Here is a 454,011-nt window from a genome sequence, read left to right as displayed (position 1 = left end):
CTGCCAGCCGTACGTCGAGCCGCCTCCGCTGCTCGTCCCGCGGAAGGTCGAAGTACAGCATCACCACCGCCGCGCCGGCCTCCGCCCCCGCCCACCGCAGGGCCGACCGCTCGTCCCGGCTCCACAGCCCGAAGTCGACGACGACGTTGCACCCGAGCTCGAGCGCCCGCAGCCCGACCCGAATCAGCCGCCCCTCGACCACCCACGACATGTCCGTGGGATTCTCCTGGCCGTACAGGGCCTTCATCCACTCGTCCTTGGTCAGCCGCAGCGCCCCACGCTCACCCTCGATCTGCCGCGCCGCCGTGGTCTTCCCGGTCCCCGGCAACCCGACGGTCAGGAACAGGGTCGGCTGCTTCGTTGTGGGCTTGCTCACTGTGTCGCGCATCAGCACGCAGCATATGGCCGCGACGTTGACCAGAGCCTGGGACGGGGGGAATTGCCCCGGACAACGGTGCGGTTGCAGGCGAACAAGAACTGTCGAGTGAGAAGAGAGCCGTTCGTGCGTGCCATCCAGATCGATCGTTTCGGCGGGCCTTCGGTGCTGCGGGTCTCGGAGGTTCCCGAGCCCGTCGGCAGGGCCGGCGAGGTGCTGATCAGAGTCGTTGCGACGAGCATCAATCCGGTGGACGACAAGACCCGGGACGGCGCGATCGGCGAAGGGACGCCGGCACTGCCGATGACGCTCGGTTGGGAGCTGGCAGGTGTCGTGATCGCCGGCGGCGCAGCTGAGCTGCGGCCCGGCGACCGGGTGATCGCGATGTCCCACCAGCTCGGCACCGGCCTCGGCACCTGGGCCGACATCGTCTCCGTACCGGCGGGCTCGGTGGCGCCCGCGCCGGAGTCGGTCAGCCTGGTCGAGGCAGCCACCTTGCCGCTTCCGGGGCTGACCGCCTTGCAGACGCTCGGCTGGCTGGAGATCACGGCCGGTGACCGACTGCTCGTAACAGGCGCCGGCGGTGCAGTCGGGGGTATCGCGCTGCAGATCGCCAACGCCTGGGGCGCACGGGTCGACGCTCTTGTGTCGCGAGAAGCCCAAGTCGACTTCGCCAAGGCCCACGGCGCGGAGTTCGTCACCACAGACCCGTCCGAACTGGCCGACCACCACTACGACGCAGTTTTCGACACGTACGGAGCTCTCGTCACCGACGCGGTGGCCGACGGCGGCCGCTACGCCTCCATCGCAACCCAAGCCGGACCGGTCCCCGACCTGTCGGCCCGCAACGTACGCACCACTGTCAACCAGGTCCACGAGGACGGCCCCGGCCTCCGCGAACTGACGAAGTACGTCGACCAGGGCCTACTGACCCTCCGCGTCGACTCAACCTTCGCCATCCACAACATCCAGGCCGCCCACAACCACTTCACCACCGCCCACCTGAACGGCAAGGTAACCCTGACCTTCTGAACCTGTGCCCCCGGCAGTGTTGTGGTTCAGGACATAGGCGACAGATGTCTCAAGTCATAGGCGACACGTGTCTCAGGTCATCGGCGACGGGGTCGGTGGGTTGGACGCTCAGGGATGTCGAAGACTCGGTTGGTCATCACCGCGTTGTTTGTTGAGGGCCGGACGGCCTCCGAGGTCGCTTCGCGGTACGGGGTGCATCGGGCGTGGGTCTACAAGCTGAGGGCGCGGTACCTGGCCGAGGGTGAGGCCGCCTTCGAGCCGCGGCCACATCGGCCGAAGACCTCACCACAGACCACCCCGGCCGTGACCGTGGAACTGGTACTGCGGCTGCGCAAACAACTGGCCGAAGCAGGCCTGGATGCCGGCGCGGACACGATCGGCTGGCACATGGAACACCACCACCAGACCGTGCTGTCGCGGGCGACGATCCACAGGATCCTCACCCGTGCCGGCGCCGTCGTGCCGCAGCCGAGCAAGCGGCCCAGGTCGTCGTACCTGCGATTCGCCGCCGAACTACCCAACGAGTGCTGGCAGTCCGACTTCACCCACTACCGGCTGCGTGGCGGCCGGGACGTGGAGGTCATCAGCTGGCCCGACGACCACTCCCGCTACGCCCTCCACGTCACCGCCTACCGACGCATCATCGGCCAGATCGTGACCACCACGTTCCGCGAAACCGTTACCCAACACGGGATCCCGGCCTCGACCCTGACCGACAACGGCATGGTCTACACCACCGTGATTCGACCCGCAACGGCACGTACGTGGATCCGGAGCGCAGCAAGCACACCTTCGGTGCGGTCGCTGAGGAATACCTCAGTAACACCACCCTTCACGAAGGCGCGGACGGCTGACGGTTACCGGCGCCTGCTTCAGACGAATACCGCACCAACTGGGGTCCCAGCGACGTTCGCTCATCTCGCGGTCGGTGAGATCACACATGAGTCCGTGTGGGGGTGTGAATGCGCTCAAGGCCACGAAGTCACCGACGACCGTGCGGAACAACTTCTACGCGTTGAGGACTCTGCTGGACTACGCCGTCGACACGCGGCGCGTCTCCGAGAACCCGGCCCGGGTCGGCCGGTTCCGCACGATGCGTGGAGTCCTTCCACCAGTCCGCAAGGTCTCCGACGCTCAGCAGACCTACTACCCGCTGAGCACCGATGAGGCATTCACCATCATCGGGCACCTGCCATACCCGTACGACGTGTGTGGGCTGCTCGCGGCGGATAGTTGGTGCCGGCCAGAGGAGCTAGCCGGGTTGTGGCTGGAGGACGTGGACACGGAGCAAGGCGTGATCGGCATCAATGCGGTCGTGGTCGACGTCAATGGGCACCTGATCCGTGAGACGGACGCCAAGACGGTCAAGAGCATCCGTGAGATCGACCTGGCGCCAGACACCAACACCAAGTTGGCCGTGTACGTGAAGGCTCACATTGCAAGCGCCCTTGCCGCGGGGTACCCGGCGAACAAGCTGCACGAACTCCCACTATTCGTGGGGCTCAAGGAGGGACGCGCCTACGGCAAGCCCGATATCGAGCGGCTCGACTTCGTCCACCAGGATTGCGACGAGAACGGCGAGCCGGTCGGCCAGCCGTACGCCAAGACGATCCGGCACAGCAACTTCTACAACAAGCACTGGCGTGCAGCTACTCGAGCGGCTGGTGTCCCGGACTCGGTGCGCTTCTACGACCTCCGGCGCGCGGGCATCTCGCTGCACGTGAACCGGCTGGGGAAGGACGACGCCCTCAGCCTTCCCGAGATCCAGGAGCGCGCCGGAGACGCCTCGAAGGTCATGACGTTCGACCGCTACTCCCACGCGCCGAAGCGTGACACCGACCGCGTCCCCGCGCGCTGTCCGCCGCACGCACCCCGGTAGCCACCACCCGGCACGGTCACCTTAGGGTCGTGGCCGATGAGGGGTGATGAGGAACGGGTTGTAGCCGCGTTCTGTGCGTGGCTGGAGCAGCATGGCTGGACGGTGCAACGTGAGGTCGGCTTCATCGATGTATCCGCTCAGCGAGGCGATGAGCGGATATATGCCGAGGTCAAGGGTCGCACCAGCGAGCCGGGTTTGGACGTTGACACGATGTTCGGGCAGTTGCTGCGCCGGATGACTGATGCGACGGCTCGCTACGCGGTAGTGGTCCCGGAGGGACGAGCGCTCACGGCAGTGCTGCGGGTGCCCGCGTCGGTACTCGAACGTCTCGGCATCGACGTATACGCCGTCACTGACGATGGGGCAGTGAGTCGAGTCGGGTGAGGTAGAGCGGCCGGACGGGCCGCGCGGATGCGGGAGTCAGCATGCCAGCCCCACCGGATCATTCATCTGGCCGCACTTCGGCATCGTCGGGTGGAGTGGCGCATCTCCGCGTCGTCCGGGAGAGGTGAGACGTAGTGAGCTACATGAAGTCGTAGTCATCGTCGCGGAGTCGGCTGATCATCTGCTGGACCCACTGTGAGGTGAGCCGCTCCGACGTTTCGCACCGGCCAGTCCGGCCGCAGGCACACCCACCGCTCATGCGTGGCGTGTGAAGGTCGGTGAGGTCCCGCAGAACCTTCAGAGCACGATCCCTGCTCTCCAGAGCGGCGGCAGTCTTACTGCGGAAGTTGGCAATTCGGCCCTCCGCGCGCCGTGCGTACTGGTCGGCAGCATCGATCTTCTCGCGTATCAGTGCCTCGTGATCCTGCGCGCGCTTCAACTCCAGCTTAGGTCCGGGATGAGTCCGGCACGTCGAGCAGATCTGATCCCGTTCCGTCTCACCAATTCGGTCGGGCAATCGTTGGTTTAACCTGCAGCACGTGCAGGCTGCGATCTTGTATTGCGTCACAGAACTGATGATGAACTGAGGCGGCGACAATCCCAGGCGAGCGCGGCACTGCTGGCGGGCCACATATTGTCTAGCCGACCGAGATCGACAGGATCTTCATACTGACCAGCTCGCGGAACAGCTCGATGCCCTTGTCGCCCAGCTGGTCTTTCTCGAACGAGATGTAGCCGACGCTGCTGAAGTTCGACGGCAACTCGATGCCCTTCTCCTTGAACACCACGATGCGATCGCCGTACAGCACTGACGCCGCGCCGAGCTCATGCGAGACGTTCTCGCTCGGCCGCCAGATCGGGTCCCCATCCTTGTCGAAGTACTCCTTGTCGGCGGTGAACACGAGGATCGCGGCCCCGCACTCACGCATGACGTCAGCGACCTTCTGGGGGATCGGGCGAGCGCGGTTGGGCTCCTCAACCGCCTGCTTGTACGGGATGCCGTACTCGTTGAGGATCTTCACCAGTTGCTCCATCGGCCTCCGGTTCGACCCGTGGCCAACAAAGATCGCGTTCTTGTGTCCCGACTTCTGCTCCTGGGCGGTCGGCACCTCGGGAGTAATCGCCGACTCCTCAGCGTCGTCTGGATCGCTGTGCTCCTCGTCGCGGACGACTGCGTCCCCCTCGGTCGTGCCGCCGGACGGCCCGTTGGTGATCGAAGAGCCGGTGTCCAGGTATTCCTTGTCTTTGATCTTCTTGATGAAGTTAACAAAGCGTGCGTTTTCGATCAGTAGCTCGTACACGTCACCCGCGCGGGCCGCAGGTACGCCGAAATTTGCCAGTACATTCTGAGCGATGTTCTTGGGCGGGAGCGAGGACCCGTCGTACTTCGAGTAGAACTTCATCGCCACAGTCGGCTTCATCGCCGCCTCGCGGAGAGCCAGCTGATCGTCGTCGATCTCCAGCGGTGCAACTACGCGCTTGCCCAGAGGCTGAAGCGAAATGAGCGGCGCGTTCGGGCCGCCCTCCGTGAGGCCGTAGCCGACCGCTGCGCCGCACAACGTCCGAAATGTCCCGGATGTCGGCGACATTTCGATGGCAGCTGCGACATCGAGAGGCTTCGTAGGGTCCGAGCCGTAGCTGTCGGCGAGCGCCCGAGGAATCCGGACTGCCTTCTGCAGGCTTATACCAGGGATATCTGCCTGGCTAATCTTGGTTCCGCGTGTCTTGGCCTCGGGCTTGGCCGTGCTGTTTTTGGTGGCCACATACACACCATACACGCCATCCATTACATACATGTCATCCTGCGCGGAGCTGTCCAGGCAGCCGGAATCTTGCGCAGCTATGGCGAGGACTGGGGCGTCATGGGATGAAGCGTCGTCCGGGTCCCTCCGATCCGCCGCAACCTGTCAACCCACGAGAAAGGCGTCTAGCGACCCGGCCCGGAGCGCCTATCCTGAGACGCAGAACACCCCGGTCACTTACCCTGACCGGGGTGTTCCTGTTGCAGTGATTCAGTTGTGGGTTAGGGCTGCTGCTCCGGGTCGTCGTGCCGCTCCCAGGCCGTACCGTCGCCGGGACCGGAGCCGGTGTCTGCCAATGCGGCGATTCGGTCGGACTGTCCGGCAGTTCGATGACCCCGGCGTTCTGCATCAACTCTTCGAGGTCGGCCGACTGCTCCACCGCCTCATCGTCAGCCTGCACTGTGTGCTCTCGTCCGCAGTTGCAGCCGGACTCGGTCATGCCGCAGCCTTCCGGGTTCGAGTGGTCTTCGTGGCCTTCGCCGGAGCGGCCGCCTTCTTGGTGGTGGTCTTTGCCGGTGCCTTCTTCGCGGTTGCCTTGGTCGTGGGGGTGGGGGTTGCCTTCGCCTTGGTGCCCGATGCAGTCTTCGCAGCGTTGAACTTCCGGTTCATGTCCGACGCTTGGAAGTGCTTGTACTGCAGTACGGCGAACTGGGCCTGCGACGGGTCGAGTTCGAAGCCGAACTCCTTCTCAGCCCACGCCGCGAACAGCGCGCACTTCGCCGGGTCGGCCGCCTTGCCCCGGCTCGATGCCGGCACGGTCTGGGTCTTCGGTGCTGTCTTGCGGCGTCGTACTCATGTCGTCTCCTCCGATCTGGGTAATTGATCAATCAACTACCTCACCAAAAGAGACTACGCAACCCTGAGTAATCGCACTACACGGAGGGTGACCCTCGTAGGTCGGTCGTTAGCCGTCGCCGTACCGGCGTGTGCTTGATTCGTGTTCGGTAACGCCGTAGTAGCGCCGAGGGTGATCGAGCCCAGATCAGGCGATCACATGGAACAGCCGGTATCCCACGTCTAGAAGGGATACCGGCCAGTGCCCCCGGCAGGATTCGAACCTGCGACGCACGGTTTAGGAAACCGACGCTCTATCCCCTGAGCTACGGGGGCGCACGCGGGTCAGCTTAGCGGAGGTGGGGGTGGTCAGCCGGTCAGGGCGGTGACGCCCAGGTGGCCGGTGATTGATTTGTAGCGTTCGGCGTAGAGGGTGGTGCAGCGGGAGGCGGCGCAGCCGGCGCCGGCGAAGGCGATGCCGCGGATGGTGGCGGAGGTGCTGCCGCGGCGGCTGTAGACGGGTCCGCCGGAGTCGCCGCCGATGATCGCGACCAGGCCGCCGCGGGTGGCGCGGATGACGTACGTCGTGCAGCCGTCGGAGTCGCAGTAGCTCGCGGACGTCGAGCGGACCGTCAGGCCGCACGTCGACGTACTGAAGCTGCCCGACTGGCAGACGACCGTGCCGACGCCGGGGTCGCCGCCGCCCGTGACGGTACGGGTGTCGGCGGTGTCGCCGGGGCCGTCGGTCCAGATCTTGGCTCCGTACGAGCTGCCCGTGACCAGCGACTGGTCGTAGTCCGGGTAGTCGGTGCGCACGGACGTGGTGCCGTAGTAGTTCGTCCCGGACTTCCAGATCGTGCCGGGTGCGCCGCAGTGGCCGGCGGTCACCGATCCACGCTGGCCGTTCGAGCGACGTACGACGGAGAAGCCCGCGGAGCAGTTCTTCAACGCGGACGTGATCCGCGCACCGCCCCAGTGGCCGCCCTTCGGGGTGTCGCTCAGCCGCGACGTACGGGCGAGCGAGTCGGCGACGAGTTGTACGCCACTCAGCTTGCGGAGGCCCGCGAGCGAGGCGGGGGAAGTGGTCGCCTGGTCGTACGCGACGACCACGTTCTCGCTGGACGGATCCAGGTCGGCCGCGAACGTCGTACGGGACGCGTCGGAGGACCACGAGCGCCTGCCGACCGTGGTCCAGGTGTCGGCGATCGCTTGCGCCGAACGGCAGCTGTGCACCACGTCCACCATCGGCTTGCCTGCCGCCGGGAGGTTGCGGGCCATCGCGGACTGGTACTTCTTGGTGTCGACCTTCGCGGCGTCGACGACCACCTCGTACCCGGTCGTGGCGGAGCCGACGACGCCGATCACGCCCTGGCTCAGGCCGTACGGCAGACCGGACGTCGGGCGGCCGGTGGCGTCGACCGGTTCGAGCGAGCGGATGGCGGCCGAGATGCCGTCGCCGAGCGACTCGCCGAGTGGGCGGGCGTCGGACTTGGACGTCGGCTGCGCGAGCCGTGTCGCCTCGGTCGAGCTCGCACTCGGCTGGGCGTGCGAGCACGCCGCGGCGCCCGCCACCACACCCGAGGAGGGTGCGGCGAGGGCGACTGCGAAGAGTGAGACTGAGCCAAGTGTGACCAGCGGGACGGTAACGGAGAGTCGCACAAAGCTCCCAAGATCGGTGGACCAACCACTAGATGGTCCGATCAGGAACTCCGTTCCGTCAAGAGCTGCTCACAGTCCGCGAGCAGAAACGACTACCGTGCGCGAGCGTAACTCGCAAGTCGAGCACCGTCGGCACCGAAGAACTGCAGCGTGTCGCCGGCGATCGCGACCCGCTTCGCGGCGCTCAGTACGCCGGTGTTCGGGACGTTGTCGCAGCCGACCATGTGCTGCGCGCCGGTGCTCGCGGTGAAGGCGCCGTGCTCACCGATGCTGAACGTGCCCTGCAGGCCGTTGCAGCCGTCGGAACCGGTCCAGGTGCCGTTCGGCTTGAACACGAGCACCGGGTCGTCCGGCCAGGTCTGCTGCTTCATCGACTTGAACCCGGCGATCTGTAGTGGGCGCCAGGTGCCGGCCACTGTCTGCGCGGAGACCGCCGGCGGCGTCGGAGTCGGCGTGGCCGACTGGGAGCCACCGGCGACCGGTGGTTGAACCGGCGTGTTCTGCGAGCCGGCCAGGGCGAACCCGGCCACGGCCACCGCTGCCACTGCGACGGCGGCCGCGCCCGAGGCGATCCAGGTACGGCGCTGTGCGCGGCGGGCGCCCGTGGTGGCGCGCTCGGTCAGGTCCGCGCTCTGCGGCACGGTGGCCGCGGCGCGTTCGAAGGTACCTCTCAGGTCGTCCTCGAGATCGGTGTTGCTCACTTCAGCCTCTCATCGACGCGATGGGAATCTTGGGTTTTCCGCAGTGCCGCGAGCGCCCGGCTCGCGGTCGCACGCACGGAGGACGGTTTGATGCCGAGCACGTCGGCGATCGTCTGGTCGTCGAGGTCCTGGTAGTAGCGCAGGACCAGCACGACCCGCTCCCGGGCGGACAGCTTCGCCAGCGCCTGCCACAGGCCGTCGGAATTCGCGATACCGGCGGCGTGATCGGGCACGGTCTGGCGTGGGTCCAGGTCGGCCGTCGGTGCCTCGCTGAACGAGCGCCGCCGGGTCATCGACAGGTACTCGTTCACCAGGATCCGGCGGACGTAGTGGTGCGGGTCGTCCGCGCTGCGCACCTTCCGCCACTTGCGGAACGCCTGCATCAACGCGATCTGGGCCAGGTCCTCCGCTCGTTGGTAGTCGCCGGAGACGGTGAACCCGAGCCGCACCAGTTCCTGTCCACGGGCGGACACGTACTCCTCGAACTCCACTCGCCACTCCCTGGCTGGGCGTACAACTCCTCACACCTATTAGACGCATCGAGCCGCGCTGCTGCTGCAACCGTTCCCGCACAGTTCGATCTCTCTACTGAAGCAGGAACTTGCGGACCGCATCCTGGCCTCGTGGATCACGCTGCACGCTGTGACCGCTGCCCGGTATCACGATCAGTTGGGCCGCTTTCGCGTGCGCCTGCTCCCATCTGGACCAGTCCAGTGGGCAGAAGAGGTCGTTGCTCCCGTGCAGGATCAGCGTGCGTGGCAGGAGTTCCTGGCTGCTCGGGTACGTCGACACGCGGTCGGCCGGCCAGCGCAGGCAGCCCTGGATCATCAGCTGTTCGCGGGCGGTCGCCACGTTGTACGGGTACAGCCTCTTCGGGTCCAAGCGCCTTACCGCTTCATCCAGAGCGGTTTGGCGGTCGGGCTTTCCGGTCCACGGGAAGCGGAGGTCTGAGCAGAGCGTGGCCATGTGCAGGCCTGCGGAGAGTTCGTCGTACGACAGACCTTTGCTGGTGGTGCGTTGGATGAGCTCCTTCAGTACGGCGTCGTCGCCGTCGCGGGCCGCGTGCAGTGCGGCCGGAATCCCTTTGAGCGTTGGGTTGACGGAGTTGAGGCTCGACACGGACAGCATCTCCACCAGGTCGGTGCCGCTCGTACCGTGGTCGACAAGCCACGCCAGATCCGCGACGGGGTCTGTCGTACACGGCTGGCACGCGGCTCGCAGTACTCCGCTCGTTGCGGCCATCAGGTCGACGCCCATCGGGTTGAAGCCCTTGTGCGGTACCACGGAGTCCAGTACGAGTGCCTGGACGTGGTCCGGGTACTTCAGCGCGTACTGCTCGGCGGTGAAACTCCCGTACGACGTGCCGTCGAGTGTCAGCTGGTCCACCTTGAGGTACTGACGTAGCTGCTCGATGTCGTCGACGGTGTCGGGCGTGCCGAAGTACCCGGCGCTGGAACCGAGCTGCTTGGCGCACTGGTCCACGGCCTCGGCCGGTGGCGTGAGGAAGTCGGAACCGCCCACAGTCTCTTGTAGTGCTGGGCAATTGATGCCGTTGGAGCCTGTGCCGCGTTGGTCGAACATGACCAGGCGGTACTCGCGCCGTACGTCTGGGTTCACGTTGTTGCGGAGCGTGGGGATGGCTGGCTGGCCGGGGCCTCCTGTGAGTACCAGGAGTACGCCGCGAGGTGCATCGGTGTTGTCGGCAGCGATGACTCGCAGGTCGAGGCCGCTGCTGTGGTCCAGTGCCACGTGCAGCGTCGAGCAGGTGAAGCCTTCGGCGCATGGGGTGCTGGCAGGCTTGCTGGTACAGGCCGCGCAGGCCAGAAGTAGTACGCACAGCAGGCGGATCGTTCGCATCGGCCCTCCCTCAGGCCGAGGGTGCGGCACGGCGGGGAGCGCCGCAACCTGCCTCGCGGGTCAACCTCGGAAGGGACCCGCAAGGCAGGCGCGGGTTGACCCCACTGCGGACGGCTTCGGGGTGCGCGTCCGCTCTGGGGTCAGCGGAGACCGAGCGACTTGGTCAGCTCGGCAGTCACCTGGCGGGGTGCCGGCAGGACGCCGGGCTTGCCCTGGCCCTCCAGGGAGGTCGCCACGAGGCGGTGGCAGCCGAAGGCCTCGGCGGTGAACGACAGGACGCCGCGGTCGTTGTCGGTGAACCGCAGTACGTACGTCGGACCGAGTTCCTTGGTGCAGATGCTCGGCTTCTTCGCGACGGGTTTCGCGGCGTTCACCAGCGCGAGCAGGTCGGTGGCCTGTTTGCCGGTGCGCTTGGTCGTGACGTTCGCGTAGTCCTGTCCGGTCGCCTGCGGGTCGAACTGGCAGATCGTCACGCTGACCGGGTTGAACGCCGAGGTGGCGCCGCCCTGGCCCCAGACCACCTTGTCGGTGGCGGTGCGGACGGCGGTGATCGTGTTCGGGCAGTCCGTGCTCGGCGTGCCGCTGGGGTTGCTGCTGGGGGACGGGGTGGCCGAAGGGGTATCAGTGGGCTGGGCGGCGGGCGGGGACGAGGCGTTCTCGTTGCCGCAGGCGGCGGCGATACCGAGAACAGCCACGACGAGCGTCGCACCGATCAGGCCCCGTGTCCGTAGTGCACTCACGACTCGGTCCTTCCGGGTTGGCAAGGGCAACATGATGGTCGACCGGAGTCTCACCCGGCGTGCCGCAACATCACGGCAGCGCGTCTATCCGGTCACGCCCCCCGATCGAACCCCAACCGAAGCACACCTGTAACCCCCACGCACTGGCCGCACCCGAACCGCCCGCCCCGCCCGGGTGGGCTGCCGGTGTCCCCCGGGGTGCCTAGGATGATGTGTCGTGGCTAGGAAGAGGGCGAACGCGGACGCCGCCGCGCAGCGGGAGTGGGAGCTCGGGATCGACTGGGCGCGCTGGCTGCTCGACGGCAACACCCCACAGCCGCTGCAGGTGTACGGCGTGGTGCTCGAGCCGGGCGAGGTCGCCTACCTGCAGACCACCGCGCAGTACTCGCGGCTGTACGGCGGCAACGGGCGCTACCGGCAGAGCGGCGGGTTCTTCATCGGCAACCCGACCCTGGTGGTCGGGATGATGGCCGCCAACGCCGCGCTGAACGCGGGCCGCAAGGCAGCCGCCAAACGGGACATGCAACCGTCGTGGCGTGACCTCCAGGAGCTTCCGGTACTGGCTACGAACCAGCGGCTGATGTGCAACCTGCCGGAGAAGGGCTGGATGAGCTTCTACTACAGCGCCGTCCAGGAGTTCTATCCGGATACGGCGAACTGGACGATCACCCTCGGCTTCCAGAACGCCGTACCGCTGCGGATCGCCGGCCTGACCACGCCGACACTGGCCGTGCTGACTTCGTGGTGCCTGCACGGAAACGACCGCTGGCAAGGCGAACCCGGGATCGCGTCGCTGATCCAGGCAGCCCGCGGCCTGGACCCGGCGAACGAGATCCAGGACAACTACCCCGGCGAACTCCCCGACCAGGCAGCAGGTGAACAGCCCGACCATGCAGCCCGTGAACACGCGTCCGCCGGCCCTTGGGTGAACGATCCGTCCGGTGACAGGGCAGCTGGTGACAGAGCAGGCGACCCGTGGGTGAGCGACTCGTCCCCCGACAGAGCGGCCGGCGACGGGCGGACGAACAACCCGTCTCGCAACAGGCCGGCCGGCGACCCGTGGAAACGCGATCCGTGGGAACGCTAGCGGCTGAAACCGACTCCCGATCGGCCCCGCCGACTCGGTAATCTGGACGCATGACGAGCCCGTACGAAGACGACGAGCCGCTGCTGCCCGAGCAGACCCGTGACGACGACCCGCGGAACTGGGGCGACAACGACTTCGGCAGCGACGACGACGATCGCATCCTGAACGAGGTCCCGCCGCACCACGGATGACCGCCCAAGCATTCCTCGTCCACGGCGGCCTCTGGGACCCGATGGACGCCGCTGCCTTCTGGGGTACGACCGGTGTCATCGCCGGTCTGTCGGAACAGCTGGACGTGCTGGCGCCCGACCGCCCGCGGCACGCGAGCAGTTGGGACGTCGAGGTCGCCGCGCTCGGTGAACAGCTGGCGAAGCATTCCGGTCCGGTAAGAATCGTTGGGGCCTCCAATGGATGTACGGCTGCGGTCCTGCTCGCGCTGAGGTATCCGGAACTGGTCGATCGCCTCCTGCTGGCCTGGCCTGCCACCGGCGACGACGCCGCCGCGAACGAGCGTGCCCGGACCGGGATGGTGAACCGTGGATGTCCGCCCGACGTCGCGGACGGGCTGCTGACGGGTGGGATTCTGCGTGGCGTGACGGACGCCGAACTGGCCGCGCTGACACGTATTCAGGTGGCGGTACTGCCTTCGGTGCCGGAGAATCCGTCGCATCAGCGGAAGACGGTCGACGCGTTGCTGAGGTCGATCCGGGGGAGTCGCGAGCTGGCCGGGTGTCCCGAACCGCCGACGCCCGCCTTTCCGCCTTACCTGGATCAGTTGGTGCGAACGATCGTGGAGTTCGTCAACTGAGGGGATGAGCGTGGAGCTTCGGGGGTTCGACGACGGGTACGGCGCGCGGGTCGCGGGCTGGGCCGTGGACGAGAAGGAAGTCGCACTGCTCTCCGGACGGGTCGCCTACCCGTTCCCGGAGGAACTGCGGGGGAGTTGGCGGACGGTCGACGCGGACATCCACTCCTATCTGTTGTTCGACGGGGATCGGCCGGTCGGGTACGGCGAGGTCTGGCTGGACGACGAGGAGGACGAGGTCGAACTCGCCCGGATCATCGTGGACCCGGACGTACGTGGTCGCGGGTTCGGTGGTGAACTTGTCCGGGCACTGCTGGGTCCGGCATTGGACGCCGGCTATTCGGAGGTGTTCCTGCGGGTCCGGCCGGAGAACGCTCCGGCGATCCGCGCCTATCACGGCAGTGGCTTCGTCGACGTCCCCGCCGCCTTGATGGAGGAGTGGAACGACGGCCAGCCGGTGCCGTACCGCTGGATGCGTTATGCCGGTGAGCAGGTGGGCGCCGGCGAGCTCAGGGGCTGAGGATTGTGCGCCCACCCGCTGGTGACGGGCCTTACCGGACGTCCGACCGGCCGGCGCGCAGCAGGTCCCGGATCTCGGTCAGCAACTCCTGGTCGGTGGTCAGCGGGTCGGGCTCCGGCTCCATGCCGCGCTTGCGCCGCTCGGCCAGCTTGTTCAGCGGCAGCACGATGAAGAAGTAGACCGCCGCTGCGATGAACAGGAAGTTGAGGCCGGACTGCAGGATCTTGCCGATGTAGAAGTCGGCGCCGTTGACCTTGAAGTGGGCGACGCCGCTGATGTCCGCCTTTCCGAAGATCGCGGCGATCAGCGGGTTGATCAGGTTGTCCACGAGCGACGTGACGATCGCCCCGAACGCTGCGCCGATGACGACGGCGACCGCGAGGTCGACGACGTTCCCGCGCATGACGAATTCCTTGAAGCCCTTGAGCATTTGTGGTGCCTCCACGAAGCGGGTGGTTGTACCCGGACAAGCTAGGGCCGCAAGGCCGTCCACGCGAGGGACCGCGCCGCAGCGCGACACATCGTGCTGCGACAACTTCGGAGGGTGATCATCCGGTGTCCGGAGTCAGCGCCACGGTGATTCGTGAATTCGTACTGGCCTGGGCGAGCCGGGTCGCGACCTCAGGCGCCGTGGCGACCACGATCAAGGCCCCCGACGTACTCGACCGGGGCTCCGGCAGCGCGACCACGGGAACCGCGTTGGCCAGCAGCCGCGCCGCGTCGGCGTTCGTGCTCGTGGCGCCGTACAGGTTCAGATGGTCGCCGACGCGCAGGAGCGTGCTGATATCGGCGTCGTCGACGCGGATCGGGTAGGCGACCGATCCCGCGGGCACGGCTGGTGGCGCCAGGAATCTGGCATCGGTGAGTGGTTCGCCGGCTCTGACCGGGCCGCTGAGCACACGGTCGGTCAGCTTGCTGCCGGGTCTGAGTGCGCCGGACGGCACGGCGCCGGGCGGCAGCTCGACTGTCCGCAGGTCGCCACGATCGGGCGTGGCGCCGCCGGTCAGGTCGCGCGCGGCGGCGAGCACCTTGACCGTCGGCGGCGGTGCAGGGGAGAGGGCCAGGAGTCCGAAGTACACCGCGGCGGCCGCGGCGGCGCCGGCGAGGAGCCGACGATGCCAGCGGGCGGCTCGGATCAGGTCACGAAGCAGAGAGCGGTTTGTCATGCCGGAGAAAGTACGAGTTTCGCCGGCGACCGCCTCTCAGTTATCCACAGGCGGCGCTCAGGCCGCGCTGGTCCCCGAGGAGGTCGACGAGCTCGAGGAGCTGCTGGACGACGAGGACGAGCTGCTCGACGAGGAATCGGACGACTTGGCGGTCGAGGCCGAGGACGACGAGGACGACGACGAGTCGGAGGACTTCGCCGGCACCGAGCCCTTGCCGGAGGATCGGCTGTCGGTGCGGTAGAAGCCGGAGCCCTTGAACACCACGCCGACCGCGTTGAAAACCTTGCGCAGGCTTCCCTGGCAGTTCGGGCACACGGTCAGAGCGTCGTCCGTGAAGCTCTGGCGCACCTCGAGCGCTTCGCCACAGTCGGTGCACTGGTACTGGTACGTCGGCACGGTCGGTTCCCTTCAAGCCGCTGGCACTCCTACTACCCGACTGCTAATAATGCGCCAGCGGCCCGAAGTATTCCAAACCCGGACCCACGTACCTCAACTCTGCGTCAATGTCCAGCCGACGCAGAGCAACGCAAAGTTGTGCGGGACCCCATTTGGGGTGGACGGGCGGATTCTCTACGGTTGGTCCGTGCGTCGCCTGTTTCGAGTCGTCATCGCCAGCGGAATCGCTCTCGCCACGGTCCTCCTGGTGATCGCCGGTACCCTCGTCTACGTCGTCCGCCACTCCTTCCCGGCGTACGACGGAACGATCGACCTGGAGGGGCTGGACGGCGACGTCAGCGTGGTCCGGGACGCGAACGGGATCCCGCAGATCTACGCGGACACCCCGGCGGACCTGTTCGCCGCGCAGGGCTACGTGCACGCGCAGGACCGGTTCTTCGAGATGGACTTCCGCCGGCACGTCACGGCGGGCCGGCTGAGCGAGCTGTTCGGCAAGGACGCGCTGGAGACGGACAAGTTCATCCGGACCCTCGGCTGGCGGCGCACCGCCGAGGCGGAACTGCCCCTGCTCAGCCCGACGACCCGGCAGTACCTCGACGACTACGCACGCGGCGTCAATGCGTACCTGTCCACGCACAGCGGTTCCGGCCTCAGCCTGGAGTACGGCGTACTCTCCCTGCAGCCCGGTGGTCCGAAGAACTACACGCCGGAGCCGTGGACCGCGGCCGACTCGCTGTCCTGGCTCAAGGCGATGGCCTGGGACCTCGGCAGCAACCTGGACGAGGAGATCACCCGCACCAAGCTGCTGGCGGCATTCCCGGCGCGCAACATCGAGAGCCTCTATCCGCAGTACCCGTACGACCGGAACCAGCCGATCATGGCAGCGGCCTCGATCAGCAAGGACGGGAAGTTCAGCTCGACGCCCGGGCCGAGCACCGAGGTCCGGCGGAGCATGCTGACCAAGGACCTGCTCAAGTCGCTGGACTCGGTGCAGAGCGTCGCCAAGGGCCTGCCCGAGCTGCTCGGCCAGGGCGACGGCATCGGCTCGAACTCGTGGGTCGTGTCCGGTGACCACACCACGACCGGCAAGCCGCTGCTGGCCAACGACCCGCACCTGGGCGCGACCATGCCGGGTATCTGGACCCAGGTCGGTCTGCACTGCAACAACGTCGGCAAGAGCTGTCCGTTCGACGTCTCCGGCTTCAGCTTCTCCGGTCTGCCCGGAGTGGTGATCGGCCACAACAATGCGATCTCCTGGGGCTTCACCAACCTCGACCCCGACGTCCAGGACCTCTACCTGGAGCGGATCGACGGCAACAACGTCCTCTACAACAACAAGTGGCGCGCGATGGCCACCCGCGAGGAGACGTTCAAGGTGGCCGGCCAGGACAAGCCGGTGAAGATCACCGTCCGCGAGACCCGGCACGGTCCGCTGATCTCCGACGTCGGCGACGACGAGAAGAAGGTCGGCGAGATCTCTGCGTCGCAGGCGAAGTACCCGCAGGCGTACGGCGTCGCACTGCAGTGGACCGCGCTGAACCCGGGCAAGACCGCGGACGCCCTGTTCGCGATCAACACCGCACAGAACTGGACGGAGTTCCGGGCCGCCGCGCAGCAGTTCCAGGTCCCCTCGCAGAACCTGGTGTACGCCGACACCGACGGCCACATCGGCTACCAGTCGCCCGGGCTGATCCCGATCCGCGCGACCGGGCGCGGTGACTGGCCCGTGCCGGGGTGGGATCCGAAGTACTACTGGAAGGGCTACATCCCCTTCGACGCGCTGCCGACGGAGTTCGACCCGCCGGGCGGGATCATCGTCACGGCGAACCAGGCCGTCGTCCCGAACACGTACTCGTACTACCTGACGAACTCCTGGGACTACGGGTACCGCTCGCAGCAGATCCTGGACCGGATCAAGGCGGCCGGGAAGCTGGACGTGAACGCGATGGCGTCGATCCAGCTGGACACCAAGAACAAGGCCGCCGAGATGCTGGTGCCGTACCTGCTGCGGATCAGCATCGACGACGCGTTCGACAAGCAGGGCCAGGACACCCTGAAGAACTGGGACTTCACCTCACCGCCGGACTCCTCCGCCGCGGCGTACTTCAACGTGGTCTGGCGCAACCTGCTCGCGCTGACGTTCCACGACCAGCTCCCCGAAGGCACCTGGCCGGACGGAGGCTCGCGCTGGTTCGAAGTGATCCACACGCTGCTCGGTCAGCCCAACAGCGCCTGGTGGGACGACATCCGGACCCCGCAGCGGGAGAGCCGTGACGACATCCTCCGCGAGGCCCTGATCAACGCCCGGACCGAGATCACGCAGAAGATGGCGCGAGAGCCGTCCAACTGGCAGTGGGGTCGGCTGCACAAGCTCGAGCTCACCAACCAGACACTGGGCAAGTCCGGGATCGGTCTGGTGGAGAAGATCTTCAACCGCGGCCCGTACGAGCTCGGTGGTGGTACGTCGATCGTCGATGCGACCTCCTGGGACGCCTCTGTGGGCTACGGCGTGACCTCGACCCCGTCGATGCGGATGGTCGTGGACCTGTCCGACTTCGACAAGTCCCGCTGGATCAACCTGACCGGTGTGTCCGGCCACGCCTTCTCGTCGAACTACACCGACCAGACGGACCTGTGGGTCAAGGGCCAGACCCTCCCATGGGCCTACACCAAGGGTGCGGTCGAAGCGACCCGCAAACACACCCTGACCTTCACCAAACCAGACCGCTAGCCAGGACTACCAAGCGGCGCACTGGCCTCGGCGAACAGTACCGGTCCTGACTGACGGACAGGCCGAAGCCCAGCCGGTGCCGGGGTCGAGGAAGCCAACCGCGGCTGCGCGCTGCTCAGAAGCTGTGAACCCGGTGTCACGCATCCCCAGCGGCTCGAACAGCGAGCTCCGGCAGTACGTCGGTCACGGGAGCGTCCAGCGAGAGCCGTAGCTCGTCGACCAGGATCATCGTCGCGGGCCGCAGTCTGCAGCATCAGGCCACTCCAGCAGTGGAGAGCGGGACCAGACGGTTGGGCGTGAGCGCTGCGTCGACCGGTTTGTCGTGCTCGTCGTGTGGCAGCGTGTCGACGATCTCGGTGTCGTACACGGCGGCCCAGACCGGAGTACCGGGGCGGACGCGGGCCAGTGCGCGGTCGTACGAGCCGCCGCCGCGTCCCAGTCGTACGCCGTCACGGGCTACCGCTACCGCTGGGCAGATCACCAGCTCCGCCGTGGCGATGGCGTCGGAGCCCAGGTCGATCGGAGGCTCCGACAGGCCGAGCCGTCCGGGTACGAGGTCCGCTGCACCAGGCGCAACGCCCCAGCCCAGGTCGTTGTCGGCGTACAGGATCGGCAGCAGCACCTCGTGGTGCGTCGCGAGCAGCCAGTCGATCAACGCGCCGGTCTGCGGCTCCGGCCCCATCGACACGTACAGAGCGATCCGGTACACGTCCGGCAACACCTGCTGGGCGCTCGCCAGCAGCCCATCAGCCCGGGGCCGAGCGCCCCGCGCCTCCAAGAACTCCTGCCGCGCCACGGCCTTCGTCAAGAACACACCCTGATCGTATGAGCGTGACGCGCGCAACACAGGGATTACCTGCCGTCCCCTAGGGTTGGTGCATGGGTGAGGTGGGTCTCAGACAAGCGCAGGAGAAGATGCGCGCGGCCGGTGCGGCCGACGTTGCAATACGCGTCTTCACGCACTACTACCGGCTGCTGGAGTCCGGGCAGCAGGGGAAGATCCCCGAGGACGACATCGAGCCGGTCGGCGAGCTGCCGCATCTGGACCACCTGGACACCGATCCGGACGCGATGCGCGCCGCGCTCGCCGAGACCGTGGTGATCAAGCTCAACGGCGGTCTCGGTACGTCGATGGGCGTCACCGGCCCGAAGTCCGCGCTGCCGGTGAAGGACGGGCTCAGCTTCCTCGACATCATCGCCCGGCAGATCCTGAGCACCCGGCGCAAGTACGGCGTACCGCTGCCGCTCGTACTGATGAACTCGTTCCGCACCAAGGCCGACTCGCTGCGGATCCTCGCCGAGTACGACGGACTCGCGATCGACGGCCTGCCGCTGGACTTCCAGCAGAACATGGAACCGAAGCTGCTCGCCGACGACCTGACGCCGGCCGAGTGGGAGCCCGACCCGGAGCTCGCCTGGTGCCCGCCCGGACACGGCGACCTGTTCACCGCACTGGTTGCCTCCGGCACCCTCGACGCGCTCCGCGAACACGGTTTCCGGCACGCGTTCATCTCGAACGCCGACAACCTCGGCGCGACGCCGGACCCGCGGATCGCCGCCTGGATGGCCGAACACGACGTTCCGTTCGGCATGGAGGTCTGCCGCCGGACCCGGTCCGACCGCAAGGGCGGTCACGTGGCGGTGCGGAAGTCCGACGGCCGGCTGATCCTGCGCGACAGCGCACAGGTCGCCGAGGAGGAGACGCAGTACTTCCAGGACATCACCCGGCACAAGATGTTCAACACGAACAACCTGTGGATCGACCTGGACCGGCTGGCCGACCTGATGGCCGGGCACGACGGTGTCCTCGGGCTGCCGATCATCGTGAACCGCAAGACGATCGACCCGGCCGACCCGTCCTCGCCGAAGGTGATCCAGCTGGAGACCGGGATGGGTACCGCGATCGAGACCTTCGAAGGATCGCAGGCCGTGATCGTGGACCGCAGCCGGTTCAAGCCGGTGAAGACGACGAACGACCTGCTCGTACTGCGCTCGGACGTGTACGAGTTGGACGAGGCAGGCGATCTGACCACGACGCACGAGGGCGACGAGCCGTACGTCGACCTCGACCCGGACTACTTCAAGATCCTCGCCGACTTCGAGTCCCGGTTCGCCGGCGGTCCGCCGTCGCTGGTCGCCGCCGACCGGCTGGCGGTCCGTGGTGACGTTGCCTTCGGCAAGGATGTGGTGGTGGTCGGGGACGTCGAGGTGACTGCGCCGAGCGGCGAGCGCCTGGTGATCGCGGACGGGACCGAGCTGCGTTGAACGACGACCTGCTGGTCCGTCCGCTCGAGCCGTCCGACACCACTGAGGCCGCCTCGGTCTGGTGGCGGTCACGGCACGCCGACGGGTCCCAGGTACCGCCGTCGACCCACACCGCGGAGCAGGTCGCCGGCTGGTTCGCGGACGTACTCCTGCCGGACGGCGAGACCTGGGTCGCGCTCGACGCGGACCGGATCGTCGCGGTGCTGACCCTCGACGGCGACGACCTCGACCAGCTGTACGTCGCCCCGGAGGCGGCCGGCCAGGGCGTCGGCTCCGTACTCGTCGACCTCGCCAAGGATCTCCGGCCCGGCGGGCTCGCGTTGTGGACCTTCCAGACGAACCTCCGCGCACAGGCGTTCTACCGGCGCCATGGCTTCCAGGAGGTACGCCGAACCGACGGCTCGGCCAACGAGGAACGCCTGCCCGATGTGCGGATGACATGGGGCCGACACCCCGAATCGGACCCCAACCAGACTTCTTGACGCACTCCTCCGGAACCTAGAGGTCGCGCCAGGAGCCGGCGCCTGCTGCGCGCCGCCCCGCGGGCACTGGGCGGCGTTGTCGTCGGTCGACAGGACTCCGTCCTGCCTCCCTCCTCCGCCTTGCCCAGCACTCCGCGGGACGACGCTCGCGACGGCGCCGCCTCCTGGCGCGACCTCTATCGCGGGAAACCCTCGATCCGTCGATTAAGGTCGAGCTCGTGAGACGGAGTGTGGATGAGCATCTTGAGGTCGTACTCGGACGGGTGACGGCCCTGCCGGCGTTCGATCAGCCGTTGATGGACGCGGTCGGGCTGGTGCTCTGTGAGGACATCGTCTCGGGGGTGAGCCTTCCGGGGTTCGACAACTCGGCCATGGACGGGTACGCGGTGCAGGCCGCGGACCTGGCCGGTGCCTCGGACGAGAACCCGATCGCTCTGCCGGTGGTCGGGGAGTTCCGCGCCGGGCGGAGCGAGCCGATCGTGGTCACCCCGGGGACGTGCGTGCGGATCATGACCGGTGCGCCGATGCCGCGCGGTGCGGACAGTGTGGTGCCGGTCGAGTGGACCGACGGCGGGACGGTCAACGTACGGATCACCCAGCAGCCGCCGGTCGGCGGATCGGTGCGGCACGCGGGCGAGGACGTGACGGCCGGTGCGCAGGTACTCGACCGCGACACGATCCTCGGACCTCGGCAGATCGCCGTGCTGGCTGCGGTCGGCCGGGCGCGGGTCAAGGCCAGACCGCGACCACGGGTGGTGGTGATCTCGACCGGGGCCGAGCTGCGCGAGCCAGGCAGCCGGCTGGGTGAGGGGCAGATCTACGACTCGAACAGCTACACCCTGGCCGCGTGCGCGCGCGACGCCGGCGCGGTGGTCTACCGCGTGGGCATCGTCGACGACGACCCGAAGCGGATCATGGACACGCTGTCCGACCAGCTGGTCCGGGCGGACCTGGTGATCACCACCGGCGGCGTCAGCATGGGCGCGTACGACATCGTCAAGGAGGAGCTGTCCAAGCTCGGCACCGTGGACTTCCCGCAGGTCGCGATGCAGCCGGGGAAGCCGCAGGGATTCGGGGTGATCGGTGACGACGAGGTGCCGATCTTCACGCTGCCTGGCAACCCGGTGTCGGCGTACATCTCGTTCGAGGTCTTCGTCCGGCCGGCGCTGCGCAAGATGATGGGCCAGATGCCGTACCGGCGGGCGCTGGTCCCGGGTGTGACGCTCGACGGGTTCGGCTCGCCCGCGGGGCGGCGGCAGTTCGTCCGCGCTGCGGCCACCTCCGGCGACGAGGGCTGGATGGCCAGTACAGTCGGCGGGCACGGCTCGCACCTGCTCGGCGGGTTGAGCCGGGCGAACGCACTGATCGTGGTGCCCGAGGACGTGACGTCCGTCCGGGCCGGCGATCAGGTCGAGCTGATGCTGCTGGACGAGTGACACCCCCGGACAAGGAGACTGGATGACGCACGACCCGGGCGCGACCCCGAGTGGTTCCGGTACGCCGGGGCCCGGCGGGCTGACCCACGTCGACGAGACCGGTGCGGCGCGCATGGTCGACGTCTCGGCGAAGGACGTGGGCGCCCGGCGAGCTGTTGCCAGCGGCAAGGTTCTGGTCTCGGCCGAGGTGGTCACGGCACTGCGCGGCGACGGCGTACCGAAGGGCGATGCGCTCGGTGTCGCCCGGATCGCCGGGATCATGGGCGCGAAGCGGACCCCGGACCTGGTGCCGTTGTGCCACCCGATCGCGATCACCGGTGCGAAGGTCGACCTGGAGGTCGCGGACGACGCCGTACTGATCCGGGCGCAGGTGAAGACGACCGACCGCACCGGCGTCGAGATGGAGGCGCTGACCGCGGTGGCGGTCGCGGGGCTCGCGGTCATCGACATGGTGAAGGCGCTGGACCCGGCGGCTGTGCTGTCCGACGTACAGGTCGAGCTGAAAGAAGGCGGTAAGACCGGGCACTGGGAGCGGCCGTGAGGGCTCTTGTCGTCAGCATCTCCAACCGCGCGGCCGCCGGTGTCTACTCCGACACCACAGGTCCGTTGATCGCATCACGCTTGTCCGACTGGGGATTCGACGTGTCGGGTCCAGACGTGGTCCCCGACGGTGCGCCCGTCGGGGAGGCGCTGCGTGCCGCGGTCGAGGCGTCGTACGACGTTGTGCTGACGACAGGTGGTACGGGGATCTCGCCGACCGACGAGACGCCCGAGCAAACGGCTGCCGTACTGACCAAGGTCGTTCCGGGGATCGCCGAGGCGATCAGGGCGTACGGCATCGCGAACGGCATACCGACCGCGGCACTCTCACGCGGTCTGGCCGGCGTCGCGGGCTCGACGGTCATCGTCAATCTGCCCGGTTCGCGCGGCGGTGTGAAGGACGGTCTCGCAGTACTGGAGCCCTTGCTGCGGCACGCGGTCGAGCAGGTACGCGGCGGCGACCATGTACGGACGGACACCGACTGATGGCGATCGTCCAGTGGCCCGTCGAACTGAAACACGGACAGGTCGGGCTGAGACCGCTGCGCGCAGGTGACGGCGCCGAATGGGCCGCCGCGCGCCAGCGGAACGTCAGCTGGCTGCGGCCGTGGGACGCGACCCAGCCGCCCGGAGCCGAGGACGGCGCGCGGACGTTCCGCGCGATGGCCCGCGACTGGAACCGGCAGGCGCGGTTCGGGCGGATGCTCCCGTTCGTCATCACGTACGGCGGCGCGGCCGGCGCGGGCGCCCGATCGAAATGGCCGCTGGTCGGACAGCTCACCGTCTCCGGAATCACCTACGGCTCGGCCCGCTGGGCGAACCTCGGCTACTGGGTCGACGAGCAGTACGCCGGCCGCGGCATCGTCCCGACCGCGGTCGCGATGGCCGCCGACCACTGCTGGTTCACCCTCGGCCTGCACCGCATCGAAGTCGCGATTCGCCCCGAGAACAAGGCAAGTCTGCGGGTCGTGGAGAAGCTCGGCTTCCGGTTCGAGGGCGAACGGCCGCGGTTCCTGCACATCGACGGCGACTGGCGCGACCACCGGATCTTTGCCCTGAACATCGAAGAGGTCGGACCCGGTCTCGTAGCGCGACTGCGCTGACTACGCTGCGTGCTATTCACATCAGTCACACGAGTCTTCTTGCGACACACCGTGCCACGTACCTCATCTGGCCCCCGCCGCACCTTAGCGTCATCGCATGGGGACGACAGGGTTGATCTATGTGGCGATCGTCGCCGCGTGGGCCGCCTATCTCGTCCCGATGTGGCTGAAGCGCGGCGAGGAGAAGCGGCGCATCCCGGTCGTGCCGTCGTCGGACGAAGCGCGGGTGCTGTCCCGCGACCCGTCCCGGACGCGGTACGTCGTACGCCCGGCCGGATCCACCGCCGCCGCCGACGACCCGTCGCCGCCGAAGCGGTACATCCCCAACCGAGCCCGCCGGGTGGCCGCCATGCGCCGTCGGCGGGTGCTGTCGATCCTGACCCTTTCACTGCTGTCGGTCGTCGCACTCGCCGGTCTCGCGATCGTTCCGTGGTGGTCGGTCGCGGTACCCGCGGCCATGATCGCCGGTTTCGTCGTACTCACCCGGATCCAACTGCGGCGCCAGGCCCGGGCACGGACAGCGGCCGCGGCGGAGCGGCGTACCCGCGCTCAGTCCAGGCACGACCGTGGCCCCGCCGGGAAGCCTGCGCCGACGCCCGACGAGGAGATGACCATCGAGGTCAAGCTCCCCGCCGAGCCTGCGCCGACACCCGCACCGGTCAAGGAAGACAAGCCCGCCGCGGAAGGTCTCTGGGACCCGGTTCCGGTCACGCTGCCGACGTACGTGATGAAGGAGAAGGCGCCCGACCGTACGGTCCGCACCATCTCCCTCACCGACGACGAAGTCTTCTCCAGCGCCCGTACGACAGACCCGTCCGAGAAGCCCGCAGCCGTCGAAACCCCCGCCCCGAAGCAGGTCGAAGAGCCAGAGGTGAAGCGCGCCGTCGGCGACTGATATCCAGTTTTAGATCGCGGCCCTCTACGTGTTAGAGTTTCGCGGTCGCCAGGGAAACCCGGCGGCAAAAGCTCGGGGCTGTGGCGCAGTTGGTAGCGCGCTTCGTTCGCAACGAAGAGGCCAGGGGTTCGAATCCCCTCAGCTCCACGAAGGCGATAGGCGACGTGTGTCGCGCACTGACGTGCGCTGACCGCGTCGCCTTCGTCGTGTTGTGCGGCTTCGCTCCGCTCGCCGCGAGCGGGGGCTTCGCCACCCGCACCCCCCTGCGCCTTCGCTTCGCTCGGCTGCCGGGCCGGGTTGCGCGGTTAGGTGGCCTGTTGAGGCTGGGTTTGGGCCGCGAGGTCGCGTGATGAGGTTGGTTCGGTGGTGAGGCCGCGTCATGGGGTCGGGGGTTGGTTGCACACCGCGTCGGCCGATGCCTCAGTTGGTGACGCCTTTGCTTCGCTCGGGTGTCTGGGGCGGGGTTCGGCTTGCCGATATCCTGCACGATCTGGGGACAGCGAGCGGCGGGTGTGATAAACAGGACGGTGCTGCCGGACAGTAACCGCCCTGTTTCACAGCGCGAAGCTGGAGGATGCATTGAGGCTGCACTCCACACCAGGCGCTGCTGCGGCGCGCACTCGATGGCTTGCCTACTACGCGACGCTCTGGAACTCGTCGCCAGGATGGTTCTCCTGTGCGCTGACCCTCACGCTGGTCGGTGCGGTGGCGACGACTGCTTCGCTCGTGCTCAGCGGACGGTTCCTCGGCAGTGTCGCGGCGGCGCTGACGGCGGGAGCGGACCGGTCGATTGCCTGGGGCTACTTGGCGGGATTCGTCATCGCGGTGGCCTTGGCCGCGTTCGCGGATCTGATGCGCGGCTGGGCATCGGCGCGGCTGGGCGCAGCTGTGGTGGTGCGAACTCTGGACCTGGTCACCGAGACAGCCGTGACTCCACCGGCCATCGAGGTGCTCGACAACCCCGATCGTGCGGCGCGGCTGCAGGCGTTGATCCGTACTACGCGGCACTGGCACTTCTACCTGTCCCTCGACTCGGTGTGGCAGATTCTGCGCACCAGACTGGGTGGCATCGGCGCGTTTGTGGTGCTGGCGTCGTGGCGTTGGTGGGTGCCGTTCCTGGCTGCGGGCTGTCACCTGCTCAGCTCGAAGGTTTTCGCCGCCTGGGTGGACCGGACCATCGCCCGTGATCTGATGGCGGAGTCTACGGATCGGCGCAGGTCGGCGTACCTGTACTCGTTGATGGTCGGATCGCCCGCGGCCGCGGAGATCAGGCTGTTCGATCTGGCCGGCTGGCTCGAGGCCGGGCTGCGGCGCAACTGGTCGGTGGCGATGGAGTCGGCCTGGCGGCTGCGGAACCGGTCGCTGGTCCCGGTGCACGGCGCGGCCGTGGGGATGGCGATCGTCGTCGGGATGGTGCTGGTCCTACTGGCGCACGACGTTGCCAACGGCAACGTCAACCTGGGTCAGGTGATGGTCTACGTCCCGGCCTTGCTGGCCCTCCAGGCCTTCGGTGCGCTCGGCGACGGTCAAGTGGCCGTCGCACGAGTGTCCACCGCGGTCCAGGAACTGGCCGAGCTCCGACGTGCGGCCGGTCTGCCGGCGCTCACCCCGGCCGCGCCTCGCGATCGGCGAGGCGAGGGGCCCGTCGGTCCGGCGGCGGTCGAGTTCGAGAACGTCAGCTTCGCCTACCCCGGTCAGTCCGAACCGGCGCTGTCCGGTCTCAGCCTCCGGATCCCCGAGGGCCAATCGGTGGCGGTGGTCGGCGCGAACGGCGTCGGCAAGTCCACGCTGGTGAAGCTGCTTGCCGGTCTGTACGGACCCTCGTCCGGCCAGGTGCGAGTCGGCGGCGAGGACCCGGCCGCGGGTGTCCGCGGCCGGGTGGCAGTGATCTTCCAGGACTTCATCAGGTACCCGCTCTCCCTGCGCGAGAACGTGGCCTTCGGCGCCCCGGCGGGCAGCGCGGACGAACCGAGACTCTCGCGCGCCCTGCGCGACGCAGGCGGGACGGAGCTCCTGGCGGGCCTCGGCGCCGGCTGGGACACGGTCCTCTCGTCGCGGTACGCCGGCGGCAGGGATCTGTCGGGTGGTCAGTGGCAGCGGGTGGCCCTGGCCCGTGCGCTCGCCGCGGTCGACTCGGGAGCCGGCGTCCTGGTCCTCGATGAGCCGACCGCCGCGCTCGACGTACGCGCGGAGGCGGAGCTGTTCGACCGCTTCCTCGAGGTCACCGCCGGAGTGACGTCAGTGCTGGTCAGCCATCGCCTGTCCAGCGTGCGGCACGCGGACCGGATCGTGGTCGTCGGAGCCGGAGGCGCGGTCGTCGAGGACGGAGCCCATCAGGACCTGCTGGACGCGAACGGCCTGTACGCACAGATGTTCCGGCTCCAGGCTGCTCGGTTCAATCGTGAGGTGGACGGCCGATGAAGACGGTACGGGCGATCCGCATCGTCCTGGCGACGGCGTTCAGTGTCGGCCCGCTGCAGGCGCTGCTCAGCCTGGCCGACACCCTGGGCCGGATCCTGGTCGCGCTGCGGCCGGCCTTCATCGGCCTGTTCGCGGCAGGTGCGATCGATCGCGAGCTCTCGACCATGTACGCCGGGGTGCTCGGTCTGGTCGGGTCAATGGCAGTCAACCTGCTCCTGCAGGGGATCGGGACCAGTGCTCGCATCCGGCTGATGGAGAGCGTCGGTCATGCCTTCGATGCCGAGATCGCGGCGCTGAGCGCGCAACTGCCGACGATCGATCATCAGCACTCGCCGGAGTTCCTCGACAGGGTGCAGGTGCTCCGCGACCAGGCCGGTGTGCTCGGTGGGGCGTTCAACGTGATGGCGCTCGGCATCACCCAGACGGCGTCCGTGGCAACCACCGTCGTGCTTGCAGCCGGCACCGACTGGCGGCTTCTCGTCGTCGCCGCGCTGGGTGTGCCGCGGGTTGTCGCGATCCGGTGGACGCGGAAGTGGTCGGCGGCCGCCGAGGAACTGGCTGCGGAGCCGAGCCGCCGGACCACGGACATACTCGATCTGGCCGCGCGCTCGGACGCCGGTGCCGAGATCCGGGTTTTCGGACTCCAGCAGCGCATCCGCGATCTGGTGACTGCCTCCGCCTGGGCATGGCGCCGCCCGGTGATCGAACTGACCGGCCGGACCACAGTGGTCGAGACAGTCAGCTCCGCTCTCGTCCTCGGATCCGCCGCCGCCGTACTGGTCTGGATGACCGACGATGCGCTCGCCGGCCGCGTTTCGGTTCCCGAGCTGGTCGTAGCGACGACGCTGGTGTTCGGCCTCGGGCAACTGGCCGCGACCTTTACCCAACTGATCCAGGGCATGGCGGCCGCCGTACGCAATGTTGACAGGCTGGTCTGGTTACGTGAGTACGCCGCGAGGCTGCACGCTTCGGACTCCGGTCACGAGCCGCCGCCGGACAGGCTCCGGCACGGCATCCGCGTGGACGGCGTGTCGTATCGCTATCCCGGTGCGGATCAGGACGCCCTCACCGGTGTCGATCTGGACCTGCCGGCCGGTGCGGTGGTGGCGATCGTCGGCGAGAACGGCGCAGGCAAGTCGACGCTGGTCCGGCTGCTCACCGGTCTCTGCCGGCCCGATTCCGGCCGGATTCTGGTGGACGGCGTCGATGTGGAGGTGTTCGGCTCCCAGCGATGGCGGGCCCGTCTGGGGGCCGCGTTCCAGGACCACGTGAACTTCGAGTTCCGCGCGCGGCACACTGTCGGAATCGGCGACCTGCCATCTCTCGACGACGACCATCGGGTGCTGGCGGCGTTGCGCCGTGGGGCCGGTGACGATCTGGTGGAGGTCCTGCCCGCCGGACTCGCAACCCAGCTCGGTGCGACCTGGCCGGACGGCGTCGAGCTGTCCGGCGGACAGTGGCAACGACTGGCCATCGCCCGCGGCATGATGCGGACGGATCCGTTGCTGCTGGTTCTGGACGAGCCGACGTCGGCGCTCGATGCCCTGACCGAGCACGCCTTGTTCGAGCGCTACACCGCGGCGGCCCGCGCAGCAGGCGACAGAGCAGCGGTGACCGTCCTGGTCACCCATCGATTCTCCACGGTCGCCTCCGCCGATCTGGTCGTCGTCCTTGACCAAGGGGTCGTGACAGAGATCGGATCTCATGCCGACCTGATGAACGCCCGCGGACACTACGCGAGTCTGTACGAAGTCCAGGCGAAGGGTTATCGCTGACGCTGGACTTCCGGAACTGCCCAGAATTGTAAGGCGAACGGCGATTGCAACTTCCTGCAAATGCAGCTCGTGATCTAGATGCTCACCGTGACAAAACCTATCGTTAGAGTGAGCGCTCCTCTTAGACGTCCTATCTCAGGAGGTTCCGTGCCTGTCAGTGAGGTTGCCCGCCGTCACGATCCGACCGCCGCCACTATCGCGCTTCTGCAGACCCTCCCACTCGATCCGGAGGCGCAGCCGTACGCGTTTCCGGCGGCCTGCTCAGCCACCTGCACCCAGACCTGCACGATCTCCTGTGCGGGTAGCTGCGACATCACGTGCTGAAGCAAGCCTTCCCTCCACCATCAGAAGGAGCCGTGACCGCCCCATGAACACTGCTGTCCTGACGACCGATGACATAGTCGCCCTGCTTCAGCGTCTGCCCGCCCAGGTCGATGCCGAGGTTCCGCTCGGTTTCGTGGCCTCGTGCGGCTCATTGACGTGCACCGCCGGAAGTACCTGCGTCAACACCTGCGAACTCACCGGCACCGGCTGTTGAGCGCCGACATCCGTCACTCCGACATCGACGACGTCCTCGGTGCCGGAGTGACGGAATGCCTCCCCGGTTATCGGCTGGAGCGATCCGCCACCAGCATCTGGACGTACTGTGAACCGCCAGGCGGGCGATCGCCGCGGTCGCACGGCTGGAAGCTCCACGTCTCGGCCACCACCCACAATGCCGTGGTGGTGCTGCGGGCGGTCGCCGATGCGATTTCGGCGCTACCCGCACAGCCTCCGTTCAAGTTCGCCTCGACTCTGCGGTCGCTCTACGACCTCAACTCGGCCCGGTCGGCGCGTGAGTCGTCGGGAAAGTTCATTACGATCTACCCAGTCAGTGACGACCAGGCGCGGCTGCTCGGCGAGCGGCTCGCGGAGACGCTGCGCGGGCAGGAAGGGCCGACCGTCCTGACTGATCGGCGTCTCGCGGGCGATGCCCCCGTCTATTACCGGTACGGCGTGTTCCGCGGCGCTGGGACGTCGTACCGATCCGACGGCCGCGTCTACTCGGTGATGCTCGGGCCCGCCGGTGAGGAGACGCCTGACGAACGGAAAGTGTGGTTCTCGCCGCCGGCCTGGGCGGTCGATCCGTTCGCCGCGTCGGTCTCGTCGATGTCGCCGGCTGAACCCGTTGCCGGGCAGGGGCCGCCGCCGTTCGTGATGCTGAACGACAGATACATCATCGATCGTGCGCTCCGGCATTCGAACCGCGGCGGCATTTATCTGGGCATCGACACCGAGAACGGCGCGGAGGTGGTCCTGAAGGAAGCTCGCCACGGGATCGAGATCACTTACGGCCGCGCCGGTGATGCCCGGACAGCTCTGCAACGGGAGCGGCGTTTCCTGGAGCTGTTCTCGGATCTGCCGGTTCCCCGTGTAACCGACTCGTTTACTCTCGGCAGCAGCACCTTCCTGGCGTTGACCAAGGTCGAGGGGCGATCGTTGCTGCAGTTCCAGCCCGACCTCGACGCTGCACAGAAACGCTCGTGTGCGGTTCAGCTGATCGACCTGCTGTCGGCGTTCCACCAACGCGGACATCTCCTGGTGGATGTGTCGCCCAACAACTTCATCGTGGCGGCGGGCGCAGGTCCTGACTGCGACGTGTCGCTGGTCGATCTCGAACATGTCCTGGACGGATCCACGGAGACGCCGACGACAGCATTGGGCACACCGGGTTACATCGATGAGCCGGTGGCGAACGGTGGTCGTCCAACCTTCGCGTCGGACTGGTACGGGCTGGCTGCCGTCCTCTGTTTCCTCTTCACCGGCGCAAGCATCGGTGAATGCCGTGGCCGCAACAAGCGTGACGCGCTGCTGGAGTTGTTCGCCCTGACAGCGCGCCAGGGTGGGCTCGATCCGGAGCTCGCCGAAGGCCTTGGCCGGCTGGCGACCGGCGAACAAGAGGCTGCGGTCCTGCGCGCCCGGCTGTCCGGCGTTACGGAAGCCGAGTCCCAGTTCACCGTCGACGCTCGCGACGACGTTCCGCTGTCACACCCGGAGCTGGATCGCAGTCGGGTCGAAGCGTTGGCGGCCAACACGCTGCAGTGGCTGCGCGGAGCCGCGCGGCGCCGCGGGGACCCGCGGCTGCAGGCGCAGTCGGGGCAGAGCATGGATCCGCTCTGCCTGCAGTCGGGCTGGAGCTCGGTACTGTACGGACTGGCGCTTGGCCGCCGGGCCGGCCTGCTGCCTGAACAGGAAGAATTTCTCGACCTCGAACCATGGATCGCCGGTCAGCTGACATCTACGGATCGCCCACCGTCGTTGTACTTCGGCTGGGCGGGTGCTGTTGTCGCTCTGATGGAGGCGGCGCATCCCGCCGAGCGGATCCGTGATCTCGCCTGGTCCCTTCCGACTGACCTGGCGTGCCCGGACGTCTGCCACGGTTCCGCAGGCCTGGCCCTGCTTTACCTGCAGGCTGCTGCCTACTGTGCCGACGAGCGTTTCTCGCACAGGGCGACCGCCATAGCTCGCGAGTTGGTGGCCCGAACCGACCTCACCTCGGGGGACCTGCCGTTGTGGCGGATTCCCAGAGATCTGGACTCGGACATGGCCGGCCAGGCGTACTACGGATTCGCGCACGGGAGTGCGGGCATCCTTGCGTCGATCCTCAGGGTCGGTCACGCCAACGGCGAGCCCGGGTTGACCGAGTTCGCGACCCGCGGGCTCGGCGCGCTGGCCGAGTTCGGCACGCGGGAGGCCGCCGACGAGCTGAGTTGGCCGACCAGCCCGACAGCACCGGACCGGCGCATCTTCTGGTGCAACGGCGCGGTTGGCATCGGCCATGCCCTGCTGACGGGCTATCGGCTGTCCGGCGACGACCGCTTGCTGCGAGCAGCCACGGGAGCTGCGAGGTTCGCCTGGAACCGAAGGTTCCATCTGGGCGGCGGCCGATGTCACGGTCTGCCGAGTCTGATCGAGCTCTTCGTCGATCTCGGTCAGGTCGAGCCGGATCGTGGGTATGTCCAACGAGCAGTGGACCTGGTCGACCTGCTGTGGGCGCGACGGGGGAGCTACGACGGGGTCGAGATTCCGCCGGACGAGTCCGGCCAGCGCGCCTCCGTGGGTCTCGGCACCGGGGCGACCGGGTTCCTGCCGGGACTGATCCGGATCCTGTCGCCGGACGTGGCCGCGGACCGGGTGTGAGAAGGCGTGCGGATTCTGTACGCCTGCCGGGGAAACGGCTTCGGTCATGCGAATCGGTGTCTGGTGGTGACCGACCATCTCCTGCAGCGCCACCCGTCGTGGGACCTCACCATCGCCGCCACCGGATCCGCCAACGAGTTCTTCGAGCAGAAAGGACGTGCGGCAGTCGATCTTCGGGTCAGTGACGAGCAGGACCAGAGTGCCGTCGTCGCCCGTCGCATGGCCGAACTGCTGCGGACGGAACGGTTCGATGTGGTCGTGGTGGACGAACTGTTCACCGCCGTGCCGATCAGCCACCAGCTGGCCGGGAAGGTTGTGTTCGTCACCGACGTGACTGGAGCGGACTACGGCTTCCCCCAGATGGATCGGGCAGTAGCGGCTGCCGACGCGTACGTGCTGGCCGATTGGCCCGGCGGGCACCGGATCAGCTCGGACCTCGGCGAGCGGCTGGTGATCGCCGGTCCGGTGGTCCGGACGTTCCCGGAGTTTCGTTGGCAGGACCGGAAAGCTCCGCAGGAGCGTTGGGTGATCGCGCTGGGCTCGGTGTTGCCACGCAAGCAGACGCATATCGACCGGATCCTCCGGCTCGCCAGCAAGGCGGCAGCGAGCCGAGCCGCACAGCTGGACGTCCTGGCGTCGGCTGATGTGGTGGAGGCATCTCTGGGAGCCGGGACATTGCCGGCGGACATCCGGGCGGTGGGGTTCAGCAGCTCTCCGGAGCAGTATTACCGGGATTGCTCGGTCGCTGTCACCTGGGGAGGCACGACGTCCATCGAGTGCGCGGCCAACGGCGTGCCGACGGTGGTCGCGGCGATCGGCACGGCGCGTGACGAAGCGCGCGTCCGGTCCGGCGCGGATCGGTGGGCGCACCTCAGATCGGTACCGGACACCGCGTCGGCGGGCGATCTGCTCGACGCGGTCGCGACGGTGCGTGACGGCGTTCGCCAGGAGTCGTCCGCCGTCGCCTCGACCAGCGGCCGCGACGCGGTCGTTCGGACCCTCGAGAGCCTTGTCTGACAGAAGGAGAGGTGGTTCAACGATGTTGCCCGACCGCTTGAGTGAAGCGACGTCCGCCGTGATCGCGGCCGCACTGGAGAGCGCCCGCGGCGACCGGCGTGCGGAGGTAGACGCGGGGGATGTGCTCCGCGGGCTGCGTCATGTGCCAGGACCGGCCGCGGACGGCCTCGAGGACCTCGGCCTGCCTGACTCGCACCGCGCTGGCAGTACCGGCGACGCGGGCTTCGTAGTGATGTCGAGTGAGGTGAAGGAGTTGCTCGCCACGTCCGCGCAGGTCGCCGATCTCGTCCGGCAGCACACCATCGAGCCGTGGCACCTGCTCGTGAGCCTGCTGGCCAGCCCGGTCCTCAGTGCACACCGGATGCTGACAGCCGCCGGTGTGTCCGCCGACCAGGCCGCCGCGCTACAACGTGGGCTGATTCATGCCGGCACCGCAACTGCATGAGCCGCCGGCAGCGGGCCGGATGCCGAGCAGTCTGACCGACGCCGATTGGTTTCGCACGGCATGTGCGGAAAGCAGCAGCCAGCCAGGGCTCAGCGGATTCAAGCAGGATCCACGCATGCTCCGGATCTTCGAGCATGTCGACGCCGACCTCGGACGGTCCTGCCTCGACCGGGCCGTACTCCTCTGCCCCGAGTTCGGCGCGATCATGGACCGGTTCCGCCGCAACGATGTGATCGGCCGTCCAGAGGTTGTCAGCTACGGCGTGTACGGCGAGCTCAGCCCCAGCACCTGCCGATACGTCAAGACGCTGGCCGAGCTCGCCGACCGGTTCGGTTCTCTTGACGGGCTGACGGTTGTGGAGATCGGCGGTGGCTACGGCGGCCAGGCACTCGTCACCCACGAGGTGTTCCAGCCCGAGCGGTACGCGCTTATCGACCTCGACGAAGCTCTGGAGTTACAGCGGGCTTACCTGACCGCGTCCGATGTCGGCGGGTGCTTCGAGTTCGTGGCCGCCGACGATTTCCAGGCCGCGCCGGCTGCTGACCTCGTGATCAGCAGCTACGCGCTGACCGAGTGCTATCGCGACGCGGCTCTCGGTTATGGAGAGAAGTACGTCGTACCGTCGCCGCGCGGGTACATCGTGGGCAACCAGCTGATGGCGGATCGTCTGTATCCGACTGATCTGCTCCGCCTACGTTCGACCGGACACCTTGACCGTGAAGTGCCACAGAGTGCCGCGGGCAACTATGTCTTCTGGTGGAACGATGCAGGTATCTGAGTCGGCCGGCGTTCTGACGTATCCGGGCCTCGGACAGCGCGGACGCCTGGGCAACCAGTTGTTCCAGATTGCCGCGACGGTCGGACTCGCGAGGGCCTCAGGCGCGCAGATCCGGTTCCCGCCGTGGAAGTACGCGTGGGCGTTCTCGGTTCCCGGTTCGTGGTTCGGCCATCTCTCCGGTCAGGAGACCGATGCGCGACTCCTGGTCGATCCCCTGCACAACCCCGTCGCGGTCGAACATCTTCAGATTCCAGGGCTCTGGGCGGGGATGGAGGACGAGATCCGCGTCATGCTCGCGCCGTCGGCCGCCGCCCGGCGACTCGCCGACCGGGTGGAACTGCCCGTGCCCGCGGGCGGTGCGGATTCGATCGCCGTCCATGTCCGCCGCGGGGACTTTCTTCGCTTCCCGGATCAGTTCCCGGTGTTGCCGATCGACTATTACGTCCGGGCGTTCGAGCTGGCCGGGCCGGGGCCGGTCGCGGTGTTCAGCGATGATCCACTCTGGTGCGGACAGGTTCTGGTCAGCCGTCGCGATGGCGTGCACGTCGTACCTCCCGCCCACGAGATTGCACATCTGGTACTGATGTCGCGCTTTCCCCGTCAGATCATCGCCAACTCGACCTTCTCGTGGTGGGGTGCCTACCTGTCCGGCAGCGAGCAAGTGATCGGGCCGCGCACCTGGTTCGGACCGGGGATCCCGTACGACGGGAGCCAGTTGCGGATCTCGGGGTGGACTTTCTGCTGAGGGCTCCAACCGGCCAGGTGGCCATCCAGACTCAGTGCAGTGCTGCTGTTGCTGTTTTCAGGTCGTTGAGGGCAGCTAGTGCGTGTGGGGCCAGGTCTGACTCGTCTCTTGTTGACGTCCAGGATTCGTAGCCTTGTTTGAACGCCAGGACGCCTAGTTCTGCGGCCAGGTGCGCCACCGGGGTTGGTACGCCTCTGGTTTGGAGGGCCGCGGTCATGGCGCTTGCCAGGCCTACGGTTTTGAGGGCGTCGCGTTCCTGGAGTTCGGTGCTTGCGGCGATTGCTGCCTTCAGCCGGGGACCCAATTCGCGGTTCACCGGGCCCATGAAGCTGGAGGCCTTGGTGAGGCCTGCGGCTACCGCTTCCAGGGGAGTGACGTCTTTGGGGGCTTCGGCTATTCCTTCGGCCAGCAGGCGGCTCAGGGTGTCTTGGCCGGCTACCAGGAGTTCTCGTTTGTCGGGGAAGTGGCGGAAGAAGGTGCTCTTGGTGACGCCGGCGCGTTCGGCGATCTGGGCGACGGTGGTCGCGTCGTAGCCGTGTTCGGCGAAGAGGTCCACGGCGGCGAGGACCAGTCGTTCGCGGGCTCCGGGTTGCCATCTCGCCATGACGACCATTCTAGGTGATGGGACCTTTGTCCCGTGCGGTGCTACGGTGATGGGACAAAGGTCTCATCACAGGAGGAGCGGTTCATGCGAGTCTTCGTTACCGGGGGTACTGGGCTGATCGGGTCGGCCGTGGTGCGGGAGTTGCTCGATGGTGGGCATGACGTGGTCGGGCTGGCGCGGTCCGATGGCTCGGCGGCGGCGTTGCGGGAGGCCGGCGCTGAGGCGCTGAGGGGTGGGCTGGCGGATCTGGACGTACTAGGTGCTGCAGCGACGGCGGCCGACGGGGTGATTCACCTTGCCTTTAGCAACGACTTCAGCAGTCCGGAGGCCTTGGCTGCGGGGGTTGCCGAGGAGTCGGCGGCGCTTGCGGTGATGGGGGAGGCGCTGGTGGGGAGCGGGCGGCCGTTCGTCACGGTCTCGGGTACGCCCTGGGTGCCGGGTCGGGCTTCTACGGAGGCTGATCCGCTGCCGCTGGACGGGCCGGTCGGTGGGCGCGGGCGATCGGTGATGGCGGTGTTGGCGTTGGCGGAGCGAGGTGTGCGGAGTGCCGCCGTACGGATGCCTCGGACTGTGCACAACCAGGGCGATGGTGGGTTCGCCGGTTTGCTGACGCAGATCGCTCGTCAGTCCGGGGTGTCGGGTTATCCGGGCGACGGTACGCAGCGGTGGCCCGCTGTGCATGCGCTGGATGCGGCTGTTCTGTTCCGCCTCGCCCTGGAGAACGCGCCGGCCGGCTCCGCATGGCACGCGGTTGCTGACGAGGGTGACGCCGTACGGGATATCGCTACGGTCATCGGCCGCCGCCTCGACCTGCCGGTGAAGCCCGTTCCGGAGGACACGTACGGCCCGCTCGGACCGATCTTCGCGACCGACCAGCCGGCGTCCAGCACGCAGACCCGTGAGGCGCTCGGTTGGGAACCGCGGCACCCGAGCCTCCTCGAGGACCTGGAGAACATCCAGCCGTAGTAATCGCCGCAGCTAATCTTGACTCATTCCAGAAAACGCGGAAGACTGCGGTACGTGCCGACGGTGGATGAGCTCCAGGGGTTGTTGCGTGGCGTCTCGTTGCGGGTGACCCGGCCACGGCTGGCGGTGCTGGCCGCGGTGTACGGGCATCCGCATGCGGACACGGACTCGATTATCGGTGCCGTACGCAACGAACTGCCGCAGACGTCGCACCAGGCCGTCTACGACTCGTTGCAGACGTTGACGGCGGCCGGCCTGGTCCGGCGGATCCAGCCGCTGGGCTCGGTGGCGCGCTACGAATCGCGAGTGGGCGACAACCATCATCATGCGGTCTGCCGCTCGTGCGGCGCGATCGCCGATGTCGACTGTGCGGTCGGGCACGCGCCCTGCCTGACCGCGTCCGAGGATCACGGTTTCGTCATCGACGAGGCCGAGGTCATCTATTGGGGCCTGTGCGCGGACTGCGCACGCCGTACCTGAACTTCGTTCTGAAACGTCCAGTCCTGGAAGGAATCTTGATGTCCGAGAACCACGAGCCGCTGCCCGGTGAGGCATCCGCGGAGAGCCGCGGCTGCCCGGTCGACCACGGTCAGGGCGTGCACCCGACCAGCGGGAACGCCAACCGCGAGTGGTGGCCGAACCAGCTGAACCTGAAGATCCTGGCCAAGAACCCGGCCGTTTCCAACCCGCTCGGCGAGGAGTTCGACTACGCCGCCGAGTTCAAGACGCTGGACCTGGCCGCGGTCAAGGCCGACATCGCCGAGGTACTCACCACCTCGCAGGACTGGTGGCCGGCCGACTTCGGCAACTACGGCCCGCTGATGATCCGGATGGCCTGGCACAGCGCCGGTACGTACCGGATCCACGACGGCCGCGGTGGCGCCGGCGCCGGGCAGCAGCGGTTCGCGCCGCTGAACAGCTGGCCCGACAACGGCAACCTGGACAAGGCCCGGCGGCTGCTCTGGCCGGTCAAGAAGAAGTACGGCCAGAAGATCTCCTGGGCCGACCTGATGATCCTCACCGGGAACGTCGCGCTGGAGACGATGGGCTTCAAGACCTTCGGGTTCGCCGGCGGCCGCGAGGACGTCTGGGAGCCGGAGACCGACGTGTACTGGGGCCCGGAGACGACCTGGCTCGACGACAAGCGATACTCCGGTGACCGCGACCTGCAGCGCCCGCTCGGTGCGGTCCAGATGGGCCTCATCTACGTGAACCCGGAAGGCCCGAACGGCAACCCGGACCCGGTGGCCGCGGCCCGCGACATCCGCGAGACGTTCGGCCGGATGGCGATGAACGACGAGGAGACGGTCGCGCTGATCGCCGGCGGTCACACGTTCGGCAAGACGCACGGCGCCGGCCCGGCGGAGAACGTCGGCGCGGAGCCGGAGGGCGCGCCGATCGAGGCGCAGGGCCTGGGCTGGAAGAGCACGTACAACACCGGCAAGGGCAAGGACGCGATCACCAGCGGCCTCGAGGTCACCTGGACCACGAAGCCGACGCAGTGGTCGACCGACTTCTTCGACATCCTGTTCGGCTACGAGTGGGAGCTGTCGCAGAGCCCGGCCGGCGCGAACCAGTGGGTCGCGAAGGACGCCGAGGCGATCATCCCGGACGCGTACGACGGCCCGAAGAAGCTGCCGACGATGCTGACCACCGACCTGTCGCTGCGGTTCGACCCGATCTACGAGCCGATCTCGCGGCGCTTCAAGGAGGACCCGGCGGCGTTCGCGGACGCGTTCGCGCGGGCCTGGTACAAGCTGACGCACCGCGACATGGGCCCGATCGTCCGCTACCTCGGTTCCGAGGTCCCGAGCGAGGTGCTGATCTGGCAGGATCCGCTGCCGGCCGTCGACCACGAGCTGGTCACCGAGGCCGACGTGACCGCGCTGAAGGCCGCGATCGCCGCGTCCGGGCTGTCGGTGTCGCAGCTGGTCTCGACCGCGTGGGCGTCGGCGTCGACGTTCCGCGGCAGTGACAAGCGTGGTGGCGCCAACGGTGCGCGGATCCGCCTGCAGCCGCAGAGCGGGTGGGAGGTCAACAACCCCGACGAGCTCGCGCAGGTACTGCGGACCCTCGAGGGCATCCAGCAGTCCTTCGGCAAGCCCGTCTCGCTCGCCGACGTGATCGTCCTGGCCGGTGGAGTCGGCGTGGAGATCGCAGCGAAGAACGCCGGGTACGACGTGGTCGTACCGTTCACCCCGGGTCGTACCGACGCGACCGCGGAGCAGACCGACGCCGACTCGTTCGCCGCGCTCGAGCCGGTCGCGGACGGTTTCCGCAACTACTACGGCAAGGGCAACCGGCTGCCGGCCGAGTACCTGCTGCTCGACCGCGCGAACCTGCTGAAGCTGAGCGCCCCGGAGCTGACCGTGCTCGTCGGCGGTCTGCGGGTCCTCGGTACGAACTACGACGGTTCGAAGTACGGCGTACTCACCGAGAACCCGGGCACGCTGACGAACGACTTCTTCGTCAACCTGCTCGACCTCGGCACCGAGTGGCACGCCACCGACGACAGCCAGGAAACGTTCGAAGGCACCGTCGACGGCAAGGTCAAGTGGACCGGCACCCGCGCCGACCTCGTCTTCGGCTCGAACTCCGAACTCCGCGCCGTCGCCGAGGTCTACGCCAGCGACGACGCGAAGCAGAAGTTCGTGAACGAGTTCGTCGCCGCCTGGCACAAGGTCATGGAACTCGACCGCTTCGACCTGCACCGCTGACCCACCCCAACCAACCGGCTCCCCCTGTCTGGAGGGGGAGCCGGTTCGTTTGTTGCTTGGCTGGGGGCGGTTGGCGTGGCAGGCTGGTTGGGTTTGGTTGCCGTGGAAGGGGTCTGTTATGCGGTTTCATCATGATCGGGAGCCGGCGGGGGATCTCACCTTCAGTGATGTGTTTCTGGTGCCGAACCGGTCGGGGGTTGCGTCGCGGTTGGATGTGGATCTTTCGACGTCGGACGGGACCGGGGCGTCGATCCCCGTGGTGGCGGCGAACATGACTGCGGTGTCGGGGCGGCGGATGGCGGAGACGATTGCCCGGTGTGGTGGGCTGGCGGTGATTCCGCAGGACATCCCGGTGGACGTGGTCGCCGAGGTCGTTGCCTGGATCAAGCAACGGGACCCCGTACACGACACGGCGCTCACCCTGTCGCCGACCGGCACGGTCGGTGAGGCCCTGAACCTGTTGCCCAAGCGCAACCACGGCGCCGTCATCGTCGTCGACCAGGGCCGTCCGGTCGGTGTGGTGACCGAAGCGGACTGCTCCGGTGTGGATCGGTTCACGCAGCTGGACGCGATCATGTCGCGCGAACTGTTGACGTTGCCGACGGGCATCGACCCGGAGGCGGCGTTCAACCAGCTGCACGACGGGCGGCACCGGCTCGCGCCCGTGGTCGACGCGCAGGGGCAGATCGTCGGCATCCTCACTCGTCAGCGCGCGCTCCGGGCGACCCTGTACGACCCTGCCCTCGACGCGAACGGCAAGCTTCGGGTCGCCGCCGCGATCGGGATGAACGGCGACGCCGAGCAGAAGGCGAAAGCCCTGCTGGACGTCGGCATCGACGTACTCGTCCTCGACACTGCGCACGGTCACCAGGAGCGGATGCTCGAGGTCGTCGAACGCGTCCGCGCGCTCGGACCGCAGGTACCGATCGTGGCCGGCAACGTGGTCACCGCCGAGGGCGTCACCGACCTGGTCAACGCGGGCGCCGACATCGTGAAGGTCGGCGTCGGGCCGGGCGCGATGTGTACGACCCGGATGCAGACCGCGGTCGGCCGGCCGCAGTTCTCCGCCGTCCTCGAATGCGCGACCCGCGCGCGCGAACTAGGCAAGCACGTCTGGGCGGACGGCGGCGTACGGCATCCGCGCGACGTTGCGCTGGCGCTCGCGGCCGGTGCGTCGAGCGTGATGATCGGCTCGTGGTTCGCCGGTACGTACGAGTCGCCCGGCGACCCGCACCGCGACAGCCAGGGCCGGATCTTCAAGGAGAGCTTCGGGATGGCGTCGGCCCGTGCGGTGAAGTCCCGTACCGCCGAGGACTCGCCGTTCCAGCGGGCCCGGAAGAGCATCTTCGAGGAGGGCATCTCGACCGCCCGGATGTACCTGGACGCCGAGCGGCCGAGCGTCGAGGACCTGCTCGACTCGATCGTCTCCGGCATCCGCAGTTCCTGCACGTACGTCGGCGCCGCCAACCTGGCCGAGTACCACGAACGCGCCGTGGTCGGCCTGCAGACCGCCGCCGGCTACGCGGAGGGCAAGCCCCTCGACAGCAGCTGGCTGTAATCACCCCGCGGGTGAGATCAGGGGGCCTGGAAGATCATGCCCCGGGCGATGGTCACGCAGGGCGATCGGTGTCACGGTGTACTCAACAGGGGGAGGAAGGGCACCGAACATCCGTCGAGGAGTCGGAGATCCGTTGGGGGGAAGGCGGACCGATCGGCGCGGGGGCGAACAGTTGTCAGGTGTCCTGCTCGTGGTGGCGGGCGGTGCGAGATCAACCGAGGCTTGGGAGGGCGACTCGGGGACTCCGCGCCGCCCGTGACTACTGTTCGCGGGTCTACTTGATCCGGGGCGGCGTCCAGCGGCATAGTCGAGTGATCGATGCTGTTGGGGAGCCGCTGTGGACGCAGACAACGCTGCCCCGCTGCGGGTCGACGCAGAAACGGCGATCATCCTGCGCGAGGCGTACCACAAGATCGAGGCGTTGTTCCGGTCCGACCATTACGGCCTGTACGACTACGTGCGGGTGGTCGCCGGGAAGGTGTCGCACGTCGACGCGTTCTTCGTCGGGTTCCTGCAGGGCTCCAGCCGGGTGCGGTACCCGTACGGCTACGACGCCGGCGAGTACGTGAACCCGGACACGCACAACTTCGGCCCGGACGGGCAGACCGCCTGGCTGATCAAGCATCGGCAGACGTACCGGTACGCGTACGACAACGGGGCCGCGCTGCACGCCGGCGTACCGGTCGGGGATCTCGGGCGACGTTCCGCGGACGCGGTCACGGTGCCGATCTTCCGGCCGTCGAAGGACGGGCCGGACCAGCTGTTCGGGATGCTCTCGATGCAGAGCTACACGCCCAGGTCGTACGACGACAACGCGGTGCGGGCGTTCGAGTGGTTGTGCGCCGTGGTGGAGCGGGTGCTGACCCGTGAGGGCGAGGACCGGGAGGCGTTGCGGCTGCTGCCTGCGGGTGACATCGGGCCGAACCTGCTGACGTCGGACCACGTGATGGAGTACCTGACGCACCGGGTCGCGTCGATCCGGGAGATTGCGGCCGAGGCGCTGAGCGAGCCCGATGTGAGTACCGCCGTCCACACGCACCTCGAGCGGATCGTCGACGCCGCGGAGCACATCCAGTCCGAGCTGATCGAGATGCTGATGGAGACCGACGAGGGGCCGGAGCGCCGCTTCAACAGTCTCACCAAGGCGCAGCAGGCGGTCGCCGTACTGCTCACCGACGGCCTCGACAACGACCAGCTCGCCGCGGAACTCGGCGTCAGCCTCAACACCGTCAAGACCCACCTGAGCGCGATCCTCCGCAAGTACGCCTTCCGCTACCGCGCCCAGGTCGCCGACGACGTCCGCAAGTACCTGGCCCGCTAGTAGGAGCGGGCCACGTACGCCGTCAGTCCCGGCTCGTTGTCCTCCACCGGGAGGGTGCCGTCGGAGCGTTGTAGGCAGCGGACGGTGATGCCGGATTCGGCCAGGCGGTCTTCGCCTTCTTCGCCGACGGTATCGTACGGGATGGTGGCCCAGCCGGTGGCGGCCGCCTCTACGGCCTCGTCGATCGTGGTGACCGGGGTGATCCGGGCGGCTTGACGTGCGGTTGCTTCGGCGAGCAGGTGGGCCTGGTCGGCGTCCAGCGCAGCCACGACGGTTGACGTCAGCTCGGTCAGTGCGACGGTGGACCGTTCCGAACGGAGGCGGCGTACGACTGTCGCCGCGCCGGCGGACAGGTCGCGAGGACCGACCTCGACGCGGATCGGGACGCCCTTCAGCTCCCAGTTGACCGCGCGGCGGCCGAACGGCTGGTCGGCGCGGGCGTCCACGGTCACGCGTACTCCGGCCGCGGTCAGGTCGTCGGCGATCGTCTGCGCCGCGGTGATCGCCTCGTCCTTGACGGCGAGTACGACGACCTGCACCGGCGCGACCGCGGGCGGTACGCGGAGGCCGTTGTCGTCGCCGTGCACCATGATCAGCCCGCCGACCATCCGGGTACTACTGCCCCAGGACGTCGTCCACGCGAGCTCGCGCCGCCCCTCGCGGGACAGGTAGCCGATGTCGAACGCACGCGCGAAGTTCTGCCCGAGCTCGTGGGACGTACCCATCTGCAGGGCTTTCCCGTCGCCCGTCATCGCCTCGAGCGTCATCGTGTTGACCGCGCCCGCGAACCGCTCGCGACGGGTCTTCCGGCCGGCGACGACCGGGATCGCGAGGACGCCGACCATCACGTCGCGGTAGACGTCGTACAGGATCCTGGTGGCGTACGCGCGGGCGTCCTCGGCGGACGCGTGCGCCGTATGGCCTTCCTGCCAAAGGAATTCCGTCGTCCGCAGGAACAGCCGGGGGCGGAGCTCCCAGCGGACCACGTTCGCCCACTGGTTCAGCAGCAGTGGGAGGTCGCGGTAGCTCTGGATCCACTTCGCCAGGTATTCGCCGATGACGGTTTCCGAGGTCGGACGGATCACTGCGGGCTCTTCGAGTTGCTTGCCGCCGGCATGCGTCACGACGGCCAGCTCGGGGCTGAAACCTTCGACGTGTTCGGCCTCGCGTTGCAGGTAGCTCTCGGGGATCAGCAGCGGGAAGTACGCGTTCGCCGCACCGGTCGCCTTGATCCGGCGGTTCATTGCCTCCTGCAACAGTTCCCAGATCCCGTACCCGTACGGTCGCACGACCATGGTCCCCCGGATCGGCCCGTTCTCGGCGAGCTCAGCCTTGGCGATCACGTCCTGGAACCATCTGGGGTAGTCCGACGCCTGCGACGCAAGCACGGAACGGGAACCTGTCATGACGGTCAGTGTAGGAAGGTCCCACGACATCGGGCCACGTATTTCCGGGTCGTCAATGTTCACGCGGGAGTGCCCGGGTGTTCACCACCGGGCCGAAAAGTTGGCCCGTATCCCGCTCGGACTTGGAGGACTTCGTGAGAGTACGTCGTGCGCCTGTGATCTCCGCGTGCCTGGCCCTGCTCGGGCTGGCGGTCGGTGTCCCGAACGCTGCCGCCGACCGCGGCCCGGACCCGTACACGTTCGCCGTGATCGGCGACATCCCGTACGGCTCCGCCCAGATCGCCCGGTTCCCGAAGGTGGTCGACCAGATCAACGCGGACAAGCCGGTCAAGCTGGTCACCCATCTCGGCGACATCAAGGACGGCTCGTCGGTGTGCAGCGACGAGTACTTCACCTGGGTGAAGACGCAGTTCGACCGGTTCGCGGATCCGCTGGTCTACACCGTCGGCGACAACGAATGGACCGACTGCCACCGGGTGAACAACGGCGCGTACAACCCGCTGGAGCGGCTGGCGAAGATCCGGCAGGTGTTCTTCCCGCAGCCGGGCCGGACGCTCGGGCAGCACTCGGTGAAGGTCGACAGCCAGGTCGCGCAGGGCATCCCGGAGGACGTCCGGTTCACCCGCGGCGACGTCGCGTTCGCGGCCCCGCACATCGTTGGTAGCAACAACAGTATGGCGCCGTGGACCGGGAAGACCGCGCCGACGCCGGAGCAGGCTGCCGAGGTGCTGAACCGTACGTCGGCCGTCATGCAGAGCATCCACGACACGTTCGCGCAGGCGCGGGCCGACCGGAACAAGGCAGTCGTACTGCTCACGCAGGCCGACATGTTCGACCCGACCGTGACGAACCCGTCGTTCGCGGACTACTACGCGTTCCAGCCGATCGTGCAGGAGATCGCCCGCGAGTCGGCGAACTTCCGTGGCCCGGTGTACCTGTTCAACGGTGACAGCCACGTCTACAACAGCGACAAGCCGCTCGCGGCCGGCTCGAACTGGCTGAGCTTCTACGGCGTGACCGCGCCGGCGGACAACCTGTCGCGGATCACCGTCGACGGCTCGACCAAGGACAACGACTACCTGCGAGTGACGATCGACCCGCGCAACCCGGCCGTACTGAGCTGGGTCCGGGTGCCCTTCACGTCCTGAGACAACAGAAAGGGCGCCCCGGAAAACCAGGGCGCCCTTTCTCGATGGTCAGAGCGAAGCGAGCGCGTCGTTCCAGGTCTTGGACGGGCGCATGACCGCGGCCGCCTTGGCCGGGTCGGGCTGGTAGTAGCCGCCGAGGTCGACCGGGCTGCCCTGGACGGCGAGGAGCTCGTCGACGATCGTCTGCTCGTTGGCGGCCAGCGCCTCCGCGAGCGGGGCGAAGGCCTTGGCGAGGTCGGCGTCGTCGGTCTGCTTGGCCAGTTCCTGCGCCCAGTAGAGCGACAGGTAGAAGTGGCTGCCACGGTTGTCGATGCCACCGACACGGCGGGTCGGGGACTTGTCCTCGTTCAGGAACGTGGCGGTAGCCCGGTCGAGCGTGTCGGCCAGGATCTGCGCCCGGGCGTTCCCGGTCGCCTGGGCCAGGTGCTCGAAGCTCGCGGCCAGCGCGAAGAACTCGCCCAGGCTGTCCCAGCGCAGGTAGTTCTCCTTGACGAGCTGCTGGACGTGCTTCGGCGCCGAGCCGCCCGCGCCGGTCTCGAACAGACCGCCGCCGGCCATCAGCGGGACGACCGACAGCATCTTCGCGCTGGTGCCGAGCTCGAGGATCGGGAACAGGTCGGTCAGGTAGTCGCGCAGTACGTTGCCGGTCACCGAGATCGTGTTCTCGCCGCGGCGGATCCGCTCCAGCGACAGCTTGATCGCGTCCACCGGCGCCAGGATCCGGATGTCCAGGCCCTCGGTGTCGTGCTGGAACAGGTACTCCTGGACCTTGCTGATCAGGTTCGCGTCGTGCGCCCGGGTCTCGTCCAGCCAGAACACTGCCGGGTCGCCGGTGGCCCGGGCCCGGTTGACGGCCAGCTTGACCCAGTCCTGGATCGGAGCGTCCTTGGTCTGGCAGGCGCGGAAGATGTCACCGGCCGACACGGCCTGCTCGAGCACGACGTTGCCCGCCTGGTCGACGAGCCGGACGTTGCCGGTGGTCTGGATCTCGAACGTCTTGTCGTGCGAGCCGTACTCCTCGGCCTTCTGCGCCATCAGGCCGACGTTCGGCACCGAGCCCATGGTGGCCGGGTCGAACGCACCGTTCGCGCGGCAGTCGTCGAGGACCGCCTGGTAGATGCCCGAGTAGCTGTGGTCCGGCAGGACGGCGAGCGTGTCGTGCTCCTGGCCGTCGGGGCCCCACATGTGACCCGACGTACGGATCATGGCCGGCATCGACGCGTCGACGATGACGTCCGACGGGACGTGCAGGTTGGTGATGCCGCGGTCGGAGTCGACCATCGCCAGCGCCGGTCCGGCGGCCAGCTCGGCGTCGAACGACGCCTTGATCTCGGCGCCCTCCGGCAGCGAGGCGATGCCGTTCAGGATGCCGCCGAGTCCGTCGTTCGGGGACAGGCCGGCCTTGGCCAGCACGTCGCCGTACTGTGCGAACGTCTCGGGGAAGAACGCCCGTACGACGTGACCGAAGACGATCGGGTCGGAGACCTTCATCATGGTGGCCTTGAGGTGGACCGAGAACAGCACGTCCTCGGCCTTGGCCCGGGCGACCTGCGCGGTCAGGAACTCGCGCAGTTCCGCGACATGCATCACGGAGGCGTCGACGACCTCGTTCGCGAGCACCGGAACGGACTCGCGGAGGACGGTCGTGGTGCCGTCGTCGCCGACCAGTTCGATCCGCAGCGTACCGTCGGACTCGATCACGGCGGACTTCTCGGTGCTGCGGAAGTCGTCGTGGTCCATCGTTGCGACGTTCGTCTTGGACTCCGGGCTCCACGCGCCCATCCGGTGCGGGTGGGTCTTGGCGTAGTTCTTCACCGAGGCAGGTGCGCGGCGGTCCGAGTTGCCCTCGCGCAGCACCGGGTTCACCGCGGAGCCCTTGATCTTGTCGTACCGGGCCTGGACGTCGCGGTCCTCGTCGGTCTTCGGCTCGTCCGGGTACTCCGGGAGGGCGTAGCCCTGGGACTGCAGCTCGGCGATCGCGGCCTTCAGCTGCGGGACGGACGCCGACACGTTCGGCAGCTTGATGATGTTCGCCTCGGGCTTCAGCGTCAGCGCGCCGAGCTCGGACAGCGCGTCCGCGATCCGCTGGTCTTCCTCCAGGTACTCCGGGAAGACGGCGAGGATGCGGCCCGCGAGTGAGATGTCCCGGGTCTCCACGCCGACACCGGCCTGGCCGGCGTACGCCTGGACGACAGGGAGGAACGAGTACGTGGCGAGCGCCGGAGCCTCGTCGGTGTGGGTGTAGATGATCGTCGAGTCAGTCACGGGCCCACCTTATCCGGCGTACGACGTACTCCATCGTGGCCCGGATCACGCTGGAAGCTCGTCCGGATGCGCCAGCGTGATGCCGGCGGCCACGGTGACCGCGCTGGTGAACGCGAGGGTGTCGATCGGGGACGCGGACGCGACGGTCGCACCGGCCAGCGAGGCGAGGCCCTTCGCGCCGTCCCAGGTGCAGTCGACGAAGACCGCCTTGGCCGCCTTGACCTGGGAGAACTCGACGCCGGACAGGTCGCAGCCGCGGAACACCGCGCCGGTCAGGTCCGCGGAGACGAAGTCGGCGTTCTGCAGGCGGCAGTCCGCGAACTCGGCCCTGACGAACTTCGCGAACCGGAACGAGGCGAAGTCGAGCACGGTGTCGCGGACGGTGACGTGCTGGAAGACCGCGCCGGGGCCGGCGAAACCGATCATCCGGGAGCCGGAGACGGCGACCCGGGTCAGGGCGGCGTCGGCCCAGCGAGAGTTGGCGAGGTCACACTGCGTCAACTCGGCGTCGACCAGGATCAGCTTCTCCAGCTCGGAGCCGGCCAGCTTGCATCGCGTCAGCCGGCACCCGCTGATCTCGACGTGCTCGGCCTCGACGTCGCTCAGGTCCACATCCTCCAGTTGAAGATCGAGCAACCGCGCCTCGTCCTCCAGCTCCTCAGGAACTGCGGAGTCAAGCTGGGCACGGAGGCGCGGCGCGGCAATCTTCACGGCCCCGACCGTAGCGGGGGTCGCCGACAGTCGCGGACGTCAGGCACTCACCACCGGGCTGTTGGGCGCCCGGCTCACGCTCAACCGCCGGGGCGAACAGGCCGCCCGTGCTGGTTGGTGAGTGGTGGCGGTCCGCCAGGCCATCACAATCGCGGGCCGGCCGCGGGCGTGAGCGGGGAGCCGCCGGGGCGCGGTGCATTGTGATGGCGTGGGGATCCGTCACGCGCTGCGGAGGTAGTGGGCGGCGGTGCCGATGAGGGCCGAGTGTTCGGTGTCTTTTGTGGCTGAGGCTCGGAAGGGGAGGGACGAATGGATCAGGTCGAAGGCTCCTGCTATCGAGCCGCCCAGGACTGTGTGGGTGACTCCGAAGCGTTCCAGCCAGGGGGTCAGGGCCTGCGCCAGGTCGGTGAAGCAGGCGGTCAGGACCTCGTGGGCGGTCGTGTCGCCGGCGCGGGCCTGGTCGGCTATTTCTTTGACGCCGGGGGCTGTCCGGGCGGTGGTTTCGGTGTAGCGGCGGAGGATGGCTCGGGCGGAGATTGCGTCCTCGAGGGGCTTTCCGGCGTACGTCGTCTTGTACAGCTCACCTCCGGGCGGAACGGTGTCGCCGTCGCGGACCACCCGGCCGTCGGCGAGGAACGCCGTACCGATGCCGGTGCCGATCGTCACGCCGACACAGCGTTCGACGCCGCGGACCTCGCCCGCGGTCCACTCGCCGACGGCGAACGCCTCCGCGTCGTTCATGAACAGCAGCCGGTCGACACCCAGTTCCTTGCCCAGCGCAGCGCCGAGGTTGAACCCGTACAGCTGGTCGAACTTGCCCTGGTCGCGGTACCACGCGACCCCGGTCGCGAAGTCGAACGGTCCCGGCAGCGCCACCGCCAGACCGTTTGCCAGCGGCAACTTCCGCGCCGCGTCCGCGAGCTGCGCGACCACGTCGTCGGCCGCCGCCTGGGACTCGAGCTTGGCCCGGTCCACCTCGGTCACGTCCCACGTCCCCGGCGCCACCACGGCCGCCGTCACGTGACTTCCCCCGATCTCCAGCACCGCTACATCCATCCGCACATCATCGCAGCAGACATCGGGTGAGTGACCCACCACGGACAGTGAGCAGTGATGGACCGAGGGAACCAGGATGCGCTCCTGTCCGTAGAGTGACAGGAGCGAGGGGATCGAATGCCGACCGAGAGCAGGACCACGTCCGCGGTCGCGGCGCTGAGCGTCGTGGTGGCGGTGATCGGTCATGTGCTCGTCGGGGGCGGTGGTGTACCGCTGGGCGTCGTACCTCCGTTGGCTGCGCTGGCCGGGGTTTGCTGGCTGCTCGGGGAGTACCTGGCTGGCGAGCGACTGCTGACTGGGCTGGTGCTGGGCGCGGTCCAGTTGTTCGTGCACGTCACGCTGGATTCGGCGACCATGCACCACGGCATGTCCATCACGGGCAGCCTGCTGATGACGGCGGCGCATCTCGGCGCCCTGCTCGCGGGGGTCCTCGCGACGAGCCGCGCACACCGGTGGATTCATCGGGTACGGCGTGCCTTCGCGCGACTGATGCCGGAGCTGCCGGTACTACGACCCGTACGAACTCCTGCGACACCTGGCGTCTTCAAGGCGTGGACGCCGACCGGTGATCGGCGCGGTACTAGCGTCACCGAGCGCGGACCACCCGGCGGACGAGTAGCTGCAGCTGTTTGACACCGGCGCTCGGCGCCGGACTACTCGTATGCCTTGAAAGGTTCTCTCATGCCCAAGAGATATGCCCTGCGCGCTGCCGCGATCGCCGCGGCGTCCGTGCTCGTGGCGATCGGCGCCGCGAGCTCGGCGTCGGCGCACGTGACGGTGTCCTCTCCGGACGCCAAGCCTGGTGGATACGCCAAGATCGTGTTCCGGGTGCCGACCGAGTCGGACAACACCAGTACGACGAAGCTGGCCGTCTCGTTGCCCAAGGACCATCCGTTCGCGGAGGTCGGGGCGCAGGTGATGCCCGGGTGGAAGGTGGAGAAGACGGAGGAGAAGCTGCCGGCGCCGGTGAAGGTCGGCGACGTGACGCTGACGAAGGCGATCCTGACCGTGACCTGGACCGCGACCGCGGGCGGGATCCCGCCGAACGACTTCGACGAGTTCGCGTTGTCGGTCGGGAAGCTGCCGGACGGGGTGGACTCGTTGAGCTTCCCGACCGTGCAGACGTACAGCGACGGTGAGGTGGTGAAGTGGACCGACGTCCCGAAGGACGGTGCGCCCGAGCCCGAGCACCCGGCGCCGACGCTGAAGCTGACCGCCGCGGTGACGCCGGTCGCGGCGACCACCTCCGGCGCTACGTCTGACACGTTGGCCCGGTGGCTCGGCGGGGGCGGGTTGCTGGTCGGGCTGCTCGGTCTGGCGTTCGGGCTCCGGCCGCGCCGGCCCGCGACGGCTCCGGCGGCTCCGGCGGCTCCGGCTGTTCCGGCGGACAGGCAATAGCCGTGCGCCGATTGATCGCAGTACTGGCTGTGTCGCTGCTCATGCTGGTGGGTTCCGCCGGCGTGGCGGCGGCGCACGCCAAGCTCGAGTCGATGACGCCCGGCGACGGTACGTCGATGGCCGCGCCGCCGACGAAGGTCGTCCTGACCTTCAACGAGCCGGTCGGTTCGAACGGAACCCAGGTGCAGGTGAACTCGCCCAGCGGCAAGAACGTCGCGAACGGTGACGTCCAGGTCATCGACAACACCGTGACGCAGCCGGTCGGCGCGATGGTCGAGGCCGGCAAGTACACGGTCGAGGCGCGCGTGATCTCGGCGGACGGCCACCCCGTCACGGTCTCGGGTTCGTTCACGGTGACCCACGCCGGCCACCCTGCGGTCGATCCGGGCACCGCGGGCGCGGCGCCGTCCGAGGGCAACAGCAACACCGTGACGATCGTCGCGATGTGTCTGGTGATGCTCGTGGTCGTCGCGCTCGCCGTGGTGATCGTGCGCCGCCGCCCCGCGTCATGAGCGGCGAGCGATCCGCCTCAGGCAGAGGGTTGCCCGTCCGCCTGGTCGTACCGGCGATGGTTGCCGCTGGCATCGTTGTGATGGTGGTCGCGCTGGTGGCCGCCGGCGGTGCGCCGAAGCGTGCCGTCGACGGTCTGCTCGGTGCCGGGCTCGGCATCTCGTGGGCTGTTCCGGTACTGCGGATCCTCGCCGACGGCGCCGCGGTCGCGACCGGTGGTGCGGTGATCGCGGTCCTGCTGTTCCTGCCGGCAGAGGACGGAAAGCTTGGCAGCAAGGCGATCCGCGCCTGCCAGGACGCCGCGCTCGCCGCGGGAGTCTGGGCCGTCGCGAGTATCGGCGGCCTGATCGCGACCGCCACCGTGATCCTCGGCATCCCGCTGTCGCACCTGGCGGAGCATGCCGGACCTGCCGGCCAGATCAGCCAGGTGCGTGCGCTGGCGGTAGCGGTCGTGCTGACCGCCGTACTCGCCGTCGTACTCAGCGGTGCCAAGACGCTGGTCGCCGCGCTGGTCGCCGCATTGCTGACGGTCGCGGCGCTGATCGGTCCGCTCCTCACCGGCCACAGCGCGACCGAGCGGACCAACTTGTTGACGGTCCTCGCCACGATGTCGCTCGTCGTCCACGTCCTCGCCGCGACCGTCTGGGTCGGCGGGCTGCTGGCCGTACTGCGGTACACCCGATCGCGTGAGGCCGTCGAGCTCTTCAGCACGCTCGCGCTCGGGTGCGCCGTGACGATGGGGATCACCGGACTGGTCACCGCCGAGATCCACCTCGACGGGCGGCAGGGCGGGTGGGGGCTGATCACGCAGTGGGTGACGAGCGGGTACGGCGCGCTCGTGTTCGCGAAGACGGTGGCGTTCGCGATCCTCGTGGCGCTCGGCTGGTGGCACCGCCGGACGACCCTGCCCGAACTCGCCACCGGCAGCCCGGCCGCCTTCCGACGCCTCGCCGTGGTCGAGCTGGTGATCATGGCCGGCACGATCGGACTCGCCGTCGCACTTTCGCGCACGCCATGACCCTGTGATGACTCGGTGATATGTCAACTTCTTCGTACACTGGGTGGATGACGGAACCGCGGTGGCTCGACGAGCGGGAGGCGCGACTCTGGGAGTCGTACCGCGCAACGTATCGCGAGCTGATGCGCGCGCTCGAGGCGCGGATGATCGCCAACTCGGGCCTGTCCGGCGCCGACTACGCCCTGCTGTACCCGCTGTCCGAGGCCGAGGACGGCGTACTGCGGACCCGGGACCTCGGCCGTTCCGTCGGCTGGGAACGCAGCCGCCTGTCGCACCAGGTCAGCCGGATGGAGAAGCGCGGCCTGGTCTGCCGTGAGGAGTGCACGTCGGACGCCCGCGGCTCGATGGTCCGCCTGACCGAACTCGGCCGCAAGGCGATCGACGCCGCCGGCCCCGACCACGTCGACGCCGTCCGCAGCTACTTCTTCGACCGCCTCACCCCCGCCGAGCAGACCCAGCTCACCACCCTGCTCGACCGGATCGCCGCCGACCTCCCCACCACCTGCGCCACACCCGACTGCGCGGACTGACCCGTACCGAACAACGGGTAGTGGTGCCCTCTCCCGTCCAGTCGGCGGGAGAGTCGAGCGTGCGAGCCGTGCGGCCCGGGTGACCACGACCCGTTCTTCGGTACGCCCGGACACGCCGTCACGGTGAGCGATCGATTCGCCGTGCCGACAGACTTGTTGCGTCTTGTTCAGATGCGCGCTGGATTTGACAATCGTTTTCACTAAGGTGAGGATGTGGCGCGTGTCCGAGGCGTTGGGTAGGCGTGGGTTCCTGGGGATGGCCGGTGCTGCCGGCCTGGCCGCGATCGCCGGTTGCGGGGTCGACAACGGGACGGCGGTGGGGCCGAAGCAGGGTGGGCGGTTACGGGCGGTGTACGCCGGCGGCGGGGCGAAGGAGGTGCTCGACCCGCATGTGCAGAGCCTGTTCGTGGACATCGCGCGGCACAAGGCGATCTACGAGAAGCTCGTCGAGCTCGGTCCGGATCTGAAGCCGGTCGCGCGGCTCGCCGCCAAGTGGGACCACGACGGTACGGCGACCACCTGGCGGTTCACCTTGCGGGACGCGACGTTCCACGACGGCGCCAAGCTGATCGCCGACGACGTGCTGTACAGCCTGAGCCGGATCGCGGATCCCGCCGTACCGGAACGGGTCGCGCAGTCCTCGCTCGCGACGCTGGATCTGAAGCGCAGCAAGGCGATCGGCCCGTCGACGGTCGAGTTGGTACTGACCCAACCGAACGCCGAGTTCCCCGCACTGCTGGCCGGCATCGGCACGCAGATCGTCCGCAACGGCTTCAAGGATCCGGCGAAACCCGTCGGTACGGGGGCTTTCCGCTACGTCTCGTTCGAGGCGGGCCGTTCGATGGTTGCCTCGCGGTACGCCGACTACTGGGACGAGCCGGCCCGGATCGAGGAGTTGCAGATCCTGTCCGCGGACTCCGAGGCGCGGGCGAATGCCGTACAGGGTGGGCAGGCGGAGTACGCGAACGACATGACCGCGACGTTCGCGCGGATGGCAGGTAAGGCGGTTCAGGTGGTTGCCGCGAAGGCGAGCACGATGCAGGCGTTCGTGATGAAGGTCGACCAGCCGCCGTTCGACAACCCCGACGTACGGCTCGCGTTCAAGCTGCTCGCGGACCGGCAGCGGCTGGTGGACGTCGTACTCGCGGGCCGCGGCGAGGTCGGGAACGACCTGTTCGGCAAGGGATATCAGTACTATCCGGCCGACCTGCCCGCGCCGGAGCGGGACGTGGATCGGGCGAAGTCCCTGCTGGCGAAGGCCGGTCTCGTGGGGCGTGAGGTGGAGATCTTCACCGCGGACGCGTCGGCCGGGTTCGTCGAGGCGGCGACGTTGTTCGCGGAACAGGTCGCGGAGGCCGGGGTACGGCTGAAGGTGACGACCGGCAGCCCGCAGACGTACGCGAAGGACCTGCTGACGAAGGGTGCTATCGGCAACCACCGGTCGGGGGCGATGCCGATCCCGCAGTACATCACCGACCGGTTGTTGTCGCATTCGCCGTTCAACGTGACGCATTGGCGGCGGCCGGCGTTCGACGCCGGGTTCGCGGCCGCGCGGGCGGTCACCGACGAGGCGGAGCGTTCGCGGCGGTACGGCGTACTCCAGAAGACGCTGCGCGACGAGGGCGGGATCCTCGCGTGGGGGCTGCCGGACTACCTGGTGGCGGTGTCGGCGAAGGTGCAGGGCGTGCAGGCGGTGCCGCCGAACACGCTGGACCAGGGCCGGTTCGACAAGGTGTGGCTGGCCTGAATGCGGTCGTACGCCGTCCAGCGGGCGCTGCTCGCGGTGGCTCAGCTCGCCGGGCTGTCGGTGCTGGTGTTCGTGCTGACGTCGTTGCTCCCGGGAGATGCGGCGGAGCTGCGGTTCACCGAGACGCTGACGCCGACGCAGGTCGCCGCGTTGCGTACCGAGCTGGGATTGGATCAGCCTCCCGTCGAGCGATTCGTGCATTGGCTGGGGCACGTCCTGACCGGTGATCTCGGTACGTCGTTGATCAGCGGGGGACCGGTCGCCGGGATCGTACGGAACTCGATCGGGGCGACGCTGGTGCTGACGCTGGCCACCCTCGCGGTCGTCGTACCGCTGGCCGTTGCCCTGGGCATCGTGATGGGTACGCGGGAGAACGGGCGGGTCGACCGTGCGATCACTTCGATCACGCTGGCATTGTCGGCGATTCCGGACTTCGTGATCGCGGTGGTGCTGGTGGCGGTGTTCTCGCTGAAGCTCGGGTGGCTGCCGGCGACGTGGATCGGGAGCAACCTGCTCGCTTCGCCGGCGTTGCTGATTCTTCCGGTGGCTGTGCTGTTCGGGCGGACCGTGTGTCTGTTGTCGCGGCAGGTGCGCGCCGGGACGGTTGCGGCGCTGCATGCGGAGTACATCACGCAGGCCCGTCGGCTCGGGGTGCCGCGGAGGCAGTTGCTGCTCCGGCATGTGTTGCCGAACGCGGCCGTGCCGGGGGTGCAGGAGTTGGCTCGTACTGGTGACACGTTGCTTGGCGGGGTGCTGGTGGTCGAGGCGATCTTTGCGATTCCTGGTTTTGCTACGGCTCTGGTTGACGGTGTGGAGGCGCGCGACGTGCCGGTGGTCCAAGGACTCACTCTTGTGCTGGCCGTTGCGGCTCTGCTGATCAACCTGGCGGCGGACCTCGTCTGCAACCGCCTCGTCCCACGCTCGGAGCTCCTCCGATGAAGCGTGTCGCAGCTGTCTTGGTCTTGGTGCCGCTGGCCATCGCCTTGGTCGGGCCGTTCGTTCCGTACGACGCCCGTGAGGGGTTGCCCTACTCGTCTGCAGGTCTGCTGGGGACGGACGGTTTGGGGCGGGACGTGTTCGGGCTGTTGCTGGTTGGTGGACGGTCTGCGTTGGGGATGGCGCTGGGCGCAGTCGTACTCGCGTACGTCGTCGGCGGGATGGTCGGACTGACGGCGGCGTCGACCCGGTATCGGTGGTTGGACGAGGGTTTGATGCGGCCTCTCGACGTACTGCTGCCGCTGCCTTCGCTGCTGGTGATCAGTGTGGTTGCCGTTGGGTGGCGGGCGTCGGCGTTGGCGATCACGGTGGCCGTGGCGATGGTGAATGTGCCGACCGTGGCTCGCCTGGTCCGGGCGGCTGCGCTGGATGCGGCCAGTGGGCCGGTGGTCGAGGCGCTGCGAATGCAGCGGGAGTCGTGGGTGCGGATCCAGCTCGGGTACGTCGGGCGCTCGGTCCTCGGGCCGGTCGCCGCCGACCTGGGTACCCGGATCACGCTCGCGGTGTTCCTCGTTGCCTCGGTCAACTTCCTCGGCCTCGGCCTGAGCCCGACCGCACCGGACTGGGCGGTCAGCGTGTCCCGCAACCGCGAGGGCCTCCTCCTCCAACCGTGGTCCGTCCTCGCACCGGCCCTGCTGCTCGTCTCCTTCACCCTCGGCTTCAACCTCCTGGCAGACCGTCTCGTACACAGGTCCCGGGCGGCCGCATGAGCCTGGTTCAGGTTGACAAGTTGTCCGCGACCGCGGGTGACGCGGTGCTGGTGGACGGGGTGTCCTTCGAGGTCGTCGCCGGTGAGGTGACTGCGTTGGTGGGGGCCTCGGGCGCCGGGAAGACTACGGCGGCGTTGGCGTTGTTGGGCGAATGCGGGGACGGCGTACGGCTGGAAGGGAACGTGGAGGTTGCGGGAGAAAAGGTTGTCGGCGCCAACGGTGTGACCGGCGTCGACGTACGCGGGCGAGTGGTCGCGTACATGCCGCAGCATCCGGGGAGTGCGCTCAACCCGGCGCGCCGGATCGGTACGACGTTGCGCGAACTCGCCAAGCTCCACGACGGTGACCCGGCCGCAGCGCTCCGGACCGCCCAGCTGCCCACGGAGACCCTGAAACGGTTTCCGCATCAGTTCTCCGGTGGCCAACGGCAACGAATCGCGCTCGCCCAGACCCTCACCTGCCGACCGAGGGTGCTCGTCCTCGACGAACCGAGCACCGGTCTCGACTCGATCACCCGGCTGCGACTCGTGCACGAACTGCGCGAGCTCGCAGCCTCCGGGCTGGGCATCTTGCTGCTCAGTCACGATCTCGACCTGGTTCGCGCGCTCGCCACCCGGGTCGTCGTCCTCGACGCGGGCCGGGTGATCTCCGACGTACTGCCACCAACCGCCGAACCGGCGACGTCGCTGGGAACCTCCGCCACCGGCCAACCGTTGCTGAAGGCAATGAACCTGTCAGCCTCGCTGCGGCCCCGGGGTCGCGACCTAGTCCTGCACGAGGTCGGCCTCGCCGTCCGCGCGGGCAGCTGCCTCGGCGTCGTCGGCCGGTCCGGCAGCGGTAAGACCACGCTCGCCCGGTGCCTGGCCGGCCTGCACGAACGCCACACCGGCACGATCCACCTCGGCGACCACCTGTTGCCCGTACTGCGCAAACGCACCCGCGAGCAGCACCGCCGAGTGCAGTACGTCTGGCAGGAGGTCCGCGGCTCGTTCGACGAGCGCCGTCCCGTCGACCAGCAAGTCGCCCGTACGGCCGAACGCCTGCGCGGACTCACCCCGGAACAGGCCTACGCCGAGGCCGTCGCCACGCTCGCCCGCCTCGGCGTCGCCGGGATCACCGCAGCCCGTCCGCCGAGCCGGATGTCCGGAGGCGAACTCCAGCGTGCCGCCCTCGCCCGGGCAGTCCTCGCGCATCCCGACGTACTGATCTGCGACGAGATCACCACCGCCCTCGACGACCGCGGTACGGCGCTCGTCCTCGATCTGCTCGGCGAGCTGAAGGCCCGCGGTACCGCGCTGATCTGGATCGGCCACGATCTCGGACTGGTCGCCGCCGTCGCCGACGAGGTGCTGGTCCTCGACGCCGGCCACGTGGTCGAACAAGGCCCGCCCGCGACCGTCACGACCGCACCGCAGCATGACCTGACTCGGCAGCTGGTTGCTGCCGCCCACCTGACTCCGCCCGTGTTATCCCTCGACACAAGGAGCGAACCGCGCCGATGACGCGACTGCACGACCACCTGGCGGAGGCGATCAAGGACCCGGACCCGATCCGGGTGGACGACCTGATCTGCCTGCGGTTCGAGACGATGAAGGTGTACTCCGCACTCGGCGCCGTCCGGCATCTCCTGGAGACCGGCAGGGTCAGCCCGGGCGACACGCTGATCGACAGCTCGAGCGGGATCTACGCGCACGCGCTCGCGCTCGCCTGCCACCGGTACGGGATGAAGTGCCACATCGTCGGCTCCACCACGGTCGACCGGACCTTGAAGATCCAGCTCGAGATCCTCGGTGCGACCGTCGAGCAGGTGCCGTCCTCGAACAACCTGCAGCTCGACCAGAACCTCCGGGTCCGCCGGATCGGCGAGATCCTCCGGGACAACCCGTCGTACCACTGGATGCAGCAGTACCACGACGAGATCCACTACCTCGGGTACCGGGCCGTCGCGGACCTGGTCGCGGCGCTGGTGCCGACCGGGCCGCTGTGCCTGGTGGGCGGCGTCGGTACCGGCGCCTCCACCGGAGCGATCGCAGCGTACCTGCGCGACGGCGGGCGGGACGTGAACCTGGTCGGCGTCCAGCCGTTCGGCAGCGTGACGTTCGGGGCGGGGCACACGCAGGATCCGGAGATGATCATCGCCGGCATCGGCAGTTCGATCGAGTTCCGGAACGTTCGGCACGCGCTGTACGACCGGTTGCACTGGGTTACCTTCGAGTACGCGATGTCGGCGGCGGTGGATCTGCTCCGGACGTCCGGCGTCTTCGCGGGGCTGTCGGCGGGGGCGGCGTACCTGTCGGCGTTGTGGGAACACGGTTGCGACCGCGGGCGGAAACACGTCTTCCTGGCCGCGGACACCGGTACCCGGTACGTCGAGTCCGCCTTCGCCCGGCATGCCGAGGCGCGGCCGATGGCCTCGATGCGGCCGCGGGAGATCAACTCGCTGGACGAGCTCGCGGTGCCCTGGTCGGCGATGTCCTGGGACCGCCGGGACTCGGCGCAGTTCCAGCGCGTCGAACTTCCATCTGCGACGCCGTCGCATTAACCTCAGTTCAGTGCAACCCCGAAAGGCCGGCCGCCCATGACCGCAAGCCCAGACCTCTCCAGCTCGGATTCCGCTGCCCGCCCGTCCAGCACATCCGTAGGCCAACTCACCGATTCCGTTCTTGCGCAGGCATTCGGGCCCGCACCGTCAGCCTTCGGCATCACCAGCGCGTTCTGGCTGCACCACACCACTCGTCTGCCGGGCGCCGACGTCACCTACCGCAACTACTACGTCCTGCTCCGGGTCGGAGAGGTCTTCGGCGCCTGCTCGTTCGAGGCCGGCGAGCTCGACCCGGCGTACTGCGCCGACACCTCCGGCCGCACCCTCGCCGACGTCCTCGCATCGAACGATCCGCTTCCGGTGCGCATCGCCGCCCTGGATGCGTACCTGGCCGCGGTGGAGCCGCACCACACGTCGCCGTACGCCGAGGAGATCGTCCTGCCCGCCGGCCCTCCGGACGTTCGCGCGAAAGCCCGGGACGCTGCCGTGGCCGGGCTCCTCGACGTTGCCGAAGGCACCAAGGTCGCCCTGATCGGCGTCGTCAACCCGCTCGTCGACGCGATCACCGCCCGGGGCGGGAGTTGCCTGCCGTGCGACTTCAACCTCCGCGAGACGGCCTCCGGGCTGCCGGTCTCGAAGGACATGACCGAGGTGATCGACGCGGCCGACGCGGTGGTCGCCACCGGGATGACGCTGTCCAACGGCAGCTTCGACGTCCTGCTCAAAAGTTGCCGTGAGCAAGAGAAGCCGCTGGCGATCTACGCCCAGACCGGCAGTGCGGTGGCTCGTGCCTTCCTCGGAAACGGTGTGACCGCGCTTTCCGCCGAACCGTTTCCGTTCTCCCAGTTCAGCTCCCGCCCGAGCAGCCTCTACCGCTACCGGACGGACAGATGAGCACACAGCAACTCACCGCCGAAGTCCCCGGCGACCTCCGGATGGCCCGGCGGTTGTGGCCGTTCCTGCTCGCCTCGACCGTGAGCCTCATTCCGTTCACGGTGTTCGGGATGTACCTGGTGCCGATCTCCGCCGCCGCGGGTGGAAGCGTCGCGGAGATCGGTGGCCTGCGCGGACTCGGTGGTCTCGCCGCCCTCGCGATCGGCGTACTGCTGGCGCCGCTGATGGACCGGGCGCCGCGTGAGCTGGTCGCCGCGGCCGGTCTCGCACTGCTCGGGATCTCGGCGGTATTGGGTGCTGTGGGCAACGTGTTCGCGCTGGCCGCGTTCTGCCTGCTGATCGGCGCCGCAACGTCGATCCTGGCGCCGTCGATCGGCGCCGCGGCGGCGGATCGCTTCCACTCCCCGGCCGCCGCCGGCCGGGCGGCGACGCTGGTGTCGGCGACCACGAGCGCGATGGCCATGCTCGCCGCGCCGGTGCTCGCCGGACCCGGCCTGATCTGGGGCTGGCGCGGCAACCTCCTCGCCGCCGCGGTGATCGCGCTCGTACTGTCGGCCGCCTTCTTCGTCCGCGGACGCGGCCGCACGGCGCCGATCACCGGCAGACAGCGCGTCAGTTATCTGGCGACGTACCGCGAACTCGCCCGCGTTCCGGGTGCCGTACCACTGCTCGCGGTCGGGGCGCTACGGACCGCGGCCTTCATGGGGTACCTCGCCTACCTGGCCGCGTTCTACGACGAGAAGTTCGAGCTCGCGCCGGGCTGGTTCGCGCTGGTCTGGTCGCTCAGCGGGGCCTCGTTCTTCCTCGGCAACCTGCTGACCGGCCGCTACCTCGCCACCGGCCGCGCCCGGACCGAGCGCTTCCTGCTGATCGGCATCACCGTCGCGCTGATCGCCGTCGCCGCGTTCTACTTCTCGCCGTCCCTCCCGCTCACCCTGGTCCTGACCGCGGTGATGGGCGCCAGCCACGCGACGGTCGCCGCCTGCGTCACCACGCTCCTGGTCCGCCGCAGCGGCGAGCTCCGCGGCTCGGCCCTCAGCGTCAACGCCGCCGGCATGAGCCTCGGTACGTTCGTCGGCGCCGCGATCGGCGGTCTCGGCCTGGCCCTGGGCGGCTACCCCGGTACGGCGATCACCTTCGCCGGACTGACCCTCGTCGCCACCGGGTGTGCCCTGAAGATTCAGCGCGACTAAGGGTCCGGATCCGGGCGTTACCGGACTCCGCACCGAGCCGTTCTCGATATATCGTTCGGGGTTATGGAGAACCTGCCCGACCGCCCGCATCCGCACGCGCATCTGCGGGCGTCCGACATCGATCGTGACCAGGTCGTCGACGTACTGCGGGAGGCCCTGATGTCGGGCCGGTTGACGCAGGACGAGCACGCCGACCGGCTGGAGCAGACGCTGCAGGCCAAGACCCTCGGCGAACTCGAGCCGATCACCCGGGACCTGGTCGTCCCGGGGCAGCCGGCGCCGATCGCCGCGGCGGTCCCGTCCACGTCGACCAGCCTGGTGCCGATCGAGGAGCCGGCCGATCCGAGCGCCAGTGTCGACAACCTGGTCGCGATCTTCGGCGGCGGCGAGCGGAAGGGCCGCTGGCGGGTGAAGCGCCGGACCAACGCACTCGCGGTGTTCGGCGGCCACGACCTGGACATGACCGACGCGGTGTTCGAGGGCCGTGAGGTGACGATCAACGCGGTCGCGGTGTTCGGCGGGATCGACATCACCGTCCCCGAAGGCGTGACCGTGCGGAACGAGGGCATCGGCATCTTCGGCGGGTTCGCCGCGCAGGGTTCGGCCGACCCGGACCCGAACGCGCCGACCGTCGTGATCAAGGGCCTGGCCCTGTTCGGCGGCGTCGGCGGCCAGTCCTCGGCCAAGCGCCACGGCAAGAAGAACAAGAAGCTGCACTGAACTAATGCGGGTGCGGTCCGCAGGCACGTCCTCGTAGCCTGCAGGCATGGCTGACTTCGTTCCCGCCGACTTCGACGTACCCCGTGAGCTCGTCACCCCGCGATTCCGACTGGAACCGCTGGGCCCGGAGCACAACGCGCCCGACTACGCCGCCTGGACCAGCAGCATCGAGCACATCCGCTCCACACCGGGGTTCGGCGGCAGCTGGCCGCCGGTCGACGGGATGTCGACGGAGGCCAACCTCGGTGACCTGCGGCGGCACGCGGACGACTTCGCCGCGCGGCGCGGGTTCACGTACACGGTGATCGAGACGGGCGGCGACGTGATCGGCTGCGTGTACATCTACCCGTCGCGCAAGGACCCAGGCATCACCGACGTACGGTCCTGGGTCAGCGCGGACAGGGCCTCGCTGGACGTCGAGCTGTACGACGCGGTGTCCGACTGGCTCGCGACGCGCTGGCCGTTCGCGAGCGTCGACTACGCGGTCAGATCCAGGACTTGAACCACATCCGGCTGAGCCAGTCCTCGTGTGGGAGGACCTTGTCGGTCAGGATCGGCCAGATGTAGGCGAAGTTCAGTACGACGAGGACGACGAACGCGCCCACCACCGCGCTGCCGATCAGCCGCCGCGGGGTCGCCGTCCGCAGTGCTTCGCGCGCCGGGCCGAGGACCTTGCCGAGGGTCAGCGCCAGCGCCATCACCGTGAACGGGATCATCGTGACCGCATAGAAGAAGAAGATCGGTCTCTGGTCGTACGCGAACCACGGCACCCAGCACGTCACGAACCCGACGATCGGGATACCGAACCGCCAGTCGCGCGTACTGATCCACAACACCAGCGCGGCGATCAGCGCGAGCGCACCGCCCCACCACAGCAGCGGCGTACCGAGGGCGGAGATCACCTGCAGACAGGTGTCGCCGGCGGGCGCGTTGCAGCCCGGCGTACCCGGCTTGATGTCGTTGACCGCGTCGAAGCCGATCGGCCGGGCGATGATCGGCCAGCCCGCGGGGTTCGACTGGTACGGGTGGGTGGCGTGCTTGATGTAGTCGCCGGTGTGGAACGCGTAGACCTCTTTGTGGTACTCGAGCAGGGACCGGAAGTCGTCCGGCACCAGCTTCATCACGCCGTGCGCCGGGTTGCTCGCCGCCCAGTTGTGGTCGTAGGAGTTGTCGTGCAGCAGCCAGCCGGTCCAGGTCGCGGTGTAGGTGACGACGGCGACCAGGATCAGGCTGAGAAACGCGGGGATGCCGTCCACCAGCGCGGACTTCACGAACGCGAACCGGACGCCGAGCGAGCGGCGGGCACCGTAGTCCCAGGCGAACACCAGGATGCCGAACGCGGCCAGCGTCCAGACCGCGGACCACTTGGTGCCGAGCGCGAGGCCGAAGCAGACACCGGCGGCGATCCGCCACGGGCGGACCAGCAGCCAGCGGCCGATGGTCCGGCGTTCGCCGTCCTCGAGCGGCTTGTCCAGCGTTTCGGCGTGCCGGCGGCGGGTCCAGTCCCGGTCGCAGACCAGGCAGGAGACCGCCGCGACCAGCCAGAACGCGAGGAAGATGTCGAGCAGCGCGACCCGGGACATGACGAAGTGCAGGCCGTCGACCGCGAGCAGCAGGCCGGCGATGGCGCCGATCAGGGTCGAGCGGGTCATCCGGCGTACGGTCCGGATCAGCAGCAGCACCGTCAGCGTGCCGAACAGCGCCGGCATGAACCGCCAGCCGAACGTGTTCATCCCGAACAGCTGCTCACCGGCCGCAATCATCCACTTGCCGACCTCGGGGTGCACGGTCAGGCTCGGGGTGTCCTTGAAGACGTCCAGGTTGCCGGCCAGGATCGCCTTGTCGGCGGCCCCCTCCGGCTGGTCGATGAACTGCCGCGCGTACCCGAACTTGAGCAGGCTGAACGCGTCCTTGGCGTAGTACGTCTCGTCGAAGACGAACTTCACCGGCGTACTCAGGTGCCAGAACCGCAGGATGCCGGCCACCAGCGTGATCGCCAGCGTCGCGATCCAGCCACCGTCGAAGTCCCGCGGCATCGCCGGGTACAACCGCTCCTTGAGCGGCGGCAGCCGCCTACCGAGCACGTCGCGCCCGAGCAGTTCCCGCTCGTCATCCGCCTCGCCCCGCCGGACAGTCCCGTCCTCGATCACAGCAGCCACGCCGCCATGCTACGGACCCGCTGGTCCGCCCGCCTCCCCGTGTCGGCCGGAACGGCTGGGATGATGAGTGGATGACCGGGCGATTGGTGTTGGCGGGGACGCCTATTGGGGATGTTTCGGACGCCTCTGCTCGGCTGGGGCGGGTGCTGGCCGAGGCGGACGTGGTGGCGGCGGAGGATACGCGGCGGTTGCGGCGGTTGACGGCTGAGTTGGGGATTCAGCTGGGCGGGCGCGTGGTGTCGTACTTCGAGGGGAACGAGCGGGAGCGGACGCCGGAGCTGCTGCGGGCGCTCGTCGACGGGCAGACCGTGGTGGTGGTGACGGATGCGGGGATGCCGAGCGTGTCGGATCCGGGGTACCGGTTGGTCGCGGCGGCGATCGAGGCCGAGGTGGTCGTGACCGCAGTACCGGGGCCGTCGGCCGTGCTGACCGCGCTCGCGCTGAGCGGGCTGCCGGTGGACCGGTTCACGTTCGAGGGGTTCCTGCCGCGGAAGCCGGGGGAGCGGGGGCGGCGGCTCGCGGAGCTGGCGGACGAGCCGCGGACGATGGTGTTCTTCGAGGCGCCGCATCGGCTCACCCAGTCCTTGGAGGCGATGGCGGAGGCTTTTGGGGCGGATCGTCGTACGGCCGTGTGCCGGGAGCTCACCAAGACGTATGAAGAGGTCAAACGGGGGCCTCTTGATGACCTTGTGCTGTGGTCGAAGGAGGGGGTGCGCGGGGAGATCACCGTCGTGGTGGCGGGGGCGGATCCGGAGCGGGTGATGACTGCCGAGGATCTGGCGCGTGAGGTTGCGGTGGACGAGGAGGCGGGTACGCCGCGTAAGCAGGCGATCGCGGACGTCGCGAAGCGGTTCAACGTACCGAAACGGACCGTGTACGACGCCGTACTGGCCGCGCGAAAATCCACTTAACCGGGGCACTACTCTTTAAGGCATGTCCGAGAAGGCCTATTACGTCACCACCCCGATCTACTACGTCACGGCTCCGCCGCACATCGGCAGCGCCTACACGACGGTGGCCGGGGACGTCCTGACGCGCTGGCACGCGCAGCGCGGCGAGCGCAAGTGGTACCTGACCGGTACCGACGAGCACGGCGAGAAGGTGATGCGCAGCGCGGAGGCGCAGGGCATGACGCCGCAGGCGTGGACGGACAAGCTGGTCGAGGAGGCCTGGAAGCCGGCCTGGGTGGACGTCGACATCGCGTACGACGACTTCATCAGGACGACCGAGGAGCGGCACACCGAGCGGGTCCGCGAGTTCTGGCAGAAGTTGTACGACAAGGGCGACGTCTACAAGGGCGAGTACGAGGGTCTGTACTGCGTGGGCTGCGAGGAGTTCAAGCTGCCCACGGACATCCGGACCGACGAGGACGGCACCCAGCGGTGCATGATCCACGGTACGGAGCTGGAGACCGTCTCGGAGACGAACTACTTCTTCCGGCTCTCGGCGTACGGCGACAGGCTGCTCGAGCTGTACGAGTCGCAGCCGGACTTCGTGGCGCCGGCGAGCGCGCGCAACGAGGTGATCGCGTTCGTGAAGCAGGGCCTGCAGGACCTGTCGATCACCCGGTCCACGTTCGACTGGGGCATCCCGGTCCCGTGGGACGAGGACCACGTCCTGTACGTCTGGATCGACGCGCTGCTCAACTACGTGACCGCCGCGGGCTACGGCACCGACCCGGAGCGCTTCGAGGAGCTGTGGCCGGTCGACGTGCACCTGGTCGGCAAGGACATCCTCCGGTTCCACGCGGTGATCTGGCCGGCGATGCTGATGGCCGCCGAGGTCGCCGTACCTCGCCAGGTGTTCGCCCACGGGTGGCTGCTGGTGGGCGGCGAGAAGATGAGCAAGTCCAAGCTGACCGCGATCGCGCCGCACGAGATCACCGACCACTTCGGCTCGGACGCCTTCCGGTACTACTTCCTCCGGACGATCCAGTTCGGGTCGGACGGCTCGTTCTCGTGGGAGCACCTGAGCGCGGTCTACACCTCCGAGCTCGCGAACGGCCTGGGCAACCTGGCCAGCCGGATCGCCGCGATGGTCGGCAAGTACTTCGACGGCGCGCTGCCGGAGCCGACCGACCACGGACCGGCCGAGCAGGCGCTGGCGGACAAGCTCGCGCAGACCGTCGCGACCGCGGACCGGGCGCTGGACACGCTCGCGTTCCAGGACGCGCTGGCCGCGATCAACGAACTGGTTGGTGCGGTCAACGGGTACGTGACCGAGCAGGAGCCGTGGAAGGTCGCCAAGGACGAGTCCCAGCGGGCCCGGCTCGCGACGATCCTGTACTCGGCGGCCGAGGTACTGCGGGCCGTCGCCGTGCTGCACAACCCGACGATGCCGAAGTCGTCGGCCAAGCTGTGGGAGCTGCTCGGCGCCGAGGAGAAGCTCGGCGCACTGGCCGACCAGCGGGTGCAGGACGCCGGCACCTGGGGCCAGCTCCCGGCCGGGGCGACGCTCACCAAGGGCGACCCGCTGTTCCCGCGGCTCGAGGAGAACTGATTGCTGCCGCCGTCCGGGAATGCCGGGCGGCGGCGCAGCCTTTCTTGTAGCAACAATCAATTCGAGGAGGCTGTGGCATGCGGGCTGTGGTGTTCGAGGAGTACGGCGATCCCGGGGTACTCCAGGTGCAGGACGTGGCGGAGCCGCACGCGGGCCCCGGTCAGGTGCGGATCAAGGTGCACGCGGCCGGCGTGAACCCGTACGACACGAAGATCCGCCGGGGCTTCACGAAGGACTTCGCACCGGCGAAATTTCCCGCGATCCCGGGGTTCGAGGTGGCCGGTGTGGTGGACGAGGCCGGTGACGGGGCGGAGTTCGCGGTCGGCGACGAGGTGGTCGGCTGGTCGGCCGGCGGTTCGTACGCCGAGTACGCGCTCGGCGGCAACATCACGCTGAAGCCGGCCGGTCTGAGCTGGGAGCAGGCGGTCGGCGTACCCGTGGCCGGCGAGACCTCGCAGCGCGTGCTCGATCTGCTCGGCGTGAAGCCGGGCGAGACGATCCTGATCCACGGTGCCGCGGGCGTGGTCGGCTCGGTGGCCGTTCAGCTCGCGGTCGCCGCCGGTCTGACGGTGATCGGTACGGCCTCGGCCGCCAACCACGACTACCTTCGGACGATCGGCGCGATCCCGGTGGCGTACGGCGACGGCCTGCTCGGGCGGGTCCGCGAAGCCGCCCCGGAGGGCGTCGACGCGGTGTTCGACACCGCGGGCCAGGGCGGTCTGGAGGAGTCGATCGAGCTCCGCGGCGGCACCGACCGGATCGTCACCATCGCCGACTTCGCCGCCGCCAAGCTCGGGATCCAGACCTCCTCCGGCGGCAGCGGGACCCCGGAAGAGGTCCGCGCTGCCCTCGCCACCCAGCTCCAGGCAGCCGCGGACGGCAAGCTCACGATCCGTATCGCCGAAACCTTCCCCCTCACCGACGCCGGCAAGGCCCAATCCCTCAGCGAATCCGGCCACGCCCGCGGCAAGATCGTCATCCTCCCGCAGGCGTAGGCGGACCGCCAGCACTCACCAAGCCGCGCTGCGGAGGCCTCTGTGTGGTGGTCACGCTTGACCGCGGGGCGATGGTGAGTGCTGCTGGTCCGGCCCTCAGGCGTACGTGAACCGGGACGGCGGGGTTGGTACGTCGTCTACGCGGGGGTCCCAGCGGTCTACGAAGTTCACGCCGGCGGGGATCTCGACGCAGGTTGTCGAGGTCCAGCCGCGGGTGAGGGTGGGGAAGTCTGGGACGTCCGGGTGGTAGTGCGGCTTGCCGGTGCCAAGGAGGTCGCGGGCCATGGGGGCCGTACGGGCCTGGTAGCGGAAGTCGGCCGACAGCCTCAGCCGGTTCGTGCGGTTCGGCATTGCGCCGTGGACAGTGAGGCTGCCGAAGAGCAATACGTCGCCTGGCCGGTACGAGGTGGTCCGCCACTCCGGGTGGTTCTCGTCGGCTTCGGCGCGCATCATCCCGGGTCCGTCGGACGCCTTCACCGGGAGTACGCCGAGCCGCGGCGACCCGGCGTACACCCGCAACCCGCCGATCTCGGGCGGCGCCGCACTCAACGGCAGCCAGGTCGTCAGCGTGTCCACGCACCCCTGGATGAATCGGTAGTCCTGGTGGATCGGCGTCGGATGCGCCCCGGGCGACGGCGGCGCGATCCGGCAGATGTGCGCCGGATGCGCGAACGCCTCCTCCCCGAGCAACCGCCCGGCAAGCGTCAGCAGCTCGGGCCGCACCGCGAGCCGGTGAAACGCCTCGGTGCTCTGAATCGCCGTATAGGCCCCGAAGAACCCCGCCGACCCTTCCTCCACAGCCCGCCCCGACGCCATCAGCTCCCGCGGATCAGCGTCCCGCGCCAACCAGTCACTGTCGTACAGAATCCGCGCAAGCTGCTCGTGCACGTCCTCCACCACATCGGTAGGCAACAACCCCCTGAAGAACAGGTAGCCATCCTTCGCCAACCGCTCCCGCAGCACACCGATGTCCTGCACGTCGTCGTACGAATCAGTAAGTTCTTTCACTTGTCATTGCCAATCTTGTCCATCGACTTCGCGATGTCGGTCACCGGGACCTTGTTCAGGTAGAGGTCGTTGACGGTCTTGTCGATCTCGGGGGACTTGGCGGTCCAGCCTTCGGCGATCGGGAGGTTGACGGTGCTGCCGGCGGCCGAGTCGATGAACGGCTGGACGTCGATGTTCTTCTTCTTCCAGAACGCCTGGTACCCGGCGCCGGCGTCGTTCAGCGCCGGGATGACGTACCCCGCGTCGCCCATCAGGCGCTGCGCCTTCTCCGAGCCGAGGAACGCGACCAGCTTGCCGGCCTCGTCGGGGTGCTTGGTCTTCGCGAACATCGTCTCGGCCAGGCCGTTGATCACCACGGTCCGCCCGGCCGGTCCGGCCGGCATCGACGTGACGCCGATCGGGAACTTCACCTCGGGCAGCGCGAACGGCAGCAGCGCGTTGTTCGCCGGGAACATCGCGACCTCGCCGCGGTAGAACATCTCGGTCGCCTGCCCGGTCGGCGGGTTGGTCCGGGTGCCGTCCGGCGACACCTTCCACTTGAACACCAGGTCCCGCGCGAACTGCAGTCCCTCGACGGACTGCGTACCGGCGAAGTCGAACATCCCGTACGGCTTGTCCATCGCGTGGCCGCCGTTCGACGCGATCCAGTTCAGCCACTGCGTCTGGCTGTGGTTCCAGGAGCAGAACCCCCACTGCTTGTCGCCGACCGTCAGCTTGCGCGCGATCTCGAGGAAGCTGCCGGACCCGTCCGGCGCCCAGGTCATCTCGGCAGGCATTGTGATGCCGGCCTTCTCGACCAGCGTCTTGTTGTAGAGCAGTCCGACGATGCCCAGGTCCTTCGGCATCCCCAGTTGCTTGTCCTCGAACCTGTACGACTGCACGACGTTCGGGTGGTACGAGTCGAGCTTCAGACCGGCCTTCGAGATCAGGTCGTCGAGCGGCGCGAGTACGCCCTTGCTCGCGAAGTCCGGGAAGTAGTCGACGGTCAGCCAGAACACGTCGGGCGCCTTGCCGCTCGCGAGTTCGGTGGTGAGCTTGGTCCAATACTGGTCCCAGGGCAGCACCTCCATCCGGACCGTGATGTCCGGGTTCTCCTTGGTGAACTCCGCGAAGACGGTCTTGTACCCGACCTCCTGCTGCTCGTCCCAGAGCCGGTACACCAGTTCGACCTTGCCACCGCTGCTCGCCTTGTTGTCGGACGAGCCGCAGCCGGCCAGCGCGAGCACACTGCCGGCGCCGATCAGAAAAGTCCTCCTGGACAGCGACATCACAGACCTCCGTACTACTTGAGCCCGGTAACGGCGACCGAGCGGACGATGAAGCGCTGGAAGACGACGAACAGGACCAGCAGCGGCGCCAGCGCGATCAGGCTGCCGGCCATCACGGCGTTGTAGTCGACGCCGATCTCCCCCTTGAACAAGGCGATCCCGACCGAGAGCAGTCGCTTGTTCTCGCTGCTGGTGATGATCAGCGGCCAGAGGAAGCTGTTCCAGTTCGCCACCATGGCGAGCGTGGTGACGGTGACCAGGATCGGTTTCGACAACGGCAGCACGATCGACACCAGCGTCCGGACCCGCCCGGCGCCGTCGATCCGGGCCGCGTCCTCGAGGTCCGCGGGAATGCCGCGGAAGAACTGGCGGAGCAGGAAGATCGCGTACGGCGTACCGAGCATCGTCGGCAGCATCAACCCGGCCCACGTGTCGACCAGGCCGAGCTTCTGCATCATCAGATACAGCGGGATCATCGTGACCACCGGCGGCACCATCAGTGTCGACAAATACACCCAGAACAACGCGTCCCGCCCCGGGAACGAGAGCCGGGCGAAGGCGTACGCCGCGAGGATCGCGAACACCACCTGACCGAGGGTGATCCCGGCCGTGACGAGCGCGGTGTTGACCAGGTAACCGCCGAACCCGGACGCGAACAGCCGGTGGAACGCCGCCGTACTCGGTGGCAGCCCCGGCTCCCACGGCATCGTCTCGGACAGTTGCCCGGGACCCTTGAACGCGGTCAACACGGTCAGCAAGTACGGGAAGATCGCGAGCAGGCAGCCGGCTACCAGGACGGCGTACACGAAGATGCGCAGTTTCATCCGGTCACCTCGTAGGTGGTACGGCGTTCGAAGTACACGAACTGGGAGATCGTCGCGATCAGCACGACCGCGAACAGCAGGACGGAGATCGTCGACGCGTAACCGAAGTCGAACTTCTTGAACGCCTCGTCGTAGATCAGGTACGTCGTCACCTCGGTACTGTCGCCGGGGCCGCCTTCGGTCATCACGAAGATCGTGTCGAAGGCCTGGAACGACCCGATCACGTTGGTGATCAGTACGAACAGCATCGTCGGCCGCAGCAGCGGGAGGGTGATCGTGAAGAAGTGCGCGACCGGTCCGGCGCCGTCGAGGGAAGATGCCTCGCGCAACGATCGCGGGATGTTCTGCAGACCGGCGAGGAAGAACAGCATGTTGTACCCGGCGAACTGCCAGATGTGGACCGCCGCGACGCTCGGCATCGCCAGCACCGGCGACGACAACCAGGCCGGGCCGTGGATCCCGAACAGGCCGAGGAACTGGTTCAGCGCGCCGCGACCCGGGTCGAAGATCCAGCTCCAGACGAGACCGAGTGCGACCGGCGTCGCCATCCACGGGATCACGAGCAGAGCACGGAAGTACTTCATCCCGCGGAGCTTGCGATCCACCAGCAGGGCGAGCAGCAGCGAGAGGATCGTCGTACCGGGCACGCAGATCAGGACGTAGTACAGCGTGACCAGCAGCGAGTGCCAGACGCCGGAGTCGGCGAACAACTTCCGGTAGTTGGCGAGTCCAATGAATTCAGGGGTCGAGAGCAACTTCCAGTCGAACAGGCTGAGCCCGAGGACGATCAGAACCGGCGCGAGCAGGAAGCCGAGGACGCCCACCAGGCTCGGGGCGAGGAGTGCGTACGCGGCTGCCGTCTCCCGGCCTCTTCGGTGACGGCGTACAGCGCGGGGTGCGGGCCTAAGCATCGGGATCCTTGAGGGGATGCGGGCGCGGTGAACTCGGGACCAGCAGTTCGCGCGTACGGTCGAGGCCCCAGCGGTCGAGGGCGGCGATCGGGTCGCTGGACATCCGCAGCCCCGGGCCCTGCTCGATGTGCTGCGCCCAGCGCTCGCGTTCCTGGACGTCGGGGCGGACGATCAGGCAGTCGGAGTCGTTCGCCCACCACCGGCCGTGCAGGAACTCGCGCGCGACCGACGTCGACCGGGCGCCGTGCTGACCCGGTTGGCTGATGTCGCCGGACGGTGGTTCGACCAACGGATCGGTGTCGGGGGAGATGCGCATGCAGTCCACCACGCCGAGGCTCGGCAGGATCGGGGCGCCGCAACCGTGCAGGATCCGGTTCGGGCCGACCGCTTCGCGGAGCAGACGCAGGCCGTGCCGGTACGCCGCGATGCCGTCGAGCTGTTCGTACCGCGGCCCGTCGATCGCGCCGGCGTACACGAAATCGAGCTTGAAGTGGTCGTAGCCCTGGCGGCACAGCTCGGTGAAGACGTCGCTGAGGTGCCGTGCGGCGGCGGGACGGGTGACGTCGAGGACCAGTTGCTCCTCGCCCCAGTTCGTCCCGGCGCTGATTCCCGGGACCAGCCAGTCCGGGTGCCTGCGGGCGGTCTCGCTGCCGGTCGCGACCAGGAACGGCGCCACCCAGATCCCGGCGCGCCGCCCGCTGGAACGGATGTCGGCGGCCAGCGTGACGGTCGACCCGAATCCGTCCCGCGGCGTCAGCCAGTCACCTATCGCGCACTGATACCCCTCATCAAGCAGTACTAGGTCGACGCTCAGGTCGTGCTGGTCGAACCTCCGGACCTCGTTCAACACGTCCCGCTCGGTGACCTTCCCCCAGTACGCGTACCAGCTGCACCACGACGGACCGAACACCCGGACCGGCGGTGCACCCGCGCCGAACCTGTCGGCCCAGTCTGCGAGCGCCTGGTTCGGGTTGGTCTGCGAGGTGGTCTTCACCTCGACCTCGCCGTCGGCGCTGATCACGAGCCTGTCGCCGTACACCTCGGCCCGGATCGACGGGATCGCGTCCGGGGTGAGCGCTGCCACCACGACGACCTCGCTGCCGTTGGCGACGGCGAGCAGGCCCTCGCCCTGGAACCGGCCGCCAGAGCCGGCCGCATCGACGCCTGGGCGGTACGCCATCACGTGATGGTTGGGCGCTGTCGGTCGTGGCGGCGGCGCGTCGAGCCGGTACCAGCCGCTCGGGCTCCAGGACTGCCAGCCGTGCTCGAACACCAGGGTGTTCGCGTCGTGACCGAGCTCGGCGACGGGGTGGAAAGGCACGGATCCTCGATTCCCTCGGGTGCAGGATCTTGCTGTGGTGCCGCTAATCTTGAGGCGCCTACGAGGGGATCCACCATGACGGAGCCTGCTGACTTCGAGCACGATCTTGCTACCCAGGTGCTGATCGAGCTGTACAGCGAGATCCCGCCGGCGAGCAAACTCGTGACCGGGCACTTCCACAGCGGTGGCGACTACCGCGTCGTACGGCCCGACGGAGTCGGCAGCTGGTACCTGCTGTACACCGCGTCCGGGACAGGGCGGTACCTGCTCGGTGAGAACAAGCTGATGCTGCGGCACGGCGACGTCGTACTCGTCAGCCCGGGGACGCCGCACGACTACGGAACGGTGGGCACGTACTGGGAGTCGTGGTGGGCGCACTTCCAGCCGCGGCGCGAGTGGCACTCGTGGCTGTCGTTGCCGCAGGCAATGCCCGGGTTGTCGTACGTACGACTGAACCGCTCGTCGGAGACCGACCGGGTGGTGTCCGCGTTCGACCGCCTGCACCGCGACGCACAGCGTGCCGGCCTGTCGCCGACCGGGGACACCTCGTTGAACCTGCTTGATCGGAGCGTCGCGACCGAGCTCACCATGAACGGGATCGAGGAAGTGCTCCTCACAGCTGTCGCCAGCCTGCGCCGCGATACCCAGCACCTGGACGCGCGGGTCCACCTCGTCCTGGAAGCAATCACCGCCGACCCGGCGCGCCCGCACACGCTGACGTCGCTCGCCGGGCTGGCGCAGGTCTCGGTCTCCCGCCTCGCCCACCTCTTCAAGGAGCAGGTCGGCGACTCGGTCATGAACGTCGTACTCGCCCTACGCCTCCAACGCGCCGCCGAACTCCTCGGCGCCACCGACATGACCGTTACCCAGATAGCTGCCGCGGTCGGCTTCGACTCTCCCCACTACCTGACCCGCCAGTTCACCCGCCGCTACGGCATCCCTCCCACCACCCACCGCCAAAGAGCCCGATCCCCGGAACTGGAGCTGTATTGACGCTTTTGTACAAGCGCATGGGGGATGGGAATCGTACGGTCGGGGGAGAGAGGAGTTCACATGACTGGGTTTGTGGCGGTGGCCGAGGTTGATATCGACGCGTCGGCCGCGCAGGTGTGGGACGTTCTGACCAGCCCGGACCGGCTGAAGGAGTTGTGGTTCGGGGCTGAGGTGGAAACGGACTGGCAGGTGGGGAGTCCGATCACCTGGAGTGGCGAGTGGGAGGGGAAGCAGTACCAGGACAAGGGCGAGATCCTCGCGATCGAACCGGGCCACCTGTTGCGCATGACGCATTTCAGCCCGCTCACCGGCCAACCCGACGTACCGGAGAACTACCACACCCTCACCTACACCTTGACCGGCAACACCCACCTGAAACTCGAGCAGGACAACAACGCCAACGAAGACGAGGCCAAGCACTCCCAAACCATGTGGCAAACCCTCGTCACGAAGGTAAAGGAAGCCGCCGAGACCACCAGTGGTGAGAACTAGGTGGCGGTGACTAAGTAACCTGGCACTTATGGGTGTTGAAGGTGTCGAGGTGGGGCGGCCGACTCGGGAGCGGGCGGCGGTGGGGGAGGACGGGCGGTCCCGGGACCGGAGCCGGCCGGCTGTGCCGGATCCGTTGCCGATGAGTGTGGTGGATGCGCATTGCCATCTGGACATCGCGGACGGGGAGGACGGGGTCTGGCTGAGCCCGGCCGAGGCGATCAAGCTGGCCGCTTCGGTAGGTGTGACCCGGATCGTGCAGGTCGGGTGTGATCTGCCCGGTGCCGAGTGGGCCGTCGAGGCCGCTGCGCGGTACCGGAACGTGATCGCCGGCGTCGCCCTGCATCCGAACGAGGCGCCGAAGCTGAAGGCCGCCGGTGAGCTGGACAGCGCGCTGGCCGAGATCGAACGGCTGGCGTCGAGCAGCGACAAGGTCCGCGTGATCGGCGAGACCGGTCTCGACTACTTCCGTACGGGTGCCGACGGGCAGGCCGCGCAGCACGAGTCGTTCGCGGCGCACATCGAGTTGGCGAAGCGCCTCGACAAGACGCTGATGATCCACGACCGGGACGCGCACGAGGACGTACTGCGGATCCTCGACCGCGAGGGCGTACCGGATCGGCTCGTCATGCACTGCTTCTCCGGCGACACCGAGTTCGCCCGCGAATGCGTGAACCGCGGAGCTTTCCTGAGCTTCGCCGGCGTCGTCACGTTCAAGAACGCCCAGTCCCTACGGGACGCACTGGCCACCACCCCCCTCGACCGCATCCTGGTCGAAACAGACGCCCCATACCTCACCCCGTCCCCCTACCGCGGCAAACCGAACGCCTCGTACCTGATCCCCCACACGGTCCGCAAAATGGCCGACGTCCTCAACATCTCCGTCCCCGAACTCTGCGAAGCCCTCAACAACAACGCCAACCACGCCTTCGGAGGAGCCTGGTAGGCGAGGGTTGCGCGGCTGGTCGGCACGATGCCAGGAGGCGGGTGGAGCGTGGTTGTGGTGCTTACGGATGTTGATGTCCGGGCGCGGTTGCGGGCGGAGGTGGCGGTGGGGTGGATGCGGGAGGCCGTACGGGCGAGTTGGGAGGGGCGGCTTCGGACGCCGGCTCGGGTTTCTACTGAGCTTGGGGGTGGGCGGTTGGTTTTTACGACGGGGGCGTTGGAGGGGGAGTGGTACGGGTATCGGTCGTACGACAGCTTCCCGACGGACCCTGGGGAACAGGTGGTCGTGGTCCAGGACTGGCACTCGGGTGTGGTGAAGGGCATTGCCGTGGGCAACGAACTGGGTCCGCGGCGGGTGGGGGCTATCGGGGCGGTGGCGGTTGATGCGCTGGCGGATCCACACGCGAGCACCCTGGGGTTGGTGGGTGCTGGGACGCAAGCGTTCAGTCAGTTGTGGGCTATCGGTGCGGTACGGCAGCTGAGCAGCGTGAAGGTGTTCAGTCGGGACGTTGAGCGGCGGATGTCCTTTGTCAGAAGGGTTTCCGAGGACCTAGGACTGCCCATAGAAGCAGTTGGTTCAGCCCGCGAGGCCGTTGAAGGGGCTGGGATTGTTGTGCTCGCCACGAACAGCGCAACCCCGGTGATCGAGCCGGAGTGGATTGCCGACGGGGCGTTTGTGACGACGTTGGGGCCGAAGCAGGTGGGGCGAGCCGAGTTCGGGCCGGAGTTGATCGATCGGGCGGATCTGGCGGTGACGGATTCGCCGGCGCAGACGTACGCGTACGACCCGCCGTACGTCCTGGCCGGGACCCCGCAGCACGAGCGGCTGGTCGGCCTGGGCGAGGTCCTGGACGAACGGCCAACGAACAAGACCGTGGTGTTCTGCTCGGTGGGGCTTGCCGGGACCGAGGCCTACCTGCTGGCGCGCCTGGTAGACAGTGCGCATGGAGTTCAGTGACGTCGTACGCCGGCGCCGGATGGTACGGAACTACGACCCGGACCGCGCCGTACCGGACGAGATCCGGGAGCGGATCCTGGAGAACGGTCTCCGGGCGCCGTCGGGCGGGTTCAGCCAGGGATGGGCGTTCCTGACCCTGGAGGGGGACGACCGGGAGCGGTACTGGCAGATCTCGGCCGAGAATCCGGACGAGAAGTATGTTGAATGGATCACAGGGTTGCGCCGCGCGCCGCTGCTGATCCTGGCGTTCGCGGACAAGGACGCGTACCTCGATCGGTACACCGAACCGGACAAGGGCTGGACCGATCGGGACGAGGGTCGCTGGACGGCGCCGTACTGGTACGTCGACACCGGGATGGCCGTGCTGCTGATGCTGCAGACCGTGGTCGACGAAGGCCTAGGAGCCTGCTTTTTCGGGCCTCCCGCGGACAAAGTGGGCCGGCTGCTGAAGGAGTTCGGGGTGCCGGAGGGGTTCGATCTGGTCGGGGTGCTGTCGGTCGGATACCGGGCCCCGGACAAGCGGTCGCCGTCACTGAAAAGGGGCCGCCGGACGACCGCCGAAGTGGTCCATCGGGGCCACTGGGACCGTCACACCGCGTAAACCCGCCGTTACACCTTTTTGCGACTCGCCGAACAGGGGATTGGCACTTCCGCTACTTCTTCGTTATGGTCCCGTGATGTTGGCCGGGATCGGGGAAGTTCCCGGACGAGCACAACCCCTCGGCGGGGTCACCAAGTCTGGGCAGCCAGCCCAGCGGCGGCGGCCGGTGCCTGTGCTGTCCCACCCCGTGCCCGGGTAGCCCTACCTGGGAGCGTTAGTGCGTAAGTCCATCATCGTGGCCGTCGGTGCGACGGCTGCGTTAGCCGTCGCGGGTGGCTCCGTGGCCTATGCCTCGAAGAGCAAGACCGTGAGCATCTCCGTCGACGGCCAGGTGCGGAAGGTGCACACCTTCGGCACCACCGTGGCAGACGCCCTGAAGGCCGAGAAAGTTCAGGTCGGTGATCACGACAACGTCGCGCCGTCGCTGAACTCGAAGCTGCAGGACGGTCAGGAGATCGCGGTGCAGTACGGTCGCCAGCTGACCGTGAACGCCGACGGCACCAAGAAGGCGTACTGGACCACGGCCGACAGCGTGAACGAGGCGCTCGCCGACCTCGGCCTGCGGTACGACGGGGCCCAGCTGTCCACCAGCCGGAGCGCGCCGCTCGGCCGCCAGGGGCTGGAGCTGACCGTCACCACGCCGAAGACCGTGCAGATCGTGCACCTCGGCAAGATCGTGACGATCAAGTCGCTGGCGAGCACCGTCGGGCAGGCCCTGACGCAGGCGAAGATCGCCTGGGACGCCGACGACCGGATCACCCCGGCCGCGGCGACTCCGCTGAAGCTGGGCGTGAACAAGATCGGTTTCGTCCAGGTCCTGCAGAAGACCGTGACCAAGACGGAGGCCGTCGCGCACGGCACCGACAAGACCGACTCGGCGACGCTGCTCGTGGGCACCACCAAGACCACGGCCAAGGGCACCGACGGTTCGAAGACCGTCACGTACCTGTACACCTACCTGGACGGCAAGCTGTCGACCACGAAGGTGGTCGCGTCGAAGGTCGTCACTCAGGCGGTCGACGAGAAGGTTCTGGTCGGTACGAAGCCGAAGCCGACCGAGACGACCACCTCGACGACCGACACCCCGACGCCGAGCGGTGGCAGCGGCGCCTGGGACCGGATCGCCGCGTGTGAGTCCGGCGGCAACTGGGCCGCGAACACCGGCAACGGGTACTACGGCGGTCTGCAGTTCGACCACGGCACCTGGGCGGCCTACGGCGGCACGGCGTACGCCAACAACGCCAACGGTGCGTCCAAGGCGCAGCAGATCGCGATCGCGGAGAAGGTCAAGGCCGACCGCGGTGGCTACGGCGCCTGGCCGGTGTGCGGCAAGAAGGCTTGAGCCTGACTGGGGCGGTGGGGCGGGGCTCGCGTTGATACTGACACACTGGCGGCGTGAGCTCGTCTGATTCATCCACATCAGCCGGACCGAGACTTCTCGGTCCGGCTGATGTGCGTTCGCTGGCCGCCGCCCTCGGGGTCCGCCCGACCAAGCAGCGCGGCCAGAACTTCGTCATCGACCCGAACACGGTCCGCCGGATCGTCCGCGCCGCCGGCCTCAGTGCGGGTGAGCACGTGCTGGAGATCGGCCCGGGCCTCGGTTCGCTGACGCTGGCGTTGCTCGCCGACGGGCACCCGGTGACCGCGGTCGAGATCGACCCGCTGCTCGCGCAGGCGCTCCCGTCGACGGTCGCGACGTACGCGCCGCAACAGGCGGCTGACCTGACCGTGGTCGAGGCGGACGCGATGGACGTCGGGCCGGAGCAGATCGGTACGCCGACCGCCTGCGTCGCGAACCTGCCGTACAACGTCGCCGTACCGGTGCTGCTGCATCTGCTCGAGGTGTCGGACTCCCTGCGGCACGGGCTGGTGATGGTGCAGGCCGAGGTCGCGGACCGGCTGGCGGCGCCGCCCGGCTCCCGGACGTACGGCGTACCGTCCGCGAAGGCCGCCTGGTACGCCGACGTACGCCGGGCCGGGCCGATCGGGCGGAACGTGTTCTGGCCGGCCCCGAATGTGGACTCCGGGCTGGTCGCGTTCGAACGCCGCGACCCGCCGGTGACCGCGGCGACCCGGGAGGAGACGTTCGCCGTGATCGAGGCCGCGTTCTCGCAGCGCCGCAAGACGGTCCGCTCCGCCCTGGCCCGCTGGATGCCGGACCGCGACCGCCTGGACGAGATCTTCGCGAGCACCGGGATCGACCCGCAGCTGCGCGGCGAGATGCTCGGCATCAGAGAGTTCGCCGCACTGGCCGGTGCAAGGCACTAGCCTGTCACGCGTGCCACCTTCTGCTGAGGTCACGGTGCGGGCGCCGGCCAAGATCAATCTCGGTCTGTCGGTCGGTCCGCCGCGCCCGGACGGGTTCCACCCGCTCGCCACGGTGTACCAGGCCGTTGCGCTGTACGACGATGTGACCGCCGTACTGCGCGACGACGACGGCGAGGTCTCGGTGGAGATCTCCGGCGACTTCGCGGACGACGTACCGACCGACGAGACGAACCTCGCGGTCCGGGCGGCGCAGCTGCTGCAGGCCGAGTACGACGTGGACGAGGGCGTCGACCTGACGATCCGCAAGACGATCCCGGTCGCCGGTGGAATGGCCGGCGGGTCGACCGACGCTGCCGCGACGCTGGTGGCGTGCAACCGGCTGTGGGGCCTGCAGCTGACCCAGACCGAGCTGCAGCACCACGCGGCCGAGCTCGGCAGCGACGTACCGTTCTGCCTGGTCGGGCACACCGCGCTCGGTCAGGGCCGCGGCGAGCAGGTCACCGAGGTGATGTCCCGCGGGACGTTCCACTGGGTGTTCGCGATCGCCGACGGCGGGCTGTCCACGCCGGAGGTGTACGGCCAGCTGGACCGGATGCGCCCGCTCCGCCGGGTCGAGCCGCCGCACGTCCGCCCGGAGCTGATGTCCGCGCTGCTGTCCGGCAGCCCGAGTGCGCTCGCGGTTGCCCTCAGCAACGACCTGCAGGCGGCCGCGCTGGCGCTTCGCCCGGAGCTCGGCGAGACCCTCCAGTTCGGTCTGGACCACGGCGCCCTGGCCGCCCAGATCTCCGGCTCCGGCCCCACCTGCCTGTTCCTCGCCGCCGACAGCCGCAACGCCGTCGACCTGGCCGTCGACCTCGCCGAATCCGGCCTCTGCCGGATGGTCCGCCAAGCCGAAGGCCCCGTCCCCGGCGCCAGAATCCTCCCGGCCATCGTCAGCCGCTAGGAAAATCGCTCGTCGCCGGGCTCGGGTGGTGTTACCGTCCGAGCAAGTTCTCATCGACTGACAGGAGACCGGGATGCGCCGCGGATCGATCTACCGCATCGGTACTGATCGTTTCGACGCGTTCGCGAGGACTCTTGAAATCTCTGACGATGGGCATTGTTGCGCATGTCGACGCCGGTAAGACCAGCCTGACCGAGCGGCTGCTGTTCGCCGCCGGGGTCGTCGACCGGGTCGGCCGGGTCGACGACGGGGACACCCGCACCGACTCGATGGACCTGGAGCGCCGGCGCGGGATCACGATCCGCTCCGCGGTGGTGGCGTTCCGGCTCGGTGACCTGCCGGTGAACCTGATCGACACGCCGGGGCACTCGGACTTCATCGCCGAGGTGGAGCGGGCGTTGTCGGTGCTGGACGGCGCCGTACTGGTGATCTCCGCGGTCGAGGGCGTCCAGCCGCAGACCCGGCTGCTGATGCGTACGCTGGACCGGCTGCGGATCCCGACGCTGCTGTTCGTGAACAAGGTCGACCGGGTCGGCGCGCGCTACGACGACCTGCTCGCCGACATCCGGCGGCTGCTGACGCCGGCCGCCGTACCGATGGAAACGGTCACGGAGCTGGGTACCCGAGCCGCCGCGGTCGAGCTGCTCGGCCTGCACCGCCAGGAGCTCGGCGAATTGCTTGCCGAGCGCAACGACGACTTCCTGGAACGTTATCTGCAAGGCCCCGTGGACCAGGCCGTCGAGTTGCGGAACCAGGTCGCGCGGGCCGAAGCGCACCCGGTGTACTTCGGATCCGCGATGACCGGTGTCGGCATCGACGAGCTGATCGACGGCATCCGTACCTGGTTGCCGCGCGCCACCGGTTCGCCGGCCGGCGACCTGAACGCCCGCGTCTTCAAGGTCGAACGTGTCGCCGCCGGGCAGAAGCTCGCGTCCGCGCGGATCGTCTCCGGCACCCTCACGGCACGCACACCGGTTGCCGTCCATCCGGTCGACGGCCCGGAGTACCAGGGCCGCCCGAGCGGCATCGAGCTGTACGCCGACGGCGCCCGCACGCCGGTCGACCGCGTCGAGGCGGGGCAGATCGTCGCACTGCGGGGCCTGAAGAGCATCCGGATCGGCGATCAGCTCGGCGTACGTACGCCGTACGCGCAAAGGCTGTTCGCGCCGCCGACGCTGGAGACGGTGGTGAGCGCCCGCGACCGGGTCCGCCTGTTCCAGGCGCTGACGCAGCTCGCCGAACAGGACCCGCTGATCCGGGTGCAGAAGGCTGACGAAATCACGGTCAGCCTGTACGGCGAGGTGCAGAAGGAAGTGATCGCCTCGCTGCTGGAGTCCGAGTACGGCCTCGACGTGACGTTCAGCGAGACGACCCCGATCCACGTCGAACGGCTCAACGGCACCGGCTCAGCGATCCGCGAGATCACCGCGGGTCCGTGGGCGGCCGGCGTCGGCTTCCGCGTCGCACCGGTTGCCGAGGGCATCGAGTACAACCTGGAGGTCGAACTCGGTGCGCTGCCGCGGGCGTTCCACACCGCGATCGAGGAGACGGTCCGGCAGACCTTGCACCAGGGCCTGTACGGCTGGGAGATCCCGGACATCCGGATCGACCTGACCCACACCGCGTACTTCAGCCCGGTGACGGTCGCGGCCGACTTCCGCCGCCTGGTCCCGCTGATCCTGATGCAGGCGATCGCGGAGGCCGGTACGACGGTGCTCGAGCCGTTGAACCACTTCGAGCTGGACGTCCCGCCGGACACCGTCGCGCGGATGATGGCGCACGTCGCCGAACACCGCGGCGTCGTCACGCAGGTGCTGCCGAGCCACCTGGAGGGCACGATCCCGGCCGCGACCACGCACGCGTTCGAGGCACAGTTACCGCACCTCGGCCGCGGCGAAGCACTCCTCGCGACCAGCTTCGACAGCTACCAGCCGGTCCCCGCCGCGCCGCCGATCCGGACGAGAACCGACGGCAACCCGCTCAACGAGAAGCAGTACGTCCTGCACCTCAATCAAAGTCTTTGAGAATGGTGGAGATCTCGCTGACGGTGTCGGGGACGTCCGGGGTGTGGGCGGTGATGCAGAGGAGTTCGCGCAGGTGCAGCAGCGGGAGGCGGTCGCGCCAGCCCGGTGTCAGCGGGTGGATCTCCTCGTACGCGGTGAAGAGGCTTTCGGACAGGTGGCCGTAGATCAGGAGCGTGGCCAGGTCCGCCTCCGGCCAGCCGTAGTAGACCGCCGGGTCGATCATGGCCGGCCCGCCGCTGGGTGACGGCAGCAGGTTGCCGTGCCACAGGTCGCCGTGCAGCAGCGACGGCGGCTGCGGCGGGATCAACTCCCCGAGCCGGTTGGCGACTCGTTCCAGGCGGCGGCGGACGTCGAACGGGAGTTGGTTGTGGCAGTTCGGCTCCTCGAGGTAGCGCAGCAGCCGGTGCTCGGCGAAGAACGCGTGCCCGTCCGTGGACCACGGGTTCCGCTGCGGCAGTACGCCGAGGTAGTTGTCCCGGTGGTACCCGAACCTGTCCGCGGTCTGCCGGTGCTGCAACGCCAGCGCCCGGCCCGCGTCCTGCCAGTACGTCGGCGAAGGTTCCGCCGTACCGAGATCGGTCAGCACGATGAACGTCGGCGTCACCTGGAGGACTGACGGTACGGCGAACCCGCCCGGTGCGCGCAATGCGTCCAGGCCGTCGGCCTCCAACGCGTAGAGGTCCGCCGGTACGTCCTCCTGGGTCTTCACGACCACCGAGCGGCCCCGCGTGGTCCGGACGCGGAAGGTCTTGCTCGCGTACCCGCCTTCGAGCGGTTCGGCGGAGATCGGGTCGCCCAAGGACAGTCCCTCGAGCCAGGCAGAAGTCAGCACTCGGACGATCCTGGCATGCGGGCCGGCGTCGGCTACTCTTGGGCGCGTTATGGCGGTAGCTAACTTGGTCAATCTGGAAGCTGTTTCGAAGGGCTTCGGGACCCGCACACTGCTCGACTCGGTCAGTCTCGGCGTAGGCCGTGGTGAGCGGATCGGCGTGGTCGGGCGCAACGGCGACGGCAAGTCGACGCTCCTGCAGGTCCTCGCGCGGCGCGAACAGCCCGACAACGGACGGATCACCCACAACCGCGAGCTGCGGCTCGGGTACCTCGGGCAGAGCGACGACCTCGACCCGGAGCAGACCGTGGTGCACGCGGTCCTCGGCGACGTCGAGACCTACACCTGGGCGGCCGATCCACGGGCACGCTCGGTGATGGAGCACTTGCTCGGTGAGGTCGACCACCAGGCGCTCGTCGGCAGCCTGAGCGGTGGTGAGCGCCGGCGTGCGTCGCTGGCGCGGCTGCTGCTCACCGAGGTCGATCTGCTGGTCCTCGACGAACCCACGAACCACCTGGACATCGAAGCGGTCAGCTGGCTCGCCGAGCACGTGGTCGACCGGGCCGGCGCGCTCGTCGTCGTCACCCACGACCGCTGGTTCCTGGATGCGGTCTGCACGAACACCTGGGAGGTTCAGGGCGGCCGCGTCACGTCGTACGACGGGGGCTACGCGGCGTACGTCCTCGCCAAGGCCGAGCGGTCCCGGACGGCCCAGGTCAGCGAGGAGAAGCGGCAGAACCTGCTGCGCAAGGAGCTGGCCTGGCTGCGCCGCGGCGCGCCCGCGCGGACCAGCAAGCCCAAGTTCCGGATCGACGCCGCGAACGCCCTGATCGAGAACGAGCCGCCGCCGCGCGACAAGCTCGCGCTGTCCCAGCTGGCGACCTCGCGGCTCGGCAAGGACGTGTTCGACGCCGAGGACGTCAGCTTCAGCTACGGCGACCGGTTGATGCTCGACCACGTCACGTTCCGGCTCGGCCCGGCGGACCGGATCGGGCTGCTCGGCCCGAACGGCGCCGGCAAGACCACCTTCCTCAAGGTCCTCACCGGGCAGCTCCCGCCGGACAAGGGCCTGGTCAAGCAGGGCAAGACGGTCCGGATCGCCAACCTGTCGCAGAACCTCGAGGAGATCGACGACTCGGTCACGGTCCTCGACCACATCACCGCGATCCGCCGTACGGCAGCCCTGGCCGGCAAGGGTGGCGAGTTGACGTCGTCGCAACTGCTGGAGCGGTTCGGGTTCACCGGGGACAAGCTGACCACGCGGATCTCGGACCTGTCCGGTGGCGAGCGGCGCCGCCTGCAGTTGCTGCGGATCCTGCTCGACGAGCCGAACGTACTGATCCTGGACGAGCCGACCAACGACCTGGACGTCGAGACGCTGACCGTGCTGGAGGACTTCCTCGACAGCTGGCCGGGCGTGGTGGTCACGGTCACCCACGACCGGTACTTCCTGGAGCGGGTCAGCGACATGGTTTACGCGATCATGGGCGACGGCCGGGTCCGGCACCTGCCGCGCGGCGTCGATCAGTATCTCGAGGAACTCGACGCCGGAATTCCCCGGCGGACCGCGTCCAATGCATTGACACCGGCGGCGGAACTGTCCACGGATTTGTCGGGAACCGGCATTGATACCCAGGTGGTTGAGCGTCCGACGGCTGACGCCGCAGCGGCCCGGGCGGCGAAGAAGGAGCTGAACCGGATCGAACGGCAGCTCGCCAAGCTCACCGAGACCGAGGCCAAGCTGCACGACCAGCTGGCCGCGAGCGCCAGCGACTACGGCCGGCTGGCCGAGCTGGACACCGAACTGCGCAAGCTCGCGGACGAGCGCGGCGAGCTGGAAACCGCCTGGTTCGAGGCCGCCGAACGCGCGGAACAGTAGCGCTGCAAGGGAAAGCGCGCGGCGCACCCTCCGATCCCCTGTGATTCGGAGGGGCGCCGAGCTGCTGGGTGAGCGGGCCCCGTGCCGGCCGGCGTTGTTCGGGCCCCGAGCCCCGGACACCGCGCGGCCATCTTTCGGCGGACCACCTCTTGCCGCCGAAAATCGGTTGGCTACTGATTGTGACGACCATAGTGCGGAGTGTGAGTTGTGTCGGCTACAGCAGCCTCTCGATCTTGTTGCAACTAGCAACGATCGAAACAGGGGGCAAGTGACGCTTCGTCTTTTCGGATAATTCCTGTGCAATTACCGCCGGCTTTGTTGGCCTCAATGATTTTCGAACGGATGGACCAGTTCGCGCAGCGCCCGGGCGATCTGCTGCTGGTCGCGGTCGCTCAGACCGCCGAGCAGCGTGCGTTCGTGGGCGAGCAGGCCGGCCATCGCGGCGTCGACCTTGTCCCGGCCGGCCGGGGTCAGCTGCACGAGCACGCCGCGGCGGTCGTTCGGATCGGGGAGTCGTTCGACCAGTCCGCGGGCGGTCAGCCGGTCGACCCGGTTCGTCATCGTGCCGGACGTGACCAGGGTTTCCTTGAGCAATTTCCCCGGCGACAACTGGTACGGCGTACCGGCCCGGCGGAGGGCGGCGAGAACGTCGAACTCCCAGGACTCCAGTTCGTGTGCGTCGAAGGCCTGGCTGCGGGCGCGGTCCAGGTGCCGGGCCAGCCGGCTGACCCGGGACAGCACCGCCATCGGCGCCACGTCGAGGTCGGGGCGTTCCCGCCGCCAGGCCTCGATCAGCCGATCGACCTCGTCCTCCATGGCTCCGAGCGTACCGATCAAGACTCTTGACATCAAGACAAGTTGCGGGTTCAGTGTATCTCGACATCAAGATAAATTCGGTCGGAGGGTGCAGCATGCGCAGGTCACCGGTGTGGAGTCCGGAGCAGTACGGCACGTACGCCGACGAGCGGGCGCGGCCGTTCCGGGACCTGGTCGAGCGGGTCCGGGCGACCGACGTACGGTCCGTCGTGGACCTCGGCTGCGGTCCGGGCGCGTTGACCGCGACGCTGCGGGACGTCTGGCCGGAGGCGACCATCCGCGGGATCGACAGCTCGCCGCAGATGCTCGACGCGGCCGCGCAGTACGCCGACGACCACCTGAGCTTCGAGCTCGGTGACGTCCGCGAGTGGTCCGGCGCCGACCTCGACGTGATCGTCACGAACGCGACGCTGCAGTGGGTGCCGGAGCAGCTCGACCTGCTGCCAGGGTTCGTCCGGGCGCTGCGGCCGGGCGGGTGGCTGGCGATCCAGATCCCGGGTAACGGGAACGCCCCGTCGCACGCGATCCTGCGCGAGCTGGCCGGGACGCCGCCGTACGCCGAGTACGCGAAGGACGCGTCGCTGCGTCCCGACGTACCTGGGCCGGCCGAGTACGTCGACGTGCTCAGCGCCTTGGGGTGCGTGGTGGATGCCTGGGAGACCACGTACGTCCACGTGCTGCCCGGTGACAACGCCGTACTCGAATGGGTGAAGGGGACTGGGGCGCGGCCAGTGCTCCAGTCGCTGCCGGACGACGTACGGCCTGCGTTCGAGGCGGAGTACGGCGCTCGGCTGGCGGACGCGTATCCGCAGAAGTCGTACGGGACGTTGCTGCCTTTCCGCCGGATCTTCGCTGTTGCTCACAAGGAGGGGTGAAGGTCGTGCGACTTGATCATGTGCAGGTGTCTTGTCCGCCAGGTGGGGAGGACGTGGCGCGGGCGTTCTACCGGGATGCGCTCGGGATGGTCGAGGTGGAGAAGCCGGAGCTGCTGAAGGCACGCGGCGGGTGCTGGTTCAAGGCCGATGCCGCGGAGATCCACGTCGGCGTGGAGAAGAACTTCACGCCGGCGAAGAAGGCGCATCCGGCGCTGGCCGTGGACGATCTGGATGCGTTGGCGGCGCGGCTTGCCGACCTCGGCTATCCGGTCCAGTGGGACAACGAGACGATTCCCGGCCGCCGGCGGTTTCACACCGCCGACGGACACGGGAATCGGGTGGAGATCGTCTGAGGGACCTAACGACAGGAGGTGTCCGCCTCCGGGCGAAGGACATACGCCTCACGTGAGCCTTCGCAGAAGGCCGGGAGGTGGACACCTCCTGTCGTTCGGAACCGGCCTACTCGGTCGCCAGGGCTCCCGCCGGAGCGACCTTTGCGGCGCGTCGCGCTGGCAGTACCGAGGCGAGCAGACCGGCAACCGCGGCGATGGCAGCGATCGCGACCAGCAGCGTCCCGGGTACGGCGTACTCGACGCCGCCGGTGACCGTCTGACCGCCCATCAGCGCGCTCGTACCGGTCCAGCCGTAGACCAGCCCGAGGACGATCCCGAGCCCGGCCGCGACCAGTGCCATCAGCAACGATTCGACCGCGAGCATCCGGCGGAGCTGACGCCGGGAGAGCCCCATCGCCCGGAGCAGCGCGTTCTCCCGGGTCCGCTCCAGCACCGACAGGCTGAGCGTGTTGCCGACGCCGACCAGCGCGATCAGTACCGAGACCCCGAGCAGTCCGATCCCGACGACCAGCAGTACGTCGAAGATCTTCGTGTACGTCGACCGCTCGGCCAGACCGCCTTCGACGCCGAGGTCCTTCACGGTCGGGATCGACTGCTGGACGGCATCGATCACATCCGGGCCGTTCGCCTTCGGGTCCGATGCCAGCCAGTACCCGGTGGTCGCCGCGTTCGGCGCCAGCTTCGCCAGATCGGCCGACGTGATCGTGATCGGGTCGAAGTGCCCGACCGACATCCGGGCCGTGAGGCTGACCTTGTGCTGCCCGGACGTCAGCGTCAACTGCGACCCCTCGGTGAGCTTCAGCGCCTCCATGGTGCGGTAGTCGACGAGCGCCGTGCCCGGCTTGAGCTCCCCGGCAAGGCTCGGGTTGTGGATCACCGAACCGGCCTTGGCCTCGTCGATCCCGGTGGCCGGCATCTCCTGGCCGCCGGCCTTCACGTTCACCCTGCTGACCGGGACCACCTGGGTGATGCCCTTGATCTCGCGGAGTTGCTGCTCGGCGCCGGCCGGCATCTTCTCGCTGTAGGCCGTCACCACGAGGTCCACCGGGTACTGCTGGCTCATCGTCACGTCGAACGTCTTCTGCACCGAGGCGATCCCGACGCAGGTGAGGCTGATCAGCGTGACGCCGATGAGCAGCGCCGACGTCGTCGCCGCGGTCCGCTTCGGGTTCCGTACGGCGTTCGCCAACGCGATCCGCGCCGGTACGCCGCCACCGCGGGCCGGAAGGGTGCCGATCAGACGGATCAGTGCCGGTACCAGCAGCGAGCCGACCGCGAGGATGCCGAGGAACGAGATCCCGCCGCCGGCCGCACCGATGATCACCTGGTGCATCGCGGCGCCGGCCACGAGCAGTACGCCGCCACCCGCGAGGAGCAGGAAGCCGGCGAGCAGCCGAAGTACGCCGGCCCTGGACGCAGCGGCCGGAGCAGCCTCCGGACGAAGAGCGGCCAGCGGCGCCACCTTCGTCGCGCGCCGCGCCGGTACGACGGCCGCGATCAGCGTGGCGACCGTGCCGAGCAGCAGCGGTACGAACACCGACGCCACGTCGAGGTGCAGCGGTACGCGCGGGATGCCCCAGTCGAACTCGCGGGACAACGTCAGCGCCAGCGCCGACAGCGCGACGCCGAAGACGACACCGATCGCGGACGCGGCCACCCCCACCACACTGGCCTCCGCGAGGACCGACGTGAACACCTGCCGCCGGGACGCGCCGACACAGCGCAGCAGCGCCATCTCGCGGGTCCGCTGCGCGATCACGATCGTGAACGTGTTGCCGATCACCAGGCAGGCGACGAACAGCGCGATCAGTGCGAACATCCCGAACACGCCGCCCAGTACGTCGATGCCGTGGGTGAAGTTCTCCACCTCGTGCTGGACGAACTCCTGGCCGGTGTACACCTGCAGGCCGTCGGAGATCACGCCGCGGGCGGCGTCGGCGAGCTGCGTCTGTGACACGCCGGACTTGGCCGCGACACCGATCGCGCGGACGAACGTTTCCGGCGCGAAGACCTTCACCGCGGCCGCGGTGGCGACCGCGGACGCCGGGCCGACCGAGTTCGTGTCGTTGACCAGGCCAACGACCTTCAGCGTCCAGGACTTGCCGTCGTACGAGCTGATCCGGAGTTGGTCACCGATCCCGACCTTGTGCTTGGCGGCCAGCCGGGACGGCAGCGCGATCTCGTTCGTTGCGGTCGGCAACTGGCCGGACGACGTGCTCGGACCGGCGATCACGCTGGTGTCGTAGAGCGCGTCGATCTGGGTCCCGACCGGGCGGACCAGGTCGGGGAACGCGACGTCCATGTACGCGGTGCTCAGCGTCACCACCGACGACGCCTGCGGGAGCCGTCGCACCGCGGCGATGTCGGCCGGGGAGATCGACGCGCTCTGCGGGTAGACGACCGTGTCGATGCCCTTGTACTGGGCGCCGATCGTCTCGTCGATGCCGTGCGACGCCGACGAGTGCACGATCATCGCGAGCGAGCCGAACCCGACCCCGAGGACGATCGCCAGGCACGCGGCGACCAGGCGGCCCAGGTGGGCGCGCAGCGAGGAGAGGAGTGAACGTCGCACGTCAGGCTCCCAGCTGCCGCAGCGCGTCCAGGACGCTCTCCGGGGTGGGCTGCTGCAGTTCGCCGGCCAGTTTGCCGTCGGCCAGCATCACGACCCGGTCGGCGTACGACGCGGCCAGCGGGTCGTGGGTCACCATCACCACGGTCTGGCCGAACTCGCGGACCGAACGGCGCAGGAACCCGAGCACCTCGGCCCCGGACCGGGAGTCCAGGTTGCCGGTCGGCTCGTCGGCGAACACGACCTCGGGCCGGCCGACCAGCGCCCGGGCCACCGCGACCCGCTGCTGCTGGCCACCGGACAGCTCGGAGGGCCGGTGGGTGAGCCGGTCCCGCAGACCGAGTACGTCGATCAGCGTGTCCAGCCACTGCTGGTCGGGCTTGCGGTTGCCGAGCTCCAGCGGCAGCAGGATGTTGTCCTTCGCGGTCAGCATCGGCAGCAGGTTGAACGACTGGAACACGAACCCGATCCGGTCCCGCCGGATCTTCGTCAGCTCCGCGTCCGCGAGCTGGGTCAGCTCGGTCTCGCCGAGCAGTACCTGGCCGCTGGTCGGCGTGTCCAGGCCGGCCAGGCAGTGCATCAACGTCGACTTGCCGGATCCGGACGGGCCCATGATCGCGGTGAACCGGCCGACGCCGAAGTCCACCCCGACGCCGTCCAGCGCCGCGACCGCGGTGTCGCCCTGCCCGTACACCTTGCGCAGCTCGTGGGCCCGGATCGCGGTCCGCGGCTCCCCGTCCTGCCGCAACCGCCCGACCTCCGGCTGCCCGGTCTGCAAACTCATGTCACTCCTCAGCTCAACTGAACGTTGCTGAAGAAGTTAGTGATCGGCAGCGCGGATCTCGTCGGACTGCAGACTGGACTCCGGGTACGACCTGGGTATTACTTCTGCGGTTTCACCAGGCCGGTCTCGTACCCCAGGACGACCAGGGCGACCCGGTCGCGGAGCCCGGTCTTGGCCAGGATCCGGCCGATGTGCGTCTTGACCGTTGCCTCGGACAACGTGAAGAGCTTGGCGATCTCGGTGTTCGACAGCCCGCGGGCGACCTCGATCAGCACCTCACGTTCGCGGGCCGTGAGGTCTTTGAGGTCCGGACGCTCGGTGGCCGCGTCGGGGAGCGCCCCGGCGAAGTGCTCGAGCAGGCGTTTCGTCGTACTGGGGGAGACGACGGCGTCGCCGGAGTACACCTGGCGGATCGCGTTCAGCAGGTCCGCCGGCGGGGTGTTCTTGAGCAGGAAGCCCGCGGCGCCGGCCTTGATCGCGGCGAACGCGTACTCGTCCAGGTCGAACGTGGTCAGCACGATGACTTTCGGTGCTTCGGGCAACGAGTTCAGCAGCCGGGTCGCCTCGACCCCGTCCAGGCGCGGCATCCGGACGTCCATCAGGACCACGTCGCACGCGGTCACCTGGATCTTCTCGACCGCCTCGCCGCCGTCACCTGCCTGCCCGACCACCCGCATGTCGGCCTGCGAGTCCACCAGCATCGTGAACCCCGCGCGCACGAGCTCCTGGTCGTCGACAAGAAAGACGCGGATGACGTCGTCTGTCACTTACCCTCCGGTTGGCAGGTTGTACGGCAGCCTGGCGACCACCTCGTAACCGCCGCCGGCCTTCGGTCCGGCGCTCACCGTACCGCCCGAGACCGAGACGCGCTGCCGCATCCCGACCAGACCGTGCCCGGGATCCGTACTCGGCGCGACCCCGGCCCCGCGGCCGTCGTCGGTGACCACCACGGTCAGCATCTCGCGCCCGAAGTCCAGCGTGACGGAGGTACGCGCTCCCGGCCCGGCGTGTTTCAGCGTGTTGGTCAGTCCCTCCTGGACGATCCGGTACGCCGTGAGCCCGAGCAGCGCGGGCAACTCGCGGGGCCGGCCGGTCACCGTGTACTCGACGGCGAGGCCCGCCTCGCGGACGTTCTCGATCAGCTCCGGGAGACTGGAGACGCCGGGCTGTGGGCGTGGCTGGTGCGGGCCGAGGTCCGACTGCTCGTCCTGTTTGAGCAGGCCGAGCATCTTGCGCATCTCGGTCAGGCTCGCGCGGCCGGTGTCGCCGATCGTCGCCAGCGCCTTCTTCGCGGCCTCGGGGGACTGGTCCGCGGCGTACAGCCCGCCGTCGGCCTGGACGATCATGATCGACAGTCCGTGCGCGACCACGTCGTGGATCTCGCGCGCGATCCGGGTCCGTTCGTTGCTGACCGCGAGCTTCGCCTCGCGGTCGCGGTCCCGTTCGAGCTGGGCGGCCCGCTCCTCGAGCTGATCGACGTACAGGCCTCTGGTGCGGCGGCGCTCGCCGAACGCCCAGACCCCGAAGACGAGCGCGGCCAGCCCGCCCATCATCGTGACCTGCTGCTTCCAGTCCGAGTTGGCCCAGTAGCGCGACACCGCCATCAGGACGCCGAGGCCGCCGATACCGAGGGCGATCCGGCTCAGGCGTACGTCGCCGTACACGGTGATCGCGTACAGGGCGACGAGCAGGCCGACGTTGCCCGGCTGCAACTGGACGCCGACCAGCCACTGCAGCGTGGCGACCGCGCAGACCGCGAAGAAGACCAGTTCGGGGTGGGTCCGGCGCCAGATCAGCGGGGCCAGCATCCCGAACGCGAGCAGGCCGCCGAAATGCGCCTGGGCCAGCGACAGGAACCCGAACACCATACAAAGACCGCCGGCCAGCAGCAGGTCGAACGCCTTGCTCCGGGCAGGCAGCGGCCGCGCGGTCAACATCCCCGTCATGCCCGCCAGCGTACGGGTCGGCGCCCGCGCGGGGGTCATTCCACGGGCTGAACGTCGTGTACGACCGGAGGCTGGCGTACCGACGGACGGGTAGTGGTCGTCATCATCGCCGCCGCTCACGGATGCCGCAGGCTCAGCGCCGGCCCGAACCTCGGACCACTACCCGTTCTTCGGTACGGCTACTTGTGCGGCCGGGTCGAGAGGATCGGCTTGGCCTCGAGGCCGGAGAGGCCGTTCCAGGCCAGGTTGACCAGGTGGGCGGCGACATCCTGCTTCTTCGGTTTGCGGGCGTCCAGCCACCACTGGCCGGTCAGCGCGACCATCCCGACCAGCATCTGCGCATACATCGGCGCGTTCTTCGGGTCCAGGCCGCGGCGCTTGAACTCCTCGGCCAGGATGTGCTCGACCCGGGTCGCGACGTCGCTCAGGATCGAGATGAACGAACCCGTCGACGACCCGACCGGCGAGTCCCGGACCAGGATCCGGAAACCGTCGGAGTTGTTCTCGATGTAGTCGAGCAGCGCGAGCGCCGCCTGCTCGACCAGTTCGTGCGCGCGGCCGGCCGTCAGCGACTGCGTGACACCGTCGAGCAACGCGCGGACCTCGCGGTCGACGACAACGGCGTACAGGCCTTCCTTGCCGCCGAAGTGTTCGTACACGACCGGCTTGGAGACCTCGGCCCGGGCCGCGATCTCCTCCACCGAGGTGCCCTCGTAGCCCTTCTGCGCGAACAGGCCGCGGGCGATCGTGATGAGTTGCTCGCGACGTTCGGCACTGGTCATCCGGATCCGGCCGGACCGCCGCGGTTTGGGTTCCGTCACGTCGTGATCACGTCAGCATCATGCCGTACTCGGGCTGTTGCCGGTGGGAGTTTTCCGGTCAGGCCGCTTTGAGGGTGCGAGGCGTGGCGTCCGTACGGCGCGCCTCGAGCCGCTCGCGGACCGGCCAGCGTACGTCGCTCACCCAGCCGCGCTTCTCGAAGAACCAGATGCAGCGGGCGGACGTGTCGAGTTGGCCCTTCAGTACGCCGTGGCGGGCGCAGGTCGGGTCCGAGTGGTGCAGGTTGTGCCAGGACTCGCCCTGGCTCAGGATCGCCAGCCACCACACGTTGCCGGACTTGTCCCGGCTCTTGAACGGCCGGTCGCCGATCGTGTGACAGATCGAGTTGATCGACCAGGTGACGTGGTGCAGCAGCGCGATCCGGACCAGGCTGGCCCAGAAGAACGCGGTCAGCGCACCGGTCCACGACCAGGACCAGAGGCCGCCGATGACGGCCGGCGCGAGCAGGCTCACCGCCACCAGTGCAGGGAACATACGGGAGACCTTGACGACGTCCTTGTCCCGCAGCAGATCCGGCGCGTACTGCCGTTGCGGGGTCTGCTCGGTGTCGAACAGCCACCCGATGTGAGCGTGGAAGAAGCCCTTGGTCAGTGCGCCGAGCGTGTTGCCGTACTTCCATGGGCTGTGCGGGTCGCCGTCCCGGTCGGAGAACTTGTGGTGCTTGCGGTGATCGGCCACCCAGCGGATCACCGGCCCCTCGATCGCCAGCGAACCGGCGATCGCGAGTGCGTACTTCAGCGGCCGGTTCGGCTTGAACGACTTGTGCGTGAACAACCGGTGGAACCCGATCGAGATCCCGTGGCCCGCGATCGTGTAGAACACGACCATCAGGACCACGTCCCGCCAGCCGAGGAACCCACCCCACGCGATCGGCACCGCCGCCAGCACCGCCAGGAACGGGATCCCGATGAACAGCGCCAGCGCCACCTGCTCCCAGGGCTTCTTCTGCTCACCCCCGAGCGTCCCGGTGTCGACGTCGTCGACGGACACGGTGCGGGTGGGCGCGTCCGGCACGGTCGCAGTGGGTGGAGTCATGGCTGTTCTTCCCTCGCTCAGGGGGTCCTTACCTACGCCACCGTAACCTACGGATCCGTAGGTTAGGAACCCCTGGGCGTGTCATCCACCCCACTCATGGCAAACTGTCCCGGCAACCACGATCCCCCGTGGGGTAATCGGCAGCCCGCGAGACTTTGAATCTCGAAGACCAGGATCGAAACCTGGCGGGGGAGCTAACACCGGTCCGGCTATCGCAGCGCCGGCTCGAGTTCGATCGACGGGTCCTGCCGCAAGATCGCTTCCTGCAAATCCCGGATCTTCCTGCTCGGTTCGATCGCGAGCTCCGCGATCAAACCTTCCCGAAGGACGCGGTACACGGCCAGCGCCTCGACCTGGCGGCCCGCCCGATACAACGCGAGCATCAGCTGAGCGTGAAGTTCTTCGTCGAATGGATACGCGACGAGCATGTCCTGCAAACGCGGGATAGCGGCCGAGAGTAGGCCGAGTTTGAGCTCGGTTTCAACCATCGACTTCATCGCGACCGTGTTCAAGCGCTCGAGTCGTTCCCCACTGTCGTTGAGTGAGGCATGGGCGCGCACGCCACTCAGTGGAGCGCCCCGCCACAGGGAGAGCGCCGTCCGCAGATGCCCGAGCTTCTTCTGGAGGTCGTCGGTGCGCCGGGATTCGCTGATGAGTCGTTCGGCCACCTGAACGTCGGTGCCGATCAAAGAGGTGTTGAGCCGGTACCCGGGCGACGACATCAGGATCGCGTTCGCCCCGCCGAGGATGCGCCGCAGGTATGAGATATGGCTCTGCAGAGTGTTGCTTACTGTTGCGGGAGCCCTTCCACTCCATACCGTGTCGATCAGCTGGTCGTTGCTGACGACCTGACCTGCATTGAGCGCGAGCGCCGCCAGAAGGCTCTTCCGTCGCAGGCCCGGGACTTCCTGCGACCGGCCGTTTGCGAGAACGTCGACGGCGCCCAGCAGTCGCACCTCTTTGTCGGGGCGGTCGATGGTGGCAGGCCTGAATGCCGTCTCGGTGCGCTCGGCATCGAGGAGATCTTGCGTTCCGGTAGTCATCGCTCGGAATCCTTTGCTTGAAGCGAGCCCTGGGTCGACCAATGGCGAAGGTGACTACCTTGTGTGGCGGAATATTTACCGGTGGTGTTGAGGCGACTGTTCATGGAAACCTCCTTGGCCCTCAACTCGGTTCTATGTCGCGGGGCTGACGTCAGGAACCGGCTCCGCTACGTAGATCTGCTGATGCAGTACTGAAATCCGGGATCTCGGATGGCGAGGCCATAGCGTGCGACAATCGGCGTCGTGCAGTGGCCGCTGGTCGAACGAGAATTTGAACTCGGTGAGGTTGCCGCCGCCGTGGCGGATGCGGCCACCGGGGACGGTGCCATCGTTCTGCTCGCCGGCGAAGCTGGGATCGGAAAGTCCAGCATCATCAGGGCGCTACCGGCTGCGCTGCCAGGCCGGCACCGCATGCTGGTCGGGCAGTGTGACGATCTGACGCCCCCCCGGGTGCTCGGCCCGTTCCGAGATATCGGCGCGAAACTAGGACCTTCTTTCGCTGCCGCGCTGTTGGCCGAGGATCGATCGAGAGTAATCGATTCGCTACTGGCGGAGCTCAGCGCGTCGAAACAGCCAACGATCCTTGTGGTCGAGGACATGCATTGGGCGGATGAGGCAACCACTGATGTCGTCAGCTACTTGATTCGGCGTATTGATCAGCTGCCGGCGGTCTTGATTCTCTCGTATCGCGACGATCATCACCTCGGCTACGACCACCGGTTACGAAACGTGTTGGCGCTGACCGCACGCTGTCAGCGGCACCGATTGCTGCGGCCTAGTCCGCTGTCCCTTACCGCGGTACGGAGATTGAGCCTCCCCTCCGGACTGGACCCTGACGAAGTGTTCGCGGTCACGTCAGGAAACCCGCTCTTCGTGTCAGAGGTCGTGGCGAGCGGAGATGTCGACAGCGTGCCGCCGACGATCGCTGCGGCGACGATGGTTGGTATGAGCGGCCTCAGTGCGAACACCAGAGCGTCGCTGGAGCGCCTCTCGGTCGTGCCGTCAGGCCTGGAGCGCTGGCTGGCCGAGGCTGCACTCGACGGAGACCTGTCACCCTTGGCGATGGCAGAGCAGCACGGTCTCATGACCGTTTCGCCGCAGCACGTGGCTTTTCGCCATGAGTTGATGCGACGTGCCGTGCTGGATTCACTCGTAGCCGTACAACGCATCGCCTACAACCAAAAGATTCTTGCGGCGTTGCTGCACGCGCCGAGCGACGTGGATGTGTCACGCATTCTCCACCATGCCGCCGAGGCTGGCGACAACGCCGTGATTGTCGAATACGGGCCGCTTGCCGCCAGGAAGGCCGCGGCTGCAGGTTCGCATCGCGAAGCCGCTGTCCACTACCGGCTTGTACTGGAACATCGAGAGGTCTTCAGCCCGGCGGAGCAGGTGGTGCTCCTCGAGCGTTACGCCACCGAGTGCTACACCGTCGGGCTTGCCAAGCTCGCGGCTCAGCAGCAAGAAGAGGTCGTACGCCTACGCCGGCAGCTGCATGACACGCTGGCGTTGGGCACAAGCCTCCGTCTGCTTTCGCGGCTCGAATGGTGGGCCGGTCATCAAGCAGACGCCCATGTTGCGATCGCCGAGGCTATCGCTGTCCTCAAGATTGTCGGAGACGACGTCGAACTGGCCTATGCCCTTAGCTACTCATCCCTGTACTCATCGGCGGACGACCCGGACGGCGCCATCGAAGTCGGGCGCTCGGCTGTGTCGATGGCGCAGTCGACCGGCGTCGCAGCCGTAACCTCCGTTGCGCTGTACAACGCCGGTGTCACGCTCTGGTATTTGGGTCGGTCGGGCGGTCAGGCGTTGCTGGAGGAAAGTCTGAAAGTTGCGCTTGATGCCCACGAGATCGAGCATGCCTGCCGAGCGGACCTCGCGCTTGTCTGGATGTTTGCTGATGATCTTCACTACGCAGAAGCCGAGCGTCGCCTTGATGCAGCGATCGAGATGGCCCGCGATGGAGAGCTCGACGGCTTCCGGCGTCAGATGCATCTGCACCGCAGCATCATCGACCTGGCGCGTGGTGCATGGGACAGCGCAGAACGGGAAGCGGAGCTGGCTGCCACGGCGCAATCGACCACGCGCTCGGGAGCGCTCGCGATCCTTGCTCAACTGCGGCAACGGCGTGGTCAAGACAGCAGTGCGTTGCTCGCGTCGGCCTGGTCCGGTGCCTCGGAACTTGGCCCGCCAGTTCTTGCACCCGTAGCAATTGCAACGCTCGAGGCCAGTTGGTTGACGGGTGAACCGGCGCCCTACTCCTTTGTGGCGCTTTATGAGGAAGTACGGAAGTTCGGTTCGAAATCTCAGACCGCAGAACTCGGGTACTGGGCGCGGGCCAACGGTCTGCCGATCCAGCCGTATCGCTCGGACCATCCCTACGACCTGCTTGCCGACGGTAAGTGGCAGCAGGCGGCCAAGATCTGGCGCGCGGCCGGCTGCCCGTACGAGGAAGCGCTTGCGCTGTCTCAGAGCTCCGATCCCGAGGACCTGCTCGCGGCGCTGTCGATCCTGGACGCGCTCGGCGGGCGTCCGTTGGCCCGCCGGATCCGGCAGCGCCTTCGCGAGCTCGGCGTGCAGCGTGTACCTCGAGGACCGACAGCCGCAACACTTAGCAACCCCGGTGGTCTGAGCCGACGGCAGGCCGAGGTCGTTCATCTGCTTGCGGAAGGCCTGACGAATGCCGAGATAGCGACCCGCATGGTCCTCTCGGTGCGCACGGTCGAGACGCATGTGGCGGCGATCATGGAGAAACTCGGCGCGTCGACGCGGGCCGAGGCCGTCGCACGCGCGGAGGCCCTTGGCTTGGTGGCAATTGTGCTACCGGCCGACCCCGCGGAGTAAGTTTCTTGCCTTCGAGAAAAGGGTTGCCTGCTACAAGTAGTTTCAGGCTTTCTGCGGACTTGTATCTGCACGCGACGGAGAAGAAACTCACAACTGTACGTGTGCGGCGCCGAGTTGAGCTCTCATGCCTGGAGAGAGAATCAGATGAAACGCAGAACGCGAGCGGGTGTGGTTGCGGCCGTGTTGGCGCTGTCAGCCGGATGGTTGTCGGCCTGCAATGCCAACACCAAGACCGTGTCGAGCGGCAGCACCGCGGCCGCCGAGCAGGGCGGGACTTTTCATATCCTCGTGACAAACAAGGAGATCAGCCTCGATCCGGCGAAGAGCCAGAACCTGGCGATCAGCTCGATCCATCTGGTATTGCGCAGTCTGACGTCGTGGAAGACCGACCCGAACAAGGCCACCGAGCTGGTGCCGGACCTGGCCACCGACACCGGTCAGGTGAGCGACGGTGGCAAGACGTGGACGTACAAGCTGAAGCCCGGCCTGAAGTACTCCGACGGCTCGCCGATCGTTGCCGCCGACATCAAGTACGGCGTGGAGCGGTCGTTCGCGCCGGAGCTGTCCGGCGGGCTCGGGTACCACAAGTCGCTGCTGGTCGGCGGCGACAAGTACACCGGTCCGTACAAGGGCGGTGAGCTGGCGTCGATCGAGACGCCCGATGAGTCGACCGTGGTTTTCAAGCTGAACAAGCCGTACGGCGACTGGCCGTGGATCGTCAGCATGCCGGCGTTCTCGCCCGTCCCGAAGACGGCGGACACCGACCCGGCGCACTACGGCGAGAAGCCGGTCGCGAGCGGCCCGTACCAGGTGAAGTCGTATTCGCCCGGTTCGAAGCTCGAGCTGGAGCGGAACCCGAACTGGGACAAGTCGACCGACCCTGCGCGCACCGGCCTGCCCGACGCGATCGTGGTCGACATGGGTCTGCAGTCGAATGTGGTCAATCAGCGCCTGATCGCGGACACCGGCGACGACAAGTTCGCCGCTACGACTGGTGCGTCGGTGCCGGCCGCGCTGATCCCCACGATCACCGGGAACCCAGCCGTCAAGGCGCGGGTGGCGACGTCGCCGGCTGGTGCGCTCGAGTATCTGGCGATGAACACGAAGCGGCCGGCGCTGTCGAACCCGGCGGTGCGGAAGGCGATCGAGTACGCCGTGGACAAGCAGGCGGTGCAGGTCGCCGTCGGCGGTGCTGAGTACGGCGGTGAACTTGCCAGCGCCCTGATCACGCCGGGCATCGACGGGTACAACAAGTACGACCTGTACCAGGCACCGCCGGCGGGCGATCCCGACAAGGCCAAGCAGGTGTTGCAGGCCGCTGGAGTGCGCAACCTGAATCTGGTGCTTGACTCGATCAACGATCCCCAGTGGCTGAGTGTCGCCCAAGCGATCCAGCAAGGGCTGAAGCGGGCCGGGATCAACGTCCAGATCAAGCCGCTGGACATCGAGCCGCTTACCGAGGTGATCACCGGTAACAAGGCCGACTTCGACCTGACGGTGTCCAGTTGGCTGCCGGACTTCCCGAGTGCGATCGGCAACATCGAGCCGTTGTTTGCGTCGTCGGAGATCGGTAACGGCGGCTACAACCTCTCGCGGTACTCCAACCCCGCTGTCGACTCGGCGATCGCGGCAGCGACGGCCGAGACCGACCGCGCCAAGGCGGCCAGTTTGTGGGGCGCGGTGGACAAGGAGATCATGCAGGACGCGCCGATTGTCCCACTGGTCTACGCCCGGAATGCCTTCCTGCATGGCTCGAAGGTCCAGAACTTCTACCTCTCGTCCTACCCGCCGTACGCAAACCAACTCATCATCGGCCTGGCCAAGTAGCCGGATCAGGTGGTGAGCCAGTTGCGGTATTTGGACTGGTCTACGTTGCTGCCGCAGATGATGGTGGTGATGGGGCGGTTGGCGTAGCGGGTGGGGGATTCGAGGATTGCGGCGATGCCTAGGGCGGCCGACGGTTCGGTGATCAGGCCGGCTTGGCTGTGGAGTAGTTGCATGGCGGTGATGATTGAGGATTCCTCGACGAGTACGGCGTCGTCGGCGACGATCAGGAGGTCGTCGAGGACCTCGGGGATCGGGCGGCGGCCTGCTACGCCGTCGGCGATGGTGTCGATGGTGTCAGTGGTGACTACGCGGCGTTCGTGCCAGGAGCGGGTCAAGGCGGGCGCGCCATGTGGTTGTACGCAGATCACCTCGACGTGTGGGGCGAGCAGCTTCAGTACGTAGCCGATTCCGGTTGCCATCGCCCCACCACCGAGCGCAATCAGCACGGCCGGTCGGCCAGGTCCGCCGGCGTAAGGCTCGAAGGAGTCCAGTAGTTCGAGGCCGATCGTGGCGGCGCCTTCGCAGGTTTCCAGGTCGAGGCTGTCTTCGAGGAGGCGGATTCCGTCGTGCCGAGCGATCGCGGCGGCGCGGTCGCGGGCCAGTTCGTGGTCGCCCTCCACGAGTTCGAGCTTGGCGCCGAGGGCGCGGATGCGCTCGAGTTTGGCCGGCGTCGCGAAGCGGGAGGCGACCACCGTGACGTCCAGCCCGCGGTGCCGAGCGGACCAGGCGAGCGCCTGGCCGAGGTTGCCGGCGCTCGCGCAGACGACAGCGCGCGAGTCGCCGCGAGCCAACTGGTCCGCGACGACCTCCGTACCGCGGCCCTTGAAGCTGCGGACCGGATTCGCGGTCTCGAGTTTGATGTTCACCGAGCACCCGAGCAGCGGCTCCAGCGCCTCGCACCGGTACAGCGGGCTGTCCAGGAACACCGGATCGATCACCTGTCGAGCCGCACGAATCCGGTCCAGGTCCAGCCGCGTCTCCAGCACGACACCGGAGCCTACGTGACCTCCCGGCGGCGGAACACAGCTGCGCTGGTCGTTGCTGCCAGCAACCCGATCACGACGAAGAGAGCCGCGGCCGCCAACCAGCCGCGACCGTCCGGCTGCGACGCGATCCAGCCCGCGAGCAACGGGCCGAGCGCCGTGGCGACTGTGAACGCGCTCGAGTAGACCGCCTGGTACGTGCACTCGCGCCCAGGCGGTGGCGCCGAGAACGACATCGACCACCCACCCGACGTCTGCAGCAGTTCGCCGAGCAGCCGTACGGCGCTTCCCGCGCACAGCAGCACCAACGCCGCCGCCGTACGGCCCGCGCCCGCGGACGTCATGTAGATCAGGCAAGCCGCTCCGGCCAGCGCTCCAGCCGCAGCCGTACTGCGCACCGCCCCGCGCGGGCTGTCCGCGAGCCCGCTCACCGGTACCTGCAACAGGATGCCGAGCACGGTGGAGCCGCCCACGAGCAGGCTGACCGTCTCGTTCGGCACCACGCCGCGCGTGACGATCCACAGCGGCAGCGCGACCGTCAGCAGCGTGCTGTTGATCGACAGCAGCCCCTGCAACAGGCTCGCGGTCAGGAACGCCCAGTTGCCGACGACCGTACGAAGTCCGCCCGCAGCGGACCGAGTCCGGCGGTACGGGATCCTGCTGACCACGATCGCCACGATCACGAACGTCAGCGCATCACCGATCAGCAGCACCCGGAGCAACATCCCCGACGAGCCGAGCAAGGCAAGGCCGCCGAGCGCCGCGCCGATCGCGGTGCCGGTGTTGTTGACGGAACGCAGGTACGCCCGGACGCGCAGCCGCTCGGCGCCCATCGTCAACTGCGCGATGAACCCGTTGCGTACGCCGGCCGTCGCCCGCGTCGCCGTCACCGCAAACACGGCGACGACCAGGAACGACCACCAGCCCGCGACCTCGCCGTACGCGAGGACCGCACACCCCTCGACCAGGCACAGCCCCACGAACACCGGCCGCGCGCCGACGCGATCGCCCAGCATCCCGAGCGGTACGCCGACCAGCAGCGCGACCGCTCCGGCGATCGTCAACCCGAGCGCGACCTCGTGAGCCGACAGCCCGACGTACTTCACCAGGTAAATGACGCTGATCGTTGCGAAGGCACCGTCGCCGACGCTGTTCAACAACCCGGCCGCAGCCAGCGATCTGACCGGACCTCTGGGCAGGCTGAAACGTCCCACGAACAACCATCTCCTTCTCGTGCCTCACAGGACACCCACCGCCTCACAGGACGGCCGGACAAAGAGCGCAAGGATTCTCGACGGTGCCGCCGCTCCGCGCTACCTGTTTTCAGGCGGCGAGGAACGTGCGGATGTGGCCGGCCCAGGTCTCGGGCTGTTCGAAGTGGCACATGTGGGCGGTGCCGGGAATCACCTCCAACCTGCTCGGGACCGCGGCGTGCAGCCGCTGTGCCAGTTGGACGGGGAAGCCCATGTCCTTTTCGCCATGGAGGATCAGGATCGGTTCGGCGAATTCGCGGAGGATCTGTTCGGGCTCACGGGTGCACCACGGGTGCATGAGCCCGTTGCGCGCTCGCTCCTCGGACCAGTCGCCGAGATCGGTGTCCAGGGATTCGAGCAGTCGCAGGTATTCCGGCGCGCGGTCCAGGTCCCAGACGAAAACCGTCGAGTTGCGCAAGGCCCCGTTCGCCTCGTCCTCGATCCGTTGGCGGCGGTGGTACTCGGGCCAGTCGGCCAAGTACGGCGCGGCGTCTGCCAACGGGTACGCCGACGTCGACGCGAGCACCAACCGCCGTACCTGTTCCGGATGCTGGTCGACGAACTGCATCGCCGCCCGCCCGCCAGTGGAGAACCCCACCAGGTCGACGGCGCCGAGCCCGAGCCGCGAGATCAGCCGATGCGTGTCCCGGATGACGTACTCCGGCTGAAGGTCGTCGTCCGGCAGCCCGCGACTGCTCCGCCCGCACCCGCGGAAGTCGAACAGCACCACGTGGTGGTCCCGCGCCAACGGCTCGAACCCGGGCACCAGGTACCCATGGCCGACGTCCGGCCCGCCGTGCATCACCACCACAGCAGGCCTCCCGCGCGGCTGCCCGAGCTCCCGCACGTACAACGTCACGTCCCCGACATCCACAAACTCACCCATCCACGAACCATGTCAGGTCCCACCGACAGAAATACTGTGCCCATGAAGGCCACCTGGACCGACGCCGACTTCGACGAGATGGGTTGGCACGACTGCCGCGTCCACGCACTGAGCATCGGCGTTCGCGACGACGGTTTCCCCTGGCAGCGCGTGCTGTTCGACCTCGACTACATCACCCGCTGGGTACCGCCGGAGGACGGCACCTTCACGTTCTGGATCGCCCCGGCGACGCTGGTCTTCGACGAGGCCTGGGACGTCACCGGCGACCTGGCCCCGGCCAACGAGCTCCTCGACCTCGACGCTGTCCACCGCCTCGCCCCACCGGACGACCGCCCCGATCCCTTGTGGCACCTAGAAGGCCACAACTTCGACCTCCGCCTACGCGCTCCTGGCTACACCCAGTACCTCCGCACCGAACCGGTCCACAGCCGCCACCAGTACCTCCCGCTCACAACCCGCGGCGGTCTCTCCTTCGCCGAAAACCCGTTCAGTTGAACGGTTCCGGGCCAGTAGGGTCGCGGGTATGTCGTACACCCAGCAGCTGCAGCAGCTTGGTTATCGGGAACCTGAAGAGCTTGCAATCGGGATGCAGGGGGTGGTGTATCGGCTCGGGGCAGGGAAGGTCGCGAAGGTCTGGTTTCATGCGCAGGAACGGGAGCTGCGGACGCTGAAGGAGTTGTACGACGCGATCGATGGGCGGCTGCCGTACGCGACGCCGCGGATGTTGGAGTTGCGTCGGCCGGGCAGGCACTGGGTCACGGTTGAGGAAGAGCTGCCGGGTGCGCCGTTGCATACGGTCGCGGCGGCGTACGGTGAGCCGGGGTGGGAGCGCGGACGGGACTGCGTTGTCGAGGTTGTCGAGGCGCTCTCGCAGGTTGAGGCGCCTGAGGTGCTGCGACGGCTGGCCGTGCTCGACGAGACGGATCCGTTCCGGAGCGCGGACCTGTCGTGGACCGAGGCGATCACCGGACTGATCCGACGGCGGACGGAGCGGTTCGGGGTGCAGTTGGCGGCAGTGATCGACGACTTCGATGCGAAGCTCGACGGGCTGCTGAAACTGCTGCGGGAGCTGAAGGAGCCGGACGCGCGGCTCGTCCACGGGGATGTGACGAGTGGGAACATCCTTGTCGACGAAGACCTTCGGCCGGTGACGTTGCTCGACTTCGGGTTGCTCACGATGGCGGGGGATCCGGTGTTCGAGGCGGCCGCGACGGCGAGCGTGATCGACCTGTGGTCACCACGAGTACGTGAGATCGAGGCGGCGTACGACTCGGCGTTCGCGGCCAGGCTCGGGTACGACCCCGTACAACTGCTTGTCTACCGCTGCGCGTACTCGTTGATCATCGCCAACGCACACGACGACGACCCGTACGACCGCGACAGCGGTCTCCCGCTGACCGCGAAGTTCTTCAACACACCCGAGGTCAGCGCGCTGCTCACGAGATGACGCAGAAGACGGTGCCGTCGGGGGCTTTCAGTACGACGAAGTCGGCGTCCGGCGGGTAGGTCCACTCGATCCGTTCGGCGCCGAGCCCGACCAGGCGTTCCACTTCGGCGTCCATCGTCGAGTCCTCGACCCAGAGATCGAGGTGGGTACGGTCGCCCTCGTCGAGGTGGAGCCGGGTCGGGCGTGCGTTCGCGGGCGGGAGCAGGAAGTCGGGGTTTCCGGCTTGCCCGGTGAAGCCGAGGGCCGCGCGCCAGAACTCGGCAGCCGGTCCGGTCGCGGGGACGTTCAGGATGATTGCTCCGAGGGTGAGTGCCATGGTTCCCAGGTTGGCAGAGATCAGGGTGTAACGCGGCGCGGGTGTGGCGGCGTCGGTGAGGTGTACGCACACGCTGACTCGGAGGGGATTCCAGTGAAACTCAGGACAGGCATGCTCACGCTGACGGCCGGTCTGCTCGGCACCACGATCGCAGTCGTACCGGCGACCGCCCGGCCGGCCATCGAAGGACCGTTGCAGTGGGCAACGACTCCGACGCATCGGCAGCCCGCCACGTTCAACGACGTCGCGACCGGCGCGGGCGGAACCTGGGCGGTGGGTGGTGATCAGGTGCAGGACTTCCAGGACCAGCGGCCGCTGGCGATGCGCTGGGACGGCAGGACCTGGAAGGCGACCGCGCAGCCGGTGCAGACGAACGCCGTCCTGGAGAGTGTCGCCGTCGGGACCGCGAAGAACGTCTGGGCCGTCGGCGAGGACCGTACGAACCCGGACCAGCCGAAGCCGCTCGCGATGCACTGGAACGGTACGAAGTGGCAGATCGTGAAGCCGCCCGCCGTACCGACCGGTTCGTTCGACGACGTCGTACTCGCCCCGGACTCGTCGGCGTGGATCACCGGCTGGGCGAATGTCGGCGGCAAGGAGCGTGCCGTCGTGTACCGGTACGCGGGCGGTAAGTGGCAGGCGCTGAACACCGGGCTCGACGCGTCGATCAACGGGAACGTGCTTTCGGTCCTGTCCGCGAAGAACGCCTGGCTCGGCCTGAACGCCGGCCTCGCGCACTTCGACGGCAAGCGCTGGACCGTGGTGAAGGACCTCCCGACGAACGGCTCCCAGATCCCGACCGGGATGGCGGCCGCCGGCCCGAGGGACATCTGGCTCGTGGGTGTCCAGTACATGTCGGGCATCAAGCCGCTCGCGATGCACTACAACGGCACCAAGTGGACGCAGGTCGCCGCGCCGACGGGTATGGCCCAGCTGTACGACGTCGTACTCCGGAACAACCGCCCGATCGCGGTCGGTGAGCGCTTCGAGGGCCCGAACACGGTGGCGAAGCCGTACGTCCTCCAGCTGAGCGGAACGAAGTTCGTCCCCGCCCCCGCCCCGAAAGCAGCCACCGGCACCCTCACCGCCATCACCCTCACCAACGACCGCCTCTGGACCGTAGGCATGACCGCCCCCTCCACCACCACCCCCTTCACCGCCCTCGCCGCCTACGCCAAGTAGCTGAGTGTTCGGGGCGTGAGATCGCTCTCGGGTGGGGTGGGGGGTGGTGGTTCTTGCGAGCAAGTAGGCTTGCGCGGGCGCTGTTTCGGGTGCCTGTGTTGATACTGGTTGAAAGAACTCGCAGGGAACTCGAGGAGAAGACCGCGTGACTTCCCATCGCCCCGCGGCGGTCGTCATCATGGCCGCCGGTCTGGGGACCCGGATGAAATCGTCGACCCCGAAGGTGTTGCACGAGATCGGCGGGCGCAGTCTCGTCGGTCATGCCGTGCTCACCGCCCGGGCGCTCACCCCCGAACACCTCGTGGTCGTGGTCGGCAACGGCCGCGAACTGGTCGAGGAACACCTGAAGACGGTCGACCCGGACGCGCGGACGGCCGTCCAGGAGCAGCAGCTGGGTACGGGCGACGCCGTACGGGCCGGTCTGACCGCCGTACCGGACAGCTTCGACGGGTCCGTGATCGTCACGTCGGGTGACGTACCGCTGCTCGAGGCGGAGACCCTGCACGACCTGGTCGCCGCCCACGACAAGGACGGGAACGCCGTCACCGTGCTCACCGCCCGGGTCGCCGACCCGACCGGGTACGGCCGGATCGTCCTGGCCACCGACGGCACCGTCGCCGCGATCGTCGAGCACAAGGACGCCACCCCCGAGCAGCGGGCGATCGACGAGATCAACGCCGGCATCTACGTCTTCGATGCGGCTACGCTGCGTGACGGCCTGAGCCGCCTGACCACCGACAACGCGCAGGGCGAGCTGTACCTGACCGATGTCCTCGGCATCGCCCGGAGCGACGGCAAGCGGGTCGGTTCGCACGTCACCGACGACGCCATGCAGACCGAGGGCGTGAATGACCGCGTCCAGCTCGCCACGCTCCGCGCCGAGCTGAACCGCCGTACGCTCACCCGGCACATGCGCGAAGGCGTCACGATCGTCGACCCGAACACCACCTGGGTCGACCAGACCGTGGACCTGGCCCGCGACGTCACGCTGCTGCCGAACACCCAGCTGCACGGCGCGACCGTGGTCGGCAGCGGTACGTCGATCGGCCCGGACACCACGCTGACCGACGTCGAGGTCGGCGAGAACGCCACGATCATCCGGACCCACGGCTCACTGGCGGTGATCGGCGACGGCGCGTCCGTCGGCCCGTTCGCGTACCTGCGCCCGGGCACCAGGCTCGGCGTGAAGGGCAAGATCGGCACCTTCGTCGAGACCAAGAACTCCACCATCGGCGACGGCGCCAAGGTCCCGCACCTGACCTACGCCGGCGACGCGACCATCGGCGAGGGCGCGAACATCGGCGCCGGCACGATCTTCGCGAACTACGACGGGGTCGCGAAGCACCCGACGCACGTCGGCAAGTACTCGTTCATCGGCAGCAACTCGGTACTGGTCGCGCCGCGGACGATCGCCGACGGCGCGTACCTGGCGGCCGGTACGGCACTCACCGAGGACGTCGGCCCGGGCGAGATCGCGGTCGCCCGCGGGCGGCAGCGCAACATCAAGGGCTGGGTCGCGCGCAAGCGGGCCGGCACCAAGACCGCCGCGGCGGCCGAGGCGGCGCTGGCCGAGCAGGCCGAAGGCACCGCCGCGGACGAGCAGGCCTGAGTAAGACAGTTCAACGGGAGGCGCGGGCGATGAGCGGGATGAAACGAACCACCGAGAAGAACCTGATGGTTTTCTCCGGCCGGGCGCATCCCGGTCTCGCCGAGGAGGTGGCCACCGAGCTCGGGTCGGGGCTGGTCCCGACCCAGGCGTACGACTTCGCCAACGGCGAGATCTACGTCCGGTTCGAGGAGTCGGTCCGGGGCAGCGACGCGTTCGTGATCCAGAGCCACACCTCGCCGATCAACGAGTGGATCATGGAGCAGCTGATCATGGTCGACGCGCTGAAGCGGGCGTCGGCCAAGCGGATCACCGTGGTGCTCCCGTTCTACGGGTACGCCCGGCAGGACAAGAAGCACCGCGGCCGGGAACCGATCTCGGCCCGGCTGATGGCCGACCTGTTCAAGACCGCGGGCGCGAACCGGCTGATCTGCGTGGATCTGCACACCTCGCAGATCCAGGGCTTCTTCGACGGCCCGGTGGACCACCTGATGGCGCTGCCGATCCTGGCCGACTACGTGGCGCAGAAGTACGGCGACCAGCAGCTCGCGGTCGTCTCGCCGGACGCCGGCCGGATCAAGGTCGCCGAGCAGTGGTCCGCCCGCCTCGGCGGGGCCCCGCTGGCGTTCATCCACAAGACCCGGGACATCGACCGGCCGAACGAGACGGTCGCGAACCGGGTCGTCGGTGAGGTCAAGGGCCGGGTCTGCATCCTGGTCGACGACATGATCGACACCGCCGGCACGATCACCAAGGCCGCCGACGCGCTGTACGCCGAAGGCGCCGCGGGGGTCGTGATCGCGGCCACGCACGCGATCCTGTCCGGTCCCGCGGTGGACCGGCTGAAGAACTGCCAGGCCAGCGAGGTGATCGTGACGAACACGCTGCCGATCGCCGAGGAGCGCCGCTTCGACAAGCTCACCGAGCTGTCGATCGCGCCCCTGATCAGCCGCGCCATCCGCGAGGTCTTCGAGGACGGCTCGGTCACCAGCCTGTTCGACGGCCGCGCCTGACATGCGGATTGCGGTCTTCCACCCCGGTGCGATGGGGTCGAAGCTGGCCGCTCAGCTGGTGGCGGCCGGGCACGAGGTGCACTGGGTCCCGGACGGCCGTAGCGAGGCCTCGAAGGCGCGGGCCGACGAGGCGGGGTTGATCGGTACGCCGTTCGCGGAAGCCGTCGGCGAAGCCGAGGTCGTCCTGTGTTCGTGCGCCCCGCAGGGCGCCGTCGACATCGCGCAGCAGGTCGGGCGGGAAGGGTTCACCGGCCTGTACGTCGAGGCGAATCCGCTGTCGCCGACGTCGCTCCGCGCGGCGCAGGCCGCCGTACCCGAGGCGACGTTCGTCGACGCCGGCGTGGTCGGACCGCCGCCGACCGGTGGTCCCAGTCCGACCCACCTGATGCTGTCGGGTACGGCAGCCGACCAGGTCGCGGCGCTGTGGGCCGGCACCGCGGTGACCCCGATGGTGGTCGGCGCGGAGCCTGGCGCGGCCAGTGCTGCGAAGTCGTCGTACGCGCTCTACAACAAGGGCAAGGCGGCGCTGGCGGTCCTGGCGTTCCAGCTCGCCGGGAAGCACGGCGTCACCGAGGCGCTCGTCGCCCAGCAGACCCGCGCCGACGGCGGCTCGCTGAAGGACCCGAACCTCCCCGACCAGCTCCGCGCGGTCGCCTGGCGCTGGGGTCCCGAGTTCGACGAACTCGCCGAAACCCTCGACGCCGCCGGCCTCGAGGGGAATGCCGCCCGCGCACTCCGCGAGGTCTGGACCAGGCTCAGCTGAGCCGGAAACGGGTCACCTGGACGGTCGTCGTACTCGGAGCAAAGTGTCGTTGGAGGACGGATTTCCCGTCTGGGCGCGCTCGTGGGTAGACTGTTTTGGTTGCCTCGGCGAGGGACGCCCCCCGAGATGTGCAGGGCGCGGCTCCGTGATCGACGCGGTGGTTCGTTGCCTGACGCCTTCTCCGGGGTCAGCAGGCGCCCGCTGAGGCCGCAGCCGAGTTATCCAGACAACAGATCACCGCAACGCTTTTGAGGAGTTCAGTCGTGGCCGAGGTCAAGATCCAAGCCGAATCGCGTACGGAGTTCGGCAAGGGGGCTGCCCGCCGAATCCGCCGGGACAACAAGGTTCCCGCCGTCCTCTACGGCCACGGCAGTGACCCGGTGCACATCACGCTGCCCGGTCACGACACCATGCTGGCCCTGAAGACCGCCAACGCCCTGCTGCTGATCGAGGTCGAGGGCGGCGAATCGCACCTCGCGCTGCCGAAGCAGGTCCAGCGCGACCCGCTGAAGGGCTTCATCGAGCACGTCGACCTGGTCATCGTCAAGCGTGGCGAGAAGGTCCAGGTCGAGGTCGCCGTGCACCTCGAGGGCGAGGCCGTCTCGGACGCGCTGGTCGTCACCGAGCACGCCACGGTCCTGGTCGAGGCCGAGGCCACCCACATCCCGGAGAGCATCGTCGTCTCGATCGAGGGCCTCGAGATCGGCGCCCAGATCCACGCGTCCGACCTGACCCTGCCGGCCGGTTCCACGCTGGCGATCGAGCCGGACACCCTGATCGTGAACGTCACCGCGCAGCCGACCGCCGAGCAGCTCGAGGGCGAGCTGGCCGAGGCCGAGGCCGAGGCCGGCATCGAGAAGGACGAGCCGACCGCAGCCGAGGAGCCGGTGGCCGCCGCCGCGGAGTAATCTCCCGTACGACAGCGCGAAGAGAGGGCCGGGATCCGTGGCGGACGACGTGTGGTTGGTCGTCGGACTGGGGAATCCCGGCCCTTCGTATGCCCGCACCCGGCACAACATCGGGCACCTGGTCGCCGACGAGCTGGCCGCCCGGACCGGGGCGAAGTGGAAGCAGAGCAAGCAGGTCAAGGCCGAGGTGATCGAGACCCGGATCAGCGGCCTGCGCACGGTACTGGCCAAGCCCCGAGCGTACATGAACGAGTCCGGCGGCCCGGTCTCCGGGCTGCTGAAGTTCTTCAAGCTGGACCCGGCCAACCTGGTCGTCGTGCATGACGAGCTGGACATCGACTTCGGCGTCCTGCGGTGCAAGTTCGGTGGCGGCGACAACGGCCACAACGGGCTGAAATCGGTGCGGAAATCGCTTGGCACCGGTGAGTACTATCGAGTCCGGTTCGGTGTGGGTCGTCCGCCGGGCCGGCAGGCGCCCGCCGACTTCGTCCTCAACGAGTTCTCCGCGGCCGAACGCAAGGACCTCCCGTTCGCCGTGGACCGGACCGCGGACGCCGTCGAGTCCCTGCTCACCGACGGCCTCGAGTCCACCCAAGGGAAGTACAACTCGTGAAACTGACCGGTCTGGTCGACACCCTGATCACCGATCCGGTGGTGTCCGAGGCCGTCCGTGACGCCCGCGCCGACGGCGCCACGACCCTCGACCTGAGCGCGCCCGGCCCGGTGCGGCCGGTCCTGCTGGCCGCGATCGCCGCCGCGCAGAACGGCGCCGACCGCCCGGTCCTCGCGGTCACCGCGACGTTCCGCGAGGCCGAGGAGCTCACCGAGGCGCTGCAGTGCCTCGTCGAGGAGCCCGGTACGGTCGCGTACTACCCCGCCTGGGAGACCCTTCCGCACGAGCGTCTGAGCCCGCGGTCCGACACGGTCGGCCGGCGTCTGGCCGTACTGCGTCGCCTGGTGCACCCGGACCCGTCCGACGAGACGACGGGGCCGATCAAGATCCTGGTCGCGCCGGTGCGATCCGTATTGCAGCCCCAGGTCGCCGGTCTCGCGGACCTGAAGCCCGTACAGCTGCACGTCGGCGACACGGTCGAGCTCGACGACGTCGTCGAGCGGCTCGCGGGCGCGGCGTACCACCGGGTCGACCTGGTCGAGCGGCGCGGCGAGTTCGCGGTCCGCGGCGGCATCATCGACGTGTTCCCGCCGACCGAGGAACACCCGCTGCGGGTGGACTTCTTCGGCGACGACGTCGAGGAGGTCCGGTACTTCGCGGTCGCCGACCAGCGTTCGCTGGAGATCGCCGAGCACGGTCTGTGGGCGCCGCCTTGCCGTGAGTTGCTGCTCACCGACGAGGTCCGCGCACGGGCCGGCGTACTCGCTAAGGAACACCCCGAGCTGGCCGAGCTGTTCGAGAAGCTTGCCGAGGGCCACGCGGTCGAGGGGATGGAGTCGCTGGCGCCGGTGCTGGTCGACCGGATGGAGCTGCTGGTCGACCTGATGCCGGCCGGTACGCACGTCGTCGTCAGCGACCCGGAACGGGTCCGCGCGCGGGCGCACGACCTGGTCGCGACCAGCCAGGAGTTCCTGGAGGCGTCGTGGGCCGCGGCCGCCGGTGGTGGTGAGGCGCCGATCGACCTGGGCGCGGCGGCGTACATGTCGCTGGGCGATGTCCGTGCGCATGCGCTGGCCAAGGGGCTCGCGTGGTGGAGCCTGTCGCCGTTCGCGGCGGCGCCCGTCGACGAGGGCCCGGAGCTGCGGGACTCGATGGGCGAGCGGATCGCGTTCGACATCGACACCGAGGCGGGTGCGGTCACGAGCAGGATCCTCGCGGTGCACGAGGTCGACCCGTACCGCGGTGAGACCGCGCAGGCGGCGGAGGACATCCGCGGCTGGTTGCGCGACGGCTGGCGGGTCGTCTGTGTGACCGAAGGACACGGTCCGGCGCAGCGCCTGGCCGAGGTCTTCTCCGAGGCGGAGCTGCCCGCACGGACGGTCGAGGGCATCGACGAGATCCCGGAGCCGGGCGTGGTGCTGATCTCGCAGGGGCAGCTCGACCACGGGTTCATTGCCGACGGCATCAAGTTCGCGGTCCTCACCGAGAACGACCTGGCCGGCCAGCGGTCCGCGGCCGAACGCCGTTCCCAGCAACGGATGCCGTCGCGCCGGAAGAAGACGATCGACCCGCTGGAGCTGCAGCCCGGCGACTTCGTCGTGCACGAACAGCACGGTGTCGGCCGGTACGTCGAGATGATGCAGCGGACCGTGGGCACCGGCTCGCAGAAGGCGACCCGCGAGTACGTCGTGATCGAGTTCGCGCCGAGCAAGCGCGGGCAGCCGGGCGACCGGTTGTACGTACCGACCGACCAGCTCGACCAGGTCACCCGGTACGTCGGCGGCGAACAGCCGACCCTGGACAAGATGGGCGGCGGCGACTGGGCCAAGCGCAAGGGCCGCGCCCGCAAGGCGGTCCGGCAGATCGCCGGCGAGCTGATCAAGCTGTACGCGGCCCGCCAGGCGACCAAGGGGCACGCGTTCGCGAAGGACACGCCGTGGCAGCGTGAGCTCGAGGACGCGTTCCCGTTCGTGGAGACGCCCGACCAGCTCGCCACCATCGACGACGTCAAGCACGACATGGAACGCGTCATGCCGATGGACCGGATCGTCTGCGGTGACGTCGGCTACGGCAAGACCGAGATCGCCGTCCGGGCCGCGTTCAAGGCGGTGCAGGACGGCAAGCAGGTCGCCGTACTCGTGCCGACGACGCTGCTCGTGCAGCAGCACTACGCGACGTTCGCCGAGCGGTACGCCGCGTTCCCGGTGAACGTGGCGCCGCTGTCGCGGTTCCAGACCGAGCGCGAGGCCAAGGATGCGCTCGAGGGGCTCGCCGACGGGTCCGTCGACGTCGTGATCGGTACGCACCGGTTGCTGTCCGGCGAGGTGCAGTTCAAGGACCTCGGCCTGGTGATCGTCGACGAGGAGCAGCGGTTCGGCGTCGAGCACAAGGAGCAGCTGAAGCGGCTGCGGACCGCGGTCGACGTACTGACGATGTCCGCGACGCCGATCCCGCGGACGCTGGAGATGTCGATCACCGGCATCCGCGAGATGTCCACGATCGCCACCCCGCCGGAGGAACGGCACCCGGTGCTGACGTTCGTCGGCGCGTACGACGAGCACCAGGTGACCGCCGCGATCCGGCGCGAACTGCTCCGCGAGGGTCAGATCTTCGTCGTCCACAACCGGGTGAACACGATCGAGAAGGCGGCCGCCCGGATCCGCCAACTGGTCCCCGAGGCACGCGTTTCAGTGGCCCACGGCCAGATGAACGAGCACACCCTGGAGAGCGTGATCCAGGACTTCTGGGAGAAGCGCTCGGACGTGATCGTGTGTACGACGATCGTCGAGTCCGGGATCGACATCTCGAACGCGAACACGATGATCGTCGAACGGTCCGACCTGCTGGGCCTGTCCCAGCTGCACCAGTTGCGCGGGCGGGTGGGCCGTGGCCGCGAGCGGGCGTACGCGTACTTCTTCTTCCCGCCGGAGAAGCCGCTCACCGAGACCGCGCACGACCGGCTCGCGACGATCGCCCAGCACGCCGACCTCGGTGGCGGGATGGCGGTCGCGATGAAGGACCTGGAGATCCGCGGCGCCGGCAACCTGCTCGGCGGCGAACAGTCCGGGCACATCGCGGACGTCGGCTTCGACCTGTACGTCCGGCTCGTCGGCGAGGCGGTCGCGGAGTACCGCGGCGACACCCAGGCCGAGGAGCCCGAGGTCAAGATCGAGCTGCCGATCGACGCGCACCTGCCGCACGACTACATCCCGTCGCAGCGGCTCCGACTGGAGATGTACCAGCGGCTGGCGGCCGTCCGGGACGAGGACGGGATCGCGGAGCTGGTCGAGGAGTTGCACGACCGGTACGGCGACATTCCGCAGGCGGTGCTGAACCTGATCGAGGTGGCGAAGTTCCGCAACCACGCCCGCCGGGCGGGGCTGCACGACGTCACGCTGCAGGGCAACCTGATCCGGTTCGGGCCGGTCGAGCTGCCCGATTCGAAGGTGCTGCGGCTGAACAGGCTGTACCCGAAGAGTCTGGTGAAGCCGCAGTTGCATACCATTCTGGTGCCGAGACCTGCCACCCGGCAGATCGGCGGGCAGCCGCTTCGCGACCAGGAGCTGCTGCAGTGGTGCACCCGCTTGATCGACGACGTGATCGCCGAACCTATTGTGGTGCCGGCGTAGACCTTTAGTGAGATACGAGGAGATTCGGTGAGCACACGGCTTCGGGCACTCGGTGCGGTGGCGGCTGTCGCGGTGATGGCGCTGCTGACCGGCGGCTGCGCGGCGGGCACGCACCCGGGCGCGGCAGCCGTCGTCGGCAAGACCGAGATCAGCATCGGCGACGTCGACAGCACCTCGCGGGCGGTGACCACGGCCCTCGGGCAGAACTTCAACTCGACCGCCGCGCTGAACACGCTGGTCAGCAACGCGCTGGTCGCCGAGGTCGGGCAGCAGAAGTCGATCACGGTCAGCCCCGCGGAGACCAGCGCCGCGGCGCTGAACGCGGTCGGTGACGACCAGGCGATGTTCTCGAAGTTCCAGAGCGACCCGAAGACCCGCGACTTCCTGAACGCGGTCGGTAACGCGTCGATGATCACGGTCAAGCTTGCCGGTGGCACCGTCAAGGACCTTCAGGACCAGACCAAGCTGCAGCAGGGTGTGCTCGCGGTCCGGGACGCGTCGAAGGACATCGACGTGTCGATCGCGCCGCGGTTCGGCAAGTGGAGCGACGGCACCCTGGACAGCACGATCTCCGGCTCGCTGTCCAAGGAGTCCGCCCAGACCGCCGCCAAGCGCAAGGCCGCCGAAGACGCCGCCCAACAATCCCAGGCCCAAGGCCAGGGCCAGGGCTGAGGCCGCTTGATGCCTGGTGACGCGAAGGGCGGCATCAAGGTCGTCCTGACCAGCCCCCGCGTGGCACCGGGCCTACTCACGCGGGCCGCCTGGACAGCACTCGCCGACGCCATCGAGATCGGCGCTGCCGGCACCCCCTCAACCGCGGGCAGCCCCGCCAGCGCCGGCACCTCGGCCAGCGCTGGTGCTGCCGCCAGCGCCGGCAGCCCCGCCAGCGCTGGTGCTGCTGGTGCTTCCTCCCTTCCCGGCCCCGCAGGGGCCGGGCGGGTTTTGCGGGCGGATGTGGAGGCCGTGGTGGGGTCGGGGCTTCCTGTCACGCAGGTTGACGGTGGGGTTGCCGAGCACTGGGGGTGGTTGTCGGCGGCTGCGGCGGAGGGGCGGCAGGTTGCCTGGCTGGTGGGGGACGACGGGGAGCCTGGGTTGCTGCGGGTGGTGGCTGATCAGTTGGCGCGGGAGCCGCGGCCGGGGTACGACGTGGAGATCTTGCACGGGTCGTACGACGTACCCGGGGCGAGGCTGATCGACCTGGTTCGGGTGATGGACCGGCTACGGCGGAACTGTCCGTGGGACCAGGAGCAGACCCACGAGAGCCTGGCGAAGTACCTGCTCGAGGAGACGTACGAGACCCTCGAGGCGATCGACACCGGCGACCGCGAACACCTCCGCGAGGAGCTCGGCGACCTGCTCCTGCAGGTGGCGTTCCACTCGCGTGTCGCCGAGGACGCGGGCGACGAGGGCTTCACGATCGACGACGTGGCCGGCGGCATCGTCGAGAAGCTGATCCGCCGGCACCCGCACGTCTTCGGTTCCGTCGACGCGGCGGACGCGGCCGCGGTCGAAGCCAACTGGGAAACCATCAAGGCCGCCGAGAAACAGCGCTCCTCGGTCCTCGAAGGCATCCCACTCGCCCTCCCCGCCCTGGCCCTCGCCGACAAGGTCCTCGGCCGCGCCGCCAAGGTTCTCCCGTCCGAACCGCCAGCCGTCGGCGACGAGGACCTCGGTGCGCAGCTCCTGGAGCTCGTCCGCGAGGCGCGCGCCCGCGGGGTCGACGCCGAACAGGCACTCCGGACCGCCGTCGGCGCCCTCGCCGACCAGATCCGCGCCACCGAATCCACCGCCTGAGCGCGCGGTTGCGGGGAAACAAAGTTGCACCAGGTGGACAAAAGTTTCCCCGCCGCCGTCCGGCGACCTCAGGATTTGCGGTCGTACAGGAGGCAGAGGGCGCCGGATTCGGTGGGGGTGGAGTCGGTGAGGGTCCACGACGAGGGCGCGACGGTCTCGTCGAAGAGCGTCACGCCGCCGCCGACCAGCTCCGGGCAGAGCGTGACTGACAGGCGGTCGAGTTCGCCGGCCGCGAGCAGCGTACGGATGATGCTGGAGCTGGCCAGTACGACGATGTCGCCGCCGTCCTGCTGGCGGAGCTCCTTGACCGTGGCGACCGGGTCGGTGCCGGCGATCCGGCTGTGCTGCCACGGCGCCTCGTCCAGCGTGGTCGAGAACACGACCTTCTCGACGTCGTTCAGCCAGCGCGAGAACGCCCGGCTCTCCGCCGGCGCGGCCTCGTCGTCGGCGACCGTCGGCCAGTACCCGCCGAAGCCCTGGTAGTTCTTCCGGCCCAGCAGCGCGGTGGTCGCCGGCGACGTCACCCGGATCATGTGCGCGAGCGACCCCGGCGTGACGGCGTGCGGCGCGATCCAGCCCATGTCGTAGTCCCCGCCGGGCCCGTTGATCCGGCCGTCGAGGGACAGCGAGATGTTGCCGACCACAGTGCGATTCATGATGTTCTCCTCGGGAGTTGGAAGGTGCTTCAAACTCTCGCCGTCGACACCCGCCCTGGTCGTCACCAGATCTGACGACATCGAGTCCGGGACCCGGGGGATGCGAGGATGGCCGAATGGGGGCCGCAGTCAGTCCGGTGTTGATCAGCCGCAGGACGGAGCTCGACGCTCTGCGTGGCGCGTACGAACGGGCCTGTGCCGGGGAGCCGGTCACGGTGCTCGTCTCGGGGGAGGCCGGGATCGGCAAGTCGCGCCTGGTTTCGACCGCGGTCGCGGGGTGCGCCGGCGAGCCGATGGTGCTGACGGGTGGCTGCCTCGAACTCGGCGCGGAGGGTACGCCGTGGGTGCCGTTCCTGGCGATCCTGCGCAACCTGCTGCGTGAGTGGGGTCCGGACCAGCTGACGGAGGCGCTGCCGTCCGGCGGTACGGCACTCGCCGGGTGGCTGCCGGAGCTGTCCCTGCCGGAAGGGCCGGCGGGTCATGTGCGGCTGTTCGGTGAGGTCCTCGGCCTGCTCCAGCAGGTGGCGGCCGAACGTCCGCTCGTCGTGGTGGTGGAGGATCTGCATTGGGCGGACGCGTCCAGCCGTGAGCTGTTCGTCTACCTGGTACGGAACCTCAGCGCCTCCGCCGTACTGCTGATCGCCACCATGCGTACCGGCGAGCTGCCCTCGGGCCACCCGACCCGGCAACTGCTGTCCGAGCTGGGCCGGCGCGCCGAGGTGCTTCAGCTCGAGCTGGAACCGCTGGGCCGGAAGGAGGTCAGCGAGCTGCTCGCGGCACTCGACGGTCGTACGCCGGATGCCGTCGCGAGCAGCGAGATCCACCGTCGCAGCAGCGGGAACCCGCTCTTCGTGGAGGCCCTGTACGCGTCCGGTACGGCGTCGTCCGAAGGACTGAACGACCTGCTGCTGAACCGGATCGCCGACCTTTCACCGGCCGCGCACAAGGTACTCGCGACGATCGCGGTGGCCGGTGGTGCGGTCTCGGACGACCTGCTGTCCGAGGTATCGGGCGAGCCGGCGGACGACGCCGTCCGCGAGCTGATCGAGCGCAACCAGGTCTCGGTGTCGGACACCGAGTACGTGATCCGGCACGACCTGATCCGGGAAGCCGTGTACGGCGCCCTGCTACCAGGCGAACGCCGACGCTTGCATGCCCTGTTCGCGGAGGCGATCGAGGCCGGGACTGGATCGCCTGCGGCCCTCGCCGAACACTGGTCCGTGGCCCGGCAGCCCGACAAGGCGCTGGTGGCGGCGTGGCGGGCCGCCGTGACAGCCGAGCGGCAGTACGCCTACGACGAGCAGCTCAACATGCTCGACCGGGTCCTCGAACTGTGGCCTGAGGTCGGCGCTGCCGCTGACCTGATCGGTGTGAGCTACGCGGCTGTACACGAGGTCGCTGCCGCCGCGTCGTACACCGCCGGTCGCTCTCGGACCGGGGCGGAGCATGCGACCGCGGCGCTGGCGGTTCTCGATCCGGACACCGAACCTCTCCGGGTGGCCGCACTCCTTCGGCTGCGCGGCTTGTTGCGATGCCGGATCGACGGCACCGGGAGCGATGACCTGACCCACGCCGTGCAGCTGGTGCCACCGGGAGCCGACGACGTACTGCGCAGCCGGCTGCTGTCCGGTCTGGCATTCACCGAGCTGGTCGGTATGCCAGGACCGGAGATGAGCCGGCACGCGGCGCAGGCGCTCGAGCTTGCGGAGACCACCGGTGACGATCAGGCGCTCGCCGACGCCCGGCTGGCCGTCGGTGGCATCGCCTTGCACACCGACGGCGGCCCCGCAGTGGTTCAGCAGCTCATGCAGGACGCGCGGCGGGCGGCTGAGGCCTGCGGCGATCAGCACACGTACCTCACGTCGCTGCAGTGGGAAGGGCGGGCGATCGCCGATGCCGGGCGCCCCGAGGAGGCGGATGTTCTCCTCGCAGGGGCCGAGCAGCAGGCGGAGCAGTGGGGCCGGATGCGGGCCAGAGGCTCGATGCTGGCGCAGAACCGGGCCGAGGTGCTGATCTCGCTCGGGCGCTGGGACGAGGCCCTCGAGCTGGTGGACAACGCGCTCGCGGACGGTCCGCCGCCGTGGTACGACGCGGCGCTGCGGATGGAGGTCGCGATCATCGCCGTACGGCGCGGCAGGTACGACGAGGCAGCAGGCCAACTCGCGCAGATGGCGATACCGCCGTCGGGGGTAGCCAGCGAAGTCGGACTGCAGCGACTGCCCGTGCAGCTGGCGCTCGCGGTCGGCACCGGCGACGTACCCACGGCCGATCGGCTGCTGGCCGAGGCGCTCGAAGTGATGCCCGACTGGCCGGCGGCCGACGTGGTGGTCACGGCGCGGCTCTGCCTTGCGGCGCTGCAGTTGGAACGGACTGTCGCCGGACAACGGCGGCAGGTGCCTACGCGATCGGACCTGCTGCGGAAGAACCTGCCGGGCCTGGATCGGTGGCCGATCGTCGATGCGGTGTTGCGGACCGCGGACGCCTTCGATACCGGAACCGTCGCGGCCTGGGACACGGCAGCCAACGCCTGGCGCGTGGTCCACGACGTGTACGAGTTGGCTCAGGCGCTGGTCGGAGGCGCGGCCGCCGCGCTGCGCTCGAACAACAAACCCGGAGCCCGGCGCCGACTCGACGAAGCACGCGGGCTCGCGACGCACCTCGCGGCTGAGCCCTTGCTCAGCGAGATCGATGACCTCACGCAGCGCGCGGGCATATCCGCCCCGACCCGGGAAGAGCCCGCGGCGCACGGCCTGACCGAACGCGAACTGGTCGTACTGCGAACCCTCGCCCGCGGCCTGTCCAACGCCGAGATCGCCCGCGAGCTGTTCGTCTCCCCGAACACCGTCGCCACCCACGTCGCCCGCATCCTCCGCAAGCTCGGCGTCGCGACCCGCACCGAAGCGGCCGCCGTTGCCCACCGCACCGGCATGTTGAAGGGCGATTGACTGCTGGTGTCAGAGCCGGTCCGCCGGCACGACGGGCGCTCGCCGAGTGCATGAGTCCGGGGTTCGACCACGATGCCGTTCAGCACCTGGCAGACCGCCACATCGCGGCGCGTCCTCGCAAGGCGAAAAGCAGGTGCTGAGGGCGGTGGGGCTGAGAGGGTGGCGCCTGTGGACGTTGCGGAGGTACTGGGGGAGCTCTGGGGGCTGGAGGTGTCTGGGGTGGAGGTGTTGGTTGGTGGGATGAACTCGGCGACGTGGCTGGCGATGTGTGGGGTCGATCGGGTGGTGTTGAAGGCGGTTGGGGGCGACGATGCGGCGTTCGGGCCGGGGTTGGAGTTGGCGGTACGGCTGGACGACGCGGGGGTGATCACCGGGCGGCCGCGGGCGAGTAGGCGTGGGCGGCTGGTGGAACGGGTCGACGGGCGGCAGGTGGCGGTAATGGAGTACGTCGACGGGGACGAGCTGGTGCCTTCGGATCAGGTCGCGATCGGGGACGTGCTTGGGCGGGTGCATTCGGCTGCGCCGCTCGAGTCCGGCGACACGGCGGACTGGCTCCGTTTCCTCATGCCGTTCGAGGAGTCGCTGGATCTCGAGCCGTGGATCCGTCCAGCTGTCTCGTCTGCGATTGCGGATGCTGTCTCGCTGGGCCCGGTCTCGTGGTCGTGGTTGCACGGCGACCCGGCTGCGGAGGCGTTCCGTCGGCAGGACAACGGCCGGGTCGGGTTGATCGACTGGGGCAGCGCGATGCGCGGCCCGATCCTGTACGACGTCGCGTCCGCGGCGATGTACGTCGGCCGCGACGTCGTACCGGCGTACCTGAACCGCCGCCCCGACCTGACCGCCGAGGTGGACCGCGGTCTGGACGTCTTCCTCCGCGTCCGCTACGCCGTCCAGGCCGGCTACTTCGCCTGGCGCATCACCACCAACCTCCTCACCGGCATCTCCGGCCCGGCCGACAACGACAAAGGTCTAACCGACGCCCGCCGATCGTTCGGCTTGTAGATCGGTCCGGATCGCTGTCTCGGTCCACTTCCAGTCCTTGAAGAGGTAGCGGTGGGGGACTGCGGGGGCGATCGCGGCGATCACATCCGGCTTGTCGTCGACGAAATGCGTGATGCCGAGCTCCGCACAGTGGATGGCTTTCTCGGGTCGGCGTAGGCAGAAGCGGACGTGTTCCGGCGGGATGCCGGTCCGTTCGAAGAAGCGGTGATGAAGCAACCATTCGGTGGAGCGTCGCTGGATCCGCGGACCGCACTTCGAGACCAGCCAGGTCTCATCGAACCGCGGCACCAGGCGGGCGATCGCCTCGAAGGCGCCCGGCACGGCAGGCGTACGGAGCATCGCGGCGGTGTCGCCGGAGAAGAACGACGTGTCACCCGCGCCGGACCCTCCGGCGATGATCACGCGACCGATATCGATTCCGAGTTTGTTCATACGTCCAGCGTCGGTGTCGCAGCCATTCAGCAGAACTAGTTCTTATCGACATAGCTATAGTTTCAAGTGATGGAGTTGATTGCTGAGGATCTGCAGGCGTTCGCGGTGTTCGCCCGGCACCGGAACTTCACCCGTGCCGCGGAAGAGCTGCATGTGAGTCAGCCGGCGTTGCACACGCGCATCCGGAAGCTCGAAGCTCGCCTCGAAACCCAGCTGTACGAGAAGCACGGTCGCCAGCTGATGTTGACCGGCGCCGGCGAACGGCTTGCTGCGTTCGCCAACGACACGCGCGATCGGACTGCGGACTTCCTGCGCACCCTCGACGCCGCCCCACCACGCCCGCTGGTGCTGATGGCCGGCTCCGGTGCGTACCTGTACCTGCTCGGCGACCCACTCCGCCGCTACCTGTCCCGCGGCAAGGAGCTCGTACTGCGGACCGGCGACGCCGCGGCGACCCTGACCGCCGTACGCGGAGGTGACGCGGACGTCGGCGTGACCGCGCTCGGCATCCCGCCCGCGGACCTCGACTGCACGCTCATCGGGAAGTTCCCGCAGACGCTCATCGTGCGGAACGACCACCGCCTGGCGGGCCGGCGTACCGTCCGGTTGAAGGACCTCCAGGACGAGGCTCTCGTCGTACCACCGCGGGACCGTCCGCATCGCCAGCAACTGGAGCGGAGCCTGCTCGACCAGGGCATCCGCTGGTCCGTCGCGGTAGAGGCGGAAGGGTGGGAACTGCTGGTCCAGTTCGTCCGTCTCGGTATAGGACCGGCGGTCGTGAACGGTTCGGTCCGTACGACGAGCGCCGTACGGAAGATTCCCGTGAAGGACCTCCCACCGGTCAGGTACTACGTGATCACCAGACCGGCCCGCGACGACCGGGTGGACGCATTGAGGAGGGCGCTGACATGAGCCGCGACAGCCGCGCCATCTCCAAACTCCTCCGCCACACAGCCGGTGAACGCCACCTCACAATGAGTACCGCCGGCTGGGCGGCAATCCCCGACGTGCTGCGGCTCCTGGGGATGACCCGCGACCGCCTGGACATTGCGGTAAGGGAGAACGACAAGCAGCGGCTGCAGGTCGACGGCGAGCGGATCCGCGCGTGCCAGGGGCACTCACTCGAACACATGCCCGTGACACGTGAAGCCTTGGAGAACAGTTGGGAACGGGTGTATCCCGACGGGCTGCTCTGGCACGGGACGAATCGCGCTGCGCTCGCGGCGATCCGGCGGGAGGGGCTCCGGCCGGGGCGACGTACCCACGTACACCTCGCGCCCGCGAAGGACAGTCACGTCGGTCGGCGTACGAGCGTAGAAGTCTTGCTGGGCGTGGATCCGGGCAATCTCGCGGTCTATCGGGCCCCCAACGGAGTGTTACTGACGCGCGAGGTACCTCCGGGTGCGATCGTAAGGGTCGACGCGGTCCACTGAGCCTGCTGGTCTGGGGACTAGGCTCAGAGCGATTCGTCATCGAGAACTTGGGAGTCAATGTGGCCACCATCGAGGCCGTCGGCGCGCGCGAGATCCTCGACTCGCGCGGCAACCCCACTGTCGAGGTCGAGGTTCTGCTCGACGACGACACCATCGCCCGTGCGGCCGTCCCGTCGGGCGCGTCCACCGGCCAGTTCGAGGCCGTCGAGCTGCGGGACGGCGACAAGGAGCGGTACAGCGGCAAGGGCGTGCAGAAGGCCGTCACCGCGATCCTCGAGGACATCGACAAGGAGATCGTCGGGTACGACGTCCACGAGCAGCGGCTGATCGACCAGGCGCTCCTCGACCTGGACGGCACCCCGAACAAGGCCAAGCTCGGCGCGAACGCGATCCTCGGCGTCAGCCTGGCGGTCGCGAAGGCCGCCGCGGACAGCTCCGGCCTGCCCCTGTTCCGCTACGTCGGCGGGCCGAACGCGCACGTGCTGCCGGTGCCGATGATGAACATCCTCAACGGCGGCGCGCACGCGGACAGCAACGTCGACGTCCAGGAGTTCATGATCGCCCCGATCGGCGCGGCGACCTACGGCGAGGCGCTGATGCAGGGTGCAGGCGTCTACCACGCGCTGAAGGCGGTGCTGAAGGAGCGCGGCCTGTCCACCGGCCTCGGCGACGAGGGCGGTTTCGCGCCGAGCCTGCCGAGCAACCGGGACGCGCTGGACCTGATCCTGACCGCGATCGAGAAGGCCGGCCTGCAGCCGGGCAAGGACATCGCGCTGGCGATGGACGTCGCGGCGAGCGAGTTCTTCACCGAAGGTGTGTACGCGTTCGAGGGCGGCAAGAAGTCCGCCGACGAGATGATCGCGTACTACGCCGACCTGGTGTCGTCGTACCCGATCGTCTCGATCGAGGACCCGCTGAACGAGGAGGACTGGGACGGCTGGAAGTCGATGACCGGCGAGCTCGGCAGCAAGATCCAGATCGTCGGCGACGACCTGTTCGTCACCAACGTCGAGCGGCTGCAGCGCGGCATCACCGAGCGGGCGGCGAACAGCCTGCTGGTCAAGGTGAACCAGATCGGCTCGCTGACCGAGACGCTGGACGCCGTCGACCTGGCGCACCGCAGCGGGTTCACCTGCATGATGAGCCACCGTTCCGGTGAGACCGAGGACACCACGATCGCCGACCTCGCGGTGGCGACCAACTGCGGCCAGATCAAGTCCGGCGCCCCGGCCCGGACCGACCGGGTCGCGAAGTACAACCAGCTGCTCCGGATCGAGGAGGAGCTCGACGACGCGGCGACGTACGCCGGTCGCTCGGCCTTCCCGCGCTTCCAGGGTTAAATCAGGAGGTTTGCTGTATGCCGTCCCGTCGGGATTCCGGTGCACGCCCCGGCTCGCGTCCGTCGAGCCGGACCCAGTCGCGTCCACCGGCCCGGCGGGGCGAGGCCCCCAAACGCCGTACGGCCGGTACGCCCGCCGAGCCGGCGCGGACCAGGGGGTCCCGCAACCTGACCGGCCGGGCGGCGGTCGTACTGCTCGTCCTGGGTGCGTTGATCGTGTCGTACGCGCAGAGCCTGCGGGTGTGGTTCGACCAGCACCAGCAGATCAGCGCGCTGAACCAGGAGATCCGGGACCGGCAGAAGCGGGTCGGCGAGCTGAACGACGAGATCACCCGCTGGGGCGACGACGCGTACGTGAAGGCGCAGGCGCGGCAGCGGCTCGGCTGGGTGATGCCCGGCGAGGTCGGGTACCGGGTGATCGGCGCGGACGGGAAGCCGCTCGGCGCCCCGCCGGAGCCGACCACGCCCTCGGACGGTACGGCGGACGCGCAGAAGCCGACCTGGTACACGAAGCTGTGGGGCAGCGTGCAGGGCGCGGGCACCCCGCCGGCGCCGGCCGTCAAGCCGACGCCGACACCCACACCGGCGGAGCTCATCACCCCGTCGCCTAAGGTGACCCGGTGAGCGTCAGCCCTACCGATCAGGAAGCAGTCAGCAAGCAGCTGGGCCGGACCGCCCGCGGTATCCGTTCGGTCGCGCACCGCTGCGGCTGTGGTCTCCCCGACGTGGTCGAGACCGAACCGAGGCTGCCGGACGGTACGCCGTTCCCGACGACGTACTACGTGACCTGCCCGCGCCTCGCGTCCGCGATCGGCACGCTGGAGGCGTCCGGGCTGATGAAGGAGATGACCGACCGCCTGGCCGAGGACGAGGACCTGGCTGCCCGCTACCGCGCGGCGCACGAGTCGTACCTGGCCCACCGCGAGTCGATCGAACACGTCGAGGAAATCGCCAGCATCACCGCCGGCGGCATGCCCACCCGAGTCAAATGCCTCCACGTCCTGGCCGGCCACTCCCTCGCCGCAGGCCCAGGCGTCAACCCCCTCGGCGACGAGACCCTTGACGCCCTGGAGGACTGGGCCCGTCGAGGCCCCTGTGTCTGAGCCCGGCAGCCCGGGCCCCGCGCCGCACCCGCCACCCGCGCCGCACCCGGGCCCCGCGCCGCACCCGCCGCCCGCGCCGCACCCGCTGCGCCCGCGCGGCCGGAGCTTGGCTGCCCGCCCCCACGGGGGGCGGGGGTGGTGAGGGTTGCAGCGGTTGATTGTGGGACGAACTCGATCCGTCTGCTGATTGCGGACCTGGTCGACGGAGAGTTGGTCGAGGTGGATCGGCGGATGACGATCGTTCGGCTGGGACAGGGAGTGGATGCCACCGGGGCGTTCGCACCGGAAGCGCTGGAGCGGGTGTTCAAAGCGACCGAGGACTTCGCAGCTGTTGTCCAGTCCCAGGCAGTCGGCCGGATCCGCTTCGTCGCGACCTCCGCCGCCCGGGACGTCACCAACCGCGACGCCTTCCTGAACGGCATCGAAGACCGCCTCGGCGTACGCCCGGAAATCATCACCGGACAAGAAGAAGCCGAACTCAGCTTCCGCGGCGCGACCACCGCCCTCGACCTCCCGCAGCCGTACCTGGTGGCAGACATCGGCGGCGGCTCCACCGAACTGATCCTCGGCGACCGGACCGGCGTGATCGCAGCCGAGTCCCTCGACATCGGCTCCGTACGCCTCACCGAACGCCACATCACCACCGACCCGACCACCCCGGCCGAACTGGCGGCGATCGTGAAGGACGTCGACGCGCTCCTCGACCACACGACGGTCCCGCTCGCCGAGGCGCGCGCACTGATCGGCGTTGCCGGTACCAGCACGACGGTCGCGGCAGTCGCCCTGGGACTCCCGCAGTACGACCGCGCGGCTGTCCACCACGCCCGCCTCACAACGGATCAGCTCCGCGCGGCGACCGGCTGGCTGACCACCTCGACCCGTGCGGACCGAGCGGCAGTGCGGTCGATCCACCCGGGCCGCGTGGACGTGATCGGCGCCGGCGCAGTCATCCTCCAACGCCTGGTCGACCGCCTCCCGGTCCGGGACGTACTCGTCTCGGAACACGACATCCTCGACGGAGTCGCGCTCTCCCTCACCTAGCGCGGACGCCGTCGAGGGCGATGTTGAGGACGCGGTCGCGTTGGTTCTGGTCGACGAAGCCGGCTGCGGTCAGGCCGCTGACCATCCGGAGCAGATCGTCGAAGGAGACGTCCTTGCGGGCCTCGCCGGCTGCCTGCGCGCGCTCGAACAGCGGCGTGCCGGCTGCGTACATCGCCTCGCGGGCCGCCTGGAAGTTGTCGGCCTCGCGGTTCAGCGACTCCCAGATCGCGCGCTTGGTCGCGGCGTACCCGACGAAGCGTTGCAGCCAGGTCGTCAGCGCCTCCCACGGCGGTAGCTCGGCCGCCTCGTCCGCGGCGATGCAGAGTTCCTCGATCTCGCCGAAGTACACCGCGTTGAGCAGGTCCTGGCGGGTCGGGAAGTTCCGGTAGAGGGTGCCGATGCCGACGCCGGCCTGGCGGGCGATGTCCTCAAGCGACGCCCCGACGCCCTTGCTCGCGAACGCGTCCCGGGCGGCGGCGAGCAGCGCGTCGAAGTTCCGCCGCGCGTCCGCCCGCTGCGGCCGCCGGACGTCGACCTGCAACGCCGGCCTGTTCTCGCTCACCATCTGCTCACCTTAACCAGGTTGTACCGGAGGTACCCCTCCGTTATAGTGGAGGCATACCTCGACTTTATCAGGCCGGGGAAACCGCGCCGGGTCCCGGCGCGTCGACATCCCTTTCCTAAGGAACTTCCGCATGCCTGTCATCAGGTCCGGCAACCCCCGGGTGACCCTGGCGGTACTCGCCACCGTGGTCGCCTCGTTCTCCATGCTGCAGTCGCTGGTCAGCCCGGCGCTGCCCGTCATCCAGCACGACCTGCACACCACCCCGGGCACGGTCACCTGGGTGTTCACCGCACTTCTGCTCGCGGTCTCCGTCGCAACCCCGCTGCTCGGCCGGATCGGCGACATGGCCGGCAAGGAGCGCACGCTGTTCGTCGCGCTGGCCGCGCTCGCCGTCGGCTGCCTGATCGCGGCCCTCGCGCCGAACGTCGGCGTACTGATCGCCGCCCGGGTCTTCCAAGGCGTCGGCGGCGCCGTGTTCCCGTTGGCGTTCGGGATCATCCGGGACGAGTTCCCGGCCGAGCGTGTGCCGTCCGTCGTCGGTGTGGTCTCGGCCATCATCGCCGCCGGTGGTGGGCTCGGTATCGTGCTCGCCGGCCCGATCGTGGAGTGGCTCGGCTGGCGCTGGCTGTTCTGGATCCCGATGGCCGTCGTCGCGATCGCCACGGTCCTCGTGCGGCGCTACGTCCCGGAGTCCCCGAACCGGATCCCCGGCCGGATCGACTGGCTGGCCGCGACCTTCCTGTCCGGCTGGCTGATCGCGCTGCTGCTGCCGTTGAGCACCGGCCGCTCGTGGGGCTGGACTTCCTTCCGTACGACCGGACTGTTCGCGCTGGCCGCGGTACTGCTCGCCGGCTGGATCGCGGTCGAGCTGCGCTCGCGGAACCCGCTGATCGACATGCGGATGATGCGCCGCCCGGCGGTGTGGACGACGAACCTGGTGGCGCTGCTGTTCGGTGCCGCGATGTTCGCGGTGTATGCGTTCGTCCCGCAGTTCCTGCAGATCCCGAAGGCGGCCGGGTTCGGCTTCGGAGCGAGCGTCACGCAGGCCGGGCTGTTGATGCTGCCGATGCTCGTCACGATGGCGGTCGCCGGATCGTTCAGCGGCCCGCTCGCGGCGCGGTTCAGCGCGAAGACACAGGTCGTGTCGGGGTCGTCCCTGATCCTGGTCGCGGCGCTGATGTTCGCGCGGTTCCACGACGCGCAGTGGCAGGTCGGGCTGTCGACCGCGCTGTTCGGGGTCGGCCTCGGCCTCGCGTATGCCGCGATGACCAGCCTGATCGTGCAGAACGTACCGCGCGAACAGACCGGTGCGGCCACCGGCATGAACACGAACATCCGTACCATCGGCGGCTCGATCGGTACGGCCCTCGCGAGCTCGATCATCACGGGTCACGTCCAGGCCTCGGGCCTGCCCACCGAGTCGGGCTTCACCACCACCTTCTACCTGCTGTCGGCCTTCGCGGCCGCGGCCGTCGTACTCGCGCTCGCCATCCCCACCGCACGCCGTACGACTGCAGCCCCGCTGGACCAACCAGCCGAGGAGCTGGTCGCCTGACCCGGTGGGGAAACTTTTGGTCGGCATACGGCCAAAAGTTTCCCACCGATGTCTCTACGCTGGTCCGGTGAAGCTTCCGCATCCGTTGACGGGGCAGTTGTTCGAGAGTCCGGTGCCACCCGGCACCGGGTGGCCGGAGGACCCGGCGGCGCCGGGCACGCCGGTGGCGCACAGCCGCGGCGAGGTCGTCGACCTCGCCGCGACGGACGAGCTGGCCGAGCTGGACGCCAGGGTGTCGGTCTGCCGGGCCTGCCCGCGGCTGGTGGAGTGGCGCGAAGATGTTGCCGTCGGCAAGCGCAAGTCGTTCGCGGACCAGCCGTACTGGGGCCGGCCGATCGCGGGCTGGGGCGTGGCCGAGCCGGAGATCCTGATCGTCGGCCTCGCCCCGGCGGCGAACGGCGGGAACCGGACCGGTCGCGTCTTCACCGGTGACCGCTCCGGCGACTGGCTGTTCGCCGCGCTGCACCGGACCGGATTGGCGAACCAGGCCACGAGCGAACACGCCGGCGACGGCCTGCAGCTGATCCGCACCCGGATGATCGCCGCGGTCCGCTGCGCACCACCGGCCAACAAACCCACGCCGGAGGAGCGCGACACCTGCGCGCCCTGGTATCGCAGCGAACTCGAGCTGGTCCTGCCCAGTACGCGCGCGGTCGTCTGCCTCGGCAAGTTCGGGTACGACGCTCTGCTCGCCGGACTGGTCGCGCTCGGAGCCGACGTACCGCGACCGCGACCGAAGTTCGGCCACGGCGTCGAGCACCGGATCAGCACGCCGTACGGCGACGTCACGGTCCTCGGCTGCTTCCATCCGAGTCAGCAGAACACCTTCACCGGCAAGCTCACCGAGGCAATGACGGACGCGGTCCTGACCCGTGCGAAGGAGTTGTCCACAGGTACGCCGAAGCGAAGTTGACCGTGCCCCCTGAGGTGTTGGAGGGTTTCCACTATGCAGACGGGGCGCCCATGAGTCGTGAGAATCTGCCCGAGCAGTCTCGGGGCTTCCCGGCCGCGCAGCGGCCCGCAGGAGGTGGCGTCGAGCGCTCGCAGGGCGGCGGTGGGCCGAGCCTGCCCGGCGCGCACGAGGCGAGGTCGCTCGGGTTCGTGCCCAGCCCGGACCGGTTCCACTGGTGGGGCGAGCTGTCGAACGACGTCAAGACGTACGTCGAGCGCAAGGTAGGGCCTGCCGTCGAGTGGTGGGCCGATCTGCACGAGCGCGAACGCGACCGCCCGTACGCCGTCGTACTCGGGCCGAACGGGCTCGCCGTGACCACGCCGAAGGTCAACCAGCACGGTCAGAAAACGCAGACCGTACACGTCGACCCGTTCGTACCGTCGAGCCTCAAACACGCCGTCGTACAGCAGCTGCCCACCCGGCCACGGGTCGGCCTGCGGTCGCTGGTGTCACGCGGGAAAGGCGAGCAGCCGCCCGCGGCGCCGCAGCTCGAGCTGACGTCGGACATGCGCGGTGTCCTCGGCAACCTTCCGCTGGAGGCGCAGCAGCGGCTGCAGACGCCGTTCCTCGGGTCCCAGCCGATCAAGCACTACCGGTCGTACTACTACGGCAACGAGGAAGACCTCGACATGTGGTTGTATCTCGCCGGCGACCGCACCGTCACGTTCGCTTCCGGGCATCGGACGCTGCCGGCCGGCACTGACCCGCAGTACGCCGCCTGGCACCTGGTCTGTTACCAGGCGGACGTCGCTCGATGAGTTCGAGCCGGGACTTCCGGGACCTGGAGGGTGCCGATCCCTGGACGCTGCTCGGCGTACGCCGCGACGCCGACGCCGACGAGATCCGCCGCAGCTACCGCCGCCTGTCCCGCAGCCACCACACCGACGTCGGCGGCGACGCGTCCCACCAGGCCAAACTCAACCGCGCGTACGAGATCCTCTCCGACCCCGCGCGCCGCACCGGCTACGCCCAACTCCTCGACGGCCCACCCCCGGCCCCTCCCACCGCCGACCCGCCTCCGGACGAACCGCCCGCCGACCCGTTCGAATGGACTGCCGGCCCCACGCCGACGTACGCCCCACCCCCTCGCCAGCCGTACGCGGACCCGTTCATAGCCCCGCCGTATCAGCCCTCGTACGAGCAGCCCAGGTATCAGGACATCCCCGACCCGTACGTCGCCCCGCCCTACCGCGGCCCGTACACCGAGCAGAATCTGAAACGCGGCGTCAACGCAAAGGCAATCGCAGCCCTCCCGACAGCCCTGCTCTGCATGCCCCTCTCGATCATCCTCGGCATCCAGGCCCTGAAAACCATCCGCCGAACCGGCGAACGAGGCAAAACCCTCGCCTGGCTGGCCCTACTCCTGGACGCCCTCGCAATGGCCTACTTCCTAGGCCTCTTCCGCCGGTAGCCGCCGTCACCGGAGAACGCGGAACGTCAGGTGCGTTGCCGCCGGGGTGGCTACTTCGTTGATGCGTTCGAGCGTGATTGCCGAGTCCAGTGCGCCGAACAGTGGCGTGCCTCCGCCGACTAGGACTGGCATCACGTGGAGGTGGAGTTCGTCGACCAGGCCGAGGGGCAGGGCCTGCTGCATGACGGTTGCGCCGAAGAGGTGGACGTCCTTGTCGCCCGCGAGTTGTTGGGCCTGCTGAATCGCGCTCTCCACACCGTCGAGGGCGAACGTGAACACCGGTGGGTACGCCCGGGTCGGTGCGTGATGAGTGACCACGACGCACGGGATGTCACCCATCGGACCCGCGTCTCCCCAGCCACCGTCACCCTCGTTCTTCTCGAACGAACGGCGACCCATGACGATGACGCCCACCCTGTCGACGGTCTCCTTCAGGAGCGCCCGGTCCTCATCACTCGCACTCGCCCGAAGCCAAGCGTGCAGGTCCTGAGCCCCGTCCCCGAAAGGATTCTCACGACTGTCGTTGGGACCCGTCACATAACCATCAACCGACACAGACATATCGGCAAACACAAGCCCCATCCCAGGCCTCCTCCGGTGAGCACGACCGACGGAACGCAGCCTAACAAGATGGACTAGTCCGCATAAGTAGCCCAAACCCGCGCCGAGGTGCTGAGCGGGCTGTTCTTGTGCCCGGGACGGGATTCGAACCCGTATGCCTGTTAGGGCCGCGAGGTTTAAGCTCGCTGCGTCTGCCGTTCCGCCACCCGGGCTCCGGGGACGAGCGTACGTTACTGGTACGTCTTCCGCGGGTACACGGCGTGGGCGCCGGCGACCCGGTCGAGGAAGAGTTTGCCGTTGCAGTGGTCGATCTCGTGCTGCAGGGCGCGGGCCTCGAAGGCGTCGGTGGTGATCGTGACCAGTTCCGTCGTACCGGGAAGGACACCCGCAACCGTCAGCCGGGTCGCGCGTTTCACGTCGCCGGTGAAGTCCGGGACGGACATGCAGCCCTCGCGGGCCTTCTCGTTGCGGGACGCTTCGACGACGACCGCGTTGCAGAGTACGAAGACACCGTGGCAGGTACGCGTTTTCGGGTGACCGCTCACGTCGAGCGAGAACATCTGGGCCGCGACACCGACCTGCGGCGCGGCGAGGCCGACGCAGCCGGGGGAGACGCGCATGGTTGCGACCAGGTCGGCGGCGAGCTGGATCATTTCCGGGTCGAGCGGGTCGACCGGCGCGCTCTCGGTTGCGAGCACGGGGTGGGGTGCGCGGACGACGTCCAGCACCGAACCGTGAACCTCCAGCCGGGCGGGGGACCAGTCGGTGATCACAGGTCGTCGCTCTCCGCCGGTCGCAGCGTCACGCCGACGCCGAGCTCCTCGGCGGTGATCTCCAGTGCCCGGTTCAGCATCTCCAGCTCGGCCGACGGCGGCAGCTCGACCTCGGCGGTGAGTACGTACAGCCCGCCGCTCAGCCGGGTCGACATGTCCGTCACAGTGCCGCCCGCGGACGCGATCATCCGGGTCACCGCGGCGACGATGCCGGGCCGGTCCGCGCCGTGCACGCTGAGCATGTACGGCGCCCCGATCGGCGCGTGCTCGTGCTCGGGACCCATCTTCCGGACCGTGATCACCAGCTCGCCGCGCAACGGCTCGAGCGCCGCCTTGACCTGGTCGAACGGCCCGGCGCAGACGATCATCATCGCGAAGTGGCCGCGCAGCAGCGTCATCGTGGAGTCCTCGAGGTTGACCCCGGTACCGGCGAGGGCCTCGGTGACGTCCGCGATGATGCCCGGGCGGTCCGGGCCGATGACGGTGACTGCGAGCTGACTCATGCCCGGCAACCTACCGGGCTACCTAAGTACCTCAGCACCCGACTTCGGTATCCGGACAACCGGCAAACCGCAAGCCAACGCTTACCCACCGCTACATTCGTCCCATGAGCCCGAAACGCAGCGCCCGCGACTGGATCGTGGACAGCGTCGCGTTCGTGCTCGCGATCCTGATCGCGCTGCTCACCTACAGCGACGGCGAGTCCGACCCGGTGCCGCGGATGCTGCTCGCGGTCGACTTCTGGTCCGGGATGGCGCTCTGCCTGACGCTGTGGTTCCGCCGCCGCTGGCCGGTCCAGCTCGCGCTGCTCGCGGCCGCGGTGTCGACGTACTCCGACGCCGCCGCCGGGCCGACGCTGGTACTGGTCATGACCGTCGCCGTCCACAAGCCGTGGCGGACGTCGATCTGGGTCTTCGCGGCGAACCTCCTCGCCACCGTCACCTACGCCAGGGTCCGCCATATCCAAGACTGGAAGACACTGCTCGTCATCGCGGTCATCCTGTACGTCGCTCTCGCAGGCTGGGGGCAGTACATCCGCTCGCGCCGGCAGCTTCTGCAGACCTTGCGCGACCGGGCTGATCGCGCCGAGACCGTGGCGACGCTGCAGGCCGAGCAGGCGCAGCTCCGGGCCCGGGAGGAGATCGCGCGGGAGATGCACGACGTACTCGGGCATCGGCTGTCGCTGCTGAGCGTGCATGCGGGCGCGTTGGCGTACCGGCCGGACGCGTCCACCGAGGAGGTGGCCGGCGCCGCCGAGATCATCCGTGCCTCGGCCCATCAGGCGTTGCAGGACCTCCGCGAGGTGATCGGCGTACTGCGGGCGCCGGTCGGCGAGCTGCCGCAGCCGGCGTTCGCGGACCTGCCCGGGCTGGTGGAGGGTTCGCGCGAGGCGGGGATCCCGGTCGAGCTGACCCTCGAGGCGGCCGGCCCGATGCCCGAGCACGTCGGCCGGACGGCGTACCGGATCGTCCAGGAAGGACTGACGAACGCGGTGAAGCACGCACCGGGCGAACCCGTGACGGTCAGCGTGGTAGGTGCCCCGGGCAACGGATTGTCCGTGGAGTTGCGGAACCCGGCACCGAACCGGCGGCGCGGGGACGGCCAGGGACTGAAGGGCCTGAGCGAACGGGCCGCGCTCGTCGACGGCCGGCTCGAACACGGCCGCACCCCCGAAGGCGAGTTCCGCCTCTACGCCTGGTTACCGTGGCCCGCATGACCATTCGGGTTTTGATCGTCGACGACGATCCATTGCTGCGGGCCGGGCTCAAGCTGATGCTGGGCGGCGCCGAGGACCTCCGGGTGGTCGGGGAGGCGGGCGACGGCTCCGGTATCCACAGGCTGATCGAGCGGCTCGCGCCGGACGTGATCCTGATGGACATCCGGATGCCCGGTACCGACGGCCTGACCGCGACCGAGGCCGTACGCCGTCGGCCGGGCGCACCCGAGGTCGTCATCCTCACCACGTTCGACGCCGACGAGCACGTACTCCGGGCGCTCCGCGCCGGCGCGGCCGGGTTCATCCTGAAGGACACGCCGCCCGCGGAGATCGTCGAGTCGGTACGACGGATCGCGGCCGGCCAGCCGGTGCTGTCGCCGGCCGTCACGAAACGGCTGATCACGCGGGTCGCGGACACCGGCCAGGACAGCCGCAAGTCCAAGGCCGTCGCCCGGCTCGGGCAGCTGAACGAGCGCGAACGCGAGATCGCCGTCGCGGTCGGCGAGGGCAAGTCGAACGCCGAGATCAGCGCGACGCTCTACCTCAGCGTGCCGACCGTGAAGACGCACGTGTCGCGCATCCTCACCAAACTCGACCTGAACAACCGCGTGCAGATCGCGCTGCTCGTGCACGACGCGGACCTGCTGCACGAGTAGAAGGCCGGGGCCTCCGGCGAGTTGGAGGCCCCGGCCGATCAGAGGGTGTTGCTCAGGACTGCGTCGCCCGGCGGAATTCCTCGTTCGGGGTCTGCAGGCTGCCCAGGCTGGTCACCTCGCGCCGGAAGAACAGCGCCAGCGTCCAGTCCAGGATCACCCGCGCCTTCCGGTTCAGGGTAGGCACGCGGGACACGTGGTACGTCCGGTGCAGGAACCAGGCCAGCCAGCCCTTCACCTTGACGCCGTACAGCTGGGCGACGCCCTTGTGCAGGCCGAGGCTCGCGACCGAGCCGACGTACTTGTGCTTGTAGTCCTGCGGCGGCTGGCCGTCGACGACCCGGAGGATGTTCGCGGCGAGGCGGTTCGCCTGCCGGACCGCGTGCTGCGCGTTCGGGGCGCAGTACGCACCGGTGTCGCTGGTGAGGTCCGGTACGGCGGCGTTGTCACCGGCGGTCCAGGCGTCGTCGACGCCCTCGATCCGCAGGTTCGCCAGCGCCTTGACCCGGCCCCTTTCGTCCAGCGGGAAGTCCGTCGCGGCGAGCGCCGGGTTGGCCTTCACGCCGGCCGTCCAGACGATCGTGTCGGCGTCGAACTCGTCGCCGTCGCTGAGGATCACGTGGCCCTTCTCGCAGGACTCCAGCCGGGTCTCCAACCGGATGTCCATGTTCCGCTTGCGGAGCTGGTCCACGGTGTACTTGCCGAGGTCCTCGCCGACCTCCGGGAGGATCCGGTTGGTGGCCTCGACCAGCACCCAGTGCATGTCCTCGGGCTGGATGTTGTCGTAGTAGCGAGTGGCGTAGCGGGCCATGTCCTCGAGCTCGGCGAACGCCTCGACGCCGGCGTACCCGCCGCCGACGAAGACGAACGTCAGCGCGGACTTGCGCAGCGCCGGATCGGGCTGCGACGACGCGACGTCCAGCCGGTCCAGCACCTTGTTGCGCAGGGCAATGGCCTCTTCGACGTTCTTGAACCCGGTCGCTTCCTCGGCCAGGCCGGGGATCGGCAGCGTCCGGGCGATCGAGCCGAGCGCGACGACGATCTGGTCGTACGCGAGTTCGTACTCCGGGCCCTCTTCGGGCATGACCCGGGCGACCTTGTGCGCGTGGTCGATGCCGGTCACCCGGCCGGTCACCACGCGGCAGCCCTTGAGGGTCTTGCGCAGCGGCACCACGACGTGCCGCGGCTCCACCGATCCGGCCGCGGCCTCGGGCAGGAACGGCTGGTAGGTCATCACCGACCGCGGGTCGACCACCGTGACGCGGATCCGGCCCTGACGGGCGGCGCGGCGCAGGCCGTACGCGGTGTACATCCCGACGTAACCGCCTCCGACGACGAGGATGTGCGGCACCTGGGCTGTCATGGGGTTCACTCTCCCTGAGTGGATCTCCGACTTCATGTTCACTTCAACGCTAAACGCTCGTGAAAGATTTCACAAACCCTCTCGCGAGTGATCTCACCCACCGAACATCCCCCACTCGAGGGACCTCTCATCCCCTCATGGTGCGGCCCCAGGCCCGGTGCCCACCACCCCACCACGCGAACCGTTCGCTTACCCCGTCGGCCGGAAGTGTGTGCCATTTGGACAGGTAGTGCACCGGCGAGACGGTGTACACGCGGGGGTGGCAGCGCTCAGGTGCACTACCCGGTCTGGTGATACGTCCTGTCGAGAGGGTCCCTCAGGCGGTAGACGGTGACGTGGGAGGGGGAGTCGGCGGTGAACGGGGTGCCGGACCAGTCGGCGTGGCGGGATTCTTTGGTGAAGCCGGCGAGTTGGGCCATCAGGTCGAGTTCGGCGGGCCAGATGTAGCGGTGCGGGGTACGGCCTAGGTGCGCCTCGGTGCCTTCGCCGAAGTGGAAGTGGTGCGAGACGACGTGCTGGTTCAGTACGTCGTACGTGTCGAGCAGGATGTACCCGGGATCGGCAATGCCTACCGTGGCCGGGATTCCGGGCGGGAGTCGGCGGAGTTCGGGGACCCAGAGTTCGATCACGAAACGGCCGCCGGGGGAGAGGTGGCGGGCGGCGTTCCGGAAGCAGGCGACCTGCTCCTCCTGGGTGAGCAGGTTCGCGATCGTGTTGTAGACCAGGTACACGAGCGTGAACTCGCCTGGCGCTCGCGCCGTCGCCATGTCACCCACGACGACGGGGATCGAGTCGCTCTTCGTACGGAGCTGGGCGAGCATGGCCGTCGACAACTCGATCCCACTCACCGGGATACCGCGCTCAGCAAGTGGTACGGCGACCCGCCCCGTACCGATCGCGAACTCCAACGCCCGACCACCCGCGGCAAGCTCGGCCAGCTTGCCAACGGTCGACCCGATGACATCAGCCGCGAACATCCCGACCCCCGGAGTGTCGTACCGAGCCGCAACTTCCGCGTTCCACAAGCGGTTCTGCTCCACTCCGTTGTCCTGATTCATGTTCCGCAACCTACGCATGCGGTCCCGTGGGCAGCCACCGGTTATCTGAGAGGGTGCTCAGGTGGAGGTAACAGACTCCTGTGAGAACTGTTGATCCGGTGTGGGGTGATGGGGGTCAATAGAGGGGTGGAGAAGAACTACCGCAACTGGGTGCTGGCTGCTGCGCTGCTTGTTCCGCCGGCGGTTTGTGCGGTGCTGGCGCCGTTCCGGGGGAGCTTCGACAACGCGAACGCCGCGCTGCTGCTGGTGGTTGTGGTGGTCGCGGTCGCCACCTTCGGCATCCGGCTGCCCGGTGTACTCGCGGCACTCGGCAGCGCGGTGTGGTTCGACTTCTTCCTGACCGTGCCGTACAACACCTTCACGATCGACAGCAGCGACGACATCGAGCAGACGATCCTGCTGCTGGTGATCGGTGGCGTCGTCACCGAGCTGGCGATCTGGGGCCATCGGCAACAAGCCAGGGCGTCGCGGCGCCGCGGGTACCTGGACGGCGTGATCACCACCTCGCAGGCGGTCGCCGCCGGCGGGTCGACCGACGACCTGATCGAACAGGTCCGCGCCGAGCTGACCGCGGTACTGGGCATCGACGGCGTGAAGTTCGTTGCCGGCAGCAACCAGGGCGGCGGGCCGCGGCTGAACCCCGACGGATCGGTGACCCGCGGATCTCATGTGCTGAAGGTGGACCGCGACGGCCTGCCGACGAACGCCGAGATCCAGCTGACCGTCCAGCACGCCGGCGAGACCCGCGGCCGCTTCCTCCTCACCGCCGCCACCCGCATCGCCCGCCCCGACCTCGAACAACGCCTGGTAGCCGTAGCCCTCGCCGACCAGGTAGGCGCCGCCCTAACCACCAAACAAGCCGTCGACCCCCACGTCTGAAGACGTAACACGCCGGCTGCCGTACCCGATGATCCGCATGTGAACGACCAACAACTGTTCCTGCGCGTCGGCGAACTCGCGGCGGCGGTTGGCTGCCCGATGCCCGCGATCACTCGGGTCGACCTCTCTCCGCGGACAGTACCGGCCCAGGTGAGCGACGGAATGGTCGGCCCAGACCTGAAGCTACGTTCCGATGCGGAGAAGTGGTGTGTCGAGGCGTTGGACGTCGTGATTGCTCAGGCGCTGTTGGCCTACCGGCTGGGCGTGCCTCGCCATCACCGATGGTTCAGGCGTGCCACCTTCGTGGTCGGAGCGGCGCTGATGCTTGCCGGGCTGTCGGTGTGGCCGATCTACGTCGCTTGGCCGGTCGCGGTGTGCGGCGGGATCCTGCTGCACGTCGCGGCGTCGGCGGTCTACTCGCGGTGGCTCATGCGGCGGCTGGATCTGCTGATGCTGCCGGTTCTCGGTGCCGCCGCGATGGCCGAGGGGATCCGGCATCTCAGCTTTCCGATGAAACCGGGGACGCTGGCCCGCTGGCTGTGGTCCGGTGCGGGGCCGCTGGCCTCCGAGCGGCTGCGGTGGCTGCAGGCCGCGGCTCCGGGAATTTCATCAGCGGCCGATTGATTTCCTGTATTTGCTGGGGTTTCGGTTGGGAAATATCGGTCGGATTCTCAGATTGTGTTCAGGATGGGGTCGTAGTATCTCGATACGGCCCCGGATGTGGGTCATCAGGAGGAATGATGCAGAGCAGTAACCCGGTGCTGAACCGGTCGGATGCGTTTGCGCCTGGCCACGGGCAGGCCTATCCGGGGGCCGCTCCGTACGGTCAGCAGGCTCCCAACGGGTACGGGTACGGCGGGTCGGGGATGCCCCCGCAGCAGTACCAAGGCGCTCCCGCCGCGAGCCGGCCCATGACGTTGGACGACGTGATCGTGAAGACCGCGATCACCCTTGCCGTGGTCGTGGCTGCTGCCGCGGTCGCGTGGTGGATGGTCCCGGCGACGCTGGTCACGCCTGCGTTCCTCGCCGGCGCGCTGGTCGCGTTCGCGATCGCCATGGTGCTGTCGTTCTCCCGCAAGGTGAACCCGGCGCTCTTGATGCTGTACGCCGTGGCCGAGGGCGTGTTCCTCGGAATCGGCAGCAAGTTCATCGCGCACTGGGTCGGTGACCCGGGCATCATCGTGCAGGCGGTGCTGGCCACGATGGTGACGGCCGGCCTGACCCTGGCCACCTACAAGTACTTCGCGATCAAGGTGACGCCGAAGTTCACCCGGATGGTCGTCATCGGCACGATGGGCTTCGCCGGCGTGCTGCTGATCAACCTGCTGCTCAGCCTGTTCGGTGTCAGCACCGGTATCAACGGCTTCGGCCCGATGGGTCTGCTGTTCGCCGCGATCGGCGCGGGCCTCGCGGTGTTCAACCTGATCCTCGACTTCGACCTGGTCGAGCAGGGCATCCGCCAGGGCGCCCCGCAGAACGAGGCCTGGCGCGCGGCGTTCGCGCTGACCGTCACGCTGGTCTGGCTGTACTGGAACATCCTGCGCATCCTCGCCATCCTCCGCGGCGGCGACTGACCACAAGCACCAAGTAGAGCGACGGAAGGGCCGGTCCAGGTGGGCCGGCCCTTCCGGCGTTTCACCCCGCGTACTGCTCGTACTGCGCCTTCGTGTCCGCCGCCAGCCGCTCCGTCGCCTCGAGCAGCCACCCCGACGGCAGCGCCCCGACGTACCGCCGCGCGTCCTTCAGATGATGCGGAAGCGCCCCGTGGACGTCGGCAGCCGCCCGCGCCATCGACGTCAGTACGAGCTCGACGGCCCGCGGCCGCAGCGACTCGATCGTGATCCGCTCGACGTCCGGCGACAGCGCGCGCAGTTGCCACCCGTCGATCCGGCGCATCGGATCCGGCCCGCGGACCGTACTCAGGATCCGCCCGTACAGCAGGTCGTCCGGCTGCAGCCCGACGTCGACGTACTCGCAGGTCGGCGGCCCCACGACCTTCACCTCGCGGGCGATGTCCGCGCCGACCGCGACCAGCCGCGGATGCCCGAGAGACCCGGTCCCGGCGAGCCGCCGGTGCCATGACGGATCCGGGACGGTCACGGCCTTCCGTACGGCGGCCGGCAGGACGGACGGATCCGCTGCGGGACCGTCCTTGAGCTTGCCGTAGTACCGCTCGGCACGCATCGGCTTCGGGACCAGCGCCCGCAGATGCTTTGCGCCCGCATCGGCCAGGTCCACGGCCGGGCCGGGCTTTGCCGTCAGCCATTCGTCGAGCAGTACGCGGCAGATCCGCTTCGGGCTGATCGTCACCTCCGGCGTCAGTACCGCCGAAACCGCCAGCCGGAGCAGGTCGATCCCGGGCGGCCCCCACGCCAGCTCGTCGAAGTCGTTCACGCCCCACCGCCGTACGCCGCGGTGGTCGAGCCACGTCCCGAAGTTCTGCACGTGGAGATCGCCGACCGTGGGTACCTGCGGGCCGTCCAGCACGGACGGAGCGAGTACGGCGACCCGCTCGAGCCACAGGTAGTACGTCCCGCGCAGGAACCGCAGCGGATCCGCCGCCAGCTCCTTGTGCTTGACCGCGAGATCCTCAGGTACGACGGGAATCCGGGCCGCCAGCCACTTCTCGTACGCCGCGGTGCTCATTTCGCCGCGACCTTCGCCGCCACGAGCCCACGCCGTACGGCCAGTCCGCCCGCGACCGCACTGACCGCGATCGTGACGAGCGCGCCGAGGATCAACGCCGACGGTTCACCTGGCTGGAGGACGTGCAGCGACGTACCGACCGTGGCCGCGGCGACCGGTACGCCGAGCTGGGCCGATGCCAGCGCGCCGATGCTGAGCGGCTGCCGGGTCAGCTTTCCGGACAGGTGGGCGACGACCGCGCCGAGGCCGAGCGCGGCGCCGAGGCCGATGAACTCGGGTTTCGTGCCGAGTTCGCGCAGGTCGAGGGACGCACCGAGCCAGACGAAGAACACCGGCCCGAGGAAGCCTTCGGTGAGCGCGAACAGCTGCCGCGCCAACCGCCGCGGCTCACCGACCGCCGGCAACGCGAGGCCGAGGACGAACCCGGCGAGCATGATCGACACGTGTGTCGCCGTCGCCAGGCCGGCCAGCGCGAACAGCACCATCAGGCTGATCCGCAGCTCGGCCGCGAACCGGCGTTCCTCCGAGACGTCGTGCAGGCGATGCCGTACGCCGGACTTCTCCGCCTTGTTCAGCCCGAAGAACACGACCACCCCCGCGGCGACGACCGCGAGCGCACCGAGCGCGGCGCGGCCGGCGTGCGGCGGGTCGATCGCGAGCGGCAGCGCGACGATGCAGGCGGCGTCGGCGATCGCCACCTGCGGCAGCAGCTCGACCACGGGACGCCCGCCGAGGCCGAGCGAGTCGACGATCGGCAGGATCAAAGCGGCGGACGAGGAGGCCATCAGTACGGCGTACAGGGCGACGTGGCCGGTGCCGAAGACGGCGTTGAGGGCGTACGCGAGAGCGGTCGCGACCACGCCCGTGATCACCGCGCGCATCAGCCCGGGCCGGATCGCCCGCCGCAGGCTCTCGTCCCGCACCGGAACGTGGGTGCCGGCAACGAACATCACCAGCCCGAACCCGATGTCGGCCAGAAACGTGAACCGGGCGTCCGAGGCGGTCAGGTACCCGATCCCGGTCTTCCCGAGAATCACCCCGGCAACCAGCTCCCCGAGCACGACCGGAATGTGCCACCCACGCCGCCACGCCAGCACGGGACCGGCCAGACCGACCGCGACAACTACCGCCAGCATGGTGAAACTCACCCGCAGCTCCTTTCCCGAGATCGCCATTGTGCATCCGCCGCGCTGAGGAATTCCGGCGGCGCGACCTGTGGGTTCCGGACGCGGGTCGTCCGGTTCCGGTTCTACGGTGGTTCGCATGACGACTGCTTGGTACGAAGCTCCCTCGCACGCGGCCGGCGCCGCCCTGGCGGCTGCAGTCACCGGCGACGTCGACGTACGGGCCAGCGGTGTGCGGGTATGGGCCGACGATCCTGAGGTGGCAGCGGCGGCGCGGGAACTCGGGCTGACCGCGGGCACGCTCCAGACGCTCGACGTGGTGATCGAAGCGGCAGACCCGGTCGCCGTACGCGCGTTCTGGGAACGGGTACTCGGCGAGGGCCGCCACCCGGTCTTCTCGGTACGACAGCTGGACGAGCCCCGGCCGTTGCGGAATCGGATCCACGTCGACGTGGTCCGTCCGGAGGAGCAGGTGATCGCGGCGCGGGCGGGACGCGAGCCGTCGGGGCCGTTCGGGGTGATGCTGGCGGACAGCGAGGGGAACGAGGTCGACCTGGTGCCGGGGGAGCGGCTGCCCGGGACCCGCGACTGGTACGCGTTGTTCAGCGCGATGGTGTGCTACCCGGACGCGCCGGCGCAGTTCGTGATCGCCGCCGCCGAGCTGGCCGACCGCGCGGGCATTCCGCTGCAGTTCGACGTACGTGCAGCGGGTGTGACGATCGCCGGCGCCAAGGACGCGTGGGAAGGCGATGACGGCGCGGATCCGGCGTTCGTTGCCCTCGCTCAGCAGATTGAGGGTGCGGCCAAGGGTCTCGGGTTACGAGCGGACCCGGCGCCGTTGCGGTTCGTACAGTTCGGCATCGATGCGCTCGACGTACCGGCCGTCCGGGCGTTCTGGATCGGTCTGCTCGGCTACGAGCCGGACCCACGGCCGCAGCTCACCGACATCTACGACCCGCGTGGCCTGAATCCGGTGCTGTTTTTCCAGCAGTTGAAACAACCGCGCCCGCAGCGCAACCGGATCCACTTCGAACTGACGGGAGAGAACGTCGGCCTGATCAGCGATCCGGAAGGAAACGAAGTGCTGGTCAGAACGTGAAAGACCTGCCCCTCCACCTGAAAGGGCAGGTCTTCGAGTTGTCTCCTTTGCGGCTCAGCCCATTCGCCGGTGCGCCTTGACCAGGTCGAACTCGTGGACGATGGCGGTTGCGTGCCCATGTGCGAGTGCGTACTCGCTGGAGAGCCATCGAACTCTGTCGTCGAAGCGCAGGAACGACGGTCCGTCGTTCATCAGCTGGAACCACTCGGTCATAGCGCGTCCGGTGCATCTGGGCACGGCCTCCACCAAACGCTGATGCGTCTCCTCGGAGTGGTTCAAGCCCATCTTCGCCTCCCGTCATCGGGGTACCGCGTAGTTATCGACTGTGCACCACCTGGCCGCCCGGAGGCAAGACTCCCGACATGAAAGTCCCCGCTCAGCGGACGCACAACCCAACAACTATTGACCGACCGGAACGCTTTCCGAATTTTCCAGGACGCGTTCGACCTCGGCCTTGGGGTGGCGGCGGCGGTGCCGGAGGGCGGCCCAGCGGCCGCGGGGGCCGCGTTCGCGACCGGCGACCTCGGTGGCGGCGACCTCCGTGCCCGGGCGACGGGCAGCCTGTACGGCGGCCTGGGCGATCGGGAGGATCGCCTCGCCCCGGAACGGTTCCGGATGCACGAACGACTCCGAGCCGATCCCCATCGCGGCCGCCACCGACGGCAGCAGCGCGGCCGAAGCGGCGGCGTACCCGGTGGCGGACGGGTGGAAGTTGTCCCGGCCCCACATCGACGGGTTGGTCCGGAACACCTCGCCGAGCAACGAGCCCAGAGACACGGAGCGGCCGCCTGCTTCGACGACTGCGATGGTCTGAGCGGCGGCCAGCCGATGGCTCCAGGACCGGGCGACCCACCGCAGCGGCGGCATGATCGTCCGGACCACGCCCAGGTCCGGACAGGTACCGACCACCACCTCACAGTTCGCGGCGCGCAGCCGGCGGACCGCGGTGGACAGCAACCGGACCGACGTCGACGGCGGCATCTTCGCCTTCACGTCGTTGACGCCGATCAGGATGACCGCCACGTGCGGACCGGCCTGCAGCGCGGCGTCCACCTGGCCGGCGAGGTCGGTCGACTTCGCCCCGGTCTTCGAGACGTCGACCAGCCGCACCGGCCGTTCGGCCAGCTCGGCCAGCCCCGAGGCGAGCAGCACCCCGGGAGTCTCGTCCGGCGAATCGGTGCCGTACCCCGCGGCGCTCGAGTCGCCGAGCATGGCGAACGTGATCGGATGTCCTGGATACCGGCCGTACAGACCGTTGCCCGGAGTGGGGTAGTACCTCGTCGGTCCGATCACGCGCTTCGCGTACTCGGCCTCAGCGGTCAGTACGCCGTACAACGTGGCACCGATGAGTCCGAGTCCCCCGCCCCCGAAGGCTGCGGCCTGGGCCAGCTTCTTGGCTGCCCTGGCTCTACTCATAAGTACAAGGATTACACGCAGTTACGTCGACGCAAGTGAAAATAGGGGATAGACACGCACATCACTACAGTAAGGATCGTGCGCTACGCAGAATCTCTCCTGGACCTCGTCGGCAACACCCCGCTGGTGAGGCTGACCAAGACAACCGACGGTGCCTCGCCGCTCGTCCTCGCGAAGGTCGAGTACTTCAACCCCGGCGGCTCGGTGAAGGACCGGATCGCGGTCCGGATGATCGAGGCCGCGGAGGCCTCCGGCGAGCTGAAGCCCGGTGGCACGATCGTCGAGCCGACCTCCGGCAACACCGGTGTCGGGCTCGCGATGGTCGCCCAGCAGAAGGGCTACAAGTGCGTCTTCGTCTGCCCGGACAAGGTCAGCGAGGACAAGCGCAACGTGCTCAAGGCGTACGGCGCCGAGGTCGTGGTCTGCCCGACCGCGGTCGCGCCGGAGCACCCGGACTCGTACTACAACGTCTCCGACCGCCTGGTCCGCGAGATCGAGGGCGCCTGGAAGCCGAACCAGTACGCGAACCAGAACAACCCGCGCTCGCACTACGAGACCACCGGTCCGGAGCTGTGGGAGCAGACCGACGGCAGGATCACGCACTTCGTCGCGGGGGTCGGTACCGGCGGCACGATCAGCGGCACCGGTCGCTACCTCAAGGAGGTCTCCGGCGGCCGCGTGCAGATCATCGGGGCCGACCCGGAGGGCTCGGTGTACTCCGGCGGCACCGGCCGGCCGTACCTGGTCGAGGGCGTCGGCGAGGACTTCTGGCCGGAGACGTACGACCGGGAGATCTGCGACCGGGTGATCGAGGTGTCGGACGCGGACTCGTTCGCGCTCACCCGCCGGCTCGCCCGCGAAGAGGCGATGCTGGTCGGCGGCTCGGCCGGGATGGCGGCCGCGGCGGCGATCCGGCTCGCGCACGAGGTGGACGACCCGGACGCGGTGATCGTCGTACTGCTGCCGGACGGCGGCCGCGGCTACCTGACGAAGGTGTTCAACGACGACTGGCTCGCCCAGTACGGCTTCCTCGCGCACTCGAAGCAGGGCACTACGCTCGGTGACGTACTGGCCGGCAAGGACGGCAGCCTGCCGCCGCTGGTGCACACGCACCCGCACGAGACGGTCGCCGAGGCGATCGCCATCCTCCGGGAGTACGGCGTCTCGCAGATGCCGGTCGTCCGGGCCGAGCCGCCGGTGATGGCGGCCGAGGTGGCCGGCGCGGTGTCGGAGCGGACGCTGATGGACGCGCTGTACTCCGGCAAGGCGCGGCTCGCCGACATCGTCGAGCAGCATATGGACCCGGCACTGCCGTCCCTGGGCGCCGGCGAACCGGTCACCAAGGCGGTCGAGCTGCTCGAGGGTCGCGACGCCCTGATGGTCCTGGACGACGGCAAGCCGGTGGGCGTACTGACCCGGCAGGACCTACTGGTCCATCTGTCCGCCGACTGAAGGTATTTAGCGGTCTACGACTGACGGGATGATGGCGATCAGCGCGGTGATCACGATGCCGATCACCACAACCGCCGCCCCCACGATCTGAAGAATGTCCATGCCTCAAGAGTCCTTCAACAGAGGCGTTCAGACATCGGCCGCCGGACCGGTCTTCCCCTCATCCCAAGGTCGTACCCCACCACCCCCAGCCTCCTACCACAGGAGTCCGGGTAATCACCTAATGGACGCCCGCCTCAAAGGACACCGCTGCTCGGGCGGCTGTCTGTCGGGCGCCTTCGGTGAGGTGCCGCTGCCGGCAGCACGTATACGACGCCCGCGGTTGTTCCCGCGTGAAATGGACGCCGCTGCGCGGCGGTTGTCTTGTTGGCCGCCTTCGGCGGCGTGCTACCGCCCGCGGACGGATGCGTCGGCCACGGACAACTGTTCCGTGACGCCTCGCGAGGGACGGGTTGCTTCGCCGTCGGCTTGATGCCGGGCTGGGCAGTCCGCGCCCCGCCGGAGGCGGCGAAAGAACTGCCGCCGCGAAGCGGTGTCCATTCGCCGATGTCGACTAGTGGACGATGGCGAAGTCTGTGGGGTTGAGTTTTCTGGTGCGGTGCCAGTAGGTGAAGGTCCATTCGGGCCAGATGGTGGAGTTGCGGCCGGAGGGGTCCAGGTACCAGCTGGTGCAGCCTGAGTGCCAGACGGTGGTGTCGAGGTCGGTTTGGACGTCGGCGACGAAGTGGTCCTGGACGTCTTCGCGGACTTCGAGGTACGTCGCGTTGCGGCGGCGGAGGAGGTGTAGGGCCTGCATGACGTAGCGGACCTGGGCCTCGATCATGAACACCATCGACGAATGGCCGAGGAGCGTGTTCGGGCCGACCAGCAGGAAGAGGTTCGGGTAGCCGGCGACGGTGATGCCGAGGTGGGCGCCGATGCCGTTGCGTTTCCAGTGGTCCGCGAGGTCGACGCCGTCCTTGCCGAGGATCGGCATCCGGGTCAGGTTCGCGGACACGTCGAAGCCGGTGCCGAGCACGATCGTGTCGCAGGCCCGCTCGGTGCCGTCGGTGGTGACCACGCCGGTCGGCGTGACCCGCGCGATCGGGGTGGTGACCAGGCTGACGTTCGGCCGGGCGAGCGCCGGGTAGTAGTCGTTCGAGATCAGGATCCGCTTGCAGCCGATCTGGTAGTCCGGGGTCAGCTTCGCGCGCAGTTCGGGGTCGGTGACCTGCTTGTGCAGGTGCCGTTTCGCCTGTATTTCAAGGCCTTTCATCAGCTTCGGGTTCCCGGCGAAGCCAGCGCCGCGGCCCTCGAGTCCCCAGTAGATCGCGTTCCGGATCGTGCGTTGCCCGGCCGGGAAACGTTCGTGCACTTTCCGTTCCCAGCGGCCGATCGCGCGGTCCGGTTTCGGCGTGACCCACGGTGGCGTGCGCTGGTACACGTCCAGTTGCGCGACCTGCGGAGCGATCTGCGGTACGAACTGGATCGCCGACGCGCCCGTACCGATGACTGCGACGTTCCGCCCGCGCAGGTCCTGGCTGTGGTCCCACTGCGCGGAGTGGAACGTCGTACCGGCGAACGAGTCCAGGCCCGGGAGGTCCGGGAGCTTCGGCCGGTGCAGGCTGCCGACGCCGGCAACGAGTGCCTGTGTCTCGATCGTCTCGTCGCCGTTGACCGTGACGGTCCAGCGCCCGCTAGCCTCGTCGAAGACGGCCTCGGTCACCTCGGCGCCGTACCGGATCTTGTCCGCGATGCCGTACCTGTCCGCGCAGTACCGCAGGTACTCGAGGATCTCGTCCCAGGGCGCGAACATCCGGGTCCAGCGCGGGTTCTGCTCGAACGAGAACGAGTAGAGGTACGACGGGATGTCGCAGGCGCAACCCGGGTACGTGTTGTCCCGCCACGTGCCGCCGAGGTCGTCGGCCTTCTCCAGGATGACGAAGTCCTCGCAGCCGGCCTGCTTGAGCTTGATGCCCATACACAACCCGGCGAATCCGGACCCGATGATCACGACCTCAGCCATAGCAGCCGAGGTTACCGGCGGGTTATCCCGCGACGGAAGAGGTCCGGCGGACCTGCACCACTCACCAACCCGCTCAACGCGGGCCGGGCTGAGCGCAACGAGGCCCCGCCGGGCCGGATCGGAGCGGTTGGTGAGTGTCTGGCGTCCGCCTACGCCTTGAGCCGGTACAGCGTCTCGCCCGCGTTCGGGACGACGAACGTGTCCGGGTCGGCCTCGTACGCGTCGAGGTCGACGGTGGCGGGGTCGAGGTAGCCGAGGTTGGCCCCCAGGACGACGTCCTCCGGGATGCCGGTCGCGAGCGTGACCTGGACGCGGAGGTGTTCGCCGCTGACCGGGTCCCAGGTGCCGGCGCCGCGCAGGTGGGTCGAGTGCGCGAGGACGCCCCAGTGCAGGTCGCGGAACTTCTCCCACTGGCCGACGAAGTAGTCGCGGCAGTGGTACCCGATCTCCGCGATCTCGGGGTGCATCGCGGCGAGCTCGGTGACGTGCGGCGCGTAAAGGATCACCTCGCCGCCGTCGGCGACCACCGGCTCGAGCTTGTAGAACCCCTTCGCCGCGGTCCAGATGTCCGCGTACTTCGGCGGCATCACCGACACCACCCGCTTTACGGGGTGGTCGAGGTAGCGGACGTGGGTCAGCGCGGAGATCTCAGCGGCGGCGCGCCACGACTCGGTGGTGTCGCCGAACGCGACCGCGTGCAGCTTGCCGGTACCGGACTGGGCGACCACGGACAGCGCGAGCTTCTCGGCCGGGATCAGCGCGGCGGCCTCGTCGATCAGCGCCCGGACCGGCGTGATGCCGGGCGTACCGATGATGTTCGCGCTGGTGATCAGCGCGCCGAGCCAGTGCGAGAAGTCGATCACCTCCTGGCCGGCGACACCGGGGAAGAAGTACTTGTTACCGCCGGAGAACCCGACCACCTCGTGCGGGAACACCGGCCCGACGACCAGCGCCACGTCGTGCTCGACGACTGCCCGGTTCAGCCGGACCGGTACCGCGTCGCGGAGCATCTCGTCCGAGATCTCGCCGACGCGATCCGGGCTGATCGTGCCCAGGTCGGCGAAGGTGTCCGGCTTCCACCACTCGTGGTTGAGTACGTTCGGGTAGTCGCCGCCGAGGTGCTCGCGGAGCTGCTCCGGCGGCATCGCCGCATGGGTGCCGAGGGCAACCAAGATGGTGACCTGACTACCCTTGAGGGCCTGTGTGACCGCCTTCAGGAGCAGCGGCAGCGGGCAGCTGCGGGTGGCGTCCGGGACGATCACGCAGACGCTGCGTCCCTCCAGACCCGCACCGGCCAAGGCGTCCCCGACGAACGCCGTCACCTCGTCGTCGGTCAGTACCTGACCCGCTCCACCGATCACCGCCGCATTGGTCACATCCCCGACCCTACCTACCTCCAGACTCCGAGGGCAGTGGTGGTGGCGTTCGTCGCCTCCGACGGCGCGCGCTGGGTGACCGGTCAGACGCTGGATGCAACCGGCGGTTCCCGGTTGTGACGTAGCTGTTGACCAAACCCCTTACAGGACTGACGATCGGGGCATCACTGGGGGAGTGAGGGGGATGTCGTGATGCGTCCACGGGGGTTCGGGGGTGTGTTGCTCGGGACTGCGCCGTCGCTGGTCGCGCAGTGCGAGACGGTTGCCGACGTACAGGCCGCGGTCGGGTACGCCGTGGAGCACGAACTGGGCGACTCGCTGCGCCTGGATCTGCGGCGGATGAACAGCGTCCAGCTCGACCTGGACGCGCGGATCGTCCGCGTCGGTGGCGGCGCGACCTGGCGGGACCTGGACCGCGCGGCCCAGCCGTTCTGCATGCTCACACCGGGCGGGCGGGACTCGTCGGGTGCTGTCGCGGACACCGCGCTCGCCGGGAGCTCGGGTTGGCTGGAACGGAAACTCGGCCTCGCCGCGGAGGCGCTGATCTCGGTCGAACTGGTCACCGCCTCCGGCGAGTTGGTGATCGCGGACGAGACCCGGAACACCGAACTGTTCTGGGCTCTGCACGGCGGCGGGGCGAACTTCGGGGTGGCGTCGGCGCTGACCTTCCGGCTGACCCAGGTACCGATCACAACCGTGGCCGTGCTGACCTGGCCGGCCACGGCGGCGCCGACGGTGATCCGCACCTACCGCGATCTCATCGATGCCGGCGCGCCGCCCGCCCTGGGTGGTGGGGTGCTGCTCGTCACGGGTCTGGTGATGGCGATCGTCGTGTACGTCGGGGACTGCGACGAAGCTCGTACCGCGATCGGCCCGCTGCTTGCCCTTTCCCCGGAAGTCACCGTCCTGCGCGAGACTCCGTACGCCAGCCTCCAGCCGACCCTCGGTCTGGGCGGCTGGAAAGCGTGTTCGGAGCGGTACTTCCCGGCGTTTCCGGATGCCGAGGTGCTGGCGTTGTGCGACGCGGCCGCCGGGATGGATGCGGGAGCGAGGCTGGCGTTGTGGCCGCGTGGTCGTGCTGGGGATCGGCCGGTGGTCTACCGGGAGGCGACGTGGGTGGTCGAGGCCTCCGGGGCGTACCTGGAGGACACGTGCGTACCGGCTGGGCAGGAACGGTTGGTGGAGGAGTACGGCGCGGCGAACTACGACCGGTTGGCCCGGGTGAAGTGTCAGTACGATCCGGAGAACGTGTTCCGGGTCAGCCGGAATGTTGAACCTGCGTGGCGGTGCTCGTAGCCCGCGACCATTGCACGGCAGCGATCACGGCGTACGTGATCCCGCCGAGCGGAATCGCCCAGAGCCGGAAGAACGGCAGTTGCCCGGACACCGCGGTCGCCGCGAACACCACGCCGTACGTCGCAACGCCCGCGACCGTCCCGCGCCGGCGCGACTCCAGCGCCGTACTCGGCAACGGGCCCATGTGCCGGTCGAGGATCGTGCCGAACGCGCTCAGCCCGGCCAGCACGGCGACGATGATCAGGAAACCGCCCGGCAACCCGCCGAAAACGATGGCGGCCGCGTTCAGGAACGCGATCACCGCGCAGGCAACGGCGACATCGAGCGCCCCGAACAGCAGGTGTGAGCGCCGGCGGCGTTTGAGGTCGACGTTCTCGGCGGTCCGGGTCGGCCCGGGCTCGCCGGTGAGCCGCCGTACGGTCAGAACCAGTCCGATCACGAGGCTGATCAGCAGCAGTACGCCGATCACGGTGAGGATCACCGACTTGGTGGTCGACATGTACTGGTGGACCTCGCCGCCGGACACGCAGCTCGCCGACGGCGGGAACCAACTGGTCCGCGGCACCCCGTCGACCACGCCGAGCTTGCGCGCACAGGACTCGCCCGGGTCGAACCCGCTCGGCTGGGACAACGTGACGACCGCCGTCCACACCAGCCCACCGATCAGCCCCAGCCCCAGCAGAGATCCCGCACGCCGTCGTACCCAGTCCACGCCTCTACCCTCTCATCCGTGGACTCCTACCTCGCCCAGCTCCGCCGCGACGTCGGCTCTCGCCTCTTGCTGATGCCAGGCGCGCAGGTGCTGGCGGTGGACGCGGACGACCGGATCCTCTTCCAGCGGAGCCGCGACACCGGTCTCTGGGAACTGCCCGCCGGCGGCGCAGAACCCGGCGACGGCTTCCGTACCACCGCGGCCCGCGAGTTCACCGAGGAAACCGGCCTACAGCTCGACCCGGACGACCGGGCGACGGGGGTGTTTCAGGCCTGCTGACGGTTTCCCGGGTGGGCGGGAATGTGGTCCCTGGTGGCGCCCGCGGTTCAGGGGTGTCATCGGGGTATGAGCGAGCGAACAGAGTTCCTGCAGTGGTTCGACGGCGAGTGGCGGCCCGCGGAGGTCGCGCTCCACAACGGCGATGCCGAACCACGCCGCGCACTGTGGTCGACGAAGGACCCCGTGACCGTGTTCGGGGCCTGGAAGACCGCCACGACGTCGGCCGATGCCGATGCCCTCTTCGGCCTACTCGCCGACGACTTCTCGGACGGTACGTCGTCCGACGTCGAACTCGTCTCGGCGGACGCGATCGGCGACCTCGCCTACACGATCGGCTACGAGCACACCACAGCCAGCTGGAAAGGTGAATCCCGCACGTACACGCTCCGGGTCACCCAGCTGTACCGCAAGGAGAACGGTGTCTGGAAGGTCTTCCACCGTCACGGCGACGCACTGAGCTAGCCCCGAAAACCCGAGGCGGATCCGGCGCCACGATGGGATATTGCGGGGATGCGCAACGTGACCAGGAACGACATCGCCGACGGATTGCGGCAACTGGGGCTCGATCGGACGTCCGAGGTGATCGTGCACTCGTCGCTGAGCTCGTTCGGGTACGTCGACGGCGGTGCGGAGGCGGTGTGCGCGGCGCTGACCGAGGTGTGCGGCACCGTACTGATGCCGGCCGGCAGCTGGGACCTCACCGGAACTCCCGCGCCGCCCGGGCTGGTCCGGCCGCGGAACGCCTTCTGGAACGCGGAAACCTGGCCGGAGTTCGACGAGAAGTTGTCGCAGGCAACCAGTTTTCGGCCGGACCTCCCGGTCGACAAATGGCTCGGTACGATTCCGGAAACCTTCCGCCGGACCTGCTCGCCGGCCCGAACCGGCCACCCGCTGTTCTCCTACCAGGCGGCCGGCCCGGCCGCCGAACGGATCCTCGGGGCCCAACGCCCCGACTGGCCTCTCGGCCCGATCGAGGCCCTCGACGGCGACGTCCTGCTGATCGGCGTGTCGCACACCTCGAACACCACGATCCACCTGGCCGAACAACACCTCGGCCGCTCCCGCTTCTACCGCTACGCGAAGTCGGCCGACGGACTCTGGGTCGAGTACCTGAACATCCCCGGCGACAGCCACCTCTTCGACGACATCGAGCCGGCGCTCCGCCCGTACACCAAGGAAGTCCAGATCGGTCAGGCCCGGGTACGCCGAATCCCGAAACAAGCTGTTCTCTCGACCACCTGCCAGCTGATCGAAGCCGACCCCGCGGCACTGCTCTGTACCGACGACCCCAGCTGCCGCTGCGCCGCGGCCCTCGAGCAGCGCTTGCTCAGTTGACGTCGATCAGGACCTTGCCGGTCACCGACTGCTCTACCGCGTTGTGGGCGGCGGATGCCTGGTCGAGAGGGTAGTGGTGCAAGGGGATTCCGGCCTCGGGACCGACCCGGACGGCGCCGGCCGCGACGGCCGCCGAGACGTCGCCGAGGGCCCGGGGCCGCCAGGAATCGGGGGCTGTGTAGAGGAGGACGAACTGCCACCGCGCGTTCGGCACCATCGAAGCCCGGACCGGGAGCTCCATCGTTTCGCCGCCGTCGGTTGCGTACACCGCGACCGAGCCGTGCGTCGCGATCACCGCGGCGTCGATGGCTGCGTTCGCCGCGGGCGACACCTCGACGATGGTGTCCACGCCGTGCGGAGCGATCGCACGTACTTCAGCCACAACATCCTGCTGGCGGTAGTTGATGACGTGATCCGCGCCGGCCAGCGCAGCGAGGTTGGCCTTCTCTGGGCTGCTCACCGTCGTGATCACCGTGGCGTCGGACCACCGTGCCAGCTGGATCGCGGCGTTGCCGACCGCGCCCGCGCCGCCGGCCACGAGTACGGTCCGCCCGGCGAGCTTGCCCGGGCCGAGGTGGACCGGCCCGTCCTCGGTCACGGTCAGGCACCGATGGGCGGTCAGGAACGGTACGCCGAGCGAAGCCCCCAGGTCGTACGACGCGGAGTCCGGCAGCGGCACCACATGCCGCACCGGTACGACCGCGTATTCCTGCGCCGTACCGCCCGCAGGCCGCTGGTATGCCGCCTCCCAGATCCACACGCGCTGCCCGGCCAGCGCCGCGTCGACCCCTTCGCCGACCGCGTCGACATCACCCGAGCCGTCCTGGTTCGGCACCTGCGCGGGCTGCACCGGCGTACCGGGCGCGCTGCCCCGGCGCGACTTCCAATCAGTCGGGTTGACGCCCGACCGGCGGATCCGAACCCGCACCTCGCCAGGCCCCGGCTCGGGCATCGGCCTGTCCACGAGGGTCAGGACATCGGGCTCACCGGTCACGGAATACTCGATGGCACGCACGCCCTCGACGCTACCTCAAGGTCTTGGTGAACATCAGCGTGGCGGAATCGTCGTTCCTGATCATCTCCATCGGCGCCACCTGCCGGCCGTCGTAGATCAGCCCGCGCCCGTCGGGGAGGTAACCGCGGCGGACGTACATCCGCTGTGCCTGCCCGTAGTCCGGGTACAGCCCGACGCCGATCCCCACCACGGCGGACCGTTCCGCGACCAGGGCCTCGGCCGCGTCCATCAACGCCGACCCGATGCCGCGCCGCCGGAGCTTCGGCAGTACGTTGAAGTCCTGGATCTCCGGAATGCCGGAGAACGGTTCGTACGGCGATTCCCACCGCACCGTGACGTATCCGGCGTAGGCCCCGTCGACCGTCGCGACCAGCACGTCCCGCGTCCCGGCGTCCTGCTCGCCCAGATAGCGCCGGTACTGGCTCTCGGGCTTCGGCCACCCGAGCTCCTCGAACGCCGCCGCGATCACCGGCGGATCGTCGTCACGCAACGGCCGGATCTCCAACCCGTCGATCATGCCCGCCAGCCTGCTGGAGGCCAGCCCGGGCGCGCAACCGGTTTACCCGTGGAGGGCGCCGAGCCGACGCCCTCCACGGGCCTGGTTCACGGCGTCGGGTCCGGGTAGCTGCCGCCGAGGATGTCGGTGTTGCCGAACGTCCCTGGGCAACCACTCATGTCGGGTGCCGTCGCGGGACCGGCGTACAGCGCCGTGCGATAGGCGTTCACGGCTCCACAGACCGCGACGGCGTGGGCGTCGTTCCAGACCGCGACCGCCGAGTCGTTCGACGCCGCGGCGTACACGTAGTCGCCGAGGAACTCGTCGGTCAGCGCGTTCGCGCTGCTGCCGCGCGGATCGCCGCCGGCCGTGCGTTCGAGCGTCGTCCAGCCGGTCGGTACTCCGCCTGCGACGTCCGAGTGCAGTACCTCACCGACGAGACCACGTGGGTCGGTCGTGTTGTCGCGGTACACCGTCGTGAACGAGTTGTGTACGACGTACAGATCCGTGCCGTCCGGGGACACCGCCGGTGCGGTGTACACCGGCCGATCGCCGGCCGTGAGCTTGAGCGGAGTCGCCGGGGCCCAGGAGGTTCCGCCGTTCCGCGACCAGGTGAGCATCAACTGCTCCTTGTTCAGGCCCTGCCGGCCGTCCGACCAGGTCATGAAGATCTCGTTGGTCGCCCCAACACCGGCCGGGCGGCCGTTCGCGATGTCGACGCTCGGAGCGCCGGCCAGGTCGACGCGCGCGCCGCCGATCCCGTCCATCACCGGACGGCCCTGGACCGGGTCGACCACACCGGGCTCGACCACTGGCGCGACCACGGTCGGACCGGTGAAGTGCGCGCCGCCGTCGGTCGACTTGTACATCAGTTGCAGGCTCTGACCGCTGCGCACGCCGACGCCGAACACGTAGACGTTCCCTGTGCTGTCCGTGCGTACGGTGCAGCCGTCGGGCTGTTGGCTGACGCCGTTGTTCGTGGCGGGCCCGACCTGGCTCGTGGTCCAGGTGCTGCCGCCGTCAGCAGACCGTGCGACGGTGAGCGGTACCGGGAGCGCCTGACCGTGGCTGTTGCTGCGGAAGCTGGCCCAGCATACGTATACATGCCCGAAGAAGGGGCTGCTCGACGCGTTGTCCGCGTACACCTGCTCCTTGTCCGAGAAGGTGGTCGACGACTGCTTCGAGATGATCACGGGTGCGTTCCAGGCGGATGCGTCGTTGTTCGCCGCGGCGTGGAGGTTGTCGGCGGTCGACACCGCGATCGCCTCGAACCCACGGAACGTCTCGAGCTGCCGTACGGCGGAGAAGTTCGCCGTCAGGTTCGCGTAGTACAAGCGGGAACCGTTCGACCAGGCGAACTTGCCGTCCGGACCGGGGCGCGGTCCGAACGCGACCGCCGGGTCACCGTCCGAGACCAGGCCGGCCTCGTAGTAGTGCGGCAGCGTCCCGATCTTGCCCACCTTCGGGGCGCAGACCGCCGGGCCGAGGCAGTCGCGGGCGGTCCAGCCGGAGTACGTCGGTTGCTGCCAGCTCTGACCGCTGTCGAACGAGAAGTACACCCCGGACACGCCGACGCCGGGGGTGAACGGGCACGTGTTGGGCGCGCCCGCGGCACACGATTCCATGTCGATCTCGTCGTTCACGCCGGCGACGACGACCGACGGATCGTGCGCGTCGATGGCCACCGCGGGCTCGTTCTGCTTGTTCTGCGAGAACGGCGAGGGCGGGCTCCCGACCGTCACCTCGGTGGACGGTGCCGCGTACGCAGCGACGGCGGCGCCACACACGGCGGCTGCGAAGGCAGCGACGGAAGCGATGACGAGGCGTGGTCTGCCCATGATCCCTCCCCGGGACGACCCAGCGGGCCGGGACTGGTTCCCCGTCCGTCTGGGGCGTCTCGACACTGCTCCTGTCGCCCGTCCCGCACAACACTTCGACACGGTCCGTGACGGCTCGCGAACCGTCGTACGCGAGCCGTCACCTCATCGGCTCTTGCCGTCAGCGGAAGGAGACCTGGCGGGTTTTCATAGCGGTCAGTACCTGGCCGCTATTGGCGGTTATCGTCTGGGCATGACGACAAACGAGCAGACCGTCTCCGGTGAGCGGGCGGACATCCTGGACCTTCTCGCGACCCGTCGGCACTTCCTCCGGCACACCGCGCAGGGGCTGACCGACGAGCAGGCGAGCACCCGCAGCACGAAGAGCGAACTGACCGTCGGCGGCCTGATCAAGCACGTGATGACCGTCGAGCAGCACTGGGCCGAGTTCGCCCAGGGCAAGGGGGAGACGGCGGCCGTCGAGTTCACCCCGGAGGTGATCGCGGTCTGGCAGGACCAGTTCCGCTTCGTCGAGGGCGAGACGCTGGCCGACGTACTCGCCGCGTACGAGAAGGTCGCCGAGGCCACCGCCGAACTGGTCCGCACCCTCGACCTCGACGCCAAGTACGAACTCCAGGCCGCCCCCTGGCAGCCCCCGGGCGTCTTCTGGACGGTCCGGATGGCCTTCCTGCAGATCGCCTCCGAAACCGCCCAGCACTCCGGCCACGCCGACATCATCCGCGAAACCATCGACGGCCAGAAAACGATGGGCTGAACCTGCGAACGCCGACACTCCGGGCGCCAGGACGATCCTCCTGGCGCTGCCGGCAACTAGCAGGCTCGTCCCGTCAACGAGTTGGCCGCGGCGTCCACCTGCTTCGCGGATTCAGCCAAACGCTTCACCTCGGCACTCGCGGTCTTCTTCGAGACACCTGAAGCCCGGAGCGCCCGCGCCGCAGCCGTGACATTCGAGAGATCAGGCACAGTGCCGCCCGCGTTCCGGACGGACTCCGCGGCCGTCTGAATCGAGGTCATCGCCGTCCGCAGTTCCTGCTCCGCACCAGCAAGATCCGTCGTGGCGGTCTCGAAGTCCGATTCGGCAGTGGTCACGTCCGAATAAGTAGTGCCCTCGTCGGAGATCGCCGTGTAGACATCAATGCAGTTCACGGACTTCACCCTCGCAAGAGCAGCGCGCTGTGACTTCAAGGCACTGCGCACACCGCCAACGGCAGTGGACAAGCCCGCGGTTGCCGTGGTGATCGCGGTGGTCAATGAGGGCAGGTCATTGACGCTCTCCGACAGTGCCTGTTCCTGTTGCGCCAGATCTGCGGCCGCCCGTGCATCGGCGGCTTCCTGCGCGGCCTGCGCGCGCTGGGTCGTGACGCGTGCGGCAAGCGCCGCAACGGCACGGTTGTACGAATCGAGCGTCGAGCGGTGGTAGGTCACCGGCGTAACACCGCCATCCTTCTGCGGAACCGAGAGCGTCAGCGAGTCGCCGTCCACCTTCCCGGTGACCGTGGTCAGCCCATCGAACGTCAGGCTCACCGCCCCGTGCGACAGCTTTCCTTGAAAGCTGCTGTCCGACGAATCTGTTGGCGCACCATCAGACTTCTCTGACGCTGACACTGCTTGATAGGTCCCTGTCAGTACGCCGCCGTCCTCAGTCCATTGGACCACCGAGAGTTGGTCCGCGCCCTCCGCTACGTACGTCTCGGGTCCCTGATCCGAACCCGGCGTGCAGCCGGTCAGCAGAACTCCAGCCAAAGCCAACGCCACAGTCAGCCGCATGATTTCCCCTCTCGCATCCCTGCCCCACTTCTGGATCGCTGGAGCCGTCTCGTGTGTTACCGAAACCTTTGGCCGGCTTGCCGCATCGGGGTTTGTAAGGGAGATGCAAACCTCGGTGAGCTGACCGCCCCCATGGGCTGCCGTGGTCCGGTGTGTCGCGTGTGCGGCACACCTGTCCGCTCAGCAGACCGTCGCCGGTGTCCCGGCGGCGGTGGGGGAGAGGTACAACTTCATGCGATTCAGGGGAACGGCCGTTGTGGCCGTGGGGATCGCTGTTCTGTTGCTGGGGGCAGTGACAGCGCAAGCAGCGCCGGGGATTCCGATCGTCCCGGCACCGCAGGACCCGGGGGGCGCGCAGTTCTTGCCGGGCGCGAGCAACGTCGTACCGGCGACCGCGCCGCCGGCCACGGACATCGGTACGGCGCAACCGAAGGCGCTCGCGGCGCCGCACTACGCGTGTCCCGGGTTCAGCGGGCTCGAGGCAACGAATCCGTTGCCGAACCTGTACGCCGACAAGTTTGCCTGGGGCCCGTATGCGGCGTACAAGGTCGGCAACGGCAGCGGCAACATCAACTGGTCGCTGAACCCGTACAAGAACGCGAGCTGGTACATGTGGTTCCACTCGTTGCGCTGGCTCGGTCAGGGAATCGTTGCCGCGGGCAAGGGTGATCTGACCGCGCTGACGAGGGTGAACACGATCGCGTACGACTGGTACCGCGACAATCCGTACTCGTGGAAGGCGAACGTCGGCGCCTGGGAATCGACCATGCACCGCGCCAACGTCCTGATCTGCCTGCGCCAGGCGATCCTGAGCGGGTTGCACGTGACGGCTTTACCGACGCGGTACGCCTGGCTGGACGCGGCCCTGCTCAGCCACGCCCGGTTCCTCACGAACTACTGGAGCGGCGCGTGGAACCATGGTACGGACGAGAGCATCGCGCTGTTCGGCGTCGGCTGCACGCTCGGCCGGACCGACTACAAGAACCTCGCCCAGCAACGGCTCGCGGCCGGGATCACCACGTCGATCGACGCGCAGGGGTCGACCAACGAGCAGTCGACCGGGTACGCGTCGTTCAACTACTCGCTCTGGGGCCGGGCGATCGCGGTACTGCAGAACTGCGGCGTGAATCCCGGTACGACGATCGCGACCCGGCGCGCGCTGCTCGCCAAATGGTTGACGCTGGCAACGAACTCGCTCGGCAGGCTGCATCAGCTCGGCGACACCGAAGTACAGTCGACGTACCCGTGGACCGGGACGCCGATGGAGTACGCGGGTTCGTTCGGGAAGACCGGTACGGTGCCGCCGTGGCGGGTCGGGGTCTACTCGAACGGGTACGTGTTCGGCCGCACCGGCTGGGGGACCGATCCGGCGCGCGGGTTCGCGGGCGAGTCGACGTACAGCATCAGGTTCGGGCCGGCCCGGGCGTTCCACGGGCACCTCGACCACATGAGCATCACGTACACGTCACGTGGGCGGGACATCATCGTCGACGGCGGGTACGCGGCGTACAACGCCGGGGCGTACCGGACGTGGGCCGTCAGCCCGAGCGCGCACAGCGTACTGACGACGCCGACGTCGACGGCCCTGAACCCGGTGACCCGGCTGACGTCGTACGCGGTCAAGGCCACGTCGGAGTCGTACGTGTTCAGCGATGCGCCGGCGAGTGCGGTCAGCCGGGTCCGCTCGGTGCTGGTGCTGAAGGATCCGGATCTACTGGTCGTGTGGGACCGTGCGTCGGCTCGTACCGCGCAGGCGTTCCAGACGTTGTGGCACCTGCCGCCGGACCAGCGTGCGACGGTGTACTCGCGGACGACCGCGGTCGCGATGGCGCCGGGCGACACGACCCGTACGGTCTTGCTCCAGGTGCCGTTCAAGCAGGCGCTTCCGGCCGGGGCGATCCTGGTCAAGCAGGCGCAGACCTATCCGGTCCAGGGGTGGTACTACCCGACCACCTTCACCCGGAAGCCCGCGCCGACGGTGATGCTGGCGCGCTCCGGGAAGACCGCGTCGATCCTCTCGTTCGTGGTCCCGGTCAGGTCGTCGGGCACGGTGACGTACTCGGTCCGTCAGTCCGGTACGACGTTCGTCGTCAACCTCAACGTGGGCGGGCGGCGTACCGCGATCGCCATCTCCGGCGGCGGCTCGCTCTACCGCGCCGGCTGACGTACGGCCCTGAGCTGCGCGAAGGCTGTCGGCGGCCCGTCGTTCAGGCGGGCGTCGATGGCCGCGGCGCACTCCGCCGGTGACAGCTCCTCGGAGTCCACTTCCACGTCGTACACACCGTGGGCGTGGACGAGCGGGAACTGTACGGCGGCGAGCCCGATCGTACGGTTACCGCGGTCGCGTTCGCGGCGTTCGAGCTCCGGGAGCGAGCACTGAACGCCGACGAACAACACCGGCAGCCCGTCGAGCACCGTCAGACAGTCGTCGAGCCGCCACCGTTCCCCGAGGATGTGGTCCACGATCACGTCGTTCCCCGCCGACGCCATCCCCGCGACCGCCCGATGGAACCCGAGCACGGTCCGCTGGAACACCGGCAGGAACGTCTCGTCGGTCCACTCGCGGCGCGCCCGGGCCCGGTGGAAGTGGTCGATCTTGAGGTCGTACCAGACGCCGTCGAGCGACTTCATCAGCTCGCCGGCGATCGTGGACTTCCCGGAGCTGGACGTCCCGTTGAGCAGAATCACCCGCCCCGGCCCGGTCGCGGTACCTGGGGTCAGCTCATGAGTTGCGGCGATCGACACCGCCCCATCATCGCCTCCGGTCAGCCGCGACGGTTCCGCGGCACCTGGAACCGGTGGACCTGCTGGGGCCAGCCGCAGGCCGCCGCGATCTTCCCGGCCCAGTACCGCGCAGCCTCCTCGTCGGCGACATCCAGTACCGCGAACCCGCCGAGGTGCTCCTTCGACTCCACGTACGGCCCGTCCGTGAACAACGGCGTACCGCTAGCAGCATCCACACTGAACACCGGCGCATCCGGATCCAGCCCACCCGTGAAGATCAACACCCCCGCAGCCCGCATCTCCTCCAACAACGGCCGCAACGCAGCCGACTTGCCCTCCAACTCCGCATCCGTATGCTCCGGCACCCACTCGTCGTTGAACGCAACCAGGTACTCAGCCATGACTCCTCCAAACCCCAGAACGACCACACCAGCCGCCCTCTACCCCCTCCACGAACCACCCACCCCCAATCCGACAACTCCCCCCAAGTTTCTACCGGGCACGCTACTGGCTGTAGGTGGTGAGGAAGCGGTCGCGGAAGGTGTTCATGGGCCAGATGGGTGCGTCGGGGGATGGGCGTAGGCCGAGGGGCCAGCCCCAGGTTGCGGCGCGGGCGGTTATGGCTGGGTCAGCGGCGATGATGCTTATCGGGACGTCGTGGCTGGCGCCGTTGCCGGAGACGATGCTTGCGGGCTGGTGGTCGCCGAGGACGACGAGGACCAGGTTGGGGTCGTGGAGCTGCTGGACGAACGAGGTCAGGGCGTCGAGCGAGTACGCGATGGACTGTGCGTACGCGGCCTTGACCCGTTCCGGCTGCCGCCACACGTCTTCCGGTGAGTCGCCCTCGGCCGGCATCGGGTCGAAGACCGAGCCGTCACCGACCTGGCTCCAGTCGACCAGGCGGGGGAGCGGCGCCCACGGCGTGTGGCTGGAGACCAGGTCGATCTCGGCCATCACGGGACCGCGATTTGGCTTGTCCAGTTCGAGTCGCTGGAATGCGGCGAGGGTGTACTGGTCAGGCATCGAGGCGTAGCTGAACGACGGCCCGGCGTACCCCACGTTCCGGCGGTCGTAGACCATGTCGTAGTGGTAGTACGTCTTCCCCACCGACCAGTCCTCGTCGTTGGACGGTACGTCCGCGACCGTACGCCAGCCGGCTCGGCCGAACGCGCCCGTGAGCGTGACCCGGTCGAGAGTGACGAGGTGGTCGTAGCGCTGCTGGCTGTCCACCCACAGCCCGGACTGCAGGGTGGAGTGCGCCAGCCAGCTGATGCCGCCGAACGTCGGTGAGGTGAGGAAGCCGCTGCGCGAAGAGAAGCCGGCCTGCTGCAGCCGCCGGTCCCCGGCCTCGAGCGCCGACCCCACGACAGGTGAGTCGAGCGCCGTACGCCCGTAGCTCTCGACGAAGACCAGCAGTACGTCCTTGCCTTTCAGACCATTCAGGAGTTGGTTGCCCGGGGTGTCGCGGAAGCGATCCTGCTCGAGCGCCTGCGTGAACTCCCGCTGGTCGCGGAGATCGTCACGGACCTGCGTGGCGAGCCGGACTGTGGAGGCGGAGGCGAGCTCCCGTACGGGCCAAATGCCGGTCAGCGTCGGCACGAGCGAGATCGCGGCCAGGACGGCGACGATCCGGATCGTCCGCCGCCGGTGGCTCGCGACGAGCCGGGCCACCCGCAGCGCCGACAGAGGCAGCAGTACGAGCAGGGCTACGCAGAGCACACCGGCTGCGACGAAGACGGCGAGCGCGCCGACACGGCCGATCGAGTCGCCGAGCAGGCTCAGCGCGGAGCCGGCGTACGCCCCGTCGTACACGGGGTGGAACGCCCGGTCGAAGGCGAAGTAGAAGCCCCGGTCGAGCAACCGCAGGATCAGCAGCACTCCGGCGAGGAGACCGACGATCACGGCGAGGACCCACGCGAGTCTCGACGGCAGGACGCAGACAAGTACGACGAACAGCAGGCCTTCCAACGGGATCCGGAGGAACAGGTTACTGGTGTGGTCCGGCACGATCAGCGCAACCCAGACCAGGAGCACCGCCAGCGCCGACGTCACGGTGGCGCGCGTGAAGTGCGGCCTTCCAGCCTGGCGCCACAGCCCCCAGACGTCATGGCCGAACGACTCGGTCAACAGGCCCAGCGCGATCAGCACCACGACCGTGGTCACGACATCAGGCAGGAAACCGGCCGCCGCGACCGTCAGCGTGATGCCCTGGATCGCGGCGACCACCTTGGCCCAGTAGCGAGGCGGGAGCGAACCGCGCAGCCACGGCCACACCCAACCGGCCGCCACGTACAGATAGCGGGCCGCGCCGATCGCAAGCACCCACCAGCCCGTCGTACGGGCGACGTACACGCTCAGGACCATGATCAGGAACGCGTCGACCTCCATGTCGAACCGCGCCCCGAACGCCGACACCGTGCCGGTCCGCCGAGCGACCCGACCGTCCACGTTGTCGAGGACCAGCGCGATCGTCGAGAGCACCACGAGTACGGCCACCGGCGCGCGGCCGCCGAACGAGTCCGCGGTCAGCGCCGCGACCACACATGCGAGGATCGCCCGAGTCAGCGTCACCCTGTCCGCGGGTCCCAGCCCGTCCCGTCCGTGATGCACCATCGCGCGGGCGAGCAGTACGGCAAGGCCGGCTCCGGAGACGACGCCGGTCACCCAGCCGGGGACGTCGAGGCCGGTGACTGCTGCGAGTACGCCGAGAAGTACGAGCAGACAGGCGAAGCCGGCGAGCGGGCCGATGAGGATGCGGCTGCGCACTCGACCCTGAACCAGACGCACAGTGCCTCCGTATCTACGGGTACGACGGTCATACGAGAACAGCGTCGCACTGGTTCATCCAAGCCGAAGAAGGGAACCGCCATCAGCCGAAGCATCTGGCCGTGTGCGCGCGTCGCAGGCGGCGCCGCGATCCTGGCCGTTCTCGTTTGGCGGGTGGGCATCGGCCCGCTGGTGGACGGGCTCCGGCTGACGACCGGTTGGCCGCTCGCCGCCGCGTTCGCGATCACCGCGCTCACCACGTTGTGCTGCGCGGTGCGGTGGCGACTCATCGCCGGCAGGCTCGGCGTCGAGATCCCGCTGCGGACTGCGGTGGCTGCGTACTACCGATCGCAGTTCCTGAACGCCACGCTGCCCGGAGGGGTGATGGGCGACGTACACCGCGCCGTACGCCACGGGCGCGACGTCGGCGACCTGAACCTCAGCCTGCGCGCGGTCGCGTGGGAGCGGACCTCAGGATTCGCGGTGCAGCTCGTGCTGACCGTGGGCGTACTGCTCCTGCTGTCCTGGCCGGCCGGCTCCCTTGTCGGCCCGGCCGCCGTGGTGGTCGCGGTCGTCGCCGGTGTGGTCGCCGTACTCCTCTGTCTCAAGGGCGGCCGTCTCGCTTCGCGGATCGCACGCGCGTTCACCACCGACCTACGCGACGCGGTGCTCGCTCCCCGCGCCTGGCCGGGCATCCTGCTCGCATCAACCGTCGCCGTACTCGGCCACGTGACCGTCTTCGTGATCGCCGTACGAGCGACCGGAGCGGACGTGTCGCCCGCCCGACTGTTGCCGCTGGCCCTGGTCGTGCTGACGGCCTCCGCAGTACCGACGAACATCGCAGGCTGGGGCCCACGCGAAGGCGCCGCCGCCTGGGCGTTCAGCTCGGTAGGGCTGGGCGCGGCCCAGGGCGTCACCGTAGCGGTCGTCTACGGCATCCTCGCCCTCGTGGCGACCCTCCCCGGAGCTGTCGTGCTGGTGCTTGCCCGCCGGCCGGGTCTCACGAGTCCACGACTGCGTCGAAGTACGGCCATCCGTCGACCTCGGTGTCCTGATCGCGCACAGCGGGATCCAAAGCGTCCAGAAGTCGACGAACCGTTCCAGGCTCGAAGAGGTTGAGATAACTCCGATCCGGCAGCCGCATCAACGCACCTGCGTCGAAGTACGTGTTCGACACGACCCGGTCCGCGCCAGGCCGGAACACGAAGACCAACCGCCGCCGCGTGCCCTCTCGGAACAAGGAAAGCGTCAAGCAGTCCGCCCGCTGACGAACCGTCCACTGCCAAGTGACGTCACCCACCACCAGCCGGCGCAGGCGACGGCCGTCGATCTTCATCCCGACACCGTAGAACAAAGCGCCCGACCGCTAGGCGGTCGGGCGCTCGCACGCATCACGCAGGGAACTTGGCCCCGGTGTTGCTGTGGCACCGGTACCCGTTCGGGTTCTTGAACAGGTACTGCTGGTGGTAGTCCTCGGCGTAGTAGAAGGTCTGGGCCGGGGCGATCTCTGTGGTGATGTCGCCGTAGCCGAGGGGCTTGATGACGGGGGCGTACAGGTCGCGGGTGCGCTCGGCCTCGGCGCGCTGGGCGTCGGTGGTGTAGTAGATCGCCGAGCGGTACTGCGAACCCAGGTCGTTGCCCTGGCGCATGCCCTGTGTCGGGTCGTGGGTCTCCCAGAAGACCTTCAGCAGGTCGGTGAAGGTCGTCTTGGTGGGGTCGTACACGACACGGACGGCCTCGGTCTGGCCGGTGCGGCCGGTGCAGACCTCCTCGTACGTCGGGTTCGGGGTGTAACCGCCCGCGTACCCGACGGCGGTGGTGTACACGCCGGGCTGCTGCCAGAAGATCTCCTCGGTGCCCCAGAAGCAGCCGGTGCCGAACCAGACCTCCTCGAAGCCCTCGGGCGCGGCGGCGGTCTGCGGCGTGTGCAGGACGATGTTCTCGTCCGGTACGGCGAAGCCAGGGGTGGGCCGGCCGGGCAGTGCGGCCGCCGGCTCGACCATGGCGGTGTTGCGGGTGAAGAACGACATTCTCACGCCTCTCGCAGTGTGACTCTCATAGTCTCCCAACGCTCCCCGTAGGGCGAACCTTCCCCGCACCCCTTACGGCACGATGACGTGCGCACGGCGGACCTGCAGCACTCATCATCACCCGTCAACACCCGCCGAACGGGGGCCGCTGAGCGTGAACCCGCCCCGCGGTGCCGGGCTTGGTGAGTGGTGGCGGTCCGCCAGGCCATCACAATCGCGCCTGGGGCGGGGCGTCAGGCGGAGAACGCCCGGAGCGCCCGATTGTGATGGCCTGGGCGTCCGGCATCACGCGATCATCACCCCGGTCCGTCGCGCGGGGCTCGCGGTGGTCAGGGAGTTGTAGGACTCGGCCAGGCGCTGGACGCCGTCCCGCAGCGCGTCCTCGTCGAGGGTGAACGGGAGGCGGATGAAGGACTCGAGGCCGCCGTCGGGGGAGAAGCGGGAGCCGGCGACGAGCAGGGCGCCGTTGCGCTGGGCGACGCCGACGAGGCTGGAGCCGACCGGTTCGGGCAGTTCGCACCACAACGACAACCCGCCGGACGGCAGCCGGAACCGCCACGACGGGAGCTCGGCCGAGACCGCGGCCGCCAGCGCGTCCCGCCGGCGGGCCAACGCCGCGCGCCGTTCCGGCAGGAGCGTCGACCGCCGGCGCAGCAGATCGGCCACCACCAACTGCTCCAGCACCGGCGCCCCGAGATCCAGCGACGCCCGCGCGTCGAGTATCCGGGCCACCAGCGCCTCCGGTACCCGCATCCACCCGATCCGCAGCCCGCCCCAGAACGACTTGCTCACCGACCCGACCGTGATCACCCCGTCCGGGTCGTACGACGCGAACGGCGGCGGCATCTCCTGCCCGTCCAGCGACAGCTCGAACAGCGTCTCGTCCACGATCGCCGTCGTCCGGGACCGTGCGAACGCCCGCGCCAGCCGCTGCCGGTCCGTCGCGGGCATCAGGAAACCGGTCGGGTTCTGGAAGTCCACCACCAGCCACGCGGCCCGCGGCGCGGTCTGCCGGATGGTTGCCTCCAGCAACGGCAGGTCCCAGCCGCCGGGCGATATCGGTACCGCGACCACCCGGCAACCGCTGCGCCGGATCGCGTCCACCGAGTTCGGGTGCGTCGGGCTCTCGGTCAGTACCCGGTCGCCGATCTGGGTGAGCGCCCGGACCGCGATCGAGGTCGCCGCGAGCGCCCCGGCGGTGACGATGATCTGGTCCGCGGAGGTCGGCAGCCCGCGTTCGCAGTACGCCGCCGCGATCTCGGCCCGCAGTACGGGCAACCCCTGCGGGTGATACCCGGGCGTCGCCAGGTGCAGCGGCAGGTCGAGCGCCGCCGACGCGACCGCCGTACTGATCCCCGGTACGGCCGACGGCGCCGCGCAGGTGAAGTCGTACAGACCCTCGGTGTCGATCCCCGGCGCGTGGTGCCGCCCGAGTTCCGGCTCGACCTTCGACGGCAGCACGGTCACGCTCCCCGAACCACGCCGGCTCGTCAGGTACCCGCTGTCCCGCAGCTCCCGATACGCCGACGCCACCGTCGTACGGCTGACCCCCAGCGCGTCGGTCAGCTCCCGCTCGCTGGGCAGCCGCGAGCCGGGCATGATCCGCCCGTCGGCGATCAGCAGCCGGAGCCGTTCGGCCAGGACCCGGTACGCCGGTCCGGTCCCGTCGGCCCACTCGCCGAGCAGGCCGGTCAACGTACTGGCGGGGAGGTAGCGTGCTTGCATGCAGTCCACTATCCCGCAATTGGCTATCGAATACCAGGCCACTTGATCCGGACACTGGAGTACGTGACCGCCACCTCCGACGCCCCGCCGCGCCAACTCGCCCCGATCAACCCGATCCAGCAGCTGAAAGCAGGCCACCTGCCGCGCCGGCTGGTCCAGCTGTACGCGGGCCTGTCCCTGTACGGCGCCTCGATGGGGCTGATGATCCAGGGCAACCTCGGCCTGGATCCGTGGGACGTGTTCCACTCCGGCATCACCAAGCACGTCCCGCTCAGCTTCGGGACCGTCGTGATCGCGGTCAGCTTCGTCGTACTGCTCGCGTGGATCCCGCTGCGTCAGTGGCCCGGCCTCGGCACGATCAGCAACGCGATCGTCATCGGCCTGGTCACCGACCTGACGCTGGCGACGGTCGACCGCCCGCACGCATTGTGGCTGCGGATCGTGTTCATGCTGGCCGGTGTCGTACTGAATGCGCTGGCTGGCGCGCTCTACATCGGCGCCCAGTTCGGCCCCGGTCCGCGCGACGGCCTGATGACCGGGTTGGTACGCCGTACCGGCCTGAGCGTCCGCCTCGTCCGTACGTCACTCGAACTGACCGTGCTCGCCACCGGCTTCCTGATGGGCGGCTCGATCGGCATCGGCACCGTCGTCTACGCCCTGTCGATCGGCCCCCTCGTCCACTTCCTGCTACCGATCTTCACCGTCCGCCTGAAGCACGAGTAGCCCCCGCCGGCCGCAGCCTGTGCCGATGCCGACCGAGAGTCCCTTCGACGTGCCGGACGTACTTCATGTTCGGCGGCGAGGGTGGACTGGCGACGTTGGCCGTACGGACGTTCTACGACCGGCCGTACGGCCTCGCAGCCGGGCGATCATCAGGATCACCGGTGTGATCAGCGGCCGCGGCAAGCGGCGCGTCCCGGATGTCGGTGTGCGACGGGGTGCTGGGTGTTGACAGGCGAATGTGTCGGTGGAGTCGGCCAGACTGCTCCCATGCCTGACGACGCCCTTGTGTACGAGAGCCACCTTGCGCCGTGGTCGAGACGACCGGCGCGGCGCGGGCTGTCGGTGGGCGAATGAGCGAGTACGAGTTCACGGCGCCGCTGTGGCTGTGGCCGGGGGAGGGGTCGTGGTACTTCGTGACCGTTCCCGAGGACATCAGCGACGAGATCACCGACCTGACCGAGGGCCGCCGGAAAGGGTTCGGGTCGGTACGAGTCGCGGTGACGGTCGGCGGGAGCAACTGGCGAACCTCGGTGTTCCCGACCAAGGACGGCACGTACGTCCTACCGGTCAAAAAACCGATCCGCCTCGCCGAGGACCTAACCGAGGGCACCCCGGTCGAAGCCCACATAGAACTCGTCGACTTCCAGAACAGGCCCGAACCCCCACGCCTGAAGAAATGACCCCTCTGCTCCGCCGAGTCGTGGATTGGGGCTGATATTCCGCGCCGTTTCTCACGACTCGGCGGAGGGCGCCGGAGCCATTCGCCACGACTCGGCCGGGGCTGTGGACACAAGAACGCCGCCGGGGCGACCCGGCGGCGTTCTTCAGGTACTGCGCTGGTCCAGCGCTGACGGCGCAGCGGTGCTGACGGCCCTGCGGTGCTGACGGTCCTGCGGTGGTGTGGTGCTGACGGTCCTGCGGTGGTGTGGTGCTGACGGTCCTGCGGTGGTGTGGTGCTGACGGTCCTGCGGTGGTGTGGTGCTGAGGGTCTTGCGTTGGTGCGGGTGGTGCGGGGTTCAGGTGGTCATCAGCGTTCGTTCTGGGGTTGCGCGGTTGTCGCAGCGGGTGCGTTGCCGGTGCGCTCGCGGGTGGTGCCGCTGTTGCCTGGCTTTGCTGCTTCCTCGGCCCGCTTGGTGGAGACGGTGTTCATCGGCGTGTTACCCCCGAGCGCGACGTCCCGTGCGAACTTCCCGTCCAGCTCCCCGCTCGACTTTCCAGGTACCGCAGAACCTGCCTGCCGCTGCTGCTGCCGAGCACCCGAAACCGCCGCCCGCAGGGCAGCCTCCTGCTCCCCGTTGATCTGCGGTCGCTGGCCGTTGACGGGAGCCTGTTGGGGTTGGACGGACTGGTCGGCGCCGGCTTCTGCGGCGGCAACGGCCGGTTCTGGAGTTTCGGCCGCGGGCTCCACGGTGCCTGCCTCGGGCTCGGTCGCCTGGACCGGCTGAGGACGCGCCTGGCTGTCGCCACGAGCCGAAGCTCCCCACTCCTGCGCCCTGGTCGACTGAGCCTGCCCACCGGACTGCCCCCCAACCACCGCCTCACCCGTCTCGGCCTCGCCTACGGCCTGCGGTTCGGCTGCGCCGGTCTCGGCTTCGCCTACGGCTTGCGGTTCGGCTGCGCCGGTCTCGGCTTCGCCTACGGCTTGCGGTTCGGCTGCGCCGGTCTCGGCTTCACCTACCGCTTGGGGCTCTGCCGCGCCGGTTGCCGCCTCGCCCTCGCCGAGGGACTGCGGCTCAGCCTGGCCGGTCCCGGCTTCGGGCTCGGGTTCGCCTAGTGCTGGGTCGGTGGGGCCGGCTTGTTGTGCCTGGTCGTCGCCGATGACTGGGTTGTCGACGCGGACGTTGTCGTCCAGTGCGGGTGCCTGTTGGCGGGTCTGCTCGGGTTGGGAGGGCTGCTGGTTCTGTTGGGCTGTCTGCTGTTGGACCTGTGCTTGCGCGTGGAGCGTCTGCTGCATCGGGCTCTGCAGGGCGAGGTTCTGCTGGAGAAGCGTGATTTCGCGGGCCTGCATCTGGATGATCTGCTGCTGCAACGCGATGACCTGCTGTTGCAGGGCGTCGATCTGCGGGTTCACCTGCTGCGGCGCCGGGGCTTGCCGGGTCGCGTTCTGGGGCTGGACCATCCGCCCCTGCCCCTGCCCCTGCCCCTGCCCCTGCCCCTGTGCCTGCCCCTGTCCCTGCGTCTGCGGTCCCGGCGCGGCACCCTGCACCCGTCCGGCACCCTGCCCCTGACCCTGCCGTTGGCCCTGACCCTGCCCTTGGCCCTGACCGGGACCTTGCGCCTGGCCCTGGCCCTGGCCCTGGGGTTGGAGCTGAACCCGGAAGACGTTCGCGACTCGGCCCGACGCCAGTGCCCCGAGCTGCAGGGAGTCGAACTCCGAGAATCCCATCGCCGCAGCCGTGTTCGGGTCAGTCCTCTTCGCGTGCGCCGCGGCCTGCGTGAGACCTTGCTTGAGCGCCTTCGTACCGGCCCGCTGGGCCTGGTTCCAGCGCGACATGGGGTTGGCCCGGCTCATGCCGGTGCTCCGCGGCATCGGTCCGGCCTCGGCGAGGCGGGTCTGGAACTCCTGGATCAGTGCTGTCGCCAGGGGGCCGTAGCGCGCTGGATTGAAGTTGGCGTTGACGGCGGCGGTCGCCAGCAACTCCAGGTGGGCGGGCGTGATGCCGGCATGGCCGATCTGCGCGCGGAAGTTCGGATCCATCCGCGCTGCCTGGGCTGCGGCAAGCGTGAATCCCCTTTTGGCGTCGTCGCGTCCCGTGCTTACGGCGCCCTCGAAGGCCTTTAGCTGGTCGCGCGCGGCCCGGCGCTGCGTGCGCTCGGCCGTGCGTACGGCCTGGCGCTGGGCACGCTCGGCCCGCTTCTGGGCACGGCGGCTCGTCGGCTGTGGGGTCGTGTTGCTCATCGGGTCTCCTAGTCGATGTAGACCGCGTAGTTGACCCCGACAGCCGTCGTCAGCGGGTCCTTGCTGGGCTTGGTGCTGTACAGGTGGAACTCGGCGCCGTCGCGCAACCAGACCGCGAGATGACGTCGCCCGGCGCCGGCGCCGACCTCCCATCCGTCGACGAAGTCGGGCAGGCTGTCGTCACCGACGTAGTCGGGCTCGCCCCAGTGCCGGGTCGCGAGCGCGAGATGCGCCGGCCAGTGCGCGTCCAGCCCCGCCTCGGCGGCGGAGATGTCGTCCGGGCCGATGTCGTACGCCGACCAGCCGCTGTCCGGGCAGTCCGGGAAGGCGAGCCCGTCGAAGACGATCATGGTCGTACCCCGCCGGGTGGTGAAGCCCCACGAAACCATCTCGGCGTCGATGATCTCGCCGGGCTGCAACGGCCAGGGCTGCCAGCTCGTCTGGCCCATCACCCGGTACACCAGCGCGCGGACGACCTCCGGACCGGAGTCGTCGCCGTCCGGACCCGCGAGCACGGTCCAGTCCGGAATCTCGGCGAGGTCCGCCATTGCCAGGTCGTCCTGGTCCAGCGGCCTGTCCTGCGTCTTCATCCGGCCTTGCCGTCCTTCCTGCCCGGTGACTGGCGGAAACTTCTGTGCGCAAATTTAGGTGCTGACGTGGGTCATTCGCCACCTGAACCGACGCAGCTGTGGACAACTCGGTTCCACTGCGTCACCAGGCGGTGGACGGGTGCGGGGCTTCAGCAGACCAGGCCGTACGCTGGTCCGGTGAACAAGGAACACCGGTACGGTTTCGAGACACTTGCCATCCACGCCGGGAACGAGCCCGACCCGACGACCGGGGCGGTGGTCCCGCCGATCTACGCGACCAGCACCTACAAGCAGGACGGCGTCGGCGGGCTGCGCAACGGCTACGAGTACTCCCGGTCGGCGAACCCGACCCGGACGGCGCTGGAGGAGTGTCTGGCCGCGATCGAGGCCGGCAACCGCGGCTTCGCGTTCGCCAGCGGCCTGGCGGCCGAGGACACGCTGATCCGCTCGGTGTGCGCGCCCGGCGACCACGTCGTGTTCCCCGACGACGCGTACGGCGGCACGTTCCGGCTGTTCTCCCGGGTACTGAGCAACTGGGGCGTCGAGATGACCCCGGCCGCGGTCACCCACCCGGAGGCGATCCGGGCCGCGATCCAGCCGGGCAAGACCAAGGTGGTCTGGCTGGAGACGCCGACCAACCCGCTGCTGAACGTGGCCGACATCGCGATCGTCGCGCAGATCGCGCACGATGCCGGCGCGCTGCTCGTGGTCGACAACACGTTCGCCTCGGCGTACCTGCAGCAGCCGCTCGAGCTCGGCGCGGATGTAGTCGTGCACTCGACGACGAAGTACATGGGTGGCCACTCCGACGTGGTCGGCGGCGCGCTGGTCGTGCGGGACGCCGAGCTCGCGGACAAGATCGCCTTCCACCAGAACGCGATCGGCGCGGTCGCCGGGCCGTTCGACTCGTGGCTGGTGCTGCGCGGCATCAAGACGCTCGGCGTCCGGATGGACCGGCACAGCGACAACGCCGAGAAGGTCGTCGAGTTCCTGCAGCGGCACAAGTCGGTCAGCCAGGTGCTGTACCCGGGCCTCGACGGGCACCCGGGCCACGAGACCGCCGCGAAGCAGATGAAGCGGTACGGCGGGATCGTGAGCTTCCGCGTCGCCGGTGGTGAGGCGCAGGCGCTGGACATCTGCAACAAGGCCGAGGTCTTCACGCTGGGCGAGTCCCTCGGCGGCGTCGAGTCGCTGATCGAGCACCCCGGCAAGATGACCCACGCCTCGGTCGCCGGCACCCCACTCGAGGTCCCCGCCGACCTGATCCGCCTGAGCGTAGGCATCGAAACCGCCGACGACCTGCTGGAGGACCTCGAACGCGCCCTGGGCTGACACGACCTACTACCCGCCCGCCGACCCGCTCCGTGAGTCGGCGGGCGGACGTGTGGAGGAGTGCATGGGCGCCGGGAACGGCGGGCGTACGTCGACTAGCGGGTGGGGGTGAGCGGTGATGACGCTGGTGGTTGCGGTGGACTTCGGGTCGACGTTTACCAAGGCGGTAGTGGTGGATGTTGCTTCGGGGGAGTTGGTGGGGCGGGCTGAGCATCGGACGACGATTGATACCGATGTGATGGATGGGTGGCATGCCTGTCGGGTGGTGCTCGAAGGGGTTGATCGGGGGGTTCGGGGGGCCGAGGTGCTGGCTTGTTCCAGTGCTGGTGGAGGGCTCCGGATTGGTGTCGTGGGCAACGAAGAGCTTGTCACCGCGGAGGCGGGCAAGCGGGTCGCGTTGTCGAGCGGTGGTCGCGTGGTGGCGGTCGTCAGCGGTGGGCTGACTGCGACATCGCAGAAGGAGCTCCGCAAGGACCGGCCGGACGTGGTCCTGCTGCTCGGCGGTACGGACGGCGGCAACTCCGCAGTACTCCTGAAGGCCGCCGAAACCCTGGCGAAGTACAACTGGCGGAAACCGGTCGTTGTCGCGGGCAACGTCGACGCGCAGGACGAGATCGCGGCGACGCTGACGGCGGCCGCCGTACCGTACGTACGAGCAGACAACGTCGTACCGGAGATCGGGGTGTTCGCGCCGGACAGCGCGCGGGCGGCGATCCGGGAGATGTTCCTGCGGCACGTGATCGGTGGGAAGAACCTGTCCCGGGACCCGGCGTTCGCCCGGATGGTACGAGCCGCAACGCCGGACGTCGTACTGCGTGGTGTCGAGGTGCTGGCCGGCCTGCACGGGGACGTCGCCGTGGTGGACATCGGCGGCGCGACCACCGACGTGCATTCGGTGATCGAGCTCGACCCGGAGGACGCGAACCTCGGCCGCGAGGTGGTCGCGACGCACCCCGTCACCCGTACCGTCGAAGGCGATCTCGGGATGCGCTGGAGCGCCGTCCCGGTGGTGGCCGCGGGCGTCGAGGCCGGACTGGTCGACGACCGCGAACTGAAGGCGGCCGCGGAGCGCCGGCACGCGGATCCGTCGTACCTGCCCGACAACGAGCAGGAGCGGCAGTACGACGAGACGCTCGCGAGCGTGGCGGCGACCGTCGCGCTCCGGCGGCACGCGGGACGGCAGCGGATCGTGTTCGGGCCTGGCGGACGGGTGATCGAGCGCTCCGGCAAGGATCTGCGCGAGGTCGATCTGCTGGTCGGGTCCGGGGGCGTACTGCGGCACAACCCGCCCGAGGTGGCAGCCCGGATCCTCGGCGCGATCGGGACGAACGCGCAGGAGGAAGGCTGGCTGGTACCGCAGCGCGCGGAGGTGTGCGTCGACGCGGACTACGTACTCGCAGCCGTCGGCCTACTCGCCGAGGACGCCCCCAAGGCCGCCGAGGGCCTGGCTGCCCATATTCATGGATCGAGCCTTCCCGGGCACTAGGCTCATGACCCAGGGAGGCCGAATGAGCGATGTGGGGCGGGACGAAGACAGCGAGGCCGAGGAGAGCCCGGTCGCGGACAGCGAGGTCCTGGACGAGGCCAGCGAGTCCGTGGCAGCGCCAGGGCCGGTGAAGGTCGACCACGGGGTGACACCGGCGATGGAGATCGCTGCCGCGTGGGCGTGGCGGTTCCTGGTGATCGTGGCGGCCGTCGGGGTGATCGGGTACGCGATGCGCTACCTGTCCGAGGTTGTCGTACCGGTCACCGTCGGCGTACTGCTCACCGCTCTGCTCGTACCGGTCACGAACGGCCTGCAGAGGCTCCGCCTACCACGCGGTCCCGCGGCGGGCGTCACCGTGATCGCGACGATCGTCGTGGTCGCAGGCCTGCTGACACTGGTCGGGACGCAGATCGCGGGGCAGTTCGAGGACCTGTCCAAGCAGGTCGGCGAAGGTGTGCAGAAGCTGCGCGACCTGGCACGGATCAACTTCGGCCTGACCGACGCGGACATCACCAACCTGTTCAAACAGATCCAGAAACAGCTCACGTCCGGCGGTGCGCTCGGCCAGCAGGCCGCGGCGGTCGGTACGACGGCGACTCACGTGGTGGCCGGGCTGTTCATCTCACTGTTCTGCCTGTTCTTCTTCCTCTACCAGGGCGAGCAGATCTGGTCGTGGCTGGTACGGCTGTTCCCGCGCCGCGCCCGCGACAAGGCCGACTCGTCCGGCCGCCGGGCGTGGGTGTCGCTGACCGCGTTCGTCCGCGCCACGGTCATCGTCGCCGCGGTCGACGCGATCGGGATCTCCCTCGGTGCGGCGATCCTCGGGCTGCCACTGGTGAGCGCGATCGGCATCCTGGTGTTCGTCGGCGCGTTCATCCCGGTGGTCGGGGCGCTGATCAGCGGCATCGTCGCGGTCCTCGTCGCACTGGTTGCCAAGGGCCCCATCATCGCGGTGGTGATGCTCGCGATCGTGATCGGCGTACAGCAGCTGGAAGCTCACGTCCTGCAGCCGTTCCTGCTCGGCCGGGCGGTCAGCGTGCACCCGCTCGCGGTCATCCTCGCGATCGCCACCGGCGTGGTCATCGCGGGCATCGTGGGCGCGCTGGTCGCCGTGCCGACCGCGGCCGTGCTCAACGCCATCGTCAACCACCTGGCCGGCAACGACCCGGCACCCGATCCGCCGAGACCGCCGCGACCGCGGCGCCGCCCGCAACCGTCCGCGTCCGACTGAAACACGAAACGGCCTCCTGATCATCAGGAGGCCGTTTCGATCGTTGCAGTGGGGCTACAGTCCCTGGGCCGGACGGTTCTTGGTGTTCGGGTCGACGACGGCGCCGGTGCGCTGTGCCTCGCCCGAGCCGGAGGTCTGGCCGTTCTGTGCCGCGACTTCCGGCTGCTTGCTGCCCACGGCGGCGATCGCCGGGTCGCTGCCCGGAGTCGCCAGCGCCTCCCGCACCTCCGCGACGCTCGGCAACTGCGGCTCGCCGCCGGTGATGTTGTTGACCTCGCTCACCACCGCGTGGGTCGCCTTGGGGGATCCGGTCCGGGCCTCGATCCCGCGCATGTTCTGGTAGATCATGGCCGCACCGACGGCCAGCGCCCGGGCCTGTTGCTTAACCGCGTCCTTCGCCTCGCTGGCCCAGCGGCTGGTGGCCTGGATCGCCTTGCCGATGCCCTGCCGGAGCGCCGGGGTCGCCGCAACCACCGCGGCCGCACCGAGCCCGGCGGTCACCGCGGCGTTACCGGGGTGCGCGGCGATCTGGTCGCCGTACTGCGCAGCCCACCCGCCGACAGCGTGCGCCGCCGTCGTCACGGCGTCGCTGGCAGAGTGCCAGGTCTCGACCGCCCATCCGGACACGGTCGACGCGACGCTCGTGGCGGTGTGGGCGACGCCCTCACCGATCTCCCCGCCGATGTGGGCCGCTTCCCGCCCGACAGCCTCGGCTGCATGTCCGACAGCTTCTCCGGCGACGACGGCTGCGTGTCCGACAGCTTCTGCGCCGTCCACGGCGGCGTTGCCGACGGCTTCTCCGGCAACCACGGCTGCGTGTCCGACAGCTTCTGCGCCGTCCACGGCGGCGTTGCCGACGGCCTCTCCGGCAACCACCGCTGCATGTCCGACAGCTTCTCCGGCGGCCACGGCGGCGTTCTGGCCCGCGGCGAGCGCCTGCTGGCCCGGTGGCGTGGCGAGCGCGGCGACGGCGGCCAACGGGGCGATCCGGCGCGCGCGGGCGGGGAGCGAACGCCGCCGGAGCTCCTCGGTCCGCCGCTGGGCGGCCATCCGCTGCTCGACGAGCTCGTTGACGCGGGTCGCGATCAGCGTCTCGTCCGGGGTGAGCGCCCGGGTGCCCGTGGTCGCCGGGCCCTCGGTTGGCGTGTTGGTCACGGTGTCTCCTAGTCGAGATAGACGGTGTAGTTGATCCCGACGGCCGGGGACAACGGATCCACCGTCGGCCGGTCGCTGTAGAGGAAGATGTTGGCGCCCGGCCGCGGCCAGATCGACATGTGCCGGCGGTCGAAGCCGGCACCGGGCCAGAACTCGTCCTCGAAGTTCGGGTTGCGCCGGTCGCTGGCCCAGATCGGTGGTCCCCAGATCTTCACGCCGAGCGCGAACGCCGCCGGCCAGTGCTCGTCCAGGCCCGCCTCCGCGGCCGGGATGTCCTCCGGCTGCAGGTCGTATGCGGACCAGCCGCTGTCCGGCACGTCGGCGAACACCAGGCCGGGGAACACGATCATCGTGGTACCCCGCGAAGTCTCGAAGCCCCACGACTGGACGTTGTCGTAGTTCGTACCGGGCTCGTCCTGCCACGGCTTCCAGCCGGTCTCGGCGGTGACGCGCCGGACCAGGTCCTTGACGAGCTCGTACCCGGTCTCGCCGGTGTCCGGACCGGCGACCTTGCTCCAGTCCTCGACCTCGGCGAGGTCGGCCATCGCGCGGGCGTCCGCGTCGAGCGGCTTGTCCTTGATTTTCATGCGGGGTGCATCCCCTTCGTGCTGGGCTTGCTGCCTGTGATCGGAAACCCTAGAACCCGGCTGGGTCATGGTCGTGCTGTTGCCCCGGACAACCGGTGTCCGGCCGAGCACGCTCCCGGCCCGGACCGGAACGGCCGGGCCGGGAACGAAGTGGTCTACTGACTGAGTCCGCCGTTGTTGCGGGTGTCCTTGCCGGCCGCCGGACCGGACCCGCCGGTGCCGGGGCGCCGGTCGCCGGTGTCCGCCGTCCGCGCCTGACCCGGCCGCAGCGTCGGGTTCAGACCGGCGCCGAACATTTTGCTCAGGTCGGCGTCGACGGCACGCGTGGCCGCCGGCCCGCCGGCCGAGATGCCCTGAACCACGGGCGGGGAAAGCGTCGGTGGCGGCTGGCCTTGGGTCGCGTAGAAGTCCCGTCCTGCCTCGCGGGTTCTGCGACGGTCCTGGACCTCGGGTGCTGGTGTCGTCACGTGCCCTCCTCGTTGAGGTACACCACATAGTGGATACCGACCGACACGGTCAACGGTTTCAGCGTCGGCTTGTTGCTGTACAGGTGGATCTCCGCGCCCGGCGGCGTCCAGACCGCCAGGTGCCGGCGCCCGATGCCCGCACCGGGTGCCCAATCGTCGTCGAACCCGGCCTTGCTGGCTACTCCGACGTACGAAGGCTGTCCCCAGTGCCGGCAGGCGAGGTTGAATTTTTCCGGCCAGTGCTCGTCGAGCCCGGCGGCCGCGGCATCCACGTCCCAGGCCTCGATCGCGAACGCCACCCAGCCGCTGAACGGGCTGTGCGGCAGCACCTGGTCGTCGTACACCGCCATCTCGGTGTTCCGCCGGGTCAGGAAGCCCCAGCCGTCCAGCTGGTCGTCGATCACCGTGCGCCGGTTGATCGGCCACGGCTTCCAGTTGGTCCCCGACTTCACCCGCTTGATCAGCCGGCGTACGGGCACGGCTCCGGTCTGGCCCGCCTGGGGCCCGCCCAGGCGGCGCCAGTCGCGCACCTCGGCGATGTCGGCCATCGCGCGGTCGTCGTCGTCCAGCGGCCGGTCAAGTGTCTTCATCCGTGCGGCAGTCCTGTCGTTCGGTACGTGACGAAACTAAGTCCCAAGCAGGGTCAGACGACTGTCCGAATCGTGTACAGCAGACGAACAGCCGCCCTGGAAAGCTTTCCAGGGCGGCTGTCGGGTAGGTCAACCGAGGTTTGGTATCGGTTCGGTCAAGCGGTGCCGGATCAGTGCATCGCCGCCGCGGCCGAGGCCTCGAGCGACTCCTCGCCCTCGGGCTTCGGGCCGTCGTTGCGGCCGGCCAGCCGCTGCTCCGGGGTGATGATCGCCAGGATCAGCGCGATCGCCAGGAACGGCAGCGAGACCAGGAACACGTCGTCCATGGCGTCGACCAGGCCGTGCAGGGCGAAGCCCTTCAGCGGCTCCTTCAGTGCGTGCAGTGCCTGGACGCTGTTCGCCGCCTTGGCCAGCCCGTCGACCATCTCGTGCGTCGCGTTCGGGATGATGTCGCCGAGGTGGGTCTTCAGCCGGCTGGTCAGTACGGCGCCGTAGACGGCCGTACCGATCGCACCACCCATCGAGCGGAAGAACGTCATCGTCGACGTCGCGCTGCCCATGTGCTGCCGGGGCACGCTGTTCTGTGCGGCGGTGACGGTGATCTGCATCGACAGGCCCAGGCCGGCGCCCATCACGAACATGTAGATCGCCAGCTGCCAGTACGGCGTCGTCAGGCTCAGCGTGGACAGCAGCACCATCGCGGCAGCGACCATGACGGCGGAGATGACCGGGTAGATCTTGTACCGGCCGGTCTTGCTCATCAGCTGACCGCTCGGGATCGACGCGGAGAAGATACCGACGATCATCGGCAGCAACGCCAGGCCGGAACGGGTCGGCGACAGGTCCTTGACCGCCTGCAGGTACAGCGGCAGGAAGATCAGCGCACCGAACATCGCGAAGCCGAGCAGGAACGCGAAGCCGGCGTACCCGGAGAAGATCCGGCCCTTGAACAGGTCCATCGGGATGATCGGCTCGGCCACCCGCAGCTCGATGATCACGAAGGCGACCGCGAGGGCGACGGCGCCGGCCAGCAGGGCGATCGTGGTGCCGGTGCCCCAGCCGTTGGTCGGGCCGCTCCAGGAGATGGCCAGCAGCAGCGAGGTGACCGCGGCGGCGATCGTGGACGCGCCCAGGTAGTCGATCTTGTGCGAGCGCTTCACGTGCGGGAGCTTCAGTACGGCGGCGACGATGCCCAGGGCAACGAGGCCGATCGGGACGTTGATCCAGAAGATCCAGCGCCAGCCCGGACCGTCGGTGAGCAGGCCGCCGAGCAGCGGGCCCGCGACCGAGGACAGACCGAAGACGGCACCGAAGTACCCCATGTACTTGCCGCGCTCACGCGGCGGGATCACGTCGCCGATGGTGGCGAAGGCCAGCGACATCAGACCGCCGGCGCCCAGACCCTGGACGGCGCGGAAGCCGATCAGCTGCTCGATGTTCTGCGACAGCGCGGACAGCACCGAACCGCCGAGGAAGGTGACGATCGCCGCGATGAACAGCGGGCGGCGGCCGTACAGGTCGGAGATCTTGCCCCACAGCGGGGTGGAGGCGGTCGAGGTCAGCAGGTACGCCGTGACCACCCAGGACAACTTGTCCAGGCTGTTGAACTCGCTGACGATCCGCGGCAGTGCCGTACCCACGATGCTCTGGTCCAGAGCTGCCAGGAACATCCCGGCCATCAGGCCGCCGAGGATGACCAGGATCTGCTTGTGGGACAAATAGGTGGGACCACCGTCGGTCGGTGCAGCGCCGCCGGTGGTGGCGGGCTCTGTGGTGCTCATCTGGTGCTCTCCAGGTTGTTGTCGTGGTTCGCGCTGCCGGCAGGGTCACTGAGGTCTCTGTCGGCAGTGGAGTCTGTGTCGGTACTGCGCTCTGCCGGGGCGGGCTGCTGCAGTCGCGGTGCGACCGCGGCCCAGCCCTTGTCGGCCCAGGCGGCGCTGGCGGGTGCGTCGATGAGGGCGGTGACGCCGTCCGCGAAGCGGGTCATCAGCCGTTCGAAGGTCTGCACGTCCTCCTCGGACCAGCCCTCCATCGCGGCGCTCAGCAGTTCGATCCGGCGCCGGGCGCTGGTCTCCCATTGCTCGATGCCCTGCTCGGTGAGTTCGACCCGGAAGGCGCGGCCGTCGTCGGGGTCGGGGGAGCGCCGGACCAGGCCGAGCTGCTCCAGGGACCGGACGTGCCGGCTGGTGGTCGAGGCGTCGAGCTCCAGCCGGGCGGCCAGATCGGACAGCCGCAGTGCGCCGTTGCACCGGAGGGCGAACAGCACGACGTGCGCGCTGTGGTCGATCGTGTCGCCGGGCTGCTTGGCCTTGAGCCGGCGCCCGATCCGGGTGAACGCGTGCATCACACCCTCGATCGGGGTCTGTGGCGTGTACGCGTCGTTTACTTGCATGCTGCAAGCATATACATGCTTGCGTGATACACGCAAATGAGTTTCGGAGGTTTTCAAGTGAGTCGCCACTCATTTGCTCTCGGTCGTCGGTTGGTCACTCTCCGCGCTGGAGGAGAATCTGTCTCATGCTTTCGACGGCGGAAGGGTGGGTTTTGTGACGCGGGTTGCGGTGGTGACCGGAGGTGGGTCGGGTCTCGGACGCGAGATGGCGCTGGCGCTCGCTCGAGCGGGTTTCCAGGTGTGGGTGACGGGACGCACCGAAGACAAGCTGAAAGAAACCGCAGCTCTCGGCGGAGAACAGGTTCGGTGGGCTGTGTTGGATGTTGTCGACGGGGCGGCGGTGCGGGGGTTTTTCGGGGGGTTGGGGCGGGTTGATGTGTTGGTGAACAACGCGGGGACGGGGGCGCCGGCGGCTGGGGTGGAGGACGTGGCGGAGGCGGACTGGCGGCGGGTGGTGGACACGAATCTGACGGGGGCGTTCCTCTGTGCGCAGGCGGCGTACGAGGTGATGTTGCGGCAGCAGCCGAAGGGTGGGCGGATCATCAACAACGGGTCGATCTCGGCGCACGTGCCACGGCCGCAGGGGATCGCGTACACGGCGAGCAAGCACGCGATCAGCGGGCTGACGAAGGGGCTCGAGCTGGAGGGACGCGCGCACGGGATCACCGCGTGCCAGATCGACATCGGGAACGCCGCGACCGCGATGACCGCCCGGATGGAGCAGGGCGTGCTCCAGCCGGACGGGTCGATCGCGGTCGAGCCGACGTTCGACCCGAAGATCGTCGCGGACTTCGTGGTCCGGATCGCCGAGCTGCCGACCTCGGTCGCCGTACCGACGCTCACCGTGATGGCGGCGGGTATGCCGTACGTAGGCCGCGGCTGACGTACGGCCCCACATCACGCGGACCAGCGACGGGACAGGTCGACGTCGATCAGGTCGTACCACCGACCCGACGCGGGCTGTTCCCGCAGCGGGTCCTTCCAGCGCAGCCGGACGCGGTCCGGCCGCGCTTCCATCAGTACTGCTTCCTCCCAGTCAGGCCCGTCTGTCCGCGCCCACCAGATCTCGGTCAAGCTCGCCAGCCCCTCCTTCTCCAGTACGTCGACAGCGGCGTCCCGGTCGCTCACAGGACCGAGCGCTGCACCGAAGACCGTCGTAGGCAACCATCCACCGGCCACGGGCACTACCCGCCCCAACAGCTCGCCGTCCTCCCGCACCACGTCCTCCGGCGACGGCAGGCCCAGCCACAGCTTCTTCAAGGTGCTCACGATCCGGCCCGTGGTTTCACCGAGGAAGCGAATCGTCTCCAGCTCGGTCGCAGTGCCTGCGTACTCAACCGGAGCCTCCCCGCCGACCCACACCTTGAGAACCCGTTGTGTAGCAGTGATATCCACCAGCGGGTCCCCGTCGACCAGTAGAAGGTCAGCACGAGCCCCCACCGTCAGCCGCCCACGGTCTGTCAGCTTGAACACCTCTGCAGGGGCACTAGTAGCAGCAACGAGTGCCTCCGCCGGACTGAGCCCAGCACGCACGAGATGCACCAGCTCCCTGTGCAACGACGCCCCGAACACCAGGCCCGGGTTGGGCGCGTCCGTCCCCGCAAGCACTCGTACGCCGGCCCGCAGCAACGCCAGCGTGTTCGCCCGAGCCCCGGCACCGTCAGGCGGCTGTGGTGGCATCCAGCGACGCGACTGCCCGTCCAGCACGCGCCGCCAGCGCGCAGGCATCCGTGCCATCAGCACAGGCTCGTCCAGTAACGGCAGCCGCCCGGACGGCCCGTTGAACCCGTCGACGATCCCCAGCGTCGCGATGACAGCCACACCAGCCACAGCCTCGATGTCCGCGGGAGACATGAGGTCCGACGGTGCATGCGCGAGTACGTCGACCCCGCACTCCACCACGTCGACCGCGGCCGCCGCAGTCGACACGTGCGCGACCACCGTCAGCCCGTGAGCGTGTGCCTCGGAGGTCAGCGCCTGGACCGTCTGCAAGTCCAGCGTCGGCATGCGCATCCCCGCATGCGCACCGTCGTCGTAGATGAGCTTCAGATGGTCAGCGCCTTCGGCGATCCGGTCCGCGACGAACTGCTTCGCGTCCGCCACGTAAGGAAAGGGTGGGAACGCGATCGACGGATGCCCGCCGGGAACGGTCGCCCCGATGCTCGAGGTGAAGAACGCCGACCGCGGCGTCTCCGCGGCGATCACCTCGGGCATGCTGAACATGTCGAGCTGCGTGGTCACGCCGTACGTCGCGGCGAGTCGCGTACTGCCCGGCGCCAGGTGGACGTGCGAGTCGATCAGCCCCGGGAGCAGTGTCGTACGGGTGCCGTCGACGAGTACGTCGTCCGGCCGCGCGATGTCCGGGCCGCCGATCGCCACGATGCGACCGTCCGCGACCCGCAGACAGTCCGCGGGCAGCGTCGTACCGCGGTCGACCAGCCGGGTGTGCAGGATCGTGAATGCCATGCCGGGGACGCTAAGGGGTGACGTAACGTCATACTCCAACCCGATTTCCGGAGGTGTCGTGGAACGCACGGTCAGCGAGGTGGCGCGGCTCGCCGGTGTCTCGGTACGGACGCTGCGGCACTACGACGCGATCGGCCTGCTCCCGCCCGGCCGGACGGCCGCGAACGGCTATCGGTACTACGGACGTCCGGAGCTGCTCCGGCTGCAGCGGATCCTGCTGCTCCGCGAACTCGGCGTACCGCTGCCGTCGATCGCGCGGATCCTGGACGAGCAGGTGGACGAGGTGGCCGCGCTGCGCGGGCACCGGGAGCAACTGCTGGCCGAACGCAAGCGGCTCGACGACGTGCTCGGCGCGGTCGAACGGACGATCGCGGGGTTGTCGGGGGACCAGGGCGTTGCGGACGAGGAGTTCTTCGCGGGGCTGAACGATGCGCGGGCGCGGCTTCGGGAGGATCTCGCCGAGCGGTACGGGGAGTCCGCGGCGGAGGGGTTCGAGACGGCGGTGCGGGAGGCCGACGGGTGGACGCGGGAGGACTACGAACGGCTGGGGGACGAGGGGCGCCGCTTGTTGTTGCGAATGGCCTCCGCCAGAGATCGGGGTGTCAGCCCGGACTCGAGTGAAGGGCTGGAGTTGATCGAGCAGCATTACCTCGGCGTGCTGGAGGTTTGGCCGGCCACGCCGACGACCTACTACGGGTTGGCGGACCTGCTCGTGGAGAACGCGGATCAGCGGGCGATGATCGCGACGGTGGACGCGGAGCTGCCGGAATGGTTGGCGGCCGGCGTACGGGCGTACGCGGTGGAACGGCTCGGGTACCGGCGAAACGCAGAGGAAACTGTCCGACCGCCCGTCTAGTGTCGGAGGGGTGAGCGATTCTCTGGTGCATGTCCGCGGCCTGCGGAAGTCGTACGGCGACTTCGAAGCGGTCCGCGGAATAGACCTGGACGTGTGGCGGGGCGAGGCGTTCGGGTTCCTCGGGCCGAACGGCGCGGGCAAGTCGTCGACGATGCGGATGATCGGTGCGGTGTCCCCGACCAGCGGCGGCACGCTCCGGATCCTCGGCATGGACCCGGCCACCGACGGCCCGGCGATCCGCAGCCGGCTCGGCGTCTGCCCGCAGGACGACACCCTCGACACCGAGCTGTCCGTCCGGGAGAACCTGACCATCTACGGGCGGTACTTCGGCCTCAGCCGCGCGGAGTGCCGGCTGCGCGCGGACGAGCTGCTCGAGTTCGTCGCGCTCACCGACAAGGCGAAGGTCAAGGTCGACGAGCTGTCCGGCGGGATGAAGCGCCGGCTGACGATCGCGCGGTCGCTGGTCAGCAAGCCGGACCTGCTGCTGCTCGACGAGCCGACCACCGGCCTCGACCCGCAGGCGCGGCACCTGCTCTGGGACAAGCTCTTCCGGCTCAAACAGGCCGGCGTCACGCTGATCATCACCACCCACTACATGGACGAGGCCGAGCAGCTGTGCGACCGGCTCGTGGTGATGGACGGCGGGCTGATCGCGGCCGAAGGTTCGCCGGCCGACCTGATCCGGGACTACTCGACCCGGGAGGTGACCGAGCTGCGGTTCGGGCCGGACGTGATGCTCGCGGACCACGACGCGCTGGCCGGCAAGGTCGAGGACCTGGCCCAGCGGATCGAGGTACTGCCCGACCGGTTGCTGCTCTACACCGACGACGGTGAGCGCGCGGTCGCCCAGGTGCACGAGCGCGGTCTGGAGCCGGCCGCGGTCCTGGTCCGCCGTTCCACGCTCGAGGACGTCTTCCTCCGGCTGACCGGCCGGACGTTGGTGGACTGACATGGCCGTTGCCGTGGCTGTGGAGAACGGTCGCCGGATGTTCGACTACTGGCTGACCGTCTACAAGCGGACCTGGAAGGGCACGATGATCAGCAGCTTCCTGCTGCCGATGCTCTACCTGGCCGCGATGGGGATCGGGCTCGGCTCGTTCGTGGACAGCAACGGGACCGGTGCGCTCGGCGGCGTCAGCTACCTGCAGTTCATCGCGCCCGGGCTGCTCGCGAGTACGGCCTTGCAGATCGCGGTCGGCGAGGCGACGTACCCGGTGCTGAGCGGGCTGAAGTGGCAGAAGTTCTACCACTCGATGATCGCGACGCCGCTGCGGCCGGCGGACGTGGTGTACGGGCAGCTGGCGTTCATCGCGTTCCGGGTGTTCACGTCGTGCGCGGTGTTCCTGGTGATCATCACGCTGTTCGGTGGGCTGAAGTCGCCGCTCGGGGCGCTCGGTCTGCTGGTCGCGCTGCTCGTCGGGATGGCCACCGCCGCTCCGATCGCGGCGTACGCCACGACGTTGGACAACGACTCCGGCTTCGCGATGGTGTTCCGCTTCGGTGTCGTACCGGCGTTCCTGTTCTCCGGCGCATTCTTCCCGGTGTCGCAGCTCCCGGACTGGATCGAGTGGCTCGCGTACGTGAGCCCGCTCTGGCATGCGGTCGACCTGGCCCGCAGCCTGAGCCTCGGCACGGTCAGACCGTGGCTGGCGCTGCTCAACATCTGCTACCTGCTGGCGTGGTTCGTCGCCGGCACCTGGCTGGCCGTCCGCGGCTTCACGAAGAGGTTGATCGGATGAGCACGATCGCAGCAAGAGTCGTACCCGTTCCGCTTCGGCTCAGTGGCGGGCGGCACCTCGTCGAGCGGAACTTCATGCTGTACCGCCGCTCGTGGGTGGTGTTCGTCTCCGGCTTCTTCGAGCCGGTGTTCTACCTGCTCTCGATCGGCGTCGGCGTCGCGCACCTGGTCGGCGACTTCACCCTGTCCGACGGGACGCGGATCGCGTACGCCGCGTTCGTCGCGCCGGCGATGCTGGCCAGCTCCGCGATGAACGGTGCGATCTTCGACTCGACGTACAACATCTTCTTCCGGATGAAGTACGCCAAGTTGTACGACTCGATCCTCGCGACGCCGCTGCGGCCGTGGGACGTGGCGACCGGCGAGGTCACCTGGGCGTTGCTGCGGGGCGCCATCTACTCGGCGATGTTCATCGTGGTGATGCTGATCATGGGGCTGATCTCGTCATGGTGGGCGCTGCTCGCGCTGCCGGCCGCGGTGCTGATCGGGTTCGCGTTCGCGGGCGCCGGGATGGCACTGACCACGTTCATGCGCAGCTGGCAGGACTTCGAGTTCGTCCAGCTGGCGATCATGCCGATGTTCCTGTTCTCGGCCACCTTCTACCCGGTCGAGACCTACCCGGGCGTGATCCGCTGGCTGGTCGAGGTCACCCCGCTGTACCAGGGCGTCGTCCTCGAGCGCGCCTTCAGCACCGGCAACGTGAGCTGGTTCCTGCTCGTCCACGCGATCTACCTCGCCGCGATGGGCACCTTCGGCATGTACGTCGCGTCCCGCCGCCTCGGCAAGCTCCTGCTGAAGTAGCCGGAACCGCCTGCCGGTCACGACCGTCCGAACCTGCATGACGGATCTGGTGCGAGGACCCAAGGTCCCGCTGCCCGGTGGGCCACGGCGGTGGGTCGAGGACTCGTTCCGGCTGCTGGCCGACCACTTCGGTACGGAGGTACTCCGGCGGCCGGTCGTCGTACCGGACGACTTCGTGCCGGCGACGTACGACGGCACGGACGCGGCCGCGCGCGAGGTCGGCGCGAAGGTCTGTGAGCACCTGAACCTCCCGGTCGAGCGGGTGCACTTCAGCTTCCGGTTGGAGAAGGTGACCGAAGCCGCCGAGCTGCTCGGGTCGGCGATGCTCGACGGTTATCTCGACCCGGGACACCCGCTGTCCCAGGGCGCGGCGCCCGGCGACCGCGCGGCGGTCCGGACCCACTCGGCCAGGCTGGGTACGGCGTCGTTCGAGCAGGTCGACCGGATCATCGAGGCGGAGCTGGCGGACGACGAGGACAACCTGGTGCCGTTCCTGGTCCGGCGGCTCGGTGCGGACGAGTTCGGCGCCGAGGTCGTCCGTTGCCTGCTCGCCGCATCCGATCCCGGGCGACCCAGTGCGGCCAACAGCTCCGTACAGGCCGGGCCGGCGCTCGGGCGGTGGATCGACCTGGGCGTGGAATCCCCTGGTGTCGAACCGATTCCGGGACATTGCGCGGTGCTGCTGCGATCGGACGTCGCCGCCGATCCGTTGAAGCTGCTCGCCACGCTGTCGCACGAGCTGAGCCACGAGCTGCTGTCCCGGCCCGCACCGGCGTGGGCGGTCGGCCCGCTCGAAGAGCCGTTGACGGACCTGTGTGCGCTGTTCCACGGGTTCGGCGTCGTCCTGGTCAACGCCGCCGTCGACGAGACCACCCTCGACGACGAATGGGTCCACACCTCCGGCTACCTCGGCGAACACGCCGTCGCCGAGGCGCTCGCGTTGTACCGCTTCCGGCAGCATCAACTGCTCCGCGACGGCCCACTCCTCCCGCCCTGGCACCTGGCTCTCGACCCGGAGCCGCGCGTACGTTTCGCGGCTCGTCTGGAGGAACTACTCGGAGGTCCGCCGACCGTGTTGGGTTGGTGATGCAGCCGCAACATTTCCGATGGAACGGGTGCTCGGGCGACCGCGTCAGTTCGGGTATGAATCTGATCGGTGCGTGGCGCCGTCGGCAACGTGATCGCGAACTGCTCTACGGGCCGAAGGTCCTGCTGCCCGGTGGGCCGGAGCAGTGGATCGAGGACTCGCTGGACTGGCTGGTCGGCCGGTTCGGCGTCGAGCCGATGCGCCGCCGCCCGGTGCTGCCCAGCGCCTTCGTGCCGGCCGGGTACGACGGTTCCGAGCGGGCCGCGCGCGAGCTGTGCCTGAAGGTCTGCGCCTGGATGGAGATCCCGGACGACCGGATCCGGTTCAGCTTCCGGATGGAGGACGTCCGCGCCGCCGCCCGCAGCGCCGCCGTGCACCGCCTGCACGCCGAACACCGCGAGCTGCTCGCGATTTCGGGGCTCCAGGCAACGATGACGCCGGCCGAGGTGCGCGCGCTGGCAGCGGCCGGGTACGGGCCGGAGATCGCGGTGCTCAGCGACCGCGAGCTCGCCGCCGAGGTGAAGCGCAGTACGGCGATCCGGCACGAGACCGACCCGGCCCGGCGTACCGCACTGGTCCAGCAGGCCGAGACGATCTGGTCGAAGCCGGCCGGCAGCGGTTCGCGCGCGGCCTGGCTCGACCTGCGCGGCGGCGGCCAGGAGGGTACGGCGGTGTTGCTGGCGGCAATGACCCGCGCCGACCCGGCCGCGGTGGTCGCCGCGACCGCGCACGAACTCGGGCACGAGGTGCTTTGGGGATACCACCTGATGGAGCGGGGCCGGCCGGACGCCGAGGCCATGACCGACCTGTTCGCGGTCTTCCACGGCTTCGGGATCTTCCTGGCGAACCAGGCCGTCGAGCGGGTGCCCGGGCGGCGCTCGATGCGCCAGAGCCTCGGGTACCTGGGGGAGCGCGGCGCGTCGGACGCGCTCGCGGCGTACTGCTTCCGCCGGCACCTGCTGTGGCCGGAGACGCTCTTCCCGGTCATGCCGGCCGAACTCGACCGCACGGTCCGGATCCGCACGTTCGCGCGCCTCGCGGCCATGGTCAAGAACGCCGAGATCGACTCGATCCAGGAAGGCGTCTGACGACCTGGCCACGAACTGCCGGCTAGCCGTCCTGCACCGTTGACAGCCGGTCCATCCAGAAAGATCCGCCGCGGAGCATCGAGTTCTGGCTCGGGCCGGTGAGGTGGTCGACGAGGTGCAGGTAGGTGATGGCCTGGTAGAGCGTGCCGACCTCTTCGGCGAGGATCAGCGCGCGGCGCAGGTCGGCCGGGGTCGCGTACTCCTCCCACTCGGCCAGGTACGCGTCCCGGACCCGCGAGTCCGCGGACAGCGGTGACTGCTTCTCGACGAACGTCACCAGGTCCAGGAACGGATGTGCCAGCGCCACGTCGGTCCAGTCGAAGGCGAGGACGTTGCCGTCCCGTACGGCCAGGTTCCGCGGGTGCAGATCGCCGTGCAGCAACGTTTCCGGTACGCCGATGGCCGCCAGCTCGTTGATTGCCTCGCGCAACTGCTTCGCCCGGTCGGGCAGTTTCGCCAGCTGCATCGGGTCGAGCCGGCGGGTCAGCCTGTTCGGCTCGAGCAGTCGATCCAACTCGGCATCGAGGACGGCGAGCCGCCGGTCGGAGCAGCTGTACGACAGCAACCGTTCGGGTTCGCTGACGTAGCTCCGCTGCAGCCGCGCATGGTTGCGTACGGCATCGATCCACAGTCCGACGTCGCCGGACGCCTCGAGCGGCGTACCGAGATCCGCCAGCAGCATCCACGCCCGCTCTTCGTCGATCGCGATCGGGGCCGGCACCTGACCGGGGCGATCCGCGGACGCGAGCCGCAGGAACCGCGGCTCGGGCGCGAACAGGAACGGCAGCGCGTCCGGATCGGCCGACGGTTGCGGAAGCGCCTTGAAATACACGTCACCGCCGGCGGTCGGGATCCGCAGAACGTTGGACAGACCCCACGACTTCACCTGCACGAACGGCCCGGTCGCCTGCACGTGCTGCCCGATCCACCGCAGCTCGTCGTCGAACCACTCCCGCGGCTCGGTCAGGTACGTAACGGGATCCTCCGACACGCACGTACGTACGACGGCCTCGACCCCGAACTGTTCACGCAACGCCCGCAGCACCGGCTCGACGTCAGGAAACCAGAAGCCCTCGGGCATCTCGAGAGTGAATATCTGCTCCGCGACCTGAGCCCGAACTTCCATGCCCTGAAGCGTATGTTCCGGGCGCAACTGCTTTTCGCTACACGCTCAGCTCACGTACGTACGTCACCAGGCTGATCAAGAACTTGCCCGGCTCCTCCCACGGCGCCAGGTGTGCCGAGTGCTCGAACCAGATCGCCTGCTTGTACGGGGCCTGGAGCCTCTCGAACCAGGCCTCGACGGGCGCCGTCGGAGTCGTGTAGTCGTGCCGGCCGAAGAACATCAGCATCGGAATCGGGAACTCGGTCACGTCGGAGAAGTCCACCTGCAGCATCTCGTCGAGCACCCGGCCGAGCGTGAACTGGCCGCCGTCGCCCATCGCCTCGGCCTCCGCGACCGTGTACTCCGGTGACAGCAGCGGCGCCATGAAGAAGTACAGCGAGGAGTCGCGGTACGCCGAGAGTCCACCGCGGGACTGCGCCCAATCGCGCGCGATGATGATCCGCTCCCGGGTCACCGGCTCGTCACCGGGGTACGGCGCGATCGACGCGAGCTGCTCCAGCGCTTCGGCGTGATTGTGCTTTCGTGCCTGATCGAGCGCGTACTCGAAGCAGAGCTCCTCGTTCGCGCGCGCGTCGACGATCTGCCCGATGCCGACGTAGGCATGGAACAGGTCCGGACGCTCGAGCGCGGCCCGGGTGGCGATGATCGTGCCCCAGCTGTGCCCGAGCAGGATAAGCTTCGGTACGCCGTACCGGTCGCGGATCTGTTCGGCGAGCTCGATCGCGTCGGCGACGTACTGCGCGATCTTCAGGGTGTCCGCGATGGTCTCGGGATCGACGGTACGCAGGGTGCGCCCGGCCGCGCGCTGGTCGTACGTGACGACCGTGAAGTACTCCTCGACGGGCCGCTGGAACTGCCAGGCCAGCGGTGCGAGTGGCGACGCCGGCCCACCGTGGATGAACAGGATCACCGGGTTGGCACGATCGTTTCCGCGCGCGTACACGCAGTGGTCGATGCCGCCGGCCGGCAGCAGGTAGTTCTCCTGGACGCCGTCGGGCGTCACGATCCGATGCAGATCGGCGATGATCTCGCGAGCTTCGGCGTAGTCCTCAGGCATCCACAGATGGTACGGGCTCGCAGGTCTTCACGAGCGGGGCGTGCAGCCGCTGCGCGAGCACCTGACGCTGGGTCGGCAGGGCCTCGGCCTGACGCCGCAGACCGTCCTCGGTCAGCCGGACGTTGATCGCGCGCCGGTCCTCCGGGCACATGTGCCGCTCGACCAGGCCGGCGACCTCGAGGCGGCCGATCACCCGGGACAGGGCACTCTGGCTGAGGTGGACGGACTTCGCGATCGTCGCGACCTTCGCGGAGTGCTCCGGGAACTCGGCGAGCCGCTCGAGCACCTCGTACTCACTCATGCCCAGCGAGTGGCCGGCCTGCAGTGCCCGGTCGAGGGCGCAGGTCAGGTCCGCGTGGCGGGCCAGCAGCTCGCGCCACTCCCTGACGTCAGCACTGGCATCGGCGGTGGTCTCACCAGGTCCACCGCTGACCTTCGTAGCGGTCATGTCGGTCAACATAGCATGCATGCGCAATCAATGCAAACGCATTTAATGCCTAGACATTAGATGCACATGCATGCAATAGTCTCTTCTCGTGACTACGCAAACCACATCACCAGCCCGTATGACTTGGGACGCGCGCCTCTGGGGTGCACTCCTGGTGGTCTGCGGCGTGATCTTCCTCGACGGCCTGGACGTGTCCATGGTCGGCATGTCACTGCCGTCCATCGGCGCCGACCTGGGCGTCTCCCTTGCCTCTCTGCAGTGGGTCGTGACCGGCTACGTGCTCGGGTACGGCGGCCTGCTGCTGCTCGGCGGCCGGACCGCCGACCTGCTCGGCCGGCGCCGGGTCTTCCTGATCGCACTGGCCGTCTTCGCCCTCGTCTCGATGCTGAGCTCGCTGGCGACCAACCCCGAACTGCTCATCGCGGCGCGGTTCGTGAAGGGTGTCGCCGCGGCGTTCACCGCCCCGGCTGCGCTCTCGATCATCACCACCACCTTCCACGAAGGGCCGGACCGCAACCGCGCCCTGAGCATCTTCACCACCTGCGCCGCCAGTGGCTTCTCGATGGGCCTGATCCTCGGCGGCGCGCTGACCGAGGTCGGCTGGCGCTGGACCTTCCTGATGCCCGGCCCGGTCGCGCTGATCGTGCTGCTGTTCGGCATCAAGCTGATCCCGAACAGCCCGCGGGACGACGCCGCCGGCGGGTACGACGTACCAGGTGCGGTGATGGTCACCGCCGGAATGCTGTCCCTGGTGTACGCCGTCGTCGGCGCGGAACACGCCGGCTGGGTGTCGGTGCAGACGATCGGGCTGTTCGCGCTGGCCGCCGTACTGCTGGCCGGCTTCGTCGTGATCGAGCTCCGGACCAAGCACCCGCTGGTCCGGCTCGGCATCCTGCGGAGCTCGTCGCTGCGGCGCGCGAACCTGGCCATCCTGACCGTCTTCGGCTCGTACGTCGCCTTCCAGCTGATCGGCACCATGTACCTGCAGAACCTGCTCGGCTGGTCGTCCTTCCAGACCGCGCTGGGCTTCCTCCCGGCCGGCCTGCTGGTCGCCACGCTGTCCCCGAACGTCGGCAAGATCGTCGACCGGGTCGGCACCGAGAAGATGATCATCGTCGCGATGGCGCTGTTCGTCGCCGGGTACGCGCTCAGCCTGCGGATCGGACCGGAGTCGGCGTACTTCTCGACGGTCTTCCCGACCATCATGCTGCTCGGGCTCGGGTTCGCGCTCGGGTTCCCGTCGCTGAACATCCAGGCCGTGTCCGGGGTCCCGGACCACGAGCAGGGGCTGGCGTCGGGGCTGTTCAACACCTCCAACCAGGTCGGCGGCGCGGTCGTACTGGCGATCGTCACTGCGGTGATCAGCAGCCAGACCGAAGGCGTCACCGCCACGTCCGGAGTGCTCTCGGCGTACAAGTCGGGGCTCGGGGTCGTGACGGGGATCGCGGCGCTTGGTCTGGTGATCGCACTGACCGGTCTGCGGGGCCTCAGGGCCCGGCGGGCGACGGAGGAAGCCGAAGCGGCCGAGCTGGCCGCGGTACAGAAGGAGCTGGCGGAGGAGGAGATGACGCCGGCAGCGTGACAACAACCAGCCCTGTCGTGGCTGTGCGGTTATAGAGAGTGGATGGTGCGGACTCCTTCCCGGGGTCCGCACCACCGCATTTCGGGGGATTCCCCGATTGGTTTCGACCCGTGGGGGTGCTGGACTGGTCGCATGAGCAACCAGAGCTACGACGAGAAGGTCAAGGACGTCCTGGACCGCGTCGCCAAGGGCCACCTCTCCACCGAGGAAGGTGCCACGCTGATCGCCGCCCTCAAGACCGACGGCACGGCTGACGCCGGAGCACCGGCTGGCACGTCTCCGGTTGCCGAGGACACGCAGAACGGCGCCGGCGACCGCACCGGCTGGCCGTCCGCCGAGGACCTTCCCTCCACGGAGGTCTGGGCCGACGCCGTCGACTCTCCCGCTACCGAACCTGCCACCGAACCGGTGGGGGAGCCGGCGGCCCGGCACGCCGCGGATGCGTCGTCCGTGCAGGACGTCGTACCGGACGAAGCCGAGGAGGAGCCGGCCGAGGAGGAGCACAGCAACGTACCGATTCCGTCCGGCGTGCAGCGGGTGACGGTACGGGCGATCGGTCGGCGGGTACGGCTGATCGGCGAGCCGGCCGTGAACGGCGTGGCCGTCGACGGGCCGCACGTGATCAAGCGCGACGGCGACACCCTCGCGATCAGCAGCGAAGGCGACATGGGGGTCTCGATCGACGGGTTCAGCATGTTGCGCAACCCGACCGACCTCAAGGCGCACGTCAACGGCCTCGCCAAAGAACTGTCGATCCGGGTGAACCCGAACCTCCAGGTCGAGGTCGAGGTCACCGGTGGCAGTGTGAACGCCGAACGGCTGCCCGGCCTGACCCGGGTCCGCGTCACCGCCGGTACGGCGAAGGTCGCCGACGTCGACGGCCCGATCGACGTCCTCGTCCAGGCGGGCTCCGCGCAGCTCGACGCGCAGATCACCAAGGGCCGCTCGCGCGTCCGCGTCGAGTCCGGTACTGCGCAGGTCCAGCTCCGCCGCGGTTCCGACGTACGGGTCCACTCCGAGGCGCAGCTCGGCCGCGTCACCTGGGCCGGCGCTGTCTCCGGCCAGTCGAAGGACGTCGAGATCGGCCGCGGCCGCGCCGCCCTGGACGTCGAGGTCCTGGTCGGCACCGCTCAGGTCACCTCGGACTAGGGCCTCACCCGCCCCTCCCTGCCTGCGCGGCGCCTCGTCGGCCGACGTGTACGCCGGCGTGTCAGCTCGACAGGTAGAGCACCGGCGAGACACCGTACGCGCGGACCGATTCACGCTCAGGTGCACTACCCAGCTGGCGGACACGTCCTGTTGAGCTGCACCAGCTGAGGGGTGGGAGAGGGGATGGTTCGTAGTGTGCGGAGCGGCGAGAAGTAGAGGACGGCGTTGCCGGCGAAGGTGCCGAGGCCTGCGATCCACAGCGTGGGGTGCAGGCCGAACGCCGTACCCAGTGCGCCGCCGAGGAGGCTGCCGACCGGGGCGGCGCCCCAGCTCACGAAACTCATCGTGGCGCTGACCCGGCCCTGGAGATCCGGTGGGCAGAGACGCTGTTGCGTGCTGACCTGCAGGATGTAGCTGACGATGATGCAGAACCCGGCGAGCAGCGTGCCGACGACGAACCAGCTCACCTGCCAGCCAGGGGCCGTCAGCGCCTGCACGGTGAACGCGACGCCGATGCCCGTTGCCGACAGCAGCAAGGTGCGCGCATCGCCGTACCTCGTACTGAGCTTCTCGGTGACGGCGGACGCGACGATCGCGCCCAGCAGGCCGATCATGCTGAGGATGCCGATGGTCGCCGGCTGCAGGTGTACGCCTCGGACCAGATACACAACCATGATCGCGCCGGCCGCGGCCTGGAACAGCATCGTCGCCATCGTGTTCAGCGCGAGCGGCCGCAGTAGCGGGTGCTGGAAGACGTACCGCATGCCGTCGCCGATCTCGCGGCGCAGGTGCGGGCGTTCGGGCTTGACCGGCGCGGCCTCGGGCGTACGGATACTGCGCAGCCAGAGCGCCGACCAGAGGAAGCTCAGCGCATCGAGGCCGATCGTCAGCGCGGCACCGAGCCATTGGACGAGCAGCCCGCTCGCCCCGGCGCCGACGACCGCCGCGATCGAGTGGTTCGCGGCGAGTTTCGCGTTGCCGGGGAGGAGGCGGTCGCGGTCGAGCATCCGCGGCAGGTACGAGTTGTGCGCCACGTCGAAGAGCACGGTGAGAACGCCGGCCGGTACGAGTACGACGTACACCTGCGTCAGCGTGAGTACGCCGCACCACCAGGCGATCGGGATCGAGGCGAAGAGCAGTGCGCGGAGCAGGTCGGCGTACACGAGAACCGGGCGGCAGCGGATGCGGTCCGCCCAGGCGCCGGCGAACAGTCCGAGGACGAGCCAGGCGGCAGTCTCGCAGGTACGCAGCAGCGAGACCTGCAGCGTCGAGGCGTTCAGGGTGAGTACGGCGAGCAGCGGGATCGCGCCCATGCTGAGGCGGGACCCGAGCTGACTGAGCAGGTCGGCGGCCCACAGCCGGCGGAAATCGTGGTGGCGGAGGATGCCCATTCCGCGACCGTAGACGCCAAGTTGAGCGCTGTCGACTCAAGTATCAACAAAGTTGAGTCGACAACGCTCAAGTCTGACGAAAGACGGTCCCGCACAAGCAAGCGCCCCGGTGGTTGTCCACCGGGGCGCTGGAAGCTGCGGTGGAGTCAGCCGGTGAAGGGCTCGGCGGCGACGACCTCGACGGTCACGGGCTTGCCGTTCGGGGCCTCGTACGTGGCCTTGTCGCCCTTCTTCTTGCCGAGGATCGCGGCGCCGAGCGGAGACTGCGGCGAGTAGACGTCGATGTCGACCGACGCGTCCAGGGCGAGCAGCTCGCGGGAGCCGAGCAGGAACGTCTCGACGTCGTCGTCACCGGCGAACTTGATCGACACCTTCATCCCGGGCTCGATCTTGCCGCCGGCCTTCGGGGTCTCGCCGACCCGGGCGCGGCGGAGCATGTCCTCAAGCTGCCGGATCCGCGCCTCGATCTTGCCCTGCTCGTCCTTGGCGGCGTGGTAGCCACCGTTCTCCTTGAGGTCGCCCTCGTCCCTGGCCTCGCTGATCCGCTGGGTGATCTCGGCACGGGCCGGGCCCTTCAGGTGCTCGAGCTCGGACTTCAGCTGGTCATAACCGTCCTGCGTCAGCCAGACAACGCTGTCCTCGTCGATCTTCTGCGTCACGGGCTGCTCCTTGTGTCGGTGGATGGGCAGGAAAATACTGCTGGCCGCCGTCGTCGACGGCGACCAATCCATCGAGCGTAGCAAGAGACCGCCGATCACGCAGGAGTCCTGACCGGTTACTTACGCCTGGAAAACGGTTGCTACCACGGTTTTTCCGCCCTCGGCGGACAGCCGGCGGCAATCGGTTGCCGCGGCAGCTTGTCCGCCGGTCAGTGCGGCCGGTGCTGGTCGGCGGTCGTACACCCCACCAGCACCACCGAGGTCGCCGAGCGTTGCGTTGTCAACGTCACCGCAACGGTCTGGTGGCGGGGCGAATCGGCCTTGATCGTGACCGTCACCTCACCGACGATCGAGAAGTCCGCGGCCTTCGCCTGCAGCCGGCAGCTCGCCTCGACCGACTTGTTCCGGTCGACCTTCATGGTCGCGGTCGCGCTGGTCGGCGACACCACGGTGAACCCCTGCAGCTCGGACCGCACCGGCGGGTTCGACTGCACCCAGGCCGCCCACACCAGCCAGACCAGCCCGGCCAGCACGACGACACCGAGAACGCCGATCACCAGCGGCCGCCGGGACCGACCGGCACGCCCGTACCGTGCGTTCAGGTCGGAGCTCGGAGTGGCCGCCGTCGGCCCGGCTGATTGCTCGGTCACAGGTTGTCCAGGGGGTCGGTCGTGGGTTTTGCGCGGGGTTGGAGGACCATTGTGCCTGTGAGTGGAGATCTTCGGTTGTTGCATGTGCATGCCCACCCGGACGACGAGTCCAGCAAAGGAGCCGCCTCGACCGCCCGGTACGTGGCCGAAGGCGTCGAGGTGATGGTCGCCACCTGTACCGGTGGCGAACGCGGATCGATCCTGAATCCGAAGATGGACCGCCCGGAGGTGCTGGCGAACATCACCGAGATCCGCCGCAAGGAGATGGACGCGGCGCGCGAGATCCTCGGGATCCGGCAGGAGTGGCTGGGCTGGGTGGACTCCGGTTTCCCGGAGGGCGACCCGTTGCCGCCGCTGCCCGAGGGTTGCTTCGGGGCGCTGAAGGCGGAGGACGCGGCGGCCCCGCTGGTGAAGCTGATCCGCGAGTTCCGGCCGCAGGTCGTCACGACGTACGACGAGAACGGCGGCTACCCGCATCCGGACCACGTGATGTGCCACCAGATCACCGTCGCGGCCTTCGAGGCGGCCGGTGACAAGGACGCGTACCCGGAGCTCGGCGAGCCGTGGCAGCCGCTGAAGCTGTACTACCACCACACGTTCCACTACGAGCGGATGAAGGCGCTGCACGACGCGATGGTCGAGCGCGGCCTGGAGTCGCCGTACGCCGAACGCCTGAAGGACTGGAAGCCGGATCCGGAGAACGAGCGCCGGATCACCACCCGGGTCGAGTGCGCGGAGTACTTCGCGGTCCGGGACAAGGCCTTGCTCGCCCACGCCACCCAGATCGACCCCGACGGGGCCTGGTTCGCCGTACCGCTGGAGGTACACCAGGCGGCCTGGCCGACCGAGGACTACGAGTTGGCGCGGAGTGTCGTCGAGTCCGAGTTGCCCGAGAACGACCTGTTCGCGGGGCTGCGCTGACGGGCGGCGCGGACAATGAGAGAATGGTGGCGTGACAGCGATGATCTCCCTTCGGACGGCCGAGATCGACCCCAACGTGGTGAAGCCGGGCTGGGTCGCGCTGCTGATCGTGCTGGCGCTCGGTGCCGCCACGTTCCTGCTGTGGCGCAGCATGGCCAAGCAGCTGAAGCGGATCGACGTGGACCGCGATGGTGCGGACGGCCCAGCACCGTCCGGCGACCCAGCGAGTCCGGACGCCTCGCCGTCCCCGGCTGGCGATGCGGTGCCGACGACCTCGGACCCGACATCGACCCGGAATGAAGCCGATCAGCACTCTCCGCACTGAGTTCATATCGGTGCGGTAACCGTTCCTGGTAGGCCGATCACGACATGGTGTCGGACTGGGCTGCCCACCTCCGGCTGACCCTATAGTGAGCCGCGTGCTGACAGGTACCCACGACCGTTCCCTCCGGTGACCGCGACCCGCTCGGCCCGGCATCGTATGCCCGGGCGACTGGTCGTGGGTGGGGTGGCTGCTGTCCTCGTCGCCTCGGTGGGGCTGGTGGGTGCGCTGTACGCGGCCGGCTCCGAGCCGCGGAACACCGGCGGCATCGGTGGGCCGAACGAGTTCTGGGCCTGGCTGCTGCCGCTGCTCCGGCTGATCTCGACGCTGGCGACCGTCGGTTGTGCGGGTGCGCTGCTCGCGGCCGTCGTACTGCTCCGGATCGAGGGCGGGCCGCTCGGCGTCCAGGGCCGGCGCGCGGTCCGGGACGCGAGCAACGCCGCGCTGATCTGGGCGGTCTGTGCGTTCGCGTCCTCGATCGTGACGGCGGCACTGCTGCTGAACACCCCGATGCGGCTGCTCCGGCTCCGGATCGACGACGCGCTCGGCGTACCCGAGGTGAAGTCCCTGCTGATCACGGCCATCCTCGTCCTCGCGCTGGCGGTCGGGATCCGCCGCGTGCAGACGTCCTCCGCCGCGGGCCTCGGCGTACTGGTCGCGATCGCTGCGGTGGTCCCGACCGCGGTCACGACGTACCCGCGGAACGAGTCGTACGTCGTACTCGCCGGCATCGCGCTGGTGGTCCACGTGATCGCCGCGACCACCTGGGTCGGCGGACTGGCCGGCCTGGTGCGGTACGGGCGCGCGAGCCGCAGCGGGCTGCCGATCGTGATGGAGCGCTACGGCCAGGTCGCGGTCGTCTCCGCCGTCGCCGTCGTCCTCAGCGGCCTGATCAGCGGCGCCGGCCGCCTCGCCGCGAAGGGCGGCGGCTGGAGCTCCGTCCTCGACGAACTCACCGGCGACGCGTACGGCGCCCTCCTGATCGCAAAGCTAGTCGCCTTCGTCCTCCTCGTCGTACTAGCCGCCGTCCACCGCGCCCGCACCACCGGCGACCTCCTCGACTCCACCCACCCCTTCTGGCGCATCGTCGCCGTCGAACTACTAGCAATGGCCCTAACCCTCGGCCTAGCCGTCGCACTCTCCCAGACGGCTTAGTCCCAGGGGGCCGTTCGGAGTTCCTCCGTGGTGCGTCGTGGGCGGTCTGCGGGACGGTCCTCGGCTGGGTGGCCGGCGGCGATTATTGAGACGATGTGCCAGCCGGGGCCGGGGTTGAGGTCGTTGGTGAGGGCTTCGAGGTCGAAGGCGCGGAACTGGCGGCAGGCGAGGTTCATCGCGTGGGCCTGCAGCGTGAGGTGCGCGACGGACTGGCCGAGGTCGTAGTCGGCGAAGTCGGAGTACGCCCAGTCCGTGTCCTCGACGTACCGGTGGGCCATCGTCACGATCAGCACCGACGCCGTCGGCGCCCAGCGGGCCGAGCTGCGGGCGAGATGCCGTACGACGCGTTCGTGTTCGGGCTGATCGCGGCGCGCGACGAAGTACGCCCAGGGTTGTGAGTTGCCGGCCGACGGCGCCCAGCGCGCGGCCTCGAGCAACAGGTCGACGTCCTCCTCCGTGACGGTCCACTCGGGGTCGAACAAGAGCGGACTGAAACGACTGGCAAGCAACGGATGTACGGGCATGGACCCATTCAACGAGCCTGCGCGGCAGCGCCTACGGTGGGGGTATGGCGAACGAGCTCGGGCGATCGACCAGTCCGTACCTGCGACAGCACGCGGGGAATCCGGTGGAGTGGCGGGAGTGGTCCGAGCGGGCGTTCGCCGAGGCGCGGGAGCGGGACGTGCCGGTGTTCCTCTCGGTGGGGTACTCCGCGTGTCACTGGTGTCATGTGATGGCGCACGAGTCGTTCGAGGACGCGGATACGGCGGCGTACCTAAGTGAGCACTTCGTGAGTGTGAAGGTGGATCGCGAGGAACGGCCGGACGTCGACGCGATCTACATGGCGGCGACCGTCGCGATGACCGGGCAGGGCGGGTGGCCGATGTCGGTGTTCCTGACGCCGGCGGGGGAGCCGTTCTTCTGCGGTACGTACTTCCCTCGGGAGGCACGCGGTGGGATGGCGTCGTTCCGGCAGGTGCTCGAGGCAATCACCGACGCCTGGCAGAACAGGCGTGAGCAGCTCGACGGGATCGGGAAGCGGGTCGTGTCGCAGCTCGGTTCGCAGCAGGGTGGTGGCTCGGCGGACTTCGATCTCGAGCGTGCCGTCGAGCTGCTGAAGACGGACTTCGATCCGGTGGACGGCGGGTTCGGGCGGGCGCCGAAGTTCCCGCCGTCGATGGTGCTGGACTTCCTGCTCCGGCACCACCGGCGTACGGGCGACGAGGACGCGTTGGCGATGGTGGCGCAGACCTGTTCGCGGATGGCGCGTGGCGGGATGTACGACCAGCTCGCGGGCGGGTTCGCGCGGTACTCGGTCGACGGCCAGTGGGTGGTGCCGCACTTCGAGAAGATGCTGTACGACAATGCGCTGCTGCTCGATGTTTATACGCACTGGTGGACTGTGTCGGGGGAGCCGCTTGCTCGGCGGATCGCCTTGGAAACGGCTGACTTCTTGCTGGCCGAGCTGCGTACGGCCGAGGGTGGGTTCGCGTCGGCGCTGGACGCGGACACGGAGGGGGAGGAAGGCAAGTACTACGTCTGGACGCCTGAGCAACTCCGCGCGGTGCTGTCTGCGGATGATGCCGCTTGGGTCATCAGCTTGTGCGATGTCACCGGCACCTTCGAGCACGGCTCCTCGGTCCTCCAGCTCAGCGAAGACCCGTCCGACGAGGTCCGTTGGTCCCGGGTCCGCGCAGACCTGGGGCGCGCACGGGACCTTCGTACTTATCCGGGGCGTGACGACAAGGTAGTTGCCGCCTGGAACGGTCTCGCGATCACCGCTCTGACTCGGGCTGGGGTGGTGCTGGAACGGCCGGAGTACGTCGAGGGTGCTCTTGGGGCGGCTCGGCTGATCCGGGACGTGCATCTCGACGGCTCGCGGTTGTACCGGACGTCGCGGGACGGCGTACGGGGGAGTGCGGACGGCGTACTCGAGGACTACGCCGCGTTCGCCCAGGGCTGTTTGACGTTGCTGGGCGCTACCGGGGACGTCGAGTGGTTCCGTACGGCTGAAGCGCTCCTCGACCGGGTCCTCGACCAGTTTGTTGCCGACGGCACCTACTACGACACCGCCGCGGACGCCGAACAACTCATCTGGCGCCCCCAGGACCCCACCGACAACGCCACCGCTTCCGGCGTAAGCCTCACCGCCGAAGCCCTCACCACCCTCACCAGCCTGACCGGCTCCGCCCGCTACGAAGCCGCCGCCCACCAAGCCCTGACCGCCTCCGCCGACATCGCCAACCGAGCCCCCCGCTTCGCGGGCCGCGCCTTAGCAGTCGCCGAAACAACCGCCACAGGCCCCCTCGAAATCGCCATCCTCACCAGCACCACCCCCGCCCCCACCACCAACCCCGCATCACAAACGTCCACCCCCTCCACCCCCAGCGCCGCCGCGCCCGCCTCCACCTCCACTCCCGCCACCCCCAGCGCCGCCGCGCCCGCCTCCACCTCCACTCCCGCCACCCCCAGCGCCGCGCCCGCCTCCGCCGCCTCCGCGGCCGCGCCCGCCTCCGCCGTGCCTGTGCCGGCGGCCGCCGGCGTGGCGGGGTTCGCTGGTCCTGCCTTTCCCGCGGGGTTGGGTGGTGTTGCTGGAGAACTTGTTCGGGTTGCCTTTGGCAACGCTCCTTGGGGCACGGTGATTGTTGCTGGGGCACCGGATCTGGGGGTGCCTCTGATGGATGGGCGCGGGCTGGTAGGCGGACAGCCGGCCGCGTACGTGTGTCAGAAATTCACGTGCAAGCTCCCCGTGACGTTGCCGGAAGACCTTCGGGAGCAGTTGCGTCCGGCGCACTGACCGCCTGCGCGGGTGCGGGTTTTCCCTCAGCTTTCACTCAGTTCTCTTGACTCTCGGCGACCGGGCGACAACAGTCAGTCCTCACGTCGGATGTAACAGAACTCGCATGTATCGACACGAAGTGTCACAAATGAGGCAGTGGCACTTCTGCGTCAGCATCCGGCGCGTCCCCAACTGAATTCGGTCGCTGCGCCCAAACAGCGACCACACCGTGAGGAGATGTTGTCTTGAAACGACTGACATCAGCAGGGGCGGTGGCGATCGTCGCGGCAGCGGGTCTTGCCACGACGTTCACAGCGTCGACCGCAGGCGCCGCCGACCGGTCGGCTCCGCTCCCGGCGTCCGGCTTCAACCAGTCGGCCGCCGTCAAGGCCGAGCAGGCGCTGACCGCGCGGACGGCCGCCGCCCTCGGGCTCGGCTCCGGCGAGCAGCTCCAGGTCCGCGACGTCGTCAAGGACCCGGACGGTACGGAGTACGTCCGCTACGACCGTACGTACAACGGCCTGAAGGTCGTCGGCGGTGACCTGATCGTCAAGCGCAAGGGCGAGTCGATCGGTCAGGTCACCTACAACCGCGGCGCCAAGGCTGTCGAGGTCTCCACCAAGCCGACCCTGTCCCAGTCGGCGGCGCAGACCAAGGGCGCGCAAGCAGCGAAGTTCAAGGCCACCAGCAGCAAAGGCCAGCTGATCGTCTTCGTGACGCCGGCCAAGCCCGTGCTCGCGTACGACGTCGTGACGACCGGTGTGAAGCCCGACCAGACCCCGTCGGTGCTGCACACGTACGTCGACGCCAACTCCGGCAAGGTGCTGGCGCAGAACGACGAGATCAAGGAAGGCACCGGCAACTCGATGTACGCCGGCAAGGTCACGATCGGTACGTCGGGCTCGTCCGGCAACTTCTCGCTGACCGACCCGAACCGCGGCGGCAACTACACCACCGACCTCAAGGGCGCGACGTCCGGGAACGGTACGACGTTCACCGACGCCGACGACACCTGGGGCAACGGCGCCGCGTCGGACCGCGCGACCGCCGCGGTGGACGCGCACTACGGTTCTCAGCTGACCTGGGACTACTACAAGAACGCCCACGGCCGGAACGGCATCTTCAACAACGGCCAGGGCGCTCGCTCCCGCGTGCACTACGGCAACGCGTACGTGAACGCGTTCTGGGACGGTACCCAGATGACGTACGGCGACGGGTCCGGCAACACCCACCCGCTGACCGCGATCGACGTGGCCGGTCACGAGATGAGCCACGGTGTCACCGAGGCGACCGCCAACCTGGACTACTCCGGTGACGCGGGCGGCCTCAACGAGGCGACGTCGGACATCTTCGGCACCATGGTCGAGTGGTCCGCGAACAACGCGAGCGACCCGGGTGACTACCTGATCGGCGAGAAGATCAACATCAACGGCGACGGTACGCCGCTGCGCTACATGGACAAGCCGTCGAAGGACGGGGCCAGCAAGGACTGCTGGACGACCAGCACCGGTGGCCTGGACCCGCACTACTCGTCCGGCCCGCTGAACCACTGGTTCTACCTGGCCTCCGAGGGCACCGGCAGCAAGACCATCAATGGTGTCACGTACAACAGCACCGCCTGCAACGGTACGACGTTCGCAGGTGTCGGCCGCGACGTCGCTGCGAAGGTCTGGTACCGCACACTGACCACCAAGCTGAGCTCGGGCAGCACCTACAAGGACGCGCGTGAGGGCGCGATCAACTCCGCGAAGGAGCTGTACGGCGCGGACTCGGCGCAGTGCAAGGGCATCGAGGCCGCATTCGGCGGCATCTCGGTCCCGGCCGGTTCGGCCGCCTGCGGTGGTGGCACCACGCCGCCCCCGACCGGTGACAACCTGCTGAAGAACCCGGGCTTCGAGTCCGGCGCGGTGGACTGGACCGGCACCGCCGGCCCGGTCACGGACAACACCGGCCGCCCGGCGCGTACCGGTAGCTGGAAGCTGTGGCTGCAGGGCAACGGCCGCGCCACCACCGAGAGCGTCGGCCAGTCGGTCGCGATCCCGGCGTCGGCGAGCTTCGCCACCCTGTCGTTCTGGATCCGCATCGACACCGCGGAAACCACCACCACGACGGCGTACGACACCGCGAAGGTCCAGGTCGTCGACGGTTCGACGACGAGCACGTTGGCGACGTACTCGAACCTGAACAAGAACACGTCGTACGTCCAGAAGACGCTGAACCTGTCGGCGTACAAGGGCAAGACCGTCACGATCAAGTTCACCGGCCAGGAGGACTCCTCCGCGCAGACGAGCTTCGTCGTCGACGACACGTCCCTCACCGTGAGCTGAGCTCCCGGTGATCCGTCCGGGGCGCGCGGCCGTCCGCCCAGGTTCGCGCGCCCCGGATTTCCTTTGCCGTCAAGGAGATTCATCATGCGCAGGTCCCTCGTCCCAGGACTCGGCGTGGTACTGGTCGTCGCCGGTGCGTTGCTTGTCCCAGGCAACGTCGCGGCCGCGACCGACTCGCCGGACATTTCCGTCACCAACGTGAAGGCCCATCTCGACCAGTTGCAGTCCATTGCCAACAGCAACGGTGGAAACCGCTACACCGGCCGGCCCGGCTACAAGGCCTCGGCCGACTACGTGAAGGCCAAGCTGGACGCGGCCGGGTACACCACCACCCTGCAGTCGTTCAGCACCTCGGCGGGTACGTCGTACAACGTGATCGCGGAGTGGCCGCACGGCGACGCGAACCACGTGGTGATGGCCGGCTCGCACCTGGACAGCGTCAGCGCCGGTCCGGGAATCAACGACAACGGCTCAGGTAGCGCCGGCGTACTCGAAACCGCCCTCGCCTACGCTGCCAGCGGCCAGACCCCCAAGAATCGTTTGCGTTTCGGCTTCTGGGGGTCCGAGGAGCTCGGGTTGCTCGGATCGAAGTACTACGTGAACAACCTGCCCGCCGCCGAGCGGGACAAGATCGAGCTGTACCTGAACTTCGACATGATCGCGTCGCCGAACCCGGGGTACTTCGTGTACGACGACAACCCGGCCGGCAACGGTGCGCGCGACGACCTGGTCACGTACTTCACCTCGAAGAACGTGCAGACCGAGTTCGTCGACGTCCAGGGCCGCTCCGACCATGCCGCGTTCCGGTCGTTGGGGATCCCAACGGCGGGAACGTTCTCCGGCGCCGAGGACACGAAGACGTCGGCCCAGGCCGCGAAGTGGGGTGGTACGGCGGGGCAGGCGTTCGACGCGTGCTACCACCGCTCGTGCGACACCATCGACAACCTGGACCTGACGTCGCTGGATCGTCAGATCGATGCCATCGGCTACATGATCTGGACGTACGCCCAGAAGGACTACAACGGCGGTACGCCGCCGGCCGGTGACAACTTGCTGAAGAACCCGGGCTTCGAGTCCGGCGCCGTGGACTGGACCGGCACGTCCGGCCCGATCACCGACAACACCGGCCGACCCGCGCGGACCGGTACGTGGAAGGCCTGGCTGCAAGGAAACGGCCGGAGCGGTACGGAGAACATCGGTCAACCTGTGGCGATCCCGGCCACGGCGACAACTGCCGCGTTGTCGTTGTGGATCAGGATCGACACCGCGGAGACCACGTCCTCAACGGCGTACGACACGCTCAAGGTGCAGGTCGTCAACGGGTCCACCACGACCACGCTGGCGACATACTCGAACCTGAACAAGAGCACGTCGTACGTTCAGAAGGCGCTTGATCTCTCGCCGTACAAGGGAAAGACGGTCACGGTGAAGTTCGTCGGCCAGGAGGATTCCTCCTTGCAGACCAGCTTCGTGATCGACGACATCGCGGTGACCGCCGGCTAGATCTTGGTACAGAGCTTGCCCGGTGGGATGGCGGCTTCGGTGAGCAGTTTCGTCACCGGAGTCGCCAGCGGCTTGAGTTGCGGGTCCTCGAGCCGGGCGGTCTTCCCGTTCGCGGTGACGGCGATGATCATGTCGTCGGGGTGCCGTGCGGTCGGCTTGGTCACGACAATGCTTGCCCAGTCGACCTTTTGCGCCGCTGCGGCGATCGTGGTCAGCAGGCTCGGGTCGAGCTTGCAGCGGATCGTTTCCTTTCCGCGCGCGGTGACGGTCGCGACGCCGTCGGCGGCGACCTGCACCTGGTCGTTGAACCCCGCGAACCCACCGGTTCTCGACACGGTGAGGGGCAGCCCCGCGCCGACCGGCGCGGACTGGGTCACCGTTGGCAGCGTCGGGGCGCTGGGGGACGGCGTACTCCCCGTACCGGCTTCACTGCCGCACCCGGTCAGCACGAGTCCTGCGATCACGGCCACTGTGGTGTATCTGCTCAGGTTCCTCACCCACAATGGATACACGTCAGGAGGCCGTTCGTTGCAGCTGTGACACGACTGAAATGTTCAGACGACCTCTGACACCAGGTCGACGAGCGCACGCGTCAGTAGTACCCGCTCCTCGAACAGCTCCGGTGATGCCTCTGCCTTGCCGAACAGCTCCAGTGGTAGCGCAGTGAACGTGGCCCGGATCAGCAGCGAGCCCAGGTACCCGTACAGGACCTGCTCCTCGCTCACGTGCATACCGTCGGCGGCCAGGCCGTTCTGGAACGCCTTGAGAATCACCTTGTGTACGGCGGGCAGCGCCTCAGGTGAGAGCTCGCCTGCGTGAGCCAGGCCGATCAGCAGTTGGCCCAGGTCGAACCCGACGGCCTGCGGGCAGTCGAAGCCCCAGTCGATCACCACGAACTCGTCCGGCGAGTCGTGGGGGACCAGCAGGTTCTGTGGGCTGGCGTCACCGTGCTGGTAGCACTGGGGGAGCGCGTCCAGTGCGTCGAGCACCGCGGGTACTCGTTCGCCGAGCTCCAGTAGGTCGTCCTTCAAGCGGTGGTCGCTGAGGTTGCAGACCGCGGCCGCGAGCATGGGGTGCCGCCAGGTGCCTGGGTCGGTGAGCGCGGGCAGTGCGGCCTTCTGTACGCGGCCGTTCGCGTAGTACCGCAGGGCACTCCCGGGGACGCTGGAGACCTCACGGTCGAGCAGCGGCCGGACCAGGTGCGGCTGGCGCCGCGCAGACAGCCGGCCGAGCAGGTACGCCGCCCGCTCGAAACGAGCGATCGGCCACGGACCCCACTCCTGGACGACGTTCTCCATCCAGATTGTGCCGCGATCGTCGTCGTACAGGTCGATCCGGTACGCCTTCGCGAGCCGCATCCCGTCCGGCATCAGGTCGCCGACGCCGCTGCGGTGCACCGCGATCTCCAGGTTCCAGGGCATGTAGTCGATGAAGCTCTGCCGGAACGCCTCCGGTACCAGTTCGATGATCGGCGAGTGCCGTACCGACTGGAGCTTCTTCACGAAACAGGACCAGTCCGCGCCGGCGGTCGTCGTACCGAACACCCGGTGCAGCGACTCGGTACTCGGCGTACCGATCGGATAGTCGACCGTCTCGACCCGGACCGCGCTCGCAACGGCCGCCGGATCTCCGGTGATCGTCCGCACGAGCGCGGCCAGGTCCTCCTCCCCCAACGCATCCCGCCCCAGCGGCTCGAGCCCGGTGATCATCGTTTCCCCCCACGGAAGTAAAGCCACCTTACTATCGGTATAGTAAAGTGACTTTATGACCTCCGTCAACGACGCCTCCCAGACCGATCACGTGGCCCGCCTGCTCGGTGAGGCGCTGCGTCGCGTCCGGCAGGAGATCCTCTCCACGTCCGAGGAGCACTTCCCCGGGCTGCGCGTCTCGCACTACCGCCTGCTCGAGCTGATCCCGCCCGAAGGTGCCCGCATCACGGACCTGGCCGAGGTCGCCCTGATGACCAAACAAGGCCTCGGCCAACACGTCGACTACCTGCAGAAACTCGGCTACACCACCTCCGACCGCCTCCCCGAGGACCGCCGGGTCCGCCTGGTCCGCCGCACCACGACCGGCGACGCCGCCGTCGCCTACAGCCACGCCGCCATCGCCCGAATAGAACAAACCTGGTCCACCCGCCTAGGCCCCACCCGCTACGCCACCCTCCGCCAAACCCTCCAAGAACTAGGCGCGACCCCCTAACCCCCAAAACGGGGTGGTTAGCCGGCGCGGTAGGTGGCGATGCTTACGGCTATGTAGTGGCAGATGAAGGCGGCCACGGTGAAGGCGTGGAAGATTTCGTGGAAGCCGAACCAGCGGGGGGACGGGTTGGGGCGTTTGGTGCCGTAGACGACGGCTCCGATGGAGTACAGGCCGCCGCCGACGGCGATCAGCGTCACGACCGCGGCGCCGCCGGTGTGGTAGATGTCGCCCATCCAGAAGATGGCCACCCAGCCGAGCGCCAGGTAGATCGGCGTGTAGATCCAGCGTGGCGCGCTCAGCCAGAAGATGCGGAACAGGATGCCGGCGGTCGCGCCGCCCCAGACCAGGCCGAGCATCAGCAGGCGGTCCTTGCCGTGCAGGAGGACCATGCCGAGTGGCGTGTACGTGCCCGCGATCAGCAGGAAGATGTTGCTGTGGTCGAGCCGGCGCAGGATCGCCTCGCCGGTCGGGCCCCAGTAGAACCGGTGGTACAGCGCGGAGATGCCGAACAGCAGCATCGCCCCGGCGGTGTAGACGGCGGCGGCCCAGCGCGCGTTGGCGTGCGGCGCGAGGCAGATCAGGACGATGCCCGCGGCGGTGGCGAACGGGAACGTACCGGCGTGCAACCATCCACGGAGCTTGGGCTTGAGTGGTCCTAGCCGGCCGGAGAGCCGATGACCGAGTTCCTGGGGCTGGGCGCTGGAAGCGGTCATCGCCGTCCTTTCGAGGGGGATCCGGGCGGTTCGTACCTACGCAACCGTAACCTACGGAACCGTAGGTTGCATCGGTCAGAAGGATGAAATGTAGGCGAAGTCACCCAGGTGATGCAGCACGCCCGCGTTTACGATGCGCGAACTTCGCAGAAAGTTCGACCTTACTGGCAGCTTTCTGAGAGTCACTCCTGGGCCTCTCGTGCGGGGCGTTTCTGGGCTAGCCTCGTGACCGAGAGTCTTTGAGGAGAGCACCCTGCCCATGCGGACACCAGGCAAGCAGAAGCTGCGCGACGCGGTCTACGGCCTGTACGAGCGCCGGCTGACCAGATCGCTGTCGCCGGACCGGATCCCGCGGCACATCGGCGTCATCATCGACGGCAACCGGCGCTGGGCCCGTCAGGGCGGCGACCCGGTGTCGCGCGGTCACGAGGCCGGCGCGAACAAGATCTCCGAGTTCCTGTACTGGTGTGACGACGTCGGCGTGAAGGTCGTCACGGTGTGGATGCTGTCCACCGACAACCTGACCCGGCCGGCCGACGAGCTGGAGCCGCTGCTGCGGATCATCGAGCAGGCGGTCGAGGAGCTGACCGCGATCGGCCGCTGGCGGATCCACCCGGTGGGCGCGCTGGACCTGCTGCCGAGCAGTACGGCGGAGACCCTGAAGGCGGCCGAGACCGCGACCCAGGACGTCCAGGGCATGCTGGTGAACGTCGCAGTCGGGTACGGCGGCCGCCGCGAACTGGCCGACGCGGTCCGCTCCCTGCTCCTGGAGGAGGCGGCGAAGGGCATCTCGATCGAGGAACTGGCCGACCGGGTCGACGTCGAGCACATCGCCCGGCACCTGTACACGAAGGGCCAGCCCGACCCGGACCTGGTCATCCGGACGTCGGGTGAGCAGCGCCTGGGCGGCTTCCTGCTGTGGCAGAGCGCGCTGAGCGAGTTCTACTTCTGCGAGGCGCTCTGGCCGGACTTCCGGCACGTCGACTTCCTGCGGGCGATCCGGAGCTACGCCCAGCGAGAACGCCGCTTCGGGACGTAGCACCCCGGCCGCCCCTGCCGCACCGCCTGCAGGTCGTACGGCGGCGCAGGTAGTACGCGTACGTCGCGGCACCGAGAGCTGCGCCCCAGACGGTCCAGAGCATGCCTGGGGCGTTGATGGCCCAGTTGTCGCCGTCGAGTGGCAGTCGGGCGTTCATCAGCCCGGCCGGGATCAGTACGACGGCCACGAGCGAGGCCGGGACGATCGCGAGCAGCGGCGGTACGCGGCGGCCGGCCTTGAACCAGATCCAGCGCGGGTAGACCTCGCCCCAGCGGTGTACGAGCCCGTGAGTGAGGACACCGCCCGCGACGCCCATCACGGCCAGGCCCAGACCCATTTCGAGCATCCCCGGCGTGTCGGCCATCATCCGGTGAAAGTCCTCGCTGATCCCGACCGGCCAGCCGAAGTACCAGGCGACCCGGGTGAACTCGTACGGCAGGTTGGCGACCACGGCGACGGCCACAGCCCACCTGCCCCATCGCAGCGCTGACGCAGGGCTCTGCCACGCACGCTCCTCCGGTCCCCGGCCGCACGACACGCAGCCGCCTCGAGTACGGCGGTGGTAGGCGATCGCGGTTGCGGCCCAGACCAGCCCGCCGACGAACAGGATGATCAGGTTCACGCGGTGCCAGTACAGGATGTCGCCGACGCCGCCCTGAGGCCCGGGTACGCCGGTGAACGCGAAAACGACCAGTGCGGGTGCAAGAGCGACCACCGCGATCAGTGTGTAGTCAGGAATCACCAGGGCGAGCACCACGGCGAGTACGGCGGCTACGGCCTGCAGTACTAGCCCGCGCGGCCTCGTACGCGTCATCACGAGCGCGAGCACCGCGCCGCCCAGCCCGGTCCCTGCCATCACCGGGGCGACCACGTGGTACGACGTACCCTCCAGGATCGAGCCTGTCGCGCGGTCGTTCGGCACCGGAGCGAACGGGAAGCCGGAGCCGCCGAAGGACCAGTAGAGCCCGAGTAGGCCGTAGACGAAGGACCAGAGCGCCGTGGCGTACCCGGTCCACACCGGCCAGTGCTTTCTCATGTACCGAGCGTCGCCGCATGGGACCGGGTACCGGATCACCCAGGGGAGTGACGATGCTCCCTCGGGCGATTGAAGGTGTAACGCCGTGTTAACCCCGTGGCCGGGCGTGTCGGGCTGCGCCGTTTGCAAGCGACTTCTACTCTGGCAGAGACGGTCGGAGGGGAAGCCGGCTGTCACGGGAGGCCCGATCAGTTTGAGAATCTCGTTCCAGCCGGTTGCCCCATGAGGGGCCGAACGGAGTCCCCGAGACCTCAGGTCTCGAACTCACTGATCGCCATTGCCGCAGCTGCGGCGCGGACGGGGTCAACACCGGACCCCGAGGGCGGCACCCGACCCATCACCTAACCACTGGCGGGCCGGGGCGAGGGTGTACGTCACGGCCTAGAAGAGGACGTGCGACATGGCCATCCACGCCAAGGCGTCAAGTACCTCATCAACACCGGACCAGCGCACCTTCGTGCTGGACACCTCGGTGCTCCTCTCCGACCCGCACGCGATGCTGCGGTTCGACGAGCACGAGGTGGTCGTCCCGGTGGTCGTCGTCACCGAATTGGAGGCCAAACGGCATCACCCCGAGCTCGGCTACTTCGCCCGTACGGCGCTGCGACTGCTGGACGAGCTGCGGATCCTGCACGGACGTCTGGACGCACCCCTGCCAGTGGGGGAGAAGGGTGGGACGCTCCGGGTCGAACTGAACCACACCGACCCGGAGACCTTGCCGGCCGGGTTCCGGCTCGGCGACAACGACAGCCGGATCCTGGCCGTGGCCTGCAACTTCATGGCCGAGGGCAAGGACGTGACGCTGGTCTCGAAGGACCTGCCGATGCGGGTGAAGGCGTCGGCGTGCGGCCTGCAGGCCGAGGAGTACCGGGCCGAGCTGACCCTGGAGTCCGGCTGGACCGGGATGGCCGAGCTCGAGGTCGGTACCGCAGTCGTCGACGACCTGTACGAGAACGGCGCTGTGGAGCTGCCGGAGGCCGGGGAGTTCCCGACCCACACGGGGCTGGTGCTGCTGTCCGACCGGGGCAGCGCGCTCGGCCGGGTGATGCCGGACAAGCGGATCCGGCTGGTCCGCGGCGACCGGGAGGCGTTCGGGATCCGCGGCCGGTCCGCCGAACAGCGGGTCGCCCTCGACCTGCTGCTGGACCCCGACGTCGGGATCATCTCGCTCGGCGGCCGTGCCGGTACGGGCAAGTCCGCGCTCGCGCTCTGCGCCGGCCTGGAGTCGGTGATGGAGCGCCGCCAGCACAAGAAGGTGGTCGTGTTCCGGCCGCTGTTCGCGGTCGGCGGCCAGGAGCTCGGGTACCTGCCGGGCTCGGAGTCGGAGAAGATGCAGCCGTGGGCACAGGCGGTGTACGACACGCTCGGGGCGCTCACCAGCGGTGACGTGATCGACGAGGTGATCGACCGCGGCATGCTCGAGGTACTGCCGCTGACCCACATCCGCGGCCGGTCGCTGCACGACGCGTTCGTGATCGTCGACGAGGCCCAGTCGCTGGAGCGGAACGTACTGCTCACGGTGCTGTCCCGGGTCGGCGCGAACTCGCGGGTCGTACTCACCCACGATGTCGCCCAGCGGGACAACCTGCGGGTCGGCCGGCACGACGGCGTGGTCGCCGTGGTCGAGCAGCTGAAGGGGCACCCGCTGTTCGCGCACGTCACGCTGACCCGCTCGGAGCGCTCGCCGATCGCGGCGCTGGTCACCGAGATGCTGGACGACCTCCAGCTGTAAGGGGCATCGGGGTAGTTAGGTAGTAGCTTTCTGTAAAGCCAAGGTAAGAACGGTGCGGTCGCCACGCGGCGGCCGCGCCGTTGTTTTGTGACCTGCTTGTGATCACGGACGGTTTACGCCAGAGTATGTTCTCGTTGCAGCCGACGGGGGTCGGGTTTTCTCGGAAGGACAGATGAAAGCGAAGCGCTCCGTCGCGGTTCTCGCAGTTACCGGAATCGCCGTGGTCTCCGTTGTCGCAGGGATCGACCTCTTCAGCTCTCCTGGGAGCAGCAGTGCGTCGGAGAAGGTGTCGGGACGGGCCGAGATGGCCGTACTGAACAGCGGCAAGGTGATCGCCCAAGACGACAAGCCGTCCGCCGCACCGTCGGGTGCCGCAGCTGCCGCCGCCGACGCGATCCGGATGCGGAACCAGGTCGAGGCGATCGCGCAGCAGCAGGTCGCCCTGCAGAACGCGGCCGACCAGAAGATGGCCGCCAAGAACGCGATCACCCGGCGCTACGAGGCCCTCGAACGGGCCAACCGCTCGTCCAGCGAGGAGCGCGCCAGCCGGGACGCCGAGCGGAAGAAGTACGAGGGCACCCCGAAGGAGGTCGCGATGAACCTCCTCCCCGACCACGGCTGGGGCCAGGGCCAGTTCAGCTGCCTGGAGAAGCTCTGGAACAAGGAGTCCCGCTGGAAGGTCAGCGCGGCGAACCCGACCTCCTCCGCGTACGGCATCCCACAGGCTCTCCCCGGCAACCGGATGGCCGCCTACGGCAAGGACTGGCGCACCAACCCGGTCACCCAGATCAAGTGGGGCCTCGACTACATCGAAGCCACCTACGGCTCCCCCTGCTCCGCCTGGGGCCACTCCCAGGCCAAGGGCTGGTACTGAGGTCAGGTCACAGTCAGCTGGAGGCTGTGCGGCAAGGCAGCGGACGAGGTGCCGACACGTAGCGTGAAGGTGCCTGGTTCTACGCGGGTCCTGTTGTCTGCGTCGACCACGGCTAGGTCCATGGCGGCCAGTGGGATTACCACTGAGGCGGCAGTGCCCGGCTCGAGGCGGACCTTGGCCAGGCCACGTAGTTGCAGGGCGGGTACGGCGACGCTCGCCTCGTCGTCGGTGGCGTACAGCTGCAGCACTGCGCTGCCCGTACGTTTGCCGGTGTTGCGTAGCTCCGCCCGTACCTCTGTGCTTCCGTCCCGTGCGATCCGCTTCCGGCTCAGCCTGACGTTGCTGACGGCAAACGTCGTGTAGCTCAGCCCGTGGCCGAACGGATACAGCGGCGTGGACGGTAGATCGACGTACGAGTCCGCAGCGGCCCGGGAGCCTTTCACGTTGTAGTACATCGGCAACTGACCGACGCTGCGCGGCACGGTGATCGGCAGCCGGCCACTGGGATCAGTCGCGCCGGTCAGTACGTCGACGACCGCCTGGGCACCCTGTTCGCCGGGCAGCCAGGCCTCCAGGATCGCCGGGATGTTCTCGGCCGCCCAGCGGACCGACAACGGACGCCCGTTGATCAGCACGAGAACCACGGATGTCCCCGTGGCGTGCACGGCTTCGAGCAGCTCCTGCTGGACGCCGGACAGGTCCAGCCTCGAGACGTCCGCGAGCTCGCCGTTCGTCCGGCCCGGGTTGAGGTAGCCGCCCTTGGTCTCCTCGCCGAGTACGACGACCGCGACGTCGGCGTTCTTCGCGGCAGCGACCGCGGCCGCGAACCCTGACCGGTCGGTGCCGGTCGTGGCGCACCCAGCCGCGTACGTGATCTGCCGTCCGGTCGCCTTCAGCCGATCCAGGATCGTGGGTACGTCGTGCAGCGCGGGCCAGGCCGAGTAGTCGCCGAGCAGGTTCCGCGCGTCGTCGGCGTTCTGGCCGATCAACGCGATCCGGCGAACACCCGCGTCGAGCGGCAGCAGGTTCTTCTCGTTGCGGAGCAGCACCATCGACTCCTGCGCCGCCCGCAGCGCCAGCTGCCGGTGCGCCGGCCGGTTGACGACCGCCTCGGCCCGAGCGGGATCCGCGTACGGCTGATCGAACAGTCCGAGGCGGTACTTCAGCGTCAGTACCCGTCGTACGGCCTGGTCGAGCAGTGCAGTCGGTACTGCGCCGGTCCTGACGCCGTCGGCGAGGCCGTCGAGGTACGCGTCGTGCCAGCCGAGCCCGATGTCCACCCCGGCGCGCAAGGCCAGCGCACCGGCGCGAGCGGGCGTGGCCGCGATCCGGTCCTTGAGCAGACCCTCGAACCCGATGCCGATCACCACACCGCCGAATCCGAGCTCCTCGCGGAGCAGCTCCGTCAGGTACTTCGGTGACCCGTGCACCGGCAGCCCGTCGATCACCTGCTCGCTCGCCTCGGTCATCAGCGATCCGGCGCTGAAGCCGGCCCGCCACGGCGGCAGGTGGATCAGCCGGAGCTCCCGTTCGCCGAGTTCGATCGACGACCCTTCCAGGCCGCCGACGTTCGGGGACTCCGCGGGGAACGTCACCAGCGACACGGCCGGGCCGGTCCGCAGGTCCGCCTGGGCAGCCGGGACCAGCGCCTCGAGGTAGCGGGTCACGAGGTACGGATCCTCGCCGAACGACCAGATCGAGCGGCCGTAGCGCGGGTCGCGGTTCAGCTCGGCGGGGATCGTGCTGATCGCGTGGATCCCGACGGCGCGGGCCTCCGCACCGATCGCGCCGTACACCTGACCGACCAGCTGCGGGTTCCAGGTCGCGCCGAGCCCGAGTCCCTCGGGGAAGATCGTCGCGCCGGGGCCGATCGAGCCGTGGGTGCCTTCGCTGATCTGGAGTACCGGGATCGCGAGGCTGGTCTGCTGCGCCAGCCGCTGGAGCTCGTTGTGGCGTTCGGCTTGCTGCCGAGGGGTCTTCGGGTGGTCGAGCGGGATGCTGCCGAACAGCGACTCGTTCACCAGCCCGAAGAAGCCGCCGCCGGGGCCGAGGGTGAGGCCGTTGTGTTCCCAGCCGCCGCGGACGTAGCGGTCCTGGTCGGCGGTGGTCGCGACCGGCGTACTGCCCGGGTCCCCGGGGACAACGACCGGCACGTTGAGCTGCGCGATCTTGTCGCCGGTCGACATCGCGGCGATCAAAGCATCAATCCGCCGCCGCACCTGAGTCGGAAGCGGCGCGGCGTCAGCGGGGGCGGCGCCTGCGCTGGTTCGCATGGCGGTGGCTGCTGCTGCGCCGATCGTGCCTGCCACGAAGCCGCGGCGACTGAGTCCGGCGGTCATCGGCCGGCCTCCGGCGTCTGGTGTCCGGCCAGCCACTGGGTGAGCCTGCCGGTCCACTGGGCGTTGTCGGTACGTTCCGTGAACCAGCGGTGGTTCACCAGCAGGTACAGGACGGTGCCGGACTTCAGCTGGAGGATCAGCGGCGCACCAAGCGTCTTGGACCCACCGCCCAGGAAACGCCCGTACAGCTCGGTGAAGTCGTTGCTGACCGCGACCAGTTCCGCCGGATGCACGGTGATGTCGCGTCCCGATTCCCAGCCGGTCAGCTCCAGCCGGTTCGGGTGCAGCCGGACGGTGCCGGCGCGCGGGAAGATCGCCCGCTGGTCGATCGCGGCCCGGAACGAGTCCCAGCGGCGCCGGCCGGCCAGCTCCGTGGCCGTCGTACCGCGGTAGGTGCTTTCGGCAAGGATCATGCTGCCAGCGTGGCCGTCGGTGCGCGGCCGGCGGATCAGTCCGGCGTACGGCGTCGCTGACGTCCGGCGGACCCGTCCCTCCACCGAAAGTCTCGTATCCGGGCGCCACGGGCCGCCGAGGCGTTACGGTCGTCGGGTGGACACGGGGTTCCTTGCCGCACTGATCGCGCCCGGGTCGCGTGCGGCACCGGGGTACGGGCGGTTGACGCCGCGGGACCGGGTCGTGGACGTCGCTTGCGTACTGATCGCGTTCCTGCTCGGGCTGATCGCTGTGGGGGACGTGAACCCGCCGCCGCGGATCGGTCCGCTGCCGCACTGGCTGGACCTGTCGCTGTGCATCGCCGGTGCGCTTTCCTTGCTGCTCAGGCGCCGTTGGCCGGTCGGACTGGCCTGCGTGATGATCGTCGCATCCACGCTGGTCCCGTCTGTTGGTGCGGCGGCCGGCCTGGCGCTGTTCACCGTCGCCGTACACCGCCGTCCTGCTGTGAGCATTCCGCTCGCTCTGGTGTCGGCGCTCTCCGCACTGCTGCAGTTCTGGCTCTTCCCCGTGGCCAATCTGCGCTACGCGTACTGGATCGCCGTCAGTTTCACGGCACTCGCCACGCTCGTCATCGTCGGGTGGGGGATCCTCGTACGGACCAGGCGGCAACTACTAGCGTCTCTTACTGAGCGTGCGGTCCGGGCCGAGTCCGAGCAGCAACTGCGGGTGGAGCAGGGCCAGCGGCTGGAGCGGGAGCGCATCGCCCGTGAGATGCACGATGCGCTCGGTCATCGGTTGTCATTGCTGAGCATGCATGCGGGCGCGCTTGAGTTCCGCCCGGACATGCCCTCGGAAGAACTGTCACGTGCTGCTGGAGTGATCCGTACGAGCGCACGGGACTGCGTAGAGGACCTGCGGGAGATCGTCGGAGTACTGCGGTCCCAGCACACTGCTGACGGGCCAGGGCGTCTGGATGAGCTCGTACTCGAGTCCGAGGCTGCTGGGATGCGCATCGAGCTGCTGGCGGACGTGGAGCTGGCTGAGGTACCTGACGCGATCGGACGGCATGCGTACCGCATCGTCCAGGAGGGGCTCACCAACGCCCGCAAGCACGCGCCGCACCAGCCGGTCCGGCTGTCTCTCCACGGTGGTCCTGGCGTCGGGCTGTCCGTGGAGGTGGTGAACCGGCTTGAGCCCGGTGCGGCGGGCTCTGGGTCGCGGGTCGGGCTGATCGGGCTGGAGGAGCGGGCGTCGCTGGCCGGCGGGCGGGTCGAGCACGGGCCGACAGCGGACGGGGAGTTCCGGCTGGCCGCATGGTTGCCGTGGGTGACCTACGATGACGGGCGTGAGTGATCCGGTCCGGCTGCTGTTGGTCGACGACGACCCACTGGTCCGGGCCGGGCTGTCGAGCATGCTGACTGGTGTCGTCGAGCTCCAGCTGGTCGGTGAGGCCCGTGACGGGCAGGAAGCGGTACGGGCCGTACAGGCGCTGCGTCCTGACGTCGTACTGATGGACATCGGCATGCCGTTGATGGACGGGATCGCTGCTACGGAAGCGATTCGGGAACGGACTGCGGTGATCATGTTGACGACGTTCGGGTCAGACACTGACCTGCTGCGTGCTTTGCGTGCGGGAGCCTCCGGTTACCTGCTCAAGGACGCTACGCCGCGAGAAATCGTCACAGCGGTTGTGAAGGTGGCCGCAGGGGAGTCCGTGCTGTCACCGCAGTCCACACGCCAGCTGATGGACCACGTAGGCGCAGCTGACAAGGAGGTGCGCCGTACGTCCGCACTCGGCGCGCTGCAGCAGCTGACGGAGCGGGAACGGGATGTAGTACTGGCTGTGGCCGAAGGCAAGAGCAATGCGGAAGTGGCTGCTGCGCTGGAGTTGGGACTGGCTACGGTCAAGACCCACCTGACGAACTCCCTGGCGAAGCTGCAGCTCACCAACCGCGTCCAGCTCGCACTGCTGGCGCACGACGCCGGGATGGTGTGACGTGGAGCTGGCAAAGGCCGTGAGTCCCAGGGGTGAGCTGGTGTTGCGGCGACGCGACGGTGGAGCGCTGGAGCTGCGGGTTAACGGTGTGTTCGTCATGGACGACCAGGAGACGTCGAGCGAGGAGCTGCTGGCGTCGGCTGCGCTGGACGCGGTAGTGCACCCGGACCGCGTGCTGGTGGGCGGGCTCGGCCTCGGGTACACGGTCCGCGCGTTGCTCGCCGACGACCGCCTCGGCGAGGTCGTGGTCGCGGAGATCGAGCCGGACCTGGTCTCGTGGATGCGTACCGGCCTGGTCCCTTCGGTCCTCGACGACCCGCGCGTCGCCGTGGTCGTCGGCGACGTCCGCGCCGTGGTCGCCGACCTGCCCGACAACTCGGTCGACGCGATCCTGCTCGACGTCGACAACGGCCCGGATTTCCTTGTCTACAACGAGAACTCGGCCATCTACACGTCCGACTTCCTCGCCACCTGCCACACCAAGCTCCGTACTGGTGGAGTCCTCACCGTCTGGTCCTCCTCCGCGTCACCCGCCCTGGAATCAGCGGTCGCGAAGGTCTTCGGCGCCTGCGGTGTGAAGCCCGTCCCCGTCGAACTCCAGGGCCGGGACGAGTTGTACTACGTCTATCAGGGCAACTTGTAGACCTGTGGCGTTGTCCACAGGTTGTCGATCCGTGCGTTCTGCGGGTGGGCGATCGACGTACTCTGCAGGTATGGGTGATGACGCGGAGTTCAGGATCGAGCACGACACGATGGGCGAGGTGAAGGTGCCTCGGGACGCGTTGTGGCGGGCTCAGACGCAGCGTGCCGTGGAGAACTTCCCGATCTCCGGGCGGCCGTTGGCGCCGGCGCTCGTGCACGCGCTGGCGGAGATCAAGGCCGCGGCCGCGGTCGTGAACGCCTCGCTCGGCGTGCTGGACGCGGACCGTTCGGCGGCGATCGTCAACGCCGCGGACCAGGTGGCCGCGGGGGAGTTCGACGCGGAGTTCCCGATCGACGTCTTCCAGACCGGCTCGGGGACGTCGACGAACATGAACGTCAACGAGGTCCTCGCCACGCTCGCGACCCGGGCGCTCGGCGCGGACGTCCACCCCAACGACCACGTGAACGCGTCGCAGTCGAGCAACGACACGTTCCCGTCCGCGATCCACGTCGCCGCGACCGCCGGCGTCGTCCAGGAGTTGCTGCCGGCGCTGGAGCATCTCGCGGAATCCCTTGCCCGTAAGGGATCCGAGTTCGCCGACGTGGTGAAGTCCGGGCGGACGCACCTGATGGACGCGACGCCGGTGACGCTCGGCCAGGAGTTCGACGGGTACGCCCAGCAGATCCGCCGCGGCGCCGCCCGAGTGCGCGCGACCCTGCCACGGGTCGCCGAGCTGCCCCTGGGTGGTACGGCGGTCGGCACCGGGATCAACACCCCGCCGGGATTCGCGGCCGCGGTGATCACCGAGCTGAACCGGCGGACCGGACTGGAGCTCACCGAGGCCGAGGACCACTTCGAGGCCCAAGGCGCCCGTGACGGGCTGGTCGAGCTGTCCGGACAGCTGAAGACGGTCGCGGTCAGCCTGACGAAGATCTGCAACGACCTGCGCTGGATGGGTTCCGGACCGCGCGCCGGCCTCGGCGAGATCGCCCTGCCCGACCTGCAACCGGGGTCGAGCATCATGCCCGGCAAGGTGAACCCGGTGATCTGCGAGGCGACGCTGATGGTCGCCGCCCAGGTGATCGGCAACGACACCACGATCACCGTGGCCGGTGCCGGAGGCAACTTCGAGCTGAACGTGATGCTGCCGGTGATCGCCCGCAACCTGCTGGAGTCGATCACCCTGCTGGCGAACAGTTCCCGGCTGCTTGCCGACCGCTGCGTCGACGGCATCACCGCGAACGTCGGCCACGCCCGCGCGCTGGCCGAGTCGTCACCGTCGATCGTCACTCCGCTGAACCGGTACATCGGCTACGAGAACGCGGCCGCCGTCGCTAAAAGCGCTTTGAAACAAGGGAAGACGATTCGCGAGGTGGTGATCGAGAACGGTCACGTCGAGAAGGGCGACCTGACCGAGGAGCAGTTGGACGCGGCCCTCGACGTCCTGTCGATGACCCGGCCCGGCTCGTGACGCAGTACTGGGAGCCCGGTACGACGATCGAATGGGTGTACGAGGGGAGTGGCAAGCACGCCGGCCTGCCGAACGTACGGCCGATGACGGTCGTCCGGGACGACGCCGACGGACTGGTCGCCTGGCTCGCGCCCGGTACGCCGCTGCTCAAACCGGTCCTGCCCGACGGTCGCGAGACGCGGCACGCGGGGCCGGTCGCGATGTTCACCGAGGACCGCGTGCTGAAGCTGGACGTGTGGCGCGGGACCGGGATCCTGAAAGTCTCCCCGCCGGGCAAGCCGTGGTCGGTCTGGTACTTCTGGGCCGAGGACGGCGCGTTCCGCGGGTGGTACGTCAACCTCGAACGCGAACACGTCCGCGACCAGGCGTCGCGCCGGACCAGCACGGTCGATCATGTGCTTGACCTGTGGATCAACCCGGACCGCACGATCGAGTGGAAGGACGAGGACGAACTCGAAGGGGCGGTCGAGGCGGGCCGGTTCACGCCCGCCGAGGCGGAGCGGATCGTCGCCGACGCGCACACGGCGATCCGGGACATCGAGGCGTGGACGGTGCCGTTCTGCGACGGGTGGGAGACCTGGACGGCCCCGGCCGGCTGGCGGGTGCCGGCCGCACCGACGACCCACCAGCCGGAACTGATCGCGGAGGAGCTGCACAGCTGACAACAGCTGGGTCACGAGCGCTTGTAACTGGCGGGTACGGGTCTAGCTTGGAGGTATGTACACCATCGAGCTGCAGGCCGAGGAGCTTCAAATGCTGCGCTCGGCCCTTGGGTGCTACCTCCAGGCATTCGGCCACAACGAAGCAGACCTGGTGAAGGCCGCCAGAGCCCTGCTCCTCAAACTCCCGGAGGAAATAGAAACCAAAGCCGGCTAGCCCCGCGACCACCCGGTCAGCGGGGCGGGCTTCGCCGGCGTCCTTTTAGCTTCTCGGACGCACGGTCAGCGGGACGGGCTTCTTGGTGTCTGTGAAGAAGTCGTTGCCTTTGTCGTCCACGACGATGAAGGCGGGGAAGTCTTCGACCTGGATCTTCCAGATCGCCTCCATGCCGAGTTCCGGGTACTCGATCACGTCCACGGACTTGATGCAGTCCTGCGCCAGCCGCGCGGCCGGCCCGCCGATCGACCCCAGGTAGAACCCGCCGTGCTCCTTGCACGCCGCCGTCACCTTCGCCGACCGGTTGCCCTTGGCAAGCATCACGAACGAACCACCCGCCGCCTGGAACTGGTCGACGTACGCGTCCATCCGCCCCGCCGTCGTCGGCCCGAACGACCCCGACGCGTACCCCTCCGGAGTCTTCGCCGGCCCCGCGTAGTACACCGCGTGGTCGCGCAGGTACGCCGGCATCGGCTCGCCCGCGTCCAGCCGCTCCTTGATCTTCGCGTGCGCGATGTCCCGCGCCACCACGAGCGGACCGCTCAGCGACAACCGCGTCTTCACCGGCAGCTTGGACAGCTCCGCGCGGATCTCCGACATCGGCCGGTTCAGGTCGATCCGGACCACCTCGGAGTCGTCCAGGTGCTCGTCGGTGGTGTCCGGCAGGAACCGCGCCGGCTCCTTCTCCAGCTGCTCCAGGAACACACCCTCCGGCGTGATCTTCGCCAGCGCCTGCCGGTCCGCCGAACACGACACCGCGATCGCGACCGGGCAGGACGCCCCGTGCCGCGGCAGCCGGACCACGCGGACGTCGTGGCAGAAGTACTTCCCGCCGAACTGCGCGCCGATCCCGAACTCCTGCGTGAGCTTGAAGACCTCCTCCTCCAGCTCCACGTCCCGGAACCCGTGGCCGACCGGCGAACCGGTCGTCGGAAGCGTGTCGAGGTAGTGCGCGGAGGCGTACTTCGCGGTCTTCAGCGCGTACTCCGCGGAGGTGCCGCCGACCACGATCGCCAGGTGGTACGGCGGGCAGGCCGCCGTACCGAGCGAACGGATCTTCTCGTCCAGGAACTCGATCATCCGCGTCGGGTTCAGTACGGCCTTCGTCTCCTGGTACAGGAACGACTTGTTCGCGGAGCCGCCGCCCTTGGCCATGAACAGGAACTTGTACGCCGGGTCGCCGTGCTGCGGTGTCGAGTACAGCTCGATCTGCGCCGGGAGGTTGGAACCCGTGTTCTTCTCGTCCCACATGGTCAGCGGGGCCATCTGGCTGTAGCGCAGGTTCAGCTTGGTGTACGCGTCGTACACGCCGCGGCTGATCCACTCCTCGTCGGCGACACCGGTGAGTACGCCCTCGGACTTCTTGCCCATCACGATCGCGGTGCCGGTGTCCTGGCACATCGGGAGGACGCCGCCGGCCGAGATGTTCGCGTTCTTCAGCAGGTCGAGCGCGACGAACCGGTCGTTCCCGGACGCCTCCGGGTCGTCGATGATCCGCCGCAGCTGCTCGAGGTGCGCGGTGCGGAGGTAGTGCGAGATGTCGTGCATCGCTTCCGCGGTCAGCTGCTGAAGTACTTCGGGCTGCACCTGCAGGAAGGTCCGGTCGCCCGCTGTGAACGTACTGACACCTTCGGTCGTCAGCAGCCGGTACTCCGTGTCGTCGGCCCCCAACGGCAAGATCTCGGAGTAGTTGAAGTCGGCAGACACCGGGCATACCTCCAGCAGCAGTGGACTGAACCCCCAAATCCTAGTTCGCACCACCCGCCCACCCGACGCGACCTCCGTCTCACCCACGGGTGAGGCAATCCTCACCAGCTGCAGCACCCGCCAAGCCCGCCGTACAGGAGACTGGTGGGCAGTGAGTACGAGGCTCACTCAGGGGCGGGGTCAGGGGGGAATCGGGGGAGAAACCTGGCGGCGGGTGGGTCGGGGCGCGCGTATGGTTTTGGGGTGGCTCAGGATGATGTTCCCCAGCAGAACCGCCCGCAGGACGTCGTACCCGCGCAGACCGAGGATCCGGTACTGCGGCGGCGGGTGTCCGACCTCGAGCGGGAGGAGGTCGCCGACGTACTGCGCGACGCCGCCGGCGAGGGCCGCCTGTCGTACACCGAACTCGAGGAACGGCTCGAGACGCTGTACTCCTCCAAGACGTACGGCGAACTCGTCGAGCTGACCGCGGACCTCCCGAACGGCCCGCGCGCACCCGGTGCCTCGCAGGGCGTGCCGGCCACCACCCCGCAGTACAGCGGCGCGCTGGTGGAGACCGGGCCGGTGATCAGCGTGTTCATGTCCGAAACGAAGCGCATGGGCACCTGGCTGGTACCGCAACGCCAGGAGGTGAACGCCGTACTCGGCGACGTGACGCTGGACTACACCGAGGCGGAGATCCCGTTCGACGAGATCCAGATCGACGTGAAGTCGATCCTCGCCGACGTCAAGATCCGTGTCCCGCAGAACGCGATCGTCCTCCTCGACAGCAACCCCATCCTCGGCTCCGTCACCGAACAGGAAGCCGGCCTCAAAGCCGTCCCCGACCCGAACACCCAGCCCGCCACCCCCAAACGCTTCCACATCCGCGGCACCGCCATCCTCGGCGAAATCAAAATCAAAAGAGGCCCCCGCCTATCCAAGCGCCTCGGCCTCACCTGACTGCCGTGCAGGTGACTGGGCGGACTGGATGGGAAGGGCTGCGGGAGCGCCGGATGTCGGAGCCGGGCGCCGTGGATGCGTACGACGCCACGCGGCGGGCGTTCGAGCTCGGGGCGACTGTGCGGGCGATGCGCGAGCAGCGTGGTTGGACACAGACGAGGTTGGCAGAGGCCGCCGGTATGACACAGTCCGCGCTGGCCCGGTTCGAGGCCGGTGGGACCGTGCCGACGCTCGCGGTGCTGGAGCGCATCGCTCATGCGTTCCATGCTCAGCTCGTGGTGCGGTTCGACGAAACAAGTCCTGCGGCTTAGCTGCGCCAGCCTGTCGTTCGGCGGTGGGCGGCGAGTAGGTCGAGTAGCCAGTATCTGAAGGCTGCGACGTTGCGGACGTGGCGGTCGGTGAGGCGGAGTTTTCGTCGGGCGGTGGTTGGTACGACGGCGAAGGACAGGCCGTCTCCTGAACTGTCCAGTTCGGTGAGGCTGTCGATGTCGGTCCAGGCCACGAACCGTCTGCGCCCGAGGCGGATGCCGGTTGTGTCAACCGTCAGAACGGGCCGTCGGGTGAGTAGTTGCCAGCCGCTGATGCACAGGCCGACCCCGACAGCCGTCGTCACCACGATCGCGATGATGCGCAGGACGCCGCCGCTCTGCAGTGCGTGCGGAAGCTGGACGCTCGCCAGAAGCACGAAGAACAGCGCGGCAGCACGAGTCTGCCGCAGTTGCGGTTCGCGGCGGAGCGGAAACACGACCCGTCCGCACCGCTGCAACTCGGCGTCCCACACCTCAGTAGGCCCATCGCCCATCATCGTGAGCTCTCCGAACGGCTCTGCTCGCCGAGCACCTCGTCGAGCCAGAGGCGGAAGGTTGGTAGGTCGCGGACGTTCATCCTGCTGAGGCGCAGGTGTCGGTGGGCTGAGCTGCGGGGAACGATCGGCAGGGCGCGCGTCCAGAGCAGGCCGGTGGTGGGGCCGATGGCGGCGATTTCGTTCCAGTGGATGAGCTGGCGGCGGCCGCGGCGGATTCCTTCGCGGTCGACGGTGATTGCGGGGCGCTGGGTGATGAACTGCCAGATCCCGATGAGCATGAAGAGTACGTAGACGGACAGGCCAACGGCGACGGCGTGCCGGTCGGCTGTGGTGCCGAGCAGTTGGGCGGGCACGATGTACGCCGCGAGCGCCACGATCCCGAGGCCGAGTTGCCAGAGCATCGGACGGCGGCGGAGCGGGAAGACCACCTGGCCGGTACGACGCAACTCGTCAGCCCAGTCGTCGGCGGGGCGTTCGCCCATGACCGTCACCGTTCCGCCGTCCGGCGCTGTTCCTCGAGCACCTCGTCGAGCCAGGTGCGGAAGGTTTGTAGGTCGCTGACGTGTTGCTGGGTGAGGATCAGGTCCTTGGCCCAGATGTTCTTGGGGTGGATGGGGAGTTGGCGGATCGGTCTGGCGCCGCGGATCAGGCCGATGGAGCCGACGTCGGTCCACAGGATGGAACGGCGGCCCTGGCGGATGCCGGTCCGGTCGACGATCAGGTACGGGCGTTGGGTGATGAGTGTGTAGGCGAGCATGATCACGAAGACGGCGTCCAGCACGATCACCAGGTAGCCGAGGAAGCGCATCGCGCCGTCGGCGAGCATCTCCGGCAGCCCAGCCGCGGTCGCCAGCATTGGACTGAGCCCGAACAGGATCGGGTACTGGAGGACGGACCACCTACGCAGCGGGAACTCGACGCGGTTGTGATGGTGGAGTTCTACCATCCAGGCTTCGGGTAGGCGTTCGCCCATGTCTGCCATGCGGCCCCCAGCTCTCACGACTCCGCCCCCGGAGCAGAATCACTGTAATGCACCACACTTGGTACATGGGGAGGGTTCGGCGCGTAATGGGGTGGGTGTTCGTCCGGGGACCGGCGGCAGCTTATGTCCTGGCGGATTCCGGGTGGTCGTTGATGGGGATCCTGGGGATGGTTCTGCTGGGCGGGGCCGGGGCGGGGATCGGGGCCTTCGCCGGTGTCGCGACGAGCGCGTCGGTCGGGGACGGAGCGTTCGTCGGGGGGATGGTCGGGGTCGGTGTGGCGATTGCCTGGCTGCTGCTCAGCTTGGTTGTAGCGGCTGTGCTCTGGGTTCGCGGTGTGAGTCCGGCGCAGGTGGCGTCCCGGAAGGAGCCGGTGGGGCGGCACGCGGCGGCGAGCGACGGGTGGCGGCGGCGTGGGGAGCCGGTTGTTCCGGGTTCTCTGGTGGGGTTCTTCGCGCTCATGGCGGTGGCGGGTGGCGTGATCGGTGGCTTGTCGTGGAGTGATTCGCGCCGGTCGTCCGCGCCGAGCGGCACCGTCGACGGCGCGGTGGTTCGGACGCGGGAGGCGGGATGGTTCAGCAAGGGATCGGGGACGGCGGTCGTGCGGTATGCCGTCGACGGTGTGGAGTACACGTTCGAGACCCCGCGGGATCCCGGCGACCACTTCCTCCGGACGGGCGACGTCGTACCGGTGGTGTACGTCGTCGCCGAGCCCGCGAGAGGGCGTAGTACGTGGGAGCTCGAGGACGTTCGTCTCGACGCGACGATCGGGTTGACGATCGGCGCGGTGTGCGGCGGTCTCGGTCTGATCAGCGGCGGCTGGTACCTGGTTGGGCGGTGGCGGTCCAGCGGCCGGCGGCCTGGGTGATCTGGATCGGGTGGTTGAAGGCTTCCGAGACCAGGTCGGTCGTGAGGACGTCGGGTGCGTCGCCGGCGGCGAGGAGGCGGCCGTTGCGGATGAGGGCGGCGTGGGTTGTGGAGGTGGGGAGTTCCTCGAGGTGGTGGGTGACCAGGATCCAGGCGAGCCGCGGGTGGGTTGCGTCGATCTGGTCGAGGGTTTCGAGGAGTTGTTCGCGGGCGGCTACGTCGAGGCCGGTGGAGGGTTCGTCGAGGAGCATCAGTTGGGGGTCCGAGATGAGGGCTCGGGCGATCAGGGCGCGGCCGCGTTCGCCTTGGGAGATCGTGGTCCAGGGGGCGTCGGCGAGTGCGCCGACGCCGAGTAGGTCGATCAGTTCCAGGGCACGTGCGGATTCGGCGGCTGTCGGCTCCCAGCGCGGCATGCGCTCGACGGTGCCGGTGAGTCCGGTGAGTACGACGTCCCGGATGCTCAGCGGCGACCGGAGCGGGTGCCGCGGGTTGACGTGACCGATGGACTCGCGCAGCGTGCGGATGTCGACCGTACCGAGCCGTTGCCCGAGGATCTCGGCCGTCCCCCGGGTCGGATGGGTGACCGCGCCGCACAGCCCGAGCAGCGTGCTCTTGCCGGCGCCGTTCGGGCCGAGCAGCGCCCAGCGCTCGCCTTCGCCCACGGTCAGCGACACCCGCGACAGCAATTCCTTGCCGTCCCGGACGAAATCGACGTCCTTCAGTTCGAGCACCCGTAAACCTCCTCGTACAACGCCTTCAGGTCCGAAGCAGTCGCTTCCCGCCCGGTCTCGTCCGTCCACCGCTGCACATGCTGCGCGAACTCACGTTCGTCAGAGAGCCGCAGACCGTACACAGAGTCCAGCACATGCGCGATCCCACCCTTGCCCGACTGGCTGTTCACCCGTACGACGGCCTCGTACCCGCGTCCCACATCCGCCGGATCGATCGGCAGGTACGGCACCTCCCACAGCCCGTCACCCTGTACGGCGAACCCCTTCCGGATCGCGTCCTGGTGCGTGCCAGAAAACGCGGTGTAGACGAGCTCCCCGACGTACGGGTGCCGCGGGTGGATCGGCATCCGCGTGCAGTACTCGACCACGGAACGGATCCCGTCGATGTCGGAGAAGTCGATCATCGGGTCGACGCCCTGTGCGTGCAGGTTCAGCGCGAGCGTGGCGATGTCGACGTTTCCGGTGCGTTCCCCGTTTCCGAACACGCATCCCTCGACCCGCTGAGCGCCGGCGAGTACGGCTAGCTCGGCGCACGCGATGCCGGTACCGCGGTCGTTGTGCGGGTGCACCGACAAGATGACGCCGTCGCGCCGCGGCAGGTTCTGGTGCATGTACTCGATCTGGTCCGCATACACGTTCGGCGTCGCGGCCTCGATCGTGGCGGGCAGGTTCAGGATCACGGGCCGTTCCGGCGTAGCGTCCCACTGCTTCGTGAGGTGGTCGGCCAGCTCGAGTACGTAGTCCGGCTCGGTCAGGTTGTACACCTCGGGCGAGAACTGGAACCGCACAGTGTCCCCGGCCAACCGCTGGATCTCCTCCGATCCGGCGTAGATCATCGACGCCAGCTCGTCGCGGGACTTGCGCAGTACGACGTCCCGCCACACCGGCGCGGTCGCGGCGTACATGTGGATCACCACGTCGCCACGCATCCCGGCGACGGACTCGACCGTCCGGGCGATCAGGTCGGGGCGGGCCGGCGTGAACACCACGATCGTCACGTCCGGCGGCACCAGGTCAGACGAAGCGAGCAGCCGGACGAAGTCGAAGTCGGTCTGCGACGCGGACGGGTACCCGACCTCGATCTCTTTGTAGCCGATGGCAACCATCAGCTCGAAGAACTTCCGTTTGCGCTCCGGGTCCATCGGTTCGGCCAGCGCCTGGTTGCCGTCGCGGAGGTCGACCGGCACCCAGAGCGGTGCCTGGGTGATCCGGCGGTCCGGCCAGGTCCGTTCGACCGGCGCGACCGGGACCTTCGCGAAGATGTCGCGGTACTTGTGGCTGGGCATCGGGGACGGCTGCTGACGGTTCATGCGGAGGGTCCTTCCAAACGCTGCGGGAGGACCGGCGGACGACTGCACTCCACGAAGGGAGCGCCGGTCGAATCAGCTCCCGCCGTGGCGGCGAAGGAGGAGGAGACCGGGGAGCCAGCGCATACCGAGCACGCTACCAACTCCTCAGACAAGCTGACAAGTCGAATCCCGCTATCCTGACCCGCATGATCCGCCGACACCCACTCGCCGAGCAGGCCGCCGAGGAGCTGCTGCGCCGGATCGGCAGCGGTGAGTTCACGCTCGGCGCGAAGCTTCCGGGCGAGACCACGCTGGCCGCGCAGCTCGGGGTCGGCCGGTCGACGATCCGCGAGGCCGTCCGCGAACTGGCCGGCCGCCGCGTACTGGAGAGCCGCCAGGGCGCGGGCGTGTTCGTGATCGCGCTGCAGGCCGCCGAGGACTGGGACAAGGTGCTGCGGAAGGCGGACATCACCGACGTACTGGAAGGCCGGCTCGCGATCGAGACCGAGGCCGCCCGGCTGGCCGCGTCCCGCCGGACGCCGGGCGACCTGAAGAACTTCCGCTACACCCTCGCGGACCGCAAACGGGCCGCTCTCAACGCGCCGGACGACTGGTACATCGAGGCGGACCTCGCGTTCCACCGGGCGGTCGTCACCGCCGCGCACAATGCCGTACTGACCGAGCTCTTCGACACGTTCGTACCGCGGATCCGGCGCGCCATGATCGACATGCTCAAGCTCGACGAGGAGCACCGGCACCGCCACGACCAGGCCGCGCACGAGGCGATCGCCGACGCGATCCGCGCGAAGGACCCGGAGCTCGCGGCGGCCCGCGCCCGCGAACACCTCAGCGCCGTACGCAGCTCAGTCAGCTAGATGTTGCTCGTGGAGTGAGCGCAACCAGGGCGTCAGCGCGTCGAGGTCGTCGACGTTGTCCTGGGAGATCGAGATCGGCCGGGTACGGCGGTCCGCCGGGTGCACCTGAACCGCGCGGGCGAGCGGCCAGCCGGCCGGTTCGTCGATGCTGGTGATCCGCGACCACGACAGGCTGCGGCCGCGGGTGATGCCCTCGGCGTTCACCGTGACCACCGGACGGTTCGTGGCCAGCTGCCACGCGGTCAGCCCGGTGCCGTAGACGAACGCCGCGAGCGCGGTCAGCCGCAGTACGCCGAGAGCGCCGGACACACCGTCCGTGCGCAGGTGGTCGACGTTCGTCCAGACCGACAGCAGCATCAGCAGGCCGAACCCGGCCAGCCGTACCATCAGCCGCCCGCGGCGCGGCGGGAAGTCGACGCTGCCCTTGGACTCCAGCTCGGAGGTCCAGGCCTCGACGGACACCGTCACGAACCCCAGGTCGCGAGGTGTTCGGCCGCGGTCGGCGGGTCGGCGCCGTGCCGCGTACACGTGATCGCGGCCGCTTTCACCGCGTAGTCCACGACGTCGCGCAGGTCCTCGAGCGTCAGCCCGTTCAGCCGCCGCTCGCCGAGCAGGCCGCGCTTCTCCAGCCCGGCGATCAGCGCGGACATGAACGAGTCGCCGGCGCCGACGGTGTCGACGACCTCGATCGCGGGCGCGGTCACGTCGACCTGCGCGTCCCGGCTCACCCCGAGGGCGCCCTTGCCGCCGCGGGTGATCACCACACATTGCGTCCGCTCCGCGGTCAGCAGCTCCGCGGCGATGTCCACCGGCTCGACGCCGGGACGGAGGAACTCGCAGTCCTCGTCGCTCAGCTTGACCAGGTCGCTCAACGCGGCGAGCTTCCGTACGGCGGCCCACGTCGAGACCGGGTCCGGCGTGATGCTCGGCCGCGCGTTCGGGTCCAGCGTCACGGTGACGGGCTGGTTGGCGGCCGACTCCAGGAACTCCCGGATCGCCGCGGCGCCGGGCTCGAGTACGGTCGCGATCGACCCGGTGTGGATCGCCGGGCAGCCGCGGGACAGCGACAGCGCCGGCGGCTCCCAGGCGATGTCGAACTGGTACGTCGCAACGCCCTCCGCGTCCAGCGTGGCGGTCGCCGTACTGGTCCGGAAGTTCGGGTCGACCGATCCCGGCGCGAGCTGCACGCCGTTCCCGAACAGGTGCGCGCCGAGCTGGTCACCGTACGGGTCCGTCCCGAACCGGGTCACCAGTTCGGTCGGTACGCCGAGGCGCGCGAGCCCGACCGCGACGTTCGCGGGCGAGCCGCCCGGCGTGGCCTTGGTCTTCCCGTTGCCGTTCCGCTTGACCGCCGTACCGACGATGTCCACGAGAGCCTCGCCGATGACGAGGACCGGTGCGCTCATCGGGCGTGCTCGAAGTCGATCGCGGAGTACGCGCGGAGCTTCTCCAGTTGGTGGACGCTCTCGATCGAACGGATCGTGCCGCTGCGCGATCGCATCACCAGCGAGTGCGTACGCGCGGTCGAGCGGCCGTACCGTACGCCGCGGAGCAGCTCGCCGTCGGTGATGCCGGTCGCGACGAAGAAGCAGTCGTCACCGCTGACCAGGTCGTCGGTGTCGAGCACCCGGTCCAGGTCGTGGCCCGCGTCGAGCGCCTGCTGCCGTTCGGCGTCATCGCGCGGCCAGAGCTTGCCCTGGATCTTGCCGCCCAGGCACTTCATCGCGCAGGCGGCGATGATGCCCTCGGGCGTACCACCGATGCCGAGCAACATGTCCAGACCGGTGTCCGGGCGGGCCGCCTCGACCGCGCCGGCCACGTCGCCGTCGGAGATGAACTTGATCCGCGCGCCGGTCGCCCGGATCTGCGTGGCCAGCTCGGCGTGCCGCGGCCGGTCCAGCAGTACGACGGTGACGTCGTCGACCGACGAGCCCTTCGCCTTCGCGACCCGGCGGATGTTCTCCGCGACCGGGAGCCGGATGTCGACCACCCCGGCCGCCTCCGGTCCGACGACCAGCTTCTCCATGTAGAAGACCGCGGACGGGTCGTACATCGAGTTCCGCGGCGAGACCGCCATCACCGCGATCCCGTTCGCCATCCCCTTCGCGACCAGCGTCGTACCGTCGACCGGATCCACCGCGACGTCGCACTCCGGGCCGACGCCGGCGCCGACCTGCTCGCCGTTGAAGAGCATCGGGGCGTTGTCCTTCTCGCCCTCGCCGATCACCACCACGCCGTTCATACCGACGGTGCCGATCAGCGTACGCATCGCGTTCACCGCCGCGCCGTCCGCGCCGTTCTTGTCGCCGCGACCGACCCAGCGCCCGGCCGCCATCGCCGCGGCCTCGGTCACCCGCACCAGTTCGAGGGCGAGGTTCCGGTCGGGCGCATGCGCGTCGACCTCCAGATGTGCCGGTGGGCTGGTCGGGTCGCTCATGTCCACGGATCGTAGCCAACGGGTCTGACCGGTGTTCGATCGGATTGCGCAACGCGAGACACTGTGGGCATGAGTTCGACAGGTCAGGACGCTTCCAACGACTCCGAGGCCCAGGAGAAGGCCCAGGAGAAGGCACAGGAGCGGGCGCAGATTCTGGCGGAGGCCGACGAGTACCGGCAGGCCTACCGGCGGGACAAGGCGAAGTCGCAGACCGTCGGCAACATGGTCGGCGCGCTGGTGATCTGCCTGGCCGTGGTCGCGTTCCTGATCATCGTCACCTGGCGGCCCAAGCACGAGCAGGTGAACGCGGTCGAGTACACCGCGCAGCTGCAGGACGCCCGGAAGACCGCGTCCTGGGTCCGCGGGCCGGAGCCGATGCCGACCGGCTGGACCGCGACCAGCGAGGAGTTCAGGGCCCCGCAGCAGGAGCCGATGACCTGGCACCTCGGCGTCGTCACCAACGAGAAGAAGTACGTCGGCCTCGAACAGTCCAACGTGACCACACCGAAGTTCCAGGCCGACAAGCTCGGCCGGACCTCCGACGACGGCACATCGGCGGTGGCGGGCGTGACCTGGCAACGGAAGATCCTGCTCGACCGAAAAGGCGAGAACGCCTTGGTGCTGGTGGGTTCCGGCGTGACGACGATCGTCACCGGAAACGCCGGCTATCCCGCGCTTGAAGCGTTCGCTTCGGTTCTGCGCTGATTTCCATAGCCCTTGACACCCGGCCAAAGAACTTGGTCTGATCGAATCTCGGCTTGCACGCTCGGGGAAAAGCGAAAGGGCCTCGGATGGTCACGCCGTATCGGCTGGGGAGTTGACCCGCCGATGTTCATCACGGGGCTTCTGCTGGGTGCCGACAGTTCGCCGCACCTCGGTGCGCCGTGGCAGTTGCTGGCCTACCAGGGCGGCACGTTGTTCGGTGCGGCGCTGGACGGGGCGCGGGACTGCGGGTTCGACCAGTTGGTCGTGACGCTCGGCAGCGCGTCGGAGCAGGTCCGGGACCGGGTCGACCTGGACGGTGTACGGGTGGTCGAGTCGCCGCACGCCGACACCGGCAGCGCGTCGATCGTGCCCGCGCTGGACGCGGTCGACCGGCGCGCCGACGGGATCGTCGTACTGCCCGGTGATCAGCCCGGGATCACGTCGGCCGCCGTCTGGTCCCTGGTCGCGGAGGTCGCCACGTCGATCGGCGTCTGCCGGTACGACGACGGCGAGAGCTACCCGTGCTGGTTCTCCCGCGAGCTGTTCGGCGAACTCCGCGAGCTGCGGACCGACGACGACCTGTGGAACCCGATCAACGACGGCACCCACCCGGTCACCAAAGTAGATGCCATCGGCAACATGCCACCCCGCGCGACCACCTGGTCGTCCTACCACCAGCTCCTGTCCGGCCCGAGCGTGGTGGAGGATCTGCCGCTCGACACCCACCCGATGCCGCTGCCGACCCGCTCCCGCCTCCGCCGCCGCAGCAACTACTAGCAGGCTCCCGGGGCGGACCGCCAGCACTCACCAAACGTGCCGTTCCGGCCCGCCGCACGCTCGCCGGCTGCTCCGGATCGGCTGATATAGCGGGATAGTGAGTGTTGCAGGTCCGCTAGTCCGCGCCGGCGAGGCGGAGGCCTATGACGCCGGTGACGATCAGGGCGATGCAGGCCAGGCGGGCGGGGGTGACCGGCTCGTGGAACAGCACGATGCCGAGCGTGACCACGCCGACCGAGCCGACGCCGGTCCAGATCGCGTACGCCGTACCGACCGGGAGACGGTCGAGCGTCTTCGCCAGCAGGGCGACCGAGATCACGCCGAACACGAGCACCCCGAGCGTCGGCCACAGCCGGCTGAACCCTTCGCTCGGTTTCAGGCTGAGCGCGAACGCGATCTCGAACGCCGCCGCGGCGAGCAGAATGAGCCACGCCATCAGGCCGCCAGTGCTCCTCTCAGCTGCCGGTGCGTCACGGTCGCGACCCGCGCGCCGAGCGCGGCCGCCGTACGCAGATCCGTCGCGGGCGGCGCCTTCTCCGCGGACAGGTCCGCGTCGGACTGCGCCATCGCGCCCATCCAGCTTCCGAGCCGGTTGAGGTCCTCGATGCTCGCGGTGCTGTCCGCCCAGCCCGGGTAGATGTCCAGGCCGACCCAGATCATCCCGTGCTGCGCGGCGAACACGGCCAGGTCGACGAGGCTGTTCAGCTTGTCGCCGGACATCGCCTTCGAGTTCGTGAACCCGGCCGCGATCTTGTCCCGCCAGCCGAGGTCGGCGGCCCAGATCCGGACGCTCTCCTCGGCGAACTTCTTGAACACCCAACTCGGGCTGCCCATGTACGTCGGGGCGCCGAAGACGATCGCGTCCGCGGCGGTCAGCCGCTCCCAGACGTCCTCGGTCAGCTCGTCGAGCGGGACGAGGTCGGTGGTGGTGTCCGGCACCGACGCGGCCCCGGCGGCGACCGCCTCGGCCTGTTTCGCGGTGTGCCCGTATCCGGAGTGATAGGCGATGGCGATCCGGGCGTTGCTCATGTGCTTCCTCCTGAGACGTTAGCGGACTACAGTCCGTCTTATGGAAGACGATACCGGACCGCGGTCCGCTTCACAACGGGGTCTCCCGGTCGTGGGTACGCCACGCCCGGAGCGAGCGGACGCCCGGCGCAACCGGCTGCGCGTACTGGAGGCGGCCGACCGGCTGTTCACCGAGCACGGGGTGAAGAACGTCTCGCTCGACGCGATCGCTGCCGAGGCCGGTGTGGGGAAAGGGACCGTGTTCCGCCGGTTCGGGGACCGCGCGGGGCTCGCGGTGGCGCTGCTCGACGAGCGCGAGCAGGAGTTGCAGGCGAAGATCCTGAGCGGTCCGCCGCCGCTCGGTCCGGGCGCGCCGCCGGTCGTCCGGGTGCTGGCGTTCCTCGAGGCGTACCTCGAACTACTCGATCGGCACGTGGCGCTGTTCATGGACAGCGAGAACGCCTCGGACGGCGCGCGGTACCGGATCGGTTCGTACCACTTGTGGCATCGGCACCTGGCACACCTGATCGAGTCGGCCCGCCAGGATCTCGACGCGGACTACACCGCGCACGTGTTGCTGGCGCCGCTGGCGGCCGACCTCCACAACGCCCTGCGTACACAGGGATTCGAGCTCGATCGGATGAAGGCCGGCCTCGCGGCGGTCGCCAAGAACCTGCTCAGTCCCGATTGCTGAGGATCGCGAGCGCCAGGTCGTACTGCTCCTGCGACGGCGGCCGCGTCCACGTGCACCCGGCGCGGCCGTCGGCCAGCATCCGCGCCATCACGACGGACAGCACGTCGCGCGGTTCGGCGTACTGCATGTCCGGTCGCGCCTCGTGGTACCGCTTCACGACGCGCTCGAAGCAGAACACCAGTGTGTTGATGTACTTGCTCTTCTCCGCCTCGGCGCGGTCGAAAGCGGCCGTGTAGGCCGGGTCCTCCGGCTTCATCACCTCGCGCATCACGTCGAGGCGGCTGTTGATCGGCTTCTGCGGACCGTTCGTCGCGAAGGCTTCGTCGTACATCCGGGCAACGTGGGCCGGGTTCTTCGCCAGTACGCCCATCGTGAGGAAGCCGTTGTCCTCGTCCGCGTACCCGCCCGCGAACTCGTGGTCGATCGACGCGGCGCTGGTGGCGGACATGATCGCGCTGGTGAACGCGTACTTGTCCATGCCGTCGATCTGCTCGACGCCCTCGCCCATCCACTCGTCGTCGTTGTAGAGCACGCCGGGGATCTCGCCGTCGGCGGCCTGCCGGATCAGCTGCTGTACGGCGCCTACCGGGTCCTGGACCGCGCCCGGTCCCATCGCCGCGAACTGTTCGGTCATCCAGAACAGTGAGACCAGCATCATCGGGCGGTGTACGCGCAGGATGCCCGGTTCGCGCATCGGGTAGCAGCCGCGCTCGTCGTCGTACGCCTCGAGGCCGGCCATGAACGCACTCTCCTGCTCCGGCGTCAGCGTCAGCTCCCAGGCCCACTTCTGCTCGGCGTGGAACTTGTAGAAGTCCGCGCCTTTCAGCGGGTCGCGGATCTTCAGGAACCAGAAGACGAATCCGCCGAGCCCGAGAACGATGACGCCGAGCACGATGAGCACGATCATGGGATGTAAATCCTCCACACAAGTAAACCAATTCCAGGAAAGTGGTTCACCGTAGTTTCGGACCAGGTCACCGCCACGGGAATCGGTCGGGCTTTGCGCAACCTTCACGTCAGGTCGCGGATCGGCCTGATTTCCGGGAGGTTCCCGAGCGAGGAGTACGTCCGCCCGGCAGGCCCGGTGAACCCGTAGCGCGTGTAGAACGTGCGCGCGCGGATGTTTGCCTCAAGCACCCAAAGCCCCACATTGGTACACCCCGCCGCCCGCAGATCAGCACACGCCACGTCGGCCAGCGCCCGCCCGGCGCCGGTTCCCGATCCCGCTCGCGGTGGGGTTCATCACGTCGAGGAACTCCTGCGGGACAAGACCCGTGAAAGCGCCCCGCCAGCTGGCGACTCGCGCCTGCGCGGCGCCGAGCAGATCCTCGGGGCGGGGCGGGGCGGGGCGGGTCGTCAGCTGACTCGGGGTCAGTCGGCCTTTTCCTCGTGGGTGGCTTGGGCTTTGGTGAGGCGTTCGCGGGCGCCGTCGAGCCAGCGTTGGCAGGTGGTGGCCAGTTCTTCGCCGCGTTCCCACAGGGCGAGGGATTCCTCGAGGGTGGTGCCGCCGGCTTCGAGTTTGCGGACCACCTCGACGAGCTCCTCGCGGGCCTGCTCGTACGTCATCTCGGGTCGGTCGCTCACGTGTTGTCCTCCTTGACTTCGACCGCGAACCGGCCGTCACTGACCCGCGCCTGCAGCAGGTCACCCGGCGCCACCTGCGCCATTTCCCGTACGGCGGTCCCGTCCGCCAGCTGCAGCACCGAGTACCCGCGCTCGAGCGTCGCCTTCGGGGACAACGCCCGTACGCTCGCCAACCGGTGCGCGAGATCGTCGCTCGCCCGGTCGAGCCGGTGCGTCAACGTCCGCCGGTTCCGCTCGACCAGCGCGGCGATCTCGTCCGATCGCCGCTGCAGATCGGTGACCGGCGCCGCCAACGCCGGCCGGCTCCGGATCGCCGCCAGCGCGTGCGCCTCCCGGTCGAGCCAGGACCGGACGGCCCGCAACCCCCGCTCACGCAGCAGTCGCACGCCGTCGAGTTCTTCCCGTACGTCGGGCACGATCCGCTTGGCCGCATCCGTCGGCGTCGACGCGCGCAGGTCCGCGACCAGGTCCAGCAGCGGGGTGTCCGGTTCGTGCCCGATCGCGCTGACCACCGGCGTACTCGTCTTCGACACCGCACGGATCAGCCCCTCGTCCGAGAACGGCAGCAGATCCTCCAGCGAACCACCGCCGCGCGCGATCACGATCACCTCGACCGAGTCGTCCGCGTCCAGCTTCCGCAGCGCGGTCATCACCTCACCGGCCGCCGACGGTCCCTGTACGGACGCGTACTCGATCCGGAACGCGACCGCCGGCCAGCGACGCTTCGCGTTCTCGAGCACGTCGCGCTCGGCCGCGGAGTCGCGCCCGCAGATCAGCCCGATCGTGTGCGGCAGGAACGGCAACTTCTTCTTCCGGTAGGGCTCGAAGAGACCCTCGGCGCCGAGTAGTTGCTTCAACCGCTCGATCCGCGCCAGCAGTTCGCCGATCCCGACGTGCCGGATCTCGCTGACCGCGAGTGCGAGCGTGCCGCGGCGGGCGAAGAAGTTCGGCTTGGCGTGCACGAGCACCCGGGAGCCGTCCCGTACGTCGACGGCCTCGAACACCCGGCGGTTGCAGGTGAAGCGCAACGAGATGTCGGCATCGGTGTCGCGCAACGTGCCGAACACGGTCGTCGTACCGCGCCCGATCGAGACGTCCGTCAGCTGCCCCTCGACCCACACGGACCCGAGCTGGTTGATCCAGCTCGCAATCCCGTTCGCGATCGTCCGAACGGCCGCAGGCGCTTCCGGCGACGTCTCCAAAGCCACGCCCAGACCCTACGACCCCGCACCGACAATTCACCAACGTCGAGCGGGTGCGGCGTGGAAAATCCTTTGCCGGTAAGGGATTTTCCGGGCATTCTTGAGGTCTGGAAACACCTCCCGCGGGGGAGTCGTCCGGACAGGGCGGACGGCTCCTCGACGTACGTTCGTGGTGATGCTGCTCACAACGCCTGATGCGGGCGTGTCGATCGCGGCCCGTACCATGGGGGACGTGACTTCCCAGCCTGATGACACCCGTACGACGAAGCGCGTGCTGCTCGCGGCGCCCCGTGGGTACTGCGCGGGTGTGGACCGGGCCGTGGTCGCGGTGGAGAAGGCCCTCGATCTGTACGGTCCGCCGGTGTACGTGCGCAAGGAGATCGTGCACAACAAGTACGTCGTCCAGACCCTGCAGAAGCGTGGCGCGATCTTCGTCGACGAGACCGTCGAGGTGCCCGAGGGGGAGACCGTGATCTTCTCCGCGCACGGCGTCGCCCCGGTGGTGCACGAGGAGGCAGCTGCGCGGCAGTTGAAGACGATCGACGCGACCTGCCCGCTGGTCACCAAGGTGCACCACGAGGCGAAGCGGTTCGCCGCCACCGACTTCGACATCCTGCTGATCGGACACGAGGGCCACGAGGAGGTCATCGGCACGTCCGGTGAAGCTCCCGAACACGTACACATCGTCGACGGCCCCGACGACGTGCCGAACGTCACCGTCCGCGACCCGGAGAAGGTTGTCTGGCTGTCGCAGACCACGCTTTCCGTGGACGAGACGATGGAGACGGTACGCCGCCTGCGCGAGCGGTTCCCGCACCTCCAGGACCCGCCGAGCGATGACATCTGCTACGCCACCCAGAACCGGCAGGCCGCGGTCAAGAAGCTCGCCGCGGAAGCCGACTTGATGCTCGTCGTCGGCTCCCGCAACTCCTCGAACTCCGTCCGCCTGGTCGAGGTCGCCCTCGAACACGGCGCCAAGGACGGCCACTTGGTCGACTTCGCCGACGAGATCGACGAGGCGTGGCTCGAAGGCGTCAACGCGGTGGGCGTCAGCAGTGGCGCCAGCGTCCCCGAGGTCCTGGTCCGCGACGTCCTCCGCTGGCTGGCCGAACGCGGCTACGCCGAGGTCCAGGAGGTCACGACCGCCGAGGAGAGCCTCACCTTCGCCCTCCCGCGCGACCTCCGTACGGACCTCAAAGCAGCCGGCCTCCCCACCACCGGCACCTCCGACCACGCCTGGACTATTTGATCACCAACTGCGTGGTCGCGGTCGTCGGGAACCAGCCCTTCGTGCCGCAGTAGTTGATCGTGTACGTGAACTTGTAGGTCCCGGGCTTCTTGAACGTGTGCGTCTCGGGGATGACGTACGTCTCGGACCCGACCTTCAGCTTCTTGGTCGTGCAGCTGATCGCCCCGCCGTCGGAACCGTTCTGATAGCCGTCACCGTAGGAATAGATGGTTCCGGCTGACAGGTTCATGAACGAGTCGTCCGGCAACAGCGTGCCTTCGGGGATCCCCGACGGGATGTACGCCTTGCCGGACAGCGCGACCGTCATCTCGACTGTGCGGCCCCTGACCGTCGGTTTCAGAACAACCTTGATCGGCGGTGGGGGTTTCGGGGTCGCGGTTGGTGGGCCGGTGACTGCTGTTTTCGGTGCGCCCGGCGTGTTGGTGATAGGTGGGGCGCCGCCGATGTCCGTGACGTTGCCTAGGGCAAGGGCTATGGCGACGATGCAGGCCGCGGCGAGGGTCATCACGCCGGCGGTGCGGCGGCGGCGTACCTTGCGGACGCGGGCGAAGACGGCTTCGCTCGGCGGCGCGCTCGGTGGTGGTGGGTCCGCGACCAGTTGGGTGAACCGGTCCTTCAGATCTTCGGTCATGGCTCAGGCCTCCTTCGGGGCGGAGACGGCGGCGACCAGGTGGTGTTCGCGGAGTTTGGCGAGGCCGCGGGAGACGTTGCTCTTCACGGTGCCGAGCGAGCAGCCCATGATCTCGGCGATCTCGGCCTCGGGCAGGTCCTCGAAGTACCGCAGTACAAGGGTCGCGCGAGTACGGCGGGGGAGCGTGGCAAGGGCCCTGAGCAACAAGTCGCGGTCGTCGACGACGCCGTACTCCGACTGCCCCGAGGCGTGTTGATGCGGTTCGGGCAGGTGTTCGGTCGGCGTCTCGCCCTTCCATTTCCGGCGCCACCACTGGGTGCTGGTGTTCACCATCACCGTCCGGGTGTAGCTCTCCAGGGCGTTCGAACTGCGCAACGAGTTCCGGTGGAACCACACCTTGGTGAGCGATGTCTGTACGAGGTCCTCGGCCAGGTGCCATTCACCCGTCAACAAGTACCCGAACCGCTGCAACGCCGTGAACCGCCCGTCCACGAAGTCCGCGAACTCCCGATCCCGTCCTGGATCCATCCCAACCCCCAGCTCGTATCCGACCAGGAGTGTGATGAGCCCAGGGTCCCGAAAGGTTGAGCTGTAACCCGACAGCGCGCAGGTTGTGATGTTCGCGCCGACGAAGCTCCAGCGAGGCAGAATGCCCTGCCGCGTGCCGCGTGCCGCGTGCCGCGTGCCGCGTGCCGCGTGCCGCCGGGTTGCGCGGTGCGTACACGGCCTTACGAGCCCGGTCGCCAACTCCGAGCGCGGACGCCCAGGCCACCACAATGCGATGGGTCCCGCGGCGCTGAGCGTGGCGGGGCTTGCGGTGGTGCGATTGTGATGGCCTGGCGGTCCGCATACCCAACGGCGACGAGGGCTGGGCCAGGTCGTCGGCGCGATCCACCGCAGAATCGCGTGTCCATCCCGTGTTCTGTTGCGTCGGGTTGGTTGGTCAGACGGTGAGGTCGTAGGTTGCTTGGGCTTTGGTGATGGCGGGCATGTTTGTTTCGGCCCAGTCGGTGAGGACGCTGATCGGGTCGATCAGGGAGGCGCCCATGGGGGTGAGGGTGTAGACGACGCGGGGTGGGATCTCGGGGTAGACCTCGCGGGTCAGCAGGCCGTCGCGTTCCATCCGGCGGAGCGTCTGGGTGAGGACCTTGGGCGCGACCTGGCCGATGCCGTCGCGGAGTTCGGTGAAGCGGAGCGGTCCGGAGCGCAGGCGCAGGACCACCAGGACCGTCCACTTGTCGCCCAGACGGTCCAGGATCACCCGGGTCGGGCAGTTCGGGTCGAACACGTCTCCTTTGGTTACCACAAGGTACTTATAGCACGTTGAAGTAGCCAGTTACCAATGGATACTGTCAAGGTCAGACCTACAGAGATGAGGAGCAGGGATGAAGATCGCGGTGTTCGGGGCGAGCGGGATGGTCGGCAGCCGGGTTGCGGCCGAGGCGGTGAGCCGCGGTCACGAGGTGACCGGCGTCACCCGTTCGGGCGGCGAGCTGCCGGCCGGCGTACGTGCGGTGCAGGGCAGCGCGAACGACGTCGCGACCGCGAAGGAGCTGGCGGACGCGGACGTGCTGGTCGCGGCGATCGGTCCGAGCCGGACCGGTGGGGACCACCAGGAGTACCTCGACGCGGTCGACAACCTTGTCGCGGCGGTACGCGGTACGCAGACCCGGTTGTTCGTGGTCGGCGGTGCCGGCAGCTTGGTTGTCAACGGCAACCGTGTGGTGGACGGGCCGGACTTCCCGGCCGAGTACAAGAACGAGTCGCTGACCGTCTCCCAGGCACTGGAGAACCTGCGCGCGACCGGCGACGACGTGAACTGGACGATGCTCTCGCCCGCGTTCGTGATCGCCCCGGGCGAGCGCACCGGCACCTTCCGCCTCAGCGGCGACGAGCCCATCGGCGACCACATCTCCGCCGAGGACTACGCCGTAGCCCTCCTCGACGAGGTAGAGACCCCCACCCACAACCGCCAGCGCTTCACCCTGGGCTACTGAGCCTGTGGATAACTGAGACCGTCGGCCGCCAATTGCTTGTACGCTTAGGCCAAAGGAAGAACACGCGCCGCCGATAGCGCGGCTAGGTGCTCAACGGCTTGCCGAGGTACCCGCGGGCTAGCATCGTGACCCACTGGTAGACGGCGTCTTCGGCGGGGGCCAGGGGGCCGGGGCGGAAGTGGGGGGACTCGGCGCCGCGTTGGACCGACTCGCAGGCTGCCCAGTCCTCGCGGTTAGTAATGTCCCAGAACTCCACCGCGTACGAAGGATCCGTCACCTCGGGCCGGAAGTACCACGAGCACTCGATCGCGGTCAGGCCCGGAGCGCGCGGCTCGAGGCGATGCGTCATCACGTAGTCCGGGTGCAGCGACAGCAGCAGGTTCGGGAACAGGCCCAGGTAGTTCACCCGCCGCTGATCCACACCCGGCAGCGGGATCCCGGCCGACCGGCCGTCGAGCGACATGGTCTCGGCGTCCGGTCGGAGGTCCATCAGTCCGCCGACCCACGCGCCCGGCATGCTCCAGTTGTCGCCCGACGTCGGCGGCGACACCTTGCACAGCTCGGGGTGGATCAGCGGGCAGTGGTAGCACTCGTGGTAGTTCTCCGCGATCGTCTTCCAGTTCGCCGCCACGTCGTACGTGTGCCGCGCCTTGAGAACGAGCGTTTCCGGCGCGTACGGCGCGACGAGTTCGGTGATCCCGCCGAGGTGCTCCTCGAACGACGCCGCCCTACCGGTCGCGTTCACGAACAACCACCCGTGCCACACCTCGGCCGGCAGTTCGACCAGACCATACGGTTCGGTATGGAAGCCGTCGCCCATCCGCGGGGCGGTCTTCACCGATCCGTCGAGCTCGTACGACCACCCGTGGTAAGGGCACACCACCGCGCGCCGATCGCCGGACTCCTCCCGCCGCAGCAGTTCGTGCCCGCGATGCCTGCAGACGTTGGCGAATGCCCGCGGCCGGTCGCCGAACGTCAGCACGGTCGCGATGTCGCCGACGGTCGCCTCGCGGTACGTCGTACCGCTGGACAGTTCGTCGACGCGGCCGAGACACGTCCACGTACCGGCGAAGAAGTGCCGGCGTTCCCACGCGAGCACATCAGGGTCGACGTACGCGGCCCGTGGCAGCATGACGGACTCGCCGTGCGGTCGGAGGGTCGCTTCCAGGGCGCGGGCGTCAACGGGAGGCATCTGCCTACTATCCGGCGAACTCCACGTATTTGCCCAGCACGTAGTCCCAGCCCGTGTCGTAGCTGAGCCGCGCCTGACGGCCGTCGCTGCGGCGCTCCCACCCGGCATGCACTAGCTTCACTTCAGTGCCGTCGCCGGTCGGGGTGAACGTGACGGTCACCTGCCCGGCGTCCGCGGGATCCTGGCCCGGGTGCCAGCTGAAGCTGAGCGACGCCGGCGGGTCCCACTCCGACAGGGTGCCCCAGATCGCCAGCACGCCCTCGGCGCCGTACTCGACGATCTGTCCGCCGACCGCACCTTCCAGCCGTACTTCGGTCGCCGCCTCCTCGCCTACCGAGTGGCGGAACAACGGCCACCACTTCGACGTCTCCGCGGTGAACGCCTCGAACGCGCGATCGGCTCCGACCGGCACTGTCACGGTCTTCACCAGCGGTGAAAGGTCTTGTTCCACAGTCATTTCCGTTCCTCCTCGGTCCGCCGGACGTGGTCCGCGTACGCCTGCAGCGCGTCGCCCCAGAACTGGTCGAGCCAGTTGCGCAGCTCGTGCAGTCCGGACTGGTGGACGCGGTAGATGTTCCGCGTCCCGCGCGACTCGTGCTGGACGAGACCGACCGCGCCGAGCACCTTCAGGTGCTGGGAGATCGCGGGCCGGCTGACCGGTACGCGCTCGGCCAGGACGCCGACCGAGCACGGCCCGCCGGTCCGCAGGGTCTCGAGGATCACCCGCCGGGTCGGGTCGCCGAGCGCGTCCAGCACCGGTCCGACCGCCTCGAGTGATCCGTAAGTCTCCACGAACGGTAAGCTGCCACTAACGGACCGAGGAGTCAAGACTTCAGTTGAACGGATCCAGGATGAGCGCGGCCTGCTGCGGGTTGCCGTCGTGGACGAGGGCCTCGTGGTTGCCGACGTCGTCGAACGCGAACCCGTACGCGCGACCGTCGGTCATCTGTGCGTGGATCGTCTTCGAGTACTGGTTCGTGACAGCGTCCTGGTAGAAGTTCGCGTCGTTGGCATCCGGCTGGTTCGGGTTCGTCAGCAGGGTGGAACGGTTGTAGCCGGCGCACAACGTGCGCGAGATCGGGCCGCGGATCTGATCGTTCGGTGCGTCGAGCAACTTGAAGCAGCCGAAGACGCTGGCGGAGTCCGGTTTCTGGAACGACGTGACCACGGCACCGGCGCTGTTGGTGAAGTTCATGACGCCGCCGGACACCTTGCCGAAGTACTTCGTGTCCGGCTGGTCGCCGAACGGCGTGACGGTCAACGTTTCCGAGCTGTACTTCGACCACACGCGGTTGATGTAGTCGTCCATCGCGCTCGCCGGCAGTGCGCCGGTCTCCACGCCGTACAGCGGAGACAGTGCACGCAGCACGGAACCGTCCGGGGCCGTCTGGATCAGACCGCCCCAGTTCGCGGCACGGAGTCCGTTGTAGACGGCGTTGTACCCGCCGGACTTCAGGTGGCCGGTGGTGCTGGAGTTCACGCTGACGGCGTACGGCGCGGAGAACATGTCCACCTGGGTGCTGTTGATCCACAGACCGCCGTCGTTGAGCGTGTACTCCGACCAGTTGAACAGGATGTTCCGGTTCGGGTCGGACGGGTTCTGTACGGCAGGTTGCACCAGGCCGCCGGTGGTCAGTTTGAAGACGAGCTTCTGGCCGTACGAGAAGTAGACCCGGCCGGAGAACTTCGGCAGCTGGATCGTCACCGACTGACCGTTGGCCGGACCCGCGATCGACGCATCCGGCGCCGGGCTCGGCGGGTCGCCGCCGGCCGGCCAGGCGTGGAAGGTGCCGGAAGCGTCGGCCCAGCCCTGCTGGCCGGTCGCCAGGTTGGTGCCCAGGTTGTAGACGTAGACCGCGTCGCCGCGGCCCGAGTTGTTCGTGATCGTGAACGGGATGGTCGAAGGTACGGCTGCGTCGGCCGGGCGGTCCGGCGCCGCCGACAACACCCCGGCCATGGCGACCGCCGCCGCGACGACAGCGAGCACCCTTCTTGAGTTGCGCATCAGTTTCTCCTCACGTCCGCCTGAGAGAGCGCTCTCATCGTTGCGTGAGCAGGCCACCGACTGTCAACAACTCATCACTGTCGGCTTTCCGACAGCTACTCCGGGCCGCCCTTACCCAGCGATGCCCTCGCCGATGAGGCCGTCGATGGATTCACGGATCAGGTCGGCGTGGCCGGTATGCCGGGCGTACTCCTCGATCAGGTCGACGAGGATGTACCGAAGACTGGGAGAGTCACCGTTGCGGCCCTTCCAGTTCGCGAGCTGGTCGACGCCGCCGGCCGCGAGAACTTCCGCCACCGCGGCGCGGGAGCGCTCGACCGACGCCTCCCACAACGCCATCAGTTCCTCGGGTGAGTCGTCGGCAGCGCTGTGCCACTCCCAGTCGGGGTCGGCGTCCCAGTCCACGGCGTCCCAGGGCGCGCCGTACTCGTTGCCGAGCAGGCGATGGGTGAAGTACTCGTCTTCGACCAGCGCGAGGTGCTTGAGCAGTCCGCCGAGGGTGACCGTCGACGGCGGATGTTGCTTGTTCAAGTCGGCCGAGTCGAGCCCGCCGCACTTCCAGGCGAACGTCCGGCGGTTGCGCTCGAGCGCCCCGATCAACGTGTCGGCCTCGGTGCCGGCGACCGGCGGTCCCGTCAACGGTGTGCTGTTCATGCGGAGCACGCTATCCCTGGTTCCGGACGATCCTCTTCCGGAACCTCTCAACCCGCTTGGGACGGTGGCCAGCGGCGGGTGCTGGGGGACTCGTCCAGCGCGAGGAACTCCGGTGCGGTGAGTGGGCGTACCGATGCCTCGATCGACTCCATCGCGGTCAGCTCGGACTCGGTGACGTGCAGGTCGCGGAGCTTCCGCGCGGTGATGAACACCCGTCGCTCGAACGATCCGACGGTCCCGTTGTACGCCTCGACCGCCGACGTCAGGGATCGCCCGACCCGGCTGAGGTGGTCGCCCATCGTGCTCAGGCGCTCGTACAGCTCCCGCCCGAGCTCGAACACCTGCTGCGCCGACTCGGTCAGCGCCGACTGGTTCCACGCGTACGCCGCCGCGCGCAGCGTCGCGATCAGCGTCGTCGGCGTCGCGAGGATCACCCGGCGCTCGGCCGCGTACTCCAGCAGCGACGGCTCGACGTCGAGCGCCGCGGACAGGAACGACTCTCCCGGCACGAACAGGATCACGAACTCGGGCGACGGCGACAGGCGCGTCCAGTACGCCTTCGAGGCGAGCTGATCCACATGCGTCCGTAGGTGCCGGGCATGCGCCCGCAGCCGGTCCTCGCGGAACGTGGCGTCGTCGGACTCGCTCGCCTCCAGGAACGCGGCCAGCGGCACCTTCGAGTCGACGACCAGGTTCTTGCCCTCGGCAAGCCTCACGACCAGGTCCGGCCGCAGTACGCCGTCCTCGCCGAAGGTCGTCGCCTGCTCGGTGAAGTCGCAGTGCGCGACCATCCCGGCCAGCTCGACCGTCCGGCGCAGATGCAGCTCGCCCCATCGCCCGCGTACCTGCGGTTTCCGCAACGCGGTCGACAGCGACGCGGTCTCCCGGCGCAGCGCCTCGCCGCTCATCCGCACCTCGTTCACCTGCTGATGCAACTGGCTCTGCCAGGCGGCGCGCCCCTGCTCGAGCTGATTCAGCTGTGCATGCAGGCGATCCAGCGCCTCCTTCACCACCGCCTGGCCACCCATCTGCTGCCCGACGCTGGTCCGCTCCTGCGTCAGCTCGACCACCCGGTCCTCGGCCGCATCCCGCTCGGCCGTCACCCGGGCGAGCTGCGCCCCGTCGCGCCCCCGCACCCACAACACCCCGAAGACAGCCCCGAGCAACAGCCCCACCACGAGGAAGAGCAGGACCAGCAACACCGTCGTACCCGTCATGTCACCGATAGTGCACAACCCCACCGACAGTTTTCCCGTGATTGCGGGCAGAGTTCCGGAAAAAGTCCGATTCGGTGCGTCAGCGCTGCTGGCAGTTCATCGCCGGGAAGGTGTAGCCCTGGGCCTTCAGGATCGGCAGGACCTGGTTGAGGGCTGCCACGGTCTGGGCCCGGTTGCCGCCGCCGTCGTGCATCAGGATGATCCGGCCGGACTTGGCGTGCGTCAGGATGTTGTGGACGATCGCGCTGGTACCCGGACGGGCCCAGTCGCGCGGGTCGACGTCCCAGAGCACCTGGACCATGCCGGCCGCCTTGATGTCGGCGCGGACCTTCGCGTTCGTGGCGCCGTACGGCGGGCGGAAGCACGTCGACCGCGGGCCGTCGAAGATCTGGTGGTGGCGCTGCGCCGCGCCCAGCTTGGTCAGCTGCGGGTGGCTGATCGAGTGGCTGCCGATCGTGTTGCCTGCGGCAAGCACCTGGTCACGCAGGCCGGGGTGCTCGTCCTGCATCTGGCCGAGCTCGAAGAAGGTCGCGTGCGCGCCGTACTTCGCCAGCGTCGACAGCACCTGCGGCGTCCAGGTCGGGTCCGGCCCGTCGTCGAAGGTGAAGAACAGCACCTTCTTGCCGGCGGCAACAGAAGTCGTCGGGTTCGGCGGCACCGGCTTGCCCGTGGTCGACACAGTTGAGCTAGGCGTACCGCTCGGAGTGGGAGCACTGGTCGGGGCGCCGGAAGGTGACACGGACGGCTTCGTCGTCGCCGCGGACGCGTGCGGACGGTCCATCTGCGCGACGGCGGACGCCATCATCCAACCACCGATCGCGGCCAGCGCGACCATCGTCGCGACGAATGCAGCGAACTTCCGGCTCATGGCATTTCCCCTTGTATTTCAGGCGGTTCTTCCCCAGTGCTCCCCCTCAGGAGCGCCTCACACCTGTTGAGACGCCTTACCTGTCAGGTTGGTTGGCGTCGGCATGTTGCGGTGAGATCTCGACTGTCGCGGCCACGCCCCGGTGGTACAGCCGGCCTTCGAGCGACTTCACGCTCGCGACCAGTACGAAGGACATGCTGACCAGCAACGACCAGGCGCCGAACTTCGCCGGATGCACGATCCGCCACACACTCACCTGGTCCGGGTAGTTCCACGCGTCCAGGAACGTACCGAAGTTCTCCGCGATCCACAGGAAGAACCCGATCAGCGCGAACGCCAACGCCAGCGGCATCCGGTACCGCCGTACGCCCACGGTGAAGAACACCCAGGTACGGCGCAACACGACGAGCAGGCCGATCGTGATCGGGATCCGCAGGTCCGGAATCCAGTGGTGGGTGAAGAAGTTCGCGTAGATGAGTACCGCGCAGACGGTCGTGAGCAGCGGCCGGTAGTTGCTGACCCGCAGGTCGAACCGGCGCCACGCCTGGCAGATGTAGCTGCCGACCGCCGCGTACATGAACCCGGCGAACAACGGCACCCCGGCGAACTTCGTCACCGCGTCACCCGGGTACTCCCACGAACCCACATGGACCTTGAACAACTCCAGCCCCAGTCCCACCAGGTGGAACCCGAAGATCACCGCGACCTCGCGCCACGTCTCCAACCGGACAGCCCAGAACAGGAACGTCAGGACCAGGCAGTAGATCAGCAGGGCGTCGTACCGCGCGATCGGCAGGTCGACGTACTTCGAGATCGCCAGGCCCGCGAACACGAACCCCGGGAACAGTGACGACAGCACCTCCAGCCACCCGAAACGCAGGAACTGCAGGCAGCCGAACACGAAGCGTGAAGAAGTTCCGGCGCGGTCCGTCCAGGTGGTCACAGACTGGAGACGTTGCTTGCGATCACCTGGTTGGGAGAAATATGAACTGGCTGAGGAGGTGGTGGGGATGGTGGTCTTCGAGACGGATCGGCTGCTCGTCCGTGACTGGACGGACGCGGACGGCGACCGCGTGTTCGACATCTACCGCCGCTGGGAGGTGGCCCGCTGGCTGGGCGCCGAGCCGCGGGTGATGGCGGATCGCGGTGCCGCGTCGAAGGTGATCGAACAGTGGAACGAGCGCAACCGGGAGACGCCGTACGGGGTGTGGGCCGTGGAGGAGCGGGACACCGCGACGGTCGCGGGGACCGTACTGCTGGTGCCGCTGCCCGACCCGTCGGACGGTTCCGCCGGGCGCGGTGAGGTCGAGGTCGGCTGGCACTTCCACCCGGACGCGTGGGGGCGCGGCCTGGCGACGGAGTCGGCGCGGGGCGCGATCGAGCACGGGTTCAAGGCCGGGATCGGTGAGATCTACGCGGTGGTCCGCCCGGACAACGTGGCCTCGCTGGCGGTCTGCAACCGGCTCGGGATGCGCCCCATCGGCCGGACCAAGCGCTGGTACGACGCCGAGCTCGAGGCGTTCCTGATCTGACGGATTGGGGTACTTCGGTCTTCGCCGCGTAACCTTGACGCCCGTGGCACTCACCATCGGAATCGTCGGGCTCCCGAACGCGGGCAAGTCCACCCTGTTCAACGCGCTCACCAAGAACGACGTACTCGCCGCGAACTACCCGTTCGCGACCATCGAGCCGAACGTCGGCGTGGTCGGCGTGCCGGACGCGCGGCTGCCGAAGCTGGCCGAGCTGTACGACTCGCAGAAGGTGATCCCGGCCACCGTGCAGTTCGTCGACATCGCGGGCATCGTCCGCGGCGCGTCCGAGGGCGAGGGGCTCGGCAACAAGTTCCTCAGCCACATCCGCGAGTCCGACGCGATCTGCCAGGTCACCCGGGTGTTCCGCGACGACGACGTCACCCACGTCGACGGCAAGGTGTCGCCGGCCGACGACATCTCCACCATCCAGACCGAGCTGATCCTGGCCGACCTGCAGACCGTCGAGAAGGCGATCCCGCGGCTGGAGAAGGAAGCCCGGCTGAAGAAGGAGAGCGCGGTCGTGCTCGAGGCGGTCCGGGAGGCGCAGAAGCACCTCGAGGCCGGTACGCCGATCATCGCCACGAACGTGGACCGGGACGCGATCCGCGAGCTGATGCTGATGACCGCGAAGCCGTACCTGTACGTCTTCAACTGCGACGCCGACGAACTCGCCGACGCCGACCTCAAGCAGAAGATGCGGGACCTGGTCGCGCCGGCCGAGGCGATCTTCCTGGACGCGAAGTTCGAGGCCGAACTGGTCGAGCTCGGCGACGAGGACGAGGCCCGCGAGATGCTGTCCGAGATGGGCATCGAGGAGCCCGGGCTGGACCTGCTCGCGCGGGTCGGCTTCGACACGCTCGGCCTGCAGACGTACCTGACCGCGGGCCCGAAGGAGTCCCGCGCCTGGACGATCAAGCGCGGCGCCACCGCTCCGGAAGCCGCCGGCGTGATCCACACCGACTTCCAGCGCGGCTTCATCAAGGCCGAGATCGTCTCCTTCGAAGACCTGATGGAAGCCGGCTCCATGACCGCAGCCCGCTCCGCCGGCAAGGTCCGCATGGAAGGCAAGGACTACGTGATGCAGGACGGCGACGTAGTCGAATTCCGCTTCAACGTGTAGCGGATTGGAGCTGTCAGACACGAGCCGCTTACGCCTCAGACGGCTCGGCGGCCCGTAAGGTTTTGCTGTCCGCGCAGATCGCAGACATGACGCAGGCCTGCGACAAAGGCTAAGTCATGTGGTTCCAGCGATGCTGGATGCAGGGTGAGTCAGGTACTCAGGGGAGGGCGCCCGTGGACGTCATCAAGTATGTGTCGGTCGAGAACTTTCGTTCAATCCGATCGCTCATCCTCGACGGACTTGCTAGCTACGTCCCGTTGATGGGCCTCAACAGTGCCGGCAAGTCAAATGTGCTGCGCGCGCTGAACCTGTTCTTCAACAACTATGTGGACGAAGAGCGGGCGAGCCTGCGCCTCTCGAGCGACTATTCGGGCTTTGCTCCGCGGGGAAAGAAACGAACCGTAACGGTCATGGTGGGTTTGTCGCTCAACGGTGACATTCGAGTTCGGGGCGTCGATGAGTTCGAGAAGAGCCACTCGATCCAGGACGTGATCTACATCCGGCGCTCCTGGATGCGCGGCGCAGTTCAAGACTCGGTGGTCGATTCTTTCGAGTTCGGAGCCAGCCCTGAAACGCTCCAAGTTGCCACGTCTGATGAGGCGCTTGTTCTGCAGACCTACATCAGGGCGGTGCGCTTCGTGTATGTGCCAAACCACGCGCGGCCGTCGGAGCTCATCCGTGCAGAACTCGAACCGCTGCGCCCCGACCTCGTTCGTCGCCTTCGCGGGACGAAGGCGTTCAAGGATTCCAACGTTCCAGACTTGATGGCGGCTCTGGTAGGTATGGGGTCCGCAATGTTTGGCGGCGTGTCGACCTCTGTTCAACGTGGTCTACCGTCAACGACGCTGGCCGCCGACCTTCCATCGGATTTCGGCGATCTCGTGTTTTCTGTCGGCGTAAATGCCATTTCGGCAGGAGGAGTTTCGAGAGCGCCGGAGTTCGAGGGGTCGGGTGCCCAGTCGTTCATGCTTCTTCACATCCTGGACCTCGCTGATCGGTCGCGGCGCTCTAGCGATTTTGGCTGGACCCAAGCGAGTGTCTGGGCAATTGAGGAGCCCGAAAGCTTCCTCCACGCCGGCCTTCGTGCCAGGTTCTCCACTGACCTTGCAAACTACGCGCTCGACAGTCGGCGGCAGGTGATAGTGACAACGCACCAAGATGAGTTTGCACGCGTCGCGGAATACGTGTGGACTGCTGAGATGACGGAGGAGGGGACTCAGATCCAACGCCTTGCTGCTCGCGACGCCATTGCAGAAGCGACGCGGCGCGAGATCACGACCTTCAGGCATCCGCTGTTCTCTCACACTGATCAACCGCTCGTCATCGTCGAAGGGCGGTATGATGCAGTGCATCTTCGCGCCGCCCTAACCCATCTCGATGTCCGTATTCGCTGGCGCCTCGTCGCGCCTTCGGAGATCTTCGACGCCGATGCCGGCGGAGACGGCGTCCTTGAATACTTGAAGTACAATTCGCAGGCAATCGCTTCGCGCCCAGATGCGGCGCCAGTGATAGTTCTGAGAGATTGGGAAGACAAGAAGAAGCCTCAGTATGATAAGGCACTCAAGCATCACGAATACTCGACCTGCATCATTGCCGACGGCACGCTCGTCAATCCAGAGTTGGACGAATCGTTTGTTGGAATCGAGCGATACCTCAGTACGGATCTGCTGACAAGCGTGATCCCTATCGAAAGCATTGGGCTTGAGCACGGTGGGGATCACGCACGGAAGAGCATTAAGCGGGACGTTCTGGAGGAATGGAAACCAAAACTTGCCCAGGCAGTTCAAGATGGGGCTGATCCAGGCGAGTACATGCTCGGCCTTGCTCAATGGCTTGACGGCAAGGTCGTTGGCGTTCTGAACGGGATACCCGCAACGAGTTTCTTCTGAGGAAGGTGCCAGCCGTCCCGGTCAGGCGACTCGTTGTCGGTCGGCTGCCCTGATTGGTACGACCGCTGTGACGATCTCTGTTTGGGGATAGCTGTGGAACTGGCGCCCGATGTCGTTGGTCGACATATTGGCCGCGTGGGATGTTTGCGGAGCGGTCTACCTCGCACGGTTCCTCGGTTCGCGCGCACTTGCGGACGGCATCTCCCTTGTGCGCATCGTCCCGGACTGGGGTGCGCCACTACGACACCCGCGCCGAACTTGCGGTCGTTACTGAAGGAACGCCCTGGTGGCGCTAGGAGACCAGGCGTTCTGGTTGGTTGACCTCGGACCAGAGGGTGTCGAGGGAGAGACCCAGGACGTCGGCTATGGCGGCGATGGTGGGGAAGGCGGGGGTGGCTACTCGGCCGGACTCTATTTTGCGGAGGGTTTCGGGGGAGACGCCGGCGTCGAGGGCGGTTTGGAGCATGGAGCGGGTGCCGCGGGCGCGGCGGAGTACGGCGCCGAGGCGTTCGCCGCGCTCGACTTCCGCGGGGGTGAGCGGGAGCCTGACCATGGTCCAATGATAGTACCGGGATAATTTGGCCGGTATAGTTATTGCATGATCGAGATCTTGGACGCCCGTGAGCTGGCGCAGGCGAAGGAGACCGGTGCGCTGGTCGGGGGCATTCTGCAGGACCTGAAGCGCCGGACCGCCGTCGGTACGAACCTGCTGGACATCGACCAGTGGACGAAGTCGCTGATCACCGACGCCGGTGCGCAGTCCTGTTACGTCGACTACGAGGCGTCGTTCGGGCGCGGGCCGTTCGGGCACTACATCTGTACGGCGGTCAACGACGCGGTGCTGCACGGGAAGCCGTCGGACTACCGGCTCGCCGACGGGGACCTGCTGACGCTCGACCTGGCGGTGTCGCTGGGCGGGATCGCGGCGGACGCGGCGATCAGCTTCATCGTTGGTGAGACCCACGCTCCGGAGGACGTCGCGATGATCGACGCGACCCGGCGCGCGCTGGCCGCCGGGATCGAGGCCGCCGTGCCGGGCAACCGGATCGGCGACATCTCCCGCGCGATCGGCACCGTGCTGAGCGCCGCGGGGTATCCGATCAACACCGAGTTCGGCGGCCACGGGATCGGCTCGACCATGCACCAGGACCCGCACGTCGCGAACACGGGCCGCCCCGGCCGCGGTTACCAGCTCCGCCCGGGTCTGCTGCTCGCCCTCGAGCCGTGGGTCATGCAGGACACCGCCGAACTCCTCACGGACGAGGACGGCTGGACCCTCCGCAGCGTCACCGGCTGCCGTACCGCCCACACCGAACACACCATCGCGATCACCCCCGACGGCCCCGAGATCCTCACGAAGGCGTAGGACCGACCGCCGAGTCGTGAGAAGAGGCGCTGATTCGGAGCCGGTTTCCACGACTCGGCGAGGTAGGGTCGAGCCGTTCGCACGACTCGGCGCGAGGGGCTGGGGTCAGGGCTGGTCGTGTGCGGCGGCGATGCGCTCGGCGGCTTCGTGGACCAGGGCGATGAGTTCCGGTGGGGCGATTGCCTGGGCGGCGCCGGCTTGGGCGAGTACGGCGGCCTGGGCCTCGTGGGCGTTTTCGAGGTCGGCGTGGACGATCCACCAGTCGTCGCCGGCCGGGATCATCGGCTGGATCGGGCGGAAGCGGCGGACCGCGTGGTCACGGACCTTGAGGACGATCGGGTAGGACGGCCGGGACGCCTGGAACTCACGCTGCGACTGCGCCCAGTACGTCGCGAGGTCGAAACCGGCAGGCCGTATGAACGCGTCGCCGGTGAGTTCGGCCGAGGTGACACGAGAGAGGCGGTAGGTACGTAGGCGCCCGTCGGTACGGGCTGCCACCAGGTACCACGTACGCGCCTTCGCCACCAGCCCGAGCGGAGCGACGGGGAACGGTTCGGTTCCATCGCCGTAGGTGATGTTGAGGTGGTGTTCTTTCCAGACTGCTTCGCGGCAGAGGTCGAGCCAGCGGGGGGTTTCGCGGCGGTCGTCCCAGCCGGCGTGGTCGATGAGGACGCGTTGGCGGGCGTACTCGGCTTCGCGACGGGTGTTCTCCGGCAGGGCCGCGATCAGCTTGCTGACGGCCTGTTCGCTGGAGGCGTCGAGGCCGAGGTCGGCGAGTACGTGCGCGGTCGCGCCGACGAACACCGACATCACTTCCGACGGCGTCAGCCCGGTCAGCCGGGTGCGGTACCCGGGCAGCAAGGCCCACCCGCCGCCGCGCCCGCGGATCGAGTACACCGGTACGCCCGACACGCTCAGCACCTCGAGGTCGCGCTGGATCGTCCGCGGCGAGACGTCCAGCGCCTGCGAGAGCTGGTCGACCGTCGCCTGACCACGCGTCTGCAGGTGCAGGAGGAGCCTGAGGAGGCGTTCCGCGCGCATCGTCGGAGTATCGCAGGAAAATAAGCCATAGATGGGCGTCTTTTCTTCCTACGGTCGGCGTCATGACTGCTGTCGAGGTGGAGAACCTCTCGATGTCCTACCGCGCCCCGATCCGCAAAGGCGGGCTGCGGGCGGCGTTCCGTTCGCTGGTCCGCCGCGAGTACAAGACCGTCCAGGCGCTCGACGACGTCTCGTTCACGATCGCCCGCGGCGAGGTGGCCGGATTCATCGGACCGAACGGCGCCGGCAAGACGACGACGATGAAGATCCTGTCCGGCATCCTGCATCCGACCGGCGGCGGCGTCCGGGTGCTCGAAGCGGTCCCGTGGCAACGGAAGTCCCCGTTCCTGAAGCGGATCGCCTTCGTCCGCGGCAGCCAGCCGGTCGGTGGATCGCAGGAGCTGACCGTGATGGACTCGCTGGAGTACCAGCGGCTGCTGTACGAGATCCCGCGTCCGCCGTTCCGCAGCACCCTCGCCGAACTCGAAGCGCTCCTCGACCTCGAACCGCTGGTCGAACGGCAGCTCCGCGCGCTCAGCCTCGGCGAACGGATGCGGGTCGGCCTCGCGCTGGCGCTGATCTACCGGCCGGAGGTGCTGTTCCTCGACGAGCCGACGATCGGGCTGGACGTCAGCGCCGCGAGCCTGATCCGCGAGTTCGTGCGGGAGTACGTCGAGCAGACCGGCGCGACCGTACTCCTGACCAGCCACTACATGGCCGACGTCGCGTCGCTGTGTCCGCGGCTGATCCTGATCGACAAGGGCAAGGTCCAGTACGACGGACCGCTGGCGGAACTGTCCGCGCGGCTGTCGCCGTACAAGCTGATCCGGATCTCGACACCGGGTGATCCGTCGGGGTTCGGCGAGGTGGTCGAGAAGGCGGACGGGCAGTGGGTGCTGCGGGTGCCGCGGGACGACGTCGCCGGTACGACCGGACGCCTGCTGCAGGCGTTGGACGTCGTCGACCTCGCCGTCGAGGAGCCACCACTGGAGAAGGTCATCGACCAGGCGTACCGGGGAGGGCTGCGATGAGGACCGCGGTACTGCTCGGGTTCCGGCTACGGCAGGAGGTGCTGGAATGGTCCGGCGCGTGGTGGTTCCTGCTGACGCTCGTCGTGCAGGCGGTGGTCGCGCCGCTGATCGGGCTGTTCGTGTGGTCGGCGGTGTATCCGGACGATCCGGCGATCGGGCGGTACTACGTCGCGGTCGTCCTGGTCACGTTGATGACCGAGTCGTTCGAGCAGCACACGTTCTCCGAAACGATCTACAGCGGTACGTTGAGCCACGAGTTGCTCCGGCCGCAGCCGGTCGTACTTGGCGTCCTCGGCACCAACCTGGCGATCCGCGCCTGGCTGACGTTGCTCGGGGCACCGATCGTGTTGGTCACGGCAATCTCGTTGCGGGTCGGGTTCGACTGGTTGGCGGTGTTGCGTTCGGTGCCGTACTTGGTGCTCGCGGCCGCGCTCGTTTTCCTGTGGACGTTTCTGTTGTCGTTGACGGCGTTCTGGACGGATCGGGTGCACGCGGTGGTCGGATTCGGCAGTCAGGTGATGTTCTTGCTCGGCGGTACTGCGGCGCCGATCGGCGTGCTGCCGGACGGGTGGCGGCGGGTCGCCGAGGTGTTGCCGTTCTACGGGATGAACGGATTGCCGGCCTCGGTCGCGGCCGGGGTGCCTGCGGGCGCATCGCTCGGGTATCAGCTCAGCTGGGTGGTGGTCCTGGTGGGAGTGGTCATGATCCTGTGGCGGGCCGGCGTCCGGCGGTACACGGCGGTGGGATCGTGAAGCTGCTTCGGCTGTTCGGCGCGGGCTTCTCGATGTCGCTGCGCCGGAGTATCGCGTTCCGCGTCAACCTGGTGTTCGATGTTCTGCTGGCGTTCACCGGTCTCGGTACGGCGATCGCGGCCGTGCTGATCGTCTTCACCCGGGCGGACACGCTGGCGGGCTGGTCGAAGGCGCAGTTCCTGGTGCTGATCGGGACGTACCAGTTGATCACCGGGCTGCGGACGACGTTCATCGACCCGAACCTGTCGTGGTTCCCGGAAACCGGGATCCGGAACGGGAAACTCGACGCGTACCTGTTGCAGCCGGCGTCGAGCTTGTTCCTGGCCAGCCTGTCGTTGTCGTCGCCGCTGCAGCTGATCCAGGTCGTCCTCGGCCTCGGCGTACTCGGCTGGGGGATCGCGGATCACGTGCCGACGACGGGCGGTTTCGTGAGCTGGTTCCTGCTGGTGGTCGCAGGGCTGGTGGTCACGTGGGCGTTGAGTGTTCTGCTGGCCTGCCTGGCGTTCTGGGCACCGAAGCTGCAGCTGGACGTCTTCTATCACTCGGCCTGGCAACTCGGCCGCTACCCGACCGACGTCTTCGCCCGCCCGCTCCGCATCCTCCTCACCTACGTATTCCCGATGGCCCTGATCGCGAGTGTCCCCGCCACGGCCCTCCTGCGCGGCCCCCAACTCGGTGTGCTCATCGCCGGAGTCGCGGCGGCCGGCGGCGCGGCAGGGTTGGCGGTGCTCGCGTGGCGCGCCGGGCTGCGGCGGTACAGCGGGGCGACTTCGTGAGGGGTGTACCGAAGGACGGGTAGTGGTCGCCGAATCGGCGATTGGTGCGGCGGTGGTCGCGCTTGAGGTGGGATATGCGTAGACGACTACGTCCCGTCGGTCGGTACGGAAATGGGGTCGCTCGGCGGTGGGCGGAGCGGTTAGCGTCCGGGCTTATGGTTGATGCCTTGTTCGGGGTGCCTCGGTTGGCGGCGGTGTACGACGCGTTGGATCCGGATCGGGGGGATCTGGAGCACTACGCGGCGATGCTCGGTGAGTTCGGCGTACGGCGGGTGCTGGACGTGGGGTGTGGGACGGGGGAGCTGACCTGCCTGCTCGCGAGCCTGGGCGTGGAGGTGACAGGGGTGGATCCGGCCGCGGCGTCGCTGGAGGTTGCTCGGGGCAAGGAATTCGCGGATCGGGTCACGTGGATCCACGGGGACGCGACGACGTTGCCGCCGCTGCAGGTCGAGCTGGCGTTGATGACGGGGAACGTGGCGCAGGTGTTCCTGACCGCGGAGGAGTGGGCGGCGACGGTACGCGGGGTGCACGCGGCGCTCGAACCGGGTGGGCGGTTCGTGTTCGAGACGCGGATCCCGGCGCGCCGCGCGTGGGAGGAGTGGACCCGCGAGCACACCCATCAGGTCCGGCAGATCGGCGACGAGACGGTCGAGGTCTGGACCGAGCTCGTCGCCGTGAAGCTGCCGTACGTCACGTTCCGCGCCACCTACATCTTCTCGTCCGACGGGGCCGTGCTCACGTCGGACTCGACGCTGTGGTTCCGCGAGCGGGATGAGGTCGAGCAGTCGCTGACCGCGGCCGGATTCGCGGTCGACGACGTACGAGGTGCTCCTGATCGGCCGGGCAAGGAGTACGTGTTCGTGGCTAGGAAGCTTTGAGCAGCGCGGTCAGGGTGTGGTGGGCGGTGCGGGACATGACCGGGTTGGTCTCGACGTAGTACCAGAGGCAGCCGATCGCCTGCGCGAACGACCAGCCCATCCCGCGGCGCCACTCGTCGTCGGCACTGCCGAGCGCCGAGCGGAACGCCGTACGCGCAGTCGGGTCGAACAGGTTCCACGCCGGCTGCAGGTCCATTGCGGGATCCGACACCGTGAACATGCCGACGTCGATCACCCCGGCCAACCGGCCGTCCTGTACCAGCAGGTTGCCCGGCATCAGGTCGCGATGGGTCCACGCGTCCGGTTCGGTCCGCGGCGTCGTCCGCAGGTCGGCCCACAACCGGGTGAGCGCGTCCACGTCGATCATCCCGCGACTGCGGTCGAGGCACTCCGCGACCCACTCGTCCTGCGACGGCAGCAGCCCACCGCGCCACTGCCCGTCGAACGTCCGGCCCTCGGTCGGCTGCGCCCGCAGCGCGAGCACGAACCGCGCGAGATCCTCGGCGAACGTGGCCGAGCCGGACACGTCCGCGTCGTACGCGATCGTTCCGTCCACCCAGGTCTGCACCGCCCACGGCAGCGGATACTCCGAGGTCGGCCCTCCGAGAGCGACCGGCTCCGGCGTCGGGTACGGCGACATCGCGCGCAACCGGCGCGCCGCCTCCGCCTCGTCCTCGAGCTCCTTCCGTACCGCCGCCGGATCACCCGGCTGGATCGGAAGCCGCGCGGTGAGATGGTCACCGATCCGGAACACCGCGTTCACCGTGCCGTGCGACGGTACTGCGCGGACCGCGAGCGCGCTCCACTGCGGGAACTGTTCCTTGACGAGCCCTTCGACGAGCTCGACCGTCACATCCAGTTGTCCTTCGTGCATCACGCCGAGCAGTATCCCGGGCGCTCCGCCGGGGCCGCACACGATTTAGACCAGGACTGCAGGGGCGACCCGGGCCGAGCCGATGCCACGATCGGGTTTGCCGAGGCGGAACCTGACTTTGCCCTTCAGCACCGTCCCGGACTCGGCCTGTCCGTCAACCAGCTCCTCGCCGGGGAACAGCGTGAACGTCCACCGCTCGTTGTGCTCGCAGTCCGGCGGTGTCGCGCCACACTGCAGCACCCGCGCGCCCCAGACCTGACGGGTCATCCAGGTCCTGGTGTCCTCTCCGTCCACGACGAACGCGTCCGAGGCGAGCACCTCGTGGTAGCTGCCGAGCGCCGGACCGTACGGCCCGATCACACTCACCACCAGCCGCCAGGCGGCGTCACCAGGCAGCGCGACGCCTGGCGGGAGGCGTTCGTCGAACACGTCCGGGGCCGTCGTCGGACGTACGTCCAGCGGCAGCGGCGCGCGGGTGTCGAGTTTGGACGGGTCCGGGACGAGGAGTGCGCCGTACTCGACCTCGTCGGCGAAGCGGGCCGAGGCGAAGTGCGCGGTCAACGCACGGGTCGCCTGTTCGGTACGGGACCAGGCGAAGGTGTCGCGCAAGTAGTCCGCGGTGATCGCAGGCAGATCGCGTTCGGCGACGAGCGCTGCGAGCGGTTTGGTGTTCCAGGCGGCGACGAGCCGTTCGATGGATGCGGTAGTGAAGTCGGTCATCGCGTCGAACGGTAGTCGGCGGGGCCGACAGTTTCAGTGGGTGGCGAGCGGGCGGGCGCGGTCGGTGGCGAGGCGGAGGGCGAAGACGGCGAGTGCCGTACCGGTCAGGTAGCGGTGGATGCGCATCCAGGTCGGGCGGTGGGACAGGAAGACGGCGACGGAGCCGGCCGTGATCACGAAGACCGCGTTCATCACCACGCCCACGGTCAGCTGGCCGAGGCCGAGGATCAGGCTCTGCAGGCCGAGGTGACCGCGGGACGGGTCGAGGAACTGCGGGAGCAGCGAGATGTAGAGGATCGCGATCTTCGGGTTCAGCAGGCAGGTGAGCAGGCCCATCCCGAACAGCTTGCGCGGGCGGTCCGGTTCGAGCTGCTGGGTCGCGAACACCGACGTGCCGCCCGGGCGGAACGCCTGCCAGGCGAGCCACAGCAGGTACGCCGCGCCGGCCAGCTTCAGCGTCAGGTAGATCTCCGGGACGAGCGCGAACAGGGTCGCGAGGCCGGCGCTTGCCGCCAGCAAGTACGTGAGGAAGCCGAGGCCGACACCGGCCAGCGAGATCAGCCCGGCGCGGCGGCCCTGCGCGATCGAGCGCGAGATCAGGTAGATCATGTTCGGTCCCGGCACGATCACCAGGCCCAGCTCGACCAGCGCGATCCCGAGCAGCGCCTCGTTGCTCACCGGCATGTCGTGTCCCTTCCTCGGCGGTACGGCGAACTTAACAGCGCAGTCCGCCCGCGCCCGTAGGTTTTCCACAGGACGGTATTCGCTCGCGCGCAGCGTTCACCCTCGGTTAGCGTGGGTGCGTACGCCTACGGTTTGAAGGAGACGGTATGAGCGAGAAGTCCAGCGAGCCGGCGGACGATCTGCAGAAGAAGTTCCGGGAAGCGCTCCAGAAGAAGAACGCCGGCAACCACTCGCACCCCGGCAGTGGGGTTCGCGGCCAGGGCGTCGGCGACGCGCACAACGACAAGCAGAAGCGCCAGTTCCGGCGCAAGTCCGGTAGCTGAGGGTCCGCCTAGCTGTCCACCCATCCGATATGAGCCCCGGGTTGCCGCCCGGGGCTCGACCTTTGTCCGGATATTCTCGGCACCGTGAGTGAGCCGCTGCATTTTGTCGTCAAGACGCGGTTGATCGAGGTCGTCGAGCGGCTGGGGGAGGGCGCCGCGCTGCCACCCGAGCGGGTGCTGGCGAAGGACTTCGGGGTATCCCGATGGACCATGCGGCAGGCGATCCGGGAGCTGATCGCGGACGGCCGGCTGCGGGCGCGGCAGGGGCAGGGCACGTTCGTCGCGACGCCGAAGCTGGTGCAGCCGCTGGCGCTGGTCAGCTACACCGAGGCGCTGCGCGCGCAGGGGCACACGCCCGGGCGTGAGGTGGTGACGTTCGACGAGGTGGTCGCGGATGCCGACCTCGCGGAGCAGCTGAAGATCGCCGAGGGGGATGCGGTGCACCGGCTCGAGCGGGTCCTGTTCGCGGACGGGCAGCCGATCGGACTCGAGACGACGTACCTCTCGGTCGCGCGCTTCCCGACACTGCGTGCGGTGCTGGAGCCGACCGGTTCGCTGTACCGCTGCCTGACCGATCAGCTCGGCGTGCAGTTCGGCGAGGGGGAGGAGCTGGTCGAGACCGTGATCGCCACCCCCCGCGAGGCCGAGCTGCTCAAGGCCACACAGTCCCTCCCGATGCTCCTTCTGCACCGCAACAGCCGCGACGTCGCCGGCGATCCCATCGAGGTCGTCCGCTCGCTGTACCGCGGCGACCGGGTCGGCTTCCGCGCGATCCTGCGCCCCTGAGGCGGATCTGGAAGCCATCACAATCGCGCAGCTCGAGGCGTTCCCCGCGGCGACCGCTCGGGGTCGGCGGATTGTGATGGCCTGGCGGTCCGCGTCGCAACTGTTCGCCTGAGGTTTACCCGCTGGACCGGCGTCCCGCATGCTCTCTTCATTGGTCCGGACCAATCTTGGTCTCGACGAGAGGAGCGGATGTGCGGGTGGTTGTGGTGGGCGGAGGCGTGCTGGGCACGTTCCACGCCTGGCAGGCGGTACGGCGTGGGCACCAGGTCGTGCACCTCGAACGCGAATTCGAGGCGCGCGGCGCGAGCGTGCGGAACTTCGGGCTGGTCTGGGTCAGCGGCCGCGCCGACGGCGCCGAGGTGGAACTGGCGCAACGCGCCCGGGATCTGTGGGCCGACGTACCGGGCATCAGCTTCCGGGCCGCCGGATCGCTGACGGTCTGCCGGAGCGAGGCCGAGCTCGCGGTCGCCAAGGAAGCGGCGGCCCGGCCGGACGCGGCGGCGCGCGGGTTTCAGGTCCTCGATGCGGAGCAGGCCCGCGAACGCAACCCCGCGTTGAAGGGCGGCCTGCGGGGTGCGTTGTGGTGTACCCGCGACGCGATCGTCGAGCCGCGCGAGGTCCTGCCCGCGCTCCGAGCGGAGCTGAACAAGTCGAACCGCTACCAGTTCCTCGGCGGACGCGAAGTACGTAACGTCCGCGCCGGCCAGGTCGTCGACGATCACGGCGATGTGCACGCGGGAGACCTCGTCTTCTTGTGTACGGGCGCGTGGAACGGCGGGCTGATCCGTGAGCTGACGGACGAGCTGCCGGTGCGGCGTGTGCGGTTGCAGATGATGCAGACGGCGCCGCTCGGCGACACGCTCACGACCGCGGTCGCGGACGGGGACAGCTTCCGGTACTACCCGGCGTTCAGCGGGCCGGCTGTCGGGGAGCTGCCGGCGCAGGCGGCGGTTGCGGCTGAGCACAAGATGCAGTTGCTGATGGTGCAGCGTACGCACGGTGGGCTGACGATTGGTGACACCCACGAGTACGACGAGCCGTTCGGGTTCGACGTACGGAGTGAGCCGTACGACTACCTGCGTGGGGTGGTCGAAACCATTCTCGGACGGGAACTGCCCGTGATCACCCAGCGATGGGCTGGGGTGTATTCGCAGGCCACCAGCGACGAGGTGGTGGTGCGGCGGGAGGTTGCCGACGGCGTGTATCTCGTCACCGGGCCTGGTGGGCGCGGGATGACGATGGCGCCGGCGATCGCTGAGGCGAGCTTCGAGGCGATCGGCGCTGACCGCTTGGCGACGACCTCCCGTGAAGGAGGCGGCGCATGATTCAGCTGGCTGTGCTTGATATGGCGGGGACGACGGTGGCCGACGACGGGCTGGTCGAGCGGGCCTTCACCGCGGCGATCGGGGCCCAGGGCATCGAGGTGGGGACGCCGCGGTACGACGAGATGATCGCGCATGTCCGCGCCACGATGGGCGAGTCCAAGATCACCGTGTTCCGGTCGCTGCTCGGTGTCGAAGACGCCGCCCAGCGGGCGAATGCGGCGTTCGAGGCAGCGTACGGCGAACTGATCGCCGACGGGCTGGCGCCGATCGACGGGGCCGCCGAGGCGATCCACGAACTCCGGGACGCCGGGATCAAGGTCTGCCTGACCACCGGCTTCTCAGAGACCACGCAACACCGGATCCTGACCGCCCTCGGCTGGCAGCAGCTGGCCGACCTCACTCTCTGCCCGGCACAGGCGGGCCGCGGCAGACCGTACCCGGACATGGTGCTGAAGGCGCTGCTCGAACTGCGCGCCGACGGCGTCCGGAACGTGGCCGTGGCCGGGGACACCGCCTACGACATGACGACCGGGATCCGGGCCGGTGCCGGGATCGTGGCCGGCGTCCTGACCGGTGCCCACGGCAACGAACAGTTGACCGCCGCGGGCGCTACGCACGTACTCGAGTCGGTCCGGGACCTGCCCGGCCTGCTCCTCGATCGAAGGCTGGAGAAGTGAAGGCACTCAAGACCCTGCTCGCCACCACCCTCCTACTGTCCGTCGCCGCCTGTGGCGGGACTGGCGCGGCATCCACCGGGGACGGTGCGAAGAAGACCGTCACCGTCTACACCGCCGACGGACTCGCCGACTGGTACAAGACACGGTTCGACGCGTTCACCCAGAAGACCGGGATCAAGGTCCAGACCGTCGAGGCCGGCTCCGGTGAGGTGGTGTCGCGGCTGCAGAAGGAGAAGTCCAACCCGCAGGCCGACGTCGTCGTCACGCTGCCGCCATTCATCCAGAAGGCGGACAAGGACGGGCTGCTGCAGAAGTACGACGTACCCGGCGCGGACCACGTGAAGGGCCTCAAGGGTGACGACTACGTCACGGTTGTCGACAACTACCTGTGTTTCATCGCGAACGCCCAGGCCGGTACGCCGAAGACGTTCGACGACCTGCTCGACCCGAAGTTCAAGGGCAAGCTGCAGTACTCGACGCCGGGCCAGGCCGGTGACGGTACCGCCGTACTGCTGCTGCTTCAGCACCTGCTCGGCAAGGACGGGGCGCTCGACTACCTGAAGAAGCTGGAAGCCAACAACGTCGGGCCGTCCGCCTCGACCGGCAAGCTGCAGCCGAAGGTCAGTAAGGGCGAGCTGCTGGTCGCGAACGGCGACGTCCAGATGAACGCGGCGTCGATCGCCAACGACAAGTCGGCGTTCAGCATCTTCTTCCCGGCGGCCGCGGGCAAGCGCACGACGCTGGCGCTGCCGTACGTGATGGGGCTCGGAGTGGGGGCGCCGAACGCCGACGGGGGCAAGCAGTTGATGGAGTACCTGCTGTCGACCGATGCGCAGCAGACGATCTCGCAGGACGCGTTCGGGCTGCCGGCGCGGGACGACGTGACGCCGACGGACGCGAACTTCACGTCTGTGCGGAAGGTGACCGACGGGGTCGAGGTGTGGCAGCCGGACTGGACTGCCGTACTGAGCGACCTCGATGCGGATGTCGCGGCGTACACCAAGGCTGTGGGATGACCGTTCAGCTCGAGGACGTCACGGTGCACTTCGGCCGTACGTGCGCGCTGGAAGGACTGGACCTGAGCGTCGCGGCCGGTGAGACGGTCGCGTTGCTCGGGCCCTCCGGGTCCGGGAAGTCGACCGCACTGAAGGCGGTGGCCGGGTTCGTCCGGCCGTCACGTGGGCGGATCCGGCTCGGTGGTCGTGACGTCACCGAGCTGCCGCCGGCGCGGCGGGGGATCGGGGTGGTGGTGCAGAACTACGCGTTGTTCCCGCATCTGCGGGTCTTCGACAACGTTGCGTTCGGGTTGCGTGCCGCACGGAAGAGCCGGTCGGAGGTGGCGGCGCGGGTTGCCGAGATGCTCGAGATGGTGGGGATGACGGCGTACGCGCGGCGTTTTCCGCGGGAGTTGTCGGGTGGGCAGCAGCAGCGGGTCGCTATTGCGCGGGCGTTGGCCGTACGGCCGCCGGTGTTGTTGCTGGACGAACCGTTGGCTGCTTTGGATGCGCAGTTGCGGGCGGACATGCTGGGGGAGCTGCAGAAGTTGCGGCGGGAGGTGCCGGACATTGCGATCGTGTACGTGACCCACGATCAGTCCGAGGCGCTGGCGCTCGCTGATCGGATTGCGGTGATGCGGGACGCTCGGCTCGTTGATGTGGCGCCTGCTGCCGAGTTGTACGCGGCTCCGCCGTCGGCATTTACTGCTTCGTTCCTGGGTGGGGCGAATCTGCTGCCCATCGAAGTGTCCGAAGGATCCGTGAGAGTCGCAGGCCGCGAGATCCCAGGACTGAAAGCAGACCCGGGCAAGAGCCTGTTGTGTATCAGGCCACATGCGATCCGGCTGCAGCCGGCCGGCGGCGCGCCGCCGGGTGGGGTGGGGGTTGAGGTGCGGCTGGTTGGGGGTGTGGTTGGTGTGCAGTGGCGGGGGGATTCCTGGCGGGTGAGTTGTTCGGTGCGGGGGTTGGCGGGGGTGGTGGTGCGGGTTGATGTTTCGGCTGATCTGGCGGTGCCAGAGCTGGGTGCGGCTGTGGTGATGGTGTTGCCGGTGGCGGCGTGCAGTTTGGTGGCGGGGGACTGATGGCTGTCGAGGCGTTGGGGACCGCTCTGGTGGTGGATCGGGGGCGGCGGCGGGACGGGAAGTGGTTGTGGGTGCTGCCGCCGTTGTTGGTGATCCTGGGGCTGGTCGTCTATCCGCTAGTGCTGGTGGCGGTGGAGTCCTTGCCGGCCTGGGGCAGTGTGATGGGGTCGGCCGAGTTTCGCGACGCGTTGGTACGGACCGTACAGATCGCGGTCAGCTCGACGATCGGCTGCATGATCGTCGGCACGTTCCTGGCGGTGGTGATCAGCTTTGTGCCGTTCCCGGGCGCCCGCGTGGTGGCAGGGCTGGTGGACACGATGCTGGCGTTGCCGTCGTTCCTGGTGGCGCTGTCGTTCACCTTCATCTACGGGAGTACGGGCATCCTGCGCGCAGGCGGGTTCCTCACCTCGCCGTGGGCGGTCGTACTCGCGGAGGTCACGTTCTACACCCCGTTCGTCATGAGGCCGTTGCTTGCGGCAATGAGTCGGCTCCCGCGCGCACAGCTCGACGTCGCGGCCAGTCTCGGCGCGGGACCTTGGCGAGTACTGCGGCAGGTCGTACTCCCCGAAGTACGCCCTGCCCTGGTAGCGGGCGGCAGTCTGACGTTGTTGCTGACGCTGAACGAGTTCGGCATCGTGCTGTTCCTCGGCGCGAAGGACACCACCACGTTGCCGATGCTCGTGCACACCAAGGGCATCGTGATGTTCGACTACCCGGGCGCGTGCGTGATCGCCGTCGTCCAAATCGCGCTGTCGCTCGGCCTGTACGCCGTACTGCGGCTGGCGCTCGGAGGAGGTCGTCGTGCTCGTCTGGACTAAGCAGGGCAAGGCCGTCGTCTGGATCGCGTTCGCCATGGTCTTCGGCGTGCTCGTGCTCGCGCCGTTCCTGGTCGTGATCGCGGCGGCGTTCGCCGGCTCGTGGAACGGCGTACTCCCGTCGGACCCGACCACCAGCCACTTCCAACAGGCCCTCTCCGGCGACGAACTCGCCTCGCTGTCGGTCAGCCTGCAGACCGCGTTCATGGGTGGCCTGCTCGCCGTCCTGTTCGGCACGTGGGGGGCGGTGTCGGCCGCGAACACCCGCTTCGCCAAGCTCGCCGACGCGCTGCACCACCTGCCGATCGCCGTACCGTCCGTGGTCGTCGGGCTCGGCCTGCTGGTCGCGTTCTCGCGGCAGCCGGTGCTGCTCAACGGTACGAAGTGGATCGTGGTGATCGCGCACCTCGTCCTGATGGTTGCCTTCAGCTACGGAACCGTGACGGCAGCCTTGCAGCGGATCGATCCGTCGTACGCCGAGGTCGCCGCGTCGCTCGGCGCTTCGCCGGCCCGGGTCCTGTGGCAGGTCCGGCTACCGATGCTGCTGCCCGCGATCACCTCCGCCGCCGGCTTGTCGGTGGCGCTGTCGATGGGCGAGGTCGGCGCGACGATCATGGTCTATCCCGCGTCGTGGCGGACGTTGCCGGTGAGCATCTTCGCGTTGACCGACCGCGGTCAGGCGTTCGTGGCGGCTGCCGAGGCGGTCGTGTTGCTCACGGCAACCGTCGTACTCGTCCTGGTCCTCGACCGGCTCCGCGGGCGGGCCGCGGAACGCTGACCGGCTACTGCGTCACCGATGCCAGCAGATCGACCAGCCGGTCGAGCTCCGGCTCCCAGCCGAGCCGGTGGTTGGCGGTGTCCTCGGCGCTCGCGAAGCCGGTGTGGCTGAGCTGCATCCGGGTGCCCTCGGGTACCTCGATCAGCTCGACCTCGACCCGGGTCGGCGCGTCGTCGGTACCGTCCCACTGCCAGCTGAACACCAGCCGGGTCGGCGGTACGACCTCGAGGTAAGTACCCCGCACCACGTGCGGCCCCATCTCGACGACGTACGACCCGCCGGGCCGGACGTCCGCGTCCACCTTCAGCTCCAGGGCGGGGTTCGGGCAGTACCACCGCATCAGCAGCTCGGCCCGCGTCCAGGCGTCGTACACCCGGGTGATCGTCGCCGGGAGCACCCGTTCGATCCGGATCTCAGTGTCCATCGTCGTCCTCTCGCAGGAGCTCTTCCAGCCGGTCAACGGTGCTGTTCCAGTACGACGTGAGGTCTCCGAGCCACTGCTCCACCTCGGAGATCGCCTCGGTCCGCAGCGTGCACACCACCGTCCGCCCCCGCCGCTCGCGATTCACCAGTCCGGCGTCCACGAGCACGCGAACATGCTTGGTGATGGCCGGCAACGTGACCTGGTGCGGCGCCGCAAGCTCGCCCATCGTCGCCGCACCCCGACTCAACCGCCCCACGATCGCCAGCCTGGTCGGATCCGCCAGCGCCCCGAACGTCGTCGTCAGCACCCCAACACTTCACCAACTGGTTAACTGTTCTGTCAAGCCCGTACGCTGGCGAAATGCGGCAGCCGTTCACCGAAGTCAGCGGGATCGCTCGGCACTGGGGTTTCGAGGATCTTGCCTCGACCGGCCCCGTCCAGCGCTACGTGATGTTCACCGGCGTTCCCGTCCAGCTGGTCACCGGCTATGCCGAGACCCGCGAACTGCTGGCGCACCCGGACGTCGTGCGTTGGTCGATGGAGGGTCCGCATCCGGATGCGGTGCTGGGCAATCTGATGGCGAGCACCGAGCAGCACATGCTCAATGCCAACCCACCGGACCACACCCGGCTGCGGAAACTCGTGACGGCGGCGTTCACCCGGCGCCGGGTCGAGGCGCTCGAGCCGCGGATCCGCGAGATCGCGGCGGGCCTGCTCGACGAAATGGAGGGCGTGGACGGCCCGGTGGATCTGGTGAACGCGTACAGCTACCCGCTGCCGATCACCGTGATCTGCGAGCTGATCGGCATCCCCGTGGTGCGGCGCGACGACTTCCGTCGCTGGTCCGCGGTGTTGGTGAACGCGGCAGTGCACAGTGAGGAGGAGTACGTCGAGGCCGTCACCCTGATGCTCGCCTTCGTTCACGAGCTGATCGCGCAGAAGCGGCAGTCGCCGACCGACGATCTGCTGTCCGGGCTGATCGCCGTACAGGACGACGGGGATCGGCTGAGTGAGGACGAGCTCACGTCGATGGTGTTCTTGCTGCTCGCAGCGGGTCACGAGACGACGGTCAGCCTGATCAGTAACGGAGTACACGCTCTGCTTCGGCATCCCGACCAGCTCGAGCTGCTGAGGTCCGAACCGGAACGCCTCCCCGCCGCCGTCGAGGAGCTGCTGCGGTACGACGGCCCGCTGCAAGCTGCGGTCCCGTACCTGGCCCGTGCGCCGATCGACGTCTCCGGCCGGCGGATCGAGGCCGGCGAGATGATCGTGTTCGCGCTGTTGCCGGCGAATCGCGACGTCCGGAAGGTCGAGCGGGCCGGCGAGCTGGACATCACCCGCGCGGACTCGGCGCATCTCGCGTTCGGGCACGGGATCCACCACTGCCTCGGCGCTCCGCTCGCGCGGTTGGAAGGGCGGATCGCGCTCGAGCTGCTGCTGGCGCGATTCCCGCGGCTGCGCCTCGCCGTACCCGCGCAGGACCCGCCGCGGCACCCGAGCCTGCTGATGAATGCCATCCGCGAACTCCGGGTACTGCGCTGAACATCGGGTTAAATGACATCGGTGGGATTGCGGTGATCTTGGCCGGTGATGGCATCCTTTCGGGGTGACGGAGTTGATGGAGGTCGCGCGACACCTGCTGAGCGCTGCGATGGCCTCGCATTGGCTGCTGCTGATCCTGTTCGTCGCCGCGGCGGTCGACGCGGTGTTCCCGGTGGTGCCGAGCGAGGGCATGGTGATCACCGCCGGCATGGCCGCGGCGGCCGGCCACCAGAACCTGCCGCTGGTGATCGCGGTCGCGATGGCCGGTTCGGTGATCGGTGAGTCGTTCTGCTACTTCCTCGGCCGCGGCTCCGGCCCGGCGCTGCACCGCTGGATGAAGCGCCAGGAGCGTCGCCAGCAGTTGTACGACAAGGTCTCCGGCGCGCTGCACAAACGCGGTGGGCTGATCCTGATGACGGTGCGCTACATCCCGGGCGCGCGGATGGTCGCGACGCTGACGGCCGGCGCGACCCGGTACTCGTTCAAGAAGTTCCTGATCTTCACGTTCTTCGGTGTGACGATCGCGTACACCTACGTCGCGATGCTCGGGTACCTCGGTGGTGACGCGTTCGCGCACGACCACCTGCTGGGGCTGGTGTTCAGCCTGAGCCTCGCCGGGGTGATCGGTCTCGCGCTCGAGACGTCCCGCCGGCTCGTGAACAGGCGCCGCGCGGCGAAGGTCACAGGCGCCTAACGATCACCGCCCCGGTTTGTCCGCCGGGGCGTGTCTCACGACAACCTTTCCCGGCTCCCGTGCGTCAGTAGACAAGTGGTGAGGCCTGGGGCGAACCTCGTGGCCGTTGCGGTTGTGGTCGCGGCGGCTCTGGCCGGATGTGCCGACGTACCACTCGAAGGCGCCCCGACGCCGAGCAAGTCGACCGCTCCGAAACCCACCGGCAAACCGTCACCCACGCCCACCGGGCCGACGTCGACGCCGAAACCGTCAACGCCTCCGAAGACGCCGACGCCCACTCCGACTCCGACGCCTTCCGGGAACCTGCCGGCCGCGGCTCCGGTCCTGCGGCAGTTCCCGGGCCGCCTGCCCAACGGCAAGCCGCCGCTGTTCGTCGTCGTCTCGTTCGACGGCGCCGGCGATCTCGGCCTCTGGGCGCACTGGCGGGCCGTCGCGAAGCAGGTCAACGCGCGGATGACGTTCTTCCTCTCCGGCCCGTACCTCTACCCGGGGAGCCACCGCACCGACTACAAGCCGCCGTACCAGAAACCCGGCGCGTCCGACATCGGCTGGGGTGACACCGCGAACATCCTCGGCCGCACGAAGGTCCTCCGGGACGCGATCGCCGAGGGCCACGAGATCGGTACGCACGCCAACGGCCACTTCTGTGGCACGAACGGCATCGGCCGCTGGACGACCGCGCAGTGGACCGCCGAGCTGAGCGCGTTCGACCGGATGGTGCGGACCGGGCCGACGCTCGCCGCGGGCAAGACGGTCGCACCGCCGTTCGACCCGTCGACGGTGAAGGGCATGCGGACGCCGTGTCTCGAGGGCAACCGCGCCGCGTACCGGCTCGCGATGGTGCAGCGCGGCATGCTGTACGACGCGTCCGCGCCCGGGTACATCGCCTGGCCGCGGAAGGCGAACGGCGTGTGGAACTTCCCGCTCGAGTCCGTGACGTTGGCCGGTACGGCGAAGAAGACGCTGACGATGGACTACAACTTCTGGTACGCGCAGACGCAGGCGCGGAAGGCCCCGCTCGCACAGGCGCCCGCGCTCAAGGCACAGGTGCTGGCGACGTACCGGGCCGCGCTGGCCAAGTCGCGGGCGAGCGGCAACCCGCCGCTGTTCCTCGGCAACCACTTCAACCACTGGAACAACAGCGTGTACTCCGACGCGCTCACCCAGTTCGTACTGGAGACGTGCAAGCAGCCCGACGTACGGTGCGTGTCCAACATGGAGCTGGCCGGCTGGCTCGCGAAGTACGGCGTACCGAGTCCGCGGATCCGGCCGTCATAGCTCCAGGTAACCGAAGGCGCTCTGCCAGGTGCCGCCGTCCTTGATCCGGCCGACGACGAGCCGCTGCAGGGTGGTGTCCTGCGGGAGTTCGTCGAGGTGGTCGGTGCCGTGCGTACGGAACGTGAAGAAAATCGCGCTGTCCTGGCTGTCGACCGGCGTCCCGTACGGCGTGAACCGGCGGCCGAACTTCACCATGTTCGAGTCCTGCGGGAGGTGGTCCAGCAGGTACGGGTCGATCAGCCACGACCACAGGGTCGCGATCCGCACCGGGTGCTCCGGGAAGTACCGCGGGAAGAACTCGCGCGCCTGCTGGAGGCTGTCGTCGACCAGTTCCGGGGTCAGCGGACCGGTCTCCGGGATGTGGACGCCGATCACCCATTCGCCAGTCTCGACGCCCGGCACCGGGTCCTTCTCGGTGACTTCGTAGAGCATGTACTGCAGTCGGCCGAGCGAGTAGATCTGGCCGTTCCAGAAGTGCCGCAGCCACCAGTGCGTCTCGAGGCCGTAGTCACCGTGCGTACGCCGGTTGACCTTGAGCTGCTGCCCGAGGTCCGCGAGCGACGCCCAGCTGATGTCGTCCGGGATACCGCGCTCGGCGTGGAAGCGGCGGATGTCCGGCACGGTGTCGAGGTACGCCTGCACCGAGTTCCGCGGGTCCTCCGGGAAGGTCGGCTCGGGTTCACTGCCGAGTTTCCCGGCCGCGGCCCGGAGCTGGTCGGCGAGATCCTTCACCGCCACCGGATCCGGCGTGAACGCCTCGGCCGCTTCCCGATCGAGCTCCGAAAACCCCAGCAGCCGGTACTCCTCAGCAGTCGTCACCGGTCAACGGTAACCGATGTAACAACAGCCAGACTTCAGCATTACGCCAGGGCTCGACCAGCGAACACAGCAGTATGGCGAGACGAACGGTTGCATTCCCAGTCGGCGGATGCGGACCTGTGCAGAGCCACCCACCAGCTGAGGAACACGCCTGTGTCTGACCCCCTCTTCGGCGCCGGAATCCGAATCGCCGGGCCTTGGGCTGAACATTTCTCGGCCGCCGCACGGGTTGGACTGTGGGCATCGGTGAAGAGGCTGCCGCAATTGACTCGACTCGCGGTGGGCACGGCGTGGTCAGCAGATCGAGCCGGGCTGGTCGGTGCGGTGCTGGCGCAAGTTGTTCAGGCAGTCCTCGTCGCAGCCGGGTTCCTGGCCGTCAATCAAGCTCTGATCGGCCTGCTGACAAGCGGGCCAACCGTCCAGCGCGTCCGCGCGGCGGCGCCGGCGTTGATTGTGGCTGCAGTGATGGCCGGTTGCGGTTCGCTGGCAAAGGCCCTTGCAAGTGCTTCCAGCGGGAGGTTAGCGCCGAGGGTACAGCGACGCGCTGAGCAGCTGTTACTGGAGAAGGCAGTCAACGTCGAAATCGCCACACTCGACGACGGCCAGTTCAATCGCAGTCTCGCCAGCGCTCAGCTGGGAGTTAAGGCGATCGAGAGCTTGACCACGACTTTACTGACGGTGGCAGGATCGTCGGTAGGGGTCGTGGCCATAGCTGGTGCCGTCGGAACCCTTCACCCGCTGCTGGTGCCACTGATGCTGCTTGGCGTCGTACCTCAAGGCTGGAAGGCTTTGAAGACAGCGCGATGGGAGCATGCCTCCTCCTTGAAGATGCTGAACTCGGCGCGACAAAAGGACGTCTTGGTTGGCGTCGTAACCGGTCAGGGCGCTCCGGCCGAAGAGATCAGGGTCCACCAGCTCGGTGACTTCTTGCTCGGCCACTACCAGCGCATTGCGGAACAGCTCGAGGTCGAACGTGGTCGTCTGGCACAAGCCCAGGCTGTCTTCGGGGTGGTGACCGATGCCGCCGGCGGCCTGGCGCGCATCGTCGCCTATCTCGTCCTCGGATGGCTCTTGACGTCTGGGGTAATACCACCAGCCGCAGCTGGAACTGCGGTGATCGCGATGGCCAAGGTTGCTGGGCAACTGTCCTCGCTTCTGACGCAGTTCAACGGCATGTACCGCCATGGCCTGTTCGTCAGCGACTACACCAGTGCCCTGCGACTCGCCAGCGCGCGAGCCATTCCACTGGGAGGGGAGCCGGTTCCTGAGTCATGGGGTGTGATCTCAGTCTGCGACGTGCAGTACCGCTACGAGGGCACCACATCTCCCGCCCTGCGGGGTGTCAGTCTCGAGATCAGGCGTGGGCAGGTCATCGCATTGGTAGGCAAGAACGGCAGTGGAAAGAGCACGCTGGCGCGAGTTATCGCAGGTCTTCACGAGCCCGATCACGGAAGCATCAGCTGGGACGGTATCGATTCACGCAAGCTGGATCGCGCTGACGTCTTCTCGAGAGTCGGCTGGATAGCTCAGGACTTCCAGCGCTGGCCGTTCACGGCCCGAGCCAATGTGGCAATCGGGCGTATCCGTGAAGGTGAGTCCCACCGGTCGTTGGAGATGGCAGCGACATTTGCTGATGCAGCCAGCGTGATCGCCGGCCTGCCGGAGCAGTGGGACACCCTCCTTGCCCGGGAATTTCTGGGTGGCGTCAACCTGTCCGGCGGGCAATGGCAGCGCCTTGCGATCGCGCGGGCGCACTACCGTGATGCCGAGGTGCTGATCTGTGACGAGCCAACCGCCGCACTGGACCCAGTGTCCGAGGTCGAGGCGCTCAAGAGGATCCTGGCGCTGGCCGACGAGCAGCGTGTGGTCCTCATGATCACGCACAGGCTGGGCTCGGTACGTCATGCGGATCGCATCTATGTGCTCGACGACGGACAGATCGTGGAATCGGGCAGCCATGACGATCTGATGCGGATGGATGGTCTCTTCGCCCGGATGTACCGCGCTCAGCGCCGGCAGTACGGCTTGTCCGGGGACGAAGATTCCAGCCGTAGGTCAGCCCGACGCGAATAATCACAGCGGAGCCGGCGACGGACCCGTGCTGAAGAATGGACGTGACCGAGAATATGTCTGGAGAAGATCGCAACCTACCTCGGCCTCGCGGGGTTGCCGAAGCCGACTCCCTGCTACTCATCGACGTGGTACGTGCCGTGCTCGCTCGTCGGGACGGGCAGCGCTGGGTAGTTCGTCCAGAAGAAGCCTGGTGTTACCTGACCCCGCCAGTGAACATCATGCGGAGGCACGGCTGGAAGATCCACGTATCAGCGACCCCGCTGTCGGCTCCCATCGTTCTGGCTCGCGCCGCTGAGGTGCTCATACGGAGAGAATGCTCGTTCAAGTTCGGCACGGACCTTCAGCGCGTCGCACAGCTGTGCAGCAATTGGTACGACCGCGGTGGCGCAGGAAAGTTCATCACCGTCTATCCACGAGACGATGACGAGTTCCGTGTTCTGACGAAGGAGTTACACGAGGCGACCACAGGACTGCTTGGTCCGCAGATCTTGTCGGACAGGCAACTGTGCGCGGGCAGTCTGGTGCATTTCCGGTACGGCGAGTTCTCGAGTGAACGAGTTTTTACCGACGATGGTGTCTTCGAATCGAGGATGGTTGGTCCCGACGGTAGCGAGGTCAAGGACGAGCGGCTTGCTTGGTTCTCCCCGCCGTCCTGGGCGGTGTCTCCGTTCCCCGACGAGGCGCTACAGGTTCCCGTAGCTCCCGAGTCGGTGCTCCTGGACGGGCGATTCCGCGTCCGTGAGGCGATTCGTCATGCAAACAAAGGCGGTGTGTACCGCGCCACCGACGAGACGACGGGACTGGATGTCATCGTCAAGCAAGCGCGGCGACATATCGGCGCAGGACTGGATGGATCCGATGCGTGCGACCGATTGCGTGAAGAAGGGCGCCTGCTCGACGCATTGTCGGAGCTGGCGATCGTCCCGGCGAAGGTCGCGGTCTTCGAACAAGAGAGCGATCTATTCTTGGTCGAAGAATTCATCCCAGGATCATCGTTGCGAGATTGGTCGGCAGAGCGCACATCGCTCGGAGGAGCGACCAAGACCGAGGCGGCTTGGCTGTCGAGGGGCCTGGTCGCTGCTGTGCGCGAGGTGCACGAGGCAGGCTATGTCCTGCAGGACCTGAAGCCACAGAACGTGATCGTCACGCCGTTCGACGAACTTCGGTTCATCGATGTGGAGTATGTGGTGGAACAGCATCACGAAGGACGCATCGCAATGACGCTGGGTTTCGCAGCCCCGGAGGTGGTGGAGCTGCACAATCGCCGCGTCCGGTCGACGCCCGATCCGCTGTCGGACTGTTTCAGCCTCGGAGTGACACTGTTCTGTGCTTTGACCGGTATGGCGCCGACCTGGGTTGCGGGCATCGCCGGATCACCGCGACCGCGCGCCGAGCGTGAGCGAATCTTGGCGCAGATCGCGAACAATGTGCCGGTGCTGTCCTCCTACCTTGAGGTGATCGTCGGACTGACCGAGGCGCACCGCGAGGATCGGTGGCCGCTGAGCCGCGCAGAGGCGGCCATCGCGACAGCTGCGAGCAGATCGGTGGTCTCTGTCGTGACGCCGGCGCATCTCGAGACCGAGCAAGCCGTGATGCTACCCGGCGGCGTGGATCGCCTTCTCGACGATGGCATCGCAGAACTCATCCATCGGATGACCCCTCATGACCGTCTGCTCTGGCCGATGATCGCGCGAGTGGCGGGAGAACAGGACCCGTGCAGCGCCTGGGCCGGTAGCGCAGGCGCCCTGCTGACCCTGAGCCAGGCCGCAGGGTTCCGCGCTGACAACGAGCTGCATGATGCGGTCGCGAGATCGGCCAAGTGGATCGGCGATCGGTTGACATCCGTGCCGCGACTTCTTCCTGGAATGGCGTTCGGACGAGGCGGCACGGCGTACGCACTGCATGCTGCCGCGCGCGTGATGTCAGATGATCTGCTGGCTGTTAGGGCTGTGGAGATTGCGAAGAAGCTGCCGATCGACAGCCCGAGCCCGGACTTCACCCACGGTTTGTCAGGCGCGGGAATCGCCCACCTTCGGCTTTGGGAGGCGACGCAGGACCCGGACCTGGCAGCTCGTGCGGTCAAGTACGCTGACGCGGTTCTGTCTGCCAAACAACGCCGAGGTCCAGACTGGCACTGGCCGATCTCAGCTGGGCTGAACTCAAGACTGGCGGGAAGCAGCGTTTACGGATTCGCCCATGGCATCGCGGGCGTTGGGGCATTCATGGCGGCGGCCGCGACCGCGGCACAGGGCGAGTCGGACCCTGCTGCCGATCGCTTCATGGAGGCTGCGATCGGCGCAGGCGACACCTTGTGCCGCGCCGCTCGCATCGATGGCGACGTTGTGTCGTGGCCGACTTCGGTTGACAGCGATGTGTATGGAACCTCCGGTCAGTGGTGCAACGGGCCGACGGGTATCGGGTCCTTCCTGATCGACCTCTGGTCCCTGAGTGGTGAGCGGCGACACGCGGATCTGGCGGAACGCTGCGCGGCGACGGCCCTGTCCGAGGCATGGGTCATGCCGGTCGGGGCTTGCTGCGGTTTGGCTGGTGTCGGGCAGTTCCTCGTCCAAATGTCTGAGCGCACCGGAGACCGGGCCTTCCGCGACAGCGCTGAGATCGTTGCCGATCTCATCGCGGCGCAGGCGGTTCGGAAGGATGGAATTCGGTTTGCCGGCCAGCAGGCCACCGATTTCAGTTACGCACAGGGGTTGGCCGGCGTACTCAGCTTTCTCGTGAGACTCAGACACGGCGGAGCGATGCCGTGGATGTAGATCAACCGCGGAACGACGTTGGGACGCTCGCGTCGAATCGGTTCAAGCCGTTCGCCTCGATCGCCTACGAGGCAGCCAACTTGATAGCCGAATACTTGACTGATCCGGACGATACCTGGGCGTCTACCGATTCGGCATCTTGGCTTACATCCCCGGGGGTCGCCGTTCTGGCAGCCAGGTCTTGCGGTTCCGCACAAACGCCTCAGTACGCTCCTGTTCGTCATCTTCAGGATGCGATCAGTAGCCTGCCGTCGTCACAGGACAGCATCTTCTGCGGGACCTTCGGCACCGTTGCAGCAGCATTAGTTGTGCAGGCCACGGTTGAGGAACCACGACTGAACAGCACGGTGCGGTCTGGAGTCCGGTGGCTGAGCGATCGTCTAGACGTTGCGATGCGTGCACGTGCCGAAGGCGCTGTACCTGTCCGGGAGTACGACTCGATCACGGGCCTGGCTGGAATGGGCCGGGTTCTCTTGTTTGCCCAGACGCAGGGTCAGTCCATGGCGGAGCCGGGGCTACGTTCGGCTCTCGAGATGGCAACAGTGCTCTTGCGTCGTGGTGAGATCCCCGCTTGGTGGCAACCGCCACACGAGCCGTCAGACGGCCGGCCGCCTCCGTTCGGCATCGATCGCATATCGGGATCTGCGCTGCTCGGCATGGCTCACGGTGTCGCCGGCCCGCTGGCCTTTCTCTCCGTCGCCATGAAGGCGGGACTGGAGGTCGACGGTCAACGAGAGGCGATTCGCGATGCGACCGACTGGATTCTCGGATGGCGTGACCAGCAGGATCGGTTATGGCCGGTTGGTGTGACAGGACGCGAACTTCGCGATCGCCGGCCGAACTCAGACCCGCATCCGAAGGGACACCAATGGTGCGTCGGCATGGTCGGCATTGCTCAAGCTCTGCACCTTGCCGGCCTCGCGTTGCACGATCGCGGTACTGTCGATCACGGGATCGAAGCGCTTGCAACCTTGGGTGGTCTCCCGTCCAGCGAATGGGCGGTCAATGGCCCAGCCATTTGCTGTGGATATGCAGGAGTCCTGCAAACGGTGCTCGTCGCAGCTTCGACAACTCCGGATGAAAGGCTGGACGCAGTCGCGGACGCGGCTGCCGAAAAGATCCTTGAACGCTGGGACGCGGAGCAGCCTTCTCGGCTGATCAGAGCTCGGGGAGCTCGCCAGCCACTCGATGCCACGATCCTGACGGGCATGTCTGGGATCGGTCTTGCGCTGTACGACTATGCCTGCGGTCCTTCTCTGTGGTCCTCACTGCTTCTCGTCCAATAATGCCGGCGAAGGGAGGATACCGATCCGAACTTTGCCGCGAGAGGTAGAAGTCAGCGACGTTCAAGGTCCTGCTGCGATAGTTGCCGTGCCATATACCGCAAGTCCGAAAGGTGGAAAGGTAATGTCGACAATCGCTGGTCTTCAGATGCTTACCGAGTCGAAGCCAAGCCCGCAGGGCGTGAGATGTCAGTTCGAGAGTGAGACGCCGACGTGGTGCGATGACATCAACACCACGAACAACAGCGATACCTGCTGCGCTGGTGCGAGCTCCGGCACGAGGTTCTGATACGCCGGATCAAGACGGTCGAATAGTTGCCGTCCCTGATGGGCGGGCCCTGCAATGCGCGGGGTTCGCCCATCCTCAGCGTGAGGACTGGAGCACAGCTGAGACTTGGCGTTCATCTGCCGCTGGCCGTGGCACGACGGTCCGACTGCGCTGGCGGGCGTCGGTGTCCGAGATCCGCAGGCTGTGAATGGCTCTCTGCTCGGACCTCTTCGAGCGGAGGATCACTGCAGCCCATCGCTGGCCCTGCGTCCCAGGTCTGGTTCGGTAGCTAGGGATCCGCGGCCGGCATGTACCTTCAGCGTTCTTCGGCGAGGCCGAGGTAGAGGATGCGGGGGTTGGCGGGGTTGAAGGCGAGGGACGGGATGCCGTCGTTGCGGTTGTGGCGTTTGGTGAGTTCGCCGGTGGACGGGACGAAGCGGTAGAGGTCGGCGCCGTAGTTCGCGAACGACGTGCCGTAGCTGAAGTACAGAAGGTCCGGGTCGACGGGGGACGCCCACATGTGGTTGCCGTTGATCAGGTCGGCCCGGCTCTGGTCGAGGACCTCGCGGAACTTGAGCCCGCCGTCGTCGGACTGCCAGATGAACCTGGTCGAACGATTGCTGTCGTACCCCTCCAGCCATACCTTCGACGGGTCGACCGGGGAGATCGCCAGGCTGAACGCGTTCACCCGTTCGACCGCCCGCGACCGGGTCCAGCTCCGGCCGCCGTCGTACGTGACGTACACGCCGTCCGACATCACGCCGATGACGATGTGGTCCGGGTTCCGCGGGTCCACCACAGCGTCGTACAGGAAGAGATCGGCAGCAGCCGGTACGCCGACACGCTGCCAGCTGACGCCGTCGTCGGTCGAGTCGTAGATCTGCCCGTTGGTCGACACCACCCGCAACCGCCCGGCGCGTGCGTCGAGCGCCGCCAGCCCGTTCCACTCGACCGGGCCGAGGACTGTCGTGACCTGCGCGCCGTGGACGCGGTGGATCGGCTGGTCGTTGACGCTGTAGATGTACGCCGAATCGCCCGGCCCGGGCTGGACGTCGTACGTGCTGAGGTCGTCAGGTGCCTTGTCGAGCAGTTGCCAGCTGCAGCCGGCGTCACTCGATCGCTGGATCGAACGCTTGCCGATGCTGATCAGCGTGTTCGGTTCCTGCAGGGCGGCGACCTTCGCGTACGTGACGGCCTGCAGCGTGCCGGTCGTCGGCGCCAGGACCTGGCCGTCGGTGCGGGTGATGGTCACCGAGCCGTCGCCGTACACCTTGTCGCAGTGCGGCTGGTTCCAGAACCAGCCCGGGGTCGGCGGTACCAGTGCCAGCAGGACGGTCAGAGCACTCGTGATGGGGGTCATCCCTTAGATGTAAGGGATTCCGCGTACCCCGAACCAGCGCTTGTCCTGTCCGACAAGCGCCATGACGAGGATCGGTCAGCCGGCCCCTAACCAGCAGCGGTGTCGATGTGGCGGGCGAGGACCAGGTCGTCGTCGGTGATGCCGCCGGCCTCGTGGCTGCTGACCCGGAACGTGATCGTGGTGTAGCGGATGTCCATGTCCGGGTGGTGGTTCATCGACTCGGCGAGCTGCGCGACGGTCGCGACCAGCCGGATCCCGTCCAGGAAGTTGTCCCGCTTGACGCTCCGGACCAGTTCGTTGTCCACGACCTTCCAGTTCGGCAGGTGGTCGCGCAGTGCGAGATCGATCTGGTCGTCGGTCAGAAGGTCAGCCATGCTCGACACTCTAGCCCTGTTGCGTCTACAGGTTCGTTCTAGCTCTGTTCCAGGTCGGGATCAGTGGGCTGTGAGACCTTCTGAGAACGGGAGCGATGGTCACGCGAGGTTTCCCGTCTGCAGATCCGCCGGCCCCACCTGGCAGATCCCGCTGATGCTCGGCGTCCCTTCACGACGCGCCAGCGAATGGGTGCCTTTTCGGGTCCGGAAGGCCGATCAGGCACTCAAGCAGGTCACACGTCCGGACACACCGACGGCCGCCCGGCCGAGGTCCACGAGCGCGACGAGTACGGCCGCGTCAGCGCCGGCCCGAGGACCGACGGCAGGATCCACATCGCGGCGAACAACGAGAACATCCGCGGCCGCAGTACGGCGGGCAGCGCGCGTGCGACCAGCACCATCAGCGACACGTCGAGCAGGCCCTCCGCGAGACCGCTGAGCAGCCGCCCGGCGATCACCATCGGCATCGCGGTCGCCGTACCGACGAGCAGCTGGGCGAGCGCGAACGAGATCGCGCCGGCCCGCAGGGTCGGGATCGGGCCGCGGCGGTCCGACCAGAGGCCGGCGACCGCGAGTGAGATCAGGTAGCTCGCGTTCGGGGCGGCGTTCGCGAGGCCGAAGCTGCCGAGCGCGTCGAACTCGCGGACCATCGTCGGCAGTGCCGTACCGACGGCCCGGTTCTCGAACGCGCCGAGGGTGACGAGGCCGATCACGCCGAGCACCAACGGCAGGTGCTGTCCGGTGAAGAGCTTGGGGCGGGCGTCAGCGGTCGTGGTCATGACCGCTATGGTCGAAGTTCAAGTGAGGTTGAAGTCAAGCCTTGCCGGGGAGGCGGAAGATCAGCACCAGGACGCGGAGTACGAGCACCGCGCAGATCACCAGCAGGTTGTAGCCGAACAGCTGGAACAACGTCATCGTCTCGGTGATCCGCGGCCCGCCCGGGGTACCGAGCAGCAGGACCGCCATGATGCCCGCGGTCGCCCCGAGGACCGCGAGCAGTGCCTGGTGCAGGAGGCCGGTGAAGTGGCGGCGGTCGCGTTCGTCCGCGAACAGCCGTACGTTGACGCCGAGGCGCCCGCTCTCCGCGGCCGCGGCGATCCGGTCGATCCGGCGCGGGAGCCGGCGCAGCATCGGGAGGAGTTGCGCTAGTTCCTCGGTTGCCGTACGGCGGATCGCGTCCGGGGCGAGCCGGTCCGTGACGTGCGCGGTGGCGAACTGACGCGAGGCGGCCACCAGGTCGAACCCGGGGGAGATCCGGGAGATCGTGCCCTCGATCGTCGCCAGCGCCCGGAACACGGCCGCGACCTCGGGCGGTACGCCGAGTTCGTGCGAGGTGATGATCTTGAAGAGGTCGTTGAACATGGCGGGGCCGAGCGTGACGCCTGCGGCGAGGTGCCTGGTCATGAACTGGCCGACTGCGCGTTCGAGTGAGCGTTCGTCGATCACGTCGGGGCGGTGGACGATCTCGAGCAGCGCGTCCGTGGCGGCGATCGGGTCGCGCCGCAGATCCCGTGCCCGCGGCAACGACCCGGTCGGTACCAGCGCCTCCGCCAGCACCAGGAAGACCAGCCCGGCGAGCATCGAGGCGAGCGCGATCAGCACCATGAACGCGACCGCGGCGCCGTTCGACCCGGTCCACGGCGGCGTACCGATCACCGCGATCGCCAGCGGTCCGGACACGCTCAGCGTGATCAGCGCACCGATCGTCAGCCGCCCGAAGCCGAACCGTACGCCGAGCAGCCGCTGCGAGATCGGCACGAAGACGATCATGAACACGACCAGGTTGGTCAGCCGCAACACCACAACGTCCATGCGGGAACCCTAGGCACCCGGCAGGTCCCGGCGGCTCCCCCACACGGGTGAGCGACCCCGGACAACGGAAAACCCCGGAACCGAACAGGTTCCGGGGTTTCCGCGCGATGCTCAGGCCGGGCGGCGGCGGATCTTGTTGCCGAGCCAGACCAGCGGGTCGTACTTGCGGTCGACGACGCGTTCCTTCATCGGGATCAGTGCGTTGTCGGTGATCTTGATGTGCTCGGGGCACACCTCGGTGCAGCACTTGGTGATGTTGCAGAAGCCCAGTCCGTGCTGCTCCTGCGCCGCGTGCTGCCGGTCGGCGTCGTCGAGCGGGTGCATGTCCAGCTCGGCGATCCGCATCAGGAACCGCGGACCGGAGAAGCTCTCCTTGTTCTCCTCGTGGTCGCGGATCACGTGGCAGGTGTTCTGGCAGAGGAAGCACTCGATGCACTTGCGGAACTCCTGCGAGCGTTCCACGTCCTGCTGCTGCATCCGGTACTCACCCGGCTTGAGGTCCGCCGGCGGCTTGAAGGCGGGCACCTCGCGGGCCTTCTGGTAGTTGTACGAGACGTCCGTGACCAGGTCCCGGATCACCGGGAAGGTCCGCATCGGCGTCACCGTGACGACCTCGTCCTCGGCGAACGTGTTCATCCGGCACATGCACATCAGCTTCGGCATGCCGTTGATCTCGGCGCTGCAGGAGCCGCACTTGCCGGCCTTGCAGTTCCACCGCACCGCCATGTCCGGCGTCTGGGTGGCCTGCAGCCGGTGGATGACGTCGAGGACGACCTCGCCCTCGTTCACCTCGACCTCGTAGTCCTTCAGCTCACCGCCCTCGGAGTCCCCTCGCCAGACGCGGAACTTGCCCTGGTAGCTCATGCGGTCGGCAACTCCTCATCGGTCAGGTACTTCTTCAGCTCGTCGAGCTCGAACAGCTCGAGCAGGTCCGCGCGCATCGGGAGCTGCTGCTCCTCGGTGACGTTCACGGCACCCTCGGAGTCGAGCGCGCAGACCAGCAGCTTCTTGCGCCACTCGGGGTTCATGCCCGGGAAGTCGTCCCGGGTGTGACCGCCGCGCGACTCCTGCCGCAGCAGCGCCGCACCGGCCACGCACTCGGACACGGTGAGCATGTTGCGCAGGTCGAGCGCGAGGTGCCAGCCGGGGTTGAACTGCCGGTGACCCTCCACCGTCATCTTCGCGATCCGGCCGCGGAACTCGGCCAGCCGGCCGAGCGCGCGCTCCATCTCCTCTTCCTTGCGGATGATGCCTACCAGGTCGTTCATCGACTGCTGCAGGTCCTGGTGGATCGAGTACGGGTTCTCGCCGCCCTCGAGCTCGAACGGCGCCAGTGCCTCGGCCGCCGCCGCGTCGACGTCGGCCTCGTCGATCTTCGGACGTTCGGCGAGCTGGTCGACGTACGTCGCGGCTCCCATCCCAGCCCGCCGGCCGAACACCAGCAGGTCGGACAGCGAGTTGCCGCCGAGCCGGTTCGAGCCGTGCATACCGCCCGCGACCTCACCGGCCGCGAAGAGCCCCGGTACGACAGACGACGCGGTGTCCGGGTCGACCTCGACGCCGCCCATCACGTAGTGGCAGGTCGGACCGACCTCCATCGGCTCGGCGGTGATGTCGACGTCGGCCAGCTCCTTGAACTGGTGGTGCATCGACGGCAGCCGCCGGGTGATCTCCTCGGCCGGGAGCCGGGTCGACACGTCCAGGAACACCCCACCGTGCGGCGTACCGCGGCCGGCCTTCACCTCGGAGTTGATCGCCCGGGCGACCTCGTCGCGGGGCAGCAGCTCCGGTGGGCGCCGGTTGTTGTCCGGGTCCTTGTACCAGTGGTCGGCCTCGTCCTCGGTCTCCGCGTACTGCGCCCGGAACACGTCCGGGACGTACTCGAACATGAACCGCTTGCCCTCGGAGTTCTTCAGCACGCCACCGTCACCGCGGACCGACTCGGTGACCAGGATGCCCTTCACCGACGGCGGCCAGACCATGCCGGTCGGGTGGAACTGGATGAACTCCATGTTGATCAGCGTCGCGCCGGCCCGCATTGCCAGCGCGTGCCCGTCACCGGTGTACTCCCAGGAGTTCGAGGTGACCTTGAAGGACTTGCCCACGCCGCCGGTGGCGAGTACGACGGCCGGCGCCTCGAAGAGGACGAACCGCCCGGACTCACGCCAGTACCCGAAGGCGCCGGAGATCGCGTCACCGTCCTTCATGAGTTCGGTGATCGTGCACTCCGCGTAGACCTTGAGATTGGCCTCGTAGTCGCCGGTGGCCTCGAAGTCCTCCTGCTGCAGCGAGACGATCTTCTGCTGCAGCGTACGGATCAGCTCCAGGCCCGTACGGTCACCGACGTGCGCGAGCCGCGGGTACGTGTGGCCGCCGAAGTTGCGCTGGCTGATCCGGCCGTCCGGCGTCCGGTCGAACAGTGCGCCGTACGTCTCCAGCTCCCAGACCCGGTCCGGGGCCTCCTGCGCGTGCAACTCGGCCATCCGCCAGTTGTTCAGGAACTTCCCGCCGCGCATCGTGTCGCGGTAGTGGACCTGCCAGTTGTCGTTGGAGTTCGCGTTGCCCATCGCGGCCGCGCAACCGCCCTCGGCCATCACCGTGTGCGCCTTGCCGAACAGCGACTTGCAGATGATCGCGGTCTTCTTGCCCTGCTCACGGGCCTCGATCGCCGCGCGCAGGCCGGCGCCGCCGGCCCCGATCACGACGACGTCGTACGAGTGTCGTTCCAGCTCAGTCATGAAATCCTCAATTGATGATGCGCAGGTCGGAGAACCAGCCGGCGGAGACCGCCATGATGTAGAAGTCGGTCAGGATCACGGTGAACAGCGAGGTCATCGCGAAGGTGCCGTGCTTCGGGTTCAGCTTGGACACGAACGTCCAGTACCGGTAGCGCATCGGGTGCTTGGAGAAGTTCTTCAGCCGGCCGCCGACGATGTGCCGGCAGGCGTGGCAGGACAGCGTGTACAGCCACAGCATCACCAGGTTGACCCAGATGATCAGGGTGCCGAGGCCGATGCCGAAACCGCCGCCCTTGCCGTGGAAGGCCTGGATGCCGTCGTAGATGTTCAGCAGGCCGAACAGCAGCGCACCGTAGAAGAAGTAGCGGTGCAGGTTCAGCGCGATCAGCGGGAACTTGCGCTCACCGGTGTACGCCTTGTGCGGCTCGGGCACCGCGCACGCGGCCGGCGCGAAGAACAGCGACCGGTAGCCCGCCTTGCGGTAGTAGTAGCAAGTACCGCGGAAGCCGGCCAGGACCACGAACGTGATCAGGCTGAACGGCAGGAAGCGCGGGAAGTTGCCGAACCAGGTACCGAGATGGCTGGAGCCTTCGACACAGCTGCTGGTCAGACATGGCGAGTACAACGGGGTCAGGTAGTGGTACGCGTCGACCCAGTAGTACTTGTTCATGAAGATACGGATCGTCGCGTAGACGATGAAGAACAGCAGGATCACGCCGATGCGCAACGGCGCGAGCCACCAGCGATCCGTTCTTGCGGTCTTGAGGCCTACTTGAGCGCGGCCCGGTGCGCTTACACCAGTAGCCATCAGGGGGCGTGCCTGTCCGGTGCGCCGAAGCCTTCGTGCTCCGCGTCGGTCCACATGGACGCGTCATACTCCACGTCGGGAATCTCCTCGAGTTCCTCCGGAACGGGTCCGGGCGTGTGCCTGGGGTCGGGCGGGCCGAGCTCTGCGAGATCGTCGCTCAGCCGGGCCACGTCGGACACCAGGCGGCGGATGCCGAGGGTGTCACCGTACTCCTGGCTGAGCCGGCCGACGGCGGCGTGCAGCCCTTCGAGCGCGCGGACGACTGCGGCAACCTCGCTGTTGCTCATGGCAGACTCCAGTGATGGTTGTGTAGCTGTCAGTATGGGCACACTTTGCCCCTGCCGAGCGCCCAACGGAAGACCCCTCGGTACGGCGTGTTTCCAGTTAGGCTTACCTCAGTTGCGACCTGCCGACGGGTGGAGTAATGGGGCAAATCCGCCCTGCAGCACAAGAAGATTCGCAGGCGGGGTCAACGTCTCCACCAACTCCAGTCCACGCGGCCGCACCGCCGCCCCGTACCCCTCCCATGCCCAAGGCAACACACTCCCGCCGAGCACCAACGCAGGTCTCCCATCGAACCGCACCATCGCCCCATCAGGCAGTTCGGAGAGGTTCTGGGTAGTGGTGCGCTGCCGCCGGGTCCGCGATTCGACCCGCTGGTAGTGCAGCACCGCATCCATCTCCGCCGCCCGCGGCCGCTCTGGTAAGGAATGAGCAGCAGCCCACGCCCCGGCGTACAACAAGAAATCCCTGCGCCTGCAGTAATGACAAGGACGATGACCGGCCGCCAGCGCGACCGCCTCGTCGAAGAAGAACAACGCGGTCCAGCGCCCCGGCGGCATCGGGTCGCGCCGGATCCCCTTCCAGTCAAGGACGCAACAGATCCACGCCTTCGAGCGCCACCGGGTGGTGCCGAGCGTGCGGTCGGGGTGATGGATGCTGCCGCGGTTGCCCATCAGTAGACCGCGACCGGTGTCGGTCACGATCTCCTGGGTCGGCAGAACCCTGTTCTGCAAGGGCATAAGGGCATAGTGCCGCACAGCGCCGACAGTTTCTGGCAGAGTCGCCCTGACCGGGGCGGTGGGGTGGGGAAGGAATCGAAACAGTGAAGACAGTTGTCGGAGTCGCAGTAATAGCGGACGGGCGGGTGCTGGCGGCGTACCGTCCTGGTCCCGAGGGGGGCTGGGAGTTCCCGGGCGGGAAGGTGGAGCCGGGGGAGACCGACGAACAGGCGGCGGTGCGGGAGATTCACGAGGAGTTGGACCTGGAGATCAAGGTCGGCGGGTCGCTCGGCCCGGGTGTGGACATCTCGGCCGAGTACCGGCTGCACGTCTATCTCGCGACAGTACTTTCCGGCGACCCGGTCCTGCGGGAACACTCTGAACTCAGGTGGTTCGCGGCCGCCGAGCTCGACGAAGCGGACTGGCTGGTCCCCGACCGTCCGTTCGTCCGGGAGCTCCGTACCAGGTTGTAAGTGGTACACATCACACTGCCGCCCGGCGCCGATCGCTCACGCAGCGAAACTGTATGGGTCGTTTGTATGGGTTGTACCTGGTGAGTACTCCACGCCCCGGACGAGAATCCTTGCCTGACTCTTGGGGAGGAGTGACGAATGTCGGTGTACCCGGCAGTGCCGGTGCTGCGCAAGGAAGACTTCGCGCCGGAGGTCGTCTGTGAGGTGTACGAGCTCGGCTCGCATCGGCGGACGCCTGCCGCGGTCAAGGAGCTCACCAGCCGCCAGGTGGCCATCGGCCGGATGATGTCGACCGGTGCGAAGGACGCCGCGATCGCCCGCGACCTCGGGCTCTCGCTGCGGACCGTGCGCGCCGAGATCAGCGCGCTGATCAAGGGCCTCGGCGCGAAGTCGCGGTTCCAGGCCGGGTGCCTGCTGGTCCGCCGGTTCGGCTGAGGAAACTGGCTGAGGAAACTGTCTGAGGAAACTGTCTGGGGGCCGACGTAGGCTTTCGGCATGGTTGAGCTTGCTGAGCGCCGGCTGCTGCTGGTGCACGCCCACCCCGACGACGAAACCATCAACAACGGCGTGACGATGGCGCGGTATGTCGCCGAGGGAGCACACGTCACCCTGATCACCTGCACCCTCGGTGAGGAGGGCGAGGTCCTCGTCCCCGAGCTGGCGCACCTGGCCGCGGATCAGGAGGACGGCCTCGGCCGGCACCGGATCGGTGAGCTGGCGAACGCGATGTCCGAGCTCGGTGTCACCGACCACCGGTTCCTCGGCGAGGCCGGGAAGTACCGCGACACCGGCATGATCTACAACGACCAGGGAAACGCGGACGTGCCGCCGCAGACCCGCAAGGACAGCTTCTGGCAGGCGGATCTGGTCGACGCGGCGAACGACCTGGTCCCGGTCATCCGCGAGCTGCGGCCGCAGGTCCTCGTCACGTACGACCAGTGGGGCAACTACGGCCACCCCGACCACATCAAGGCGCACCGGGTCGCGATGCACGCCGCGGACCTGGCCGGCGCCCGTTCGTACCGGGAGGATCTCGGTCCGGCGTGGGCCATCCCGAAGATCTACTGGACCGCGATGGCCGAGTCCCCGATGCGCGAGCAGTTGCGGGCGCTCCGCGACGCCGGCGACACCACGACCTTCGAGGGGATGGACCCGGACGGTCCGCTGCCGCCGATGATCACCCCGGACCGGCTCATCGACTGCGTGATCGACGGCACCGAGTTCATCGACCGCAAGATGAACGCGATGAAGGCGCACGCCACCCAGATCACCGTCGACGGCCCGTTCTTCGCGCTGTCCAACAACAACGGCAACCAGATCTGGGCCTCCGAGCCGTACCGCCTGGTCAGGGGCACTCCTGCTCCGGGCGAGGACGGCCTGGAGCACGACCTCTTCGCCGGACTCTGAGCCGGTTGCCGGACAAATAGGCTCCGGCCACGATCAGCACACAGCCGGTCAGCTGGAGCTCGGTCGGCCGCTCGTGCAGGACTACCGTACCGAGCACGAGCGCGCGATCGCCCGGGTCCACAGCAGCATGTCGCCCGCGAAGAAGACGCCGGCGACCAGGCTGATCAGGACCTCCTCCCGGCCGAGTGCGCGGCGGCGCCGACGCTCGACGGCGGCGAAGATCGCGAGCAGCGGGAGCGACAGCGCGCAGCGGTAGCAGCTGGCCGTTCCGGGGCTGGTGCCGGCGAGGTCGATCAGCACCGACGAAACCGACACGAACAACGCCCCAGCAGCAAGCCACACCACAGGCCCAGAGCTGTGCGCGGAGCTGGGTTTCGGGCTGTGTTGGTCGCCAGGCATTGCTCCGCCGGTACCCCGAAGGGGTCTGGTGAAGCAGATCGAGTGACCGTTCCCACCCCCTCGGTTCGGGGCCGGTGGGCATAACCTGCTGACGTGTCCTCGATCGAGCCTGGTGGGAGCGTGCCTGCGGTGGACTTCCGGGCTGCGCTGGGGCGGTTCGCGTCCGGGATCACGATCATGAGCACGCTGCAGGACGGCGTCGCACATGCGATGACCGCGAACGCGTTCACGTCGGTGTCGCTCGATCCGCCGTTGGTGCTGGTCTGCGTCGACAAGGGCGTCCGGATGCACGCCGCCGTACTGGACTGCGGGTTCTGGGCGATCTCGGTGCTGTCCGGGGACCAGCAGCCGATCGCGGACCGGTTCGCCCGGTCCGGCCGGGACCTGTACAGCCAGTTCGACGGCATCGGTACGACGGCCGGCCCGAAGACCGGGTGCCCGACCGTCGACGGCGCCCTGTCCTGGCTGGAGTGCCGGACCTGGGCGACACATGACGGGGGAGACCACACGATCGTGGTGGGCGAGGTACTGAGCCTCGGGACCGATCCGGCGACCGATCAGGGTGCGTTGCTGTACTACTCCGGTAACTATCGGGAACTGCCCGGAAACTGACCGTTGTCCCGGGGCAGCGAGGGGCCGCCCCGAGGGGTGGTCCTGCCCGCGGCGTCCCGTAGGATGTCCGCTTGTGCCCTGACCAAGGCTCGAGAAGAGGACTCTTTCCGGTGGGGAGAAAGCAGCTCGCGGGGATCATCGCCGCCGCGGGGCTCGGTGTGATCGTCGTCGGGTACGGCGCCGCGTTCGCATTCGCGGGCTCCAAGATCCCGTCCGACACGACCGTACTCGGGATCGGTATCGGTGGGCTCTCCAAGGACGCCGCCGAGGCCAAGCTGACCGAGGGCCTGAAGGACAAGGTGGCCGCGCCGATCGCGCTGACCGCCGGCGGGTCCAAGTTCCAGGTGGTACCGGCCGACGCCGGGCTGTCCGTCGACGTCGCCAAGACCGTCGACGCGGCCGGTGCGGGCCGCAGCCTGTCCCCGGCTCGGATCTGGCACGCGCTCACCGGCGGGGACGCGGTGCACCCGGTGGTGACCAAGGACGACGCGAAGCTGAAGGCCGCCGTCGACAAGCTGGTCGCCCAGGTGAACCGCAAGGCCACCGAGGGCACGATCACCTTCACCGGGACCAAGCCGGTCAAGCACGAGCCCGCGGAGGGCCTCGAACTCGACACCGCGAAGGCGACCGGCGCGGTCGTCGCGGCGTACCCCTCGGACGGCAAGGCCGCGGAGTTGCCGGTCAGTACGACCAAGCCGCAGGCCGCCTCCGAGGCGATCGACAAGGCGATCAGCGAGTTCGCCGAGCCGGCGATGTCCGGCCCGGTCCGGCTGAGTGTCGGGTCGAAGTCCGTCGACCTGGAGCCGGCCGAGCTGGCGCCGGCGTTGTCGGTCACGGTGCAGGAGGGCCGGGTGATCCCGGCGCTCAGCACGAAGAAGCTCGAGCCGCTGTTCCAGGCCCGGTTCAAGACCCTGGAGACGCTGCCGAAGGACGCCACGGTGCAGATCGTCGGCGCCGGCCCGAAGGTGATCCCGGCCGTCGACGGCGTGGTCGTCGACCGCGCCAAGATCGGTCCGGCCATCCTCGCGGTGCTGCCGAAGCCGCAGGGCGAGCGGCGGGCCGTCGTACCGCTGACGCAGACCAAGGCGGCGTTCACCACCGAGGCGGCGACCGCGCTCGGGATCAAAGAGAAGATGGGCGACTTCCAGACCGAGTTCCCGGACGCGGCGTACCGCAACATCAACATCGGTACGGCCGCGCGCAAGATCAACGGCACGCTGCTGAAGCCGAACGAGACGTTCAGCCTGAACAAGATCGTCGGCGAGCGGACCAAGGAGAACGGGTTCACCGAGGGCTACATCATCAGCGGCGGGAAGTTCGAGAAGGACCTCGGCGGCGGCGTCTCGCAGTCGGCGACCACGACCTTCAACGCGGCCTTCTTCGCCGGGGTGAAGATCCTCGAGCACAAGGCGCACAGCGTCTACATCAGCCGGTACCCGGTCGGCCGCGAGGCGACCGTCGCCTGGGGCTCGGTGGACCTCAAGTTCCTGAACGACTCCGGCCACGGCATCCTCGTACAGACGGTCTTCAAGCCGTCGACGGCGGGCAGCAAGGGCAGCATCCGGGTGATCATCTGGGGCACGAAGTTCTGGGACGTCACCGCGGGGCAGTCGTCGAAGACCAACATCCGCCCGCCGAAGGTCGTCTACAACACCGCCGCGAAGTGCGAGCCGCAGGCGCCCACGCCGGGCTTCGACATCACGATCTACCGGTACATGGCGCGCAACGGCGTACGGCTGAAGACCGAGCAGTTCACCACCAAGTACAACGCGGCCGACGACATCCGCTGCGGCCCGAAGCCCGGGACCACGGTGACGCCCCCGCCAGGCACGACCACGCCACCGGGCCGGAAGCCGAACTAGCTCCGGTGCAGTTTGTGTAGTTCCGCCGCGACCTGGTCGAAGAGGGCCTCCTCGATGACCGAGCCCTCGCGGCGGACCTGCCGCGGGTCGATCCGCAGTACCCGGTCCAGGCGGACCTCGCTGCGGCGGTGCTCCTTGTCCCACTGGCCGCTGCCGATGTCCATCCAGACCCGGCCCCAGCGCGCCTCGTCGGCGGCGTCGCGGTCGTGGTCCTTGCTGGTCAGGATGAGTGCCAGCAGGTACGGCTCGTCCCAGCCGACCACCAGCACCGGCCGGTCCTTGCCGCGCGTGTAGTCCTCCTCGAACGGCACCCAGGTCCAGACGATCTCGCCCGGGTCCGCCACCCCGTCGTCCGGGTGCGGCGTGTACTGCACCCGCACCGTGCCCTCGAAATCGCCCGCGTACTCCGGCCGCTCGACCACAGGATCCGCCATAGCCCGGCAGCCTAACGCCCTCACATGACGACGGGCTCACACCGTTGTATGCGCGTGCTCAACACTCGCAACCGGGGCGCGGTGCTCACCGTGCTGCTCACCGGTCAGTTCATGGCCAACATCGACACCGCCGTGGCGAACATCGCCGGACCGTCGATCGGGACCGATCTGCAGGCGTCGCCGGGTGCGGTCGGCCTGGTCGTGTCCGGGTACGTCGTCGCGTTCGCGGTGCTGCTCATCACCGGCGCCCGGCTCGGTACGTCGCTCGGGTACCGGCGGACGTTCCTGCTCGGGCTGACCGTCTTCACCGCCGCCTCGCTGGCCTGCGGTCTCGCGCCCGGGATCGCCACTCTGGTTGGCGCGCGCTTCGTCCAAGGCGCCGGGGCCGCGCTGATGGTGCCGCAGGTGCTCAGCGGCATCCAGCTGCACTTCCACGGCCGGGACCGGCTGAAGGCGCTCGGATACTTCTCGATCGCGCTGTCAGGCGGGGCCGTGGCCGGTCAGCTGCTCGGTGGTGTGCTGATCGCCGCGAACCTGTTCGGTACCGGCTGGCGGCCGATCTTCCTGGTGAACGTCCCGATCGGCATCGGCCTGGCTGTTGCCGGCCGCCGGTTGCTTCCGCCGGATCCGCCTGGTCGGCGCGATCGGCTGGATCTGAGTGGCGTACTCGCCTTGTGTACAACGGTTCTGCTCGTCATCGTGCCGCTCCTGCTCGGCGCCGAACGCGGCTGGCCCACCTGGTCCTGGCTGTGTCTGCTGTTGAGTCTCCCGGCTCTTGCGCTGTTCGAGTACGGCGAACGGCGTACGGCTGCCCGCGGTGGACGTCCGTTGATCGCCCGTGAGGTGCTGGCCAGCCGGTCCGTGCGGGCTGGTCTGCTGGCGCATGGCTGTACGAGTGGCTCGTACTTCGCGCTGCTGTTCGTACTGGCTCTCTACCTGCAGGGCGGTCTGCACAAGGGTCCGGCGTACTCGGGGTTCGCCATGGTGGTCTGGGTGGCTGCATTCGGGCTGGCGGGGCCTGTGCTGCCAAGACTGCGCAGGGGAGTGCAGTGGATGCCTGTTGTGGGCTGTGTGGTGCTGGCTGTTGGGTACTTGTGCGTGCTGCTCTACCTGGTGCTTGGTGGCCGCAGCGGATTGCTGTTGTTTGTGCTGCTTGGTGTTGGCGGGACAGGGCTTGGGATCAGCGCCAACACGTTGATCGGTGCTGTGACGTCCAGCCTTTCGCCCGCGTACGCGGCTGATCTGTCTGGGGTTGTGGCTACCAACGCCCAGCTGTCGGGCGCGTTGGGGGTTGCTGTGGCGGGCTCTACCTACACTGCGCTCGCTGATGATCCCGGGCGGGCGCTGAGCGTCGTACTGGCGGGGTTTGTGGTGCTGGCGCTCGTTGGGGCTGCTGCGGCTCAGCGGTTGGTGAGGTACCGGTAGCGGTAGGCCTCTTGGTAGCCGAGGCGAGTGTAGGTCGCCATGGCGGGGGTGTTCTCCAGCAGGACTTCCAGGTAGGTACGACGGCCGCCGTGCGGACCTGCCCAGCGGGCGAGGCCCTGCACGATCGCCGTACCGAGCCCCCGCCGCCGGAACCCGTCCACCACCCGGATCGAGTCCACCCCCAGCCAGTGCCCCGTCATAGACCCGCGTCCGACCGCCACCACCGCGCCGTCCAACACGACCGCCGCAAACACCCCCTTGGCTGCACCTTCGAGCACCCGCGGAGCAACTTCCGGTACTGGGCCCTCGAAAGCAGTCCCGTACCACGCCGCATTCGGCCGCTCAGTCAGCTGCACGTCGTACCCAGGCAAGCCGTTCACGTGGTCGACGGTGGTGTGCATAACAAGTACGTCGGACTGCCCCGGGCGGGCGTCCACCCAGCCGAGAGCACGAATCTCCTGGTCCTGGGGGCTGCCGACGCGTACCTGCACCTGTGGAACCAGCTGCCGGTCGGTGTAGAACGCGGCGGTTCGGTTCAGAGCTTCGGCGACGGGGACGCCGGGGTTTCCGGCCGGGAGGAGGGAGTTGGCGCGGCCGGTCCAGCCGGCTGATGCTCGCAGCAACCACTGGCCGATGTGGGCCGTCTCCGCGGCCGGGCGGCCCAGGGCGGCGGTCAGGAACAGTTGGTCGACGTCGACCGGGCGGAGCGGCATTTCCGGGATCTGCTTCGCCGCGGTCACGTCCGCGGGCGGGATCTCGTACAGCGTGCTGTCCGCGTGCCGGACGGTGACCAGGTCCGGCGTCCAGGCCTGCAGGACGCCGATCACGTCGGTGAGGCCGCCGGGGATGCGGTGCCGGACGACGACACGGTGGCCGATATCACGGACACCAAGGCCTGACACGATCCGGACTCCTGGCAAAGTGGGCGACGTACTACCGTGATACTAGAGATCACCGCATCACCGCATCGCAGCACCCCGAACTCAGCGCTGCGCTTGCCTGCCATAGGAGGAGTAGCAGTGACCTACGTCATCGCGCAGCCGTGTGTTGACCTGAAGGACCTCGCGTGTGTCGAGGAGTGCCCCGTCGACTGCATCTACGAGGGCAACCGGATGCTGTACATCCACCCCGACGAGTGCGTCGACTGCGGAGCCTGTGAGCCGGTCTGCCCGGTGGAGGCGATCTACTACGAGGACGACACCCCGGAGCAGTGGAAGGACTACTACACCGCGAACGTCGACTTCTTCAACGACCTCGGCTCCCCCGGCGGCGCCTCCAAGCTCGGCAAGATCGACAAAGATCATCCCTTCATCGCCGCACTCCCGCCCCAGGAGCACGACGAGTAGAAGCAGAAAGGCGGGGAGTGAGGGAGGTCGCCGCACTCCCGCCCCAGGAGCACGACGAGTAGAAGAAAGAAAGCGGGGAGTGAGGGAGACCGCCGCACTCCCGCCGCAGGAGCACGACGAGTAAGCAGCTGAACACAGAAGGAGCAGGGCGTCCCCGTCGTGAGGGCGCCCTGCTTTCTTAGCCCTGCTCGACCTTGTAGTTGACGGAGCCCTTGACCTCCGCCTTTGCGAGTGCCTTCTCGTTCGCCAGCTTGAAGCCGATCGCGGCCAGCAGGGAACCGGGCAGCCCCCAGACCGCGATCGTCACCAGCGTCTTCACCAGCACCGGGCCACCGTTACCGCCGCCCTCGGTCCACAGCCCGCTCGCGGCGTGCAGTCCGGTGTCCAGGCCGACGCCGAGCAGCAAGTACCCGGCGATGATCAACAACCGCCCGAACCGATCCCGGGCACCGCGTTTCCGCGCCCCGCGCCAGAAGTACCGGCCGATGGTGAACACGATGATGCCCCAGAACGCCGTCGTCAGCCCGTCGGTGATCCCCAGCGGCGGCCCGTCGCCGTGCAGCGGGTCGAACGACCGCAGCACCCCGACCGCCGCGACAAGCCCGTAGATGGCCAGGACTGCGCCTGCCACGATCAACACCACACCGACCAGGTTGAACAGGATGTTCGGCCGGTGCCTTGCCCCCAGATCAGTCATGCACCCAGAGTGAGGGCATAACTCCGGGCGGTCTACAGTGCTACTACTGTTCCGCGACGTCCACGTGGACGTGGTCGAGGTGGCGGAGGATTTTGGGGTCGCCGGAGCGTTCGGGTGGGGTGTAGGGACGCCAGCCGTCGTCGGACTTGCTGCCGGCGGTCCAGATCTTGTCGCTGAAGATGACCGTCTTGATGTTCAGCAGCTTCGCCCGGGCGACCAGGTACTGCGCCATCGCCCACCCCTTGGTGGTGTTCGCCGCCGAGATCGGCCGGACGAACACGTCGATCGCCCGCCCGTCGTAGTGCGCCGACCCTTCCATGTGCCCGGTCCGTACGCCACCGGGCTCGTACCCGCCGGTCGACAGCTTCCCGAACGTCCGGAGCAGGTCCTTCCGAACCGCCTCCGCGCGCGGGGTCAGCCCGTTCGCGCCCATCGTCTCCTGCGCCACGTCCTCGCTGTTCACGGTGCAGCTGAACACGCTCTTCGACTGCCCGGTCAGCGCGGACGCCAGCACCCGCGCGTCCGCCTCGTGATCGGCGTACGCGTTCGGGAACGCGCTGCGCTGCACCTTGTCCGCGGCGACCGTGATCGCGAGCTTCTGGTAGTTCTTGATCTTCACCAGCGCGTCGTAGAACTTGCCGGTCGCGTAGTACGGGTCCTGGACCTGCTTCGCCGTACCCCAGCCCTGTGACGGCCGCTGCTGGAACAGCCCGAGCGAGTCGCGGTCACCGTGCGCGAGGTTGCGCAGGTTGGACTCCTGGTACGCCGTGGCGAGCGCGATCGTCGCCGCCCGCGCCGGCAGCCCGCGCCGGACCGCGATCCCGGCGATGATCGCCGCGGACTCGGCCTGCTCGAAGTCCATCACGACCAGCTGGCCGTTGACGGTCGCCGTGCACTGTTCCGGCGGCGGCAGGAGGTTGCCGACGTGCTTACCGCCCAGCCACGCGACCCCGGCCCCGATCGCGAGGCTGAGCACGCCGATGCCCCCCAGGACCACGAGGGCACCACGTTTCATCGGCATACCGCTCCCAACGGACAAGGGCGGGTGACAGGTTCCTGTACGACGTGCACAGCCCCACGCTGGTTGCCGAGTTCATACTTTCGAATGATCAGGCGTTGGCGTGCAGCGCCTCGTTCAGCGTGATGCCTTCGCCCTTGCGCGGGCGGGCCTCGACGGCGCCGCTGACCGAGTTGCGGATGAACAGCAGACCCGGCTGACCGGACAGGTCGCGGGCCTTGACCACGCTGCCGTCCGGCAGCGTCACCTTCGTACCGGCCGTCACGTACAGCCCCGCCTCGACCACGCAGTCGTCGCCGAGCGAGATCCCGGTGCCGCCGTTCGCGCCGAGCAGGCAGCGCTTGCCGATCGAGATGACCTGCTTGCCGCCGCCGGACAGGGTGCCCATGATCGACGCGCCGGCGCCGATGTCGCTGCCGTCGTCGACCACCACCCCGGCGACGATCCGGCCCTCGACCATCGACGTGCCGAGCGTGCCGGCGTTGAAGTTCACGAAGCCCTCGTGCATGACCGTGGTCCCCGCGGCCAGGTGCGCGCCGAGCCGGACCCGGTCCGCGTCGCCGATCCGGACCCCGGACGGTACGACGTAGTCCGTCATCCGCGGGAACTTGTCGACGCTCGTCACGCTCAGGTGCTGACCGGCGGCCCGGGTCCGGAGCCGGACGTTCTCGATCTCGTCGACCGGGACCGGGCCGAGCGAGGTCCACGCGTTGTTGGGCAGGGCGCCGAAGATGCCGTCCAGGTTCACGCCGTGCGGACGGACCAGGCGGTGGCTGAGCAGGTGCAGCCGCAGGTACGCGTCCGCCGTACCGCTCGGGGCGTCGTCCAGCGCGATCTCGGTCGCGACCACCTGACGCCGTACCTGCCGGAGGTCGTCGTTCCCCTCGGCGGCGACCAGCTCGGCCGGGGCCTTGGCGTCGTCCGGCCGGGACCCGAGCGCGGGCGCCGGGTACCAGACGTCGAGGACGTCACCGGAGGTGGTCACGGTGGCAAGGCCGAAGCCCCAAGCGCTGTTGGTCATGTGCACACCCTAATTCGGCGGCGCGGTGGCGACGGTGCGTGGTCTACTTCTCGGATGGTTCCAGGCTGGATTCCGCGGGACGTGGTGCTGGACGTGACGGCGGCGCCGGAGCTGGAGGCGGTGCATCCCGAGCTGTTACGGCAGTGGGGCTCGTCGGAGGTCTGGCGGTTGTCGTACGGGCTGCGGAGTGTGATCGCGAAGCGCGGGACGGACGCACAGGCCGGCGAAGTGGCTGCGTACCAGCGGTACGTCGTACCGCTCGGGCTGCCGGCGCCGGAGCTGCTGTACGGCGCGGACGGCGTGATCGTGATGGCCGACGTCGGCCGGGTGACGCTGGAGCAGGAGCCGACCGCGGACGGGTTCCTGGCGGCGGCCGAGCTGGCGGCGCAGATCCACGGCAAGGCGGTGGACGGACCGTCCGGGTTCCCGCCGGCGCGGGTCAAGGAGCTCGCGGGCCGGATCGAGCTCGACCTGGAGCCGTTGGTGGAGGCGCTCGAACGGCTGCACGAGGACGCGCCGCTCGGCGTCGTGCACGGCGACTTCGTACCGAAGAACCTGGTCACGGACGGCACCCGCTGGACCGCGGTCGACTGGCCGCTGACGTACCTCGCGCCGCACCTGAGCGACCTGTACACGTTGATCCGTGATGCCGTTGCCCTCGGCTACGACCGCGGCCCGATCGTCGCGCGGTACGTCGAGGTGTCGGGGACCGATCCGTTTCTGGTGGATCGGCAACTGCTCGTCGGCGGGGCGTGCTTCTGCCTGCTCGCGTTGACGTTCGTGCTGGCGGAGGGCGTACGGACGATCCCCGGCTCGTCCGAATGGATCCCGCCGCTGCTTGCCGAACTCGCAGACCTGCTGGAGCAGCTGTCGTGAGGCTGCTCGTCCTCGGTGGTACGAAGAACCTCGGCCGCCATGTGGTGGAAGCGGCATTGCGCGACGACCACGAGGTCACGCTCTTCAACCGCGGCCGCACCAACCCATCGCTGTTCCCGTCCGTACGCCGGATCGTCGGCGACCGTGCCGCGCCGGACGCGCTGGCCGACGGCGAGTGGGACGGTGTGATCGACATGTCGGGTCTCCTGGTCCGCGAGGTGTCGCTGAGCGCCGCCGTACTCCGGGACCGCTGCGCCCACTACACGTACATGTCCTCGATCGCCGTCTACGCGAGCAAGACCACGCCTGGCATGACCGAGTCGGCTCCGCTGCTCGACTGGCCGGCCGGCGCTGCTGAGGACCAGTTCACGATGGACCTGTACGGCCCGTCCAAGGTCCGCAACGAATCGTTGCTCACCGCCACTTTCGGTGCCCGCACGACGGCGATCCGCTCGGGCTTCGTCGTCGGGCCGTACAACCCGGACTTCGGCAACTGGGGCTGGGCTCTGGCGCACGGGTTGCCGATGGAGTGTGCCGCGCGTCCGGACCAGCCGATCCAGTACATCGACGCGCGGGACCTGGCCGCTTTCCTTCTGCACGTGACGGTCGACGCGGTCCCGGGCCCGTTCAACGTCGTCGGCCCGACCCATCGGATGGCGGACCTTGCCGAGACCTGGCGTTCGGTCGTACCCGATTCCCCGCCGATCGACTGGTCTCCGGCGGTCGACCGCTTCCACCTGCCGCACGACGGCTCGAACGACGGCACCTTCCAGCTCGTCAACGACCGGGCCTTGGCGCACGGCCTTCGCCTGCGTCCCGACACCGAGATCGCCCGCGACTACGTCGCCTGGGTCCACGATGGAAACGTTCCACCCGCGCCGCCGCATTGATTCGTAGGATTGCCCCGTGCAGATCGAGACTGGCGGTGGACCGGGCGGCCCGACGAGTTCGCGGGGCGGATTCAGCAGCGTGGACGGGACGCGGTATTCGGGCGTCGCCGGTGGGCGGCAGGAGGTGGTGCTGCCCGGTGGCGGGCAGGTGGTCGCCGCGGGGGATCGGCTGCGGTACAAGGTCTATCCGGAGCTGGACGCGGCGCTGACCTATGCGGCGACGTACGCGGCCGTCGAGGTCGTGTTCGCGGACGGGTCCCGGTTTCTTGGTCTCGATCAGTACGGTAAGCCCGCCGGTGCCGCGGGGCAGGGCGCGGCGAAGATCCTGTACGCCGACCAGTGGAACGACGTACAGGTCGACCTGACCGCGGCCGCGGGCCGTACGATCGCGCAGCTCGTCCTGGTGGTCGACGCGCCGGGCTCGGGCGATTTCGCGGGGTGGATCGACGACGTCGAGGTCGGGCCGGCGCCGGCGGAGCCGGACGGGTCGGATCTGGCGGCGTACGTCGACACGCGGCGCGGTACGAACGCCAGCCACGACTTCTCCCGCGGCAACACGCTGCCGATCACGGCGTGGCCGAACGGGTTCAACTTCCTCACGCCGGTCACCGACGCGTCGACGTACCGCTGGCCGTACGAGTACCACCGCGCCAACAACGCCGACAACCGTCCGGAGTTGCAGGGCCTCACGTTCTCGCACCAGCCAAGCCCGTGGATGGGGGATCGCAACCAGCTCACGATCATGCCGGTCTCCGCCGCGGAACCGCTGGGCGACCCGGCCGAGCGGGCGGTCGCGTTCAGCCACGAGGACGAGCTCGCGCGGCCCGACCTGTACGCGGTCACGCTCGCGAACGGTCTCCGCGCCGAGCTGACGCCGACCGACCACGGTGCGATCTTCCGGTTCACGTTCCCGGCGGACGCAGTCGGGCGGCACCTGGTCTTCGACACGATCGACGAGAACGGCGAGTTCGCGTACGACGGAGCCGCCGTCACCGGGTGGGTCGAGAACGGATCGTCGCGGTCCGAATCGGGCCTCACCCGGATGTACTGCTACGGCGTGTTCTCCGCGGCGCCTACGCGGTTCGGTGCGACGTCCGGCGGGCGGGCCAACGCGCGCGCCGCTACGTTCGACCGGGACGAGGTGACGCTGCGGATCGCGACCTCGTTCATCAGCGTGGACCAGGCGCGGCACAACCTGTCGCTCGAGCTCGATGGTCGTACGTTCGAGGAGGTCCAGGCCGCCGCGAACGCGATCTGGAACGAGCGGCTCGCGGTCATCCGCCCGGAGGGCGCGACGGCGCCGCAGTTGCGGACCGTGTACGGCAATCTGTACCGGTTGAACCTTTATCCCAACTCGCACTTCGAGAACGTGGCGAGTGTGGAGAACCCGGAGTACCGGTATGCCAGCCCGGTACTGCCCCCAGAAGGGGAGGCCAGTCGGTTCGTCACGAACGCGGTGGTCAGGTCCGGGAAGATGTATGTGAACAACGGGTTCTGGGACACGTACCGGACCGCGTGGCCGGCGTACGCGTTGTTGTACCCGGAGTTGACCGCCGAGCTGGTGGACGGGTTCGTACAGCAGTACCGCGACGGCGGGTGGATCGCGCGCTGGTCGTCGCCCGGGTACGCGGACTGCATGACCGGGACGAGTTCGGACGTGTCGTTCGCGGACGCCTATTTGAAGGGCATCGCGTTGCCGGATCCGTTGGCGACGTACGAGGCGGGTCTGCGGAACGCGACCGTCGCGCCGGAGGCGACCGAGGTCGGCCGGAAGGGTGTCGAGACCGGGTTCTTCGCTGGGTACGTGAGCACGGACACCGAGGAGAGCGTGTCGTGGTCGCTCGAGGCGTACCTGAACGACTTCGGCCTCGCGCAGATGGCCTTGCAGTTGGCCGAGCAGTTTGCTGAGCGCCGTGAGCAGTTGCTCGAGGAGGCCGCGTACCTGCTTCGTCGTTCGCGGAACTATGTACTGCTGTTCGACGACGCGGTGAACTTCTTCCAGGGCCGCCGTCCGGACGGAACCTTCGCCAGGACGCCGGCCGAGTTCGACCCGGAGGAGTGGGGCGGCGACTTCACCGAGACCGACGGGTGGAACTTCGCGTTCCACGTCGCGCACGATCCCCGCGGGCTCGCGAACCTGTACGGCGGTCCACGCGGCCTGGAGGCCAAGCTCGACGCGTTCTTCGCGACGCCGGAGCTGGCCGTGAAGAAGGGTACGTACGCGATCGTCATCCACGAGATGGTCGAGGCGCAGGCCGTCCGGATGGGTCAGTTCGGCTTCTCGAACCAGCCGGCGCACCACATCGCGTGGATGTACAACTACGCCGGTGCGCCGTACAAGACGCAGGCGATCGTGCGTGAGGTGCTGGACCGGCTGTACGTCGGGGAGCAGATCGGCCAGGGCTACCCCGGCGACGAGGACAACGGGGAGATGTCCGCGTGGTACCTGTTCGCCGCGCTCGGCCTGTATCCGCTGCGCGTCGGCGCACCGGAGTACGCGATCGGTTCACCGCTCTTCCCGCGGGTGGTCCTCTCGCCGTTGGGCGGCGCGCCGTTGACCATCACTGCATCCGGCGTCGAAAACCCTTACGTCCAAGAGGTTGCCGTCGACGGCAAGCAGTTGCCGGCGGCATCCATCACCCACGCTGACCTGACCGCGGCATCCGAGCTCACCTTCACCCTCGGCGCGACTCCCTCCGACTGGGCCACCCTGGAACTCCCTCCCGCGCTCACCTCGGACGACCGCGTAGCCGCACCCCTGGTCGACCTGATCCCGACCGACCCGACCAACCCCCTCTTCGACGACACCTCCGCAACGTCGGCGCAGCTGGAGCCCGCGACCACTTGGTCCCTCCCGACGCCGTCTACGGCCACCATGTACACACTCACCTCGGCTGAGGCCGATGCTGCCCCCACTGCTTGGCGCCTGGAGGCATCGACCGATCGCACCACGTGGCGGGTTCTCGATGTGCGCAGCGACGAGACGTTCCGTTGGCGATGCCAAACCCGTCCCTTCACCATCGCGAATCCGGGCGAATACCAGCACTATCGGCTGACCCTCGTCACGCCCGGCAATCAGGAACTGACTCAGGTGGAGCTCCTGCGCTGAATCCGGAACAGCTGGGCGGTCAGTTCAGCCAGCTTCCAGGATTCCTCCGGAGCTGAATCAGTCGGTTGACTCACTCTCGTCTCAGAGGTCTTTGTCTGGGCCGGTGTGCAGCTCCCTGTCTGCAGCTGGTCCGCTTTCCGTACGGAGTGAGCGTCATGGGCGGACTCAAGCGGTCGGTGCTGCCGCGTGGTGGAAGACGAGCAACGGATATCCGTGCTGCCGGCTTGCTGAAGCTGAGCGGTCGCCTGCGGGTTGTGGCCGGCTGCCTGGCGTTCGCGTTGGTCGCGTCGCTGGCCCGGACGGTGCCGGGCGTCGCGATCGGCGCCCCTGCGTTCCGGCTGGCGGGAACCGTGCTGTCGGCGGCCGCCCCGGGAGCTGGTGCGGGCAGCACCTCGACGGCCGGCTCGGTGACGCCGCCGGAGGGACCTGAGGGTGTCTCGTTCGATCCGAATCAGTTGAAGGGGATCACGGCCGGCACACCGACTGCCGGGGTGGATGTGGCTTCTGCCGTGGGCGGTTCGTCGTCCGGTGATGCCAACGTGAGTTTCTCGGTCGACGTGCCGTCCGGTCGGGCCGGGATGCAGCCGAGCGTCGGGGTCGGGTACTCGTCGAGTGGCGGCGACAGCTGGACGGGGATGGGGTGGAGCGTCGCGTCGCCGATGATCTCGGTGGACACGCGGTGGGGTGTGCCGCGCTATGACGCGGCGACGGAGACCGAGTCGTATCTGCTGAACGGCGTCGAGCTGACCCCCGTCGCGAACCGTGGCCCGGCCGTGCCGCGGGTGGCGGAGCGGGTGTTCCACACGCGCGTGGAGGGCGGTTTCGCGAAGATCGTGCGGCACGGAACGGACCCGAAGAACTATTCGTGGGAGGTCGTGGACAAGTCCGGTACGCATTCGTTCTACGGTGGCACGGGCGCGACGCTGGCCGACGACACGGGTGACATCGCGGAGTGGGGGCTCCGTGAGATCCGCGACGTGCACGACAACTTGATGCGCTACCACTACGCGCTGGTGACGGATCCGGGTGTGGACGGCGGCACCGTCATGGGCCGCAACTTGTACGTGCAGAGGATCACCTGGACCGGCCGAGGTGATGTGGAGGGCAAGTACGCGGTCTCATTCGTGCGCGACCGGGACTTGGGCGAGGGCCTGCGGGGTGACAAGAGCATTGATGCGCGGGCCGGCTTCAAGCGCGTCACCGCAGACCTGCTGCGCCACATCGATGTCACGTTCAACAATGCCCTGGTACGACGCTACGTGCTGAACTACCGCACCGGCGCGTTCGGCAAGACCCTGCTGGCGTCGTTGGAACAGCACGATGCGGCCGATGCGCTGGTAGGAAAGCATGACTTCGACTACTACGACGACATTCGGGATGCGGCGGGGACGTATCACGGGTTTGAGTCGGCGGGCTGGAACGTGCCGTCGGATGGTTTGGATGATGCGGCGTTGAATGTTGGTGGGGCGTTGGGCGGCGCGAGCATGTTGGGGTCGAATGCGAGTGCGGGGAAGGATCGGCATTCGTATGAGGGGTGGAATCCGGATTTGCCGGTGAAGCCGGGTTCGGTGGGGGTGAAGACGGGGAGTTCGTCGTCGTCGAGTGTGGGTGTGTTGGCGTTGATGGATGTTGATGGTGACAATCTGCCGGACAAGGTGTTCCGGGATGAGCACGGGCAGGTGAAGTACCGCAAGAATCTGGCGAGGCCGGGTGGGGTGTTGGCGTTTTCGGATTCGGCGGTGTTGCTGGATTTGCCGGGTGGGTTTGGGCACGAGTCGTCGCGGTCGTCGACGGTGGGGGTTGAGGGGTTTCCGGGGATCGGGCCGGTGGGGGTGTCGGCGCAGTTGGATTGGGTGCGGTCGACGTCGTCGACGGACAGGTATTTCGCGGACGTGAACGCGGACGGTATTACCGATGTGGTGGCTGGGGGTGATGTGTGGTTCGGTCGTCTGGGTGCTGGTGGGGTGCCGGTGTATGGGTTGAACAACAGTGCGGCGACGCCGGCGCCGGTGACGGCGGGGCGTTTGGACACCGCCAAGTTGCCGGGGGTGGATCCGGCCGAGCAGGCCCGGTTGGACACCTCGTTCCCTCTGTTGGACACGGTGCGGCGTTGGGTGGCGCCGTTCGACGGGCACGTCCAGGTCACCGGCGCGGTCAAGCTCGACCCGACGACCGCCGTGGCGCGGGCGGCGTCTGCGGTCGCGGACGGGGTGCGGGTCGCGATCCAGGACGAGACCGATGAGGTGTGGTCGGACGTGATCGGGAAGGACGACACCACCGATCATGTTCCGGCACGCGGGGTCAGCGACATCACGGTGAAGCGCGGCGACCGGCTGTACTTCCGGGTCGGGTCGCGTAACGACGGGTCGTTGGATGCGGTGGCGTGGGATCCGGTGGTGACGTATCTGGGTGATGGCGGGTCGCGGGATGTGAACGGGCTGCCGGAGTACCGGTTCGACGCGGCCCGGGACTTCACCCTGGCCGGGCGCAGCGGTCCGGGGGTGCAGGTGAAGGCGCCGTTGACCGGGACGCTGCACCTGGCCGGTGATTTCACCAAGACCCTCGCGACCAGCGACGACGTGGCTGTGCAGGTGTTCCGGGACGGCACCGCGGTGCTGGATCAGGCGGTGGCCGGGACGGCGACCGGGACGGTGCCGGTGAACCTCGACATCTCGGTGATCAAGGGGCAGGTGCTGACCTGGCGGATCAAGGCTGATTCGCCGGTCGACCTGCAGGCGTTCGGCTGGACGCCGCACGCCTACTACACCGCGGTCGCGTCCGGGCAGGGCGTGGACCGGGTCACCGACGGGGCGGGGAACCCGGTGATCGTGATGGACCCGGTCGTGGATGCCGACATGTACCCGATCGACGACCTGTCCGGGGCGCAGCCGGGCGTGGTCGTGCCGAGTGTGGGCGGCGGCGCGGTGCAGGTCGGCGTGACTCCGGGCCTGGTCGTGACCCCGGGGCAGACGACGCCGCCGTCGGGCACGGTGGTGTTCACCGTCAAACGTATCTCGGCCGGTGGGGCCGGTGGGGTGGGTGAGCTGGCCGGGAAGGGCAGCTTCACGATCATCAACGGGCAGGTCAGGTCGGAGCCTGGCACGATCACGGTCACCGCGAACGGTGGTGACACGCTGTTCTACGACTACAGTCTGGGCGGGGAGGACACCGCGGCGGTGGCGGCGCTGTCACCGTTGATCACTAGCCACGTCGTGACCGACACCCTGGGCGGCCCGAACGCACCACGCCCGTCGGCGCTGCATGTGAAAGCCCTGGACAACGCCGCGTTCGCGCAGCCGTATCGAGGCTGGGGCGTGATCGGCTACAACGCGCACGGCGACCGCGCCGAGTCTGCGATCAACGAGGGCGACCTGGCCATCACCAGCGACTGGGTCGACCAGCTCCCTGACAGCGTCGACCCCGACGGTCAGGCCGACGACTTCTCCCACGACCCGCAGGTCACCCCGCCCCCCGCCGTCCCGTTCACCGCGGCGTTGAAGGATCACCGCTGGCAGGCCGGCAACGACTCCTGGGCCACCGCGGACGGGGCGTCGAGTTCACGGCTCGGCGCGACCTCACTCGACGACGCCGGCAGCAGCGGCGTCTCCGCCACCGACATCGCGATCCCCCGCAAGGCCAAGTCCGACGGGCTGTCCAAGACCGGCGGTGTCGAGGCCGGCGCCTCGGTCGCGCTGAGCGTGTCCAGCGGGAACTCTCCGAACCTGACCGATTTCCTGGACATGAACGGCGACGGGTTCCCCGACGTGGTCACCCCGAACGGCATCCAGTACACGGACCCGACCGGCGGGCTCGGCACCACCGAACTCGACGCCACCGCACCGGGCGGCCTGCCTGATGGCACGGCCCGGTCGAGCCGGAACACCGCCCGGACCCTGTCCCCCGGTGCGCCGTCGGTCACGATCGTGAACGGCCGCGACAAGGCCGCCCCGGACGGCCACAGCTCCGCGAACACCTCTCAGGCCGGGGACGGCATGATCGCCTTGGGGCTGGGCGGAAGCTTCGGGCAAACCACCGCCGACGCCCGCTTCGACCTGATCGACGTCAACGGCGACTCACTACCCGACCGGGTCTACGGCACCAGCCAAACCGTCGACCCAGGACTGCGCGGCAAGGTCGCGCTCAATCTCGGCTACCGCTTCGCCGACCCCGAGACCTGGCCCGGCGCCGGCCAGGTCAACGCCGGCAACGGCGAGGACGACGGCCTCAACCTCGGCTTCAACACCGACTTCTACGGCTTCGCCGGCGGCGCTTCGTTGTCCTGGGGCACCACCTTCACCAAGGCCACCCTGGCCGACCTGAACGGTGACGGGCTGGCCGACCGGGTCCTGCAAGCCAGCCACGCTGGCGACCCGATCCAGGTCGCGTTCAACACCGGCACCAGTTTCGCCGACCCCGTGCCGTTCACCGGCGCCCTGAACGGCGAAATCGCCAGAGACACCAACGCCACCTTCGGCCATGGCGCCTACTTCACCCTCGGGTTCGGGATCCCGTTCGTTGGCGGGTTCGCCGTGTTCAACCCCGGCCAAGAGAATACCGACGGCCGGTCTCGCTCCGAACAGGCACTGCGGGACATCAACGGCGACGGTCTGGTAGACCACCTCTCCTCCACCAGCGACGGCCAACTCACCGTCGCCCAGAACACCACCGGCCGCACCAACCTCCTCAAGCAAGTCACCCTCCCGCTTGGGCAGGGCTCCAGCCGCGCGACCACGGCCTTCGACTACAGCCGGGACGGCAACACCGCCGACCAGCCACAGTCCAAGTGGGTCCTCTCCAAGCTCACCAGCACCGACGGGCACCCCGGCGACGGCGCCGAAATCAGCGAAACCACCTACACCTATTCCGGCGGGGTTTATGACCGTAAGGAGCGTGAGTTCCGCGGCTACGCCCAAGTCGCCGCCAGCCAGCACAACACCGTGGCCACCGGCGACCCGGTCTACCGGTCCACGACGACGAGCTACCGCACCGACTCGTACTACACCAAGGGCCTTCCGGTCTCGATGGTCACCGTGGACGCATCCGGCCACAAGTTCACGCAGACCGATACCGCGTACACCGTCCGCGACATCAACAACGCGAACGGCACGGCGGATTTGAACAGCACGACCGCGACCCTCTTCCCGTTCGCATCCCGCAGCGACCAATCGTTCTTCGAGGGACAGACCAGCGCCGGTAAGGCGACCTATTCGACGGCTGACTACGACAGCAACGGCAACGAGATTTCAAGCCTGGCAGCGGGGGAGCCTGGCACCGCTGACGACGTCACCTCGACGACCGCCTACACCACCTGCCCCACCACCGGAATCACCGAGGCCAGTGATGCCAAGACCGTCGTCGGTGGCATCGTGAAACGGCACACGCACTCCGACGTCGACTGCGCCACCGGCGAGATCACCGAGACCCGCTCCTATCTCCTCGACGCCAGAGGCGTCGACGGAGCCGCAGCCACCACGGACGCGACCTACTACCCCGACACCGATCCGCTGCGCGGCGGGAATCTCAAGACCGTGACCGATCCCGCCAACAAGATCGGGCAGCGCGCGACCACGACGTACGACTACGACACCGTCGTCGGGAACTACCCCGAGACGGTGACCGACCAGTTCGGTTACGTCTCCACCTCGACCCATGACTACCGCTTCGGGGTCGAACTCACCTCGACCGATATCAACCATCAGACCATCAGGAACACCTACGACAGCCTCGGCCGCCTCACTTCGACCACCGCCCCGCAAGAAGCGGCCGCGGGCAGGACCACGATCGCGTTCGAGTACCACCCGGAGGCGGTGATCCCGTACGCGGTGGCGCGGCACGCCGACCGGCAGGCTGACGGTTCGTACAAGCCGGACACGATGGACACGATCACCTTCACCGACGGCCTCGGTCGAACCGTCCAGACCAAAGCCGACGCCACCGTGTCGACCACCCCGGGCACCGCTCCGACCGATGTGATGACCGTGTCCGGGCACACGACCTACGACGCGTTCGGTCGCGCCACGACGATCGCGTTCCCCGTCACCGAACCCAAGGGGGCGGCGAACACCTCGTTCAACGCGACGATCGACAGCGTCCAGCCGACGGTGACGACGTTCGACGTGATGGATCGCGCGGTCAGGACGACATTGTCAGATGGCACGTCCACCACTGTGGCTCATGGATTCGGCACGGATCGAGGTGGCGTGACGCAGTTCGAAACCGTCACTACCGATCCGAACGGCAAGACCGCCCGCACCTACAGCGACGTGAAGAGCGAAACCACCGCGGTGAAGCAGTTCAACCCGGCCGGCGGCACTTCTCAGGCTGTCATCTGGACCAGCTTCGGCTACGACCCCCTCGGCGAGAAGACCTCGATCACGGACAACGCCGGGCATGTCACGTCAACCGTCTACGACGCTCTCGGTCGCTCGACCGCGGTGATCAGCCCGGACAGTGGGGAAACCGACACTGCTTACGACCTGGCTGGGAATGCGGTCACCAAGCACACCGCGAACATGGCAGTTGGGCAGGTCGTCAACTACGACTACGACTACACCCGCCTGAAAGCCGTCCGGTATCCGGTCTTCACCGCCAACAACGTGACCTACACCTACGGCGCACCGGGTGCGGCACGCAACACCGCCGGCCGGATCGTCCACATCGTCGATGCCGCCGGGACCCAAGACTTCGAGTACGGAGCGCTGGGCGAGACCACCAAGGACACCCGGATGGTGACCAACCACGGCTCCTTCCCGGGCTCGTTCACCACGAGTTACACGTACGACTCCTTCAACCGCGTCCTCAAGCTCAGCTATCCCGATGCCGAGATCCTGACCTACCACTACAACTCCGGCGGTCAGGTCGACAGCGCCACCGGCACTAAGACCGGTCACACCTACCCGTATCTGACTCGCCTCGACTACGACAAGTTCGGTCTACCGCTACTTCAAGCCACAGGTAACGGAACAACGACCACCTGGACCCGGAACCCGGTGACCCGCCGGGTCGACAATCTAAAATCGTCGCTGTCGGCAGCGCACGGCAACTACACGTTCCAGAACCTCAACTACGCCTACGACCCAGCCGGCAACATCACCAAGCTCAGCAACGCGATCACCCTGCCGCCAGGCCCGCAGGTCGGGGTCCAGGTCGGCGGTCCGTCGACCGAGAACTACCGATACGACGATCTGTACCGCCTGGTCCATGCCGACGGCACCTATACCCCGCAGGCAAACAAGACCGATGCGTACACGCTCGACACCACTTACAACGCTCTGTCCGACATCATCAACAAGAACCAGACTCGCACCATCACCTCGCCCACTTCGCGTACCACCGATGGTGCTCTCAGCTATAACAATGGCTACACCTATGGCGCTTCAGCACGGCCACACGAGGCCACGAAGATCGGTCTTTATACTTTCCAGTACGACTCGAACGGAAATGAGATCAGCCGCGCGATCCAATCAGGCCCACGCCGGCAACTGATCTGGGACGAAGACAATCGCCTGGCTTGCAGCCACGAGAACACCCAAGCCACCACGATGCGTCAGGCGCCAACATCGTGCGACAACGCCGGCGGGACCACCAGCAGCCGGTACCTCTACAACCCGTCGGGTGGGCGGGTCGAGAAGATCGATGCGAACGTCCACATCTACCCGAACCAGAACTACTCGACCGTTGACGGCAAAGCCTTCAAACACATCTACATCAACGGCTCGAAGCTCCTCACCCAGCAGGTCGAACCCGACCAGCAGCTCGAGGATCTCCAGTACTGGGACCACCCCGACCACCAAGGCTCGACCAACTACGTCACCGACGACTCAGGCGCCATCGCCGAACACCTGAACTACTTCCCCGGCGGCGAAACCTGGAACGACGAACACCCCTCGCAACCCGTCCCGGCCCAATACACCGGCAAAGAACTAGACCCCCAAACCGGCTATTACTACTACGGCGCCCGCTACTACGACCCCCGCTTCAGCAATTGGACGGCCACTGATTCGGCTCTTCCGCGACGAGCCAGCACCAGCCAGTCCCTCGCCACCTACTCGTATGCAGATGCCAACCCGATCAGCAACACCGACCCCGATGGGAACGAGCCGCTTCCCGGATGGGCGGCGGCGTCGATCGGGGGCCCGACCACGCCAGGTACAGCTACCATCACGTGGACCGGCGTGCACGCGTCAATCGAGACGTCGGTACAAGTAAATGGAGAGGTGCGTACGGTACGAACTGACTTGCTACCGAAAAACATCAACGGGGAGAAGCTCACCGTTATTCGGAACAAGATTTATGCTGACCAGCTCACGCCGGGAGGTCAGCGGTTCACGGTTGACCTCCCAGATGGGTTGGCGGCGCAGCAGCTCCAACTCGACAACATCAACACCATCGGTGATCCGTATAAGTTGAACACCAACAGCTGTCTGACCCACTGCGGAGATGTCCTCGGCAAAGGCCGCGTGGAGGGTGTCCCTAAAGAGACCTGGCCACTCCTTCAATGGCTGCGCGAGGGCGGCGGCGGCGCGAGGCTTACAGAGGGCGTCGCGATTGCGGGTGTTCCGGAAGCTGAAACCCTTACCCGTACGGGTTCCAGTGCCTTGCGATGTTCGGTGGGGCTTTGCGGTGGATCTCCAGTGCCTCGCGGGTATGGGGCTGTCATGAAGGGAGGCAGCGCAGTTGGAACGGCCGCGGGGCTCCTTGGAATCTTCCTCGGTGTGAAGGCAGACGTTAACTACGAGACTGCATCACCAGAGGAAAAGAGGGAGCTCGACAAACACAAGACGCAACAGGTGTGGCCGTTCCCTGGCCTGATCCTGCCACCTAGGGGATGCGCCAATCCGGACTACATGTCTGGAGGTTGCTTCGACATGGATCCGGCCTGAGTCCGCTCGTCTACTTCTTCGGGGCTGAGGTGGCTCGGATGTGGAGTTCGGTGCGGAGGGTGACTGTGGAGGGTGGGCGGCCGGGGGAGGTGGTTCGGTCTTTGAGGAGCATGGCGGCGGTGCGGCCCAGTTCGTAGGTGGGTTGGGCGACGGTGGTGAGGCTGGGGATGACCAGGTCGGCCCAGGGGATGTCGTCGAAGCCTACGATCGCGATGTCGTCGGGGGCGCGGAGTCCCTTGCGGGCAAGGCATTCCAGGGCGCCGACGGTCATCAGGTTGTTGGTGGCGAAGAGGGCTTCGGGGGGATTCGGCAGTTCGAGCAGGCTCTCCATCGCGGCGTACCCGCCTGCCTCGCGGAAGTCGGCGTGCCGGACGAGGTCCTTGTCGTACCGGATCCCGCCCGCCCGCAGCGCCGACCGGTACCCGGCCAGCCGGTCCATCGCGGTCGACACCTTCCGCGGCCCCGTGATGCAGGCGATCCGCTGATATCCACCGTCGATCAAGTGTTTGACGCCCTCGAACGCACCGTGCTCGTTGTCGACCAGTACGGTGTCCGCCTCGACGCCCTCGACGCGACGGTCGATCATCACCAGCGGGATCTTCGCGTCCGCGAGCAGTTGTACGCCTTCCGCGGTGGACGTCGGCGAGATCACCACGCCGGCCATCTGGTCGGTCAGCACGGCCGACGCGTACGCGGCTTCCTTGGCCGGGTCCTCGTCGGAGTTGCAGAGTACGACGTGGTAACCCTCGGTCTGGGCGACGTCCTCGAGTCCGCGCACGAGCGAGGTGAAGAACGGGTTCTCGATGTCGGAGATGACCACCGCCCACAGGTTCGTCGACGACTTGCGCAGGTTCCGGGCGACGCCGTTCGGGCGGTACCCGAGCTCGGCGACCGCGGCGCGGACCTTCTCGGACAGTTCGGGATCCACGTTCCGCCGGCCGCTCAGTACGCGTGAGACCGTCGCCGGAGACACCCCCGACCTACGCGCGACGTCGTAGATCGTCGTCATACCCGCTCCCCGCTGGAGATCCGATGGTCGTCTGGATCGCACTCTAACCCCGATCCGACCCAAAGGATCTCATGAGGCTGCCGACTCCAGGAGCGCGACAGCGGCCGCGCGGACCGGTGCGGAGTCGGCGGCGCCGTTGACGGTGGTGGAGAGCGCCGCGGCGGCGTTGGCGAGGCGTACGGCGTCGACCAGGCCGGCTCCCTCGGCGAGCGAGGCGGCGAGCGAACCGCAGAACGCGTCGCCCGCGCCGACCGTGTCCACGGTGTCGACGGCGTACGGCGCGACTCGTTCCTCGAAGCTGCTGGCCCGGTCGAGGACGTACGCTCCGCGGGCCCCGAGCGTGACGACGCAGCCGCGCAGGTCCCAGTCCTCGGCGAGTTTGCGCGCGATCATCGGTACCTGCGACTCGTCGTCGCAGTCCAGCCCGGTCAGCGCCGCGGCCTCGACCTCGTTCGGTACGAGGATGTCGACGTACGACGCGAGCGCCGGATCGACCGGCCCGACCGGAGCGGGCGTGAGGATCGTCGTCACCCCAGCAGTTGAGGCGAGCCGCAGAGCGGTTCGGCTCGCCTCGAGAGGCAGTTCCAGCTGGACCGCCAGCACCCGGCTGCTCGAGATCACCTCTGCGGCAGCCTCGACGTCCAGCGTGGTGATCGCTGCGTTCGCGCGGGACACGATGATGATCGAGTTCCCGCCGTCGGGCAGCACCAGCGGCAGCCCGACCCCGGTGCCGAGCGACGGGTGCCGGACGACCCATGAGGTGTCGACGCCGTTCGACACCAGCAGTTCCAGGAACTCCTCGCCGTACCGGTCCTCGCCGATGGTGCCGACGATCGCCGTACGGGCGCCCATCCGCGCGGCCGCGATCGCCTGGTTCACGCCCTTCCCGCCGAGGAACTCCGCGAACCCCGTCCCGTGCAGCGTCTCGCCCGGCAACGGCCGCCGCTCCGCGGACGCGACCAGATCCTTCATGAACGAGCCCAGCACGCAGACGTCCGTCATGCCTGGTCCCCCAGCAGACGCTTGCCCAAGGCACCGGACGGATGGAACTGCGCGAAGTCGTGATGACTGAACTCCCGCAGTACGACGAGTGCGCAGGCGAGCGCGTCGCCCATCGCCAGCGACGCGGTCGTGGAGGCTGTCGGTGCGAGGTTCAAGGGATCGGCCTCTCGTAGGACCATCGTGTCCAGCGTGTACGTCGCCAGCCGGGCCAGCGTCGACTCCTCCCGGCCGGTCATCGCGATCACCGGGATGTCCCGTTCGCGCAACATCCGGGCGAACGCGCACACCTCGGCGGTCTCACCCGACGCGGACAGAGCGAGGACGAGATCGCGTGAGGTGACCGCACCGGAGTCCCCGTGCAGCGCGTCGGCGGAGTGGATGAAAGTCGCCGGCGTACCGGTGCTGGCGAGCGTCGCCGCGATCTTCCGGCCGACCAGACCGGACTTGCCGAGGCCGGTCACCACCAGATGACCCTCGCACCGGGCGACCGCGACCAGCACCTCCAGGAACACTCCGTCGAGCCGGTCGGCCAGGGCCGACACGGCTGCTGCTTCGGTCTCGATGGCGTCCCGCGCCGCCTGTAGACCCAGTGCCACCAGGTCTGCACGGTTCGGCACAACTGGCATCCCAGCGCCTCTCGTCTCAGAAATCGATTTCCGCAGATTAGGCAGTGCGGTGAGCCGGTGTCAACGGCTACGACCGGGACGAAACCCTGTGTGTACGCGGGAATCGGCGGACTTGATCACATCGACACCCGGTCCGCCCTTGACCGGCCGGACGCTCGCTCGTACATTGCGAGAAATCGATTGCCCTTCGAGGAGCACCTGATGGCCGTAACACCCTCCCCTGCCCGGTTCAGCCGCCGGTCCGTCCTCCGCGGCGGGCTCGGGGCCCTCGCCGCCTCCGCTGCCGGCGTACCGCTGCTGTCCGCCTGTGGCGGTGGCAACTCCTCCGGCGGCAGCGCCAAGGAGTTGTCGTTCTGGAACTTCTACGGCCCGTCCGACGACCAGGGGCCGCAGAGCAAGTGGTTCGTCGACACGGTCGCCGAGTGGAACAAGAACAACGACGTCCAGGTCAAGCTGCGCTACGTCCCGAACAAGGACTACATGAACGGGTCGACGCTGCAGACCGCGTTCCAGTCCGGCCAGGGCCCCGACATCTTCCTGATCAGCCCCGGCGACTTCCTCCGCTACTACAACGGCGGCGTACTGCAGGACCTCGGATCCGCGCTGTCCGACGAGTCCAAGAAGGACTACCTGCCCGGTCTGCTCGAGGCACGCAGCGTCGACGGCAAGGTGTACGGCCTGCCGATGGAGATCGAGCCGCTCGCGCTCTACTACAGCGAGGCCGCGTTCGAGAAGGCCGGCCTGTCCGAGGCCGACCTGCCGAAGACCTGGGACCAGACGCTGGCCGTCGCGCAGAAGCTGACCAGCAAGGACCGGTACGGCGTGATGTTCGAAACCTCACCCGGCTACTACCAGAACTTCACCTGGTACCCGTTCCTCTGGCAGGGCGACGGCAGCGCGATCAAGGACGGCAAGGCCGCTTTCGACTCGCCGGCCGCCGTCCAGGCGCTGAAGTTCTGGGGCGACACGATCAAGACCAAGGTCGCCCCGCGCAAGTCGCTCGGCACCGGCGGCGGTGACGTGCTCTCCAACCTCGGCTCCGGCGCGGCCGCGATGCAGCAGAGCGGGATCTGGGCCGTCTCCGACATGCGGACCAAGGCGAAGACCTTCAAGTACGGGATCATCCCGCTGCCGACCCCGTCCGGCGGGCAGCCGTCCACCGACCTCGGCGGCTGGGCGTTCGTCGCGAACTCCAAGGGCAAGAACCCGGAGGCCGCGGCGAAGTTCATCGCCTGGGCGCTCGGCTCCACCGACGCGGCCGGTGTCGAACGGCAGCGGCAGTGGAACACCGTGGTGAAGACCAACCTGCCGCCGCGCAAGTCCGTACAGCAGGCCGCGGACGCCAAGGGTGCCTTCGCCGACGGCGTCCTGAAGAAGTTCGTCTCCGAGATCGCGCCGACCGGCAAGCCCGAGCCGCGGTTCCCACCGGAGGTGTACCAGCCGATCGCGGACGCGATCCAGGCCTGCCAGCTGAATGGCGCCGATCCGGCCAAGGCGGCGGCCGACGCCGCGCAGAAGATCGACACGTTCCTGAAGACCTACCAGGGCGCGCCGATCAGCTGATGGTGACCACAACAGCCCCGCCGTCCAAACCCTCCGCGCGGACCCCGGCGCGGCGCAAGGCCGGAATGTCGCGGAAACGGCGCGAGGCACTGGCGGCGTACGCCTTCCTCGCGCCGGACACCATCGGCCTGCTGATCTTCGTCGCGATCCCGATGCTGCTCGCGTTCGGGGTCGCGTTCTTCAAGGTCGACGGCTTCGGCAACTACCAGTTCATCGGCCTCGGCAACTACCGGTTGATGGCGGGCGACGACCAGCTCTGGGCATCCCTCGAGGTGACGGCGAAGTACGTCGTGACGTTCGTGCCGATCGCGTTCGTGGTCAGCTTCGCGCTGGCGATGCTGGTCCGCAACCACTTCAAGGGCATCGGCTGGGTCCGGTCGGCGTTCTTCCTGCCGAACGTGGTCAGCCTGGTCGTGGTCGGCCTGATCTGGCAGTTCCTGCTGGTCGACAAGCGCGGTGCATTGTCCAGGCTGCTGGCGCCGTTCGGCCTCGGTGACGTGTCGTTCCTCGGCACCCCGTCGCTTGCCCTCGGCACCTATGTGGTGATCAGCGTCTGGTTCCTGATGGGCTACCAGATGCTGGTCTTCCTGGCCGGCCTGAAGGACGTCCCGAAGGAGCTCGAGGACGCCGCCGCGATCGACGGTGCGGGCCCTTGGCAACGGTTCCGGTACGTGATCTGGCCGCTGCTCCGGCCGACCAGCTTCTTCGTCGTGGTCAACTCGACGATCGGCGCGGTCACCGGGCTGCAGGCGTTCGACCTGGTCTACGTACTCACCAAGGGCGGTCCGGCCCGCGCGACCAGCACGGTCGTGCTCTACATCTACGAGCAGGCGTTCACCTTCAACAACATGGGGTACGCCGCCGCGCTGACGACCGTGGTGGTGGCGTTGCTGATCATCTGTACCGGCCTGATGTTCGGCTTCACCCGAGGAGGCCGCTTTGACGAAGATTAGAGTCGTACCGATCCTCGCCCACGTGCTGGCGATCGTCGCGATCCTGCCGTTGCTGTGGATCCTGATCAGTGCGCTGAAGCCCGCCGACGAGGTGTTCAACTTCGGGTGGCCGCAGCACTGGACGTTGAGCAACCTGCAGTACGTACTGCTGAAGATCCCGATGCCTCGGTTCATGCTGAACTCGGCGATCGTGTCCGTCACGGTGACCGTGATCGCACTGTTCTTCCACTCGATGGCGGCGTACGCGCTGGCCCGGCTGCGGTTCCCGGGCCGCGGGATCATCTTCTCCGGGATCATGTCGACGCTGCTGGTGTCGTTGCCGGTGATCCTGGTGCCACTGTTCCTGGTGGCGAAGCAACTGGGTCTGCTCGACAGCTACGCCGGCCTGATCGTGCCGAGCATCTTCCACGCGTTCGGGATCTTCCTGCTCCGGCAGTACTACCTGAACATCCCGCGCGAGCTCGAAGAGGCGGCCGACCTCGACGGCTGCGGGTACTGGCGCCGGTACTGGAGTGTCATCCTCCCGCTCAGCCGGCCCGTACTCGCGTCGCTGTCCGTGCTGTTCTTCCTGGCCAACTGGAACGCGTTCCTCTGGCCGCTCACCATCACCCGCAACCCCGACCTCCGGGTCATCCAGCTCGGCATCTCCGGCATGCAGGGGCAGTACGCCGCCGCCTGGAACCTGATACTCGCGGCCGCGGTGATCGCGGCCGTCCCGACGGTCGTGGTGTTCGTCGCGGGCCAGCGCAGGCTGGTCGACGCGATGAAGACGACCGGTCTCAAATGAAAGGGATAGCTCATGAAGCGTGGGGCCTTGCTTGCTGTCCTGCCGCTGGTGTTCGGAACGGCGACACTGCTCTCCCAACCGTCCACTCCGGTGACTCCAGCTACCACCCCGATCGGCACCGTGCAGGTCGAGTCGAAGGGGACACCCAGCAGGAGCGACGGTGACCTGTGGCCGTCCTGCTGGTCCAAGAACGACAAGTTGTACGCCGCCAACGGTGACGGCAAGGGCTTCAGCGTCGACGGGGACTTCGCCGACGTCGCGGTCAGCGAGATCACCGGCACGCCCGGAAACTTGTCCGGGGCAACGATCGCGAAGGGCGACCAGGTCGGGCAGATCTGGAGCGGCGGCGGGTACAACCGGAAGCCGACCGGGATGGTGTGCGTCGGCGACACGCTGTACCTCGCCGTGCAGGACCTCGCGCTCGACTTCAACGACGTACCGGCCGCGACGATCCTCAAGTCGACCGACCACGGACGCACGTGGACCTGGGACAAGTCGAAGCCGATGTTCTCGAACCACGAGTTCACGACTGTCTGGTTCGCGGACTTCGGCCGCGGCGGTGCGTCGGCGCCCGACGGGTACGTCTACGCGTACGGGCTGGACGGGAACTGGCGGGACTCGTTCGACGACACCGTCGCGGATCCGCAGTCGGTGTACCTCGCGCGGGTGCCGCGGGACCAGGTACAGAACCGCGGCGCGTGGAAGTTCTACACCGGGTCCGGGTGGTCGTCGAAGCTCGCGGACCGCAAGCCGGTACTGACGGACACGCGGCGGTTGTACACGCAGACGTACGGTACGAACGCCTCGAACCTGAGCGTGATCAGCCAGGGCGGTGTCACGTACCTGCCTGCGCAGAAGCGATATGTCTACACGTCGTGGACGGAGTACACGTTCGAGTTCTACGAGTCGCCGACGCCGTGGGGGCCGTGGAAGCACTTTCTGTCGAAGGACTTCGGCGGATATCCATGGTCGACGTCGAAGTACGGCGGGTACGCGGCCACGATCCCGTCGAAGTTCATCCAGCCGGACGGTCGCACGATGTACCTGCAGGCGAACGTCTGCCCGTGCGGTGGCGGTGGGATCGGTACGTCGGTGTACAACTTCAACCTGCGCAAGGTCGTACTGACGCCGTCGTCCGATACTCCTGCTGCCAACCTGCCGGGGCCGGACAACCTGGCCGCCTCGTCGACGGGTGCGGTTGCGATCTCCAAGTCGTCGCAGTCGGGGAGTCTCGCGCTGATGAACGACGGTTCGAAGACCGGGAGCGAGTCGGACTTCGACGACGAGGTGAAGGGGGCCTCGTGGTGGGGGTACGAGTGGCCGGCGAAGCACAAGGTGAACAACGTCGAGTTCACGTCGGGCGCGGTGTCCGCCGAGGGCGGGTACTTCACCGGGCGTCCGCGGGTGCAGGTCCGGCAGAACGGCTCGTGGGTCGAGGTCGGCTCGCAGACCGTGTCGCCGGCGTACCCGGGTGATGCCTCGGCGGGAGCGAACACGACGTACACGATCACGTTCCCGACGCAGGAGACCGACGGCGTCCGGGTGATCGGGTTGCCGGGTGGGACGCGTTCGTACACGATGGTGTCCGAGCTGGCGGTGCGGTTCGTGTCGCAGCTCGCGGACGGTGGTTTCGAGGGGACCGGCGGCGGGAAGCCGGCGTGGCTGTTCGAGGGTACGGCGGCCAACGGCGTCGACCGCGGCCTCGGGTTCGCCCACTCGGGCGCCAACAACGGCTGGATCCGCTGTACGTGTACCGGCTTCAGCGACCTCTACCAGAACGTGCCGGTCGTGCCGGGTACGACGTACACCTTCGGTTCGTGGATCAACGCCTCAGCCAACCTCCCCACCGACCAAGGCCGCTTCGGGGTCCGCAACGGCACCACAGACCTGGCAACCACCACGTTCGGCGCCGGCACCGGCTACGTCCACCACGAGGTCACAGTCACGGTCCCACCAGGAGTCCACGAACTAACCGTCTACGCCGGCTTCAACGCCCCCAACAAGGACACCTGGATCCAGGTCGACGACTTCACCGTGGGTTGAGGAGGCGGATCGCCAGGCCATCTCAATCGCCTGCCCGGGTGCCTCCCCCGCGTAACCGGACAGGCGAGCGCGGATTGTGATGGCCTGGAGATCCCGGGTTATGGCCAGGGGAGTAGGTCGGGTTGCTTGCCGGTGATCGGGCCGGCGGGGGTGCGGCCGGAGTACCAGGCGGTGAGGTCGGTGAGGGTGCCTTTCAGCTTCAGCTCGGTGCCGGTGCCGTTCTCCCAGGTGGTGGTGGGGGACTGGAGGATCAGGTGGGTGTTTTCGGGGGTGCGGGGGCGGAGGAAGTCCAAGAGGTGCAGGCAGAAGTCTTCGGACCAGGTGGCGGGGGTGACGCCTAGGTTCAGGTCTGAGGTGTGGATGGTGAGCTCGCGCCAGGTTGCTTGCAGGCCGGCCGCGAGGTTGCTGTTGCGGTGCAGGATCGGGAGCGGCCAATCGGTGGGGCTCACCTTGTCCCAGGAGGACATCAGGGTCGTGACAGCCTGCGTCAGGTGGGCGCGGAGTTCGGGGGCGGGGCGGTCGGCGCCGGCTTCGATCGCCGCGTCTCGGGCAGGACGGCCGCCGTCGTAGACCTCGATCAGCCGGCCTTGGAGAGCCTCCTCTACCTGCCGGGTCATGGCTTCGGAGAAGTATGCGATGTGCGTGATCACGTGACCGCGGGTCCAGCCCGGCAGAACCGAGTCACCCCGAGCGGTCTCTTCGTCGAGGCCGGCGACGAGCGCCAGCAGTTGGTCGGCGATCGCCTGTACGTCGTTCACGTTCAGAGACCCTAGGGGAGAGATTCACACGGCAGCAAGCTGATATCCCATTAGGATCGGGGGATGACCAACCTGGCCTTCGCGCTGGCCGCGACGATCAAGCACGACGGTCACGGCGGGGTCGCCGACCTCCTGTCCACCCCGGAGCAGGCGTCCGCCTGGCTGGCCGCTCAGTCGGCCGACTTGGGGAGGTTCTTGCCCCCGAGCAGGGCAGAAAACCTCCCCAACCCGGACGAGATGTTGCGCGAGCTGGTGCGGATGCGACGGGCCGTACGGGCGTTGTTCGCGCGGGCGGTTGCGCCCGGAGCGCCGTCCAAGGCTGATGCGGACCAGTTGATGGGGGTGGACGAGGCGCTCACGGTGGTGAACGCGGCCGCGGCGCGGTTGGGTACGGCGGAGCTGGTGTGGGACGAGGAGCCGAGCAGCCGGTGGGCGTACGCGACGGAGGACCCGGTGAACCTGCTCGGCGGGGCGGTCGGGCGGTCGGTGATCGAGTTCATGGTCGGACCCGATCGGCAGCGGCTGCGGGCGTGCCCGGCGGCGCGGTGTGTGAAGTACTTCCTGCAGGACGATCCGCGGCAGACCTGGTGTTCGCCGACCTGCGGGAACCGCGAGCGGGTGAACCGGCACTACCGGAAACGGACCGGCGGATAGCCTGTGCGCATGAGCATCGCGCGGTTCAAGGACCTGTGTGTGGACGTTGCCTGTCCGAGTGAGATGGCCGCGTTCTGGGGCCGGGCGATCGGCCTGACGCAGCCTGCCGACAACCCGAACGTGCTGGTCGGCGACGTACCGGAGAAGACCGTCTGGATGTGCAAGGTCCCGGAGACCAAAACGGTGAAGAACCGCGTGCACCTCGACCTGATCACCGGCGGCGTCGCGGACCTCGAACGCGCCGGCGCGACGGTCCGGAGCCCGGAGTCCGAGGACCAGCCGTGGACGGTGCTGCAGGACCCGGAGGGCGGGGAGTTCTGCGGCTTCGTCCGCGACCCGGTCCCGGCGTACCGGCTGATGGAGCTGATCGTCGACTCGGCCGACCCGGCGGCGCAGGCGCGGTGGTGGGCTGACGTCGTCGGCGGCGACGTCAAGAGCCGCGACGGGCGCCCGTACCACTGGCTCGAGAACGTTCCCGGTATGCCGTTCCGGTACTGGGTCTTCAACCCTGTTCCGGAGGCGAAGACCGTGAAGAACCGCGTCCACTGGGACGTCACCGCGCCCGCCCTGCAGCCGGTCCTCGACGCGGGTGCGACACTGCTGCGGCCCAAGGACGACGAGATCGGCTGGCACGTCTGCGCCGACCCCGAGGGCAACGAATTCTGCGTGTTCCTGCCCCCGGAGGCCTCATGAAGCTGGATCTGTCCGCGTCCGCGTCCGACCTGACCGAGCAACTCGTCAACATCTCCTCGGTCAGCGGTACGGAGGAGAAGCTCGCGGACAAGGTGGAGAAGGCGCTCTCGGCGTACCCGCACCTGAAGGTGTTCCGGCACGGCAACACCGTCGTCGCGCGCACCGACCTCGGCCGCGCCGAACGGGTCGTGCTCGCCGGTCACCTCGACACCGTCCCGCTCAACGACAACCTCCCGGCCCGCCGCGAAGGCGGGCTGATCCACGGCCTCGGCGCCTGCGACATGAAGGGCGGTGTCGCGGTCGCGCTGCGGCTGGCCGCGACCCTCGACGAGCCGAACCGGGACGTCACGTACGTGTTCTACGACTGCGAGGAGATCGAGGCCGAGCGGAACGGCCTGTTCAAGCTGACCCGGTCCAACCCGGAGCTGCTCGAGGGCGTGTTCGCGGTCGTGATGGAACCGTCGAACGCGGTCGTCGAGGCCGGCTGCCAGGGCACGATGCGGATCGAGGTGACCACCCGCGGCGAGCGCGCGCACTCGGCCCGCTCCTGGATGGGGTCGAACGCGATCCACGCGGCCGGCGAGGTGCTCGCGCGGCTGCGCGCGTACGAGCCGCGCCGGGTCCCGATCGACGGCCTCGAGTACCGCGAGGGGCTGAACGCGGTCGCGATCAGCGGCGGCGTCGCCGGGAACGTCGTACCGGATCTGTGCACGGTGACGATCAACTACCGGTTCGCGCCGAGCCGGTCCGAGGCGGAGGCCGAGGCGCACCTGCGGGAGGTGTTCGAGGGGTACGAGGTCACCGTCACGGACTCGGCGCCCGGCGGGCTGCCCGGGCTGGAGCGGCCGGCCGCGGCGGCGTTCCTGCAGGTGGTGGGCGGGGAGCCGCAGCCGAAGTTCGGGTGGACGGACGTGGCGCGGTTCACGCTGCTCGGCGTACCTGCGGTGAACTACGGCCCGGGCGACCCGCTGTACGCGCACAAGCAGGACGAATTCGTCCCCGAGGCCGAGATCGAGCTGTGTGAACAGCGGCTGAGGACTTGGTTGACTGACCGCGCCTGAGGGAGCCGGGTTACCGGTCAGGCAATAACCTGGAGGCATGTCAGAACCATCGATCCACCCCGACCGCCCGGTCGGCCAGCAGCAGCGCGGGCCGGTCGTGATGCGCCGCAACCAGGTGCAGCACTCCACGTCCGAGCAGCGCCTGCTGGACAGCCGCGGCCCGTCCGACTGGGTGCACACCGACCCGTGGCGGGTGTTACGGATCCAGTCGGAGTTCATCGAGGGCTTCGGGATGCTGGCCGAGCTCGGCGCGGCGATCAGCGTGTTCGGGTCCGCCCGGACCAAGGCCGACGACCCGATGTACGCGGCCGCCGAGCAGTTCGGCCGGAAGCTGGTCGAGGCCGGGTACGCGGTGATCACCGGCGGCGGGCCGGGCGTGATGGAGGCCGCGAACAAGGGTGCGTCCGAGGCCGGCGGCGTGTCGGTCGGGCTCGGGATCGAGCTGCCCTTCGAGAACGGCATGAACGACTGGGTCGACATCGGCATGAACTTCCGGTACTTCTTCACCCGGAAGACGATGTTCGTGAAGTACGCCCAGGGGTTCGTGGTGATGCCCGGCGGGTTCGGCACGCTGGACGAGCTGTTCGAGGCGCTCACGCTGGCGCAGACCCGCAAGGTGACGTCGTTCCCGGTCGTGCTGTTCGGTACGTCGTACTGGGGCGGCCTGGTCGACTGGCTGCGGAACACGATGCTCGAGGACGGGAAGATCTCTGCGGCCGACCTGGAGATGTTTGTGGTCACCGACGACGTCGACGAGGCGATCAGCTACATCGTGAAGGCCGGTGAACTCGCCGACGCGGCCGCGGACGAGGCCGCCGAAGCCGCCGCCCGCGAGGCCGGCGAAGCCTCCCGCTCCCGCCGCCTCGGCTCGGACGGGAGCTGAAATCCTGGGCGTCTTCGCGGTTGACTCGGGCGGCATGGCACGATCGGACCCGTGATGTGGTTCTTCGGGCTGATCGTCGTGCTGTTGATCGGGGCTGTCGCTGTCGTCGCCTCGGGTCGTTGGGGTGCCATGGGCACGGCGTACGACGACCGGCCGGACATGACGGTGCCGGCCCGGCAGGCGCTGACGTCGGTCGACATCGAGGGTGCCCGGTTCGCGGTCGGGGTACGCGGCTACCGGATGGACGAGGTCGACACGCTGCTCGAACGGGTCGCGAAGGAGGTCGCCGAGCGGGACCGCCGGATCGCCGACCTGGAGCGCGCGGTCGCGCCGATCGTCGAGTCGCCGGAGGGCCACGGGTTCACCTCGAAGCCGTACGACGACGCCGCGTTCGACGACACCGGGACGCAGCAGCCGATCCTCGTCGGCGGCGAGTTCCCGGAGCCGGCCGAGCCAGCCGACGAGCCTGTGGTCGCCGAGCCGCCGGAGGTTGCCGAAGAGGCCGCAGCGGACGAGGAGGACGAGCCGGAGACCCGGGAGCTCCCGATGGCCGTTCAGCGCGCTCAGGACGAGTACGAGCGCCTCCAGGCCGAGGCCCGGGCCGTACTGGAGGCCCGGTCCCAGCCCGTCACGCCCCGTCGTACTCCGGCCCCACAGGAGGCGCCGGCTGCGAAAGAGTCCGAGCCGCCGCCGCAGGACGAAGAGCCCAAGCCTGCGAAGCTGACCCCCGCCCAGCAGTACGACCGCCTCCGGCTCAGCCAGCCCAAGGCCGAGCAGTCCTCGCCGGACTCGCAGTGACGGTCGTCGGCCCGGACGGGCAGCCGCGCTGCGGGTGGGCGACCTCGGCGCCGGAGTACGTGGCGTACCACGACACCGAGTGGGGCAAGGAGATCCGCAACGACGTCGGGCTGTTCGAGCGGATGACGCTCGAAGGGTTCCAGTCCGGGCTGTCCTGGATCACGATCCTGCGCAAGCGGGAGAACTTCCGGAAGGCGTTCGCCTCCTTCGACCCGGAGGTGATCGCGAGCTACGGCGACGCGGACTTCGACCGGCTGATGGCGGACACCGGCATCGTCCGTAACCGGCTGAAGATCAACGCCACGATCTCGAACGCGCGGGCCCTGCTCGAGCTGGGCGACGGCGAGTTCACCGAGCTGCTGTGGTCGTTCCGGCCGGCCAAGCACCCCGCGCCGAAGACGTTCGCCGACGTACCGGCCACGACGCCCGAGTCGGTGGCCATGTCGAAGGCCCTGAAGAAGAAGGGTTTCGTCTTCGTCGGACCCACCACGGCGTACGCGCTGATGCAGGCCACGGGCATCGTGAACGACCACTTGATGAGCTGTATAGCCCGCTGAATCTCGTGCACGTGCATCTGCAAAAGGCAGCTGCATATGGCTCTTTGCCGAAATCCAAAGACAAACGGCTGAACGAGTTGTGCTCCGGGTACGGAACGTGATGTGGTGTTCAGCGGGCTCCCCGACTGTCAGGTGGTTGTCCGGCCGTGACTCGCCCGGCCGGAACGCGGTCGTGGAGCCCACCAAACGTTTTACGGGTGCTGGTTCGTCCCGTCCGCGGTGAAGCTGGTCCGGAACACGTCGGTTCCGGTCAGCCCACTCAGCTGGCTGCCGTCAGCGGTGGTGGTGAGGTACAGGTTCGCTTCGGCGTAAGCGTCCGCGGCGTCGTCGTCCGCGGTACCGAACTGCCGCGTCCACGTCCGCGCGTGATCCGGTGAGTACTTCGCCAGTACGCCGTCGAACTTCCCGAGCGGCGTCTCCAGCGCACCGTCGGTGAACCCGCCGACGTACACCGACCCACCCCCGTCCACAGCGATCGCAGCACCCTTGTCGTTCCCGCTCGTACCGAACTGGTCCCGCCACGTCAGTACGCCGTCCGCGTCCGCGCGGGCGACGACGATGTCCTTGTCGCCGATCAACGTACGGGCGAAGTCACCGGCCGTGTAGCCGGTCAGGTACACGCCACCCGCGGGATCCGCCGCGAGCCCCCACACCTCGTCGGCTTCCGCCGTACCGATCTGCTTCGTCCACACCGCATCACCCGCGGTCGAGTACCGCGCCAGGAGACCGTCGATCCCACCGGAAGAACCCGCAGTCATCCCACCCAGGTACACCGAACCGCCCGACACCGCGAGCGCCATGCCTTTGTCCTCGCCCGCGCTACCGTTCTGCCGCAACCACACCTGCTTCCCGCCGGCATCGAACCGCGCGACGAACGCGTCCTTGTCGCCCTGGTTCGCGCCGCCGAGCGCACCCTTCGTGTAACCGCCGACGTACACATCCGTGCCGTCGACAACGACCGAGTAGCTGCGATCCGCCACACCCGGTACGCCGAACTGCGTCAACCAGCGCCGATTCCCGTCCGCGTCGTACTGCGCGACGAACGCATCGTCGGTGGAGTTCCCGGTATGCGTGCCGTCGAGATCGCCGTTCGTGTACCCGGTCACCACGACGTGCCCGTCGGCGTCCACGGCGACGCCGTACGCGCGATCCGTACCGCTCGACCCGATCGTCCGCGTCCATGCCAGCGAGCCGTCGGCCGTGTACTTGTTCAGCGCGACGTCCGTCCCGGCGAGCGCCTGATAAACGTTGCCCGAGGCATCGGTTGCGATCCCGCCCGCGCGGTCGTCGCCGGGCGTACCGGTGATCTCGGCCTGCATCGGCGTGGCCGGCGGCTTGCCGAGGTACTGGAACACGTACTTCGCGCCCTCGGCGAACGTCGGTCCCCACACGTCCCAGTCGTGCCCACCGTCGACGACCCGGAACTCCGACGTCAGGTTCGGTACCCGGGACGCCTGGTTGTAGACCACGTGCGCCTCGAAGTCGAGGTCGTGGGTGGCGTCAACAGGTTTCGGGTTCTTGTACTCGTCGTCGCCGACCGCGATGTACAGGTGCGACTGCAGCCCACTGGCCGCGAACGACTTCAGCGCGACCGGCCAGTTGAGCTTCAGGTACGTCGCCTCCACGAACGGGTCCTTGCCCTTGCCGAAGGCACCGAAATCGCGGGTGCTGGAATCGCTCGGCGGCAACGGGAAGTACACCGCCGGGCTGAGCACGATCCCGGCGCCGAACACGTCCGGATGGGCGAGCGTGTACCGCAACGCGCCCGCACCGCCCATCGAGTAGCCCGCGATCGCGCGGCCGGTGCGGTCGGCGATCGTCCGGTACGTCGCGTCGACCTGCGGGACCAGGTCCTTGAAGAACGCTGTCTCGACCGGGCGGCCCGGATCGGTCCCGGTGTAGGCGGAGTCGACGTACCAGCTCGCCCGGCTGCTCCACGGCGCGTCCGGCATGATCGCGATCGTCGGCAGGATCTCGCCGCTCCCGATCAACTCGTCGAGCCGGCTCTTCACCTGCGTCCAGGCGCTCATCGAGTCGCCCCGGCCGTGCAGCAGGTAGACAACGGGGTAGCGGCGGGTGGACTCGTCGTACCCGGCCGGCAGGTAGACGTTGTAGTCGATGTCCGCACCGAGCGTCGCGGAGTGAACGGCGGCGGACTTGATCACTCCGGGTTCGGCCGCAGGGGCGGCGCTCGAGCCGGGGACGACGAGGCTCCCGACCAGCGTGACGGCGGTCAGGGCAGGCAGCAGCAGTTTCCTCACACGCCAGTTTGTAATCGCTTACGTAAACGATTACAAGAGATGGTGCCGAACCTAAGAACGGGTAGTGGTCAGGGTTCGCACGGCGTGTCGATGCTCCAGCCGCCCGATCCGGCGACCACTACCCGTTCTTCGGTACGCGCGCTACCGCCCGGTGAAGGTGGGCTTCTGCTTGGCGACGAAGGAGGCGACGGCGTTGTGGTGGTCCTCGGTGCCGCCGGTGAGCTGCATCTTCCCGGCCTCGAAGGCGAGCGACTCGGCCAACGTGTGACTCGCGGAATAGGCGAGCGACTGGCGGACGGCGCCGTAGGCGACGGTCGGGCCGGCCGCGAGTTTTCCGGCCAGTTCGGCGACCGTCTGCTCGAGGTCGGCTGCCGGTACGACGGACGATGCCAGCCCGAGGTCGAGGGCCTCCGCGGCGGGGACGGTGCGTGGGAAGTAGAGGAGTTCGAGCGCGCGAGCGTGGCCGATCAGGCGGGGGAGCGTCCAGGAGATGCCGGTGTCGCAGGACAGTGCGATCCCGGTGAACGCGAGGTTGAAGCCGGCCGTGTCCGCGACCACCCGGAAGTCGCAGGCGAACGCCATCGACGCCCCGGCCCCGGCCGCCACGCCGTTGACCGCGGCGATCACCGGCTTCGGCATCTCGGCCAGCGCCAGCGCGATCGGCGCGTAGTGATCCGGGACCGTGCTCCACAACGCTGCCTGGTCGTTGGCCTGCAGCAGTCCGATGTGCTCCTTCAGGTCCTGCCCGACGCAGAACGCCCGCCCGGTCCCGGTCAGTACGACGACCCGCACGGCCGGGTCGTCCGCGGCCGCCTGCACGGTGTCGCGGAGCAGCACCTTCGTCGGCGTGTCGAGCGAGTTCATCGCGTCCGGCCGATTGAGCGTGATGGTCGCGACGCCTGCGGGCGATACGGCGTACGTGACGGAATCACTCATCGTGGTCAGCTCCTTGACTGTCAGTGAGGATTTTCAGTGTTGTGTCAGGCAGTCGTCGACGAAACGCCCGGCCGCGGGGCCAAGTCGTTCGGCATGGAAATCGAAGAACGCGGCCGCCTTCGTCCCCGACCAGCCGGCCGGCAGCAGTTCGTCCGGCAGCCCCGGGTCGCGGAACAGGAACTTCCGCCATTCGTGCACGAGTTCGGAGCGGACCGCGAACGCCTGCTCGTCACCGGTGTCGGTACCGGCGCCGTCGACCAGCGCCTTCGCCTCGATCAGCCAGGCGTCGTACGACGCGCCGAGCTCGTCGAGCTTCCAGACCCGGCGGGCGAACTCGACCGCGCCGTCGTCGACCGGCGCGCGGAACCGGTCCGCGGCGATCCCCTCGACGCCGAGGATCTGGTCGACCTCGCCGTCGTTGCGCAGCCCCACCCAGGCGCCGTCGGACAGCGGAGCCCAACCCAGGAAGGAGAGTTGGCTCGCCAGCTGTTCGCGGCGGCGGGCGTTCGGGACCTCGCGCAGGATGCCCAGGTGCCAGTGCCGGTCCCAGTCGCCCGGGCCCTGGGAGCCGGTCGCCACCGGCGTGCCGTCCGGGGCGGTGCGGTAGATCCGCGCGGCGGCGTCGTCGAGCCGGCGACGCGCCCGGGAGGTCAGGCCGTATCCGGGCTGTCCTTCGATCCGGACCGGCTCCAGCCAACCCTGCCGGACCATCCGCGACACAGCGGTCCGGACTGCCGGCGGATGCACGCCCAGCGGGGCGAGCAGCCGGACGAGGGCCGCGACCGGGGCCTGCGCACCGCGGGCGCGCAGGTGGTCGCCGTACAGGTCGAAGAGGGCTGAACGGGCGTGCACAAGACTCGAGTCTGCCGTATGGTGCACGGCCTTGGCCCGAGATCGGGAATAATGGGGTGCGATACACACTGCGATACGCGCCGACGGCGCATCACCGCAACGGCGCCGGCGACGGTTTCCCTGCGCGGTGTCGTCGCTCAACACCGACACTGGGAAGGGGTGCGCGCATGGCGGCGATGAAGCCGCGGACGGGCGATGGTCCGCTCGAGGTCACCAAGGAGGGCCGCGGGATCGTGATGCGGGTTCCGCTCGAGGGCGGCGGACGGCTCGTCGTCGAGCTGAACGCCGACGAGGCGACCGAGCTCGGCAACGCACTGCAGGCCGTCGTCGGCTGATCACATCCTCCGGGGGTGTCTGCCTGTACGCCCCTGGTCTGTCATTCCCGACCCCGGTGGGTGCCCTTTGCGGCACCGGCCGGGGTCGTTACGGTTTGCCTGTTCCGGAAACTGTCCTATTTGATCAAACAGTGAGGTCGTTCTAGTGGCTCGCCGCAGCAGCTCGTCTCCGTTTCCCAGTCTTCCGGTCGTCGCCTGGCAGCCCGGGTTGCCCGTGCACGGGTCGCCGACCTGGGTTGTTGTGGTCGGCGACGAGTTGCCGGCCGCCGCGAAGGAGGCCGGGGAGCGGCTCGGGGTCGACCTCGGGCGGCTGCTCGAGGTGCAGCGCGAGACCGGCTTCACGCCGGCCGCCGCCGGCGCCACCGCGGCGTACCCGCTGCTGACCGGCGACGTGACCGAGGTGCTGCTGGTCGGCGCCGGGGACGGCAGCGCGACGGACCTGCGACGCGCCGGTGCGGCGGTCGCGCGGTTCGGCCGCGGCAAGGCCGAGCTCACCACGGTCGTTGCCGAGGGCATCGACGACGCGGCGCTCCAGGCGTTCGCCGAGGGCGTCGTGCTCGGCTCGTTCACGTACACCCAGAAGACTGTCGACCCGGGCAAGCCCGCGGTCGGCACGGTCACGCTGACCGACGGGTCGGCCGCCGCGCGGCAGGACGTGATCGACCGCGGCATCGTGATCGGCCGGACCGGCTGGCTGGCGCGGCAGTTCGCGATCACCCCGTCGAACGAGAAGGACCCGGCCTGGCTGGCCGCCCGCGCGACCGAGGTCGCCGCGGCGACCGGTCTGGTGGCGACCGTGTGGGACGAGAAGAAGCTCGCCGCCGACGGGTTCGGCGGCATCCTCGCGGTCGGCCAGGGCTCGACCCGCCCGCCGCGGTTCATCCGGCTCGACTACGCCCCGGCCGGCGCGACCAAGAAGACGCCGTACGTCGTCCTGGTCGGCAAGGGCATCACGTACGACACCGGTGGCCTGTCGCTGAAGCCGCGCGAGGGCATGGTGTCGATGAAGCGCGACATGACCGGCGGCGGCTCGGTGATCGCGACCATGTCGGCGCTGCGCGACCTCGGCGCGAACGTCCGGGTGACCGGCCTGATCTGCGCGGCCGAGAACATGCCGTCCGGTTCGGCGTACCGCCCGGACGACGTGATCCGGCACTTCGGCGGCCGCACCACCGAGGTGAAGAACACCGACGCCGAGGGCCGCCTGGTGCTCGCCGACGGCCTCGCGTACGCCGTCCGGGAACTGAAGCCGGACGTCCTGGTCGACATCGCCACGCTGACCGGCGCGATCAAGGTGTCGCTCGGCGCGATGCTGTACGGCGGCATGTTCGCCACCGACGACGCGCTCGCCGACAACCTCGCCGACGCCGGCCGGGTCTCCGGCGAACAGCTGTGGCGGATGCCGCTGCCGGCCGAGTACGAAGACCTGATCTCGACCCCGATCGCGGACTCCGTGAACAGCTCGAAGGGCCCCGGCTCGATCACCGCGGCCCTGTTCCTGAAGGCCTTCGCGGGCGACATCCCGTGGGCGCACCTCGACCTGTCGTCGATCGCCGAGTCCCCGGCCGACAACTTCGAGTACTCGATCGGCGCCACCGGCGCCGGCGCCCGCCTGCTCAGCACCTGGCTGGCGTCCGAGCACCCGACGTCCGGCATCGGCTGAAACGTGCCGTCGGCAACTACCTGAACCGTTCGCAGAGGAACTGGACGATCCGGTCCCGGGCCGGCCTGGCCTGCCGGACCAGGCCGGGCATGCTGATGAACGCGTGTCCGGCCTTCGGGTGTTCGCTGACCGCTACGGAGACGCCTTGCTGGTCGAGGCGTTCGGCGTACGCACGGCCGTGGTCGGCCACCGGGTCGAGGGTCGGGATCACGATCAGGGTGGGTGGGAGGCCGGCGAGGGTGGCGGCGTACAGCGGCGAGACGGTGCGGGGGTCGGTTCCGTCCGGTACGGCGAGTTCGCGGAAGAACTCCATGCCTTCGAGGGTGAGCGTCGGAGTGTTCGGGTACTGCCGCATCGAGTCGTAGTCGAGGGCTGTCGAAGTGACGTCGACGCACGGGTTGACGAGGACCTGTGCGCGCAGCGACATGCCTGCGTCGCGGGCGCGGAGCGCGGACAGGGCCGCGACCATCGAGCCGGCGCTCTCGCCCGCGACGGCTACCCGGGTCGGGTCGATGCCCCAGTCGGCGGCGCGCCGGTACACGTGCCGCAGTACGTCCCAGCCGTCGTCGACGATCGCCGCGAGCGGGGTGTCGTGGTCCATCAGGCGGTGCTCGACTGAGACGACGACGGCCGACACGCGGGCCGCGACGTGGCTGTTGATCCAGTCGCACTGGACCGCCGTACCGACGTAGCCGCCGCCGTGGACGTGGAGGACGAGCGGCAGCTTGCCCGTGCTCTGCGGGCGGTACACCCGGACCCGGATCGTACGGTCGGCCAGGTCGACGTCTTGCCAGCTGATCGTGACACCGCTGTGCGGGAGGCCCGTCATCAGGCGGGCGAGGCGGGAGGTGACGATCCGGTTCGCGGTCTCGCCGAGCGCGGTCAGGTCCGCGGGCGACATCGTCCGGTAGTCGGGTTCCTTGCGAACGGCGTACACCAGGCGGAGACCTAGTGGCGGCTGCTGGGAGAGAGCTGTTCTGCGCATCGTGCACCTGGTTTCGCTACGAGTAGTATCGATACCGAAGGTAGCATAATGAGTCGTATGGCTCCTAGTACTCGGCCGCCTGGCCGGCCCCGGACCAGCGTCGACGCGGAGGTGTTCGCGGCAACGCTGCGGACCATCCACGAGCTCGGGTACACCCGCGCAACCGTCGACCGGATCGCCGCCGCGACCGGGATTGCGAAGACGACGATCTACCGGCGCTGGCCGACGAAGGGTGCGCTGGTCACGGCCTGCCTGGTGGACTCGTTCGGGCCGCTCCCGCTCACCGGGGAGGGCCGCGAGCAGGATGTCGAAGCTGCGATCCGGTACGGCGTCCGCGCGATCGCCGAGCCTGGGGTGGCGGCGGCGTTCGCGGGCGTGTTCACCGACGCGATCGGGGATCCCGCGCTGCGGGAGATCCTCGCGACGCAGCTGCAGGATCCGTACCGCAAGGTGCTGATGGAGACGCTCGGCCTGCCGGAGCAGCGGGTGCTGTTCGTGATCGACGTGGTGATCGGCACCCTGCTGCACCGGATGGGCATGACCGGCGAGCCGATGGTGGAGTCGGACGTACAGGCCCTGATCCAGATGCTCCAACGCGAACTGGGCTAGGTTTGCGGAACCTTTTCGGCGCTGGGCGACGAAAACGTTCCGCAAAGGTGCTGTCAGCCGATCGCGTCCAGCTCCGCGACGGCGTCCGCGGGCAGGACCAGGTCGCGGGCGGCGACGTTCTGGCGGAGGTGCTCGACCGAGGACGTGCCCGGGATGACCACGCTGGTCGCGGAGCGCTGCAGGAGCCAGGCAAGAGCTATTTGGTACGGCGTGGCGTCGAGCCGGGCGGCGACCTTCGACAGCGTCTCCGACTGCAGCGGGCTGAAGCCGCCGAGCGGGAAGAACGACGCGAACGCGATGTTGTGCTCGGCCGCGTAGTCGACGAGTGCGTCGTCGTCGCGGCGGGTCAGGTTGTACTCGTTCTGGATCGTGACGATCGGTGCGATCGCCTGCGCCTCGCGCAGCTGCGTCATCGTGACGGCGCTGACCCCGAGGTGCCGGATCAGGCCCTCCTGCTGGAGCTCCACCAACGCGGTGAAGGGCTCGGCGATCGAGGATTCGTCGGCGTTCTCGCGCGCGGCGGTCCGCAGGTTCACCACGTCGAGTACGTCGAGGCCGAGGTGCTCGAGGTTCTCGTGGACCTGCTTCTTCAGGTCGTCCGGCTCCAGCGCGACGTCCCACGAGCCCTCCGGGCCCCGGCGGGCGCCGACCTTGGTGACCAGGTGCAGGTCCGCCGGGTACGGGTACAACGCTTCCTTGATGATCTCGTTGACGACGGTCGGGCCGTAGAAATCGCTGGTGTCGATATGGGTGATGCCCAGGTCGACGGCCTCCCGCAGTACGGCGATCGCCTGGTCGCGGTCCTTCGGCGGTCCGAAGACGCCGGGACCGGCCAGCTGCATCGCGCCGTACCCCATCCGGGTGATGGTGAGGCCGTCGGCGAGGGTGATGGTCGTGTTCGTCATGCCTCCACTGTTCGCCGAGCCGCCCCGAACAGGGAGTACCCCGCCGTTCCTGGTAATGCCAGGACACAGGCTGTCGTCGCGCCCGGTCCTGCTACGCGTGTCGGGCGAAGGCCTGAATGATCTGCGGGTAGGCGGCGAACGCGGTCCCGGTGTGATCCACGGCGCCCATCGAATGCACCGTCACGTCGGCGCCTCGCCGGCGGAGTGAGGCTGCGCACGAGTCGGCGTTGGCGGCCGTCACGTCGGTGTCCTTCGTGCCGCTGTAGAGGTGGACCGGTACGCCCGGCGTCCAGTCCTGGCAGACCTGGTCGGCGGCCTGGATCGCCTTGAGCAGGCGTCCGGTCGGGTGCTGCAGCCACGCGGCGAACTCCGGCGTGAACAGCTTCTCCGGCGAATCCGGCAGCCCCGCGGCGATCTCCTCGTCGCTGTGCGACCCGTCGAACAACCCCTCCACGGTCGACGCGTACGGCGCCTGGAACGCCTCGCGCGGATCGTCGTACAACCCGACAGTCCGGTTCCAGGCGGTCACGAGGTACCCGAGGTAGAACGTCGCCGTCGGCGGGATGACGCGCCCGTCGAAGGCCGCGGGCAGTTCCTCGCCGAGCAGGTCGTACGGGCCTGCGACGGCCCGGAGGGCGCCGAGGCGGAACGGGCCGACCTCGCCCCGGGTCAGTGCGCGTCCGAAGGCGATCGACGCGCGGCCGCCTTGGGAGAAGCCGGTGACCAGGACGTCGCGCTTGAAGGTCACGCCGTGCTTGGCGGCGAACGTACGCGCGGCCAGCAGCAGGTCCGCGGACGCGGACGTCTCGGTCTTCGTGTCGAGGTACGGGTGGGGGCCGGGGCCCAGACCCAGGCCGAGGTAGTCGGGGGCGATCGCGGCGAGGCCCTGGCCGGCGAACAGGGCCGTGACCAGGCGGTCGGTGGACAGGTCGTCCACGGAGGCGGCCGCGGCCTTGGTGGCGTTCGTGCCGTGGAGGTACTCCGTGACGGTCAGGGCGCCGCGGCGGCCGTCGGGGAGTACGACGATGCCGCTGGCTGTTGTCGGGCGGCCGTTGGGGTCGAGTGTTCGGTAGATCACTCGGTAGGCGGTGACGGCGTACGTTGACTTCGGGGTGTTGGGGAAGTCTGCTGCCGCCGCGTCCAGCTGATCCGCTGTCAGGTGGGCGATCGGGGTGGCTGAGACGAGCGTTCCGCGTATTCCCAGGACTGCGGAGAGGGTCGCGTTGTGCGTAACCCCGGGGGTTGTTGCGGCCAGGGCGGAGGTGGGGGCGGCGAGGAGGGCGGCGGTTGCCAGGGCTGCGGCGACGGATTTCGTCAGGCGTGAAGTCATGGCTCAAGCCAACCGTCGCCGCCCGCCGCGCAGAATGGTGTGAGGACCCGGAGGGGAGTGGGGTTTTTCCTACCTGAGCAGGTTGTTGTACAGCTCGACGGTCTGCTGCGCGACGGCGTCCCAGCCGAACTGTGAGACCGCGCGGGCCCGTCCCGCCTTGCCCATCGCCTCGGCGCGGGCCGGGTCGTCGACGAGTGCGTTGATGCCGTTCGCGAGTCCGCGTTCGAAGGTATCGGTGTCGTTCTCGTCGTACGGCACGAGGATCCCGGTGACGCCGTCGTCGACGACCTCGGGGATCCCGCCGACGGCGCTCGCCACGACCGCGGTCTCGCAGGCCATCGCCTCCAGGTTGACGATGCCGAGCGGCTCGTAGATCGACGGGCAGCAGAACGCCAGCGCGTGCGTGAGCACCTGCCGGACGTCCTCGCGCGGCAGCATCTCCGAAACCACGAAGACCCCGTCGCGAGCCATTCGCAGGTCCTCGATCAGCGCGTCGGTCTCGGCCTTGAGCTCGACCGTGTCGGCCGCGCCGGCGAGCAGCACGAGCTGCACCGACGGGTCCAGCCGCAGGCCTGCGCGGAGCAGGTGCGGTACGCCCTTCTGCCGGGTGATGCGGCCGACGAAGGTCACGTACGGCCGGTCGAGGTCGACGCCGAGCCGCTCGAGCACCTGCGTCGACGGGTCCGGGTGGTAGAAGTTCGCGTCGATCCCGTTGGAGATCACGTGCACCTTCGCCGGGTCGATCGACGGGTAGCAGTCGAGTACGTCGTCCCGCATCCCGCGGCTGACCGCGACCACCGCGTCGGCGGCCTCGTAGGCGGTCCGCTCCGCCCAGCTGGACAGCCGGTACCCGCCGCCGAGCTGCTCGGCCTTCCACGGGCGCCGCGGCTCCAGCGAGTGCGCGGTCGCCACGTGCGGTACGTCGTAGAGCAACTTCGCCCAGTGGCCGGCCATGTTCGCGTACCAGGTGTGCGAGTGCACCAGGTCCGCGTCGCCGACGGCCGCCGTCATCGTCAGGTCGGTCGACAGGATGCGCAGCGCGGCGTTCGCGTTCGGGATCCGCGGGTCGTCCTCGGAGTGCGCGGTCGCGCCCTGGCGGGGCTCGCCCATGCAGTGCACGTCCACGTCGATCAGCCGGCGCAGCTCGCGGACCAGGAAGTCCACGTGCACCCCCGCCCCGCCGTACACGTCCGGAGGATACTCACGCGTCAGGATGGCGACCTTCATAAGCTCCGACCATAGGGCATGTCGCCCGATCCCGCGCCTACTGCGCGGCACTCGGCACGGCACCTCGCCGCACGGGTGCAAAGGCCACGATGCTCCGCATCGAGTCCTTCGCCCCCGCACGCCGATGCACCGCACCGAGCACCTGCTCGCGACGGCGCCGGATCGGGCGACATACCCTCGGTCATCAAACGACGTGTGTCGGCACCCAGAAGCGCAGCTTTCCGTGTCGTTCGTCTTCCAGTTCGCCACCAGCTGCCTCGATCACCTTGCGCGATCCGGTGTTGTCCACATCGCAGGTGACCAGTGCCGGGTCGATCCCGAGCGCGGCCGCGATCGGCAGCGACTGGGCGAGCATCTGAGTCGCGTACCCCCGGCGGCGCGCGGACGGACGCACGCAGTACCCGATGTGGCCGCCGACCTCGGTCAGCGGCGGCGTCAGGTAGTGCCGGATCGAGAGCCGGCCGAGGAACTCCACGCCGTCCACGTACCAGAGCACGGTCTGGTGGACCAGCCCCGGCGCCAGCTCGGTCGTCTCCTCGGCCTCGGTCCGGATCGCCGTCACCAGCCGCGCGAACTCGTTCGGGTCCCCGGCCTGGTCGCGGGTCCAGTCCTCCTCGATGCCGGTGATCGTGCGCGCGCCCATCCAGCGTTCATGATCCGGACCGAGCTCGTCCCAGGCCGCGAGAAACGAACGGTGAACGGCAACTGTCGGAACGACGAGGATCGGCATCCTCACAGTGTCGCGACACGAGCAACCGCTTATGCAACGGGGTTCCCGGCGTTAAGGTGCCGACATGGCAAAGGCGCCCAGTGTTCTCGGAATCGTGCTGGCCGGTGGTGAGGGGAAGCGGCTGATGCCGCTCACGGCGGACCGGGCCAAACCGGCTGTGCCGTTCGGCGGCAGTTATCGCCTCATCGACTTCGTGCTGTCCAATTTGGTCAATGCGGGCTATCGAAATCTCTGCGTACTGACCCAGTACAAGTCGCACTCGCTCGACCGGCACGTCACGCTGACCTGGCGGATGTCCACCTTCCTCGGCAACTACGTGACCTGTGTCCCGGCGCAGCAGCGGCTCGGCCCGCAGTGGTACCAGGGCAGCGCGGACGCGATCTACCAGTCGATGAACCTGATCAACGACGCCGACCCGGAGTACATCGTGGTCTTCGGCGCCGACCACGTGTACCGGATGGACGCGTCCCAGATGGTCGCCGCGCACATCGAGCGCGGGAACGGCGTCACCGTGGCCGGGATCCGGGTGCCGCGGGTGGAGGCGACCGAGTTCGGGGTGATCAAGACCGGCGCGGACGGGCACGTGATCGAGGAGTTCCTGGAGAAGCCCGCCGACCCGCCCGGGCTGCCGGACTCGCCGGACGAGACGTTCGCGTCGATGGGCAACTACGTGTTCAGCCGCGACGTACTGGTCGAGGCGCTGCGCAAGGACGCCGCCAACCCGGCGTCGCGGCACGACATGGGCGGCGACATCGTCCCGATGCTCGTTGCCGAGGGCAAGGCCGGGGTGTACGACTTCCAGGAGAACGACGTACCCGGCGCGCTCGACCGGGACCGTTCGTACTGGCGCGACGTCGGTTCGCTGGACTCGTACCACGAGGCGCACATGGACCTGGTGTCGATCCAGCCGGTGTTCAACCTGTACAACAACGACTGGCCGATCTTCACCTCGCACCCGCAGCTGCCGGGCGCGAAGTTCACCGACAACGCGACCGTCGGTGAGTCGATCGTCTGCCAGGGCTCGATCGTGTCCGGCGCGCACGTCGACCACTCGGTGCTCGGGTCGAACGTGATCGTCAGCGCGGGCGCCGACCTGCAGAACTGCGTGATCATGGACAACTGCAAGATCGGCCGCGACGTCGTGCTGAAGAACGTCATCCTGGACAAGAACATCGTGATCCCGGACGGCACCGAGATCGGCGTCGACCTCGACTACGACCGGCAGCGCGGGTTCACCGTGTCCAAGGGCGGCGTGACCGTGCTCGGCAAGGGGCAGTCGATCCCTTCGGCCGCCGCCCCGGCTGCGGCCTCGGCGACTGCCTCGGAGGTCGCTGAGGCGTGACGCTCTCCGAGGCGGGTGCGCTGGAACTCGATGCGGCCGACCCGGGGCATCGGGAGCTGTTCGACGTACCTGCGGCGCAGGGCGGTGACTACCCCGAGGTCGCGTACTTCGCCGGGAACTCGCTCGGCCTGCGCCCGAAAGCGACGCGGACCGAGCTGCTCGAGGACCTGGACGCGTGGGCCGCGCTCGGCGTCGAGGGCCACCTGGACGCGGCGCGGCCGTGGCTGCCGTACCACGAGCTGCTGACCGGTCCGGCGGCGCGGCTGGTCGGCGCGCTGCCGAGCGAGACGGTCGTGATGAACTCGCTCACCGTCAACCTGCACCTGCTGATGGTGTCGTTCTACCGGCCGACGCCGTCGCGGCACCGGATCGTGATCGAGGACGCGGCGTTCCCGTCGGACAGTTATGCCGTACGGTCGCAGGTTCGGTTCCACGGGTACGACCCGGAGGACGCGGTGATCCGGTTGCGGCCGCGACCGGGGGAGGACAGTCTGCGGACGGCGGATGTCGTCGAGCAGCTCGGCGGCGACGTGGCGCTCGTACTGCTGGGCGGCGTGAACTACCTGACCGGCGAGTTGATGGACATCCCCACGATCACGAAGGCCGGGCGGCTGGCCGGCGCGGTGGTCGGATGGGATCTCGCGCACGCGGCCGGGAACGTGCCGTTGGCGCTGCACGACTGGGACGTGGACTTCGCGGCGTGGTGCTCGTACAAGTACCTGAACTCGGGTCCGGGGGCGCTCGCCGGTGCGTTCGTGCACGAGCGGCATCTCGGCGGGGAGCTGCCGCGGTTCGAGGGGTGGTGGAGCACGGAGGCGTCGACGCGGTTCGAGATGACGCCGGAGTCGCGGCCGCCGGCGACCGCGGACGCGTGGCAGGTGTCCAACCCGCCGATCTTCTCGATGAGCCCGGTGCGGACCTCGCTGGAACTGTTCGACAAGATCGGTATCGACGTACTGCGGGAACGGAGTCTGCGGTTGACCGCGTGTCTTTCGGAGCTGCTGACCGGGTTCGAGGTGATCACACCGGCGGATCCGGCGCGGCGGGGTGCTCAGCTGTCCGTGCGGGTGCCGGGTGGTGCCGGTGAGCAGTCGCGGCGGTTGCGGTTCGGGTACGGCGTGATCGCGGACGCACGGGAGCCCGACGTACTGCGGCTCGCGCCGGTCCCGCTGTACTCGACGTACCACGACTGCTGGCGAGCCGCCACGGCACTGACCGAGGTGATGGGATGAGGGTCGCGATCGTCGGTGCGGGACTGACCGGATCTTTGCTCGCCTGCTTCCTCGCGCGGCGCGGGTTGTCGGTGACGTTGTACGAGCGTCGTGCGGACCCGCGGGTGGCGGAGGTCGAGCGCGGGCGGTCGATCAACCTGGCGATCTCCGAACGCGGGCTGGACGCGTTGCGGCGGATCGGGCTGGTCGACCAGGTGATGGCGGACGCGTTGCCGATGAAGGGGCGGATGATCCATCCGGTCACGGGGGAGCTGGACTTCCAGGCGTACTCGGTGTCGGGGGAGCGGGCGATCAACTCGATCAGCCGGGGTGCGCTGAACAACGCCTTGTTGACGGCGGCAACAGCTGCTGACGGGGTGACGGTGGAGTTCGAGCACCGGCTGGTGGAGCTGGACTCGGCCGCCGGGCAGCTGGTGTTCGCGACGCCGTCGGGGAAGGTGTCGGCGTCCGCCGATGTGGTGCTGGGCGCTGATGGTGCCGGGTCCGCCGTACGCGAGCAGTTGCTTGCCGAGGGCATCGTTGCGGAGAACGTGGACTTCCTGGACTACGGGTACAAGGAGCTGTCGATCCCTGCCGCGGCGGGGGAGTTCGCGCTCGATCCGGGGGCGTTGCACATCTGGCCGCGGGGTACGTCGATGATGATCGCGCTGCCGAACCCGGACCGTTCGTTCACCTGCACGCTGTTCTGGCCGGCCGGATCGTTCGACGCGCTGACCACGGCAGGGGCGATCTCGGCGCACTTCGCGGAACACTATCCGGATCTGTTGCCGCTGGCCCCTGATCTGGTGGACGACTACCTGAACAACCCAGTCGGCGTGCTGGGGACCGTACACACGCTCCCGTGGCAGGCACACGGCCGTACCGCGCTGCTCGGTGACGCCGCTCATGCGATCGTGCCGTTCTACGGGCAGGGCGCGAACTGTGCCTTCGAGGACGTGGTCGAACTGGACCGCTGCCTCGACGACACCGGCGGTTCGTGGGCCCGCGCTCTCCCGCTCTTCGAGGCCCGCCGCCGCGAAAACACCGAGGCCATCGCCGAAATGGCCCTCGCGAACTTCGTCGAAATGCGCGACAAGGTCGCCTCCCCCGTCTTCCGCCTGCAAAAGCAACTCGAGCATGCCCTCGAACGCCTGCTCCCCGGCAGGTACGTCTCGCGGTACGAGTTGGTCTCCTTCTCCACCACCCCGTATGCCGAAGTCCAACGCCGAGTCCACCGCCAGCACCAACTCCTGGGAGCAGGCGCCCTCGCCTTGGCCGCTGCGCTCACGACCCTCGCCCGCGCGAGGAGGCGCCGATGAGCCGCCATACGCCGGGGTGGGGAGGATTTTGCCCCCCGAACCGGCGCAACATCCTCCCCAACCCGCCGAACTCGGGGAGGCGGAGCGCATGAGCCTCTGGTCGCCTGACTTGCTGACCGGGCACCCGTCCTCGGTCGGGCTGCTGCGGCACTTCGTGGATGGATCCTTTGTGGAGAGCGCGTCGCGCTTCGCGAAGATCTCGCCCGTGACGGGGCAGCAGATCTTCGACGTGTGTGAAGCGGACTCGGCGACCGTGGACGCGGCCGTTGGCGCAGCTCGTACTGCGCTGCGCGGCCCGTGGGGGCGGATGAGTGAGCAGGAGCGGGCGGCCGTACTGCGACGCGTGGCGGACGGGCTCGAGCGGCGGTTCGAGGATCTGGTGGCGGCGGAGGTCGGCGACACCGGGAAGTCGATCAGCCAGGCGCGAACACTCGACATCCCGCGCGGTGCTGCGAACTTCCGGGCGTTCGCGGACTTCGCGACGACCGTACCGACCGAGTCGTACACAACAGTCCTCCCGGACGGCCGGCGCGCACTCAACTACGCCGTACGAAAACCCGTCGGCGTCGTCGCCATCGTCGTACCGTGGAACCTCCCGCTGCTGCTCCTCACCTGGAAGGTCGCCCCGGCGCTGGCCTGCGGCAACACAGTGGTCGTGAAACCGTCCGAGGAGACCCCATCGTCGGCGACCGTACTCGCCGAGGTGATGGCGGAGTCCGGCGTACCCGAAGGCGTCTTCAACCTCGTACACGGCTTCGGCCCGTCGTCCGCGGGGGAGTACCTGACCCGCCACCCGGGCGTCGACGCGATCACCTTCACCGGCGAATCGGCCACCGGTACGGCGATCGCCAAGGTCGCCGCGGACCGCGTCAAGGCGGTCTCCTTCGAACTCGGCGGCAAGAACGCCGGCCTGATCTTCGCCGACGCGTCACTCGACGACGCGATCGAGGGCTCGGTCCGCTCGACCTTCACCAACGGCGGCCAGGTCTGCCTCTGCACCGAACGCCTGTACGTGCAGCGACCGGTGTTCGACGAGTTCTGCACCCGCCTGGCGCAGCGCGCTGCTGAGCTCACGTACGGCTGGCCCGCCGACGAAGCCACCACGAACATGCCGCTGATCTCGAAACAACACCGCGACAAGGTCCTGTCCTACTACGACCTCGCCCGCACCGAAGGCGCCGAGGTGTTGACCGGCGGCGGAGTACCCACCTTCGACGACGCCCGGGACGGCGGCAACTACATCCAACCGACCGTGGTCACCGGCCTGCCTCCGGACGCCCGTACGAATCGGGAAGAGGTCTTCGGCCCGATCTGCCATGTCGCACCGTTCGACACCGAAGAGGAAGCGTTCGCCCTCGCGAACGACTCCGACTACGGCCTCGCGGCGACCGTCTGGACCCGCGACGTAGGCCGGGCTCATCGCGCCGGTGCTGCGCTGGACGTCGGGTTGTGCTGGGTCAACACGTGGTTCCTCCGCGACCTGCGTACGCCGTTCGGTGGGGTGAAACTGTCCGGCGTCGGGCGGGAAGGCGGGCGGCATTCGGTGGACTTCTACACCGAGAGTACGAACGTTTGCGTGGAGCTGACATGACCCTCGTACCTGGGAAAGCGGTGCCTCGCGGGCGGTTTCCGCATGTGCAGGTCGCCGGTGGGTTCGCGTTTGTTTCGGGTACGTCCAGTAGGCGGCCGGACAACTCGATCGCCGGGGCCTCGGTCGACCAGATGGGTACGGCCGAGCTGGACATCCGGGTGCAGACGCGGGCCGTACTGGAGAACATCCGGGACGTCCTCGCCGCGGTCGGCGCCGGGCTCGAGGATCTGGTGAGCGTGACGACGTACCTGGTGTCGATGAACGACTTCGGGGGGTACAACGAGGTGTACGGCGAGTTCTTCGACGAGACAGGGCCCGCGCGTACGACGGTCGCAGTACATCAGCTGCCGCATCCCCAGCTGCTGATCGAGATATCCGGAATCGCGGCGATCCCGCACCGTTCGGAGGAGGAGTAGGACATGGCCAATCTCGAGTCGACGAACTTTCCGCAGTGGATCGAGGAGAACAAGCACCTGCTGAAGCCGCCGGTCGGCAACAAGCAGATGTTCCCGACCGGGGACGACTTCATCACGATGGTGGTCGGCGGGCCGAACCAGCGGACCGACTTCCACGTCGACCCGTACGAGGAGTTCTTCTACCAGATCTCCGGCGAGCTCAAGGTCAACGTGATGACCGACGACGGCCCGGCGACCGTCGCGGTGAACGCCGGCGAGATGTGGGTGCTGCCGCGGAACATGCCGCACTCGCCGCAGCGCGGCCCGAACTCGATCGGCCTGGTGATTGAGCGGGTCCGGGAGCCCGGCGTACTGGAGAAGTTCCGCTGGTACTGCGCCAACTGCAACGGGATCGTGCACGAGGTCGAGCTCCAGGTGACCGACATCGTCGCCGACCTCCCGCCGGTCTTCAAGGCGTTCTACGACAGCGAGGACGCCCGCACGTGCCCGAACTGCGGCACCGTGCACCCGGGTAAATGACCGTCGACGTCCACACCCATCTGGTCCCGCACGGTTGGCCGGATCTTGCAGTGGCGTGCGGCGGGGACGGGTGGCCGTGGTTGCGGATCGACTCCGAGCGGGCCGCGATGATCATGGTCGGGTCGACCGAGTTTCGCCCGATCGGTCCGCAGGCTTGGGATCGCGGCGTCCGGCGTGCCGACATGGATGCCGACGGCATCGATCTCCAGGTGGTCTCGCCGACCCCGGTCTTCTTCGGGTACGAGCGTCCGGCCAAGCAGGCGGTGAAGCTGGCGGAGATCTTCAACGATCTGACGTTGCAGACACTCGCTGACGATCCGCGATTCGTACCGTTCTGCCAGGTTCCGTTGCAGGATCCCGATCTGGCCTGCGCGGAGCTGGACCGGGCCCGCGCGGCCGGGCACGCCGGCGTGGAGATCGGCAACCACGTCGGCGACAAGGATCTCGACGACGCCGGGATCGTTGCCTTCCTCAAGCACTGCGCGGAGACCGGTACCCCGGTCCTCGTACACCCGTGGGACATGCCCGGCGGGCCGCGCCTGGATCGTTGGATGGCCCGCTGGTTGACCGGGATGCCCGCCGAGACCCACCTGTCGTTGCTGGCGCTGATCCTCGGCGGGGCGTTCGACGCGCTGCCTACGAACCTGCGGATCTGTTTCGCGCACGGAGGCGGGAGTTTCGCGTTCTGGCTCGGCCGGCTGGAGAACGCCTGGCACCGGCGCGGGGACATCGTGCGTGGTTGCTCGGAGCATCCACCGTCGTACTACCTGGACCGGATCCTGGTCGACACGGTGGTCTTCGAATCAGCGCCTTTGCGGCTACTTGTCGATACCTTGGGGGAAGACCGCGTTCTGGTCGGCAGTGACTATCCCTATCCACTGGGTGAGCGGCCGGTCGGGGAGGTGGTACGGAAGTCCGGCTTCCTGACCGCGGAACAGCAACACAAGCTGTTGACGGCGAACGCCCTGCGCTACCTCGGGAGGCCTGAATGAGCGAGGACCGGTCGGTACTGTCACGCAAAGCGCCCGAGCCGGATCAGGAACTGCGGTACGGCGACCACGCGGACCAGGTGATCGACTACTGGCACGCGAAGGAGTACCGGCCGCTGATCGTGTTCATCCACGGCGGCTTCTGGCGGCCCGAGTACGACCGCGTACACGCCCGCTCGCTCGGTGCAGCCCTGTCCGACCTGGGCTGGCCCGTGCTCTCGCTGGAGTACCGCCGTGCGCCTGGGGATCCGGACACGACCACAGGAGACATCCGTACGGCGCTGGAAGCTCTACCGGATCTCCTGGACGTCCAGGCGGGCTACGTACTGATGGGCCACTCCGCAGGCGGCCAGCTCGCCCTGTGGGCCGCAGCCACGCTCAACCCGGTCCGCTTACGTGCCGTGGTCGCCCTGGCTCCCGTAGCCGACCTCCTGATGGCAGACCAGCAACACCTCGACAAGGGCGCCGTACAGGCCTTCATAGGCGGCGGCGTACGCAACGACCTGGACCCCGTCCACCTACCGGCCTCGATCGCCCCGGTAACCCTCATCCACGGCGTCAACGACACGGTAGTACCCATCACCCTCACCGAGTCGTACTACGCCGCCCACCCCACAGCCCACCTCCACCGCATCAACCACTGCGGCCACTACGAACTGATAGACCCCCACTCCGACCCCTGGCACGAGATAACCGCGGAACTGACCCGCCTGACGAGCTAAGAGTCATAACTCGTCTGGAATGCGGTACCAGACCGCACCACGCCCTGCTCCGGTCGACCTGACCTTGCCCTCCCTCTTGAGCTGCTCCAAGACCAGACGGATGGTTTGGTCGCTCACACCCGGCAACGCCGCCCGGACGTCGGCAACCTTGAACACGATCGCCGCATGGTTGAGCACGTAGTCGCGAACCCGTTCCTGCTTCGTGCCACCAGAGCGGTCGGCTGCCGCCCTACGGGCGAAGGTCCGGTACGCCGTCGCCAGCGTCGTCACGAAGTAGGACAGCCACGGCCAGGGGTCTGCTGCATCCTCATGCCAGTCATGGGTCGAGCGGAGCAAGGCGTCGTAGTACGAGTCGGCGGAGTCTGCGATGACCTGCTCGAGGGAGACCCACCGGCAGACCTCGTATCCGGCGTCGACCAGCAGAGCATTGGTGAGTGCCCGGGCGACCCGGCCGTTGCCGTCCGCAAACGGATGGATGACCAGGAGATCGAGGATCATCAGGCCGACCAGGAGAACCGGATGGTGGCGGCCCGCCCGCTGCGCGGCCAGGTAGCGATCGACCAAATCTGTCAGGTACGCGTCGGTTTTCGCCGCTGGGACCGGTATGAACCGAACGGTCGTGCCTCCGTCGGGGGAACGGTCCACGACGAGATTGTCGTCGGTCTTCAGCTGGCCACCGGGATATGGCGTCTCGGACCAGAGCAGGCGGTGCAGATGCAGCAGGAGGCCGAGATTCAGCGGATGCCAGTCCTCCTGGAACAGGCAGTCGAGTGCTTTGCGGTAGCCGGCGAGTTCCTGCTCGCTCCGGGTGCGGAGTACGCCGGCGCGGCCCTCGATGATGCGTTCAGCTCGCGCGACGTCCGGCACTACGATGCCTTCGATGGCCGACGAGGCGGTGATGCTCTGGATTCTGGCGCGGTTGGCGAGTTCGGTGAGGAGAGCAGGGAGCTGGTTTCGGTAGAGCGCCTCGCTGCCTCTCCCCGTGTCGATCGAGCGCAGCTGCATGACGACGTCGGCCGGCACCTGTCCGACTACGCGATCCAAGTCCGCGAACGAGCGCACTCAATCCTCCAAAGAAACCAACAAATTACCTAATTTGATGCCATCTTAGCGGATTTGTTGGTTTCTTTAGCGATTGGTCTGCGCGGACTGTAACCGATTGTGCGTGGGCTGTAACCGTTACTTCAGGCGTTTGGCGGCGGTGAGGAGACCCTCTGAGGTGGGGAGGAGGGCGGAGACCAGGTTGTCGTCGTCGCGGACGGCGCGGATGAGGTCTCGGAGGGCCATCGTGTCGGGGTCGCGGTGGGACGGGTCGGCGACCTTGCCGGCGGTGAGGACGCCGGCGAAAGCGACCAGGCCGCCGGGGCGGAGCAGGCGCAGGGCCTCGTGCAGGTAGGCCGTGTTCTCGCGGCGGTCCGCATCGCAGAAGACCAGGTCGTAGTGGCCGTCGGTGAGCCGGGTGACGACGTCCAGCCCGGCGCCCGCGATCAGGCGGAACCGGTTCGACGCGACGCCGGCGTCGAGGAACGTCTTGCGGGCCAGCCGCTGGTTCTCCGCGTCGATGTCCACCGTGGTCAGGGTCCCGTCGGCGCGCATCCCGCGGAGCAGGGCGAGACCGGAGACGCCGGTGCCGGTACCGATCTCGACGACCGCCTTCGCACCCGCCCCGGCCGCGAGCATGCTCAGCGCCGCGGCCGTGCCAGGGCCGATCGGGGCGACACCGCTGTCCGCGGCGCTCGCCCGCGCACCGGTGACGACCTCGTCCTCACCGGTGTAGTCCTCGGCGTACGCCCAGGACGTCGGGTCGATGCCGGTGGCGATGGCGTCCTCCCAGTGGTCGGCTGGCTGATGTGCGGCTGCGGTACCCATGCTGAACCGAAGCCTAGCGGTTCGGAGTCCGCTTTCCGTGCTGCACGCGCTGAGGCTGCGCACTCTTGCTCATAAGGGTCTTGCACTGATCAGATATGATCGTCGCATCGAGACGTGACTCACCTGTCGAGGGAGGTGTGGAGTGAGGTCAGGCGCGGATGACGTCGATGCCGGCTTCCTTGAAGACGGCCAGCTGGCCCTCGTCGGCCTGGGCGTCGGTGACGAGTGTGTCGATCTCGCTCAGCTCGCAGATCCGGGCGAAGGCCCGCTGCCCGAGCTTGGACGAGTCCGCCACCACGACGACCTTCGCGGCCCGGCTGACGATCAGCTGGTTGATGTTCGCCTCGCCCTCGTGATGGGCGGTCGCGCCGGTCTCGTCGATCCCGTCGACACCGATGAACGCGATGTCCAGCGACAGGTCGGACAGGATCCGGTGCGACAGCGGGCCGATCATCTCGTACGACTGCGGCCGCGCCACGCCACCGGTCAGCACCATCTTCACGTGCGGCCGGACGATCAGCTCGTTGGCGATGTTCAGCGCGTTCGTCACCAGCGTGAACGCCGGCTCGCCGTGCTCCGCGGACAGCTCCGGGCGGGTGGCCAGCGTGCGCGCCACCTCGGAGATCGTGGTGCCGCCGTTCATCCCGATCACCATGCCGCGGCGCACCAGCGTGGCCGCCGCCTGCGCGATCCGCTGCTTCTCGGACGCGAAACGCGCAGTCTTGTAGCGCAGCGGCAGGTCGTACGACACCGCGTTGGCGACCGCGCCGCCGCGGGTCCGGGTGAGGAGCTGCTGCTTGCCGAGATGGTCCAGGTCACGCCTGATCGTGGCCGCGGACACGTGCAGCTGCTCGGCGAGCTCGTCGACGTCGATGGCGCCCTTCTCGGCGAGCGACTCGAGCAAGGTGTTGAGGCGTTCATAACGCTTCACCCGGGGCTCCTCCTTCACACAATCGGTCAGCCGGGTGGCGGCTGGTTGGCACCATTCGATCACGTTCGAGCAGTTTCGACCATGACAAGTGCGGAGACGACATGACCCAGCAGCCATTTGTGAGCACTGAGATCGCCACTCAGCCGGACCTTTGGCGACAGGTTGCGGACGGTTTCGCGCAGTACGGCGGTGCGCTTCCGAAGGCCGGCCAGCGGGTCGCCGCGGTCGGCTGCGGTACGTCGTGGTTCATGGCGATGGCGTACGCCGCGCTGCGCGAGGACCTCGGCCAGGGCGAGACCGACGCGTTCGCGGGCTCGGAGTTCCCGGCGGACCGGACGTACGACGCAGTCGTGGTGATCAGCCGTTCCGGTACGACCACCGAGGTACTCGACCTGATCCGGGACACCGACCTGCCGACGGTGGCGATCACCGCGACCGCCGGGTCGCCGATCTTCGACCTGGCCGACCGGACGATCCTGCTCGACTTCGCCGACGAGCAGTCCGTCGTACAGACCCGGTTCGCCACCACCACGCTGGCGCTGCTGCGCGCGTCGCTCGGCGAGGACCTGTCGAAGGCCGCCGCGGACGCTCAGACCGCGCTGACCGTCGACGTCGACGACCTCGCCAAGCTCGAACAGGTCACGTACGTCGGTACCCGCTGGACCGTCGGTCTGGCGCACGAGGCCGCGCTGAAGCAGCGCGAGGCCGCGTCCGCGTGGACCGAGGCGTACCCGGCGATGGACTACCGGCACGGCCCGATCGCGATCGCCCAGCCCGGCCGCGGCGTCTGGATCTTCGGCGAGGCGCCGGCGGGTCTGCTCGACGACGTCGCCGCCACCGGCGCCACGATCGTTCACCACCCCGACCTGGACCCGATGGCCTCCCTGGTCGTTGCGCAGCGAGTCGCGGTCGCCAAGTCCCTCGCCCTGGGCCTCAACCCCGACCAGCCCCGCAGCCTGACCCGCTCCGTCATCCTCGGCTGACGGCCGCGGTCATCGGCGCACTCAACCGCCACCCCAGAGCGGTGTAGAGCGCGCGCCCGTCCTCTGTCGCCACCAGTACGCCGGTCGTAGCACCGGCGTACTGCGCGGCACTCGCCAAGGCATCCATGATGCCGCGGCCGAGTCCACGCCGACGATGCTGCGGCGACGTCTCGATCTGGTCGAACACGGCTGCCTCTCCGGTGAGTGCAGCTGTCCCGCGCGCGGCCACGGAGCCGTCAGCCGCTGTCACGGTCGCATCGATGACCGCACCGCGTCGCGAGAGCTTCAGCTCGTACGACGGTGGCACCGCTGCCTGTGCAGTGCTCAACACGGTCGTCATGAGGTACTCCCGCGGCTGCACCTCCCAGCGCGCGTCCAACGCGGCCTGACCGCGGATCTTGAGCCAGGTGTCAGGCCCGGCCAGCCCGTCGACCAGCTCGGCGTCGTACGTGTGCAGCACGTAGCGGACCGCATGGCCGGGGAGACCTACGTCGACTCGATAACCAGTCGGCAGCCGGACGGGCGGCGCGGTGTTGCGGGAGATGGTCCAGCCGTGGACCCAGGCGTCAAGCATGAACAGGGACCTTTGTAGTGAGGGAGGACAGGCGGCCGAGTCCTACGGCGGCCAGGAGGCCGAGCGCGACGACCAGCATGGTTGCGCCGGGGCCGAGCGCCGGTACGAGCAGGCCGGCCGTGGCCTGGCCCAACGCAGACGCCCCGACGCGCAGGCTGGCGGCCGTGGTGCTCACTCGGCCTTGCAGGGCCTCCGGGCTGTACCGCTGCCGCGCTGCGAACATCGCGGGCAGTGCGGGCCCTTCGAGGAGCCCGGTGAGGAGCGCGAGCAGCAGCAGTACGACAAGCGACGAGGCCAGTGGCCAGGTGGCGAGTGCCAGGCCGTACGCGCCTACCGACAGCATCACGACGTACTCCGGCGGCCAGCGTCTCTGCAGATGTCCGAGCAGTAGGGCCGTCGTCATGCTGCCGAGCTCAACCGCTGTCCACAGGTAGCCGGCCGCGGACTGCGGTCGCCCGAGTTCCACCATGTGCAGCGGCAGCGTGATCAGCAGCATGCCGGTGAAGCCCATGAGAAGCGTGGTTGTGACAGTCGACGCACGCAGACGAGGAGTGCGGGCGAGATGGCGCAGTCCGCCGACGACCGACGCCAGGAACGGCTCTCCACCGGCGCCGGCGGGCGGGAGCGCGGGCAGCCGGCTGATCGCGACAATGCTCAGTCCGGCGGCAACGACGATGACCACGACGGCCGCGTCGACCGACACCGCGGCGGTGACGGTGGCCGCGGTCGCCGGTCCCGCGATCGCGGCGGCGCTGAAGCTCACGGACTCGAACGAGTTTGCCCGGGCCAGGCGATCCGGGCCGAACAGGCTGGGCAGCATGCTCGTGAACCCACCGCTCACCATCGGCAGCGTGGTACCGGCGACGGCAGCCAGGGTGGGCGCAGTCCAGTGTGGACTGTTCCCGACGGCCAGCAGCATCGCGATCATGACCACGGCCAGCGTCGCCTGGTTGGCCGCGAGCGCGGTTCGCCTGCGTGGCGTCCGGTCGAGCCAGGCACCGAGTAGTGGGCCAGTGACGATCGCCGGGAGCGCGTACGCCGCGCCGGTGACGCCGGCCAGTGCCGGACTGTCCGTGCGCTCCAGCACGAGCAGTACGAGCGTGAACGCGACCATCTCGTCACCGAGCCGGGCGAGGGTCGCGGCCAGGTAGTAGCCGAACACGCCGTCGCCTCCTGTCACGTGAAATTCGTTGTTACGCGTTACGCTAACAAATACGTTACGGCAAGGAGGAGGCGTGGACATCCCGGCCCCTGATCGACTGGTCCGGCTCGCGGTCGACCTGGTGAACACCCGCACGCTGTCGCCGGAGCAACTGACGTCGCCGGCCGCGGTGCGGGAATTCCTCGTCGAGCACGGTGAGTCCGACCCGATCACGATCGACGACGCGGGTCTGGAAGCGGTCCGGGCCGTTCGGGAGCAGCTTCGGCCGGTGTTCCGCGCGGAGCCTGCCGAGGCCGCCCGGGTGCTGAACGGGTTACTCGAGGAGAACGCCGTACGGCCGTATCTGTCCGACCACGACGGCTCGCCGTGGCACCTGCACGTGGCCAAGCCCGGCGCGACCTGGGCCGAGTGGCTGGCCGCGACGACCGCTCTGGGGTTGGCGAGCTTCGTCGCCGCGCACGGATCCAAGGCGCTCGGTGTCTGTGCCGCGGTGGACTGCGAGCGGGTCTTCGTGAACGCGGCCGAGAAGCGTCCGCGCCGGTTCTGCACTCCGCGCTGCGCGAGCCGCACCCGAGTGGCGTCGTACCGCGCCCGCCAAGCCTGACAATCCGCCCGCCGAGCGTGGTGGAACCGCGGCTGCCAAGCTGGAATGCCCCTTCGAGGCCTAATTGTTGCGAAAGCAGTTTCGCCTGAGGTCTGGTGTTTGCGAAAGCGCTTGCGCTACCGTGCGGAAACGGTCGGCCTGCTGACCGACATCCCCGCAGAGGAGTTCTGATGAACAGGTTTGCAATCCGTTGTGCTGCAGGGCTTTCCGTACCGTTCCTGCTGGCGGCCTGCTCGAGTGCGCCGTCGTCCGGCGGCGGTTCGGGGACCGGCGCCGACCCCGGCGGACAGGTCACGATCACCGTCGGTGACCGCCCGAGCAGCTCCGACCCGGCCAACCGGGCCACCTTCGACAAGCGGGTGGCCGACTTCCAGAAGGCCAACCCGGACATCAAGCTGAACCCGGTCGAGACGGTCTGGGACGCGACCACCTTCCAGGCGCAGGCGGCCGGCGGCCAGCTGCCCGACGTACTGAACGTACCGTTCACCGAGCCGCAGGGCATGATCGCCCGCAAGCAGGTGGCCGACCTGACCCAGGTGCTCAAGGACCAGGGCCTGATGGACAAGTTCAACCCGAACGTCCTGAAGATCGCCCAGGACAAGTCCGGCAACGTGTTTGCGGTACCGACCGCGGCGTACTCGGTCGGTCTGGTCTACAACCGGGACCTGTTCAAGAAGGCAGGTCTGGATCCGGACAAGCCGCCGGCGACCTGGGACGAGCTGCGCGCCGACGCGAAGCAGATCGCCCAGAAGACCGGTCAGGCCGGCTACGGGCAGATGACCACGAACAACACCGGCGGCTGGATGTTCACCACCCAGACGTATGCGTTCGGCGGTTCGATCGAGAACGAGGACGGCAGCAAGGCGACGTTCGACGACGCGCCGTCCAAGGCCGCGCTGCAACTGCTGCACGACATGAAGTGGACCGACAAGTCGATGGGGCAGGCGGTGCTCTACGACATCAACGGGATCTCGAAGGCGTTCGCGGCCGGCAAGATCGGCATGTTCATGGCCGCGCCGGACGCGTACCGCACGCTGGTGCAGCAGAACGGCCTGCCGTCGGCGGCCTTCGGGATCGGCCCGATGCCGCAGCAGGGCGGTGAGCACGGCACGCTGAGCGGTGGCAGTGTCCAGATCGTCAGCCCGAACGCGACCGACGCCGAGAAGGTGGCCGCGGTCAAGTGGATCAAGTTCAACTACCTGAACAAGTACGTGAACGAGGACGCCGCGGTGACCAGCGCCAAGGCCGGCGTGGCGGCGAAGCTCCCGGTCGGTACTCCTGGCCTGCCGGTGATCTCGGCCGACCAGTGGTCGACGTACCAGTCCTGGATCAAGCCGTACGTCAACGTGCCGCTGGCGAACTTCGCGCCGTACACGAAGGTGGCTGCCGACCAGAAGATCATCGCTGAGCCGCCGGTGAAGGCTCAGGAGGTGTACGCCGCTCTGGACCCGGTGGTGCAGACCGTGCTGGGCAACGAGAAGGCCGACGTCGGGGCGCTGCTGACCAAGGCCGCCGGCACCGTGAATGCCAAGCTCGGGCGCTGAGTTGCTCCGCCGCCTGCGCAACGGGGTACCGGCAGTGCTGTTCGCACTGCCGGTGCTCCTGGTCTTCCTGGTGTTCTCGTGGGGCCCGATCCTCAAGGGCCTCGTGATGAGCGTGCAGCAGACCAACCTGGTCGATCCGGTGAAGTGGGTCGGGCTGGACAACTTCCACTACGTGCTGACCGATCCTGGCGTCGGTCAGGCCGCGTTGAACACGCTCTGGTTCACCTTGCTGGCCTTGCTGTTCGGCTTCCCGGTGCCCGTGCTGCTGGCGATGTTCCTGTCCGAGCTACGCGGCAAGTCCTGGCTCTACACGACGCTGGCGTACCTGCCCGTCATCACGCCACCCGTGGTCGCCATCCTGCTCTGGCGGTTCTTCTACGACCCGTCGCCCAGTGGGATGTTCAACACGATCCTCGGCACTGTCGGGCTCGGCCCGTACCCGTGGCTGGACAGCCCGTCGTCTGCGATGCCGTCGATCGTGCTGGAAGCGACCTGGGCCGGCGCGGGCAACGCGGTGATCATCTACCTGGCCGCACTGACGTCCGTACGCGCGGACTTGTACGAAGCGGCCGAGCTGGACGGTGCAGGCGTCGTACGGCGGGTGTGGCACGTCATGTTGCCGCACCTGCGCAGCGTGCTGCTCCTGATGCTGCTCCTGCAGGTGATCGGAACGATGCAGCTCTTCACCGAGCCGCTGTTGTTCACCGGGGGCGGACCACAGGGGTCGACGATGACGATTCTGCTGCTCATCTACAACTACGCCTTCGTCAACGGGGACTACGGCGCGGCTACTGCACTGAGCGTCCTCCTGGCGATAGCGCTCGCCGTACTGTCCGCCGTCTTCCAGTTGGCGACTCGTGGTTGGAGTACCGAATGAGTCAGGAACGTGGTGCGCTGTCGGACGCGGACCGGAAGCTGACACGGGTACGGGTGCCGTTCGTCATCGGACAGGTGCTCGTACTGATCGGACTGCTGATCGCGGGACTCGGTCCGATGCTCTGGTTGCTCAAGGCAGCTATCTCGCCGACGCAGGACAGCATCCGCTCACCGCTGGGCTGGTTTCCGTCGGGACAGGTGCAGTGGCAGAACCTGGCTACTGCCTGGCAGCAGGGGCATATCGGCTACTACCTCGGCAACACCGCGTACATCGCAGCAGGTACGGCGGTTGTGTCACTGATCGTCTGTACGACGGCCGGCTACACGCTGAGTGTCCTACGCCCACGCTGGGGCTCAGTGCTGTCCGCGCTGATCCTTGCGACCCTGTTCGTCCCGCACATCGTCTCGCTGGTCCCGCTGTACCTGACCGTGCTGAAGCTTCCCCTGGTGCACGCCAACCTCACCAACACGTTCTGGGCGGTCTGGCTGCCGCCCGCGGCCAATGCGTTCAACGTGCTCATCGTGAAGCGGTTCTTCGACGGCATCCCGCGTGAGTACTTCGAAGCGGCCCGGATCGACGGTGCCGGATCGATCCGGGTGTTCACGTCGCTCGTGCTCCCGCTGTCACGGCCGATCCTCGGTGTGGTCGTGCTGCTCAGCATCATCTCCTCCTGGAAGGACTACCTGTGGCCCCTGCTGGTGCTGACGAATCCGGATCTGCAGCCGGTCTCGGTGGCGTTGCCCAAGATCGCCAAGGTGACGGAGCTCAACATCCAGTTGGCGGGCCTGTTCCTGGCCCTGCTGATCCCGGTCCTGCTGTTCCTGGTCTTCCAGCGAGCATTTCTGCGTGGCGTGGGCCTGTCTGGGGGAATCAAGGCGTGAAACGCGTCCTGGTCACCGGTGCCGACGGTTCGATCGGTCGTGCCGCCGTAGCCGGTCTGCAGGCGGCCGGGTACGAGGTCACCGGTCTCTCGCTGCGCTACGACCACGCCAGTACGGCCGACCGCGCCGTCGTCGGCGATGCGCGGTCGGCGGCGGACGTGACGGCCGCACTGGACGGTGTGGATGCGGTACTCCACCTGGCGGCCATTCCGCATCCCAGTCTTGGTACGCCGGAGGAGGTGTTCGAGAACAACGTCGCAGCGACGTTCAACGTGCTCGCACAGGCGGGGCAGCTCGGTGTCCGCCGGGCCGTGATCGCGAGCAGCATCAACGCGTTCGGCGTACCGATGAACGTGAACGAGGTGGAGCCGGCGTACTACCCGCTGGACGAGGAGGTGGAGGCAGACATCGCCGACCCGTACTCCTTGTCCAAAAGCGTCGACGAACAGAGCGCACGGATGGCCTGGCGGCGCTGGGGGACCGATGTGATCGCACTGCGCTTCCCGCTGGTCAAGGACCGCAAGGACCTGCTCAGGTTCGCGCAGAGAGCCGAGAGCGATCCGAGGACGATGGCCCGGGAGGGCTGGGCGTACCTGGACCTACGCGACGGCGTGCGGGCGATCATCGCGGCGCTGGAGTCGACGACGCCCGGTGCGCATGTCGTAGGGCTCGCGGCCGACGACATCCTGATCGACCGGAAGACGGACGAGCTACTGCGTGAGTACGCGCCCACGGTGCCGCTGCGACGTCCTGTGGAAGGACGGGCCTCGCTGGTCGACACCACGCGGGCGCAGGAGCTGCTGGGCTTCCGCCCGCAGTACTCGATCCACGATCAGGCCGTGTCCGCGATGACGACCTGAGGCTCGACGTACTCGACGCCTGGCTCGAGGTCGCCCTCCAGCAGCCGGGCGGCGACCCGGCGGCCGATCTCCTCCAGGCCGACGTCGATCGTGGTCAGGTGCCGGGTGCCGCGCTGGTCGTGCATCAGGCTCTCCCAGTTGTCGACGCCGATCAGCGCGACGTCGCCTGGCACCTGCCGGCCGGAGGCGCGGACGACCCGTTCGACCCCACGGCCGATCGCGTCGCTGCCGCAGAAGATCGCGTCCAGGTCGGGCACCTCGGTCAGCAGCTCGGTCGCGGCCTGCTCGCCCCACTCCTCGCGCCAGCGCCCGAACCGGACCGGCGCGGCCCACTTGAGCCCGGCCTCGGCCAGCAGCTCGGCGGCGCCCTCGGCCCGGCGTTGGGCGGCCATGTCGTGCCGCTCCGCGGTCAGGTGCGCGATCTTGCGCCGGCCGTTCGTCAGCAGGTGGCTGATCGCGAGCCGCCCGATCGCGTAGTCGTCGGCGGTGATCGTGGTGTCCTGCGGGTCCGCCGGCACCGTGAACGCGTTGATCACCGGGACGTCGAACCGGCTGGTCAGCGACGGGGTCCGGAACGAGGTGCTGGTGCCGATCACGATCACGCCGTCGATCCGGCGGGCCCGGAGCTGCAGGATGCTCTCGTCGACGTGGTGCTGCTCGTCCATCCGGGCGTCGTACAGCAGGATGGCCTGCTCGCGGGCGCCGAGCTCCGTCGCGGCGGTGGCCAGGACGACCCGGGTGAACGGGTTCGACGCGCGGTGCGTCAGTACGCCGATCGTCTGGCTGCGGCCGCGCGCGAACGACCGGGCGAGCGCGTTGTGCCGGAAGCCCAGCCGGTCCGCGGTCACGCGGACGTGCTCGCGCGTCGCCTCGGAGATCCGGTCGGTGCCGTTCAGCGCCTTGGACGCCGTCGACAGCGAGACCCCGGCCGCGGCGGCGACGTCGGACAGCGTGATCACCTGGTCGGCCATTTCCCCATCGTAGTCAGCTCCGAGCCGTTGACAGCAGGCGCGCCGGGCCTCAGGGTGTGATTTGCGAAACCGCTTTCGCTTCCCCTGGGATTCTTCCCCTGAGAGGAGTACTCGATGACACGTCGCCGCTCCGGCGCAGTCAGTCTTCTCACGGCCGGCCTGTTGCTGGCCGCCGTACTGCAGTCACCCGCCCGCGCCGCGACCACCGCGGCGCCCACACTGACCATCACGCCGACCACGGTCGGCAACACCTTCACCGTCGGGCAGCAGGTGAAGCTGGGCTTCAGCACCGACGCCGCCACCGTCAACTGGACGGTCCGGGACGCCGGCGGCACCGAGGTGGCCAAGGGCTCCGCGTCCGCCGCCTCGCTCAACGGCCAGCTCCCGCTGTCGATCAGCACGCCCGGCTGGTACCAGACCGACCTGTCCGCGGTTGCTGCGGACGGTACGACGACGCTCGGCGGCACCGACTTCGCCGTACTGACGCCGCACGACTTCTCCACCTCCACCGACACCCGCATCGGCGTCGCCGGTGCACTCGGGTTCGGGAACACCACGGCCAACCCGGGGCTGGAGTCCGTACCGCTGATGGCGATGGGCGGGATCTCCACCGACCGCGACGAGGCGTTCTGGGCGGCGGCGGAGACCACCAAGGGCGTCATCGAGTTCCCACAGCGGGTCAAGGACTACAAGGCCGCGCTGGACGCCAACAACGTCGACTTCCTGAACATCCTCGACTACGGCAACACGCTGTACTACCCGGACGAGGCGCCGTCGACCGACGAGCAGCGAGCGGCGTTCACCCGGTACGCGGTGGCCGCGGTGGATCAGTTCGGTACGGAGCACACGACGTACGAGCTCTGGAACGAGTGGAACCTGCGCGACCCGAACGGCGCCGCCAAGGCCAGCCCGGAGAATTACGTCGCCCTGCTGAAGATGGTGAGCGCCGCAGTGCGGGCGAAGCACCCGGACGTGAAGCTGACCGGGCCATCGCTGGCGGTCATCAACGACTGGCAGGGCTGGTTCACGAAGTTCGCGGACCTCGGCGGACTCGACTACGTGGACGCGGTGACCATTCACCCGTACGTGCAGCCGCTGGACCCGGAGGCGTCCGTCACGTACGTCAACACGATCCGCAGCATCATGGCGGCGCATGGCTCCACCAAGCCGATCTACATCAGCGAGCAGGGCTGGGCGACCGGTACGAACCCCAGTGCGGTCTCGGAGCCGGCACAGGCTCGCGACCTGGTGCGCGGCAACCTGCTGGCGTACGGCAATGGTGTCGCGCGGTACAGCTCGTACAACTTCATGGACTCCGGCAACGACCCGTCGAACGTCGAGCACCGGTTCGGCCTGGTGCGCAACCGGCTCGACTCGCGTGGTGCGTTGGTACCGAAGCCGTCGTACGTCGCCACCGCCGTACTGGCCCGGCAGATCGACGAACTCCCACTGATCGGGCAGACCCGCTTCGGCACCAACGGGTACGACGTGGCGTTCAACGCGGGCGGCGGGCAGAGCGTGCACGCGGTGTGGTCCACGACGCCCGGGTTGGTGAACGTTGCGGCTCCGGCCGGCTCACAGGTCCAGATCACCAGCCTGTACGGCGAGACGACCACGCTGACTGCTGACGCCGGAGGACACGTCTGGGTGAGTGCTGGACCGGACCCGTTCTACGCGCGCGGTGCGATCAGTGGCGTGGCGCCGTCCAACCGGTTCTCGTTGGCTGTGGCGCCGGAGATCGCTGGGGACCCCGCTACGGGGACGCTGACGTTCAGCAACCCGGATGCGGTCGCTCACGCGTTCACGGTGTCTGCTGGTGGCGCCGAGACGAGCGGTACTGCTGCAGCGGGTGCGACCGCAACCGCGGCTGTCACCTACCCGGCACAGGACTCCACCGGGGCGCGTACCTACACGGCTCGGGTCACTGTGGACGGGCAGCCTGTCGGTCTCGTCTCGACGACTGGCACAGCTACACCACCGCTTTCAGTGACTGCCTCTCATGTGGTGAACGGGAGTGGGAAGGACCTGCTGCGGTTCCGGGTCACCAATGCGTCGTCGCACGATCTGTCGGTTGCTGGGTTGGACTGGGCGGTTGGTGCTTCGTCGGGCACGTTGCTGGCTGGTTGCACGATCGGGGCGAATGCCACGCGAGAGGTGGATGTGCCGATAACCCTGACAGGTTCCAGTACCTGGTCTGCCAGTTTGCGGCGGGTGGGGGAGGCGGAGATCCGGGCATCCGGGAAGCTGCTGCCGGTTGTGGCACCGACTGTTGCTGGGCGGCACACGGTGGCGCTGGACGGGGTGATTGATCCCGTGGTTGCGTCGCAGCCTGCTATTGCGTTGGAGGGGACTGGTACGCCGCCTGTGACCGGGTGGGGTGGGCCGAGTGACCTGTCCGGGAAGCTGTGGCTCACGCATGACGACCAGAACCTGTACCTGTCGGCGCGGATCACCGACGACGTGTTCTCGCAGCCGAACCGCGGCGGCAACATCTGGGCCGGCGACGGGATCCAGCTCGGCATGACCGCCGGCGCGCCCGGCGAAGCCACGACGACCCAGGAGATCGGTGTCGCGCTGACCGACGCCGGTCCGGTCGACACCTGGCGCTGGACCCCGACCAGCCAGGCCGGTACGCCGCCCGGCGTCCAGGCGAAGGTCGTCCGGGACGAGACCGCGAAGACCACGACGTACGAGATCGCGGTGCCGTGGAGCACGCTCGGGTTCGCGGCCAAGGACCGGCTGCTGTCGGCGACCGTGGTCGTCAACGAGAACGACGGCACCGGGCGGCGTGGCTGGCTGACCTGGGGCAAGGGCGTCGCGGAGACGAAGAACCCGGCGCTGTTCAACCCGATCCGGCTCGACCCGGCCGCCATCGGGTAGCCGGACCAGAGCCCGGCGTAGGTGCCCCCGAACGCTGCCAACGGGGCACCTACGCCGGACCTTCGCCGTCCACCTAGGATCGACGGCATGAGTCACACCGTGCTGGCCGAGCTGGTGGCGAATGTGCTGAAGGTCACGGCCAAGGCCGGGGACACGGTGGGTCCGGACGACACACTGGTCATCCTGGAGTCGATGAAGATGGAGATCCCGGTACTGGCCGAGGTGGCCGGCACCATCACCGAACTGAAGGTCGTCGAGGGCGAAGTGGTCCGCGACGGGGATCCGATCGCCGTGATCGAGGAGAACTGATTCAACCGAACTGCCTCCCAACGCGTCTTTACCGGTGAAGGCACCGGGCGGGAACTTCCGGCCGGGGTGTCACGTTGAGCCGTCGTACGAACAAACCAGGGTCCGACCCGGGTTTTCCCGACGTGCGCAGAGGACGGTGACCGCGGCACCATGGCCTTCACGCTCATTGCCGAGAGGACCCAGGGAGGCGTCGCGGTGAAGCCGTCGACGGTGCAGGCAGTGCCGGAGGTGCTGCCGTCGTGGGACGAGATCGTCCGGACCCACTCCGCCCGCGTCTACCGGCTGGCGTACCGGCTGACCGGTAACAAGCACGACGCCGAGGACCTCACCCAGGAGGTCTTCGTCCGGGTCTTCCGCTCGCTGTCGTCGTACACCCCGGGCACCTTCGAGGGCTGGCTGTACCGGATCACCACGAACCTGTTCCTGGACGGCGCCCGCCGCAAGCAGCGGATCCGCTTCGACGGCCTGCCCGAGGACGCCCACGACCGGCTGCCGGCCAAGGGCGAGGGCCCGGCCGAGAAGCTCGACTCCGACCTGTTCGACCACGACGTCCAGGACGCGCTCGACGCGCTGCCCGAGGACTTCCGCGCCGCGGTCGTGCTCTGCGACATCGAGGGCATGACGTACGACGAGATCGCGGACGTGCTGGACGTGAAGCTGGGCACCGTCCGGAGCCGGATCCACCGCGGCCGGTCGATGCTGCGCAAGCACCTCGAGCACCGGGCCCCGCGGTCCGGCCAGACCCGCGTCGGCGGCCCGCCGACCGACGGCGGCCTGTTCCCCGACGGGGGTGACCTCGGATGACGCACCCGCTGGACAAGCTGAGCGCTGTCGTCGACGGTGCGCTCGACCACGACTCCCGCGACAAGGTGCTGAGCCACCTGGTCGGCTGTGACACCTGCCGGACCGAGGTGGACGCGCAGCGCCGTCTTAAGGCGAAGATGGCCGCCCTGGAGTCGCCGGAGGCCTCCACGGACCTGATGCAGCGCCTGATGGGCGTCTCGTCGTTCTCGACCGAGCCGCGGGAGGAGGTCCGCCCGGTGCTCACGCCGGCGGTCAGCGTGTTCCCGCAGCGGTCTGCCTTCCCGGCCGGCCGGACCGGTGGCACCCGGCCGGGGACCACCCGCTCGCGCTCCCGCCGCCGTACCGGTGTGCTCGGTGCCGCGGGCTCGGCCGCCGCCGTGGCTTCCCTGCTCGGTACTGCGTTCGTCGTCGGCGACCCGTCCCGCTCGGAGCAGCCGCCGGCGCTGCAGCCGCCGGTGGCGAGCTTCTCCTCGGACCACGCGACCACCAGCGGCGGAGCGCCGTTCGCGGACCCGGTCGCGCTGATGAGCACCTACAGCCCGACGGGCTACGCCGGACTGGGCTCGTCGCTGCGGCCGGTGGCCCTGACAGGACGCTGACCGGTGAGCCTGTCCCGGCTCGCCGTCCTGGTCAGCACCGCCCTGATCGGCTTCGGCCTGCCCACTTCCGCTGCCGCCGTACCAACGGTTTCCAAGGCGGACTCGCCGACCGCGGTCAGCTGGCTGCGCAGAGCGGCCGAGGCGCCGAACCACGTCTCGTACCACGGCACCCAGATCATCACCGCCTGGGGACCGCAGGGCGCCAGCTCGGCGATGTTCGACATCGTGCACGCGGCGTCGCAGGGCTCCGAGATCAGCGTGCTCGGCTCGTCCGCGCCGGGCGCGAAGGCGTTCGTGCAGCGCGCGACGACCACGGACGCGGCCGTCGACGGCGGGCCGCTGGGGTTGCTGCAGGCGACGTACGAGCTCGTCGACAAGTGCTGTACCGACCTGGTCGGCCGGACCGCCGTGCTGGTCGAGGCCCTGCGGGACGACAAGACGCTGGCTGCGCGGTTCTGGATCGACAGGGCGACGGGGTTGTTGCTGCAGCGCCAGCTGTTCAGTGCCGACGGCAAGACGATGGTGCGGGCCACGGTCTTCACCGAGCTCGAGATCGAGAGCTCCGAGTTCCTCGGTCACCTGCCGCCGATGCTGCCGAGCGGCGTCGAGGCGCTGGGCATGGGCAAGGTCGACAACCTCCGCTCGCAGGGGTGGGTGTGCGCGCCGGAGCTGCCGGCGTCCCTGAAGCTGTACGACGTCCACCAGGACACCAGCAACGGGTCGCTCCAGTTCTCGTACTCCGACGGCCTGTTCAACGTGTCGTTGTTCGAGCAGCGCGGTGCACTGGACCCGGCCGCGGTCGCGGGCTTCACCAGCACCGACAGCCCGGGCGTCTACCTGCGGTACGGGATGCCGTCGTACGTCGTCTGGTCGTCCGGCGGGATCGTCTACACGCTGATCGGGGACCTGCCGCCGGAGGAACTCGGGCAGGTGGTCCGGGCGTTCCCGCACGATCTCCCGGAGAAGCTTTCGGCGCTCCAGCGGCTGGGTACCGGACTGGCGAAAATCGCGACCTGGCTCACTCCGATGGGTGCACTCTCGCCGAAGCTGGGATAATCGATTCTGGAAGTCCCTCCCGGCGACCCCGGCACGGGGCTCCCGACACACGACCACGACGACGACGTGAGGCGGGGACCGTCAAATGAGTGACGAATCCGAGCCGACAGTTCCGAATCCGGCGACCGCGGAACCGACCGCGGTGCAGCCGGCCGTGCCTGCGTCCCCCGGACCGCAGGGCCCGCCGACCCCGCCACAGACCCCGCCGTCGACACTGACACCGCCGTCTCCTGGAGCCGGCAACCTGCCGCTGCGGACGCCGGGCTCCGACGCCGCGTACCGGCAGACGAACGGTGGCCGCTCGACCACGCAGCGCAGCTTCGGGCGTCCCGAGCCGCAGCAGCAGGCCTTTCGCCCGGTCTACCCGGGGCAGGCCTGGCCGACCGCGCAGCCGCAATACCGTCCGTCGTACGTTCCGCCGCCACCGGCCGACTGGCACCAGCAGCAGGCCCGTTCGTACACGTCGGAGCCGCCGCGGGTGAACCGGCTGGTCACGATCGCCGCGCTGGTCGCGCTCGTCATCGGCGTCGTCGCCGGTGCCGGGGCCGCCACCGCGGTGGTCGCGCTGGACGGCCGGAACGCCCCGATCGCCACCCAGCCCGACCCGCCGGTCGGCACCGGCGCCGACCCGAAGATCCGTACCGGCTCGGTGTCCGCGGTCGCCGCGACCCTGCTGCCGAGCGTCGTCCAGCTGAAGGTCGAGGGGTCGGACAACTCCGGCGCCACCGGCTCCGGGTTCGTGATCGACAACGTCGGCCACATCCTGACCAACAACCACGTCGTCGAAGGTGCCGCCAAGGGTGGCTCGATCCAGGTCGTCACCAACGACAACAAGACCGCGACCGCCCGGCTCGTCGGGCGCTCCCCGGCGTACGACCTGGCCGTCGTCCAGGTGACCGGGATCACCGCTCCGTCGGTGCAGTTCGGCCGGTCGGAGTCGGCGATCGTCGGGCAGGACGTGGTCGCGATCGGTTCGCCGCTCGGCCTGGCCGGCACCGTCACCTCGGGCATCATCTCGGCGAAGAACCGGCCGGTGACCACCGGCGACGACCCGACCCAGGCGTCGTCGTACATCAGCGCGCTGCAGACCGACGCGGCGATCAACCCCGGCAACTCGGGTGGTCCGCTGGTCGACATGAACGCGCGGGTGATCGGCGTCAACTCAGCGATCGCCACCGTGCCCGGTGCGGGTGAGGGACAGAGCGGCAGTATCGGGCTCGGGTTCGCGATCCCGATCGACCAGGCGCGCCGGACCGCCCAGCAGCTGATCGCCACCGGCCAGGCGTCGTACCCGGTGATCGGGGCGAGCGTGGACATGACGTTCGAGGGCGGCGGCCGGGTCAGCGCGGTCAGCCCGAGTTCACCTGCGGCGCGGGCCGGGCTGCGGGTCGGTGACGTGATCACCGCGATCAACAACCAGACCGTGGACAGCGCCGAGGTGCTGATCGTCGCGATCCGCACCCACCAGCCGGGCGAGGCCGTACGACTCGCCTACGAGCGGGGTGGACGGTCGAGGACGGTTACGCTGACGCTCGGCCAGCAGATCGGCTGAGCGTTGTAGCCAGGCGGGGGATAGGCTGGCCCGGGACGTACGGAGAGGTGAGGACATGTTCGGCATCGGACCGCTTGAACTGGTCGTGATCGCGATCGTTGCCGTACTCGTGTTCGGGCCGGACCGGCTCCCGGAGTTCGCCCGGACGGCGGGCCGGCTGCTCCGGCAGGTCCGGCAGATGGTGAACAACGCGCAGAACGACCTGCGCAACGAGCTCGGCCCGGAGTACGCCGACCTCGAACTCCAGGACCTGAACCCGAAGAACTTCGTCCGCAAGCACCTGCTGGACCCGATCGAGGACGAGGTCAAGTCGGTCACCGCGGACTTCTCCGACACGTCGGCCACCCCGCAGCGCCTCCCGGCCGGCGCCAAGCCGCCGTTCGACCCCGAGTCGACCTGAGCTGATCTGCTGGTCAGCGACCGGCGGGGGAGAGACCGAGCTGGCGGCCGAGTAGGCCGCGGGGCTTGCCGCCGAGCGTCGAGGCGATCTTGTCGAGCACCTGCGCCGCCGGGGTGTCCGGGTCGGCCATCGCGAGCGGCTGGCCGAGGTCGCCGCCGGAACGCAGCCGCTCGTCCAGCGGGATCTCGCCGAGCAGCGGGATCTGGTAGCCGAGCCGCGCGGACAGCGTCTCCGCGACCCGGGTGCCGCCGCCGGAGCCGAAGATCTCGATCCGGTGCTCCGGACCGCAGTGCGGGCAGGGCAGGTACGACATGTTCTCGACCACGCCGGCCACCCGCTGGTGCACCATCTGGGCCATCGTGCCGGCCCGCTCGGCCACCTCGGCGGCGGCCTCCTGCGGGGTGGTCACCACGATCACCTCGGCGCTGGTCAGCCGCTGGCCGACCGAGATCGCGATGTCGCCGGTGCCGGGCGGCAGGTCGAGCAGCAGTACGTCGAGGTCGCCCCAGTACACGTCCGCGAGCATCTGCACGAGCGCGCGGTCCAGGATCGGGCCGCGCCAGGCGACCACCTGGTCGCGCTTCGGCTTCAGCATGCCGATCGAGATCACCTTCACGCCGTGCGCGGGCACCGGCATGATCATGTCGTCCACCGCGGTCGGCCGCTCGTCGGCGACGCCGAACATGGCCGGCACCGAGTGGCCGTAGATGTCCGCGTCGAGGACGCCGACCGACAGGCCCTGGCGGGCCATCGCGACCGCCAGGTTGACGGTCACCGAGGACTTGCCGACGCCGCCCTTGCCGGACGCGATCGCGAACACCTTGGTCAGCGAGTCCGGCCGGGAGAACGGGATCTCCTTCTCGGCCACGCCGCCACGCAGCTGGGTCTGCAGGGCCGCGCGCTGCTCGGTCGACATCACGCCGAGGTCGATCTCGACCCCGGTGACGCCGTCGAGCTTGCTGACCGCGGCCGTGACGTCGCGGCGCAGCGTGTCCTTCATCGGACAGCCGGCGACGGTCAGCAGGACCCGGACGGCGACCACGCCGTCCTCCCGGACGACGACGGACTCGACCATGCCGAGCTCCGTGATCGGTTTCTTGATCTCCGGGTCCAGCACACCACCGAGCGCGGTGGTCACCTGATCAGCAGTGGGAGCCATGCCCCAAGGCTACGTGCTCACCTGAGAACACCGGACCACGGTCCATGTGACGCTCGTTTCACAGCCCGGGGGCGCCGTAGATCGGGAACCAGCGGGAGAGATCCTGTTCGAAGTTGAGGTCGGCGCCCACCACCGACTTGATCTGGAGTTCGGTGGCGTTGTCGCGGCGGTCGGTGCCGACGGGGACGAACGGGTACCAGGAGCCGCGCTTGTAGAGGTACACCAGGCCGAGCGACTGGGTGCCCTTCGTGAAGGCGACCAGCGTGCAGAGCAGGGCGTTGCCGAAGCCCGCGTCGACCAGGGACGTGTTCACCGCGTGCAGGTCGGTGACGAGGGTTTCCAGGTCGTCGGGCGCAGTCTGCCGGACCAGCCAGGTGAAGCCGTACGAGTCCGTCGTACTCGTGAACTTGCCGTTGTCGAGCGCGAGCAGCTTGTCGACCTCTTCGCGGAGCGCGGAGAACCCGCCGCCCTCGGCCGCCTTGAAACAGACCGAGCCGCTGCCGGTCGGACGGTAGTCGGCCGCGGTCTCCAAGGTGATCGCGGCCGACGGAAGCGAGAACAACTGGTCGAGGTTCGGCGGAACGGCTTTGCTCCTGCCGAGCAGGATGTCGAGAAGGCCCATAGGACTAAGCTTGCTCGCCGAGCTCGCGGGACAGGGCGCCGAGGCGGTCGAGGCGTGTCTCGAGCGACGGGTGCGTCGAGAACAGCGACGAGACGCTCTTGCCGGACAGCGCCGGGGCGAAGAAGAACGCGTTGAACGCCTGCGCCGAGCGCAGGTCGCGCGACGGTATCCGGGCGATGTCCCCACTGATCTTCGTCAGCGCCGACGCGAGGGTCGACGGTCTGCCGGTGAGCATCGCGCCGGCCCGGTCGGCGGCGAGTTCGCGGTACCGCGAGAGCGCGCGGGTGAGCAGGAACGAGATCGCGTACACCGCGACCGACACCGCGACGATGGTCAGGACGACGAGCGCCGCGTTCTGGTCCCGGTTCCGGCCGAGGCCGCCGTACAGCCCGAAGCGGGTGATCAGGCCGGCCAGTACGCCGAGGAACGACGCGATCGTCATCACCGCGACGTCGCGGTGCGCGACGTGCGAGAGCTCGTGCGACAGCACGCCCTCGAGCTCGTCCTGGTCCAGCCGGCGCATGATGCCGGTGGTCACGCAGACGACCGCGTTCTTCGGGTTCCGCCCGGTGGCGAAGGCGTTCGGCAGGTCGACGTCGGCGATCGCGACCCGCGGCTTCGGCATGTCGGCGAGCGCGCACAGCCGGTCGATCGCGCCGTGCAGCTCGGGCGCTTCCTCCGGCGTGACGATCCGGCCGTGCATCGCGTACAGCGCGATCTTGTCCGAGAACCAGTACTGCACGAACAGCATGCCGCCCGCGATCACGACGGCCAGCACGGCGCTCCTGGTCAGTGCGATCAGCACGCCGACGAACGCGACGTACAGCAGCCCGAGCAGGAAGCTCGTGATCACCATCCGGCTGGACAGCCCCCGGTCAGGCGCGAATCGAGTTTTCATCCCACGTCCTTCTTCCCTCACCTGATAGTGAGCGTAGCTCGGGGTCAAACCCGGTCGTCCTCGCGCGTGTCCAGATCGGCGAGCAGCGAACGCAGCTCCGAGCGCAGGAAGTCGCGGGTGGCGACCTCGCCGACGGCCATCCGCAGCGACGCCATCTCGCGGGCCAGGAACTCCATGTCCGCACGGGTCCGGGCGTCGACGTCGCGGTCCCGTTCGTACTGCACCCGGTCGCGGGCCTCCTGCCGGTTCTGGGCGAGCAGGATCAGCGGGGCGGCGTACGACGCCTGCAGGCTGAGCGCGAGCGTGAGGAAGATGAACGGGTACTCGTCGAAGCGCAGGCTGTGCGGCGCGAAGATGTTCCAGCCGACCCAGAACAGGATCGTCGCGGTCATGTAGACCAGGAACCGCCCGGTGCCGAGGAAGCGGGCGATCCGCTCGGACAGTCGGCCGAACGCGTCCGCGTCGTACGTCGGCCGCGGTACGAACGTCCGCCGCCAGTCCCGCGGTACGTCGAGCCGCGTGCTGCCGCGGGCGGTCCGGCGATCGTCACGTGGCATCGTGGCCCACCTCCTGCGGTGTGTCCGGCCCGTCCGGATGGTCGTGCTCCCGCCAGTCGTCCGGGAGCAGGTGGTCGAGTACGTCGTCGACGGTGACCGCGCCGAGCAGCCTGCCCTCGTCGTCCAGTACCGGGGCGGCGACCAGGTTGTACGTCGCGAGGTACTTGCTGACGGTCTGCAGGCTGTCGTCCGGTCGCAGCCCGTCCAGATCGGTGTCGAGTACTGCGGACACGAGCTCGGACGGTGGTTCGCGGAGCAGCCGTTGGATGTGGCCGATACCGATGAACCGTCCGGTCGGCGTCTCGAGCGGTGGACGGCAGACGTAGATCATGGCGGCCAGGGCCGGGCTGAGGTCTGCGTTACGTACCTGGGCGAGCGCGTCGGCCACGGTCGCGTCCACGGGCAGGATGACCGGCTCCGAGGTCATCAGACCGCCGGCCGTGTGCTCCTCGTACGTGAGCAGCCGCCGTACGTCTTCTGCTTCCTCTGGCTCCATCAGCGTCAGCAGGCGTTCCGCTGTCTCAGTCGGGAGCTCCGCGATGAGGTCGGCCGCGTCGTCGGGCGACATCTCCTCCAGCACGTCGGCAGCGCGTTCGGTGTCCAGCCCGGCAAGGATCTCGACCTGGATGTCCTCGGGCAGCTCTTCGAGTACGTCGGCCAGTCGCTCGTCGTTCAGGGCGGCCGCGATCTCCTTGCGGCGCTTGGGAGACAGGTCGTGCAGTACGCCGGCCAGGTCGGCCGGACGCATCGACTCGAACGCGGCCAGGATGTGCGTGGCGCCCTGGCCTTCCTCCACCTGTGTGAACCCGCTGACGTCGCCCCAGTCGAGTACATGCGTCTGGCCGCGGCGGCGGAACCGTTTCGAGCCCTCCCGTACAGCCACCTTCGTCAGCAGCCAGTCGCGGGCCCGCCACTGCTCCATGGCCATGTCGAACACGATCGCGGTGGCGCCGGTGTCCGCGATCGTGACAGTCCGGTCCAGCAGCTCGCCGAGTACGAGTACTTCGGTCGCACGCTGCTCGAAGCGCCGCATGTTGACCAGGCCGGTGGTGATCACGTGGCCGACGTCGACCGAGGTCACCCGGGTCATCGGCACGAAGATCCGGCGTCTGGTGAACACCTCGACGACCAGGCCGAGGACCCGGGGCGGCTGGTCGCCCTGGCGCATCATGGCGACGACGTCCCGGACCTTGCCGACCTGGTCGCCGTTGGGGTCGTACACCGGCAGCCCTGCCAGCCGAGCGACGTACACCCGCGACGGTGATCCAGTCATGCCCGAAGGCTAACCCGCCGGAGCGGAGTCTCGGCTGAGGAGCGCTTCGTAGACTTTGTGGCCTCGGGCGAACGAAGTGGGGTGGGAAGGCTGGGATCCACCGGGCTGGGCGTGGACGAGGAAGCGGTGTACCTGGAGCTGGCACGGCACGGCGGTGCGTCGCTGGACGATCTGGCCAAGCGGCTCGGCCGTCCGGTGCCGGAGGTACAGCGGGCGGTCGACGTACTGCTCGCGGAAGGTTTCGTGCACCGTACGCCGGCGCCGGGCGAGCTGATCGTGCCGGTGCCGCCGGAACTCGCCGTGGAGCAGCTGATCCAGCGGCAGGAGGAGGAGTTCGACCGAATCCGCAAGGCCGCGTACCGGCTCGCGGCCGAGGCGACGAGGCAGGGTGGTGCGCGGCGGACCGAGGAGCTGATCGAGATCGTCACCGGCGAGACCGCGGTCGGTCTCGCGTTCGACCGGGTGCAGCGGACGGCCCGTGGCGAGATGCGTGAACTGGTCGCACCGCCGTACGTTGCGTCGGCCGAGGTGAACAGTACGCAGCTGGCGCGGCAGGGTGCTGGTGTGACGTACCGGGTGGTCTACGACAGCTCTGCGCTCGCGGACGCGGTGTTGGCGGCCAGTGCGGTCAGCCATGTGCGTGCGGGGGAGCAGGCGCGCATCGCAGACGTGCTACCGACCAAGCTGGCGATCGCGGACCGCGAACTGGCGCTACTGCCACTGGACTGGGCTACACCTGCTCAGGACGCGGCCCTACTAGTGCACCCGTGCAGTCTGTTGGACGCGTTGGTGGCGTTGTTCGAGACCGTGTGGAACAGAGCCTGCCCGTTGAGCGTGACGGACTCAGACGCTCTCGAGGCCGAGGAGGCCATGTCTGCCGAGGACAGGCATCTCTTGTCGTTGCTGGTGGCAGGACTGACCGACGACGCAGCGGGCGCCCGCCTGGGCATCAGCCGCCGTACGGTGGCCAGACGCGTCCAGCAACTGATGGAACAGACCCACTCCCGCTCCCGCCTGCAACTGGGCTGGCACGCCCGGGACCGCGGCTGGCTCTGACCGGATTGGTCGTGACCAGTTTGCGCCAGGATTATCCGTAGCAGCGGGCACGGAGCGCCGAATGTAATGCGGGGAACCCCCTGAGCTTGGAGCCCCTGTGTCCTTCTCGTCCTCCTTGGCTGCCGCCGTACTGGCGCTGTCCGCCGTCACGGTGCCACACGCCGACGCTGTCCAGTCGGTGGTCGCCACCTCCCCGCCCAAGACGGTCACCTTGATCACCGGTGACAAGGTCACCGTGACCACGGTCGCCGGCCGGCCGGCCGCGACCGTCAGCAAGCCCAACGGTCTGCCGTCCGGCGCGCACATCATGGCCGTGGGCAACGACCTGTACGTCTACCCGGACGCCGCGCTGCCCTATCTCGCGTCCGGCGTTCTCGACCAGCAACTGTTCAACGTCACCGGCCTGCTCGCCGACGGGTACGACGACGCGCACAGTGCCGGTACGCCGCTGATCGTCTCGTACGCGCCGGGACGTAAGCAGGTCCCGTTGGCGGGTGCGCGGCAAACACTCGCGCTGAGCAGCATCAGGGGCGCCGCGTTGACCGCCGACCACGGTCAGGCGACCTCGTTCTGGTCCTCGTTCACGGCTCGCAGCCAGGTGACGAAGGTGTGGCTCGACGGCAAGGTGAAGGCAACCCTGGCCGACACCACGGCGCAGATCGGTGCGCCCGAGGTGTGGCAGGGCGGAAACACCGGCCAGGGCGTGGACGTCGCCGTACTCGACACCGGTGTCGACGCCGCGCACCCGGACTTCGGCGGCCGGATCGCCGCGTCGGAGAGCTTCGTGCCCGGCGAGGACGTCACCGACCGGAACGGTCACGGTACGCACGTCGCCTCGACGATCGCCGGGACGGGCGCCGCGTCCGGTGGCAAGGAGCAGGGCGTCGCGCCCGGGGCCGCACTGCACATCGGCAAGGTGCTGGGTGACGACGGCAGCGGCCAGGACTCCTGGATCCTCGCGGGCATGGAGTGGGCGGCGCGGGACCAGCACGCCAAGGTGATCAGCATGAGCCTCGGTTCCGGGCCCACCGACGGTACGGACCCGATGAGCCAGGCCGTGAACACCCTGAGTGCCGAGACCGGTGCGTTGTTCGTGATTGCCGCGGGCAACTCCGGTCCGGACCCGTACAGCGTCTCGGCACCAGGTGCGGCCGACGCCGCACTGACGGTCGGTGCTGTCGACAGCAACGACCGTCTGGCCGTCTTCTCCAGCCGTGGTCCACGGCTCGGTGACAGCGCGCTCAAGCCCGACCTGACCGCTCCAGGCGTCGACGTGCTCGCCGCACGATCGCAGTACTCGCCGGAAGGTGAGGGATCGTACGTCGCTATGAGTGGTACATCGATGGCGACGCCACACGTCGCAGGTGCCGCCGCGCTGTTGGCGCATGAGCACCCGGACTGGTCGGGGCAGCAGTTGAAGGATGCGCTGGTCAGCTCGACCAAGACCACTACGCAGTACAGCCCGTTCTCCGCAGGCACCGGTCGGCTCGATGTGGCTGCTGCGGTGCGCGACACGCTGTTCTCGTCCGGCTCCGCGTTCGCCGCGGTGAAGTGGCCGTACCCGGCGAGCGGGGTGGTGCAGAAGGACGTCACCTACACCAACAGTGCTGCAGACCCCGTCACGTTGAACCTGTCCCTGAAGAACCAGGGTGTTCCAGCTGGCCTGTTCACGCTGACGACTCCGCAGGTGACGGTTCCGGCGCACGGTACGGCGACTGTGGGTGTGGTGAGCCATCTGGACCTGGCTGCGGACGACGCGGGCTACAGCTCGATGCTGACCGCAACGGATGCCAGTGGGGCAGTGCTTGCGCACACCGGTGTCGGTGTCAGCAAGCAGAGTCAGCGGGTCAAGCTCTCCCTGCGCGCCAAGGGCCTGTCCGGGATCGTCGTACTGAAGGACATCAAGCGGGACGTCGTACCGCAGGTGTTCGAAGTGGACGGCAGCCTCGACGTCAGCGTCCGTCCGAGCACGTACGCCGCCTGGATGTACGCCGACGTACGCGGGCTGGACGGGCCGCACTCCTTGGGGCGTGCCGTGATCAGCCAGCCGGAGGTGGACGTCGCACAGGACCAGACGGTCACGTTCGACCTGACTGGGCTTCGCAAGGTTGCTGCGGTCACCCCGAAGACCACCGAGAACACCTACCTTCGCGTTGATCAGTACCGCACCTACGGCGACCTGCATCGCTTTGTCGACACGTACCAGCTGGAGTGGTGGCTGTACGACTCGCTCTGGGCCACGCCGACGCGCAAGGTGACGCAGGGCTCGTACACCTTCGCCACACGCTGGCGGCAGGAGCAGCCGGTGCTGACAGTCGGCCCGGTCCAAGGACTCGTCCAGAGCATGTCACCGAAGCTGCCGGCCGGCGTCGGCCGCTATCCGGTCGTGTACGTCGGCTCGGATCCCGCCAAGTACAACGTGCGTGGCACGATTGCCGTTGCCCAACGCAACGACTTGGTGCCACCGACCGAACAGGCCGCGGCGGCTGCCAAGGGCGGCGCGAAGCTCCTGTTGATCGTCAACGACGGCTACGGGCGACTGGATGCCTGGGCCGACCTGCCGATGGAGGAGGCACCGACACTGCCGGTGGCTTCGTTGAACGCCGACCAGGCGCGGCAGGTGCTGGCGCGGAGTCCCAGGACATTGCGGGTCGAATCGCATCCGCAGGCTCAGTACCTGTACGACCTGGTGCAGCATCACGACGGGGCCGTGCCTCGAGACCCGGGGTACCGGCCGACGGCGGGTGAGCTGGCGCGGATCGACGAGTCGTTCCGGAACATCACGGGCGGCGAGGCGCTGGACATCCGTTTCGACCTGTCGGCCGATCTCACCTGGGCCGTCGGGGCGACGTCCACGCCGGTTGCTGCCCAAGGTGTGCACACGGTGTTCGTCACGGCAGCCCCAGGGGTGAAGTGGCTGAGTATGGCTTCGGTATCGGACCTGAGCGAGCAGGGCTCGTCGCTGTCGTATCGGCCGGGCAGTGTCACTCGGGAGACGTGGTTCGACGGTATCCAGCGGCCACGGCTGTTGAGCGACAACGCGTTGTTCACTCCGCCGTCGAGGGTCGGCGACATCATGAGCGTGTTCACGCTGCCGGGCTTCGCCGACTCGGGCCCGCACCAAGGCACCGTGTACGACGGCGGGGTGTCCGTCACGAGCGCGTTCTACCAGGGCGACACCTTGCTCGGAGAAGGTCAGGACTTCGTGTCGGTCGATGTCCCGCCGGAGGCTTTGCCGTACCGGCTGGTCGTGGACACCAAGCGAGACCTGCCGAACCGCCCGTACTCGCCAAGCACTCACACCGAGTGGGGCTTCACCTCGAGCACCGCCGACTACGCGAACCTGGAGACGCTCCCGCTGCTCCAGCTCGACTACTCGATCGCCACGGACCTGTCCGGTCGAGCGAAGCGGCACAGCGACCTGACGGTGACCCCGTCGCATCTGCCAGGTGCTGTGGGCACGGGCAAGGTCACGGCGGCGACGCTGGAGCTCTCGTACGACGACGGCGCCACATGGCGACCGGTGACGTTGCAGCGGCTCGGTGCGACCTGGCGCGCCAAGCTGGACGCGCCGCGCGGCTACGTGAGCATGCGGGTCACGGCGCACGACGACGCCGGTAACAGCGTCAGCCAGACGATCCAGCGGGCGTTCGGGATCAGCTGAGCTTCGGACGGCGGCGCACTGGGCGGTGCAGCGTCATGGGTGGCTTGCCTCGGGTCGTGGCCCTGGTCGGTACCGGGGCCACGGCGTGGGGTGAGTCGTCGTACTGTGCCGTCGTCTCGATCGGGTCCAAGACGAGGAGGTCGGCCTCGGTGCGCCACCGTTCCAGTTGGGTGTCGAGGTCGACGGCGTTGAGGCGTTCGGTACGGAGTACCTGCGCGGCGGCGGTCCATTCGTCGGTGCCGGGCTCCAGCCGTCGGACGGTGGCCTTCCAGCCGGCCAGCCGGTTCGTGGCGGGTTTGGCCGGTACGACGACGTCGACGGAGGCGGCAGTCGCGAGTCCGGGGAGGGGCTGTTCGGCACCATCAGCCGCGTCGGCGAGGACGACGTACTGACCGTCGACGTTCGCGAACCATGCCGGGACCGGTCGGCGGCCGTCCCACGCCAGCCAGACGAGTCCGGCCTTCTTCATCACGCCGGCGATGTCCTCGATGCTCACAGGTCCGAGTGTCCCACGGTGAATCGGGACACACTCGGAAGGGAAGTGAGCCGGGTCACCGGGACCGCGGCGGCAGACGCCGTACGCTGCCGGTGACCGGTGGGTAACCGAGTGGAGGTCGGCCGTGGTGGACAAGGTGACGGACAAGGGTTTGCGGAGCAGGCGGTCGTGTTTGGCCACGCCCGGGTCGAACCCGCGGTTCCTGACCAAGGCGAAGGGGCTGGACGCCGACCAGGTGTTCCTGGACCTGGAGGATTCGGTCGCGCCGCTGGCCAAGCCCGACGCCCGGAAGAACATCGTCGCCGCGCTCAACGAGGGCGGCTGGGGGAACAAGCTCCGCGTCGTCCGGGTGAACGACTGGACCACCGAGTGGACCTACGCGGACGTGATCGAGGTCGTCGGTGGCGCCGGCGCCAACCTCGACTGCATCATGCTGCCGAAGGTGCAGACCCCCGAGCAGGTGGTCGCGCTGGACCTGCTGCTCACCCAGCTGGAGAAGGTGCACGGGTACGAGCCGGGCCGGATCGGCATCGAGGCGCAGATCGAGAACGCGCTCGGCCTCACCAACGTGAACGCGATCGCGACCGCCTCACCGCGGGTCGAGACGATCATCTTCGGCCCGGCCGACTTCATGGCGTCGATCAACATGAAGAGCCTGGTGGTCGGCGAGCAGCCACCCGGGTACGACGTCGGCGACGCGTACCACTACATCCTGATGCAGATCCTGATGGCCGCCCGCGCCCACGACAAGCAGGCGATCGACGGCCCGTACCTGCAGATCAAGGACGTCGACGGCTTCCGCCGCGTCGCCGGCCGCTCCGCCGCGCTCGGCTTCGACGGCAAATGGGTGCTGCACCCGGACCAGATCGCCGCCGCGAACGAGGTGTACTCGCCCCGCCAGGACGACTACGACCACGCCGAGAACATCCTCGACGCCTACGACCACTACACGTCGGCCGCCGGTGGTGCCCGCGGTGCGGTCATGCTCGGCGACGAGATGATCGACGAGGCCAGCCGCAAGATGGCCCTGGTCATCTCCGCCAAGGGCCGCGCCGCCGGGCTGACCCGCACGAACGTCTGGCAGCCGCCGGCCGACTAGAGCAGCGGCTAGACCTGCGCCATGATCGCCAGCAGCTGACCGTCGGGGTCGGGGAAGAACGCCATCCATTCCTCGACCCCGTCGTCGTGTTTGTGGATCAGGTGCGGCGCACTCTCGAACACCACGCCGCGGCCGCGGAGTTCGTCGTACGCCGCGTTGATGTCGCCGACGCGGAAGTACAGGATCGACTGCTCGCCACGCTCGTCGGTGGCGCGCAGGAACAGCCGGGTGCCGCCACAGTCGAAGAACGCCAGGTCGCCGAAGGTGTAGAGGTGTGGCAGGCCCAGTACGCCGCCGTAGAACGCGGTCGCGGTCTCGATGTCGCTCACGAGCCGGGCGATCTGCCCGATCGCACCCAGTTGCACCATCCCTGCGCCTCCCTGCGCTCGGAGCGGACTGTTCACCGGTATCCCGCGCCACGTCCGGAGCTCGGCGCGGCGGGTCAGGCCGAGCTTCCGGACCGCGTTCGCGACGTGGAACTTCACCGCATCGACGCTGACGCCTCGCCGCTGCGCGATCTCCCGGTTCCGCATCCCGTGCCGGACCGCGTCCACCACCTGCCACTCGGCCGGGGTCAGGACGTCGGGGTGCCGGGGGCGTCCGCGGGTGCCCACACCCTCAAGTTAGCGGTGCGGGCGCGGAATTACCCTCCCCCTAGTGGGTCCAGACCTTGTAGATGCGGATCGGCTTGGCGGGTGGGCCGTCCTGGTCGGGGTCGGCGATACCGGCCGCGACCATCCGGTCGAACGTGGACATGCCGGCGATCACGTGGCCGAGGACGGTGTAGTTGGGGGAGATGTTCGCGAAGGAGTGCACGACGAAGAACTCCGAGCCGTTCGTGCCCGGTCCCTGGTTGCCATAGGCAACGGTGCCGCGCGGGTAGGTCTCCTGACCGGTGACCTCGTCGGGGAACTTGTAGCCCGGGCCGCCCTCCTCCTGGCGGTAGATGTCGCCGCACTGCAGGACACCGAGCCGGGCCGAGTTCGTCAGCCGGAAGCACTGGGTGGCGTCGTAGAACCGCGACTTCACCAGGTGTACGAAGTTGTGCACGCCGCACGGAGCGTTCGCGCGGTCCATCCGGACCACGAACGGCCCGTAGTTCGTCACGAAGTACACGTCGACCGTGCCCTTCGCGCGAGCGTTCGCGGAGGGGATCCGGACCGGCTTCGCGGCCGGGTTCTCGGGCGTCGGGGTGAATTCACACTTCACCACCGGCCGCGGACTCGGCGCGGGCGAAGCGGCGGCGGTAGTCGTGGTCAGGGTCGTCGCGACCAGCACGGCCGCGATCAGGGCGGGAAGTTTCATCCACCCACCGTAGTACCCCGATCGCACTCCGCAGAGTTTTGGCCGCGGACTCGATCATCCGGCGCCCGGCCGCCTAAGGTGGGCCGGTCCGCTGCGGAAGGTGTGGTGTGTGAACGGCGAGGTACTGGCAGGTCGGTACCGGTTGCTGACCCTGTTGGGCAGGGGCGGTGCGGGTGAGGTGTGGCAGGCCGAGGACACGGTCCTCGACCGTCAGGTGGCGGTGAAGCTGCTGCGCAGCCTCGACGGTGACCCGATGGACGCGGTCGAGCGGTTCCGGGCCGAGGCTCAATCAGCCGCTCGATTGACGCATCCGAACGTGGTCGCGACCTACGACGTCGGCACCGAGGGCGACCACGTGTTCCTGGTGATGGAACTCGTACCGGGCCCGGACCTGGCCAAGCTGATGCGTACGTCGGGCCTGCCGACCGCGAGCATGGTCGAGCGGATCGCCACCCAGGGTGCCCGTGCGCTGGACGCCGCCCACGAGGCCGGGATCGTGCACCGCGACGTCAAGCCCGCGAATCTGCTGCTCGCGCCGGACGGCACGCTCAAGATGACCGACTTCGGCATCGCCAAGCGGGCCGGCAACGAGACGACCGGACTGGGCGTCCTGCTCGGTACGGCGTCGTACGTGTCGCCGGAGCAGGTCCGTGGCGAGCCTGCGACTCCGGCCAGCGACTGGTACTCGTTCGGCTGCGTCCTGCACGAACTCCTGACCGGTACGCCGCCCTTCAGCGGGCCGGCCGCCGACGTCGTGATGCGGCAGCACCTCGAAACACCACCTCCGCCGATCACGCGTACCGACGTACCGGCTGAGCTGGCCGGCCTGGTGACACACCTGCTGGCGAAGGACCCGGCCGCACGACCCTCCTCGGCGGAGGAGGTAGACAGACTCCTCCACGCGCCGGCCAACACCCAGGTGCTCGCAGTGGAACCGCTCGGCATCGGCCAGTGGGAGGAGGACAGGGACGAGACCGAGCCCCACGGCCACCGTGCGTCACGCGGCGGGTTCTCCCTTGCCAAGGCAGGCATAGCCGCGGCCGTGGTCGTCGCTGGAGTGGTGGGCGCGCTGATGCTGCGCGCAGGCGTGTCGAATGACCCCCCGCCTGCCAAGGCAGGCGGTACGCCGACTGTGCCGGTGCAGAAGGCCACTACAGCCCCCAAGACCACGCAGCAGCCCACTCCGACGCCGACTCCCACCAAGACAACGCCGACGAAGAAGCCGAAGCCCAAGCAGACACAGAACCCGCAGGCGGTCCTCGTGCAAGGCCTACGGACCCTGGCCGCACAGGTACGCGCCACGCAGCAGGACAGCCACAGCAAGGCGCCACGGGACGCAGCGAACCAGTTGGACCAGGCAGCGCAGGCGGTCGACCACGGTGACCTGCAGTCCGCCGCACAGCACTTCTACGCGGCACGGCAGCGCCTGTTCGAGGCACAGCAACGCCGCCGCTGGCAGCCGACCCCGCAGATCGTCTCGCTCTTCCAGACCATCGGGCAGTCGCTGCCGCGGCCGAACGGCGACAACCACGAGTGAGCCACGCGACCTCCGTCAGGTGGCCGGTGTCACAGCGAGTGTCAGGCTGGTACCACGATACTCACTGGTACGCAGGCCAAGGAGGCGCAGGATGAGCAGGTTGCAGCAGACCGACGGGCTGACCGACATCCAGGAAGAGATCCTGAAGACGGTCCGGGCCTTCGTCGAGGCGGAGATCATCCCGGTCGCCACGGAGCTCGAGCACCGCGACGAGTACCCGACCGAGATCGTCGAGGGCCTCAAGGAACTCGGCCTGTTCGGCCTGATGATCCCCGAGGAGTACGGCGGCCTCGGCGAATCGCTGCTCACGTACGCGCTGTGTGTCGAGGAGATCGCCCGCGGCTGGATGAGCGTGTCCGGCATCATCAACACGCACTTCATCGTCGCGTACATGCTGCTCCAGCACGGCACCGACGAACAGAAGCAGAAGTACTTGCCACGGATGGCCACCGGTGAGGTGCGCGGCGCGTTCTCGATGTCCGAGCCGGGCTGCGGCTCCGACGTCTCCGCGATCAAGACCAAGGCCGTCAAGGACGGCGACGAGTACGTGATCAACGGCCAGAAGATGTGGCTGACCAACGGCGGCTCGTCGAACCTGGTCGCGGTGCTGGTGAAGACCGACGAGGGGCAGGACTCGGTCTACAAGAACATGACCACGTTCCTGGTCGAGAAGGAGCCTGGGTTCGGCGAGGTCGACAAGGGCCTCACGGTGCCGGGCAAGATCGAGAAGATGGGTTACAAGGGCGTCGACACCACCGAGCTGGTGTTCGACGGGTACCGGATCGACGCCGGCCAGATCCTCGGCGGCGTACCGGGCAAGGGTTTCTACCAGATGATGGACGGCGTAGAGGTCGGCCGGGTGAACGTCGCGGCCCGCGGCTGCGGCGTCGCGCGCCGGGCCTTCGAGCTGGGGATCTCGTACGCGCAGCAGCGGGAGACGTTCGGCAAGAAGATCGCCGACCACCAGGCGGTGCTGTTCCGGCTCGCCGACATGGCCGTCAAGGTCGAGGCCGCGCACGAGCTGATGGTGAAGGCGGCCCGGAAGAAGGACAGCGGCTCCCGCAACGACTTCGAGGCCGGCGTCGCGAAGTACCTGGCCAGCGAGTACTGCGCGCAGGTCGTCGAGGACTCGTTCCGGATCCACGGCGGCTACGGGTTCTCCAAGGAGTACGAGATCGAACGCCTCTACCGCGAGGCCCCGATGCTCCTGATCGGCGAAGGGACGGCCGACATCCAGCGAATGATCATCGGCCGCCGCCTCTTGGAGGACTACAAGATCTGAACTGCCGGCGCGCTGGGTCGACGGGCGGGGCGGTGCCAGTCGGCCCAGCGCGCACTGGGGCAGGGGCTTGTGGCGGCTACGTGGGGGCCCGGTTCGAGCCGTGGCCGGACAGCAGCCAGATGCCGAGTTGGGTGATCTCGTGCCGGACCGACGCACCGGAGCGGCGGGTGGTGATCAGCCCGGCCTCGCGCAGCACCGTCGCCTGGTGGCTCGCGGCGGCCGGGGAGATGCTGCAGCGTTTCGCGAGCTCCGTCGTCGTACAGCCGGAGACCGTCGCCTCCAGCGCGGCCGCCCGGGTCGACCCCAGCAGGGAGCCCAGCGGGTCGTTCGACGGCAGAGCGTCCACCGACGCCTGCCGCAGGATTCCCGGCGCGTGCTGGATCGGGTACACCAGGATCGGTTTCAGGTCCGGGTCCCGCAGCTTGGTCGGGACCTGCCAGCAGAACGCCGAGGGCTGCAACTCGATTCCCCTGCCATCGAGATACAGGTCGCGGTCGTTCATGTCCAGCACCTGCAGGACCGGTGCGACCCACCGGACCCGCGGGTGCAGCGACGACAGCAGCCGGTGCACGCCGTGCCGGGCCAGCGCCTCCCCACGATGGGCGTGGTCGGCGGACACGTGCGTGCCGATCGACTTCCAGTACGGCGCGATCGCGACGTCGTGGTACGTCCGGATCGCCCGCCCCAGCTTTGCCATCGACGTACGGCCGCCCTGGGCCAGCTCCCGTGTCCACGGTGAGGCCGGGCGGTACTGCGCGAGCAGGTCGAGCTGGCTCTGCAACTGCTGTCGCGGTGTCGCCAGCGCCTGCTCGAGAGCGCTGTCGAAGTCCGGTGCGGACTCGGCCGGAGTCAGGAAGTCGGGGGAGTACCCCTTCGACGGGGTCAGCTCGAGCAGCAGCCGCATCTGGTCCGGAGCGACCGTGGTCCGGACGTGCCGGCGCCAGTCCTCGAAGATCAGCCTGCCTTCGGAGTGCTGCAGCATGTGCAGGCTGAGCAGCACCTCCCACAGCGGTGCCGGCGTGGTGGCCACCGTGACCCGGGTCAGGTCGCGTGGCGTGAAATGAATGCGAAGCACCGCGATCCCCTCCCGGCTCCAGTCGATCGCGGAAAGTAATCAATTCCTGACCGACCGCGACGGCAGAATTCAATCAAGGCAGCCGAGCCCGCGACAACTGTTTGAACATTCCAATCAGGTAGTAGTCCTGGCCATGGCAAAAGGTTGCCAACTCACCTCAACAGCTGAGCTTCAGAGCCAGTGGTTCCGCTTGAACAACCGGTAAAGCGTGAAACACGCGCAGGCCATCACGCCGAGCACCACGAAGTACGCGTATTTCAGCCGCAACTCGGGCATGTAGTCGAAGTTCATCCCGTAGATCCCGGCGATCATCGTCGGCACTGCGAGAATCGCGACCCAGGCCGAGATCCGCCGCATGTCCTCGTTCTCGGCCACCTGCACCTGGGCCAGCCCGGCCTGCAGGATCGAGCTGAGCAGCTCGTCGAACGAGATCACCTGCTCCTTCACCCGCTGCAGGTGGTCGTCGACGTCGCGGAAGTAGTTCCTCGTCTCCTCGGTGATCAGCGGGTGCCGGAGCGTCGACAGCGCCCGCATCGGGCCGGTCAGCGGCGCGACGGCCCGTTTGAGCTCCAGGACCTCACGCTTGAGCTGGTAGACCCGGTCGATGTTCCGCCATCCGCGGGGCGTGAACATGTCGGTCTCGATCAGGTCGATGTCGGCCTGTACAGCGTCCGCGACCTCCAGGTACCGGTCGACGACGTGGTCGGCGATGGCATGCAGCACGGCGCCGGGGCCGGTCGCGAGGCGGTGTGGCTCCTTCTCGAGGTCCTGGCGCAGCCCGGTCAGCTCACTGTGTTCACCGTGGCGCACTGTGACGACGAAGCCGGGACCGCAGAACACCATGACCTCACCGGTCGCCACGACCTCGCTGGTGGCGGTCAGGTCGCGGTGCGGTACGTACGTGACCGTCTTGAACACTGCGAAGAGCGTCTCGCCGTACCGCTCCAGCTTGGGCCGCTGGTGCGCCTCGGAGGCGTCCTCGAGCGCCAGCGGGTGCAGCCCGAACTCCGCGCCGATGATGGCGAGCTGGTGCGCGGTCGGCTCGAACAGACCGATCCAGACGAACCCCTGCCCGCGCTGGGCCCGGTCGAGCGCCTCGGTGTACGAGTCGACCCGCCGGTCGCGGACGCCGTCCCGGTACAGCCCCCAGTCGACCAGGGCGCCCTCGAGCTTGCCGGTGACCACCTCGTCCGACGGGCGCCCGGCACCGCCGGCGCGCCGGGCGAACACTCGTCCTACGCGGCGTGTCGCGCCCATGTCCCATCGTCGCCCGGCCATCACGGCGAGGCTATCAAGACGCGGTAACCAGCTGTCGGCAATGATGGGGGGAAGCACGTGGAGAGGAACGACGATGAGCGCGCAGGGCATGCCCTCGATGGACCCCAGGCCGACCGGCCTGACGATCGGGACGTACGACACCTACCGGGAGGCGCAGCGAGCTGTCGACTACCTGTCGGACGAGAAGTTCCCGGTCGAGCACACGACCATCGTCGGCAACAACCTGCGTCAGGTCGAGAAGATCACCGGCCGGCTCACCTGGGGCCGGGCGCTGACCGCGGGTTTGGCGAGTGGCGCCTGGTTCGGGCTGTTCGTCGGTCTGCTGCTGGGGCTGTTCACCACCAACAACATGATCGCCGCGCTGATCACCGGTATTGCGCTCGGTGCCTTCTTCGGGCTGGTCTTCGGCGGGCTCAGCTACGCGCAGTCGGCCGGCCGGCGGGACTTCACCTCGCGGACCGCGGTCGTGGCCACCACGTACGACGTACTCTGCGACTTCAAGTTCGCCGAAGAGGCGCGCAACCACCTGGCCAAGCTGGCGCTCAAGGGTGAGGTGCACCCGCTGCTGCCGCAGCAGCCGCACTCGCAGCAGGACCTGCCGTGACCTATCTCTCCTCCTGAGTCCCGGCGTGGTGAGAGCCAGACCACGGCCCGGATGCGCCCGGACCCGGCAGCATGGGGGATCCAGGAACTGAGGAGGAACCGGGATGCAGTTCGGGCGCAGTTACGAAGAGTTCGAGGTCGGGGCGGTCTACAAGCACTGGCCGGGCAAGACGGTGACGGAGTACGACGACCACCTGTTCTGCCTGCTCACGATGAACCACCATCCGCTGCACCTGGACGCGAACTACGCGGAGTCGGCCACCCAGTTCGGGAAGAACGTTGTGGTGGGCAATTACATCTACTCGATCCTGCTCGGGATGTCGGTCCCGGACGTCAGCGGCAAGGCGATCGCGAACCTGGAGATCGAGTCGCTGCGGCACGTCGCGCCGACCTTCCACGGCGACACGATCTACGGCGAGACGGTCGTCCTGGACAAGTGGGAGTCCAAGTCCAAGGACGACCGCGGCGTCGTCCACGTCGAAACCAAGGGCTACAAACAGGACGGCACCGTGGTCTGCCTCTTCCGCCGCAAGGTAATGGTCCCCAAAAACAACTACCTCGAAGCCCGCGGCGGCGAACAACCCGCCCGCCCGAACCCCGCCGAGTAGACGGACCGGGCTGGCGAACCTGACGTCGCCCGGCGCAGAATCTATTTGCTGCGGTCTTTGTGCGCCAATTCTTGAAACCTGTGTCCGCTGAAATCTGATCGTCTGCAATTCAGCGATCAGGCGAGATTCAGGACGGCTTCAGACCACCCGATAGTGTTGCGAGCCTATCGGGTGTCGTCAATTGCCGTAGGAGAATTGTGTCGGAAATCCTGGATCTGGCGCCAGAGCCCATCGCAATCGTCGGAATTGGTTGCCGGTTACCTGGCGGAGCGAACACTCCGGAACGGTTTTGGCGGCTGCTTCTGGACAGCACCGATACTGTCGGTGAGATTCCGCAGGATCGATGGGACGTCGACGCCTTCTACCACCCTGATCCCGATCGCGCCGGGAAGATGTACACCCGCCGTGGCTCGTTCCTCGACGACGTCTACATGTTCGATGCTGACTTCTTCAAGATCTCTCCACGTGAAGCGGCCTGGATCGATCCGCAGCATCGAATGCTCCTGGAACTGACCTGGGAAGCGCTCGAGGACGGCTGGCTCGCGCCCGGGCATTTGGCCGGCTCGGACACCGGCATTTTCGTTGGCATCTGCTCTACCGACTACCGAACGGTTCGCAGGCAGGATCTGAATTCCATCGATGCGTACACAAACACCGGTGCGGCGATCAGTATTGCAGCGAACCGAATTTCGCACGCCTTCGACTTCCACGGGCCCAGCGTTGCCGTTGACACCGCGTGCTCGTCAGCGCTGACTGCCGTTCATCTGGCCTGCGAGAGCGTCCGTCGGCGTGAATGCCACGTCGCGGTGGCCGGAGGTATCAATCTGATGTTCGATCCGACCACGACGATCGGATTTTCGCGGGCGTCGATGCTGTCGCCAACGGGGCGCTGCAGTTCGTTCGACGCAGCGGCCGACGGGTTCGTGAGGGCCGAAGGCGCCGGGCTCGTCGTCCTGAAACCGCTCCAGGCCGCTCTCGACGACGGTGATCCGATCTACGCCGTCATCAGAGCGTCCGGTTTGAACCAGGACGGGCGGACCAGCGGCATCGCGCTCCCGAACGGCGATGCCCAGAGGGCTCTACTGCAATCGGTGTATGCCGACGCCGGCATCGACCCGACGACCGTTCAGTACGTGGAAGCGCACGGCACCGGAACCCGGGCCGGCGACCCCATTGAATGTGCCGCGCTCGGGGCCGTGTTCGGCGGCGGTCGCGCCGACGGCGACTACCTGCGCATCGGCTCGGTCAAGACCAACGTCGGTCACACCGAGGCGGCGTCAGGAATCACTGGTTTGATCAAGGCAGCCCTTGCGCTAAAGCACAGCCACATTCCCGCCAACCTCCATTTCAAGACACCCAATCCGGACATCCCGTTCGATGACCTGCGACTCCGCGTCCAGACGGGGCCGGAGAGCTGGCCCGCTTCGGAGCTACCGAAGCGAGCTGGTGTCAACTCCTTCGGCTTCGGTGGGACCAGCGCCCACGTCGTGCTGGAAGAAGCACCGGTGCTGGCCGGCACCGCCACCACAGGCGCCGCAGTCCCGCCGGCCGCACCGAGAATTCTCCCGCTGTCAGCGCGGACCCCCCAGGCCGTCCGTGATTACGCCCGGGCCTATCTCTCGGCCCTCGAAGACGCTTCGGTGACCGACATCTGCTACGCCGCATCTCGCCGACGGGAGAATCACCCGTACCGCGCGGCGATCGTGGGCGTCAGCCCGGCCGACATCGAGGACGGGCTGCGGGCCTTTTCGGCGGGTGCGACACCCAGTGGCGTGATCGTTGGCAGCCAGCCCGTGGCTGACGAGTCCGGTCCGGTCTTCGTCTTCTCCGGCAACGGATCTCAATGGTGGGGTATGGGCCGCCAGCTCCTCGCTGCAGATCCCCTCTTCGAGAAGGCTGTTGCCGAATGTGACCAGCTGATCCAGGACCGGACCGGTTGGTCGGTCCTCGCCGAGCTCAGCTCGACCGAGTCCGCGTCGCGCATGGACCGCACTGATATCGCGCAGCCTTGTCTCTTCGCGCTTCAGGTTGGTCTTGTGGCCAGGCTGCGGGCTTGGGGAATTGAGCCGACAGCTGTCGCCGGTCACAGCGTGGGGGAGGTTGCCGCTGCCTACACTGCAGGCATCTTGACGCTGCCTCAGGCAGTCGAGGTCATCGTGCATCGCAGTCGTGCGCAAGAGCGCACGGCAGGCCGCGGTGCGATGGCCGCTGTTGGGATCAGTGCGGCGGATGCCGAGGAGGTCCTTGCCGCCTACGGACAGCAAGTCTGCATTGCCGCCGTGAACTCCCCGAGCTCGGTGACGATCGCTGGTGATCGCGAGGCGGTGGAGGACATTGTTGCCGGATGCGTGCAGCGCCAGCGGTTTGCCAAGGTGCTGCCGCTCAACTACGCCTTCCACAGTCACCAGATGGACCCGATTCGCGACGAGCTTGTTGCAGCGCTGTCCGAGCTGCGGCCATCCGCGGGCTCGATCCCGTTCGTGTCCACGGTGGCCGGCGCGGTCATAGAAGGCAACCGCCTCGACGCGGACTACTGGTGGCGCAATATCCGCCGGCCAGTGGCGTTCGCTGCCGCAGTCAACGCGCTGACGGCGGACGGCCACAGCACGTTCGTCGAGGTCGGGCCGCACCCCGTGCTTCGCAGCTACATGAGCGAATGCGCTGGGACTGCCGATGGAACGGCGACGGTTCTCACGACTTTGCGACGAGACGCAGACGACACCGCAACCTTGGCGATGTTGCTGGGGTCCCTCTTTGTGGCCGGAAGTTTGTCAAGTCTTGGCGAGGTGAACCGCTCTGGGACCTCCGTCAATCTGCCTGGGTACCCTTGGCAACGAGAGCGTCACTACAAGGAGCTCGGTCGCGGCGGCAGCCTGGCCGGACCGAGCGTGCACCCACTGCTCGGATCTGCGGTGAACTCGGCCAGAGCAGAGTTCGAGAACAACCTTGACCTGGCTCTGCTGCCCTACCTCAACGACCACCGCGTGCAGGGTGACACGCCGGTGTTCCCGATGGCGGGCTACATCGAGATGGCGCTTGCTTCCGTCGACGGCGATCACAGCGGCAGCGTGGCCATCGACGACCTGGTCATCAACAAGGCTTTCGTACTCCCTGCCTCGGCAGCGGTGCCGGTTCGGTTCGCCCGGTCGAGCCCGGACGGTTCGTTCGAGATCCACACCGAGGCCGACGGCTCCTGGGATTTGATCAGCGCGGGCCGCGTCCGGGCGTGGCAGGCTCCCAGCGGTGTGAAGCCCATCGACATCACGGACATCCGAGGCCGTCTCGACCGCCGGCTGGACCGCACCGCGCACTATGAGTTTGCGACTCGGCACGAGCTGCATTACGGACCCGTGTTCCAGTCGGTCGAGTGTGTCTGGACGGGCCAGGACGAGTCGCTCGGCGAGGTCAAGATCGATGATTCGTGGTCCGGCCAGGGATACGTCTTCCATCCCGCACTGCTCGACGGTTGTCTCCAGTCGATTTTGCCCTGTCTGTTCACCGGCGCACCCGGGGAACCAGTGAGCTATCTTCCGGTGGGCTTCGACCGCCTACGCCTCTACCAGCGTCCTGAAGCACGTGTGTACTGCCATGCGCGGATAACCAAACGCCGCGCCAAGGTTCTCTGGGCGGATGCGTTGATCGCGAACGCGGACGGGGTCGTGGTCGCCGAGATCAAGGGCATCGCGCTGCGCGCGATGTCGGGAACGTCGGGCGGTTTCGGTGAGACCGACGATGTCTACGAGCAGATGTGGCGTCCCGCGGCCCGATCGCCGAAGCATCGAACGCGGAATGCGGATCACCTGCCCGATCCGGCCGAGCTCTCGGCCGTCGCCCGGGAGAACGCAGCCGAGCTGATTGAACATCTGGGACGCGAGACGTACTGCGAGGAGGTTTCGCCGGCCCTCGAAGAGCTCGCCACGGCATATGTGCGTTCCGCCTTCGTGCGTCTCGGCTGGGTATTCGCCGTCGGTGACAGTCTGACCGCCGAAGCGATCTGCGACCGTCTGGGCATCGTCGAAGAGCATCAGCGGCTGACAGCGCATTTCCTGCGTATGCTCGCCGATGACGGCTTTCTGCGTCGCGACGGTCGTCAATGGGTCGTCCAGGAGGAACTTGCCGCGTGCGATCCCGCTGCGATGTGGGCCGACCTCGCGGCTCGCTTTCCGGGGTCGCACGCGAACCTCGAGCTATTGGCCCGGTGTGGGGAGAACCTCGCTGACGTACTCAGCGGGCGGCTCGACCCGCTCGGTCTGATCTTCGGTGAATCGGCAGGTGCCACTGTCGACCATCTGTACGAGAGCGACATGGTGACGCGCTTCTACAACGCCACCATCCAGGGCGTCGTCAGTACGATCGCGAACCGCTTGCCGACCGACCGATCCCTGCGGATCATCGAGATCGGCGCCGGCACCGGTGGCACGACCTCGCAGCTCGTCGATCATTTGCCGGCCGACCGCACAGATTATGTGTTCACCGACGTCTCGGAAGCCTTCTTCGAGAAGGCTTCGCATCGCTTGCACGCCTACCCGTTCGTGAGCTTCGCCCCGCTGGACATCGAGAAGAATCCAGTGTCGCAGGGATTCGATGAACATTCCTTCGACGTGGTCGTGGCCTCGAACGTGCTGCACGCGACAACTGACATCTGCTGGACGCTCGAGCAGGTCCGTCGGCTGCTTGCCCCTGGTGGGATCCTGATCGTGGCTGAAGTCGTCAAACCCCTGCGGTATCTGTTCACGATCTTCGGGCTCCTGCGTGGTTTCTGGCTGTTTCTCGACGAGGACATCCGGCCGGAACACACCTTGCTCAGTGAGGATCGCTGGATACAGGTCCTCACCGACATGGGGTTCGAGCAGGCCACGGCCATTGACGAAGGTATCGGCGAACCGGGCACCGCCGTTCTCCTCGCTCGCGGGCCGCTACCGGATGTGGACCGGCCGGAGATCGACGATCGGTCGACGAGACGTTGCTGGCTGATGCTCACCGATGACGGCGGTGCGGTTGCCACTGTCGCGGACGATCTGACGTCCTGGGGTGACAGGGTGATCACGGTCGCCAAGGGGCCGTGCTTCGAACAGCTCGCGGCCAATCGTTTCACTCTGCGCCCCGGTGATGCCGAGGACCTCGGCAAGCTGCTGACTGCGCTCGAGAGCGCATCGATCACAGACGTCGTTCAGGCATGGCCGCTCGACTCGGACGCGCCTTCTGCCACAGGCTTGCGGCAGGCCCGAATGCTGGCGCTGTCGACGATTCAGCTCGCGGTTCGCCTCGCCGGGAAGATCGATGTGCCCCGCCTGTGGCTGGTCACCGGAGGTGCCTACGCAGTCGCGCCGGGCCACGAGCGACCGATGGTGACGGCAGGTCCGGTCGCAGGTCTGCATCGTGTGATCGTCAACGAGTATCCAGAACTCCGCTGCACCTTGGTGGACGTGTCTTCTCCACAACCGATGACCGGTGAGTCTCGCTACGCGGACGAGGAAATCCGGGAACTCGGCATGGAGTTGCGCACCAATGAAGCCGGACCAGATGCGCTACGCGAGGACGAGATCGCGCTGCGCGGTTTCGAGCGATTCGTCTCGCGGCTGGTGCGCGGCGCAACGCCGGTCCGGGAGATGCCCGCGTTTCGTGCAGGCATCGCGACACCAGGATTGCTAGACACGCTCGAACTCGCGCCGCTCCGACGGAGAGCTCCGGGCGCCGGGGAAGTGGAGATCGAGGTGCGTGCGGCCGGGCTGAACTTCAAAGATGTCATGAATGCGATGGGACTCCTTCCACCCGAAAGTGTCGAGCTTGGGTTCGCATCGGGCCTGGCGCTCGGCGGAGAGTGCGCGGGGCGGGTCGTAGCCGTCGGTGCGGGAGTTGTCGACGTGAGCGTCGGCGACGATGTGATCGCGCTCGGCAGTCACTCGCTCAGCAGCCACATGACGACATCGGCAAACCTGGTGGTGCGCAAGCCCGCGGATATCACATTCGAGGAGGCGGCAACGCTACTGGTCACCTTTGTGACCTGCCATTACGGTCTGCGGCAGCTGGCAAACCTGCAGCCGGGGGATCGCGTCCTGATTCATCATGGAACAGGCGGGGTCGGGTTGAGCGCTCTGCAGATCGCGCAGCATGCCGGCGCCGAGGTCTTCGCCACAGCTGGTACCGAGGAGAAGAGAGAGTATCTTCGCCGCCTTGGCGTGAAGCACGTCATGGACTCGCGGTCGCTGACCTTCGCTGACGAGATCATGACGGCCACGCGCGGAGAAGGCGTCGACGTGGTCCTCAACTCACTGGCCGGCGACGGTATGCAGGAGAGCCTGCGAGTGCTGTCCCGATTCGGCCGCTTCGTCGAAATCGGGAAGCAGGACTTCCTGGCGAACAATCGCCTGGCGATGAAGCCGTTCGACCGTTGCATTTCGTTCTTTGCGGTCGACGTCGACCAGATGTTGCTGCACGACCCGGCGACGATCCGGTGCGTCCTCCGTGAGGTCGCTGAGCTCCTGGATGCCGGCGTTTATCGTCCGCTACCGTACCGTGCCTATCCTGTTGGCCAGTTGGTACACGCGTTCCGCTACATGCAGCAGTCTCGTCACATCGGCAAGGTCGTCGTCTCGCTGAGAGAAGGATGTGGCACATCTCTTGCACGCCGTACGCGCAGGCTGCCTGCCGGGACACTGACGCTGCGTTCCGACGCGGCGTACCTCATTGCCGGCGGTCTCAGCGGGTTCGGCCTCGCTGCCGCACAGTGGCTGGCAGACCGTGGAGCGCGGCACCTTCTGTTGCTGAGCCGGAGCGGGACAAGTTCCACTGACGAGTCCGCGGCGCTCGCCGAGCTGGTCGCCGCGGGCGTTGAGGTGATCGTTCAGCGAGCCGATATCGCCGATCCCGCCGATGTCCGGGAGGCACTCGGAGCCCTGGCCGGTCGCGGGTTGCCGGTCGCGGGAGTGATCAACTCGGCCATGGTCCTTGACGATGCGCTGTTGGCCGACGTCGACGAGGCTCGCTTGGACCTCGTCATGAGGCCCAAAGTGGATGGTTCATGGAACCTGCACGAACAGACTCTGCACGAGCCGCTGGACTTCTTCGTCATGTTCTCGTCGATGACAAGCACGTTCGGCAACCCTGGCCAGGGGAACTACGTCGCAGCCAACGCGTTCCTGGACAGCCTCGCATCGTACCGCCGCTCGCTCGGTCTGCCGGCGCTGACAGTGAACTGGGGCCCGATCGGCGAGGTCGGCTACGTCGCTCGCCACGGTGAGCAGGCCGAGATGGGCGTGCTCCGTGGAACTCGCCGACTCGATCCGCCTTATGCCCTTGACATCATGGGCCAGCTGATTCAGTTCGGAACGGTCCAAGCCGCGGTTGCGCACATCGATTGGCGCCAGGCACGGGAGAAGTGGCCGGTGATCTCGGCCCGATGGGCTGGTTTGCTTCCCGAAAGCAGCGATGATTCCGCCGAGCCCGGCACCGGTGCCGCGATCCTGCAGCAGGTACGGCTCGTGTCTCCCGACGAACGGTTGGCAGTGATCAACGCCTGGTTGATCGAGTGTGTCGGGCGCGTACTGGGCTCGGCGCCGGGGAACATCGAGCCCGAGAGGTCGATCTCGGACCTGGGGCTCGACTCTCTGATGGCCACGGAGCTGCGCGTGCGTATTCAGCGTGAGGCCGGTGTCGATGTGCCAGTCGTCCAGCTGCTTCGATTCAATCGGCTTCTGGATCTGTCCGGGCACGTCGCCAACGCGCTCGAGGCTGACCTGGACGGTCTCGAGGCGGGCGCACCGACGCCGGCTGACGAACGGCGCACAGAGGTTGCCGAACACATGGACGAATCTGGCGCCGAGACAGACAACGAGCTTGCGGCAGATCTGCAAGCGTGGCTGTGCAGTGCATGGATGGATGTCATTGGCATCCCGTCTGTCGATCCCACGGACGACTTCTTCGTCCTTGGTGGCTCGTCGATCCAGGCCATGCTGCTGTCCAACAGGATCCAGGCATCGCTGGACGTAGCACTCCCACATGATGTTCTGTTCACGGCGCGGACCGTCGTGCAGCTCTGCGAATACCTCGCCAAACATCATCCCGATGCGCTGGCAGCCTGGAAACGAGGCGCCAGCGGTGACGCCGGGTTGCTGCAGCCCGACCCATCGGGCTACCCCGTCGAGCTGTCTCCCGGCCAGCAACGGGTGTGGTTCCTGGATCGGCTCCATGCCGGATCGCCGTTCCACAACCTGGTCCGGGCGTCGCGTCTGCGTGGTCGGCTCGACCTGGAGGCGCTCGCGACCGCCGTGCGGGACCTGGCCATCCGGCACCGAATTCTCACGACCCACATTTCCGGCGACTTCGACGAGCCGCGCTTGGTCCATAACAAGGGTCTACTGCGGCCGATGACTGTGCACCACGTCGCAGATGAGGGCCGAACGCTCGCTGACGTCCTGGAAGCAGTGCGAGCTGAGGCTGCGGTGCCGTTCGACCTGCCGAACGAGGCGCCTTTCCGGCTCAACGTCTATCGGCTTGCCGAGGATGATCACGTCCTTTGCCTGGTGTTCCACCACATCGCGGTGGACGACTGGTCGGTGCGAACGGTGATCTCCGATCTCGGCTCGCTGTACGCGGCGGCCAATGAATCGGTCCCGGGCCCTGATCCCGTCCCTGCGTTGGCTACGGACTATCCCGCCTATGTTCGCGGTGTGCTGGAGTCCGTTGATCAAGGTCGACGAGCAGCTGAACTCGAGTACTGGACTCGCGAGCTCGCCGGCCTGCCCTCCCGCTTCGGGCTGGCGGCTGGATCCGGTGACGTCACGGATCACGCGCCGTTGCGCGAAGAGGTCCGGCTTGGCGGCGACCTCTCGACCGCCCTTCGTGATCTCTGCACCGACGTGGGTGTGACGCCTTTCGTGGCGGTCGCTGCATTGAGTCAGCTTCTGCTGCAGCGCTGGACCGGCAACGACGACGCCGTGATCGGCTATCCGACCAACGGCCGGAACCGACGCGAATACGAACCGATGGTCGGCTACTTCCTCAACACCCTTGTCCTGCGCACCGACCTCTCCGCCTCCCCATCGTTCCGAGACGTGCTCCGGCACAACCAGGCCAAGGTGCGCGAGGGGCTGGAGCATCAAGGCGTCCCCTACCAGGACGTGGTTGAGGCCGTCCGCAGACGCTCGGGTGGTGGCCTGCATCAGCCGCTCTTCGAGGTTCTCGTAAATCCTCAGCTCGACACGGCTCTCAGCTGGCCGGTGGCGCATCTCGAGCTCACCTGGCTCCAGGTGTCCGAACCCGTGGCCCGTGTTCCGCTGACCGTCTATCTACGCGAAGACGGCAACGAGCTGACGCTCGAACTTGTGGCTCAAGCTGCGGTCCTCAGCAAAAACGCGTTGCGGGCGATGTCTGCGCAGCTTCTCCTGCTGGCGCGATCGGCCGTCGGAGCCCCGGATGTGGCAGTCGAAGATCATTCCCTGGTCACCGATGAGGGCCCGTGGCTTGCACGCAAAGCGGGCGCCGACCTGCGACCGACCGAGTATCCGACGGTCGGCGAGGTCATCGCCGAGCAGGCTTCCACTCGGCCGACGGCGATGGCAGTGGAATGCGGAGCGGACGGCTGGACCTACGCCGATCTGCATCGTGCCGCAGAGACGATCGCCAGTGAGTTGCGGGCCCGTGGTGCTCAACACAAGGTCGTCGCTGTCCGGGGTACGCGGAGCTTCGGCGCAGTCGCCGCAATGTACGCGGTCTGGCTTGCCGATGGCATCCTCTTCACCATCGATCCGACTGCGCCTGTCGCCCGCCAGCTGGCGGGCCTGGACGAGACTTCTGCGGCATGGATCCTTGATCTCGAGGGGCAGCTACTTCCGGGCTGGAGCTCCTTCACTCTCGATATCGACCCTCGGACAGCGGTCCCCGGTACAACAGTCGCATCAGCGACGGTCCGGCCGGAGGCCTCGACCCATCCAGACGGTGCGGCATATCTGTTCCTGACCTCGGGGACAACCGGACGTCCGCGTGCCGTACGCGGCACGCATCAGGGGCTCGCGCATTTCCTTGCATGGCAGCGTTCCGAGTTCGCCATCGGCCCCGGCGATCGAGCCGCTCAGCTGACCGGGCCTTCCTTCGATGTCGTACTACGTGACGTCTTCGCACCGCTCGTCAGCGGCGCGACCCTGTGCGTCCCAGATCGCTCCTTGTCACCTGATGAGGTGCTTGGCTGGCTGGTGACATCTGGCATCACCATCACGAATGCAGTGCCCACGCTGGCTACGGCGTGGCTGTCGAGCCAGACGCCCGAGCTCGTGAGCCGGCACATGCGGACCATCTTTCTCGCAGGTGAAGCCTGCAGGCCAGAGCTCGTCCGTCAGCTCCGCAACCGGTTCCCGGCGGCGGAGATCGTGAATCTGTACGGTCCGACCGAAACAACGCTCGCGAAGTGTTTTTACCGCGTCCCGGTCCACACCGCTGCCGTACAGCTGCCTGTCGGACAACCCATGCCGGGTTCTGAGATCTTCGTCGTCGCGCGAGACGGCCGGCAGTGTGGGCCGTACGAACTCGGGGAGGTGGTCATCAGGACGCCTTACCGTACGTCTGGCTACCTGAATGACGACGCCTTGACCGCGGCACGATTCAGGCCGAACCCTGACTCGAATCGTCCGGACGATCTGCTCTACTTCAGTGGGGACCGCGGACGGCTCGACGCCGACGGAAATCTTGTGTTGCTCGGCCGCCTTGACGATCAGATCAAGATCCGGGGGACGCGCATAGAGCCGGTCGAAGTTCAGGCGGCGCTGCAAACGTGCCCCGGTGTCGGGTCCTGCGCGGTCATCGGTGTCGAAGACATTGCCGGTGCGCACCTCGTCGCGTATGTCGTGCCTGACTTCGGCGGATCGGTCACTCGCAGGGAGCTGACGTCCCATCTTGCCAAGCTGCTGCCGGTCGCCATGGTTCCCAGCCGGTTCATCATGCTCGAGCAGTTGCCGTTCACCAGCAACGGAAAGCTTGACCGGGCTGTTTTGCGCGACATCGCCGCAGAGGTAGAGGACTGGCACGATTCGACGGCAGCGGCCGACTCTGAGCCTGTTACACCTGTCGAGGAAGTGCTGGTTGAGATCTGGTCCCGAGTGCTGGGTGTACATGAGGTTTCGAGGCAGGACAACTTCTTCGCTCTCGGTGGGCATTCGCTGATGGCAATGCAGTTGGTGTCTCGCGTTCGTGACCGCCTCGGTGTCGAATTGGCACTCGCCGACGTGTTCGAAACGCCGACCCTCGCAACCCTCGCTGCAAAGATCACGTCGCCCGGGGTGCAGCCAGCAGAGCCGCCGATCACTCCTCGGGCCGCTCGATGAGTCCCGGCCCGCTGAGACTGCCCGCGTCGTTCGCACAGGAACGAAGCTGGCTCGTCGAACAGTTGGTGCCATCGAACGGCGTCTACAACGTAGCGTCAGCGACACGGATCAGGGGTTCGCTGAACTCGGCCCGTCTCGAGGCTTCCTTCCGGGCACTCGTGGCCCGTCACGAAGTGCTTCGTACTGGGATCGAGACGGTGGGAGGTGACGTCCAGCAGTTCATCCACGAGGATCTCCCAGTCGACTTCGAGTACGTCGATCACAGCGCCGATGCATGTGCGGCGACGCGAGCAGCTGCCGCAAGACCCTTCGACATCGCTCGGCCGCCGCTGACGCGAGCGACCCTCGTTCAGGTCGATCCGGAGGAGCATCTGCTCGTCATCACCGCTCATCACGCTGCCTGTGATGCCTGGTCGGCGGGGATCCTGCGCCAGGAGCTGTCACACCTGTACGCCGGTATGTCGCTCGAGCCACTTCCGATCCGCTACGCGGACTATGCGCTGTGGCAGCGCGAGAAGCTTTCGGGGCAGCATCTCGACGATCTCAGCAGGTACTGGCGCGGGCGGGTTGGTGACGCGCCCCTCGGTCTTCTCCTGCCGCTCGATCATGTCCGCCCGGCGCAGTCGGCGTTCTCAGGCGCTCGGGAGACCGTGGTGTGGGAGTCGTCCTTGACCGCAGCGGTGGTTCACATCGCACGGCAGGAAGGAGCGACGCTTTTCGCCGCACTTGCTTCGGTTCTGGCCATTCTGTTGTCGAGGCTGACCGGTCAGGACGATCTGATGATCGGAACTGTCAGCTCGAGCAGGACCCGTACCGAACTCGAGCCGATCATCGGCTACTTCGCCAACACGTTGCCGTTGCGGGTCCGTCTGCGTTCCGAGGACACGTTCCGGTCGCTGCTGGACCGGGTGACCCAGGAGTCTCGGGAAGCGCTCGCGCATCAGGACCTACCCTTCGAGAAGATCGTGGAGCTCGCCGGCGGACCCAGAAAGCTGCCACTGCAACCCCTTTTCCAGGTCATGCTCGTTCTCCACAACGAGGAGCTGCCTGAGATCAGGCTGGCCGGCACGGAGTGCGAGCCCATCGATACCGGCCACGTGGGTGCCAAGTTCGACCTCGTTCTGCAGGTCCATCCAGGCATGCGCGGACTGACAATGCATGCCGACTACGACACCGCGCTCCTCGAGGCGAGCACCGTTCAGGGCTTGCTGGAAGAGATGAAGGCGTTGCTCGAGCAGGTCTCGGCCGAACCGGATCGTCCGGTCGTGAGATTGCCGATCACCTACGGCAACGACTTCCAGGATCCGTCCGTTGCATCTGGGCTGCTCACACGAGATGACTCGCTGTCTGGTGAGGGCGGAATTGTGTCCAGGTTCGAGCGTTTCGCCGCGGAGACTCCGCGTGCGGTTGCTATCTCGGCGACTGACGTAGAGGTCACCTATGCAGAGCTGAACACCCGAGCTGATGCTCTGGCTCGATACCTCAGTGTCCTGGGCGTTCGTTCCGAGATCCCGGTCGCCGTCTGTGTTGCACGCTCGATCGAGTATGTCGTCGGTATTCTTGGTGTTCTGAAGGCCGGTGGCGCGTACGTTCCGCTGGACCCGACTGATCCGCACGCCCGGATCAGAACCATCCTCGATGACCTCGATGACCCCATCGTTCTCGTGCACCGGCCGTCGACGCCCGGATCGCCTCTGGTCAGCGCGCGGACGGTGGATCTCGACGAGATCCCCGACGTCGCACCCCAGTTACAGCCGGCGCTTGTCAGTTCGGACCAACTTGCCTACATCATTTACACGTCGGGGTCGACAGGAACCCCCAAGGGTGTGTTGATCCCGCACCGGGGTCTGCTCCGGCTCGTCAGCGATGCGGATTACGTACGATTCGGGCCGGAAGAAACGGTCCTCCAACTCACGCCGACCACGTTCGATGTGTCCGGTCTCGAGATCTGGGGCGCACTGCTCAACGGAGGCCGGGTGGCGCTCTTCCCGGATGAGCCCGTCACTCCCGAGGCCATCGGAAGAGCGATCGACAAGTTCGGCGTCACGACGGCTTGGTTGACGTCGTCGCTGTTCAACGTCGTCGTGGATACCGACGTGCGGACGCTCGCCGATCTCAGGCAGTTGCTGATCGGTGGTGAGGCATTGTCGGCCTCGCACGTCGCTCGCGCCGCCGCGGAGCTCCCGACGGTCAGGATGGTCAACGGGTACGGTCCGACCGAATGCAGTGTTTTGGCGGTGTGCTACCAGATCCCGTCTGATTTCGATGCAACGCGGTCAGCGGTGCCGATCGGCATACCGATCCGTGAAACGACTGCGTACGTGATGGATCCGTCCGGGAACCTCTGCTCGGAGGGAGAGGTCGGTGAGCTGTACCTCGGCGGCTTGGGTGTGGGCCGCGGATACCTGAATCGGCCGGAACTCACCAAGGCGGCGTTCTGTCCGGATCCGTTCTCAGACGTTGGATCGGCCATGATGTACCGCACGGGTGACCTCGTGTGCCGAAACGCCGACGGGACGCTGGAGTTTCGCGGACGGACCGACGATCAGATGAAGATTCGTGGCCACCGGGTCGAGATCGGCGAGGTGGAGGCTGCTTTCTCGCGGTTGCCTGGAGTACAGGTGGCGGCGGTGGTCCCGCTGCCCGACGGCGCTGCAGAGCGGTCACTTTGCGCATTTGCCGTCCTCGATCCAGAAGCCTCCCCATCGATCGAAGATGTACGTACAGGACTTGCCGGGATCGTCCCGGCATACATGATTCCGGGAGAGATCCGCGCGGTCTCCGGCCTGCCGCTGCTGGCCAACGGCAAGGTCGATCGGAAGTCACTACTGGCGGAGCACGCATCGTCTGCTGCTACCGCTCGTGACGCGCCTTCCGGCCAGCTGGAAGAACTTGTCCGGGACATGATGGCGGCCACCCTGAAGCGCCCGGATATCGGCATCGACGAGAGCTTCTTCGAGTGTGGTGGGAATTCGCTACTTGCCATTCGGCTCGCAACCAGACTGAGTACCGCGGCGGGGAATCGGATCGGCATCGCGACGGTGTTCGAACTGCGTACGGCTCGTGCGATCGCAGGGTATCTGTGTGCATTGCTCGAGGTGGCTGGAGCGCCCGGAGAACCCGCACAACCAGGTCCGGACGAGGAAGTGGTGACGCTATGACCGCCGATGAACCACAAATCGAGAAGCTTCGCCCGCTGCCCGATCTGTTGACCGAGCTGGTCCGGCGAGAAGTCAGGCTTTCAGCTGCTGATGGAAAGCTGCAGGTCAGTGGACCGCGCGCTGCGCTCACGCAGGACTTGCAGCGCGAGCTCGCTGCCCGTAAGTCCGATCTCCTGAGCGTTCTGAATCCGGTTGGGTCGACGGACGGGCCGCAGCCGACGCCACGGCTGAGCGCCGATCTTGAACCGCTGTCCAGCGCTCAGCGCCGCCTGTGGTTCATCGAGCAGCTGCAGGGGCCGAGCCCCGCATACACAATGATCTTCGCCTGGGAACTCTCCGGCCCTCTCGACACGGCCGTCCTGGAACGGTGCATCGGCGAGCTGCTGCGTCGCCACGACGTGCTGCGCAGCCGCGTAGTTCTCGACGGACAGGATCCGCGCATCGAGGTCACCTCGACGAATACGGCCGCATTGACGCTGATCGATGTCAGCGGCCATCCCGAGCCCGTTCGCCGGAGTGAGGCCGAGCGGCACCTGAATGAGATCTGTGCTGTGCCGTTCCGTGTCGACCAAGGTGATCTCTTCCAGGCGACCGCGGTGCGGCTGGCTGACGAAAGCTACCTCTTGTGCCTGCGGTTGCATCACCTGATCGCTGATGGAACGTCGGTGGACCTGCTCATCGATGAACTCGGTCGGCTCTACGACGCGTTTGCTCGTGGCGACGACTCGTTGCTGCCGGCACCTGTACTCCAATACGGTGACTTCGCGCGGTGGGAACGCGATCAGCTCGTCGCCGGCGCCTGGGACGGTGCGCTGCAGTATTGGCGCTCGCGACTCGTAGATGCGCCGCTGAGCACTGAACTGCCGACCGTGCGGCAGCGACTCGGAGCGCCGGCCAACTCTGGGGCACGAGCGGGCGTCGAGTTCCACGCATCGGTCGGGAAGACAGTTCGGAAGCTGGCGACCGATCTGGAAGCCACGCCGTACATGGTGCTGACTGCGGCCTTCGCGATTCTGATGCATGTACTGTCGCTGGGACGCGACATCGTCTTGATGTCAGCCGTGGACGATCGCGGCTACGAGGGTCTGGAGCGGACCGTAGGATTGTTTGTCTCCAACCTGCCGCTTCGGATAGATCTCGGTGGGAACCCGTCCGTTGCAGAAGTCGTTGGGCGCGTGCGTGAAGCCTGCCTCGCCGCTCATCGCCACCGCAATGTCGATGTCGATGCGCTTCTGCAAGAGCTTCGGTCTGGTCTGGGAGGACCGTATCCGCCGCCGGTGCAGATCGCATTCGCCCCGAAGCCTGGAGTCCGGGTTCCTGCGTTTCGGGGCTTGACGGCGGAACCGTTCGCGATCGACACCGGCGTGGTCAACAACGACTTGACATGGTTCGTGGACGAATCGTCGGCAACGGTTGCCTATCGCCTGGACCTGTTCGACGCCGACTCGATCTCGAAGCTTCTCTTCCAGTATCAAGCCGTACTGGAAATCGTCCTGGAGAATCCCCAGCGTCGGCTGTCTGCTGTTGCCATGGCCAGTGGCATCAGAAGCCGGGCCAACCAGGCCGATGTCACCTCGGGAAACGGCGGGAGGGCAGCTCTCCCGGCACCGACCGGATCCCCGGTCGGACGTCTCACATCCGCGCAACTGCAGATCTGGACCGGTCAGAAGATGCAACCGGATGTTCCGCTGTACAACTGCGCTACCGTCTACCGGCTGAGCGCGGAGCTCGATCTGACGGCATTCAGGAAGTCGTTTGCGGCGCTTGTGGCGGCCTCCGACGCACTGCGAACCGTCATTCGCGAGGAAGAGCATCGGCCGGTCGCGGTTGTTCTGGACCAGCTGCAAACGTACCTCGAGCTGCATGACTTTTCCGGATTCGATGACGGTGAATCGAGAGCTGACGAGTGGATGCGGGTTCGTTGCCGGCGGCAGTACGACTTGTCCCGGGCGCTGTTCGACACCGCCGTACTTCGCGTCAACACGGGCGAGTATCTCTGGTACTTCGGCTTTCATCATCTGATCGGCGACGCCTGGTCGAGCCTCGTTCTCATCGACCGGATGGGTCGGCTGTACGAGCTGGCATCGAAAGAAATGCTGCATGCCGCGCCCGCACTGCCGAGTTTTGCTGGTGTTGCCTTGCAGGAGAGTTCGGCGTCAGCCGCGTCTGATTCCCGAGACGCCTTTGAGGACCTCGGTGGCGATGCAAAAGCTGCCGGTGCGATGGTCTTCGACGGCAGATGGCGGCGTAAGGTCTCCTCCAGAGTCGTCCGCCGAACTGTTCAGCTCGGTGCCGAACGCTCCGCGCGTGTGCGCTCGGCGGGTCTGCACAGCCAGCGCTTGTTCACCTTCTTCGCAGGCGTTCTCGCCGTGTATCTCCATCAGTCGACCGGCGCCACGGCGCTGCCGGTCGGTATGCCGTTCCACAATCGGCCGACCGATGCCGCCCGGCAGACGATCGGGCTGTTCATGAAGATGCTGGTTCTCCGTATCGAAGTCGATCCCGCGATGAACTTCTTGGCGCTCCTCGACACCATCGACAGCGAGCTGGCTCGAGCGCTGGCCGATCGAGATGCGCCGATGAACCCGGCTGAGCGCCAACCGTACGAAGTGTTTCTGAATTTCCAGCCTGCCGGAGTTCAGCTACCTGTGCTGGCAGGGAAGGCCGTCGATGCCAAGGCGTTGCACAGCGGGTACGGGAACGACAGCCTCGCAGTGCACATTCACGATTCCGCTGGGGCAGCGGACTTCGAAGTGTCGTTCGACTTTCACGAAGACGTGTTCGGCGCAGACGACCAGGACTCTGCGATTGACCAGTTTCTGCAGGTGCTGGATTCGGTGCTGGACGATCCCGATGTACTGGTCGGTCGTGTCAGCCTGCTCTCGGTGGGGGACCGAAACCGTCTGCTGAACTCCTTCAGCGTTCGCTCGTCGCTTCCCACCGAAGAGACCACGGTGGACCAGTTGTTCGCCGAGCAGGTCGTGCGGGTGCCGGAGCAGGTCGCGGTGACCTGCGGAAGCCGTCGCCTCACCTATGCCGAACTGGACGATGCAGCGACAGCACTGGCAGCACGGCTGCGCGATGCGGCCGTATGTCCCGGAGCCGTTGTGGGCATCTACCTCGAGCGATCCGTAGATCTTGCGATCGCGGCTGTGGCTGTGCTCAAGGCCGGCGGTGCGTTTCTGGGAATCGATGACCGGCAGCCGGTCGCAAGAGCTGAGACACTTCTCCGCGACGCCGGCGCCGTCGCTCTTATATCGACGGAAGCTTTCGCCCGCGGCCTTGCCGAATGCAACGTCGCGAAGATCCTGATCGACGACCCGGTCGCGATCTCTTCCCCAATGGGACAAGCACCGACTCAGAGTAGGTCTGCCGCGGATGATCCGGCCTATGTCGTCTACACCTCCGGCTCGACAGGTGTACCGAAGGGCGTGCAGATCGCGCACCGAAGTCTTGTCAGTGCTTTTCGAAGCTACTGCACAGTCTATGACCTCTCGTCCGTGCGCTCCCATCTGCAGGTCGCGAGTTGCTCGTTCGATGTCTTTGTGGGCGATCTGATCAGGGCACTGGCGTCGGGGGGCGAGCTCGTGATGTGCCCCTATGAATCCGTTCTTGATCCGGCCCGCATGTATGAGCTGATGCTGACCGAGCAGGTCGACTTCGCGGACCTCACGCCCGTGATCGCCCTGCGTCTGGTCAGACACGTGGCCCGCTGCGGCGGGTCTCTCGCATTCATGCGGTTTCTGGTCATCGGCGCGGATGTGTCGACAGTCAACGACCTCGCCGAGATCCGCGCGGTCGTTGGCCCGAACACGAGAGTCCTCAATACCTATGGCGTCAGTGAGTCGACGATCGACAGCACCTACTTCGAGAGCACCAGCGCATTGCTGGATCCGGCTGACACCACCCCGATCGGACGGCCGTTCCCGAACACCGAGGTTCTGGTTCTGAACTCGTCGCGCGAACTGGTCCCGGTGGGAGTCGCCGGCGAGCTGTACCTCGGCGGTCCGGCACTGGCACTGGGTTACCTCAACCAGCCGGAGCTCACAGCGGACCGTTTCGTACCGCACCCGTTGCGGGATCGGGCCGGTGAACGCGCTTACCGAACCGGCGATCTCGTGCGGTTCCTACCGGATGGAAACCTTCAGTTTCTTGGACGGACCGACGATCAGGTCAAGATCCGGGGGGTTCGGATCGAGCCACATGAGGTCGAACGGGCGCTCGAACGGCATGACGCCGTATCTCGGGCCGCGGTTGTGGTCCAGCACCGCGGTTCGGAGGTCTGTCTCGTGGCCTATGTGGTACCGAGTCGTGCCGGGGTAGCTGGTGAGGATCTTCGCCGCTTCCTGCGCGGATTGCTTCCCGCTGCCATGATCCCGGCGACGGTAGGTCTGTTGACGTCGATGCCGTTGTCGGCGAACGGCAAGATCGATCGTGCGGCGCTGCGGGCGATGTCGTGGGAATCGGTCACCGGCGGCTCGGCTCCTGCGAGGCAGCGGCCGCAGACACGCACAGAAGAGCTTGTCGCCCGCGCATGGGCGCAGACCCTGAAGGTCGACGACGTCCCGTTGGACGAGAGCTTCTTCGACATCGGTGGACATTCTCTGCAAGCCATGGGACTAGTGGCGTTGATCTCTGGAGAAATCGGGTTCGATGTGCCGCTGAGGGCAATTTTCGATCATCCGACCGTCCGTACTCTTGCATCGGCCGTCGATGATCTGGGAGCCGAACGTGCCGAGACGCCGGGTGCCGATGGCTTGGCAGTCGATGTTGTCCGTCCGGGTACACCAAGGCGAGACCCGGATGCCGGAGTCAGCGTCCCGGGAAGGACCTTCGAGAGCCGATCCCTGCTGTCGCTCATGGTCACTGGTGTCGTGCCGCGCGTCGACGCCGCAGTTGTCACGTACGTCACCGACGATCTTCTCGAAGCCACTGGTATGGATTGGTCCGCGATGCGCGATGGGCTCTTCGGTGGTCTGCCGCTCGTGCGTGACGTGCTCGATTTCGGTGTCGGCCGAATGGCGCGGATCGTGTTGCCGTGCCTGGAATCCGAACTCGCGTCGCGGGGCGTAGACAGCGCTGCCCTTGTTGCCCAAGCCTGCTCGATGGCAGCGAGCATCGGAGCCGAGGTGGTTTCGCTGTCTGGCGTCCTTCCTTCCGTTGTGTCGGACGACGCCATTCCCCGCACTGGGCCTGCGGTCACCCACTTCCAGGCCACGACCACTGCGGCCGTCTCGCTGTCACTGGTTCGAACGCTGACGGCAGCGAGGCGGGAGCTTTCGGCAGAGAAGTTGGCTCTTCTCGGACTCGGTCCGATCGGGATCGCATCCCTCCGGCTGCTGGTGCGCGAAACGGCGCATCCTCGCGAGATCGTCCTCGGCGACCGTCTCGGGGCTGCGACCCAGCTCGAGCAACTCCGCTCAGACCTGGTCAAAGACGGTTATCAAGGCAGGATCTCGATAGCCCACACCGATGGCCCGGCCCTGGCTGATGTCTACGACTCCTCGGTGATCCTGGTGGGGTACGCCGTTCCGAACGACCACGTCATCGATGTCGAACGGCTTGTTCCAGGCACGGTGGTTTGCGGGCGGCCTGGCTCGTTCGACACCGAGATGGCATGGCGCCGGATGAAGCGGGAAGGTGATGTCTTGGTCGCCGACTCTGGAGCCTTTCACCGGCGGGACCAGGTCAGCAGGCTTCAGTACTGGCCTGCGATGATGGGGGCGTTGGAAGGCCAAGAGCTTGTTCGCCGAGTTTCCTCGTACGACCCATTGCTGTTTCCTGGTTGCGTAGCTGCAGGACTGGTGGCCACAGTTGTGCGGCGCAGTACGGGAGTGAACCCTGCGCTGCGGACTGTAGACCCCGACTTGGCGCATCAGCATGTCGTAGTTGCCCGCGATCTCGGTTTCGACGGTGCCTCGCCGTGCTGCGGGGGTGAGAGAATCCCAGGTGACGTGATCAAGGGATTCGCCGCCGGCTCGTGGTGACGAGCGACCCGCCCAGGGAGGGCTCCCGGACGGGTCACTCGGCAACGGTGGACCGATCTTCTAGAGGAACAGCTCGATGACCGGGACCAGGACGTTCGGTTTCTGGATCGGGAGTTTCAGGGTGAGGGTGTCGGAGGCGACGCCACCCATGGTGGTGTTCTGGGCCTGCTGGTGCGGGTTGTTGACGATGCGTTTGATCTCGGAGGCGTCGTTCAGGAGTTGGGCGTACTTGACCTTGCCGGCCAGGCCCTGCAGGTGGATGTGGCCCATCGGCCACGAGAACAGGTGCAGGTAGAGCCGGTCGCCCTTCTGGGTGAAGCGGCAGTCGACCGGGGCGACATGACCCTCGGCCGGCCGCGCGCCGCGGATCGAGCGCTCGTGCAGGCGCATCCATTCGCCGATGGACGAGAGCGTCGCCAGCGCCCGCGGGTCGAACTCGCCGCGCCCGGTCGGGCCGACGTTCAGCAGTAGGTTGCCGTCCTTGGAGACCGAGTCGACGAGCATCTTCACCAGCGTCTCGGGCGACTTCCAGTCCAGGTTGTCCCGGTCGTACCCCCAGCTGCCGTTCAGCGTCTGGCACGCCTCCCACAGCACCGGTACGCCGTCGCGCTGCATCGGCCCGTCCGGCTGGTACTGCTCCGGCGTCACGAAGTCGCCCGGGATGTCGAGCCGGTCGTTGATCAGGATGTCCGGCTGCAGCTCCCGCACCATCGCCATCAGCTCGACGGACCGCCACTCGTCGCGACCCTTGCCGTTGCCCGGCCCGGGCAGCCCGTCCTCGCGGTTCCGGTTCGGGTACGAGAAGTCGAACCACATGATGTCGATCGGCCCGTAGTTGGTCAGCAGTTCCCGCGTCTGCGCGTGCAGGTAGTCGGCGTACACCTGGACGTCCCGTCCCGCGGCCTTCGCCTGCGCCTCCTCGTCGTACCGCTGCGGGTGCACGACGTCGATCGGGAACTCCGGGTGGTGCCAGTCGATCAGCGAGTGGTAGAACCCGACCCCGAGCCCCTCGGCCCGGCACGCGTCGACGAACTGCCTCACCAGGTCCTTGCCCGCACCCCACGCGGTGTGCGCGACCGTGTAGTCGGACACCTCGGAATCCCACAGGCAGAAGCCCTCGTGGTGCTTGGTGGTGAGGACGGCGTACTTCATGCCGGCTTCACGGGCCGCGCGGGCCCACTTCGTCGGGTCGTACAGGTCAGGCTCGAAGTGGTCGAAGTACGGCTGGTAGTCCTCGTCGGTGAGCCGCTCGCGGTTCTTCACCCACTCGTGGCGGGCCGGCAGCGAGTACAGGCCCCAGTGGACGAACAGGCCGAACCGCCAGTCGCGGAACTTCTCGACGGAAGCCGCGGGAGGCGCGTCAGTCATCAGATCTCCTTAAATTAGCGGCCGCCGAGTCCGGTGACGAGCAGGCCGCGGACGAGGTGTTTCTGGAGGAGTACGACAAGCAGTACGGTCGGCACCATCGCGAGCACCGACGCGGCCATCATCAGGTTCCATTGGGTGCCCTGCTGGCCGACGAACTGCGCCAGGCCCAGCGGCACCGTGCCCTTGTCCTCGACGCTGTTGATGATGATCAGCGGCCACAGGAAGCTGCCCCAGAAACTGATGAACGTGAAGACGGTGAGTACGGCCAGGGCCGGCCGCGCGAGCGGGAGCATGATCCGGAAGAACGAGCCGAACGGGCCGCAGCCGTCCACCCGGGCCGCCTCCTCCAGCTCGGCCGGCACGGTGAGGAAGAACTGCCGCAGCAGGAAGGTGCCGAACGCCGTGAACGCCCAGGGCAGGATCAGCGCCCAGTAGCTGTCCACCCAGCCGAGCGCCTGCATCAGCCAGTACATCGGCACGATCAGGACCTCCTGCGGCACCATCAGCGTACCGAGGAACAGCACGAACAGTTGCTCACGGCCCCTGAATTTCAGCCGGGCGAACGCGTACGCCGAAAGGCTCGAGGCAGCGACCACGACCAGCGTGCCGGCCACCGCCACGAACAGGCTGTTCAGGAAGTACCGGTCGAACGGCGCGAACGTGAACGCGTCCGCGTAGTTCTTCCAGCGGATCTCGGACCCGAACAGGTGCGGGGTCGGCGTGAACACCTCGTCCGCGGGTTTCAGCGAGGTCGAGACCGCGTACACCAACGGACCGAGGAACACGATCGCGACGATCACCAGCAGGAGGTGCGAGACGCCGTTGCGCACCTTGCGGACGCCGCTGTTGGTCTCAGACGTCATAGTTCACCCACCGCTTCTGCCCGAAGAACTGGATCGCGGTGATGCCCATGATGATCACGAACAGCACCCATCCGGCCGCCGACGCCAGGCCCATCTGGAGGAACTGCCAGCCCTGGTTGTAGACGTACATCACGATCGTCTGGGTGGCCACGCCCGGGCCGCCCTGGGTCAGGATGAACGGCTGCGCGAACACCTGGAACGAGGTGATCAGCGTCATCGTGGTGGCGAAGAACATCGACGGCGTGATCATCGGCCAGGTGATGTAGCGGAACCGTTGCAGCGGTCCGGCGCCGTCGATCTGCGCGGACTCCAGCTGGGACTGTGGCACCTGGTCGATGGCGGCCGAGAAGACCAGGAAGTTGTACCCGAACCCCTGCCAGATCGACATCGCGACGATCGCCGGCATCGCCCAGTTCGACGAGCCGAGGAAGTTCGGTGCGTCGATGCCGAACCAGCTCTGCAGACCGCCGGCGATCAGCCCACCGGGCTGGAACAGCAGCCGCCAGACCATCACGTTGGCGACCATCGGCGTCATCACCGGGATGAAGAACAGCACCCGGAAGATCTGCCGGCCCTTGATCTGCGGGCCGAGCCAGGTCGCGAGCCCGAGCGAGACGACCACGTTCAGCGGGACGTACAGCACCACGAACAGCACCGTGTTCAGCACCACCCGGCGGAACACCGGGTCGTGCAGCAGGTGCGAGTAGTTCCCGAACCCGAGGAACGAGCGGCTGCCGAACACCGGCCAGTCGAACAGGCTGATGCCGAGCGCCATCGCGGTCGGGAACAACGTGAACAGGGCCAGCCCGCCGAGACTCGGGGCCAGGAAGACCGACGCGTACCGGCCGTCCCGGCGGAGCGCGGGCCGCCGCCCCGGCCGAGTCTTCTCGGCCGGGGCGACGGTCTCGTTCACGGTCACCATCAGGACCCAGCGCCTGCCTGGTCCTGGATGGTCTTCAGCGCCTGGTCGGGCGGGATCTCACCGTTCAGCGCCTGGGTTCCGAACCGGTTGAGCAGGTCGGCGACCTGCACCCACTTCTTCGAGGTGACCAGCGGGATCGAGTGCTCGGAGGCGTAGTCGATGGTCTCCTTCGCACCGTCGATCCCGGCGGCGGTGAACCAGGCCGGGTGCGCCACGGTCCGGGACGGGTACGCGCGGCCGGCCTGGGCCAGCACCGTCAGCGGCTTCTCGCTCGTCATCGACATGATTGCCTGGAAGGCCGCGTCGGGCGTCTTGCAGGCCCGGGAGATACCGAAGCCGGATCCGGCGGTGTACGTCTTGGAGCCGTCCGGACCGGCCGGGATCGGCGCGATGCCGAGGTTGAACTTGACCTTGCCCTTGGTGTCGATCAGCGACCACGGCCCGTTCAGCTGCATCGCGGCCTTGCCGCCGGTGAACTGCTGGGTCTCGAAGTCCGGGTTGCCGCCCGGCACCTGCGGGGCGATCTTGTCGGTCTTGACGAAGTCGGCGTACTGCGAGAAGCCCTGCTCGAACTTCGGGTCGGTGAAGTTGAGCTTGCCGTCGGCCAGCGGCTCGGCGCCGGTCATCGTCCGGATCCAGGACATCGTGCCGAGGTCGCCGGGGGTCGTCACCAGGCCGGTCTTCCCGGCGGCGGTCAGCTTCTTGGCGGCTGCCTTGAACTCGTCCATCGTCCAGCCCGGCTTCGGGTCCGGTACGCCGGCGGTCTTGAACATGTCCTTGTTGTAGAAGATCACCATCGGGCCGGAGTCGTACGGGATCGCGATCTGCTTACCGTCCGCCTTCAGGCCGTCCATGATCGGCTTGTCGAAGTCCTCGGCCTTCATGCCGTACTTCTTCATCAGGTCGTCCAGCGGCAGCATCGCGCCGGCGTACGACGCCATCCGCAGGCTCTGCATGCCGATGATGCAGGGCGCCTTGCTGCTCGCCAGCGTGGTGCCGATCTTCGACCAGTAGCTGTCCCACGGGGTGCCCTGGAGCTTGACGGTGATTCCGGAGTGATCGACGTGAGCCTGATCGGCGACCTTCTGCCAGGCGGCCTGGTCCTCGGTACCCGCGACCCAGAACGTCCAGGTCAGGTCGGCCTTGTCGGCCGAGCCGGAGCTGCCGCCGCCACTGTTGCCGCCACCACAGGCGGCGACGGCGGTCAGGGCGACAGCCGACAGCGCGGCCATACCGGTCTTCAGGGCCCAGCGGCGTGCCCGCACTGGTGTTGCTTTCATCGCTGACCTCCAGGGGATGTTCTTATTCATCCGATCTATAGTCGGTGGTCTTCCCGACAGTCAACACCTCGTGGCCATACTTCTCGATCTGAATCGGCGTTTTAGGCCTAGACATCCGATGTATCGTGCTGGAACATCGGATGTCTGAGGAAGATTCTGGAGGCGGGGCGATGCGCGTCACCGACGAAGCGATCGACCGGATCAAGCACATGATCGTGGCCGGGGAGCTGCGGCCCGGTGATCGCCTGCCGCGCGAGGCCGACCTGGCCGCCCGCCTCGGACTGTCCCGGAACTCGCTGCGCGAAGCGGTGAAGGCGCTCGCGCTGATCCGGGTGCTGGAGGTCCGGCAGGGCGACGGTACGTTCGTGACCAGTCTCGACCCCTCGCTGCTGATGGAGACGATGGGCTTCGTCCTCGACCTGCACCAGGACGCGTCGGTACTGGAGTTCTTCGAGGTACGGCGGATCCTGGAGCCGGCCGCGGCCGCCCGGGCGGCGCTGCGGATGGCCGACGAGGACATCGCCGCGGTGCACAAGCTGCTGGACGAGCTCGGCCCGGACCCGTCGGTCGCGGACCTGCTCGCCGGTGACGTCGAGTTCCACCGGCTGATCGCGGTCGGCAGCGGCAACCGGGCACTTGCCTCGATCATCGACTCGTTGCGGCAGCCGACGTACCGCGCCCGGATCTGGCGGGGGCTGACCCAGACCGACGCGGTGGCCCGCACACTCGCGGAACACCGCGCGATCCTGACGGCCATCGAAGGCCGCGAGCCCGAGGTGGCCCGGTCCTGGGCCACCGTGCACATCGTCGGGGTCGAGCGCTGGATCCAGGAAGCTACCGGGGGCTGAGCTCCAGCAGTACGGCCGACGGCATCGGGAGGTTCACCTCGACGGCCTCGTCCTGCAGTTCCAGCTTGGCGACGGCCATCCGGCTGCGGTCGGCGAGGTCGGCGAGCTCGTCGTCGGACGGCCAGTCGCCGAGCCCGGCCGCGGCGGTGGCGATGTCGCCGGCGCCGATCGCCAAGGTGGTCGCGGTTACCTGCCAGGACCGATCGACGCCTGGCAGTTGGAGGCGAATGTTCCTGCTCAGCTCGGTCGCGCCGTCCGCCTTGGTCTGATCCAGGGTGAGGTTCCAGAGCAGTACGGCGACGCGGTCCCGGTCGCGTGCCGCCCAGGCTTCGATCAGGCTGCCGCCGCCGTCGCCCTCGTACGCCACCGGCAGCTCGACCGGGCCGAGGCGGCTGAGCAGCGTCATCGCGTGGTACCGCGGTTTCGCCAGCCCACCGACGGTTTGCAGGCCGAACCCGCCATGCAGGAAGCGCGGCGGGCGGCCGAGTTCCTCGAAGTGGTCGGAGGCGACCCAGTACGACAACGCGTCGATCCGGCCGGCCGCGGACCGCATCCCGCGGAGCAGGAAGACGCCGGCGAAGACCGAGTCGTTGATCGGGTTGAAGTGCGTCGGCGTGACGCCCCACTCGGTCCACAGGATCCGCGCGTCGCCGTACCCGTGCCGCTCCAGCGACGCCCGGACGTCGAGCGGCGGGCTCCCGTACGTGTGCGTGGAGACGAAGTCCACCGGTGTGTGGTGCTCCGCCGCGTGTGCCAGCAGGTCGTCGACCCAGCCGGCAGCGGCCGACGACGGGCCGCCGACCTGCAGGCGGGTGTCGACGGACTTCACCGCGGCTGCGCTCACGTCGTACAAGTGCAAGAACTCGGCCTTCGTACCGGACCAGAACACCTCGAGGTTGGCCTCGTTCCAGACCTCGAAGTCCCAGGTCAGCACCTCGTCCAGTCCGTACCGGTCGACCAGGTGCTGCACGAGTGCCCGCACAAGGTCGTACCACCGGTCGTACGACGCGGGTGGCGAGATGATCGCGCCGTACGCGAAGACCGTCTTCGTCGGATCGCTCGCCAGTTCGCGCGGCATGAACCCGAGCTCGACCACCGGCCGCAGCCCGATGCCGAGCAGCTTGTCGTAGATCTTGTCGACGGTCGAGAAATCGTAGGTGTCGCCATCGATCACGTGGGTGTCGTCGTGGAAGATCGCGTGCGCGCGGACCGTCCGCACGCCGATCTCGTCGTGCATCCGGCGCAGCGCGTCCTCGAGTTCGGTGCCGATCTCGTGACCACCGGTGCGGTCCGTGCAGAGCAGCTGACTGAGCCGTTCGCTGCCGATCATCGGCTCCCACGGCCGGGCCAATTCCGTGCCCTCGGCAACCACGTCGACGGTCACGATGACGGTCGGGGCGATGCTCCCGGCAACCAACGGTACGGCACCGACGGTGTGACTCGGCCGGCCGTGCGCGGTCACCTCGGGCACGCTCGCGACCGCGTACCGGTACGGCGTACCCGGGGTGCCCGTGGTGTCGACGTACGGCGGCGACGGCACCGAGAGCACGTCGCCGCTGTGGTGGTCGACCGGCTCCAGCGGGCCGTGCTCGCCGGCGCCCCGGAGGATCAGGTAGCCGGCCGCGCCGTCCACCGGCGTCCAGTCGATCGTCACGTGGCCGACGCCGCCGACCGCCGAGACCTCCTTCGGCGGATCGAGCTCCGGGAAGGCGAACTCGCGCTGCTCGTCGGAGCGGAGTGCGATCCGCTGGTCCCAATCAGCCTTGGCGTCGTCCGGCATCTACAGAACTCCCGATTCGAACTGTTCCATCGCGATCAGCGGCCGGATCCGTTGCTCGACCGTTCGGCTGGCGAAGTTGCGCCGGATCAGGTCGTTGCCGAACACGTTGCCGATAGCACCCATCACCATCGCCTGGTCCAGCGACAGGTACCGCTTCGCGATCAGCCCGGACTTGGTCGCCACCGAGTCGTAGAACCCGCCGGCGCCGTACGCGTGCAGCGTGTTCTCGATCTTGCTCAGGTTGTCGATCGCCTGCGCCGGGGCGTATGCCATCGCGAGGAACGCCGCGTGCGGGGTGACCACGCCGTCGCCGTACGTCGGGTTCGGGTTGGTGCCTTCGCGGCAGCCCTCGAAGCCCGCGTCGTAGTTCGTGCCCTCGAGGTCGGACGGGTAGCCGCCCGGGTCCATCCCGATCGGCTCGACGCCGTAGACCGAGTACCCGCCCTTCGGGTTCGACGCCGGAGAGAATCCCCAGTAGCCGTAGCGAGCGTCGTCCAGGCCGTGCTCGATCTGCGCGCGGACCGTCAACGGGTGGTTGATGCCCCAGCTGCGCGGTGCCCAGGTCGCCTCGGGTACGAACAGGTCCGGCATCAGCGACTCGAACATGTCACCGCCCCAGGACGGCACCAGCCGCATCCCGCGGTACTCGTACGTGCCCTCGAAGACGTCGAGCCCGAGGTACGTCCGGTGTACGCCCTTCGGCTTCTGCTCGACCCACGACCAGTCGCACGTGTCGGGGAAGGTGCGGTAGGTCGCGAAGTACTGCGTGTGCGGGACCTGGTTGAGCGCGAACCCGACGTACCCGGCGATGCGGGCCTCGGTGTTGCAGGTGTCGTAGTGGAACTTGCGGTAGTACACGTCCGGGCCGACGCCGGCGTGGTTGCCCTTGTCGGTTTCCTCGTCCGGCGGCGGGGTCTCGAAGAAGCCGCCGCGCATCAGGCCGCCGGGACGGGCCGCGGGGTTGTAGTAGTACTTGAAGTTCATCCGGTTCAGCAGCAGGTCCGCGAGCGCACGGGCGCGCGGTTCGGCGTTCCGGACGACCATCAGCGCGCAGGCGAACCACGCGTTGTCGACGCTGGACACGAACGGCGTGATCGGGCGGGTGCCGTCGGGGTCCACGTACCGCACCGCACCGGTCGCCTCGTCGTACCAGTTGAAGTACATGCCACTCGGCACGTGGTGGACGGCGTCCCGCATCGTCGTCAACGTCTGCGTGATCCTGCGCAACGACTCCTGCGGCGAGATGATCCCGAGATGCTTCGCAACCACGGTGCTCCACAAGTACCCGCCGATGTTGGTAGGCGACGTGTAATTGCTCCGCACCGGGTTGCTAACAGACTCCCCGATGTTGTCAGCAGGCAGCCCAGTACGTTCGTCCGTCATGGCAACGATGCTGCGCCAGGTATCCCGAGCCCACCGCCCGACCAGCGCGCGATCGGAGGGGCTGGGAACCCAATGGCTGTTGGCTGTTCCTCCGAAAGCGGGTGATTCGACGCCGGCAACCACAACAGCTCCGGCTGCGGCGAAAAGAGTACGGCGACTGATGATGGCGGTCATCTGAAACCTCTTCTACTTGAGTCCGGTAATGGCGATGCCCTTGGTCACATGCCGCTGGAACGCCAGGAACATGACCAGCACCGGTACGACGACCACGACCGCGCCGGCCATCAACAGGCCGTAGTTCTGCGCGTTCTGGCCGGTCGAGTACAGGGCGAGGGCGACGGGCAGGGTGTACTTGTCCTCGGTCTGGGCGATCACCAGCGGCCAGAGGAAGTTGTTCCAGGAGCCGAGGAAGGTGAGGATGCCGAGCGTGGCCAGCGCCGGGCGGGTGAGCGGCAGCATGATCCGCGCGAAGATCCCGAGTTCGCTGGTGCCGTCCACCCGGCCGGCGTCGATCAGGTCGTCCGGCAGCCCGAGGAAGAACTGCCGCATCAGGAACACACCGAACGGCGAGACCAGGAACGGCAGGATCAGGCCCGGGTACGAGTTCGCGAGGCCGGCGTTGGTGACGAGTACGAACAGCGGTACGAACGTGACCATGCCGGGGATCATCAGCGTCGCCATCACCACTACGAACAGAGCGTTGCGCCCCTTGAACCGGAGCTTGGCGAGCGCGTAACCGATCATCGAGCAGAACACCAGGTTGCCCGCGGTCACGGCCAGGGCGACCAGTGTCGAGTTGGCGAAGTACCGTGGAAAGTTCGCCTTGCTGAACAGGTCGTCGTAGTTCTGCGTGGTCGCGTCCTGCGGCCACCAGGTCGGCGGGACCCGGAGCAGCTCACCCTGGGTCTTGAAGCTGCCGAGCACCATCCACAGGAACGGCGCCGCGACCGCAACCAGACCGAGTACTCCGATCAGATAGATCCACCAGGTGCGGCGCATCACTTCTCCCTCAGCAGCCGGAACTGGATGAACGTGATCACCGCGATGACGACGAACAGGATGTACGCCATCGACGTCGCGAGGCCGTAGTTGCCGAAGCCGAACTGGTCGTACGTCGCCATCGACACCGAGACCGTGCTGTCCAGTGGGCCGCCCTGGGTCATCACGAACGGTTCCTCGAAGAACTGCAGGTAGCCGATGCCGGTGGTCACGCTGGTGAACAGGACGGTCGGGCGGAGCAGCGGCAGGATCAGGTACCGGAACCGTTGCCAGGAGCCCGCACCGTCGATCTGCCCGGCCTCCTCGACGGACTCCGGGATGCCCTGCAGACCGGCCAGGAAGATGATCATCGCGGAGCCGAAGTTCCGCCAGACCGCCATCGCGATCAAGCTCGGCATCGCCCAGGTCTTGGACGCCAGCCAGTTCGGCCCGTCGATCCCGACCCAGCCGAGGACGGTGTTCAGCAGGCCGTTGTCGGGTGAGAGGACGAACCGCCAGATGACGGCGATCGCGACGATCGACGTCACCACCGGGAGGTAGTACCCGACCTTGAACAGCGCCTGGAACCGCTTCACGCCGCGGTCGAGCAGTACGGCCGCCGCCAACGCCACGACCAACGTCAACGGCACCCCGATCACCACGAAGTACGCGGTGTTGAATGCGGCCTTCCGGAACGTCTCGTCCTGCAGTGCTTTGACGTAGTTGGCGAACCCGACCCCGTTCACCGAGAACGGAGTCCGCAGATCCCGCTGCTTGATGTCGGTAAACGACATCCCCAACGACCCCAACACCGGCCCCGCCGTAAACGCCAAGAACAACACCACAAACGGCAGCACCAACACCCAAGCAGCCACCGTCTGCCGCCCGAATCCCCCACGCCCGCCCCGCTTGCCCAGAACTGCAGTGGAAGCGGTTGCCCCAGCACCACCTACAGTCCTGGGCGGTTGGGGCGTGACCGTTCGGTCGGCGGACTCGTCAGCTTCGAGGTCACGCCCCGTACGGGAGCCCATCAGCTGCCGCCGGTGCCGATCTGGGTTGCCTTGGTTTGGATGGCTTTGGCGGTGTCGGCGGGGGACTGGCCGGACTTGGCCATCTTCTCGATCTCGGTGTCGAACGCCTTCGCGACCTGTTCCCAGTTCACGATCGCCGGCGGCGCCTTCGCGTCCTCGAGCTGCTTGCCGAACACCGGTAGCAGCGGGTCCGACGCGATACTCGGGTCCTGCCACGCGCTCTTCACCGCCGGCAGGTCCGACGACAACTTGAACCACGACGCCTGCGTCTTGGCATCGGACAGGAACTTGACCAGCTTCCATGCACTGTCCTTGTTCTTCGACGACTTGAACACCACGAAGTCCGACCCACCCACGAACGACGTCGCGCTCTTGTTCTTCGGCAGCTGGAACACCCCGATGTTCGGCTTGATCGCATCCCCACCGGCCTTCGCGACCGAGCCCGCCATCCACGGACCGGAGATGAACATCGGCACCTGCCCGTTGACGAACTGCGCCTCGGTCTGGTTCGGCGGCAGGTCGGTCCCGGCGAGCTTCTCGGTGAAGAAGGACTGGTAGTACTTCAGCCCCTCCTGCATCTCCGGCGTGTCGAACGTGAACGACTTCTGGTCGTCCCCGGTGATGTTCGCCCCGGCCGACCACGCGAACGGCATCACGGTCTGCCAGGACCCGTCACCACCCGGCTGCAGGTTGATCCCGTACTTCGCGCCCGCCTTGTCCTTCATCGCCTTGGCCATTGCCTTCAGCCCGTCCCAGTCGGTCGGCGGCGTACTGAACCCGGCCTTCGCGGCCAGGTCCTTGCGGTAGAACACCAGCCGCGTCTCGACGTACCACGGCACGCCGTACTGCGTACCGCCCACCTTCGTGGTGTCCAGCGCGCCCGGGTAGAACCCGGAGTTGTCGAAACCCTGCGGTGTCGGGTCGAGCGCACCGAGGTCGGCGAACTCGCCCATCCAGGTGGTACCGACCATCGCCGCGTCCGGCAGTGTGTTCGCGGTGATCGCGGTGGTGAACTTGTTGTGCGCCGCGTCCCACGGGATCGGCGTGACGGTCACGTTCACGCCCGGGTTGGCCTGCTTGAACTGGTCCATCAGCTTGGGCAGGTTCTCGCCTTCGGTGCCCATCGCCCAGACGGTCAGGTTCCCGGTCGCGGGACCTTCGCTCACGGTGGTCGTCGGTTGTGCCCCGGAGTCCTTCGTGTCGTTCGAACGGCCGCAGCCGCCGAGCGCGAGCGCAGCCGCGGTCAGTGCAGCGCTGCCAATCACCAGCCGGCGGCGGATGCTGTGGGTGAACATTGATTGTCTCCTCACTCGGTTACTGCGTGCATCCCCCGGTTGGTGCCACAGCTGTCCCGCAGCACCAGTTGTGTCGCCAGTACGTCGTTACGCGCCCGGGTGCGGGTCCCGCTCACGCGTTCGTGCAGCCGCTCCGCAGCCACCCGCCCCAACTCGGCCATCGGCTGCCGCACAGTCGTCAAACCCGGCGACACATACCGCGCCGCCATCACGTCGTCCCATCCCGTCACCACAATCTCCCCCGGCACCGCAACCCCGCTCGCGACAAACGCACTGAGCGCAGCCAACGCAAGCTCATCGTTCGCACACACCAGCCCGTCGGGGCGTTCGTTTGCCTTCAGCACCTTCTCCGCGACGGCTCGTCCGGCCTCCTCCGTCAGCGGAACACGAACTGGCTTCGGCACCTGCAAGCCGCGGAGTTCGTGTGCCTTGGCGAATCCGGCGTACCGTTCCGAGACGTCGTACGAACTGGCGGGGTCGCCAACGAACTGGAGGTTCTGCCGGCCGTGGTCGAGCAACCGGGTGGTGAGCTGCTCCGCGCTGGCCGCGCTCTCGCTGCGCACCGAGTCGCACCCGGTGACCGGCGGATGCGCGATCAGTACCACCGGTACGCCCGCCTTCCGCAACCCCTGCACCGTCGGCAGTTCCAGAGCGTTGCCGTGGACAACGATCCCGTCGACCCGCCCGGCCAGGTCCATCACCGTACGGCGCGGATCCGGGTTGCCGTGCGTCACCGTGATCACCACGCTCTGCCCGTGCTCGCCGGCCCACCGCTCGTACCCCATCAACAGATCCCCGTAGAACGGACCGGCGAGATCCGGCAGTACCAGCCCGTGCGCCTCGTGCCGCTGCACGGCGAGGCTCCGGGCGGCGCGTAGCGGTACGTAGTTCAGCTCCTGCGCCGCCTGGTCAACCCGCGCCCGCGCCTTCGCCGACACCGGCCCGGTCCCTTGCAGGACACGCGAAACCGTCGCGATCGACAGCTTCGCGCGGGCCGCGACGTCGTAGATCGTCGCGGGCCGGCCGGTAGGTCCGGAAGGCACTGGATCACTCCTGAACGAAAAGTGGAAGCGCTTACAGTTTCGATACCCTGCCCTGGATCGTTCAAACGGTCAAGACCTCAGCGCCGGTCTGAGAGGATGCAAACGTGACCACAGAGGAGCGAGAGGACCGGGTGTTCCTGGTCCGGCACGGGGAAACCGAGTGGAGCAAGTCGGGGCGGCACACGTCCGTCACCGATCTCCCGCTGACGCCGGACGGCGAACGCGTCGCCGCGAGTTTGAAGGAGCGGCTGGCGGGGGAGTCGTTCGACCTGGTGCTGACCTCGCCGCGGCAGCGCGCCCGCCGTACCGCCGAACTGGCCGGCTTCCCCGACGCCGAGGTCGACGACGACCTGGTCGAGTGGGACTACGGCGACTACGAAGGAATCACCACCGCCGAGATCCGCAAGACCGTCCCCGGCTGGACCGTCTGGGACAACCCCGTGCCACACGGCGAAACCCCCGAACAGGTAGCCGCCCGCCTCGACCGAGTCAACGCCCGCCTCGCCGCCGTCCCAGGCGACGTCCTCGTCTTCGGCCATTCCCACGCCCTACGCGCCCTGACCGCCCGCTGGCTCGAACTGGCCGTCACCGAAGGCCGCCACTTCGTCCTCAACACCGCCACCATCTCAACCCTAGGCTGGGAACGAGGCTCCCCCGCCATCCTCCACTGGAACAGCTGACCCTCAGCGCGTCAGCAGTTCGACCAGCAGTTCCGCGCGGGCCGCGCGGTGGGTGGGGCGGAGGCGGTGGGTTCGGTTGAGGGTGGCTTGGCCGTGGAGGGCGCTCCAGAGGACCTCCGCCAGGGTTTCGGCGTCGGCGTGCGGCTCCACCGCGGCGAGGAACTGGTCGAAGGCGGCCTTCAGGATGGTGGGGCTTTCGGGGCTGCCGAAAGTCAGGTCGGTGGGGCGGACGAACATCGCCTCGTAGACGGCCGGGTGTTCGGCGGCGTACTCGAGGTAGGCCTGGGCGAGTCCGTGCAGGCCGCCCGTCTCGCGCGCGTCGCGTAGTACGGCGGTGAGTTCCTCGATGCCCTGCAGGGCGATCGCGTCCGCGATCGCGTTCATGTTCTTGAAGTGGCCGTACAGAACGGGCTGGCTGTAGTCGACGGCCTCGGCCAGGCGGCGCGTGGTGACGGCGTCCCAGCCGTCGGACTCGGCGAGTTCGCGGGCGGTGCGCAGGATCAGGTCACGGCGCTCCTCGCGGGCCCGCTCCCGGCGTGTCTGGGTCGGCATATCCGGATACTAGCACCGCTAGACAATCTAGCGACGGCAGGGTTAGCATCGCTAGGAAAGTTAGCGCTGCTAGTTCAAGGAGTCCTCTGATGCGTCGCTTCACCAATGTCCTGACCGTGCTGCTCGGTGTCTTCCCGCTCACCTTCGGCAGCCAGTTCCTGTTCGCCGGGCACACCGCGGCCCCCAGCTTCGGGATCCCCGAGTGGCCGACCGGAATCGCCGCCGGGTACTTCGCCGTGAAGGGCATCCGCGACATCGTCCTCGCGCTGAACATCCTGGCCCTGTTCGCGCTCCGTCAGCGCCGCTCGACCGGCATCATGATGGCGATCACCGCGCTCGCCCCGATCGTCGACATGATCACCGTCCTCAGCCACGGCGGTCCCGCGGCGACCGCGCTCGGCGTACACGGTCTGACGGCCGCCGTGATGCTGTTCGACGCGTTCCTGCTGCTCCGCGAGCGTCAGCCGGCCGAGGTGCTCGAGCCGGTCCACTCGTAGAAGTCGATCGTGCAGTACTCGCGGAACCCGAGCGCCTCGTACACCGGGCGCCCGGCCGCGGACGATCCGAGTACGGCGTACTCCGGGCCTGAATCCCGCAGCACGCCGTACGTGATCGCCGCTCCGATCCCGCGCCGTCGTACGGACGGGACCGTCATCACGAAGTACAGGCCGGCGACGCCCGCGCCGAGGAACACCGTCGCCGTCCCGACCGGCCTACCGTCGAGCACGCCGAGGTAGTGCCGCCAGGGATCGCCGTACCCCAGCTTGCGGAACGTCGCCGCGGCCCAGCGGGCCTCCCGCTCGCCCTCGCCGAATCCCTGGCCGAGCGTCGCCTCCCAGGTCGCCATCGTCTCGTCGTCGGTGATCCGGACGAGCTCCAGACCTGGTACGTCGCGGGGCGCCGTCAGCTCGGAGATCCGTACGGCCATCCCGGGCTCGTTGCCGGCTGCGACGAACCCGGCCGCCGTCAGTGCCGTACGGTCGATCTGCATCGACGGACCGACGTGCCAGGTGCCCGGTACGTCGTGTTTCTTCAACTCCGCAAGGGATTCCGCGATCACGCCGGTGTCGGACGCGCGGACGACGGCGTTGTGGTAGTCGAGGGGTGAGCCCCCGATCGTCCACGTCGCGCGGGCGTCGGCGCGCTGCGAACCACCGCCCGCCGCGCCCATCGCCATCAGCAGGTCGGCCGCGTTGTCCTCGATCGCCCGTACGACGTCCATCGGCCCAGTCTGGCGGTCAGCCGAAGTACGCGCGAGCCCATTCCCGGAAGGTACGTGCCGGCCGGCCGAGTACTCGCTCGACGTCGTCCGTCACGGTCTGCTCGCCGCCGGACCGGATCAGCTCCGCTCCGCGCAGGGCAACTGACACGACCGCCTCGTCCAGCCCTGCTTTGCGCAACTGCTCCGCATAGGTTTCCAGTGGTATGTCCGCGACAGTCAGTTCGGAGCCGAGTACGTCGGACAGCACGGCGACCTGTTCCGGAACGTTCAGCAGTTCCGGACCCGTCAACGTGTAGATCCGCTGATGGTCCGAAACGAGTACCTCCGCGGCGACTGCGGCGACGTCGCGCGGGTCGACGAAGGCGTGCCGGCCGGAGCCCGTTTGGTTCGGGATCGGCTGTCCGTTGTGGATCGCCGGGAGCCAGCGGAGTACGTTCGACGCGAACCCGGCCGGGCGGAGGATCGTCCAGGTCAGACCGCTCTCGCGGACGGCACGTTCACCCGGCGCGTGCCAGCTCCCCGGAGCCCCGTCGTCGGTGGTGCCGATCGCGGACAGCTTGACGATCTTCCGCACGTCCGCGTCGAGTGCCGCGTCCACGAGCGCCTGGTCGTGCGCCGGAACCCACGGGCCGGGCGCGGTCAGCAGGAAGACCGTGTCGACGCCGTCGATTGCCTTGCGCAACGACTCGGGATCGTCGAAATCCGCCTGTACGAAGGAATCGTGCGGCTTGCGAGTCATTCCGCGTACCGGGATGCCGCGGGCAACCAGTTGCCGGACGAGCTCACTGCCGATGGTGCCGGTCGCACCTGTCACCAGAATCATTGCTCCAGCCTGACCGGGTCGCGCGGTTGCGGGATAGGAACTTTCGGTACTTCGGAACGCGCCCGCGGCTGGGTACGCTCGAACCCGTGCACCCGTGGATCGAGTCCGTCACCCTGAAGCCGGCGACGACGCCGATCACCGTCCTCCCACCCGATCCGGCCACCACGGTCGTCTGGCGGATGACGCCCGCGGGCGCGAGTGACGTACTGGTCGCGGGTCCGCGGACGAAGGCGACCTACCACCCCACCAAGGACCTCCCGGTCTGCCTACGTCTGAGGATCAGTCCCGGCGGCGTGATTCCCCTCCTCGACACCGCTGCCGACGAACTGCTGGACCAAGTCGTCCCACTGAAGTGTCTCCACGGGCCTTCCGCAACCGACCTCGCCGAGCGCCTCATCACCCACCGCAACGACCTCGAGCGCGCAGCGGAGGTGCTGGGCGACTACTTGGTCGCCGGGATGCCGGCTCGCCTGCCCAGCCGGTTGGACCTGGTCCGCACCGCTGTCCACGAGCTCACGGGACGGCCGCGGGTGGATGTGGCTGCTGCTCGGCTCGGGGTCAGTGAGCGTTACCTGCGGCGGGTGTTCCGGCAGGCTGTCGGTGTCTCGCCGAAGCATTTCGCCCGGATCAGCCGGGTACGCAGCGTGCTCGGGCAGTCGGCGCGCTGGGCGGACGCGGCCGCGTACGCCGGGTACTCCGACCAGTCGCACCTGATCGCCGACTTCCGCGCCCTCATGCACGTCACCCCGAAAGCCTTCGCCGCCGGCAACGTACCGCTCAGCTACTGCTAACCAGGTAGCGCGTTCCACTGCTCCAACGTGGAAACGAGCAGCGTGGCCGTCGGCAACGACGCCATCTCCGAGCGGGTGACGAACCGTGCGTCCGAGGCGTCGTCACCCGGTGTCAGCGTCCCGCCCACCGCGGTCGCCTCGTAGTCGCGGATCACATACAGCTGCCCCCGCGGACCCGGCCGCTCCACCTCGCCGACCAGTCCGCCGACGACAACCGTCAGCCCGGTCTCCTCCGCGACCTCGCGGGCGACCGCCGCCGGATCGTCCTCACCCGGTTCGACCCGGCCGCCCGGGATCGACCACAGACCACGGCCCGGCTCGTTCGCCCGCCGGACCACGAGCAGCCGGTGCTGCTCGTCGTACACCAGGGCACCCACACAGTCGACGCGCTCCATGCACCCCGAGGATAGAGCGTCTGTGCATAAGTACCAGGTCACAAGGGTGAACCCGGATAGCATCAGCGGTGACAGAAGACCGGCGAAGGGACGCGGACCGCGTGCGCATCGACCTGCACACCCACTCGAACCGTTCGGACGGCACCGACCCGGTGGCCGTCCTGATCAGGCACGCGCACGAGGCGGGGCTGGACGTGATCGCGCTCACCGACCACGACACCGCGGACGGCTGGGTGGAGGGCCGGCAGGCCGCGGAGGAGCTCGGGATCGGGTTCGTGCCGGGCCTGGAGATCTCCTGCAAGCTGAACGGGATCAGCGTCCACCTGCTGAGCTACCTGCCCGATCCGTCGTACCCGCCGCTCGCGAAGGACCTGCGGATCGTCCGCGAGGGCCGTACCGACCGGATCCCGACGATCGTCGCCCGGCTGAACAGCATCGGCGTACCGCTGACCGTCGACGAGGTGCTCGCCCAGGCGACCGGTACGCCGTCGGTCGGCCGCCCGCACGTCGCCGACGCCCTGGTCGCGAACGGTACGGTCGCCAACCGGAGCGAGGCGTTCGACAAGTACCTCGCCGACGGCCGCGCCGGCCACGTCCCGCACTACGCGCTCGAGCCGGGGCACGCGATCGACCTGGTCCGGGAGGCCGGCGGCGTGCCGGTGATCGCGCATCCGTGGGGCCGGTCGAGCTACAAGGTGATGACCGAGGAGACCCTCGGCCGGCTGGTCGACGACCACGGGCTGGCCGGGATCGAGGTCGACCACCAGGACCACTCGCCGGCGTCGCGGGAGGCGCTGCGCGCGATCGCACGGAACCTCGGCATCATCTACACCGGCTCCAGCGACCACCACGGCGCCGGCAAGATCGACCACGACCTGGGCGTGAACTCCACCGAGCCGGAGCAGCTCGAGCGGCTGCTCGAAGTCGCCAAGACGAACGCCGCCGCCTCCGACGCCGCAGTACCCGAGGCCTACCTCCCGTGAACAGCGTCATCAACGCGGGTCTGTTCAGCTCGGTCTTCGTCACGCTGTTCGTGATCATGGACCCGCCGGGTACGGTCCCGCTGTTCATCTCGCTGACCGCGGGGCAGTCGCGAGCCGTACGGAAGAAGGCGGCCTGGCAGGCGGTGCTGGTCGCGTTCGGTGTGATCGTGGTGTTCGCCGCGTTCGGGCAGCAGATCCTCAAGCACCTCGGCATCACGCTTCCCGCGCTGCAGTGCGCGGGCGGTCTGCTGCTCCTGCTGATCGCGCTGCAGTTGCTGACCGATACCGCCGAGGACCCGGTGCAGACCAAGAACGTCAACATCGCGTTCGTTCCGCTCGGTACGCCGCTGCTCGCCGGTCCGGGTGCGATAGTGGCGACGATGGTGTTCGTGCAGCGTGCGAACGGTTCGTTGCCGGACGTGGTCGCGATCTCGGCCGGGATCGTCGCGATCCACCTGGTGATGTGGCTGACGCTGCGGTTCTCCGGCATCATCATGCGGCTCCTCGGGGAGAACGGCGTCCTGCTGATCACCCGGATCGCCGGTCTGCTGCTGAGTGCGATCGCCGTCCAGTTGGTGGCCGGTGCCGTCCGCGACTTCATCAGGGCGGGCTGATCGTGCTTCCTGGAATGCCCACCCGGCTGTTCGTGGCGACGCCGACGAAGCTGCTCACGTTCGCCGACTGCAAGCGCAAGTACCGGTACACCTACCTCGAGACCCCGCGCCCGCCGAAGGGTCCGCCGTGGGCGCACAACACGGTCGGCGCGATCGTCCACGAGGTGCTCGCGGACTTCTTCGGGCGCTGGCCCGCGGCCCGCCGGACGCCGGACGAGGTGGTCGCGAAGATGCGCTCGAGTTGGCGCAGCGAGGGGTTCCGCGACGAGCAGCAGTCGCTCGACTGGCGGGACCGGTCGACCGAGATGGTGCTGGGGTACTTGCGCGACACCGATCCGTACTACGAACCCCGCGGGGTGGAGCGGACCGTTGCCTTCACCACCGAGCGCGCGTCGCTGCGCGGCCGGGTGGACCGGATCGACGAGCGCCCGGCGCGGGACGGGAGCGGCGACACCGAGCTCGCGATCGTCGACTACAAGACCGGGCGCCGGCCGCTGACGTCTGTCGATGCCCGGTCGTCTTTGGCGATGGCGCTCTACGTACTCGGCGCCCGCCGCGTACTGCACAAGCCGTGTACCCGGGTCGAACTGCACCACCTGCCGACCAACACGGTCGCCGCGGCCGACCACGACGACGCGTCCCTCGCCCGGCACCAGAAACGCGCCGAGTCGATGGCCGACGATGCCGCCGCCGCCGAAGCCCGCTGGGCCGAAGGCCTCACCCCCGCCGAGGCCGACGCCGCCTTCCCACCCGAGCCGTCCCCCCTCTGTGGCTGGTGCGACTTCGCCAAAATCTGCCCCCAAGGCCGCCGCGAAGCGCCCACCCGTGAACCCTGGGCCGGTCTGGACGAACCTGTGGCGATCCCACTGGACGAAGCCGGCTGAGATCGTGCCAGCGCCGTGTGCGTGGCGTGCCAGCGGGTGGGTGAACCCTGAGGGTGGATGAGAGGGGTCGGGAGAATGAATGCGAAGACTGTTAACAAGCTGGTGGTGCCGGGGGCGGTGCTGCATTACGAGGTTGCCGGGGACGGGCCGGTGTTGTTGCTGATCGCCGGTGGTGGGACCGACGCGGGCGTGTACTCGGGGATCGTCGGCCAGCTCGCGGCGGAGTACACGGTTGTCACGTACGACCCGCGCGGCAACTCACGCAGCACGTACGACGGCGACCCGGCGGACGAGTGCATCGAGCAGTCGGCCGCGGACGCGCTCGCGCTGCTCGACGCGATCGCCGGGGACGAACCGGCGTACGTCTTCGGCAGCAGTTCCGGCGCGATCACCGGGCTCGAGCTGATCACCCGGTATCCGGACCGCGTACGGATGCTGGTCGCCCACGAACCACCGTGCACCGAGGTACTCCCGGACGCCGCCGACGCGCGGGCGTTCTTCGACGAGGTCTACAGCACGTACCACGAGGACGGGCTGACTGCGGCAGACGTCGTGTTCATGATGGGCACCGGGCTGGACGGCGACGCGATGCCGCCGCTGGAGGACCTGCTGCCCGAGTACCGCGAGCTCGCCGAGCGGATGCAGGCGAACGCGCCCAACTTCTACGAACACAAGCTGCTGCCGTTCACCCGGTACGTCCCGGACCTGTCAGCGCTGAAACGCGTCGCGGATCGGGTGGTGCCGGCGGCCGGGCTGGAGTCGTACGCGCATCTGCCGGGACGTCCGATCGACGTCATCGCGGACCACCTCGGCTGGCCGGTGGTGATGTTCCCGGGCGGCCACGGCGGTTACTCCAGTCATCCCGTGCCGTTCGCGACGCACCTCGCGCACCTGCTGAGGACCGACACGGTATAGCTTTCCCCGGGCACCGGTCCGGGCGCGGGTCTGAGGGGTCCCACGCCCGGACCGGTTATTCGTGTTGACGGTTGCTCGTACGGCGGCGTACCGTCCCTCCTCTGCCCTTGACAATCGGCACGGTTCACCGTGCCGTCACAGTGGTGTCCGAACCCCCGGGTCCTGTTGGATTCGGGGCGGTTCTGCGTGCTCTGTGACAAGGACTGTGCTCTCGGACACCACGTTTCGTGTGCGAGAGGAGGTAGTAGTGGGTGTCTATTGGGCGATCGCCGTGCGGTCCTTCCGGCGGTTCTCGACGTACCGGATCGCCACCGTGTCGGGGATCTTCACGAACACGGTCTTCGGGTTCATCCTCTGCGGCGTGTACCTGACGCTCTGGCACGAACGGCCCGGGCTCGGCGGGTACGACGTACCGGACGCGCTGACGTTCGTGTGGTTGCAGCAGGGACTGCTGATGCCGGTCGGGATCTTCGGCGCGACCACGACGAACGAGCTGGGGGAGCGGGTCCGCAGCGGCGCGATCGCGGTCGACCTGTACCGGCCGACGCATCTGTTGCTGTGGTGGCTGTCGGTCGACCTCGGGCGCGCGATGTTCGCGCTGCTGGCCCGCGGCGGGGCGCCGTTGCTGGTCGGCGCGCTCGTCTTCGACCTCAAGTTTCCTTCAAGTGTGGCGTTGTGGCCGCTGGTCCTGCTCGGGCTGGTGCTCGGGATCATGGTCAGCTTCGCGATCCGGTACCTGGTCGCGCTGTCCGGTTTCTGGATCACCGACTCGCGCGGGATGGAGCAGCTCGCGCTGGTCCTGTCGCTGTTCTTCGCCGGGACGATCCTGCCGCTGGTCGCGTTCCCGGGCTGGCTCGGCGTGATCGCGCGCGCGACGCCGTGGGCCGCGACCATGCAGGTGCCGATCGACATCTGGCTCGGGCGGAACCCGGGCGGCACCGGCGCGGCGCTGCTGTTCCAGTTCGGCTGGCTGCTCGTACTGGTCCTGGCGGGTCAGCTCGCCACCACGCTGGCGACCCGGAAGGTGGTGATCCAGGGTGGTTGAACGTGTCCTCCGGGCGCCGGCGCAGTACTGGCTGCTGATCGTGATGTGGATCCGGTCGGTGCTGGCGTACCCGGCGTCGTTCGTGCTGATGCTGATCAGTTCGACGCTGGTCAACGTGACCGATTTCGTCGCGGTGCTGATCATGTTCAGCCACATCACCGCGTTCGGCGGCTTCTCGCTCGGTGAGATGGCGTTGCTGTACGCAACGTCCTCGACGGCTTTGGGGATCGCCGACCTGCTGACCGGGTCGATCGAACGGGTCGGCGAGCGGATCCGGACCGGGGCGTTCGACGCGTACCTGATCCGGCCGGTACCGGCGTTCCTGCAGGCCGCGGCCGACGGGTTCGCACTGCGCCGGCTGGGCCGCCCGTTGCAGGCCGGGGCCGTACTGGTGTTTGCCCTGAGCAAGGTCGACATCGACTGGACGGTTGCCCGCGGCATCATGTTGGTGTTGTCGCTGATCACGGGGTCGATCATCTTCGGGGCGCTGTTCGTGCTCGGCGCCGCGTTCCAGTTCGTCGCGATCGACTCGGCGGAGCTGGCGAACTCGGTCACGTACGGCGGGCAGGCGCTGACCCAGTTCCCGTTGACGGTGTTCGGCAAGGAGATCGTCCGGGCCGTCACGTTCGTCGTACCGCTTGCCTTTGTCAACTACTACCCGGTGCTCTTCGTACTGGGTAAGCCCGCGCCGCTCGGCCTGCCGTCCTGGATCGGGCTGCTGTCGCCGTTGGTGGCCGCACTCATGGTCGGGGTGGCGTCGCTCGCGTGGCGGGCCGGCCTTCGTCGCTATCGCAGTACAGGGAGCTGAGCTGTGTCTGTCATCGAGTTGTCCGACGTGACGCGATCCTTCACGGTGCGGTCACGGACCGGGTTCCGCCGTACCAGCCGGGAGGTCCGAGCGGTCGACGGGCTGTCGTTCACCGTCGAGCCCGGGGAAGTGGTCGGGTACATCGGGCCGAACGGGGCCGGCAAGTCCACCACGATCAAGATGCTGACCGGCATCCTGGTTCCGTCCGGCGGCACGATCCGTGTCGCCGGCGTCGACCCGTCGCGGCACCGCCTGAAGCTGGCTCGCCGCATCGGTGTCGTCTTCGGTCAGCGCACCACTCTGTGGTGGGACCTACCGTTGAAGGACTCGTTCGCGGTTCTGCAGAAGATGTACGGCGTACCGGTCGAACGCCACCGCGAGAACCTGGCGACGTTCGTCGAACTGCTGGACCTCGGCGACCTGCTCGACGTCCCCGTTCGCCAGCTCTCGCTGGGCCAACGGATGCGAGGCGACATCGCCGCCGCGCTGCTGCACGACCCCGAGATCGTCTACCTGGACGAACCGACCATCGGCCTCGACGTCATCAGCAAGGCACGGCTCCGCGAGTTCCTCGCCGAGATCAACACCGTCCGCCGTACCACGATCATCCTCACCACCCACGACCTCGACGACATCGAAGCCCTCTGCACCCGCGTCATGGTCATCGATCACGGCCACCAGATCTTCGACGGCACCCTGGACCACCTGAAATCAAGCCAGTCGGCTCCCCGGACCCTGGTAGTGGACCTGGCCACCTCCCTACCGCCCATCGAAATCACCGGCGCAACCGTGGTCAAGGTCGACGGGCCCCGCCAGCACCTGACCTTCCCGACCACCACCAGCGCAGCGCCCCTCCTGACCCAACTGGCCGCCAACTACCCCCTCGTCGACCTGTCCATCTCCGAACCCACCATCGAGTCCGTCATCACCCAGCTCTACACCCACGCCACCTGACCAGGCCCGCTCAGCCGCGGGCCAGTCCACCGCCGCGGTTCAGGGACTTCGGCACCGTTCGCTCGACACCCGCGTCGACGACGGGCCGACCGCTCTGCGGAGCCACGATCCGCAACTGCTCCCGCATCACCTGGCTGAACCCTTCCTGGCCGCGGACCATCCCGTCCAGGTCGATCGCCTGCGGCAACACCGGCGCCGCGTCGAACACTCGAGTGTGCGCCGTCGCGAGGAACGTGCGCATGATCGAGTCGCTGCCGCGCATCATCTCCGGCCCCTGGATCAGGCAGTAGGCGGCATCGGTGAACTTCTGCCGAAGCTCGGGATCCTGCGGATCCAGCCGACCCGTATCGGCCCGCTGCGTCTCCAGCTCTGCCAGCAGCTCGAACGATGCCCGCCGCAACTGTTCCCGATCGGCGAAGTTCGCGGTTCCGGTGATGACCAGTCCGGGATAGAACTCCTGGTCGAGCAGGTTGCCCGCAATCGTTCGCCCATCAGGCAGGGTCACGGTGTTGCGCATGTTCACGCTGTTCTTCAACCGGTCCTTGGCGACCTGCTCCAGCTCGGCGGTCAGAACGTAGGCGGGCGAGCCCGGTTCACGCCCGCCCACTTCCGGCGTGAGCTTGTAGTCCATCCATTCGCCGGCCTTGATCGGGGTCCGGAAGGCCTCGACGTCGCTGTTCGGCCGGGTCCATTGCCCTTGGACGGCCACTTGGTACCGCCACTCGGTCACATCCTGGTACGCCGCCTCGAACGCGGCCACGCGGTCGTCGAGGCCAGTGGCCGTCGCGAGCCGTTCGTCCAGCAACTGGAGCGCCGCGTTCGCCTCCGCGGCCTGCACCTGTGCGAATCCGCCGAGCTGATCCCACAGCGCCGGATTGTTGGTCGTCTTCACGATGTCCGGCGTCGGAAAGCTCCGCGCCGTGATCCGATCGGCACCCATACCCGGTGACCCTATCAACGTTCCATTCCACTGGTCCGGCGTACGGCGCGGTCCTGTGGCGCCCGGTCCGGCCCGGTTGCCGCCGGCCCCGATTCCTTGGCCGGTGGGAGTACTCGCAGCTGGTCCTGCATCACCTCGTTGAACCCTTGCTGGCCGCGGACCATCCCGTCCAGGTCGATTGCCTGCGGCAACACTGGTGCGGCGTCGAACACCTGAGTGTGCGCCGTCACCAGGAACGTGCGCATGATCGCATCGCTGCCACGCTTCATCTCCGGCGCCTGGATCAGGAAGTAGGCGGCATCGGTGAACTTCTGCCGCAGCTCGGGGTCGTGCGGGTCCAACCGGCCCTCGTCGGCACGCTGCGTCTCCAACTCGGCCAGAGTTTCGAACGAGGCCTGCCGGAGTACTTCCCGGTCAGCGTACGCCGCGGTCTCGGTCGTGACGCCGAAATGGTAGATCGACCGGTTCAGCAGGTTGCCGTTGATCGTCCGGCCGTCCCGCAGCGTCACGACGTTCTGCAGCGCGGAGTGGCCCATCAGCCGGTCCCTCGCCACCTGGTCCAGCTCCGTGCGCAACAGGAGCCCGGGAGACCCGGGGTCGTACTCGTCCACCGACGGCGTGATCCAGTAGATCCTTGCGTTGTCGGGCTCGATCGCAGTCCGGAACTCCTCGACGTCGCTGCCCGGCCGGGTCCAGCGCTGCTCCGCGGCCACCTCGTACCGCCAGTCGCTGACGTGCCGGAACGCCGCCTCGAACGCCGCCGCGCGCTCTGCGGTACTCCCGGCGTCTGCGAGCCGGGCCGACAACAACTGCAGTGCCGCGTTCGCCTCCGCCGCCTGGACCTGGGCGAAGCCGGCGAGCTGATCCCACGCCGCCGGATTGTTGGTCCGCTTCAGCAGATCGGGCGTCGGAAAGCTCCGGGCCGTGATCATCGGCCCAGTCCTTCTCTGCGATGCGGCGAGTGCACCGCCGGCCGCTCGGCGCCGACGTCGGCGCCGGGCTGGGCCGCCGGGGATTTCGCGATCCGCAACTGCTCGTGCATGACCTGGCTGAACCCGTCCTGCCCACGCACCATCCCGTCCAGGTCGATTGCCTGCGGCAACACCGGCGCCGCGTCGAACACCCGGGTGTGCGCCGCCGCGATGAAGGTCCGCATGATCGCGTCGCTGCCCCGCTGGAACTCCGGCCCCTGGACCAGGAAGTACGCCGCATCCACGAACGTCTGACGCTGCTCGGGGTCCTGCGGATCCGTGCCCGCGCCGGCGCGGGCCTCCTCAAGCTCGGCCAGCGCCTCGAACGCGGCCTGTCGCAGTACCTCACGATCGCCGGCTTCCGCATAGGTCATCGCCACCTCGACCGACCCTTCGATCACCTCCCCGGTGAACCTGTACCGTCCGGGTTGCAGCCCCAACGTGTTCCCGTTGACCCGGCGCCCGTCGCGCAGCGTGACCCGGTTCTGCAGCGAGGTTTCCCCGGCCAGGCGATCGAGGCCCACCTGCTCCAGCTTCTTCAGCATCTTGAACGCCGGCGTGTCCCGGTCCGGCAACCAGTTGTCCGGTGTCACGCGGTACCCCGAACCCGGCGCCAGCGGCGTCCGCACGTCCTCCGCGCTCGCACCGGGTCGCTGCCACCGCCCCTCCACGGCAACCTCGTACCGCCACTGCGCCACATGCCGGTACGCCGCCTCGAACGCCGCCACCCGCTCCGCCCGCGACCCCGCACCGTCGAGCCGCTCCTCGAGCACCCCCAACGCCGCGTTCGCTTCCTGCGCCTGCACCGCGGCAAACCCCCGCGCTTGATCCCACACCGCACGATTGGCAGAAGTCATCACCAAAGTAGGCATCGGAAAAGAACCAGCAGCTATCCGCTCCACCCCCCAAACCTACCGACCCGAAGTACCACCCACCCGAGCCGCCGTTACTTCTACCGGTCGGATCCAGCAGCCATCGAGAGGACGTCTGCGGCCGCCAGCCCCTTCGTGTCGGAGCGCCACTCGTCGAGGACGTCGGCGTACTCCTCCTCGTCGAGCGTGCCCACCCCACCCTCGATCAACCGCCGCGCCTCGGCTGCCCCGATCGGCTCGTACGTGAAGTCCCGCTCCATGTAGAAGTCGTTGCGCAAGGCACCGTTGTCGTGGAACATCCCGGTGTTCGCCACATACGAATACATGCGCTCATGCGCCAACGCAGCGACCCAGACTTCGCGTTCGTCCTCTCTCACCAGATAGAGCTTCATCGCGAGATCCCCTTGGCTCGATCATGAATTTCCGCCGGCCGTTGGCGCTCGTCGGCAGCCGCGGCCGGACGCCGTGCAGCAGCAGTCCGTGAGTCACTGTAGTTCCTGACCTTGACCGGGCGCCCGCCGAGTTCGGTCATGGCGTCGAGTCCGGCCGGTGTCGTCAACTCCGCCGAAGCGGCCACACACTTCTCACGGGCGGCGGAGCGGTCGGAATCGGATGCCGTGGCGCTCCGCTCGACCTGATACCAGGACGTGGTGAGTTCCTTGACCCGGGCAGACGGCACCGAGTGCCACTGCATCTCGACCCGCTCGATGTCAGGAGTTCGGAGCCAAGCATGGATTCCTTTGTAACGAGACCCCTCGGTGTAGGAGTGCATCGCGTTGTCGACCTGCCAGCCACATGTCGCGAGCGCGTCCGCCGTGTTGAGCGTTGCCGCGACGAGGTCGTCCGGCGACTCCGTCAGCACCGTGTAACGAAGCAGGTCGTCCACCGGGCGCCGCTTCTGCGACTTGCGCTGGTCGTGCAGCTTCCGGGCCAGGGACTCCGGTGATTTGACCCTGTTGTCGAGGTGGTACGGCGTGCTGCCGCTGGGAATCGAGTTGAGAAAGTCGGCGGTGACCTGAGGTTCGACCTCAACTGCCTGTTCAAGGAGTTCGAGGCTTCGTTGGGTGGCTTGTTTGCCGTGGCGGTGGGTTATCTCGGCTGTGGTTGGCTGCTTCTCGCCCCAGTCGAGGGGACGGGAGGCGGCGAAGGCCTGGTGCAGGCTTGTGGGGTCGCATGGGGGCGGCATCTGGTTCTCCCTGGAACTGTCGTTCTCCGACCGTAGGGAGTTCGGTGGGGGCTGTGGGGTGGGTTTTGGGATCTGTGGATAACTCGGGTCGGTTACGGAATGGGGTGGTGGGGTGACGTTGGGGTGGTGGGGTCGTTGAGATGCGGGTAGGGACCCAACCGGATGGGGTGGAGCGGGGGTAGAGAAGGTATGCCGACGATGACGGGTGAACCGGTGGTCGGGGTGCAGGTGCCGCCGGGGGACGAGAGCGCGTTCGTCGACTGGGTGCGGCCGCATCTGGGTGCGATGGCCCGGTTGGCGGGGCGGCTCGCGGTCGGGGCGGACCGGGACGACGTCGTGCAGGAGGCGCTCGCGCGGGCCTGGGCCAAGCGGTCCCAGTACGACGAATCCCGCGGTACGCCGTCCGCCTGGCTGCTGGCGATCACCGCGGACCAGGCGCGCAAGGCGGTACGCCGTACGCACCGCGGCCTCGTACTCCTCCCGGACGACGAGAGCCGCCGCCCCGACCTGGACGCGCGCATGGACGTCGAGGACGCCGTACAGGCGTTGCCGGCGCGACAACGGCTCGCGGTGGACTGCTACTACTTCGCGGACCTGTCGATCGCCGAGACGGCTGCGGTGATGGGGTGCTCCGAAGGCACCGTGAAGTCGACGTTGTCCGACGCCCGGGCCAGGCTCCGGGTCGTCCTGGAAGTCAGCGAATGAACGTGGAGGCTGTGCGATGAACCCCGTTGACGAGATGGACGACCTGCTCCGCCGGGCCGGTGCCCGCTGGCGGGCCGACCAGGAGCTCCCGCCGGAGCCCGACCTCGAGCACATCGTCCACGGCAAGCGGAAGAGCTGGATCCCGGCCCTGGCCGCCGCCGGCGTCGCCGTGATCGCCGCCGCCACCCTCGCCGTACTCCCGAACCACAACGACCCGACCCCAGCGGCGCAGCCGGCCGACAGCACGACCGACCCACTCCTGGTGAAACCGGGCGACAAGGTCCGCGTCAGCGGCCAGGTGATCGCCGTACCCGGCAAGACCCCCGTGTACTGCGCTCCACTCGCCGTCGCCGCCATCGGCTACCCGAAGGGCAAGGAACCCGCCCCGAGCTGCCCCGCCGCGTACTCGGTCAGCCTCAACGGAGTCGATCTCGACCGCATCCCTGACATCACCACCATCAAGGGTGTACGCACGGGACACGCCACGCTCACAGGGATCTGGGGCGACCGTGCTATCGACGTCACGGAACAGTCCGCCGTCACCGAGCCGAAGCCGACCCCGTTCCCGAAGCTCCCGTGCGCAGCTCCTGCCGGCGGCTGGCAGCCGAAGCCGAGCAACGTGGCGTCCCCGGCCGTGACCGCGTTCCTCGCCGCGCACGCCGACCAGGCGTACGGCCCGGTCACCTACTACCCGAACGGCACCAGCCGCAACGCCCCGGTCGTGATCATGGTCGGCGTCGCCCACGGCGATCTGGCAGCGTTCCGCGAGGCATTCGAGAAGGTGTACTCCGGGAACCTCTGCGTCACGCCCGTCCTGATGAGCCGCGCCGACGACGAACGCGTCAACAACGAGCTCTCCACGAAGGTCGACGCCCCGAAGCTCGGCATCTACATGACCGGCGGCGCAGGCATGACAGGCGGCCCGGCCACCGTCTCGATGCTCGTCTACACGCAGCAGGTGAAGGACGCGCTCACGCCGATCGGCCTGAACCTGCTCGCGATGGACCCGCAGATCACGCCGGTCCGCTGAGTTGTCAGACCGTCCGGAAACTCTGGTAGTCGTGGAAGAAGTCGACCAGCATCCGGGCGGTCTTGGCGGGCTGGTCGATCGCCGGTGAGTGACCGGCATCGGGGATGACCTCCGCCTCGACGCCGAGTACGGCGGCCATCGCACGCTGCGCCGGGAGCGGCCAGCCGTCGTCGGTCTCGCCGTGCAGCACCTGTGCGCGTACACCGGATTTGGCCAGCAGTTCGGTCTTGTCCTCGGCGTCCGTCAGACGCCGGGTGATCTCGGCCAGGCTGGTCGGTACGTTGCTGGTGAACCGCTTCCGCAGAAACGCCGCGACGTCAGCCGGCGGAGCGACGTATCCAGGGGCCTTGCTGTCATGGTCGAGCTTCAGGTCGTACACCTGCTCGATCGGGAGGTTCTCCAGGCCGAACGCGAGCATCTGCAGGCTCTGCACGGTCGCCTCGTCGGTAAACGCGGCCGGACCTGAGCAGAGCAGGCTGATCGACGAGAACACCGACGGGTCGGTCAGTACGGCCTCCCGCGCCACCAGTCCACCGAACGAGTGCCCGACGAGCTGGCTGTAACCACCGAGTGCCTTGCTCATCGCGACAACGTCCTTGCCGAGCTCTGCCAGCGAGTACGCCGCCTTGTCGGCCGGACCGGTCGTTTCGTACTGCCCGCGCTGGTCCACGGCGACCGTACGCCATCCGTACCGGCACAGGTGGTCGACGAGCGGCGTGAAGTCCTCCTTGCTGCCCGTCCAACCAGGAACCAGCAGCACGGTGCCCAGCGGCGTACCGATCGACGGTACGGCGGTCAGCGTGGCGAACGCGCCCCGCTCGGTCTGGAGGGTCTCCGGGTGCACCCCGGCGGGCAGCGTCAACGTACGCGGCGTACTCACACGTAGAAGCGTACCGACGAACGGGTAGTGGTAGCCGCCGAGGCCCGTGTGGGCGCAGGGGCCGGGCCGGCACCGCGCCGGAGGCACACACCACTACCCGTCCTTCGGTACGGCACAATGGCCGGGTGCCTCGCACTCTCGCGGTCGCCAATCAGAAAGGCGGCGTGGCCAAGACGACCACCGTCGCCACCCTCGGCGCAGCCCTGGCCGAACGCGGCCAGCGGGTGCTGCTGGTCGACCTGGACCCCCAGGCCTGCCTGACCTTCTCGGTCGGCATCGACCCTGAGGACCTGGACAAGTCCGTGCACCACGTACTACTCGGCGGCGTCCGTGCCCGCGACGTACTGATCGAGTTCGAGGACGCGCCGGATCTGCTACCCGCGACGATCGCGCTCGCGACCGCCGAGGTGCAGCTGGCGCGGGAGAGCGGGCCGGAGCAGGTCCTGCGTACGGCGCTGCGCCCGCTACGGGCGTCGTACGACTGGATCGTCGTGGACTGCCCGCCGACGCTCGGGCTGCTCACCGTGAACGGTCTGTCCGCCGCGTCCGACGTACTGATTCCCTTGCAGTGCGAGACGCTGGCACATCGTGGCGTAGGGCAACTACTCGACACCGTGCACGACGTACAGCGGCTGACCAACCCGGAGCTACAGGTGCTCGGGGTGCTTCCGACGCTGTACGACGGACGTACGACGCACGCGCGCGCCGTACTGGAGGGGATCGCGGACGCGTACTCGCTGGACGTACTGCAGCCGGCGATCCCGAAGTCGATCCGGTTCGCGGAGGCGCCGGCGATCGGGGAGACCGTACTGAGCACGGCGCCGGCCTCGCCCGGTGCGAAGGCGTACCGGGCGTTGGCCGACGCGTTGCTTCACTGACTGGCTGGTTGTTTGCGCAGCTTGTGGCGGAAGCGCCACAGCGGTAGGGCGATGATCGCCAGCAGGATGAGGAAGGGGAGGAGTGCGCCCAGGGCAGTCGCGAGCGCGGAGAAGACCGCGGTGAAGGCGTGCCAGCCGCCCTTGAGGCCCGCGAGGAAGCCGGTGGCCTTCTTGGGCTCTGTTTTTACCGGGGGCTTGCCCTTCTCGGTGAGGGTGAGCGTGAGGGTGGCCAGGTCGGTCTGCAATGCGAGGTTCTTCTGCTTGGCCAGCAGGGCTTCGAGGTCGGCTTCTCGGCGGGTCAGCTCGCTCTCGACCGAGACGATGTCGCCGATGGTGTTGGCTTTTGTCATCAGTACGCGCATGCGCTCGAGGCTGGCGCGCTGGGACTGGATGCGGCTGGCTACGTCGACAACCTGCTCGGTGACGTCCTCTGACTCCTGGTGGATCTGGAGGCGCTTGCCGAGCTCCGAGAGCTGCTGAATCGCGGTCTCGAAGGACTTGGTGGGGATCTTGAGTACGAGGTTCGACTGGGTGATGTTGCCGTCGGTGTCTTCGGATGCCACCTGACCGTCGAGACCGGCGATCGCGGTGACCGCCTTCTGGCGCATCGCGGACACGTCGTCGCCTTCGACTGTCAACGAACCGGTCTTGATGATCGCCCGCGTGATCGTCGGGTCGTCCCCGCCCTGCGTGGCTTGTCCCGCGGACTTGCCTTGTCCTGCTGAGTTACCGACCGCGGGTGCCTGCGGTGGTTTGGCAACCGCCCCGCCGGAGTCCTGCTTCGCGGCGCCACTGCTCGCATGTTCCTTGTTGGACGCCCCACACCCGGCGAGGCCCAACACCCCCACGGCGACCACCACGGCAGCAACTGCTCTGATCCGCCCCATCACCCAGCCCCTCTCTCGTGGTTACCGTCCTAGGACGGCCCACCAGGGGCTGGGTGTTGCACCCTCAGATCACAATTAGGAAACGTTCACGCGAGGCGGCCTACCGCCGAGCCGCCTTCTTGGCCACAGCCTTAACCGGCGCCTTCTTGGCCACAGCCTTAACCGGCGCCTTCTTGGCCACAGCCTTCTTCACCGGCGCCTTCTTAGCCACGGCGCTCTTGGCCGGAGCCTTCTTAGCAGTCGCGGTCTTAGCAGGTGCCTTCTTGACTGCTGCGGTCTTGGCGGGTGTCTTCTTGGCCACCGCGGTCTTGGCCGGAGCCTTCTTGGCGGTCACGGCCTTGGCCGGTGCCTTTTTGACTGCTGCGGTCTTGGCGGGTGCCTTCTTGGCCACCGCGGTCTTGGCCGGAGCCTTCTTAGCGGTCACGGCCTTGGCCGGAGCCTTCTTGACTGCTGCGGTCTTGGCGGGTGCCTTCTTGGCCACCGCGGTCTTGGCCGGAACCTTCTTAGCGGTCACGGCCTTAGCAGGTGCCTTCTTCACGGCAGCGGCCTTCTTGACTGCAGCAGTCTTGGCAGGCGCCTTCTTGGCCACGGTGCTCTTGGCCGGAGCCTTCTTAACCACCGCGCTCTTGGCCGGAGCCTTCTTGGCGGTCACGGTCTTGGCCGGTGCCTTCTTCACAGCCGCTGCCTTCTTGACTGCGGCGGTCTTGGCGGGTGCCTTCTTGACCGCCGTGCTCTTGGCCGGAGCCTTCTTAGCCACCGCGGTCTTGGCCGGGGTGGTCGTGGCGGCCGCCTTCTTGGTTGCGGTGCTGTTGACCGGAGTGCTCTTGGCTGTGGTGGCCTTCGCGGGAGCCTTCTTGGTCGTCATGCTGCCGGCCGGAGTGCTCTTGCTTGTGGTGCCCTTGGCTGGAGCCGTCTTTGCGGTGCTCTTCTGAGCCTGCTGCACCGAGGCTTCCGGCTGACCAGCTGCAGTCTTCCGAGTGCGCGTCCGCTTGACCGGCGCCACCTCGGCCGCAGACTGCGGAGCAGCCGTCTCGGCAGGCGTTGCCTCGACAACCGGCGCGGCCCGTTCGACCACCTCAGCCGCAGGTGTCGCCGGCTCAGCCGCACGCGTCTCGGGCTCGGCCGTAGACGTGACCTGCTCGGCCCCGGACGTGACCGCTTCAGCCACCGGCGTGACCGGCTTGGCGGCTGGTGCCTTCTGCGTGGGTGCCTCAGCGGCGGGCGTGCTGGGCGCGGTTGCCGGGTTGGCCTTGCGGGCGTCCGGCTCGTGCTGCCCGCTGGTCTGGGCGGCGGGTGTGCCCTGGTCGGGGGTTGCGTTGGGCTGTTGAAGGGCCTGATTGCCCGACCTGCGGTTGCGGTTGCGCTTCCGCTTGCGGGGTTTGCGGGCGGCGGTTTCCTCGGTGGGGTCCGAGACCACGGCGGTTACTTCGGTGTTGGTCGTGACGTCGGCGAGTTCCTCGACCGGCTGACCCGCGCGGGTGCGCTTCCGGGTGCGGTTGCGCTTGCGGTTACGGCCCGACCGTTCGCCGTCGCGCTCCGGCCGACCGTCGCGCTCGAAGCGCCCATCGCGCTCAGACCGCTCGAAGCGACCGTCGCGCTCAGAACGCTCGGACCGGGTGTCGCGCTCGGAACGCTCGGAACGGCCGTCGCGCTCGGAGCGTTCGGTGCGGTCTGTGCGGTCGTGGCGGCCGCGGGTTTCGCGGGGTTCGCGGGTCTCTCGGGATTCGCGTGCGGTACGGATGCGGCCCTTGGCGTCCGACGGGATGCCGAGGTCGTGGTACAGCTCGGGCGAGGTCGAGTAGATCTCCTGCGGGTCCTCGTACGGCAGGTCGAGCGCCTTGTTGATCACCTTCCACCGGGTGACGTCCGGCCAGTCCACGAAGGTGACGGCGATCCCGCTGGCCCCGGCGCGACCAGTACGGCCGATCCGGTGGATGTAGGTCTTCTCGTCCTCGGGGCAGGTGTTGTTGATGACGTGCGTGACGCCCTCGACGTCGATGCCCCGGGCGGCGACGTCAGTACAGACCAGTACGTCGATCTTGTCGCCGCGGAACCGCGTCAGCGCCCGCTCGCGCGCCTGCTGGTTCAGGTCTCCGTGGATCGCGGCCGCCTTGAACCCGCGGTCCTGCAGGTCGTCGGTGAGCCGGGACGCCTCCCGCTTGGTACGGCAGAAGATCATCACCCGGCCGCGGTCCTCGGCCTGCAGGATGCGCGCCACGACCTCGGGCTTGTCGAGATCGTGGGCGCGGTAGACGAACTGTGCCGTGGTCGGCACCATCTGGGTGTCCTCGTGCGACTCCGCGCGGATGTTCAGCGGGTGCCGCATGTGGGTGCGCGCCAGACCGATCACGGCCGACGGCATCGTTGCCGAGAACAACATCGTCTGCCGGAGCTCGGGCGTCTTGCGCAGGATCCGCTCGACGTCGGGCAGGAAGCCCAGGTCGAGCATCTCGTCGGCCTCGTCGAGGACCAGGACCTTGATGTGGCCGAGGTCGAGGACGCCGCGGTCGGCCAGGTCCAGCAGGCGTCCCGGCGTACCGACGACGACGTCGACGCCCTTCTTCAGCGCGTCGAGCTGCGGGTCGTACGCGACCCCGCCGTAGATGGTCAGGATCCGCACGGCGCGGACGGTGGAGGCGGTCTCGAGGTCCTTGGCGACCTGGATCGTCAGCTCCCGGGTGGGGGTGACGACGAGCGCCTGGGGCTTGCCGGGGGCGACCTCGGCGTAGTCGGCCTCGTGCGGCGCGATGGTGCGCTGCAGCAACGGGATGCCGAAGCCGAGGGTCTTGCCGGTACCGGTACGGGCCTGACCGATCAGGTCGGTGCCCATCAGGGCCACCGGGAGGGTCATCTCCTGGATCGGGAAAGGTTCGACGATGCCGACGCGGTCGAGTGCGTCGCAGATCTCGGGGAGGACCCCGAGCTCTCGGAAGGTGGTCAGGCTGATCGCCTCTCACATGCTTGTGCGGACAGATGCTCTGTGGCCGGGCGCCTGGGGCCGGACAGCCCCGTCGTGAGGCGCGGGGACACTGTGCAAGCACCTCGCACCAGCTTGCCCATGTGGGCGCGTCACCGGCGAATCGCCCACCAGTGTAACCGCACGACCTGTCAACGCCGCCCCGTGTGGCATCCGCCACTGCATCGAAGTCCCGATAGGGTGCCGGGCATGGAGCAGACGGCCTTTGATGATCCCGCCTACCGGGCCGCGGCGGTGGATCTGCTGGGTGTGCTCGCGTACGGCGAGCTGACCGCGTTCGAGCGGATGGCCGAGGACGCGAAGCTGGCGCCGACGCTGGACGACAAGGCGGAGCTGGCGGCGCTGGCGACCACCGAGTTCGGGCACTTCCAGCAGCTCCGCGACCGGCTGGTGGAGCTCGGCGTGGACCCGATGGACGCGATGCGGCCGTTCGTCACGCCGCTGGACGCGTTCCACGACCACACCGCCCCGTCGGACTGGCTGGAGGGCCTGGTGAAGGCGTACGTCGGGGACGGCCTGGCGAACGACTTCTACCGGGAGATCGCGTCGTTCGTGGACGCGGAGACGCGGGCGCTGGTGCTGGAGGTGTTCGCGGAGTCCGGGCAGGCCGAGTTCGTGGTGGACCGGGTCCGGGCCGCGATCGAGGAGGACCCGAAGCTGGGCGGCCGGCTGGCGCTGTGGGGCCGCCGCCTGGTCGGCGAGGCGCTCAGCCAGGCGCAGCGGATCGCCGCCGACCGTGACTCACTGGCCGCGCTGCTGGCGGGCAGCGTCGACCGTCCCGGCCTCGACCTGGCCGCGATCGGCCGGATGTTCACCCGCCTGACTGAGGCACACACCGCCCGGATGACCGCCCTCGGCCTCCAGGCCTGACCAATTTGCTTGGCTTACCCACCAAATGCCGGGTTCCCCACTCTGAGCCAGGGTGAGGAACCCACAAGCTCGTGGGTCTGCCAGGCAAATTCGTGGGTCTGCCAGGCAAATGGGCAACGGCCGCCCTCCCCGCGGTGGGGTGGCGGCCGTTTGGTGGTGCTGCCTGCGTCAGGCTTTGGCTTTGTTGCTGTTCCGTGCCGAGATGATGGCGACGACGATCGCGGCGCAGACGATCTGGATCAGGTACTGGATCCAGTCCGGGCCGGGCGTGTCCTTGACTCCGAGAACCTTTGCGATCAGACCACCGATGAAGGCGCCGATGCCGCCGCCGAGGATGGTCCAGCCGAGGCTGATGTTCTGCTTGCCGGGGAGCACCAGCCGGGCCAGCGGCCCGAAGATGATGCCCGCGATGAGGCTGACGATGAGCATCCAGACCCAGTACACGGTTCCTCCTTGTGAGGGATGGCTGACCTGCGCCTCGTCCGGTGCCCCGTAGCAACCAGACCAATGGGGACGCAGGTCTACCGCCATCGTGCCCGCTGAGCCGTCCCGTGCAACCAGGACACGCTCTACTGTGTCCGGAACGCGATCAGATCGCGCCGAAGCCCACCTTGCGGGTGGAGACCTCGCCGATCTCGACGTAGGCGAGCCGGTCGGCCGGGATGAGCACCTTCCGGCCCTTGTCGTCGGTCAGCTGGAGCAGACCGGTCTTCCCGCTGAGCGCGTCCGCGACCAGCTGCTGGACCTCTTCCGGGCTCTGGTCGCTCTCCAGAACCAACTCGCGATTGGCGTGCTGTACGCCGATCTTGACCTCCACGAAACCCTCCGGGCACGCTCCGACCGGCGGCTCTCGCCGGTGACGCTTCGAGCCTATCCGTTACCGAACCCCGACTCTCACCCGTCCGCCCACAGCAGAACCTCAGCTGTCGGTACGGGGAAAACCGCGGATGCCACGCCAGGCCAGCGACGCGACGAGGTCCGCGGCGTGCTCCTGCGGCAGCGACGGGTTGCCGGCGCCGAGCCAGTACCGGGCGCTGACCTGGGCCATGCCGACCAGGCTGACCGCGAGCACCATCGACTGCTCACGGCTCAGGCCGGCGTCGGCGCTGATCACCTCGGAAACCGCCTCGGCGCAGGCGTGGGTGACCCGGTCGACCCGTTCCCGGACGGCCGGCTCGTTGGTCAGGTCGGACTCGAACACCAGCCGGAAGGCGCCCTGCGCGTTCGCCACGTAGTCGTAGAACGCGTGCATGGTCGCCGCGACCCGGAGCTTGTTGTCCTCGGTGGACTTCAGCGCGTCCTGTACGGAGGCGACGATCGCCTCGCAGGAGGTGTCGAGCAGCGCGAGGTACAGCTCCAGCTTGCCGGGGAAGTGCTGGTACAGCACCGGCTTGGACACGCCGGCCCGGTCGGCGATGTCGTCCATCGCGGCGGCGTGGTACCCGTTCGCGACAAAGACTTCCTGGGCCGCCTCGAGCAGTTGCGCGCGACGCGCCAGCCGGGGCAGGCGGCTGCCGCGCTTGGGTGCGGTCTCCGGTGTCGTCGACACGTCGGGCTCCTTCGGTGGTGCGCTCCGGTGGCGATCGGGTCCGCCACCAGGTCGTTCCACGAATCCTACCCAGCAGTCCTCCCGGCCAGTAGCTTCCCCGCCGCCCGATGTTCCATCGTGGTAGACCGGGAGCGTTCCAACGTAGTAACGATCCGGTCGCTCAGCGGTACCCGTCCTCGTCGTCGCTGCCGTCCACGGCGCGGCGCTGCTCCTCGACGTCGGCCGGGTCGGCGTCGTCCGGGAGCGCTTCGTCCTCGGTCCGATCGTCCACCACGGTCGAGGCCTGGCGCTGCTCGAGGACGTCCGCCTCGGGCGCGTCGTCGGGCAGGTTCTCGGAGTCGCCCGGGCCCTCGTAATCGGTCTCGCTGGTCATCCGGCTCTCCTTCCGGTCAGCTCTGCGGTAGTGGTTGCGGGTCGTCGTACAGTTCCCCGAGTACGTCTCCGTATGCCTCGATCCTGGCCAGGACGTCGTGCGGCAGGAACCTGAGGTCCTCCGGGGCCGTCGCGGACGCCACCTCGTCCCAGTCGATCGGGGTGGAGACCCGTGGTTCGTCGGCGCCGCGCAGCGAGTACGGCGCGAGCGTGGTCTTCGCACTGGCGTTCTGGCTCCAGTCGATGAACACCTTGCCCGGGCGGAGCGCCTTGGTCATGTTGGCGGTCACGTTCTCCGGCAGGGCCTCCGCCAGCTGTTCCGCCAGCAGTTTCGCGAACGCACTGGTCTGCCGGGAGGACGCAGGCTCGATCGGTACGTACAGGTGCATGCCCTTGTTGCCAGAGGTTTTCGGCCAGCCCTCCATGCCGAAGTGGTGCAGCAGTTGTCGCAGGGCCAGTGCTACGTCGCAGCACTCGACGATCGAAGCTCCTGGGCCTGGGTCGAGGTCGAAGACGATCAGATCGGCCTGTGGGTCTCTGCCCTCATCGGAGAGCCCGATCCGCCATTGCGGTACGTGCAGCTCGAGTGCGGCCAGGTTCGCCAGCCACACCACGGTCTGTACGTCGTCGCAGACCACGAAGCTCATCTCGTCGCGTCCGGTCGAGCTACCGGGCGTGGGCAGCGTCTCCGTACGTACCCAGGCCGGCGTACCGCGGGGAGCGTTCTTCTCGAAGAAGAACGGCGCATCGGTGCCGTCAGGCCAGCGCTTCCGGGTCAGCGGGCGGTCTGACAGATGTGGCAGCAACACCTCCGCCACCTGGTGGTAGTAGTCGATCACCTCGGCCTTGGTGAACCCGGACCGTGGATACAGCACCTTGCCGAGGTTGGTGAGCTTCATCGTCTGCCCGTCAACCTCAGTCGTCAGCTGCTGCTGCGCACCCGCCATACGTCCCAGTCTCCACCAGGGTCAGGGGGTATAGGTGCAATCCGCGGCCAGGTAACTGGGAGCGGAGGGGTCGTTCCTCTCGACCAGTTTGCCGTCCACCCAGATCTCGCAGTTGACGGAGCCCCTGTCGCCGTTCTGTTGCAAGGCGTAGACGGACAGGTACTGGTTGCTGCCCTTGACCGTCAGTGGTTCGCTCTGCCAAGGCAGGTCTGCCTCGCCCAGGGCCACGTTGTCGCGATGACCGTCGCGGAGGTAGCGGACGCTCGGGTTCTTCGCAGTCCCGGTGACCTTGTAGACCACCTCGTGCTTCTCGCGGCCTGCTACGAAGCTCCGTACCCCGGTGTAGCCCAGTGTGACGACCCAAAACGCAGGCAGTGCGAGCACTGCGCACACCAACACGATCAGCAGGACGTTACGAGTGGTGTGCTTCTGGTACTGCGTCATGGGGGCGAGTGTTTCGCGTCAGAGGGTCCTACCATGGGTGACGTGGAAAGTTACGGGTCAGTAACCGGGGGCGCCGTACCCGTGGAGTTGCAGAAGTGGCCGGAGCGGCGGGTGCCGGTCGCAGGGGTTGAGCTGCTGGTCAGAGACGTGCCAGGTGCCAAGAAGGACCTGCCGCCCGCGCTGTTCGTGCACGGACTGGGCGGGTCGTCGCTGAACTGGACCGCGCTCGGGTATCTGCTCAACGACACGATCCGGGGCATTGCGCCGGACCTCCCGGGCTTCGGCCGTACGCCGCTGTCCGGCGTGACCGGGATCTCCGAGCAGGCCGCCGTACTGGTCGAGCTGCTGGAACGCGAGTACGACCAGCCTGTGCACGTGTTCGGGAACTCGATGGGTGGGGCCGCGTCCGTGGCGCTGGCTGCCCAACGCCCCGACCTGGTGGCGTCGCTGACCCTCGTGTCGCCCGCTCTGCCGCACCCACGGGTGTCCGCGAGCGCACTGTGGTTCACCGCACTCGCCACACCGCGGCTCGGTCCTGCCGTACTGGAGCGCACGCAGCGGATGCCGTTCGACCAGCGGTTCCAGGCGTCGCTGGCGATGGTGTTCGGGGACCCGCGGGGGCTGGCGCCCGAGGTGCGCGCGGCGTACGAGGAAGAGCTGCACAGACGCGACACCGACCCGTGGGGCCGGCAGGCGACTCTCGACGGCGCACGGAGCATCCTGCGCTCTTCATTGGCCAGACCGCGCCGTTCGTTGTGGGCAGACGCTGCCGCGATCGAGTGCCCGGTGCTGCTGATCTACGGCGGCAAGGACCGTCTCGTCGACGCCCGGATCCGTACCAAAGCGCAGCGCACCTTCCCACACGCACACCTGCTGTACCTGCCGCAGTCCGGGCACGTGGCGCAGATGGAGCACCCCGAACAGGTGGCCCGCGCGTTCCGGCAGCTGATCGCCTGATCGAGTCGATTCCGACGCGCCACTGAGACACGATCGAGCGGAGCGTCGGGTCAACTTGGGCGCGTGATTGGCAGAACCGCCCGAAATCTGTCCGTGGGGATCGCCGTACTGCTGGGGGTGGGGTCGCTGCCGGCGACCGCCGCGCCCCCAGTCGTTGCTCAAAGCAACCAGTGGGACGTGCGACCGCTCGCAGTGGGCTACCAACTGACCCTGCACCTCGACGCGCCCGCACCGATGCGCGCGTCCCTTCCGCTGTTGGAGGTCGACGGCAATCCCTTAGGTGTCGCGAAGCAGTCTCCGGACCGCAAGACGATGACCCTGGTCACTACTGATCCCTCTGTCGTCAAGGCTCATGACGTACGGCTGGTGTGGTCCGGGGACCTCGGTAAGGAGTCAAGTAAGAGCCGGAGTATCACTACGACCGCAGGGCCGACTGACGCCGACTGGCTGAAAGCCCGGCGCGGCCCATTGCTCCCGTCGGACCCTGGCGCTCTTGGTAAGTACAAGGTCGACACAGCTGAGTACAACCTCGGCGACGAAGCCGTGTACCTACCTGGCCTGAAGCACCGGTCCGAGCTGCGCGGCAAGATCTACTCGCCACATGGTGCGATCGGTCCACGGCCCGTGGTTGTCTTCCTGCACGGCCGGCACGATGTCTGCTACGGAGAGCCGAGCAACTCCGGTGACCTCGAGAAGCCGTGGCCGTGCCCGAAGGGGATGAAGGCGATCCCCAGCTACCGCGGTTACGACGGTCCGGCGACAGCGCTGGCCAGCAACGGCTACCAGGTCGTGTCGATCAGCGCGAACGCGGTCAACGCCTGGGACAGCGACGCGTACGACGCGGGCGCCCAAGCACGGGCCGAATTGATCCTGGACCACCTGGCACTGTGGCGTCAGTGGTCGACCGTCGGCGGTGGACCGTTCGGGACCCGCTTCGTCGGCAAGCTGAACCTGCAGGACGTCGGCCTCATGGGACACTCCCGCGGCGGTGAGGGCGTCGCCCGCGCGGCCCAGTTGAACGCGGACCGCGGCGGCCAGTTCGGCATCCGTGCAGTACTACCCCTCGCTCCGACCGATTTCGCACGCTCCACCGTTCCAGGCGTCGCCATGAGCGTCGTACTGCCGTACTGCGACGGCGACGTGTCCGATCTCGAAGGCCAGCAGTTCTACGACGACACCAGGTACTCCGTCGACGGAGACACCGCGCCCCGCTCGACCGTGCTGGTGATGGGCGCCAACCACAACTTCTTCAACACGGAGTGGACCCCTGGGCAGTCGACAGCGCCCTCGAACGATGACTGGGCCGGCGACGAGAAGGCATCGCCCTGCGGCGCCAAGTACGCGGGCAGGCTGACCGCGAAGCAGCAGCAGGCTGTGGGTACGGCGTATGTCGCGGGGTTCTTCCGCCTGCAGTTGGGACGCGAGACGCAGTTCCTCCCGCTCTTCGACGGCTCTGACTCGCGGGCGGCGTCAGCCGGAAAGGCCGTCGTACGGGTGACTTCACAGGAACCGCGGCGGGAGGATCTGAACCGCTTCGACCAAGCCCTGCCGGCAGGAGCTGTCAGCGGGAAGGCCACGGCGACCGTTTGTGCCGGTGTGACCAGCACTGCGGTCAGGGCTGCGCTACCGACCTGCATGACGACGGACGAATGGGCCAACGCGCCTCACTGGACCACGGCCTGGTTCGCGTCCAAGACGCCGACCACGGCTGTCACCAAGCTCACGTGGACGGGTACGGATGGCGTAGTACGCGTCAACGTCCCCGCCTGGCAACGCGACGTACGGCGGTTCGCCGCGCTGACGTTCCGCGCCGCGCCGGACCCGGCCGGTACGCCGAAGACCGACCTGACGGTCCGTGTCGTCGACGGGCACGGCAGAGCAGCCGCCGTACCGGTGTCAGCTGTCAGTGATGCCCTGGTGCGGATGCCCGGCGCAAACGACAGCGGTCTGCCCAAGAACCTCCTGCGCACAGTACGTATCCCTGTGGCGTCTCTGAAGGGCGTAGACCTGAGCGACGTACGCACTGTGGAGCTCAGGACGGACCGGGTCGCCAAGGGGTCGGCGTACGTGAGTGACCTGGCGTTCTCGTCGCCCGTGCTCGGGCTGTCGGCGCCTGCGGTCCTGCTGCCCAAGCTGTCCGCGTCGAACGTCACCGTGAAGGAGGGGGACAAGGGCACGCACACCGTGGACTTCTGGGTCCGCCTGTCGCGGCCGAGCATTCGACCGGTCAGCGTGTACGCCGAGACGAACGGAGAGCTCGGTACGACCGTCGGTGAGGTGGCGCAGCGCCTGGTGTTCAAGCCGGGAGAAGTACGCCAGAAGGTGACCGTACCGATCGTAGGCAACACCAGAGACAGCTACGACGTGCCGTTCAGCCTGGTGCTGTCAGTACCGCACAACGCGCTGCTGGACGAGTCCTTCGGGCACGGGCTCGTCAAAGACGACGACCCGACACCGAAGCTGACCCTCGGCAACGTGAAGACGGTGGAGAAGAACGGTGTGGTCAACTTCCCGGTCAAGCTGTCCGCGCCGAGCGACAAGTACGTCACGTTCGCCGGTGTCCTCAAGGACGGTACGGCGGTGATCCGCAAGGACTACCGGAGCGTCAACGACGACGGCACCGGACCGGTCGTCCGTGCCGTCGACGGCTTCGTCGAACCGGGCAAGACCACGGGTGAGCTCCAGGTGCGGATCCTCGACGACAGGGTGAAGGAGCCGACCGAGACCTTCAGTGCGGTGATCAACACGGTCGACGGCGCCGTACTGAAGGTCCCGACGACGCTCACAGTCACGATCACCGACAACGACTGAGACACGGGTACCGGGATGTGGACTCTGTCGGGGGTGCTTGAAAGAGTGCGGGAACATGGAGGCGGGACAGTTGGTTGAAAACCATCAGACCCCGTCCGATGTCTTCCTGAGGAGCCGACACGTGTCTTTGCCACCGCTGGTCGAACCGGCCGACGAGCTCACGATCGACGAGGTGCGGCGGTACTCGCGGCATCTGATCATCCCCGAGGTCGGGATGGCCGGGCAGAAGCGGCTGAAGAACGCCAAGGTGCTCGTGATCGGCGCCGGCGGCCTCGGCAGCCCCGCGCTGCTGTACCTGGCCGCGGCCGGTGTCGGCACCCTCGGCATCGTCGAGTTCGACACCGTCGACGAGTCCAACCTGCAGCGTCAGGTCATCCACGGTCAGTCCGACGTGGGCAAGTCCAAGGCGCAGTCGGCCAAGGAGTCGATCCTCGAGGTCAACCCGTACACGAACGTCGTCCTGCACGAGACCCGGCTGGACAACGACAACGTGTTCGAGATCTTCGAGCCGTACGACCTGATCGTCGACGGCACCGACAACTTCGCCACCCGGTACCTGGTGAACGACGCCGCGGTGCTGCTGCACAAGCCGTACGTGTGGGGTTCGATCTTCCGCTTCGACGGCCAGGTCAGCGTGTTCTGGGCGGACAACGGTCCGTGCTACCGCTGCCTGTATCCGGAGCCCCCGCCGCCCGGCATGGTCCCGTCCTGCGCCGAGGGCGGCGTCCTCGGCGTGCTCTGCGCGTCGGTCGGCGCCGCGCAGGTCACCGAGGCGATCAAGCTGCTCACCGGTATCGGCGACCCGTCGCTGGGCCGGCTGAACATCTACGAGGCGCTCGACCTCAACTGGCGTTCGCTGAAGGTTCGCAAGGACCCGAACTGCGCCATCTGCGGTGAGCACCCGACGGTCACCGAGCTGATCGACTACGAGAGCTTCTGCGGCGCGATCACCGAGGAGGCAGCCGACGCGGCAGCCGGCTCGACGATCTCGGTCAAGCAGCTCAGCGAGTGGATCAAGCTCAAGGACAACGGCGAGAAGGACTTCGTCCTGATCGACGTCCGGGAGCCGAACGAGTACGAGATCAACCGGATCCCGGGTTCGGTGCTGATCCCGAAGGCGGACTTCCAGACCGGTGTGGCGCTGGAGAAGCTGCCGCAGGACAAGCAGCTGGTCTTCCACTGCAAGTCCGGCGTCCGCTCCGCCGAGGTCCTCGCCATCGCCAAGGGCGCCGGCTTCTCCGACGCCGTCCACGTCGGCGGTGGAGTCGTTGCCTGGGTCGACCAGATCGACCCGAGTCAGCCTTCTTACTAACTAAAAAGGCATCCGGCAGGAAGCGATCGCCTCGGTGGCTACGGGATCACCCGTGACCACCGGGGCGTCGTCGCGTCCGGACAGCGTCCGCATGTAGCCGACCGCGTCCACCGCGGCGCGACCCACCGGCGCACCCCTCCCGAGCTGATAGGTCCCACCTCCCGCGCCGGTCAGTTCGACCTCCACCGCGGGCCGCTCGCCCCACCACGGCCCGTCGATCACGTCGTACATCACCTGCGCGACGAGCTCCTCGCCGTACGGCCCGACGTCGAACGGACGCCCGAGCGCCTGGCAGACGTCGTCGCGGTGCGTCCACAGGTCCCGCGCCAGCAGGATGTCGTGGATGTACCCGAGGTTCATCCGGAACCCGTTGACAGTCATCGCCATCCGCCGCAACAGTCCCGGCTCCGTCGAGATCCGCTCCGTCGCGCGCGACCACACCTCGTCGAACGACGTCCGCAGCCGCGCCGGCGGCGTACCGCGGTGCTCGTCCGCCTGCACCATCATGTGCGCGTCGATCCGCAGTACGTCCGGGTAGACCCGCTTCGCCTTCCGGTACCGCCGCGGGAACGACGTCAGGCTGTTCACGTCCTCGGCCTGCCCGATCAGGTGGCCCGCGATGTCCGCCACGTCCCACTCGTCGCAGACCGTACGGCGCTGCCATTCGTCCCCCTCGATCGACGCGAGCAGCTCGCGCCATGCCTGGAGCTCGGCGTCCCGGTGGATCCGGCAGCGCGCCCGGTCGGCCCGCCCGATCTTCTCAGCCAGCATTTCTCCCCCTGGTCGGTGCGTAGTGTTGGTAGAACATCTCGAGGACAAGCGGAAACAGCCGCGTGAAGCGACCCGACTCGAAGCTTGCGTCCGGTTCGTTCGCCAGTTGCTGCGACAGCACTCCGGAGGTGAGCGAGGTGAACACGGCGAGGCCCTCGTCGCTTGCGGCGTCCGGATGCAACCGGCTGGCTCCCACTCCGGCCTGCAGGTGCGCGCGGAGATCGGCCAGTGCCTCCTGCGCCGGCGCGAACGCTTCCGGGCTCGGCTCGAAACCGGGAATCGTCCGCCAGAACAGGAGCTGCGAGTAGACCTGGTTCTGCATGCTCCACCGCGCGAACGCCGTGGTCCCGATCAGGTGCAGCTCCACCACGTCGTCGGTCGTCGCCGCGGCGACCGCCTCCCGCTGCGAGGCCAGGAACAGCTCGGCGCCGCGCTGGAACAACGCGTCGTAGATCGCCATCTTCGACGGGAAGTACTGGTACAGCGACGGCGGCTGCATCCCGAGCCGCCGGGCCACCGCGGACAGACTGAGCGCCGCGACGCCCTCGGTGCCCATCAGTTCGACGGCGACGTCGAGGATCTCCCCGATCGTCTCCTGATGGCGACGGGTGCGACGGTCCGGTGCGGCAGTGCTCATGCCTTGAGGAAAACCTAATGCCATTAGGGATGTCAATACCTCGTAGATTGTCCTTGCCTGCGCGTACTGTCTGAAGGCATGTGCAGAAACATCACAGTGCTCCGGGGACTCGAGCCGTCCGCGACCTCCGAGGAGATCTACGCGGCCGCACTGCAGTACGTCCGGAAGGTGACCGGCGTCGGCTCGCTGAGTGCGACCACCCGCGGCCCGATCGAACGCGCCGCCACCGAGGTCGCCCGCATCACCGAACAACTCCTCGAGGAGATGCCGGCCCGCCGCACCCCACCCCAGACCGTCCCACCACTACGCCGCCCAGAGGTCCGCGCCCGCCTCGGCCTCGACTAACTAGTTCGCGGCCTTCGGCAGGAAGGCTGCGATCGCGCTGACGACCAGTGGGGCTAGTACGCCGATCGCGGTCACCGAGTCGGCGAAGAGCGGTCCGAGGTGGAGCAGGTGCTCGACCCGTTTCCGCTGCTGCATCCACTCGTCGGAGAGGTTCCCGTCCGCCGGCAGCGGGCAGACATGATCGGCGAGTTGCCCTGCCCGGTTCCGCCAGGCGACGAAGAACGGTACGGCGATCACGGACAGCGCGAGCGTGAACAGAGCGCCGTACAGCAGCACGTTCGCCGGCGGGAACTCGCGGGCCCGGTCCGGGTACACCGAGATGAACGCACCCCGCAGGGCGCCGGCTGACGCAACCGCGGCGATCACGCCGAACGCCGAGGTGAGCGCGCAGAACCAGAGCAGCTGCCACAGCCGGTTGAGCTGCGCGACGGCCCGATTGAACAACTGCGGGTCGTTGGTCTTGTCCTGCAACGCCCTGGCGTAGGCGTTGCCTTCCTCCGGTCGCTTGTCGACGTTGTTCGCGAGGTCGCGGCATTCGGCATGGGCGAGCCAGACGACGGTCATCCACGGGACCGCCGCGGCCAGCGCGGTCACCAGGACGACCGCGGTCCGCAGGTCCAGGTTCCGGACCGGAAGGTCGGGACCGACCCCCGGGAAGATCAGCCGGTAGCTCCCGGCGGCCGCGGCGCCGACGATCGCGTAGACCAGGTAACGCACCCGGTCCTGGTGCTTCGGGTGGAATCCCCAGTCGCCCGGATGCTGCAGAATCCTGATCGCCTGCAGGACGAGCACGGCGAACACGACCAGCGCCACGCCGGAGGTCGCCCGCCACACCGTCCACGGCACGCCCTCGACGAACGAGTCGCCGACCGGCGTCCCGTCGGAGCCGTCGACCCCGAGTAGGGCCGCGCCGCCGATCGCCGTACCGATCACGACGATACTGATCACCGGCGGCGGTAGCCGCGTCCAGAACGCGTCCTCCGCCAGCTTCCGTGGCAGCTCCGTCAGCATCCGATCCCCCAGCTCTCGCACCCTGCCTCAAGTCTCCCGATCGCGAGGGCCGATCGCCGCCGGATCCGGCGAGCCGCACCGGTGGACGGGGTAGGGTCGCCCTCGGGAAACGGTTGCCTCAAGGGAGGGCGCAGATGCGGTTCGCGATCAAGACCAGGCCGGAACACACCACCTGGCAGCAGATGCGGGACGTGTGGGTCGCGGCGGACGAGTTCGAGATCTTCGAGTCCGCCTGGCACTGGGATCACTTCTACCCGCTCAGCGGTGACATGCAGGGCCCGAACCTCGAGGCCTGGACGACGCTGGCCGCGCTCGCGCAGGCGACGTCGCGGATCCGGCTCGGCTGCCAGGTGACCGGGATGATCTACCGGCACCCGGCCGTGCTCGCGAACATGGCCGCGACCACGGACATCATCTCGAACGGCCGCCTCGAGCTCGGTATCGGCGCGGGCTGGAACGAGATGGAGACCGCGGCGTACGGCATCGAGCTGTACGGGTTGAAGGAGCGCTTCGACCGGTTCGACGAGGGTACGCAGGCGATGATCGCGCTGCTCACGGAGAAGGTCGCGAACTTCGACGGCAAGTACGTCAAGCTCACCGACGCGTACTGCAACCCGAAGCCGGTGCAGACCCCGCACCCTCCGATCACCATCGGCGGCAAGGGCCCGAACCGGACGCTGCGCGCGGTCGCCAAGTGGGCGCAGCAGTGGAACGTGATCGTCCCGAACCCGCAGGAGTGGAAGACGCTCAAGGACGTCCTCGTGCAGCGTTGCGAGGAGGTCGGCCGCGACGTCGGCGAGATCACCTGCTCGGTGAACGTCCGGATCGACCCGGACGGCTCGCTCGACACGGCGGTCGCCGAGGCCGCGGCGTACGGCGAGGCCGGCGTCGACCTGGTGATCATGAACCTGCCGCTGGACGCGCCGCCGTCGGTCCTCGAACCGCTCGCGAAGGCACTCGCCCCACTCGCCTAGATTGGTCCTGTGGATCGGGAGGAGTACGTCGAGGCGGTACTGCAGGCCGTGGAGTCGATCCCGGAGGGCAGCGTCGCGACGTACGGCGACATCGCCGAGTACGTCGGCCAGGGCGGACCGCGGCAGGTCGGTGCGATCATGCGCGAGTACGGCGCGAGCGTGCCGTGGTGGCGGGTGATCCGCGCGTCGGGCATACCGGCCGACGAGGTCGGTGACGAGCAGCTGCACCGGCTCCGGTCGGACGGTGTCCGGATCACCAACGGCAAGGTGAATCTGCGTGAGGTCCGTTGGGAGCCGCGTCCGCTTTCCGGCTGATCGGGCGAACGCCGGGGTGCCAGTTCGCGAACTGTCGGTGGCGTCTGCTGGGATGATGCGATGGTCGGCAGACAGGGTTCCCGGTACCGGTTGGTGCGGGAGGTGCAGCACAAGGCGGAGCCGCCGGTCCTCGATGCCGATCAGCAAGCTGTGGTGGACCACGCCGGTGGGCCGCTGCTCGTGCTCGCCGGTCCGGGCACCGGGAAGACGACGACCTTGGTGGAGGCCGTCGTCGATCGGGTCCGGAATCGTGGGCTGAGCCCCGACGAGGTGCTCGTGCTGACGTTCGGGCGGAAGGCGGCGACCGAGCTCCGGGACCGGATCACCGGACGGCTGGGGCGGACGACGCGGGTGATGCCGTCGATGACGTTCCACTCGTTCTGCTACGCGTTGCTGCGGCGGTTCACGCCGGCCGACGCGTTCGACGTACCGCTGCGGCTGCCGTCCGGTCCGGAGCAGTCGTTGCGGTTGACGGAGGCGTTGTCGGGCAGCCGTGAGGTCGGTGCGGTGCACTGGCCGGGGTCGCTGCATCCGGCGTTGAAGACGCGCGGGTTCACCGACGAGGTGCAGGCCGTGATCGGCAAGGCGCGGCAGCTGGGGCTCGACCCGGAGGACCTGTCCGCGATCGGGCGGTCGGCGGAGCGGGCCGAGTGGGTCGCGGTCGGCGACTTCTTCGAGGAGTACCTGCAGGTGCTCGACGCGGAGCAGGTGCTGGACTACTCCGAGCTGATCCACCGCGCGGTGATCCTGGCGCAGCAGCCGTCGGTGCAGGCGAAGCTGCGGACCGAGTTCAAGGCCGTGTTCGTCGACGAGTACCAGGACACCGATCCTGGGCAGACCAAGCTGCTGCAGGCCATCGCGGGCGACGGGCGCGACCTGGTGGTGGTCGGCGATCCGGATCAGTCGATCTACACCTTCCGCGGCGCGGACGTGCGTGGGCTGCTGCGGTTCACCGACGAGTTCCGCACCCGCGACGGCGCGGAGGCGGCGCAGATCGCGCTGGGTACGACGCGGCGCTTCGGGTCGACGCTGCAACGCGTCTCGCGGAACGTCGTCAACCGGCTCGGCGTGCCGGGTTCGCTGGACCGCGACACGTTCGACCGGTTCCGGAACCCGGACGCGTCGTCGTGCGTGTTCGGCCCGGGAAAGGTCGAGGCGAACCTGTACTCGACCAGTGGTGCCGAACTCGAGCACATCGCGGACCTGCTCCGGCGGGCGCACGTCCAGGACGGCATCGGGTGGAGCGAGATGGCCGTGCTCGTACGGTCCGGGAGCCGCTCGATTCCGCCGTTGCGCCGGGCCCTGGCCGCGGCGGGCATCCCGGTCGACGTCGCGGGTGACGAGTTGCCGCTGTCGCGGGAGCCTGCGGTGCGGCCGATGCTGCTCGCGTTGCGGGCGGTGGCGGATCCCGAGACCCTGACGGTGGATGTCGTACGGGCGTTGGCGCTGTCGCCGTTGGGGGCGATGGACGCGGGGCAGCTGCGGCGACTGGCCCGGGTACTGCGGCGCCGCGATCGGGACGCGGCGGGCGGTCAGCGGTTGCCGCGGTCGTCGGACGAGCTGCTGCGGGAGGCCATGCTGAACCCGTTGCTCCTCGACGAGGAGGCCTCGCCGGCCGAGGCCCGGTTCGCGGCGCTCGGCGAACGGTTGCTCAAGGCAAGGAACATCGTGACCGCGGGTGCGGCGCCGGACGAGGTGATGTGGTCGCTCTGGTCCGACTCGCCGTGGCTGCGGCGGCTGCGCGGGCAGGCGTCGTCTGGTGGCGAGACCGCGCGGACCGCGAACCGGGACCTGGACTCGTTGTGCGCGTTGTTCGACGCGGCCGGGCGGGCCGAGGAACAGGTCGGTTTCAAAGGGGTTTCGGCGTTCCTTTCGGAGTTGGAGTCGCTCGACATCGCGGGTGACAACCGGTTCGACGGGACGTACCGCGAGGCCGGCGTACAGCTGATGACCGCGCACCGGTCGAAGGGTTTGCAGTGGCGGCTGGTCGTCGTGGCCTCGGTACAGGAAGGGCAGTGGCCGGACCTACGGCGGCGGGGGTCGCTGCTGGAGCCGGACCGGTTGGGTCCGGACGGGCTGATCGATCCGTTGTCGGCGGGTGCGTTGCTCGCCGAGGAGAGACGGCTGTTCTACGTCGCGATCACCCGGGCGCGCGAGCGGTTGATCGTGACCGCCGTCCAGGCGCCCGAGGCGGACGGCGACCAGCCATCCCGATTCCTTGCCGAGCTGGACATTCCTTTGAAACTGGTCGCGGGGCGGCCGCGGCGGCCGTTGTCGCTGCCGGGACTGGTCGCGGATCTGCGCTGCGTGCTGGCGGATCCGGCGTCGTCGCCCGCGTTGAAGCGGGTCGCTGCGGATCGGTTGGCGCAACTGGCGTCCGCGGTCGACGACCGCGAGGAGGCGTTGGTGCCGACGGCGGATCCGGCGCGCTGGTGGGGCGTACGGGAGCGGACCGAGTCGGTACGGCCGATCGCGGATCCGGCGCAGCCGGTGCCGTTGTCCGGGAGTGCGCTGACGACGATCGTGGACTGTCCGTTGCGGTGGTTCCTGACCCGGCGCGCGGGCGGCGAGACGCCGAGTACGTCGGCGATCGGGTTCGGCATGGTGCTGCACACGCTCGCGGACGCGGTCGCGACCGGAGTGCTGCCGCCGTCCGTCGACGAGCTGAACGGGTGGCTCGACAAGGTGTGGACGCAGCTCGAGTTCGAGTCGGCGTGGATCTCGGACCGGGAGCGAGCCGAGGCGGAGCAGGCACTCCGGCGGTTCGTGGCCTGGCACCAGGGGCGGCCCGAGCGGACACTGGTCGGCACGGAGGTCGAGTTCGACGTACTGCTTCCTGATGAGGAGCATCCGGCGGTTCGGGTCAAGGGGCGGATGGACCGGGTCGAAACGGATCCGGAAGGCACCGTCCGGGTCGTCGACCTGAAGACCGGGCGGAACATCCCGACCAAGCCGGCGCTGGCGCGGCACGTGCAGCTGGCGATCTACCAGCGCGCGATCAACTCCCGCCAACTGAAGAAGCTCGGCGAGGACGCGGTCGCCGGTGGAGCCGAGCTGGTGCAGCTGCGCCACGACGACAACGGCGGCTTCCCGAAGGTGCAGCACCAGGGACCGCTGGAGACCGACGAGGACGGCAAGACCTGGCTCGACGAGGCCGTCGACGACGCGGAGAAGCTGATCCGCTCCGAGGACTTCGTTGCCCAGCGCAATGATGGGTGTACGCGGTGCGAGGCGCGGGCGCTCTGCCCGATCCAACCCGAAGGCCGGGAGATCGTATGAGCCGGCGGAACGCGGTCGTGCTTCGCCAGGTCCAGGGGGTGTGCACCCCCTGCGGAGGCCGAGGACAGGAAATAGCGTGTGTCGGGCCCCGCGTTCTTGTTCAAGGGCCCGCTTGGTGGTCGGCTGGGGAGGGGGCGCGGTGACGGGGGTTCAGTTGGGCTCGACGGCGGAGCTGTGTGACCTGCTGGGGATTCCGTTCTCGGATCAGCAGCTCGCCGCTATTACCGCTCCGTTGGCGCCCGGCGTGATCGTGGCCGGGGCGGGGTCGGGGAAGACGACCGCGATGGCTGCGCGGGTGGTGTGGCTGATCTGTACGGGGCAGGTCAAGCCGGAGGAAGTGCTCGGGCTGACGTTCACGAAGAAGGCTGCGAACGAGCTCGACGTACGGATCCGGGAGGACCTGACCAAGGCCGGCGTGCTCGGATCGACGCTGCCCAAGGAGCAGCACCCGATCCTGGCCGCGCATCTGCGCAGCAACATCCCGAACTGGGAGCCCGAGGAGCCGGGCGAGCCGGTCGTCTCGACATACCACGCCTTCGCCGGGACGCTGATCGCGGAACACGGCCTGCGGCTGGGCCTCGAGCCGGATTCGCGGGTGCTCGCGGACGCGACCCGGTTCCAGCTGGCCGGCCGAGTGGTCCGCCGGTCCGCCGGGCCGATCCGCTTCGCGTCGCACCACGTGCCGACACTCGTCAACAGCCTGCTCGCGCTCGACGGCGAGCTCGCGGACCACCTGCTCCGCCCCGACGACATCCGCGACCACGACGACGGCGTACGGCAGGAAGTCGCGGCGGCGCGGAAGCAGACGGTCGAAGTACGCAAGCTTGCCGAGACCGCGTTGAAGCGCGGGGAGATCCTGCAACTCGTCGAGGAATACCAGGCGTACAAGGGGGAGCGGGGCGTTGTCGACTTCGCCGACCAGATGGCGCTCGGCGCGCGGCTCGCGGAGGAGTGCCCGGAAGTGGCCGCGGTCGAGCGCGGGCGGTACAAGGTCGTACTGCTGGACGAGTACCAGGACACCTCGGTGTCGCAGCGGCGGATGCTCACCGCACTCTTTGCTGCGGGTGACGGGCGCGGGCATCCGGTCACCGCGGTCGGCGATCCGTGTCAGGCGATCTACGGCTGGCGCGGTGCGTCGGTGGCAAACCTGGACGAGTTCCCGTCGCACTTCCCACAGGCCGACGGTTCGCCGGCTTCGCGGTATGTGCTGAGCGTCAACCGTCGGTGTGGAAGCCGGATCCTGGCTGCGGCCAACCAGCATGCGGCCGAGTTGTACGAGCAGCATCCCGGGGTGATTCCGCTCGAGGCGCCGGCGGATGCGCCGGAGGGTGCGATCACGGTCGGGCTGTTCGAGACGCGTTCGCAGGAGGTCGAGTGGGTCGCCGACGCGATCGTCGCGGCGCACCGGACTCGCAACCGCCGATGGAAGGACATCGGCATCCTGATGCGGACGAACGTCGACCTCAGCGCGGTGCACGAAGCGCTGATCGCGCGGAAGGTCCCGGTGGAGGTCGTCGGTCTCGGTGGGCTGCTCGCGCTGCCCGAGGTCGTCGACGTGGTCGCGACGCTGCAGGCCGTCAACGATCTGACGGCCAACGCGGCGATGCTGCGGATCCTCACCGGCCCGCGGTACCGGATCGGTCATCGGGATCTCGCCCTGCTCGCGAACCGGGCGCGGATGCTTGCCGACGCCGGCTCGCATCAGGCCGACGATCTGGTGTCCGCGCTGGACGCTGCCGTCGCGGGGATGGACTCGACCGAGGTCAGCTCGCTCGCCGAAGCCGTCGACGACCCGGGTCCGCTGGAGTACGCGCCGGAAGCGCTGGTGCGCTTCAAGGAGCTGTCCGTCGAGCTCCGCGAACTGCGCGCGCACGCGGCGGAGCCGCTCCTCGATCTGGTCCGGCGGGTGATCAGCACGATCGGCCTGGACGTCGAGCTGACCGCGACGCCGGACCACGTCGACGCCGGCCGGCGCGACCACCTCGCCGCGTTCCTCGATGCCGTCGGCAACTTCGTGTCGACCGAGTCCGACGGGTCGCTCGACGGTCTGCTCGCGTACCTCGCCGCCGAGGAGGAGTACGCCGCCGGCCTCGACCTCGCCGTACCGAGCGAAGCCGACTCGGTGAAGCTGCTCACCACCCACCGGTCCAAGGGACTCGAATGGCCGGTGGTGTTCGTGCCGACGCTGGTGTCGAAGGTGTTCCCGTCGGATCGCGGGCGGGACAAGTGGACGACCAACGCGAAGGTGCTGCCGTGGCCGTTGCG

424 protein-coding genes, 4 tRNA genes and 2 pseudogenes (2 of these 430 running past the window's edge) are annotated in these 454,011 nt (G+C 68.1%); 239 read left to right on the top strand and 191 right to left on the bottom strand.

Annotation, left to right across the window (positions count from 1 at the left end; all coding sequences use genetic code 11):
* Positions 1-388, bottom strand: partial view of an AAA family ATPase gene (locus tag ACFYRU_RS03795; protein WP_387652627.1) — the 5' portion only. It extends 176 nt beyond the left edge of the window; only the first 388 of its 564 coding nucleotides appear in the window; its start codon is at positions 386-388; its stop codon lies beyond the left edge, outside the window.
* Between the two features lie 114 nt (positions 389-502).
* Here ACFYRU_RS03795 and ACFYRU_RS03790 point away from each other — a divergent pair, with 114 nt between their 5' ends.
* The 4 genes and pseudogenes from ACFYRU_RS03790 to ACFYRU_RS03775 all read left to right on the top strand — a co-directional run bounded on the left by ACFYRU_RS03790 (position 503) and on the right by ACFYRU_RS03775 (position 3,671).
* Entirely contained in the window at positions 503-1,408 is a 906-nt protein-coding gene (locus ACFYRU_RS03790) for an NADP-dependent oxidoreductase (RefSeq protein WP_387652625.1), read from the top strand.
* 114 nt (positions 1,409-1,522) lie between these two features.
* Positions 1,523-2,152 (top strand): annotated as a pseudogene (locus ACFYRU_RS03785) (DDE-type integrase/transposase/recombinase); the annotation flags it as partial.
* A gap of 214 nt (positions 2,153-2,366) precedes the next feature.
* Positions 2,367-3,287 carry a hypothetical protein gene (locus ACFYRU_RS03780; protein ID WP_387658135.1) on the top strand — a complete coding sequence of 307 codons (921 nt, stop codon included), beginning with the start codon at positions 2,367-2,369 and terminating at the stop codon, positions 3,285-3,287.
* A gap of 36 nt (positions 3,288-3,323) precedes the next feature.
* Complete coding sequence (locus ACFYRU_RS03775) at positions 3,324-3,671, top strand: hypothetical protein (protein WP_387652624.1); 348 nt, start codon at positions 3,324-3,326, stop codon at positions 3,669-3,671.
* A gap of 638 nt (positions 3,672-4,309) precedes the next feature.
* Here the strand turns inward: ACFYRU_RS03775 and ACFYRU_RS03770 are convergent.
* From ACFYRU_RS03770 to ACFYRU_RS03735, 8 genes are all read right to left on the bottom strand, one after another.
* Positions 4,310-5,434 (bottom strand): TIR domain-containing protein, encoded by a 1,125-nt coding sequence (locus tag ACFYRU_RS03770; RefSeq protein WP_387652622.1) that lies wholly within the window; start codon positions 5,432-5,434, stop codon positions 4,310-4,312.
* A 474-nt stretch (positions 5,435-5,908) separates the two neighbouring features.
* Positions 5,909-6,229 carry a hypothetical protein gene (locus ACFYRU_RS03765; RefSeq protein WP_387652621.1) on the bottom strand — a complete coding sequence of 107 codons (321 nt, stop codon included), beginning with the start codon at positions 6,227-6,229 and terminating at the stop codon, positions 5,909-5,911.
* 281 nt (positions 6,230-6,510) lie between these two features.
* A tRNA-Arg gene (locus tag ACFYRU_RS03760) sits at positions 6,511-6,583 on the bottom strand.
* Between the two features lie 33 nt (positions 6,584-6,616).
* Positions 6,617-7,822, bottom strand: a complete 1,206-nt coding sequence (locus tag ACFYRU_RS03755; protein ID WP_387652619.1) for a S1 family peptidase — start codon at positions 7,820-7,822, stop codon at positions 6,617-6,619.
* Positions 7,823-7,998: 176 nt separating this feature from the next.
* Positions 7,999-8,607: an META domain-containing protein gene (locus ACFYRU_RS03750; RefSeq protein ID WP_387652617.1), complete on the bottom strand. Its 609-nt coding sequence runs from the start codon at positions 8,605-8,607 to the stop codon at positions 7,999-8,001.
* Entirely contained in the window at positions 8,604-9,098 is a 495-nt protein-coding gene (locus tag ACFYRU_RS03745) for a SigE family RNA polymerase sigma factor (RefSeq protein WP_387652615.1), read from the bottom strand. Before ACFYRU_RS03745 ends, ACFYRU_RS03750 begins: the two co-directional genes overlap by 4 nt.
* A 94-nt stretch (positions 9,099-9,192) precedes the next feature.
* Complete coding sequence (locus tag ACFYRU_RS03740; protein WP_387652613.1) at positions 9,193-10,464, bottom strand: alpha/beta hydrolase; 1,272 nt, start codon at positions 10,462-10,464, stop codon at positions 9,193-9,195.
* Positions 10,465-10,604: 140 nt separating this feature from the next.
* Positions 10,605-11,204 carry a hypothetical protein gene (locus tag ACFYRU_RS03735; protein ID WP_387652611.1) on the bottom strand — a complete coding sequence of 200 codons (600 nt, stop codon included), beginning with the start codon at positions 11,202-11,204 and terminating at the stop codon, positions 10,605-10,607.
* A 217-nt stretch (positions 11,205-11,421) separates the two neighbouring features.
* Between ACFYRU_RS03735 and ACFYRU_RS03730 the strand changes: the two genes are divergently transcribed.
* From ACFYRU_RS03730 to ACFYRU_RS03715, 4 genes are read left to right on the top strand one after another with little or no spacing between them, the layout of a single operon-like run.
* Positions 11,422-12,291 (top strand): hypothetical protein, encoded by an 870-nt coding sequence (locus ACFYRU_RS03730; protein ID WP_387652609.1) that lies wholly within the window; start codon positions 11,422-11,424, stop codon positions 12,289-12,291.
* Between the two features lie 50 nt (positions 12,292-12,341).
* On the top strand, positions 12,342-12,482 hold the full coding sequence (locus ACFYRU_RS03725; RefSeq protein WP_387652608.1) for a hypothetical protein: 141 nt from the start codon (positions 12,342-12,344) through the stop codon (positions 12,480-12,482).
* Positions 12,479-13,099, top strand: a complete 621-nt coding sequence (locus tag ACFYRU_RS03720; RefSeq protein WP_387652607.1) for an alpha/beta fold hydrolase — start codon at positions 12,479-12,481, stop codon at positions 13,097-13,099. The genes ACFYRU_RS03725 and ACFYRU_RS03720 overlap by 4 nt, the downstream gene beginning before the upstream one ends.
* Before the next feature lie 4 nt (positions 13,100-13,103).
* A complete protein-coding gene (locus ACFYRU_RS03715) occupies positions 13,104-13,616 on the top strand; it encodes a GNAT family N-acetyltransferase (RefSeq protein WP_387652605.1) in 513 nt (170 codons plus the stop codon).
* Between the two features lie 31 nt (positions 13,617-13,647).
* Here ACFYRU_RS03715 and mscL read toward each other — a convergent pair whose 3' ends face one another.
* The 3 genes from mscL to ACFYRU_RS03700 all read right to left on the bottom strand — a co-directional run bounded on the left by mscL (position 13,648) and on the right by ACFYRU_RS03700 (position 15,178).
* On the bottom strand, positions 13,648-14,046 hold the full coding sequence (gene mscL, locus ACFYRU_RS03710; RefSeq protein WP_387658004.1) for a large conductance mechanosensitive channel protein MscL: 399 nt from the start codon (positions 14,044-14,046) through the stop codon (positions 13,648-13,650).
* A gap of 118 nt (positions 14,047-14,164) precedes the next feature.
* On the bottom strand, positions 14,165-14,782 hold the full coding sequence (locus ACFYRU_RS03705) for a Flp pilus assembly protein CpaB (protein WP_387652603.1): 618 nt from the start codon (positions 14,780-14,782) through the stop codon (positions 14,165-14,167).
* A 57-nt stretch (positions 14,783-14,839) separates the two neighbouring features.
* Complete coding sequence (locus tag ACFYRU_RS03700; RefSeq protein WP_387652601.1) at positions 14,840-15,178, bottom strand: FmdB family zinc ribbon protein; 339 nt, start codon at positions 15,176-15,178, stop codon at positions 14,840-14,842.
* Positions 15,179-15,365: 187 nt separating this feature from the next.
* Between ACFYRU_RS03700 and ACFYRU_RS03695 the strand changes: the two genes are divergently transcribed.
* Positions 15,366-17,909, top strand: coding sequence for a penicillin acylase family protein (locus ACFYRU_RS03695; protein ID WP_387652600.1), 2,544 nt, complete (start codon positions 15,366-15,368; stop codon positions 17,907-17,909).
* 253 nt (positions 17,910-18,162) lie between these two features.
* Here the strand turns inward: ACFYRU_RS03695 and ACFYRU_RS03690 are convergent, their stop codons facing one another.
* Positions 18,163-18,723, bottom strand: coding sequence for a 5-formyltetrahydrofolate cyclo-ligase (locus ACFYRU_RS03690; RefSeq protein ID WP_387652598.1), 561 nt, complete (start codon positions 18,721-18,723; stop codon positions 18,163-18,165).
* 65 nt (positions 18,724-18,788) lie between these two features.
* Between ACFYRU_RS03690 and ACFYRU_RS03685 the strand changes: the two genes are divergently transcribed.
* The 16 genes from ACFYRU_RS03685 to ACFYRU_RS03610 all read left to right on the top strand — a co-directional run bounded on the left by ACFYRU_RS03685 (position 18,789) and on the right by ACFYRU_RS03610 (position 34,991).
* Positions 18,789-20,174: a UTP--glucose-1-phosphate uridylyltransferase gene (locus ACFYRU_RS03685; protein ID WP_387652597.1), complete on the top strand. Its 1,386-nt coding sequence runs from the start codon at positions 18,789-18,791 to the stop codon at positions 20,172-20,174.
* Positions 20,171-20,656, top strand: coding sequence for a GNAT family N-acetyltransferase (locus ACFYRU_RS03680; protein WP_387652596.1), 486 nt, complete (start codon positions 20,171-20,173; stop codon positions 20,654-20,656). Before ACFYRU_RS03685 ends, ACFYRU_RS03680 begins: the two co-directional genes overlap by 4 nt.
* A 218-nt stretch (positions 20,657-20,874) precedes the next feature.
* A complete protein-coding gene (gene glp, locus ACFYRU_RS03675) occupies positions 20,875-22,092 on the top strand; it encodes a gephyrin-like molybdotransferase Glp (RefSeq protein ID WP_387652594.1) in 1,218 nt (405 codons plus the stop codon).
* 22 nt (positions 22,093-22,114) lie between these two features.
* Positions 22,115-22,633, top strand: coding sequence for a cyclic pyranopterin monophosphate synthase MoaC (gene moaC / locus ACFYRU_RS03670; protein ID WP_387652592.1), 519 nt, complete (start codon positions 22,115-22,117; stop codon positions 22,631-22,633).
* Positions 22,630-23,118, top strand: coding sequence for a molybdenum cofactor biosynthesis protein B (locus tag ACFYRU_RS03665; RefSeq protein WP_387652590.1), 489 nt, complete (start codon positions 22,630-22,632; stop codon positions 23,116-23,118). Before moaC ends, ACFYRU_RS03665 begins: the two co-directional genes overlap by 4 nt.
* Entirely contained in the window at positions 23,118-23,735 is a 618-nt protein-coding gene (locus tag ACFYRU_RS03660; RefSeq protein WP_387652589.1) for a GNAT family N-acetyltransferase, read from the top strand. The genes ACFYRU_RS03665 and ACFYRU_RS03660 overlap by 1 nt, the downstream gene beginning before the upstream one ends.
* Before the next feature lie 97 nt (positions 23,736-23,832).
* Positions 23,833-24,630: a hypothetical protein gene (locus tag ACFYRU_RS03655; RefSeq protein ID WP_387652588.1), complete on the top strand. Its 798-nt coding sequence runs from the start codon at positions 23,833-23,835 to the stop codon at positions 24,628-24,630.
* Positions 24,631-24,704: 74 nt separating this feature from the next.
* Positions 24,705-24,777, top strand: a tRNA-Ala gene (locus tag ACFYRU_RS03650).
* 432 nt (positions 24,778-25,209) lie between these two features.
* The gene (locus ACFYRU_RS03645) at positions 25,210-27,051 is read left to right on the top strand and encodes an ATP-binding cassette domain-containing protein (RefSeq protein ID WP_387652587.1); all 1,842 of its coding nucleotides are present in this window, start codon (positions 25,210-25,212) and stop codon (positions 27,049-27,051) included.
* On the top strand, positions 27,048-28,826 hold the full coding sequence (locus ACFYRU_RS03640) for an ABC transporter ATP-binding protein (protein ID WP_387652586.1): 1,779 nt from the start codon (positions 27,048-27,050) through the stop codon (positions 28,824-28,826). Before ACFYRU_RS03645 ends, ACFYRU_RS03640 begins: the two co-directional genes overlap by 4 nt.
* A gap of 147 nt (positions 28,827-28,973) precedes the next feature.
* Positions 28,974-29,150, top strand: coding sequence for a hypothetical protein (locus tag ACFYRU_RS03635; protein ID WP_387652585.1), 177 nt, complete (start codon positions 28,974-28,976; stop codon positions 29,148-29,150).
* Positions 29,151-29,291: 141 nt separating this feature from the next.
* The gene (locus tag ACFYRU_RS03630) at positions 29,292-32,006 is read left to right on the top strand and encodes a lanthionine synthetase LanC family protein (protein ID WP_387652583.1); all 2,715 of its coding nucleotides are present in this window, start codon (positions 29,292-29,294) and stop codon (positions 32,004-32,006) included.
* A 66-nt stretch (positions 32,007-32,072) separates the two neighbouring features.
* Positions 32,073-33,023, top strand: a complete 951-nt coding sequence (locus ACFYRU_RS03625; protein WP_387652581.1) for a hypothetical protein — start codon at positions 32,073-32,075, stop codon at positions 33,021-33,023.
* Between the two features lie 22 nt (positions 33,024-33,045).
* On the top strand, positions 33,046-33,468 hold the full coding sequence (locus tag ACFYRU_RS03620) for a hypothetical protein (RefSeq protein WP_387652579.1): 423 nt from the start codon (positions 33,046-33,048) through the stop codon (positions 33,466-33,468).
* A 115-nt stretch (positions 33,469-33,583) separates the two neighbouring features.
* Positions 33,584-34,246, top strand: a complete 663-nt coding sequence (locus tag ACFYRU_RS03615) for a hypothetical protein (RefSeq protein WP_387652577.1) — start codon at positions 33,584-33,586, stop codon at positions 34,244-34,246.
* Positions 34,233-34,991, top strand: coding sequence for an alpha-1,2-fucosyltransferase (locus ACFYRU_RS03610; RefSeq protein WP_387652575.1), 759 nt, complete (start codon positions 34,233-34,235; stop codon positions 34,989-34,991). The genes ACFYRU_RS03615 and ACFYRU_RS03610 overlap by 14 nt, the downstream gene beginning before the upstream one ends.
* 31 nt (positions 34,992-35,022) lie before the next feature.
* Here ACFYRU_RS03610 and ACFYRU_RS03605 read toward each other — a convergent pair whose 3' ends face one another.
* Complete coding sequence (locus ACFYRU_RS03605) at positions 35,023-35,595, bottom strand: TetR/AcrR family transcriptional regulator (RefSeq protein ID WP_387652574.1); 573 nt, start codon at positions 35,593-35,595, stop codon at positions 35,023-35,025.
* Between the two features lie 84 nt (positions 35,596-35,679).
* Between ACFYRU_RS03605 and ACFYRU_RS03600 the strand changes: the two genes are divergently transcribed.
* The 5 genes from ACFYRU_RS03600 to ACFYRU_RS03580 all read left to right on the top strand — a co-directional run bounded on the left by ACFYRU_RS03600 (position 35,680) and on the right by ACFYRU_RS03580 (position 42,157).
* Complete coding sequence (locus ACFYRU_RS03600) at positions 35,680-36,561, top strand: SDR family oxidoreductase (protein ID WP_387652572.1); 882 nt, start codon at positions 35,680-35,682, stop codon at positions 36,559-36,561.
* 54 nt (positions 36,562-36,615) lie between these two features.
* Positions 36,616-37,041 (top strand): Fur family transcriptional regulator, encoded by a 426-nt coding sequence (locus tag ACFYRU_RS03595; protein WP_387652570.1) that lies wholly within the window; start codon positions 36,616-36,618, stop codon positions 37,039-37,041.
* A gap of 38 nt (positions 37,042-37,079) precedes the next feature.
* Positions 37,080-39,278, top strand: a complete 2,199-nt coding sequence (gene katG, locus ACFYRU_RS03590) for a catalase/peroxidase HPI (RefSeq protein WP_387652568.1) — start codon at positions 37,080-37,082, stop codon at positions 39,276-39,278.
* A gap of 118 nt (positions 39,279-39,396) precedes the next feature.
* Positions 39,397-40,836, top strand: coding sequence for a GuaB1 family IMP dehydrogenase-related protein (locus ACFYRU_RS03585; RefSeq protein WP_387652566.1), 1,440 nt, complete (start codon positions 39,397-39,399; stop codon positions 40,834-40,836).
* Positions 40,837-41,173: 337 nt separating this feature from the next.
* Entirely contained in the window at positions 41,174-42,157 is a 984-nt protein-coding gene (locus tag ACFYRU_RS03580; protein WP_387652564.1) for a LuxR C-terminal-related transcriptional regulator, read from the top strand.
* On the opposite strand, the gene proS is transcribed toward ACFYRU_RS03580, so the two are convergent.
* Complete coding sequence (gene proS, locus ACFYRU_RS03575) at positions 42,154-43,563, bottom strand: proline--tRNA ligase (protein WP_387652562.1); 1,410 nt, start codon at positions 43,561-43,563, stop codon at positions 42,154-42,156. The genes ACFYRU_RS03580 and proS overlap by 4 nt on opposite strands.
* 134 nt (positions 43,564-43,697) lie before the next feature.
* On the opposite strand from proS, the gene ACFYRU_RS03570 reads away from it, so the two are divergent.
* Complete coding sequence (locus ACFYRU_RS03570; RefSeq protein WP_387652560.1) at positions 43,698-44,711, top strand: metallophosphoesterase; 1,014 nt, start codon at positions 43,698-43,700, stop codon at positions 44,709-44,711.
* Positions 44,712-44,759: 48 nt separating this feature from the next.
* Here the strand turns inward: ACFYRU_RS03570 and ACFYRU_RS03565 are convergent, their stop codons facing one another.
* From ACFYRU_RS03565 to ACFYRU_RS03555, 3 genes are all read right to left on the bottom strand, one after another.
* Positions 44,760-46,976 carry an NADP-dependent isocitrate dehydrogenase gene (locus ACFYRU_RS03565; protein ID WP_387652558.1) on the bottom strand — a complete coding sequence of 739 codons (2,217 nt, stop codon included), beginning with the start codon at positions 46,974-46,976 and terminating at the stop codon, positions 44,760-44,762.
* A gap of 45 nt (positions 46,977-47,021) precedes the next feature.
* The gene (locus ACFYRU_RS03560; protein WP_387652556.1) at positions 47,022-47,687 is read right to left on the bottom strand and encodes a pentapeptide repeat-containing protein; all 666 of its coding nucleotides are present in this window, start codon (positions 47,685-47,687) and stop codon (positions 47,022-47,024) included.
* Between the two features lie 219 nt (positions 47,688-47,906).
* Positions 47,907-48,743, bottom strand: coding sequence for an ROK family protein (locus ACFYRU_RS03555; protein ID WP_387652555.1), 837 nt, complete (start codon positions 48,741-48,743; stop codon positions 47,907-47,909).
* 117 nt (positions 48,744-48,860) lie between these two features.
* On the opposite strand from ACFYRU_RS03555, the gene ACFYRU_RS03550 reads away from it, so the two are divergent.
* From ACFYRU_RS03550 to ACFYRU_RS03485, 14 genes are all read left to right on the top strand, one after another.
* Entirely contained in the window at positions 48,861-49,376 is a 516-nt protein-coding gene (locus tag ACFYRU_RS03550) for a hypothetical protein (protein ID WP_387652554.1), read from the top strand.
* Positions 49,377-49,424: 48 nt separating this feature from the next.
* On the top strand, positions 49,425-50,141 hold the full coding sequence (locus tag ACFYRU_RS03545; protein WP_387652552.1) for a YcnI family protein: 717 nt from the start codon (positions 49,425-49,427) through the stop codon (positions 50,139-50,141).
* 2 nt (positions 50,142-50,143) lie between these two features.
* Positions 50,144-50,653: a copper resistance protein CopC gene (locus ACFYRU_RS03540; protein ID WP_387652550.1), complete on the top strand. Its 510-nt coding sequence runs from the start codon at positions 50,144-50,146 to the stop codon at positions 50,651-50,653.
* 29 nt (positions 50,654-50,682) lie between these two features.
* Positions 50,683-51,669: a CopD family protein gene (locus tag ACFYRU_RS03535; RefSeq protein WP_387652548.1), complete on the top strand. Its 987-nt coding sequence runs from the start codon at positions 50,683-50,685 to the stop codon at positions 51,667-51,669.
* A 47-nt stretch (positions 51,670-51,716) separates the two neighbouring features.
* Positions 51,717-52,199: a MarR family winged helix-turn-helix transcriptional regulator gene (locus tag ACFYRU_RS03530; protein ID WP_387652546.1), complete on the top strand. Its 483-nt coding sequence runs from the start codon at positions 51,717-51,719 to the stop codon at positions 52,197-52,199.
* Between the two features lie 220 nt (positions 52,200-52,419).
* Entirely contained in the window at positions 52,420-53,946 is a 1,527-nt protein-coding gene (locus ACFYRU_RS03525; protein WP_387652544.1) for an ABC transporter substrate-binding protein, read from the top strand.
* A complete protein-coding gene (locus tag ACFYRU_RS03520) occupies positions 53,947-54,885 on the top strand; it encodes an ABC transporter permease (RefSeq protein ID WP_387652542.1) in 939 nt (312 codons plus the stop codon).
* Complete coding sequence (locus ACFYRU_RS03515; protein WP_387652540.1) at positions 54,882-55,652, top strand: ABC transporter permease; 771 nt, start codon at positions 54,882-54,884, stop codon at positions 55,650-55,652. Before ACFYRU_RS03520 ends, ACFYRU_RS03515 begins: the two co-directional genes overlap by 4 nt.
* The gene (locus ACFYRU_RS03510; protein WP_387652538.1) at positions 55,649-57,154 is read left to right on the top strand and encodes an ABC transporter ATP-binding protein; all 1,506 of its coding nucleotides are present in this window, start codon (positions 55,649-55,651) and stop codon (positions 57,152-57,154) included. Before ACFYRU_RS03515 ends, ACFYRU_RS03510 begins: the two co-directional genes overlap by 4 nt.
* Entirely contained in the window at positions 57,151-58,194 is a 1,044-nt protein-coding gene (locus ACFYRU_RS03505) for a pyridoxal-phosphate dependent enzyme (protein ID WP_387652536.1), read from the top strand. Before ACFYRU_RS03510 ends, ACFYRU_RS03505 begins: the two co-directional genes overlap by 4 nt.
* 36 nt (positions 58,195-58,230) lie before the next feature.
* Positions 58,231-59,088 (top strand): Rossmann-like domain-containing protein, encoded by an 858-nt coding sequence (locus tag ACFYRU_RS03500; RefSeq protein ID WP_387652535.1) that lies wholly within the window; start codon positions 58,231-58,233, stop codon positions 59,086-59,088.
* Positions 59,085-60,281, top strand: coding sequence for an MFS transporter (locus tag ACFYRU_RS03495; protein ID WP_387652533.1), 1,197 nt, complete (start codon positions 59,085-59,087; stop codon positions 60,279-60,281). The genes ACFYRU_RS03500 and ACFYRU_RS03495 overlap by 4 nt, the downstream gene beginning before the upstream one ends.
* Before the next feature lie 63 nt (positions 60,282-60,344).
* Complete coding sequence (locus ACFYRU_RS03490) at positions 60,345-61,001, top strand: DUF1707 domain-containing protein (protein WP_387652531.1); 657 nt, start codon at positions 60,345-60,347, stop codon at positions 60,999-61,001.
* A 46-nt stretch (positions 61,002-61,047) separates the two neighbouring features.
* On the top strand, positions 61,048-61,503 hold the full coding sequence (locus tag ACFYRU_RS03485; protein WP_387652530.1) for a GNAT family N-acetyltransferase: 456 nt from the start codon (positions 61,048-61,050) through the stop codon (positions 61,501-61,503).
* Here the strand turns inward: ACFYRU_RS03485 and ACFYRU_RS03480 are convergent.
* Entirely contained in the window at positions 61,487-63,037 is a 1,551-nt protein-coding gene (locus ACFYRU_RS03480; RefSeq protein ID WP_387658001.1) for a dolichyl-phosphate-mannose--protein mannosyltransferase, read from the bottom strand. The two genes, ACFYRU_RS03485 and ACFYRU_RS03480, sit on opposite strands and share 17 nt — an antisense overlap.
* 194 nt (positions 63,038-63,231) lie before the next feature.
* On the opposite strand from ACFYRU_RS03480, the gene rsmI reads away from it, so the two are divergent.
* The 3 genes from rsmI (at position 63,232) to ACFYRU_RS03465 (ending at position 66,654) form a co-directional block, all read left to right on the top strand.
* Complete coding sequence (gene rsmI, locus ACFYRU_RS03475; RefSeq protein ID WP_387652528.1) at positions 63,232-64,071, top strand: 16S rRNA (cytidine(1402)-2'-O)-methyltransferase; 840 nt, start codon at positions 63,232-63,234, stop codon at positions 64,069-64,071.
* A gap of 22 nt (positions 64,072-64,093) precedes the next feature.
* Complete coding sequence (gene metG / locus ACFYRU_RS03470; protein WP_387652526.1) at positions 64,094-65,659, top strand: methionine--tRNA ligase; 1,566 nt, start codon at positions 64,094-64,096, stop codon at positions 65,657-65,659.
* A gap of 77 nt (positions 65,660-65,736) precedes the next feature.
* Positions 65,737-66,654: an NADP-dependent oxidoreductase gene (locus ACFYRU_RS03465; protein ID WP_387652525.1), complete on the top strand. Its 918-nt coding sequence runs from the start codon at positions 65,737-65,739 to the stop codon at positions 66,652-66,654.
* Between the two features lie 96 nt (positions 66,655-66,750).
* On the opposite strand, the gene ACFYRU_RS03460 is transcribed toward ACFYRU_RS03465, so the two are convergent.
* The 5 genes from ACFYRU_RS03460 to ACFYRU_RS03440 are packed head-to-tail and all read right to left on the bottom strand — an operon-like array spanning position 66,751 to position 71,986.
* Positions 66,751-67,662 carry a phytanoyl-CoA dioxygenase family protein gene (locus ACFYRU_RS03460; RefSeq protein ID WP_387652523.1) on the bottom strand — a complete coding sequence of 304 codons (912 nt, stop codon included), beginning with the start codon at positions 67,660-67,662 and terminating at the stop codon, positions 66,751-66,753.
* Complete coding sequence (locus ACFYRU_RS03455) at positions 67,659-68,930, bottom strand: ABC transporter substrate-binding protein (protein ID WP_387652521.1); 1,272 nt, start codon at positions 68,928-68,930, stop codon at positions 67,659-67,661. Before ACFYRU_RS03455 ends, ACFYRU_RS03460 begins: the two co-directional genes overlap by 4 nt.
* A 14-nt stretch (positions 68,931-68,944) precedes the next feature.
* On the bottom strand, positions 68,945-69,754 hold the full coding sequence (locus ACFYRU_RS03450; protein ID WP_387652519.1) for a carbohydrate ABC transporter permease: 810 nt from the start codon (positions 69,752-69,754) through the stop codon (positions 68,945-68,947).
* A complete protein-coding gene (locus ACFYRU_RS03445) occupies positions 69,751-70,665 on the bottom strand; it encodes a carbohydrate ABC transporter permease (RefSeq protein WP_387652517.1) in 915 nt (304 codons plus the stop codon). The genes ACFYRU_RS03450 and ACFYRU_RS03445 overlap by 4 nt, the downstream gene beginning before the upstream one ends.
* The gene (locus ACFYRU_RS03440) at positions 70,658-71,986 is read right to left on the bottom strand and encodes a glycoside hydrolase family 36 protein (RefSeq protein WP_387652516.1); all 1,329 of its coding nucleotides are present in this window, start codon (positions 71,984-71,986) and stop codon (positions 70,658-70,660) included. The genes ACFYRU_RS03445 and ACFYRU_RS03440 overlap by 8 nt, the downstream gene beginning before the upstream one ends.
* A 75-nt stretch (positions 71,987-72,061) precedes the next feature.
* Here ACFYRU_RS03440 and ACFYRU_RS03435 point away from each other — a divergent pair, with 75 nt between their 5' ends.
* From ACFYRU_RS03435 to ACFYRU_RS03395, 9 genes are all read left to right on the top strand, one after another.
* Complete coding sequence (locus ACFYRU_RS03435) at positions 72,062-72,979, top strand: helix-turn-helix domain-containing protein (RefSeq protein WP_387652514.1); 918 nt, start codon at positions 72,062-72,064, stop codon at positions 72,977-72,979.
* Between the two features lie 60 nt (positions 72,980-73,039).
* A complete protein-coding gene (locus tag ACFYRU_RS03430; RefSeq protein ID WP_387652512.1) occupies positions 73,040-73,471 on the top strand; it encodes an SRPBCC domain-containing protein in 432 nt (143 codons plus the stop codon).
* A gap of 28 nt (positions 73,472-73,499) precedes the next feature.
* A complete protein-coding gene (locus ACFYRU_RS03425; protein WP_387652510.1) occupies positions 73,500-74,414 on the top strand; it encodes a TatD family hydrolase in 915 nt (304 codons plus the stop codon).
* 27 nt (positions 74,415-74,441) lie between these two features.
* Positions 74,442-75,371, top strand: a complete 930-nt coding sequence (locus ACFYRU_RS03420) for a hypothetical protein (RefSeq protein WP_387652508.1) — start codon at positions 74,442-74,444, stop codon at positions 75,369-75,371.
* Positions 75,358-75,972: a nitroreductase family protein gene (locus tag ACFYRU_RS03415; protein ID WP_387652506.1), complete on the top strand. Its 615-nt coding sequence runs from the start codon at positions 75,358-75,360 to the stop codon at positions 75,970-75,972. The genes ACFYRU_RS03420 and ACFYRU_RS03415 overlap by 14 nt, the downstream gene beginning before the upstream one ends.
* Before the next feature lie 217 nt (positions 75,973-76,189).
* Entirely contained in the window at positions 76,190-77,314 is a 1,125-nt protein-coding gene (locus tag ACFYRU_RS03410; RefSeq protein ID WP_387652505.1) for a ubiquitin-like domain-containing protein, read from the top strand.
* A gap of 53 nt (positions 77,315-77,367) precedes the next feature.
* Positions 77,368-78,240, top strand: coding sequence for a 16S rRNA (adenine(1518)-N(6)/adenine(1519)-N(6))-dimethyltransferase RsmA (rsmA, locus tag ACFYRU_RS03405; protein WP_387652503.1), 873 nt, complete (start codon positions 77,368-77,370; stop codon positions 78,238-78,240).
* Positions 78,241-78,250: 10 nt separating this feature from the next.
* Positions 78,251-79,183, top strand: coding sequence for a 4-(cytidine 5'-diphospho)-2-C-methyl-D-erythritol kinase (locus ACFYRU_RS03400; RefSeq protein ID WP_387652501.1), 933 nt, complete (start codon positions 78,251-78,253; stop codon positions 79,181-79,183).
* Between the two features lie 149 nt (positions 79,184-79,332).
* Entirely contained in the window at positions 79,333-81,207 is a 1,875-nt protein-coding gene (locus ACFYRU_RS03395) for a GTP-binding protein (protein ID WP_387652499.1), read from the top strand.
* On the opposite strand, the gene ACFYRU_RS03390 is transcribed toward ACFYRU_RS03395, so the two are convergent.
* On the bottom strand, positions 81,191-82,039 hold the full coding sequence (locus tag ACFYRU_RS03390; RefSeq protein ID WP_387652497.1) for a fructosamine kinase family protein: 849 nt from the start codon (positions 82,037-82,039) through the stop codon (positions 81,191-81,193). The two genes, ACFYRU_RS03395 and ACFYRU_RS03390, sit on opposite strands and share 17 nt — an antisense overlap.
* Positions 82,040-82,088: 49 nt before the next feature.
* Here ACFYRU_RS03390 and ACFYRU_RS03385 point away from each other — a divergent pair, with 49 nt between their 5' ends.
* Positions 82,089-83,915 (top strand): ABC-F family ATP-binding cassette domain-containing protein, encoded by a 1,827-nt coding sequence (locus tag ACFYRU_RS03385; RefSeq protein ID WP_387652495.1) that lies wholly within the window; start codon positions 82,089-82,091, stop codon positions 83,913-83,915.
* A 324-nt stretch (positions 83,916-84,239) separates the two neighbouring features.
* Here the strand turns inward: ACFYRU_RS03385 and ACFYRU_RS03380 are convergent, their stop codons facing one another.
* The gene (locus tag ACFYRU_RS03380) at positions 84,240-84,731 is read right to left on the bottom strand and encodes a MarR family winged helix-turn-helix transcriptional regulator (RefSeq protein ID WP_387652494.1); all 492 of its coding nucleotides are present in this window, start codon (positions 84,729-84,731) and stop codon (positions 84,240-84,242) included.
* A gap of 95 nt (positions 84,732-84,826) precedes the next feature.
* Here ACFYRU_RS03380 and ACFYRU_RS03375 point away from each other — a divergent pair, with 95 nt between their 5' ends.
* Together ACFYRU_RS03375 and ACFYRU_RS03370 are read left to right on the top strand one after the other, a co-directional pair.
* Positions 84,827-85,606: a methyltransferase domain-containing protein gene (locus tag ACFYRU_RS03375; protein ID WP_387652492.1), complete on the top strand. Its 780-nt coding sequence runs from the start codon at positions 84,827-84,829 to the stop codon at positions 85,604-85,606.
* Positions 85,607-85,611: 5 nt separating this feature from the next.
* The gene (locus ACFYRU_RS03370) at positions 85,612-85,959 is read left to right on the top strand and encodes a VOC family protein (protein WP_387652491.1); all 348 of its coding nucleotides are present in this window, start codon (positions 85,612-85,614) and stop codon (positions 85,957-85,959) included.
* A 106-nt stretch (positions 85,960-86,065) separates the two neighbouring features.
* Here ACFYRU_RS03370 and ACFYRU_RS03365 read toward each other — a convergent pair whose 3' ends face one another.
* From ACFYRU_RS03365 to ACFYRU_RS03340, 6 genes are all read right to left on the bottom strand, one after another.
* Entirely contained in the window at positions 86,066-88,531 is a 2,466-nt protein-coding gene (locus tag ACFYRU_RS03365; RefSeq protein WP_387652489.1) for an ABC transporter permease, read from the bottom strand.
* A gap of 1 nt (position 88,532) precedes the next feature.
* Positions 88,533-89,312, bottom strand: a complete 780-nt coding sequence (locus tag ACFYRU_RS03360; RefSeq protein WP_387652488.1) for an ABC transporter ATP-binding protein — start codon at positions 89,310-89,312, stop codon at positions 88,533-88,535.
* A 98-nt stretch (positions 89,313-89,410) separates the two neighbouring features.
* A complete protein-coding gene (locus ACFYRU_RS03355) occupies positions 89,411-90,079 on the bottom strand; it encodes a response regulator transcription factor (protein WP_387652486.1) in 669 nt (222 codons plus the stop codon).
* Entirely contained in the window at positions 90,080-91,258 is a 1,179-nt protein-coding gene (locus ACFYRU_RS03350; RefSeq protein ID WP_387652485.1) for a sensor histidine kinase, read from the bottom strand.
* Positions 91,259-91,437: 179 nt separating this feature from the next.
* Positions 91,438-92,079 (bottom strand): TetR/AcrR family transcriptional regulator, encoded by a 642-nt coding sequence (locus tag ACFYRU_RS03345; RefSeq protein WP_387652483.1) that lies wholly within the window; start codon positions 92,077-92,079, stop codon positions 91,438-91,440.
* Positions 92,080-92,137: 58 nt separating this feature from the next.
* Positions 92,138-93,133, bottom strand: coding sequence for an acyl-CoA desaturase (locus tag ACFYRU_RS03340; protein ID WP_387652481.1), 996 nt, complete (start codon positions 93,131-93,133; stop codon positions 92,138-92,140).
* Between the two features lie 122 nt (positions 93,134-93,255).
* Here ACFYRU_RS03340 and ACFYRU_RS03335 point away from each other — a divergent pair.
* Positions 93,256-93,327: transfer RNA gene (locus ACFYRU_RS03335), tRNA-Gln, on the top strand.
* A gap of 15 nt (positions 93,328-93,342) precedes the next feature.
* On the opposite strand, the gene ACFYRU_RS03330 is transcribed toward ACFYRU_RS03335, so the two are convergent.
* Entirely contained in the window at positions 93,343-94,176 is an 834-nt protein-coding gene (locus ACFYRU_RS03330) for a BTAD domain-containing putative transcriptional regulator (RefSeq protein WP_387652479.1), read from the bottom strand.
* Between the two features lie 243 nt (positions 94,177-94,419).
* On the opposite strand from ACFYRU_RS03330, the gene ACFYRU_RS03325 reads away from it, so the two are divergent.
* Together ACFYRU_RS03325 and ACFYRU_RS03320 are read left to right on the top strand one after the other, a co-directional pair.
* Positions 94,420-97,023 carry an ATP-binding protein gene (locus ACFYRU_RS03325; protein ID WP_387652478.1) on the top strand — a complete coding sequence of 868 codons (2,604 nt, stop codon included), beginning with the start codon at positions 94,420-94,422 and terminating at the stop codon, positions 97,021-97,023.
* A 144-nt stretch (positions 97,024-97,167) separates the two neighbouring features.
* On the top strand, positions 97,168-98,850 hold the full coding sequence (locus tag ACFYRU_RS03320; protein WP_387652477.1) for an ABC transporter substrate-binding protein: 1,683 nt from the start codon (positions 97,168-97,170) through the stop codon (positions 98,848-98,850).
* A 5-nt stretch (positions 98,851-98,855) separates the two neighbouring features.
* Here the strand turns inward: ACFYRU_RS03320 and ACFYRU_RS03315 are convergent, their stop codons facing one another.
* The 3 genes from ACFYRU_RS03315 to ACFYRU_RS03305 all read right to left on the bottom strand — a co-directional run bounded on the left by ACFYRU_RS03315 (position 98,856) and on the right by ACFYRU_RS03305 (position 101,972).
* Positions 98,856-99,836 carry a threonine/serine dehydratase gene (locus ACFYRU_RS03315; protein WP_387652475.1) on the bottom strand — a complete coding sequence of 327 codons (981 nt, stop codon included), beginning with the start codon at positions 99,834-99,836 and terminating at the stop codon, positions 98,856-98,858.
* A gap of 11 nt (positions 99,837-99,847) precedes the next feature.
* The gene (locus tag ACFYRU_RS03310) at positions 99,848-101,047 is read right to left on the bottom strand and encodes an MFS transporter (RefSeq protein WP_387652474.1); all 1,200 of its coding nucleotides are present in this window, start codon (positions 101,045-101,047) and stop codon (positions 99,848-99,850) included.
* Between the two features lie 109 nt (positions 101,048-101,156).
* The gene (locus ACFYRU_RS03305; protein WP_387652473.1) at positions 101,157-101,972 is read right to left on the bottom strand and encodes an alpha/beta fold hydrolase; all 816 of its coding nucleotides are present in this window, start codon (positions 101,970-101,972) and stop codon (positions 101,157-101,159) included.
* A gap of 42 nt (positions 101,973-102,014) precedes the next feature.
* Here ACFYRU_RS03305 and ACFYRU_RS03300 point away from each other — a divergent pair, with 42 nt between their 5' ends.
* Both ACFYRU_RS03300 and ACFYRU_RS03295 read left to right on the top strand, forming a co-directional pair.
* On the top strand, positions 102,015-102,467 hold the full coding sequence (locus ACFYRU_RS03300) for a hypothetical protein (RefSeq protein ID WP_387652471.1): 453 nt from the start codon (positions 102,015-102,017) through the stop codon (positions 102,465-102,467).
* A 28-nt stretch (positions 102,468-102,495) separates the two neighbouring features.
* Entirely contained in the window at positions 102,496-103,419 is a 924-nt protein-coding gene (locus ACFYRU_RS03295; RefSeq protein WP_387652469.1) for a phosphotransferase family protein, read from the top strand.
* On the opposite strand, the gene ACFYRU_RS03290 is transcribed toward ACFYRU_RS03295, so the two are convergent.
* A complete protein-coding gene (locus ACFYRU_RS03290; RefSeq protein ID WP_387652467.1) occupies positions 103,409-103,735 on the bottom strand; it encodes a VOC family protein in 327 nt (108 codons plus the stop codon). The two genes, ACFYRU_RS03295 and ACFYRU_RS03290, sit on opposite strands and share 11 nt — an antisense overlap.
* Positions 103,736-103,828: 93 nt before the next feature.
* Between ACFYRU_RS03290 and ACFYRU_RS03285 the strand changes: the two genes are divergently transcribed.
* The 9 genes from ACFYRU_RS03285 to ACFYRU_RS03245 all read left to right on the top strand — a co-directional run bounded on the left by ACFYRU_RS03285 (position 103,829) and on the right by ACFYRU_RS03245 (position 115,243).
* Positions 103,829-104,917: a hypothetical protein gene (locus ACFYRU_RS03285; protein WP_387652465.1), complete on the top strand. Its 1,089-nt coding sequence runs from the start codon at positions 103,829-103,831 to the stop codon at positions 104,915-104,917.
* Positions 104,918-105,095: 178 nt separating this feature from the next.
* Entirely contained in the window at positions 105,096-106,526 is a 1,431-nt protein-coding gene (glmU, locus tag ACFYRU_RS03280) for a bifunctional UDP-N-acetylglucosamine diphosphorylase/glucosamine-1-phosphate N-acetyltransferase GlmU (RefSeq protein WP_387657998.1), read from the top strand.
* Between the two features lie 29 nt (positions 106,527-106,555).
* Complete coding sequence (locus ACFYRU_RS03275; protein ID WP_387652463.1) at positions 106,556-107,536, top strand: ribose-phosphate diphosphokinase; 981 nt, start codon at positions 106,556-106,558, stop codon at positions 107,534-107,536.
* Position 107,537: 1 nt separating this feature from the next.
* A complete protein-coding gene (locus ACFYRU_RS03270; RefSeq protein ID WP_387652461.1) occupies positions 107,538-108,299 on the top strand; it encodes an NAD(P)-binding domain-containing protein in 762 nt (253 codons plus the stop codon).
* A 263-nt stretch (positions 108,300-108,562) separates the two neighbouring features.
* The gene (locus tag ACFYRU_RS03265; protein WP_387652459.1) at positions 108,563-109,207 is read left to right on the top strand and encodes a 50S ribosomal protein L25/general stress protein Ctc; all 645 of its coding nucleotides are present in this window, start codon (positions 108,563-108,565) and stop codon (positions 109,205-109,207) included.
* A 37-nt stretch (positions 109,208-109,244) separates the two neighbouring features.
* On the top strand, positions 109,245-109,820 hold the full coding sequence (gene pth / locus ACFYRU_RS03260) for an aminoacyl-tRNA hydrolase (RefSeq protein WP_387652458.1): 576 nt from the start codon (positions 109,245-109,247) through the stop codon (positions 109,818-109,820).
* Positions 109,817-113,449 carry a transcription-repair coupling factor gene (mfd, locus tag ACFYRU_RS03255; protein ID WP_387652456.1) on the top strand — a complete coding sequence of 1,211 codons (3,633 nt, stop codon included), beginning with the start codon at positions 109,817-109,819 and terminating at the stop codon, positions 113,447-113,449. Before pth ends, mfd begins: the two co-directional genes overlap by 4 nt.
* Positions 113,450-113,476: 27 nt before the next feature.
* Positions 113,477-114,121 carry a hypothetical protein gene (locus ACFYRU_RS03250; protein ID WP_387652454.1) on the top strand — a complete coding sequence of 215 codons (645 nt, stop codon included), beginning with the start codon at positions 113,477-113,479 and terminating at the stop codon, positions 114,119-114,121.
* Positions 114,122-114,130: 9 nt separating this feature from the next.
* On the top strand, positions 114,131-115,243 hold the full coding sequence (locus ACFYRU_RS03245) for a MazG family protein (protein WP_387652452.1): 1,113 nt from the start codon (positions 114,131-114,133) through the stop codon (positions 115,241-115,243).
* A 68-nt stretch (positions 115,244-115,311) separates the two neighbouring features.
* On the opposite strand, the gene ACFYRU_RS03240 is transcribed toward ACFYRU_RS03245, so the two are convergent.
* A complete protein-coding gene (locus tag ACFYRU_RS03240) occupies positions 115,312-115,899 on the bottom strand; it encodes a dihydrofolate reductase family protein (protein WP_387652450.1) in 588 nt (195 codons plus the stop codon).
* A 116-nt stretch (positions 115,900-116,015) separates the two neighbouring features.
* Between ACFYRU_RS03240 and ACFYRU_RS03235 the strand changes: the two genes are divergently transcribed.
* Positions 116,016-118,844, top strand: coding sequence for an ATP-binding protein (locus ACFYRU_RS03235; protein ID WP_387652448.1), 2,829 nt, complete (start codon positions 116,016-116,018; stop codon positions 118,842-118,844).
* A gap of 168 nt (positions 118,845-119,012) precedes the next feature.
* Complete coding sequence (locus ACFYRU_RS03230) at positions 119,013-119,846, top strand: phosphotransferase enzyme family protein (protein WP_387652446.1); 834 nt, start codon at positions 119,013-119,015, stop codon at positions 119,844-119,846.
* Here ACFYRU_RS03230 and ACFYRU_RS03225 read toward each other — a convergent pair.
* Positions 119,814-120,278: a hypothetical protein gene (locus ACFYRU_RS03225; RefSeq protein ID WP_387652444.1), complete on the bottom strand. Its 465-nt coding sequence runs from the start codon at positions 120,276-120,278 to the stop codon at positions 119,814-119,816. The genes ACFYRU_RS03230 and ACFYRU_RS03225 overlap by 33 nt on opposite strands.
* Positions 120,279-120,347: 69 nt before the next feature.
* Here ACFYRU_RS03225 and ACFYRU_RS03220 point away from each other — a divergent pair, with 69 nt between their 5' ends.
* From ACFYRU_RS03220 to ACFYRU_RS03195, 6 genes are all read left to right on the top strand, one after another.
* Entirely contained in the window at positions 120,348-121,190 is an 843-nt protein-coding gene (locus ACFYRU_RS03220; RefSeq protein ID WP_387652442.1) for a LysR family transcriptional regulator, read from the top strand.
* Positions 121,187-121,711: an RNA 2'-phosphotransferase gene (locus ACFYRU_RS03215; RefSeq protein WP_387652440.1), complete on the top strand. Its 525-nt coding sequence runs from the start codon at positions 121,187-121,189 to the stop codon at positions 121,709-121,711. Before ACFYRU_RS03220 ends, ACFYRU_RS03215 begins: the two co-directional genes overlap by 4 nt.
* A gap of 59 nt (positions 121,712-121,770) precedes the next feature.
* Positions 121,771-123,051, top strand: a complete 1,281-nt coding sequence (eno, locus tag ACFYRU_RS03210) for a phosphopyruvate hydratase (RefSeq protein WP_387652438.1) — start codon at positions 121,771-121,773, stop codon at positions 123,049-123,051.
* Positions 123,052-123,068: 17 nt separating this feature from the next.
* Complete coding sequence (locus ACFYRU_RS03205) at positions 123,069-123,674, top strand: septum formation initiator family protein (RefSeq protein ID WP_387652436.1); 606 nt, start codon at positions 123,069-123,071, stop codon at positions 123,672-123,674.
* Positions 123,671-124,153 carry a DUF501 domain-containing protein gene (locus ACFYRU_RS03200; protein WP_387652434.1) on the top strand — a complete coding sequence of 161 codons (483 nt, stop codon included), beginning with the start codon at positions 123,671-123,673 and terminating at the stop codon, positions 124,151-124,153. The genes ACFYRU_RS03205 and ACFYRU_RS03200 overlap by 4 nt, the downstream gene beginning before the upstream one ends.
* 135 nt (positions 124,154-124,288) lie before the next feature.
* Positions 124,289-125,194, top strand: a complete 906-nt coding sequence (locus tag ACFYRU_RS03195) for an exopolyphosphatase (RefSeq protein WP_387652432.1) — start codon at positions 124,289-124,291, stop codon at positions 125,192-125,194.
* On the opposite strand, the gene ACFYRU_RS03190 is transcribed toward ACFYRU_RS03195, so the two are convergent.
* Positions 125,187-125,756, bottom strand: coding sequence for a TetR/AcrR family transcriptional regulator (locus ACFYRU_RS03190; RefSeq protein ID WP_387652430.1), 570 nt, complete (start codon positions 125,754-125,756; stop codon positions 125,187-125,189). The genes ACFYRU_RS03195 and ACFYRU_RS03190 overlap by 8 nt on opposite strands.
* A gap of 133 nt (positions 125,757-125,889) precedes the next feature.
* Here ACFYRU_RS03190 and ACFYRU_RS03185 point away from each other — a divergent pair, with 133 nt between their 5' ends.
* The 4 genes from ACFYRU_RS03185 to ACFYRU_RS03170 all read left to right on the top strand — a co-directional run bounded on the left by ACFYRU_RS03185 (position 125,890) and on the right by ACFYRU_RS03170 (position 129,677).
* The gene (locus ACFYRU_RS03185; RefSeq protein WP_387652428.1) at positions 125,890-127,314 is read left to right on the top strand and encodes an MFS transporter; all 1,425 of its coding nucleotides are present in this window, start codon (positions 125,890-125,892) and stop codon (positions 127,312-127,314) included.
* 67 nt (positions 127,315-127,381) lie between these two features.
* Entirely contained in the window at positions 127,382-128,227 is an 846-nt protein-coding gene (locus ACFYRU_RS03180; protein WP_387652426.1) for a uracil-DNA glycosylase, read from the top strand.
* Positions 128,228-128,277: 50 nt separating this feature from the next.
* Positions 128,278-129,024, top strand: coding sequence for a hypothetical protein (locus ACFYRU_RS03175; RefSeq protein ID WP_387652424.1), 747 nt, complete (start codon positions 128,278-128,280; stop codon positions 129,022-129,024).
* On the top strand, positions 129,021-129,677 hold the full coding sequence (locus ACFYRU_RS03170; protein ID WP_387652423.1) for a DnaJ domain-containing protein: 657 nt from the start codon (positions 129,021-129,023) through the stop codon (positions 129,675-129,677). Before ACFYRU_RS03175 ends, ACFYRU_RS03170 begins: the two co-directional genes overlap by 4 nt.
* 6 nt (positions 129,678-129,683) lie before the next feature.
* Here the strand turns inward: ACFYRU_RS03170 and ACFYRU_RS03165 are convergent, their stop codons facing one another.
* The 4 genes from ACFYRU_RS03165 to ACFYRU_RS03150 form a co-directional block, all read right to left on the bottom strand.
* On the bottom strand, positions 129,684-130,238 hold the full coding sequence (locus ACFYRU_RS03165) for a dihydrofolate reductase family protein (RefSeq protein ID WP_387657995.1): 555 nt from the start codon (positions 130,236-130,238) through the stop codon (positions 129,684-129,686).
* 129 nt (positions 130,239-130,367) lie between these two features.
* Positions 130,368-130,450 (bottom strand) — tRNA-Leu (locus tag ACFYRU_RS03160).
* An 18-nt stretch (positions 130,451-130,468) separates the two neighbouring features.
* Complete coding sequence (gene def / locus ACFYRU_RS03155; protein ID WP_387652422.1) at positions 130,469-131,011, bottom strand: peptide deformylase; 543 nt, start codon at positions 131,009-131,011, stop codon at positions 130,469-130,471.
* Positions 131,008-131,514 carry a glycine cleavage system protein R gene (locus tag ACFYRU_RS03150; RefSeq protein ID WP_387652420.1) on the bottom strand — a complete coding sequence of 169 codons (507 nt, stop codon included), beginning with the start codon at positions 131,512-131,514 and terminating at the stop codon, positions 131,008-131,010. Before ACFYRU_RS03150 ends, def begins: the two co-directional genes overlap by 4 nt.
* 104 nt (positions 131,515-131,618) lie before the next feature.
* Between ACFYRU_RS03150 and ACFYRU_RS03145 the strand changes: the two genes are divergently transcribed.
* Both ACFYRU_RS03145 and ACFYRU_RS03140 read left to right on the top strand, forming a co-directional pair.
* A complete protein-coding gene (locus ACFYRU_RS03145) occupies positions 131,619-132,728 on the top strand; it encodes a sensor histidine kinase (RefSeq protein WP_387652418.1) in 1,110 nt (369 codons plus the stop codon).
* Entirely contained in the window at positions 132,725-133,384 is a 660-nt protein-coding gene (locus ACFYRU_RS03140) for a response regulator (protein ID WP_387652416.1), read from the top strand. The genes ACFYRU_RS03145 and ACFYRU_RS03140 overlap by 4 nt, the downstream gene beginning before the upstream one ends.
* Before the next feature lie 52 nt (positions 133,385-133,436).
* On the opposite strand, the gene ACFYRU_RS03135 is transcribed toward ACFYRU_RS03140, so the two are convergent.
* Together ACFYRU_RS03135 and ACFYRU_RS03130 are read right to left on the bottom strand one after the other, a co-directional pair.
* Entirely contained in the window at positions 133,437-134,744 is a 1,308-nt protein-coding gene (locus ACFYRU_RS03135) for an NAD(P)/FAD-dependent oxidoreductase (RefSeq protein WP_387652415.1), read from the bottom strand.
* A 278-nt stretch (positions 134,745-135,022) separates the two neighbouring features.
* Positions 135,023-135,802, bottom strand: a complete 780-nt coding sequence (locus ACFYRU_RS03130) for a class I SAM-dependent DNA methyltransferase (protein ID WP_387652413.1) — start codon at positions 135,800-135,802, stop codon at positions 135,023-135,025.
* Positions 135,803-135,910: 108 nt separating this feature from the next.
* Between ACFYRU_RS03130 and ACFYRU_RS03125 the strand changes: the two genes are divergently transcribed.
* The 3 genes from ACFYRU_RS03125 to ACFYRU_RS03115 all read left to right on the top strand — a co-directional run bounded on the left by ACFYRU_RS03125 (position 135,911) and on the right by ACFYRU_RS03115 (position 138,255).
* Entirely contained in the window at positions 135,911-136,681 is a 771-nt protein-coding gene (locus ACFYRU_RS03125) for a DUF4118 domain-containing protein (RefSeq protein ID WP_387652411.1), read from the top strand.
* A 39-nt stretch (positions 136,682-136,720) separates the two neighbouring features.
* Positions 136,721-137,305: a hypothetical protein gene (locus ACFYRU_RS03120; RefSeq protein ID WP_387652409.1), complete on the top strand. Its 585-nt coding sequence runs from the start codon at positions 136,721-136,723 to the stop codon at positions 137,303-137,305.
* A gap of 116 nt (positions 137,306-137,421) precedes the next feature.
* Positions 137,422-138,255 carry a Bax inhibitor-1/YccA family protein gene (locus ACFYRU_RS03115; RefSeq protein ID WP_387652407.1) on the top strand — a complete coding sequence of 278 codons (834 nt, stop codon included), beginning with the start codon at positions 137,422-137,424 and terminating at the stop codon, positions 138,253-138,255.
* A 61-nt stretch (positions 138,256-138,316) separates the two neighbouring features.
* Here the strand turns inward: ACFYRU_RS03115 and ACFYRU_RS03110 are convergent, their stop codons facing one another.
* Both ACFYRU_RS03110 and ACFYRU_RS03105 read right to left on the bottom strand, forming a co-directional pair.
* Positions 138,317-139,327 (bottom strand): DUF2252 family protein, encoded by a 1,011-nt coding sequence (locus ACFYRU_RS03110; RefSeq protein ID WP_387652405.1) that lies wholly within the window; start codon positions 139,325-139,327, stop codon positions 138,317-138,319.
* Positions 139,324-140,475, bottom strand: a complete 1,152-nt coding sequence (locus ACFYRU_RS03105; RefSeq protein ID WP_387652403.1) for a cation:proton antiporter — start codon at positions 140,473-140,475, stop codon at positions 139,324-139,326. The genes ACFYRU_RS03110 and ACFYRU_RS03105 overlap by 4 nt, the downstream gene beginning before the upstream one ends.
* Positions 140,476-140,590: 115 nt before the next feature.
* On the opposite strand from ACFYRU_RS03105, the gene ACFYRU_RS03100 reads away from it, so the two are divergent.
* Positions 140,591-141,550 (top strand): VOC family protein, encoded by a 960-nt coding sequence (locus ACFYRU_RS03100; protein ID WP_387652402.1) that lies wholly within the window; start codon positions 140,591-140,593, stop codon positions 141,548-141,550.
* A gap of 54 nt (positions 141,551-141,604) precedes the next feature.
* On the opposite strand, the gene ACFYRU_RS03095 is transcribed toward ACFYRU_RS03100, so the two are convergent.
* The gene (locus ACFYRU_RS03095) at positions 141,605-141,835 is read right to left on the bottom strand and encodes a DUF4287 domain-containing protein (RefSeq protein WP_380193634.1); all 231 of its coding nucleotides are present in this window, start codon (positions 141,833-141,835) and stop codon (positions 141,605-141,607) included.
* 114 nt (positions 141,836-141,949) lie between these two features.
* Positions 141,950-142,966: an SGNH/GDSL hydrolase family protein gene (locus ACFYRU_RS03090; protein ID WP_387652400.1), complete on the bottom strand. Its 1,017-nt coding sequence runs from the start codon at positions 142,964-142,966 to the stop codon at positions 141,950-141,952.
* Between the two features lie 78 nt (positions 142,967-143,044).
* On the opposite strand from ACFYRU_RS03090, the gene ACFYRU_RS03085 reads away from it, so the two are divergent.
* On the top strand, positions 143,045-144,418 hold the full coding sequence (locus tag ACFYRU_RS03085) for a cystathionine beta-synthase (RefSeq protein WP_387652398.1): 1,374 nt from the start codon (positions 143,045-143,047) through the stop codon (positions 144,416-144,418).
* A 553-nt stretch (positions 144,419-144,971) separates the two neighbouring features.
* Here the strand turns inward: ACFYRU_RS03085 and ACFYRU_RS03080 are convergent.
* Together ACFYRU_RS03080 and ACFYRU_RS03075 are read right to left on the bottom strand one after the other, a co-directional pair.
* A complete protein-coding gene (locus tag ACFYRU_RS03080; RefSeq protein ID WP_387652397.1) occupies positions 144,972-146,423 on the bottom strand; it encodes a flavin-containing monooxygenase in 1,452 nt (483 codons plus the stop codon).
* 149 nt (positions 146,424-146,572) lie between these two features.
* Positions 146,573-147,799 (bottom strand): lactate racemase domain-containing protein, encoded by a 1,227-nt coding sequence (locus ACFYRU_RS03075; protein ID WP_387652395.1) that lies wholly within the window; start codon positions 147,797-147,799, stop codon positions 146,573-146,575.
* A 192-nt stretch (positions 147,800-147,991) separates the two neighbouring features.
* Here ACFYRU_RS03075 and ACFYRU_RS03070 point away from each other — a divergent pair, with 192 nt between their 5' ends.
* Positions 147,992-149,095, top strand: coding sequence for an FAD-binding oxidoreductase (locus ACFYRU_RS03070; protein WP_387652393.1), 1,104 nt, complete (start codon positions 147,992-147,994; stop codon positions 149,093-149,095).
* Here the strand turns inward: ACFYRU_RS03070 and ACFYRU_RS03065 are convergent.
* Positions 149,058-149,807 (bottom strand): hypothetical protein, encoded by a 750-nt coding sequence (locus ACFYRU_RS03065; RefSeq protein ID WP_387652392.1) that lies wholly within the window; start codon positions 149,805-149,807, stop codon positions 149,058-149,060. The genes ACFYRU_RS03070 and ACFYRU_RS03065 overlap by 38 nt on opposite strands.
* A gap of 18 nt (positions 149,808-149,825) precedes the next feature.
* Between ACFYRU_RS03065 and ACFYRU_RS03060 the strand changes: the two genes are divergently transcribed.
* From ACFYRU_RS03060 to ACFYRU_RS03050, 3 genes are all read left to right on the top strand, one after another.
* Positions 149,826-150,086, top strand: coding sequence for an NUDIX domain-containing protein (locus tag ACFYRU_RS03060; RefSeq protein ID WP_387652391.1), 261 nt, complete (start codon positions 149,826-149,828; stop codon positions 150,084-150,086).
* A 66-nt stretch (positions 150,087-150,152) separates the two neighbouring features.
* Positions 150,153-150,548: a nuclear transport factor 2 family protein gene (locus ACFYRU_RS03055; protein WP_387652389.1), complete on the top strand. Its 396-nt coding sequence runs from the start codon at positions 150,153-150,155 to the stop codon at positions 150,546-150,548.
* Positions 150,549-150,605: 57 nt separating this feature from the next.
* Positions 150,606-151,421, top strand: coding sequence for an AAC(3) family N-acetyltransferase (locus ACFYRU_RS03050; RefSeq protein WP_387652387.1), 816 nt, complete (start codon positions 150,606-150,608; stop codon positions 151,419-151,421).
* Here ACFYRU_RS03050 and ACFYRU_RS03045 read toward each other — a convergent pair.
* The 3 genes from ACFYRU_RS03045 to ACFYRU_RS03035 all read right to left on the bottom strand — a co-directional run bounded on the left by ACFYRU_RS03045 (position 151,414) and on the right by ACFYRU_RS03035 (position 154,770).
* Positions 151,414-152,436, bottom strand: coding sequence for an NADPH:quinone reductase (locus ACFYRU_RS03045; protein WP_387652385.1), 1,023 nt, complete (start codon positions 152,434-152,436; stop codon positions 151,414-151,416). The genes ACFYRU_RS03050 and ACFYRU_RS03045 overlap by 8 nt on opposite strands.
* Before the next feature lie 10 nt (positions 152,437-152,446).
* Positions 152,447-152,953 carry a GNAT family N-acetyltransferase gene (locus tag ACFYRU_RS03040; RefSeq protein WP_387652383.1) on the bottom strand — a complete coding sequence of 169 codons (507 nt, stop codon included), beginning with the start codon at positions 152,951-152,953 and terminating at the stop codon, positions 152,447-152,449.
* A gap of 86 nt (positions 152,954-153,039) precedes the next feature.
* Positions 153,040-154,770 carry a sialidase family protein gene (locus ACFYRU_RS03035; RefSeq protein WP_387652381.1) on the bottom strand — a complete coding sequence of 577 codons (1,731 nt, stop codon included), beginning with the start codon at positions 154,768-154,770 and terminating at the stop codon, positions 153,040-153,042.
* Between the two features lie 232 nt (positions 154,771-155,002).
* On the opposite strand from ACFYRU_RS03035, the gene ACFYRU_RS03030 reads away from it, so the two are divergent.
* A complete protein-coding gene (locus ACFYRU_RS03030) occupies positions 155,003-155,524 on the top strand; it encodes a DinB family protein (protein ID WP_387652379.1) in 522 nt (173 codons plus the stop codon).
* Between the two features lie 56 nt (positions 155,525-155,580).
* Here ACFYRU_RS03030 and ACFYRU_RS03025 read toward each other — a convergent pair whose 3' ends face one another.
* Positions 155,581-156,537 carry a hypothetical protein gene (locus tag ACFYRU_RS03025; protein WP_387652378.1) on the bottom strand — a complete coding sequence of 319 codons (957 nt, stop codon included), beginning with the start codon at positions 156,535-156,537 and terminating at the stop codon, positions 155,581-155,583.
* A gap of 292 nt (positions 156,538-156,829) precedes the next feature.
* Here ACFYRU_RS03025 and ACFYRU_RS03020 point away from each other — a divergent pair, with 292 nt between their 5' ends.
* Positions 156,830-158,701, top strand: coding sequence for a heparinase II/III family protein (locus ACFYRU_RS03020; RefSeq protein WP_387652376.1), 1,872 nt, complete (start codon positions 156,830-156,832; stop codon positions 158,699-158,701).
* Here ACFYRU_RS03020 and ACFYRU_RS03015 read toward each other — a convergent pair.
* The 3 genes from ACFYRU_RS03015 to ACFYRU_RS03005 form a co-directional block, all read right to left on the bottom strand.
* Positions 158,686-159,282 (bottom strand): chloramphenicol phosphotransferase CPT family protein, encoded by a 597-nt coding sequence (locus ACFYRU_RS03015; RefSeq protein WP_387652374.1) that lies wholly within the window; start codon positions 159,280-159,282, stop codon positions 158,686-158,688. The genes ACFYRU_RS03020 and ACFYRU_RS03015 overlap by 16 nt on opposite strands.
* Positions 159,283-159,302: 20 nt before the next feature.
* Entirely contained in the window at positions 159,303-159,662 is a 360-nt protein-coding gene (locus tag ACFYRU_RS03010; protein ID WP_387652372.1) for a YciI family protein, read from the bottom strand.
* 103 nt (positions 159,663-159,765) lie between these two features.
* Positions 159,766-162,048, bottom strand: a complete 2,283-nt coding sequence (locus ACFYRU_RS03005; protein ID WP_387652370.1) for a CDP-alcohol phosphatidyltransferase family protein — start codon at positions 162,046-162,048, stop codon at positions 159,766-159,768.
* On the opposite strand from ACFYRU_RS03005, the gene ACFYRU_RS03000 reads away from it, so the two are divergent.
* Entirely contained in the window at positions 162,034-163,146 is a 1,113-nt protein-coding gene (locus ACFYRU_RS03000) for a YbhN family protein (RefSeq protein ID WP_387657992.1), read from the top strand. The two genes, ACFYRU_RS03005 and ACFYRU_RS03000, sit on opposite strands and share 15 nt — an antisense overlap.
* A 272-nt stretch (positions 163,147-163,418) precedes the next feature.
* On the opposite strand, the gene msrA is transcribed toward ACFYRU_RS03000, so the two are convergent.
* Both msrA and ACFYRU_RS02990 read right to left on the bottom strand, forming a co-directional pair.
* Entirely contained in the window at positions 163,419-164,057 is a 639-nt protein-coding gene (msrA, locus tag ACFYRU_RS02995; RefSeq protein WP_387657989.1) for a peptide-methionine (S)-S-oxide reductase MsrA, read from the bottom strand.
* A 285-nt stretch (positions 164,058-164,342) separates the two neighbouring features.
* Entirely contained in the window at positions 164,343-165,782 is a 1,440-nt protein-coding gene (locus ACFYRU_RS02990) for a PLP-dependent aminotransferase family protein (protein WP_387652368.1), read from the bottom strand.
* A gap of 63 nt (positions 165,783-165,845) precedes the next feature.
* On the opposite strand from ACFYRU_RS02990, the gene ACFYRU_RS02985 reads away from it, so the two are divergent.
* Positions 165,846-166,505, top strand: coding sequence for a YitT family protein (locus ACFYRU_RS02985; protein ID WP_387652366.1), 660 nt, complete (start codon positions 165,846-165,848; stop codon positions 166,503-166,505).
* A 350-nt stretch (positions 166,506-166,855) separates the two neighbouring features.
* Positions 166,856-167,185, top strand: coding sequence for a DUF1905 domain-containing protein (locus ACFYRU_RS02980; protein WP_387652364.1), 330 nt, complete (start codon positions 166,856-166,858; stop codon positions 167,183-167,185).
* A 347-nt stretch (positions 167,186-167,532) separates the two neighbouring features.
* Here ACFYRU_RS02980 and ACFYRU_RS02975 read toward each other — a convergent pair whose 3' ends face one another.
* Positions 167,533-169,404, bottom strand: coding sequence for a hypothetical protein (locus tag ACFYRU_RS02975; protein WP_387652363.1), 1,872 nt, complete (start codon positions 169,402-169,404; stop codon positions 167,533-167,535).
* Between the two features lie 8 nt (positions 169,405-169,412).
* Positions 169,413-169,994 carry a hypothetical protein gene (locus ACFYRU_RS02970; protein ID WP_387652361.1) on the bottom strand — a complete coding sequence of 194 codons (582 nt, stop codon included), beginning with the start codon at positions 169,992-169,994 and terminating at the stop codon, positions 169,413-169,415.
* A gap of 177 nt (positions 169,995-170,171) precedes the next feature.
* Here ACFYRU_RS02970 and ACFYRU_RS02965 point away from each other — a divergent pair, with 177 nt between their 5' ends.
* The 3 genes from ACFYRU_RS02965 (at position 170,172) to ACFYRU_RS02955 (ending at position 174,043) form a co-directional block, all read left to right on the top strand.
* Positions 170,172-171,326, top strand: a complete 1,155-nt coding sequence (locus tag ACFYRU_RS02965; RefSeq protein WP_387652360.1) for a cystathionine gamma-synthase — start codon at positions 170,172-170,174, stop codon at positions 171,324-171,326.
* 118 nt (positions 171,327-171,444) lie between these two features.
* Positions 171,445-172,812, top strand: coding sequence for a glutamate mutase L (locus ACFYRU_RS02960; protein WP_387652358.1), 1,368 nt, complete (start codon positions 171,445-171,447; stop codon positions 172,810-172,812).
* A gap of 22 nt (positions 172,813-172,834) precedes the next feature.
* On the top strand, positions 172,835-174,043 hold the full coding sequence (locus ACFYRU_RS02955; protein WP_387652356.1) for an AI-2E family transporter: 1,209 nt from the start codon (positions 172,835-172,837) through the stop codon (positions 174,041-174,043).
* Positions 174,044-174,097: 54 nt separating this feature from the next.
* Here the strand turns inward: ACFYRU_RS02955 and ACFYRU_RS02950 are convergent, their stop codons facing one another.
* The 6 genes from ACFYRU_RS02950 to ACFYRU_RS02925 form a co-directional block, all read right to left on the bottom strand.
* The gene (locus ACFYRU_RS02950) at positions 174,098-175,198 is read right to left on the bottom strand and encodes a hypothetical protein (RefSeq protein ID WP_387652354.1); all 1,101 of its coding nucleotides are present in this window, start codon (positions 175,196-175,198) and stop codon (positions 174,098-174,100) included.
* Positions 175,199-175,206: 8 nt separating this feature from the next.
* Positions 175,207-175,785 carry a hypothetical protein gene (locus ACFYRU_RS02945; RefSeq protein WP_387652352.1) on the bottom strand — a complete coding sequence of 193 codons (579 nt, stop codon included), beginning with the start codon at positions 175,783-175,785 and terminating at the stop codon, positions 175,207-175,209.
* A 155-nt stretch (positions 175,786-175,940) separates the two neighbouring features.
* Entirely contained in the window at positions 175,941-176,252 is a 312-nt protein-coding gene (locus ACFYRU_RS02940; protein WP_387652350.1) for a hypothetical protein, read from the bottom strand.
* The gene (locus ACFYRU_RS02935; protein ID WP_387652348.1) at positions 176,249-176,842 is read right to left on the bottom strand and encodes a hypothetical protein; all 594 of its coding nucleotides are present in this window, start codon (positions 176,840-176,842) and stop codon (positions 176,249-176,251) included. The genes ACFYRU_RS02940 and ACFYRU_RS02935 overlap by 4 nt, the downstream gene beginning before the upstream one ends.
* 170 nt (positions 176,843-177,012) lie before the next feature.
* Positions 177,013-178,623: an MDR family MFS transporter gene (locus ACFYRU_RS02930; RefSeq protein WP_387652347.1), complete on the bottom strand. Its 1,611-nt coding sequence runs from the start codon at positions 178,621-178,623 to the stop codon at positions 177,013-177,015.
* The gene (locus tag ACFYRU_RS02925) at positions 178,620-179,234 is read right to left on the bottom strand and encodes a MarR family winged helix-turn-helix transcriptional regulator (RefSeq protein WP_387652346.1); all 615 of its coding nucleotides are present in this window, start codon (positions 179,232-179,234) and stop codon (positions 178,620-178,622) included. Before ACFYRU_RS02925 ends, ACFYRU_RS02930 begins: the two co-directional genes overlap by 4 nt.
* Positions 179,235-179,379: 145 nt before the next feature.
* On the opposite strand from ACFYRU_RS02925, the gene ACFYRU_RS02920 reads away from it, so the two are divergent.
* On the top strand, positions 179,380-180,117 hold the full coding sequence (locus tag ACFYRU_RS02920; protein WP_387652344.1) for an SDR family oxidoreductase: 738 nt from the start codon (positions 179,380-179,382) through the stop codon (positions 180,115-180,117).
* 14 nt (positions 180,118-180,131) lie between these two features.
* Here the strand turns inward: ACFYRU_RS02920 and ACFYRU_RS02915 are convergent, their stop codons facing one another.
* The gene (locus ACFYRU_RS02915; RefSeq protein ID WP_387652342.1) at positions 180,132-181,700 is read right to left on the bottom strand and encodes an amidohydrolase family protein; all 1,569 of its coding nucleotides are present in this window, start codon (positions 181,698-181,700) and stop codon (positions 180,132-180,134) included.
* A 58-nt stretch (positions 181,701-181,758) separates the two neighbouring features.
* On the opposite strand from ACFYRU_RS02915, the gene ACFYRU_RS02910 reads away from it, so the two are divergent.
* The 6 genes from ACFYRU_RS02910 to ACFYRU_RS02885 are packed head-to-tail and all read left to right on the top strand — an operon-like array spanning position 181,759 to position 187,270.
* Positions 181,759-182,556 (top strand): MerR family transcriptional regulator, encoded by a 798-nt coding sequence (locus ACFYRU_RS02910; protein ID WP_387652341.1) that lies wholly within the window; start codon positions 181,759-181,761, stop codon positions 182,554-182,556.
* Between the two features lie 10 nt (positions 182,557-182,566).
* On the top strand, positions 182,567-183,505 hold the full coding sequence (locus ACFYRU_RS02905) for an ABC transporter ATP-binding protein (protein WP_387652340.1): 939 nt from the start codon (positions 182,567-182,569) through the stop codon (positions 183,503-183,505).
* A 1-nt stretch (position 183,506) separates the two neighbouring features.
* Positions 183,507-184,295: an ABC transporter permease gene (locus ACFYRU_RS02900; RefSeq protein ID WP_387652339.1), complete on the top strand. Its 789-nt coding sequence runs from the start codon at positions 183,507-183,509 to the stop codon at positions 184,293-184,295.
* Entirely contained in the window at positions 184,292-185,095 is an 804-nt protein-coding gene (locus ACFYRU_RS02895; protein WP_387652338.1) for an ABC transporter permease, read from the top strand. The genes ACFYRU_RS02900 and ACFYRU_RS02895 overlap by 4 nt, the downstream gene beginning before the upstream one ends.
* 37 nt (positions 185,096-185,132) lie before the next feature.
* Positions 185,133-186,182, top strand: coding sequence for a hypothetical protein (locus ACFYRU_RS02890; protein ID WP_387652336.1), 1,050 nt, complete (start codon positions 185,133-185,135; stop codon positions 186,180-186,182).
* 56 nt (positions 186,183-186,238) lie between these two features.
* Positions 186,239-187,270, top strand: coding sequence for a hypothetical protein (locus ACFYRU_RS02885; RefSeq protein WP_387652334.1), 1,032 nt, complete (start codon positions 186,239-186,241; stop codon positions 187,268-187,270).
* A gap of 22 nt (positions 187,271-187,292) precedes the next feature.
* On the opposite strand, the gene ACFYRU_RS02880 is transcribed toward ACFYRU_RS02885, so the two are convergent.
* From ACFYRU_RS02880 to ACFYRU_RS02870, 3 genes are read right to left on the bottom strand one after another with little or no spacing between them, the layout of a single operon-like run.
* A complete protein-coding gene (locus ACFYRU_RS02880) occupies positions 187,293-188,396 on the bottom strand; it encodes an aminoglycoside phosphotransferase family protein (RefSeq protein ID WP_387652332.1) in 1,104 nt (367 codons plus the stop codon).
* Positions 188,397-188,433: 37 nt separating this feature from the next.
* Positions 188,434-189,453: an alpha/beta fold hydrolase gene (locus ACFYRU_RS02875; RefSeq protein ID WP_387652330.1), complete on the bottom strand. Its 1,020-nt coding sequence runs from the start codon at positions 189,451-189,453 to the stop codon at positions 188,434-188,436.
* Positions 189,446-189,901 (bottom strand): MarR family winged helix-turn-helix transcriptional regulator, encoded by a 456-nt coding sequence (locus tag ACFYRU_RS02870; RefSeq protein WP_387652329.1) that lies wholly within the window; start codon positions 189,899-189,901, stop codon positions 189,446-189,448. Before ACFYRU_RS02870 ends, ACFYRU_RS02875 begins: the two co-directional genes overlap by 8 nt.
* A gap of 118 nt (positions 189,902-190,019) precedes the next feature.
* On the opposite strand from ACFYRU_RS02870, the gene ACFYRU_RS02865 reads away from it, so the two are divergent.
* Together ACFYRU_RS02865 and ACFYRU_RS02860 are read left to right on the top strand one after the other, a co-directional pair.
* Positions 190,020-191,483 (top strand): MFS transporter, encoded by a 1,464-nt coding sequence (locus tag ACFYRU_RS02865; protein ID WP_387652327.1) that lies wholly within the window; start codon positions 190,020-190,022, stop codon positions 191,481-191,483.
* A 132-nt stretch (positions 191,484-191,615) separates the two neighbouring features.
* Complete coding sequence (locus ACFYRU_RS02860) at positions 191,616-192,632, top strand: hypothetical protein (protein WP_387652325.1); 1,017 nt, start codon at positions 191,616-191,618, stop codon at positions 192,630-192,632.
* Positions 192,633-192,757: 125 nt separating this feature from the next.
* Here the strand turns inward: ACFYRU_RS02860 and ACFYRU_RS02855 are convergent, their stop codons facing one another.
* The 3 genes from ACFYRU_RS02855 to ACFYRU_RS02845 form a co-directional block, all read right to left on the bottom strand.
* Complete coding sequence (locus ACFYRU_RS02855) at positions 192,758-194,023, bottom strand: MFS transporter (RefSeq protein WP_387652323.1); 1,266 nt, start codon at positions 194,021-194,023, stop codon at positions 192,758-192,760.
* 146 nt (positions 194,024-194,169) lie between these two features.
* Positions 194,170-194,682: a transcription elongation factor GreA gene (gene greA / locus ACFYRU_RS02850; RefSeq protein ID WP_387652321.1), complete on the bottom strand. Its 513-nt coding sequence runs from the start codon at positions 194,680-194,682 to the stop codon at positions 194,170-194,172.
* A gap of 209 nt (positions 194,683-194,891) precedes the next feature.
* Positions 194,892-195,332, bottom strand: a complete 441-nt coding sequence (locus ACFYRU_RS02845; RefSeq protein WP_387652319.1) for a DUF4307 domain-containing protein — start codon at positions 195,330-195,332, stop codon at positions 194,892-194,894.
* A gap of 57 nt (positions 195,333-195,389) precedes the next feature.
* On the opposite strand from ACFYRU_RS02845, the gene mca reads away from it, so the two are divergent.
* The 3 genes from mca (at position 195,390) to ACFYRU_RS02830 (ending at position 197,730) form a co-directional block, all read left to right on the top strand.
* Positions 195,390-196,253, top strand: a complete 864-nt coding sequence (gene mca, locus ACFYRU_RS02840) for a mycothiol conjugate amidase Mca (protein WP_387652318.1) — start codon at positions 195,390-195,392, stop codon at positions 196,251-196,253.
* Positions 196,254-196,284: 31 nt separating this feature from the next.
* Positions 196,285-196,578 (top strand): hypothetical protein, encoded by a 294-nt coding sequence (locus tag ACFYRU_RS02835; protein ID WP_387652316.1) that lies wholly within the window; start codon positions 196,285-196,287, stop codon positions 196,576-196,578.
* Positions 196,579-196,761: 183 nt separating this feature from the next.
* Positions 196,762-197,730, top strand: coding sequence for a CopD family protein (locus ACFYRU_RS02830; RefSeq protein ID WP_387652314.1), 969 nt, complete (start codon positions 196,762-196,764; stop codon positions 197,728-197,730).
* Here the strand turns inward: ACFYRU_RS02830 and ACFYRU_RS02825 are convergent.
* Positions 197,727-198,254: a nitroreductase family protein gene (locus ACFYRU_RS02825; RefSeq protein ID WP_387652312.1), complete on the bottom strand. Its 528-nt coding sequence runs from the start codon at positions 198,252-198,254 to the stop codon at positions 197,727-197,729. The genes ACFYRU_RS02830 and ACFYRU_RS02825 overlap by 4 nt on opposite strands.
* Positions 198,255-198,298: 44 nt before the next feature.
* Here ACFYRU_RS02825 and ACFYRU_RS02820 point away from each other — a divergent pair, with 44 nt between their 5' ends.
* From ACFYRU_RS02820 to ACFYRU_RS02810, 3 genes are all read left to right on the top strand, one after another.
* Entirely contained in the window at positions 198,299-200,527 is a 2,229-nt protein-coding gene (locus ACFYRU_RS02820; RefSeq protein WP_387652311.1) for a thioredoxin domain-containing protein, read from the top strand.
* 227 nt (positions 200,528-200,754) lie between these two features.
* On the top strand, positions 200,755-202,836 hold the full coding sequence (locus ACFYRU_RS02815; RefSeq protein WP_387652309.1) for a M4 family metallopeptidase: 2,082 nt from the start codon (positions 200,755-200,757) through the stop codon (positions 202,834-202,836).
* 84 nt (positions 202,837-202,920) lie between these two features.
* Positions 202,921-204,339 (top strand): M28 family metallopeptidase, encoded by a 1,419-nt coding sequence (locus ACFYRU_RS02810; RefSeq protein ID WP_387652307.1) that lies wholly within the window; start codon positions 202,921-202,923, stop codon positions 204,337-204,339.
* Here ACFYRU_RS02810 and ACFYRU_RS02805 read toward each other — a convergent pair.
* Positions 204,336-204,836, bottom strand: coding sequence for a hypothetical protein (locus ACFYRU_RS02805; protein WP_387652305.1), 501 nt, complete (start codon positions 204,834-204,836; stop codon positions 204,336-204,338). The two genes, ACFYRU_RS02810 and ACFYRU_RS02805, sit on opposite strands and share 4 nt — an antisense overlap.
* Positions 204,837-204,893: 57 nt before the next feature.
* The gene (locus ACFYRU_RS02800; protein WP_387652304.1) at positions 204,894-206,048 is read right to left on the bottom strand and encodes a phosphotransferase; all 1,155 of its coding nucleotides are present in this window, start codon (positions 206,046-206,048) and stop codon (positions 204,894-204,896) included.
* Positions 206,049-206,103: 55 nt separating this feature from the next.
* Here ACFYRU_RS02800 and ACFYRU_RS02795 point away from each other — a divergent pair, with 55 nt between their 5' ends.
* On the top strand, positions 206,104-206,541 hold the full coding sequence (locus ACFYRU_RS02795) for a hypothetical protein (protein ID WP_387652302.1): 438 nt from the start codon (positions 206,104-206,106) through the stop codon (positions 206,539-206,541).
* Between the two features lie 17 nt (positions 206,542-206,558).
* Here the strand turns inward: ACFYRU_RS02795 and ACFYRU_RS02790 are convergent, their stop codons facing one another.
* Positions 206,559-207,254: a hemolysin III family protein gene (locus tag ACFYRU_RS02790; protein ID WP_387652300.1), complete on the bottom strand. Its 696-nt coding sequence runs from the start codon at positions 207,252-207,254 to the stop codon at positions 206,559-206,561.
* A 259-nt stretch (positions 207,255-207,513) separates the two neighbouring features.
* On the opposite strand from ACFYRU_RS02790, the gene ACFYRU_RS02785 reads away from it, so the two are divergent.
* The 3 genes from ACFYRU_RS02785 (at position 207,514) to ACFYRU_RS02775 (ending at position 211,935) form a co-directional block, all read left to right on the top strand.
* Positions 207,514-208,293, top strand: coding sequence for an isoprenyl transferase (locus ACFYRU_RS02785; protein WP_387652298.1), 780 nt, complete (start codon positions 207,514-207,516; stop codon positions 208,291-208,293).
* Between the two features lie 1,436 nt (positions 208,294-209,729).
* Positions 209,730-211,061, top strand: a complete 1,332-nt coding sequence (locus tag ACFYRU_RS02780) for a PhoH family protein (RefSeq protein WP_387652297.1) — start codon at positions 209,730-209,732, stop codon at positions 211,059-211,061.
* Between the two features lie 172 nt (positions 211,062-211,233).
* On the top strand, positions 211,234-211,935 hold the full coding sequence (locus tag ACFYRU_RS02775; RefSeq protein WP_387652295.1) for a hypothetical protein: 702 nt from the start codon (positions 211,234-211,236) through the stop codon (positions 211,933-211,935).
* A 2-nt stretch (positions 211,936-211,937) separates the two neighbouring features.
* Here ACFYRU_RS02775 and ACFYRU_RS02770 read toward each other — a convergent pair whose 3' ends face one another.
* Both ACFYRU_RS02770 and ACFYRU_RS02765 read right to left on the bottom strand, forming a co-directional pair.
* Positions 211,938-214,274, bottom strand: coding sequence for a glycoside hydrolase family 3 C-terminal domain-containing protein (locus ACFYRU_RS02770; RefSeq protein WP_387652293.1), 2,337 nt, complete (start codon positions 214,272-214,274; stop codon positions 211,938-211,940).
* Positions 214,271-214,687 (bottom strand): hypothetical protein, encoded by a 417-nt coding sequence (locus ACFYRU_RS02765; RefSeq protein ID WP_387652291.1) that lies wholly within the window; start codon positions 214,685-214,687, stop codon positions 214,271-214,273. Before ACFYRU_RS02765 ends, ACFYRU_RS02770 begins: the two co-directional genes overlap by 4 nt.
* Before the next feature lie 136 nt (positions 214,688-214,823).
* Here ACFYRU_RS02765 and ACFYRU_RS02760 point away from each other — a divergent pair, with 136 nt between their 5' ends.
* From ACFYRU_RS02760 to ACFYRU_RS02735, 6 genes are all read left to right on the top strand, one after another.
* Positions 214,824-216,020, top strand: coding sequence for a sensor histidine kinase (locus ACFYRU_RS02760; protein WP_387652289.1), 1,197 nt, complete (start codon positions 214,824-214,826; stop codon positions 216,018-216,020).
* Positions 216,013-216,663: a response regulator gene (locus ACFYRU_RS02755; RefSeq protein WP_387652288.1), complete on the top strand. Its 651-nt coding sequence runs from the start codon at positions 216,013-216,015 to the stop codon at positions 216,661-216,663. The genes ACFYRU_RS02760 and ACFYRU_RS02755 overlap by 8 nt, the downstream gene beginning before the upstream one ends.
* Before the next feature lie 40 nt (positions 216,664-216,703).
* Positions 216,704-217,306 (top strand): hypothetical protein, encoded by a 603-nt coding sequence (locus tag ACFYRU_RS02750; protein ID WP_387652286.1) that lies wholly within the window; start codon positions 216,704-216,706, stop codon positions 217,304-217,306.
* 70 nt (positions 217,307-217,376) lie between these two features.
* Entirely contained in the window at positions 217,377-218,777 is a 1,401-nt protein-coding gene (locus ACFYRU_RS02745) for a class II fumarate hydratase (protein ID WP_387652284.1), read from the top strand.
* Positions 218,774-219,439, top strand: a complete 666-nt coding sequence (locus tag ACFYRU_RS02740) for a DUF402 domain-containing protein (protein WP_387652282.1) — start codon at positions 218,774-218,776, stop codon at positions 219,437-219,439. The genes ACFYRU_RS02745 and ACFYRU_RS02740 overlap by 4 nt, the downstream gene beginning before the upstream one ends.
* Before the next feature lie 55 nt (positions 219,440-219,494).
* Positions 219,495-219,653 (top strand): hypothetical protein, encoded by a 159-nt coding sequence (locus ACFYRU_RS02735; protein WP_185759128.1) that lies wholly within the window; start codon positions 219,495-219,497, stop codon positions 219,651-219,653.
* A 45-nt stretch (positions 219,654-219,698) separates the two neighbouring features.
* Here ACFYRU_RS02735 and ACFYRU_RS02730 read toward each other — a convergent pair whose 3' ends face one another.
* Positions 219,699-221,360: a fumarate hydratase gene (locus tag ACFYRU_RS02730; protein ID WP_387652280.1), complete on the bottom strand. Its 1,662-nt coding sequence runs from the start codon at positions 221,358-221,360 to the stop codon at positions 219,699-219,701.
* Between the two features lie 243 nt (positions 221,361-221,603).
* Between ACFYRU_RS02730 and ACFYRU_RS02725 the strand changes: the two genes are divergently transcribed.
* Positions 221,604-222,302, top strand: coding sequence for a DUF1707 domain-containing protein (locus tag ACFYRU_RS02725; RefSeq protein WP_387652278.1), 699 nt, complete (start codon positions 221,604-221,606; stop codon positions 222,300-222,302).
* Positions 222,303-222,355: 53 nt separating this feature from the next.
* Entirely contained in the window at positions 222,356-222,613 is a 258-nt protein-coding gene (locus tag ACFYRU_RS02720) for a helix-turn-helix domain-containing protein (RefSeq protein WP_387652276.1), read from the top strand.
* On the opposite strand, the gene ACFYRU_RS02715 is transcribed toward ACFYRU_RS02720, so the two are convergent.
* Genes ACFYRU_RS02715 through ACFYRU_RS02705 form a run of 3 tightly spaced genes read right to left on the bottom strand, consistent with a single transcriptional unit; the run spans position 222,610 to position 224,089 of the window.
* The gene (locus ACFYRU_RS02715; RefSeq protein ID WP_387652274.1) at positions 222,610-223,107 is read right to left on the bottom strand and encodes a hypothetical protein; all 498 of its coding nucleotides are present in this window, start codon (positions 223,105-223,107) and stop codon (positions 222,610-222,612) included. The two genes, ACFYRU_RS02720 and ACFYRU_RS02715, sit on opposite strands and share 4 nt — an antisense overlap.
* Entirely contained in the window at positions 223,104-223,589 is a 486-nt protein-coding gene (locus ACFYRU_RS02710) for a hypothetical protein (RefSeq protein ID WP_387652272.1), read from the bottom strand. Before ACFYRU_RS02710 ends, ACFYRU_RS02715 begins: the two co-directional genes overlap by 4 nt.
* A gap of 5 nt (positions 223,590-223,594) precedes the next feature.
* On the bottom strand, positions 223,595-224,089 hold the full coding sequence (locus ACFYRU_RS02705) for a hypothetical protein (RefSeq protein WP_387652270.1): 495 nt from the start codon (positions 224,087-224,089) through the stop codon (positions 223,595-223,597).
* Between the two features lie 65 nt (positions 224,090-224,154).
* On the opposite strand from ACFYRU_RS02705, the gene ACFYRU_RS02700 reads away from it, so the two are divergent.
* Positions 224,155-224,955, top strand: coding sequence for a hypothetical protein (locus tag ACFYRU_RS02700; RefSeq protein WP_387652268.1), 801 nt, complete (start codon positions 224,155-224,157; stop codon positions 224,953-224,955).
* Here the strand turns inward: ACFYRU_RS02700 and ACFYRU_RS02695 are convergent.
* Positions 224,897-225,685: an ABC transporter ATP-binding protein gene (locus ACFYRU_RS02695; RefSeq protein ID WP_387652266.1), complete on the bottom strand. Its 789-nt coding sequence runs from the start codon at positions 225,683-225,685 to the stop codon at positions 224,897-224,899. The genes ACFYRU_RS02700 and ACFYRU_RS02695 overlap by 59 nt on opposite strands.
* Positions 225,673-226,995 (bottom strand): 2-isopropylmalate synthase, encoded by a 1,323-nt coding sequence (locus ACFYRU_RS02690; protein ID WP_387652265.1) that lies wholly within the window; start codon positions 226,993-226,995, stop codon positions 225,673-225,675. The genes ACFYRU_RS02695 and ACFYRU_RS02690 overlap by 13 nt, the downstream gene beginning before the upstream one ends.
* Positions 226,996-227,180: 185 nt before the next feature.
* Between ACFYRU_RS02690 and ACFYRU_RS02685 the strand changes: the two genes are divergently transcribed.
* A complete protein-coding gene (locus ACFYRU_RS02685) occupies positions 227,181-227,849 on the top strand; it encodes a FadR/GntR family transcriptional regulator (RefSeq protein WP_387652264.1) in 669 nt (222 codons plus the stop codon).
* Here the strand turns inward: ACFYRU_RS02685 and ACFYRU_RS02680 are convergent.
* Genes ACFYRU_RS02680 through glpX form a run of 3 tightly spaced genes read right to left on the bottom strand, consistent with a single transcriptional unit; the run spans position 227,838 to position 230,286 of the window.
* Positions 227,838-228,311, bottom strand: coding sequence for a hypothetical protein (locus ACFYRU_RS02680; RefSeq protein WP_387652262.1), 474 nt, complete (start codon positions 228,309-228,311; stop codon positions 227,838-227,840). The two genes, ACFYRU_RS02685 and ACFYRU_RS02680, sit on opposite strands and share 12 nt — an antisense overlap.
* Positions 228,312-228,313: 2 nt before the next feature.
* A complete protein-coding gene (locus ACFYRU_RS02675; protein WP_387652261.1) occupies positions 228,314-229,255 on the bottom strand; it encodes a carbohydrate kinase in 942 nt (313 codons plus the stop codon).
* Positions 229,252-230,286: a class II fructose-bisphosphatase gene (gene glpX, locus ACFYRU_RS02670; RefSeq protein ID WP_387652259.1), complete on the bottom strand. Its 1,035-nt coding sequence runs from the start codon at positions 230,284-230,286 to the stop codon at positions 229,252-229,254. The genes ACFYRU_RS02675 and glpX overlap by 4 nt, the downstream gene beginning before the upstream one ends.
* A gap of 69 nt (positions 230,287-230,355) precedes the next feature.
* Here glpX and ACFYRU_RS02665 point away from each other — a divergent pair, with 69 nt between their 5' ends.
* Complete coding sequence (locus ACFYRU_RS02665; RefSeq protein WP_387652257.1) at positions 230,356-230,991, top strand: DUF4245 domain-containing protein; 636 nt, start codon at positions 230,356-230,358, stop codon at positions 230,989-230,991.
* A 123-nt stretch (positions 230,992-231,114) separates the two neighbouring features.
* The gene (locus tag ACFYRU_RS02660) at positions 231,115-231,768 is read left to right on the top strand and encodes an NTP transferase domain-containing protein (protein ID WP_387652255.1); all 654 of its coding nucleotides are present in this window, start codon (positions 231,115-231,117) and stop codon (positions 231,766-231,768) included.
* A gap of 115 nt (positions 231,769-231,883) precedes the next feature.
* On the opposite strand, the gene ACFYRU_RS02655 is transcribed toward ACFYRU_RS02660, so the two are convergent.
* Both ACFYRU_RS02655 and ACFYRU_RS02650 read right to left on the bottom strand, forming a co-directional pair.
* Complete coding sequence (locus tag ACFYRU_RS02655; RefSeq protein WP_387652254.1) at positions 231,884-232,204, bottom strand: DMT family transporter; 321 nt, start codon at positions 232,202-232,204, stop codon at positions 231,884-231,886.
* Complete coding sequence (locus tag ACFYRU_RS02650) at positions 232,204-232,797, bottom strand: flavodoxin family protein (RefSeq protein ID WP_387652252.1); 594 nt, start codon at positions 232,795-232,797, stop codon at positions 232,204-232,206. The genes ACFYRU_RS02655 and ACFYRU_RS02650 overlap by 1 nt, the downstream gene beginning before the upstream one ends.
* A 91-nt stretch (positions 232,798-232,888) precedes the next feature.
* Between ACFYRU_RS02650 and ACFYRU_RS02645 the strand changes: the two genes are divergently transcribed.
* A complete protein-coding gene (locus ACFYRU_RS02645; protein ID WP_387652250.1) occupies positions 232,889-233,470 on the top strand; it encodes a TetR/AcrR family transcriptional regulator in 582 nt (193 codons plus the stop codon).
* Here the strand turns inward: ACFYRU_RS02645 and ACFYRU_RS02640 are convergent.
* The 4 genes and pseudogenes from ACFYRU_RS02640 to xseA all read right to left on the bottom strand — a co-directional run bounded on the left by ACFYRU_RS02640 (position 233,454) and on the right by xseA (position 236,262).
* Entirely contained in the window at positions 233,454-234,377 is a 924-nt protein-coding gene (locus ACFYRU_RS02640; protein WP_387652248.1) for a hypothetical protein, read from the bottom strand. The genes ACFYRU_RS02645 and ACFYRU_RS02640 overlap by 17 nt on opposite strands.
* A 104-nt stretch (positions 234,378-234,481) precedes the next feature.
* Positions 234,482-234,676: pseudogene (locus tag ACFYRU_RS02635) on the bottom strand (GNAT family N-acetyltransferase); the annotation flags it as partial.
* A gap of 165 nt (positions 234,677-234,841) precedes the next feature.
* Complete coding sequence (locus tag ACFYRU_RS02630; RefSeq protein ID WP_387657986.1) at positions 234,842-235,036, bottom strand: exodeoxyribonuclease VII small subunit; 195 nt, start codon at positions 235,034-235,036, stop codon at positions 234,842-234,844.
* A 14-nt stretch (positions 235,037-235,050) separates the two neighbouring features.
* Positions 235,051-236,262 carry an exodeoxyribonuclease VII large subunit gene (xseA, locus tag ACFYRU_RS02625; RefSeq protein WP_387652246.1) on the bottom strand — a complete coding sequence of 404 codons (1,212 nt, stop codon included), beginning with the start codon at positions 236,260-236,262 and terminating at the stop codon, positions 235,051-235,053.
* Positions 236,263-236,479: 217 nt separating this feature from the next.
* Between xseA and ACFYRU_RS02620 the strand changes: the two genes are divergently transcribed.
* Complete coding sequence (locus ACFYRU_RS02620; protein WP_387657983.1) at positions 236,480-237,505, top strand: 4-hydroxy-3-methylbut-2-enyl diphosphate reductase; 1,026 nt, start codon at positions 236,480-236,482, stop codon at positions 237,503-237,505.
* On the opposite strand, the gene ACFYRU_RS02615 is transcribed toward ACFYRU_RS02620, so the two are convergent.
* From ACFYRU_RS02615 to ACFYRU_RS02605, 3 genes are all read right to left on the bottom strand, one after another.
* Positions 237,498-238,136 (bottom strand): hypothetical protein, encoded by a 639-nt coding sequence (locus ACFYRU_RS02615; RefSeq protein ID WP_387652244.1) that lies wholly within the window; start codon positions 238,134-238,136, stop codon positions 237,498-237,500. The two genes, ACFYRU_RS02620 and ACFYRU_RS02615, sit on opposite strands and share 8 nt — an antisense overlap.
* A 3-nt stretch (positions 238,137-238,139) precedes the next feature.
* Entirely contained in the window at positions 238,140-238,664 is a 525-nt protein-coding gene (locus ACFYRU_RS02610; RefSeq protein WP_387652242.1) for a SigE family RNA polymerase sigma factor, read from the bottom strand.
* A 415-nt stretch (positions 238,665-239,079) separates the two neighbouring features.
* Positions 239,080-239,442, bottom strand: coding sequence for a winged helix-turn-helix transcriptional regulator (locus ACFYRU_RS02605; RefSeq protein ID WP_387652240.1), 363 nt, complete (start codon positions 239,440-239,442; stop codon positions 239,080-239,082).
* Positions 239,443-239,521: 79 nt separating this feature from the next.
* Here ACFYRU_RS02605 and ACFYRU_RS02600 point away from each other — a divergent pair, with 79 nt between their 5' ends.
* Entirely contained in the window at positions 239,522-240,133 is a 612-nt protein-coding gene (locus tag ACFYRU_RS02600; protein WP_387652238.1) for an NAD(P)-dependent oxidoreductase, read from the top strand.
* 82 nt (positions 240,134-240,215) lie between these two features.
* Here the strand turns inward: ACFYRU_RS02600 and ACFYRU_RS02595 are convergent, their stop codons facing one another.
* The 8 genes from ACFYRU_RS02595 to ACFYRU_RS02560 form a co-directional block, all read right to left on the bottom strand.
* Positions 240,216-241,325 carry an SRPBCC family protein gene (locus ACFYRU_RS02595; RefSeq protein ID WP_387652236.1) on the bottom strand — a complete coding sequence of 370 codons (1,110 nt, stop codon included), beginning with the start codon at positions 241,323-241,325 and terminating at the stop codon, positions 240,216-240,218.
* 7 nt (positions 241,326-241,332) lie between these two features.
* On the bottom strand, positions 241,333-241,782 hold the full coding sequence (locus tag ACFYRU_RS02590) for an SRPBCC domain-containing protein (RefSeq protein WP_387652234.1): 450 nt from the start codon (positions 241,780-241,782) through the stop codon (positions 241,333-241,335).
* Positions 241,779-242,117 (bottom strand): ArsR/SmtB family transcription factor, encoded by a 339-nt coding sequence (locus tag ACFYRU_RS02585; protein WP_387652233.1) that lies wholly within the window; start codon positions 242,115-242,117, stop codon positions 241,779-241,781. Before ACFYRU_RS02585 ends, ACFYRU_RS02590 begins: the two co-directional genes overlap by 4 nt.
* 40 nt (positions 242,118-242,157) lie before the next feature.
* The gene (locus tag ACFYRU_RS02580; RefSeq protein WP_387652231.1) at positions 242,158-243,330 is read right to left on the bottom strand and encodes a glycoside hydrolase family 64 protein; all 1,173 of its coding nucleotides are present in this window, start codon (positions 243,328-243,330) and stop codon (positions 242,158-242,160) included.
* A gap of 111 nt (positions 243,331-243,441) precedes the next feature.
* The gene (locus ACFYRU_RS02575) at positions 243,442-243,984 is read right to left on the bottom strand and encodes a DinB family protein (RefSeq protein WP_387652229.1); all 543 of its coding nucleotides are present in this window, start codon (positions 243,982-243,984) and stop codon (positions 243,442-243,444) included.
* Between the two features lie 47 nt (positions 243,985-244,031).
* The gene (locus tag ACFYRU_RS02570) at positions 244,032-245,201 is read right to left on the bottom strand and encodes a DNA recombination protein RmuC (protein WP_387652227.1); all 1,170 of its coding nucleotides are present in this window, start codon (positions 245,199-245,201) and stop codon (positions 244,032-244,034) included.
* A 79-nt stretch (positions 245,202-245,280) separates the two neighbouring features.
* The gene (locus ACFYRU_RS02565) at positions 245,281-246,069 is read right to left on the bottom strand and encodes a polysaccharide deacetylase family protein (RefSeq protein WP_387652226.1); all 789 of its coding nucleotides are present in this window, start codon (positions 246,067-246,069) and stop codon (positions 245,281-245,283) included.
* A gap of 76 nt (positions 246,070-246,145) precedes the next feature.
* Positions 246,146-247,012: a DUF817 domain-containing protein gene (locus ACFYRU_RS02560; protein ID WP_387652224.1), complete on the bottom strand. Its 867-nt coding sequence runs from the start codon at positions 247,010-247,012 to the stop codon at positions 246,146-246,148.
* A gap of 67 nt (positions 247,013-247,079) precedes the next feature.
* Here ACFYRU_RS02560 and ACFYRU_RS02555 point away from each other — a divergent pair, with 67 nt between their 5' ends.
* From ACFYRU_RS02555 to ACFYRU_RS02545, 3 genes are all read left to right on the top strand, one after another.
* Positions 247,080-247,601: a GNAT family N-acetyltransferase gene (locus ACFYRU_RS02555; RefSeq protein WP_387652222.1), complete on the top strand. Its 522-nt coding sequence runs from the start codon at positions 247,080-247,082 to the stop codon at positions 247,599-247,601.
* Positions 247,602-247,644: 43 nt separating this feature from the next.
* Positions 247,645-248,721: a redox-regulated ATPase YchF gene (gene ychF, locus ACFYRU_RS02550; protein ID WP_387652220.1), complete on the top strand. Its 1,077-nt coding sequence runs from the start codon at positions 247,645-247,647 to the stop codon at positions 248,719-248,721.
* A gap of 173 nt (positions 248,722-248,894) precedes the next feature.
* On the top strand, positions 248,895-250,610 hold the full coding sequence (locus ACFYRU_RS02545) for a hypothetical protein (RefSeq protein ID WP_387652218.1): 1,716 nt from the start codon (positions 248,895-248,897) through the stop codon (positions 250,608-250,610).
* A gap of 292 nt (positions 250,611-250,902) precedes the next feature.
* On the opposite strand, the gene ACFYRU_RS02540 is transcribed toward ACFYRU_RS02545, so the two are convergent.
* Positions 250,903-251,163, bottom strand: coding sequence for a helix-turn-helix domain-containing protein (locus tag ACFYRU_RS02540; protein WP_387652216.1), 261 nt, complete (start codon positions 251,161-251,163; stop codon positions 250,903-250,905).
* Positions 251,164-251,208: 45 nt separating this feature from the next.
* Between ACFYRU_RS02540 and map the strand changes: the two genes are divergently transcribed.
* On the top strand, positions 251,209-251,976 hold the full coding sequence (gene map / locus ACFYRU_RS02535; RefSeq protein ID WP_387652214.1) for a type I methionyl aminopeptidase: 768 nt from the start codon (positions 251,209-251,211) through the stop codon (positions 251,974-251,976).
* Positions 251,977-252,081: 105 nt separating this feature from the next.
* Here the strand turns inward: map and ACFYRU_RS02530 are convergent, their stop codons facing one another.
* The gene (locus tag ACFYRU_RS02530; protein WP_387652212.1) at positions 252,082-253,017 is read right to left on the bottom strand and encodes a helix-turn-helix transcriptional regulator; all 936 of its coding nucleotides are present in this window, start codon (positions 253,015-253,017) and stop codon (positions 252,082-252,084) included.
* 62 nt (positions 253,018-253,079) lie between these two features.
* Between ACFYRU_RS02530 and ACFYRU_RS02525 the strand changes: the two genes are divergently transcribed.
* The 4 genes from ACFYRU_RS02525 (at position 253,080) to ACFYRU_RS02510 (ending at position 256,454) form a co-directional block, all read left to right on the top strand.
* A complete protein-coding gene (locus tag ACFYRU_RS02525) occupies positions 253,080-254,048 on the top strand; it encodes an ATP-binding cassette domain-containing protein (RefSeq protein WP_387652211.1) in 969 nt (322 codons plus the stop codon).
* Positions 254,045-254,800 (top strand): ABC-2 family transporter protein, encoded by a 756-nt coding sequence (locus ACFYRU_RS02520; protein ID WP_387652209.1) that lies wholly within the window; start codon positions 254,045-254,047, stop codon positions 254,798-254,800. The genes ACFYRU_RS02525 and ACFYRU_RS02520 overlap by 4 nt, the downstream gene beginning before the upstream one ends.
* Positions 254,797-255,576, top strand: a complete 780-nt coding sequence (locus ACFYRU_RS02515; protein WP_387652207.1) for an ABC transporter permease — start codon at positions 254,797-254,799, stop codon at positions 255,574-255,576. The genes ACFYRU_RS02520 and ACFYRU_RS02515 overlap by 4 nt, the downstream gene beginning before the upstream one ends.
* A 155-nt stretch (positions 255,577-255,731) precedes the next feature.
* Positions 255,732-256,454 (top strand): class I SAM-dependent methyltransferase, encoded by a 723-nt coding sequence (locus tag ACFYRU_RS02510; RefSeq protein WP_387652205.1) that lies wholly within the window; start codon positions 255,732-255,734, stop codon positions 256,452-256,454.
* Here ACFYRU_RS02510 and ACFYRU_RS02505 read toward each other — a convergent pair.
* The 3 genes from ACFYRU_RS02505 to ACFYRU_RS02495 are packed head-to-tail and all read right to left on the bottom strand — an operon-like array spanning position 256,441 to position 258,732.
* Complete coding sequence (locus ACFYRU_RS02505; RefSeq protein ID WP_387657980.1) at positions 256,441-257,328, bottom strand: aminoglycoside phosphotransferase family protein; 888 nt, start codon at positions 257,326-257,328, stop codon at positions 256,441-256,443. The genes ACFYRU_RS02510 and ACFYRU_RS02505 overlap by 14 nt on opposite strands.
* Positions 257,329-257,373: 45 nt before the next feature.
* Positions 257,374-258,048: a hypothetical protein gene (locus ACFYRU_RS02500; RefSeq protein WP_387652203.1), complete on the bottom strand. Its 675-nt coding sequence runs from the start codon at positions 258,046-258,048 to the stop codon at positions 257,374-257,376.
* Between the two features lie 33 nt (positions 258,049-258,081).
* On the bottom strand, positions 258,082-258,732 hold the full coding sequence (locus tag ACFYRU_RS02495) for a LysE family translocator (protein ID WP_387652201.1): 651 nt from the start codon (positions 258,730-258,732) through the stop codon (positions 258,082-258,084).
* Between the two features lie 146 nt (positions 258,733-258,878).
* Here ACFYRU_RS02495 and ACFYRU_RS02490 point away from each other — a divergent pair, with 146 nt between their 5' ends.
* The 8 genes from ACFYRU_RS02490 to ACFYRU_RS02455 all read left to right on the top strand — a co-directional run bounded on the left by ACFYRU_RS02490 (position 258,879) and on the right by ACFYRU_RS02455 (position 265,513).
* On the top strand, positions 258,879-259,055 hold the full coding sequence (locus ACFYRU_RS02490) for a DUF5302 domain-containing protein (protein ID WP_387652199.1): 177 nt from the start codon (positions 258,879-258,881) through the stop codon (positions 259,053-259,055).
* A gap of 84 nt (positions 259,056-259,139) precedes the next feature.
* Positions 259,140-259,841 (top strand): GntR family transcriptional regulator, encoded by a 702-nt coding sequence (locus ACFYRU_RS02485; RefSeq protein ID WP_387652197.1) that lies wholly within the window; start codon positions 259,140-259,142, stop codon positions 259,839-259,841.
* A gap of 191 nt (positions 259,842-260,032) precedes the next feature.
* On the top strand, positions 260,033-261,166 hold the full coding sequence (locus ACFYRU_RS02480; protein ID WP_387652195.1) for a TIGR03364 family FAD-dependent oxidoreductase: 1,134 nt from the start codon (positions 260,033-260,035) through the stop codon (positions 261,164-261,166).
* On the top strand, positions 261,163-261,843 hold the full coding sequence (locus ACFYRU_RS02475; protein WP_387652193.1) for a phosphonatase-like hydrolase: 681 nt from the start codon (positions 261,163-261,165) through the stop codon (positions 261,841-261,843). The genes ACFYRU_RS02480 and ACFYRU_RS02475 overlap by 4 nt, the downstream gene beginning before the upstream one ends.
* Positions 261,840-262,859, top strand: a complete 1,020-nt coding sequence (locus ACFYRU_RS02470; RefSeq protein WP_387652191.1) for a 2-aminoethylphosphonate ABC transporter substrate-binding protein — start codon at positions 261,840-261,842, stop codon at positions 262,857-262,859. The genes ACFYRU_RS02475 and ACFYRU_RS02470 overlap by 4 nt, the downstream gene beginning before the upstream one ends.
* On the top strand, positions 262,856-263,920 hold the full coding sequence (locus ACFYRU_RS02465) for an ABC transporter ATP-binding protein (RefSeq protein WP_387652189.1): 1,065 nt from the start codon (positions 262,856-262,858) through the stop codon (positions 263,918-263,920). Before ACFYRU_RS02470 ends, ACFYRU_RS02465 begins: the two co-directional genes overlap by 4 nt.
* Positions 263,920-264,738, top strand: a complete 819-nt coding sequence (locus tag ACFYRU_RS02460) for a 2-aminoethylphosphonate ABC transporter permease subunit (protein WP_387652187.1) — start codon at positions 263,920-263,922, stop codon at positions 264,736-264,738. Before ACFYRU_RS02465 ends, ACFYRU_RS02460 begins: the two co-directional genes overlap by 1 nt.
* On the top strand, positions 264,722-265,513 hold the full coding sequence (locus ACFYRU_RS02455) for an ABC transporter permease (RefSeq protein ID WP_387652186.1): 792 nt from the start codon (positions 264,722-264,724) through the stop codon (positions 265,511-265,513). The genes ACFYRU_RS02460 and ACFYRU_RS02455 overlap by 17 nt, the downstream gene beginning before the upstream one ends.
* A 4-nt stretch (positions 265,514-265,517) precedes the next feature.
* On the opposite strand, the gene ACFYRU_RS02450 is transcribed toward ACFYRU_RS02455, so the two are convergent.
* On the bottom strand, positions 265,518-265,937 hold the full coding sequence (locus ACFYRU_RS02450) for an SRPBCC domain-containing protein (RefSeq protein WP_387652184.1): 420 nt from the start codon (positions 265,935-265,937) through the stop codon (positions 265,518-265,520).
* Complete coding sequence (locus ACFYRU_RS02445) at positions 265,927-266,244, bottom strand: ArsR/SmtB family transcription factor (protein WP_387652182.1); 318 nt, start codon at positions 266,242-266,244, stop codon at positions 265,927-265,929. Before ACFYRU_RS02445 ends, ACFYRU_RS02450 begins: the two co-directional genes overlap by 11 nt.
* A 53-nt stretch (positions 266,245-266,297) precedes the next feature.
* Here ACFYRU_RS02445 and ACFYRU_RS02440 point away from each other — a divergent pair, with 53 nt between their 5' ends.
* From ACFYRU_RS02440 to ACFYRU_RS02430, 3 genes are all read left to right on the top strand, one after another.
* Entirely contained in the window at positions 266,298-267,479 is a 1,182-nt protein-coding gene (locus tag ACFYRU_RS02440; protein ID WP_387652180.1) for a cytochrome P450, read from the top strand.
* Positions 267,480-267,543: 64 nt separating this feature from the next.
* Positions 267,544-268,173: a DedA family protein gene (locus tag ACFYRU_RS02435; RefSeq protein WP_387652178.1), complete on the top strand. Its 630-nt coding sequence runs from the start codon at positions 267,544-267,546 to the stop codon at positions 268,171-268,173.
* Between the two features lie 75 nt (positions 268,174-268,248).
* Positions 268,249-269,451, top strand: a complete 1,203-nt coding sequence (locus ACFYRU_RS02430; RefSeq protein ID WP_387652176.1) for a hypothetical protein — start codon at positions 268,249-268,251, stop codon at positions 269,449-269,451.
* Here ACFYRU_RS02430 and ACFYRU_RS02425 read toward each other — a convergent pair.
* Positions 269,446-270,270 (bottom strand): acyltransferase domain-containing protein, encoded by an 825-nt coding sequence (locus ACFYRU_RS02425; RefSeq protein WP_387652174.1) that lies wholly within the window; start codon positions 270,268-270,270, stop codon positions 269,446-269,448. The genes ACFYRU_RS02430 and ACFYRU_RS02425 overlap by 6 nt on opposite strands.
* Positions 270,271-270,423: 153 nt before the next feature.
* Between ACFYRU_RS02425 and ACFYRU_RS02420 the strand changes: the two genes are divergently transcribed.
* Genes ACFYRU_RS02420 through ACFYRU_RS02410 form a run of 3 tightly spaced genes read left to right on the top strand, consistent with a single transcriptional unit; the run spans position 270,424 to position 276,400 of the window.
* Positions 270,424-272,343 (top strand): ABC transporter ATP-binding protein, encoded by a 1,920-nt coding sequence (locus tag ACFYRU_RS02420; protein WP_387652172.1) that lies wholly within the window; start codon positions 270,424-270,426, stop codon positions 272,341-272,343.
* Positions 272,344-272,378: 35 nt separating this feature from the next.
* Positions 272,379-275,114, top strand: coding sequence for a class IV lanthionine synthetase LanL (lanL, locus tag ACFYRU_RS02415; RefSeq protein WP_387652170.1), 2,736 nt, complete (start codon positions 272,379-272,381; stop codon positions 275,112-275,114).
* A complete protein-coding gene (locus ACFYRU_RS02410) occupies positions 275,105-276,400 on the top strand; it encodes a lanthionine synthetase C family protein (RefSeq protein ID WP_387652169.1) in 1,296 nt (431 codons plus the stop codon). Before lanL ends, ACFYRU_RS02410 begins: the two co-directional genes overlap by 10 nt.
* Positions 276,401-276,981: 581 nt before the next feature.
* On the opposite strand, the gene ACFYRU_RS02405 is transcribed toward ACFYRU_RS02410, so the two are convergent.
* The 9 genes from ACFYRU_RS02405 to ACFYRU_RS02365 all read right to left on the bottom strand — a co-directional run bounded on the left by ACFYRU_RS02405 (position 276,982) and on the right by ACFYRU_RS02365 (position 284,779).
* The gene (locus ACFYRU_RS02405) at positions 276,982-278,025 is read right to left on the bottom strand and encodes a WD40/YVTN/BNR-like repeat-containing protein (protein ID WP_387652167.1); all 1,044 of its coding nucleotides are present in this window, start codon (positions 278,023-278,025) and stop codon (positions 276,982-276,984) included.
* A gap of 86 nt (positions 278,026-278,111) precedes the next feature.
* Positions 278,112-278,399, bottom strand: coding sequence for a 4a-hydroxytetrahydrobiopterin dehydratase (locus ACFYRU_RS02400; RefSeq protein WP_387652165.1), 288 nt, complete (start codon positions 278,397-278,399; stop codon positions 278,112-278,114).
* A 233-nt stretch (positions 278,400-278,632) separates the two neighbouring features.
* Positions 278,633-279,178 (bottom strand): MFS transporter, encoded by a 546-nt coding sequence (locus tag ACFYRU_RS02395; RefSeq protein ID WP_387652163.1) that lies wholly within the window; start codon positions 279,176-279,178, stop codon positions 278,633-278,635.
* Between the two features lie 34 nt (positions 279,179-279,212).
* Complete coding sequence (locus ACFYRU_RS02390; protein WP_387652162.1) at positions 279,213-280,211, bottom strand: hypothetical protein; 999 nt, start codon at positions 280,209-280,211, stop codon at positions 279,213-279,215.
* Between the two features lie 111 nt (positions 280,212-280,322).
* The gene (locus ACFYRU_RS02385) at positions 280,323-281,075 is read right to left on the bottom strand and encodes a succinate dehydrogenase/fumarate reductase iron-sulfur subunit (RefSeq protein WP_387652160.1); all 753 of its coding nucleotides are present in this window, start codon (positions 281,073-281,075) and stop codon (positions 280,323-280,325) included.
* Complete coding sequence (locus ACFYRU_RS02380; RefSeq protein WP_387652158.1) at positions 281,072-282,949, bottom strand: fumarate reductase/succinate dehydrogenase flavoprotein subunit; 1,878 nt, start codon at positions 282,947-282,949, stop codon at positions 281,072-281,074. The genes ACFYRU_RS02385 and ACFYRU_RS02380 overlap by 4 nt, the downstream gene beginning before the upstream one ends.
* A 7-nt stretch (positions 282,950-282,956) precedes the next feature.
* Positions 282,957-283,757 carry a hypothetical protein gene (locus tag ACFYRU_RS02375; protein ID WP_387652156.1) on the bottom strand — a complete coding sequence of 267 codons (801 nt, stop codon included), beginning with the start codon at positions 283,755-283,757 and terminating at the stop codon, positions 282,957-282,959.
* Positions 283,757-284,044, bottom strand: a complete 288-nt coding sequence (locus ACFYRU_RS02370) for a hypothetical protein (RefSeq protein WP_387652154.1) — start codon at positions 284,042-284,044, stop codon at positions 283,757-283,759. The genes ACFYRU_RS02375 and ACFYRU_RS02370 overlap by 1 nt, the downstream gene beginning before the upstream one ends.
* A 108-nt stretch (positions 284,045-284,152) precedes the next feature.
* Complete coding sequence (locus ACFYRU_RS02365) at positions 284,153-284,779, bottom strand: hypothetical protein (RefSeq protein ID WP_387652152.1); 627 nt, start codon at positions 284,777-284,779, stop codon at positions 284,153-284,155.
* An 83-nt stretch (positions 284,780-284,862) separates the two neighbouring features.
* Between ACFYRU_RS02365 and ACFYRU_RS02360 the strand changes: the two genes are divergently transcribed.
* The 3 genes from ACFYRU_RS02360 to mshB all read left to right on the top strand — a co-directional run bounded on the left by ACFYRU_RS02360 (position 284,863) and on the right by mshB (position 286,638).
* The gene (locus ACFYRU_RS02360; RefSeq protein ID WP_387652151.1) at positions 284,863-285,231 is read left to right on the top strand and encodes a (deoxy)nucleoside triphosphate pyrophosphohydrolase; all 369 of its coding nucleotides are present in this window, start codon (positions 284,863-284,865) and stop codon (positions 285,229-285,231) included.
* Between the two features lie 138 nt (positions 285,232-285,369).
* A complete protein-coding gene (locus tag ACFYRU_RS02355) occupies positions 285,370-285,666 on the top strand; it encodes a LuxR C-terminal-related transcriptional regulator (protein ID WP_387652149.1) in 297 nt (98 codons plus the stop codon).
* Between the two features lie 60 nt (positions 285,667-285,726).
* On the top strand, positions 285,727-286,638 hold the full coding sequence (mshB, locus tag ACFYRU_RS02350) for an N-acetyl-1-D-myo-inositol-2-amino-2-deoxy-alpha-D-glucopyranoside deacetylase (protein WP_387652147.1): 912 nt from the start codon (positions 285,727-285,729) through the stop codon (positions 286,636-286,638).
* An 81-nt stretch (positions 286,639-286,719) separates the two neighbouring features.
* Here mshB and ACFYRU_RS02345 read toward each other — a convergent pair whose 3' ends face one another.
* Positions 286,720-287,037: a hypothetical protein gene (locus ACFYRU_RS02345; protein ID WP_387652145.1), complete on the bottom strand. Its 318-nt coding sequence runs from the start codon at positions 287,035-287,037 to the stop codon at positions 286,720-286,722.
* A gap of 93 nt (positions 287,038-287,130) precedes the next feature.
* Here ACFYRU_RS02345 and ACFYRU_RS02340 point away from each other — a divergent pair, with 93 nt between their 5' ends.
* Both ACFYRU_RS02340 and ACFYRU_RS02335 read left to right on the top strand, forming a co-directional pair.
* Positions 287,131-287,649 (top strand): flavin reductase family protein, encoded by a 519-nt coding sequence (locus ACFYRU_RS02340; RefSeq protein WP_387652143.1) that lies wholly within the window; start codon positions 287,131-287,133, stop codon positions 287,647-287,649.
* Positions 287,650-287,759: 110 nt separating this feature from the next.
* On the top strand, positions 287,760-289,511 hold the full coding sequence (locus ACFYRU_RS02335; RefSeq protein ID WP_387652141.1) for a VanW family protein: 1,752 nt from the start codon (positions 287,760-287,762) through the stop codon (positions 289,509-289,511).
* On the opposite strand, the gene ACFYRU_RS02330 is transcribed toward ACFYRU_RS02335, so the two are convergent.
* Positions 289,508-289,945, bottom strand: coding sequence for a type II toxin-antitoxin system PemK/MazF family toxin (locus ACFYRU_RS02330; RefSeq protein ID WP_387652139.1), 438 nt, complete (start codon positions 289,943-289,945; stop codon positions 289,508-289,510). The genes ACFYRU_RS02335 and ACFYRU_RS02330 overlap by 4 nt on opposite strands.
* Positions 289,946-289,993: 48 nt before the next feature.
* Here ACFYRU_RS02330 and ACFYRU_RS02325 point away from each other — a divergent pair, with 48 nt between their 5' ends.
* Positions 289,994-291,370: an MFS transporter gene (locus ACFYRU_RS02325; RefSeq protein WP_387652137.1), complete on the top strand. Its 1,377-nt coding sequence runs from the start codon at positions 289,994-289,996 to the stop codon at positions 291,368-291,370.
* On the opposite strand, the gene ACFYRU_RS02320 is transcribed toward ACFYRU_RS02325, so the two are convergent.
* Positions 291,346-292,272, bottom strand: a complete 927-nt coding sequence (locus ACFYRU_RS02320) for a GNAT family N-acetyltransferase (protein ID WP_387652135.1) — start codon at positions 292,270-292,272, stop codon at positions 291,346-291,348. The two genes, ACFYRU_RS02325 and ACFYRU_RS02320, sit on opposite strands and share 25 nt — an antisense overlap.
* A gap of 117 nt (positions 292,273-292,389) precedes the next feature.
* Here ACFYRU_RS02320 and fdxA point away from each other — a divergent pair, with 117 nt between their 5' ends.
* A complete protein-coding gene (gene fdxA, locus ACFYRU_RS02315; RefSeq protein WP_012923087.1) occupies positions 292,390-292,716 on the top strand; it encodes a ferredoxin in 327 nt (108 codons plus the stop codon).
* A gap of 178 nt (positions 292,717-292,894) precedes the next feature.
* Here the strand turns inward: fdxA and ACFYRU_RS02310 are convergent, their stop codons facing one another.
* The 3 genes from ACFYRU_RS02310 to dapD all read right to left on the bottom strand — a co-directional run bounded on the left by ACFYRU_RS02310 (position 292,895) and on the right by dapD (position 295,452).
* Positions 292,895-293,413, bottom strand: a complete 519-nt coding sequence (locus tag ACFYRU_RS02310) for a hypothetical protein (protein WP_387652132.1) — start codon at positions 293,411-293,413, stop codon at positions 292,895-292,897.
* 43 nt (positions 293,414-293,456) lie between these two features.
* On the bottom strand, positions 293,457-294,428 hold the full coding sequence (locus ACFYRU_RS02305; RefSeq protein WP_387652130.1) for a hypothetical protein: 972 nt from the start codon (positions 294,426-294,428) through the stop codon (positions 293,457-293,459).
* Between the two features lie 94 nt (positions 294,429-294,522).
* Positions 294,523-295,452 carry a 2,3,4,5-tetrahydropyridine-2,6-dicarboxylate N-succinyltransferase gene (gene dapD, locus ACFYRU_RS02300; RefSeq protein WP_387652128.1) on the bottom strand — a complete coding sequence of 310 codons (930 nt, stop codon included), beginning with the start codon at positions 295,450-295,452 and terminating at the stop codon, positions 294,523-294,525.
* Between the two features lie 54 nt (positions 295,453-295,506).
* Here dapD and ACFYRU_RS02295 point away from each other — a divergent pair, with 54 nt between their 5' ends.
* From ACFYRU_RS02295 to ACFYRU_RS02280, 4 genes are all read left to right on the top strand, one after another.
* Positions 295,507-296,328, top strand: coding sequence for a phosphotransferase family protein (locus tag ACFYRU_RS02295; RefSeq protein WP_387652126.1), 822 nt, complete (start codon positions 295,507-295,509; stop codon positions 296,326-296,328).
* On the top strand, positions 296,325-297,218 hold the full coding sequence (locus ACFYRU_RS02290; protein ID WP_387652124.1) for an NAD-dependent dehydratase: 894 nt from the start codon (positions 296,325-296,327) through the stop codon (positions 297,216-297,218). The genes ACFYRU_RS02295 and ACFYRU_RS02290 overlap by 4 nt, the downstream gene beginning before the upstream one ends.
* 16 nt (positions 297,219-297,234) lie before the next feature.
* Entirely contained in the window at positions 297,235-300,327 is a 3,093-nt protein-coding gene (locus ACFYRU_RS02285) for a GH92 family glycosyl hydrolase (RefSeq protein ID WP_387652122.1), read from the top strand.
* A gap of 155 nt (positions 300,328-300,482) precedes the next feature.
* Positions 300,483-309,209 carry a SpvB/TcaC N-terminal domain-containing protein gene (locus ACFYRU_RS02280; RefSeq protein ID WP_387652120.1) on the top strand — a complete coding sequence of 2,909 codons (8,727 nt, stop codon included), beginning with the start codon at positions 300,483-300,485 and terminating at the stop codon, positions 309,207-309,209.
* Positions 309,210-309,219: 10 nt separating this feature from the next.
* Here ACFYRU_RS02280 and ACFYRU_RS02275 read toward each other — a convergent pair whose 3' ends face one another.
* The 3 genes from ACFYRU_RS02275 to ACFYRU_RS02265 form a co-directional block, all read right to left on the bottom strand.
* Positions 309,220-310,218 (bottom strand): LacI family DNA-binding transcriptional regulator, encoded by a 999-nt coding sequence (locus tag ACFYRU_RS02275; protein WP_387652118.1) that lies wholly within the window; start codon positions 310,216-310,218, stop codon positions 309,220-309,222.
* A gap of 69 nt (positions 310,219-310,287) precedes the next feature.
* The gene (locus tag ACFYRU_RS02270) at positions 310,288-311,220 is read right to left on the bottom strand and encodes a ribokinase (RefSeq protein ID WP_387652116.1); all 933 of its coding nucleotides are present in this window, start codon (positions 311,218-311,220) and stop codon (positions 310,288-310,290) included.
* Complete coding sequence (locus ACFYRU_RS02265; RefSeq protein WP_387652114.1) at positions 311,217-311,837, bottom strand: SIS domain-containing protein; 621 nt, start codon at positions 311,835-311,837, stop codon at positions 311,217-311,219. Before ACFYRU_RS02265 ends, ACFYRU_RS02270 begins: the two co-directional genes overlap by 4 nt.
* A gap of 210 nt (positions 311,838-312,047) precedes the next feature.
* Here ACFYRU_RS02265 and ACFYRU_RS02260 point away from each other — a divergent pair, with 210 nt between their 5' ends.
* Genes ACFYRU_RS02260 through ACFYRU_RS02245 form a run of 4 tightly spaced genes read left to right on the top strand, consistent with a single transcriptional unit; the run spans position 312,048 to position 317,192 of the window.
* A complete protein-coding gene (locus ACFYRU_RS02260) occupies positions 312,048-313,409 on the top strand; it encodes an ABC transporter substrate-binding protein (RefSeq protein WP_387652112.1) in 1,362 nt (453 codons plus the stop codon).
* Positions 313,409-314,362, top strand: coding sequence for a carbohydrate ABC transporter permease (locus tag ACFYRU_RS02255; protein WP_387652110.1), 954 nt, complete (start codon positions 313,409-313,411; stop codon positions 314,360-314,362). The genes ACFYRU_RS02260 and ACFYRU_RS02255 overlap by 1 nt, the downstream gene beginning before the upstream one ends.
* Positions 314,349-315,149 carry a carbohydrate ABC transporter permease gene (locus ACFYRU_RS02250; RefSeq protein WP_387652108.1) on the top strand — a complete coding sequence of 267 codons (801 nt, stop codon included), beginning with the start codon at positions 314,349-314,351 and terminating at the stop codon, positions 315,147-315,149. Before ACFYRU_RS02255 ends, ACFYRU_RS02250 begins: the two co-directional genes overlap by 14 nt.
* 12 nt (positions 315,150-315,161) lie before the next feature.
* Entirely contained in the window at positions 315,162-317,192 is a 2,031-nt protein-coding gene (locus tag ACFYRU_RS02245) for a DUF4185 domain-containing protein (protein ID WP_387652106.1), read from the top strand.
* Positions 317,193-317,290: 98 nt separating this feature from the next.
* On the opposite strand, the gene ACFYRU_RS02240 is transcribed toward ACFYRU_RS02245, so the two are convergent.
* Entirely contained in the window at positions 317,291-317,950 is a 660-nt protein-coding gene (locus ACFYRU_RS02240) for a maleylpyruvate isomerase family mycothiol-dependent enzyme (RefSeq protein WP_387652104.1), read from the bottom strand.
* A 63-nt stretch (positions 317,951-318,013) separates the two neighbouring features.
* Between ACFYRU_RS02240 and ACFYRU_RS02235 the strand changes: the two genes are divergently transcribed.
* Genes ACFYRU_RS02235 through ACFYRU_RS02210 form a run of 6 tightly spaced genes read left to right on the top strand, consistent with a single transcriptional unit; the run spans position 318,014 to position 322,596 of the window.
* Complete coding sequence (locus ACFYRU_RS02235) at positions 318,014-318,604, top strand: CGNR zinc finger domain-containing protein (protein WP_387652102.1); 591 nt, start codon at positions 318,014-318,016, stop codon at positions 318,602-318,604.
* 9 nt (positions 318,605-318,613) lie between these two features.
* Positions 318,614-319,297 (top strand): VOC family protein, encoded by a 684-nt coding sequence (locus ACFYRU_RS02230; RefSeq protein ID WP_387652100.1) that lies wholly within the window; start codon positions 318,614-318,616, stop codon positions 319,295-319,297.
* On the top strand, positions 319,294-320,358 hold the full coding sequence (gene dapE, locus ACFYRU_RS02225; RefSeq protein ID WP_387652098.1) for a succinyl-diaminopimelate desuccinylase: 1,065 nt from the start codon (positions 319,294-319,296) through the stop codon (positions 320,356-320,358). The genes ACFYRU_RS02230 and dapE overlap by 4 nt, the downstream gene beginning before the upstream one ends.
* Before the next feature lie 37 nt (positions 320,359-320,395).
* Positions 320,396-321,241: a TIGR00730 family Rossman fold protein gene (locus ACFYRU_RS02220; protein ID WP_387652096.1), complete on the top strand. Its 846-nt coding sequence runs from the start codon at positions 320,396-320,398 to the stop codon at positions 321,239-321,241.
* Positions 321,242-321,295: 54 nt separating this feature from the next.
* The gene (locus tag ACFYRU_RS02215) at positions 321,296-322,039 is read left to right on the top strand and encodes a DivIVA domain-containing protein (protein WP_387657977.1); all 744 of its coding nucleotides are present in this window, start codon (positions 321,296-321,298) and stop codon (positions 322,037-322,039) included.
* On the top strand, positions 322,036-322,596 hold the full coding sequence (locus ACFYRU_RS02210) for a DNA-3-methyladenine glycosylase I (RefSeq protein WP_387652094.1): 561 nt from the start codon (positions 322,036-322,038) through the stop codon (positions 322,594-322,596). Before ACFYRU_RS02215 ends, ACFYRU_RS02210 begins: the two co-directional genes overlap by 4 nt.
* A gap of 191 nt (positions 322,597-322,787) precedes the next feature.
* Here ACFYRU_RS02210 and ACFYRU_RS02205 read toward each other — a convergent pair whose 3' ends face one another.
* The 3 genes from ACFYRU_RS02205 to ACFYRU_RS02195 all read right to left on the bottom strand — a co-directional run bounded on the left by ACFYRU_RS02205 (position 322,788) and on the right by ACFYRU_RS02195 (position 326,645).
* Positions 322,788-324,857, bottom strand: a complete 2,070-nt coding sequence (locus ACFYRU_RS02205) for an alpha/beta hydrolase-fold protein (protein WP_387652092.1) — start codon at positions 324,855-324,857, stop codon at positions 322,788-322,790.
* Between the two features lie 141 nt (positions 324,858-324,998).
* The gene (locus ACFYRU_RS02200) at positions 324,999-325,793 is read right to left on the bottom strand and encodes an enoyl-CoA hydratase/isomerase family protein (RefSeq protein ID WP_387652090.1); all 795 of its coding nucleotides are present in this window, start codon (positions 325,791-325,793) and stop codon (positions 324,999-325,001) included.
* Between the two features lie 33 nt (positions 325,794-325,826).
* Complete coding sequence (locus ACFYRU_RS02195) at positions 325,827-326,645, bottom strand: PaaX family transcriptional regulator C-terminal domain-containing protein (RefSeq protein WP_387652088.1); 819 nt, start codon at positions 326,643-326,645, stop codon at positions 325,827-325,829.
* A gap of 167 nt (positions 326,646-326,812) precedes the next feature.
* Here ACFYRU_RS02195 and ACFYRU_RS02190 point away from each other — a divergent pair, with 167 nt between their 5' ends.
* Together ACFYRU_RS02190 and ACFYRU_RS02185 are read left to right on the top strand one after the other, a co-directional pair.
* Entirely contained in the window at positions 326,813-326,980 is a 168-nt protein-coding gene (locus ACFYRU_RS02190) for a DUF3117 domain-containing protein (protein ID WP_133785681.1), read from the top strand.
* Positions 326,981-327,125: 145 nt separating this feature from the next.
* Entirely contained in the window at positions 327,126-328,643 is a 1,518-nt protein-coding gene (locus ACFYRU_RS02185; RefSeq protein ID WP_387652085.1) for a leucyl aminopeptidase family protein, read from the top strand.
* Between the two features lie 16 nt (positions 328,644-328,659).
* Here ACFYRU_RS02185 and ACFYRU_RS02180 read toward each other — a convergent pair whose 3' ends face one another.
* Positions 328,660-329,628, bottom strand: a complete 969-nt coding sequence (locus ACFYRU_RS02180) for an alpha/beta hydrolase fold domain-containing protein (protein ID WP_387652083.1) — start codon at positions 329,626-329,628, stop codon at positions 328,660-328,662.
* Positions 329,629-329,685: 57 nt separating this feature from the next.
* Between ACFYRU_RS02180 and ACFYRU_RS02175 the strand changes: the two genes are divergently transcribed.
* The gene (locus ACFYRU_RS02175; protein ID WP_387652081.1) at positions 329,686-330,237 is read left to right on the top strand and encodes a TetR/AcrR family transcriptional regulator; all 552 of its coding nucleotides are present in this window, start codon (positions 329,686-329,688) and stop codon (positions 330,235-330,237) included.
* A 53-nt stretch (positions 330,238-330,290) separates the two neighbouring features.
* On the opposite strand, the gene ACFYRU_RS02170 is transcribed toward ACFYRU_RS02175, so the two are convergent.
* The 4 genes from ACFYRU_RS02170 to ACFYRU_RS02155 all read right to left on the bottom strand — a co-directional run bounded on the left by ACFYRU_RS02170 (position 330,291) and on the right by ACFYRU_RS02155 (position 334,429).
* A complete protein-coding gene (locus tag ACFYRU_RS02170; protein ID WP_387652079.1) occupies positions 330,291-331,142 on the bottom strand; it encodes an oxidoreductase in 852 nt (283 codons plus the stop codon).
* A gap of 91 nt (positions 331,143-331,233) precedes the next feature.
* Positions 331,234-332,472 (bottom strand): hypothetical protein, encoded by a 1,239-nt coding sequence (locus ACFYRU_RS02165; RefSeq protein WP_387652077.1) that lies wholly within the window; start codon positions 332,470-332,472, stop codon positions 331,234-331,236.
* 69 nt (positions 332,473-332,541) lie between these two features.
* Positions 332,542-333,699 carry a glycogen synthase gene (glgA, locus tag ACFYRU_RS02160; protein WP_387652075.1) on the bottom strand — a complete coding sequence of 386 codons (1,158 nt, stop codon included), beginning with the start codon at positions 333,697-333,699 and terminating at the stop codon, positions 332,542-332,544.
* Between the two features lie 184 nt (positions 333,700-333,883).
* Complete coding sequence (locus tag ACFYRU_RS02155) at positions 333,884-334,429, bottom strand: GNAT family N-acetyltransferase (RefSeq protein ID WP_387652072.1); 546 nt, start codon at positions 334,427-334,429, stop codon at positions 333,884-333,886.
* 64 nt (positions 334,430-334,493) lie between these two features.
* Here ACFYRU_RS02155 and glgC point away from each other — a divergent pair, with 64 nt between their 5' ends.
* The 8 genes from glgC to ACFYRU_RS02115 all read left to right on the top strand — a co-directional run bounded on the left by glgC (position 334,494) and on the right by ACFYRU_RS02115 (position 342,538).
* Positions 334,494-335,771, top strand: a complete 1,278-nt coding sequence (gene glgC, locus ACFYRU_RS02150) for a glucose-1-phosphate adenylyltransferase (RefSeq protein ID WP_387652070.1) — start codon at positions 334,494-334,496, stop codon at positions 335,769-335,771.
* Positions 335,768-337,003 (top strand): kynureninase, encoded by a 1,236-nt coding sequence (gene kynU, locus ACFYRU_RS02145; RefSeq protein ID WP_387652067.1) that lies wholly within the window; start codon positions 335,768-335,770, stop codon positions 337,001-337,003. The genes glgC and kynU overlap by 4 nt, the downstream gene beginning before the upstream one ends.
* Positions 337,000-338,301 carry an FAD-dependent oxidoreductase gene (locus tag ACFYRU_RS02140; RefSeq protein ID WP_387652064.1) on the top strand — a complete coding sequence of 434 codons (1,302 nt, stop codon included), beginning with the start codon at positions 337,000-337,002 and terminating at the stop codon, positions 338,299-338,301. The genes kynU and ACFYRU_RS02140 overlap by 4 nt, the downstream gene beginning before the upstream one ends.
* An 88-nt stretch (positions 338,302-338,389) precedes the next feature.
* Positions 338,390-339,892 (top strand): 2-hydroxymuconic semialdehyde dehydrogenase, encoded by a 1,503-nt coding sequence (locus tag ACFYRU_RS02135; protein WP_387652062.1) that lies wholly within the window; start codon positions 338,390-338,392, stop codon positions 339,890-339,892.
* Positions 339,889-340,308, top strand: coding sequence for a RidA family protein (locus ACFYRU_RS02130; RefSeq protein ID WP_387652059.1), 420 nt, complete (start codon positions 339,889-339,891; stop codon positions 340,306-340,308). Before ACFYRU_RS02135 ends, ACFYRU_RS02130 begins: the two co-directional genes overlap by 4 nt.
* A 3-nt stretch (positions 340,309-340,311) precedes the next feature.
* On the top strand, positions 340,312-340,827 hold the full coding sequence (locus ACFYRU_RS02125) for a 3-hydroxyanthranilate 3,4-dioxygenase (RefSeq protein WP_387652057.1): 516 nt from the start codon (positions 340,312-340,314) through the stop codon (positions 340,825-340,827).
* Positions 340,824-341,819, top strand: coding sequence for an amidohydrolase family protein (locus ACFYRU_RS02120; RefSeq protein ID WP_387652055.1), 996 nt, complete (start codon positions 340,824-340,826; stop codon positions 341,817-341,819). Before ACFYRU_RS02125 ends, ACFYRU_RS02120 begins: the two co-directional genes overlap by 4 nt.
* Complete coding sequence (locus tag ACFYRU_RS02115) at positions 341,816-342,538, top strand: alpha/beta hydrolase family protein (RefSeq protein WP_387652052.1); 723 nt, start codon at positions 341,816-341,818, stop codon at positions 342,536-342,538. The genes ACFYRU_RS02120 and ACFYRU_RS02115 overlap by 4 nt, the downstream gene beginning before the upstream one ends.
* Before the next feature lie 3 nt (positions 342,539-342,541).
* On the opposite strand, the gene ACFYRU_RS02110 is transcribed toward ACFYRU_RS02115, so the two are convergent.
* From ACFYRU_RS02110 to ACFYRU_RS02100, 3 genes are all read right to left on the bottom strand, one after another.
* Positions 342,542-343,582 (bottom strand): Fic family protein, encoded by a 1,041-nt coding sequence (locus ACFYRU_RS02110; RefSeq protein WP_387652050.1) that lies wholly within the window; start codon positions 343,580-343,582, stop codon positions 342,542-342,544.
* 135 nt (positions 343,583-343,717) lie between these two features.
* Positions 343,718-344,407 (bottom strand): O-methyltransferase, encoded by a 690-nt coding sequence (locus tag ACFYRU_RS02105; RefSeq protein ID WP_387652048.1) that lies wholly within the window; start codon positions 344,405-344,407, stop codon positions 343,718-343,720.
* Positions 344,408-344,555: 148 nt separating this feature from the next.
* Positions 344,556-345,338: a DeoR/GlpR family DNA-binding transcription regulator gene (locus ACFYRU_RS02100; protein WP_387652046.1), complete on the bottom strand. Its 783-nt coding sequence runs from the start codon at positions 345,336-345,338 to the stop codon at positions 344,556-344,558.
* A 119-nt stretch (positions 345,339-345,457) separates the two neighbouring features.
* On the opposite strand from ACFYRU_RS02100, the gene ACFYRU_RS02095 reads away from it, so the two are divergent.
* Entirely contained in the window at positions 345,458-346,321 is an 864-nt protein-coding gene (locus tag ACFYRU_RS02095) for an SIS domain-containing protein (protein WP_387652044.1), read from the top strand.
* On the opposite strand, the gene ACFYRU_RS02090 is transcribed toward ACFYRU_RS02095, so the two are convergent.
* Complete coding sequence (locus ACFYRU_RS02090; protein ID WP_387652043.1) at positions 346,308-346,895, bottom strand: GNAT family N-acetyltransferase; 588 nt, start codon at positions 346,893-346,895, stop codon at positions 346,308-346,310. The genes ACFYRU_RS02095 and ACFYRU_RS02090 overlap by 14 nt on opposite strands.
* A complete protein-coding gene (locus ACFYRU_RS02085; RefSeq protein ID WP_387652041.1) occupies positions 346,888-348,075 on the bottom strand; it encodes an MFS transporter in 1,188 nt (395 codons plus the stop codon). Before ACFYRU_RS02085 ends, ACFYRU_RS02090 begins: the two co-directional genes overlap by 8 nt.
* 55 nt (positions 348,076-348,130) lie before the next feature.
* Between ACFYRU_RS02085 and ACFYRU_RS02080 the strand changes: the two genes are divergently transcribed.
* From ACFYRU_RS02080 to ACFYRU_RS02060, 5 genes are all read left to right on the top strand, one after another.
* Positions 348,131-348,661, top strand: a complete 531-nt coding sequence (locus ACFYRU_RS02080) for a CGNR zinc finger domain-containing protein (protein WP_387652038.1) — start codon at positions 348,131-348,133, stop codon at positions 348,659-348,661.
* Between the two features lie 170 nt (positions 348,662-348,831).
* On the top strand, positions 348,832-350,205 hold the full coding sequence (locus ACFYRU_RS02075) for an extracellular solute-binding protein (protein ID WP_387652037.1): 1,374 nt from the start codon (positions 348,832-348,834) through the stop codon (positions 350,203-350,205).
* Positions 350,206-350,239: 34 nt separating this feature from the next.
* Positions 350,240-351,082: a carbohydrate ABC transporter permease gene (locus tag ACFYRU_RS02070; RefSeq protein ID WP_387652034.1), complete on the top strand. Its 843-nt coding sequence runs from the start codon at positions 350,240-350,242 to the stop codon at positions 351,080-351,082.
* Positions 351,079-351,963: a carbohydrate ABC transporter permease gene (locus tag ACFYRU_RS02065; RefSeq protein WP_387652031.1), complete on the top strand. Its 885-nt coding sequence runs from the start codon at positions 351,079-351,081 to the stop codon at positions 351,961-351,963. Before ACFYRU_RS02070 ends, ACFYRU_RS02065 begins: the two co-directional genes overlap by 4 nt.
* Entirely contained in the window at positions 351,960-352,823 is an 864-nt protein-coding gene (locus tag ACFYRU_RS02060; RefSeq protein ID WP_387652028.1) for an NAD-dependent epimerase/dehydratase family protein, read from the top strand. Before ACFYRU_RS02065 ends, ACFYRU_RS02060 begins: the two co-directional genes overlap by 4 nt.
* Here the strand turns inward: ACFYRU_RS02060 and ACFYRU_RS02055 are convergent.
* Complete coding sequence (locus ACFYRU_RS02055) at positions 352,796-353,794, bottom strand: LacI family DNA-binding transcriptional regulator (protein ID WP_387652025.1); 999 nt, start codon at positions 353,792-353,794, stop codon at positions 352,796-352,798. The genes ACFYRU_RS02060 and ACFYRU_RS02055 overlap by 28 nt on opposite strands.
* A gap of 114 nt (positions 353,795-353,908) precedes the next feature.
* Between ACFYRU_RS02055 and ACFYRU_RS02050 the strand changes: the two genes are divergently transcribed.
* The 7 genes from ACFYRU_RS02050 to ACFYRU_RS02020 all read left to right on the top strand — a co-directional run bounded on the left by ACFYRU_RS02050 (position 353,909) and on the right by ACFYRU_RS02020 (position 361,394).
* Positions 353,909-356,674, top strand: coding sequence for a sugar-binding protein (locus ACFYRU_RS02050; protein WP_387652022.1), 2,766 nt, complete (start codon positions 353,909-353,911; stop codon positions 356,672-356,674).
* Positions 356,675-356,761: 87 nt separating this feature from the next.
* Entirely contained in the window at positions 356,762-356,983 is a 222-nt protein-coding gene (locus ACFYRU_RS02045) for a biotin/lipoyl-binding carrier protein (protein WP_387652020.1), read from the top strand.
* Positions 356,984-357,133: 150 nt separating this feature from the next.
* Positions 357,134-357,787: an RNA polymerase sigma factor SigE gene (gene sigE, locus ACFYRU_RS02040; RefSeq protein ID WP_387652018.1), complete on the top strand. Its 654-nt coding sequence runs from the start codon at positions 357,134-357,136 to the stop codon at positions 357,785-357,787.
* The gene (locus tag ACFYRU_RS02035) at positions 357,784-358,386 is read left to right on the top strand and encodes an anti-sigma factor family protein (protein ID WP_387652015.1); all 603 of its coding nucleotides are present in this window, start codon (positions 357,784-357,786) and stop codon (positions 358,384-358,386) included. The genes sigE and ACFYRU_RS02035 overlap by 4 nt, the downstream gene beginning before the upstream one ends.
* Before the next feature lie 3 nt (positions 358,387-358,389).
* Complete coding sequence (locus ACFYRU_RS02030; protein WP_387652013.1) at positions 358,390-359,442, top strand: sigma-E factor regulatory protein RseB domain-containing protein; 1,053 nt, start codon at positions 358,390-358,392, stop codon at positions 359,440-359,442.
* An 85-nt stretch (positions 359,443-359,527) separates the two neighbouring features.
* Positions 359,528-360,994 (top strand): S1C family serine protease, encoded by a 1,467-nt coding sequence (locus ACFYRU_RS02025; protein WP_387652010.1) that lies wholly within the window; start codon positions 359,528-359,530, stop codon positions 360,992-360,994.
* Positions 360,995-361,049: 55 nt separating this feature from the next.
* Positions 361,050-361,394, top strand: a complete 345-nt coding sequence (locus ACFYRU_RS02020) for a sec-independent translocase (protein WP_387652008.1) — start codon at positions 361,050-361,052, stop codon at positions 361,392-361,394.
* 13 nt (positions 361,395-361,407) lie between these two features.
* On the opposite strand, the gene ACFYRU_RS02015 is transcribed toward ACFYRU_RS02020, so the two are convergent.
* The 5 genes from ACFYRU_RS02015 to ACFYRU_RS01995 are packed head-to-tail and all read right to left on the bottom strand — an operon-like array spanning position 361,408 to position 365,903.
* A complete protein-coding gene (locus ACFYRU_RS02015; RefSeq protein WP_387652005.1) occupies positions 361,408-362,553 on the bottom strand; it encodes an Mrp/NBP35 family ATP-binding protein in 1,146 nt (381 codons plus the stop codon).
* Between the two features lie 58 nt (positions 362,554-362,611).
* Positions 362,612-363,175: a hypothetical protein gene (locus tag ACFYRU_RS02010; RefSeq protein ID WP_387652002.1), complete on the bottom strand. Its 564-nt coding sequence runs from the start codon at positions 363,173-363,175 to the stop codon at positions 362,612-362,614.
* A 4-nt stretch (positions 363,176-363,179) separates the two neighbouring features.
* Positions 363,180-364,073 carry a zinc metalloprotease HtpX gene (gene htpX, locus ACFYRU_RS02005; protein ID WP_387651999.1) on the bottom strand — a complete coding sequence of 298 codons (894 nt, stop codon included), beginning with the start codon at positions 364,071-364,073 and terminating at the stop codon, positions 363,180-363,182.
* 44 nt (positions 364,074-364,117) lie between these two features.
* Positions 364,118-364,630 carry a DUF1003 domain-containing protein gene (locus ACFYRU_RS02000; protein ID WP_387651996.1) on the bottom strand — a complete coding sequence of 171 codons (513 nt, stop codon included), beginning with the start codon at positions 364,628-364,630 and terminating at the stop codon, positions 364,118-364,120.
* The gene (locus tag ACFYRU_RS01995) at positions 364,620-365,903 is read right to left on the bottom strand and encodes a magnesium transporter MgtE N-terminal domain-containing protein (protein ID WP_387651993.1); all 1,284 of its coding nucleotides are present in this window, start codon (positions 365,901-365,903) and stop codon (positions 364,620-364,622) included. The genes ACFYRU_RS02000 and ACFYRU_RS01995 overlap by 11 nt, the downstream gene beginning before the upstream one ends.
* An 81-nt stretch (positions 365,904-365,984) precedes the next feature.
* On the opposite strand from ACFYRU_RS01995, the gene ACFYRU_RS01990 reads away from it, so the two are divergent.
* On the top strand, positions 365,985-366,959 hold the full coding sequence (locus tag ACFYRU_RS01990; protein WP_387651990.1) for a helix-turn-helix domain-containing protein: 975 nt from the start codon (positions 365,985-365,987) through the stop codon (positions 366,957-366,959).
* A gap of 97 nt (positions 366,960-367,056) precedes the next feature.
* Positions 367,057-370,623, top strand: a complete 3,567-nt coding sequence (locus ACFYRU_RS01985; protein ID WP_387651988.1) for a S8 family serine peptidase — start codon at positions 367,057-367,059, stop codon at positions 370,621-370,623.
* On the opposite strand, the gene ACFYRU_RS01980 is transcribed toward ACFYRU_RS01985, so the two are convergent.
* Positions 370,616-371,119 (bottom strand): hypothetical protein, encoded by a 504-nt coding sequence (locus ACFYRU_RS01980; RefSeq protein ID WP_387651985.1) that lies wholly within the window; start codon positions 371,117-371,119, stop codon positions 370,616-370,618. The two genes, ACFYRU_RS01985 and ACFYRU_RS01980, sit on opposite strands and share 8 nt — an antisense overlap.
* Before the next feature lie 127 nt (positions 371,120-371,246).
* On the opposite strand from ACFYRU_RS01980, the gene ACFYRU_RS01975 reads away from it, so the two are divergent.
* Entirely contained in the window at positions 371,247-372,218 is a 972-nt protein-coding gene (locus tag ACFYRU_RS01975; RefSeq protein WP_387651982.1) for an HpcH/HpaI aldolase/citrate lyase family protein, read from the top strand.
* 8 nt (positions 372,219-372,226) lie between these two features.
* Here ACFYRU_RS01975 and ACFYRU_RS01970 read toward each other — a convergent pair whose 3' ends face one another.
* Positions 372,227-372,832 carry a LuxR C-terminal-related transcriptional regulator gene (locus ACFYRU_RS01970; RefSeq protein ID WP_387651979.1) on the bottom strand — a complete coding sequence of 202 codons (606 nt, stop codon included), beginning with the start codon at positions 372,830-372,832 and terminating at the stop codon, positions 372,227-372,229.
* Positions 372,833-372,872: 40 nt separating this feature from the next.
* Positions 372,873-373,523 carry a peptidylprolyl isomerase gene (locus ACFYRU_RS01965; RefSeq protein WP_387651977.1) on the bottom strand — a complete coding sequence of 217 codons (651 nt, stop codon included), beginning with the start codon at positions 373,521-373,523 and terminating at the stop codon, positions 372,873-372,875.
* Positions 373,524-373,632: 109 nt separating this feature from the next.
* On the opposite strand from ACFYRU_RS01965, the gene ACFYRU_RS01960 reads away from it, so the two are divergent.
* Together ACFYRU_RS01960 and ACFYRU_RS01955 are read left to right on the top strand one after the other, a co-directional pair.
* On the top strand, positions 373,633-375,060 hold the full coding sequence (locus tag ACFYRU_RS01960) for a serine/threonine-protein kinase (RefSeq protein ID WP_387651974.1): 1,428 nt from the start codon (positions 373,633-373,635) through the stop codon (positions 375,058-375,060).
* A 91-nt stretch (positions 375,061-375,151) separates the two neighbouring features.
* Entirely contained in the window at positions 375,152-376,342 is a 1,191-nt protein-coding gene (locus tag ACFYRU_RS01955; protein WP_387651972.1) for an acyl-CoA dehydrogenase family protein, read from the top strand.
* A 76-nt stretch (positions 376,343-376,418) separates the two neighbouring features.
* On the opposite strand, the gene ACFYRU_RS01950 is transcribed toward ACFYRU_RS01955, so the two are convergent.
* Both ACFYRU_RS01950 and ACFYRU_RS01945 read right to left on the bottom strand, forming a co-directional pair.
* Positions 376,419-377,417, bottom strand: coding sequence for an ArsR/SmtB family transcription factor (locus tag ACFYRU_RS01950; RefSeq protein ID WP_387651970.1), 999 nt, complete (start codon positions 377,415-377,417; stop codon positions 376,419-376,421).
* A gap of 171 nt (positions 377,418-377,588) precedes the next feature.
* Positions 377,589-378,695, bottom strand: a complete 1,107-nt coding sequence (locus ACFYRU_RS01945) for a magnesium and cobalt transport protein CorA (protein ID WP_387651967.1) — start codon at positions 378,693-378,695, stop codon at positions 377,589-377,591.
* Positions 378,696-378,768: 73 nt separating this feature from the next.
* Between ACFYRU_RS01945 and ACFYRU_RS01940 the strand changes: the two genes are divergently transcribed.
* The 5 genes from ACFYRU_RS01940 (at position 378,769) to ACFYRU_RS01920 (ending at position 400,369) form a co-directional block, all read left to right on the top strand.
* Positions 378,769-379,299 (top strand): general stress protein, encoded by a 531-nt coding sequence (locus tag ACFYRU_RS01940; protein ID WP_387651965.1) that lies wholly within the window; start codon positions 378,769-378,771, stop codon positions 379,297-379,299.
* Positions 379,300-379,402: 103 nt separating this feature from the next.
* Positions 379,403-379,906, top strand: a complete 504-nt coding sequence (locus ACFYRU_RS01935; protein WP_387651963.1) for a MaoC family dehydratase — start codon at positions 379,403-379,405, stop codon at positions 379,904-379,906.
* 197 nt (positions 379,907-380,103) lie between these two features.
* Complete coding sequence (locus tag ACFYRU_RS01930) at positions 380,104-391,221, top strand: amino acid adenylation domain-containing protein (protein ID WP_387651961.1); 11,118 nt, start codon at positions 380,104-380,106, stop codon at positions 391,219-391,221.
* Positions 391,218-394,382: an amino acid adenylation domain-containing protein gene (locus ACFYRU_RS01925; protein ID WP_387651958.1), complete on the top strand. Its 3,165-nt coding sequence runs from the start codon at positions 391,218-391,220 to the stop codon at positions 394,380-394,382. Before ACFYRU_RS01930 ends, ACFYRU_RS01925 begins: the two co-directional genes overlap by 4 nt.
* Positions 394,379-400,369 (top strand): amino acid adenylation domain-containing protein, encoded by a 5,991-nt coding sequence (locus ACFYRU_RS01920; RefSeq protein WP_387651955.1) that lies wholly within the window; start codon positions 394,379-394,381, stop codon positions 400,367-400,369. Before ACFYRU_RS01925 ends, ACFYRU_RS01920 begins: the two co-directional genes overlap by 4 nt.
* 60 nt (positions 400,370-400,429) lie before the next feature.
* On the opposite strand, the gene ACFYRU_RS01915 is transcribed toward ACFYRU_RS01920, so the two are convergent.
* From ACFYRU_RS01915 to ACFYRU_RS01900, 4 genes are read right to left on the bottom strand one after another with little or no spacing between them, the layout of a single operon-like run.
* On the bottom strand, positions 400,430-401,737 hold the full coding sequence (locus ACFYRU_RS01915; RefSeq protein WP_387651952.1) for an alpha-L-fucosidase: 1,308 nt from the start codon (positions 401,735-401,737) through the stop codon (positions 400,430-400,432).
* Positions 401,738-401,751: 14 nt separating this feature from the next.
* Entirely contained in the window at positions 401,752-402,600 is an 849-nt protein-coding gene (locus tag ACFYRU_RS01910; RefSeq protein ID WP_387651949.1) for a carbohydrate ABC transporter permease, read from the bottom strand.
* A complete protein-coding gene (locus ACFYRU_RS01905) occupies positions 402,590-403,519 on the bottom strand; it encodes a carbohydrate ABC transporter permease (protein WP_387651946.1) in 930 nt (309 codons plus the stop codon). The genes ACFYRU_RS01910 and ACFYRU_RS01905 overlap by 11 nt, the downstream gene beginning before the upstream one ends.
* A gap of 2 nt (positions 403,520-403,521) precedes the next feature.
* A complete protein-coding gene (locus tag ACFYRU_RS01900) occupies positions 403,522-404,802 on the bottom strand; it encodes an ABC transporter substrate-binding protein (protein WP_387651943.1) in 1,281 nt (426 codons plus the stop codon).
* 170 nt (positions 404,803-404,972) lie between these two features.
* Here ACFYRU_RS01900 and ACFYRU_RS01895 point away from each other — a divergent pair, with 170 nt between their 5' ends.
* Positions 404,973-405,650: a FadR/GntR family transcriptional regulator gene (locus ACFYRU_RS01895; protein WP_387651941.1), complete on the top strand. Its 678-nt coding sequence runs from the start codon at positions 404,973-404,975 to the stop codon at positions 405,648-405,650.
* Here the strand turns inward: ACFYRU_RS01895 and ACFYRU_RS01890 are convergent.
* From ACFYRU_RS01890 to ACFYRU_RS01865, 6 genes are all read right to left on the bottom strand, one after another.
* Complete coding sequence (locus ACFYRU_RS01890; RefSeq protein WP_387651939.1) at positions 405,637-407,430, bottom strand: xylan 1,4-beta-xylosidase; 1,794 nt, start codon at positions 407,428-407,430, stop codon at positions 405,637-405,639. The genes ACFYRU_RS01895 and ACFYRU_RS01890 overlap by 14 nt on opposite strands.
* The gene (locus tag ACFYRU_RS01885) at positions 407,431-408,987 is read right to left on the bottom strand and encodes a glucoamylase family protein (RefSeq protein ID WP_387651937.1); all 1,557 of its coding nucleotides are present in this window, start codon (positions 408,985-408,987) and stop codon (positions 407,431-407,433) included. It abuts the gene before it with no gap.
* Positions 408,988-408,999: 12 nt separating this feature from the next.
* Positions 409,000-409,812, bottom strand: a complete 813-nt coding sequence (locus ACFYRU_RS01880) for a carbohydrate ABC transporter permease (protein ID WP_387651935.1) — start codon at positions 409,810-409,812, stop codon at positions 409,000-409,002.
* Complete coding sequence (locus tag ACFYRU_RS01875; protein ID WP_387651933.1) at positions 409,812-410,585, bottom strand: carbohydrate ABC transporter permease; 774 nt, start codon at positions 410,583-410,585, stop codon at positions 409,812-409,814. Before ACFYRU_RS01875 ends, ACFYRU_RS01880 begins: the two co-directional genes overlap by 1 nt.
* Positions 410,586-410,821: 236 nt before the next feature.
* Complete coding sequence (locus ACFYRU_RS01870; RefSeq protein WP_387651931.1) at positions 410,822-412,117, bottom strand: sugar ABC transporter substrate-binding protein; 1,296 nt, start codon at positions 412,115-412,117, stop codon at positions 410,822-410,824.
* A gap of 11 nt (positions 412,118-412,128) precedes the next feature.
* A complete protein-coding gene (locus ACFYRU_RS01865) occupies positions 412,129-413,160 on the bottom strand; it encodes a LacI family DNA-binding transcriptional regulator (RefSeq protein ID WP_387651928.1) in 1,032 nt (343 codons plus the stop codon).
* Between the two features lie 104 nt (positions 413,161-413,264).
* On the opposite strand from ACFYRU_RS01865, the gene ACFYRU_RS01860 reads away from it, so the two are divergent.
* Complete coding sequence (locus tag ACFYRU_RS01860) at positions 413,265-413,840, top strand: histidine phosphatase family protein (RefSeq protein WP_387651925.1); 576 nt, start codon at positions 413,265-413,267, stop codon at positions 413,838-413,840.
* Between the two features lie 3 nt (positions 413,841-413,843).
* Here the strand turns inward: ACFYRU_RS01860 and ACFYRU_RS01855 are convergent, their stop codons facing one another.
* A complete protein-coding gene (locus ACFYRU_RS01855; protein ID WP_387651922.1) occupies positions 413,844-414,392 on the bottom strand; it encodes a TetR/AcrR family transcriptional regulator in 549 nt (182 codons plus the stop codon).
* An 89-nt stretch (positions 414,393-414,481) separates the two neighbouring features.
* Here ACFYRU_RS01855 and ACFYRU_RS01850 point away from each other — a divergent pair, with 89 nt between their 5' ends.
* Positions 414,482-414,889 (top strand): DUF4267 domain-containing protein, encoded by a 408-nt coding sequence (locus tag ACFYRU_RS01850; RefSeq protein WP_387651919.1) that lies wholly within the window; start codon positions 414,482-414,484, stop codon positions 414,887-414,889.
* Here ACFYRU_RS01850 and ACFYRU_RS01845 read toward each other — a convergent pair.
* Both ACFYRU_RS01845 and ACFYRU_RS01840 read right to left on the bottom strand, forming a co-directional pair.
* Positions 414,853-415,614 (bottom strand): GNAT family N-acetyltransferase, encoded by a 762-nt coding sequence (locus tag ACFYRU_RS01845; protein WP_387651917.1) that lies wholly within the window; start codon positions 415,612-415,614, stop codon positions 414,853-414,855. The genes ACFYRU_RS01850 and ACFYRU_RS01845 overlap by 37 nt on opposite strands.
* 16 nt (positions 415,615-415,630) lie before the next feature.
* Positions 415,631-416,437 (bottom strand): NAD(P)H-binding protein, encoded by an 807-nt coding sequence (locus ACFYRU_RS01840; protein ID WP_387651915.1) that lies wholly within the window; start codon positions 416,435-416,437, stop codon positions 415,631-415,633.
* Between the two features lie 86 nt (positions 416,438-416,523).
* On the opposite strand from ACFYRU_RS01840, the gene ACFYRU_RS01835 reads away from it, so the two are divergent.
* Positions 416,524-417,228, top strand: a complete 705-nt coding sequence (locus ACFYRU_RS01835; RefSeq protein WP_387651912.1) for a helix-turn-helix domain-containing protein — start codon at positions 416,524-416,526, stop codon at positions 417,226-417,228.
* On the opposite strand, the gene ACFYRU_RS01830 is transcribed toward ACFYRU_RS01835, so the two are convergent.
* Positions 417,225-417,623: an NUDIX domain-containing protein gene (locus ACFYRU_RS01830; RefSeq protein WP_387651910.1), complete on the bottom strand. Its 399-nt coding sequence runs from the start codon at positions 417,621-417,623 to the stop codon at positions 417,225-417,227. The genes ACFYRU_RS01835 and ACFYRU_RS01830 overlap by 4 nt on opposite strands.
* A gap of 101 nt (positions 417,624-417,724) precedes the next feature.
* Between ACFYRU_RS01830 and ACFYRU_RS01825 the strand changes: the two genes are divergently transcribed.
* From ACFYRU_RS01825 to ACFYRU_RS01795, 7 genes are all read left to right on the top strand, one after another.
* On the top strand, positions 417,725-418,606 hold the full coding sequence (locus tag ACFYRU_RS01825; protein WP_387651907.1) for a PHP domain-containing protein: 882 nt from the start codon (positions 417,725-417,727) through the stop codon (positions 418,604-418,606).
* Positions 418,603-419,220, top strand: coding sequence for a MarC family protein (locus tag ACFYRU_RS01820; RefSeq protein ID WP_387651904.1), 618 nt, complete (start codon positions 418,603-418,605; stop codon positions 419,218-419,220). The genes ACFYRU_RS01825 and ACFYRU_RS01820 overlap by 4 nt, the downstream gene beginning before the upstream one ends.
* A gap of 14 nt (positions 419,221-419,234) precedes the next feature.
* The gene (locus ACFYRU_RS01815) at positions 419,235-420,104 is read left to right on the top strand and encodes a RecB family exonuclease (RefSeq protein ID WP_387651901.1); all 870 of its coding nucleotides are present in this window, start codon (positions 419,235-419,237) and stop codon (positions 420,102-420,104) included.
* A gap of 75 nt (positions 420,105-420,179) precedes the next feature.
* On the top strand, positions 420,180-421,019 hold the full coding sequence (locus tag ACFYRU_RS01810) for an alpha/beta hydrolase (protein ID WP_387651898.1): 840 nt from the start codon (positions 420,180-420,182) through the stop codon (positions 421,017-421,019).
* A gap of 247 nt (positions 421,020-421,266) precedes the next feature.
* Complete coding sequence (locus tag ACFYRU_RS01805) at positions 421,267-422,064, top strand: ABC transporter permease (protein ID WP_387651895.1); 798 nt, start codon at positions 421,267-421,269, stop codon at positions 422,062-422,064.
* A complete protein-coding gene (locus tag ACFYRU_RS01800; RefSeq protein WP_387651892.1) occupies positions 422,057-422,872 on the top strand; it encodes an ABC transporter permease in 816 nt (271 codons plus the stop codon). The genes ACFYRU_RS01805 and ACFYRU_RS01800 overlap by 8 nt, the downstream gene beginning before the upstream one ends.
* A gap of 3 nt (positions 422,873-422,875) precedes the next feature.
* Positions 422,876-423,826, top strand: a complete 951-nt coding sequence (locus ACFYRU_RS01795; protein WP_387651890.1) for an ATP-binding cassette domain-containing protein — start codon at positions 422,876-422,878, stop codon at positions 423,824-423,826.
* A 10-nt stretch (positions 423,827-423,836) separates the two neighbouring features.
* On the opposite strand, the gene ACFYRU_RS01790 is transcribed toward ACFYRU_RS01795, so the two are convergent.
* The 5 genes from ACFYRU_RS01790 to ACFYRU_RS01770 form a co-directional block, all read right to left on the bottom strand.
* Positions 423,837-424,766, bottom strand: coding sequence for a hypothetical protein (locus ACFYRU_RS01790; RefSeq protein ID WP_387651887.1), 930 nt, complete (start codon positions 424,764-424,766; stop codon positions 423,837-423,839).
* Between the two features lie 14 nt (positions 424,767-424,780).
* Complete coding sequence (locus tag ACFYRU_RS01785) at positions 424,781-425,698, bottom strand: hypothetical protein (RefSeq protein WP_387651884.1); 918 nt, start codon at positions 425,696-425,698, stop codon at positions 424,781-424,783.
* Positions 425,695-426,543, bottom strand: coding sequence for a hypothetical protein (locus ACFYRU_RS01780; RefSeq protein ID WP_387651881.1), 849 nt, complete (start codon positions 426,541-426,543; stop codon positions 425,695-425,697). The genes ACFYRU_RS01785 and ACFYRU_RS01780 overlap by 4 nt, the downstream gene beginning before the upstream one ends.
* A 146-nt stretch (positions 426,544-426,689) precedes the next feature.
* Positions 426,690-427,001: a hypothetical protein gene (locus ACFYRU_RS01775; protein ID WP_387651879.1), complete on the bottom strand. Its 312-nt coding sequence runs from the start codon at positions 426,999-427,001 to the stop codon at positions 426,690-426,692.
* Positions 426,998-427,495 carry a hypothetical protein gene (locus tag ACFYRU_RS01770; protein ID WP_387651876.1) on the bottom strand — a complete coding sequence of 166 codons (498 nt, stop codon included), beginning with the start codon at positions 427,493-427,495 and terminating at the stop codon, positions 426,998-427,000. Before ACFYRU_RS01770 ends, ACFYRU_RS01775 begins: the two co-directional genes overlap by 4 nt.
* A gap of 498 nt (positions 427,496-427,993) precedes the next feature.
* Between ACFYRU_RS01770 and ACFYRU_RS01765 the strand changes: the two genes are divergently transcribed.
* Entirely contained in the window at positions 427,994-428,500 is a 507-nt protein-coding gene (locus ACFYRU_RS01765) for an RNA polymerase sigma factor (RefSeq protein WP_387651873.1), read from the top strand.
* Between the two features lie 16 nt (positions 428,501-428,516).
* Positions 428,517-429,530, top strand: coding sequence for a hypothetical protein (locus ACFYRU_RS01760; RefSeq protein ID WP_387651870.1), 1,014 nt, complete (start codon positions 428,517-428,519; stop codon positions 429,528-429,530).
* Positions 429,531-429,534: 4 nt separating this feature from the next.
* Here the strand turns inward: ACFYRU_RS01760 and ACFYRU_RS01755 are convergent, their stop codons facing one another.
* Positions 429,535-430,410 carry an alpha/beta fold hydrolase gene (locus tag ACFYRU_RS01755; protein ID WP_387651867.1) on the bottom strand — a complete coding sequence of 292 codons (876 nt, stop codon included), beginning with the start codon at positions 430,408-430,410 and terminating at the stop codon, positions 429,535-429,537.
* Between the two features lie 125 nt (positions 430,411-430,535).
* Between ACFYRU_RS01755 and ACFYRU_RS01750 the strand changes: the two genes are divergently transcribed.
* The gene (locus tag ACFYRU_RS01750) at positions 430,536-431,288 is read left to right on the top strand and encodes a ParA family protein (protein ID WP_387651864.1); all 753 of its coding nucleotides are present in this window, start codon (positions 430,536-430,538) and stop codon (positions 431,286-431,288) included.
* Here the strand turns inward: ACFYRU_RS01750 and ACFYRU_RS01745 are convergent.
* Positions 431,282-432,175 carry a DUF4349 domain-containing protein gene (locus ACFYRU_RS01745; protein WP_387651861.1) on the bottom strand — a complete coding sequence of 298 codons (894 nt, stop codon included), beginning with the start codon at positions 432,173-432,175 and terminating at the stop codon, positions 431,282-431,284. The two genes, ACFYRU_RS01750 and ACFYRU_RS01745, sit on opposite strands and share 7 nt — an antisense overlap.
* A 100-nt stretch (positions 432,176-432,275) precedes the next feature.
* On the bottom strand, positions 432,276-435,026 hold the full coding sequence (locus tag ACFYRU_RS01740; protein ID WP_387651859.1) for a DEAD/DEAH box helicase: 2,751 nt from the start codon (positions 435,024-435,026) through the stop codon (positions 432,276-432,278).
* A 315-nt stretch (positions 435,027-435,341) separates the two neighbouring features.
* Here ACFYRU_RS01740 and ACFYRU_RS01735 point away from each other — a divergent pair, with 315 nt between their 5' ends.
* Entirely contained in the window at positions 435,342-436,022 is a 681-nt protein-coding gene (locus tag ACFYRU_RS01735; protein WP_387651857.1) for a ferritin-like fold-containing protein, read from the top strand.
* Positions 436,023-436,190: 168 nt separating this feature from the next.
* Here the strand turns inward: ACFYRU_RS01735 and ACFYRU_RS01730 are convergent, their stop codons facing one another.
* From ACFYRU_RS01730 to ACFYRU_RS01705, 6 genes are all read right to left on the bottom strand, one after another.
* Positions 436,191-436,466: a GlsB/YeaQ/YmgE family stress response membrane protein gene (locus ACFYRU_RS01730; RefSeq protein WP_387651855.1), complete on the bottom strand. Its 276-nt coding sequence runs from the start codon at positions 436,464-436,466 to the stop codon at positions 436,191-436,193.
* 145 nt (positions 436,467-436,611) lie between these two features.
* Positions 436,612-436,839 carry a DUF3107 domain-containing protein gene (locus ACFYRU_RS01725; protein WP_387651853.1) on the bottom strand — a complete coding sequence of 76 codons (228 nt, stop codon included), beginning with the start codon at positions 436,837-436,839 and terminating at the stop codon, positions 436,612-436,614.
* 102 nt (positions 436,840-436,941) lie between these two features.
* Positions 436,942-437,571, bottom strand: coding sequence for a TetR/AcrR family transcriptional regulator (locus ACFYRU_RS01720; protein ID WP_387651850.1), 630 nt, complete (start codon positions 437,569-437,571; stop codon positions 436,942-436,944).
* Between the two features lie 160 nt (positions 437,572-437,731).
* Positions 437,732-437,944 (bottom strand): hypothetical protein, encoded by a 213-nt coding sequence (locus ACFYRU_RS01715; RefSeq protein WP_387651847.1) that lies wholly within the window; start codon positions 437,942-437,944, stop codon positions 437,732-437,734.
* Between the two features lie 16 nt (positions 437,945-437,960).
* Positions 437,961-438,890, bottom strand: coding sequence for a non-homologous end-joining DNA ligase (gene ligD / locus ACFYRU_RS01710; RefSeq protein WP_387651844.1), 930 nt, complete (start codon positions 438,888-438,890; stop codon positions 437,961-437,963).
* A gap of 21 nt (positions 438,891-438,911) precedes the next feature.
* The gene (locus ACFYRU_RS01705) at positions 438,912-439,334 is read right to left on the bottom strand and encodes a hypothetical protein (RefSeq protein ID WP_387651842.1); all 423 of its coding nucleotides are present in this window, start codon (positions 439,332-439,334) and stop codon (positions 438,912-438,914) included.
* A 42-nt stretch (positions 439,335-439,376) separates the two neighbouring features.
* Here ACFYRU_RS01705 and ACFYRU_RS01700 point away from each other — a divergent pair, with 42 nt between their 5' ends.
* The 3 genes from ACFYRU_RS01700 to moeZ all read left to right on the top strand — a co-directional run bounded on the left by ACFYRU_RS01700 (position 439,377) and on the right by moeZ (position 444,414).
* The gene (locus ACFYRU_RS01700) at positions 439,377-440,291 is read left to right on the top strand and encodes an alpha/beta fold hydrolase (protein ID WP_387651839.1); all 915 of its coding nucleotides are present in this window, start codon (positions 439,377-439,379) and stop codon (positions 440,289-440,291) included.
* A gap of 63 nt (positions 440,292-440,354) precedes the next feature.
* Complete coding sequence (locus ACFYRU_RS01695) at positions 440,355-443,102, top strand: Calx-beta domain-containing protein (RefSeq protein ID WP_387651837.1); 2,748 nt, start codon at positions 440,355-440,357, stop codon at positions 443,100-443,102.
* A gap of 121 nt (positions 443,103-443,223) precedes the next feature.
* Positions 443,224-444,414 (top strand): adenylyltransferase/sulfurtransferase MoeZ, encoded by a 1,191-nt coding sequence (gene moeZ, locus ACFYRU_RS01690; RefSeq protein WP_387651834.1) that lies wholly within the window; start codon positions 443,224-443,226, stop codon positions 444,412-444,414.
* Here the strand turns inward: moeZ and ACFYRU_RS01685 are convergent, their stop codons facing one another.
* Both ACFYRU_RS01685 and ACFYRU_RS01680 read right to left on the bottom strand, forming a co-directional pair.
* Positions 444,415-445,185: a maleylpyruvate isomerase family mycothiol-dependent enzyme gene (locus ACFYRU_RS01685; protein WP_387651831.1), complete on the bottom strand. Its 771-nt coding sequence runs from the start codon at positions 445,183-445,185 to the stop codon at positions 444,415-444,417.
* On the bottom strand, positions 445,175-445,822 hold the full coding sequence (locus tag ACFYRU_RS01680; protein WP_387651830.1) for a TetR/AcrR family transcriptional regulator: 648 nt from the start codon (positions 445,820-445,822) through the stop codon (positions 445,175-445,177). The genes ACFYRU_RS01685 and ACFYRU_RS01680 overlap by 11 nt, the downstream gene beginning before the upstream one ends.
* A 78-nt stretch (positions 445,823-445,900) precedes the next feature.
* On the opposite strand from ACFYRU_RS01680, the gene ACFYRU_RS01675 reads away from it, so the two are divergent.
* A complete protein-coding gene (locus ACFYRU_RS01675; RefSeq protein ID WP_130439916.1) occupies positions 445,901-446,167 on the top strand; it encodes a DUF2277 domain-containing protein in 267 nt (88 codons plus the stop codon).
* Here ACFYRU_RS01675 and ACFYRU_RS01670 read toward each other — a convergent pair whose 3' ends face one another.
* Complete coding sequence (locus ACFYRU_RS01670; RefSeq protein WP_387651828.1) at positions 446,168-447,178, bottom strand: hypothetical protein; 1,011 nt, start codon at positions 447,176-447,178, stop codon at positions 446,168-446,170.
* A 134-nt stretch (positions 447,179-447,312) separates the two neighbouring features.
* Here ACFYRU_RS01670 and ACFYRU_RS01665 point away from each other — a divergent pair, with 134 nt between their 5' ends.
* The 4 genes from ACFYRU_RS01665 to ACFYRU_RS01650 all read left to right on the top strand — a co-directional run.
* Positions 447,313-448,152 (top strand): TIGR03560 family F420-dependent LLM class oxidoreductase, encoded by an 840-nt coding sequence (locus ACFYRU_RS01665; RefSeq protein WP_387651825.1) that lies wholly within the window; start codon positions 447,313-447,315, stop codon positions 448,150-448,152.
* Between the two features lie 9 nt (positions 448,153-448,161).
* On the top strand, positions 448,162-448,467 hold the full coding sequence (locus tag ACFYRU_RS01660) for an MGMT family protein (RefSeq protein WP_387651823.1): 306 nt from the start codon (positions 448,162-448,164) through the stop codon (positions 448,465-448,467).
* A 60-nt stretch (positions 448,468-448,527) separates the two neighbouring features.
* On the top strand, positions 448,528-451,746 hold the full coding sequence (locus tag ACFYRU_RS01655) for an ATP-dependent helicase (RefSeq protein ID WP_387651820.1): 3,219 nt from the start codon (positions 448,528-448,530) through the stop codon (positions 451,744-451,746).
* Positions 451,747-451,885: 139 nt separating this feature from the next.
* Positions 451,886-454,011, top strand: partial view of a UvrD-helicase domain-containing protein gene (locus tag ACFYRU_RS01650; protein ID WP_387651818.1) — the 5' portion only. Its footprint extends 1,099 nt past the window's final position; 2,126 of the gene's 3,225 nt are visible here — the first part of the coding sequence; its start codon is at positions 451,886-451,888; the stop codon falls past the right edge of the window.

The organism is Kribbella sp. NPDC004536, assembly GCF_042873835.1.
Taxonomy (GTDB): Bacteria; Actinomycetota; Actinomycetes; order Propionibacteriales; family Kribbellaceae; genus Kribbella.
The sequence above is the reverse complement of the archived record's forward strand: the minus strand, read 5'-3'. Positions and strand labels throughout refer to the sequence as shown.

Excerpts from the sequence above, each read along its gene's own strand:
- ACFYRU_RS02475 (WP_387652193.1), top strand. The coding sequence starts at position 261,163 with ATGATTCAGCTGGCTGTGCTTGATATGGCGGGGACGACGGTGGCCGAC.
- ACFYRU_RS02330 (WP_387652139.1), bottom strand. The coding sequence starts at position 289,945 with ATGGCGGATCCTGTGGTCGAGCGGCCGGAGTACGCGGGCGATTTCGAG.
- ACFYRU_RS01815 (WP_387651901.1), top strand. The coding sequence starts at position 419,235 with ATGCCCACCCGGCTGTTCGTGGCGACGCCGACGAAGCTGCTCACGTTC.
- ACFYRU_RS02565 (WP_387652226.1), bottom strand. The coding sequence starts at position 246,069 with ATGAGCCGGAAGTTCGCTGCATTCGTCGCGACGATGGTCGCGCTGGCC.
- ACFYRU_RS03660 (WP_387652589.1), top strand. The coding sequence starts at position 23,118 with ATGGCGATCGTCCAGTGGCCCGTCGAACTGAAACACGGACAGGTCGGG.
- ACFYRU_RS02700 (WP_387652268.1), top strand. The coding sequence starts at position 224,155 with ATGGGGAGGGTTCGGCGCGTAATGGGGTGGGTGTTCGTCCGGGGACCG.
- ACFYRU_RS02065 (WP_387652031.1), top strand. The coding sequence starts at position 351,079 with ATGAGTCAGGAACGTGGTGCGCTGTCGGACGCGGACCGGAAGCTGACA.
- ACFYRU_RS01885 (WP_387651937.1), bottom strand. The coding sequence starts at position 408,987 with ATGACCGCCATCATCAGTCGCCGTACTCTTTTCGCCGCAGCCGGAGCT.
- ACFYRU_RS02215 (WP_387657977.1), top strand. The coding sequence starts at position 321,296 with ATGTGGTTCTTCGGGCTGATCGTCGTGCTGTTGATCGGGGCTGTCGCT.
- ACFYRU_RS01910 (WP_387651949.1), bottom strand. The coding sequence starts at position 402,600 with ATGACGTCTGAGACCAACAGCGGCGTCCGCAAGGTGCGCAACGGCGTC.
- ACFYRU_RS03480 (WP_387658001.1), bottom strand. The coding sequence starts at position 63,037 with ATGCCGCGGGACTTCGACGGTGGCTGGATCGCGACGCTGGCGATCACG.
- ACFYRU_RS02875 (WP_387652330.1), bottom strand. The coding sequence starts at position 189,453 with ATGCCTGAGGACTACGCCGAAGCTCGCGAGATCATCGCCGATCTGCAT.
- ACFYRU_RS03115 (WP_387652407.1), top strand. The coding sequence starts at position 137,422 with ATGCAGAGCAGTAACCCGGTGCTGAACCGGTCGGATGCGTTTGCGCCT.
- ACFYRU_RS03080 (WP_387652397.1), bottom strand. The coding sequence starts at position 146,423 with ATGGCTGAGGTCGTGATCATCGGGTCCGGATTCGCCGGGTTGTGTATG.
- ACFYRU_RS03360 (WP_387652488.1), bottom strand. The coding sequence starts at position 89,312 with ATGAGTTTGCAGACCGGGCAGCCGGAGGTCGGGCGGTTGCGGCAGGAC.
- ACFYRU_RS02020 (WP_387652008.1), top strand. The coding sequence starts at position 361,050 with ATGTTCGGCATCGGACCGCTTGAACTGGTCGTGATCGCGATCGTTGCC.
- ACFYRU_RS02880 (WP_387652332.1), bottom strand. The coding sequence starts at position 188,396 with ATGGAAGTTCGGGCTCAGGTCGCGGAGCAGATATTCACTCTCGAGATG.
- ACFYRU_RS03095 (WP_380193634.1), bottom strand. The coding sequence starts at position 141,835 with ATGGGCTTGAACCACTCCGAGGAGACGCATCAGCGTTTGGTGGAGGCC.
- ACFYRU_RS03740 (WP_387652613.1), bottom strand. The coding sequence starts at position 10,464 with ATGCGAACGATCCGCCTGCTGTGCGTACTACTTCTGGCCTGCGCGGCC.
- msrA (WP_387657989.1), bottom strand. The coding sequence starts at position 164,057 with ATGTCGTTCTTCACCCGCAACACCGCCATGGTCGAGCCGGCGGCCGCA.
- ACFYRU_RS02590 (WP_387652234.1), bottom strand. The coding sequence starts at position 241,782 with ATGACTGTGGAACAAGACCTTTCACCGCTGGTGAAGACCGTGACAGTG.
- glmU (WP_387657998.1), top strand. The coding sequence starts at position 105,096 with ATGGCCGCCGGTCTGGGGACCCGGATGAAATCGTCGACCCCGAAGGTG.
- ACFYRU_RS02200 (WP_387652090.1), bottom strand. The coding sequence starts at position 325,793 with ATGAGTGATTCCGTCACGTACGCCGTATCGCCCGCAGGCGTCGCGACC.
- ACFYRU_RS02395 (WP_387652163.1), bottom strand. The coding sequence starts at position 279,178 with ATGACCACGACCGCTGACGCCCGCCCCAAGCTCTTCACCGGACAGCAC.
- glpX (WP_387652259.1), bottom strand. The coding sequence starts at position 230,286 with ATGAGCGACCCGACCAGCCCACCGGCACATCTGGAGGTCGACGCGCAT.
- ACFYRU_RS03600 (WP_387652572.1), top strand. The coding sequence starts at position 35,680 with ATGCGAGTCTTCGTTACCGGGGGTACTGGGCTGATCGGGTCGGCCGTG.
- ACFYRU_RS03145 (WP_387652418.1), top strand. The coding sequence starts at position 131,619 with ATGAGCCCGAAACGCAGCGCCCGCGACTGGATCGTGGACAGCGTCGCG.
- ACFYRU_RS02885 (WP_387652334.1), top strand. The coding sequence starts at position 186,239 with ATGAATCTGATCGGTGCGTGGCGCCGTCGGCAACGTGATCGCGAACTG.
- ACFYRU_RS02870 (WP_387652329.1), bottom strand. The coding sequence starts at position 189,901 with ATGACCGCTACGAAGGTCAGCGGTGGACCTGGTGAGACCACCGCCGAT.
- ACFYRU_RS02640 (WP_387652248.1), bottom strand. The coding sequence starts at position 234,377 with ATGATCGTGCTCATCGTGCTCGGCGTCATCGTTCTCGGGCTCGGCGGA.
- ACFYRU_RS03030 (WP_387652379.1), top strand. The coding sequence starts at position 155,003 with ATGACGACAAACGAGCAGACCGTCTCCGGTGAGCGGGCGGACATCCTG.
- ACFYRU_RS02305 (WP_387652130.1), bottom strand. The coding sequence starts at position 294,428 with ATGAAACGTGGTGCCCTCGTGGTCCTGGGGGGCATCGGCGTGCTCAGC.
- ACFYRU_RS02775 (WP_387652295.1), top strand. The coding sequence starts at position 211,234 with ATGAAAGCGAAGCGCTCCGTCGCGGTTCTCGCAGTTACCGGAATCGCC.
- ACFYRU_RS01935 (WP_387651963.1), top strand. The coding sequence starts at position 379,403 with ATGCAGTTCGGGCGCAGTTACGAAGAGTTCGAGGTCGGGGCGGTCTAC.
- map (WP_387652214.1), top strand. The coding sequence starts at position 251,209 with ATGATCGAGATCTTGGACGCCCGTGAGCTGGCGCAGGCGAAGGAGACC.
- ACFYRU_RS02400 (WP_387652165.1), bottom strand. The coding sequence starts at position 278,399 with ATGGCTGACCTTCTGACCGACGACCAGATCGATCTCGCACTGCGCGAC.
- ACFYRU_RS03055 (WP_387652389.1), top strand. The coding sequence starts at position 150,153 with ATGAGCGAGCGAACAGAGTTCCTGCAGTGGTTCGACGGCGAGTGGCGG.
- ACFYRU_RS03375 (WP_387652492.1), top strand. The coding sequence starts at position 84,827 with ATGCGCAGGTCACCGGTGTGGAGTCCGGAGCAGTACGGCACGTACGCC.
- ACFYRU_RS02025 (WP_387652010.1), top strand. The coding sequence starts at position 359,528 with ATGAGTGACGAATCCGAGCCGACAGTTCCGAATCCGGCGACCGCGGAA.
- ACFYRU_RS02790 (WP_387652300.1), bottom strand. The coding sequence starts at position 207,254 with ATGACCGCTTCCAGCGCCCAGCCCCAGGAACTCGGTCATCGGCTCTCC.
- ACFYRU_RS02180 (WP_387652083.1), bottom strand. The coding sequence starts at position 329,628 with ATGCGCAGAACAGCTCTCTCCCAGCAGCCGCCACTAGGTCTCCGCCTG.
- dapD (WP_387652128.1), bottom strand. The coding sequence starts at position 295,452 with ATGACCAACAGCGCTTGGGGCTTCGGCCTTGCCACCGTGACCACCTCC.
- ACFYRU_RS02795 (WP_387652302.1), top strand. The coding sequence starts at position 206,104 with ATGACCTCCGTCAACGACGCCTCCCAGACCGATCACGTGGCCCGCCTG.
- ACFYRU_RS02675 (WP_387652261.1), bottom strand. The coding sequence starts at position 229,255 with ATGAGCGCACCGGTCCTCGTCATCGGCGAGGCTCTCGTGGACATCGTC.
- ACFYRU_RS02525 (WP_387652211.1), top strand. The coding sequence starts at position 253,080 with ATGACTGCTGTCGAGGTGGAGAACCTCTCGATGTCCTACCGCGCCCCG.
- ACFYRU_RS03505 (WP_387652536.1), top strand. The coding sequence starts at position 57,151 with ATGACGCGACTGCACGACCACCTGGCGGAGGCGATCAAGGACCCGGAC.
- ACFYRU_RS02175 (WP_387652081.1), top strand. The coding sequence starts at position 329,686 with ATGGCTCCTAGTACTCGGCCGCCTGGCCGGCCCCGGACCAGCGTCGAC.
- ACFYRU_RS02380 (WP_387652158.1), bottom strand. The coding sequence starts at position 282,949 with ATGACTGAGCTGGAACGACACTCGTACGACGTCGTCGTGATCGGGGCC.
- ACFYRU_RS02895 (WP_387652338.1), top strand. The coding sequence starts at position 184,292 with ATGAGCACGATCGCAGCAAGAGTCGTACCCGTTCCGCTTCGGCTCAGT.
- ACFYRU_RS03205 (WP_387652436.1), top strand. The coding sequence starts at position 123,069 with ATGCCGTCCCGTCGGGATTCCGGTGCACGCCCCGGCTCGCGTCCGTCG.
- ACFYRU_RS02955 (WP_387652356.1), top strand. The coding sequence starts at position 172,835 with ATGAGCGATGTGGGGCGGGACGAAGACAGCGAGGCCGAGGAGAGCCCG.
- ACFYRU_RS02105 (WP_387652048.1), bottom strand. The coding sequence starts at position 344,407 with ATGGGTACCGCAGCCGCACATCAGCCAGCCGACCACTGGGAGGACGCC.
- ACFYRU_RS02665 (WP_387652257.1), top strand. The coding sequence starts at position 230,356 with ATGAGTTCGACAGGTCAGGACGCTTCCAACGACTCCGAGGCCCAGGAG.
- ACFYRU_RS01685 (WP_387651831.1), bottom strand. The coding sequence starts at position 445,185 with ATGCTGGCTGAGAAGATCGGGCGGGCCGACCGGGCGCGCTGCCGGATC.
- ACFYRU_RS03605 (WP_387652574.1), bottom strand. The coding sequence starts at position 35,595 with ATGGCGAGATGGCAACCCGGAGCCCGCGAACGACTGGTCCTCGCCGCC.
- ACFYRU_RS01880 (WP_387651935.1), bottom strand. The coding sequence starts at position 409,812 with ATGCGCCGCACCTGGTGGATCTATCTGATCGGAGTACTCGGTCTGGTT.
- ACFYRU_RS02720 (WP_387652276.1), top strand. The coding sequence starts at position 222,356 with ATGTCGGAGCCGGGCGCCGTGGATGCGTACGACGCCACGCGGCGGGCG.
- ACFYRU_RS02660 (WP_387652255.1), top strand. The coding sequence starts at position 231,115 with ATGTTCATCACGGGGCTTCTGCTGGGTGCCGACAGTTCGCCGCACCTC.
- ACFYRU_RS02500 (WP_387652203.1), bottom strand. The coding sequence starts at position 258,048 with ATGACCGACTTCACTACCGCATCCATCGAACGGCTCGTCGCCGCCTGG.
- ACFYRU_RS02490 (WP_387652199.1), top strand. The coding sequence starts at position 258,879 with ATGAGCGAGAAGTCCAGCGAGCCGGCGGACGATCTGCAGAAGAAGTTC.
- ACFYRU_RS02945 (WP_387652352.1), bottom strand. The coding sequence starts at position 175,785 with ATGAAAATCAAGGACAAGCCGCTCGACGCGGACGCCCGCGCGATGGCC.
- ligD (WP_387651844.1), bottom strand. The coding sequence starts at position 438,890 with ATGGCGGGTGCGCAGCAGCAGCTGACGACTGAGGTTGACGGGCAGACG.
- ACFYRU_RS02120 (WP_387652055.1), top strand. The coding sequence starts at position 340,824 with ATGACCGTCGACGTCCACACCCATCTGGTCCCGCACGGTTGGCCGGAT.
- ACFYRU_RS01665 (WP_387651825.1), top strand. The coding sequence starts at position 447,313 with ATGCGGTTCGCGATCAAGACCAGGCCGGAACACACCACCTGGCAGCAG.
- ACFYRU_RS02280 (WP_387652120.1), top strand. The coding sequence starts at position 300,483 with ATGGGCGGACTCAAGCGGTCGGTGCTGCCGCGTGGTGGAAGACGAGCA.
- ACFYRU_RS03275 (WP_387652463.1), top strand. The coding sequence starts at position 106,556 with ATGAGCGGGATGAAACGAACCACCGAGAAGAACCTGATGGTTTTCTCC.
- ACFYRU_RS01670 (WP_387651828.1), bottom strand. The coding sequence starts at position 447,178 with ATGCTGACGGAGCTGCCACGGAAGCTGGCGGAGGACGCGTTCTGGACG.
- ACFYRU_RS02275 (WP_387652118.1), bottom strand. The coding sequence starts at position 310,218 with ATGACGACGATCTACGACGTCGCGCGTAGGTCGGGGGTGTCTCCGGCG.
- ACFYRU_RS01945 (WP_387651967.1), bottom strand. The coding sequence starts at position 378,695 with ATGGCCGGGCGACGATGGGACATGGGCGCGACACGCCGCGTAGGACGA.
- ACFYRU_RS02255 (WP_387652110.1), top strand. The coding sequence starts at position 313,409 with ATGGTGACCACAACAGCCCCGCCGTCCAAACCCTCCGCGCGGACCCCG.
- ACFYRU_RS01680 (WP_387651830.1), bottom strand. The coding sequence starts at position 445,822 with ATGAGCACTGCCGCACCGGACCGTCGCACCCGTCGCCATCAGGAGACG.
- ACFYRU_RS01845 (WP_387651917.1), bottom strand. The coding sequence starts at position 415,614 with ATGGACGTCGTACGGGCGATCGAGGACAACGCGGCCGACCTGCTGATG.
- ACFYRU_RS02580 (WP_387652231.1), bottom strand. The coding sequence starts at position 243,330 with ATGCGCAACTCAAGAAGGGTGCTCGCTGTCGTCGCGGCGGCGGTCGCC.
- ACFYRU_RS03465 (WP_387652525.1), top strand. The coding sequence starts at position 65,737 with ATGCGGGCTGTGGTGTTCGAGGAGTACGGCGATCCCGGGGTACTCCAG.
- ACFYRU_RS02325 (WP_387652137.1), top strand. The coding sequence starts at position 289,994 with ATGCGCGTGCTCAACACTCGCAACCGGGGCGCGGTGCTCACCGTGCTG.
- ACFYRU_RS03340 (WP_387652481.1), bottom strand. The coding sequence starts at position 93,133 with ATGACTCCACCCACTGCGACCGTGCCGGACGCGCCCACCCGCACCGTG.
- ACFYRU_RS02735 (WP_185759128.1), top strand. The coding sequence starts at position 219,495 with ATGTACACCATCGAGCTGCAGGCCGAGGAGCTTCAAATGCTGCGCTCG.
- ACFYRU_RS03545 (WP_387652552.1), top strand. The coding sequence starts at position 49,425 with ATGCCCAAGAGATATGCCCTGCGCGCTGCCGCGATCGCCGCGGCGTCC.
- ACFYRU_RS03170 (WP_387652423.1), top strand. The coding sequence starts at position 129,021 with ATGAGTTCGAGCCGGGACTTCCGGGACCTGGAGGGTGCCGATCCCTGG.
- ACFYRU_RS01940 (WP_387651965.1), top strand. The coding sequence starts at position 378,769 with ATGAGCGCGCAGGGCATGCCCTCGATGGACCCCAGGCCGACCGGCCTG.
- ACFYRU_RS03490 (WP_387652531.1), top strand. The coding sequence starts at position 60,345 with ATGGAGAACCTGCCCGACCGCCCGCATCCGCACGCGCATCTGCGGGCG.
- ACFYRU_RS03425 (WP_387652510.1), top strand. The coding sequence starts at position 73,500 with ATGGGTGTTGAAGGTGTCGAGGTGGGGCGGCCGACTCGGGAGCGGGCG.
- ACFYRU_RS03320 (WP_387652477.1), top strand. The coding sequence starts at position 97,168 with ATGAAACGCAGAACGCGAGCGGGTGTGGTTGCGGCCGTGTTGGCGCTG.
- ACFYRU_RS03615 (WP_387652577.1), top strand. The coding sequence starts at position 33,584 with ATGCTCCGGATCTTCGAGCATGTCGACGCCGACCTCGGACGGTCCTGC.
- ACFYRU_RS02375 (WP_387652156.1), bottom strand. The coding sequence starts at position 283,757 with ATGGCTACTGGTGTAAGCGCACCGGGCCGCGCTCAAGTAGGCCTCAAG.
- ACFYRU_RS01675 (WP_130439916.1), top strand. The coding sequence starts at position 445,901 with ATGTGCAGAAACATCACAGTGCTCCGGGGACTCGAGCCGTCCGCGACC.
- ACFYRU_RS02975 (WP_387652363.1), bottom strand. The coding sequence starts at position 169,404 with ATGAGCAACACGACCCCACAGCCGACGAGCCGCCGTGCCCAGAAGCGG.
- ACFYRU_RS03620 (WP_387652579.1), top strand. The coding sequence starts at position 33,046 with ATGTTGCCCGACCGCTTGAGTGAAGCGACGTCCGCCGTGATCGCGGCC.
- ACFYRU_RS03445 (WP_387652517.1), bottom strand. The coding sequence starts at position 70,665 with ATGCTTAGGCCCGCACCCCGCGCTGTACGCCGTCACCGAAGAGGCCGG.
- ACFYRU_RS01745 (WP_387651861.1), bottom strand. The coding sequence starts at position 432,175 with ATGGGGCGGATCAGAGCAGTTGCTGCCGTGGTGGTCGCCGTGGGGGTG.
- ACFYRU_RS01965 (WP_387651977.1), bottom strand. The coding sequence starts at position 373,523 with ATGAAACTTCCCGCCCTGATCGCGGCCGTGCTGGTCGCGACGACCCTG.
- ACFYRU_RS01895 (WP_387651941.1), top strand. The coding sequence starts at position 404,973 with ATGCGCGTCACCGACGAAGCGATCGACCGGATCAAGCACATGATCGTG.
- ACFYRU_RS02165 (WP_387652077.1), bottom strand. The coding sequence starts at position 332,472 with ATGACTTCACGCCTGACGAAATCCGTCGCCGCAGCCCTGGCAACCGCC.
- ACFYRU_RS02220 (WP_387652096.1), top strand. The coding sequence starts at position 320,396 with ATGTCAGAACCATCGATCCACCCCGACCGCCCGGTCGGCCAGCAGCAG.
- proS (WP_387652562.1), bottom strand. The coding sequence starts at position 43,563 with ATGACAGGTTCCCGTTCCGTGCTTGCGTCGCAGGCGTCGGACTACCCC.
- ACFYRU_RS02390 (WP_387652162.1), bottom strand. The coding sequence starts at position 280,211 with ATGGACGTTGTGGTGTTGCGGCTGACCAACCTGGTCGTGTTCATGATC.
- ACFYRU_RS02115 (WP_387652052.1), top strand. The coding sequence starts at position 341,816 with ATGAGCGAGGACCGGTCGGTACTGTCACGCAAAGCGCCCGAGCCGGAT.
- ACFYRU_RS02900 (WP_387652339.1), top strand. The coding sequence starts at position 183,507 with ATGGCCGTTGCCGTGGCTGTGGAGAACGGTCGCCGGATGTTCGACTAC.
- ACFYRU_RS02125 (WP_387652057.1), top strand. The coding sequence starts at position 340,312 with ATGGCCAATCTCGAGTCGACGAACTTTCCGCAGTGGATCGAGGAGAAC.
- glgA (WP_387652075.1), bottom strand. The coding sequence starts at position 333,699 with ATGAAGGTCGCCATCCTGACGCGTGAGTATCCTCCGGACGTGTACGGC.
- ACFYRU_RS03125 (WP_387652411.1), top strand. The coding sequence starts at position 135,911 with ATGGGGGTCAATAGAGGGGTGGAGAAGAACTACCGCAACTGGGTGCTG.
- ACFYRU_RS03090 (WP_387652400.1), bottom strand. The coding sequence starts at position 142,966 with ATGAGTAGAGCCAGGGCAGCCAAGAAGCTGGCCCAGGCCGCAGCCTTC.
- ACFYRU_RS02405 (WP_387652167.1), bottom strand. The coding sequence starts at position 278,025 with ATGACCCCCATCACGAGTGCTCTGACCGTCCTGCTGGCACTGGTACCG.
- ACFYRU_RS01735 (WP_387651857.1), top strand. The coding sequence starts at position 435,342 with ATGGAGCAGACGGCCTTTGATGATCCCGCCTACCGGGCCGCGGCGGTG.
- ACFYRU_RS03495 (WP_387652533.1), top strand. The coding sequence starts at position 59,085 with ATGAGCACACAGCAACTCACCGCCGAAGTCCCCGGCGACCTCCGGATG.
- mscL (WP_387658004.1), bottom strand. The coding sequence starts at position 14,046 with ATGCTCAAGGGCTTCAAGGAATTCGTCATGCGCGGGAACGTCGTCGAC.
- ACFYRU_RS01775 (WP_387651879.1), bottom strand. The coding sequence starts at position 427,001 with ATGAAGCTCTATCTGGTGAGAGAGGACGAACGCGAAGTCTGGGTCGCT.
- ACFYRU_RS02530 (WP_387652212.1), bottom strand. The coding sequence starts at position 253,017 with ATGCGCGCGGAACGCCTCCTCAGGCTCCTCCTGCACCTGCAGACGCGT.
- ACFYRU_RS01785 (WP_387651884.1), bottom strand. The coding sequence starts at position 425,698 with ATGATCACGGCCCGGAGCTTTCCGACGCCCGATCTGCTGAAGCGGACC.
- ACFYRU_RS03185 (WP_387652428.1), top strand. The coding sequence starts at position 125,890 with ATGCCTGTCATCAGGTCCGGCAACCCCCGGGTGACCCTGGCGGTACTC.
- ACFYRU_RS03135 (WP_387652415.1), bottom strand. The coding sequence starts at position 134,744 with ATGACAGCCCAGGTGCCGCACATCCTCGTCGTCGGAGGCGGTTACGTC.
- ACFYRU_RS02780 (WP_387652297.1), top strand. The coding sequence starts at position 209,730 with ATGGCCATCCACGCCAAGGCGTCAAGTACCTCATCAACACCGGACCAG.
- ACFYRU_RS01810 (WP_387651898.1), top strand. The coding sequence starts at position 420,180 with ATGAATGCGAAGACTGTTAACAAGCTGGTGGTGCCGGGGGCGGTGCTG.
- ACFYRU_RS03685 (WP_387652597.1), top strand. The coding sequence starts at position 18,789 with ATGGGTGAGGTGGGTCTCAGACAAGCGCAGGAGAAGATGCGCGCGGCC.
- ACFYRU_RS02310 (WP_387652132.1), bottom strand. The coding sequence starts at position 293,413 with ATGACTGATCTGGGGGCAAGGCACCGGCCGAACATCCTGTTCAACCTG.
- ACFYRU_RS01715 (WP_387651847.1), bottom strand. The coding sequence starts at position 437,944 with ATGACCAGCGAGACCGATTACGAGGGCCCGGGCGACTCCGAGAACCTG.
- ACFYRU_RS02595 (WP_387652236.1), bottom strand. The coding sequence starts at position 241,325 with ATGCCTCCCGTTGACGCCCGCGCCCTGGAAGCGACCCTCCGACCGCAC.
- ACFYRU_RS02045 (WP_387652020.1), top strand. The coding sequence starts at position 356,762 with ATGAGTCACACCGTGCTGGCCGAGCTGGTGGCGAATGTGCTGAAGGTC.
- ACFYRU_RS02800 (WP_387652304.1), bottom strand. The coding sequence starts at position 206,048 with ATGATCACCGGGCTCGAGCCGCTGGGGCGGGATGCGTTGGGGGAGGAG.
- ACFYRU_RS03610 (WP_387652575.1), top strand. The coding sequence starts at position 34,233 with ATGCAGGTATCTGAGTCGGCCGGCGTTCTGACGTATCCGGGCCTCGGA.
- ACFYRU_RS02765 (WP_387652291.1), bottom strand. The coding sequence starts at position 214,687 with ATGATCCTTGCCGAAAGCACCTACCGCGGTACGACGGCCACGGAGCTG.
- ACFYRU_RS02130 (WP_387652059.1), top strand. The coding sequence starts at position 339,889 with ATGACCCTCGTACCTGGGAAAGCGGTGCCTCGCGGGCGGTTTCCGCAT.
- ACFYRU_RS02555 (WP_387652222.1), top strand. The coding sequence starts at position 247,080 with ATGGTGGTCTTCGAGACGGATCGGCTGCTCGTCCGTGACTGGACGGAC.
- dapE (WP_387652098.1), top strand. The coding sequence starts at position 319,294 with ATGAAGCTGGATCTGTCCGCGTCCGCGTCCGACCTGACCGAGCAACTC.
- ACFYRU_RS02465 (WP_387652189.1), top strand. The coding sequence starts at position 262,856 with ATGACCGTTCAGCTCGAGGACGTCACGGTGCACTTCGGCCGTACGTGC.
- ACFYRU_RS03070 (WP_387652393.1), top strand. The coding sequence starts at position 147,992 with ATGCGTCCACGGGGGTTCGGGGGTGTGTTGCTCGGGACTGCGCCGTCG.
- ACFYRU_RS01765 (WP_387651873.1), top strand. The coding sequence starts at position 427,994 with ATGACGGGTGAACCGGTGGTCGGGGTGCAGGTGCCGCCGGGGGACGAG.
- ACFYRU_RS02715 (WP_387652274.1), bottom strand. The coding sequence starts at position 223,107 with ATGATGGGCGATGGGCCTACTGAGGTGTGGGACGCCGAGTTGCAGCGG.
- ACFYRU_RS02655 (WP_387652254.1), bottom strand. The coding sequence starts at position 232,204 with ATGGCGTGGCTCATTCTGCTCGCCGCGGCGGCGTTCGAGATCGCGTTC.
- ACFYRU_RS02050 (WP_387652022.1), top strand. The coding sequence starts at position 353,909 with ATGACACGTCGCCGCTCCGGCGCAGTCAGTCTTCTCACGGCCGGCCTG.
- ACFYRU_RS02140 (WP_387652064.1), top strand. The coding sequence starts at position 337,000 with ATGAGGGTCGCGATCGTCGGTGCGGGACTGACCGGATCTTTGCTCGCC.
- katG (WP_387652568.1), top strand. The coding sequence starts at position 37,080 with ATGTCCGAGAACCACGAGCCGCTGCCCGGTGAGGCATCCGCGGAGAGC.
- ACFYRU_RS02170 (WP_387652079.1), bottom strand. The coding sequence starts at position 331,142 with ATGACGAACACGACCATCACCCTCGCCGACGGCCTCACCATCACCCGG.
- ACFYRU_RS02785 (WP_387652298.1), top strand. The coding sequence starts at position 207,514 with ATGCGGACACCAGGCAAGCAGAAGCTGCGCGACGCGGTCTACGGCCTG.
- ACFYRU_RS03040 (WP_387652383.1), bottom strand. The coding sequence starts at position 152,953 with ATGATCGACGGGTTGGAGATCCGGCCGTTGCGTGACGACGATCCGCCG.
- ACFYRU_RS02370 (WP_387652154.1), bottom strand. The coding sequence starts at position 284,044 with ATGAGCAACAGCGAGGTTGCCGCAGTCGTCCGCGCGCTCGAAGGGCTG.
- ACFYRU_RS02865 (WP_387652327.1), top strand. The coding sequence starts at position 190,020 with ATGACTTGGGACGCGCGCCTCTGGGGTGCACTCCTGGTGGTCTGCGGC.
- ACFYRU_RS02510 (WP_387652205.1), top strand. The coding sequence starts at position 255,732 with ATGGTTGATGCCTTGTTCGGGGTGCCTCGGTTGGCGGCGGTGTACGAC.
- glgC (WP_387652070.1), top strand. The coding sequence starts at position 334,494 with ATGGCAAAGGCGCCCAGTGTTCTCGGAATCGTGCTGGCCGGTGGTGAG.
- ACFYRU_RS02505 (WP_387657980.1), bottom strand. The coding sequence starts at position 257,328 with ATGCACGAAGGACAACTGGATGTGACGGTCGAGCTCGTCGAAGGGCTC.
- ACFYRU_RS02540 (WP_387652216.1), bottom strand. The coding sequence starts at position 251,163 with ATGGTCAGGCTCCCGCTCACCCCCGCGGAAGTCGAGCGCGGCGAACGC.
- ACFYRU_RS02960 (WP_387652358.1), top strand. The coding sequence starts at position 171,445 with ATGACGCTGGTGGTTGCGGTGGACTTCGGGTCGACGTTTACCAAGGCG.
- ACFYRU_RS03510 (WP_387652538.1), top strand. The coding sequence starts at position 55,649 with ATGAGCCTGGTTCAGGTTGACAAGTTGTCCGCGACCGCGGGTGACGCG.
- ACFYRU_RS03350 (WP_387652485.1), bottom strand. The coding sequence starts at position 91,258 with ATGACGGGGATGTTGACCGCGCGGCCGCTGCCTGCCCGGAGCAAGGCG.
- moaC (WP_387652592.1), top strand. The coding sequence starts at position 22,115 with ATGACGCACGACCCGGGCGCGACCCCGAGTGGTTCCGGTACGCCGGGG.
- ACFYRU_RS02270 (WP_387652116.1), bottom strand. The coding sequence starts at position 311,220 with ATGACGGACGTCTGCGTGCTGGGCTCGTTCATGAAGGATCTGGTCGCG.
- ACFYRU_RS03485 (WP_387652530.1), top strand. The coding sequence starts at position 61,048 with ATGGCTGACTTCGTTCCCGCCGACTTCGACGTACCCCGTGAGCTCGTC.
- ACFYRU_RS03455 (WP_387652521.1), bottom strand. The coding sequence starts at position 68,930 with ATGTCGCTGTCCAGGAGGACTTTTCTGATCGGCGCCGGCAGTGTGCTC.
- ACFYRU_RS01850 (WP_387651919.1), top strand. The coding sequence starts at position 414,482 with ATGCGTCGCTTCACCAATGTCCTGACCGTGCTGCTCGGTGTCTTCCCG.
- ACFYRU_RS02690 (WP_387652265.1), bottom strand. The coding sequence starts at position 226,995 with ATGAACCGTCAGCAGCCGTCCCCGATGCCCAGCCACAAGTACCGCGAC.
- ACFYRU_RS03130 (WP_387652413.1), bottom strand. The coding sequence starts at position 135,802 with ATGAATCAGGACAACGGAGTGGAGCAGAACCGCTTGTGGAACGCGGAA.
- ACFYRU_RS02935 (WP_387652348.1), bottom strand. The coding sequence starts at position 176,842 with ATGAAGACACTTGACCGGCCGCTGGACGACGACGACCGCGCGATGGCC.
- ACFYRU_RS03585 (WP_387652566.1), top strand. The coding sequence starts at position 39,397 with ATGCGGTTTCATCATGATCGGGAGCCGGCGGGGGATCTCACCTTCAGT.
- ACFYRU_RS02600 (WP_387652238.1), top strand. The coding sequence starts at position 239,522 with ATGAAGATCGCGGTGTTCGGGGCGAGCGGGATGGTCGGCAGCCGGGTT.
- ACFYRU_RS02620 (WP_387657983.1), top strand. The coding sequence starts at position 236,480 with ATGGGGGACGTGACTTCCCAGCCTGATGACACCCGTACGACGAAGCGC.
- ACFYRU_RS03150 (WP_387652420.1), bottom strand. The coding sequence starts at position 131,514 with ATGAGTCAGCTCGCAGTCACCGTCATCGGCCCGGACCGCCCGGGCATC.
- ACFYRU_RS02970 (WP_387652361.1), bottom strand. The coding sequence starts at position 169,994 with ATGAAGACGCAGGACAGGCCGCTGGACCAGGACGACCTGGCAATGGCG.
- ACFYRU_RS02520 (WP_387652209.1), top strand. The coding sequence starts at position 254,045 with ATGAGGACCGCGGTACTGCTCGGGTTCCGGCTACGGCAGGAGGTGCTG.
- ACFYRU_RS02820 (WP_387652311.1), top strand. The coding sequence starts at position 198,299 with ATGGCGAACGAGCTCGGGCGATCGACCAGTCCGTACCTGCGACAGCAC.
- ACFYRU_RS03640 (WP_387652586.1), top strand. The coding sequence starts at position 27,048 with ATGAAGACGGTACGGGCGATCCGCATCGTCCTGGCGACGGCGTTCAGT.
- ACFYRU_RS02495 (WP_387652201.1), bottom strand. The coding sequence starts at position 258,732 with ATGCCGGTGAGCAACGAGGCGCTGCTCGGGATCGCGCTGGTCGAGCTG.
- ACFYRU_RS03520 (WP_387652542.1), top strand. The coding sequence starts at position 53,947 with ATGCGGTCGTACGCCGTCCAGCGGGCGCTGCTCGCGGTGGCTCAGCTC.
- ACFYRU_RS01840 (WP_387651915.1), bottom strand. The coding sequence starts at position 416,437 with ATGATTCTGGTGACAGGTGCGACCGGCACCATCGGCAGTGAGCTCGTC.
- ACFYRU_RS03235 (WP_387652448.1), top strand. The coding sequence starts at position 116,016 with ATGGGGGCCGCAGTCAGTCCGGTGTTGATCAGCCGCAGGACGGAGCTC.
- ACFYRU_RS01900 (WP_387651943.1), bottom strand. The coding sequence starts at position 404,802 with ATGAAAGCAACACCAGTGCGGGCACGCCGCTGGGCCCTGAAGACCGGT.
- ACFYRU_RS02575 (WP_387652229.1), bottom strand. The coding sequence starts at position 243,984 with ATGAACAGCACACCGTTGACGGGACCGCCGGTCGCCGGCACCGAGGCC.
- ACFYRU_RS03165 (WP_387657995.1), bottom strand. The coding sequence starts at position 130,238 with ATGTCTGTGTCGGTTGATGGTTATGTGACGGGTCCCAACGACAGTCGT.
- ACFYRU_RS03295 (WP_387652469.1), top strand. The coding sequence starts at position 102,496 with ATGTCGTACACCCAGCAGCTGCAGCAGCTTGGTTATCGGGAACCTGAA.
- ACFYRU_RS02460 (WP_387652187.1), top strand. The coding sequence starts at position 263,920 with ATGGCTGTCGAGGCGTTGGGGACCGCTCTGGTGGTGGATCGGGGGCGG.
- ACFYRU_RS02055 (WP_387652025.1), bottom strand. The coding sequence starts at position 353,794 with ATGGCCGACCAGGTGATCACGCTGTCCGACGTCGCCGCCGCGGCCGGG.
- ACFYRU_RS01855 (WP_387651922.1), bottom strand. The coding sequence starts at position 414,392 with ATGCCGACCCAGACACGCCGGGAGCGGGCCCGCGAGGAGCGCCGTGAC.
- ACFYRU_RS03775 (WP_387652624.1), top strand. The coding sequence starts at position 3,324 with ATGAGGGGTGATGAGGAACGGGTTGTAGCCGCGTTCTGTGCGTGGCTG.
- ACFYRU_RS02710 (WP_387652272.1), bottom strand. The coding sequence starts at position 223,589 with ATGGGCGAACGCCCCGCCGACGACTGGGCTGACGAGTTGCGTCGTACC.
- ACFYRU_RS02855 (WP_387652323.1), bottom strand. The coding sequence starts at position 194,023 with ATGGGCATCCTCCGCCACCACGATTTCCGCCGGCTGTGGGCCGCCGAC.
- ACFYRU_RS01875 (WP_387651933.1), bottom strand. The coding sequence starts at position 410,585 with ATGTCGTTTACCGACATCAAGCAGCGGGATCTGCGGACTCCGTTCTCG.
- ACFYRU_RS01915 (WP_387651952.1), bottom strand. The coding sequence starts at position 401,737 with ATGACTGACGCGCCTCCCGCGGCTTCCGTCGAGAAGTTCCGCGACTGG.
- ACFYRU_RS01920 (WP_387651955.1), top strand. The coding sequence starts at position 394,379 with ATGACCGCCGATGAACCACAAATCGAGAAGCTTCGCCCGCTGCCCGAT.
- metG (WP_387652526.1), top strand. The coding sequence starts at position 64,094 with ATGTCCGAGAAGGCCTATTACGTCACCACCCCGATCTACTACGTCACG.
- ACFYRU_RS03500 (WP_387652535.1), top strand. The coding sequence starts at position 58,231 with ATGACCGCAAGCCCAGACCTCTCCAGCTCGGATTCCGCTGCCCGCCCG.
- mshB (WP_387652147.1), top strand. The coding sequence starts at position 285,727 with ATGGTTGAGCTTGCTGAGCGCCGGCTGCTGCTGGTGCACGCCCACCCC.
- ACFYRU_RS01830 (WP_387651910.1), bottom strand. The coding sequence starts at position 417,623 with ATGGAGCGCGTCGACTGTGTGGGTGCCCTGGTGTACGACGAGCAGCAC.
- ACFYRU_RS02035 (WP_387652015.1), top strand. The coding sequence starts at position 357,784 with ATGACGCACCCGCTGGACAAGCTGAGCGCTGTCGTCGACGGTGCGCTC.
- ACFYRU_RS02230 (WP_387652100.1), top strand. The coding sequence starts at position 318,614 with ATGAGCATCGCGCGGTTCAAGGACCTGTGTGTGGACGTTGCCTGTCCG.
- ACFYRU_RS02355 (WP_387652149.1), top strand. The coding sequence starts at position 285,370 with ATGTCGGTGTACCCGGCAGTGCCGGTGCTGCGCAAGGAAGACTTCGCG.
- ACFYRU_RS02345 (WP_387652145.1), bottom strand. The coding sequence starts at position 287,037 with ATGCCTGGCGACCAACACAGCCCGAAACCCAGCTCCGCGCACAGCTCT.
- ACFYRU_RS02155 (WP_387652072.1), bottom strand. The coding sequence starts at position 334,429 with ATGCCGATCCTCGTCGTTCCGACAGTTGCCGTTCACCGTTCGTTTCTC.
- ACFYRU_RS02825 (WP_387652312.1), bottom strand. The coding sequence starts at position 198,254 with ATGCCCGTACATCCGTTGCTTGCCAGTCGTTTCAGTCCGCTCTTGTTC.
- ACFYRU_RS03380 (WP_387652494.1), bottom strand. The coding sequence starts at position 84,731 with ATGGAGGACGAGGTCGATCGGCTGATCGAGGCCTGGCGGCGGGAACGC.
- ACFYRU_RS02570 (WP_387652227.1), bottom strand. The coding sequence starts at position 245,201 with ATGACGGGTACGACGGTGTTGCTGGTCCTGCTCTTCCTCGTGGTGGGG.
- ACFYRU_RS02385 (WP_387652160.1), bottom strand. The coding sequence starts at position 281,075 with ATGAGCTACCAGGGCAAGTTCCGCGTCTGGCGAGGGGACTCCGAGGGC.
- ACFYRU_RS02450 (WP_387652184.1), bottom strand. The coding sequence starts at position 265,937 with ATGGACACTGAGATCCGGATCGAACGGGTGCTCCCGGCGACGATCACC.
- ACFYRU_RS02615 (WP_387652244.1), bottom strand. The coding sequence starts at position 238,136 with ATGACCGAAGATCTGAAGGACCGGTTCACCCAACTGGTCGCGGACCCA.
- ACFYRU_RS03220 (WP_387652442.1), top strand. The coding sequence starts at position 120,348 with ATGGAGTTGATTGCTGAGGATCTGCAGGCGTTCGCGGTGTTCGCCCGG.
- ACFYRU_RS02770 (WP_387652293.1), bottom strand. The coding sequence starts at position 214,274 with ATGACCGCCGGACTCAGTCGCCGCGGCTTCGTGGCAGGCACGATCGGC.
- ACFYRU_RS02685 (WP_387652264.1), top strand. The coding sequence starts at position 227,181 with ATGATCCGCCGACACCCACTCGCCGAGCAGGCCGCCGAGGAGCTGCTG.
- ACFYRU_RS03725 (WP_387652608.1), top strand. The coding sequence starts at position 12,342 with ATGACGAGCCCGTACGAAGACGACGAGCCGCTGCTGCCCGAGCAGACC.
- ACFYRU_RS01760 (WP_387651870.1), top strand. The coding sequence starts at position 428,517 with ATGAACCCCGTTGACGAGATGGACGACCTGCTCCGCCGGGCCGGTGCC.
- ACFYRU_RS02075 (WP_387652037.1), top strand. The coding sequence starts at position 348,832 with ATGAACAGGTTTGCAATCCGTTGTGCTGCAGGGCTTTCCGTACCGTTC.
- ACFYRU_RS03530 (WP_387652546.1), top strand. The coding sequence starts at position 51,717 with ATGACGGAACCGCGGTGGCTCGACGAGCGGGAGGCGCGACTCTGGGAG.
- ACFYRU_RS03430 (WP_387652512.1), top strand. The coding sequence starts at position 73,040 with ATGACTGGGTTTGTGGCGGTGGCCGAGGTTGATATCGACGCGTCGGCC.
- ACFYRU_RS02010 (WP_387652002.1), bottom strand. The coding sequence starts at position 363,175 with ATGGGCCTTCTCGACATCCTGCTCGGCAGGAGCAAAGCCGTTCCGCCG.
- ACFYRU_RS02295 (WP_387652126.1), top strand. The coding sequence starts at position 295,507 with ATGGTTCCAGGCTGGATTCCGCGGGACGTGGTGCTGGACGTGACGGCG.
- ACFYRU_RS02930 (WP_387652347.1), bottom strand. The coding sequence starts at position 178,623 with ATGAGCACCACAGAGCCCGCCACCACCGGCGGCGCTGCACCGACCGAC.
- ACFYRU_RS01655 (WP_387651820.1), top strand. The coding sequence starts at position 448,528 with ATGGTCGGCAGACAGGGTTCCCGGTACCGGTTGGTGCGGGAGGTGCAG.
- ACFYRU_RS03450 (WP_387652519.1), bottom strand. The coding sequence starts at position 69,754 with ATGAAACTGCGCATCTTCGTGTACGCCGTCCTGGTAGCCGGCTGCCTG.
- ACFYRU_RS02610 (WP_387652242.1), bottom strand. The coding sequence starts at position 238,664 with ATGGATCCAGGACGGGATCGGGAGTTCGCGGACTTCGTGGACGGGCGG.
- ACFYRU_RS01890 (WP_387651939.1), bottom strand. The coding sequence starts at position 407,430 with ATGCCGGACGACGCCAAGGCTGATTGGGACCAGCGGATCGCACTCCGC.
- lanL (WP_387652170.1), top strand. The coding sequence starts at position 272,379 with ATGGACGTGACCGAGAATATGTCTGGAGAAGATCGCAACCTACCTCGG.
- ACFYRU_RS03395 (WP_387652499.1), top strand. The coding sequence starts at position 79,333 with ATGGGCATTGTTGCGCATGTCGACGCCGGTAAGACCAGCCTGACCGAG.
- ACFYRU_RS03435 (WP_387652514.1), top strand. The coding sequence starts at position 72,062 with ATGACGGAGCCTGCTGACTTCGAGCACGATCTTGCTACCCAGGTGCTG.
- ACFYRU_RS02990 (WP_387652368.1), bottom strand. The coding sequence starts at position 165,782 with ATGCAAGCACGCTACCTCCCCGCCAGTACGTTGACCGGCCTGCTCGGC.
- ACFYRU_RS02245 (WP_387652106.1), top strand. The coding sequence starts at position 315,162 with ATGAAGCGTGGGGCCTTGCTTGCTGTCCTGCCGCTGGTGTTCGGAACG.
- ACFYRU_RS03025 (WP_387652378.1), bottom strand. The coding sequence starts at position 156,537 with ATGCGGCTGACTGTGGCGTTGGCTTTGGCTGGAGTTCTGCTGACCGGC.
- ACFYRU_RS03100 (WP_387652402.1), top strand. The coding sequence starts at position 140,591 with ATGACGACTGCTTGGTACGAAGCTCCCTCGCACGCGGCCGGCGCCGCC.
- ACFYRU_RS03245 (WP_387652452.1), top strand. The coding sequence starts at position 114,131 with ATGCCTGGTGACGCGAAGGGCGGCATCAAGGTCGTCCTGACCAGCCCC.
- ACFYRU_RS03225 (WP_387652444.1), bottom strand. The coding sequence starts at position 120,278 with ATGAACAAACTCGGAATCGATATCGGTCGCGTGATCATCGCCGGAGGG.
- ACFYRU_RS03385 (WP_387652495.1), top strand. The coding sequence starts at position 82,089 with ATGGCGGTAGCTAACTTGGTCAATCTGGAAGCTGTTTCGAAGGGCTTC.
- ACFYRU_RS03705 (WP_387652603.1), bottom strand. The coding sequence starts at position 14,782 with ATGACAAACCGCTCTCTGCTTCGTGACCTGATCCGAGCCGCCCGCTGG.
- ACFYRU_RS03110 (WP_387652405.1), bottom strand. The coding sequence starts at position 139,327 with ATGAGCACCGCGGCGTACGAGAAGTGGCTGGCGGCCCGGATTCCCGTC.
- ACFYRU_RS03305 (WP_387652473.1), bottom strand. The coding sequence starts at position 101,972 with ATGGGTGAGTTTGTGGATGTCGGGGACGTGACGTTGTACGTGCGGGAG.
- ACFYRU_RS03270 (WP_387652461.1), top strand. The coding sequence starts at position 107,538 with ATGCGGATTGCGGTCTTCCACCCCGGTGCGATGGGGTCGAAGCTGGCC.
- ACFYRU_RS01790 (WP_387651887.1), bottom strand. The coding sequence starts at position 424,766 with ATGGGTGCCGATCGGATCACGGCGCGGAGCTTTCCGACGCCGGACATC.
- ACFYRU_RS02135 (WP_387652062.1), top strand. The coding sequence starts at position 338,390 with ATGAGCCTCTGGTCGCCTGACTTGCTGACCGGGCACCCGTCCTCGGTC.
- ACFYRU_RS03715 (WP_387652605.1), top strand. The coding sequence starts at position 13,104 with ATGAGCGTGGAGCTTCGGGGGTTCGACGACGGGTACGGCGCGCGGGTC.
- ACFYRU_RS01740 (WP_387651859.1), bottom strand. The coding sequence starts at position 435,026 with ATGACCCTCCCGGTGGCCCTGATGGGCACCGACCTGATCGGTCAGGCC.
- ACFYRU_RS02915 (WP_387652342.1), bottom strand. The coding sequence starts at position 181,700 with ATGGCATTCACGATCCTGCACACCCGGCTGGTCGACCGCGGTACGACG.
- ACFYRU_RS02015 (WP_387652005.1), bottom strand. The coding sequence starts at position 362,553 with ATGGCTCCCACTGCTGATCAGGTGACCACCGCGCTCGGTGGTGTGCTG.
- ACFYRU_RS03415 (WP_387652506.1), top strand. The coding sequence starts at position 75,358 with ATGGAGTTCAGTGACGTCGTACGCCGGCGCCGGATGGTACGGAACTAC.
- ACFYRU_RS02000 (WP_387651996.1), bottom strand. The coding sequence starts at position 364,630 with ATGCCACGTGACGATCGCCGGACCGCCCGCGGCAGCACGCGGCTCGAC.
- ACFYRU_RS02630 (WP_387657986.1), bottom strand. The coding sequence starts at position 235,036 with ATGACGTACGAGCAGGCCCGCGAGGAGCTCGTCGAGGTGGTCCGCAAA.
- ACFYRU_RS03555 (WP_387652555.1), bottom strand. The coding sequence starts at position 48,743 with ATGGATGTAGCGGTGCTGGAGATCGGGGGAAGTCACGTGACGGCGGCC.
- ACFYRU_RS03655 (WP_387652588.1), top strand. The coding sequence starts at position 23,833 with ATGGGGACGACAGGGTTGATCTATGTGGCGATCGTCGCCGCGTGGGCC.
- ACFYRU_RS02925 (WP_387652346.1), bottom strand. The coding sequence starts at position 179,234 with ATGCAAGTAAACGACGCGTACACGCCACAGACCCCGATCGAGGGTGTG.
- ACFYRU_RS01705 (WP_387651842.1), bottom strand. The coding sequence starts at position 439,334 with ATGACGCAGTACCAGAAGCACACCACTCGTAACGTCCTGCTGATCGTG.
- ACFYRU_RS01955 (WP_387651972.1), top strand. The coding sequence starts at position 375,152 with ATGAGCAGGTTGCAGCAGACCGACGGGCTGACCGACATCCAGGAAGAG.
- ACFYRU_RS01995 (WP_387651993.1), bottom strand. The coding sequence starts at position 365,903 with ATGACTGGATCACCGTCGCGGGTGTACGTCGCTCGGCTGGCAGGGCTG.
- ACFYRU_RS02980 (WP_387652364.1), top strand. The coding sequence starts at position 166,856 with ATGAGCGAGTACGAGTTCACGGCGCCGCTGTGGCTGTGGCCGGGGGAG.
- ACFYRU_RS03010 (WP_387652372.1), bottom strand. The coding sequence starts at position 159,662 with ATGGCTGAGTACCTGGTTGCGTTCAACGACGAGTGGGTGCCGGAGCAT.
- rsmI (WP_387652528.1), top strand. The coding sequence starts at position 63,232 with ATGACCGGGCGATTGGTGTTGGCGGGGACGCCTATTGGGGATGTTTCG.
- ACFYRU_RS03420 (WP_387652508.1), top strand. The coding sequence starts at position 74,442 with ATGCCAGGAGGCGGGTGGAGCGTGGTTGTGGTGCTTACGGATGTTGAT.
- ACFYRU_RS03175 (WP_387652424.1), top strand. The coding sequence starts at position 128,278 with ATGAGTCGTGAGAATCTGCCCGAGCAGTCTCGGGGCTTCCCGGCCGCG.
- ACFYRU_RS02650 (WP_387652252.1), bottom strand. The coding sequence starts at position 232,797 with ATGAGCAACGCCCGGATCGCCATCGCCTATCACTCCGGATACGGGCAC.
- ACFYRU_RS03215 (WP_387652440.1), top strand. The coding sequence starts at position 121,187 with ATGAGCCGCGACAGCCGCGCCATCTCCAAACTCCTCCGCCACACAGCC.
- ACFYRU_RS03550 (WP_387652554.1), top strand. The coding sequence starts at position 48,861 with ATGCCGACCGAGAGCAGGACCACGTCCGCGGTCGCGGCGCTGAGCGTC.
- htpX (WP_387651999.1), bottom strand. The coding sequence starts at position 364,073 with ATGAAAACTCGATTCGCGCCTGACCGGGGGCTGTCCAGCCGGATGGTG.
- ACFYRU_RS03515 (WP_387652540.1), top strand. The coding sequence starts at position 54,882 with ATGAAGCGTGTCGCAGCTGTCTTGGTCTTGGTGCCGCTGGCCATCGCC.
- ACFYRU_RS02235 (WP_387652102.1), top strand. The coding sequence starts at position 318,014 with ATGACCAACCTGGCCTTCGCGCTGGCCGCGACGATCAAGCACGACGGT.
- ACFYRU_RS02810 (WP_387652307.1), top strand. The coding sequence starts at position 202,921 with ATGCGCAGGTCCCTCGTCCCAGGACTCGGCGTGGTACTGGTCGTCGCC.
- ACFYRU_RS03300 (WP_387652471.1), top strand. The coding sequence starts at position 102,015 with ATGAAGGCCACCTGGACCGACGCCGACTTCGACGAGATGGGTTGGCAC.
- ACFYRU_RS02190 (WP_133785681.1), top strand. The coding sequence starts at position 326,813 with ATGGCGGCGATGAAGCCGCGGACGGGCGATGGTCCGCTCGAGGTCACC.
- ACFYRU_RS02705 (WP_387652270.1), bottom strand. The coding sequence starts at position 224,089 with ATGGCAGACATGGGCGAACGCCTACCCGAAGCCTGGATGGTAGAACTC.
- ACFYRU_RS01870 (WP_387651931.1), bottom strand. The coding sequence starts at position 412,117 with ATGTTCACCCACAGCATCCGCCGCCGGCTGGTGATTGGCAGCGCTGCA.
- ACFYRU_RS03720 (WP_387652607.1), top strand. The coding sequence starts at position 12,479 with ATGACCGCCCAAGCATTCCTCGTCCACGGCGGCCTCTGGGACCCGATG.
- ACFYRU_RS03140 (WP_387652416.1), top strand. The coding sequence starts at position 132,725 with ATGACCATTCGGGTTTTGATCGTCGACGACGATCCATTGCTGCGGGCC.
- ACFYRU_RS02890 (WP_387652336.1), top strand. The coding sequence starts at position 185,133 with ATGACGGATCTGGTGCGAGGACCCAAGGTCCCGCTGCCCGGTGGGCCA.
- ACFYRU_RS02440 (WP_387652180.1), top strand. The coding sequence starts at position 266,298 with ATGCGGCAGCCGTTCACCGAAGTCAGCGGGATCGCTCGGCACTGGGGT.
- ACFYRU_RS02860 (WP_387652325.1), top strand. The coding sequence starts at position 191,616 with ATGAGCAACCAGAGCTACGACGAGAAGGTCAAGGACGTCCTGGACCGC.
- ACFYRU_RS03035 (WP_387652381.1), bottom strand. The coding sequence starts at position 154,770 with ATGGGCAGACCACGCCTCGTCATCGCTTCCGTCGCTGCCTTCGCAGCC.
- ACFYRU_RS02365 (WP_387652152.1), bottom strand. The coding sequence starts at position 284,779 with ATGCCCTTGCAGAACAGGGTTCTGCCGACCCAGGAGATCGTGACCGAC.
- ACFYRU_RS03290 (WP_387652467.1), bottom strand. The coding sequence starts at position 103,735 with ATGGCACTCACCCTCGGAGCAATCATCCTGAACGTCCCCGCGACCGGA.
- ACFYRU_RS03330 (WP_387652479.1), bottom strand. The coding sequence starts at position 94,176 with ATGACTACCGGAACGCAAGATCTCCTCGATGCCGAGCGCACCGAGACG.
- ACFYRU_RS01925 (WP_387651958.1), top strand. The coding sequence starts at position 391,218 with ATGAGTCCCGGCCCGCTGAGACTGCCCGCGTCGTTCGCACAGGAACGA.
- ACFYRU_RS02090 (WP_387652043.1), bottom strand. The coding sequence starts at position 346,895 with ATGCTTGACGCCTGGGTCCACGGCTGGACCATCTCCCGCAACACCGCG.
- ACFYRU_RS02745 (WP_387652284.1), top strand. The coding sequence starts at position 217,377 with ATGGGTGATGACGCGGAGTTCAGGATCGAGCACGACACGATGGGCGAG.
- sigE (WP_387652018.1), top strand. The coding sequence starts at position 357,134 with ATGGCCTTCACGCTCATTGCCGAGAGGACCCAGGGAGGCGTCGCGGTG.
- ACFYRU_RS02260 (WP_387652112.1), top strand. The coding sequence starts at position 312,048 with ATGGCCGTAACACCCTCCCCTGCCCGGTTCAGCCGCCGGTCCGTCCTC.
- ACFYRU_RS03240 (WP_387652450.1), bottom strand. The coding sequence starts at position 115,899 with ATGAATCGCACTGTGGTCGGCAACATCTCGCTGTCCCTCGACGGCCGG.